We start from the raw sequence: 454,144 nt of genomic DNA, 5'->3' as shown, positions 1-454,144 counted from the left end.
CTCATCACGAGATCCACCGCCGCGTTGATGGTTGCTGTCAGCAGGTCACCATCGTTGCCAGCGCCATCGTCGCCTTCGCTGTAGATGTCACCGTTGATGGTCACAGGATCGGCAGCCGCTCCATCGGTATCAACCGTGTGAATCGTGAGCAGGGTGAAGTTCTCTTCAACAAGACCGTCGTTGACCAACAGGTCTCCGTCGATGCTAGCGGAGTTGTCGGCGTCGGCTTCCAGGGTGAGATCAATCGAACGTACATAATCCGCCAGTGCCCCTTCGGCACTGAATTCAATACCTTCAGGAACCGCGTTGGATTCAACCACGACATCCCGATCACGCGGATCAAGTTCTTCATCCACCTCATCGCGGTAGATGTTGAGGATGTTCGCACTCTCCAAGTTCTCGAGCAAATCTTCGATGGATTGACTATTTTCGTCGGCCCCTTCAATGCCGTTATTGTCGGCGTCGATCCAGAAATTATTCAGCAGACTATCCTGGATGCGAAGGTCAACAGCAGGCCCGGGCCCGTCTTCAGGCTGGGTTCCATAGCCGGCCACATCGATCGTGTCATTGAAGCGCGCGTCGTTATCGAGCGGGCTGTCAAAGCTGAAGTTCACCAACGGCGTGGTGGCCGCGCCGTCCTCACCCGTCACCTGCAGACCATCGGCCAAGGCGAATGAGCTAACGTCGAGGGTCTCGCCATCGGCCATGGCAAAGGTCAGGTTGGCACGATCCAGCCCGTTGAGCATGGTGGCCAGGTCATCCGCGCCAATCTCTAGGTCGCCGTCGAGATCGACGGTCACCGTGCCTTGGTCATCATCGCCAGGAACTCCTTCGGTGACGATGGTCGCGCCACCCTCTACCAATTGCTTGAATTGCACGGCGGAGATCACGACGTTGGTGCCTTCTGGCACAACCAGCACATCAATGCCGGTGAAGTCTGTGGTGGCATCCACCGTGATATCCATGTCCGCAACAAAGGTGACAGTATCGACCTCAATGCCATCCATCTCCAGGCTGCTGAAGTCGAAGGCCGAGCCATCGTACTCGCCAATGTTCAGGGTCGCTTCGTCGTCTTCATTCTCGACCATGATATTGGCCACGCCAATGTCGTTGATCTGGGCGATGGTCATGGTGACGGTCACGCCATCTTCCAGAACCACGGACTCAATGCCAGTCAATTCGGTGCCGCTGAAGTCGACGTCACCTTCCACATGCAAGGTCATGGTTCCATCAACCGCGCTCGCGTCGATGCTATCGAACCAGTCACCATCGGGGTCGTTCGCGCGTTCCTGCCCATCCAGGTGCAGGGTCACGTCAGCGCCACTGATGATGGTGACGTCCTCGAGGCCCTCGCCGCTGCCATTATCGGTCAGGTTGTAGATGATGCCGTTGCCATCCTCTATGGTGATCTCGACGCTTTTGGCATTGTCCAGCGTGATGCTGTCAACCGCGATGGGCCGCGGCTCGCCGGTGCTGGTCTGGCCTGGAGCGTTGCCCTGATTGTTCATCAGTACCCTGGCCGGTGCACCATCAAAGAAGTATTCAGTAACAATGGTGCCGACGTTTGACTCATCCGGGTTGCCGGCTGCCTTGGGCAGTTCGTCCCAGTTACCGTAACCGTCGCCCTCGAACAGGATGGTCGGGTTGACCGCGCCCCAAGGAACATTGGTGAAGGTCAGGGTCTTACCCATGTTGCCCTGCAAGCCGATCGTGGTGACACCTTGGGTGTTGTCGCACAAGTGGAAGCTGACGGTATCCTCGTCATCGTCGCCATCGTCGTTCTCGGAGTCGTCGATATCCACGACGACATAGGTCGCGACACCGGAAGTGAGCAGACCGGTGTCCGCTCCCTCCTCCGCGACATCGCCTTCGAGCATGACGTCAATGCGCTCACCAGCACCGTTGCCGATGACTTCCGCAACGTTGTTGAACTTATCAATGGTGAGATCGTTCAGCCCGCCGGTCAGTTCGGAGAAGTCGAGGCTGAATCCGTCCGCCAGCATCTCGACCGGCACATTGAAGGTAATGTCGTCGCTGCCCTTGATCACAACGGTCTCGGCGAGAGTGGAGAATTCGTCCTCGTCGTCGACTATGTCTTGCAGGTCGTTTGCGTTAACGGTTACCCCACCGGTATCCGTGGTGTCAATGAGCAGAATGTCGGTGTCTGCCGCGGCGACTGGACGCTCGAATCCATCCGCCGTTCGGGTAACGTTAAGGGTTCCTTCAAAGTCAGGATCGATCGTACCGACGCCCTCGCCGATGACAATACCGGCTACGTTCTCAGGATCGAAGCCAAGTCCAACCTCGGTCAGATTGACCACACCCTCGCCCACGATTCCATTGTTCGCGACATAGGTATGGAGTTCTTCCGCGGTCAGGTCGAGGCTGGCACCCGCCAGAACGTTAAAGGCCAGCTTGACGTCGCTGTCGAGCGCGGTCAGATCGATCAGGTCGGACAAGACGGTGCCCGCCTCGCTGACTTCGATCGAAAGGACCGGAATGTCGTTGTGATCGGCGGCGAAAACTGCCGCTCCCAGCGCTTGGACCTGCGCCTGTGTCAGCAGCAAGCCACCATCGGCGGAAATGACGAAGCGCGCGACGCCGCTGATGTCCGCCAGACGAAGATCGGCATCGGCCTCGACCGTGACAGTCAGGTTTTCGCCAGTCAGTACGGAGCCAGCACCGGCGCTGAGACCCTCGGTAATCGTCAGGCGATCATTACCAGTATTGGTGTTGATGTTGACCAGCGCACCATCGTTTACGCCTTCAAGCTCAATGGCGTCATTGGCCTGAGAGCCCATGATGACAACGGTATCCAAGCCATCGTCACCCAGGTCGGCGACGTTCACTCGCAGACCGCCCGTGTTTTCGGACGCATCAATGTAGGCTTCGCCCCAGGCGAAATTCAGGTCTCCCTCGATCGCCAGCAAGGCCGTGCCTGTCACGGTCAGTTGCTGGAAGTAGGTGCCGAAGTTCACATTCTCGAGGACGTTGGAACGGCCCTCGGAGAAGATTTCCAGGGCACCCACGTTGTGGGCGATACCAATGACCCCGGTTGAGGTGACATTGGCCATCTCGAGCTGGAGTTCGTCGCCTTGCCCAGCGCCGTAGTGGAGGGTGACGTCCTGCTCGAAGTTACCCTCGAAACGGGCGGTGGCATAATTTTGCACACCGAGCAGGGTCAGCGCGCCGTCCGAGCCAGATTCGGTGATCACGAGCCTCACGAGATCGCGCGCGCGCGAGACATCGAAAATACTGTCGACCGCGCCATCGAATACATTGATCAGCAGGTTGTCGTAGTCGTCGCCATCGACATCGTAGTAGTTGGTGAGGTTCTGGACGCGGATTTCCTGGATGTTGTAGAGCTGCTTGGGCTGGGCAAATGGACCTTTCATGTCCACTTCCAGCACGTTGTAGCCGCCACCACCGTTGATGTAGGCCTGATGCAGCGGGTAGGGGGTGCCGGCGATGATGATGTTGTCCATGTCGCCGGTCAGACCAGCTTCCATGACCGCTTCGTTGGCACGGCTGGTCGTCAGGTGAGCGGGCAGGAAGTTGACGGTGTTGATGATGCCGTCGTCAGCGGTATCGGAATTGCCGCCGATGGCTGTGTCGACGTCTTCAGCCAGCTGTTCAATCTGCCACAGGAATTCGGTATCAAAACAGCAGGCCACGTCCTCGTCAACGTTGATATTGAGGCCGCCCGCGGCGCTTTCTGGCTGGTCTTGGGCGGTCAGGTTCCGGTATTCCGCCGCGTAGGCCAGCATTTCCTGCAGGCTGGTGAAGTCGATCCCGTCGAGGGCGTAGGTTGAGGAGGTGACCACCTTCTCGGTCAGGGTGAAGGTGTTTTGATTGGGCACTTCCTTGCCGGGGTCGAGCGATGGGTTGCCGACCAGCCAGTCATCCGGGGTTTCTCCCGCGTTGGTGGCCGCGATAAAGCTGTCAGCGCTGTCGACGAACTGCTGATTGGCGAAATTTGCCTGATTTTCTGGCGAGAAGGCGAAGTCGGTCAGGATCTCGCCGCGCGAGCGACCGGCGGCAAGCTGCTCGGTCCAGAAATCCAGACCTCCTTCCTCGGGCTCGCGGCCAAGCATGTTGCGGTAAAGCTGGGAGACAAAGTCGGCGTCGGTCAGGTTGCTACCGTATCTTTGCGCGAACTCCGTCGATGCGACGAAGGCGGAAGCGATTGCATCGTAATCCTGGTAGTAAATGCTGGCTGGATTGAACCACTGTTCGGTCCAAAACTCCAAGCCAGTGGGATCGTTGAAAGCCGGGTTGGACGAGGGGGTGGGTGGACGCAGGAAGGCGCCGATGTAGATCCAGGAGATGTTTTGGGCAACGACGGTGTCAAGTGCCATGATGCTATCCTCTTTGCTTAAGCGTGGAAATCACAAACTAAACTGGGTTAACCATCGATTATACACCAGTGCGCTTGCGCTGGTGATGATCTTGGAAACTAAGATTGTCAAGGGGGGGTGGCCGCGGACCGCGCGGTCGGGTTGCAAGAAAATGCGATTCGCGGGGGAGGCGCGGATCGCAACCTGCCGCCGGGCGCGGCGTGATTGTTTGGGCGGAGCCTGATCGACTGGAGCGTGATCGGCTGAGGCCTGCCTTGATGTTGCCGGCATGATGCATCCAGCATGAAGCGGCCTGACCGGACGAGGTGAGGCACAACCGTAAAGAATTCGAGCTGATAGATAACACGGGTATCGGGAATCTGGTTGCTGGTCGCGCTGAAATGATGGCTCGACTTGTTCGACTGGGCTGGGTTGGCTCGACTCGTTTGACTTGGCTGGGTTGGCTCGGCTTGTTTGACTGGGCTTGTTTGACTGGGTTTGTTTGACTGGGCTGGGTTGGCGTGATGAGGGCACGGGTTTAAGACCGGTAAAGCCGGGGCGCGACTTTCTCGCCCAATGTTCCGCGCTAGGGTATAGCGCACCTAATAAGGCTGTCAACACCGTCTCTGAAATATTTGTGCTTTTCGTCACAAACACAGAAATTTGTCGCTCAAAAGCAACAGGCGTGTTTGACATCCTAGCCTGGGTTGATCACGCCGGAGAGGGCTAGGCCATAGTCGGCGGCAATACGCCGCCAGTCTCCCCGCTCGCGAGCGCGGGCTCGGGCGCGCTCGGCACGTCTGGCGCGTTCGACAGCGGCGGTTGGCGACAGCAGTTCCCGCAAGGCGGCGGAAAACTCCGCCAAGGGTGCCTGAACGAAGTGCTCCCCAGCTTGCAGGATGCCGCCGCGCGCGCCAAAGGCCGTGCTGAGAATGGGCAGTCCCGCGGCGGCATATTCCAGCAGCTTGAGGTTGGTGCCCGAGCCGGTCTCCACGGGGTTGATGCCGACACTGGCCGCGGCAAGCCAGACGCGCAGTTCCTGGTCGCTCACTCGCCCGATCAGACAGAGGTTGGCGGGTGGGGGCGCGAGATCGGCAGCCTCGCACACGCTACCAAGGACGACGAAGAGCAGGTCCGGCAGATCCTTGGCGATGGGATAGAGCGCGCGCAGGGCCGCGATGTTGGGGCCGTGCAGGCTACCGACAAAGAGCGCCACCTGGGTGTCGCCAAGTCCAAGACGCTGGCGCAGAGCCTGGCTGGCCTGGTGTGAGGGCGACGCATAACTGCCGGCATCGACGCCGTTGGGCACGACAATCGGCGGGGTCGCCAGCCCGTAAAGCTGGGCCATGCGCGAGGCGTCCTGCTCACTGCAACAGGTGACGAGCGGGGCCTGGCGGGCGCAGTCTCCCTCGATGCGTTCGATCTGTTCGAGGACAGCGGCGGCCTCGGGGTAGATCGCGCGCTTGAGGTCGAGTTCGACATTCAGGGATTCATAGACCACGGGTCCATCCCAAAGGCGGCGTATTGCCGGGTAGGCATAGGGATGGCAGGCAATGACGCAGTCGGCCCAGGCGCAGCCATCGGCGATGGCCGCGAGCCAGGCGGGGGTCAGCTCCGGATGCAGCAGGGCGGCGATATCTCCGCAGGATGCACCAAGCTGGCCTTGCAGGGCGCGCTCGGCACGCGCGTGGGCGGGGCTCATGGGAATGACATGCTCGACCAGGCCGGGAGCGAGCGCGCGTTGACCTGGTAGGGCATTGGCGTGGCATAGATTAACCAGGCGCAGGTCGGCGCCCCGGCCAGCACCCCGGTCGGCACCCCGGCCAGCACCCCGGTCGGCTCCGGCGGCAAGCTGGCGATAGAGCTGGAACATGCGCAATTGACCGCCATTACGCGGCGGATGAATGCTGAAGGTGTTGACCACCAGGATGCGCGGCTGGGGATGGACGAAGGCGCGGGCCAATCCTGGCCAGGAGATGTGGGCGACGCTGGGCGCGGCGGCGGCGGCGAGGCGCTCGCGCAGGGAGCTGTCCGCGCCGAGCCGGCTCATGGCGGTGGCCAGGGATTTTTCGTTGGGCGCGGCAATCAGGCCGTTGTGGCCGTCGCGGATGAGTTCCGTGGTGCCGCCGCTGTCGCTCAGGGTGATCACGGGCTTGCCGGCCTGCAGCGCCTCCAGGGTGATGAGGCCGTAGTCCTCGCGGTCCGGCACAAAGACCACGTAGGCACAGTCGCGGTAGGCGGCGGCAAGCTGGGCGTCGGTCAGGCGCCCGAGCAAGCGAATGCCGGGATGCTGACCGGCCAGCTGGAACAAAGCCTGCCGCTGGGGACCGTCGCCGGCGATGGCGAGCGGCCGCTCGAGCCCGGCCTTGAGATAGGCGCGGATAATCCAGTCGATGCGCTTGGGCGCGTCAAGCCGGCTGGCGGTGAAGATCGCCCCCGGGGGCATGTCCGGATGCGGCTCGGCCAGCGGACGCGGCAGACTGGGATGATGATGAATGGCCACATCCCGACTGGGGTCGACCTCGGGCGGGAAGTAGTCCGCGCGCGCGGCCACGGTGGCGGAGATGGCGGCGTAGCGGCGAATGGCGGTCTTGGACAGACCGATGGCATCGAGTTCATGCACCAGGGTGCGGATGAGCGCGCCGGGGAGATGGAACAGCGCTGGAGGCAGCGCGGGCGCGACGGCGCGAAGATCGTCAAGCGCGGCGAACATGTCGGCCAGGGCCGCGCGACGCCCGCGCGCGCTGGCCAGCAGGCGCAGCAGGCGAGTGACACTGGGATGGTCGCAGTGCACGCGCGTGTCGAGGCGCGCGGGCCAGGTGTCGTAGAGACCGCGCAGTTTGTGCTGCAGGAAGAGGTGGTGATCGGGGTGAGCGACCATCCAGGCCGGGTATTTGGTGCTGATGACGCGGTCGAAGTGGGTCAGGTCCAGTTCGGCAAAGCGGCGGTAGCTGGCGGCGATCTCCCAGAAGTCGCGCTCGGGCGAGGGCAGCTTGATGAGATCGGCCTGCACGCCGGGCTCGGCGTTGAGGGCGGCGAGCCAGCCGGTCCAGAGGTTTTCAGCCCCGCCAATGGCGAAGGGCACGGGGCTAGGGGCGATCAGAGCGATTTTCATGCACTTGGGGCCGATGCGCTGGAACCACTATGAGAAGGATTGGGAGAGGGTCGGGAGAAGGACTGGGAGAAGGACTGGGAGAACGGCCGGGGCGGGTCGGATGCGGCGGCCTCGTCCGGCTTGACGGCGAGAAAGCTGTGACTTTGAAAGTCGCCACCGGTCCAGTCGTCCTGTTGCACGTCGAGCAGTGCCATGCCGGCGCCGCGCAGGGTGGCGAGCACCGCGGACATGGGCAGGCAATGCATTTCCATGAGCGTTCGCGGCGGGTCGGCAAGGTAGGAGGCGACCTCGAACCTGTATCCTGGTTGATAGGTGGGTAACTGGAAGAGCGCAATGCCGCCGGGGCGCAGTTGCCGCAACAGGCGCGCGAGCAGGTAGCGCTGCACGGGCGGCGGATTGTGCTGCAAGGTGCCATAACTAAAGACCACCGAGGCGCGCGGCAGGGCGTCGAGCGCCGCCATGTCCCGCAGATGCAGGGTGGTGAAGCTATGCCCCGCCGCCTGGAGATGTTGGCGGGCGGCACTCAGGTTACCCGCCGAGATGTCGACGCCAAGCACCCGGTAGCCCTGCTCCAGCAGGTGGGTGGCAATGCGCCCGACGCCGCAGCCAAAGTCGATCAGGTCAGAGCCGGGCGGGGTGAGGTTGAAACAATCGCGCAACAGGGCCAGACGCCCGGCCTCGATGCGGCCGGTGTTGTAGAAATTGGCCAGGGTGGCGCTGTCGAGCCGCTCCTGGTAGTACTCGGCGTGGGTCAGGACCGACCAGTGCGGCTCGCGCTGCCCCAGTTGTTCCCATTGGTCGAGGATGCGGCGCAGCAGTCGCTCAAGGAGGGCGGGGCTGGTGCGGGTTTGCACTTGACGGGTAAAGTCCGGTGCGGTGACGCGCACGCCAAAGGCATCCAGGAGCGCCCGCTCGATCGCCGGCAGCGCGCGGCATTGCTCGACCAAGTCGGCGCCAGCCCGCGGATGCTGGCGCAGATACTCGACCAAGGGAGCGACGGCGGTGGAGAGGGCTTGCATGACGGCGGTGGCGCTTGAGCGAGGCGGCGTTTAACCCTGGCAGGGCGGCGATGGCAGGCGCGAACTATACCGGATCCGCGCGGATTCTGGTATGGTCGCGCCTGTGATCGCATGCGAGGGGATGAAGGGATGATGACAACCACCAGTGAACAAGCCGAGGAATTCGATTACACATCCTTTCCACGGCGGCTTAATCTTGGCTGCGGCTTCACTCGGCTAGAAGGCTATCTGAACGTCGATTTTCAAGCCTTGCACTCTCCCGACCTGGTGGCTGACGTCTGCGATCTAAGCATGCTTCCCGCGGACTATTACACGGAAATACTGGCCCAGGATGTGTTGGAGCACCTGTCGCGCTTCCGCCTCCCGGCGCTGCTGCGGGAATGGAACCGCCTGCTGGAAATGGACGGCCTGCTGCATTTTCGCGTGCCCAGCCTGCTCGATCTGGCCAAGCTGTTCGAGCTGGAGGAAAATCAAACCGCGGCGCGGCATGAGGCCTTGTTGCAGTGTTTGTTCGGTACCCAAGCCTACCCTGGCGATTATCACCTCAACAGCTTCACGCACTTGACCCTGACAGCGGCACTGTCCGCGGCCGGCTTTGACCTGGTCTCCGTGACAGTGATGGACGATTGGCTGTTCGATGGCGTGGCGCGCAAATGCGCGCGACGCGAACCCGACCCATGCACGGCACTCCTGCGCATCCGGGAACCAGGCGCGCTGATCGCCGCCAGCTACCAAAGCCTGCTCGGACGCGCGGCAGATGCCGAGGGACTGGAGTTTTATCGCCACGCCCTGGAGAGCGGACGCTTGACCCCGGAGCATTTTCTGACCGCGCTCCATGCCTCGCCAGAATACCGCGCGCGCCAGGCTCCAAATGAGGCCCAAAATGAACCCGGGGCAGAACCCGGGGCCTGACCCGCTCTCACTCATCTCGCGGGCACAAAGGCCCACAGTCGACTGGCCAGATAGCTAAACAAAGGCACGCAACTTGCCGCCAGCACCGCGCTAAGCGCTGGCGCGACATCGGCCATGCGCAGCAGCACACCCAACAGCAGGCTGTTGGCGGCATAGGCCGCCACCGCAACCAGGAAAAAACGTCTTCTGGCCTGACGCGGATCGGCGCGCGCGGCAAAGGTCCAGTGCTGGTGGCCGACCAGGGAGACCCCAAAGGCCAGCACAAAGGCCAACAGATTGGCAAGTTGCGGCGGCAATTGGAGGCTAGACACCAACAGATAGACGCTGACCAGATGGGTGGCGGTGGCGACCAGGCCAACTAGGCCAAAGCGAACCGCGGTGGCCAGTTCCCGCAGCAGTTGGCCTTGGGTGTTAGACATGGGAATCACGCGGCTCATGTACCTCGCGCACGATGCAGACCGGACGGTGCTTGGTTTCGAGATAGGCGCGGCCCAGATATTCGCCCAGAATGCCAATTCCAGCCAGTTGCAACCCACCCAGAATAGCCATGAGGACGATAAGGGAGGCATAGCCAGGCACATCGACGCCCCGCAGCAGCACCAGCAGCGTAATCAAGAATCCATACAGGAAGGCGCCAGCCGCGACGGCAAACCCCAGGTAGGTCCAGATACGCAAGGGCACGGTACTGAAGCTGGTAATGCCCTCCAAAGCAAAGTTCCATAGTCGCCAACCGCTGAATTTGCTCGTTCCGACAGCACGCGGCGCCCTGACATAGTCGATCACCACGGTGCGAAAGCCGACCCAGGCGAACAGCCCTTTGGTGAAGCGGCAGGATTCCGGCAGTTCATTGATGGCGTCGACCACGCGTCGGTCGAGCAGGCGGAAATCGCCCACGTTATCGGGTATTTCGATCTCGGAGATGGCATTGTGCAGGCGGTAGAACCAGCGCGCGCTCAGGCGCTTGGACCAGGAGTCGGTGCTGCGATCACGGCGACGGGCGAGGACCATTTCGGCACCAGCGCGCCACTGGGACAGCATGTCCGGAATCAGCCCCGGCGGATCCTGCAAATCGACATCCATGGGAACCACGGCCCGCCCGCCTGCCCGTTGCAGACCCGCGGCCAGGGCGGCCTCTTTGCCGAAGTTGCGGCTGAGGTCGATGATCCGCAGGCGCGTGTCCACTTGCTGGATTTCCAAAAGACGCTCCAGTGTTGTATCCCTGGAGCCATCGTTGATGAATAGAATCTCCAAGCGCAGGCCCGCGCTGGTCTCCTGCTCCAAGGCGGCATCGAGTCCGGCGAGAAAGGGCCGGATGGAGTCGGCTTCATTCAGGACCGGAACGAGAATGGTGAGATCGGGAGGCATGTGGGGTCGGCGCAATAGGTGGCGGGCGCCCTAGCCGCGCCCGGCGCGGGCCAGGCAAAACGCACTGAGGCCCGCGAGGCGGTTATGGGCGAGCAGCGGCAACTCGGCATGGCAGCAGGCAAGCAGCAGCCGGTTGGTCAATGGACCCTGGGCACGCAACTGCGAACGCGGTTGCCGCGACTGGATACGCGCGGGCAAGCGAGTGGCCACGGCAAGCGGGAAGAGCAGGCCGTAGTAGTAGCAAGCCTGCTCGATCACCAGGCCGGCGCTGGTGACCAGATTGGTCAGTTGCCGCAGCCGGTAACGGCGTTGGTGACCGAGAAAATCGTCATGGCCACTCCACAGCCACTGGAAGGCGGGAACCGAGATCAGAATCCGCGCGTCGGTCGCGGTGCTGGCAGCCAGGGCCGCGCGCAGCAGCGCGGCATCGTCATCGACATGCTCGAGCACATCCATCAGCAAAATGAGATCCGCTGGCACCGGGCTGAGCTCGCGCTGGAAGTACAATGTCTTTCCCTGGTGTTCCTCCTGACTGTCACTGTCATACCCGGTATCGACACACCATGCAAGGTTTGCGCTGGTATGTGTTAACAGGTGGCGGGAAAAAAATCCCGAACCCGCGCCAACATCGAGGATGGCGGCAGGCGCGCGCCCGCGCAACAGGCGCTGCACGGCCGCCGCCTTGGCGCGGTAGTACCAGTGCCGGGCAATGCCGTCGCCGAGGAGGTTGCTTTCTTTCAAGTCCATTGGCCCAGTATACCCCTTGGCACCCTTGGCACCCTTGGCGCCATTGACGACAGCAAGTCGAAATTTGGGGGCTCCTCTGGTGTGGCAGCGGCTTCCAGCCGCTTCATAACGCGCCGGGATGGCGCGGCTACTGACCACCGGGCCATACATTGAGTGCCGCAACGCGCCCTTTGGAACCGCTGAAGGCCCTCGGCGACCATGCGGAATGGCGGCTGATTCTGCTAAGGTGCGCGCTCCTGACTGACTATTTTTTGGGAGAGCGCGATGGAGACGGCGGCGGAGTATCTTGTACGCTTGCGGGCCGAGGCCGCGGATGTCCTGCACTGGGACTGGGAACAGACGCTGGAACGGGCTTATTGCCGGGTTTTGCCGCGGGGCTCGAGCGCGGTGGACGTGGGCGGGCACGCCGGGCGCCATGCGCGGGTATTGCTGGATATCCTGGGGGCAAGGGATTTGCTCATTGTCGAGCCACTACCGCAGGAATGCGCGCATTTAATGCTGTCTTTCGGCGGCCGCCCCGGGGTGCGCATCATTCATGCCGCCCTGAGTCGTGAACTGGGGCGCACCAAATTTATCGTCAACACCAGCGCGCGCGAGGAAAGCGGCTTGCGTCGGCGCCGCTATAACGACGAGGCGGGCGCGACACTCGAGAAAATCGAGGTGGATGTGACCTCGCTGGACGCGCTGTTCGCCGACCAGCGAGCGCCTCGGCAGCTGGACTTCATTAAGATCGACGTCGAGGGCGCCGAGCTTGACGTGCTGGCCGGTGGCGAGCAAACGATACAGCGCTATCGACCCTTGATTTCGGTCGAATACGGCTCGCCGTCGTTCACGGCTTATGGGCACGAGGCGGGCGACTTGTTCGATCTGGCGGAGCGCTGGAATTATTGCTTGGCCGACCTGCTTGGCCATCGGTTCGAGACACGCGATCAGTGGCTTGAGACGGTCGACGCCTACTACTGGGATTTTTTGATGATGCCGCGCGAGCGCGCGGACGCGTTGGCCGCGATGCTAGAACAGGATGCCTGGCCGGTGGCGCGCGCGCGCGCCGAGGGCAGCGCGCAAGAGCCCGGCATGGCCGGGAGTGCGGCGGCGCGGGAATCGGGACGGACCTGGCTGGCGCGTGCGCAAGGCTTCCTGCGTCGCTCGGCCGCGGCCATGATCAAAGCATGGACAGGATCAAAATAAGGTCAGGCTGATCAGGGCAAGCCCAAGCGCGCGCTGATCGGTGGCTCCTGGCGCGAGCTTTGCCGGCGCGACAGCGTCGGGAAGGTTCAGACGCAGATCAAGCCAATCATGACCGGCCAAGACCCTTGGTGGCAGAGGTATGTCGATCGCTTCGGGGTCGCGCCGCCGGAGCGTGACACTTGCCAGCTCTTCGCCATTGACACTGGCAATGAGGCGCTGCGCGGGCCATGCCGACTCCACCAGGGCCCCGGCCGTCAGCCGGAGCCGGGTGGGAGTGGCCGGCCTGGCATTGCCATTCACATTGCCGGCCAGATTGTTAAACAGAGGCAAGGGCAGGACCAAGCGCGCGCTTGGTCCATCGGACCAGACACCCCATGGCTCTGGGTTGGACCAACCAGAAATGAGATAGGCCTTGCCCGGCTGGTCGCGCCCGAAGGCGAGCGGACTCGCCAGCGCCAATGCTGGCAAGCGCGGCGCCGCGGGTAACCAATCTTGGGGACACCTAGGGCAATCCAGCCAGCCGGGCGCGACCACGGGGACGCCGTCGATGATGGCGACCAGGTCAATGCGAGAATCGGCATTGAAAAGCGCGGCGTTAAGCTGGTGGTCTTCGAGGACATAGAGAGTATCACGCGCAAAGGCGCCCGTGCTCAACAGGTCGCTGGCATGGCGCTGGGCGGCGGCTTGCGCATGCTGGTCCGTGCGCGCGAGGTAGGTGGCATCGGTGATCAGCCGATAGCGGGCCGCCACCGGGGCGACATCGGCCCAGTCGGGATGGAGGTTCATCGGTGGCAGCAGACGCAGTATCTGGTAGTGGCGCGCGGCCGCGGCCCAGAAAGGATCCTGCAAGGGGGTGGAGAGCGCGGCGCGCGCCGGCGCGGCCATGCGCTCGCGTGGCCCGAGCCAGCCAGCACTGGTGTCGGCCACCTGCGCGAGCAGGGCGGCGCTCAGCAATGCTGGCAGCGCGGGCGCGGGCAGACGGCGGATGGCCAGGGCCAGCAGCGCGAACAGCAGGACATAAAACAATGGCCAGGCCATGCGCCCCGAGGCGCGCAGACCGCCAGCCAGGGCAAGCAGGACATCGGGCAGTGGCAGCTCGAACTGCCAGGGCCCAACGCCAACCTGGTGGCTGAGAGCGAACAACCACAGCGCGACAAGCATGACACCGAGAGGTGCGTGGCGGCGCCAGCGCAACGCAAGTGGCATGGGCGGCCGCGAATCCGTCGCGCGGCCGGCACGCGCCTGCAGCCAGGGCGCCAACAGGCTCCCCAGGAAGAGCGCCAGCGCGCCGAGACCCAGGTAGTTGAAGCCTTCGTAGTCGCCTGGACGCTCGGGGATATCTGGCACCAGCCAGGAGTAGCCGGAAGGATCAATGAAGCTGAGGCCATTCATCCGGTACAAGCCATAGCCGCCGGCGATCGCGGATTGCGAGCCGATGCTGAAGTAGCCAGCCTGCCAGGCGACGAGCAGCACACAGAGTGCCGCGGCAAGCATCTCGCGCAGAGCAGCGCGCGCGCGGATTTGGCCGTCAAGCAGAGCGCCCGAGAGATCGGCCAACCAGAGCGCGGCGCAGATGGCAAACAAATAGGCATGGACCAGGGCGGCAAGGACCAGCAGCGCCAACCAGAGCCAGGCGGGACGTTCGGGCCGGGAGCGCAGGCAAAAATAGAGCGCGGCGAGCACCAATCCATGCGCGGCGAGGCTCGGGTGCATGGGCATGCGCAATAGCATGGGTGGCGCGAAGACGAACAGCCCGGCCGCCGGCAAGCGCACACCCATCCGGGCACTGAGCAGGCCAGCAAGCTTCCAGCCCATGACGGCTTGCAGCAGGAAGCAGCCGAGCAGCCACCAGCCCAGGTATTGAAAGGTTTCGGGCATCCAGGACGAGAACGCCTTGAGCGGCAGCGCCAGCAGGGGAATGGAGTCGGAATAGACGATGGCGTTGCCAAGCTCGAGACCGTAGTTCGGGTTCAGCCCGAGCGGGAAGCTCCAGGGTGCATGCCGGTAGAAGTGCCACCCGATGAAGCTGGTGATGGGATCGCTGCCGCCGGCTTCGAGCCAGGCGAGGTTTTGCGCGTTCAGCGCTCGCGGGCCAACGACCAACAGAAAAGCGACCAGACCAAGCACCAGGGCGGCGATCAGCCCCGGCGTGGCCTGGATCAGCGCAGCAGGGGCCGACCCGGTTGGGCACGAACCAGCGCAATTGTCCTGTTCGCCTAGCTGTTCGCGCATGAGGTTCAGACGCCAAGCAGTGTCTCGACGGTGCGCGGCCAGCTCAATTGCAGGGCCTCGTAGCGGGCGCGCCCGGCGCGGCCGAGGGCAATGGCAGCCTGGCGATCGGCGTGGAGATGGTCGATGGCGGCGGCGATGGCCTGGGGATCGGGAGGCACCACGCGGCCGGTCTCGTCGGGGAGGACGAATTCCAGCGGGCCACCGGAGTCGGTGCAGGTGATGACCGGCTTGGCGGCGAGCATGGCCTCGAGGGTGATATAGCCGTAGTCCTCGTCGAAGGGGGCGAAGAAGACCGCCAGGGCGTTGGCGTAGAGTGCGATTTTTTCCGCCTCGCTGACGCTGCCGAGCAGGCGCACACGCCGATGCAGACCATATTGGTCGATCAACTGCTGGTAGCGGGACAACTGCCCACCGGTGCCGGCAATGAGGATGACCAGGGGCGAGCGCAGATGCCGGGCGGCCTCGATCAGCAAATCCTGGCGCTTGAGTTGCTCGAGCCGGCTGGGACAGAAGAGATAGGGTTGCGGCTCGGCATTGTAGTAACCTTCGGCATAGGCTGGCGGATGCAGCAGGCCGCGGGCACTGATGCCGCTGTAGTCTTGCAGGCGGTCGGCGACGCGCTGGGAGATGGTGAAGCGCGCCGGGATACGAGCAAGATAGCGCTGATCGAAGGCGATGACTGCCTCGCGCAACTTGCTCTGCTCGGGTGTCGCGGTGTTGGGATCGTAGAGTTCATAGACTGAACGATGCTGATGAATCAGCCACAGGGTGTGATGTGGGTGCGCTACCGCATAGCCGGGGAATTGCAGACTGATGACGCGCTCGACCGGTTGCCCGTTGGGCGCGCTGAGATCGAGTCCAGCACAGAAGTCCATCAGGCGATGGATGTCCCGTTCGGGTTGGAAGCTGAAGGGAAAGCCCATGAGTTCAACCTGGTGACCGGCCGCGCGCAGGGCGGCCACCAGACCCTGGGCCAGGTAGCTGGCGCCGCCATGGATGAAGGGCGTGTGGCTGGCGGTGACGAGAATATTCACGCCGTCTCGTCCTCGCTTGGGTCGCTTGCCGGCGCCTCGGCCGGGGGTTTGTTGGCCAGCACGGCATAGTCCTGCGGACCATAAAAATGCCCGTTGATGCGCGCGGCGAGTTGCGGGGCGTCGCCGCCGGCAACCTTGGCTGCGTCCGGATAGGGATGCAGGCGACGCAGACGCACGGCGGCAAAGCCATGAAAGCGCACCAGGAACTCGAAGGCGGCGGGCGTGAGCGGGCGTTGGTGGCTGAAATCATGCCAGAAGGTATGGGAGCCGACGAGCAGATTCTCGGGGTTTGGGGTTTCAAGGATCAGCAGCCCGCCGGGCGCGAGAACGCGCCAGCTTTGCTCCAGCAGCGCGAACAGCAAGGAGAACGGCAGGTGCTCGGCTACGTGAAAAGCGCTGATCGCGGCACGGGAATTGTCAGGGAGGCCGCGCAGGTGGTCGAGCGCGTCGGCGCAATGGACTTGCAATCCGGCGGCATGTGCCTGGCCCGCGATCAGCGGGTTGATTTCGATCCCTTCGGCGGTGAATCCCTGTTGCGCGAGAAGTTGGAGCCATTCGCCGCGCCCCGAGCCAATATCGAGCAGGGGCATGCCCTGGAGGGACTCCGGAAGACCTTCCAGGTCTGGCAGGTAACCGCTCAGCAGCTCGCTGACCTCGGCTTGGGATCCACGCATGTGTTCCTCGAACGCGAGGTAAAAGGCATCGATGCGCGCCTCCAGATCCGCTGGCGAGCGGGGCTTGGGTGCGGGCTGATCCGCATTGCCCGATGGCGTGTCGATCGGCTGAACCTGCAGCTGCAGCATTTTGACCCTGGCGTGCAGCACGGTGAGCTCATTGCCATGCTCTTTGGATTGGCTTGCCAGTTGGTCAGACTGGCTCGCCAGTTGTTCAGACTGGCTCGCCAGTCGCGCGATGCTGGCGTTCAGATCCTGGGCTTTTTGTTCAGACTGGCTCGCCAGTTGCGAGATATTGGCGCTGAGGTTGTTGGCCTGTTGCTCGGTATTGCCCTGCACGGCCGCCAGTTCCGCGGAGATGGTGTCGAGATGTTTGCTCAGCTGCCGCTGCATGCTGTCCAAACGAAACAGCTGGCGGCGGTCAAAGAAGAGCAGCAGGCGCCGCCAGCGGTGGTAGAGCAGATGCGGCAAACGCAGGAGATGACCATGCCCGCGTCGCTGGAATAGCCCCCAGACCCGATAGAGAGGCCACGCGAGGCCAAAACCCGGCAGCCTGACCTTCAGATCACGCCCCTCGGGCGACCAGCGCAGGGCGCAGAGCACCATTGGCCGACCATAGGCCTTGAGCAGCCCCATGTTGTACTCGAGCCCGACCGGGTCCGCCGGACGTCGCAGCAGGGCGAGGTAGGCCTGCTCCAGAAAATTGGCATCGTCGCCGACGGCCAGGAGATCATTGACGTGCGTGATCGTGACCGGTGCCTCGCCCCCGGCACCCCTGGTGCCTTGGGACGGCGCCAGGGGAACCATGGGGACCAGTGGATCGGACTGGGAGGGGCCGTACTCGGCCTCTTGTGCCTCGGCGCGAACGCGCGCGATGATTTGGTCGATGTCGGGCAAGTCGGTCATGATGTCGGTCCGGGGTTCATGCGATTAGCGTGAATCATCAGGGGTTCACTTTAAGGTGATCCGGCCAGATTCCGCGTCGATCGCCGTCCAATGGGGAATGGCGGCGCACGGCGGCGAGGGTCTCGACCGTGCGGGCGATGCAGGCATCCCAAGTGTAACAACGGGCTCGCTCCAGGGCGCGCGCACCGATCTCGGCGCGCCAACCGTCGTCCTCGAGGCCTTGGCGCAGGGCGGCGGTCAGGGCCTGGGTATCGAGCGGATCGACCGCCAGTGCCAGGTTGCCGGTCAACTCGAGCAGGGTTGGGCAGGTGCTGGTCACCAGCGGGACGCCGCTGGCCATGGCCTCGAGCGCCGGCAGCCCAAACCCCTCATAGTGGGAGGGCTGAGCGGCGAGGCGGGCACCGGCAACCAGGCTTGGCAAGTCTGACTCGGCAACATAGCGAAGGTAACGCAGCTGCCCTGCTTGCTCGGCACGCTGGATGCGCTGGTGGCTAGCGGCGCTGTTCCAACCGGGAGCGCCAACAAGAACCAGAGGATAGCGCAGGCGCAGCGCCTCTGGCAGGCAAGCGTGGGCGTCGATGAGGGTCGGCAGGTTCTTGCGCGGTTCGATGGTGGCGACGCAAAGCACATAAGCGCCAGGAGATAGCCGATAGCTGGCAAGCCGGTGGGTAAGTTGTTCGGGGGCGCGGGGATGAAAGGCCGGATCGACACCGAGTGGAATCGCGGACACCCGTTCCGCCGGATAACCAGTCTGCTCGATCAACTCGCCGCGGATCGCCTCGGCGTCGACAATGATGTGATGGGCCCGCTCGAGCGTGCGCGCGAGCATGTAGCGGCTCAGCGCCACGCGCGCGCAGGGGTGCCATTCCGGGTGCTTGATCAGGGAGAGGTCATGGAAGACGGCGACCCCGAGCCCCGCGACCGGAGGCAGGAAGTAATTCGGCGCCAGGAAAACATGGTCTTTTAAGGCGCGCAACAGCCGCCGCTGGCGGATCTCGAGCAAACGCCGGTACAGCACCCGGAGCGCGCCCGCACCCGCGCAAGGCCCCTGGACAGCCGCGACCCTGTCTCTGAGCGCCCGAACAACAGGCGCCGGCGACCCTTGGCGTGGATTGCTCGGCACACCAGCCGGGAGGCATAGCAGCCGCCGCAGATAGCGGACTTCCGCGACGCCCGGAGCGCGCGGAAGGCGGCGCGCAAGCTCAAGCGTGTAACGCCCGATGCCGGTGAGGGGGGGCCTGAGCGCATCGATATCGAGGAGGAGCTTCATGGATGCCGACGCTCTTGTCCGACCTCTTGCGCGACCTCTTGCGCGACCTCTTGCGCGACCTCTTGCGCGACAACGCGAACCTCCGGGGCGAGCCAATTGCTGCCGGCAAAGGTTGGGTGACTGAAGTTCACCACCTTGAAAATCAGCGCATGGTCGCGCCAGTGGTAATTTTTGCTCAGGTGGTTGCTGGACTCGTGCAGGGCAACGGTCACCGAGTAGCTGCCCGGTCCCAAACGCGCGGAGAAAGCGCAGCGATAATCGATGATCTCGCCGGCCTGGGCATTGGTGATCGGGCAATCGAGGTAGTGAGTGTTGGTCCCGAAGATGGGCTGGCCGAGTTGATCCTTGATCAAAAAGCCCATGACCAGGCGCGGCACCGGCGCATTGATGCGAATCTTGATGGCAAGCTCAACCCTGGCATCCACGTCGATGACTTCCACCGGCGCACCCTGGTCGGACAGGAGTTCCACCGAGGCGACGCGGGCCTCCCCGCTGCCAGAGACAGTCTGGGCATTGCCCTGGTCGTCGGCGCGCTGAATAATGCGTTCGGCCTGCCATTCGGCGAGCAAGGCGTTGTAGTAGTCGAAAACAACATTGGGTTTGCCTTGCTGGACCAGGGCGCCATTGTGCAACAGGATGGCCCGGTCGCAAATGCTTTGAATGGCTGATTTGGCGTGAGAGACAATGAGCAAGGTCGTGCCTTGGGCGCGGAACTGGCGAATGCGCTCAAAGCTCTTGTGCTGGAAGTAGTCGTCACCGACCGAAAGGGCCTCGTCGACGATAAGAATATCTGGCCGCCGGGCGGTCGCCACACTAAAGGCCAGGCGCATCTGCATGCCGCTGGAGTAGACGCGCAGGGGCTGGTCGATATAGTGGCCGATTTCGGCAAAGGCTTCGATGCTGGGCATCAAGGCCTGAATTTCCTCGAGCGTGAGGCCGCCGAGCTGGCCAGCCATGATGACATTTTGCCGGCCGGTGAACTCAGGGTGAAAGCCCATGCCGAGTTCAAGCAGGGCGGACACACGCCCTTGCAGGCTGACATCGCCCTCAGTCGGTCTGATGGTGCCAACGATGAGCTTGAGCAGCGTGCTCTTGCCAGCACCGTTGACACCGATGATGCCAAGGGCCTCGCCGGGCTGGAGGTGGAAGTCGACTCCGCGCAGAACCCAGGTCAGCTGATGGCGCGGGCCAAGCCCAAGCCATTCGACCAGCCGCGACCAGCGCCTGGGGTATTGCTTGTAGGCCTTGCCAAGATTGTTGATGTGCACAGTGCCCATTAGAGTTCAGTGCTTATTAGAGTTCATCGACCATTTCGTCGGCATGGCGGCGGAACAGATACAGCCCCAGAGCACAGAGCAAGAAGCCGAGGAGCAGGGGCTTGGCCAGCGCGGACCAGTCGGGCCAGGCGCCGGTGACAAAGATGCCCTGATAGCCGCCGATTACCGGAGCCATGGGGTTGACATCGAAAATGATACGCCGCGCCCAGTCCGGCACGATGGCGGCCGGGTAGACGATGGGCGTGAGCCAAAACCAGAATTGCAGAAGGATGCCGAGCGCCTGACCGACATCGCGAAAAAAGACATTAAGCACGCCAGCGACCATGCCAAGCCCGACCGAAAAAATGATTTGAACCATGAGCAGGGGGATGAGCCCGAGCAGCGGCCAGACTGGAAGCTGAGCGGTCACGAGCAGAAACAGCAGAAACAGGCCGAAGGCGATGGCAAAGTTGACCAGGGCGCCAAGCACCACCACCACGGGCAGACAGATGCGCGGAAAGCTGAGCTTTTTGAGCAGATTGGCATTTTCGATGAAGACGCCGGCGGTGCGCGAGACAATCTCCGCGAACAGGCCCCAGGTGAGAATGCCGGCGCAAAGATAGATGCTGTAGCCAAAGGCGGAGTCGATGCCGGGGATTCTGGCACGCATCAACTGGGAGAAAATCAGGGTGTAGATGAGGATCATCGACAGCGGGTTGAGCACTGTCCAGGCGGCGCCGAGCATGGAGGCACGGTATTTCGCCTGAAATTCACGCTTGACACTGCCGAGGACGAAGCCGCGGTAGGACCAGAGCGAGAGCACTTGGGCGGAGGCGCTGAATTTCATAAGGAGGCTTGGACGCGGCACCGGGTTACTCGGCGGCGATCATGGCGCGAACGATGTCGGGCACATGCTTGTCGGCGCGCCAGCCGAGGCGTTCGGCGGCCTTGGCGGGGTCGGCCTGGCTGCGCGGAAGATCGGTGGGGCGAAACAGACTGTGATCGACGCGGACATGGTCGCGCCAGTCAAGGTTCAGCGCCGCGAAGGTCTCGGCGATAAAATCATTGAGACTGAAAGCGCTGCCAGTGGCAATAACATAGTCGTCGGGCTCGTCCTGCTGAAGCATGCGCCACATCGCGTCGACGTACTCGGGTGCCCAACCCCAGTCGCGGACAATGTCGGTGTTGCCAATACTCAGGGTCTCGCCCGAGCCAGCGGCGATACGACAGGCGCTGGCGATGATTTTGCGGGTAACAAAGCGCGCCGGGCGCAAGGGGGACTCGTGGTTGAACAAAATCCCCGAGCAGGCAAAGAGGTCGTAAGCCTCGCGGTAGTTGGCGACCTGCCAGTAGGCAGCGGCCTTGGCGACGGCGTAGGGGCTGCGCGGACGAAAGGGCGTTGCCTCGGTGGCCGGTGTGGTGCCGGTATCGCCGAAACACTCGCTGGAGGAGGCATTATAAAAGCGAATCGGGCGACCGACGAAGCGCAGCGCCTCAAGCAGGTTGAGGGTGCCGAGATTGATACTCTCGTGGGTCTCGGCCGGCTGGTGGAAGGACAGGCCAACGGAGCTTTGACCGGCGAGGTTGTAGATTTCATCAGGCTCCGCCTGGGTGATGGCGGTCAGAGTGCTGCGAAAGTCATTGATAGCAGCCGACACGCAGCGCACCTGGTCGCGAATGCCAAGGCGCCTGAGGTTGGCAAAGCTTGACAGTTCGGCATCCCGCGAGGTGCCTGTGACCTGGTAGCCTTTCTCGAGCAAAAGTTGGGCGAGGTAAGCGCCGTCCTGTCCGGAGACGCCGAGGATGAGTGCACGTTTCATTAGGTTCTGTGTGGGAGCATGCGCTAAAGAGTCATGGGACATCATCACCGCGGAGAGTGAAGCTGTCGCTGCACGGCAAGGTTGCCAAGGATACCACTGGAAGCGCGCCCTGGGGCACGGTCGATTGCCCAAGGGGCGCTCGGCGGCAGCGGATCCCGGCAGGTGGATTCGGTGTTAGACTATGGGCTAACTTGTCTTCATGCCTGGTCGATTCCACAAGCCCAGACCCCTAGCCTGCCATGCGTCTTCCACATCTCCCCGGCCACGGCCAACCCAAGCCCGAGAACGAACTGCGGGACATTCTGAAGCTCAGCCGCAACTCTTTTGTGTTTGCCGGCATTTTCAGCATGTTCATCAACTTGCTGATGCTGACTCCGGCCATCTACATGCTGCAGCTCTACGACCGGGTGCTGGCGAGCAACAGCCTATCCACCCTGCTCATGCTGACGCTGCTGGTGCTGGGGCTGTTTCTCATCATGGGCGTGCTCGAGGCGCTGCGCTCGCGCATTCTGGTGCGGGTGAGCGCGCGCATGGATGTGCTGATGAGCCGGCGGCTGTTCGATGCCATGTTCGATGCCAACCTGCGCGGGCGCGGGCCGGGAGCCCAGCCAATCGAGGATCTGACCAGCCTGCGCCAGTTCATGACCGGCAATGCGCTGTTCGGGTTTTTCGACGCGCCCTGGATGCCAATTTATATCGCGGTGCTCTATCTGATCCACCCCTGGATTGGCACCCTGGCCATTGTGGGTGCCTTGATTCTCATCGCGGTGGCGACGGCCAATAACCTGGCCACGCAAAAGCCACTGGCCAAGGCCAACAGTCTGGCCATCGCGGGCCGCAATTACATCAATGGCAATCTGCGCAATGCCGAGGCCCTGGAGGCCATGGGCATGCGCGACAATGTCCGCGAGCGCTGGCAGCGCCAGCACAATGAGCTGCTCGGCCTGCAGGCGCTGGCGAGCGACCGCGCCGGGGGCCTGTCGAGCCTGAGTAAGACGCTGCGCATCACGCTGCAATCCATGACGCTGGGTCTGGGCGGGTACCTGGCGGTGCAGCATGAGATCACACCGGGCATGATGATTGCGGGCTCCATTATCCTGGGCCGGGCGCTAGCGCCCATTGATCTGCTGATCGGCAGCTGGAAGGGGTTTTTGTCGGCACGCCAATCTTACCGGCGACTGGGCGATCTGCTCAGCAGCATCCCGGCGCGGCCGCGAGCGATGAGCCTGCCGGCCCCGGATGGACAACTGACGGTGGAGAACGTGGTGGCGGCGCCGCCGGGAGTGCAGTTCCCGGTGTTGCGCGGAGTGCGCTTCGATGTGGAATCCGGCGAGATTATTGGCATTATCGGGCCAAGCGCGGCGGGCAAGTCGACCCTGGCGCGGGTGATATTGGGTGTATGGCCGCTTGCCTCGGGCAAGGTGCGTCTGAGCGGGGCCGACATCAGCCAATGGAACCGCGATGAGCTTGGCCCATTTGTGGGCTATCTGCCGCAGGATATTGAGTTGTTCGCCGGCACCGTGGGCGAGAATATCGCTCGCTTTGGCGAGGTGGATGCCGAGAAGGTGGTCGCCGCGGCCAAGCGCGCCCAGGTGCATGAGATGATTTTGCGCCTGCCCAAGGGCTATGACACGCCCATTGGCGATGCCGGGGCGGTGCTCTCGGGCGGGCAGCGCCAGCGCATCGGCCTGGCGCGGGCCATGTATGGCAGCCCGGTGCTGGTGGTGCTTGATGAACCGAACTCCAATCTGGACGATCAGGGCGAGGCGGCACTGGTGCGGGCCATCACCCAGTTGAAAGAGGAAGGCACCACTGTGCTGCTGATTACCCACCGTCTGAGTGTGCTGAACAACGTGGACAAGGTGGTGGTGCTGCGCGAGGGCATGGTGGAGGCCTTTGGCAGCCGCGAGCAAGTGCTGGCGCAGTTCGCGCGCCCGGCGGCGGTGGCGCGGCCATCGCTGCAGGCACAGGCGGTGGGGTGATTGCACAAGGACCGCTTAATTTTCATTTTGGATGTTGCATGCGCTATTACTTATGGACATAGATGTTATTCCGCGCCGGCTAGAAACCGACGGCGACCCACAGGTACCCACCAACGACAAACCAATCTGGATTGCCGGACTGCTGGTTCTGCTGCTCGGCTTTGGCGGCTTTGCCGTGTGGGCGTCGGTGGCGCCCATTGACGGCGCGGCGGTGGCACCGGGCCAGCTCGCGGTGGAGTCGACGCGCAAGACGGTGCAACACTTCGAGGGCGGCATTGTCGAGGAGATTCTGGTCCGGGAGGGCGATTATGTCGAGAAGGGCCAGGTGCTGGTGCGGCTCGATGCCACCGAGGCGAGCGCACAGTTGGAGATCGCACGCAGCCAGTTTCTTGGCCTGCTGGCACGCGCGGCGCGCCTGATTGCCGAGCGCGATGGCGAGACGGGCATTCGCTTTCCCGCTGAATTGCTCACGGAACAAGAAGACCCGCGTATTCAGGAAGCCATTTCCGGGGAGGAACGGGTATTCGCGGCGCGGCGCAAGGCCTTGCAGGGCGAAAAAGACGTGCTGCAACAGCGTATCGTGCAGCTTGAGGAACAGATTCGCGGACTTGAGGCCCAAGCGGCCACGAAAGTCAAGCGCATCGAGCTTTATCAGGAGGAGATCGACGGGCTGAAAGCCTTGTTCAAGAAAGGACTGGGCGACAAGAGCCGGTTGCGCGAATGGGAACGCATGGTGGCGGAACTAGAAGGCGAACGCGCCGAACATATTTCCTCCATCGCCGCGACCCGGGTGCGCATCAGCGAGACCGAGTTGCAGATTGTGCAGCTTGACCGCCAGCAAAGCACGGAAGTCAATGCCGAGCTGCGCGAGGTTGAGACAAAACTGGCCGATCTGAGCGAGCGTCAGCGGGCACTGCGAAATACCCTGAAGCGCACTGAGATAGTCGCGCCAGTCTCCGGCAATGTTGTGGCGGTGAATCTGCACACCATTGGCGGGGTGGTGCGCTCTGGCGAGCCGCTGCTCGACATTGTGCCCATGGACGAGAATCTGATTGTGGAGGCGCAAGTCAATCCGGTGGACATCGATCGGGTCTATCCCGGCCTGAACGCGGATCTGCGCATGAGCGCCTTTAACGCGCGCACCACACCGAGCATTCCGGGCAAGGTAGTGACGGTCTCGGCCGACAGCCTGACCGATGAGCGCACCGGAAACTCTTATTACCTGGCACGCGTGCGGGTGACGCCCGAAGGGATGGAAAAGCTCGAGGGGAAAACCCTGCAACCGGGCATGCCGGTGCAGGTCATGATTATTACCGGCGAACGGACTTTTCTCGAATACCTGTTGCAGCCCATCACGGACATCTTCGCCACTGCATTTAAAGAGGATTGAGCCGCGACCGGCGCTGGATCAGTCGCCAAAATGGAGGAGGTCGTCGTCCGCGATGCTGAACACATCATTGAGCTTGGGTGCCTGGGCAGCGCGCAACTTGGCCAGTTCGCCAAGCAGCCCGAGCTGCTGCATGGACAGCAACTGGCAGTAGGCCAGGGGTAATGCGCCGGCGTCGCGCAGTTCGATCAAGGCATCGGCGGGTAGTGCGTTCAGCGCGGCCTCGTCGATGCGAAAGAGTCCTTCGAGGGGGCGCCCGCCGCCATCGGCAGCCTTCAGTTTGATCGGCCAGGGTTGAATGAGCCCATGGGTCCGCAGGCGATCACAGATGCCTAGCGTGGCGGCGCGGTTGCGCTCGATCTGGGTGAGAAATTCCATCACCTTACCGACCGGCTCGGCGACCTCTCCATTTTGATTAAAAAAAGGCTCGTCGCCCTGCTCGCCAATCAGACCGCTGTCCTGGTCGACGCAGAGGACGAGTTTGTCATCCCCGGCCTTGGCCAGACGAAAGGGATAGCCGCGCAATGCGGCCGGGACATAGCGCCCAATCCAGCGGCCATTGGGAGCGATGAAGAGGTTGACGCCCGGCTCCAGACCAAGCAGGGCGATGAACATGAAACCCTGGGTGTGGTCCTTCTGGGACTCCGCCTGGGCGGCGCGCGGCACCAGGGCGATGGGCATGGTCATGGCAGCCTTGGGCAGCTCGGCGCCGACCAAGGCCGCGAGATGCGCCTGCCGGGCAAATTCATAAGAGCTGAAGCGATGCCAACGCTGGCTGGCATGGTGTTCAGCTGAGATGGGAACGAACCGAGACATGGAACCTCCTGGTGCCTGTTGTTGAATGCCTGATGACGAAAAGCTTGGTCACCGCCCCCGCGCCAGTGCTGCTTCATCAGGCTGTGCGTGCCTGTTGTCGTCTCCTGTCAAGATGCACGCAACTTGCGTTTGTGGCCGGCTTTCTCGAGTTCCGCCAGGTAATCGGCCCAGAGACCTTCCTGATTCTTGCCAAGATTGTATAAGTACTCCCAGGAGTAAATGCCGGTGTTGTGCTCGTCGTCGAAATGCAGACAGACGGCATAGTTGCCGACCGGTTCGATTTTGTCGATACCGACCTCCTCCTTGCCGATTTGCAGCACCCGCTGACCCGGGCCATGGCCCATGACCTCGGCCGAGGGAGAGTAGACCCGCAATAACTCGACCGGAAAGGTGAAGTGGGCGCCGTCGTCAAAGGCGATCTCGAGCACCCGCGAGGCACGGTGCAGATTAAATTCCGTTGGGGTTGGCATGCTAATGAAAACTCCGTGGCGCGATCTGGTGATTTGGCTGTCGGGGTGAGTGCCCGTGCAGCCGGCTTAGCCCGAGGAGATACCCTGTGTCACACAGGTGTATTGTCTCGGGGACGGTCGGAACCTTGGGCGTTAGGTGGGTGACAGCCCGCGGAACTCAAGCGACTGGCGGGCGACTGGCGGGCAAATGGCGGGCAAATGGCGCCTACTCAATGAAAGCCCAGTCCAAGGCCCAGCCCTTCAAGTCGCCGCCTCGCGCTGCTTACGCCGGCGCTTGAGCCAGACATCCAGCCCCTGGGCGTTTAAGTCAGTGTCCACTGCCAGCAGCGCGCGGATGCGTGCGGCCTCCAGACGCACGCCATGGGCTTGGGCCGCGGCGACCAGGCTGTCGGCGACGGCGGCCCTCAGGCGCGCGAGCCGGCCCTCTTCGGCCCGCGCTTGCTGGCTGGAGTCCTGCTCGGCCAAGTGCTCCTCCTGCAAGGCCAGCTCGGCCAGCGCGGCAATGCTCGCCTTGAGCTGGCACGCCAGGGCCGCGGGCCCGTCAAGGCGACCATAATGGGTCAGGAACAGCATTTGCGGCGCGACCTCCAGCAGCCGATCCACACTGGCCTGCCAAGCGCTCGGATCAAAGGCCACGGGGGTGGTGGGCGCGAACAACCAGGGTCCGGCCTCGGTGCGCAACTCCGGATAGGCGATGCCAAAGGTATCCCCGGTGAACCAACCACGGGTGCGCTCATCGAACAAACAGCCGTGATGGTTGGCATGCCCCGGGGTATCGATAAAGCGCAGGATGCGGCCGCCGAGATCAATCCGCTGCTCGTCTTGCGCCAGCTCGACGCGTGACTCGGGGATGGGCGTGGGGGCGCCGAAATGGCGTGCGAAATCTTCCGCGCCATAAACAGCCGTGGCGCCCGCGATCAGCTTGGCGGGATCAATCAAATGTGGCGCGCCCTTGGGATGCACGATCAAGCGCGCATTGGGGCAGGCTTGCATCAAAGCACCAGCGGCGCCGGCATGGTCGAGATGCACATGGGTTGGAATCACGGCCTCGACATGCGCTGGGGTCAGGCCCAGATCGGCCACGGCAGCGAGCAGCCGGGGCAGCGCGCGGGCGACACCGGTATCGATAAAAGCGAGACTGTCGCCACCGCGAATCAAGTAACTGGCCGCCAGTCGCGGGCGATAAAGGTCGGTATCGATGCAAGTAATGCCATCAGCGATGGTTTCCATCATCTGCTCCAGTTCGGATTTGGTCGTCCATTTAAGAGTTAGTCTGGGTGATTCGGCTAGGGTGATTCGGCCGGTGAGATTAGGCCAGCGAGACTCGGTCTGGGAGACAGACTGTCCCAGCGGCCAGGCATCAGTCCGGCCAAACCCGGCGCGCGCTGCTGTAGCCGGCACCGCCAGTCGCGGACGCTGCCCGCGCGCCCTTGCGCGCGCCGCCCTTGCCCGCCGCGGCGCGTGGCCGCGGCGGCGGGCTGTCCTGCTTGGTTGTGGCCGCCGGCGCCTTGGTCGCATCGGTCACGGGCGCCGTCGCGGTAGTGCCGTCGGACTCAGCCGCCGCCGGCCCGCTGCCAGTCTTGGCCTTGCGGATGGAATCGATGAGCTGGCGTTCGGTCTTGCTGGCGGCTGTCATGGGCGGAATATCTCCTCAATGAGTTGCTCTATCTCGGCCACGGCATCGGCGCCACGGCGGCCGCTTTGAAAAATCGTCCGCCCCTCTAGCACGCACAGACGATGAATGGAACGCCGCCGCAGCATGGCGCTCGCCACTGGCAGATCCAACTCGGCGACTGCCTCGGGCATCAGGCGCGACAGGGTCGTGCGCGGCTCGATCTGGCTCATCACGATAAAGCCGCGCAGACGCGGATTCTCGGCGCGCAGCTCGGTGATCACCCGGGCGATGGGCGCCGTTGCCCAGAGATCCATGGGCGAGGGCTGCACCGGCACCAGGGCAATGTCCGCCAGGCGCAGCGCCTGCCCGCTCTGCTCTGACTTAATCGAGGGCGGACAGTCGATAATCAGGTGATGGTGGCTCTCGCTCAGTGCCTTGACCGTGGATTCAAACCCATGGGCCACGGCGACCACGGGCGGCAGCCCCGGGCGATTCTCGCCCACCAGCCGCCACTGATAAGCCGATTGCTGCGGATCGGCATCGATCAGCATTAGGCTGTCATGGCGCAGCAACCCGGCGGCCAGGCTCATGGCCAGGGTTGTTTTACCTGTCCCGCCCTTGTTGCTGACCACGGCAATAATGGCCACATTGGATTCCTCGGAAAAAGCCTCTGATCATTCTAACTCACGTTTCGGAGTTCAAAAAAGCCATACTAGCCGGCTCAAGCCTCGATAGAACCGGTCTCCGCGCCCTCCAACCGAAGGGTAAACTCAGATAGTCACACTTCGGGCAGATGCAGGTGCCGCCGGCACCCATGTTGTCTTGTTGCTGCTGGGGCATGTTGGAACCTCCGCTTCGCTGTTTCCGAAGAATCCACTCAGGATTATCCAAGGAGGTGGAAATGGCTGCATTGATTAGGTTGCGTTTTGGTGTTTGCAAGCTCACTGAGTTATTGGCCATCCGGGATCGCTCAATGATGGTCTTCGCGTTAATTTGACGGCGATGGCAGCCAACAGTCCGGCAAACCACATCCCCAGCGCCACGGCAGGTTTCAGACCTGCTCCCTATTGGACAGCGTGGCGTCGAGGTCGGACTCCGCCCGCACTCCAATCGGCACGCTGGCGGCTGAAACAACGAGCACGCAGAATAGCCAAAAATGCAGCGCGTTGTGGGCGAACAAATCGACCGCCATCATCGCCCCTCGGCCTCCAGTGTGTCTCGCGCATCGGCGAGCCGCTTGCAGTCGCAATTAGTTATTTTTAAGCTATCGGTATTCATCATGAATAATCATCACTGGCTGCGTGACTTTGTGGCCGGTACGCGCTCGGATCGCCGCCGTTCAGACGACGCTCTAACCGCATCGACAAACGAGAACGAAACCGGGAGATTAGGATCATGCACAATGCTCGCCAGTCCGCCTTGATCACCGGCGCCAATTCGGGATTGGGCCAGGCCATGGCCACGGCCCTGGCCGCTGAAGGGATGGACATCGGCATCGTCGCGCGCGACGCGGCCCGCGGCGAGAGGGCGCGCGAGCTGATGTGCCAGCAAACCGGCAACCCGCGGGTGCGCTTGTATGTGGCCGATCTGGCTGATCAACAATCAGTGCGCGCCCTGGCCGAGGCTGTTCTGAAGGACTTCGAGCAGCTCCATGTGTTGATCAATAATGCCGCCACCGCCTTCCCGCGGCGACGGCTGAGTCCCGATGGCATTGAGTGTGCATTGGCCGTGAACCACCTCGCTCCCTTCCTGTTAACCCATCTCCTGCTGGAGCGGCTCAAGGGCAGCGCCCCTGCGCGCATCCTGCATGTCGGCACGCGCATGAACACCGCGCTGGACTTCGACGATCTCAACTGGGAGCGCCGCCGCTACCGGATGATGCAGGCCTATGGCCAGTCCAAGCTCGGCTTGCTGCACCAGACCTTTGAGTTGGCACGGCGTCTTCAAGGCTCGGGCGTGACAGTCAACTGTGTTTTTCCCGGGGTCTTCAAGTCTAATCTGGGAGGAACCGACGGCGCGCAGGGGCCGGGTTGGAAGCTGATCGCGCTGCTGCTCGGCTGGGCGCTGCCCACGCCGGAGCAGGCGGCCAAACGGGTGTTGCGCCTGATGCGCGATCCCTCGCTCGCGGACATGAACGGGTGCTATTTTGATGGCCGCCAGCCGCTCACCGCGCCGCGGCAGGCACGCGACCTGGATGCCAACCGCCGCCTCTGGCAGATTAGTGAACATCTAACGGGACAGCAACCTGATCGGGTGCAGATTTTCAAACCGGCTGTTTAGCAACATCGTCACGTCGGCGCTAACAACCCATGGGTTGTTGAATCAGCACCCGATGTCCTCAAGGTTCCGGCCCTTGGTCTCGATGCGCAGCAGCCAGGTGATCAAAGCCCCCAGCAGTGAAGAGCCAACCAGGATCAGCAGCAGATTTTGGGTGCCGAGATCTTTTTGAAAAATCGGGAAGCAAAAGGCTGTCAGTACGGCGCCAATTTTGGCAAAGGAGGCGGCAAAGCCGGCACCTTGCCCGCGGATATGGGTCGGAAAGACCTCGCCCGCAATCAGATAGGTTTGGGCGTTGGGCCCGAGGTTGGTCATGAAGTTAAAGATCACAAAGCCAGCCGCGAGCACCCAGAGTTGCAAGGGTTCCGCGAAATTCATCGATCCGGCGGCCAGGGCCAAGCCAATCGCACAACCGATGAAGCCGAACACCTGAAGCCGTACGCGCCCGACCTTGTCCGCCAGAAGCACGGCGGCGATGATCCCAAATAGCAACAGCAGGTCGAGCAGTGCGGCGCCCTTGGCGGCCAGGATGTCGTTATGGATGACGGCGGCAATGTTGTGCTCGTGGTTGGTGTGATGGCCGAGGGCGGCGGCCAGGATGGTGGGTGTGAAGATGCCGATTCCGTAGGTGCCAAGATCCTGAAGAAACCACGGAATGGAGGCAAATAAGGTGGCGCGACGGTTCTTGCGGTTGAACAGTGCCAGAAAGCCGCCCTTGGCGTGAGCCTTGCCGTCGCCTTTGTCCTCGGCTTCGGGGACCTCGAGACACACCGTCTTGGGATAAGCGGGGTCGCGTTCCAGCAACCGGTGCAGGGCTGTTTCCGCCTCTTGCACCCGACCGCGGGCCAGCAGCCAATGCCCACTATCGGTGATAAAAAAGCGCCCGATGATGACGACAATGGTAGGGATGATGGCGGTGGCATACATCCAGCGCCAGGCGCTGAGATCTTGGGTGAAGTTGAGGATCAGATACCCGACGATGGTGCCGACCAGTGCGCCAACTGCTTGAAAACCAAAGGCACTCAGAACCAGCTTGCCGCGGTCCTTGCTTGGAATGCTCTCGGAAATGATCAGATGCGCGGTTGGGTAGTCGCAGCCGAGCGCCATCCCCATGCCAAACAGAAAAACGACCAGCCACGGGAAGCTGGGACTGAAGGTTAACGCGGCCAGAAAGATCGCGAACAGGATCATCTCAACGATGAACATCCGCTTGCGGCCAAACACGTCGGCGAGACCGCCAAGGGCCGTGGCTCCGATTAGGATGCCGGCGAGGACGGCGGCCCCGACAACGCCCTTGTGCGCGGCGTCGAGCTGAAATTCCATCACGATCAACGGCAGTGCGACGCCGGTCATGAAGACAACCAGCCCCTCGAAGAACTTGCCCGCCGTGGCGAGTATCCAGATGCGCCACTGCATTCGGGTCAAGGGTACTCCAGGAGTTGAAGTGCCATCCTGCCAGAACGGCGTTTCGTCGATGTAGGCTTGCACACTGCGGGGACGTGCTGAGGTCTTGTTCCGAGAGCTCATTGGGACTCCGGTTGCGCGGTTGGCTGGCGGTGATTCACTGGGCTCCGCGGCTTGCTGCATTGTCAGTTGCGTTCGAGCATAACAATCGAGTGTGATCTGCGTGTTAATACCCGGCTCGGCACCGGCTTCGGGTTGCCGTTGCCACAGCCAGCCCTTGCGTTTGAAGTGCCAGAGCATCAAGCCCGCGATCAGGATGCACAGGAGCCAGAACAACGGATAGGCGGGCGGCCAGTGGGCTTCCGGCATCTCCAGATTCATCCCCTCGACCCCGGCGAGGAAGGTGAGCGGGAGAAAGATTGTCCCGATGATGGTCAGGACTTTCATGACGTCGTTGGTGCGGTTGGAGACGATCGAGGTGTAGGTCTCGGTGACCGCGCTGGCGATCTCGCGGTAGGTCTCGACCAAATCGATGATTTGGGTGCAATGATCGTAGACGTCGCGCAGATAGGTCTGGGTGATCTCGGACAGGCACTGATGGCGGTCTCGCAGGAGCTGAATCACCAGCTCTCGCATGGGCCAGGCGGTGCGTCGAATAATGACCAGATCGCGCTTAATCGCGTGCAGGGTTTGCAGACTGATGGTGTCGGGGTGGCTGAAGATTTGATCCTCCGCGTCCTCAAGACGCTGCGCGCAGGCGTCGAGAACGGGAAAGCTGTGATCCACGATGGCATCGATCAACACATAAAACAGAAAGCTGGCATCGTGCTGGCGCACCCGCGAGAGCGGTGACTGGATCCGGTGGCGGATCTCGTCGATCACGCCATGGGAGCCGCTCTTGAAGCTCAGCAAGGTGGTGCGCCCGAGGAAAAACGCGACCGGCTCGGTCAGGGGTTGGCCGCGCACGAGCGTGACGGCCTGTGCCATCACGAACAGTCGCCCCGGTAAATCGCCGGTGTTAGGGTAATCCTCAAGCTTTGCGCGATGCTCGTGCTCGAGGAGGTCCTCAATGGCGAGAGGGTGCAGTTGATATTTCTCGGCCAAACCACGAATCACACTGTGGTCGTCGAGCCCCTCAACATGTATCCAGCGAACCTGGCACCAGCTTGGTCGGTGCGCGTCTAGAAAAGCCTTGATGTCCTTGATTTCTTGGGTTTCGATCTGCTCTTGGCTAAAATCGGTGCAGAGGGCGCGCACCGGCGTGCCGGAGCCGCCGCGGATCAGCTCATGGTACTCAACGCCGCCTGGTGTGCCGGGGCGCGAGCCTTTGGGTCGCGGCAGGCGGGTGCGCGTCGTCCCCGCCCTGGAGCGCTTGGCGTGCCTGGCGTGCTTCGCACCTTTAAGCGGCGTTTTGACCACGTCCGTGGTCGATTCAGGCGGCGGGGGCTGGTGAGATGCCTGTTCCGAGCCGCGCGCTGATCCGGGCTCTCCCGCCGCTTGATTCGCCGCCATCGGTGGCAAGGTGGTTTTTCGCGTCATGTCGAGAGATCGATGATGCCTGCGGGTCAAGTCATTATTTTTGCTGGGAGCTGATGATACAGCGACCACAAGTCTGGTGTAGCAAAGTGCTTCAAAGCAGTGTGCAAAGACCCGCGGCGTCAAAGTCGGCGATGTGAAGCCCGGTCGCGGCGGTCTCCGCCGCCAAGCCGATCCACTTCCAACCATTCATCCGGCGGATCCGTCATGAAGTACTCAAGGAGAGAATTTAAAAAAAGCCGGCCTCGAGCACTCGCGCGCAGATGGGAGGCACCGCGCTCAAGCAACCCCATCTCCTCGGCACGGGCACGCGCGCCCGCGAGCCGGTTTCGTGATAGCCCAGCACGGGCCTCAAACAACGAAAGTGAAACGCCCTGTCGCAGGCGCAATGCGTTGAGCGCAAATTCCAGGATCACGTCCTGATCGCTCAGTTCGTTGGTCTCAGCCACCAAGGCGTCGGGCGCTGCCTGCTTGAGCCGGACGGACTCCAGATAGCGCAGCGGGTCGGCCCATTTGACGCGACGCACGACCCTGCCCTGTTTGGCGTCGGTACGCTTGCCATGAGCACCAGCGCCGAGGCCGAGATAGTCCCCAAAGGTCCAGTAATTGAGGTTGTGGCGGCACATTCTGCCGGGCCGTGCGAAAGCAGAGACCTCGTAATGCCGATAGCCGCTGTCGGTGAGCAGCTGCTGCCCCTGCTCGGCCATGTCGGCGAGCAGATCATCCTCGGGCACGGAAGGCGGCACGCGCTCAAAGGCCGTTCCTGGCTCCAGGGTGAGCTGATAGTAGGACAGATGCTCTGGCTCCAGTGCCAGCGCGGCTTGAAGATCGGCGCGCGCTTGCCCGAGGTTCTGTCCCGGCAGCCCAAACATCAGATCAATATTGATGTTGCGGCAACCCACTTGCCGCGCCTGAGCAAAGGCCTGTCGCGCCTGAGCTGAATCATGCACGCGACCGATGGCCTTGAGTTTGGCATCGGACAGGGACTGCACACCAAGCGATAACCGATTAATGCCCGCATCCAAGGCTTGCGCGAAGCAAGCGGCATCGGCAGCGCCCGGATTGGCCTCGAGTGTCAATTCAGCATGCGCGGCCAAATCAAGGCGGCCACGAATGCCAGCGATCAGCCGGTGCAGCTCGGCTGGCTCGATCAGACTGGGCGTGCCGCCCCCGATGAACAGGGTCTCGACGGCTTGCTCCAGTGGCTGCAGCTCAAGCTCGGTATCGAGGTCCGCCAGGAGCGCATCGATATAGCTCGCCTGACGCCAATGGTCGGGCCTGGGATGGGAATTGAAGTCGCAATAGGGACATTTGCGCAGGCACCAGGGCCAATGCACATAGAGCGCGACAGGCGGCGGGCCAGCAAGAAAACGCCGCTGGTCCGCCGCTTGCCGGGATAAGGACACCTGCCCAGGCCGAGTACTAGCCAGCGTGGTCGCGCGCGGTCAGGTAGCCGTATTCCGAAATCTTGCTCCACGCCTGCGACTGCTTCAAAAACTTTTGATAGGAGGCATAGACCCGCTTGGAGAATTCATCCTGCTCGGCAATCTCCGCCACCACCTCTCCCGATAACCCGCGCAGCCTGGCCACCACATCCGCCGGAAGCGGGCGCACGTCAACACCGTGCTCTTCAACCAAGGTGTCGAGTGCCGCCGGATTGCGTGCCATGTACTCCGAGAGCATGTCGAGATTGATCGCCTTGCAGGCTGTCATCACAATCACTTTGAGATCATCCGGCAGCTTATCGAAGCTAGGCTTGTGGATCATGGCCTCCAGCGTGGTGCCGGGCTCTTGCCAGCCGGGGTAATAATAGTATTTCGCCGCCTTGTAGAGACCAAAGGCCAGATCGTTATAAGGCCCAATCCATTCGGTGGCATCGATGGCACCGGACTGCAGGGAGGTAAAAATCTCCCCGCCCGGCAGATTGACCGGGGTTCCACCCGCGCGCTTGAGCACCTCGCCACCGAGGCCCGGAATGCGCATTTTGATGCCTTTGAGGTCTTCGAGCGAATTGATTTCCTTATTGAACCAGCCAGCCATCTGCACGCCGGTGTTACCCGCCGGGGCCGGGACCAGATTGAACTTGGCGTAGAGCTCACGCCACAACTCCATGCCACCGCCATGGTAGAGCCAGCCGTTCATTTCCTGCGCGGTCAGGCCAAAAGGCACCGTGGTGAAAAACTGCGCCGCCTCGCTCTTGCCTTTCCAGTAATAGGCGGCGCCATGGCCCATCTCGGCGGTACCGGCGGAGACGGCGTCGAACACCTCGAACGCCGGGACCAGTTCTGTCGCACCATAGACCTTGACCTCAATACGGCCCCCGCTCATCTGGCCGATGAGTTCAGCGAGATGATTGGCCCCCGTGCCCAGCCCTGGAAAATTCTTTGGCCAGGTGGTCACCATCTTCCAGGAATACTCTGGCTTCTCCTTGGCATGGGCCTGCCCGGCCTGGGTACTCGCGCCAGCCGTGATTGCGGCAACTCCGGCAGCTTTAATGAAGTCTCTACGTTGCATCGATAGCGTCCTCCTGCTGGTCGGGTGAGTCTGAAGCGAATCGTCGCTGTTTTCTGGTCGGTCGCGCGCATTGATCGGCGACGAACGACAGAGAGTTGATCGAGAATGGTTGATTGGCGTTTTCGGCTGGCTTGAACCGGATCATCCTGCGGCACGCTCAAGACGAGCGTAAGCCAGCACCAACCATTTTTGCCCCACGGCCTCGAAATTAACCTGAATACGCGCGCTGGCGCCAGCGCCCTCGCTATTGAGTACGACGCCGGTGCCGAACTTGGGATGCACCACCTGCTCCCCGAGGTGAAAGCCGCCCGCCGTTGGCGCGCCACCGAGCACCGGCCCCGGGCGCCGCTGACCGCCATGGGCGCGCACCTCTTCGATCAGCGCCACCGGCACCTCGCGCAGGAAGCGCGAGGGCATGGGATACTCCTCGCGCCCATGCAGGCGGCGGCTTTCGGCATGGGTAAGATACAGCTGCTGCATGGCGCGGGTCATGCCGACATAGCACAGGCGGCGTTCTTCCTCGAGCCGGTCGGGATCATCCGCCGACATGCTGTGCGGGAACAGCCCCTCCTCCACGCCCGTGACGAAGACCAGGGGAAACTCCAACCCCTTGGCGCTGTGCAGGGTCATCAACTGCACCGCGTCCTCATGGCCGTCGGCCTGGCCCTCGCCGGCCTCGAGCGCGGCGTGCGCCAGAAAGCTGCCGAGCGGATCGGCGTTATCGTCCTCGAGCTCGCCCTCGAAACGACGCGCCGCCTCGACCAGCTGCTCCAGGTTTTCAAGCCGGTCGATCCCGCGCCCGTCCTTGGCTTTTTCGTAGTGGGCTGGCAGGCCGCTGGCATCGATGGTCTGCAAGGTTAAATCCGCCAGCGACTGGTCTTGGTTCGCCTGCTGCATGGCGCGGATCAAGTCGATGAACTGCCGCAGCGCCCCAGTCGCGCGCGCCGGCAGCAACTGGCTGCCCAGGGCGTCGCCCGCCGCCCGCCACAGGGAGCAGCGCGCCGCGCGCGCATGATCGCGCAATATCTCGACCGTGCGGGTCCCAATGCCGCGCGCCGGCACGTTCAGCACCCGCTCGCAGGCGGCATCGTCATCGGGGTTGGCCAGCAGGCGCAGATAGGCGAGCGCATCCTTGATCTCGGCGCGCTCGAAGAATTTCTGCCCGCCATAGACGCGAAACGGCAGGCCGAGCTGCATCAGGGCTTCTTCAAACAAGCGCGACTGGGCCGTGGTGCGATAAAGGATGGCGCATTCCGAGCGGCGCATGCCCTCCTCGGCACAACCACGGCGCACGCGCTCGGCGACAAAGCGCGCCTCGTCGATTTCATTGAAGGCCGAATACAGACGCACCGGCTCGCCGGCGCTGTCCTCGGTCCAGAGTTCCTTGCCCAGACGAGTGGGATTATTGGCGATGAGCGCGTTGGCGGCGGCCAGAATATTGCCGCTGGAGCGATAGTTTTGCTCCAGGCGCACCACCTGGGTGTTGGGATAATCGCGCTGAAAGCTCTGGATATTTTCCACCCGCGCGCCACGCCAGCCATAGATGGACTGATCATCGTCGCCGACCAGAAACAAGTTGTCCTTGTCGCCGCTCAGCAGTCGCAGCCAGGCGTATTGAATGGCATTGGTGTCCTGGAACTCATCGACCAGGAGCGCGCCAAAACGCGTGCGATAATGGTGCAGGATGTCCGGTCGCTCGCGCAGCAGCTCATGGGTGCGCAGCAGCAAATCGGCAAAATCGAGCAGACCGCCGCGCGCGCAGGCGTCTTCATAGTCGCGATAGACGCGGATGAGCTGCTGTTCGTAAAAATCCCCGCCATCGTCGAGATGACCAGCGCGGCGCCCCTCGTCCTTGTGCTTGTTGATGTAGCCCTGAATCTGGCGGGGCGGCCAGCGTGCCTCGTCCAGCTCGAGCGTTTTGAGGATGCGTTTGATGAGCCGGAACTGATCGTCCGAGTCGAGAATCTGGAACTGCTGCGGTAGCTTGGCGTCCTGCCAGTGCGCGCGCAGGAACCGATGCGCCAGACCATGGAAGGTGCCAACCCACATGCCGCCGACCGGTTGCTCGAGCATCTCCTCGATACGCGAGCGCATCTCCCGCGCAGCCTTGTTGGTGAAGGTGACCGCTAGCACCGCCCAGGGCTGCAGACCCTCCACCCGCAGCAGCCAGGCGATGCGATGCACCAGCACCCGGGTCTTGCCCGAGCCGGCGCCGGCCAGGACCAGCACATTGCCGCCACTGGCGGACACCGCCTCGCGTTGGGCGGGGTTTAGGGGATCGAGAATTCGTGAAACATCCATGTGGGCATTCTAGCGCAGAAGGCGATGGCTTATTGAGGGGTCAGGAACATTGCATCCCCGTAGCTGAAAAACCGATAGCGCTCCGCCACCGCGTGACGGTATGCAGTCATGATGTGATCATAGCCAGCAAAGGCGGACACCAGCATCAGCAAGGTGGATTCTGGCAGATGAAAGTTGGTCAGCATGGCATCGACCACGCGGAAGCGATAACCGGGGCGGATGAACAGCCGGCTGTCGCCGCGGAACGCCTTGAGCTCGCCACCCGCGGCCGCGGTCTCCAGGCTGCGCACGCTGGTGGTGCCCACTGCAATCACCCGCCCGCCACGGGCCTTGGCCGCGGCAACCGCCGTGACCAGCTCGGTGCTGACCTCCAGCCATTCGGCGTGCATCTGATGCGCATCGAGATGCTCCACCCGCACCGGCTGGAAGGTGCCAGCGCCCACATGCAGGGTCAGCTCAGCGCAGGCAATGCCCCTGGTCTTGAGCTGGTCAAGCAGCGCGGTATCAAAATGTAGCCCGGCCGTTGGCGCGGCCACGGCGCCGGCATGGCGAGCGAAGACCGTTTGATAGCGCTCGGCGTCGGTGGCATCGTCGGCGCGCTCAATGTAGGGCGGCAGGGGGACATGACCATGGCGCGCGAGCAGGGTTGTGAGCTCGTGATCCAGGGCCGCAAGTACATAGAGATTGCCCTGACGCCCCCGCACTTCGAGCACCTCCGTGCCTTGCAAGCGAATACGGCTGCCGATGCGCGGCGATTTGCTCGCACGCACATGCGCCAGGGCCTCGCGCTTGCCGGTCAGGCGTTCGATCAGCAACTCAACCCGGCCACCGGTGTCTTTATGGCCGAAGAGTCGCGCCGGTATCACTCGGGTATTATTGAACACCAGCAGGTCACCCGGTCGCAGCAGACTGCCGATGTCACGGAACCGCATGTCCCGGATGGCCCCAGTCTGACCGTCAAGCGCCAACATCCGGCTAGCGCCGCGCTCTGGCAACGGCCGCTGGGCAATGAGCTCGGGCGGCAATGCGTAGTGAAAATCCCGGCGGGTCAGGACGCTCTCCGGTTTGCCCGACTGGCCGCCGCCTTGAACTTGCTCCCGGTCAACGACAAGGTCGCGCAGCCCGTGTTCTTGCGAATCACTGGCGGCCAAGTGACCGGTGTCGGCAATCAAACCCCCCGTTCTTGTCATCGTGATTCCTAATGATGTCTCACCTTCGCCTTTTGGCGCGAAACTCAAGCCAAAGTCCCCTCACACCCACAGCCAAGTGAATCATGATACCCAGACCAAGGACCAGGAATAAAGATGCGAAAAATGCACAGCAATTCCAAATTTGGGTGTTTCATCCGGTGTAGAAGCGGCTCATCCAGCCGCTTCATGACGCGCCAAAATGGCGCGTCTACTAATAACCAGGCCAATCACCAAAGGCTGGAAAACGAAATTTGGAATTGCTGAAAAATGCAGGCCCCATTGTCGAGCGCCCCCGCCTGCGCTATGCTTGGCCTTCAGCGTTGAGCACCCATCCTTACCTTTGGGGCGCCAGCCGCACAGTTGCCAACAGCAAAAAGTCCCTGCCGGGGTGGCGAAACTGGTAGACGCATCAGACTCAAAATCTGACGGTGGCAACACCGTGCCGGTTCGAGTCCGGCTCCCGGTACCATTGTAAGATCAAGGGGTTAGGCCAAAAGCCTAATCCCTTTTTCTTTGTCTTGATGTTCTGCGGCGCACTCACGGCGCACTTGCCCGCAACGATCCACGACAAAAGCGCGTCCGATCCACCCGGATTCCGCGACCCCATCGCCCCCCCGAGACAACTGTCCAAGCAATGCCAATCATCCTCGTCGGAACCCTATTTTCACGAATAAATGCGCCACAAGTGCGCCACAACACCGTGAGATAAACAATAAAACCTTATTATTCAATATTTTGAAAAAATTCTACGTCAGATATCATATCTGACGCTGGTATTTTTCGCCATTTGTCGTAGACTTTCGTTACAGACAAACAGGCCCCGAGTCGGCTGGTACCCGACCCGAGGCCCTGACCACCCACCCGACCTGCAAGGAGGTCCGGCAATGGCTAACTACAAGTATATCGCCCTTAACCGCTCCGCCATGGAGTCTTGACCCATGGCCACTATCACCGAACGCACAGACGGCACCGGCGCGAGAACCTATCGTGTCGAAGTCCGACTCAAAGGGCATCCGAGACAGAGCGCCACTTTCACCAGAAAGACCGACGCCAAAAAGTGGGCTCAGCAAAACGAAGCCGCGATTCGCGAAGGACGCCATTTCAAAACGATCAAGTCTCGGCGACACACGCTTGCGGATCTGATTGATCGCTACATCCGAGATGTCTTGCCGCGCCCTCCTCGCAAATCGAAGCGCCCTCGCAGCTCGCGCAGCATCTCCATCATCACGTCTCAGCTTCAGTGGTGGCGTGACGAGTTGGGCGCCTACATCCTCGCGGACGTGACTCCCGCCAAGATCGTCGAGGCTCGAGATAAGCTGTCCCGCACGGTCAAGCGAGACGGAACGCCCATGTCACCCTCGACCGTCGTCCGTTACATGGCACCCCTTTCCCATGCCTTTGGTGTCGCAGTCCGCGAATGGGGATGGATCGACGACTCCCCAATGCGAAAGGTGGAGCGCCCCGCAGAACCCGATGGGCGCGTCCGTTTCCTATCTGACGACGAGCGCGAATCATTGTTGGGCGCTTGCCGGGGTTCCCGCAACCCATGGTTGTACTTGGCCGTCTTATTGGCGCTATCGACTGGAATGCGAAAAAGCGAACTCACCGGTCTGCGCTGGCCGGATGTGGATTTCAAAAACGCCAGAATCACTCTACGAGAAACAAAGAACGGCGAAATTCGCGTGGTCCCCCTGACCGGCCAAGCACTCGCCCTGCTCAAAGATCATGCCAAGATCAAGCGACTGGACACCGACCTAGTTTTTCCAGGGCAGGCGCGCCCACCAAAACCTGTGCAGCCCATGGACTTTCGCGCGGCATGGGATGCGGCACTAAAGCGCGCCGAAATTCAGGATTTTCATTTTCACGACCTACGTCATACGACCGCTTCCTACCTTGCGATGAATGGCGCGAGTCTCGCCGAAATCGCTGAGGTACTCGGGCACAAGACCCTCGCCATGGTGAAACGCTACGCGCATCTAAGCGAAGCGCACACAGCCAGCGTAGTAGAGAGAATGAACGCGCGTTATCTTGCGGAGGACTAATCCAGTGACAACGCTCGAAACAGCCCGCGTGCGCGAGCAACTGCGCTCGATCCAGTTCATCTGGTTTTTCCGGACTTTGGAGATAACATTAGCCAAACTGGTGAAAGACAGCCTGTCCCTTCCAGACTCAACGGAAGTGATCCGCAAGCACCTATAGCATTGGGTCAGTGGGTCATGGGTTGGGTACTTCGGCTTGACCCATGGCTCATTTCTAAATTCACACCACCGCAAGCCGCAACGGGCGGCGAGCACGGATTAAGTGGTGTGAAAAATGACAGCATTAAGCGACAAATCGACTCGCCTAATCCCCATCACCGCATGGAACGAGCACCATCCTTGGCCACCGACTGGAGGGATGCGCCACCTACGCTTTCATTGCGAGCGCAACGGATTCGCCACCGCTTTCAAAAAAGTTGGCGCGCGCGTCTTGGTGGATGAAGCGGAGTTTTTCCGCTGTGTTGAGCGCACGAATAGCCAAACGGCAGGGGTGCGCCCATGAACGGCTACGAGATCATTCGCACCACCGCCACAGAGGCCGGCTGTCGCGTGACTGACCTGCTGGCTATGAGCAACCGGCGCGATCCATTTTACTGCGGACAACCCGCACAAAAGCGCGACGCGGAATGGTTCGCTGACCTGCGCGCGGCGCTAGGCATCGGCGCGAACGTTCATCTGCGGCGCATTCACTATCAGCTTGTCTCGCAAGCCGAACCGCCCATCAAGCCCAATGGCGAGCCCTACCGCAACACCGACAAGGACTGGAAATGGTTCTGTGAATCGGTTGTTGCGGCGCGAACCTTGGGGCTGGTGGACGTCCAAGACTTTGTGGATCGACGCAACCCTGACCCGCTGATCTTGCGCGGCGACTATGAAGCGGAACCGCTCGCGTTCACCATCAGCGCGCCCGACCTCTGGTTTTACACCATCGACTCCGAACTTGAAGAGCCAAGGCTGATCCTTCCCGGCATCGAAGTCAAAGGCTATGCCTATGACGATGGCGATCAACCCTATCTGCTGGAAGTCTGGACAGAGAAAACCACCATGAACGATGTTCTGGCGCCACTCTGCCAGCGTTACCGCGCGAACCTGGTCACGGCGGCTGGTTTCCAAAGCATCACGGCTGCGGTCAATCTGATCGGCCGCGCCCAAGCTACCGGCAAACCGGCGCGTGTGTTCTATATCAGCGACTTCGATCCGGCCGGCGACAAGATGCCCATTGCCGTTGCCCGCCAGACCGAATACTGGATTCGCCAGTATGGTCTGGACACCGACATCACCCTGACCCCGATTGCCCTTACGGCTGAGCAAGTCACGGACTATCAGTTGCCGAGAATCCCCATCAAGGAGTCGGACAACCGGCGCCATAAGTTTGAGGCTCGCTATGGTGCTGGAGCGGTTGAATTGGACGCATTGGAGGCGATCTACCCCGGCGAACTTGGACGCCTGGTGAATGAAGCGCTCGCGCCCTATTGGGATGATCGGCTAGAAACCCGCATGGAACGCCAGCGCGCCGAGGTGCGAAATACCATCTCCCGAGAATGGAATGCGCACATTGACGACCTGAGCGACCTGGTTGAAGAGATCGAGTCGGACATCGGCGGAGTCTATGACCAATTCGCCGATGAACTGGCCGATCTGGCGAACCGCCTGAACGATGCCATTGGCCCCGCCCGCGCGACGCTGGATGACATCGAAGTCGAACTCGACCGCCGGCGCGAGACCTTCACCGCTGAACTGCCCGAGCGCATTGAGTCCGACTTGGAGCCACCGGACGAAAGCGCCTGGATGTTTTCATCGTTGCGCGGCTACATGGATCAACTGCGGCACTATCGCAAGGAGGCGGCATGAACGAGACACTGGAACTCACGGCTAATCGTGGTCGATCCCGCCATTCAACAGCGGATCGAGATCGACGCCAATCTGGTTGGCGACTATGCCGAGACGATAGCGAACTGGCAAAGCACCTCCCCACTAACGGTCTATCGCGATCAGGATGGCGTTTGCTGGCTAGCCGATGGTTTTCACCGCCATGCAGCGGCTACCAAGGCCGGTCTGGATTGTGTCACTGTGGAGGTGCGCCAAGGCGACAAGCGCGACGCCATCCGCCACTCACTAAGCGCAAATGCCCGCCATGGAGCAAGACGCGGCGCGGCTGATCTTTTGAAAGCCTATCAAACCGCTGTCGCCATGCAGTTTTGCGCGCCCGATGATGCCCGCGTGGTTGCCGAGCTGTTGTGCTGTTCTGAGCGGCACGCGCGCGACCTAACCGCCACCGCCCGGAACCAAGCCAAGGAGCGCCAGCGCGAGACCATTCTCAATCTTGTGAGCACCGGCTTGTCGCAACGGGAGGTCGCGAACCAATTGGGTATCTCGGTCGGACTGGTCAATGCCACCGTTCAGAAACGGAACACTGCCAAAACTGAACGCATCGTTGCAGACATCGCACCGACTAGCGCCAAGTCGGACGCCGGCGCGGCTGATCCCCAGCGCGATCATCTGAGCGACTGGCAACGCGGGTTACTGCGGCGACTTGACGGCCAAGCGATGCTCAATGGTCGCGCCCCCGTCGCTGCGGCGCTGCAATCCTGGTTGGCGGAGGTGGCGCCATGATGCAACTGTCACGCTCCAAAGGCCCCGCGTCCAACACCGCCTTGGAGCCGTGGGCGGTCGATTTCGCGGAGCTGGCGGCGACCTTTCAGCGCACTCCGCGCATTGGGCGCAAGGATGGGAGCTATTTCGTGCGCGGCCCCTTTGCCGAGGGGTATCCCTCGCGAGCCGATGCCCATATCACCGAGGCGGCGCTGTTGATCCTCGACGGCGACAAGACGGTTGATCCTGACAGCGGCGAGATCAGCGAAGGCGCTCCGCATCCGATGCTGGTGCATGAAGCCCTGAAGGCGCTGGACATTCCGCATCTGATCTATTCGAGCTGGAGTCACGGTCAACCCGGCAAGGGCAACAAGTTTCGGGCGCTGATCCCGGCGGCGATCCCGGATGGCAAAACTCTTTCCGCCTGCATCGAATGGACATTAGATCGGCTGCACGCGGATGGCATCTGGTTGGCGGACGTGAAGGAGAATCACGCCTGGAGTCAGGCTTGGTATTTTCCGCGCAAGGCCAACGCGGAGGCGGAAACTCTGGTCTATGTCCATGACACCGAGGAGGTGTTCGACGTGGGCGCCTGCATCGCCTGGAAGGCGGCGCAAGACCCAGTGACACCGCAAGCGCTGGAGGCGGCGGCGCTGGCCAGCCCACCGCGCGGCGCGGGCGGCGGTCTGTTCGGCCAGTACAACGCCAAGCATGGCAACCCCAACGCCATGCTGGCGGTGCTGGTGCGCAAGGGGTATCAGTCACACGGCCAGCGTGGCACGCTCAATGGGGAGCCGGTCTATCGGTTGCTGGCGCCTGGATCGACATCAAACGCACCTGGCGTGGCGCTCTACAAGGCCCGCGATGGGCGCTGGCTGGTGGCCAGTCATCACGGCGAGCATGATCCGCTGAGTCAGTCCCCGAGCAACGATGCGTTCGACCTGTTTCGCCTGTTCGAGCACGATGGCGACCAAGCGGCGGCGCTCAACGCCTGGCGCGCGATCCTCGATCCCAGGCCCGTGATTCGCATCACCGGCGGCGCGCTGCCGCGCAACATCAAGGCGGCGGCGAAGGCCCTGGCGGCAAGCCTTCCGCCAGCGGTCTATCAGCGCGGGCAAACGCTCTGCCGCGTGGCGCATCTGCAAGAGACCGGCGAGATTCAAGGCTGCACCATCCCCAGGGGCACGGCCATTATCGTCACCCTGCAACGCCCTGGTTTGATGGTCGAGTTGGGCACGGCGGCCAAGTGGGAGCGCAAGAACGATGTTGGCGAATGGTATGAGGTCGATCCTTGCGCCAAGGTCACGGCGGCCATGCTGGAGGCGGTCGGGCAGTGGGGCAAGATTCCAAGCCTGCTCGGGATCAGTGAGGCGCCGATTCTGCGCACGGATGGCACCCTGCACGCCCAAGCCGGTTATGACCCGGCGACTCGGCTCTATGTCGAGGGGCGCTTTCCGGCGCTGCAACTCCCGGATCGCGTCACCCTCGACGATGCCCAGCGGGCGGCGGCGGTACTGTTGTCGCCTTTCCTGGAGTTTCCCTTCATCGAAAGCCGCTTGGATCATGCGGTTCTGCTCGGCTATCTGTTCACCCTGGCCTTGCGGCCCCAACTCCAAACGGCCCCGCTGTTCTGTGTCTCCGCCACCACCCCAGGCACCGGCAAAGGCTTATTGATCGAGGCGGCGAATCTGCTGGTGCGCGGGCGCGATGCGGCGCTGATGCCAGCGATCCAAGGCACCAGCGCGGAGGAGGAGACAAGGAAACGCATCACCGCCTTGTTGCTGCAAGGGGTTTCGAGCATCAATCTCGATAACTGGACAAGGCCCATCGGCGGCGAGGCGATGAATGCGCTCCTCACCACTGGCGAATGGTCGGATCGGATCTTGGGGCGGAGCGAAACGGTATCCCTCCCGGCGCGGCTCGCCCTGGCGGCCACCGGCAACAATCTCAGTGTGCGCGGCGACATGACCCGGCGAAGTCTGCTGATTCAACTCGACGCTGGCGTGGAGCGGCCCGAGCTGCGCACCTTCAAGGAGCCGAATCTGGTCGGCACCGTCACCCAGCGGTGCGGCGAGCTGCTGACGGCGCTGTTCACCATCCTGAAAGGCTACCAGCAAGCCGGACGGCCAAGGATCGGGGAGCGGCTGCTGGGGCGCTTCGAGCCTTGGAGCATGGCGGTCGCGGCGCCGATTCGCTGGCTCGGCTATCCCGATCCAACCGACTCCCAGGCCCGCTTGCGCGAGGCCGATCCTGAGGCCGATAAGCTGGAGCTGTTGTTATCGACCTGGTTCGACCTGAACGGCGGCCAGTGGATCACAGCGGCGGAGTTGATTCAAGCGGCGGAACCCGCCAACGATTTCAGCACGGTTCGCACCGACAAGCGCGATGCGCTCCGCGAAGCCCTGCTGGACATCGCCAACGATGGGCGCGGGCGGATCAACCGCAAGGCGCTCGGCTGGTATCTGCGCCATTTTGAGGGGCGGATCGCGGGCGGGTTGCGGCTGGTGAAAAAACAGCGGCCCGGAAACACAAAGGTCGCCCATCAATACCGCGTCGCGGAGGTCGCGGATTCATCTATCGCGGCCACTGGCACTGATGATGGTTGAGTGGTGAAGATAGGGTTTTTAGGGAAAATAGGGTTTTTTACCCTCAGGGAAAATTCTGGGGCAAGGAGCGGATTTCTCTCTATCACCAACTTGGCGAAATCGTGAAATCCCCTTGTTGCGGTCATTTTTTCTCTGGGGTCAAGAAACCCTAAAATCCCTAAAATCCCTAAAAACCCTATTGAGGGATACGCCAGCAACAGCAGCAAGACCGGCAATCACCGTTACCATTCCCGCAACCGTCACGCGATTGTTGTATTTTTCCCAACACCCGCAAAACGTTACCCCCAGCGTTACCCCCGAGCAGTTTTTCCCGCTTTCAGGAAATAAGAATCCATGCGGTTACTGACTTTGCGGGAATGGTCGCCACTGACTACCAGTCACTTGCTTTACTGTAACAGTCACAAATAACGCTTGACAATTCCCGAAACCGTTACAACAATCGAGTCTCGATTTACTGTAACAGTTTCGGAAAATGAGCGAAGCCAACAAGACAACAAAAAAACGCGGACGCCCACCCAGCGGCAAGGCCAAGAGCGCGGCCCAGCGGATGGCGACAAGCCGGTTGCGCGCGCTGGAGGCCCTGAACGCGAGCTCTGAGCCCGATCTGTCGGGAGTCTCGATTGCCGGTCTGCTGGAGTGCTGTCGCGTCGCCATGCGCGATGGGTCACCTTGGCAAATGACCGACCCGGTTGCCGAGCTGTTTCGTCGCGCAAACGAGCGCACCCGCCACAAGGTGGCCGTGAGTTTTTGCGGGATCGAGCCTGAACATACCGCAACGGTTGCGGAAAACAGCGAAGCCCAGGCTGAACCAATTCCCGTAACAGTTGCAGATAATAATGCCACTGATTCAACGGATAAAACCGCAACGGTTGCGGAAAATGGCGAAGTTCAAGCCGAGCAAGTTATCGAAACAGTTGCGGAAAATAAGCCGAACGATTCGGCGAATAATGCCGCAACTGTTGCGAAAAAAAAGCTCGGTTATCCGGTCGAGATCAAACGCATGGCGGTCGAGATGTTCGACGCTGGCGCCGATACTCGCGAGATTCGCCAAGCGATCCTCGATCAACTCGGACGCGCACCCAGGATGGACAACATCAAGCGCCAGATTGACGAACAATGGCGCAAAGCCCTGGCCAAAGCGGAGGCGGCATCATGAGCAAGCGCAAGACACCCGATCTGATCAAGGGCACCGCCACCCACCGGCGCACCGAACAGGATTATCTGTCTGCGCTGCTCGATAGCGTCACCCTGGACGATTGGCGCGACGTGGTGACCAACACCCTGCAAGCGGCCAAGGATGGCGACCCCCAGGCCCGCGCCTGGTTGGCGCAATATCTCATGGGCAAGCCCGAGACCAAGGCCCCGACACCTTTGACCGTGGTCGTTAATCAGTTGAGCGGCGGCGATGCCCTGGTCGATAAGCTGGCGCAACCGCACCTAAACCGCGTGCGCTACCCCTCATTGCATCAAGATGACGATTTCGAGGATGGCGTCAAGGCGCTGGTGGCGGAGGAATTAGCGCACAAGATTGCTCAAACAGGCTGATGATTTCGCATGGCTGCACCCGGCAAAGGCTATGACATCACCGCAACCTATCGGTCGCTGGACGTGCGCGACCTGCACCGGCGCGGGATGCTCGATCCTGGCTTGTCCTATGGCTGGCAGTGGTCGCGCGATGGGCGCGTCCTGGCATCGGTCGGGATCGCCACCGAACAAGACCGGCTGACGCTGAACTATTCCCATCACCCGCATGGCGGCGAGCCGGTCAATTATTCCTATCCGGTCTGGTTGGAGCGAACGCCCTGCACCTATGGCGGTTCGCGGCCCTGGTTTGCCTGCCCAGACTGCGGGCGGCGCGTGGCGCTGATCTATCTCGGTCGGCATGGTCGGTTCGCCTGTCGGCACTGTCTGCGTCTGAACTACCAATGCCAGCGCGAAAGCGACTCGGATCGCCTGCTCCGGCGCGCGGAGTCGATCCGGCAGCGGCTTGGTTGGCCCCCAGGAATCGCCAACGCGCAAACAGGCAAGCCGAAAGGCATGACCTGGAAGCGATACGAACGGATGGTGGTCCAGCACGACCATCTGGCCAACGCGGCCATGGGGGCGATGGTCGATTCCTTGCATCGGCAGTATTGTCGAGCCATGGTGCGCGCTTGAAACCCCTCAGGTTCCAAAAGCTCAGGTTTTGGCGCTTTTTGGTCGCTTCTTCCCGGGTTTCCTCGGCCCAAACCGAGTCTGTTCTCCGATACCAAGCAGAGCCTCAATCTGTCCAGCGCTGCGGAGGATGGCGTCCAAATCCATCTTCTCGACTGACGTGTGCTCGCGCACATAGTCGGCAAGATACTGCTCGGACTGCGAGCTGATGCCGTTGCGGCGGCATACCAAGTAGGAGACCGCTTCGGCTTCAAGCTCTTGCTGGTTGTGCTTGGCCTGACTTCGATCCGGAATCTTCAGGTAGGTGTCGGCGCCGAGATGTCCAAGATAGAGGTGCGCGAGTTCATGGGCGAGTGTGGCGAACTGCACGTTTGGATCATGGTTTGCGTTGACCCTCACCCGATAGTCTGGTTTTTCCTTATCGGATTTGGATCGGCGGACCGCCTGCATCGGCTGCTCGGTAGCGGGCTGCACGAAACCGGCTAGCCCGTCGCCATAAGCGATGAAGCGGACATCGATGCCCCGGTTGCCGAGGCGTTTGGCGAAGCGCGTCATGTGCTGGCTGTCGATCTTGCCGCTGGCGGAAAAGGCATTGGCCACGGCTGCCGGCAAGGGCGGGCCTTCGGTGTCGGCGATGTCATAGACCAGCGCGACGGGGCCGAACGGCCAGAGAATGATCAGCGGGCAGGCGCCTTCCTTGATGCTGCGCCCGTGGCGTTCAGCCCAGTCATAGGCCGAGGCGGCAAAGCGCAGTCCGGGCCGTTGCAGATGGAGCAAGAACGCATTGAATGGCGCGAAATTGCGCAGCTTGACCGCAAAATCCAACAGTTCCTTGAAAGCATCCGATTTGTGGTAGGAGCGGCTCTTCTCCAGTAGCTCACCGAGCAGCGACTGGGCAATTTCCTGCTCGGGGACTTCAACAGTTTCCGGCGAATCTGCCATGGCCATGTCCTCATGCTGGCGATTTGAGGGTATCCCGGATCTTGGGGCCTGCCCGCGATGGCGTCAGCCGCTTGTCCTCCGATCCCCCAGACCCGGTACAATCCGGTTCCCAATGAGTATCCATCGACATTGACTTCGAGAGGAAGACAGCATGGCGCGGCGGGGCAAAAATGATCCGGAAATCAGCGATGACCCCAAGGGTGCTGGCGAGGGGAGGTTTGATCTGCCTGGTTTTGATGTCGAGGACTACCGTTATTCGGACAAGCGCAAGAATACACCGCCCGCCAAGATCGCGGCGGATGGCCGGGTACCCAAGCTCGATCCGATTCAGTATGCCTACAGCCCAAGGCGCGATCCGCGCTTGCGGTTCGACGCGACGGGCGGCGCGGATCGACTGCCCGAGTTGTTGGATATCGCCCGTCAGCGCGCGCTGACCAAGGCGGAGGCGGGTCTCCTGGCGGACGCATTGCGCCACCACGAACCCTGGCTGGAATGGGCTGGAAAGCGCGAGGCCAAGGGCTTCACGGTCGATCCGGTTGCGCTGCACATGCACGAGCGCATTTCGGCTCAGGCGATCATTAAGGTCGCCGCGCGGCAGGATGTGACCCGCGATCTGTTTGCCGACCCGCAGCAGGATTACCGCGAGGCGGTGCAGTTCTATCAGCACGACATCGACTGGACCAACCGGCTGATCCTGGGCGATTCGCTCCAGGTGATGGCATCGCTCGCCCATCGCGAGGATCTGGCTGGCAAGGTGCAGATGATCTATATCGATCCGCCGTATGGGATCAAGTTTGGGTCGAATTTTCAGCCGGAGGTAGGCAATCGAGACGTAAAAGACAAGGAAGATAACATGATTCGCGAACCAGAAATGGTTCGAGCTTACCGCGATACATGGCATTTGGGCGTACATTCTTACTTGGCATATCTTTATCAACGATTATTGATTGCTCACGATCTGCTTTCTGAATCTGGAAGCATTTTTGTGCAAATTTCGGATGAAAATCTTCACTCTGTACGTCAGATAATGAACGAGGTGTTCGGTAGCATCAATTACTTGAATATAATTCCTTTCTCAAAGACCAGCGGCGTGACCACTGCTTTTCTTGCAAGCAATGTTGACTTTCTAATTTGGTATGCAAAAGACAGATATAAAGCAGATTATTATCAGTTATTTAGCGATAAAGAATCTGTTGGCGGAGGCGCTGGCACATATTCCTGGTTAGATTCGCCGTCAGCCCCTCGTCGCGGAATGAGTGCTGCCGAAAAGAGAAGCGAAGTGAAGCTACCGTCTGATGCAAAGCGTTACAAACCGGACAACATTACAAGCCAAGGCAATCCGATCACGAAATTTTCCTTCCAAGGAAAACTTTATGCGCAGGCATGGAAAACTGACAAGGAAGGTGTTGGCCTGAAGCGACTCGGAATGGCCGGGCGTCTACATGTCGCCCGAAATTCTCTACAGTACGTTCGTTTCTTGACTGATTTTCCTTGCATCCCAGTAACTCAACTTTGGGATGACACTCAAACCGGCAGCTTTACCGAAGATAAGGCTTATGTGGTTCAAACGGCCGCGAAAGTTATCGAGCGCTGCCTTCTGATGACTACCAAACCAGGCGATCTTATCCTCGATCCCACCTGCGGCTCCGGTACGACCGCCCATGTCGCCGAACAATGGGGCCGGCGCTGGATCACCATCGACACCAGCCGCGTCGCTGTCGCCATCGCGCGGCAACGTCTGCTGACCGCGAAGTTCGATTTCTATGAAGTCAAGGGCAGGGAGAGCGACGACCGCGAGACGGCCTCGCCCGAACCCTTGGGCACCGACCCGCACCCCGGCTTCATCTACAAAACCGTCCCCCACATCACGCTCAAAAGCATCGCCCAGAACACCCATCTCGACCCGATCTTTGCCCAGCACGAACCCATCCTGGACGCCCGGCTCGCCGACTGCAACGCGGCCCTAGCCGGCGTCTCAGCCGAGACCCGCGCCGCGCTCCAGGCCAAGCTGGCATTCAAGCAAAAGAAAGAGGGCAAGCGCGCCATCACCGACGCGGATCGACGCCGCTGGCTGCTGCCGCCCGCCAACCGAGACCCCAAGGTCACGCTCACCGTCAATGCCCAGTTCCCCGGTTGGTATCACTGGGAAGTCCCCTTCGACACCGACCCTGACTATCCACACGCACTGAGCGAGGCGATCACCGCCTATCGCGCCGCTTGGCGCGCCAAGATGGATGCGGTCAACGCCTGCATCGCCGCCAATGCGACCTCCGAGGAACTGGTCGATCAGCCCCAGATCCGGCGCGGCGTGGTGCGGGTCTCCGGCCCCTTCACGGTCGAAGCAGTCCAGCCGCCCGAGGTGTCGTTGGCGGATGATTCCACCACCAGTCCGGCCGGTCTATTCGCTGGCGAGCCTGATGCGTTGCCGGATACCTTCGGCGACTCCACCGCCACCACCGCGCAAGGCGAAGTCGCGACCAGCAACGCGGCGGCCTATCTGGATCGGATGCTGCACCTACTGCGCCTGGATGGCGTGCGCTTCCCTGACAACCGCGAACAGCGCTTCTCGCGGCTGGAGTCGCTGGCGGGGCAAGGCAACCCGCTTCATGCCGAGGGTCGCTGGACGCCCGCCGGACAGACCGACCCCGATCCGGATGGCGCGGCCACCGTCGGCGTGGTGTTCGGCCCGCAATACGGATCGGTCTCCGCCAAGATGGTCGAGGAGGTCATCCGCCCGGCCGGGCGGGTCTATGACGATCTGGTTATCGCTGCTTTCTCCTTCGACGGCCCAGCCCAGGCGGCCATTGAGGAAGGACATCCGCGCCTGCGCATTCACATGGCTCATATTCGCCCGGACGTGAATCCGGCCATGGATGGGTTGCTGAAAGAACAGCCCGGCGCGCAACTGTTCTCGGTCTTCGGTCAACCCCGCACCCGCCTGGACGGCCCGGACGACCAGGGCCAATACCGTGTCGTCATGGAGGGTGTGGACATCTACAACCCCGTCACCAACGAAATCACCCCCAGCCGGGGCGACAAGGTCGCGGCCTGGTTCCTGGATGGCGACTATGACGGGCGCACCTTTTGTATCACTCAAGCCTTCTTTCCCGACCGCACGGCTTGGGACAAGCTGGCGCGCGCGCTGAAAACCCTGGTTGATGGCGAGCGCTTCGCGGCCCTATCTGGCACGAAATCCTTGCCGTTCCCACCCGGAAAGCATCAGCACGTGGCGGTCAAGGTGATCGACCCGCGCGGGAATGAGGTGATGCAGGTGCATGGATTGCTGCCATGACAGCAACGCTGATTCAAAAAAGGCGCTTCTATCTTGATCCCGAGCGCTTTGTCGATGTCGCGATCTGGCGACTTCCCCAGCCGCTTCCCGGAAGCACGCATCGCTTCAAGTACCGCTTGGCGCTGGTCGTCAATGGAACCTGCGTCCTGCGCTTCGACAACGAGGCGAACAAGGGGGATCACAAACATCTTGGCGAACGGGAATTCCCCTATGCTTTTATCGATCTTGACCAACTGATCGACGATTTTTGGACCGACGTTCGCTCCTTTGAGGGAAACCGAAATGACGACGCTGAGAATTGATGTTGCCGGGTTCGACGCGGTCAAGGCCAGCATGCAATCGGCTTTTCGCGGAGAACCGCAAGGCTGCGCCTATACCTTCCCGGACGAGGGGACATTGCTATCGACCCTGACTCCGCCTCGCTGGGCCATCGTCAGGGCGTTGACCGGTGCCGGCCCGCTGGAGCCGCGCGAGCTAGCCCGCCGTCTGCACAGCGATGCCGATACCGTCCAGGCCGATGCGCGGGCGTTGGTGAACTGCGGTCTCATCGACAGAACCGCCGAGGGCCAATTGCATCTGCCCTACGATGAGGTGCGTCTGGAATTGGTCGCAAAGGCGGCATGACCGCATCCATGTCCCAAGCCGAGATTCCACTCCAGCCGGTTGACAGGCCGGTGATCTGCAATCCGTATCTGGAGCCTGACGCCCATTGGGAGTATGAGCGAACCACCGGTGCGGCTCTCAAGACGCTGGCGCGGCGCCCGGCTGGCTATTGGTACAAGACCGACCGCGCCGGCTCGGCGATCACTCAGGGCGACATGTTCGGTGACGAGCAACATGACGATCTGCCATTGGTCAACCGGCTGCGCGATGATGTGCGCCGCTGGCGCGAGGCCGACTACCGGGGCGCCTCGAACGTCACCCGTGCGCTGCTCGCCCATTGGGCACGCGCGGATGCACCCCGGCGACTGTTTTTCTGCCAGCGTGAAGCGGTCGAAACCCTGATTTATCTGGTCGAACTGCGCCTGCCGCGCCGTTCCTCGCGCACCGGATTTCGCAACTTCTCGGTTTCGGATGAGGACATTCGCCGCCTGCTGGCCGGGGAGAAGCCGACCTTCGACGCGGGCACGGCAGATTTCCATCCCACCCTGTGCGATCAGCCCGCCAATCCGGATCTGCGGCCATTGACGCGACTGGCGTGCAAGATGGCGACTGGTTCCGGCAAAACCGTCGTCATGGCCATGTTGATCGCCTGGGCCTTCTGCAATCGCGGCACGCATCGTGCCAGCCGCGAGTATCCCAACGCAGTGCTGGTCTGTTGCCCCAATCTGACTGTCAAGGAGCGCTTGCAAGTATTGCGCCCCGACATTGAGGGCAATTACTACACTGTCTTCGATCTGGTGCCGATGAAGTACCGTCCCTTGCTGCAAACTGGCAAGGTGATGGTCATGAATTGGCATGGCTTCGCGCCCGAATCCGCGCACAAGGAGGGTGACAAGACTTGGGCGGTGGTCGATAAGGGACCGGAGACCCGGGAGGTTTTCGCCGAGCGCATTCTGAAGGATCTGACCGACCGAATGCCGATTTTGGTGCTGAATGACGAGGGGCACCATTGCTGGCGTCCGGATCAACAAACCCTGTCACTGGCCAATGAGTTGCCCTCGCAATTAGGCGACATGATCCGCGAGGCGACGGTGTGGGTTGAAGGACTGGACAAGCTCAATAATGCCTTGGGGCACGGCGAGCGAGGGATCGCCTGGTGCGTGGATCTGTCAGCCACGCCCTTTTATCTCCAAGGCAGCGGGCACCCGGAGGGCCGACCCTTTCCCTGGATCGTGAGTGATTTTGGTCTGGTCGATGCCATCGAAAGCGGTCTGGTGAAAATCCCGCGCCTGCCGGTGCAGGACACCACAGGGCGACCAGACCCCTATTACTTCCGGCTCTGGGAGGGGCTACGCGGGCGCTTGCAGCCGGCCGAATTTCTCCCTGGGCGCGCAAAGAAACCCAAGCCCGAGGTGGTTTATCGCGAGGCGCAGGGCGCGCTGGTGCAGATGGCGGGTCAGTGGGTGGAGCGGTTTCGCCAGATGCAGGCGGCGACGCCAGGACAGGAGCAGGCGCCACCCGTGCTGATTCTGGTCTGCGATAACACCGACATCGCCGAGGTGTTCTATCGCAAGATCAGCGGCGAGGAGCAGGTCGAGCAAGTCACCCAGGCCGATGTCGAGGCGGTCGCGGCCGGCGACAGCCAAGCGGACGGTTCTCAGGCAAGCCCGCGCAAACGGCGCAAGAAAGCCAAGCCGAAGTCGATCACGGTTTATGGCAAAGGAGAAATCTACCCGGAATTCTTCTCCAACACCGCCGAGGTCAAGCATACGATTCGGATCGACTCCAAGCTCTTGGCGGAAGCCGAGTCCGAAGACCCCGCCAAGCGCCGCAGCGATGCGGCGGAAGCCTTGCGGCGCGTGGTCGCGACCGTGGGGAAGGTGGGCGAACCCGGCGAGCATGTGCGCTGTGTGGTTTCAGTGTCGATGCTCACCGAGGGCTGGGACGCCAACAATGTCACTCAGATTCTCGGATTGCGCGCCTTCGGTAGCCAACTGCTGTGCGAACAGGTCGTGGGGCGTGGTCTGCGACGGATGGACTATACCCCAGATCCCGAGACCGGACTGCTGACCGAGGAATATGTCGATGTCTATGGGATTCCGTTCTCAGTCATCCCCTACAAAGGACGCGAGACCGGCGGCGGACCACCGCCGGAGGATGAGACAAAAAACCATGTCAAGGCCGATCCGACCCGTGCGGCTTGGGAGATGCGTTTTCCGGTCGTCGAGGGCTATGCCTTCGCTTTGATCAAGAATCAGATTCGCTGTGACATCGACGCCATGGAGGGGCTACAGATTGAACCCAATCAGGAGCCGACGGCCACCTTCGTGCGCGCGGCGGTCGGTTATCAGGTCGGCCCGGCGTCAAAATCGAGCGCCCAATTCGGTTTTCAGGAACAAAATCGCGACGACTATTATGCCCAGACCCACTTGCAAACCATTCAGTTTGAGATAGCGCGCATGATCGTGCGCGATCTGGAGCAGGGCGTCGGTGGGGCGGATGACCGCGAGCGACGGGTGTTGCAGCTCAAGTCGCGCCATCAGCTTTTCCCGCAGGTCTATCGCTTTGTTCAAGCCTATACCGCCCGCAAAGTCGATTTCAAAGGACTGTCAGGACAGAGCCGCTGCGAGCTGGGGCTGCAAAAGTATGTGGAACGCATCGTCGAGCGCGTCCGCGACGCCATCGTGCCAGACGACAGCGCGGGCGAAGCACCCTTGCTGCCGCTGTTGAATCGCTACCAGCCGATGGGAACCACGGCTGATGTCAACTTCAAGACCACGCGGCCGGTTCATGCCACCCAGTACAGCCACATCGATCAGGTGGTGCTCGATACCGAAAAATGGGAAGCGACCGTCGCCTTCCGGCTGGAGCAGTGCGTCAGCCAAGACACCGTGCGCTGCTACGCGCGCAACGACAACTTGGGACTCGTCATCCCCTATGAGTACATGGGGATTGCGCACAACTATGGGCCGGACTTTCTGGTGCGGCTCAACCTGGAAGACGTGAATTTCACGCTCTTGTTGGAGGTCAAAGGCTTCGAGGACGACAAGACCAAGGCCAAGCATGGCGCGGCCAAGCGTTGGGTCGCGGCGGTGAACAACTGGGGCAAGCTCGGACGCTGGGACTTTCATGTGTGCCGCGATGCTGATCTGCTGAATCGGGAGATTGGGCATCTGTGCAAGGTTGCAAGGCAGGGTGGCCGAGGAATTTCGTGACGATACAGATCGTCGAAGTGCTGCGGCGATCCGAGCAGGGAATGACGCAGCCATTTATCTGCCGAGGCGATGATGGTGAAATCTACTTCGTCAAAGGGATTGGCGCGGGTCGGCGAAGCCAGATTTGCGAATGGATCGCCGGCAAACTGGCGTTGGCCTTCGGCTTGCCGATTGCGCCTTTCCACCTTGTGGATGTCCCTGAAGAATTGAGTGAGGCAGGCGGAGGGTTGACACTTTCAGAATTGGGATCGGGGTTGGCCTTTGGATCACTTCGGCAGGAAGCCATGGAACTGACAATCTCGACAGTCCGCGAGGTTCCCGACGGGATTCAGCAAGATGTGCTGGTTTTCGACTGGTGGATTCACAACGGCGACCGGTTGTTGACTGAACGGGGCGGCAATCCAAACTTATTCTGGAATCCTGCATCACGCGAACTGATCGTCATCGACCACAATCAAGCGTTCGACCCCGACCTCGATGCCGGTGGCGTTAGAGGCCATCATGTCTTTGCCGCTCAGTGGTCCAACATCCTTGGTGATATGCTCAAGCGCCATGACTACAATGCCCGCTTCGCCTCGGTGCTGGCCGATTGGCCCGAGGTCGTCGCCGCAATCCCCGAGGCATGGTTGTTTGCTGACCCCGAAATGACCATCGCTGCGGACTTCGACCTGGATATGGCCTATCAACTCCTCAAGAGACACGAGCGCGACGATTTCTGGACAGCACCATGAACAAGATTGCCTGCCACTATGTAATTATACGATTCGTACCCTTTGTGGAGACAGGCGAATTCGCCAACGCGGGCGTTCTAATGATGGCGCCGAAAGCGCGGTATTTCGACTTCAAGCTCCAATACCGCCGCTGCAAGCGCATAACCGATTTTTTTGACGAGATTGATGGCAAATTCTATCGTGAAGCGATTCGGGCGCTGAGAGAGGAACTAGGGAGAATTCACGGAATCCTTAAAGCCAACGGATTCGACGGCCGCAGAAGCACGGTCGATCTCGACCTGGCACGAGACCTTTTCAACGAACTGATTCGTCCCCGTGAAAGCATCCTGCGCTTCAGCGATCCCGGCATCGTGCTGGCAGACGACCCCAAGGAGAAATTAAAGGAACTTTTCGAGTTTTATGTCGAACGCAGTTTCGTGACACGACACTATCAGGAAACAATCCTCGAAAATGGTCTGCGCAAATGGCTGTACAAGGCGCAACTCGGCGAGCGCTTCCAACGCATCGCCCTCGGTGACGAGGACTATCAAGCGACCTTTCCCTTCGTCGAGCAAATCGGTCAACGGCCAGTCAAGGCCATCAAGCCCCTGCATCTCGCCCAAAATCAGCCAAGCAAGATCATTGAGCATGGCGCCGCTTGGCTGTTTCGTGTCAGCGAGCTGAAACAGCGCGACAGACTCCCCGAGAAAGTGCTGTTCACAGTCAGCGGTCCAGGGAAGAATGACGAACGCCGTCAGCGTGCCTTCGCCGATATTGTGGGGCGCCTGGAAGAGACCGGCGTTGACGTGACGGAATATGCGAACCGCCAGCATATCCTCAACTTTGCCTCCGCCTAATTTCTCCTTGGGCGCCGTGGTGATTTAGCAACTACCGGGAAACCAACAAACCGGTGGCGCACTCATGGCGCACTTCGAGTCGAATTGCAGCGACTTTTGGCAACAAGCGGCAACAAAACATGAGCCCTAACTTGCTGTTTTTTTGCTGCAGATTGTTGTAACTTGTTGTATCATCAAGACTCAAAATCTGACGGTGGCAACACCGTGCCGGTTCGAGTCCGGCTCCCGGTACCATTGTAAGATCAAGGGGTTAAGTTTTCAGCTTAACCCCTTTTTTGCTGTTCAGGCCCGCTAGCATCCAAGGCGCGGCGCACTCAATATCTTCAGGACTACATTGCCCGATTCTCGGACAACGCGCGCGTCATTTTCGAGCAGTTCGACTTCACCAACACCATCACCCTCTTGCTGGACCCAGACGACGCCCTGTTCGAGTCCCAACCGGGTCTGATCCGAACGCTCTACGATCCTGCCTGTGGGACGGGCGGCTTTCTCACCGACGCCATGAATCATGTCGCCGATCACGGCAGCCGTTTCCAAGTTCCGCCAGCACACATTCCCCATGGTCAGGAGTTGGAGCCCGAAACCCACGCCGTCTGCCTGACCGCCATGCTCTTGCGCACCCTGGCTTGCCCCCGGGCTGTTGCCCCATTGGGCCAGGCAACCGCCCCGCGGCGAACTCGTAGGCCTATCCGCCGCGCTGGACGGCAACCTGATCGGCTTGGCCATTGCCGAGCGCCTGCCCGAGGGGGCGCGTTTGTGCTCGCTGGTCGTGTTGCCTGCCTGGCAACGACAAGGCGTGGATCAACGCCTGATCACCGAATTGCAACCGAGCCTGGGCATGGCCCTGCTCCCCAATACTCATAATGACTCCTGATTAGCAAGCTCCCTCAGCTCCAACAGTTTCCCTTCACAACCGCCTGCTCGTCGCTGCGGCCACAATCGGAGCGCGATCAGAGCTGTGGCTTCGGGGTGCTGAGGACGCTCACTAATCAGGAAACTCTGTGAGGAGCTGAATGAAACCGAGACGGTTTTTCCCCGCACCAATCTGCGTTTGGTGCTGAAATTGGGCTCAGCGTAAATTCCCTGAGATCAGGTTGTCTTAGGGTGCGCTGACCAACACCGCGCTGGTTGAGACGCTGTTCGGCGCGGAGCTGTTCGGGTAAGCCAACAGCCACAGGCCCCGCCAGGGATAGGCGGGGTTCGTTGACCCTCAGCCGACGCTCATGCCGCGGCGACATGCAACGGCGGAGCAAGGCCCGCGAGCCCAGTGCTATGATTTCCGCGGGCAACGACAAAGCCCTCGCTGGCGCTCCAGCTCCCGGCCGCATCGCGCAGAGGGCGCTGTTGCCCTGCCCTCTGACCCCTGTAGCGAGCACCATCATGCAGCGTTTTTTCAACAACGCCGGCCCGATCAAGCCGGAGATGCACTACCACCTGCCGCGGTTACAGCGTCTGGACTGGGAAGAGGTTCAGCAACTGATCCGCGAGCAGCGCTACTTTGTGCTACACGCCCCGCGCCAGACCGGCAAGACCAGTACCCTGCTGGCGATGATGCAGGCGCTCAATGGCTGTGGCGACCATGCCTGTGCCTACGCCAACATCGAAGGCGCCCAGGCGGCGCGCGGAGATGAGACGCAGGGGATTCCGGCGGCCTGTGAGGCCATGGTGGATGCCATTGCCCGCGATACCCACCACCCTGATCTACTGGCCTGGTACAGAAGCAACAAGCCCGAGACCCAGCCGCAACATCTGCTCACTCGGCTCCTGACACAATGGGCGGCAACGGCCACCCAGCCCACCGTCCTGTTGCTCGACGAGGTCGACGCCCTGGTCGGCGACACCCTGATCTCCTTGCTGCGCCAGATCCGCGCCGGCTACGCCCAGCGCCCCGAGTCCTTCCCGCAATCCATCGTCCTCTGCGGCGTGCGCGACGTGCGCGACTACCGCCTGGAGCAGGAAGGCGCCCAGGTCATCACCGGTGGCAGTGCCTTCAACATCAAAGCTGAATCACTGCGCATGGGGAATTTCACCGAGGCCGAGACCCGCGCCCTCTGGTTGCAACATACCGAGGCCACCGGCCAGGTGTTCGATGAAGCCATCTTCCCCGATCTGTGGGAAGACAGCCGCGGCCAGCCCTGGCTAGTCAATGCCCTGGGCTATGAGGTGACCTGGAAGAACAGGGCCGCACGCGATCGCAGCCAGCCCATCGGCCTGATCGACTACCAGGCCGCCCGCGAGCGCCTGATCCAATCGCGCGCCACCCATCTGGATCAGCTCAGCGATAAGCTCAAAGAGTCCCGGGTACGCCAGGTGGTGCAGGCCCTGCTGGTGGGTGAGGAAACCGGCCTGCGGATGCCAGAAGACGACCTGCAATATGTCACCGACCTGGGCCTGATCGAACGCAAACCGCAGCTCCGCATCAGCAACCGCATCTACCAAGAGGTCTTGCCACGGGAGCTGACCAGCGTACTGCAGGACACCCTGGTTCAGCAGCAGAGCTGGTACCTGAATGCCGACCACAGTCTCAACATGCCCAAACTGCTGGCCGCCTTCCAGCAATTCTTCCGCGAACACTCCGACAGCTGGAGTGAGGGCTTTGATTACAAGGAGGCCGCCCCGCAGTTGCTGATGCAGGCCTTCCTGCAGCGCATCATCAATGGCGGTGGCCGTCTAACAAGAGAATACGGCCTCGGGCGCAAGCGCACCGATCTGCTGATCGAATGGCCGCTGGACCCGGAGCAGGGCATGTACGGGCCGTTGCAACGGGTGGTGATTGAACTCAAGCTGCTGCGCGGCAAGCTCGATGCGGTGATCCAGACCGGCTTGGCGCAGACCCTGGACTATTGCCGGCGGGTCGGCGCCGACGAGGCCCACTTGGTCATCTTCAACCGCAACCCCAAGGTCTCTTGGAACAAGAAGATCTGGCACAAGCCTGCGAGCCTTGAAGGTTTCAGTATCGGGGTTTGGGGCGCGTAACTCGATCAGCGACATCGGGTGGTACAGAGGCAGGCTCAAAGTGGATGTCGGGGTGCAAACACGGTCAAATGGGTTCGTAACTATACTATATTAGCCGTTACCCTGACCGCACTCCGCGGACGCCTATGTCGGGGAGCCCCCCTGCGTACTGCGCCACACCAGCCGCTCGAAGCCCAGTGCCACCACGGCATGGGTATGCAGACGCAGGCGCTCGCCATAGGCCTGTTCCAGCCCCCGGCGGTAGCGGGCGAGTTGGGCCTCGGCGGCATCCAGGGCACCGGCCACCGAGGGGAGAGCTGCCAGCGTCTCGCGCGTCTGCCCGCGCAAGGTCTCGGAGGTGTGTCCGAGATCCGCCAAGCTCAGATTCATGGCCCTGGGCGCGGGCGGCGCTCACCGCCGATTCCAGTGCCACCACGCCGTTTTCTTTGTGCAGGGTCGCTGATCCTTCACCGAAGCGCTTGCGGTAGCGACTAAAAAAAGCTCGCGCACGGCTATTGAGATGATCATGCAAGGCTTGGCGAATCTCAGCCAAATTGCCACTGGCATCGACCATAGAAAAATCCCAGCGCAACACGAAGTAACTGTTGCGGCGCGTGGTGGGCTCGCGGCCGATAGCCAGGGCGCCAAACAGGGCATCAAACTCCCCGGTGCGGGCCAGATCGTAATAATTCTCCAGCGTCGTCAGCCAGGCGGTTTTGCCGAAGCGGCGCGGGCGCAGAAAAAGCAACTGCTCGCCGGCGGTCTCCAGCGTGCGGATACGCTCAGTGCGATCAGCGTAGTAGTAGCCGTCGGTGATGATTTTGTGAAAGTCAGCAGTGCCGTAAGGAAATTTCATGGTGGATGACCGAAAGCGGAGCCTGGGGGAAGTATCATGGAGCCGACATTGTTACATCGGCATGTCTTGCAACCGCAACACCGCCAAGCAGCGGATCCGATGTGCCCCCTGTGACGGTGTCTGTCAATCTGCACGACCTGGACGCCGTGTGGCGAGCGGCGCGCCCGCTATTGGTCAGCTGTGCCGATGCCGCCGAACTCTTCGCCCGCGCGCTGGCATTGCTGGAGCCCAAGCCAGCCCATGATGGGCATCGCCTGCGCCTGGGACTCTGTCTGGCGCTGGCGCAATTCTCCACCAACCGCATTGCCGCCTGCTTGGCCAGCGCTCAGCACAGCCTGGCGCTGACGACCAGCAACGCGCAGTGAACGCCATCGACGCCAACGTCCTGGCCGGCTTTTTCATCGACGACCCCGATGACAGCGAAGCGGCGCTGCAGCGCCCGGCGGCTATCGCAGCCCTTTCCGGTACGGTGTTTGTGCCGGTGACGGTGGTAGTGGAGTTCGAGTGGGTGATGCGTGGTTTCTACCAACTGCCCCGACAGACCATCCAGAGCGTTCTCGAGACCTTATGCCGGTTGGGGAATGTGATCGTCGAAGACCGTGACAGCCTACTTGCTGCCCTGAATGCCTACCGGCAAGGGCTGGATTTTGCCGATGCCCAGCATCTGGCCCGTTCGCAGGCTTGTGCTGCGTTTCTGCTTCGGACCTTCGCCTCGGAGCTGTATCTCGTCGACAACCCCGATGTGGACGCCGCCGGGCTCAATCCGCTACTCCACTTCCTGGGTTTCGGCATCGAGGAAGGACGCAATGCGCTCTCCATCGGCACGGAAGTCTGGTGGTAACTGCTGAGCGCCCGGCGCGCGCGCTCGCGCTGGGCGCGTTCAACGGCTCAGCATCTGAGTGAACGTCGCGTTTGTCGTCAGGTCTTCGCCACGGGTTGGTCGAGAGTGCATGGATCTCGCCCGCAGTCGCACAGGCGCCGCGCCTGCCACTCAGACATAAGTTGCCAGCGGGATCGGGTATTCATCCATCCCGACCTTGTCTTGACCATCGAAAGCAGGCAAGGGGCGCGCCGAGAAGGACGCTGCGACCGTGCTATGCTTGAACTCCGATCTCGCCCCAGGAGTTGAGCGCCCATGCACTTTCCCTATGGTCTGAGCGATTTTGGCAAATTGCGCGAGCAAGGATATTGGTATCTTGATCGCACGGATCGAATTCCCGTACTGGAAGCCGCCGGCGATCAACTGATTTTCCTGCGCCCGCGCCGCTTCGGCAAAAGCCTGCTGCTGTCGATGCTGGAGCACTATTACGATCTTAATCGCGCCGAGCAGTTCGAGGCACTGTTCGGCCCGCTTGCCATCGGGCAGCACCCGACAGCACGGCACAATCAATACTTCGTGCTCAAATGGGATTTCTCACTGGTCGCCGCGCATGGTGAGATCGGCGCTATCGAAGCAGCATTGCATCGCCATATCAACGGACGCATTCGTGCCTTCGCCCGGCGCTATCGCGAGCAACTGCCGGAAGCGCTTCAGATCCATCCCGAGGACGCGCTCACCTCTTGGGAGACGCTTTTGAGTGTCATTTCCCAGACCCCGCATAAACTCTATCTGCTGATCGACGAATACGACAACTTCGCCAATGAAGTGCTGATGGCCGCGCATCCGGGCGGGCAAGATCGCTACCAGACCCTGCTCCAAGGTGAGGGCTTGATGAAAACGGTGTTCAAGTCCGTCAAGGCCGCTGCTGGCGGTCTGGGGCTGGATCGGGTGTTCATCACCGGCGTCGCGCCGGTGGTCTTGAGCGACATGACCAGCGGCTACAACGTCGGCGAGGATCTGTTCCTGCTCCCCCAATTCAACGACCTGTGCGGCTTTACCGAAGGTGAAGTGGCCGCCGTGTTGAACCAACTGGCCCAAGAAGGTGGCGAGTGGTCAGCGGACAAGGCGCTTGAAACCATGCGCACTTTCTACAACGGCTATCGCTTCAGCGAGGAAGCCAAAGAAAGCCTCTACAACCCGACTCTAAGCCTGTACTTCTTCAAGGCGCTCGCCACCCAGGGCCGATATCCCCGGCAGATGCTCGATGAAAACCTGGCTATGGATCGCAACAAGCTGATTTATATCGCCTCGCTACCCCATGGCGAGGAGCTATTGATCGAAGCGCTAAGTGGCGATGACCGAGTGCTGGTGCCGGAACTGGTGCAGCGCTTTGGCGTCGCCGATGTGCTGGCGGCAGTGAAGGATCAGCCGTTCATGGCGTCGCTGCTGTATTTCTTCGGCATTCTCACCCTGGCGGGCTTGAACTCCTTTAACGAGTGCCAGATGCGCATTCCCAATCTGGTGGCGCGCGGGCTCTATGTGGAGCGCTTGCGCGAACGCTGGCTGCCGCCGAGCGGACGTGCGCGCGAGCTTCCCGATGCGGTGCGCGCCCTCGGTCAGCAAGGCGATCTCGCACCCCTGTGCGAACTGATCGAACAGAGCTATTTCGCCGTGCTATCCAACCGCGACTACCGCTGGACCAATGAACTCCTGGTGAAATTCGCCTTTCTGACGCTCTTGTTCGACGACCGCCTCTACATGGCCGTCTCCGAGCTGGAGACCGAGCGCGGCTATGCCGATCTGGCCCTGATTGTCCGCCCGGACATGCGGCGTTTCCAGGCGCTTGATCTGCTGCTGGAATTCAAATATCTCAGTCTGAAGAAACTTGGCCTGAGCGGCGAGCAGGTGCGGCAGGAATCCCGCGACGCACTGGCCAAGCGACCGGCGGTAGCCGCCAAGCTCGACGAAGCCGAAGCCCAAGCACGCGACTACGGCAGCACCCTGACCCGGCGCCATGGCCTGACCGACCTGTGCGCCTTTGCCGTGGTCGCTCTGGGAGTGGAGCGGCTGGTGTGGCGGCGGTTGCCCGACACGGCGGCGAAGATCACCAGCCAGCCGCTGTCGAGCCCCAAACCGGCCAGATAACCAGTGATTTTTCTGGCCTCTGGCCATCTGATGGAAATGGCCTTGCATGACCAACAGACCGTTTGATGCGTCCCCTACTGACCACGCTGCTTGTTCTGACCCTGACCTGCCTGGTCGCTGAGGCACGCCCGCAGACGCAGGACTTGGTGGATGTGCCAGTCATCCGTCTTGACCAAGGCCAACTGGCCTATCTGCGCGACCCCTCCCGCGCCATGACCCTGGACCAAGCCCGTGATGCCCTGGCCCAGGGACGGTTCCAGGGGCTGAGCGCTAACCTCGGCATCGGCTATGTGCCGGACGCGGTCTGGTTGTCTTTCCGCCTCGAACGCCAAGCCGACCAGCCCTCCCACTGGTGGCTGGAACTTATGCCGACCTACCTGGACAGCATTGCGCTGTTTCATCGCACCCCCACGGGGCAATGGGACCAACGCCAGGCGGGGGATCGGCTACCGCAATCGGCCAAGGAAATCGATTACCGGGGCACGGTGTTCAAGCTCGACCTGGCGCCGGGTCCGCATGCGTTTTTTATTCGCCTGCAAACCACCAGCACCATGGCGGCCATGATCAAGCTCTGGCAACCACCGGCATTCAAGCGGCATATCCTCAACAGCTACTTCGGCTATGGATTCTATTTCAGCCTCATCTTTGCGGTATTGATGTTCAACAGCGCCAATTGGATGGTGTCACGGCGCCCCATTTTCATCGCCTATTCAGGCTATCTGGCGCTCAATCTCCTCAAGTGGCTGTGCATCTACGGTTTCGCCTCGGAGTTCTTTTTCCCGCAACAACCGCTGTTAGCCAATCTGACGCTGGGCATCATCCTGGCATTCGATTTTGCCGTCGCCATGGTGTTCTTTGCCCTGTTGCTTGAGTTGCGACACTATCATCGGTACATCTACCGGCTCTACCAGTTTGGCTTCCTACTCGCCGTGGCCACCGCCATCGCAACGCCCCTGGGATACTACCAGTGGTTCGCCCAGTGGGTGCATATCACCGCCATCGCGATTATTGCCTCCACGCCCTGGCCCGCCGTGCGACTCTGGCGGACCGGCGAACTCGCTAAGCGTCTGCTCGCCATTGCCCTGACATCGCATGGATTGCTGATCGGCATGACCATTCTGACCACGCTGGCCATCCTGCCCTTCAGGCAAGTCTTCATCGACGCCGGATTGGCCAGCAATCTCACCCATATCATGCTCCTGCACTTCGGCATGTTGTTGCACTACCGGCGCATTGAACAGGAGCACGCGAAAACGCTGGAACAGGCGGCGCTGGATCGAAAAAACATGGAGTCTGAAAAGCGCCGCTGGCAGGAGCAGAACCAACTGCTGGACATGATCACCCACGAGATCCGCACCCCCATCTCGGTCATCGATGGAGCCAGGCAAACCTTGCAGAGCCTGGATGAAGATGAGGGACGCACAACGGACAATGAGCGTGTCTTGCGCTACATCACCATGGAAAAGGCCGTCCATCGCCTCGATATGCTGCTCGAACTGGTGGTGGCCCATCATAAGATCCAGCCAACCGAATGGCGCCCAATGGACACCTGGATCGATCCGCATCGCCTGAGCGAGGAGGCGCTGGCGATGCTGGATACCGACGCGGCGAACAGAGTGAAACAGATCACGGATCTGCCCCCGACCGAACTGCGCGCCGATGAGCGGCGGATGCGTTTCGCCCTGCTCAACCTGCTCGACAACGCCTGCAAGTACAGCCCGGCTGAATCGCCCGTGATGCTGCGGCTCGACCGCTTCGAGCACCAGGGCGAACCGGGCCTTCGCTGGCGCATCGAGAACCAGGGCACCGGCGTGCCAGACGGCATGGCCGAGCCGATCTTTGAGAAATATGTCCGCCTGGGGGAAACCAATGGCCAACCCGGCCTCGGCCTGGGTCTCTATCTGGTGCGTCAGATTGTCGAGCGCCACGGCGGCTGGGTGCGCGCCGACACCGGCCTGAACCGGGGCGCCTGCTTCATCGTCTGGCTCCCCATCCAGCGGACTGCGAGCGCACCAAAATGACACGCCTGGGGATCATCGAGGACAACCTCGACTATCGACGGGAGCTGGTTTTTCACCTGCGGCGGGCCGGCTTTGAGATCGTGCTTGAAAGCGATGGCCACAACATCGATCAACAGGTCGCGCAACATCCGGCGGATCTGCTGATCCTGGATCTTGGCCTGCCGGATGAAGACGGCCTCAGCATCGCCCGCCGATTGCGCGCGCAAACGCCCCAGCTGGGGATTGTCATCCTGACGGCCCGAGGCGCGCTTGATGATCGACTGCTCGGGCTGGAGCAGGGCGCCGATGCCTATCTGGTCAAGCCGGTGGATTTTCGCGAACTGGCCGCCGTGCTGGACAGCGTGCAACGCCGCCTGACAGCCCACGCCGAGGCACCCTCACCGGGCTGGTGCTACCAACCGCACACCTTGACCCTGATCGACCCCGAGGGGCGATCCTTCTCCCTCACCGCGAGTGAAGCAGCGGTGCTGGCGGTGCTGGCTCAGCAGGCGCCGGAGATCGCCAGTCGCGAATCCCTCGCCCACGCCCTGGGCCACGATGAACGGGGCTACGACTACCGCCGCCTCCACGCTGACCACCACCAGCGCTGTCGAGATCACCGACGCCACCACCTTCACCGCCACCCTCTCAGGCGCGGACAAGACAGCCGTTGATGCGCTGCTCGACACCAACGGCTCGCAGTCATCCGACAGCACCACCTACAATCTGGCGATTGCTGACGATTGGAACGGCCCGTTCACCGGTGGGGATATCAGCGACACGACTGGGAACGGCATCACGGTCTCGGGGGTCAACAGCCCACCGACCATCACCAGCAATGACGGTGGCGCCACGGCGGCCGTCGATGTCGCCGAAAACACCACCGCCGCCGTCACCACCGTCACCGCCACCGACGCCGACGGCGACACCGTCACCTACAGCCCCACCGGCGGCGGCGATCAAGCGTTGTTCCAGATCAGCTACGTCTGGAAGGCCGACGGCAACGCCATCGATGGCGCCACCGCCAGCAGCTACACCCTGACCCAAGCCGAGGTCGGCAAGGCGATCACCGTCGAGGTCAGCTATACCGACCAGCAAGGCACCGCCGAAGGCCCGATCGCCAGCAGCGCCACCCTCGCCGTAGCCAACCTCAACGACGCCCCCGAGATCACCTCCAATGGCGGCGGCGAGACCGCAACGCTCAACCTGGCCGAGAACAGCCTCAACGTTACACAGGTCACGGCCACTGATCAAGATGGCGACGCACTGAGCTTCGCGATCACTGGTGGTGCTGATCAGGCACGCTTCATTATCGATGCCAACAGCGGCGTGCTAACCTTCCTGAGCGCACCAGACTTCGAGAACCCGAGCGACAGTGATCGCAATAACCGCTATGAGGTCACGGTTCAGGTCAACGACAACCAGGGCGGCAGTGACACCCAGACCCTCACGGTGACGGTCACCGATGTCGCGGAGCCAGCGCCGGCTCCAGCTCCAGCGCCAGAACCCGATCCAGCGCCAGCGCCTGAACCCGAACCAGAGCCTGAACCCGAACCCGAGCCCGAGCCCGAGCCCGAGCCTGAACCCGAGCCCGAACCCGAACCCGAGCCAGCCCCATCCCCCCACCGCCAGAGGATTGGGAAACACTGCACGACGACGATGGCGACGGTGTGCCGGAGGTCGTCGAGGACTTCGTCCCGGCGCTGGTCGAGGGCGGCAGCCCGGGTGACGGCAACGGCGACGGCATCCTTGACCGCGAGCAAACCGATGTCGCCTCGGTGCCGATCCGCGAGACCGATCAGGTCTCGGCGAATCCGGATGCCCCCACCGTGTTCTTGACCCTGGTCGCGGGTGCGCCCGCCGATGATGGCAGCGGCAGCGCGCCGGTCCCAACCGGCGGTGTCGCCATTCGCGCGGTCAGCCAAACCGACGCCCCCGCCGATCGCCCTGCCGATCTCAGCATGCCGCTTGGCCTGATCGGCTTCGACGCCGAGATCAGCAACGGCGCCGACGCGGTGCCCTTCAGCCTACTGGTCGATGGCGCCCTGGATGTCAATGGCTTCTGGAAGCAGGCCGCCGACGGCGATTGGGTCAATCTCGCCAGCCCTGAGTTCGGCGGCCAAGTGGTCAGTGTCGGCAACATGACACGGCTGGATTTTGTCATCGAAGACAATGGTCCTTTCGACACCAACGCGGCGATCGGCGCGATTACCGACCCGGGTGCTCCAGGCTATCGTGACCTGGGTGAGCCCCCACTAGCGGACTGTCCCTATCGGCCCTTCCAGCCCGACGGCGATGGCGATGGCGTCCCGGATGCCTTGGATGCCACGCTCGGGCTCGATCCGGCGCTGAAAGACAATGATGTCTTCAATGACGGCGCCCTGTTTGTCCAGCAACTCTACCGGGATTCCCTCTGGCGCGAAGGCGAGGACGTCGGGGTCAGCTATTGGACCGACCAGCTCCACGCCGGCACAAGCCACGCGCAGGTCGTCATGGCCTTCCTCGACGCGCCGGAATATCAAGCGATGGCGGGTCTGATTGGGCGCTTCTACGATGGCGCCCTGGGGCGCGCGCCGGATCCCTGTGGGCTGGATTATTGGGTCGCCCAAGCACAGGCTGGCATGCCGATGACGCAGATCGCCAATGCCTTCCTGCAGTCACCGGAGTTCATCGCCCAGCAGGGTGCGCTGACCAACACCGCGCTGGTTGAGACGCTGTTCGGCGCGATGCTGGAACGCGCCCCCAGCGCGCAAGAGCGGACCCACTGGACCCAAGCCCTGGAGGCGGATTCCTCGGCGGGCGCGTTGCTGCTCGATCTGGCGCAACAGCCCGAGTACTTCGCCCTCCAGGGGGAAAAGCTGCTGTTCAACAGCCTCTATCTCTCCGCCTTGGATCGCGCCCCGGATGACGCCGGGCTGGCCTGGTGGGAGACCCAACTGGCGCAGAGTGATGATGACCTCGCAGCCATTGCCGGCTTCATCAACAGCAGCGAATACCATGATCGGTTCTTGCCAGCGACCGCTGACAGCCCAACCAGTGCGGTGGATGATGACGGCAACACGCTGGCCTTGATCGGGCAGCCAGCGGCGGCTGAGCTCGGCGCGGAGCTGTTCGGATAAGCCAACAGCCACAGGCCCCGCCAGGGATCGGCGGGGTTTGTTGACCCTCAGCCGACGCTCATGCCGCGGCGACATGCAACGGCGGAGCAAGGCCCGCGAGCCCAGTGCTATGATTTCCGCGGGCAACGACAAAGCCCTCGCTGGCGCTCCAGCTCCCGCCCGCATCGCGCAGAGGGCGCTGTGGCGCTGCCCTCTGGCCCCTGAACCGAGCACCATCATGCAGCGCTTTTTCAACAACGCCGGCCCGATCAAGCCGCAGCTGCACTACCACCTGCCGCGGTTGCAGCGTCTGGACTGGGAAGAGGTTCAGCAACTGATCCGCGAGCAGCGCTACTTTGTGCTACACGCCCCGCGCCAGACCGGCAAGACCAGTACCCTGCTGGCGATGATGCAGGCGCTCAATGGCTGTGGCGACTATGCCTGTGCCTACGCCAACATCGAAGGCGCCCAGGCAGCGCGCGGGGATGCGACGCAGGGGATTCCGGCGGCCTGTAGCGCCATCGCCCGCAGCATCGAGGACTACACCCAGAACCCAGCGCTCAATCAGTGGTGGATGCAGGGGGGACGCCAGCATCAAGCCCAGGATCAGCTGACCCAGCTGTTGCGTCACTGGTCCAGGATCACAACCCAGCCCACCGTCCTGTTGCTCGACGAGGTCGACGCCCTGGTCGGCGACACCCTGATCTCCTTGCTGCGCCAGATCCGCGCCGGCTACGCCCAGCGCCCCGAGTCCTTTCCGCAATCCATCGTCCTCTGCGGCGTGCGCGACGTGCGCGACTACCGCCTGGAGCAGGAAGGCGCCCAGGTCATCACCGGTGGCAGTACCTTCAACATCAAAGCTGAATCACTGCGCATGGGGAATTTCACCGAGGCCGAGACCCGCGCCCTCTGGTTGCAACATACCGAGGCCACCGGCCAGATGTTCGATGAAGCCATCTTCCCCGAGCTGTGGGAAGACAGCCGCGGCCAGCCCTGGCTAGTCAATGCCCTGGGCTATGAGGTGACCTGGAAGAACAGGGCCGCACGCGATCGCAGCCAGCCCATCGGCCTGATCGACTACCAGGCCGCCCGCGAGCGCCTGATCCAATCGCGCGCCACCCATCTGGATCAGCTCAGCGATAAGCTCAAGGAACCGCGGGTGAATCGTGTGCTACAAGGGCTGCTGACCGGCGAGGAAGACAGCCTGGACAACCTGAGGATGGACGATCAGCAGTATGTGGAAGACTTGGGGCTGATCGTCACCCGCCCCGGTGTGCGCATTAGCAACCGCATCTACCAAGAGATCATCCCCCGCGAGCTGAGTTGGATTGCGCAAACCCGCATCCCCAATCAGGAGCCGGCCTGGTACATCGACCCCGACCACAGTCTCAACATGCCCAAACTGCTGGCCGCCTTCCAGCAATTCTTCCGCGAACACTCCGACAGCTGGAGTGAGGGCTTTGATTACAAGGAGGCCGCCCCGCAGTTGCTGATGCAGGCCTTCCTGCAGCGCATCATCAATGGCGGTGGCCGTCTAACAAGAGAATACGGCCTCGGGCGCAAGCGCACCGATCTACTGATCGAATGGCCGCTGGACCCGGAGCAGGGCATGTACGGGCCGTTGCAACGGGTGGTGATTGAACTCAAGCTGCTGCGCGGCAAGCTCGATGCGGTGATCCAGACCGGCTTGGCGCAGACCCAGGACTATTGCCGGCGGGTCGGCGCCGACGAGGCCCATCTGGTCATCTTCAACCGCAACCCCAAGGTCTCTTGGAACAAGAAGATCTGGCACAAGCCTGCGAGCCTTGAAGGATTCAGTATCGGGGTTTGGGGGGCCTAGCGCCTGATCCCAACGCGCGCCTCTGTGCACACCTCGACCGATGCTCTTGTCTCAAGAACCGCTACTAAAAACCTATGCCCTGGCCCACGGCCGCCCCCGCACCGCAAACCCCCTTTGATGCGGTCGCTGCCGGTCGCCAGCTCGAGCAGGTGCTGGCGGCCTTGTGCCCAGCTGGCTTCCACGCCTTTGCCACCGGTGACGCACTGCTCGGACTGGTCCGCGACGGTCGCCTGATGGACCACGACAAAGACCTCGATGTCGTGGTGCCCATGGACGAATTCGCGCGCGCCTGTGCCCACTTGATGAACCTGGATTGGCAACCGGCCTGGATTCCGGTTGACGCCGTCAACTTTCGCGCCTTCGTCCACCGCCGCAGACAGCTCACCCTGGACCTGCTCGGCTACACTGCTTGGCGAAGTTGCTCGATGTTGGTACTCATCTTGATGCGCGTGTCTCTTTAGCTTTCTGTATAGAAAGTAAATTGTACTCTGCTGAGATCCTGGAGAGCCCAAAATTGGCGGTGTTCTTTTCTACAAAAATGGAACATGAGCCCGCCCCGTTTATCCTATCTTGCCCATGGGAAGGCGCCGTAAATTCACCATGATGCCAGTAGATATTCACACTTCTCTTATAACAGACCCGCAGGGGATGGTGGCGCAATTTACTGCCAGCTTGACCCAACCCGGAGTGCCTCCCCGGCAATCAGTCCAACAGGGGTATCTTCTGGCGCTGGCTCATGCCAGGCTCAGCCAGTTTGACCAAGCCAGCATTCAGGCCTGCCAAGCCTTGCGGCTGGCATCCCGACTGGATTGGCCCGAGCCAGCCAGGACAACATCCCCTGTTTTCCGGTCTGACCTGGCTCTGCCACTGCTGCTGAAGACGCTCAATGACCTCGCCCGGCAGGGGTATGTCGCCTTTGCCACCGGCGGCACCCTGCTGGGCCTAGTCCGAGAAGGTCGTCTGCTTCCCACCGACAAGGATCTGGATATCGCCACACCCCTAGCCCAGTTCGCTCAGGTGGCACAAAGCCTGATCGAACAGGGATGGCAACCGAACGAAGTCCCTCTGAAACTGATCAACTTCCGCAGCTTTATCGATCCAGCCGCCGGCATCACGCTGGATTTAGTGGGAGGCGAATACGATGCCGAACGCAACAAAGTCCTCGGGGGTTGGTGGCCGGAAGGGGTGCCCCGAACGGCCGGGCGCGTGCTGCAATTTACCCCGTACCGCCTGGAGCGAAAGACCCAGGGCCGGTTGAATTTCTGGGTGATTCCGGAACCGGATACCCTGCTGAGCGAGTTATTCGGCCCCTATTGGCGACTGCCCGACCCCGATGCCGTCAACCTGTTCGAGACCTCCGCACTGGTCGAGCACAACGGCTTCAGCCACTGCCTGGGCTATCTGCGCCTGCTGGAAGCCTGGTTGACGGGGCGGCAGACCCGCTTTGCTCGCCTGACCCAGGCATTGCGCCGACTGGACCCGGACGACCCCGGCCTGCGCAACCTGCCACAGACGCCCTTGGCCCGAGACCCCGTCCTCTCGGCCCAGCGTCGGGTTCAGGCGGGTCTGCAATTGGCGGTGGATCAATTCCGCGAGAACCGCATCGACAGCGCCCTGGCCATTGCCCGCCAGGCCGTGCAACGAGCCACGACCCTGCCGTTGCCAGCCACCGAGTCGGCGCCTATCCCGCCGGTAGACACCGAGCAGGGTTGGGCCCTGCTGCAAACCACCCTGGTCCAGTTGGCCGCCCAGGGTATCCAGGCCTTCGCCTTCGGCGGTGCCTTGCTCGGCTGGGTGCGCGAGGGTGGCCTGCTGCCCAACGACAAGGACCTCGATATCGTCGTGCCCTGGCCCCAGTTCGACCCAGCCTGTCAACAGTTGCTCGCCTCGGGCTGGCAAGCGGCGAGCATCCCGGTGAATACCGTCAACTTCCGCTGTTTTGTCCATCCTGCCAGTCAGATCACCCTGGACCTGTTCGGTTACGATTTTCAGCCCGAGGTCATCATCGGCGGCTGGTGGCCAACGGGCCTGCCACGCGAGGCCGGTCGGCTGTTGCGCTTCACGCCCTTCGAACTGCACCAGCAACAGGGACCACAGGGCGCTTATTGGGCCATCGCCCACCCGGAAACGGCGCTGGAACAACTCTACGGCCCCCACTGGCGCGAGCCGGACAGCGGTTTTGACACCACGCTTGAAAGCCCCGCCCTGGAGCACTTCACCGGCTACTGCCGCTGCTGGGGCCTGCTGCGGTTACTGGAAGCCTGGATCCAGGGCCACAGCGGCCGCTTTTGCCGTCGGCTGCGCATCGTGCAGCGACGCGCTCCTGATGAGCCTGTGCTCGATCAGTTCGCAGAGGACAACCCATGCGCGTAGGTGGCGCCATCGGCGTATTCGACCTGCTCCATGTCGGGCATCTACGCTTTCTCCAAGCCGCCCGCGCGCAGTGTGACTACCTCAAGGTCGGCCTGGGCGCCGATCGGCTGATGCAACGCTCCAAGGGCATCCGGCCGGTGATCGAGCAGGACCAGCGCAGGGAACTGGTCGCCGCCCTGCGTTGTGTCGATGAGGCCTGTCTGTTCGACATCGGCCTGGACAACACCGAAACCGCGCTGTCCTGGCTGCTCGACTGGCCGGTCGATTGCCTGTTTGTCGGTAGGGACTGGGCCGACAGCCCGCGCTGGCAGCGGCTCGAACCGCGACTGGCGGAACAGGGCATCGACTGCATCTGGCTGCCCTACACCCCGGGCATCTCCTCCAGCGCCATCCGCCAACGCCTGCGGGCCGAGCGCGATGACTGAACCGCCAAACAACGATCCCGAATCGCCCCTGCTGCCCAACGAGCCGCGCGTGCCGGGGGTGGCGCAGCAACGGGCCCTCACCGAGCGTTTTCTGTTGCCCCGTCTGGTGGAGATCGAGGCTCTGTTGCGCGGCATCCGCGGTCGTCTGGATGCACCACTGGCCCGGGCACAGCCGCGGAAGGCCAACAAACCCTACCCCCTGGGTCAGGGCCTGGATATCTCGCTGGCGGTCAAGCAGGAACTGACCCGCCTGCGGCAGTCAGACCTGACCGGTCCGGCGGGCCGGGACCATGCCGCCCTGGTTGACTTCCTCAGTCATGGCGGGCAGATGCGCCAGGTCTGGGGCGACCTGCGCGGCGCCTATTGCCAGAACGCCTTTCTCGCTGGCACGCTCTACATCGATGTGGCCAACGACAGCGTCTTCGCCAAGAAGCCCCCGGTCGAGATCCTGCCATTCGAGCGCAGTGGCCTGGTGGCCATACGGGATTGTCTCCACTTCGGCCAACTGGCGCGCCGCTACTGGGGTGGAGAACTGTATCCAAACCACCTCTTTCCCCAGCTGGGCCCCTGGTTTCCCTGGATCTCCGTGGTGCCCGGTGCCGGGGTGCAACTGGAGGCGGGTAACGACTTCATGATTGCCCTGACCCGGCGTGACCGATTCTGCAGCGCCCAGCAGGTGCTAGAACAGGCCGCTCCACCGCAAGCCCTGGCGACGGCCATTGCCGCACAGGTAGCCGCTGCAGATTGCGGCTTCCACTCCCGGGGCCAGGAGGCGGCCCTGGCCCAGTGCGCGGAGCTGCGCGCCACCCCGCCCGACGATGCCCAGCGCGACCGGATGGCGCGGCAGTTTCTGGCCATCAATCGACGCTTGGCCGCCATGGCAAACAAAGTAACTGTTCTATCATGCGCAGAGGTTTCTAGGTTGAATCTGGCGGAGCCTTCAGTCTCTCCCGTCCCCCTTTGGTGCAAGTAGGTGTGAGGGCGATCCAAGCGTGACATCACTCACTTCTCGGGCCAGCCCGACCCTTTCCATGATCGCAACAGCGAAGGTGCCATCCGCAGCCCTCTGCTGCCTCCTCCTGGTACTTGGCCTGCTCCTGCAAACGGCCGCAGCCGGAGCGGCGGTGCTGCAGGATCATGTGCTCGATCGGGCCGTACTGCGCGATGCGACGGGCCAGCTCTCGATCGACCAGGTCCAGCACAAGACCTTTGAGCCGGTGCAGGGCATCTACGCCGGAGGCTACACCTCAGACGCCGTCTGGCTGCGTCTGACCATCCGTCCCGCCGCCGACGGCGGCCCGCTGCTGCTGCGTATTCTGCCCGCCTATCTCAACCGAATCAGCCTGTTCGCGCCCGATCCCGATCGCCCGGGGGGCTGGCGCCAGCGCACCACCGGCAATGCCATCCCCTGGCAGGAGCGCCCCTACGCCGGCCTGGCGCTGGGCTTCGTCATTCAGCCCCGGGTCGACACCACCTACTACCTGCGCCTGCACACTATCAGCAACACCATGCTTCAGGCCCGTGCCCTCACCCTGCGCGATGCTCAACAGACGCAAATCGACACCCTGCTCTGGCAGGGGGCCTACATGGTCGTCATCCTCTGGGTGGTGCTCTGGGCCCTGCAGGATTACTGGAACAGCCGCGACCGGGTGATCCTCGGCTTTGCCGGCATCTACCTGGTCTACCTGATCTACGTGCTGGCGATGCTCGGCTACCTGGCCGTGCTCCTGCCCGAATCCACTGCGATCCCAGACCTGACCGCCTGGGTGGTGACCCTGGCGGTGTTCTTCACCCTGGTGTTCCATCGCCAGTTTCTGCGCATGTTCGATCTGGCCCGGCTGGGGAAAAGGGTGCTCGACCTGTTGGTCGGCTCCGAGCTGGCCGCGCTGGCGCTGCTGCTGTCCGGCCAGACGGCGCTGGCGCTCAAGCTCAACAGCCTGATCGTCCTCATCACCGGCCCCCTGCTGTTTCTCGTCGTCCTCGGCGCCCGTGGCGAGACCCAGCCCGGCCGGCTGCGGCTGAAGGTCTACTACGGACTGCTCGCCCTCGCCCTGCTGACCTATATCCCGGCGATCCTGGGGCTGACCGGCGCGGCCGCCTGGGCGCTCTATGGTGCCCTGTTCAACGGCCTCATCTCGGCCCTGCTGATCGGCAACCTGCTGCACCTGCGCGCGCGCAGGCTGGCCGAGGATGCGGCCCGCGCCCAGCTCAAACTCAGCCTGGCCGAGCACCGGGTCGAGCTGCACCGGGAGCAGTTGGACGAGCAGGGGCGCCTCACCGCCATGCTCACCCACGAACTGAAGACACCCCTGGCGGCGATCCGCCTGAGCCTGGACAGCCTCGCTCCCCCCGAAACCGAGATCGAGGCGCGCAGAGTGCAGCGCATCGACCGGGCCCTGGCCGACATTGATCATCTGGTGGAGCGCTGCGTCTTGTCCGACCGCATCGAGCAGGGCGAACACCCCCTGCACCTGAGCGATATCGACCCCGCCGAGTTCATCGCCAAACTACCGCAACAGCAGACCGCACCCGAGCGCATTCATCCCGTTTTCGCACACAACCTGCCCCAGCGGATACGCACCGACGCTTACCTCCTCGGTGTCGCCCTGGCCAACCTGCTGCACAATGCGCTCAAATACGCCCCGGCCGATGCTCCGATAGAGCTGTGTGGCACCCGGGCCGAGTCGGCCTCCGGCCGGGCCGGGGTGCGCTTCGACGTCAGCAACCCGCCCGGCGCGGCGGGCTTCCCCGACCCAAAACAGCTCTTCACCAAGTACTACCGCAGCCAGGGCGCCACGCGCCTGCGCGGCAGCGGCCTCGGCCTCTATCTGGTCAAGGGCATCGCCGCCCAACTGGGCGGACGCATCGACTACCACCCCGAACCCGAGCGCATTCGATTCAGCCTATGGATACCCCTGGGCCCCGCCTGAACCTCCTCATCGTCGAAGACGACGAAAACCTGCGCGAGGCGCTGGTCGATACTCTCGGCGCACAGGGGCATGCCGTACGCGGGCTGGAATGCGCCGAAGAGGTGCCGGAACAGGCCGATCTGCTGCAGCTGGATATTGCCGTACTGGACCTGAACCTGCCCGGCGAGGACGGTCTGTCTCTGGCTCGGCGGCTGCGTCAGGCGCAGCCTGAGTTGCGCGTCATCATGCTCACCGCGCGCACCCAGGGCGCCGACCGGGCCGCCGGCTACGCCAGCGGGGCCGATATCTACCTCACCAAACCCGCCAGCCTGGCGGAACTCAACTACGCGCTGCAGGCCCTGGCGCGCCGTCTGCCCCGGCTGCACCCCAAGGGCTGCAGCAAGCCGCCACCCTCGACCCGAAAAGGGCGCTACTGACCACCGCGGACGGGCAGGAGCACCCCCTGAGCGACAGCGAATGTCGGCTGCTGCTGGCCTTCGTTCGCGCCGAGCAGAACCGTCTGGAAAACTGGCAGATCGCCGAAATCCTCGACATGGACCTGGACCACTTCAACAAGGCGGCCCTGGAACTGCACCTCGTGCGCCTGCGCAAAAAAATACACACCTCCTCCGCGGCCCCCTCCGCCATCCGCGCCATCCGGGGGCGCGGCTATCAGCTCAGTCTCCCTATCCAGCTCGTTTGACCCCCGTTCCGCAGGCCGACATCGGCAGTCCGGTGTCCGGCTATGACTGAAAACAAGAAAATAAAGTCAATTTACTCAAAATGTTGAAATCGTATTTACCATGCCTGGGTCAGACTTCAGCCCGATTAACAGCCATTGAACCCGCTTGCCACCGGACCATTGAGTGAAGAATTGCTTGTGCGGCATCAAAAACCATCAATTTTTATCATTCTATGAAGGTTTTTGTAGGGTTAGGAAAAATCGTCCTGATAAATCAAGGCAAATTTTTCGATCCAGGCTGTGCGCAGCTCACTCTCGAACGTGCTGCGCGGCCGCGTTGCTGACCGAGGAACCTATCATGATCCACCCTAGTGTTTTTATCGATCACCGCGTGGCCGCACGCGCCACCCTGACTGCCGGCCTGCCGTCGGCCGCCGAATGGCACCTGCTCGGCGATCGGCAGCGGTTCCAGTCCAGCACGGAAGTTCTGCGCCAGCCTGCCATCGGCTAAATCCGCCCTTCTTCTCAAGCGCCCACTCTGTTTACCGATGAATCAAAGAGTAATGGCCATGCCCACACAAAACCAAATCGCCGTCATCGATACCCAAGTCCAGGACTATCAGATCCTCGAACAAGCGTCCCGCGAGGCGGGGCTTGAGGTCATTTTGCTCAGTGGGCAGGGCGATGGGTGGGTCGAACTGGCCGCGGCGCTAGAAGGGCGCAGCGGTATCGAGGCCTTGCATGTCCTTTCCCACGGCAGCGCCGGGCACGTCCAGCTCAGCAGCGCCAGCCTGAATAACGACACCCTGGAAACCCATGTCGATGAACTGGCGGTGATTCGCCAGAGCCTGAGCGCAGACGGCGATATTCTGCTCTACGGCTGTAATGTCGGCGCCGGCGCGACGGGAGTGGATTTCATCGGCAGACTGGCCCAGATGACCGGGGCCGATGTGGCCGCCTCTGATGATGCCACCGGCGCAACGGATCTTGGGGGGGATTGGCTGCTGGAGGAAGTAACAGGTGTTGTAGATGCAAAGCCCCTGGAGGCCACAGCATTTTCCGAGGTACTGGCCGTACCGGTTGCTGGATTTGGTACTGCGATCAGTTTTGATGGCAGCAATGATTATGTCTCTATGTCTGATACCGGCTACAGCATTACATCGAGCCTGACGATGGAGGCCTGGATCAATCCGAGTAGTCTGACCGGTGTTCAACACATCATGGGTAAGTGGACCGCATTCGGGGGGTATGTGGATACCGACTATTCGTCAGATAATTATTTATTAGCCCTTTCTGGCGACAAGGTCGGCGTATGGCTCTCCGGTAACGGTTCAAGCGACGAAAAGAACTTCGCAAGTGTTTCATCGATTGCCCAAAATACCTGGACGCATGTCGCCTTGGTTTTCAATTCTGGAACTGCTCAAATATATATAAACGGAATTTTAGATCAAACATTTAATACAAATACGGGATCATCACCATTCAACTCTTTGGCTAAAAGCACTTTGGACTTTAGTTTAGGCGCAACAAGTTCTGGTGCTCAGTCTTTCTTTTTCAATGGGAGCATGGATGAGGTTCGTGTCTGGGACATTGCTTTAACTCAAACTCAAATTCAAGATAATTTTTATCGCACTCTTCTTGGCAATGAGACGAATTTAGTTGGCTATTGGAACATGGATGAAGGCTCCGGGACATCTATTGCTGATCGTTCCGTGAACGTTGGCACTGGAACCCTGAACAATGGCGTTAGCTTTTCTAGCAACACGTTATCTCTGGCGATTTCCACTCAAGAAGATTCAGCCGGGATTGCAGTGCGGACCTTTGGTGGTTCTGATGCGGATAACGATGGCAATACGCAGACGGATACTCTTCAGACAATTATCACCACACTACCAAGTTCTGGAAGTCTATTTCAAACGGCAGATGGAACGACGAAAGGGGCACAAATTACAGTCACTGGGACCGCTATCACAAATAGCGCTGGTAAGGTAATTTATGTGCCTGATTCTGACTTTAATGGTGCCGATTCAATCGCGTATCGTGTGAATGATGGTACTCAGGATTCATCAAATAGCGCCACACAAAGTATCAGTGTCACAGCTGTCAACGATAATCCTGTTTTGAGCGCAGTCACCCTGAATTTGAACGACACCGCCGCATACGACTCTTTTGCAATCCAGGAAGGTAGTTTCAGTGCAACGGACGTAGATGGGAGCAGTTTCACCTACAGTCTGGTTGATTCCACAACGGTTCCGACAGGTGCCGTGAACAACCAGGCATACAACTATGTTAAGAATGGAACCTATGGTGATTTGTATATCCAGACAGGTGGGAACTATGCGTTTGTTCCCAATGCTACCGCAATCAATGCATTAACAGCCAATACCAGTGAATCGTTTAATATCCGGGTCACCGACGCCCAGAGTGGGACGGACGAGAATACCTATACGGTCAATATCACCGCAGTCAACGATACGCCTACCATCACGACCTATGTATCCACCACGGATATCACAACCGGATTGCCTGAATCGGCATTCTCAGCCGACGGTACTTCCCCGACCTCGGAGGTTGTCAAATACGCTTTTGATGATTATACCAGCACCAAATACCTCAACTGGGGGCCTAACGGCTATCCAAACGTAGACGGTGCCGGCACCAGTGTCTTCATCGATGCAAGGGCCAATTATGTTGTGACCTCGTTAGGCCTGACAACGGCAAACGATGCAGAAAATCGAGATCCGACCAGTTATACCCTCTCTGGTTCGACTGACAATACCGACTTTACTCAGATTGCTACCGGGAGTCTCAACCCGCCGACAGGCAGGCAAACCGATTTCCCAATTGTTTCATTTACAAACAGTACAAGTTACCGCTACTACAAATTGACATTTGATTCCACCAGGACGAGCCCGTCTGAAGTCCAGGTCTCTGAAATACGGCTTGGCGGCGAGACCTCCAACATCATCATTTACACCGAAAACAGCACGGTCAATGCTCTGGAAAACGTTATCATCAGGGACAATGAAAACGGCAACCTGGCCTCGGCCACGGTAAGCATTACCTCTGATTATGAATCCGCTTACGACACCCTTTCGTTCACAAACAACGATGCGGATTTGTACGGCAACATCTCTGCCTCCTTTGACAGCGGAACCGGAGTACTGTCATTGAGCGGCGTCGCAACGGTCACGCAGTACCAGAACGCCCTGCGGGCCGTCACATATGCCTCATCCAGCGACAATCCCACCTCAAGCAGCACGACAAGAACACTCAGCTGGGTAGTCAACGACGGCGACGCCAACTCGGCGGTCGCAACCTCGACCATCACCATCGCTCCCGTCAACGATGCCCCGGTCATCACGTCGGGTAGCGACGATACGGCGTCGGTTAACGTCGCCGAAAACACCACCGTCGTCACCACCGTCACCGCCACGGATGCGGACAGCGACACGGTGACCTTCAGCCTCACCGGTGGTGCTGACCAGAACCTCTTCCAGATCGACGCCAACACCGGCGACCTGAGCTTCAAGAGCGCCCCGAATTTCGAAAACCCCCAGGATCAGGGCGACACCGCCGGCAACAACACCTACGTGGTCGAGGTGCAAGCCAGCGACGGCAAAGGCGGCACCGACACCCAGACCATCACCGTGACCGTCACCGACATCAATGAGGCGCCCACCGCAGTGGCGTTCACCAACTGCACCAGCAGCCTGGCGGAGGGCACCGACACCAGCGCCCGCATCCAAGTCGCCGACATCGCCATCACCGACGATGCGCCCGGCACCAACACCATCACCCTCACCGGCGATGACGCCACCAGCTTCGAGATCGACGGCACCGTCCTCTACCTCAAAGCCGGGGTGAGTCTCGACTTTGAGACCCAGGCCAGCTACGCGGTCACCGTCAACGTCCAGGACAACACCATTGACGGCAGCAGCGCGCTCAGCACCGACTTCAGCCTCACGGTCACGGACGCCAACGAAGCCCCCGAAATCACCTCAGGCGCCACCGGCAGCGTCGCCGAGAACGCCGATACCGCCACGGTCATCTATGACGCCGAGGCCAGCGACCCCGACAGCGGACAAACCCTGACTCACAGCCTCTCCGGCACCGATGCCGACTCGCTCAATATCGACGCCAGCTCCGGCGAAGTCACCCTCAAAGACAGCGCCAACTATGAGACCAAAGCCAGCTACAGCTTCAACGTCATCGCCACCGACGATGGCGCCGGCACGCTGAGCGACACCCAAGCGGTTACCGTCAGCGTCACCGACGTCAATGAAGCCCCGACCGCGGTTGCTCTGACCAACACCACCCCAACACTCGCCGAGAGCGCCGACACCAGCGACCGCGTCAAAGTCGCCGACATCGCCATCACCGACGACGCGCACCGCACCAACACCATCACCCTCAGCGGCGATGACGCCGACAGCTTTGAGGTTGAGGGCGGGGTGCTCTACCTCAAAGCCGGCGTAAGCCTCGACTACGAGAGCAAAGCCAGCTACGCCGTCACCGTCAACGTCCAGGACAACACCATTGACGGCAGCAGCGCGGTGACCACCGACTTCAGCCTCACGGTCAGCGACGTCAACGAGGCGCCTGAGATCACCAGCAACGGCGGCGGCGAGGATGCCGCGGTCGACGTCACCGAGAACACCACCACCGTCACCACCGTCACCGCCACGGATGCGGACAGCGACACGGTGACCTTCATCCTCACCGGTGGTGCCGACCAAGACCTTTACCAGATCGATGAGAACACCGGCGCGCTCAGCTTCAAGACCGCGCCAAACTTCGAGAACCCTCAGGACCAGGGCGACACCGCCGGCAACAACACCTTTGTGGTCGAGGTTCAGGCCAGCGACGGCAAGGGGGGGACTGACACCCAGACCATCACGGTCAGCGTCACCGACGTCAACGATGCCCCCACCGGCACGGTCAGCATCACCGGCACCGCCACCCAAGGCGAGACCCTAACGGCGGATACCAGCACGCTCGCCGATGCCGATGGCCTGGGCGCCTTCAGCTATGTCTGGAAGGCCGATGACGCAATCATCACTGGCGCCACCGCCAGCAGCTACACCCTGACCCAAGCCGAGGTCGGCAAGGCGATCACCGTCGAGGTCAGCTACACCGACCAGCAAGGCACCGCCGAAGGCCCGATCGCGAGCACCGCGACCGATCCAGTCGCCAACGTCAACGATGCTCCGACAGGCACGGTCAGCATCACCGGCACTGCCACCCAGGGCGAGACCCTCACCGCCGATACCAGCACGCTCGCCGATGCCGATGGCCTGGGCAGCTTCAGCTACGCCTGGAAGGCCGATGACGCAATCATCACCGGTGCCACCGCCAACAGCTACACCCTGACCCAAGCCGAGGTCGGCAAGGCCATCACCCTGGAGGTCAGCTACACCGACGGCCAAGGCACCGCCGAAGGTCCGATCGCAAGCACCGCCACCGATCCGGTCACCAACGTCAACGACGCCCCCGAGATCACCTCTGATGGGGGCGGCGATACCGCAACGCTCAGCCTGGCCGAGAACAACCTCAGCGTCAATCAAGTCACAGCCGCTGATCGCGATGGCGACACACTGAGCTTCGCGATTACCGGTGGTGCTGATCAAGCCGGTTTTAGGATCGATGCCAACAGCGGCGTGCTAACCTTCCTGAGCGCACCAGACTTCGAGAACCCGAGCGACAGTGATCGCGATAACCGCTATGAGGTCGCGGTTCAAGCCAGCGATGGCCAAGGTGGTAGCGACATCCAGACCATCAGTGTCACTCTGACCGATGTTGATGAGCCTGCTCCAGAGCCCGAACCAGAACCAGAACCAGAACCAGAGCCAGAGCCAGAACCAGAGCCAGAGCCAGAGCCAGAACCAGAACCAGAGCCAGAACCAGAGCCCGAACCAGAGCCCGAACCAGAGCCCGAAGCAGAGCCCGAACCAGAGCCCGTCCTGCCAGCCCCTGAGGATTGGGAAACACTACCAGACGACGACGGTGACGGTGTTCCGGAGGTCGTCGAAGACTTCGTCCCACCGCTAGTCGAGGGCGGCGCCACCGGTGACGGTAACGGCGACGGCATCGCTGATCGCGAGCAGACCGATGTCGCCTCGGTTCCCATCCGCGAGACCGACCAGATCTCGGCCAACCCTGATGCACCCACGGTGTTCATGACCCTGGTCGCAGGCGCGTCTGCCGATGAGGGCAATGGAACCGCGCCGGTGCCAACCGGTGGCATCGCCATTCGCGCTGTCACCCAAATCGACGCCCCGTGGATCGCCCTGCCGATCTCGCCATGCCGCTCGGCCTGATCGGCTTCGACGCCGAGATCAGCAATGGCGACGACGCGGTGCCTTTCAGTCTTCTGATCGACGGCAACCTTGAAGTCAATGGCTTCTGGAAGCAGACCAGCACTGGCGACTGGGTGAATCTGGCCAGCCCAGAGTTTGGGGGGCAAGTGATCAGTGTCGGCAACATGACACGGCTTGATTTTGTCATCGAAGACAACGGTCCTTTCGACACCAACCCGGCCGACGGGGCGATCACCGACCCCGGGGCCCCCGGCTATCGTGACCTGCGCGAGCCACCAATGGTGGACTGTCCCTATCGGCCATTTCAACCGGACAGCGATGCCGATGGGGTGCCCGATGCATTGGAAGTCACGCTCGGACTCGACCCGGCGCTGAAAGACAACGATGTAGTCAATAACAACCTGCTGTTTGTCCAGCAGCTTTACCGCGATCTGCTCTGGCGCGAAGGCGAGGACGCTGGGCTTAATTATTGGACCGACCAGCTCCAAGTCGGGGCGAGCCACGCAGAGGTGGTCGCGGCCTTTGTCGAGGCGCCGGAATATCAAACCATGGCGGGCCTGATTGGGCGCTATTACGAGGGCGTGCTGGGGCGCGCGCCCGATGCCTGTGGGCTGGACTACTGGGTTGCCCAGTCTCAAGCTGGCGTTGCGATGGAGCAGATCGCCAATGCCTTCCTGCAGTCATCCGAGCTCCTCGATCAGCACGGTCCGCTGACCAGTGCGGAGCGGGTTGAGACCCTGTTCGGCGCGATGCTGGAGCGCGCCCCGAGCGAGCAGGAACGCACCACCTGGACCCAAGCCCTGGAGACAGGTAGCTCGGCGGGCGCGTTGCTGCTGGAACTGGCGCAACAGCCCGAGTACTTGGCGCTCCGGGAAGACAGGTTGCTGCTCAACAGTCTCTATCTCTCAATCTTGGATCGTGCCCCGGATGACGCCGGTGTGGCCTGGTGGGAGAGCCAACTTGCCCAGAGCAATGATGAACTGGGGACGATTGCTGGCTTCATGACCAGCAGCGAGTATCAGGAGCGGTTCTTGCCGACAGCATTCGACGCCCAAGCCAGCGGGCTTGATGACAGCGCCCTTGTGGGCCTAGTTGGGCAGGCGGCACCTGCCGAGCCGGGCGCGCAACTGCTGGGATAAACAGCCAGCATCAGACCCGGCCTGGGTTGGGCCGGGGGAAAAGACTATTGATTGCTATAGAAGGGCCAGGCTCGTAGCCGAAACGATAGCCGTTGTACCAGGTGCGCATGGTGTCCAGCATGCGCGCCGACCAGTCGCGGTCACACCCTCGCTCGGCGGCAAGCTGATCCAGCACGGCGGCGATTTCCGCCTCGCTAAAGCCGACCAGATAAACACAGTTCGCATCAAGACTGACATCCTTGGAGACCTTGTAACCGCTGGAAACATACGCCAGCACCACGGGCGATACGCCTGTGATGAACAGCCGATCAATGCCGGCTCCCGAGGCCAGGGATTTGACCGCCTTGAACACCGTCTTCAGCAACCCTTCGCCCGAAACCAAGGCATCGTAGTCCGCCCGCCGCCCGTGCATCAGCTCATTGGCAAAGTTGTCGTATTCATCAATCAGCAGATACAAGTCATGTCCTCGGGCGTGTGCGGCGCTGACGGCGGCACGCAAGGCCACAAGACCGTCGCTCGGATGGGCTTGTAGGTCGTCACCAAGCCAGTCGGCATAGCGGACCCCGAAATCCGCCACCTGGGCGTCGAGGTGGTTGTGCAAGGCTTGGCGAATCTAATGTGATCCGGCATTTGTGCGAGAAAATCCGCCGTCTCAATGCGCGACAGGGCACGGAAGCAATTTGAGTCCGTCCACGGTGACGGCTATCGCCTGCTGCTGCAGATCAAAACCCTTTTCCCATGCCCGTCAGCCGAATCTCAATTCTGCTGCCCCTATTGGCCATGTCGCCACTGATCGGCACCACGCCGGTTCCCCTGCTAGATAGCGACGAGCCCGCCACGCGCTGGATTCATCCGTACTTCCAAATTCATGTCGGCCTCGCCGACGAGATGTCGCTCGCCGAGATCCAACAGCTCCCTGACAGCCCCTTCCGACCCATGGCCACGGTGCGAATCAGAAACGCCTCGTTGAAAGCCGCCTATTGGTATCGCTGGTCGTTTTCCGGAGGCTACAATGCAGGGCGAGCGCTTATAAAAGTTAAAAAATAGATTAACTTGCAGTAGTCTATGAGAAAACAATTACAGGACATGCACTCCCTTGCATGCACTCCCTTGCATGCACTCCCTAGCATGCACTCCCTAGCATGCACTCATGGAAAAGCAGGGAATCGTCACCTAGACCACCGACTGGGAACGGCAACGCGGTCTGCTCAATGCCGTCGGACATGAATATCCCGACCCAAGAACGATTGTCGATCTGCTCAATGGAATCCATGCGGAGACGGCACCCGTTCTGAGATTTGATTTTGCAATCTTAATTTGTTGTACTGCACCAATCGATTGGGAATCAGAATCTAATGGGGCCAACACCGTATAACGAAATTCGGTCCTTTGACCCGACGCACTAGAGACACAAGAATAAAAGAACTCGGCCCCTCGCCCAGTCTTTTTTTGTGTCAAAGCCACAAGCGCCCGGGATTGCTGTCAGACACCCCCGATGCGCTCTGCAACTGATCGCTACTGACTGAGTGACATCTATCCATGACTAACGATACCAATGTGACCTGGCACGAACATCGTGTCTCCCGCGACGACCGCGAGCGCATCAACGGCCATCGCGGCTGTGTGATCTGGTTTACCGGTTTAAGCGGTTCTGGCAAGAGCACGCTTGCGAACATCCTCGACCACATGCTTTGTGAACGTGGCGTCCGGACCGCCGTGCTCGATGGGGATAATGTGCGCCATGCACTCAATGCCGGCCCCGGTATGCTGCGCGAGACCCATGGGGAGGCTTTTGCCGAGCGCTTTGGCCTGGGCTTCACGGCAATTGATCGGGAAGAGAACATCCGTCGTATTGGTGCCGTGGCACAACTTTTTTGCGAGACTGGGGTGATCGCATTGACCGCCTTCATCAGCCCCTATCGTCTCGACCGCCAGCGCGTACGAGACACCATGCGCGAGGGTGACTTTATTGAGGTGTTCGTCGATACCCCGCTCGAAATCTGCGAGGAGCGCGATCCCAAAGGCTTGTATAAAAAGGCCCGCGCTGGAGAAATCAAACATTTCACCGGCATTGACGATCCCTATGAGGCCCCGGAGGCAGCAGAACTGGTGTTGCACGCGGATGGTGAACGCCCGCCCGAGGCGCTGGCCGTCGAGGTGATCGAGTATCTTATCAGTCGCGGCATTCTGCCGGCCAACAGGCCAGCCACCGCGCACTAATGGCTCCAGCATTCCTGGCCAGAACAGGCCTGCCTGAACCAATCTGCCTGGCAGCCTTGGCACCGCGTTGCATGACCGCTGGAGCACTAACTGTCAGATCTGTACGAGCGCACAAATGAGCGCTACAGGGTAGGTCGGGCTAAGCGAAGCGCGCCCGACTTTTCGAAGCTAAGTTGTATCGCTTATTTTTGAACCCTCGCTATTATCTTGGCAACAGCCAGCAATTCCATATTTCGGTTTCCAACGGCTGATTGTTGGCTCTGTCATCAGTTGGCGCGTCATGAAGCGGCTGGAAGCCGCTTCTACACAAGATGAAACACCAAAATTTTGAATCGCTGGGCTTGCTTGCGCCAGCTTGACAGCATGAGCGCGACGCGATAGCGTTCTAGTGGTGTTTTTTACTGAAAACACAATATCCCATGCCGAATTGCGTTAATATAGCCAGTCCTACAATCCTAAGCCTAATGAATTAGCAGAGGTCAGTCATGAGCGATCAACCAAAGACCCGCCCCCAGGTTCCAGACGGCCATAGCCGCTTTGTTTTGACCCGGCAAAAACAAGCTAACGATAAGGGCTATGTTGGATACGATGTGATTTGGGACAAGTTCCAGAAGGAAGTCCCTTATCAGACGCCCAAACGCCCCTAGCCAAAAGAACCCAATGAGCGATCCATACTAGCGTCCTTGGTTAGACACAACCAATGTAATGTAGGCGCGTATCTGAGCACATGCAGCCGCGTGAGCCCCAAACCTAGGCTGACGCGGCTGCAAAGGTCTTGAGCATGAAGCTGAGATTAGACAGTAAGCAATTCGACGAACTACAGCGGATTTTTACCGCGGAGATCGTTGAACGGATCAAAATGAAGCTTCAAGAAGCCAAGCTTCAAGAAACAGGATTTGACCAAGCGCGAATCGAAGACCTGACGGCCGAAATCGCGCTGAGCATCACTGGCATCATTGATGATCTGGCAGGAATTGAAATCGAGGGCCTAGAGGTTCACCCTTACCTGACATTTCGCGCATCTTCTGCCACTGAGAATGATGCGGAAGATGACGAACTCATCCATTGCGGAGAGAATGCCTATACCTATGAGCAGGTCTATGGCGCGATGCGGAAGCTATTCCATCCTTAACCCTTAGCTCAGCTTAAGAATTAACCACTTTTTTTGTCGCGGCTGAAGCCATTACCTTCTGCTGACTCCGGGACAGCCCCCTTTATCGAATCCCCTGCCTCTAATCCTGGGCAAGGTGATACAGTTTCTTGTGCGGAATCACGCCGCGCACGCCGCCTTTGGGATTTTCGACATCGCCTTTGTAGCGCGGGATCACATGGATGTGCAGATGATGAATGGATTGCCCAGCCCAGTGGCCGACGTTAATGCCGATGTTATAGCCATCCGGGTGGTAGGCTTCCTCGACCATCTCCTTGCCGCGTTTAACCAAGCCCCAAAGATCGACCAACTCGGCATCATTGATGTCGAAATAGCTGGCGAAATGGCGATAGGGAATGACCAGAAAGTGGCCTGGACTGGCGGGAAAGCGATCATAAGCGGCAAAACCCTGCGTGCTCTCGATCATCAGCTGACGGCCGGGTTTTGACACACAAAAGCGGCATTCTTCTTTGGTGACTGGAGCAGGGTTGTTATCAGACATCGCGCGAAACTTGGGTATGGGTCATGATCATTGAAAGGAATACACCACTGCGGCGCTCCAATTGAAGGATAGGCAATTGGGCAAATACATCGCCCCCTAGGTGCAAGCACTATCCAGCGCTGCCTCTGGTCAGATTGGTCTTGTTTCGGCCCCACCAAGATTGGGTCCCTGTTCGAGCTTGCCGCCGGCGAGAATTTCTTCCTCGGTGGCATCACGCACCTTCAGCACTTCCAACTCGAAGACCACCTGCCGGCCGCAGAGCGGATGATTGCCATCAATGGTGAGCGTTTTGTCATCCATTCGGGTGACGAGAAAACTCTTGGTCTCACCCTTGGCGTTCTCCATGACAATGCGGGTGCCAAGTTCGCGATACTCCTCGGGAACGTTCTCGATCAAGTCGGTAACGACTAGGGACTCGTCGCGCGAGCCATAAAGATCCGTGCAATCAATGGGTACCGACAGCGTCTCTCCCGCTTGCTTCCCTTCCAGTTCCGCCATCACCCGAGCATCCAAGACGGTATTGGTGCCGTGCACATAGCCAAGCGGAAAATCCACGGTCGTCAGCACATCGCCGGTTTTTTGATCGAGGACGCGATAGGTTAGCTCGACAAACTTATTGTCCTGAATGACTGAATTCATGGTCTCCTTTTGGGCCGGATTGCCTGAAGTCGAAGTCTAAATCAAGGGCGATCAGAAAATCGAGGCGGCAAAAATCCGGACTTCGCCTTTCTCAAAGCCAAGGACCATGCGCCCGAGCCATTCGCCTTCCCGCGTCTTGCTGCGCACGCGATAAAGCGCGGTCACATGTTCACCACGGCGGATGAGTCCGAGAAAGTCGCGTTCCTCGACCAGATTACGGGATAACTCGCTGTGTGCGAACTGTTTGCCCATTTCGACTTCATTCAGTCCAAGCAGCAGGTCATAGGAGAATTTTCTGATGAACTTACCGTATGCGCCCTGGTTGGAATACTTAATCAAGTCATCCCACATGGGATGGGCAATCGCGAGGATCTCTTCGTCCGTTAGATCGATAATATTCATGTCATATCCTCGTCAATCGCCGGCGCTCCGCCATGATGTTTTCATCGTTGCGAGTGGAAAAATGAAGGCACAGAAAAAAAGATCAACTGGACGCGTCGATCTTGCTTTCTCGTGCATCCACGATGAAATTTTGCTTATTGTCGATATTGAGCAGAGCGGGACGGCGGGGCGAATGAATTCGCCCCGCCCAGCCCCCTAGGCCTCAACCAGATGGTAGCAAGGCGCCTTTTCCATGGTGTATTCGCCGGTTTCTGGATCACGACGCGAGACGGTCAGTACATGCCAGTTCTCGTCGTCCACCTTCATGACATCGCCACGGTAATAGTAGCCAGGCCAGCGGGTCTCCTTGCGGAACAGGGTGTGCTGCATGACCGCCTCGGAGGTGAGATGGCGATGCTTCAACTCCCAGGCGCGCAGGAGTTCATGGATATTCTCCGCGGCAATCTTCTCGAGATCTTCCTCGAAGATCTTCATCTTCTTGAGACCGATATTCAGCAACTTCTCGTTGGTCATGTAGCTGACAGTCACACCACCGCAATACTCGTCCATCAACTTTTGCAGGCGATCCAGGCCTTGGCGCGGGTTGATGTAGTTGGGGTTGACCGAACCGGCGGTGATCTCGTTGCGATAGACCCGATAATGCTCCATCGGCTTGTAGATCTCGGCGCGACGGCGCTCGATTTGCTCATCAGTTACGCGAATGCCCTCGGCCTTGCCATCGTCGATGTACTTGCAGGCCGCCTTGGCCGCCAACCGCCCTTCGGTGAAGGAACCGGACGAGAAGGCGTGCGGGGTGCCACCAGCGGCATCACCAGCACCGAACAACCCCTCGACCGTGGTCATACGGTTGTAACCCCAGAAATACTCGGGTGGCGAGATGTCCTCGGGACCCGAGCACCAGGCACCGCAGCCGGTGGCGTGCGAGCCCATGACATAAGGCTCGGAGGTGGTCAACTCGGGGTTTTCATTCTTCGGATCCACGTCGGTGGCGGCCCAGAGCACGGCCTGGCCGACGGTCATGCCGAGGAAGTTGTGCCAGCCGATTTCCTCCAGATGCGGATCCTGGAAGGCCTCCATGGTGATCATGTGAATCGGGCCGCGCCCGGCGTTGACCTCGTTGATCAGCGCATGGTTGCGCAGACAGGTCGGGATGGGTCTATGGGTGCGGTGGGAGGCCTCGGGGTCGAGGTATTCCTTGCCGACCATTTCCTGCAGTTGCGGCCACCAGTTGGACTCATACTCCTCGCCGTTGCAATTCTGGGTGTAGGTCTTCAGATGCAGGAAGTAGGCACCGACCGGACCATAGCCGTCCTTGAAGCGCGCCAGCACGATGCGGTTTTCCATCTGGGTCATCTTGGCGCCGGCACCAATCAACAGGCCGTAAGCGGAGCCGGAGGACCAGGGTGCGTACCAGACGCGACCGGCACCCTCGCCGACCGAACGCGGCTTGTAGATGTTCGAGGCTCCACCGGCGGCCACGATCACGGCCTTGGACTTAAACACATGATAATTGCCGGTGCGCACATTGAAGCCGACAGCGCCAGCGACTCGGTTCGGCTTGCTCTCATCCATCAGCAAATGAGTGACACAGATGCGGTTGAAGACCTTGTCCGCGGACTTCTTGGCCGCCTCGGCGACGATCGGCTTGTAGGACTCGCCGTGAATCATGATCTGCCAGCGCCCTTCGCGCTGATAGGCACCAGTCTTGGGGTTGCGCATCAGCGGCAGGCCCCATTCCTCGAATTGATGCACGGTGGAATCCACATGGCGGGCCATGTCGAACAGCAGATCCTCGCGCACCATGCCCATGAGGTCGATGCGCGCGTAACGCACATGATCTTCCGGGTTGTTCTCGCCAAAGCGGGTGCCCATGTAACAGTTGATGGCGTAGAGGCCCTGCGCCACGGCGCCTGAACGGTCAATGTTCGCTTTTTCTGCAATGACGATTTTTTTATCCTTGCCCCAGTAACGCGCCTCGAAGGCCGCGCCCGTACCGCCCAGGCCGGCGCCGGCGACCAGGATGTCGATGCCATCTTCGATGATTGTCTTGAAAGCCATCAGTAGTACACCCCTTCTTTCAGTTTAAGGCCATTGGACTCAAGCGTGTGCAGACCACCATCATCCAGCCGAATGTACTTGGGCTCGTTGTACAGGTGCTGGCTATCGCGCATTTCTTGACTAGGCTCGGCTTCGTCGGCGAGTTGCGGGATCGCTTGGCCCCAGGGCTTGGTTGTGATGGGCGCGAGCAGCGTCATGTCTTTCTCGCCATTGCGGAAAATGATCCGCCAGGCAATCACGCCTTTCTCCTCGTCGCGCTGCACCCGCACTGAATGGCCGAGCGGAGCAAAGTCAGCGTAGCCGCGCACGTCAATCGCATTGTGCGGACAGGCCTTGACGCAGGAATAACATTCCCAGCACATGTTGGGTTCTATGTTATAGGCACGACGGACAACGGAGTCCATGTGCATGATGTCTGACGGACAGATATCAACGCACTGGCCGCAACCATCGCAGCGGGTCATGTAAACAAAAGTTGGCATCTTCTAATCCTCTTCGTGACCTGATTCAGTGAACCAGATTCAGTGAACCCGATTGAGCAAACCCGATTGAGTCAATAAGTCTCAGTAATGGCTCGGCGCTTCACGCTTGATTCCCAAGCCCATATAAGCGGGCTTCTCGCCCATGTACTCAGGAATATCCGGAAAGCGCTCCTTGACGACCGGGTCGGTCAACTCGGGCACTTCAGGCAGCTTATCGAGGGAACCATCGGCCTTAGCCACTTTCTTCTGGAAGGCGGCGGCGGGCTTGAAGAACATGTGCGCGAACTTTGACCAGAGGACAGTGCTAAAGAGCGTGGTCGCGGCCGCGATAAAGACGAAGAAGGCGAAGCCACCCAGCACGCCCAGACCCAGCAGCGACCAAATCAGGGCAAAGCCGGCCATCAGCAGCAAGGAGACGATGAAAATGTCGGACTGATGCACCTCATACCACTCGTGGCCCTCGGAGCGCACGTCGGCACGGATTTTGAACCAGAACCAGTACCCGCCGACACAGATGGAGGCAGCGCCCGCATGCCATAGTAGGGAGGTCAGGAACCAAGACTGCCCCTCGGCGGCCGGCAGGCTGAAAATCATCGAGGCCGTTGTCAGCACGAAGACGATGAAGCCGTACATCATCAGCAGGTGCGATTTACGCCGGTCAGGATTCTCGAACTCGCCCGAGGACAACACCTCATGCTTGATGGTGCTGATGGCGATGGTCAGCTTCTCGGCACTGCTGACCTCGCGCTTAGCCAGCTTTTTCAGCGACTTGCCTTTCTCGAAGAAGTAGAGCGCGCTCTTTTTGTGCCAGATATCGAGCAGGGTACCACCGATGACAAGCAAGACCATGAGGACGACATAGGCCTTCATCGCGCCAGGCGGGATGATCGTCGAGAGCTCGACGAAGGGATTACTAGTGATCATTGTTTGAGGGTCTCCGTTAGCTGCAGGTTGCCGCAGCTTTATTTTATTACGAATTAACGAAATGCCTATCGACCGAGATCAACTAAACTGCTTGTAAAGGGGCTTACAAGAGCCAATCCTGGTCATTTAAGCGACTGCTTTCAGCCCGGCGACGGGTTTCAGCCAAGCGATTGATAGTAGTCCATCAGGATTTTCGCCACTTCGGGCCGAGAGAACTCCGGCGGCGGCGCCTCGCCTTGGCCGAGCATCTCGCGCACTCGGGTGCCGGACAGCAAAATGAAGTCCTCCTTGCCATGGTCCGGGGCATCTCGCATCATCACCACGCGATTGAGTTTTTTGGAATAAGCGGTGTGATCGGCGCGGAAAATCTCGATATCGAGCGCGCCGGCGGGAACTTCGTCGTCGAAGATGCTCTGGGCATCGAAGGGACCGTAATAGTCCCCCACCCCGGCATGATCGCGTCCAATAATGAAATCGGTCGCACCCATGTTCTGGCGAAAATAGGCATGCAGCACCGCCTCGCGCGGGCCGGCGTAGAGCATGTCGAAGCCGTAGCCGGTGATCATCACGGTGTTGGGCGGAAAGTACAGCTCCGCCATCTTGCGGATGGAGGCATCGCGCACCGGCGCCGGGATGTCACCCGGCTTGAGCTTGCCGAGCAACATGTGAATCACCACGCCGTCGGCCTTGACCGCGTCCATGGCCATTTTGCACAACTCCTCATGGGCGCGATGCATGGGATTGCGGGTCTGGAAGGCGACCACTTTGCTCCAGCCATGTTCCTGGATCTCGTTACGGATCTCGACCGCCGTGCGGAAGGTATCGGGGAAGTCGGTCTGGAAGTAGGAGAAGTTCAGCACCTGAATCGCGCCTGACACCGCCAGCCGACCCTGGGTGTTAAAGGTCTTGACCCCCGGATGCTCGGGATCGGCGGTGCGATAGACCTTGTCGGTCATCAGCGCCATCTGGGCATCGGAGACCTCTTCGATCGCGGCAACCTCCATGACCGCCAGCACCGGATGACCCTCGACATTGGGGTCGCGCAGCGCGATGCGCTCGGCCCCGGCGATGGCATCGGTGGACTCCAGCAGGCACAGGATAGGCACCGGGAAGAAACGCCCGTCGGTCATGGTCATGGACTCTGCGACGCTCAAGGCATCGGCCAGATTCATGAAGCCCTCCAGCGGGCTGAAGTAGCCGGCACCGAGCATCACCGCATTGCCGGCGGTCTGGGAACTGACAATTACCGAGGGCAGCGACTCAGCTTCATGGGCAAGGCGATGGTGTTCATCAGGGTCATAAACAAAACGGGGGTTGAGTTCGTCGGAGCCGATGGGTTTGATCATGCATGGCCTCCCGGGGCAATGAGGTGGGAAACGCCAACCGGACAGCGCGCGCTCGCGAACGCGCAAAAAACGCTGGGTCAGCGCTGTTTGGAACTAATTCCGCCCAAGGCCTGTGCGCAAGGCCAAGCCCGGGCAACCCCGAAACATACCAGAAAACCTGGCTCGGCAGTGACAGGAATTTCCACCGCCTCGGTTGCGCTGGAACTGAAAACTGGAGCGCGCCATCAGGCGGGCATAACCAAGGGAAATTGAGTCAATCGTTTTGGCAACAGTCTGCCGAGCCCGCAGAAAACGAAAAGCCCCAGGTCCGAAACGGCGACTCGCCGCCCGGATCGGGGCTTCTCACAGACTCGGATTCGCGGTCACCCCGCGCCCGAAACCTTATGCAGTCGCGCTATGAGGTTGCTCAAAGAAGCGATAGGCCAGACCGGCCAAGGCGGCGCCAAGGAGAGGCGCCACCCAGAACAGCCATAACTGCGCCAAGGCCTTTCCTTCACCGGAAAGCGCCAGCACCAGCGCCGGCCCAGTGCTGCGCGCCGGATTCACCGAGGTGTTTGTGACGGGAATAGAGATCAGATGAATGAGCGTCAGCGTCAGACCAATCGCCAAACCACCCGCCACGGCCGTACCACGCTTATCGGTCACACCCAGGATGATGAACAGGAACATGAAGGTCATGACCACCTCGGTGATCAGACCAGCCATGAGACTGTAACCGCCAGGCGATAACTCACCGTACCCATTCACCGCCAGGCTATTGGCGCCAAGCGAAAACCCGTCGGTACCAGTCGCGATCACCAGCAACAAAGCGGCCGCCAGAATCGCTCCCAGCGTCTGCGAAACGATATAAGCCGGCGTCTCCGCGAAGCCGAAGCGCCCACCAACCGCGAGCCCCAATGTCACGGCAGGATTGAGATGACAGCCAGAAATGTGGCCAATAGCATAGGCCATGGTCAGCACGGTCAACCCAAAGGCCAAGGAGACACCCAAGAGTCCAATGCCAATGTCGTTCGTACCGGCCATGAAGACCGCGGCCAGCGCCGCGCTCCCGCAGCCGCCAAGCACAAGCCAGAAAGTACCGACCAACTCAGCAACAGATCGTTTCATTAGAGACATCGACAGCACTCCCAGTCATTAAGTAATTAGGGTGAGGTAACAATGTCCACCACCCTTGAGACGGCGGACGCTGGATGATACCTTGCGCCGCGACAAGCTTCTACTGTTAGTGCCGAATCATAAACAGATCTGAATCAAAGTCCTCATGGTCCCCTGCCATAATGGAAGTCGCACACCACTGGAGCTCCATCAGAATAGGTGGTGACATGTAAGTGGCGGCGTGGTGTCGGGCAGAACCGCAAGGCTGAGAAAATCTTGACCGTGACGGTCGCGCAGCCACGACAGATCGACGTACACCCGATCAACCAAGCCGCTCTTGGCCTCACCTTGGATTACAAACATGGGCCATCGGCAAGCGGATCACATAGTAGGCAAGCAGCTACAGCCACAACTCCTTCACTAACATCTCCTGGGTTTTGCAACGCCGCCATGCCATGCCGAGGCTGATCTTTAAAGAATTGGAACCTTCAGAACCTTCAGAACCTTTCTGATCATAGCCATTAAGACTGGCGCGTCAACGGGTTAAGCTCGGCACCAGGCTCAAGCATCATGTCTGTTTGCCCTCCGCCTTCTATGATTCTTTGTTCACAAGATTCTTTGTTCTCAAGGTTCTTTGTTCTCAGGCATCACCCGGTTGGTCGGATGGCTGTACAGAGATAATGCTTGAAAATCAGGCAGAAATTAGGACAGACTCTTTAACAGAGTCCCAGTTATACTTAGTTGACCCTGAGCAAAATGCCGCAAACAGGCTTTGATCACCGGCACCGACGGCTTGATCGGCAGCATCGCCCCGCGGTCTTGGTGCGCGCGGCCGATGCAAATGGCCAGTTAACGTGAATTCACGAAAACCGATGGATCGTACAAGTTACGCCAGAATAATATCCAGAAAGTGTGAACCCTCAAAAATTCCTTCGGGAATATGACAGGGGGGTTCCGGACCAGACTCTGAGGTATCTTTAGCAGTGATGCAATCACTCCCTTGGTGAGGTGTCTCGATCAGGCCTAGCCCCGTGCGCTGACGGTTTTGTCTGTAGCCGGATTTTCCAGAAAAAGTTGTCGGGAAATCTCAGTGTCTGTCTCTGTATAACACTGTTTGCCAGGGTGTTTTTAGCGGCTATTCCAGGTGGTCTGTATCAGGTATGCCATTGCATTGGTGCTGATGCATCGGCGCTGAATCATCTCGAGTACTTTGAAATCCGCCGCGAATAAAACACCATTAATCATCAACCAACACTCTGGAAGTCGCATGTATCAAAACCAATGGCAATCATTTTTCACAAGCCTCCCCTATTCAAGTTCGCTTGTTCACGAGTGGAGTCAGATCGATCATTCTGGCGATATCCATTGGAGTGCATATGAGCAGGCACTCGTTACATATCTAGCATCCCGTGACGAAAGCCTATCACTAGCAAAGCGTTATGCGTGTTTGACAGAAAGCATGAAGAGCTTTGTCGCACTGCGAGAGCAGAATGATCGACATATCGCCACAAGCTTCTCACTCATACGCATCCATCTTGAAGAAGGAGCACCGCAAGCTGCGCGTGCCGAGATTGAGAGCGCTGTGCATTTGATGCCTTGGCTCGCTCAGTCACTCCCCAGGGACTTAAGAATCAGAGTGAACCGTCCATTCCTGGCGCCCACTGCAAGCTGCGAAAGTCGTCTTATCGAAGATGATCTCGGCAATTGGCTACAGTGGGCAATCGTTAAATCAATTGAAGAGATTGATCGGATGGCGTCACATCATGGCGGCACATCATGATAAATATTCGCAACCACACCGGCAGCCGTTCATTGCCATCCTTGATACAAAGGTAATTGATTTGCAGCAGATATCGACAGGGCTCATACCTTAAGGGATGACAGTCAGGTTAATGCCAGGCACGAGACCCATGTGCAACTGCCCGACAGCAGTGGCTTCTTGCGCGATTTCTTCGCCATATCAAGAGAGACCTTGGGGCGTACTCGCAGCGAGTTGGCGCCTTGTTAGGCTTAGTCCAGCTTAACCTATCTCAAGACGCACACGTCTCCGTACCGGCAGTGCCATTGCGAGCAGGCCAAACAGCAGGCTGGCGCCGAGCATGAAAAGATGCAGATTCACTGCGGCGGCCAAGGCCTCTTTGGCTGGGACGCCCAGAGGGACAAGTGCCGCGAGCGTGGCAAGTTCATAAGAGCCAGCGCCGCCGATGCCGTGAAAAGGCAGCACCGAGGATAACTCGGCGCCCATGACGCCGGCGAGCAAGCGCCAGAAGTCAAGGGGCAGGAAATAGCCCAGCACCCAGGCGAAGGCGATGAATTTGGTTCCCCAGCAAAGGGCCGTCCAGCCATAGAGGCCAGCCAGGCGGGTGTGCTCGCGTGGTGCGGCTTGCGCCAGAAAACGCAGGACGCGACGCCAACGCACGCCGGATTCTGGCAGCGCCGACAGGCGTCGGGCTGCCAGTGGCAACACCAGCAGCAGAGCCAGCCATAGAGCCGCCGCCAGCGGCCAGAGCGCGGAGGGCGAGCGCAACCACAGAATAAACCAAGCGATTAGCGCCAGAAAGTGCAAATCCAGCAGACGAATCCAGACCAGGGAGACACCTGCGCCCAGCAGTCCGTGGCCGAAGTAGCCTCGCATCAGCCAGGGAAAAACCAGCTCGCCCAAGCGCATGGGCAAGAGCACATTGGCTGTGGTGTGTAACACCGACAGCCGCAGGGTCGTTGGAAAAACCCCATTCATTAGCGGTGCGAAATACAGTTGGATACGCAGCGCTCGGGCCAGATAACTGCCAGCACTCAGACCCAGCAACCCGATGAGTATCAGGGGTGGAAACCCGAGCCAGGGCGCGAGCAACCGCGACCAACCAATCCAACACTGCACCAGCAGGATGAGCCCGAGCAGCAGCGCACCGCCCAGCAGCCATTCAAACGGGCGCTTTATCCTGCGCGATGCTTGCGCCGTCATCTCTTCCGGCGACGGCGATGCAGCGTCCTCATCAGCCGGCGGCATCATCTGCCGCGACGCCGCCGCGATGCGCGCGGATACAAGGACGGTTCTCCGGGCGGACGGGTTTTGAAACGCCGATGCACCCAGAAATACTGCATGGGATCGCGGCGCACCTCAGCCTCAATGACCTGGTTCATCAAGCCAGCATCGATGGCGGGATCGGTCCCCGTCAGCCCCTGAATTGGCGGCGAAAAACGCAGTTCAATCCGACGGCCGTTAGTGGCAAAGCGCACGAATACCGGGATCACCACTGCCCGGGCCAAGCGCGCAATGCGACCTAGGGTTCCAACGGTCGCGGCCGGCTGACCACAAAAAGGCGCGAAGACTCCGCGACGCTTGCCTGGGTCCTGATCGGGCAAGTAATAAAAGGGAGTGCCTTTTTTGAGCGAGCGAATCAAGGTGCGCAGATCATCATGACGTTCGAGCGGCAAGTGCCCAAAGCGCGTTCGACCGCGCATCACCTGCCAATCAAAAACCGGATTGCGAATCCGCTGGTACATATAGAGCCCAGGCTCAACGGCGGCGGAGTAGGCCACGCTGGCCAACTCAAGGGCGACGAAATGCGGAACCAGCAGAATGTAGGGCTGCCCGCTCTGTTTGACCTCGTTGAGGATCTCGATTCCTTGGACATCCAACAGACGGGTCAAACGCTGCCGCGAGGAAGACCAGCACACACCCTGGGCCAGGGCAGCAGCGCCGAGATAAGCAAAATGCTCCCGTGCCATGCGCTCACGCGCGACCTCGGTGAGCTCGGGAAAACAGAACCCAAGGTTAATCAAGGCCACCTGGCGTCGGGTTCCGCCGAGCCGATAGAGCGCCCGGCCAAGTCCCTTGCCAAGGGCCACCAACAGATTGAACGGCAGCAGCCCCAGCAAACAAATCAGACCGACCAACAGCCAGGAAGCCCAGTGCTGGGGATACAGCAACGCGAGAGGAAAGGTCACGCGGGCACGGTTAGCTGGCTCGGGCATGTCAGCCACGGGAGGGACCATGGCTTAATTCTCGAATTTGAAGAACACATCGGCGCCCTGGGTATCGCCGGTTTCTGTCTGCAGTTGAATCCAATTGTTGAGATCATAGCGTAGCTTAACCTTGTCGCCCTGATCGCCCAGATTGCTTTCATACTCAACAAAGAGTTTGGGCGCGATATAGGTGCCGACCGAGAGCGAGCGGTCAAGATCGCTGGCGTTGCCCCTGGGTGGCACACCGGTCAGTAGATAGTTGACGATCTCCGAATCGGTCATGCTGGAGTCGGCATCAGAGAAAAAGGTCAGTTTGGGTTTCTTCAGCGTTCCCAGCACGCGCACGCCGGCGGTCATGTCGCCGCCCTCGCGTTGGGCACGCAACACCAGGCCGGGGTTGCCGAGCGGTGTCTTGGCAAAGACCAGGATACCCTGCTCGATCTTGAGCGGTGCGCCCACGCTGGCTAGCAAGCCGAATTGGCTCGACAGCCGGTAGGTGCCATCCAGAATCTCAAGCTGGCCGTCGCCGAGCAAGGGCTGACCAGGGTCCTGGAAGGCGCGCAGATTACCACGCAGCCTGGCACGCAGGCCAAAGGCTTCAATCCGCACCGAATCACGCACCCTCAGCTGAACATCGACCGCAAAGGGGGCAGCAGTTTTTTCACCGGCATCGCCCTGCCCCACCACCACCACATCTGGCGAGGTCGAGACAGTGCCCGCTGGAATCGAACGCGGTGTGATGCGCGCCTCCTCAACCTCGACCAGCCCCTTCACCGAGCCGCCATCGGGGCCAAAGCCGGCGGTCAAATCGGTCTTCAACAGGGCGAAGTATTCCTTGGTATCAGCTACCTTGAGCTTGTCGCCGTTGAGCTTGAGGTCCATGGTCCAGCCCTGCTCGGCGCGCAGACCGCTGCCGGTGAGCGCCAGCTGACCGCCACCAATGGTGGCGCCGCCACTCATCTCGAGACGCTCGCTGCCCTGGGTGCGGGCGGTCAGATTGGTATCGGTGACTGCCAATCCGATCAGCGGCACCTGAAAGGCGAGCTGCTTGAGCTCTGCCTGCCCCTGAAACATCGGCTTGCCAAGGGTGCCGCCGAGTTTGATATCGGCAGCAACGGCGCCGGTCAGGTTCCGAACATCCGGCGCCAATTTTTCCAGCCTGCTGAAATCGCGCAGGTCAAGACGTACCGCGCCTGTCAGCACCTGGCGTTCAATATCCGGCGCCGCCAGCACCAGCCCTGGCAGTCTGGCATCGGCCTCCAGTGCACCAAGGCCTTGCAGGGGCAGTTTTAACTGGGCATTCACTGCGTCAACCGTCGCAACCAGTTCAGCGCCCGCGGTGGAAAACACCAGTTGTTCGTTGGCGTTTGGCAGTGCCAGATCAACACCCCCCTCCGGCACCTTGAGACTTGCTTGCCCGGTGATGACGGCGTTGCGCGATTTGAAGTTGGCATCCAGCACTGCGTGGCCCTTTAGTTCCAGATTCGGCGGCATCAGCGCCTCGAGGCTAGAGAAGTTGAAGCGGTCGAGCTTTAGACTCGCGTCAAAGTCCCCCGCCTGGCGTTGACTGAAGCGCGCACAACCGCCAGAGCCCTGACCGTCGCCGATGCACAGAGGGCCGACCTGTATTTGGCTTTGCTGAAATACCATTGGTGCCTGCTGCCGCAACGCCCAGGTGCCAAAATCGGCGGTGGTGAGCTTTAGGGTGCTGAGCTGACCGCGATACCCCCCTGGATCCTGTTGCTGACCGGCAAAGGCCAGTTGCAGCGAGAGCGTCTCGCCAGCGAGTGCCGCGCTCAGGCGGTGGCTTGGCAGGGTCCCTTCGGCAGTAAGCCGCAGGGATGCGAAAGGCATTCCACCGAGCAGCAATTTGGACGCATTCAGCTCCGCCTGGATGGGATCATCGGGACCCAGGCCAACATCGGCATTACCTTTGATGCTGGCAATCCCCTGCCCTTGAAGCGCAAGATCACGCCCATCAATGGCGACAGTCACGCGCGGGGCTTTGGTCTCGCCGCGCACTTGCGCGTCGATGCCGAGCCGCCCTTTGGCCGCCGGCAACAACTCGCTCAGGTTCGGCGAGCGCAAACTGAGATCGACCGCCAACGTCTCCGCGGCTTGTCCGCTTGCCGTGACTTGGGTCGCGCCCGAGTACGCCTTGAACTCGCGGATCTCAACCGCCCCCGAGGCCAGCTCAAGCAAGGCGGCGATGCCAACCGGGTAGCCGCGCAATTGCCCACCAAACTCCCGGATGCGCGCCGACCCCTCGGCGCCCTGGGGCGTCAGATGCCCGCTAGTTGTGATCTGACCGGACAGACGCCCAGGCCAATCTTGCGCGAACTGACCAGGATCAATGTCGCTGAGTGCTAGATCGGCATCCCAGGCAAGCTCTGGCACCCAGTTCAGGCTGGCGGTCCCGGTCACCTGGCCGCCCAGGGTTTCCAGGCTCAGGGTGTCAATGCGGGCCTCCGCCGTGGTGCCCTCGCCAGTCAAATTCACCATCATGGCCGGGTAAGCGGTGAGCCCAAGATCGGCCTTGAGCTGATAGCCGTAGCCCCGCGCCAGACTACCGGAGGTCTCGGCTTTCAGTTTGAGCGCGCCATCCAGACCAGGCCATTGCAGGCCAGGATTGATGTCCCGCGCCGTGAGAGCGAACTCCCAGTTGAGTTCCGGGCTCCAGTTGACGCGGCCTTTGCCAATGGCCTGCCCGCCAAGACTGTCGAGCCTGAGCTCGTCGATCCGGGTACCCTGCTGATCGCCCGCGCCACTGAGTGCCAAGCGTGTCTCCGGAATACCCTGGCCGAAGGCCTCGGCCGAGAAACGGTAGTCGAAGGCATCGAGTTGACCACTGACATCAAGGGTGCCGCGCGGCGACTGAAGACGTGCCTCGCCGGTGAGCGGCCAGCGCAGCGCCTCCCAAACGCCGGTCACCGCCACCTGCCCTTGGGCGCCTTTGAAATCAATCTGTCCCTTTAGGTCAAGCAGACCACCCGAGCCCTGCTCGGTGAGATTCAGCGCCTGGATGCGCAACACCTGATTCTGCCAGGTCAAGTCGAGTTCCGCGCCCAGATACCCCATTTCGCCATGATCTGGCGCTTCCGCGCTCAGCGTGCCGGCAAGACTGGCGCGTTCGAGCGTGCCATCGGACCGGAGATTGGCCCTGACCTCGACCCGCGGCGCTCCGGCAACCAATCGCGGCAAATCCAGCGCTTCAAGTTCAATGGTGGCGGTCCAGGCCGGTTGCGCGAGCAACTCCCGCACCTCGGCATCCAGCCGAAGCTCGGCGGACCCACTGATGCCATGCGCGATGCTGAGCGCGCGCGCATCGCCGGACACCCGGCCCTGGCCGGTCAATTCCATGGCCGGCGCCTGGGCGAACGTCCAGTCAAGCTGCAGATCGGCTGGATAGTCGCCACGCAGCTCGAGCTGACCCCTGGCCTCGGCTTGGACATCGGGCTGGCTCAGGCTGAGGCTGAGTGTGCGCAGTTCGACCTTCGAGCCGCTCATGGCACCAGCCAGTTCCGCCCGTGTGAGCGCAAGCAGCGGTTGATCAGGCGCTTCCGTGGCGGGGCGGCCGGGCTTAGGGGGTGCATCCATGGCACCCAGGCGCAGATGCTCCAACAGCACCGCGTCGGCTTCAAGCGCGAGCGGAAGTTTGATCTCCGGCAGTTGGAAAGGCTCTGGCGGATCGGGTTTGTCACTGGGAGCGGTCAGAATATCGACCTTTTGGACATGCAGCCGCGCCAGGCTGAAGGTCGCGCCGAGCAAGCGTGCGGGACGCCAACGCAAGTCGATTAGAGCAACACGCACATCAAGCTCGGGCAAGCGCAGATGCAGATCCCGCACCTGAAAAGCGTCGATCAGCCGGCCCTCCACGGCACCGACCTCAAGCGCATCCGGCAGGGCACTTTCACCCAAGTCCACCAGCAGACGCAGACCGCCCTGGGTGGTCAGCACCCAGGCGAGCAGTAACACCAGGAGCAGCAGCAGGGTGGTCAAGGCACCCAGCAACCAGCGCCAGAGAGGCCAGCGCCGTCGCGGCGGGAGATTGCCGGCGCTTTGGTCTTTGTTGGCGTCCGTGGCGGTCATAAGCTTGCGTTAGAGATCGGGTCCAATCACCAGATGCAGGCGCACGCCTGGGTCATTTTTGGTAAAAGCATAGGCCACATTGACCCGAACCTGGCCCAGTGGTGTTTGGTAATTCACACCCAGCCCAGCACTCTGTTCCCATTCGGCATCGTACTCGGGATCGAAGGCGTTGCCAAAATCGGTAAAAACCGTTGCGCTCCATTTGCCCTTGATCCGCCGTTGCAGCTCAAGCGATCCGACTGCCAGATAACGCCCACCCAGGGTTTTTTTGGTGACCGGATCAATCGGGCCCAACACGTCGTAGCCCCAGCCACGGATGCTGTTATCCCCGCCGGCAAAGAAGCGCTTGCTTGCCGGTACGTCATCTAAGTGCGCCGCCCAGATCGCCCCCAGATCGGCGCGGGTGAGAAAGCGGTAGCGCTCGCCAAAGCTTTTGATCCACTTTGCATTCAGCGAGCCGCTGAGCCAGGAGGCATCGGTGGAGAGCACGCCGCCGACTGTGCTCTGAATCAGCGCCTTGACGCGGTAACCATTGCGGGTGTTGATAGGATCATCAGCGACAATCCTGGACCAAGCGATATTGGGCACCAGGCCATTGAAGTCGGAATCTTCCTGATCGCTAACCTCGAAGTCCTCATACTGATAATCGAGACCGATATCGCGCCGCCAGCCCGAAGGCCCGACATGAGACCAGGAGGTTTGCAGCTTGAACATGGATCCCTGCCGGGTTGCCGTGTCATAGAGGCCGAACTGCGGCTTGATCACCAGGGAGTCGCGCATCGGATCACCGACCGGAATGCTGTATTCCGTGTAGATGGTCTGAATACTGGTCGAGAGCGAGGCTTCCGCCTTGAGCTTGTGGCCACGGCGGCCAATGTAGCGGCGGCGGTAGTCAAGCGTCAGACGCGGGCCGACATCGGTTGCGAAACCCAGCCCGACACGGTAGCGATTGGCCTTGTTGCGTTCGGCAATCACAGTGATGGGCACCTCGCGATCGACGCCGGCGTCTTGCTTGCGCGGATTGATTTCAACGCGCTGGAAGTATTCCGTCCCCAGCAGGCGGCCCTGCAGCTCGAGCAGCTCGCCTGGATCATAGACATCTCCTGGTCCAAAGGGCACATAGCGCTGCAAAAAGTCATCTGCCAGCAGATCCTGCTCGAAGCTGACCTTACCGAGGTAATACCGCGGGCCGGTGTCGAGATGAAAGACCACCCTGGCCTGATAGGCCACTAAATCCACCAGCACCTGATGACGCGTCATGGCCGCATCCAAATAGCCCTGTTGGGAAGCGATGCTCTCGATGCTGTCCCTGGCCTTGGTGTAGTTGGCGTGCAAGAGCACATCGCCCACCTGCAGCGGGAATGCGTCCGGGAAAACACCAGCGCTGGCACCGGGTCCAGTGACCTGGTAGTCAATGCTGGCGATGCGCACCGGCGGTCCTGGATCGATCTTGTAACGGGCCACCCAGGTACCGTCATCCGTGGCAGGTGGCGTGAGACTGTCTTGAATGCTGACGCGATAAAGACCAAAGGGCGCGAGCGCCGTGCGAATCTGCTCCGGCGCCTGCCGGTGCAATGCCATCAGTCGCAGTGGACTGATGTCTTTGTCCTCGCGCTCATGATGGATACCAAGCATTGCCAGGACGTTCTTTTCCTGTTCACCACTCAAACCCGTGACCTCGACCTGCAACGCTAGCGCCACCGCCGCGCCAGGCAGCCACAGCATCAAAACCAGCAGCCAGACAGGGACCGGTATGAAGATGTCGCGGCTTGCGCGAGGGCCTTTCGCCTCCGCCAGAGGACCGGATGGATAACGCATGGGTGTTGGGGTCAGCGGGGTTCCGGTTCGCTCAGGACCGGCTCGCTCAGGAAACGGGCGGCGCCGATGAGACCGCAGTACTCCTCGAGCACCAGATGCACCGGCATGGCCTCGAGTAGTCCGCGCATCCGTCCTTTGTCGAGAAAAGCTTGTATGAACCCACCACGCTTAAGCAAATCAAGATTTTTCGGCAGAATACCACCTGCCAGATAGACCCCGCCGCGCGCCATGAGCTTGAGTGCGCTATTGCCCGCTTCGCGACCGAGCAGCAGCATGAACCAAGCCATGGTCTCCTGGCAAATGTCACAGTCTCCCGCCGCGGCCAACGCGGCGACCCTGGCAGCCAGGTCGCCCGTCTGCCCTCCTTGGGGATTGTCCTGTCGCGCCAGCACCTCGGCCATTCGCGGATGATGCGCGGCATTGCGATACAGGTGCAGAAAATCATACAGGTTTCCGATCCCCATGCCGGAGGCCACCCGCTCCCAGCTCACCCGGCCGAAACGCGCTTGCAGATGCTCGAGCAGAGCGAATTCGCGCGCATCCGTGGGGGCAAAGTCCGTATGGCCACCTTCGGTCGCAAAGGGGCGATGGCGCTGTCCATCCCAAAACAGACCAGCCTGACCAAGGCCAGTGCCAGGTGCGACCACGGCAATATTACCGCGCGCGCCGGGCTCGCCCACTTGCAGCGTCAGGAGCTGGTCGTTATTCAGCCCGGCAATCCCCCAAGCGATGGCCTCCAGGTCATTGAGCAGACGCACGCGGGCGAGTCCAGTCGCCTCCTCCAGCGCCCGCGCATCCAACTGCCAGGGCAGATTGGTGGTCTCGCTGCGATCATCCGCGACGGGGCCGGCAATTGCCAGGGCAGCCGCCACGGGAGGCTGCTCGAGTCTGGCCGGATCTTGCGCCAGATGCTGGGCCAGATAGTGGGTCAAGATCTTGTCCAAGCCGGAATAATCCTGGCTCACATAGCGGTGGATGTCACGCAAACGCCAATCCTGGCCATCCTTTTCCGCGATCGCGATCTGGGTTTTAGTGCCACCGACATCACCCACCAATAGAGTCATCCTAGGATCTCCCTAACGCTCAGGGTTCCGACCACTTCGGTCGATGAAGACGGTTGTTTCACGCCACTGACTCGGGTCATGGTGCAAAGTTTAAGGTGAAGATTATACACATAAAACAGGGGTTTTCAGCTCGCTTTGCGCCGGGTTTCAAAGCGAAACGCCGCAGCCCGTATACCCTCGGGCTCAAACAGCAGCACACGCGCTTCCCACCACATGCGCTGGCGCACACAAATCGGTAGAATACCATCACCGCGATAGCTGTAACTGGCGGGCGCGCGTTGATCAGGATCGACCACCGCCCGCAGGGCAAAACGGTTATGGCCCATATCCATATCGACACCACGAAAATCGACCTCGACCCGCTGCGGTGCCGACATCCGCGCAAGCCGCACATCCAGCTGCAGCGGTGTGACCAAGGGAACGCCGGCCGGCGCGATGGCCAGTGTTATCTGCCCGCCATCGGCAAATTCGGCTATGCAGGGACGCTGGCCCAGGTCGCAACTTGCCGCTGCTTGAACCAAGGTCGCAACTGGTGTGTGCAGCAGGGGCCGCAGTTTGAGCACCAGAGTCGCTAGCACCGCGAGCAGAAGACAGGCCAGCACCAGCCACCACCCCGAGGGCCTTACCGAGAGCCTTGCCGTTACCGCCGCTGACCGCGACCGGGAGTCGCTTGTTTTGGGTTCCATGATAAGGTATCGCTCCCATTTCGCCCGCGCCACTTGCGCGCCAAACCAAGAGCCGGATATGAGAACTGCCCGCGCCTTTCGCATTCATCACAACGCTAACGGTCATCACGCCGGAGTCGAAACCCTGACCATCGCCAACCCCGAGCCGGGGGAGGTGCTGATCCGAGTGCGCTATTCCTCGGTCAATTACAAAGATGCCCTGGCCGGAACCGGCACGGGCAAAATTCTGCGCCAGTTTCCCCTGACCGGCGGCATTGACGCCAGCGGCACAGTGGAGGTTTCGGCCCATGCGGACTTTCACCCCGGCGATGCGGTGCTGGTGACCGGCTGGGGGCTAAGTTTCGACCATGATGGCGGCTATTGCGAGTACCTGTGCGTGCCTGGTGACTGGCTCACCGCGCTGCCGCCGGGTCTGGATCTCGCCGCGAGCATGACGCTCGGCACCGCCGGTCTGACCGCCGCTCTAGCGGTCCATCAGATGCTGCTCAATGGTCAGGAACCCAGCATGGGGCCGATCCTGGTCACGGGGGCGAGCGGCGGCGTTGGCTGCATCGCGGTGGCCCTGCTGGCCAAGCTTGGGTTCGAGGTCGCGGCCGTGTCTGGCAAGTCCGAGCGAAAGGCCTGGCTGCAGAACCTCGGCGCCAAGCAGATTCTTGCGCGCGATGAACTACCCACTGGGCAACGACCCCTCGAGAAAGCCGTCTGGGGCGGCGCCATCGACAATGTCGGTGGCGCCATGCTCGCGCAGATCACCCGCACCCTGGCCCCCAATGGTTGTATCGCCAGCATTGGCCTGGCTGGGGGAACCGAGCTTCACACCACAGTCATGCCCTTTATTCTGCGCGGCATCAAGCTGCTCGGCTGTAATTCGGTGGATGTACCCAGGGACTTGCGTCAGAAGCTCTGGAGCCACCTTGGCAGCGACTGGCGACTGAATCTGGAACCGATCCGCACCGATAGCATTGGCCTTGACCGGCTGCCCGTCATCTTTGAGCGCATGCTTGACGGACAGACCCATGGCCGGGTACTGGTGAATCCGCACTCCACCGACTAAGCGCCCAGGCCCCGACGACTAAAAACCCGACCTTTACCATGCCTAGCATCACCAATAAACAACGTCACTGGCTGAAACAGCAGGCGCATCATCTCAAACCCGTGGTCATGCTCGGCCAGCATGGCTTGACCGAGGCCGTATTGCGGGAGATCCGCATTGCGCTGGACCACCATGAGCTGATCAAAATTAAAGTCAGCGCCGGAGACCGCGACGAGCGAGACCGGCTGATCGCCGCCATCCTTGAAGACACGAAGGCTGAACTGGTGCAGCGAGTAGGCAATAGCGCCAGCTTCTACCGCCCAAATCCCGACAAGACGGAACCGCTCGGTTTACCAGCCGTTTAGCTGTCCGCCAATTGTCCCGGCCGATCTTGAGAAGAAGGCTGCTCAAGACGGCTGGGCGATAGCGATTCTAGCTTGCACCACCCAGCATCTCATTGCCGCCCTTGGCATGCAGAAAAAGCCGCTCGAAATTGCGCGCCGTCACGGCCGCGACCTCCGCTGGGTCAAGGCCACGGATTTCCGCGATCTTCTCCGCCACCAGAGGCAGGAAACGGGGTTCGTTTTTCTTGCCCCGATGTGGAACGGGCGCGAGATAGGGTGCGTCGGTTTCGATTAGCAGGCGCTCAAGCGGAACCTGACGGGCGACGTCACTGAGTGCCTCGGCATTTTTGAAGGTGAGAATGCCCGAGAAGGAAATATAAAAGCCGAGTTCCAAGGCCGCCTGGGCCATCTCCCAGGTCTCGGTAAAGCAGTGCATTACACCGCCGACCCTGGCCGCCTTCTCATCACGCAAGATGGAGATAGTGTCCTCGCGGGCGTCCCGACTGTGAATGATCAGGGGCTTTCCGCAGTCCCGCGCGGCCTGAATGTGGCGGCGAAAACGCTCGCGCTGCCAGTCGAGATCGCCCTCATTGTAGTGATAATCGAGGCCGGTCTCGCCGATGGCAACCACACGCGCATCGGCGCTGGCGAGCTTGACCAAGTCCGCCACCGAGGGCTCAAGACCCTGCTGTTCGCTCGGATGCACACCGACCGACACCAACACCTCTGTATAGGGATCGACCAGGGCTCGCATGGCGGGATAGTGCTCCAAGTCGATGCTGACGCACAGCATGCGGCTCACCCCATCCTGCCCAGCCTGGTCCATCATGGCGGCAAAGTCGCCCCCATGGGCGCTTAAGTCGACACGATCAAGATGGCAGTGAGAATCAACAAACATCGGATAAGCCAAAGGAGTCCATTAAAAACTACATCGTATGGGTGCCACGATCAGACTCCAGCGCGCCAGCGAGATATTCCTCGATTTTACGTCTGGCGATGCCTTTGTCCTGATCGCTGAACTGAATACCGACTCCCACGGCACGATTGCCCTCGGCGCCAACCGGCGTGATCCAGATAATTTTTCCCGCAACCGGGATACGCTCTGACTCCTGCATGAGTTGCAGCAGCAAAAAAAGCTCGTCGCCTAGTTGATAACGCTTGCTGGTGGGGATAAAAAGCCCACCGTTTCTGACAAAGGGCATATAAGCGGCGTAGAGGGCATTCTTGTCCTTGATGGCGAAGCTAAGAATGCGTTGACGGCCGGTTTTTTTTTCGCCTTCCATCAGTTAATCCTGGTTACCAATGCCGTTTTTTTGGTGCTGGTCGCTGTTGCCCATTTCTGATACCCATTATTGATACCGGCTTTATTCTATAGCAATGAGAGCACAACACCTCATTGCGAACTTGACGCCATCGCGCCCGCCGCTCCCAAGAGTGCCCACCGGATAAGCAAGGATTCCAACAGCAGCTGCTTATTGACCGAGCCTTGTTGGAGTGACCCTGCGCGCAGGCAGTGACGCAGAAACTCGTGCAGTTTCTCGCTCGGCAGGCGCAAGGCCAATGCCAGCAATGCATCATGCAAATCCGGATTACTGAGATATTGCGCCTGGGGGTCGCCAATCAAACGCGCGATGTCGCACAACCAACCCAACGCAAGTTCCAGCAACAGGGGCATATCCAACGACTGCCAGGCCGCCGCCACCGCAAGCGGGTCTTCACGACCCTCGGCAACGCCAAGAAACTGCTGAAAGCCCTGGCGACGCAAACTGAGGTAGTCCGCCTGCCCCATGGTCAGGGCTTTGAGCGGCGCGCCCCGCGCCAGGCGCAACAGCAACTCGGGCGGCGCGGGTGGGGACTGGAGCATGGCAGCGAGCCAAGGCAGTGCCTCGTGCTCAGGTGGAGGCACGCAAACCAGATGCTGACAGCGACTGCGAATGGTCGCGGGAAGCCGGCTTGCATCATCGGCAATCAACAGCAGTAAGGTGCGCTCGGTCGGCTCCTCTAGCGTCTTGAGCAGACTGTTGGCTGCCGCCCGGTTCATGGCCTCGGCCGGGACGATGTGGACGACCTTGTAACCTCCACGATGGCTGGTAAGATTCTCGAGCGCGACCAGCTCGCGAATCGCATCTACTTTAATCTCGCCACTGGCGCTCTCGGCGTCGGGCACTATGCGCTGCAAGTCCGGATGATAACCGGCGTCGATCAGGTGACATTCGCTGCAAACACCGCAGGGCGCGCCATCCTCATCGGGATGCTGACACAACAACGCCCGCGCGAGCCGCTCAGCAAAAAGCCGCTTGCCCAGCCCAACAGGCCCCGTGAACAGCCAGGCATGTCCCAAACGCCCTTTGACCTGTGCCTTCCATAAGCGCTGCCAATGCCCAACAAGCCAGGGTGGAAGTTCCCGCCCGGCAGTGGCAACGGGGACGGGGGCAGAGGACAGCTTGCTCATTGCCCCGAGAACGGCCTGCGCGCGACAAAGTCCACCAAGGCTTCCCGGACGTGCCGCGCCACTTGCTCGACATCCTGTGTGGCATCCAGCACCCGAAAGCGCGCAGGGTCCAGCTTGGCACGTTGCAAATAGACTTGACGCGCCCGCTCGAAAAACCCGAGTGTTTCAGCTTCAAAACGATCCAAGTCGGCACGCGCTTTGGCACGCTTCAGGCCAAGCTCGGCTGGCAGATCGAACAGAAAGGTCAAGTCGGGACGCAAGGCGCCTTGCACCAGCGTCTCCAGCCCGGCGATGGACTCAGCCGAAATCCCACGCCCACCACCCTGATAGGCAAAACTCGCGTCGGTAAAACGGTCGGACAACACCCAGGTACCGGCCTCCAGTGCAGGCCGCACAGATTGCGCCAGGTGTTCAGCGCGTGCCGCAAAGATCAGCAGCAATTCCGCTTGGGCGCAGAGTCCCTCCTGCTCCGGATCCAATAGCAGGGCACGAATGCGCTCGGCAATGGGTGAACCGCCGGGCTCGCGTGTCTGCAAAAATGGAATGCCAAGTTCCGCGAGAGTCGCGACAAGGGTCTCGCACTGGGTCGACTTACCCGCGCCCTCAATGCCCTCGAGCGTGATCAAGCACCCCTGTGGCGGCCCTGGTCTCATTGCCGCCCCTCCCTGATTCACCGGAAGCGGGCCGGATCGCACTGACCACCGCGTTGAAAGCGCTGCACGGCGCAGTTGTGTTCATCGAGCGTGGCTGAGAAATAGTGGCTACCATCGCCGCGCGCGACAAAATAGAGGGTCTCGCCGTCTTCTGGATGCAGGGCGGCATGAATGGCCTCACGCCCGGGCAGGGCGATAGGCGTCGGCGGCAAACCACCGCGGGTGTAAGTGTTGTAAGGCGAATCCGTTTCAAGATGGACGCGCGTTAAATTGCCGTCGAACTCGGCTCCAAGGCCGTAGATCACCGTTGGATCCGTCTGCAGCCGCATGCCTTTGCGCAAGCGACGCACAAAGACGCCGGCAATCTCCGGGCGCTCGCTGCCAAGGCCGGTTTCTTTTTCGATCACAGAGGCAAGAATCAGTGCCTCGTAGGGCGATGTCAGCGGAAGATCCGCATCGCGGTTGCCCCATTCTTCATCAAGGACTTCACGCATGCGCTCGTGCGCCCGACGCAGCACCTGGATGTCACTTGCTCCGCGACGGAATAAATAGGTATCGGGGAAAAACCAACCCTCGGGATGTTCAATGTCGAGATCAAGCGCGGCAAGTATCTCGGCATCGGTGAGATCCTGAAGTTCGTGCTTGAACTCAGGTTCGGCGGCGATGCTCGCGAGGGCGTCACTAAAGGTTCGTCCTTCGATCAGGGTAACCGGGTATTGGATGGAGCGACCGGAAACGAGTAGATCAAGGAGTTGCCCTGGTGTCATCTCAGGCGTTAGCGCATATTCGCCTGCCTTGATTTGATCCGCCTGCCGGCGATTGTAGGCAAGCGCAATCAGATAATGGGCATTGTCAATCAGACCATCGGCTTGCAGTCGGCTGGCGAGGTCGCGCAGCCCCTCCCCGCGCGGCACCTCCAGAATCACCGCGTCGTCCTGCGCATCGACACGACTTGAGGCGATGGGCGTTACCAGAAAATGCTGATAATCTTCCCAAAAAAAGTAACCTATCCCCGCACCGAGGCCGACCAGTAACAGCAGAGCAATCAGGGTGTTCTTCATCAGCGCCCGCCAAAACGCGACTCATATCGGCAGTCGCGGCTCAAAACGCTCAACCCTGCTTAAGGATCAAGGTACCGTTGGTACCACCGAAGCCAAAGGAATTGCTGAGCGCGTAGCGTATCGGCATCTCGCGTGCCTGATTGGGCACCACGTCCAAATCGCAGTTGGGGTCAGGTGTTGTGTAGTTGATCGTGGGTGGCGCGACCTGATCGCGCAGGGCAAGCACGCAGAAAATCGCTTCCACGCCACCGGCTGCGCCAAGCATGTGTCCAGTCATGGATTTTGTCGAACTCACCGCCACCTGCTTGGCGTGCTGCCCCAACGCGAGTTTGACCCCCTTTACCTCGGCGATATCGCCGGCCGGGGTGGAAGTGCCATGGGCGTTGATATAGTCGATTTGCTCCGGATTCAGGCCGGCATCGGCAAGCGCGAGTTTCATGCAATCGCAGGCACCCTGACCGTCCTCGGACGGGGCAGTCATGTGGTAGGCATCGGAGTTCATGCCGACACCAAGGATCTCGGCATGTATGGTGGCCCCTCTCGCGCGCGCCATTTCGTATTCCTCCAGCACCATGATACCGGCGCCATCGCTGAGGACAAAACCATCGCGCTCTTTGTCAAAAGGGCGACTGGCGCCCTCGGGATCGTCGTTACGTGTCGAAAGCGCTCGCGCGGCCGCGAAACCACCAAGGCCCACGGGAGAGGTCGCCATTTCCGCCCCACCGGCGATCATCACATCCACCATGCCATGGCGGATCATCAACGCCGCCTCACCGATGTTATGGGTGCCCGTGCTGCAGGCGGAGACAATGGAGTAATTTGGCCCCTTAAGACCATACTTAATAGACAGGTTTCCGGCTACCATGTTGACGATATTGGCTGGCACGAAGAAGGGCGAAATCTTGCGCGGCCCACCACTGAGATAATTGCCATAGTTGTTCTCGATACCGGTGATTCCACCGATACCAGAGCCAACGGCAACGCCAATTCGGGTACGGTTCTCGTCGGTGATTTCAAGCCCCGAGTGAGTAATCGCCTGAATGCCCGCCGCCATGCCGTAATGAATAAAGGCATCCATTTTGCGGAGGTCTTTCTTCGACACATATTCAGTTGCGTCGAAGTTATAAATGGGACCACCAAAACGCGTGCTGAAGGGCGTCACATCGAAGTGCGTAATGGTCTGAATGCCACTGCGGCCATTCAAGATGCTGTCCCAGGCTGAGGCGATATCGAGCCCGACAGGGGAAATAATACCCAGGCCGGTAACGGCAACCCTTCTACCTGACATGTATCACCTCTTCACTCACTCCTGCTCGCCAATGCCCCATGTGCGGGATGACCATTGGAAAACCAGGCTAATGTGCACGGATAGGGCACTAAATTAGTTGGACCTTCTTGGTGCCCAAGCGAGACATCGAGCCGGACATGCCAGCCAGGTATGCAAGCTAGACAACCAAAAAGGGGAAACCAAACAGGGAACATCTGAACACGTGAACAACCAACTGACTCAATACCAGACCGACAACAGGCCAACAGCACTAGCATAACATCACAGCCAGATCAGTTGTACCGTTCAGCGACAGGGCCGCAGTGACATCCACATGGACACTTATAGCCACATGGATGAAATGACAAAACGCCCGGATTCAGTCTGAAGGAGGTTGTCCCCGAGTCGCGATTTACCCCATGTGGGCATTTATGTAGTCGATTGCCTGTTTGACGGTGGTGATTTTCTCGGCGTCCTCGTCGGGAATTTCGGTCTCGAATTCCTCTTCGAGTGCCATGACCAGTTCGACAGTGTCGAGCGAATCAGCACCGAGATCGTCAACGAAGGAAGCCTCCGGGGTGACTTCCTCTTCCTTGACGCCCAACTGTTCGACAACAATTTTTTGGACTCGCTCTTCAACGCTGCTCATTGTTTGACAAACCTCCAGTGAATGAAACCCCCAAGAATCGAGGGTCGCGGTATTTTAGAGACAAAAACCCCAGGTTGAAAGCCGAAAAAACCGGCTCTTGCAACCTTAGGTCATCAGCATGCCACCATTGACGTGCAGGGTCTCGCCGGTGATGTATCCAGCCTGTGGCGACGCCAGAAAAACAACGGCCGCGGCAACCTCCTCGGCTTGACCAAGCCGCCCAAGCGGAATGTTTGCAAGCAACGCATCCCGGTGGGCCTCTGGCAGGGCACTCGTCATATCGGTCGCGATAAAGCCGGGCGCGACGCAATTAACAGTGACGCCACGCCCACCGATCTCGCGTGCGAGCGACTTGGAAAACCCGACCAAGCCGGCTTTGGCGGCGGCGTAATTAGTCTGTCCGGCGTTGCCGCTGAAGCCCACAACCGAGGTGATATTGATAATGCGGCCATGACGCGCCTTGGTCATCGCCCGCATGCAACTTTTGGTGAGGTGAAAGACCGCGCTCAGGTTGGTGGCGATAATCTTGTCCCACTCCTCGTCTTTCATGCGCATCATCAGGTTGTCTTTGGTGATGCCAGCGTTATTGACCAAAACCGAAGGGCTGGCACCGAAGTCCGCGCTGATGCGCGCGAGTGCCGCATCCATGCTCAGCCTATCCGTCACATTCATGCACAAACCCAAAGCACGGACATCTTGATCGGCCAATTCCTGTTGAATGCGCCGCGCGCCCTCCTCTGTTGTCGCGGTGCCGGCAACCCGCGCCCCGGCTTGACCCAAGGCAAGGGCAATTGCGCGACCGATTCCTCGGCTCGCACCTGTTACCAGTGCAATTTCATTATCCATCAGCCAATGCCTCCTCACCCGATAGCTCCTCGATGGCCGCCTGGAGCGTCACCACGTCCACAATCGCTGTGGTTGGGCGCGCCTTGTCGATGCGCTTACCCAGACCCGCGAGTACCTTGCCTGGCCCGCATTCAATAAAGCGTTCAACGCCCTGCCCGGCCATTAACCGAACGCTCTCCACCCAGCGCACCGGCCGGAAGAGTTGCTGTGCAAGCAGCTCGCGAAGATGTTCAAGATTCGACGCCGCCGAGACGCTGGCATTATGAACGACCGGAATTTCGGGCATCCGCATCGGGCATCCAGCCAAGACAGACTCAAGTTGCTCGGCCGCGGGGCGCATGAGCGCGCAATGCGATGGTACGCTAACCGGGAGTAGCAGTGCCCGCTTGGCGCCCAATGCCTTGGCCGCGGGCAAAGCTCTTGCGACGGCCTCGCGCTGTCCAGCAATGACCACTTGACCGGGCGCGTTAAAGTTTACCGCCTCAAGCACCTGCTCGCCTGCCTGGTGAGCGCACAGCTGCAGCACCTGTTCGTCCTCAAGCCCCAGAATGGCGGCCATGGCACCGGCACCAGCTGGCATCGCCTCCTGCATGAGACGGGCGCGTTCGGCGACCAGACGTGCGGCGTCAGTTAGTTCCAACGCCCCGGAACAGACCAAGGCAGTGTATTCGCCCAGACTGTGGCCCGCCATGACCTCGGGCGCGGGCCCACCGCTATCGCGCCAGCAGCGCCACGTGGCAACGCCCACCGCGAGCATCGCGGGCTGGGTATTTTGTGTCTTGTCGAGTTCCGCAGCAGGCCCCTCGCTGATGAGCGACCACAGGTCGCATTCCAGCACCTCCGAGACCTCGGCAAAGGTCTTGCTTACCTGCGGGAACGCGCCCGCCAGTTCGCTCAACATGCCGACGGATTGCGAACCCTGTCCGGGGAATACAAAGGCCAGTCGGGTACTCATCGGTCGTTCACTGAAACTTGTCGCGGACATGAAGAAAGAATCGAATCTTGCAGCCCCAGCCTAATAGCGCACCAGCACGGATCCCCAGGTAAAGCCACCACCGAAGGCCTCCATGAGCAAGGTATGGCCGCGCTGGATGCGGCCATCGCGGACCGCTTGATCGAGCGCGAGCGGGATGGAAGCGGCCGAGGTATTGCCGTGCTTACCAACGGTGACAACCACTTGCTCCATATCCAGATCGAGCTTGCGCGCGGTGGCCTGGATGATGCGCAAGTTTGCCTGATGAGGAACCAGCCAATCGATATCCGAGCGTTCCATGCCATTGGCGTCCAGTGCCTCATCAACGATGCGCCCGAGCGTTGTCACGGCGACGCGAAAAACCTCATTTCCCTTCATTTCCATGTAAGGCGAACCCGTGCCGCCGTTACCAATGCCAGCAGGAACCTGAAGCAAGGATTTGTAGGCCCCATCCGCATGCAGATGCGATGACAGTATGCCCGGTTCATCGGCCGCCCGGAGCACCACGGCCCCGGCCCCATCGCCGAACAGCACGCAGGTTATGCGGTCGGTCCAATCGACTATCCGCGACAGGGTCTCGGCTCCCACGACCAACGCCGTGCGTGCCGCCCCCGTGCGAACAAATTTCTCCGCCACCGAGAGCGCATACACAAAACCCGTACAAACCGCCTGCACATCGAAGGCCGGGCACCCGTGAATATCAAGCCGATGCTGCAACAAGCAGGCGTTACTCGGAAAAATCTGATCAGGGGTGGTGGTTGCCACGATGATCAGATCAATGTCTTCCGGAGCAATGCCAGCGGATTCTATCGCGCGACGCGCGGCAAGCTCGGCAAGATCAACGCAGGTCTCACCCTCTTGCGCAATGTGCCGCTGCTCAATACCGGTACGCTCACGAATCCAGCTGTCAGTCGTATCGACCATTTGTTCAAGGTCATGATTCGTAAGCACCTTTTCCGGCAAACAGCCGCCGGTACCAAGAATCCTCGCGAAGGCCATCAGGCGATTGCCCTCTGTTGTTGACCAGCCGCGGCTGTTCCGCTGAGCGGATCGGCAGATTCCGCCACGACCGAGGAAAGGTTCAAATGGGGTACCACGAAATGCGCGGCGACCTCGTGTTCAATACGCTCGGGAATATTGCTCTGGATTTCTTTTCGCGCGATATGAATGGCGTTCTCAAAGGCAAGCACATCGGCGCCACCATGACTTTTAACCACGATGCCGCGCAATCCGAGCAGACTCGCACCGTTATACCGGCGCGGATCGACCTCCTTGCGAAAAGCACGCAACACCGGAAGCGCCATGAGCCCGGACAAACGCGTGAGAAGATTCTGATTGAAGTGCGCCTTGAGCCGATGCGCCAGCAAGCGCGCCACGCCCTCGCTAGTTTTGAGGGCGATATTGCCGACGAAACCATCGCAAACGACCACATCGACATCGCCAAGATAGATGTCGTCGCCTTCGACATAACCGACGAAGTTCAGCGAGCTCCTGCTCAGCAACTCATGCGCCTGGCGGACCTGTTCATTGCCCTTGATCTCTTCCTCCCCGATGTTCAAGAGCCCCACGCGCGGAGCTTGCAGACCATCGACAGCGCGTACCAACTCACTGCCCATAACCGCGAATTGATACAACTGCTCGGCGGTGCAGTCCACATTGGCGCCAAGATCAAGCATGTGGGTGCGGCCGTTGACCGCCGGCACGGCAGTCATGATTGCCGGGCGATCAACATGGGGAAGGGTTTTGAGCACAAAACGGGCAGTCGCCATGAGCGCGCCAGTATTGCCCGCGCTGACGCAGGCATGGGCGCGACCTTGCTTGACCAGATCAAGCGCCACGCGCATGGACGAATCTTTTTTGCTGCGCAGTGCCTTGGAGGGCGGCTCATCCATGCCAACCTCCTGCGACGCCGAATGCAAGCTCAGGCGCGGATGCCTGGCCTTATCGCCCAACAAGGGCCGCAGTCGTTCTTCGCGTCCGACCAAGATCAACAGGGTATCCTTGGCCTTGTCAAGAAATTCGACGGCAGCCGGCACCACAATGTCCGGACCGTGATCCCCCCCCATCGCATCAAGGGCTATGATGTGGCTCGAGCTCAAATCAGCAATCCTCGATAACGTTGAGTGAGGCGGACAGCCATCCCGATCCATGATTCGTGGGAATAACCGCCTTTTAGGCTGGTCAACAAGACTGGCATCCAAGGCTGGCAGAAGACACTGGTCAGGCGCAAAGCAAAGTCTGGCCAGTCAGAGAAAAGGACAAGCCGCGGCATCCCGGCACAGCAAGAGAACCCGATGAACCTGTCGGACAGCCTGCAGCGTGCCTCAGTTGCTTGACTTGTCGATGATCTTGCGACCGCGATAAAAGCCGTCTGATGTCATGTGGTGCCGACGATGGATTTCACCCGTGGTGCCGTCTTCCGACAGGGTTGGCTTGGAGAGCGCATCATGGGAACGGCGCATGCCACGCTTTGATGGGGTCTTGCGATTTTGCTGAACAGCCATTGGAATCTCCAAAATACTCAAGCGCCGGGGCCAGCGTCGACAAACGCCAAGGCCCTCGAACAGAAACCAAAAGAAATACCCGGCCCGCGTTAGACGAAGGCCAGTCATAATCTAGCGAGAACCTGGCAAAGACCTGGAATCAATCTGGGCAACCATTGATGCCGAGTCGATTGATACCGACTTGATGTCAGTCGCGACTTGCGTTCCAGTCCGCCAAAACAGCAAAAGGTGAAGCGTCCTGACTGGATGCCTGCGCCGACTCAGCTCGATCTTCAGCCAATGGCAGCCCGGAATGCGCCCGGTTTGGCATCAAAGGCGCCAAGTCAAGCGACTTTGGCGGACCAGTCAGAGGCGAATCTGGCGCATTGCAACGCGGATGCCGCGGAATCGCCGGAATTGCAAGTAGAATTTCGTCCTCAATCAACTTAAGTGGCTGCAACAGTGGCTCTTCAAGCAACAGTGGATCATAGTTATCTGGTAAGCGGCCCGCTTCATCAAAACCCTGCACCAACGCAAGCACCGAGTACTCATCAAGCCGCCAGTCCATAATCCCGAGACAGCGTTGGCACGTCAAACGAAGCAAGCCCCGAGCGGCAACATGCACGACAGGGCGACGGGCGACATCCCTAGCGAAATGCAAGCTGTACATCAGTTCTCCGCTCGGCTCCGCGATGAGCGACCGCAAGCGAGCCAAGGCAGTGGCGCTGATTGTGCCCGCATAATGCTGATTCTGGGCGACAGCCCGCAAGGGGTCGACCAAAGAGGGCAAATCCTTCGACATCAGCCGCTCAGTATAGCCCGCCGCAGTATTCGCGGTCAATATGGCCGCTTGCGCAGAGACTTAATACAAGGTTGACACAATGTTGGCAACATTGGATCAACTCCCGGTCAGCGCCAGCAGCACCCCAGCCGCCACCGCCGAGCCAATGACACCCGCCACATTTGGCCCCATGGCATGCATCAGCAGGAAGTTCTGATGATTTTCTTCCAGCCCGACGCGATTGACCACCCGTGCCGCCATGGGCACGGCCGACACACCGGCGGCACCGATGAGCGGATTGACCTTGCCGCCGGTCACCCGGTGCATGATCTTGCCCATGAGCACGCCGGCCGCGGTGCCGATCGAGAAGGCCAGGGCGCCAAGCGCCAGAATGCCCAGGGTCTCGAGCGTCAGGAACATGTCCGCCGACAGCTTGGAGCCGATCGCCAGGCCAAGCATGATGGTGACGATGTTGATAATTTCATTCTGGGCAGCGCGGCTCAGGCGCTCGACCACGCCGCATTCACGCAGCAGATTGCCAAAGGTGAGCATACCGATGAGCGGAGCCGCCGAGGGCAGCAGCATGGCGCACAGCAGCAGCACCACAAAGGGAAACAGCATGCGTTCCAAACGCGACACCGGCCGCAACTGCTGCATGACCACGGCACGTTCTTCCTTGGTGGTGAGAAGGCGCATGATGGGTGGCTGAATGATAGGCACCAGCGCCATGTAAGAATAGGCGGCCACGGCAATGGCTCCAAGCAAATCGGGCGCCAATCGCGAGGCGAGGAAAATAGCCGTGGGCCCATCGGCACCGCCGATGATGGCAATGGCCGAGGCATCCTGGAGGCTGAAGTTAAAGCCGGGGAGAAAGTTCAGCGCCACCGCTCCCAGCAGGGTGGCGAAGATGCCAAACTGCGCCGCCGCGCCCAGCAGCAGGGTCGAGGGGCGAGCAATCAGGGCACCGAAGTCGGTCAGGGCGCCAACCCCCATGAAAATTAGCAGCGGAAAGATGCCGGTCTCGACGCCGACGGTGTAGATCTGCCCGATCATCCCATCCGGCCCACCAATATTGGCCACCGGAATGTTGCTCAGCAGCGCGCCAAAACCGATGGGGACCAGCAGCAACGGCTCGAACTTTTTCGCGATCGCGAGATAGATCAAGCCGCCCGCCACCGCCATCATCAGCACCTGACCCCAGGTCAGGTTGGCGATGCCCATGGACGCCCAGAGTTTGAGCAATTCTTCCACGGGATTATCCCAGCACAACCAGGGGAGCGCCCAGCGACACCGCGTCGCCTTCCTTCACCCGGATCTCAAGGACTTTGCCAGCCGCCGGGGCGCGCACTTCGGTTTCCATCTTCATGGCCTCGAGCACCACCACCACATCGCCAGCGGCGACTGACTGTCCGGCACTGGCCGGAATTTTGACAATATTGCCCGCCAGGGGCGACTCAAGCACCTGCTGTTCGCCTGCCGGCTGGACTGCTGTATCCGCGGCGGGTGCCGCCGCGACACTTTCGACCGAGCCCGCCGGGGAGACACGCACATCGTAGCTCTTGCCATTGACCTCGATGCGGTAGGCTTCCGGGCCGCCCGCCGAACTGGCGCTTGCTGGAGCACCCGCCGCCGAAGCACCCGAGGTTGGTGCATTGGCCTCGGCCAACTTGGCCGCCTCGCGCTGATCGAGCTCCCAGGGCGGCGCCTCGAAGGCCTCGGGATTATCGCGATTTTCCAGGAACTTCAGGCCCACTTGCGGGAACATGGCATAGGTGATGACATCGTCCACCACCGCATTGGCCAGCCGGATGCCGCGCTCCTTGGCAAGTTTTTTCAACTCGGCGGTAAGCTTTTTCAACTCGGGCGCGATCAGGTCCGCCGGACGACAGCTGATGGGCTTGGCACCCTCGAGCACCCGCGCCTGCAAGTCTTTATTGACGGGCGCTGGCGTCGAGCCATAGGTCCCTTTGAGCACTCCGGCGGTCTCGCCGGTGATGCTCTTGTAGCGCTCACCCATGAGGACGTTGAGCACCGCCTGGGAGCCGACGATCTGCGAAGTGGGAGTCACCAGGGCGATGTAGCCCAGGTCCTCGCGCACCCGGGGAATTTCCTCCAGCACCTCGTCGAGGCGCTCGGTCGCGCCCTGCTCGCGCAGTTGGTTTTCCATGTTGGTGAGCATGCCGCCTGGCACCTGGGCGACCAGGATGCGTGAATCCACGCCCTTGAGCGCCCCCTCGAAGCGCGCGTATTTCTTGCGCACCGCGCGGAAATCAGCGGCGATGTCTTCCAGCACCTTGATGTCGAGCCCGGTGTCGCGACCGGTGCCCTGCATGATGGCGACCACCGACTCGGTCGGTGAGTGGCCGTAGGTCATGCTCATGGAGGAAATAGCCGTGTCCACCACATCGACACCGGCCTCGGCCGCCTTGACAATGGTCGCGGTACTCAGCCCAGTGGTGGCGTGACAATGCAGGCCAATGGGCACCTTGCAGGACTCCTTCAGGCGTCCGATCAGTTCCTCGGCGACATAGGGCCGCAGCAGCCCGGCCATATCCTTGATGGCGATGGAATGGCAGCCAAGATCCTCGAGTCGCCGCGCGAGATCGACCCAGTAGTCGATCTTGTGCACCGGGCTCACGGTGTAGCTCAGCGCGCCCTGGGCGTGGGCCGAGGTGGCCAGCGCGGCCTTGACCGGGCGCTGGAAATTGCGAATATCGTTCATGGCATCGAAGATGCGGAAAACATCAATGCCGTTTTTGACCGCGCGTTCGACAAAGGCATCCACCACATCGTCGGCATAGTGGCGATAGCCAAGCAGATTCTGCGCGCGCAGCAACATTTGCTGACGGGTGTTTGGCATTGCCGCCTTGAGCCGACGCAGGCGTTCCCAAGGATCTTCGCCCAGGTAGCGGATGCAGGCATCAAAGGTGGCTCCGCCCCAGGACTCCAGCGACCAGAAGCCGACCTGGTCGAGCTTGGCGGCAATGGGCAGCATGTCGTCGATGCGCATGCGGGTCGCAAGCAGCGACTGGTGGGCGTCGCGCAGCACCAAATCGGTGATGGCAAGAGCATTGTTCTGATTCATGCGGGACATCTCTTAACAGTTTCCGTCAGTCATTGGAAGAAGCACCAGCGCGGCAACAGGACCGCCACCTAACCGCCCTGCCGGGCGCGATAGCGCGCCACCGCGGCGGCCATCACCGCGATCAATTCGCTGTCCGCCGCTGGGTCCGCCATTGGGTTCCCGGCAGCGCCGGTGCCCCTGGACATGGAGGCCGCGCCAGCAGCCAACTCATGGAAGTCCGCCGGTGCCACGCGCGCGGCAAACCAGGACATACCGCGCAGCAGAACCACCAGGAGCATCAAAAAGCCAAACACAATGCTCATGCCGATCAGCATCAGCCGCAGGCTTTCCGCGACCATTTGAGTGTCAATCACTGCCGAATCCATCGAACCCACTCCCAATCTCCGCGCCAATCTCCCACCCAAACCCAGCCAGACCCCATCATGCAGGCGGCTGACACAGGCAACGAGGCCTATATTCAGTCGAACGGATGATCCCGGACAATGGTCTGCGCCCGATCAGCCCCGGTCGAAATAATGTCGATCGGTCGACCGCTCAATTCTTCGATGCGGTTAAGATAATCACGCGCCGCGGCGGGCAAATCCTCGAGCGACAGAGCGCCCTCGGTGGATTCCCGCCAGCCTGGCATCTCGATATAACTTGGCTTGACACGCGCCAGATCCTCGGCCCCCATGGGCGGGACATCCAGTGGCTGTCCGTCCAGTTCATAGCCGGTACAGATGCGAATCCGCTCTAACCCATCGAGCACATCAAGCTTTGTAATGCACACCCCGGAGACACTATTGACCGCGAAGGCACGCCGCAAGGCGACCATGTCGAGCCAACCACAGCGGCGCTTGCGCCCGGTGGTGGCGCCGAACTCATGCCCACGCTCGCCCAAATGATCGCCATCGGCATCGAACAGCTCGGTCGGAAAAGGCCCGCCACCGACCCGGGTAGTGTAGGCCTTGACGATACCCAGGACATAGTCAAGATCAAGCGGCCCAACACCACTGCCCGAGGCGGCACCGCCGGCGGTGGTGGTCGATGAGGTGACAAAGGGATAGGTGCCATGGTCGATATCGAGCAATGAGCCCTGGGCACCCTCGAACAGAATCCTGGCGTCCTGGTCACGCAAGGCGTGCAGGCGACCGGATACATCGCCGACCAAGGGCCGAATGCGCTCGCCCCAGGCCAGCGCGGTGTCCAGGGTGGCCGCGACATCGACCGGCTCGGCTTTAAAATAGGCCGTGAGCGCGAAGTTGTGATATTCCATCACCTCGAGCAGGCGTGCCTCGAACAGGCTTGGATTCAGCAGTTCGCCAAGGCGAATGCCGCGCCGGGCGATTTTGTCCTCGTAAGCCGGCCCAATGCCGCGTCCGGTGGTGCCGATGGCCTTGCTGCCGCGCGCTTTTTCCCGCGCCTGATCAAGCGCGATATGGTAGGGCAGGATGAGCGCGCAACCGGGGCTGATGCGCAAGCGCTCTTCAACCGCGACCCCAGCGGCGGTGAGGGTATCGATTTCATGGAAGAGCGCATCCGGCGCCAGGACCACGCCATTGCCGATGAAGCACTCGACCCCCGGATGCAAGATGCCCGAGGGGATCAGATGCAAAATCGTCTGCTCGCCATCAATCACCAGCGTATGACCGGCGTTATGCCCACCTTGAAAGCGGACCACCGCATTGGCGCGTTCGGTCAGCAAATCGACCACCTTGCCCTTGCCTTCGTCGCCCCACTGCGTCCCGATGATGACCAGATTCTTGCCCATAGTGCCTCTACTCAGCCGGCATCAGCCGGATAAAATCCCGCCCTGTCAACGGCCAGAACAGGTCATTGACAGCAAAGCGAAATCATCGTTGTCGTTGTTGTACCCGCCGTCGCCATCCATCCTTTAAGACCGCGCCCGGCTCCAGACTCGCTCCATCGAGAGTCGCTCCGTCAAAATTGGCCCGCCACCATGGGTACCAATTGCCAGCGCCCATCGCGACGCTCAATGCGCTGCTCGCAGCCAAGCGCGGCCGGATGACCTTGCTGACCAGGCAGCCAGCTTAGCACCCGCCGACCGGATGCCCGCAGCTCGTTGATCAGCGCCTGTAATCCGGGGTCGCGATCATTGGGCGCGAGCACGGCGCCAGCTCCAACCAAAGGGTGCTCGGCAGCGGGCGCGGCCAGCTCAATCAAGCCTTTGAGATCAGTGCTGAAGCCGACCGCCGGGCGGGCATGGCCAAAAAACTCGCCAATGGCATCGTAGCGCCCGCCGCGCGCGATTTCGAGCCCCCACCCAGGCGCGAAAGCAGCAAAAACCACCCCGGTCTTGTAGGTATAGCCACGCAATTCGCCCAGATCGAAGTGCACTGGCACCTGGGGCATCCAGGCGTGCAGATCCTCGGCAATCAATCGCAGATTGCCGAGCGCCCGATGAACGCTATCGCGAGCCTTGGCAAGACGCTCGCCAGCGCGCTCAAGCGCATCATCACCGTTCAGCTCAACCAGCGCCAGAAGCATATCCGCCTCGCTTGGCTCGACGCCAGCCTCATCGAGCAGCGCTGCAAGTTCGGTGCTGGCCTTGCGCTGCAGGATACCAAAGAGCGTCAATTCCTGCTCCCGCGACAGTCCTGCCTGTTCAGCCAGGCCGCGAAAGATGCCCACATGCCCGAGATCAAGGTAGGCGGAGCCGATTCCGGCGGTCTCTAGGGTGGTCAGCAGCAGCCTGAGAATTTCGACATCGCTCTCGGCGCCGCCATGGCCATAGATATCGGCACCGATTTGCAGCGGGCTGCGGGTGCCGGCAAAGCCATCGGAGCGGGTATGCAGCACAGTGCCGAGATAACACAGCCGGGTGGGTTCCTCGCGCCTGAGCTGATGGGCGTCAATGCGCGCCACCTGCGGCGTCATGTCCGCGCGCACGCCAAGCAGGCGCCCGCTGAGCTGATCAGTCAGTTTGAAGGTCTGCAGATCCAGATCGCTCCCGGTGCCTATCAGCAGGCTCTCGAGATAATCGATAAAGGGCGGAATGACCAAATCATAGCCCCAAGCATCGAACAGATCGAGCAGGCAGCGGCGCAGGCGCTCAATATCGCGCGCCTGTTGGGGCAGAATTTCCTCAATGCCAGCAGGGAGAAGCCAGCGGTCCTGATTGATGGTCATGAGCTTGCCGGAGTCAGGGTGCGGTTGCGGCACAGCCAGGGCGGCGCGGACGGCGGCAGCCCGGGCGCGGTGCGGAATGGGAAATCATGGGGTCGCTTGTCAGCTAACGAACAAAGTACAGCAGCACAACCCCAGAGGCCATGCTAAGCAGGCCCACGATGCGCAGACTGCCATCACTCTGGCGCGCCACCTCCTCCATCATACGGCGCATGGCCCCGGGGGCAGCGAAGGGCATGACGCCCTCAATGACGAACACCAGCGCCAGAGCCACCAGGAAGTCATGCCACATCGTGCATCAAATCCAGAATAGCCGCCGGCAGCCAGCAACGCGCGCTGCTAGCGCACACGCAGACGACCATCCGTGCCGGCGTCGTCCGAGGAGCCGGCCGCGCCCTGGGGATGATTGAAATAGCGGAAGAATTCCGAGTCAGGCGCCAACACCAGGGTGGTGCCCTTGTCGACGAGCGACTTCCGGTAGGCATCCAGACTGCGGTAGAAAGCGTAGAACTCGCGATCCTGCTCGAAGGCTTCGGCGTAGACCCGCGCGGCTTTCGCATCACCCAGGCCACGGGTTTCCTCGGACTCCTTGTAGGCGTCCGCCAGGATGACGGTGCGCTGGCGATCAGCATCGGCGCGGATACGTTCAGCCGCTTCATGACCCTTGGCGCGCAGATCGCTTGCCACACGCTCGCGCTCGGCGCGCATGCGGTTATAGACGGATTCGCTCACCTCGGGCGGCAGATCGATTTTCTTCACCCGCACATCCACCACCTCCACACCCAACTCAGTGGCCTGGGTGTCGAGTGTCTTGGTCAGCACCTGCATCAGTTCCAGGCGGTCTTCGGACACCACCTCCTGAATGGTGCGGCGACCGAATTCGTCCCGTAGGCTGGTATTAATACGCTCGGCAAGCAGACGCGCGGCACGGGCACTGTCGCCGCCGGTGGAACGGAAAAACTGCGCCGCGTTATTGATGCGCCATTTAGCGTAAGAATCGACGATGACGTCTTTCTTTTCGATGGTGAGGAAGCGCTCCGGCTGGGAGTCGAGTGTCTGAATGCGTGCGTCGAACTTGATCACATTGTTCAGCACCGGCACCTTCCAGTGCAGGCCTGGTTTGTACTCGGGCCCGACGATTTCACCCAGGCGCAGCTTGATCGCGATCTCCCACTGATAAACGATGAACGCCGAGGCCGTCACCAAGCCAACCAGCACCAGAACAGCGATGCCCGAGAGGAGTTTCATGCGGTCTGTCATCAGCGGGTCCTCCGTTCGCGATTCACATTGCGCATCGGCCGTTGCGTTATCGAGTTGCTCGCACCACTCGCGTTGCCACTACTCCCGCTTGAAGAGACACTTGCCGGGGCCCCGTCGCGACTCGCGCCCGGGTTCTTCATGAGTTGATCCAGCGGCAGATACATCAGGCTATTGCTGTCCGGCACGTCGATCAGCACTTTCTGGCTGTCGCCAATCACCTCTTGCATGGTATCCAGATACAGGCGCTCACGCATCACCTCGGGCGCCTTGCGATACTCCTCCAGCACCGCCAGGAAGCGCGAACTCTCACCCTCGGCCTCGGCGATCACCTGATCGCGATAGGCCTTGGCATCCGCCACGATGCGGGCGGCTTCACCGCGCGCCTGCGGCAGGATCTGATTGGCATAAGCCTCGGCCTTGTTCTCGGAACGTTCCTTGTCCTCGCGCGCCTTGATGGCGTCATCGAAAGCCTCCTTGACCTGCTCCGGCGGCTTGGCCGGCTGCATGTTAATGGAGGTGACTAGCAGACCGGTTTTGTACTCGCGCATCAAGGCCTGAACCCGCTCGCGAATGGTCGCCGCCACGGCGCTGCGACCCTCGGTCAGGATGAAATCGAGCTTGCTGCCGCCGATGGTCTTGCGCACCACGGTCTCGGTCGCATCGCGCAGGGTTTTCTCCGGATTTTGATCCTGGAACAGATAATTGGCGGCATCCTCAATGCGCGACTGCACGGTGAGTTCGACATCGACGATGTTCTCATCCTGGGTCAGCATCAGTGCCTTGTGACTAAAGGATGAGATCTCGTCGACATTGACAATCTCGACCTGCTCAACCGGCCAGGGCCAGTGCCAGTGCGGGCCGGGTTGGGTCATCCTGTTATAGACACCGAAGCGCAGCACCACACCGCGCTCAGCGGGATCGACGATATAAATACCGGTGGCGAGCCAAAGCACCACCAGCACCCCGACAACGATACCGATAGTCCACTTGCCAAGCGGCCCGAGCGGTGCACCGCCGCCCGCCCCGCCACCGGAGCCCTTGCCAGATCCGGAATCACCACCGAACAGGCCTTTCATTTTGTCCTGCAAGTTGCGCACGATCTCGTCGAGATCGGGCGGTCCGCCCTGGTTTCCCTGCTGGGACCCCCAGGGGTCTTTGCCTCCGCCTCCCGGCTCGTTCCAGGCCATAGTGTCTCCGTCTGGGCTAATCGTTCTTTAAAGGTGATTCGAAGGTGCTAAATGCGTGCCGCGCCACGACCATCGAACGGGCATTTTAGGTTTTCCCGGCCCGGGGGACAATGCGCAGCCTTACCATACAGGAAATTCCCTTGGCTGGGGTCGCGCACGACCCTGGCGCCGCAACTCCCGCTGCAGTCGCTCGGGCTCGATCATCACCTCCAGGGTCCAGCCACCGTCATCCCTGGCTTGTTCGGCAAGAATTTGCCCGTGTCGATAGAGCCAGGCGCGCAACGCACCCTCGGAAGGATTTAGCTCAAGCTGACAATTTTCAACCTGGCCGCGAAAGCGCTCGGCCAGTGCGTCCACCAGCAGATCCACGCCCTCACCTGTTCGAGCGGACAGCCATACCGTGCTGACATTCCCCGCCGCGTCCCGATCAACCCGCGGACGCTGATCCTCAAGCTGGTCGATTTTATTCATCACCCGCAGGCGCGAAATCGACTCGGCGCCGATCTCCGTCAGCACCTGCTCAACATCCCTTTCGCAGCGCTCGCGCTCCTTGCCCGCCGCATCGATCACATGCAGCAGCAGCGCCGCCGAGCGCGTTTCCTGCAAGGTCGCGCGAAAGGCCGCCACCAGCTCATGTGGCAGCTGGCTGATAAAGCCCACGGTATCCGCCACCACCACGGCCGGGGCATTGGGCAGCTCCAAGCGTCGCAGGGTGGGATCCAGGGTAGCGAAAAGCTGATCGGCCTGAAACACCCCGGCCGCGGTCAGCCGATTAAAGAGCGTGGACTTACCGGCATTGGTATAGCCCACCAGGGAGACGGTGGCGATCTCGGCGCGATCACGCGCCTGGCGCCCCTGGGCGCGCTGGGTCTCGATCCGCTCGAGGCGTTTGTTCAAGGCGACAATGCGCTGGCCGAGCAGGCGCCTGTCGGTCTCGAGCTGGGTCTCGCCCGGTCCGCGCAGGCCGATACCGCCCTTCTGGCGCTCAAGATGGGTCCAGCCGCGCACTAGGCGGGTTGACAGGTGCCGCAGCTGCGCCAACTCCACCTGCAGCTTGCCCTCGAAAGAGCGCGCGCGGCGGGCGAAAATATCCAAAATCAGCCCATTGCGATCCACCACCCGACAGGACAGCCGACGCTCCAGGTTGCGCTCCTGGGCCGGGCTCAGGGCATGGTCGAAAATCACCAGTTCGGCGCCCGTGGCGGCCAGCTGCTCGGCCAACTCAGCCGCTTTGCCCTGGCCAATAAAAAAGCGCGGATCGGGCGCGGCGCGGGTACCGGTGAGCCAGCCCACCTCAAGCGCGCCGGCGGCCTCGGCCAGCAGCCGGAACTCGGTGCTGGCTTCCGCGTCCAGCTTTCCGCCGATGGCCAGCTGCACCAAAAGAGCGCGTTCGCCCGCGTCCGGCCGCTCAAACATGGCAAACCCGCGGCAGGTACCGCCTCATTCCGCCTCGCTCTCATCCAGGTCGAGGTCATCCTCTGGATAGGACCATTTGACGTTGCGTGACGGCACCACGGTGGAAATCGCGTGCTTGTAGATCATCTGACTGACATTGTTCTTGAGCAACACCACGAACTGATCGAAGGACTCGACCTGTCCCTGGAGCTTGATGCCATTGACCAGAAAAATCGAGACCGGCACGCGCTCTTTGCGCAATGCGTTCAAAAACGGATCCTGAAGACTGTGTCCCTTCGACATAGTGAAATTCTCTTGTTGTTATTGGGCAGCCCCATCAACGCATGATCGCAACGATCATCCACCGCCGTTCTGCACACCACGGAGGAGGCCGGCAACCGCGGCAATCAGGCTCGCAGGGGCCAGGTCGCGACGATGCGCTTGCACGCATAGGACGTCAATGCAAGTGATACGTTATCACAGAGCCGCCGGGTCATGGTCTCACTGGCGACCTTTGGTCCGACGTCCAAGCAAAAAAGGCGCCATTCTTGTCACCTTGCGGCCAGCAAGCGCCCTGGGCCGCGCCAGGGCCGCGCCAGCTCAGCACTCACCGATGGCCGCCAGATTTGCCAGCCTCTCCAGCGCCCGATCCAACAGGGAGCCCCCCTGGGGCAGCCAGATGCAATCGCTCTCGGATCTCAGCCAGGTCATCTGCCGCTTGGCGAGTTGCCGCGTTGCCGTGATGGCAAGCTCGCGCATGCGCGCGAAATCACAGTCGCCATCCAAATAGTGCCACATTTGCCGATAGCCGACCGCGCGCATCGAAGGCAAAGCGGGATGCAGATCACCGCGCGCGCGCAAACGCGCCACTTCGGCTTCAAAACCCGCCGCCAGCATGGCATCGAAGCGCTGCGCAATGCGCTCACGCAAGGCCTGACGTTCGCGCCCGGATGATCCAGCCTGTCCCACTGTCGGACCGGGCGCCTTGACGAGTTTCACGACCCGATAAGGCAAGTGTTGCGCGGCGGCCTCCGCCCAATGGTCCCCGAGTGCGCGCCCAGTAGTCAGATAGACCTCGAGCGCGCGCTGAATCCGCTGCGGATCATTGGGGTGAATGCGCGCCGCGCTGGCCGCGTCCAGCACCGCCAACCAGCGATGCATCCGCGCCGAGCCCATGCGCTCAAGCTGGCGCGACAGATCGCGGCGCAACTCGGGGTGCGCCCGCGGCAGGGGCGCCAGCCCGCGTACCAGTGCACGAAAATAGAGCATAGTGCCCCCAACCAGCAGCGGCACCCGACCCACGCCGGTGATCTCTTCCATGGCCCGCAATGCATCAAGGCGAAACCGCGCCGCGGAATAGGCCTCGCCGGGATCGAGGATATCCATCAGCCGATGCGGCACCCGGGCGCGAATCTCTGGCGACGGCTTGGCGGTGCCGATATCCATGCCCTGATACACCAGCGCCGAGTCGACACTGATGATCTCACACGGCAGCCGCTCGACCAAGTCAAGCGCCAGGGCCGTCTTGCCGGCCGCGGTTGGCCCCATCAGGAAGATTGCTGGTGGCAGCGAATCCCATTCCACCGGACCCGCCCCAGCAAGTCCCTCGCTTGGAGTCGCGTCTTTCATTGCCCGCGCAGAAACAGCCGATCCAACTCCTGCCGCGAGAGTTTCACCCAGGTCGGGCGCCCGTGATTGCATTGATCCGAGCGCGCGGTGGATTCCATCGCTCGCAGCAGGGCGTTCATCTCCGGCAGGCTCAGCCGTCGGTTGGCGCGCACCGAGCCATGGCAGGCCATGGTCGCGAGCAGGGCGTTGGCCTGCTGCTGCAAGCGCGCGCTCTGGCCGTGCTCGGCGAGATCGGACAGAAGATCGCGCAGCAGTTGTTCCACATCCGCGCCCTGCAGCATGGCAGGAATTTCCCGCACCGCCACCTGCTCCTCTCCCAGGCGGCTGACCACCAGCCCCAGTGCCTGTAAATCGGCATCATGGGTCTCGAGCAGATCCGCCTCGGCACGACTCAGACGCAGGCTGACCGGCACCAGCAGCGGCTGGCGGCGCACCTGCCCCTGGGCCTGCCAGGCGGTTTTCATGCGCTCGTAGCACACCCGCTCGTGGGCCGCGTGCATATCCACAATCACCAGACCATCCGCCCCCTGCGCCAGCACATAGACTCCATTGAGCTGGCCAAGCGCGAACCCCAGCGGCGGCACTTCTCCGGCGGCTGCCTGATCTTGCCCCGCGGCCGTCTGATCGTCCCCGGCAACGGCTTCGGCCAGAGCCTGCTCGGCGGCGGACCAAGGCTGCTGCCAGGCAAAATTTGCCGCGTAGGCCCCGGCCGATTCGCGCAGCGGCAGGGACGGCTGCCCGCCCGCGGGCGGGGGCCGCCCGGCCAGTGGCGCTGACGCCGGAGGCTGAGCAGGTGGCGGCGCCTCGGGTGGAGGCGACGCCACGGAGTCGTCCCCGTGCGACAGCGCGCCCGCGGCCATGGCGCCACCCGCGAGCCGACGATGCAGGGCGCGAAAAATAAAATCGTGCACCTGGCGCCCCTCGCGAAACCGGACTTCCTGCTTGGCCGGATGAACATTGACATCGACCTGGCGCGGATCAAGCTCCAGAAAGAGCACATAAGCCGGATGACGACTGTGATGCAGCACGTCCTGATAGGCCTGGCGCACCGCATGGGCAACCAGCTTGTCGCGCACCATGCGACCGTTGACGAAGAAAAACTGCCGGTCCGCCTGCGAGCGGCTGAAGGCCGGCTGCGCGACCCAGCCAAACAGTCGCAGCCCAACGGCCTGATCCTCAAGCATCAGGGCGGCGTCGAGGAAATCGCCCCCCAGGGTTTGTTCGAGCCGCCGCCTCAGGCTTGCTTGCCCATCGCTTGCTTGCCCGTCGTTAATATCCCCATGACTGGGGGCACGCAGATCCAGCACCGAACGACCGTTATGTTCCAGCCGAAAACCGACCCTGGCATGCGCCAGCGCCAGCCGCCGGATGAGTTGTTCAATATGGCCCAGCTCAGTTTTCTCAGTGCGCAAAAACTTGCGCCGCGCCGGAGTATTGAAGAACAAATCCAGCACCTCGACGCTGGTACCCGGGGCATGAGCCGCCGGTTCCGCCGCCGGGGTCTGGTCACTGCCATCGGCGGTGATGGCGAATCCATGGTCCGCGTCGGCACGGCGCGAGAGGATCCGCAGCCGCGCCACCGAGGCCATGCTGGGCAGGGCCTCGCCGCGAAATCCCAGGGTCGCGACCGACTCCAGATCGGCCAGCGAGGCGATCTTGCTGGTTGCGTGGCGCGAGACCGCCAATGGCAGCTCCTCGGCGCTCATGCCGCAACCATCGTCGCGCACCAAAATGCGCTTGGCACCGCCGCGCTCCAGGAGCACCTCAATCTGGCGCGCACCGGCATCCAGACTGTTTTCGACCAGTTCCTTGACGATGGACGCCGGGCGCTCAATCACCTCGCCCGCGGCGATTTGATTGATTAATTGAGGTGGCAACGACTTGATGCGTGACATGGGTGGATGGAAACAGAAAAGACCCGATACTGGCAACCGCCGGAGCTCAGACTGACTGGGCTTGAGCGCAGGGAACGCGCGCCCCCGCGGCCTTCCGGCGGCGCGGTTTAGGCCGCTCCCGCCAAGCGCTGGCGCAGCGCTTCATACAGGCAGATGCCGGCGCTGACGGAGACGTTTAGGCTTTCGACCTGGCCGCGCAGCGGCAGGGCGGCGAGTTGGTCGCAGCGCTTGCGCGTGAGCCGGCGCAACCCCTGACCCTCGCTGCCCAGGACCAGTGCCAGGGGGCCGGTCAACTCCAACGCGAACAGGCTGGCGTCGGCCTCGCCGGCCAGGCCGATCACCCAGAGCCCTCGCTCCTGTAACCGCGCCAAGGTGCGCGCGAGATTGGTCACCTGCACGAAAGGGACGCTAGCCGCGGCACCGCTAGCCACCTTGACCGCCGTGGCGGTGAGCCCGCAGGCGCGATCTCGCGGCGCGATCACCGCCAGCGCACCGGCGCCGTCGGCACAACGCAAGCAGGCGCCCAGGTTGTGCGGGTCGGTCACACCATCGAGCACCAGCAGCAGCGGGTCGGCCGGGCCGGACGCCAGCAGTTGGTCGAGATCGGCCTCGCCGCGCGCGGCGGGCGCTTGCGTCCAGGCCAATGCACCCTGGTGATTGCCGCCGGCAGTCGCCTCATCAAGCGCGCAGCGGTCTTGCTGACGCACTGGCACCCCGGCGGCGCGCGCCAAATCGACCAGCTCGCTCAGACGCCGATCACGGCGGGCGCGATCAAGCCACAGCTCACGCACCCCGCCCTGACTCAGAGCGGCGCGCACGGCATTGATGCCCATGACGGGCGCGCCGCCCTCGGCGTGGGTCATGCTTGCGGCAGCCGGTTTCAGAAAGGCACTCCGGCTCAACCAACCGCACGCTTGCGGTTGCCGCGTCGCCGTGGTCGCTTGGCGCCCTCGGCTTGTTTGGCCGTGGGCGCCAGCACGAAGTCGATCTTGCGCTCGTCGAGATTCACCGCCGCCACCTGCACCCGCAGCCGGTCGCCCAGGCGATACACCTGACCGGTACGGGCGCCATTGAGCCGGTGTCCGATGGGGTCGAAGTGGTAGAAGTCGTTATCCAGCGCGGTGATGTGCACCAGCCCATCGACATAGACATCGTCGAGCTCGACGAACAGGCCAAAACCCTGCACGCTGACAATGGTGCCGTCGAACTGCTCGCCGAGCTTGTCGCGCATGTACTCGCACTTGAGCCAGTCGCTGGCGTCGCGGGTGGCCTCGTCGGCGCGCCGCTCCGTGCCCGAGCAGTGCTCGGCGATCTGCTGCAGCTCGGGTTTGGAATAATCCAACTCCGCCACGCCACCACCGGCCAAAATGTGCTTGATGATGCGGTGGACGACCAGATCCGGATAGCGTCGAATCGGCGAGGTAAAATGGGTATAGCCCTCGTAGGCCAGGCCAAAGTGACCGACATTGTCCGAGCTGTACATCGCCTGTTGCATGGAACGCAGCAGCACGGTTTGGATGAGATGAAAATCCGCCCGTTTCCGCACCGAGTCCAGCAGGGTGCCGTAATCCTTGGCGGTGGGCTTATCCCCACCAGGCAGATTCAACCCCAGTTCGGCGAGAAATTCCCGCAGATCGGAGAGCTTCTCAGCCTTGGGCTGCTCATGGATGCGAAAGAGCGCCGGCATCTTCTTGCGCTCGAACAGGCGCGCGGCGGCGACATTGGCCGCGAGCATGCACTCCTCGATCAGCCGATGGGCGTCGTTGCGAGCGCGCGGCTCAATGGCCTCGAGCCGGCCTTGGTCGTTGAAAACGAACTGAGTCTCGACCGTGTCAAAGTCGATGGCGCCGCGCCCCCTGCGCGCCTCAAGCAAGGTCTGAAACAACTGATGCAGCTCATGCAGATGGGGCAGCAGCTCGGCATACTGCTCGCCCAGCGCCGGGTCGCCCTCCAGCATGGCGGCCACCTGGTCGTAAGTCAGTCGCGCGGCGGAGCGCATGACGCCTTCAAAAAAGCGCGAGCGGGTGACCTTGCCGTCGCGGTTCACATAAAGCTCACAGGCCATGCACAGCCGATCAACCTGGGGGTTGAGGGAGCAAAGCCCGTTGGAGAGCACCTCCGGCAGCATGGGGATGACGCGATCGGGGAAATAGACCGAATTGCCGCGCGCGCGACCTTCCTGGTCCAGCGCATCTCCCGGGCTCACATAGGCCGAGACATCGGCAATACAGACCAAAAGCCGCCAGCCCTTGGGCTTACGCTCGGCATAGACGGCGTCGTCGAAGTCGCGCGCATCGGCCCCGTCGATGGTCACCAGCGGCAGATCGCGCAAATCCTGGCGTTCGGCCTTGGCGGCTTCCGGCACCTCCTCGCTTAAGCCAGCAATCTGTTGCAGCACGGCCTCGGGCCAGTCGACGGGGAGATCGTGCGCGCGAATGGCGATATCGGTCTCCATGCCAGCGGCCATGTGATCACCAAGCACTTCCAGCACCTGACCGAGCGGCTGGGTGCGCTTGGTGGGTTGATCAGTAATCTCGGCCACCACGATCTGGCCCTTGGTGGCCGACCCCACCCGATCGCTGGGAATAATGATGTCGTGGCTGATGCGCTTATTATCCGGCACCACGAAGCCCACGCCGCTCTCGGAGTAGAAGCGCCCCACCACCGACTGGGTATTGCGCTCGAGAATCTCCACCACCGCGCCCTCGAGTCGCCCGCGCCGGTCGCGGCCAGTCACCCGCGCGACAATGCGATCACCATGGAAAAGCGCGCGCATTTCCTTGGGATATAGGTATAGATCATCCCCGCCCTCATCGGGCTTGAGGAAACCAAAACCATCGGGGTGACCAATCACCCGCCCGGCGATCAGGTCCTTCTTGTTGACCAGGCAAAAAGCATCGCGGCGATTGCGCACCAACTGCCCATCGCGCACCATGGCACCCAGGCGGCGCTCGAGTGCCAACTGCTCCTCGGGATCCTTCAGGTCGAGAGCCTTGGCCACGCCGGCGGCATCCATGGGTACCCCACGCTCGGTCAGGATCTCGAGGATAAACTCGCGACTGGGGATGGGCTTGTCGTATTTCCGCGCCTCGCGTTCGCGATGCGGATCAAGCACTTTGGCGGATTGGGATTTTTTGCGTCTGGCCACGATGGAAAGGCTTCCGGCTGAGAAAACCGCTAGTTTAACCCACCCGAAGCCGCCGGGTGTGCTGACAAGGGATCTTGTAGCAATTCCAAATTTCGTTTTCCAGCGCCCGGTTGTTGGCCCGGTTCTCAGTAGACGCGCCATTTTGGCGCGTCATGAAGTGGCTGGAAGCCGCCACTACAGCGAATAAGACTCCCAATGTTGGAATGGCTGGCTGGGCGAAGTCTGAGCACAGGATTCTCGTTGCTGTTGGCCTGGTATCAATTGTCCGGCGCCTGATCGCCAGGTGGGCCTGCCGCGGGGGCGTCCGCGGGTGGACCCGGGAGCAGCCCGGGCTGCTCGGCGCCATCCACACCATCGCCGCCGTTGTCGCCGGCCGCTTGTCCGGCTGGCTGATCGGGGTTGTCGGGGGCATCCTGGCCGGCGGCTGGATCGGCATCCTGGTCACCAGCCTGGCCATCGGCCTGGTCATTCATTTGGTCAGCGGCAGGATTCGCACCAGGGTCGCCAGGTTGCTCGGCGGCCGGGTCCGCCGGCTGTGGTTCGGCTGCCTGGGCATCGGCATCTGGGTCGGCTTGCGCATCCTGACCGGCTTCGGCAGCGCCCGGCTCGCCTGGTTGCGGCTGCCCATCCGCGCCTGGAGCATCTGGAGGGACATCTGGGGGAAGATCTGGGGGAAGATCTGGGGGAAGATCTGGGGGAAGATCTGGGGGAGCATCGGGCGCTGGCGCGTTGGCCGCGGCATCCGCCTCGGGTTCGGGCTGTTCAGGCAGTTCCCGCACCAGGCGCAGATGAACGACGTTGCGCTGGTTGGCGCTAAACTCCTCACCAAAGGCAAAGCCAAGCTGGCCGGCGCGTGGGGAATTATCGGCCTCGGCGGAGTTGAACCAGAACCAACCCGAGGGCGTGTTGGGAAAGAGCGACAGATTCACGGCTGGTAACAGGCAGCCGGGCTGGATGATCTGGCGCAGTTCATCGAGCCTGGGAATGCGCCAGTCATCGTAGCCGGCAAAGGTGCTTGTCTCGGCGATTGCGAGCGCCCGCTCCCAGGTCAAGTAGGCCAGGCGGCCGTCGCGACAGCGCTCGCCCCGCAGACCCTCGGCGCATTGCTTCCAAACCAGGCGGTTTTGTTCGTCGCCGACGGTTCCGTCTTCACTGAGTGTCCAGCGCTCTTCGTTGATATTGTCCTCGGGTCCGCGACCGCAATTGGGCTCTTGGGCCTGTGCGGCGGCCAGGGTCGGTAACAGGCAGAGCCCAATCAGCACCAGGGCCCGCACCATTTCCAAGCCGATCAATGGCATACCAACCAATTTAACATGGCGGTTTAATCTGGCGCGGCACGCAAGCAGGCGATGGCCGCTTGCAGGGGCTCGATCACGGGTGTGATCTTGCGCCGCATCAGGGTGCCAAGGGTGGTCGGATCCGGCAGCACCGGGCGCAGGGTAGCGTAGCTCACGCCCGAGAGCAGGCGCAGGGCGGACAGTTCGGGACCGATGCGCGGCAGGCGCTCCAGGCAGGCATGCGCGCCTTCAGGCACCGTGCCGCTGGCAACCGCGTCGGCCTCGGCCTTTAGTTCGGCCAGCGTGAGCCTGGGCTCGCCCTCGGGGCGCATGGGGCTGAAATACTCACGCATCAGGTCGAAGGCGGCGGTGACCACCTCCTGATTGGGCGGCTTGGCCAACACCCGCGACAGGGTGTCGAGAAACCGCTGACCGCCACCGCTGGCACAACGCAACAGCAGCCATGCGACCGTGTTGCCGTCCGCGGCGAGCGGCGCCAGCGCCTGGTCGAGTTGCGCAAGATCGGCTCGCGGCGGCAGTGGCGCGGGCAGATCGTCCGGCAGGGCGCGCAGAAAGCCGAGCAAATAGGCCTGTTTGCGCGCGGCTTTTTGCCACAGATCCTGGCGCGCCTCGGGGCCGATCAAGCCCGGCCGCAGCACCAGGCGCACGGACTCCATCATGCGCTCGCTGTCAGTCTCGAACGGCAGGAATTCGATTAGATATGAGGCCAACTCGCGGCCCAGCGCGCTGCCAGCGATGACAGGATTCGCAAGCATGCGCCGAGCGTTCCTGGCATCCTCCATCGCCCACCAGGCGCGGCGGGCAAGCTCCTCGGTCAGCCCGGGCGAGCAAACCGCCGCCACCACGGCCTCGGGCTCACCCAGCATCAGCAGTTGTTCCAGGCTTTCATCGCGCATCTGGCCCATGCGCGTCCAGCGCCGCAAATAGACCGGATAGCCGCCGGGGGAACCTAGAATATGACCCGAGATGAGTTCGCGCACGGCCCGCAAATAGGATTCCGGGCGTCCGGTGGGATGCAAGATGACACCGCGTTCGCCTTGGTCCGTCAGCCCGTAGACGATGAGTTTTGATTCATCAATACGAATAGCACGCGGCTTGTTGGCAAGCAGCACATTTAAACGCAAAGAGTCTTCGCTCGATAGATCCACGATATAGAGAGCCTCAGGATGCGGACTCTTGGTGGACGCCCGCGCTTAGGCGTCGCTTGGCGGCTTGCAGGTCGTGTCTTTGGGGTTGAGAAAAATAAAGTGCTGTTCGCCGTCGTCCAGGGTGACAAAATCCATCACCGCCGTATCGAGCAGAGGCACGAACTCGGGCGCCATGACAATATCCACGCCCTCGGAAGTGAAGCGGATATCCTCCTCGCTGAGTTCATCGAACCCCATGCGGTAGTCAATGGAGCCGTCCGGATTTTGCACGGCCGCCAGGCGCAGGGACAACCCCTCGGTCCCGCCTTCTTGCGCGGCTTTGGCGACCTGTTCGGCCGCTGTTGGAGTCACTTTAAACATAAGCCGGATTTCCTAGTCGTCTGTCGCTGAATCTTGCCAGCAATGCCAAGTGTGAGTGTCTTATTTGATGTAGAAGCGGCTTCCAGCCGCTTCATGACGTGCCAAGATGGCGCGTCTAGCCACCAAGGTCATTGTCACAATGAGAATACACCCGAAGAACGCTTCGATGCACTGCACAAGGTTGTTGGTGTCATGGCGATTTTCAACCATGCCGCGGCGAGCACTGGCAGGGTGCCCCTATCTTTGGCCATTGTCTCAGGCGATGCTGTCGCGGGCAATGCGCCGCCACACCTCAGCCACCCAGCGTGCGTTCAATGCTGGCGACGAAGCGCCGCGGCCAGCAATTGCCCCCCACGCCACGCAGATGAGCATAGCTGGCCAGCAGGCGATTGTGCACAATGCCGTCATGTTGTCCGTCCACGCCGGTCCCGCGCAAGACTTGGTAGGCATAGGTCCAAGTGGGATCAGGGCTGACCACGGCGGAATGATGGAACTCATGCGCGCTGAGATCACCCGTCTCCGCCGTACCCAACCAGGGACTGGCCCCGGTTTCGCGCAGGCGCACATAGCCGCGCCCCTGAGGCTTGGCGTGCATGGCCACATCGGCATTGAGCACGCCACACATATCCGCCGAGCGCCCGTTCCAATGCAGTTGGCGGCACAGGTACATTAACCCCCCACATTCAGCATACACTGGCTTGCCCGAGGCGATAAAATCCGCCACGCCCGCGCGCAAGCCACGATTGGCCTCCAGCGCCTCCATGTGACATTCCGGAAAACCGCCGCCAATCAACAAGGCATCCACCCTTGGCAGCTCCGATGCGTGCAGCGGACTGAAGCTCAGCAACTCAGCCCCAGCTTGCTCAAGCGCGGCCAGATCATCCGGATAATAAAAGCCGAAGGCGGCATCGCGCGCGATGCCGATTTTGATCCCGGATGGGGCTTGAGGCCCAGCATCCGCTGTTGGCCTTGCGCTAACAGCGGCCAGGTTGACCGGTGATCTGGCTGGCTGACTGACTGCCTGGCTGGCTGGCGGACCGGGTGGCTCCTTGGCCGCGATCGCCAGCAGCGCATCGCAGTCAACATGCTCGGCGACCCGAGCTCGAATTTGCTCGACCTTGCGGCCGGCGGCCAGCGCTTCGTTGCTCGGCACCAGTCCCAGATGGCGCTCGTCGATGTCCAGCTCAGCCAGACGCGGCAGCATGCCAAGCACGGGTAGATCAGTGTAATGCTCAACCACCCGCAACAGGTTGTCGCCATGACGTCCGCCACCGACGCGGTTTAAAATTACCCCAGCCATGGGCAGTTCGGGATCAAACGCCTGGAAGCCCAGCAGCAAGGGCGCGATGCCACGGCCCAGGCCCTTGCAGTCAATCACCAGCACCAGGGGCACGCCCAGGAGTTTGACCAGCTCGGCATTGCTGCCGCTGCCATTGAGGTGGACACTGTCGAAGAGACCGACGTTGCCCTCGATCAAGCGCAGATCGCTGCCCTGCCCATCGCGCTGAAAAGCCGCGCGAATCTCGTCGGCGGCCATGGTATGAAAATCAAGATTAAAGCAGGCCCTGCCCGCGGCGAGGCCGAGCCACATGGGGTCGATGTAATCCGGGCCTTTTTTGAAGGGGCTGACCGTCAGGCCACGGCGGCGCGACTCCGCCGTGACGCCGATGCTGAGCGTGGTCTTTCCGGAGGACTTGTGCGCCGCGGAAAAGTAGAGGCTAGGCATCTGGGCCGCTTGTGCGAATCAACCGGGAGGGAATGAATGAGGGGCGAATCGATTCGCCCCCTAGGGGATTTTACTGCTGGCGACTTTCAGCGGCGGCAACATGGGGGTCGACTGCTCGGTCGGCGAGCGATTCTGGCAGGAATTGCAGGACCCGGATGCCCACCGTGGTAATGAGCAGAGCCACGGCCACGCCGCCGATGCCAAGCAGGAGCTCTGGCAGACTTGGCCAGTAGGGAGCAACGGCCCCGCCGATGTCGCCCGGAGCACCGAACTCGACCACCGACATGCCGGGGAACATTTCCTGCGGATAGGCCTGGCTGCCAATGATGATCACATACATGGCCGCCAGTCCGCCGATAATGACCAGCGCGCTGGCCAGGGCGATGGCACGCGGATTCTTGCTGTGTCGCGGGTGATAGATGATACCCAAGGGAAGCAGACTGCCGATCATCATCCAGCCAAGCCAAAAGACCAGGGTATAAATGCCCCCGCTGACCAGCAGAAAGTGCTCAATGCTTTGCGTCTGAGCACCATAGAGGCGGGTCAGGTGGTAAATGAGGGTAAAATAAAGCACCCCAGCCACGAACAAGCCGAGCAGGTTTTTCAACCGCTTGAGCATGAGAGCGCCGATGGGTCGATCATCCTGAGCAAAACTGTACATTAACACTAGGATGTAAATGGCGAGACCGTAGGCGAATGACATCACGACGAACATGGGTGCCAGCACTGCCGTGTCGTAGGCCTCGCGTCCAACCAGAAAGCCGAAGATGGAACCAGTACCAGTGGTCAGCGCCAGACGCCACAAAAAGGCGAAGGTGCCAACGGGTTTTTTGTAGGGGTCGCCCTTGCGATCCGCCATGGTCCAGAGGTAGGCGATGACGATTGCGACAAAGCCAGTGTAAAGAAAAATATTCCAGGCGAAGATGGAACTGAAATTATAGGTGGTCATGGCCACGGCGAGCCGGTCCGGGCGGCCAAGGTCCAGCACCAACACCAATAGACCACCAACCAGCAGAGCTGCCGCCAACAAACCGGACAGACGCCCCAGGGGTTTGTAGAAGGACTTGTCGAACACTGTGCCAATGGAAGCGACGTTGAGCGCACCCGAGGCCGAGACGATCAGGAAGACTGCGAACACATGCGGCGCGCCCCAGACCACCGAGTTGGTCATACCGGTGACCCAATGGCCCTCATGTTCCATATAGAGCGCGGCCAACCCACCGATGGCAATGACGCCAGCCAATATGGCCAGCAGGCTCCAGTAGCGCGATGATTCGATACGCCATTCGCGATAGACGATTCTTCTCATGACCGCTTGTCCTCGCGGGTTAGATGCCGGCATAGCGCACGCCGGTATTGAGTTCGAGATCCTGGCGGATCTGACGACTGTTGACTTGCCGCAGGGCCTCGCGCAGCGCGCCGTGCGGATCGTTCAGGTCGCCAAACAGGATGGCGGCATGGCCAACCTCCTGGCAGGCATCGGCACAGGCAGTGCTGCTCTCGCCGTTGTCGAGTCGATGGACGCAGAGGTTGCAGCTCTCGACGCAACCCTTGCCGCGTGGCGCCCGGGTCAGCTTCTGCACGACTTGTTCGTGAATAAAAGAGCGCGCCTTGTAGGGGCACGCCATCATGCAGTAGCGGCAACCGATACAGGTGTGGCGATCCACCATCACAATGCCGTCGGCGCGTTTGAAGGAAGCGCCGGTCGGGCACACATCCACACAGGGCGGATTCTCGCAATGCTGACACATGAGCGGCAGATTGGTCATGCGCCCAGTCAGGTTGTCGCGCAGCTTGACTTTCCTGATCCAGGTCGCGCGCTGGTTGTCCCATTTGAGCGGCTTGATACCCTCGGGCGTCTCCTGCAGATCGAGGCCATTTTCGTGATCGCAGGCATCGACGCAGGCCGTGCAGCCGTCGGCGCATTTGGCGGTGTCGATCAGCATGCCCCAGCGCTTGATGTCGGTCACCGGGGTGGTGCGCGGAGCCGCGACTGCCGCCGTATGCAGCACCACACCGGGGGCCACCGCGGCGGTGGCCAGCCCAGCGGCGGTGGCGAGAAAGTCACGTCGGCCGCGGTCAGGCTGTTGCACGAGATCTGGCTGTTGGTCGCTATCTGGCTGTTGTGTGTGCTCGCTCATCGCTCTTTAAAATCCTCCTGCCGAACCGCTTCCGGAATCTGCACCAGTGTGGCGCCCAGTGCGTCAACAAGTGGGTGAACGCCTGTCAGGGTGGTGACTGGCCGGCTAGTGACGGGATGAACAGCCGCTGGCCCCTGGTGCAACGCCCGCGCGGGGACCGACCTGTCTTGCTCGGTCACCTGATTCCAGCCTTCACCGTCTGGAACAGTCGCGTGACAATCAAAGCAATTTAAGGTTACCGCCGCCGTTTCATGGCAGGCATTGCAGAATTGACCCTTGCCATTGACGGGAATCGGCACTCCATCCGCGGTATGTCCGGTATGGCAGCCCACGCAGCCCGAAAGACTGTATTTGGTGTGCCTGATGCCGTTGTAGACGGTTGTATCGCGCTGGTGGCGAATATATTCCATGTGGTAGCGACGCATCTCGCGGGTAGGCTCGACGCAGCTATCGAGCCCGGCCGCTTTCGAGCCAGTTACGACAAAGCCGCCGATGGCCTCGGCGCGAACATCCCCGGCGCCCAGCAATGCGGCACCCATTACTGCCAGCACCATCAGAGTGGAACAACCCGCGAACCACCAGGGTTTGGTGACTTTCGCTTCCGTCATGGACGCCTCCGGATATCCTGTGTCTTCTCGCCCAATTGAATGATCGGGTGCTCGGTGCAACTTCCCCACGCTTTCACCGCGAGAGGGCACGACGCCGCGAAGTGGCGCCCCCCCCTCAGTCCGGGCTTACTCACCCAGCCCCATCTTGATGTAGCCGGTCGGACAGACATCGGCGCAGATATGACAACCGATGCATTTTGCATAGTCGGTATCGACATAGCGACCGGTGGTACTTTCGTTCTTGTCGACACGGAAGACCGCATCCTGGGGGCAGAAAATCACGCAGTTATCGCATTCGAAGCACATGCCGCAGCTCATGCAACGCTTGGCCTCGTTAATGGCTTCTTCTTCCGCGTAGCCGATCACGCGCTCCTTGAAGTGGCCAAGAACGTCATCGGCGCTAGGGACTTCTTCCTTACGATGAATGCGCGGAGTGTATTGGAAGTGCCCCAGGAAGAGTTCATCGTGCGGTATAACCTCGGCGCCAGACCTGTCCTCGTAATTATGAATGGCATACTTGGCGTCGGAAGTGCCCCGCAAGTCGCCGTTATGCGCATCGAAGTGCTCGGGAGCAAGCTCGGCTTCATTGAGCTTGGCGAGCAGGTCGAAGTGATGCACATCGACCTTGGGCCGCCGCTTGTGCTCAGCCTGGCCGAGGTACTCATCAATGGACTCGACCGCGATCCAGGCCTGGCCGATGGCCGTGGTCAGCAGGTGCGGGCGAATGATGTCCCCAGCAACAAAATGACCGGGTTTGTCGGGCACCTGATAGAACTTATCCGAGTTCATCAGACCGCGACCGTTGTCGAACTGCTCCAGGCCGGTGAGATCGCCGCCCTGGCCAATGGCCGAGACAATGATATCGGCGTCCAGCACCCGCTCGGTGCCCTCGACCGGCGCGGGGCGGCCGTCGGTCATTTGACAGTCGGCGACTTTCAAGCCAATGGCGCGACCGGCATCGTTCTTGATGACCTCAACCGGCATGACGCCATCAAGCACGGTCACACCTTCCTGCAGGGCGTCGTCGACCTCATGCTCGGCGGCGGTCATTTTGTCGCGGGTGAACAAGGATGTCAGGGTGACAGTAGCGCCTTCGGCCGCGGCCGCCGTGGCGGCATCATGGGCAACGTAGCCGTCGTGAATCACTGTCTCGGGCAGGTCGCTCTTGTTGGTCTTGGTGATATGTCCAAGACGGCGCGCCACCGAAACCACGTCGATGGAGGTATCGCCACCGCCCACGCACACGACCTTCTCCGCCGTGACCTTCATGCGGCCTTCGTTGAAGGCTTTAAGGAATGCCACACCCGAGACGCAGTTGGGCGTACCCTCCCAACCTGGCACCGGCAGACCGCGACCACTCTGACAACCGATGGCCCAGAGCACGGCGTCGTAGTCTTTTTCGAGTTGCTCGACCGTGATATCCACACCGACCTTGGTATTGAGCTTGACCTCGATCTTGCCCATGTCAAGGATGCGGTTGATCTCGGAGTCCAGGGCGTCGCGCGGCACCCGATAGCCAGGAATACCGAAGCGGAACATGCCGCCCAGACCTGAGTTGGCCTCGAAGATGACCGCAGCATGCCCCTTGCGACGCAGCTGATAGGCCGCCGCAAGGCCCGCCGGACCGCCGCCGATGATGGCGATGGTTTTGCCGGTGTCGGCAGGCGCGGGCTCGAACTTATAACCATTGGTGATAGCCGTGTCGCCGATGAACTGCTCCACGGCGTTGATGCCGACAAAGTCTTCCAGTTCATTGCGATTGCAGCCGTCTTGACAGGGCGCCGGACAGACGCGGCCCATCATCGAGGGAAAAGGATTGGCATCGGTGGAGCGACGGAAGGCGTACTCCTGCCAGGTCATGCCCTTGGGCGGTTGCTCCAGCCCACGCACGATCTGCAACCAGCCGCGGATGTCCTCACCCGAGGGACAGCTTCCCTGACAGGGTGGCGTCTTGTGGACGTAGGTCGGACACTTGTGAGAGGTGTCCTGAACAAAAATCTTTTCGGTCAGGCTGTCCCAGACATTGTCGCCGTCTTCGAACCGGCGCCAGGAAAGTTTGGTCATTTCTTCGCTTGAAGTCGCCATCGGGTCACTCTCCTCCGGACTGGAACCCTGGGGTTCCGTCTATCGCTATCCGTTACTCAAGGCGGGCCCGGCTGGAATCGACCGGACCCAAAAAATCGGTTGTTCAGGCTGCCGCGCTGGTCGACTGACTGGCAGGCTCGCTGGCCAGTTTATCTTCCCGCTTGTCGGCTGGTTCATCGTCTGGCTCATCGCTCTCTTGGCCAGTCAGAATCAAAGCGTTGGAGACGAGTTGATGGACGCTGACGATCTGATCCATGTCCATGCCGTAGTAAGGCAGCACCTTGGTGAACTGACTCTTACAGATGGCACAAATCGCCGCCATGTGGGTCACACCCTTTTCTTGGATGACATGGTTCAGCGCCTCGATGCGAGGCTGCGCCCCCTTCACGCGCACCTCCATCAGATCGTCGGTCAGCAGTCCGCCGCCGCCGCCGCAACAGAAGGTTCGATCACGGATTGTTTCCTCATCCATGTCGTAGTAATGGTTGCAGACCTCGCGGATGATGGCGCGCGGAATATCGAACTGGCCACCGGGTTTATCCCCCATGCGCGAGGCACGCGCGACATTGCAGGAGTCGTGATAGGTCAGTACCTTGTCGTCATTTCGCGACTTGTCGAATTTTAGCTTGCCTTGCTGGATGAGATCGTGGGTGAACTCGCAGATATGCTGCGGGATCGGGTAGCGCTGATCGAGAAAATCCCAGGGGCCGGCCAAGGTGTTCAAGAAACTGTAAGCCACCCGCCAGGCATGACCGCACTCGCCAAAGACAATCCGCTTGACACCCAGCTTGATAGCCGCCTCGCGGATACGCAGGGCCACCCGACGCATGTTGTCGTAGGAACCGATGAACATGCCGAAGTTGGCGGCCTCGGAGGCATAGGTGCTCATGGTCCAGCTGACGCCAGCCTCGTGGAACACCTTGCCGTAACCAATCAGGCCATCGACATGGGGCTCGGCGAAGAAATCCGCCGAGGGGGTAACCAGCAGAATCTCGGCGCCTTCCTGGTCGATGGGGTACTTGACCTCGACCCCGGTTTCGTCAAACACATCCTCTTCCAAACCTTCCAGGGTGTCGATCAGCGCCGGGCCGGGGAGACCCAAGTTGTTGCCGATCTTGTAGACCTTGCCAATGATCTCGTTGCAGTATTTCTGCCCGACACCGATGTGGTCCATGATCTCGCGCGCGGCCATGGAAATTTCAGCCGTGTCGATGCCGTAGGGGCAGAACACCGAGCAGCGTCGGCACTGGGAACACTGATGAAAATAGTTGTACCAGTCGCCGAGAACCTCCTCGGTCAGATCAGTCGCTCCGACCAGGTTCGGAAAAAATCGCCCGGCCAGGGTGAAATGGCGCCGATAGACCTTGCGCAGCAGATCCTGACGGCCAACCGGCATGTTTTTCGGATCATGGGTGCCCAGATAATAGTGGCACTTGTCGGTACAAGCACCGCACTTGACGCAGGAATCCAGATACACCCGCAGTGAGCGATAGCGCCCGAGCAGGTCGCCCATTTTATCGATGGCTTTTTTCTGCCAGTCCTCGACCAACTCGCCGGGAAACCCCAGCGCTTCCTGAAACTCCGGTTTGGACTTGAATGGCTTGGAGTGAGCCATGATGCCCGGTTCAATCTCCGGGATCTCGGCGTACTCCTTGAGCTCGGGGACTTGGAAATTTGCCTTAGCCATGTATCAACCCCATCTCTCAAATCCAGTTTCGCAAACTCAATGTTCTCAAACCCAATGTCTCAGTGCCGTCTTCTGCACCTTTTCAACACAGGCCCGGAATACTGCGGCTTTCATCTTGGCCATGCCCGGCAAGCCGGTGTGGCCGCTCGATCGCGGTTCCGTAACTCGCTACTCTTGCTCGAGACGCTTCGCCCATGGTGCGATGTGGCGCCGCTCGCGCGGGTTATCGACTTGATTGCGCGATGGGCTAAAGAAGAGTCCAGGCGCATGCAAGAGCTTGCTGTAAGGAAAAATAATCATCAGCAGCGCCACCAGCAGCAGATGCAGCAGCAGAACTGGATCGGCCGGCAGGATGACGACCTCGAACCGATAAAGACCAGCGAAAAATTCCTTGACCCTGATGATGTCCGTATGCACCACAAAGCGCATTATCAGACCAGTCAGACCGATGGCGACCAATAGCGCGAGGATCAGATGATCGGAGCGCGAGGAAATGTAGCGCACCCGGTCGACGAAGAAACGTCGCGCCCAGAGCCCGGCCAGGCCAACAATCATGGCCATGCCGCCGTAGATGCCGAAGGGCTGGATCATCTGAATGGGCACTGGCACCGGGTCGATGAAGTAGCGCAAGTGGCGCAGGGTCACCAACAACAATCCAAAGTGGAACATCCAGCTAAAGATCCAGGTCCATTTATTGCCGCGAAACAGGCTCTCGAACAGCACTACCTCGCGCGTCATGCGCAGGGCCACACCGACAGAGGTGGTCGGGGCTGGCGTGGTCGGGATCTTCAAAGGTGCCGGGGTGCGCGCGTATTGCAGAATCTTCAGCGTCAGACCGCCAAGCAACACCAGTGTCGCGAAATAGAACAGATAAGCGTAGATATCCGAGATAAAGGACATAATCACGCGACCTCAGTCTTCAGCCTCAATCTTCAGTCGGAACGCCACAGCCGACAAAAACCGGTGCGGCGAGGCCCTCCGGGCCGGGCATGCATTCCCCCTCTTCGGGAAAGCGGGGAACAAAGGTCCGGGAACCGGAGAGCGCGCGGTTGCGCTGGTTTAGACGCAGCCGGTTGGCTTGGGCAGACCCGCGTAACGGCACGCCTGTTTGGCTGGACCGTAAGGGAAAAGACCATAGAGGTACTTGCTATTGCCCTTGTCCTTGCCCATTTTTTTACCAACGGCCTTGGTCAAAACGCGCACGGCTGGGGCAATCTGGTATTCCTCGTAGTACTCACGCAGGAAGTTGATGATGTCCCAATGCTCGTCGGTCAACTCCAGATCGTCCTCCTTGGACATGACTTCGGCAACGCCAGGCTCCCAGTCGTTGATATTGGCCAGGTAGCCTTCTTCGTCAGTCTCAAAGCTCTTGCCATTGACTTCGATTGGCATAGTCGTCTCCTGAGGTTCGTTAAAATCAGTTGAATTAAGTCAAAACTACAACCAGGCCTGGACGGCATCGGCTTGCGCGGCGAGATCCACGAAGCCGCCGTAGTCCACGACGCTGATTCCATTAAGCAGGCGATCCTCACCAAAGCCACGAGCCTTGAGATCCTCGCCCAGCACATACACTTTAACCGATGCGAGCGCGCGCTCGACAGTTTCGGCCGCTGCGGTCCCCCGCAACCCACCATAAATGCCATCCTCGAACAGCAGCACGGCGGCGCCGTCGCTCGCATGCGCCAAACAGGACTCCAGCGAGGATTTCTCGAAGGGTGACTTGTTGACGGTGTGTAGCTTGCTCATACGGGGCTCCCTTAAAAGCTGAAGACAACGTCGGATTCATCCATCAGCGCGGCCATCTCGGCACGCGAGACCAGCGCGATGGAGTCTTTCTCGGCATAGTCCTCGTCCTCGTCTTCCCACACCAGGTGCTGCAGATCGTCAAGCGACAGACCGCGCTCCTGGAGGGATTCCTGCTCGACAAAGATTTTCGTGACCTCATAGTCGCCAAGGGCGGCGTAGGTCGGCGAGAAGTTCTTCATGCCGATGCCGGCCGTCTCCTGGCCCTTGGTCAACTGGTAGACCCCGTCGTCAACAAAGGCGAGACTGACGTCTTGATCGAAAGCCGCGCCGATCAGGACGACTTCGAGCGACTCCCAAGCATAGATGGTGCCATAGGGCGCCTTGCGATTGAGATACAGAAACTTTTTGACTGTCGCGGACATTTTCCTGCTCCTAGTGACTGGCGCAACGCTGTGACTGGCTGTGGTGTGAATGGCGCGACATCAGTCGCCAAACACAACCAGACGGTCGGCCTGAATCGCCGCCTCGACCAGTTGCCCCAGACCGGAAATCCGAAAGCGCGGATGGATGTTGGTCGCATCCTTGCCGTTGCGCTTGGCCTCGCCCTCGTCCACCATGCCGCGGCGTTGGGCCGCGGCGACGCAGACCACCATGTCAAGCTCGTACTGCTCCGCCAGTGCGGCCCAGCGCTCGACAACGTTGCGGTCATCCTGCGGCGGCGTGGTTAGCCGGCTCGCGTTGTCAACCCCGTCATGATAAAAGAACACACGAAAGACTTCATGCCCCTTCTCCAGCGCCGCCTTGGTGAAAAAGTACGCGGAGTCCGACGCCTGGTGCTGGTAGGGTCCTTCGTTGATCTGAATGGCAAACTTCATGAATTACCTCGCCTGAATTACGCCGACCCGGGCATTTGACGCCCCAGCCCGCAACCGGCGGGTGGCGCGACCGAGCGGCCGCGTCACCCGCGCCGCATCAGAAGCGGATGTAGGACGATGAGTTAAAGCTGGCCCGCGCACCACGCCAGGTATCGATGTGATACTTGGTGAAGGGCAGTTCGACTTCCTCGAAGAAGCGCGGCCAACCAATGCGCTCGATCCACTCGTTCACCCGCTCCCAGTCACGCGCGCCTTCCTTGTAGGCTTTGAGAATGCGCTTGACGATGGCGGTGGCCTCGGGCCAGCGCGGCGGGTTGTTGGGAATTCCAGCGGCCACCAGCTTTTGGAAGGTTGGCTTGCCGCGCGCGTTGGAGTGATTACCACCCACCCAGATGGCCAGCTTGGAGTGCTCGGCATCGTTGATCTGCATGGGCGGGCAAGGCGGATAGCAGGCGCCGCAGCAGATGCACTTGCGCTCGTCGACTTCCAGCGAGGGCTTGCCGTTGACCATGGCCGGGCGGATGGCCGCGACCGGACAGCGCGCCACGACTGATGGGCGCTCGCACACGTTGGCGACCAGATCGTGGTTGATCTTGGGCGGCTTGGTGTGCTGAATATTGATGGCGATATCGCCTTGCCCACCGCAGTTGATCTGGCAGCAGGAGGTGGTGATATGCACCCGGTTGGGCATGGTGGCGTTGCGGAAATCGTCGATGAGTTCGTCCATCATGGACTTGACCACGCCCGAGGCATCCGTGCCCGGAATGTCGCAGTGCAACCAACCCTGGGTGTGCGAGATCATGGCGACGGTGTTTTGAGTCCCACCGACCACGAAGCCAGCCTCCTCGAGCGCGTTGATCAGCGGCTGGACTCGGGCCTCCTCGGTCACCATGTACTCAATGTTGGAGCGCAGGGTGAAATGCACGAAGCCGTCGGCGAACTCATCGCCAATATCGCACAGCTTGCGTAGGGTGAAAACATCCAGAATACGCTGGGTACCAGCCTTGACGGTCCAGATTTCATCGCCACTATAAGCAACGTGACGCAGCACGCCGGGACGGGGATGCTCATGGTACTTCCACTGGCCGAAATTCTTGCGCATCGTTGGATGCATGTACTGCCAGGGATCGGGACAGCCGGACTCTATCGGCTCACGCATGTCTTTTGCAGCCATCGACTTTCCTCCAGTTCGTTGGCTCCGCCGCCCGTCACCGGGCAGCTGGGATTCTTCGCGCCGGCGCCCCCCAGCGGACCGGATGGGCCCGCGGGGTTTCGGCCGGCATTACAAGGGGATTGGATTCAACCGGCCGCCGCGCGCTGCTCGGATTGACGCTCGAACCACTGCTCGGCCGCGTCATCCCAGCCATCCAGTCGGATGTAGGAACTCTGGCGCGGGTGCGCGAGCATGTTTGGATCGGCCTCGATGCCGATACCGTCGAGGAAGTTCGCCAAGCCGATGCGCTCGATCATTTCACCGCAACGCTCGTGCTCCAGACCATTCTCGGCCCAAAAATCAATGATGGTCTCGGCCAACTCGACCATGCTCTCGTAATCTTCCTCGGTCTCGAGCTTTTTGAAGGGCACCAGGACAGTACCCATGAGATCGCCGATCTTGAGGGTACGCTTGCCGCCGATGAGGATGGTCACACCCTTGTCATCGCCGGGGTGTAGCGCCTTGGGCATGACATTCAGGCAGTGCATGCAGCGTACGCAGTCGCGATTGTTGACCGCGAGCGAATCGTCGTCATTCAGCGACAGGGCATTGGTGGGACAGCGCGTAATGACGTTATCGATGATGTACTGACGCCCCTTGGTCTTGACGTATTTCTTGACCTCGTCCTGATCGACCTTCATGTCATCGCGCCAGGTACCGAGCACCGCGAAGTCGGATCGCTCAATGGCGTTCTGGCAGTCATTGGGACAGCCCGAGACCTTGAATTTGAACTTGTAGGGCAACGCCGGACGATGGACGTCGTCGACGAAGTTATTGACCAAGGCGCGGTGGGCTTTCAGTTCATTGGTGCAAGACATCTCGCAGCGGGCCGCGCCGACGCACGACATGGCGGTGCGCACGCAGGGTCCAGCACCCCCGAGATCCCAGCCGTACTCGTTGATTTCATCAAAGAAATGCTGGGTGGCCGGTGTATCGGCGCCAATAAACATGATATTGCCAGTCTGACCGTGGAAGGTCACCAGACCGGAACCATGCTTTTCCCAGCTATCGGCAAGCTGGCGCAGCATTTTGGTTGAGTAGTGATTGCCTGCCGGCGGCTGCACGCGCAGGGTATGGAATTCCTTGGACTTGGGGAAGGCAGCCCCAACCTCCGAGAAACGCGGGATGATGCCACCGCCGTAGCCGAAAACAGAGACGGTGCCACCCTTCCAGTAGCCCTTGCGGGTTTCATAAGAGTGCTCTAGCTGCCCGAGCAGGTCGTTGGTCATCGAGTTGATGCGCTCTTCGGGGTGCTCGTCGCGCAGCCGCTTGATGCCAGAAATAAAGCTCGGCCAAGGCCCGGTCTCGAGCTGGTCGAGCATCGGGGTGTGGTGCTTCTCGATTGCCATAGCGCAAATTCTCCCGAAACAGAAAAAAATTCGTAAGGGCCGCGGCAGCCTGACTGGCGTACTGACTGGCGTACTGACTGGCGTACATGGGGCTACCGATCATGGCCTCATGGTGGACGCATGGGCTGGTGAACATTCCGTCGGATATGACCTTGAGATGGTCAGTCATCCTGCCGGCCAATCCCTTTCAGACGCCACTATAGTCCGACCAAAACGCTGGGGCTATTCCACCATTAGGAGGGGCTGGCATCCCCCCGACTATCCCTTTCGAGATAGTTGACAGCCTGCGATTTTCTCCAGTGATTCAACCCACTAGGATGGGCGCCAGACAACCCGAGACGAGAATCTTAGCCGCGCGCTTGCGCAATGTCAAAAAACTCTAATATTAGCGAACTCTGATACATCTGGTTGTCATTAGGCTCGGCTGGATGTCACGCGGGGCTTGTGTTCCGTGCCGGGCGCACTGATTTCAGTCAGGATGCAAGATGGACTGCCGCTTGTTTGAAGAATGCGCCGCCGCCTGGCTGCCCCCTCTGACCGCGACAGTTGTTTTCGGCAAATCGCGACGTCATCTTGCGCCACAAGTTACAGGCTGGCGAGGGCCAGATCATCGACCGGCACCATCGGGAGTCCCACCCCCTATGTTGAAACTCAGCGAAATTCTCGTTTCCAACCAGGAATTGGAAAGCTTCGAGGACCTGGTCCCCATCATCCAGGCCATTGCCCGTGACGGTGAGCGTTTCTTCCGCATGGACGTCAAGCCGCCCTTCCCGGACACCCCGGACAATTGGGAAGACCGGCTCGAAGCCGCCTTCAGCGGTTTGGTGCGCTAGGGAGGCGCGACCGCCATGCCGACTCCCCCGGCCACAGCGTCGATTCCCACCAGCGCTGCTTGTGCCCCCTGCCCGCCGATCGAGATTGCCACCATGAATTTCCACGACATCACCCGGTCGCACCTGGCCGATACCGCCGCCGACTCCGTTCGCCCTCGTTTGGCCGAGGAGGCCGCGCTCGAAACCCATCTTGGTACCTTGCGGGAGCAATACCGCGACTTCCAGCGCATCAAAGTTAAAACCGCCGCCAATGCCAGGCAGGGTGCCGAACTCCAATTGCAGATCGCGCGCACCCTGGTCAGCCTCGAGCGCGGCGCGGAGGCCTGGCCCATGGCGCGCGAGGCACTCGACAACCTGATCCAGGCACGGGATTTCGAGTCCGCCGCCGATTGCTGCGATGTGCTTTTCCGCGCCGAACAACCGCAGTCTCTGTCAGCCCTCGGCCAGGGCATCTGGCTGGCCGTGACCTATCCAATGGATCCGGAATTGTCGGTGGAACTTCTGAGCCATGTCATCGAAGACACCCCTGACGACGCCGACGGCGCGGCTGTGGCGGCCACCACGGCGCTGTTCCTCGCCGATGTGCGCGCCCAGGGCAGCCAGCGCGAGAACCTGATGTTCTTTGCGTCCCAGCAGCTTGGCGAAGTGGCGCGCCGTCACAGCCAGGTTGACAATCAGGATGCCTTCGACGCCTGGCGCGACCGACTGGAGTTACGCGAACCGGACAAATTCCTGGTCAGATTGCGCAACATCGTCGATGTACTGGTGCAGGATGACTGGTGGTTCGACCGCGAGGCGTTGCAATCCGAACTACCGCTGAACGAAGGTTCCAAGACTTCTTGACCGGCCCCACCTTAATGTGCCTGACACCCTCATGACCCACAGCTATTGGCAGGAAGACCAAACCGAACCGGCACCATCCATCCGCGACGAGGTGGTCGATGTGCTGTTCTCCCTGAAATGCCGCGCGCTACCAGTCGATCATGCCGAGGCCCTGGCGCATGCCCTGCTTGGCGCCGCGCCCTGGATCGGAGAGGAGGACTGCTGCGGCATTCACAGCGTTCATGTCGCCGGCTCGCAAAACGGCTGGCAACGACCCGAGGCTGATGCCGATCAGCCACTGATTCTGTCGCGCCGCACCAAACTTGGGATCCGGGTGCCCAAAAAACGCGTTGCCGACTTGCGTGCCGCGCTCGAGCATCGGGATTTCGACATCGCCGGCCATGTGCTGCATCTTGAGTCCGCCAAGGAACGCCTGCTCAGCCGCGAAACCACGCTCTTTTCGCGTTATGTCTGCCACCCCCAGCCCAAGCCGGGGCGCGACTCGACGCACGACAGCGAGAGCGACTTTCTCGACTGGGCGGCCGCGGCCCTGGCCGAATTGGATATTAAAATCCGCAAAGCCCTGTGCGGCAAATCAGTGAAAGTGCGTTACTCGGGCGGTTGGTTGCCAACCCGCGGCCTGATGCTGGCTGACCTCGGTCTGGAAGAATCCCTGCGCCTGCAGCAACAAGGCTTGGGCCCGCACCGCGAGCTTGGCTGCGGCCTGTTCATCCCGCATAAGGGCATTGAGGCCGTCGGCCCGACCAAGGGTTCAGGCTAGTGACGGCATTAGAAATATTGAATATGATGATGAACTGACCGGCAACCGGACAAGGGTTGCATCACCCAGCAATAACAACAAGAGGATCATCGACATGGCGATCGAGGTCAATGGCACCAGCATCGAGACAACCGAGAACGGTTTTCTGGTCAATTACACCGATTGGAACGAAGATGTCGCGCGCAAGCTCGCCGACATCGAAGGCATCGAGCTGACTGAGCAACACTGGGACATTATCAACTACCTGCGTGACGAATACATCAATAACAACCAAAACCAGCCGATGGAACGCGTCCTGCTGAAGGACATGGGCAAAAAATGGGGCTCCAAACCCACCAGCAAGGACGTCTACAAGCTTTTCCCCCTGGCCCCCACCAAACAGGGCACCAAGATCGCGGGCCTGCCCGCGGTCATGCGCAAAGGCGGCTACTGAGGCGGCCATTGAGGCAACTGACGTCACGGCACAAGCCGCGTTGTTGATCGTCTCCCTCCGCCCGCGGCGGCACGCCAAGGGCGGATGCACCCCCAGACGCGCCCCATACAGTGCCCACAAAGGACATCAACACGCCAGACGATTAGCCCTGGACCAGCACCCACTCAAGCCGTTGCAAGGGTTCATCGACTGACGCGCCTTTCACCACCGCCCGCTGCAGGGCCGACAGTGCATCGCTTGCAGCCGAGGCACCAACCGCCTGTGCCCCTGTCTTGAGCCGTTGTGCCACGGCGATGGCGTCCGCCTGACCGCCGTGACCGAGATAATCGATGATGCTTGGCAGTGCCGCGCTTAACTGACGCAAAAACTCCGCCTGGGCCTCGCTCGGTGCTGCCTGAAGATCGCTCGGGCATAACATCCGCGCGCCCTCCTCCACGGCTTCGGCCGCGGGCGCCCTGGCATATTGCACAGCGGACGAATCGTCCTTGACAGGCTGGGACGCCACGGGTCCGAGGTTGGGTGGATGCTTGAATGAGCGCTTGCCCAGGTGAGGCAGCAAAATCTCCAGCAACGCGGTTTCGTTGATGGGCTTGCTCATCACAGCCGTCATACCGGCCGCATGGCAAGGCTCCGCATCCTCCATCATCGCGTGAGCGGTCAGCGCAATGACCGGCAGTCGCGCCAGGCGCGGCTCGGCACGCAGTCGCTTGGTGACCTCAAATCCATCGAGTCCCGGCATCCGGATGTCCAGCAACAGGGCGTCAAAGTCAGCGCGAGCAAGGCTCTCAAGCGCTTCGAATCCGTCGGCCGCCGCCGTCACCTCGAAACCCAGGCCATTGAGCACATCAACGGCGATCTCCCGGTTCACCCGGTGATCATCGGCGACCAACACCCGGGTTCCAGGTGGCACGGATGCCGGGTGCGCATGCACGGGAGGCGCCGCATGCCGATGGGCCGGACTCGGCGCGGCGCCTGGCAGCACAGCCTGCAGAACTCTGAGCAATGCCGAGTGTGACAGTGCCGGAGTCACCACGCCATCGACATCAGCAGAGCCAACTTGCGCATCGGCGCCGCGCTCGAACCCGAGCCTCTCGATCAGCAAGAGCGCTGGCTTCTGCCCCAGGCCCGGTTGCTGGTGAAGCTGCCGCGCAATGGACGCCACTGGCGCATCGGCCAGAAGCGCGTCCAGCAGCACCAGGGCAAAGGCAGCGCCCGTCTGGCAGGCCGTACCCAAGATGGCGCTTGCTTGCCCGGTTGATGTCGCCATGGCCACGGCCAGCCCCAGGCCATTGAGCATCTGACCAAAGAGCGCCTGGGTCAGCTCGCGCTCGGACACAATCAAGGCGCGCATTCCTTGCCACGACCAAGCGGGCGAGGGCTCGCACGACGCCCGCGGCACCAGACCAAAGTCGGCGGTGAACTGAAAACTGCTGCCCTGCCCGGGCTGGCTCTCAACCTCGATTTCCCCGCCCATGAGGCGCACCAGATGGCGGGAAATCGCCAACCCCAGGCCGGTCCCGCCCTGGTTGTGGTGGCTGGAGGCGTTATCAAGCTGAGAAAAAGGCTGAAACAGGCGCTGAAGATCCTGTCGCGAAATCCCGATCCCCGTATCCTCAAGGGTAAATTTCAGCCTGATATGATGGCCGCCGCGATCCGGACCGCGCGCGCCCTGACTATTCTGAGCGCCCTTCAGCTGCTCGACACACAAAAGTACCGAACCGCGAGGCGTGAACTTGATCGCGTTACTAGTCAGGTTCAGCAGCACCTGCCCCAGGCGCACCGGGTCGCCACGCAGATAGCGCGGCACCCCGGGTCCAATGGCGAAAGCGATATCGAGCGCCGCCGCCTGGTTTTTGATCGCGGCAAAATTGGCGACCTGCTCCAGCACCTGGTCAAGCGCGAATGCCCGCTGGTCGAGCCGCACCCGACCGGCTTCCATCTTGGAGACATCCAGAATGTCATCGAGAATTCTCAGCAGGGACTGCGCGGCGGCCAGAATTTTACCCACCTGATCGCGTTGCGGCGCCGGACTCTCTGCTCGCAACATCAGCTTTGCCAGACCAATAATGCTTGCCATGGGCGTTCTCAGCTCATGGCTGACATTGGTCAGGAGCGCGGTCTTGGCGCGATTGGCGCTTTCGGCGCGTTCCTTGGCCTCGAGCAAGCTGGCTTCGAGCTCTTTCTGGGTGCTCACGTCGCGCGCGACCCCCTCAATGACCACCTGACCCTCGGGCGCATTGAGCGCCAGGGTTTCAGTACACTCGAGTTGGCGCGCTTGCCCCTGCGCGGTGCGCACTCTCAACACCCGGCTGGCGGATTGTTCCGCCTGGCCAATGGTCAGCGGAAACAGGCTAGAGCCGGCGTCCGCGTCGACAAAAAAGCGCTCGGGTTCGCGGCAGAAGACCTCGGGCGCGCAGCCCATCACCCGCCGCACCGACTCGCTGGCAAAGATGAGGCTTCCCTCCCCCGACCTGGCATAGACAAAATAACCTTCCAGACGATTGAGCAAGCGCTCATAGCGCGCCTGGGTCCAGGCCGAGCTTTGCTCCGCGCGCTCTCGCCAAAGGCGCTGGCGTTGCATCTGGCGGGTCAGCAGCATTACGCCGGCCCAGGCGCTCAGGAGCAAGAGGGCACCAAGTGCCGCCTGAATCAGCAGATGACGCCGAAAAGCCCGCAGATACTGGCGCAAGAACTGGTCCGTGGTCAGAAAGCGTGCCACCCCGATCAAATGGTAATCACGCGGGTGCAGCAAGGGCACCTCGGCGACCAGGCATTGCCGGCATTCGATGTCGCCGTGCTGACGCAGCGCCGGGTCGAGTGCGCCTAAGTCAGGTGCTGGCTCAATGTCTACCCCGGCAAAAAATGGCTGGCCCGAGTCACTGTCGGTAAAACTCAGCACCTCGTTCCGCACCTCTGTGAGCAAGTGCGAGGATCCGTCGACGACGGCGGCGACCAGGGCGGCAGCCAGTCGAGCCGCCTGGGCCTGCGCCATGAGATCCGCCTGCTGCTGGGCTTCGTTCTGGATGCCCGGCTTGAGCGCGAGATGCCAGTAGCCGCCAATCATGGCGCCGAGCCCCAGCGCAAGCAGCACAAAGGCCAGGGTTATCCATCGGGCGAGCGCACTCATGGTGGCTATACTCAGTCAGCTATCCTGGCAATACCAAGAAAAAAATTCCGCAGTTCAAGGCCCGCTTCACGCAGCGCATGCGAGTTCACATAGGGCCGAACACGGGATCCAATAAAAAGCCCAGTCGCCACCCCACGCTCCACATCCGCCTCGAAGGGGGAAAACAACAGGCGCGAGTGCCGCGCACTGAAGGTTCCCAACTGCCGCACAATCGTCGGGGGAAGGCGGGGTTCCGTGATGAACACCGCCGCTGGCGGCCGCGCCGCGAACGCGCGCAAGCTCGGATCATCGCTCAGGACAATCCGCAAGGGATACTCCAGCAATCCGCCGGGTTGGGCAAGCACTTGGCGGTAGTGCCGCGCGGAGGCTTGATCCGTGTCAAAAAAGAGCACAATCGCCAAGCGCCGTTGGTCATCGAGCTTGCGCGCCAGATGCACATCGGCGGCAAGGGTGGCGCGAAAAATCTTCAGGCCAATTTCAACACGCCGCCTTTCATTGGGATTGGTGGCCTGCGCATCCCGAATTCCAAGGGCCAGCATGCAGCACAGGAGCAGCAGTATGGCTACAACACGGATGAGTGGCATCGCCCAGGCGGGAGTTGGCTTGGCTTGAATAGCGTGCTCGACTGGCATCCAACTTGGCATGGCGACTCTGCTACCGACGCCATGGTATCAAGCACGGCTAGAGAAAGCTGGTCGACGCGCGAGGAAATAGCCGCGCGACAGATTCTAGGGCAAAGCGTAGGAAATTTGCGCCCACAGGGCGCGGCTATCAGCCAGCGGGTAGTCGTTCTCATAGGTATCCATGGGGGCTGGCAGAACAATGGACTCATTGAGCAAATTGGTCACGCCGGCGCGTAGTGTAAGTCCTTTGACACTAGGAGAAAACCAGCTCAGCGCAAGGGAGAGATCGTTGTAACCGCGCAGCGGTTCGGTGCGCGCGTCCAGGGGGTCGCGCGCCCGCTCGCCAACATAGCGCCAGCGCCCGGTGAAGGCCCAATTGCCGCGTGGATGGTAAAACAGGCTGAGATTGCCAAGCCATTTGGCCGCGCCGGGGATGGGACCATCGGTCTCCTTGTTCAAGGTATCGGCATAGCTCAAATTAGTCACCAGCCTAAAGGCGTGCCCAAATTCTTTTTCCCATTCTAGTTCAACACCTTGCAGACTCTCCTCGCCTCGATTGTCGATGCCATCGGGCGCGACCAAAATGACATCGAACAGCCTGGAGTGATAGAGGGTCAGGCGAGCGACCATGTCGGGTCCGCGAAAAATATAGCCAAGCTCCGTGGTTTGCGCCCTTTGCGGATCTTCCGGCCTTTCCTGCTCCTCGGGCGGTGGCGGCAGACGAATATGATACCGCTGCAGCAAGCTTGGCGGAAAAAACGCCCCGGCAACCTGTGCCTTGATCAAGTGTTGGTCATTGAGCCGCCACACACCGGCAAGCCGGGGCGAAAAACTGTCGCTGAGGTCAGTGTAATGATCATAGCGTGCGCCGAGTATCAGATCGAGTCGCGGATGAAGGGACCATTGATCCTGAATCGCTAGGCTGGCGATGGTGCGCCTGGCATCCGGCTCAAGTGGGGCAAATTCCGCCCCGTAGCGATACATCTCGGGCAACTGTTCGAAGGTCAGGATATCCGCGTTGTAGGCGCGCCAGGCATCATCGATCTTGTCCACGGCCAGGCTGAGCTCCAGGCGCCAACGATGATGCTCCCAGCCTGTCCATTCGAGAAAGGTCTCCGCCTGAGCGCGCATGGACGCGATATAGCGCTCGGCATTCAACCCATCCGGCAGCACCGGACTGCGCAAGGACACCGAGGCTCCGGGCGGCAGAATCCGCAAGTCCATGTGCGTCTCTCGCTGATGCCAATGCAAAATCACGGCGCCCGCGAGATCCGTGCCTGGCGCGAAATCGACCCGCCCCTGAATCAGCCATTCGTCGACATTGGAGCTATAATCGCTGGCAGAGAGATCAGGGAGCACGCCATCGATCCCAAAGAAGGGATTCTTGCGATTGGACTGGACCTGCGCGATCAGCGAGGCATCGCCAAACTCAACCTTGAGTTGCCCGAAGCGATAATACTCGCCACTATCGACCCGGCCCGGCGCCTTGGACACCGCGGCCAGCCCAATGCGATGCAAGGCGTCGCTTTCCACCCACTGGTTGGTCCCGCGACTGTCCCAACCGGCCAGATTCAGCCTGACCGAAAGATCTCGCTCGGGCGCATCGAAGCGATAAATGGCGCCAACTTCCCTGGTGTCATTGGCGCCGTAACGCAGATGGAGCCCCGGGCGCTTAGAGGTGACAATATTGATCAGACCAGCGAAGGCGAATTCCCCGTAAAGCGCGGATCCTGGACCGCGTATCACCTCAATACGCTCGACCTGGGTGATCGGTAGCTCGAAGAAGCTCGCACTGCCGGCACCACCGATATTTTGCGGAACCGAGTCGATCAGCACCTTGATTTCGGTGGTGCCATGATCGAGCCCACGAATGGATGCCGAAAACGTCCCCTTGGCGCGCCGACCCACATCCACGCCTGGCACCAGGGTCAGGGCTTCCGCCACGGTGCGCACGCCCAGGGCGAGCATCTCCTCGCGCCTAAGGATGGTCACAATACCAGGCACATAGTCGGCATTCAGGCGCGATTTGGTCGCGATCTCTGTCGCATCGGCGAGCACATCGAGGATCTCGGATTCCAATGATCCTGGCGCGGAACCCGCCTGCGACAGGCTGCTTGGATCCGCCGGCGTCGCCACATCGGCCAAGGCATTGCCAGGCATTCCCATTGCGACAGAAAAACACTGAAAAACAATAACAGAGGCAACGAACATCCCGGGCAATGAGCCCGAATGGCGCCCGCGAGCGCGCCGGTCACGCCTGGACATCCGCGCGGATATCATCGGCGACCGGCGAGCCAAGATGGCCTGTGGACCGAGGGAGGGATCAATAATGCAGGCACGCCGAAGTGCTAAAGAGCAGCTGATGAGGGAGACAACATCCATCAGTGATGGGAATCTAGCGAAGCCACCCAGACAGGTCAAGGTTCCAGCCATTTCAAAGTTCATTTTCCAGCGCCCGGTTGTTGGCCCGGTAATCAGTGGATGCGCCATCTTGGCGCGTCATGAAGCGGCTGGAAGCCGCTTCTAGACTAGATGAAACACCCGAATTTGGCATTTCTGTCAAGATCCAGGCACAGCGACACCCCGCCCACGGCGGCCGTCCTGTCGATCAGACACCGCGCCCCTGCCGCAATGATGACGAATATGTTAAAAGTCGGGGCAGGCGACCAAGCACCCTGCTAAGCTTGGTCTTTCATCGACTGAATCCACTCACTCGCCTAACCCCGGCATCCCCTCCTCCCGCACCAATGTCCCGCGAATTACTCATCATGCGCCACGCCAAGTCCGACTGGGACAGCTCGGCACGCCGCGATTTTGACCGCCCGCTAGCCAAGCGCGGCAAGCGCGACGCTCCCAGGGTCGGCGCCTGGCTGTATCGCGAGGGGCTGGTGCCGGATCTGATTCTCAGCTCCCCGGCCGAGCGCGCGCGCACCACTGTGCTGAAGGTTTGCAAGCGCCTGGATTGCAGTAAACAGGACATTCGCTGGGACGAGCGCATCTACGAGGCCGAGACCACCACCCTGCTCGAGTTGCTCGGCCAATGCCCGCCAGAATCTGGCACCGTGCTCCTGGTAGGCCACAATCCCGGACTCGAATCCCTGCTGCGCTATCTAACCGATAATGATTTCGACCCGCCGGCGGATGGCAAACTCCTACCGACCGCCGCCATCGCTCGGCTGGAGATGCCAAGCGACTGGTCGCGACTCGCGCGCGGCAGCGCCAATCTCATCTCCCTGACGCGTCCCAAGCACCTACCCGACTCGGACTGAGACCTCGCGCAGCGCGGCAAAGGCCGTCTCAAGTGATTGCGCCAGGCTTGCCGATGGCGGAGCGTCCGCCGCGGCATGCTCGATTACGTCGGCCACGGCGGCCAGTGCATCGGCGCCCAGATTGGCGGCCGCTCCCCGCAGGGCATGGGCTAGGCGCCTGGCCTCGCTGCTGTCGCCTCGGCCGAGGGCGGCGACCAGGGCCGCGATCTTGGGCGGCTGATCCTCCATGAAGAGGTCCAGCAGCATGCGCGCGTCTTCGGCATCGCCGCCTAGGCGCGCCAGCAGACTGTTCCAGTCCAGCACCGCCGGCGCCAAGCCCGCGGGTTCCGGCGCCAGTTCGGCCTGCACGCCAGAGACCTGGTTGATGCTGGGCAAGACAGCGGCCTGAGCAGGCTCGGCACCCGCGATCTCCACCCAGGGCGCCAGGGTGGCGGCCAGATCCTCGGGTTGCAGCGGCTTGACCAGATAGCCGTTCATGCCGGCGGCCAGGCAGCGGTCGCGATAGCCATGCATGGCATGGGCCGTCATGGCAATGATGGGCCTTGTCCTGTTGTGCTCGCCTGCCTCGCCACGGCGAATGCGCGCCGTTGCCTCAAAGCCGTCCATTTCCGGCATTTGCACGTCCATCAGCACCAGGGCGAAATCCTGCCGCTGCAGCGCGGCCAGCGCCGCGGCGCCATCGGCGACCACATCCACCCGAAAACCCATGCGCTTGAGCACCGCCACGGCAATCTGTTGATTGACCACATTGTCCTCGGCCAGCAGCAAAGGCTGATTGCCACCATCAAGCTCGGCCGCTTGCGAAGTGACCAGCTGGGTCTGGCGCCACTGGTGTTCGGGAATCGCCGCGAGCGCGGCGGTGAACCAGAAAGTCGAGCCCTCCCCCAGCCGACTGGCGACCCCGACCTCGCCGCCCATCAACTCGGTGAGTTGCTTGACAATCGCCAGTCCCAGACCGGTGCCACCAAAACGACGCGCGGTGGAGGCATCGACCTGGGTAAATTTGACGAACAGCTGATCGCGCTTGTCATCGGCGATACCGATCCCGGTATCCTCGACCGCGAAGCGCAGTTTGATTGGCCTTGGCGCCTGGTCCACCCTTGCCCCTGGACCGCCCCCTGGACTGGCTCCCGCGCTTGCAGGCTCAGTCGCGGGAGTCCCCGAGGGCACCGGCTCCCGCGATGACGCGGGCATCTCCACGGCGACTTCAAGAACAACCGAGCCATGCTCGGTGAATTTGATGGCATTGCCAAGCAGATTCAGCAAAATCTGCCGCAACCGCCCGGGATCACCGCGCACAAAGGCCGGTACCCCGTCCCGGATAGCCGCTTGCAGACGCAAGCCCTGGGTGCGGGCGCGCGGTTCGAGAATCGCCAGCGCCGCCTTGATCAAATCCGGCAGCCGAAAAGGCACCGACTCCAGCTCCAGCTTGCCGGCCTCGACCTTGGCGAAGTCGAGAAAATCATTCACTAACTCAAGAAGCGCGTCGCCGCAATCGCGGACCGTCTCGACCCGCGCGCGCTGCTCGGCATCGAGCGAGCTGTCGAGCAGCAAGCGGGTCATGCCAATGACGCCATTGAGGGGCGTGCGGATCTCATGGGTGACATTGGCCAGGAATTCACTCTTCGCCTGGTTGGCCTGCTCGGCCTCGGCGGCCAAGGCGGTGGCGCGCTCGGTGCTCTGCTGCAGGGCGGCGTAGGTGCGGGCATTGGCCAGCGCCAGCCCGCACAAACTGGTCAGGGCCAGGCCCAGACTGTAATAGCGGGACTGATACTGGGGAAAGGCGATGCCGCGCACCAACATCAGCCCCAGGGTGTCGCCGCCATGACCAATACGCAGCGCGAAACCGCTGGCGTCGCTCAACGGCCGCCCGCTCTGCTCGGGATGCTCGAGCAAGGCCTGCAAATCCGCGCGATCCGCACCCTTGCCGCCGATGCCATGCAGCCGGCTCACGCGCCCATCGCGCACCTCGGCGTAACCCGGCTGATGACAGCCAAACAGCATGGAGAAGAGTTCCTGAATACGGCTGATGGTGGTGGCCTCGTCACTGATGTCGGTCAGGCGCATCAGCAAATCGAAGGCCATCGCATGATCGGCCACATTGCGATTAGCCGCTCTAAGTTCCCCCTCCAGCTGCTGCTGGCGCACACGAGCACGCCAGGCGTCGATCCGCTGTTGGAGCAACAGACGCAGATAGTCACGACCAACAAAGCATCGCCGCGCTGGCACGCCGACATAGGCACTGAGCCGCCGCAGTTCCGCCGCCACCGTGGCGTCCTCGCTCGTTTCCAACCACACCAGGGATCGCGCCGACTCCTGAAAAAACGCGCGCGCGCCCGGCTGATCGAAGCCCCAGGTGGCCAGATGCTCGCGCCAGTGTCTGATCCAGCCGGCGGTCAACAGCCAGCCACCCGCGGCAATTTCCCGCTGGCGTTGTTCCGGGCCCAGCAGCATGTCGGTGCAATGTTGCAGCAAGGGTGGTTCGCACTGGCCGGCGCCGCCGATGGAAGGCGCCTTGGCCACGCCCGGCTCATGGGAGCCCAGAATCAAGGTCTCGCTACAAGCCAGGTCCGCGGGCTCCGCCGGGTCAGGTGGCTCACCTGCCCGCGATGCAAGCTGACAACGCCCGCCACGGCTGAGACAGCTGGCCGGCCGCGCCTCCAGATGAACATCCTCGCCAAGCCCCGCGGCCAGCACGGCCTTGACATCGGCCCAGTAATAGGCACAGACACAAATACACAGCCGTGGTTTGGACGTGACGGTCAGCGCTTCTCCTCCAGCCGGTACTGGGCTTGGACCCACCGAGATCGCGCCCTGTCCAATGTGCGTCATGCCGAGGACTCACGCTCGATCCAATCAAGCGGATAAGTTCCCCAGCGCGCGACCGCGTCGGCAATGGCAAGCAGGGTCTCCTCGGGCACCTGGAAGGGAATTTCGCCATGGTTGTCGGACAGGATGAAGCCCCCGCCCGGCCCGGCGGCGGCAATGGCCTGCTTCACCGCCTGCTCGGCGGCGGCCGCGTCCCAGCCGCGCATGGCGATGCCGTTCAGGTTGCCAAGCAGCGTGAGCCGCCCAGCCGCGGCGCGTTTGAGATCGCCCAGATCCTCATCGGCACTGACGCCGATCACCGCCGGGCCCGTTTCCGGCAGCTCGTCGATAATGCGCAGACAGCGCCCGGAGGCGAAATGGGTCGCCACCGGGCCCTGAATCCGCGCGATGGTGCGCGCGGCAACCGGCTTGCCCAAGCGGCGAAAGTCCTCGGGCCGCGAGATGGTCGGGGAGGAGATGGGATCGAAATAGCAAATGGCGGTGGCCCCGGCCTTCAGCTGCGCATTGGCCCAGTCGACACAGAAGGCCTCGTTCAGGCGCATCAGGTGATCGAACAACTCCGGGCGTTCCAGCAACAGCAACAGATAGCGCTCGAACCCGAGCTGCATCACCGGCAGCGAAAAGGGCGACATCACCACGCCAATGATGGGCGTGTCACCATCGCGCGCGCGCAGCCCGGCGATGGTATCGAGCACCCGCTTCAGGTCCGGCGAGTCCGCCACCCGCGGCGGTCGCAGGCGACGAATCTCCTCGCAATCGCGCACCAGCGGAGCGCCGCAGTTGGCCGGGCCGTCCTCGCTGTAAATCACCTCCGCGCCCCAGGCCTTGGTCTCGATCGCGGCGTAGAAGAAGGCGTAGTAGCAGTCGTTGCGGTACTTTGCGCGCATGCGCCACTGGCCTTCAATCACATGGCGCGGGTCGGCAAAGTAATCATGAATCGACAGGCCAAGCTCGCGCGCGCCATGCATGGTCAGCAACAGAAACAGCGGCACCCGATCCGGCTCCGCCTGGCCGATGGTGGTTAGCACCCGTTGCAGGGAATTCATGGGGCGCTCCCGGACGCCTTCTTGGGCGCGCTCATGTCAGGGCCTCCTCGGCGGCGCGCACCAGAGCCAGCGCATCGGCCGCCGTGGCACCGGCGGCATCGGCGCCGACCTCCAGGTACAGCTTGGGATCGAAGCGAAAAGGCGCGCCCCCGACCAAAATGCGCGTGCGCTGCCCGGCGGCATCCAGGGCCGCGCGCAGATCCTTCACCCGCAAGGCCGAGGGCAGCATCAGCACCGACAGCAGCAGCACCTGTACATCATCTCGCACCACATGTCCGGCCAGGGTGGCGGCGTCGGCGGTACCATAGTCGCGCACCCGGTAACCGCTCGCGCGCAGCACGGCGCACACCATGCGCTTGCCAAGCAGATGATAATCATCCAGGGTGGAAATACCAATGCGCAGCGGCCGATCCCCGGTCGCGCCCTCGGCTCCCCAGCCGTCCCCGCTCCCGTTCCCGTTTCCGTTCCCGTCCTCGACAAAGCGCAGCCGCGGCAGCCCGGTGATCAACTCCTCGCATAGGCGCCCACTCATGTAGACCTGCGACAATGAGACCTCGCCCTGCTCCCACTGCTCGCCAATAAACTCCAGCGCCGGCACCACCAGATCATCGATGGGCGCCAGCGTATCCGCCGCAACGACGCCAGCGACCATGTCCTCGAGCGTCAGGCGGTCGATGGCAAGCAGCGCCGCCACAAAGGCCCTGACGGGCTCGGTCATTTGATTGGTGTCATGCATGCTGTACCAAACAATGGTGGTCCACTTCGCGGGAGGCGCTCAGCTTGCGGCGCGAGACTTGGCTCGGGCAGACAGACCCAGGCGATCTCGCGCCGGCCAAAGTTCTCGCGGAAAATGTCATCCTGGGGTTGATGGGTCGGCTCCATGACTCACAGTCTAGCTGATTACCTGTTGCCGATGGGGATCCTAGGTAATGAGTGGCTCGCGCTGATAAAGCACAGAGCGCCCGCCCGATGATGGGCGCTAAACATCGGAAGAACTCGACTCTGAACCTGATGCATGATGTTGCTGTCACGGAATTCCTCGGAAATTGTCCGTGGCGCCCAAATGTCCGCTGTCAGTCCGACTGATCGTCACGCGGGGTCACCACCATGTCCTACTACAGCCATCATCTCTTTTTCTGTACCAACCAGCGCGAGGAAGGCTGCCAGTGTTGCAATGCGCGCGGGGCCAGCGAGGCGCGCGCCTACGCCAAAAAGCGCGGTAAGGAACTTGGACTTGCCATTCCCGGCGGTGTGCGTGTCAATGCCGCCGGTTGCCTCAATCGCTGCGCCGAGGGGCCGGTCGCCGTGGTCTATCCGCAAGGGGTCTGGTACAGCTATCGCATCGCGGTAGCGCGTTTTCAGCCCGTCGCGCCAGCACAGAATGGCGCTCATGACCTCATGCATGCCCTCGAGCGCGCTGCGCCCCAGGGCAGGGTCGCTGGCATGGCCACTGTGGCCGCGCAGTCGGATGGCCTCGCCCATCACGCCCTTGTGGGCGCGCACGGGTCGCAGGCCGCAACTGAAGTTTTGGCAAGGGTCCACCGGTCGATTGTGCGCGGCACCGGGCGGCAAGACGGCGCAAATGGCGCTGGCGCTGGGCAATGGCGGGACTGTGCTGGCCAATGATTTCGCGCGCGAGCGCATCGCGGCGCTGCAGGGCAATTTGGATCGACTGGGTCTGGTGAATGTCAGTACCACCTGGGGCGATGGGGGCAATATTCCGACCGCCGTCGGCTTTGATCGGGTGCTGGTGGATGCGCCCTGTTCCAGCGAGGACAGGTGATGGAGCTGGATCGCGAGCAGCGCAATGCCTATCTCAGCCGCCGTGCTCTGACGCCTCGCCCCGCTCAGTGTGCGTCGTGCCGGCCCGGCCAGGTGATTGTCCGCTACCAGGGCTATAGTCTGGGCGTGGCGTTGTTCACCCGCTCCGGCACGCTGGAGAGCCTCTTTCCCAGTCGCTGGAGCGGTTGTGTCGGGCGATAATGGTTTTGCCTAGGAAGCCGCGCGCTTGTTGATTGTGCGATTTGCTTTGGCGCCAATCACAAGCGGCAGGCGCGTTAGATGCCTGTCGATGGCCGCGACAACGTCCTGGTGCATGGGCAGGTTCTTTTTTTCCCGCGGCCACAGGTCCAAGAATGTCGCTAGTGTTTCGCGCGCTGTGTCGATCACTAGCTTGCGCGGTAGTCCTGCTTTGGTGGCAAGATGCAGGAGTTCGTCTTCGGTGAAGGTCTCAAATCCCCTGGTGCGACTAAATGTCAGCGCGGCTTGGTCCTGGGGAATGTAGGCGATGGTTGATACAAAATCATAGGCTGGCGAAAGTCGCGCGTGGCGGGTGTCGGGGTACATTAGGGACCAATTTTTCAAGTGCATGTCGCCATTGCCAATGAGTGTGTTAAAGGTCAGTCGCCGAATGAACTCCGCGATATCTTGTGTGCCGGATTCGGCTGCGATGACTGCGGCGATGTTGCGAAAGCTTGCCCGCTGGTATTTGTCTTCCGCATAAACATCAAATACTTGGGCAAAATCTTCGATGTGAACGGAGCCTGTTTCGGTGCGGTCAAAACGCTTGATGACAAAGGCCGTATCGCCAAAATGACCGATGCCCTCGGGCAGATTTTGGATGGATGCGATAGGGACTAGCGCGATGTCGGGTACCAAAATCCCGATTTGCCGTGCCAGTGTCATCATCGAAAATTCGTTTTCAGGAATACCGCGATACTCGCGCGATGGCAATTTCAGGATCCAGTCGCCGCCAACACCGCTGGCCGGGATGGTTAATCCGCCTTTCGCATCGGCCGCGGCGGAGAATTTTAACTGCACACCCGCCAGAGAAAAACGCAATGCGCCGGCGTGGGGTTTTTCCGCGCTTTCCTGGCCGGGGCTTTCCAATCCGGGTTCTGTCGCCCAAGCTTCGGGATCGGCTGGTTCAACGGTGACCGCACCGGGTAGGTCGCGTCCCAGTATCCTCAGAAGAAAGTATTCTCGCTCTGGGTGAATGTGCGCCCTGTGTGCAAGGTATTTGCGCAGATGTCCTTCGGGCAGTAAGTTCGAGAAAAAGGGCATGAGCTTGATTTTGTAGGGCCGAAAATCGGTCATCAGCTCGCCCATGGTGTCTTTGAATCTCAGGCTCAGCGTCGGTCTTTCCGGGTCCTGGATGTAGTCGTCGGTCAAGGCGAAAATTGTCCGTTCGGCGCCAAGATGGGTCAAGGTGCCGATCAGGCGCTCATGGAGTCGCACATTCAGGGTGGATGGGCCAGTCATTGTCGCGCCAGTCATTGCGAGCCAGTCATTGCGAGCCAGTCATTGTGAGTGAGCCAGTCATTGTGAGTCAGTCATCGTCGAGGGAGTAGGCCGGTTTTGGCTCGGTGTCGATTGTGTGGTGGCTGGTCTGGCGCATGATCGAGCGGACCGCCGGCAGCGCCTTGTGTGGTACCAGGGTGACGTTCAGGCCGAGTGCGTTGGCGAGCGCGACGAGACTGGAAATCCGCAAATCGACCACGCCTGCCTCGATGCGCGAAATCTGTGGCTGTGGTACGCCAGCAAGCGCGCTCAGGTCGCGCTGACTCAGTCCTTTTGCTTCGCGTGCGGCGCGCAGGCTGGTTGCGAGAGGCTCTGCCTGGTGGATAGCGTGAGACATTTTGGTATATCAAATTCGGTGTTTGATGCGTTAATGTATATCGCCGTGCCAGCTTGGCGCAAGCTTGTGGGCGAAAGCCTTGGCGGCAAGTCTTGGGGCAAGCTGGGCGGCGGTGTGGTGTGGTGCGCTTGGTTAGCCTTGTGTGGCGCGTTCCGGGCTCCGGGCCGGGTGAGGGTCGCGGGGGACGCCGTGAATACATCCCTGTAGGCTTCCCGGCGGCATCCATGCCGCCGAGACCCCCGCGACCCTCACCCGGCCCGGAGCCTCGAGTCCAGTTGGTAGGTCAACGCGGCCCAGAGCCTTGAGTCCAGTTGGTACGTCAACGCGGCCCGGAGCCTTGAATCCAGTTGGTAGGTCACCCCGGCAGCGCCTCTGGGGCCTCTGGCTCCCACGCTCCAGCGTCCGGTCGTCTATTGGCGCGCGCCGGGCTGGAACTGGCGCGGCGGTTCCCCCAAACTTGGCCGATGCCCGACAGTTGTTTCCGATCAACGCGAGATCAAAGCCATGTCCTACTATAGCCATCATCTCTTTTTCTGTACCAACCAGCGCGAGGAAGGCTGCCAGTGTTGCAATGCGCGCGGGGCCAGCGAGGCGCGCGCCTACGCCAAAAAGCGCGGTAAGGAACTTGGACTTGCCATTCCCGGCGGTGTGCGTGTCAATGCCGCCGGTTGCCTCAATCGCTGCGCCGAGGGGCCGGTCGCCGTGGTCTATCCGCAAGGGGTCTGGTACAGCTATCGCAGCCATGAGGATATCGAGGAGATTCTGCAAGCGCATCTTATTGGCGGGGAGCCGGTCGAGCGATTGCGTTTGTCTGACACGCCACATCAGCGATAAAACGCCTTGGCTGCCACCGGCGCTTTGCTTTTCCTGATTTTTTTGCCCGATTTTCCGCGCTGGGGCCTTGCGCGGCGGATGGGCTGTGGCTATACTTCGCGGTCTTTCGCCGATTGAACCGCCAGTCGGCCATGCTAAATTTTATAGGGTTAGCCAGGGCGCCTCGGCCATCATTTGGTCTCACATCCGCCAGGCTGCCTTGCCTATTTGTGGTTTGGAGCCAACAACAATGACAACTGTAAGCGCAAAGCCGGCTGAAGTGCGCCGTGTCTGGCATCTGGTGGATGCCGAGGGCAAGACGCTGGGCCGTCTCGCCACCGAACTGGCGCGGCGCCTGCGCGGTAAGCATAAGCCTTGTTACACCCCGCATGTCGACACCGGCGACTACCTGGTGGTGGTCAATGCCGAGAAAATCCGTGTCACTGGCAATAAGCTCGAGAACAAGATGTACTACCGCCACACTGGGTACATCGGCAATCTGCGCTCCTCCAACTTGGCTGACATGCTCGCGCGTCATCCGGAGCGGGTGCTCGAGGCTGCCGTCAAGGGCATGATGCCGCACAACCCGCTGGGGCGAGCCATGCTCAAAAAGCTCAAGATTTACGCGGGGGCGGAGCACCGCCACGCGGCCCAGCAGCCGCAACCGCTGGACATTTAAACCGCCCAAACCGCCTGAAGGATCTTTAATCAATGACGCAGATGCACTATGCCACCGGGCGCCGCAAAAGCGCGGCTGCGCGGGTATTCCTGACCCTTGGCTCGGGCAAGATCGAGGTCAACGGCAAACCGCTCGATAAGTTCTTTGGCCGCGAGACCGCGCGTATGGTCGTGCGCCAACCACTGGAGACGCTCTCCATGCTCGACCGGATAGACATGCGCATCACGGTCAGCGGCGGCGGCACCACGGGGCAGGCCGGCGCCATTCGCCACGGTATCGCCCGCGCCCTGGTTGACTATAACGACGCCTACCGCGCGCCGCTGCGCCAAGCCGGCTTCCTCACTCGCGACGCGCGCGAGGTCGAGCGCAAGAAGATTGGTCTGCACAAGGCCAGAAAGCGCCCGCAGTTCTCCAAGCGTTAAGTCAAACGCCCAGGCTCCAAACGCCCAGGCTCCAAACGCCCAGGCTCCAAACGCCAGGAGTAGCGCTAGGATTTGCGTTCAAATTTGGGGGATCGTCTAGCGGCAGGACCACGGACTCTGACTCCGTTAACCTAGGTTCGAATCCTAGTCCCCCAGCCACATTACTCTGTCTTCTGTTTTCTCCACATTCTCTAGCATTTCTACCAAAGAGTCTCCAGTCCCCAGGCACCACTCCTGAGAGCTGCAATAGAGCATCAATTCCAAGTTTAGGTGTTTCATCTGGTGTAGATAACCAGGCGCTGGAAAACAAAATTTAAAATTGCTGACCTAAGCTAAGAGAGCATCCCCGCCAAAACCCGCCGCGCGCGGGTTTTTTGTTTTCTCCATCTCCTCAAGCCGCGGCAACCAGGTCGACACTGTGGCAATTCCGCCTATTTGTTGCGTGGCACCAGGTCTGTCTGACCAGGGGCGCCCTGAAAAACCTCGGCAACTTCTTAGCTTTGGCATTTAAATACCTGAGATGGAAAAAATTCACGCGACATCTCGGCGCTTGTTGCCTATATGATACAGACAGAAAAACTTGTCTCTTTTTTCAAAAAAAGTGTTGCGCACTGTTGTGTCATGGTCTAATATTCAGCTTGCAGCACAGCACTGCAAAATCTTTCCCCAAACTCTTTCATCCCCACCACAGCGGAGAACACGATGAAAAAGAAAATCATTGGTCTAGCAGTAGCCGCCGCCATGGCCGCTCCTGCCGCCGCGATGGCAGAGGCCATCCTGTACGGTAAGCTGCATGTCTCGATTGACTATGCCGACGTGAAAAACGCCTATCAAACACCTGTATTCGCACCCAATGGCAATAGAGTAAGAGGCGGAACCGATTTCTCTGGTTGGGGTATCAACGGCAAGGGCGACTACATTCCTGGTGTGAGCCGTGCCAACCGGGTTGGTGTCAAGGGTTCCGAAGATCTCGGCAACGGTCTAAAAGCGATTTACCAAGTCGAACTTGGTGTGAGCTTGGCCGATACGAACGATAATGTCACCAGCGGTTCAGATAGTATCAGCATGCGTAATAGCTTCGTTGGTTTGGCTGGAAGCTTTGGTACCGTGTTGGTCGGTCGTCATGACACACCGATGAAAATCTCTACTGGCAAGTTGGATATGTTCTCCGACACCATGGCGGACTACAACGGTACTGTGGGCTTTGATGACGTTCGCGCGGACAACACCATCGCCTACATCTCGCCAAGCTTCTCCGGCTTCCAGTTCATGGGCGCACTCGTTGCTCCCGGTGGCTCGACTGCACTCGGCAATAACAATGTTAATTCCGACGAGTTGAACGGTGCTTGGTCGTTAGCTGGTATCTACAGCAACGGTCCTTTCTACGCATCAGTTGCCTACGAAACCGCTGGCAATGAGATGTTCATGAACTCGGCTGACAGTGAAGCTGGCGTGACGCTGGCGCCTCCAGCGACCAATTGCACCTTGCCGACCGGCGCCTTGGGCCCAGGAAGCACCTGTAGCTATGTTAGCGATGACTTCGATAAGTGGCGTATCGGCCTCGGGCTCCTTGATTGGAATGGCTTTACATTAACAGCTGTCTATGAGAACCAGGATCACAATCCTGCCGGCCAGACTTACTCAGCCACAGTTAGAAATCCAGGCGGAGCCTTTGTGGCCGTGCCGGATGGCATTGAAAGCCAAGAGTTGTGGCAGATTCAAGCTGGCTACGCCTTTGGTAACAACCAAGTCAAGGCAATGTATGGCCAAGCCGACCGTGACTACAAGCTTAGCACCGCCAACTACCCCGGTGCTGCCAATACGAACAACCGCAATCAGATTAGCGCTTGGGACGGAGAGCGTACCGTTTGGGCCATCGCCTTTGACCACAACTTCAGCAAGCGGACCAAGGCGTACATTCTGTACACCAACGTCGATGATGATTACGAAGACTATGTTACTATGACGGGTACGCCCAACATTAGCAATGGCGTAACCTCCTCTTGGGATGGCTTCTCCCTCGGCATGATCCACAAGTTCTGAGGAACTGGATCCAATACCGATCAAGACGATCCTTCGGGATCGTCTAAAGTTGAAAAAAGCGGCCTTCCGGCCGCTTTTTTTTCTCTTGCTTGTTCAGTGAGCGACAATGACACACTGTCAATATCCACGAAGCTTTGAGTCGCGGCCTAAAATCCGTCCGTCGACATGAAAAGCCCCACCCGCAAATCCTTGGCGGTGTAGATCTCGCGGCCATCCACGTCCATGATGCCATCGGCGATGCCAAGCACCAGTTTGCGGCTGATGACGCGCTTCATGCTGACCCTGTAGGTGACCTTGTTGGCCTTGGGGAGTACTTGCCCGCTGAATTTCACCTCCCCCACACCCAGGGCGCGACCATGGCCGGGGTTGCCGATCCAGGCAAGATAAAAGCCGACGATCTGCCAGAAGGCGTCCAGTCCCAGGCAGCCGGGCATGACTGGATCGCCGGGAAAGTGACAGCCAAAGAACCAGAGATCGGGCGTGATGTCGAGTTCGGCGATGATCTCGCCCTTGCCGTGGGGCCCACCGTCGTCGCTCATGTGGATAATGCGGTCCATCATCAGCATGTTGGGCACCGGGAGCTGTGCATTGCCTGGTCCGAACATCTCGCCATGGCCGCAGGCGAGCAGTTGCTCGCGGGTGAAGGATTCAATTCTGCTCATTGAGTATCTTTGTCCAAATGGGTGGGAGCCCGCCGCCTGTTGGTGCGGGCGAGGGAGTGGAATGTGTCGCCGGCCTGACCTTGGACTTGCCGGGTGTCTTCAGTTGGAATTGGCGGCAAGTTGCCGCAGAAGAAAGGGGATGGCTTGGTCCAGGTCGATCAGTTGCATGTCCTGATCGCGCCGGCCTTTGTATTCCAGTTTGCCGTTATCCAGATGCTTGTCGCCGATGACCAGCCGATGGGGGATGCCGATAAGTTCCATGTCGGCGAACATGACCCCGGGGCGGGCGTCGCGATCATCGTAGAGCACCTCGATGCCGGCGTTCTCAAGGTCTTGATGCAGCCGTTCGGCCGCCTCGCGCACCCGGTAGGATTTGCCGAGCTTCATCGGCAGCAGGGCGACGCTGAAGGGCGCGATGGGTTCGGGCCAGCGGATGCCGCGTTCGTCATGGTGCTGCTCAATGGCGGCGGCCACCACGCGCGACACACCGATGCCGTAGCAGCCCATGGTGGGGGTAATGGCCTTGCCGGCGTCATCCAGCACCACGGCTTTCATTGCCTGGCTGTATTTGGTACCAAGCTGGAAAATATGCCCCACCTCGATGCCCCGCGCGATGGTGAGCTGGCCCTGGCCGTCGGGGCTTGGGTCGCCTTCCTCCACGTTGCGCAGGTCGGCCACCGGCGGCAGCGGCAGGTCGCGGCCCCAGTTGAGCCCGAACCAGTGTTTGCCGTCCTGGTTGGCGCCGGCGCTAAAGTCCGCCGCCACCGCCACGGCGCGATCCACCACGCAGGGGATGGGTAGGTCTTTCGGTCCCAGGGAGCCGGGACCGGCGCCAATGGCGGCGCGAATTTCCTCCTCGGTGGCCATGCGCAGTGGGCTGGCCACCTGGGGCAGCTTCTCGGCCTTGACGCTGTTTAATCCATGGTCGCCACGCACCAGCAGGGCAATCAGGCCCGCTTTGGGCATCGCGCTGTTCTCGCCGTCATTGTTGCCCTTGCTGTCCCTGGTGTCCTTCTTGTCCTGAGTGCCCTTGGCCTCCAGTCCATCCTCCGCCGCGGCAACAATCAAGGTTTTGACGGTGCGCTCAATCGGCTGGCCGAATTGCTCGACCAACTCGGCGATGGTTTTGGCCTCGGGAGTATCGACCAGGCGCGCCTCTTGGGTTGGCGCGGGTGCGGCGGCGGCTGGCGCGACTGCCTCGGCCAGCTCGACATTGGCGGCATAGTCGCTGCCGGTGGAGAAGGCGATGGCATCCTCGCCGCTGCTGGCCAGCACATGAAATTCATGCGAGGCATTGCCGCCGATGCTGCCGGTGTCGGCCTGCACGGCGCGAAAGTCCAGCCCGCAGCGGCGGAAAATGCGGCTGTAGGTCTGGTACATGATCTCGTAAGTCTCGGCCAGGGAGGCGCTGTCGAGATGAAAGGAATAGGCGTCTTTCATCAGGAACTCGCGCGCGCGCATCACGCCGAAGCGGGGGCGGATTTCATCGCGGAATTTGGTTTGAATCTGGTAGTAATTCACCGGCAGCTGCTTGTAGCTGCGCAGCTCGTTGCGCGCCAGTTCGGTGATGATTTCCTCGTGCGTGGGGCCAAAGCAAAACTCGCGCTGGTGGCGGTCGCGGATGCGCAGCAGTTCAGGGCCATATTTTTCCCAGCGTCCGGATTCCTGCCACAGCTCGGCCGGTTGCACCGCTGGCATGGAGACCTCGAGCGCGCCGGCGCGGTTCATTTCCTCGCGCACAATGGCCTCGACCTTGCGCAGCACGCGCAGGCCGAGCGGCAGCCAGGTGTAGAGTCCGGCGGCGAGTTTGCGGATCATGCCGGCGCGCAGCATCAGCTGGTGGCTGGCAATCTCGGCATCCGCCGGGGTTTCTTTCAGGGTATTGAGGGGGAACTGAGACAGGCGCATCGTTCAAACCGATCAGGTAAAACCCTGAAGTGTAGCGAGGCCGCTCAGAAGGTGCCACCATTGAAGCCAAACAGATCACGGCAAATCCGTTCTAACCAACAGGCGCGACACGGGCAGCGCGGGGCATTGAGTTTGCCGTCATGCCCAGATAATCGAAGACACGGCGGACTTTGCGCGCGAGCTTCTCGATGGTGGCTGCCACGGAATCCTTGGATTTCGTTTTGATCAGACCGGCGGCAAACCGGCGCAGTCGGGTGATGTTTTCTGGTCCATGGCCGGTGCGGATGGTGCAGCGATCCTCATCCCAGTTCCAGTCGAGGATCCAGTGATGGGCTTCAATGCCCCAATGCCCACGGTTGAAGGCGAGCAGGCGCTTAGGGCTTGCACTCTCAGGGGTATGATCCGTGACGCCGAAGACTGTCTCGACGGAGGTCTTGTCGGTTTTTTTCTCAGTGGTGGTGCGCTCAATGGCGAAGACCTGCCCGACATGGGGGAAATCGAGATAGTTGTTCAGCGCCGTGGAGGTCCAAATCGCGCGGCTTTCGATACGCCCATGCGCAAGGTCCGATGACTCGCGAAAATCCGGCTCGCCCCGCGCCTGGAAAAGCAGGCGGATGTCGGCAACCAGCGTGGGCTGATTCTCTTTGGCGATAAAGACGTAATGCGCGCCCCGTTCGATGAGATACTCAGCGAGCGAGCGCTGGGTGAGCAGGGCGTCGGCGGTGAGGGTCTTGTCAGTGAGGTCGAGGGAGTCGAGCACCGGGATGGCCATCCCGATCTCGTTGGTTTGCTTCAGTTCATCACTGCCATTGACAGGCAAAGCACCGACTTTTTTTGGGTGTGACAGACCTTGGAGTCATGTCCAACGACACCGAGGATGTGGGTCTGGCGTCCCTCGGCGTCGATGGCATTGCACATCGTCTTGCCATCAATGGCCAGGCCCTCGTCCTCGGCGCCCATCTGCGCATTCCAGCCCTGCAGCGCCCCATCAAGGGCGTCGGGATCGACCCGGGTGAGGACATCGCGGATGCGCGTGCGGCTGGGCACCTCATAGCGACCGTTGCGATAACGGCAACCAAAGCGCGCCCGGGCCGCCTGGCTGAGATCCTTCGCCCAAGCGGCGATGGCCTTATAGCCACGCGCCCCGCACAGCACCGCCGCGGCGGAGATCGCAAGAACCACCGGCAAGGGATGACGCCGGCCTTGGCCGCGACGCGGATCAGGGACATCGACAAAGAACGCAGGAAGCGAACGCATCTGTTGTGCGGAGATCATGAGTTTTGGGGCTCCATAGCGATACTGGGAATCGAGTCTTGGGTCGGACAAGCGTGCTTGGACCTGCCCGATCAAGGGGCGGACAAACACCCGCTTGGCGCCATCGGGCTGCTGGCTGTAGCCGGCGCGCGTGCGGCGGTACCCGCGCGTCTGCCCGACCTCCAGCCAGTTGGCCGCGCGATAGCAGGTGCCGGTAAAGCGGCGCGGATCGACGAAGGTCTCCAGCAACCACAGCGGATAACCGAAGCGGGTCTGCCAATCAGTGCTGACCTGGCGCTCGCACAGCGACAGCACCTTGGAGGCGAGATTGGGCACATGCCACTGGGGCAGAATGAGAAAGCGGGCGTTGTTGGCGATCAGATGCAGGCGGTCGAACTGGTAGCGGCGATCCCAGCCGATCCACTGATCGCGCGCCGCGCACTTCCAGGCCGCGGCGCTCAGCACCAGCAACGCCAACCACTGATCCCGCCAGATGGCGACATACCAGAGGGTGTGACCGATTTTTGCCGCCGCGCCCAGGTAGTGATACGCCTCGAGCAATGCTTTGAAGCGCGCCTCTTCATCTGGGGCGACCGCACGCAGGGTGATGTCGTGCAAGTTCAGGGGGCTGCCTCGTCAATCAACATAGGCAGGCAGTTTGAACGAGTCGGACGGAAATGTCCAGAATCGAGGGTAAATACTTCTACGGCTTGTCAATTAGGGCTAGCACGGTTTCGCCCTGCCAAACAGATGCCGCGCCGGGGCGCTGAACTCGATATACACCCGCGCCGCCGGCACCCCCAGATGCTCCCCCACCAGCGCAGTGAGCGCGGCGGACAGCTCAGGCGTGCGCGCCTCCGGGAGCCCGAGACTTTTTAGCTCCAGATAGGCTAGGGGTTCATCGGTGCCAGCAAAACGCATCTTGGCGGTCGGCTCGGCGATCACCATCACATAGCCCTCCGGCTTGCCGAGTAGTTCCGCGACCTGCTTGGAGGCGGTGTCAAGCAGTGCGTCCCAGGCGCTGTCATCGCGCGTGGCATTGGTTTGAATTTTGAGTGTTGGCATGAAGATGCCTCCCTTGCGAGGCGAATGGATTCGCCTGTGATGAATTGACTCGCCAAATGGCGCTTGCCGGGGTGGCAAAGGGGTGGCAAAGGGATAGTAATGGCTTTCCGCCCCCCTAATGGTCCAGCGCGGGAAACACCAGATACCCCGTGTAACCAGCGGCTTGCGCGGGATTCTTCAAACGCTGCGCCGGATGGATGCCGGATGCGTCCGGCTCGCCATAAGGATGCTGCACCACCGACATCAGATAGGCGAAGCCCTTGATGTTGGGATACCAATAGGCCGAGGTCGCCTCCGCGCCATAGGGCGTGGTCTGGATGCGGGTGAGAGCGCCGGATTGGGTGTTGTAGGCCCAGACCATGTCGTTCTGGTGACCAGAGACACTGTCCTCGCCGATGATCAGTCTGTGGTAGCCCGGCAGGTAACTGATGTTATCCGGGTTGGCGATGCCGTCGATATCGCAGTGGTTCAGGCCGTCGAAGTCTGGCGAGTCGGCCTCGGCGCCATGATTGGTCGTCATGGGCGTACCCGAGATGAGCGGGAAGATGTGGGTGGCGGTGTAGTTGCCGTCGAGCGAGAGAGCGTAGACGGCGCCGCACAGATTGCCCCGGGCAATGGTCATGTGGTTGGGGCCGCCGATATCGTATTGATCATAGGGCCGCTTTTCCCCCTCGCGCCCCTTGCCAACCCGAGCAAAATCGAGCATGCCACGGTCGATCTCGGACATGGCAAGGTAGAGCAGGTTCGCGTCCGGGTTGTAGCTGATGCCTTCCATCTTGCGGAACTCGGTGGTGGCGCCCCGCATGGCCGCCCAACGCCGGGTCTCCAGGCGCGAGGCGATGTTCCAGTCGGACTGCCAGACGGCGCCATCGCCGTCGATGTCGCGCAGCTTCAGGCACTGGTGCTGGCCGTCTTGATGACCGACGTTGATGGAGCTGAAGCCCTCCGGGCAGCGGCCTGTGTTCTTGCCCTTTTCCTTGACTGGATCGGCCTCGTCGAAGATGTCGGCAAAGCGATAACTGTCTTTCCACTGGCTGACCTGGTCGTTGCTGGCATATCCCAGATAGACCCAGTCCAGCAACGCGGTACCGGCGCCGGCCGCGGATCGTTGCGACCAGCGCGCGGCCCAGAGAGAGCCGGCGCTCAGGTCGCCTGGGGTTTGGGCAACAAAGCGGAACAGGCCGACATTGGTGCCATCGTCCGACAGGTAGAGGGTTTTTCGATCCGGTAGCACATAGCCAAGCTCGAGCGCGATGCGCCCCATGGCGTAGTGTTTTTGTACCCTGGCGTGATCAAAGTCGCTGACATCAATTTCAATCGGGTAGCCGTAGTCATAGGGGTTCATGAGGTCGCCGGCTTGGGCAGGCGCGGCGCCAAAGTAGGTCGCCATGGCGGCGTTGTAGGGGCTGATGCTCTGGTCGCGCCATTGCCTGGCGTCCGGTTCATACTCTTCCGCGCCCAGGTGCGTGCCCCAGGGCGTCACACTACCCGCGCAAAGTACCCAGCCACCGCGCTGCGCGGCAAGGTCGAGCGCTCGGGTCTGGATGGCACTCAGCGCGCCCGTCTGCCTATCCTGAGCCAGCTCGGTCAGATAGATGGCGCCGGGGCGTGACTCAAAGTGGGAGACCATGTAAAGCTTGCCATCCTTGCCGGTGAGGATGGAGCTGAAGTCGTTGCTGTTGGAGATCACGGGCGAGCCGTCCGCGGCCAGCAGCGGATTGCCCTGGATGTCGTGCAGCAGGCCAAAGGTGCCGCTGCCCACCCTGTCGCCTGAGCGCAGGATGGCGCGGTATTCAAGGGGGGCCTGTCGACCATCGACCATGGCGGATGGCGATGTCAGAATCTGGCGCTTGTCGGCATCCGTTTGCGCAAAGGGTGCTGGGCTGAAGTCAATGCTTCCCGCCAGCGTTAAGGAAGCCGCCCCCAGACCGAGAGTTGCCGTGATAGTGAGGTGAATGGGTTTGGTTGGCATCCAATGGGTCCCCCGAGAGTGGCGTTGTGCGTATAGCATTACAAAATTTGGAACTGCTGTTGCATCAGCTAGTGTCCGACTGCAACAGGGTGAGGGGTTGGCGCGTCAGTTGTTCGCTGATCCATGCCTGGGATGATTCGATTCCCAGGGCTTTGGTGGCGGAAAAGGCCAGCAGCTGGCTGCCGGGGGGGAGCTCGGTGAGCTCGCGTCTGACCTGATGCAGGGTCCTGTCAACCGCCCCGCGCTTGAGCTTGTCGGCCTTGGTTAAAAGAACCAGCAGCGGCAGTGCGGCGTCCTGGCCCCAGGCCAGCATCTGGCGGTCGATGTCGGTCAGCGGGTGGCGGATGTCCATCAGCACCACCAGACCATGCAGTGATTGGCGCTCTGCCAGGTAATTGGCCATGAGCTGTTGCCAGCCGGTCTTGATGGCGACCGAAACCTTGGCGAAGCCGTAGCCGGGCAGGTCAACCAGGCGGTGCTCATCGTCGAGTTGGAAAAAAATCAGTTGTTGGGTGCGACCTGGCGTCTTGCTGGTGCGCGCGAGCCGGTTCTGGTGGCACAGAGCATTGAGCGCGCTGGATTTCCCGGCGTTGGAGCGCCCGGCAAAGGCGACCTCGGCGCCCGTATCCGGCGGAGCATGATCCAGTCCGGAGGCGGCGGACAGAAAGTGCGCGCGCTGAAAGACAGGATTCATGCGCCCGCCATGCCAGCGTCGCCATCGCGCCGCCAATGTCCGGAGCGGCCGCCGCTTTTTTCAACCAGGGCGATGCCTTCCATGGTCATGCCGCGATCAATGGCCTTGCACATGTCATAGATGGTCAGCAGGCCGATCTGCACCGCGCACAGGGCTTCCATCTCCACCCCAGTCTTGGATAGCGTCTCGACCCTTGCGGTGCACGCGACCGAGGGCGGCTGCCGTTGTGGCTGGAAGCTCACTTCCACATGGGTCAGTGGCAGGGGATGGCACAGCGGAATCAGGTCGGCGGTGCGCTTGGCGGCCATGATGGCGGCGATGCGGGCGATGGCCAGCACATCGCCCTTTGTGGTGTCGCCGGATTCAATCAACGCCAAGGTGGGCATCCGCATCAGAATGCGCCCGCTGGCAATGGCGCAGCGTTGGGTCGGGGGTTTTTCGCCGACATCGACCATGTGCGCCCGGCCTTGATTGTCGAAGTGGGTGAGTTCCTCGGCCATCTGCTCAGTCCCTCCGGGGTGCGCGGTTACGGGTCGGTTCGATGAGAGGGCCGGCCGCTGTGTTCATGCCTAGAAATTCGGCTTCTCTGGCGCCTCGTCGAACATCTTGACCGAGGCCATGATTTCCTCGCGCGCCTCCTCGCGCCCGCCCCAGCCGGCGATGCGCACCCATTTGCCCTCGTCCAGATCTTTGTAGTGTTCGAAGAAGTGCGCGATCTGATCGAGCAGATGTGGCGGCATGTCGCGGAAGCTGGTGATGTTGCGATAACCCTTGAACAGCTTGTCAATCGGCAGGGCGAGAACCTTGGCGTCGTCGCCGGATTCGTCTGTCATCTTGAGCACACCGATGGGCCGGCACTTGATCACCGAGCCGGGAATCAGCGGATAAGGCGTGACCACCATGACATCGATAGGATCGCCGTCGAGCGACAGCGTATGAGGCACATAGCCATAGTTGCAGGGGTAGTGCATGGCGGTGGACATGAAGCGATCCACGAACATGGCCCCGGTGGTCTTGTCCATTTCGTACTTGACAGGTTCCGCGTGCGACGGAATCTCGATGATGACGTTGATTTCATTCGGAACATTGTCGCCGCGCGGGACGCTGCGTAAATCCATGGAGGGTCTCCGTTAAGGAATTGGCTGATACGCCGGGTTGTTTGTCATTGCTATCCGGCCTCAGTGCAAAAAAAGGCCCGTGAAGAACCTTCACCTGGGTACATCGTAACCACGTTATCAGTGGCTCTAGGCTGCTGCCTCAACCATGTGATGCAGACGCATCAGCTTTGCAGCGGGGATTGGCAATAAGGCGCATGTTTGCCCCTGGATATCGGTAAATTCGACCTCATAGGTCTCGCTGTTATAAATCATAACAATAGTTCCAATCTGGCCGCGTTTGAGACGTAACGGGCGACTTGTCTCGAAATCGCGCGCTGGTATATCGGCAAGCAAGGCAACTGGATCATGAAGATGAAATTCTGATTGCATGATTTAACCCACATAGCAACTGACTAAACGAGGAAAATCCTCGCCATTCAGAATGATCCAAGCCGATTGCACCGAAATGTATGCGTGACCCTTGTGCATCTGCAAGCGCAGGCTGTAAATATCTCCGAAGCCGTTGTGTCCTCTGTGAACTGCTGCGTCAGAGCAAGCGGCGGCCGTCAATAGCGAACCCCGAAGGCGCTCAACATTGGTCAGGGTGATCCCGAGTGCCGAGTCGAAAACTCGCGCCTTGTGACGCCCTTCGAGATGTTTTGTGTTGAGTACATAGTCCTCAAGCTTGGTGCCTAAGTCCGCGCGATGTCCATTCGGTAGCTTCATTCTGCAATTGGACAACCGGAGCGTCAAACCGGAGCAATGCACAATCAATGCGCATGGCTCCGGTCTGTGTCGCCTAAAGCGGCTCGATCACAACAGCGGCACAATCAAGAGCGCCACAATGTTGATGATCTTGATCAGCGGGTTCACGGCTGGGCCGGCGGTGTCCTTGTAGGGGTCGCCGACTGTATCGCCAGTGACGGCGGCCTTGTGGGCTTCGGAGCCTTTGCCCTGGACGTTGCCATTGGCGTCCTTCAGCTGTCCGTCTTCGATGTACTTTTTGGCATTGTCCCAGGCGCCACCACCGACGGTCATGGAGATGGCGACGAACAGGCCGGTGACGATGGTGCCGATCAGCATGCCACCCAGCGCTTCTTTACCCAGAATCACGCCCACTAGCACCGGCACCAAGACCGGCAGCAGGGAGGGGACGATCATCTCTTTGATGGCGTCCTTGGTCAGCATGTCGACCGCCTTGGTGTAGTCCGGCTTTTGCTCGCCCTTCATGATGCCGGGCATCTCTTTGAACTGGCGGCGCACTTCGGTCACGATGCCGCTGGCGGCACGACCGACGGCCTCCATGGCCATGGCGCCGAACAGGTAGGGCACCATGCCGCCAATGAACAGACCAATGATCACCATGTGGTTGTTGAGGCTAAAGTCGGCGGTCGCATCGCCCAGGGCATGGGTGTAGTCAGCAAAGAGCACCAGCGCGGCCAGGCCGGCGGAGCCGATGGCGTAACCCTTGGTGACGGCCTTGGTGGTGTTGCCGACGGCGTCGAGCGGGTCGGTGATGCCACGGATTTTTTCATCCAGCTCGGCCATTTCGGCGATGCCGCCGGCGTTGTCGGTGATGGGGCCAAAGGCGTCGAGCGCGACGATGATGCCAGTCATGCTGAGCATGGCGGTGGCGGCGATGGCGATACCGTACAGCCCGCCGAGCCAGTAGGACAGCAGAATGGCCACGCAGACGGCCAGCACGGGCGCGGCCGTGGATTTCATCGAGACACCCAGGCCGGCGATGATGTTGGTCGCGTGTCCGGTTTCGGACGCCTTGGCCACCAGCTTGACCGGATTGAACTCGGTGCCGGTATAGTATTCGGTGATGACCACCAGCAGGCCGGTCAATGCCAGGCCGATCAGGGCCGCGAGATAGAGCGCGAAGCTGGCGCCGAAGCCGCCACCCGGGTTCATGATCAGGGTGATGGGCAGGAAGGCGGCCGCGGCGATGCCGCCGGCGATGATCAACCCCTTGTACAGGGCGCTCATGATCTTGGTGTCGCCTTCCTCGGCCTTGACGTAGAAGGTGCCGATGACGGATGCGATAATGGAAATACCGCCAAGGACCAGCGGATAAGTCACGGCGGAGCCGGCGGTCATCACTAGCGAGCCGAGCAGCATGGTGGCCACGACTGTGACCGCGTAGGTCTCGAACAGGTCAGCGGCCATGCCGGCGCAGTCGCCGACGTTGTCGCCGACATTATCGGCGATGACCGCCGGGTTGCGCGGATCATCCTCGGGAATGCCAGCCTCGACCTTGCCAACCAGATCGGCGCCCACATCGGCGCCCTTGGTGAAAATGCCGCCGCCGAGTCGCGCGAAGATGGAAATCAGCGAGCCACCAAAGCCCAAGCCGACCAGGGCATGCAGGGCTTCTTTCTGCTCGACGCCGCTCATGGCCATGAAGCCATAGTAGCCGGCCACGCCCAGCAGGCCCAGGCCCACCACCAGCAGGCCGGTAATGGCCCCGCCGCGGAAGGCAACCTGCAGCGCGGCATCCAGTCCGTCATTGGCGGCCTGGGCGGTGCGCACATTGGCGCGCACCGAGATGTTCATGCCAATGTAACCGGCCGCGCCCGAGAAGAGGGCGCCGATTACAAAACCCATGGCGGTGTAGAAATCGAGAAAAATCAGCAACAGGACGGCCAGTGCGCCGCCAACCATGCCGATGGTCATGTACTGACGATTAAGGTAGGCACTGGCGCCTTCCTGGATGGCGGCGGCAATCTCTTGCATGCGCTCGTTGCCGGGCGATAGCTTGAGGATCCATTGCACGGACCAGATGCCGTAACCGAGCGCCGCGAAGGCGCACAGAATCGCAAAAAAAGTTCCCATGGTTTGAGTTCGCTCCTAATACGGGTTGGTGGGCTTGAAGAGCCGTCAGGGCGCGACACAGCAGGGATGGGATTTGCGCGATGACGGCAAGGGAAGTCCGCGGCCGGGCCGATCAGGCCCGACGCATGTCCTCGGCAGCTTTCGCTCAGAGTTCGAAAGCCGCGAGTTTCTTCTCGACCGGCGCGTTTTTCAGTGTCACAAAACGCGGTAGGCCGTTGCTGAAGGGCGGATAGTCCTCGCCCTGAATCAAGGGCAGCAAATACTCCTTGCAGGCCGCCGTGATGCCAAAGCCGTCTTCGGTGATGAAGTCGCGTGGCATGAATTTTTCCACATTGGCCACTTCGGACAGCGGCGCCTCGCCCACTTCCCAGCGGTAGGGATCACTACTGACTCGCTTGATGGTCGGCATGATGGCATTGTGTCCAGCCAGGGCGAACTCCACGCCCGCCTTGCCGGTGGCGTAAGCCTGCTCGACATCGGTCTTGGAGGCCAGGTGGCGCGCGGCCCGTTGCAGATAATCGGCCACCGCCCAGTGGAACTTGTAGCCCAGTGCTTCCTTGACCATGTTCGCCACCACCGGCGCGGCGCCACCGAGTTGGGCATGACCAAAGGCGTCCTTGGTACCCTGCTCGGCCAGGAAGCGCCCATCGGGCCAGTGGCAGCCCTCGGAAACCACCACGGTGCAGTAGCCGTGCTGCTCGACCATGCCCTTGGCCTTGGCCATGAATTGTTCCTGATCGAACTCGATTTCCGGGAAGAGCACCAGCACCGGGATGCCGTGGTCTTCGATCAGGCCGCCGGCGGCGGCGATCCAGCCGGCATGGCGCCCCATGACTTCGAGCACAAAGAGCTTGGTCGAGGTCTTGGCCATGGAGCGCACATCGAAGGAGGCCTCTAGCGCCGAGGTGGCGATGTATTTGGCCACCGAGCCAAAGCCCGGGCAGTTGTCGGTGATCGGCAGGTCGTTATCCACCGTCTTGGGGACATGGATGGCCTGCACCGGGTAACCCAAGGTCTCGGACAGCTGGCTGACCTTGTAGCAGGTGTCGGCCGAGTCGCCGCCGCCGTTGTAGAAGAAATAGCCGATGTCATGCGCCTTGAAGACCTCGATCAGGCGCTCGTACTCGCGTTTGTTGGCCTCCAGGCTTTTGAGCTTGTAGCGGCAGGAGCCAAAGGCGCCGGATGGGGTGTGGCGCAGCGCGGCGATGTCATCGTCGCTTTCCTGACTGGTGTCGATCAGATCCTCGGTCAGGGCGCCTATGATGCCGTTGCGCCCGGCATAAACATTGGCGATCTTGTCCTTGTGCTGGCGGGCGGTCTCGATCACCCCGCAGGCGGAGGCATTGATCACGGCGGTCACGCCACCGGATTGAGCATAGAAAGCGTTCTTCGCGGCCATTGGAGGTCTCCCTAACTGTAAGGTGTCTGGGGTTAGCGTGAAGCGGGCGGTCTCATTTGGCGTTGGCCCGGAACCTAGCGCGATAGGGTAACCAAAGCCCATGCCGCGCGCATCGAAAAATTGCCTGGGGATGTTTCTGGGGTAGATCCAAGGGAAGTGGATCCAGGGGGGGCCAGGGACAGAAGTTCCAGGAACAGGTTACTGACGTTCGGGTCTCTTCTGGCCCTTGGCCAAGAAACCACGGTAACAAGAATTGGCTTGCCTTGTCGCCTACCGCCTGAAGAGGCTAGTGCCGTGCCGCGGTAGCTGGACAGGTCAAATTTCACCTCAGTCCCATGGCTTCACGCATCAGGCGCTGCTTGAGCACCGGGAGTTGGTTGACGGCGGTCAGACCCAGCCCGCGGGCGGCGGCCAATAATGGATTGGCGTTGCTGAACAGGCGTTTGATCGCGTCCATGGCGAGCAGCATGTGCTCGTTTTCGCCGCGGCGGGCGCGCTCATGGCGGCGCAGGATAGCGGGGCTGGCGATATCGCGCCCGTGGCGATGGGCGTGGGCCAGAGCATCATGCAGCGCGGCAACATCGAGAAAGCCGAGATTCACTCCCTGGCCGGCGAGCGGATGGATGGCATGGGCAGCATCGCCAATCAGGGCGGCGCGGTCTTGGACATAGCGCAGGGCATGGGAGCGCCGCAGGCCAAAGGAGGCACGCGGGCCGACAGCGCGGATCGGACCCAGGCGGCGATCAAATGCCGTCTCGAGTTCGCGCGCAAAGCGGTCGTCGTCCATGGCCAGCAGTTCTTCCGCGCGCGTTTGCTCGGCGGACCAGACGATGGAGCAGCGCCCATCGGCCAGCGGCAGGAAGGCCAGCGGACCGGTCGGCAAAAACCGCTGCCAGGCGGTCTCGCGATGCCAGTGTCCGGGTGTGACTGTTGCCACAATGGCCTGCTGGTCATAAAGAACCGTCTCACAGCCGATGCCGAGCGCCGCGCGCACGCGTGAATCCCGCCCGTCGGCGCCAATCAGCAGCCGGGCAGTGAGCCTGCGATTGTCGCTCTGGTTGCCATCCAGGAGCAGGCACGCACCGTCCCTGTCCATCTCCAAGGCTTCGACCTTGGCCGGGCACAGCAGGCTGATGTTCTCGGCCTGTTCGAGCTGCTCCCAGAGCGCCAGGCGGATGACGCGGTTCTCGACGATGTGGCCGAGATCCGGCTCGCCCAGGTCCGCGCTGTCGAAGTGCAGCGTGCCACCGCCGGGGCCGCTGTCCGGCGCGTCCCAGACGATCATCTCGCGATAGGGGCTGACGCCGAGTTCCAGCATGCGCGGCCAGGCGCCGAGACGGGATAGTAGATTCTGACTGGCGCGGCTCAGCGCCGAGACGCGCAGGTCGATGTCGCCGGCTGACCAGTCGCGTCGCGGTGGCTGAGCATCAATCACAGCGATGCGCAGTCCCAGATCACGACAGGCGCAGGCCAGGGCCGCGCCGACCATGCCGCCGCCAACAATGGCGATATCAACCTGCTCGGGGGCTTGCCCCTGAATTTTGGGGCGCTCGGTTTGGGGTTGCTGCTGACTCGCGGTTTGCTTCGCGCGCTCGGGTTGCCCGGAGCTGGGTTGCCCGGAATTTGGCTGTTTCGGCCGCGCCTTGCTGGTGCGCGGCCGGGATTTTGGCTTGGTGCTCATGGCGTCTCCTCCGAGGATGAATCGGCCCAGCGCAGGAAAGCGGACGACACCGGCGGCAGGCCGCGCGCCAGACGCGGCAGTCGCCCCTCCAGCCCCATGAAGCGACGGGCGAGCCGATGGCGCAGCGGCGGCAGCAGGTCCAGCCCCACCAGCCCGAGATTCCGCCCGAGTTGCGCGTGTGGGCAGGGCAGGCCGAACAGGCGCACCAGGCCGTCGGTCAGTCCGGCGGTGGCCAGATGATCCGCCCGGCGGCGGCGCTGGTAGGCCTTGAGCAGCGCCACGCCGCCAGGATCCGCCGCCGTGCTCTGCGCCTCGACCAAGAGATCGGTCAACTCGGCGACATCGCGCAACCCGAGATTAAAGCCCTGGCCAGCCACCGGGTGCAGTGTGTGAGCAGCGTTGCCAATCAGCGCGAAGCGCTCGCGGGTGATCTGGCGCGCCAGGCGCAGCCGCAGTGGATAGGCAAAGCGCCGCGCCGGCTGGGTCAGGCGACCGAGCCGCTGGCCGAAACGCTGCTGCAAGCGCGCCACAAACGCCTGGTCGTCCAGCGCCAGAATGCCGGGCGCCTCGCGCTCCCAGGCGGTCCAGACCACCGAGTAGCGGCCTTGGGTCATGGGCAGCATGGCTAGCGGGCCGGAGCGGGTAAAGCGCTCGAAGGCGGTGCCGCGCGTGCGTGCGGGCGCTTGTTCCGCCAGCACCGTGGAAATAATCGCCTGCTGGCCGTAGTCCCGGTCGCGCAGCGGGATGCCGAGGCGCTCGCGCAGACTGGAATCCCCGCCATCCGCCGCGACCACCAGACTGGCGCTCAGGCTGCGATGGCCATCGGGCAGCATCACCTCCAGTCGCGCCTGCTCGGCGTTAAGATTCAAGGCGACGATGCGACCGGGGCGCAGCCAGTCGATGCGCGGATGCTCGGCCAGGGCCTGCTCGATGGCGGCGCCCATGGCGCGCGCCGGGACCACCTCGCCCAGGGAATCGACGCCTTCTTCCTCGGCGCTCAGATGGGCAAAGCCGGCATGGCCGCGATCGGAGATATGAATGCGCCGGATTGGCTCGGCCTCGGGTGCGATGGCCGACCACAGCCCCATGCCGGTGAAAATGCGCCGGCTGCCGTGCGACAGAGCGATGACCCGCTCGTCGTAGCTTGGCTGGATGGCGGCGCTGGCGGGCACCTTCTCGATGATGGCAATGCGCAGCCCGGTGTCGCGCAGGGCGCAGGCCAGACTGCCGCCCACCAGGCCGCCACCGACGATGACGAGATCATAGTGGTTACTCATGCTCTGTACTCCGTGCGCGGGCGGTTTGGGCGCCATTCTTGGCACTGGTCTCCCCAGCCATGAGCGCCTCGATGTCGTCCGCATCCTTGGGGACATCGCGCGACAGGATCTCGGCGCCCGCGTCGGTGATTAGGATGTCGTCTTCAATGCGAATGCCAATGCCGCGATAGGCCTCTGGCACCTCGGCGTCGGGTGCGACATAGAGTCCGGGCTCAATGGTCAGGGTCATGCCGGGCTCGAGCAAACGCCATTTGCCCTCGCGTTTGTAGGCGCCGACATCATGCACGTCAAGCCCCAGCCAATGGCCAGTGCGGTGCATGTAGAAGGGCTTGAACTTCTCTTTTTTGATGAGTTTTCCGACTTTTTTTCCCTTGTTGTCAAGCAGCCCAAGGCGCACCAGCCCCTCGGTCAGCACCTGCAAGGCGGCCTTGTGCATGGCGTCCCATGGCTCGCCGGGGCGCGCCTTGGCGATGGCGGCCCGCTGGGCTTCCAGCACCAGGTCGTAGAGTTCGCGCTGGGCCGGACTGAAGCGACCATTGACCGGGAAGGTCCGGGTGATGTCCGAGGCATAGCCTTGCTGCTCGCAGCCGGCGTCGATCAGCACCAGGTCGCCGTCTTTAAGTTCCGCGTTGTTCTCCACATAGTGCAGAACGCAGGCATGCTCCCCGCCGGCGACAATGGGCGGATAGGCCTGTTCGCGCGCGCCCTGCTCGGCGCAGCGGTGCAGGAAGAGCGCTTCGAGCTGTTGTTCGTTCATGCCGGGGCGGCAGTGGCGCATGAGCGCGCGATGGCCGGCGGCGGAGATCCGCGCCGCCTCGCGCATCAGGGTCAGCTCGGCCTCGCTCTTGCGCAGGCGCGCCTCGTGCAGCAGCTCGCCGCTGTCGACCAGCTCAGAGGGCGCGGTGATGCCCTTGCGCGCCTGGGCGCGGAGTTTGCGCAGCCAGCCCATCACCCGCGGGTCGAAGGCGTCATCCTGGCCAAAGGGATAGTACAACCGCCGGCGCGAGGCGAGCAGCTTGGGCAGCTTCTCGTCGATCTTGGCGAGTGGATGGGCGTTATCGGCGCGAAACTGTTCGACCGCGCCCTTGGGGCCGAAGCGTCGCCCATCCCAGGTCTCGCGCTCGGGATCCTTGGGGCGCACAAAGAGCACATAGTCGCCGTGCTTGTGCTCGGGCGCCAGCACTGCCACGGCATCGGGCTCGGGAAAGCCGGTCAGCCAGAGAAAATCGCTGTGCTGGCGGAAGGGGTAATGGGTGTCGCGATTGCGCATCACCTCGTGGGCGGCGGGGATGATGAGCGCCCCGTCTGGGCCAATGGCCTCAAGCAGGGCGTGGCGGCGCTGGTGGTGTTCGTTCTGGCTGATCTTCATGCTTGAAGCCATCCCGGGTGGGAAAACCGCGAATTCATATTGGTGCCGTCATTCATAGGCTAGGCTCGCGCCTCGCGGGTGAAATCGGCCTCAATGGGCCTGGGTCGGACCCTGCTCCTCGTACACCAGCATGGCGGCCACCCAGAGAAATTCGGTCACCTCGGCCAGGGCTTGTTCATTGTCCTCGCTGTCGCCGAGATCATTGACGTCCATGCGCGTGACTTCAGTCAAATCCGCGAGCGCGTCGCGCGTGATCACGCTGAAGCTGTTGGGGTCGCGGCCGTTCAGGCCCAGTCCGTACAAAAAGCCCCGGCTCCAGTCGTTGACTCCCTCGGCACGCGCGACAAGGGGCGCGTCAGCGCTCGGCAGCAACGGGGTGAATGCGCGTCGCGGGCCTTGAATACTAGTCAGGGTTTGTTCGGCGACCGCGGTCAGGGCGGCGCGACAGTTAGCGGTGTCGTGGTCAGAGGTAGGGGTCTTGGGTAGAATTTCATCCAGCCAGCGCGCCAGGCAGTCGCGCTCGCCACTGCACAGCAGGCCGCAGTAGATGCCGTGCGCCTCGCTGGGAGTTAGGGCCAGCTCGCTGAGGTCGCTTAAATGCTCCAGCGAGGGATGATCGGCCAGGGTGCTGGCGTGAGAGGAGTGCTCGGCGGACATGACAATGCGGCGTTGGGCAGCTTAGGCTGCGAAAAATGGATGTGGACTATAGGCGAGCTGGGATCATAGCATGCTAGCTGCTTGTGGCAGTTGTCGGCGGCCGTTGTCCGTGCGGTCCATGCCCGCCATGGCCAGCGGTTGCCGCGGCTGTTGCGCATCGTGCCGCCCTTGCAAGGCGCGCGTTTTTCTACAAAGTTGCCGCAAGTCTGTGACCTTGCGACCCATCCGGGTGCGTTTCACATTGACCGAATGGCTTGCGACTTCTATATTGCAAAGCGTTAACAGGCAAAAAAGAAGCGCGCGCAATGTCTGGGTTCGACTTTAATCTTTTCGAGAAGCAGGTGGATGAGCTGGTTGGTTTGTGCGACCGACTGCGTGAAGAAAACGCATCATTGCGAGCCAGTCAAGAGCATCTGGTGGCTGAGAGAGCGGAATTGATCGAAAAAACCGAACTCGCTCGCAGCCGCATCGAGGCCATGGTGCTGCGCTTGAAATCGCTCGAAGATCAACTGTAGAGGGCAACCATTGTGAGAGGGCATCATCTGTGAGCGAGGATCATCCCACCCCGGTCACGGTGCAGATTCTGGAGAAGGAATATCGCATTTCCTGCGCGCCCGAGGAACGTCCCGGCCTGCTTGAATCCGCCCGCATACTCGACGAGCGCATGCGCCAGGTACGCAAGAGCGGCCGGGTGCTCGGCGGCGACCGCATCGCCGTGATGGCCGCGTTGAATCTCATTTATGAGCTGATGCATGAACGTGACCAGCAGACGCAGGTCGCCAGCCGCCTCAAGGGCCTGCAAGAGCGGGTCAGTCACGCCGTGACTGGAGAATCCGGCACGCCCACCGCCTGACGCGCTCCTTTATTGGTTGAATGGACTGGTCCAGCCGGGCTGGGTACGCCAACCGCCCGGCATTCCCTGCTTGGGTCTCCCGAGCCTCGTACCTTGAATCCCCTCGCCACCTTCAACACCCTGATTGACTCTCCCGCCTGGCCGACGCTGCAGCTCGGCCTGCATGGGTTGTTTTTCATCAATCTGCTGTATCTGCTCAAGCGGCTGTTCGATCTGCGCGCGGCGGCCAAGCTGAAGGCGCTGCCCAAGCCCAAATCCCTAGTCGGCGGCGGATTGGTTTTGCTGGTGCTGGGGGGTACTTTTGGTGGCGTGCTGGCCTACCAGGCAAGCTGGCAGTTGATGGGCATGACCCGCCCGGACTTCATCGCCTTCATGCAGACTTACGACAGGCGCCAGTTCAACCCGGCGCATCGCATCGCGCGCGGGCGTATTGCCGATCATCGCGGGCAGGTACTGGCCTACAGCGAGGAGCGCGATGGCCGGGTCCAGCGTCTCTACCCCGATGGTCCGGCCTTTGCTCATGTGATTGGCTATCAGGATCCGACCTTTGGCGCCGCCGGGCTCGAGGGTTCGGCCAATGCCCACCTCAATGGCAGCACTCCGGCGGATTTGCGCGCCTGGCGCGATCTTGGCCAGCGGGTGGTGACCCAGCGCGAGCCGCGCGGTCAGGATCTGGTGTTGACGCTCGACGCCGAGTTGCAGCGCCAGGCCTTCGCGGCGCTCGATGGGCGCGCTGGCGCGGTGGTGATGCTGCGTCCCGGCGATGGCGCCCTGCGGGTGCTGGCCAGCGCGCCGGCCTTCGATCCCAACCAGCTCTCGGCCGGCCTGTTCCAGCGCGGCGACCCCGAGGCACGGCTGTTGAACCGCGCCCTGCAGGGGCGCTATCCACCCGGTTCCACCTTCAAGCTGGTGCTGGCGGCCGAGGCACTGGCGGCGGGCCAGACCGGACCCTTGGTGTGCGCGCCGGAAGGCTTTACCACCTCGGCGCGCTATCCGCTGATTCGCGATCACGACTACTATTCGGCGCGACGCAGCGGCATGACCTGGCGGGGGCACGGCAGCCTATCCTTGTCGCGCGCACTGGCGGAGTCCTGCAATGTGTTCTTCGCCAAGCTCGGCGTACAGCTCGGCCATGAGCGCTTTGCCGCGACCCTGAATGATTTTCTGTTCGGCCGGCGCATCCCCCTGCATCGCAGCGCCCATGGCAGCCTGACCATGGTCACCGGCGAGGCGCCGCGCATTGCCAAAACCGATCAATATGGTCTCGCCCAGGCATCCATCGGCCAGGGGCGGGTGCTGATGAGCCCGGCGCATCTGGCGCTGATCACCGCCGCCATCGCCAACGATGGCCTGGCGGTCAAGCCGCGTCTGGTCGCAAGCGATCAGCCCGAGGCCCTGGCGCGACTCATGACAGCGACGCACGCACGCCAGTTACAAGGGATGATGCGTCGGGTGGTCACCGAGGGCACGGCGCGCGGCATCGCCATGGCGGAGCTTGCCATTGCCGGTAAGACTGGCACGGCGCAGAACGCCGATGGCGCGCCCCACAGCTGGTTTGTCGGCTTCGCGCCGGCGGACAGGCGCGCGCCCGAGCAGACCCTGGCCATCGCCGTGCTGGTGGAACAGGGCGGCTATGGTTCGACCGTCGCCGCGCCCCTGGCGCGCGATCTGCTGTTGCAGGCCCAGCAACTTGGGCTGCTGCCATGACGGCGGCTAATCCCGCAAGCTGGCGGGAGAGCTGGACGGCACGGGCGCCCGAGCGTCATTGGCTGTGGCTGTGCGTCTTTGCCGTCAGTGTGGGTTTTTTGCTCATTTTCGGTGCCCAGCGCAGCGTCGAGCGACTGATTGAGGCACGCGATCTGCTGCCGCTGGCGCTCTATGTGCCGAGCCTGATGGTCGTGCACCTGAGCCTGGTCGCGGTACGTTTTCGCGGCGATCAACTGCTGGTGGTGGCGGTGGCGCTGCTTTCGGGGCTGGGCATTCTGATGCACTATCGCCTCGGCGCCTTCGGTGCCGACACTTTGACCGGAGCCATCCGCCAGTACGCGCTCTACCCGGCTGGCATGGGCGTCATGCTGCTGGTCACCCTGGGTGCCATGCGCGGGCGCTATCGCCATCTGGCCAGCTGGCCCTGGCTGTGGGCGCTGATCTCGCTTGGGCTGCTGGCGGCCCTGGTGGTGACTGGGCAGCGCTATCGCGGCGCCATCTACGCCGCCGGCTTTTTGACTCCGAGCGAGTTTCTCAAGCTCAGCCTGGTCATCTATTTGGCCGCCTTCATCTCCGCGCGTGCCGCGGCACTCGGCGCCTGGCGCCATGGCGTGCTGCCACCCGTGCGCGCGCTGCTGCCGCTGGCGGGCGTGTGGCTGGTGCTGTGCGCGCTGTTGTTGTGGCAGCGCGATCTTGGCATGTTCGCCATTGTGAATCTGGTGCTGCCGTTGTTGCTGACCCTCGGCACCGGGCGCATTGGCTACCTGCTACTCGGGCTCGCGGCGGTGAGCGGCGGTACCCTGGTGCTGCTACGTTTTTTTAGCCATGGCGCGCGTCGCATCGACGCCTGGCTAAATCCCTTCGCCGATCCCACCGGCGCGAGTTGGCAACTGCTGCAGGGCCTGTCGGGCATGTACTCGGGCGGGCTCTGGGGGCAGGGCTTTGGCGCCGGCAATCCGGAGTATATTCCCATCGCCGCGTCGGACTTCGTCTACGCCGTGGTTGGCGAGGAGCTTGGCTTTTTCGGCTCGGTGCTGGTGGTGATGTTTTTTCTGCTGCTGTTTCAGCGGGGCTTCGCCATTGCCCTGCGCTGTCGCGGCCTCTTCGCCCGGCTGCTGGCACTGGGACTCACCACCGTGCTCATGGTGCAGACCTTCCTGAACATCGGTGGCGTGACCAAGCTGATTCCGCTCACCGGGCTCACCCTACCATTCATCAGCCAAGGCGGCAGCAGCCTGCTCGCCTCCCTGATGGCCGTGGGTCTGTTGCTGGCGATCTCCGATGGCGAGCCGAAGAGTCGTGGGCGGACAAAACGCCGTAAGGGATGAGTGCCGAAGTTCAATTCCGCGCGTAGCGTTCTTGCTGGCCCGCGGGTCTGATGATCTGATAAATGTTCGACAGATCGTAGCCGCTATAACGTGCCGGCTTTCTGCGGTTTTCTCCACCATAGCTTAGCATCAGGGCCTTTTTGTGAGCAGGATCCTCCCAGCCAACGAAAATGGCGCTGTGCTCAACGCCTCCATATTGATGGTTGATATAGTACAGCCAGTCGCCCGGCTGGACTAAGCCGATGTCGGCATAGGGTCCACGATTTTTGCTGCCCTTGAAAACCGTCTTGCGTTGGCTCCTCGGGTATCCCGCGCGGTCATAGACGGTGTCGATGTAATCCCAACAGCTACCGGGAATGATTTCTTTTTCAATCAGCGTCATGCGTCTTCCAGTCGCCAGTATTTCACGGCCGTCGGGTGTCGCCTTTCTTTCCGCCGCGGAGATGATGCCGTCTCCGGAATCGTCATCGAACTTGGCGGCAGCTTTGTCGGGGTTGGATTGACAAGCGGCGATGCCAAGCGCCACCAGCATGATCAAGACATGTTTTGTCATGGTTCCGATGTATCCTCGAGCGCGAGATTTGGTTAATGCAGCCTGCGCGGAGAAAGCGCGGGGCGGCGTGAGAAAAATGGCCAATGGTTGATTAATTTCATCGACTATTATTCGCGTTGCCGTCAAGCTGTGCCTCATGCAAACAGCGCAGGCTTGATCAGGGCTGAGTCACAGGCCGACCAGGGTGTGCGCGAGGCTCCACGAAAGAGGTTAATGAAAAATGGACAGTTTTACGCGAAATTACAGCATCGTTCTGGGCGTGATTGTGGTTTTGGTGTTGGGCTTTTGGATTAAGTCTAGCTGGCAACCGCGCGTTTGGGAACTAAATAATCTGCTTGAGTCCGATGCTGCCCTGGCTGACTATCCCTATCAGTTCCGGGTACGCTCGTTCGATAATGGTCTGGCTATCTTGTCTACGCCACGCAATCATAGTTTTCCGGCCTATCTTTTTTTGCAGGTGATTCACCCCGAACTGGCCGGCAAGGATCAGGCTGATCCCGCCATGGTTGCCGCCCAGCGGGAGTTGATCAAGCACCAAAAAGGTGCCCAGACTCTGATACTCGGCCAGCCGGATGTCGAGCGGGTGGATTGGGAACTGGATGTCAAATGGTTGTCCGATCATGGCGTGCATGCATCGGCGAACCCTTAAAGCCGTTGTTCCGGTCGTGCTGGTGGCAGAGCACTCTGTTGTGACTTTTCGGGTATCCTTAACGGGATGATATCCGAGCAGAACAGCGTACAGAACCCTCCTTGGGCGGACTCTGAAGCCAGTCTTGCGATCAGCCCCCTGGCTGAGTCCCAAACTGGCTCCCCAGCCTGCTCCCCAGCCGGGTTTGCCGTCTTCCCACTGGCGGAGCCCCTGCAACGGGGTCTGGTCAGGGCGGGCTTTAGCGAACCGACGCCGGTGCAGCAGGCGGTGATTCCCGCCGCGCTCGCGGGCGCGGATTTGCTGGTCGCCGCCGCCACCGGCTCGGGCAAGACCGCCGCCTTTCTGTTGCCGCTGATGCAGCGCTTGCTGGCCCAGCCAGCGCCGCGCGCGGCCACCCGGGCGCTGATCCTGGTGCCGACGCGCGAGTTGGCCACCCAGATAGAAACGCATTTTTTTGCCCTCGGCAGCTACAGCCGCCTTGGTATCGGCGTCATCATCGGCGGGGCGCCGCGGGCGCGCCAGATTTCCATTCTACGCAAGAATCCCGAGCTGATCGTGGCCACGCCGGGGCGCATGCTCGATCATTTGCGCGCGGGCGAGGCGGACCTTGGCGATCTGGAATGCCTGGTGCTCGACGAAGCCGACCGCATGCTCGACCTTGGTTTTGCCGAGGACGTACTGGCCATCCTGGCTTTCTGCAACCCCAAGCGCCAGTCGCTGCTGTTCTCCGCCACCTTGCATCATCGCCATCTGCAAGCCCTGATCGGCCCGGCGCTGCGCGAGCCACGGGTATTGCGCATCGACTCACCGCGCGCACCTTCCGCGCTGATTCGCCATCAGCTGATCCGCTGCAATGAGACGGCGCCCAAGCCGGCGCAATTGCTTGGTCTGCTGGCGGCCGAGCCGGCCGCGCGGCTGGTGCTGGTATTTGTTAATCAGCGCGAGCGCAGTCTGTCACTCACTGAGCAGTTGCGTGCCACCGGTCATCGCGCGGCGGGTCTGCATGGAGAGCTTGAGCAGCGCGAGCGCGAGCGGGTGCTGGGCTTGTTTCGCGCGGGTCAGGTGCGTGTGCTGGTGGCCACTGAGGTCGCGGCACGCGGCCTGGATATTCCCAATGTGGATTTGGTGGTACATTATGATCCGCCTCCACGCGGCGATGATTATCTGCACCGTAGCGGACGTACCGGTCGTGCCGGTGTCTCGGGACTGGCCGTCACCCTGGTCACGGCCACGGACTGGCATCGTATGGATACAATCCGCCGTTATCTGGGATTGGAGCTCGAGGAGCGGGTGCTGCCTGGCCTCAAAGGGAGTTTTCGCATTCCGCCCAAACGTGGCAAGGCGGCGGGAGCAAAGAGCGGCAAGGCAAGGGCGCGCGGGGGCAAACCCGCTGCCCCAACCAAAGCCAAGGGGCGTTGGCGAGATCGCAAGCAGATAGGTCGCAGGCGGGTTCCGTCCGATTCTTCCCCGCCCGATTCTTCCTAAAATGAGTTTTAAGGCGCCATGATGTCGTTCGAGAATGTTTGCCCGAACAGCGATGGCCTCCTGGTAGCCGTGGCGCGCTCCTTGGCCGATCCGATTTTTGTCATCGACGAAACAGGTCGCTACCGTCATGTGCTCGGTGGCGCGGCGCGCCAGTACTACGATAGCTCCGAGTATCTCATCGGGCGGCGCATGCACGAGGTGCTGCCGCGAGAGATTGCCGATCAATTTCTCGCGGTGATCCGGCGTGCCCTAGCGGACAATGAGGTGCAAACCCTCGAATACCGGCTGTCCTCGCTGCTCTGCGACGGCAACCGGCGCGACGGCCCGAGCGAGGATCAGTGGTTTGAAGGGCGGGTGTCACCCATTGAGAGCCTGCCGGACGCGGACGCGCGCGCGGTGGCCTGGGTGGTGATCAACATTACCCAGCGCAAGCAACTCGAAGCAGAACTTGAGCGCCTGGCGGTGACCGATGAACTGACCGGCATGCTCAATCGCCGCGCCTTCATTGAAACCGCCGACGCGGCCATCGCGCGGGCGCTGCGCTTTGGTCATCCCCTGCAACTGGCGCTGATGGATCTGGATCATTTCAAGCGCATTAACGACGACCTGGGACATCCGGTCGGTGATCAGGTGCTGCGCCATGTCAGCAAGCTGCTAAAAGAGCGGGTGCGATCCACGGACGTGCTCGGGCGCATTGGCGGCGAGGAATTCGCGCTCTGCATGCCAGACAGCCATCCGGGCGATGCCCAGGTCCTGGTCAATGACATCCGCGAGATCCTGCGCGGCCAACCGGCGGACGTCGACCTGGGCAATGGCGGCAGACGCAAGCTCCCGGTCACCTTCAGCGCCGGTATAAGCAGTCTGGCGAGCGAGGATAGCAACACCATCGACCTGTTCATCCGGGCCGACAAGTGCCTGTATCGGGCCAAGCATGAGGGGCGCGATTGCGTGCGCGGGCCAGGTTGAAGCGTTTTGCGAAAAGCTGAACACTGGAACCCTGCCGACAGGGGCGAATTTATTCACCGCCTGGCGCCGGCGACAACTCCCGCAGACGTCGCGCGACCTGCTGCAAGTCCGCCCAGCCGCGTGCTTTCTCGGCCGGGCTGCGCAGATAGTAGGAGGGATGGTAGGTCACCAGCAGCGGAATCTGGTTTGGACCAAAGCTGTGCCAACGACCGCGCAGTTCCCACAGGGCATCGCCGGTTTGCAGCAGTGCTTGCGCCGAGATGCGGCCCAGGCACAGCAGGAGTTGGGGCGCGACCAGGCTGATCTGCCGCTCGATGAAGGCGCGGCAGGTGGCGATTTCCTCGGGGAGCGGATCGCGGTTGCCGGGCGGACGGCATTTAATAATGTTGCCGATGTAGACCTGTTCGCGCGGCAGATCGATGGCGGCGAGCATGCGTGTGAGCAACTGCCCGGCGCGCCCGACAAAGGGCTCGCCCTGGCGATCCTCGTCAGCTCCCGGCGCCTCGCCGACGAGCATCAGACTGGCGTGGCGGTTGCCGGTGCCAAAGACTGTCCGATTGCGTCGGGCGCAAAGTCCACAGCGCCGGCACTGGCTGACCTCGTTCTCCAGTTCCGGCCAGTCCATGGCGGCGATGCCCTGGGCATCGGCGGATTGGAGAAGGCTGCTCGGTGCCGATTCGGGACTGCCGGGCGCCGGGGTAACAGGTTCCAGGCTGACGGGTGCCGGGCCAGGGGGCGCTAGGCTAGAGGGTGCTGGGGCCGGCGGACTTGCCGAGGCAATGGGCGTATCTAGTGGCGGGGAGCTCGGCCGAGCTGTTGCCGGCGGGGTTACTGGTGGGAGGGATCGCCTGGTGCCCGAGGTCGTCTTTGAGGCGGCCGCGCCAGGAACGGCGCCGAGCGCTGCCCTGGCAGCCGCGATCCCCACGAATCCACTCGCGGTCGAGGCTGGAGTCGCGGGCGCCGTGCCTGGGGGCGCCCCAGTGCTCGCGCGTCCCTGGGACGGTGGCGCGGTGGAGAGCGCGATCCCGTCTCCAGTGCCCAAATCGGTGGTCAGATCCCATTTGGCCTCGCCTGTAAACAGTCTGTCCGGTTCGGCGTCGAAGCTGTCGCGCGGACGCCACAGCACGACACCGACGGCTTTCAGATAGCGGCGACTGCGCGCGAGATCCATGATCAGGGAGCCAGGCCCTCAGACATCACCCTGCTGTGGATGCTCACGCTGATGCGGTTGCAGGAATTTATTCACCGCGTTGATGTAGGCCTTGGCCGAGGCGATGACAATATCGGTGTCCGCGCCCTGGCCGTTGGCGATGCGCCCGCCTTTTTCCAGGCGCACCGTCACCTCGCCGAGCGCGTCGGTGCCGCTGGTAATGGCGTTCACCGAGTAGAGCTTGAGCGTGGTGCCACTCTCGATGATGGACTCGATCGCCTTGAAGGTCGCGTCCACCGGGCCGCCACCGCTGGCGGTGCCCTGAATTTCCTCGCCTTCCAACACCAGGGTGACCTGCGCCTGGGGGATTTCCCCAGTCTCCGAGCACACCCGCATGGTGCTCAGCTTGACGCGCTCGTTGGTGGCGTCGATGGTGGCATCCGTGACCAGGGCTTGCAAATCCTCGTCGAAAATCTCGTGCTTCTTGTCGGCCAGATCCTTGAAGCGGCTGAAGGCGGCATTGAGTTCCTCCTCGGAGGCAAAGGCCACGCCCAACTCCTGCAGGCGCATGCGAAAGGCATTGCGCCCGGAGTGTTTGCCAAGCACCATGCGGTTCTCGCTCCAGCCGACATCCTGGGCGCGCATGATCTCGTAGGTCTCGCGATGCTTGAGCACGCCGTCCTGATGAATGCCGGACTCGTGCGCGAAGGCGTTGGCGCCAACAATAGCCTTGTTCGGCTGGATCGGGAAGCCGGTAATGCTGGAAACCAGGCGCGAACAGGGCACGATCTGGGTCGCATCAAGGCGCGTCTGGCAGCTGAACAAATCCGGACGGACCCGCACCGCCATGACAATTTCCTCAAGTGCCGCGTTGCCGGCGCGCTCACCCAGACCATTGATGGTGCACTCCACCTGGCGCGCGCCATGGCGCACCGCCGACAGCGAGTTGGCCACCGCCAGACCGAGATCATTATGGCAATGCACCGAGAACACGGCTTTATCCGAGTTGGGAATGCGCTCGCGCAGGGTTTGGATCAACTGCCCGAACTGATGCGGAATGGCATAGCCGACAGTGTCCGGGATATTGAGCGTGCGCGCGCCGGCATCGATCACCGCCTCGAGAATCCGGCACAGAAAATCAATTTCCGAGCGCCCGGCGTCCTCGGGTGAGAACTCGACATCATCCGTGTACTGGCGTGCGCGCTTGACCGCATGCACCGCCTGCTCGACCACCTGGTCGGGCGTCATGCGCAGTTTTTTCTCCATGTGAATGGGAGAAGTGGCGATAAAGGTATGAATGCGCCCGGAGGCGGCATTGCGCAGCGCCTCGCCAGCGCGGTCGATGTCCTTGTCGAGCGCGCGTGCCAGGCCGCAGACGGTCGAGTCCTTGATGGTCTCGGCCACCGCCTTGACCGCCTCGAAGTCGCCCGGGCTGGCGATCGGAAAGCCGGCCTCGATCACATCCACGCGCAGCTTCTCAAGCGCGCGCGCGATCCGGACCTTCTCGTCCTTGGTCATGGAAGCGCCAGGGCTCTGCTCGCCATCGCGCAGGGTGGTGTCGAAGATGATCAAGCGGTCCTGATCATTGATGGGATCGCCTATGGGATCTGTGGTGAAATCGCTGGTGGCCTTGGTCGTCGGGTCGCTCATGGTCGTGCTCAATCTGGTTGTGCGGCGTCATCTGACTGCTAAATCCTGTCGCTGGCGCGCGACTGCGTCAAGGCCAAGCTTAGCAGGTTGATTCCCTCAATACCCAGCGCCCCATGGCGGACAGCCCACGTCAGGTCGTCCGGTGAACGCGGGTGCCGAAGCTGTCTCAACGATTCTTCAAATAAAAATCCAGCAGGGCGCGGGTTGAGCCATCGTGGTGCTCGGCCATCACGCGGCCTTCTTCAAGCTCTTTGAGAATCACAGTGGCGAGTTGCTTGCCAAGTTCCACGCCCCACTGATCGAAAGAATTCACGCCCCAGATGACGCCCTGGCAGAAGATTTTGTGCTCATACAGAGCAATGAGGGCGCCCAGGGTGCGGGGGGTGACTTCCTCGACAAACAAAGTATTGGTCGGTCGGTTGCCATCGAACTGGCGGTGCGGAGCCAGGCGTTCGGCCTCGGCGCGCGGCATGCCAGCGGCGAGCATGCCCTCTAGTGCTTCTTCCGCTGTGCGCCCGCGCATCAGGGCCTCGGTCTGGGCCAGGCAGTTGGCGATGAGCTTGGCATGATGATCGCCCAAGGGGTTGTGGCTGTGCACGGGGGCGATGAAATCGCAGGGGATCAACTCGGTGCCCTGGTGGATGAGCTGATAGAAGGCATGCTGGCCATCGGTGCCGGGCTGCCCCCAGACGACGGGCCCGGTGGCATGGTCCACCCGCGTGCCGTCGAGGGTGACGTGCTTGCCGTTGCTCTCCATGTCGCCCTGCTGAAAATAGGCCGCGAAATGCTCTAGATATTGGTCGTAGGGCAGGATGGCGAGCGTCTTGGCGCCAGCGAAGTTGATGTACCAGACCCCGAGCAGCGCCATGATGACCGGCAGGTTGTCCTCCAGTGGCGCGTCGCGGAAGTGGTTGTCCATCTCGTGCGCGCCCTCGAGCAGCTCGACAAAGTTGTCGAAGCCGATGGCCAGCGCGATGGGCAGGCCGATAGCGGACCACAGGGAGTAACGCCCGCCGACCCAGTCCCAGAAACCAAACATCTGTTCGGTGTCAATGCCAAAGGCCTCGACCTTCTCGGCATTGGTTGACACCGCCACGAAGTGCCGCGCCACGGCGGATTCATCTCCCAGCAGATCGACCAGCCAGCGGCGCGCGCTCTGGGCGTTGGTCATGGTCTCCATGGTGGTGAAGGTCTTGGAGGCGACGATGAACAGCGTGGTCTCCGGGTTCAGGTGCTTGACGGTTTCGGACAAATGGGTGCCATCGATATTGGAGACGAAGTGCAGACGCAAATCCTCGCGCTGATAGGGCATGAGCGCGCCGCAGACCATTTTGGGGCCGAGATTGGAGCCGCCGATGCCAATGTTGACCACATCGGTGATGCGCTTGCCGGTGAAGCCGGTCCAGTCGCCATCGCGCGCCTGGTTGACGAAAAAGCGCATGCGCTCAAGTACTTGGTTGACTTGGGGCATGACATCCTCGCCATCGACCAGGATGGGCGTGTTGGCGCGGTTGCGCAGCGCGATGTGCAGCACCGCGCGTCCCTCGGTGCTGTTGATGGGCTCGCCGGCGAACATGCGCGCGCGCTGCTCCTCGAGCCCCGCGCCGCGGGCAAGCTCGCGCAGCAGGTGGAGAGTTTCGTCACTGGCGATGTTCTTGGAGTAGTCGAGATGAATGCCGGCGGCATCGCGTGTCATGCGCGCCGCGCGCTCGGCATCTTGCGCGAACAAGTCGCGCATTGTTTGCTGGCTCATCTGTTGCCAGTGACCGGCCAGTGCCTGCCAGGCGGGAGTGGTGCTGATCAGTGCCATCGGAGTCTCTTGTTTAATTGCTGGTTGTTAGTCGTTGGTCGTTAGTTGCTAGCAACTAACCCAAGCCATTGCGCCAGTCCTGGTCGTCCTTATCGAACAACCGGTTGGCTTCGCTCGGGCCCCAGGTGCCAGCCGGGTAAGTGTGGATGAACTCGCGCTCGGTCGCCCAGAGTTTGATGACCGGATCGACCACCCGCCAGGCGTATTCGACCTCGTCGGAGCGCAGGAACAGTGAATGATCGCCGGCGATGACATCCAGGATCAGTGCCTCGTAGGCGTTGATCTGGTCGCGGCCCCTGGTACAGGTGCTGGCGTCCAGGGTTTCGGTTTGGGTGCGCATTTCCAGGCCCGGTTCCTTCACCAGCAGCTCAAAGCGCATGCACTCATTGGGCTGGATGCCGAGCAGCAGCCAGTTGGGCCGCAGTTGCTCAATCGCCGTCGTATTAAACAACTGCTGCGGCGGGTGACGGAAACGAATGGCGATCAGCGACTGAGAGTCTGCCAGGCGCTTGCCGGTGCGCAGGTAAAAGGGCACATTGCGCCAGCGCCAGTTGTCGATGTAGAACTTGAGCGCGGCGAAGGTCTCGGTGCTGCCGCGGGCATCGACCCCGGGCTCGTCGAGATAACCCGGCACCCGCTGTCCCTCGACCTGGCCGCCTCGGTACTGGGCGCGGAAGGCATGGGCATTGACCGCCTGGCGCGGAATGGCGCGGATGGAGCGCAGCACCTTGACCTTTTCATCGCGCAACGCCTCGGCATCCATGCTCGGTGGTGGTTCCATGGCGACCAGGGTCAGGAGTTGCAGCAGATGGCTTTGGATCATGTCGCGCAGGGCGCCGACGCCATCATAAAAGCCAGCGCGCTGGCCAATGCCGCGACTCTCGGCATGGGTGATCTGGACGTGATCGATGTAGTTGCGGTTCCACAGCGGCTCGAACAGCAGATTGGCGAAACGGAATACCAGCACATTCTGCACCGTGTTCTTGCCGAGGTAATGATCGATGCGATACAACTGGTGCTCCTGGAAGCGTCGCCGCAGCCGCTCGCCGAGAATGCGCGCGCTTTCCAGGTCATAGCCGAAGGGCTTCTCGATCACCAGGCGCACCCAACCGTTGTCCTCGTCCGCCAGGCCGTTGGCCGCGAGACGGTCGGCCACATCGCCATAGAACTCGGGGGCGATGGCGAGATAAAAGGCCAGATTGGCTGGCAAATCGCCCTGACCGCGCAGGCGCTTGGCCAGGCGGGCGAAGGCGGCATCCTCGCGCAGATTGCCCTCGATAAAATGCAGGCGCGCGCTTAGGCGCCCGAGGATATCCTGATCGATGCGCTCGCCGAGTTGCTCGGCGAGAATGCCCCGTACCTCATCGCGCCATTGTTCATCGGACCAGTCGCGCCGGCCAAAGCCCAAAACTCGTGTCTCCGCGGCCAGATGACCACCGCGTTCAAGCTGATAGAGCGCGGGCAGTAATTTGATTTGCGCCAGGTTTCCGGTTGAGCCGAAAATGACGATGGTGCAGGGTGGATTGCCAGCGGGATTGAGGGCCATGGCCATAAGGATCTCCTGTGGGGCGGTCGCGGCCAGTCGTGTCGGTCAAGGGCACCCCGATCCTGGGTTGGGGCCTCGGCTGTCGGGCAAGAAGGAACAGCCGCGAACGCGCCATGCGCCCCCGGCGCACTCAGCCGCCGTCTGTGCTACCTTGTGATGCGTCACTATCCATTGATTCCAGAGTCTGTCAACCTTGCTGCATGGTCGCCTGGCCTCGTATCAAGCGGCGGAGCAGGCTCGCTTTGCATTTTCAGAGGTTGGTTCTGATGAGCATGATCCGAGAACGCGCTGCTGAGGGTGCGGTGGGCTTCGATGTGCTCTTTGCCAGCAGCGAGGCTTTGCCGTTGATTAAAACCGGTGGGCTGGCGGATGTCGCCGGCAGCCTGCCAGTGGCACTGCGCTCTCTTGGGCATGATGCGCGATTGATTTTGCCTGCCTATCCGCACGCGCTCAAACAAGTGCGGGAATTGCGTTCGGTCTGCGAGCTGCGACTGCCCGGCGCCCTGAGCCCGGTGCGGGTGTTGAGCGGCTTCATGCCTGACCGCGACCTGCCCGTCTATCTGGTGGACGCCCCCGAGCATTTCTGTCGCGAGGGGAATCCTTACACCGATGTCAGCGGGCGCGACTGGGGCGACAATGCCGAGCGCTTCCTGCTGTTCAGCTCGGCGGTGGCGACTGTGGCCATGGGGGTGCCAGCGCTCAATTGGCGTCCGCGACTGCTGCATTGTAACGACTGGCAAACGGCTTTGGCCCCGGCGCTGCTGCGCGATCAGGACGAACGCCCGGCGGTGGTTTTCACTATTCATAATCTGGCCTATCAGGGGCTGTTCGACCGTGCGACCTTCGATCGACTTAAACTGCCGCCAGCGCTCTGGTCAGTGGCCGGGCTGGAGTTCCATCAGCGGCTGTCCTTCATCAAGGGCGGCATTGTCTTTGCTGATCGGGTCAACACCGTCAGCCCCACCTATGCCGATGAGGTGCGCACCAACCAGTTTGGTTGCGGGCTCGATGGCTTGCTGCGCCAGATTGGCGGGCGCTTTCAGGGTATTTTGAACGGCATTGACTACCAAACCTGGAACCCGGCGACCGATCCCGCGCTGACCCAGCCCTACGACATTGAGAACGTTCATCTGAAGGCCGGCAACAAGCTTGAAGTTCAGCGCCTGTTCAATCTGCCGCACGATGAGAATGCTTTCGTGCTCGGCTATATCGGGCGACTGGTGGAACAAAAGGGCGTTGATCTGATCGTCGAGATGCTGCCCTGGCTGCTTGAGGATCCGAGCGTGCAGGTGGTGTTACAAGGCTCGGGCGAGGCCAGTCTGGAGCTGATGCTCAAGCGCGTGGCCGAGTCCCATCGTGATCGCGTCGGGGTCTATGTGGGTTATGACGAGGGCCGCGCCCACCTGATCGAGGGCGGCTGTGATGCGTTCTTGATGCCTTCGCGCTTCGAGCCCTGCGGACTCAATCAAATGTATAGCCTGCGCTACGGCTGCGTGCCCATTGTGCGGCGTACCGGCGGCCTGGCGGATACCGTGAGTGATGGCCGTCAGGGACCAGCGACCGGTTTTCTGTTCGATGAGCCGAGCGCCGAGGCTCTTTGTGCCAAGGTGCGCGAGGCCATCAACCTATGGCGTCATGACCAAAACGCCTGGCGGGCGCTCATGCGCGCCGGCATGGAGCAGGATTTGAGCTGGCAAGCCAGCGCGCGCCAGTACCAGGGCTACTATGACGAGGCACTGCAAGCACGCCAGGAACTGGAACGCGCCTTGGCCTGAGCTTGTCTTTAATCGGATGCGATTTGGGCCGCGCTTTGGGACAAAGTCTGATCCGGAACCTGAGCCAGGGCCAGATCCTGATCAGGATCCTGATCAGGATCCTGATCAGGAGCCGGATCGGAAACCTGATCGGAAACCGGGACTCAGGCCGCCTGAGCGGTAATCTTGTGACCCGTACCTGTTACCTCATTACGCGCATTGCAGTAAACAAGCCTTGGCTGGTGCATGCGCGCCTCGGCCTCGGTCAGGGCGACATAGGTGCAGATGATCAGCCGATCCTTGGGCGCGGCCTTGTGCGCAGCCGCGCCATTGACGGAAATAATGCGCGAGCCCGGCTCGGCCGGAATGGCGTAGGTGGTGAAACGCTCGCCATTGGTCAGGTTGTAGATGTGAAGCTGCTCGAACTCCAGAATGCCCGCGCGCTCGAGCAGTTCCGAGTCGATCGCGCAGGAGCCCTCGTAGTCGAGTTCCGCGTGCGTCACACAGGCGCGATGCAGTTTGCTTTTCAGCATGGTCAGTTGCATGGGGGTCTCCAGAAAAAGGCGGTGCGCCTTGGCAATGGCCATATTTTCGCCGCCCGCTTCATGGCTTGGCAAGCCGGGTCTGGATGGCGAGGGCCGCAGCGCGTCGCCGTGGCCGCGAGCTGAACGAATACCAGGGCGCGGCATCTTGGCCTAGTCGCCATTGTCGGTCGCATTTTTCAGTCCCCGCAAAATCTGCGCGGCAATTTCCTCGATTGACTGGCTGGTGGTATTCAGGGCCGGGATGCGCAAGCGTTTGAACATCTCCCCGGCGGCGCGCAGTTCGACTTGGCAGCGACGGGACGAGGCGTAATCACTACCGGGGCGGCGCTCCTCGCGGATCAGGTGCAGACGCTGCGCGTCGATGGTCAGGCCAAACACCTTAGCCCGCAGCGCGCGTATCTCATCCGGCAGGTCGCCGCGCTCGAGGTCAATGTCAGTGATAGGGTAATTGGCCGCGCGCAGACCATAGTGCATGGCCAGATAAAGGCAGGTCGGCGTTTTGCCGGAGCGCGACACCCCGGCCAAAATCACGTCGGCATGGCGAAAATTGGCCGGTTTCACGCCATCGTCGTTGCTCATCGCAAAGTTAATGGCTTCAATGCGCTTGGTGTAGGAGCTTGGCTTGGTGATGGCATGACTGCGCCCGGGCTGGCGGCTGGGTGTCAGGCCCAGCTCGGCGCCGAGCGGCGCGACAAAATGCTCGAATACCTCGATATAAAAGCAGTTGCCGCCGCGCAGAATCGCACCGATGCCTTGATCAAGCATGGTGGCCACGCAGATCGGGCGCGCGCCATCGCGATCACAGGCCTCCTGCATGCGCTGCGTCAGCGCCCGGGCGCGCGCCTCGGTGTTGATGTAGGGCATGTAGACTTCCTCGAACTCCACGCCGTCGAACTGCGACAACAGGCTTTGTCCAAGGGTCTCGGCCGTGATGCCGGTGCTTTCCGAGGCGAAAAAAACCGTCCGTTTGGGGCGATCTTGTTGGCCGCCCAAGGCCGACTCATTAAGGGCGTTCACGGGTCACCTCCGGCGATGAGCTAATGAGATTGTCCGGCACGGCCGCGTTACCGCCATCACCGTGCCCGCCATCAATAGCCGCGAGCATCTCATCGTAGAGTGCCCAGGCCGTGGCGGCATCCTCGGGGGTGACACGCTCAATGGCGCGACCAAGATGCACCACAACATGGTCGCCAACCGCGAGATCCTCATGCATGAGCATGAGGAGATTCGCGTCGCGCTCCACCCCCTTCGCCTCACAGCGCGCCATCAAGCCATTGATGGCTTTAATTTGCATTGGAATCCCAAGACACATGTCGCCCAACTCCTTCCATCATCCGGGCTGAAAGCGCCCGGCTCCAGACTAAGTCCCACCATACCCTAATGGCAAGCAGGCAGATTGGCCGCAATCAGTCAGCAAGAGCTCGCAACTCCGCCATGCGCGTGCGAAATGTGCCAAGGCAGCGATAGCAGTTCGCGTTCGCCGATGGCACGGCCGCCGACATCAGGTCTTGGAGCCCATGGTTTTTCGCGCGGATGGGCGCTCAACCAGAGGCGGATAACATCCTCGGTGGCGGTGGCGAGGAGTTCCCCGACCTCGGCTTCGGCTTGTGCCAGGGTCATGGGCCCTGGACAAAGGCTGAACAGGGCGGTCAGTCCAGCGTGATGCAGGGCTTGGCGCTCGCTGGCCGAGCTTGGCAGGCGCCCGGCGATGGCGATGCAGGGGACGGCGGCCGCGGCAGCGCGCGCGGCGATAACACCCGTGGCTTTGCCCTGCAGGCTGGAGGCATCGACTTGGCCTTCGGCGGTGAGGACGAGATCGCTTTCCTGCAATCGCTCGGCAAAACCGGCGAGGTCGAGCAAATAGCTGGCGCCGGGTTCGAGTCGGGCGTTGCAGCAGGCGAGCAGACCGGCACCGAGGCCACCAGCGGCGCCGCTGCCGGGTTGTTCGGCGACCTTCTGGCCAAGATCGCGCGCGTAGCACTCGGCGAGCTGGCGCAGGCCGGCGTCGAGCATGGGAATCTGGTCCGGGCGGGCGCCTTTCTGTGGGGCGTAGATGGCCGCGGCGCCTTGCGGTCCGCACAGGGGATTGGCGACATCGCGGATGGCGATGATGTCGGCGGTGTGCAAACGCGGGTCGGCCCCACTGGCATCGATGCGCGCGACCTGGTTCAGGCTGGCACCCATGGGCGGGAGTTGTTGACCCCTTGCATCGAGAAAGCGATAGCCAAGCGCGCTGGCGGCGCCCATACCGCCGTCATGGGTGGCGCTGCCTCCCAAGCCGATCAAAATGCGCCGGGCGCCGAGGTCGAGCGCGGCGCGCAGGCATTCACCGGTGCCCCAGGTGGTGGTATGCAGGGGGTCGCGCTCGGTCGGGCCCAGCAGGGCGAGTCCGCTAGCCAAGGCCATTTCGATGGCGGCCGTGCGCTCCGCGGGCAGCCATAGCAGGGCGGCCGTGACCTGTTTGCCGCGTGGTCCGGTGACGCGCAGGCGGTGGCGCTCGACCTGTTGCTGGGGTCGCCATAGGTGTTCGAGAATCTCGAGCATGCCGTCGCCGCCGTCGGCCATGGGCAGCTGCCTTGGTTTGCACGCACAGCATGCACGAAGAACACCCTCTGCCATGGCGGCAGCGGCGACCAAGGCCGAGCAGCTACCCTTGAAGGCGTTGGGGGCGATAAGAATCCGTCGGGGCATGGCAGCGGGGCCGAGGCAGATCAGCGGCAGGTGGCGAACGCCAGTGTTCGGACAGGCATCCGGCCAGGCATCCAGTTAGGCGGCTTCGGCCAGGCGCTCAAGCAGGCTTTGCGGGCTGCGTTCGTCGATGCCCTGCATGAGTTCATCCATGGTGCGCGCAAGGGCACCGATGTCGCTGTCGCGCACGATGGCTTTGACTTCGAGCAGGGAGCCAGGTTGCATGCTAAGTTCGCGCAGACCGAGGCCAAGTAGCAGACGGGTGTAGCGGGCATCGCCAGCCATTTCCCCACACATGCTCACACGCGTGCGGGTTTTGGCGGCGGCCTCGATGATGTGGCGAATCAGGCGCAGCACGGCCGGGTGCAGGGGTTCGTACAGATAGCTGACGGAGTCATCAAGGCGATCAATGGCCAGGGTGTACTGAATCAGGTCATTGGTGCCGATGGATAGGAAATCGAGCCGGCGCGCGAGCGACTCGGCCATTAGGGCCGCGGCGGGGACTTCGATCATGCCGCCGATGGGCATCAGTGGATCGAACTTCAGCCCTTGGGTGCGTAGCAGGCGCTTGGTGGTTTGAATCAGCCGCAGCAGAGTGTCGATCTCATTGAGCGTTGAGATCATCGGGATCATCAGGCGCACCGGCCCGACGGCGGATGCGCGCAGAATGGCGCGCAATTGCGGCAGAAAGAGGTCCGGCTCCTTCAAACACAGGCGAATGGCGCGCAGTCCCAGTGCCGGGTTGGTCAGCGGAGGCAGGCGGTCGGACAGGTACTGGATGTTCTTGTCCAGCCCCAAATCCAGGGTGCGGATAGTGAGCGGCAGGCCGTTCAGCGTCTTGAGGATGCCGAGATAATCGGCGAGATGCTCTTCCTCGCTCGGCGCCCGGGTGTGGTTGAGGTACAAAAACTCGGTGCGATAGAGCCCAACCCCAGAGGCGCCGTTTTGCTGCGCGGCGGCGCTGTCCTCGGGCAACTCCAGGTTGGCGAGTAGCACCACGGGCACGCCGTCGCGGCTGGTGGAGGGGCGGGTGAGCAGTTGTTTGAGCGTGGCGCGGCGCTGTTCGGCGCTGCTTAGGCGGCGGCGGAAGAACGCGAGTGTCTCGGAGTCGCTGGTGGCCAGAACGCAGCCGGTCTCTGCGTTGACCACGACCTGTTCGCCATGGCGAAGTATCTCGGTGGCACGATGCACGCCCATGACGGTTGGGATATCGAGGCTGCGCGCCAGGATGGCGGTGTGCGACATGGGGCCGCCATGCTCGGTGATAAAAGCGCCAACTCCGCGCTGGCCCAGCACGATGGCATCGGCCGGCGTCAGGTCGTCGGCGACCACCACGACTCCCGCGACAGTGTCGCTGGCAAACTCCTGAGCATCAGAGTCAACACCGCCGAGAAACACCTGAATCTGGCGCACCACATGCTCGACATCGTCGCCGCGGCTGCGCAGGTAGGGATCATCCATCTCCTCGAACACCTGCACCAGGATGTCGCGCTGCAGCTTGAGCGCCCAGCCGGCGTTGAGATGTTGGTCGCGAATCAGATCGCGGGTAGCGTCGACCAACGCCGAGTCGGTCAGCATCAGCAGGTGGGTGTCGATGAACTCGGCAATGTGGGCCGGGGTGTCGGCCGGAATCTGATGGCGAATGCGCTCAAGGTGACGACGGGCCGCATCAAGGGCGGCATCGAGGCGACGCAACTCGGCATCGGGATGCGCGACCGGCTCCGCCGAAAAGCTCGGTTCCTGTTTGAGCAGATAGGCTCGGCCAACGGCAAGCTTACGCGCGCCGGCGACGCCGAGCCCGCACAGGGCGGTGATCATTCACCCTCCCCGAAGTAATCTCCGATCAGTGCCTCGAGGGCATCCATGAGCTCCTGCTCGTCGGCGCCATCGGCCTCGATGGTAATGGTGGTGCCGCGTGCAGCGGCCAGCATCATGACACCCATGATGCTCTTGCCATTGACGCGGCGACCCTCACGCTCGACCTGCACCGTGCTCTCGAACCCGCTGGCGCAGGTGACGAATTTGGCTGCGGCACGTGCATGCAGGCCAAGGCGATTAATGATATCGATGTCTTTGCGAACCACGGGTTTGGTATCGAATCAGCAGTTGTTGTGATGCAACGACAAACCAAGCTTAACCATGGCCGTCATCCTTGCAGTGTTCATTGCCGTTGTTGATGTCGTCGCCAGTGTCATTATTGTCATTGTCGATTATTGACTCACCAGATGGCCAAAAAAACCTTGACGACAAAACATAAAATTCCCACAGGATCCTTAGATTAAGGGTCTGATCTCAGCAGGCTGGGATTGAGGCTCATTGAGCTGGCACAGCAGCACGCCCTCGCGCCCGCCGCTGAGTGCCTTTTCGGTAATGCCACCCAGGTCAAGTGAATGATAATTGAGCGCGCGCACCAGCATGGGCAGATTCACCCCGGTCAGCACCCGCACCTGATGGCCCTGGCGGATGCTATTGGCCACGTTCGAGGGCGTCGAGCCAAAGAGGTCGGTCAAAATCAACAAGCCGCTGCCGTCGTCGAGTTCGTTCGCCAGGCGGGTGGCGAGTGCTTGGAGCTGGTCGGGATCGTCGTACTCGGTGACATTGATCGCCGACGCGGCGAGCGGACAACGGCCAAACATACGGGTGGCGGTAGTCAGCAATTCGGCGCCGATCTGATTATGGGTGATGACGAGCAGAGAAACGCTCACGGCAGCTCCCGATGACGAACCAGAACACGGCGCCCGCCGTGATCGAAATGCGCGCGCACGGCCTCGGCCATGTAAACCGAGCGGTGCTGGCCGCCGGTGCAGCCGATGGCGATGGTCAGGTAGCTGCGCCCGTCGCGTTCGAAGCATGGCGTCCAGCGGTCCAGAAAGGCAATCAAATCCTCGCGCATGGCGATAACCTCGGCAAAGCCTTCCAGATAGTCGATCACCGCCTGGTCGCGTCCGGTTTGACCGCGCAGTGCTTCCTGCCAGTGCGGGTTGGGCAGGCAGCGCACGTCGAAGACAAAATCGAAGGATTCGGGCACGCCTTTTTTGAAGCCGAAGGATTGCAGCAGGATGGAGGTGCTAAGTTTCTGGCCGTTGCCGAGACAGCCGCGCACCAGATCGCGCAATTCGTGGATGTTGATGTGGGTGGTGTCGATGTGCGCATGGGCGACCTGGCGCAGCGGCTCGAGCAACTCGCGTTCGTAGTCGATGGCTTCGGTCAGGGAACGCTGTTCGCTGGTGAGCGGATGCTTGCGCCGCGTCTCGCTAAAGCGCGTCATGAGTCGCTCGGTCTGAGCCTCGAGAAAAATCAGCTGCGGGCTGATGCCCTGTTCGCCGAGCGCCACCAGGACCCGCGGTAGTTGACGCAAATCATCCGGGTGGCTGCGCGCGTCTATGCCCACGGCGGTGCCGACGCAGTCCGCGCACAAGGCCGGGTCACTCTGGCGCAGCCCCAGCGCGAGCTCGCTCAGCAGGAAGAGCGGCAGATTATCGATGCAGTTATAGCCGATGTCCTCGAGCGTATTGAGCGCCACGCTCTTGCCGGCGCCCGAGAGTCCGCTGACGATGATGAAATCCATGGTTTGACGGGCCTATCTTGGAGTCAGGTGGAATCAGCCGCGGATGATTCAAGTCCAGGCCTCGCGGGCGCTGTACTTGGCCTCCCAGACCGGCGCATCGGTGGCCAGGAGTTTGGCCTGACGCTCGGCCAGATCGGTTCCGGCATCATAGCCCCGGATACGCAGGATTTGGCTGCGCACGGCCGTCTCGAGCAGGACAGCGAGATTGCGCCCGGGTGCCACCGGGATGGTGATTTCCGGCACCGCGATACCGAGAATGGTGCGAGCGGACAGGCTGCCAAGCAGGCGGTCGACGTCGGCCAGTTCGCTGCTGTCGTAAGCCCGCATGCGAATGACCAGCTTTAGGCGGTCTGTCTCGCGCACCGCGCTCTCGCCGAACATGGCGCGAATATTAAGCACACCAAGGCCGCGTACTTCAAGAAAATCACGCAGCACGGGCGGGCAGTGGCCCTCGATGATCTCGGGTGCGACCCGGGCAAATTCAGGTGCGTCATCGGCGATGAGTCGGTGTCCGCGCGCGATGAGTTCGAGCGCCAGTTCGCTCTTGCCGATGCCGGGGTCACCGACCAGGAGCACACCCATGCCGAGAACCTCGAGAAAAACACCATGCAGGGTGATGCGCTCGGCAAAGGCATGAGTCAGCACATGCTGCAAGTGCTCCACAAGATCCTGGTCGTTCAGGCTCGAACCCAGCAAAGGGGTGTGCTCCCGCTCGGCACGGGCGCGGAATTCGGGGTCGGGCTCCAGCCCGTCGGAGAAAATGACCGCGATGGGTTGTGCGGTGAAGACCCGCGTCATCATGTCGGCGCGGGCGTCCGGGTGTAAATCGCTCAGGTAATCGGACTCGGCTGGACCGACAATTTGCACCCGGTTCGGGCGGATGCAGTTCATGGAGCCCACCAAACGCTGACGCGGAGGCTGAGTGGATGATGGGGCAGATGACCGGGTCGATGATGGGCGCTGGATGGATGACGAGGGTGGATTGAACAGAGGAATGGGCGTTGGCGGAGGCTCAAGTAGCCAGCGCAGCTTGAGCGGCTTGCTCAGGCTGTCGACCAGATGCTGCAGGGAGTCGCGGGCTTTCACCTGGCCCCGCGGGCTGGTGTCGGAGACGCCTGGGTGAGGATCTCGAGCAGTGCTCGTGGATCCTCGGCTGCGCGTAAGCGCTGGCGAAGTGGATCCTGATTGAAGATTTCCGCCAGATTGGCAAGCAGTTGCAGATGGGTCTCGTTGGCACTCTCGGGCACCAGGAGCGCAAAGGCGAGATTAATGGGTTGGTCGTCGATAGCATCGAAGGCGACGGGCTCGCGCATCTGAATGAAGGCACCAATGGAATCCGTGATATCCGCCACCCGTGCATGGGGTAGCGCCACGCCATGACCGAGGCCGGTGCTGCCGAGGCGTTCGCGCTCGAGCAGGCGATCAAACACTGCCTCGCGGCTGAGCTGGGGCTGCTCGGCGACCAGCAGCTCGGCCAGGGTTTCCAGCAGCCGCTTTTTGCTGCTGATGCTGGCCCCGGCGAGCACTCGGTGCTCGACGATGAGTTGCGGGGGAAACATGTGCGCTGGCTCTCCGGTGGAGTAAAGAAAAACCGGAGCCGGCATGACCGGCTCCGGTACCTGGTCATCAGTGAATGATGTCGGTCCGCTTGTGGTGGGACACTTGATAGGACGCTTGATAGGACAGGTGATAGGACAGGGGGGGCAGGCGCCGCCTTTGACCTCAGTCCTCCTCGAGCGCATCCGCTGCCGCCTCGTCGGTGGCGGCCAGTTCGGCGCTAGCCGCCTTGGCCCCGGGCGCGCGATGACTTTGGCGCTTTTCCTTGTGCTTGAGTACCTGGCGGTCGAGTTTGTCGATGAGCCCATCGATGGCGGCGTACATATCCTCGTGCGTGGCATCGGCATGGACATTGGCGCCATTGACGAGCAGCGTGGCTTCTGCCTTCTGGCGAAGCTTCTCGACGCTCAGGATGACGTTGGCATTGATGACATGGTCAAAGTGGCGCTCGAGGCGGGAAAATTTATTATCGACATAGTCCTTGAGTGGTTCGGTAATGTCGACATGATGCCCCGTGAGCTTGATTTGCATAGGTGATGACTCCTGGATGGTCGAACGCGGCGAAAAGCCGATGCAATGGCCGATGCAATAACAGGGTGGGATTTGACCACAAAAGGGCCGGAAGATGAAAACCCGACTGTCATGCGAGCCGCTTGCGCTCGTTCGAGGGCGGGATGCCCATGGCTTCGCGGTATTTGGCGACTGTTCGTCGTGCCACCTTAATGCCCTGATCCGACAGGATCTCGGCGATTTTATTGTCACTCAGTGGTTTGTTGGCCGTCTCCGCGGCGACCAACTTGCGGATAAAGGCGCGGATGGCAGTCGATGAACACTCGCCCCCTGAAGTCGTGTTGACGTGACTCGAGAAGAAATATTTAAACTCGAAAGTTCCCCTGGGGGTGTGCATGTACTTTTGCGTGGTCACGCGCGAGACGGTGGATTCATGCAGCTCCAACGACTCGGCGATGTCGCGCAGCACCAACGGGCGCATGGCCTCTTCGCCAAAATCGAAAAAGTCTTGCTGCAGCTCGACGATTTTAGTTGCCACGCGCAGGACGGTGTCATTGCGGCTGAGCAGGCTCTTGATAAACCACTGCGCTTCCTGCAGATGGGATTTCAGGCATTGATTGTCCTCGGCCTTGTCGGCACGCCGAATGAGCTGTCTGTAGCTCTCGTTCACGCGGATGCGCGGTGTGCTGTCCGGATTGAGCTCCACCCTCCAGCGGCCGTGGCGGCGGCGCACCAGCACATCGGGCTTGATGTACTCCGGTTGCACCTCGGTCACGGCCGAGCCTGGGCGCGGATTCAGGGAGCGGATCAGCGTCAGTGCCTGGCCCAAGGCGTCATCGTCGAGCTTGGTGCCGCGGCGCATGGCGTCCAGATCATTGCGCGCAAGGGCGTCGAAATGGTGCTCGCAGATGCGCAGCGCATGGTCGCGTCGAGGCTGGTTATCGGCCAGCTGGCGCAGTTGCAGGATCAGGCATTCGCGCAGATCGCGCGCCGCTAGCCCTGGCGGGTCGAAGCTCTGAATGCGATGCAGCACCGCCTCGATCTCGTCCTGCTCGAGTTCCGGGTCATTGAGAATCTCCGGCAGTTCGCTCAGATCCAGGCGCAGGTAGCCGTCGGCGTCGATGGCATCGATCAGCGCCTCGGCCACGGCCTGGTCGCGGGCGCCGAAACGGGTCAGATTGAGCTGCCAGGCGATATGATCGTGAAGGGTTTGCGGGCGCGAGCGCTGGGCGAAGAGGTCAAAATCATTGCCATCGCCGGACTGGGAGCCGGATTGGGCGCTGGCTTGAGCACCGCTGCTTGGCATGGAATCGAAGGTATCGGCAAGGGAATCGGCCGCGGTATCGGCAAAGGTATCCGTCCATTCGCTGTCGGTGGGCAGCTCGTTGGGCATGTCCTCGCGCTCCGGGCGCAGCGAACCATCGAGCCTGGCCTCCTCGAGACGCAGGGCGCTGGCCTCGTCCTGGTTGCGGCGATCTTCCCGAGTGCCTGGTTCCGGCAGGTCGTCATCGGCGTTCTCGAGCATCAGGTTGGACTCGAGCGCCTGTTGGATTTCCTGCTGGAGATCCAGGGTCGAGAGCTGCAGGAGCCTGATGGCCTGCTGCAGCTGCGGCGTCATCGTCAGCTGCTGGCCGAGGCGCAGTTGAATGCTTTGCTTCATCGCGAGGGCTTCAACTGACAGCGGGCAGGCAAGGTGACGGACAAGGTGGCCGGCAGCGGAACTTCGACGGGATGGGCATGGATGGCAATGTTGGAATGGCGAATGTAAATTGCATGGGGCAATTTTGATTGTAGCTGATCTTGGCCAACTCGATGCAAAGTCGGGGGCTCGGTCCTGGTGTCTGAATGTCAGAGAAAAGAGCGCTAGAGAACAAATCGTGCCCGTCATGGAGCGCAATTTGATGGGTCCAGGAGCTGATCACAGCCGAAAATGCTCGCCAAGATAGACGGCGCGTACCTGGGTATTGTCGAGCAAAACCGAGGGCGCGCCCTCGGCAATCACCTGGCCGTCGTTGATGATGTAGGCGCGATCGCAGATGTCGAGCGTTTCCCGCACATTGTGGTCGGTCACCAGCACGCCGATGCCGCGCTTGCGCAGATGGGTGATGATGTTTTTGATATCGACCACGGCAATGGGGTCAACACCGGCAAAGGGCTCGTCGAGCAACATGATTTTTGGCTCGACGGCAAGAGCGCGGGCAATTTCCAGTCGCCGGCGCTCGCCCCCCGACAGACTGAGGGCGAGGGATTGGGCAATGTGCGCGATGCCAAGCTCATCGAGCAACGCCTCGCAAGACTGGCGGCGCTGGTTGTCGTTGAGGTCAGGGCGGGTTTCGAGCACCGCCATCAGGTTGTCCGCGGCACTCAGTTTGCGAAATACCGATGGTTCCTGGGCCAGATAGCTCAGGCCGCGGCGGGCGCGCGCGTGCATGGGCGCGAGGGTCACATCCTCGCCAGCGAGCAGAATGCGTCCGGCATCGGCGCCTACCAGGCCGACGATCATGTAGAAGCTGGTAGTCTTGCCGGCGCCATTGGGACCAAGCAAACCGACCACCTCGCCGGCGCTCACGGCAATATCGACACCATCGACCACCCGGCGACGGCGATAGCTCTTTGCCAGACCTTTGGCCTGCAGCGCCAGAGTGTCCTGAGTGCGGGGGGCGGCAGTCATTCCTTTGGCGTGATGGTGATCTTGACGCGCTCCACGCCCTGGGCGCTAGTTCCGGCGGTGACGCGCGCGCTTGTTCGGTTATAGACGATGCGGTCATTGGCAAAGCGATCCTCGCCCTGAATCAGCACGGCGCGGTCGATCAGGGTCAGCACGTCGCTGTCAGCGTCGTATTCCATGCGCTGGGATTGCCCCAGCACTGGTTCGGTCTCCCCCTCGGGCATTTGTCGGTAACGTGCCGGATTGCCCGTGGCAATGATGATGCGTGGCTGGCGGTTTGCGCGATGCTGGACCTCGACCCGGTCGGCAAGAATGCGCAGGCTGCCCTGTTGGATATCGACGTTGCCGATGTACCAGCTTTGGGAGGTGTTTTCGTCAAATTCAGCCGCGTCCGCCTCAATGAACAGCGGCTGTTCCTGATCGCTGTCAAGCGCGAGTGTGGGCGTGGTAGTCAAGACAATCAGGCACAGTAGCGCCAGGGCGGGTCGCAAGGAAAGGGCGCCGCGGAAACCGGGATTGGAAACGCCGGGATCAGAAACATTGGGGCTGGGAGAAAGCATGGGTCTTATGGTGGCGATGAATCAGTCCAGACGACGGTCGGCAGAGGTTGCCGGCGGCCGCGGAGGCGCTGGTGTCTCACTTGTCGATAGCCGGGAACGCACCCGTCCAAGGAATTCGCCTCGCATCGGTTCACTGTACCAGAGCCGCATGCCATCGATAGCCGTCATGTGCTCGAGGCCGCGGTCGAGTTCAACGAAACGATCAGTTTCAACATAGCGGTCGTCCGGAAAGATCTTGATCTGGCTGGTTGAGAATGCAAGGGGGTCATGGGCGGGAGCTTGAGCGCGATTGGCGCGTACATCCCCGGTCAAGACAATTTGCTCGCTTCCGGCCGCGATCCAGCCGCGCTCGGAGCGGATGCGCCAGGGCGGCAGCGCCTGGTCATAGAGTACCAGGCGAGGTTGGTCGAGTTCACTGCTGTCATCATCCGGGTAATGGCGCAGTTGCTCGGCATGCAGCTGGCGCAAGGGCTGCCCCTGGGAGTCCAGTTCCAGCGCGCGAACACCCTCGACAATATAATCCGGACGCCGATTTTCCAGGGTGCTTTGTGGTTGGACAGTGTCTTGTGTCGGTTGGGAAAACCACAGGGCAAGGGTTCCGAGCAGCAGCAGTGTTGCCGCAAGCAGGGATTGGCGACGATAGGCGAACAACGGTTGTCGCGCCTAAAGCGCCTCGAACGGAGGGAGATAACGCGCGAGCATGGGCTCGAATGTCTCCTGGGCGCGCATGATGAACTCGCAGACCTCACGCGCGGCGCCGCGCCCGCCCCCATTTGTCGTTTGCCAATGGCAATGCGCCTTGACCATCGGGTGGGCGTCCGCCACCGCCACGCCGAGCCCGACCCGCGATAGAATTGGCAAGTCGATGACGTCATCGCCGACATAGGCAAAATCACGGTCACTGAGCTGCAAGCGTTCCTTGAGTTCGTTATAAGCAGGGAGTTTGTCGCGCCGTCCCTGATAAACATGGCGGATGCCCAGGCTCTCCATGCGCAGCCGCACCACCTGCGATTGACGGCCGGTAATCACGGCCAGGCTGACGCCAGTCTCCTGTAACATAACCATTCCGTGGCCGTCGCGAGAATGAAAGGCCTTGTACTCCTGGCCATCGTCGCCAATGAACAAGCTGCCGTCGGTCAATACTCCGTCAACGTCAAAAATGACGACGCGGACAGACTTGGCCCGTTCAATTGCGTCTTGCATCGGCTGGCTCTCCTGGGTACGAATCTTTAAGCATCTTAGACCTTAATCATAGCCACTGAGAGCCAGGACGTCAGCCTGAGCTTGGGCGCGCTTGAGGCATTTTGGCTCATGGCTGGGCTTGCCGCGGTCTTTTAATCTTCGCTCGTTTTCACCTCTGTCGTATTGCGCGTACGGTGATGCTGTGCGAGATGCGTTTGCTTGACGTGCTTGCGCCAAGCCCAGACAATGGTGGCTTTTAGACTTTCTGCAGTTAGACTTCCTCAAGACCTGCCGCGAGGCGCCCAACCTGATTGCTCCATTGGCCTCCATGTACGCGACATGACGGACGCTGTCGTTTCCGCTGTTCAGTCTTGCTCGGTTCCCAAGTCCGCGAGCCCTGAGCCGTGGGCACTGGTGCGGGTGCGCGGGCTGAGTTTTCGTCGCGGCGAGCAGGTCATTTTCGACCAACTCAACCTCGATATTGAACGCGGCAAGGTGACTGCCATCATGGGTCCTAGCGGTGCCGGCAAGACGACACTGCTAAAGCTGATTAGCGGGCTGCTCCGGCCGGATGCCGGCACCATTGAGGTTGACGGTCAGGACATTGGCCAGCTAAGTCGCAACGAGCTGTTTGAGTTGCGCATCCGCATGGGCATGCTGTTTCAGAGCGGTGCGCTCCTGACGGACCTGAATGTATTTGAAAACGTCGCCTATCCCTTGCGCGAGCATTATCGGCTGCCAGAGTCGGTGCTGCGGCGCCTGGTCCTGATGAAGCTCGAGGCTGTCGGGCTGCGCGGCGGGGCGCATCTCATGCCGAATGCCCTGTCCGGAGGCATGGCGCGCCGGGTCGCTTTGGCGCGGGCAGTCGCTCTTGACCCTATGATCATCCTGTATGACGAGCCTTTTACTGGCCAAGACCCCATTTCCATGGGGGTGCTTGTCAGCCTAATCCGCCAGCTCAATGATGCCAGCGCCATGACCAGCCTGGTGGTGTCTCACGATGTGCGCGAGACACTCGGCATTGCTGATCGGGCTTACCTGGTGGCCGGTGGGCGCCTGGTCTGCCAGGGCACGCCGGATGAGATCGCGCGGGAGTCTTCTCCCTGGGTACGGCAGTTCGTCGACGGCCTGCCAGATGGGCCAGTGCATTTTCACTATCCCGCATCCGATCTGGCGGACGCTTTTCTCGAGCCCCCCCGGCGATCATGAGCGGGCCGCTCAATGCACCATTTAACGCGCTGGCCTCGCTGGGACGGGTCGTTCTGGACCGGGTCGCGCGCTTTGGGCGGGCGCATGTGTTGTTGCTTGGCATGCTTGCCGGGCTGCCGTCCCTCTTGCCACGCCCGCGCCTGCTGCTGCTGCAGCTTTATGCCACTGGCGTGCTGTCTGTTCTCATTGTGGTGGTCTCCGGGCTATTTGTTGGCATGGTGCTCGGGCTGCAGGGCTACTATGTGCTCTCGCAGTTCGGCGCGGCGGAAAGCCTGGGGGTCATGGTGGCGGCCTCTCTGGTGCGCGAGCTCGGTCCCGTGGTCACGGCCCTGCTGGTCGCGGGGCGCGCGGGCTCGGCCTTGACCGCCGAGATCGGTCTAATGAAGACCACCGAGCAGCTCTCGGGGCTTGAGATGATGGCCGTCGATCCGGTGAAGCGGGTGCTGAGCCCGCGTCTGCTCGGCGGTTTTCTGTCCATGCCCCTGCTCGCCGCCCTCTTTAGCGCGGTCGGGGTGCTGGGAGGCTACTTTGTCGGCGTTGGCCTGCTGGGCGTGGATTCCGGCGCCTTCTGGAGTCAGATGCAGGCAAAGATCGACTTTCACGGGGATGTGCTAAATGGCGTCATCAAGAGCCTGGTATTCGGCTTTGTCGTGACATGGATCGCGCTCTTCGAGGGCTATGATGCCGTGCCCACGGCAACCGGAATTAGCCGCTCAACGACTCGCACCGTGGTCAATGCCGCGCTGGCGGTGCTGGCGTTGGACTTTGTTTTGACGGCCCTGATGTTTGGAGACTAGAGGATGGTCAAAATGCGCACGCTTGAGATCGCAGTCGGCGCCTTCATGGTCGCGGGCTTGGTGGCGCTCTTCTTCCTGGCGATGCACGTGAGCAATCTGAGCAATCTTGCCGCTGGCGATGGCTACCGCATTCGTGCCAATTTCGACAATGTCGGCAGCCTGAAGGTGCGCTCACCCGTGAGTATGTCTGGTGTGCGTGTCGGGCGGGTTGAGTCCATCGCCTACGATCAGCAGCGCTTTCAGGCGGTGGTAACCATGCTGATCGATGAACAGTTCAATTCAATCCCCACGGACACTTTCGCCAATATTTTCACCGCCGGTTTACTGGGAGAAAAATACATCGGGCTCGATCCAGGCGGCAGCATGGAGGTACTAGCCGATGGCGATCAGATCGAACATACCCAGTCGGCCCTGGTTCTTGAGCAGATGATCGGGCGCTTTCTGCTGAGCAAGGCGGAAGAGGGTGTCGATTAAGACGCTATTTAAGAAATGAACGCGGGTCGCTGTAATCAGCGAAAGACGCGCGTCAAAGACTTGGGTGGTGACTTAGCTTTACGGAGACTTGGCATGCAACAGTTAAAGTTTTTCGCGCTTGGCGTCCTTTTGATGCTGGCGGCGATTGGAACGTCACTGGCGGAGGAATCTCCAACGGATCTGGTGCGCAATACTGCAGAGAAGATGCTCTCGACGCTGGAGGCGAGACGCGCGGAAGTGGATCGTCAGCCCGAGATCATTTACGAGTTGGTTGGCCGCATTGTGGCCCCGCATTTTGATTTTGAGCTGATTACCCAGTCAACCGTCGGGCGCGATTGGCGCCAGGCCACGCCAGCGCAGCACAAGGCCCTGACCGACGCCTTCCGCGAGGTGCTGGTTCGCACCTATGCGACGGCCCTGCTCAAGTATTCCGGCCAGGAGATCGTCTATCAGACCGCCAAGCCGGGCACCCGTGATGGGACTGTCATTGTTCCCACCCAGGTTCGCGCTCCCGGCAGCTCGGCCATTCCGGTTGACTACCGTCTGCACAACAAGAGGGGGAGCTGGAAGGTCTACGACGTGGTGATTGAAAATGTCAGCCTGATTTCAAACTATCGCGGCCAGTTCCGCTCCATCATCGGGCGCGATGGCATCGATGGCCTGATTCGGGAGTTGCGTGCCAAAAGCCTATCGACCACCTGATGCTAATGGTCGCGCTCACCCTAGGAATCAATTTCATGCCCTCACCGTTTTCAGTTCATCAAGTTAGGATGCCATGGTCGCGCGGCTAATAGAAATTGACGAGGGACGCTTTCGCATCGAGGGCGAACTGAATCTAAAATCCGTTGCAACGCTTGCTCGGGAGTCCTCGCGTTTGTTTCCTGGCCAAGGTCGCCGGGCGCAATTCCAAATAAAGCAGCTTCAGAGACAACATTCTCAGAGAGAGACTCTTGAACTTGACCTGTCCGGTGTGACTCGAGCCAATAGCGCTGCTGTCGCACTCATGCTTGACTGGACAGCTCGCGCGCAAGCTGTGGGGAGCCGCTTACGAATTCGTCATTGGCCCGAATCCATGTTGCGCATCGCGCGCTTTTCAAATCTCGCCGAACTATTCGGGCTTTCCGAATCAACCGAGGATGCGCGGGCAAGATTCCGGGCAAGCGCTCCACCCGCGGATGTCAGACCACTGGTTGAAAACGATGGATAAGTTACTCATTACTGGCGGGCCAGTCTTGGAGGGAGAGGTCAGAATCGCTGGCGCCAAGAATGCCGCCCTGCCCATTCTGGCGGCCACGCTTCTTGCCGAGACGCCCTGCGAGCTGTCGAATGTGCCGCATCTGCGTGACATCACAACTACCATGGAATTGCTCGGACGCATGGGCGTGCGCCTGACCGTGGATGATCGCATGCGCATCCACGCAGATGCCAGTGAGGTGAATGTCTTTGCCGCGCCCTATGATCTGGTGAAGACCATGCGTGCGTCTATCCTGGTGCTAGGGCCGCTGCTGGCGCGTTTTGGCGAGGCGGAGGTGTCCCTCCCGGGCGGCTGTGCAATCGGTTCTCGCCCGGTAAATCTGCATATCGACGGATTGCGCGCCATGGGCGCGGAGATTGAGGTTCGCAACGGCTATGTGCGCGCGCGCGCCAGGCGACTGCGCGGCGCGCATTTCATCATGGACCAGGTGACGGTCACGGGCACCGAGAATTTAATGATGGCCGCGGCGCTGGCCAAAGGACGAACAGTGCTCGAGAATGCGGCACGTGAGCCAGAGGTGCTGGATCTGGCCTGTTTTCTCAATCGCATGGGTGCGCGCATCAGCGGTGCTGGAACCAGTACTCTCGTCATTGAGGGTGTCGGGCATCTCAGCGGAACCCACTACTCGGTGTTACCGGATCGAATAGAAACCGGCACCTATCTGGTGGCTGGCGCCATCACCGGCGGCCATGTCCGAGTGCGGGCAACGCGCGCCGACCTGCTTGATGCCGTGCTGGCTAAATTGCGCGAAGCCGGCGCCCATCTCGAGATCGGCGAGGATTGGATCGAACTCGACATGCGTGGGCGAAAATTGCGTGCCGTCGATGTCTACACCGCCCCCTACCCGGCCTTCCCGACCGACATGCAGGCACAGTTCTGCGCATTGAACAGCATCGCCGAGGGCACGGGAACCCTGACAGAAACCGTGTTTGAAAATCGCTTCATGCATGTCCTCGAGATGCAACGCATGGGCGCGGATATCCGCCTCGAGGGAAATCTGGCCATCTGTCGCGGAGTGGCGCGTCTGACGGCCGCGCCGGTCATGGCGACCGATCTGCGCGCATCGGCCAGTCTGGTGCTGGCCGCGCTGGTGGCGGAGGGCGACACCCTGATTGATCGGATTTATCACATTGATCGCGGCTACGATAATATCGAAGAGAAGTTATCCTCACTGGGGGCGGTGGTGCGAAGGGTTTCCGCCAAGCCAGAGACAACCGCTGTTCCCTGAGACAGGTCAACAACGAAAACTGACAACAGCGAAACATGCACAACAGCCGCCCAGCATCCAGGAGTCAGCCAGGGTGAACCAACAACTGACCATCGCGCTTTCCAAAGGGCGCATCTTCGAGCAATCCCTGCCGCTGCTCGCTGCCGCTGGCGTGGAGCCGCGTGACGACCCAGAACGCAGCCGTAAGCTCATCCTTGACACCAACAGTCCAGAGGTCAAGCTGGTCATCATCCGTGCCAGCGATGTACCCACCTATGTGCAATATGGTGCGGCCGATGTTGGTATCGCTGGCAAGGACGTGCTGCTTGAGCATGGCGGTGATGGCCTGTACGAACCGCTCGACCTGCGCATCGCACGCTGTCGCATGATGGTGGCCGGCAAGCCGGAGGCGGTGCGCCAGCGCCCTGGACGGCTGCGCATCGCCACTAAATATGTCCGCTGCGCCGAGCGCCATTTCGCCACCCAGGGCAAGCAGGTCGAAATCATCAAGCTCTACGGCTCCATGGAGCTCGCGCCCTTGGTTGGCTTGTCTGACCTCATTGTCGACTTGGTTGAAAGTGGCAATACCCTGAAAGCCAACGGTTTGGTGCCTCTGGAGCACATCTGTGACATCAGCTCGCGCCTGATCGTCAATAAGGCCTCCTGGAAGATGAAACACGAGCGTGTAATGCAGCTCATTACCGACATTCGCGCTGCTGTTGACTCTGGGGCCTGAAGCGAATTGCCGCGCCCCGGTCCATCGACAGCGCTTGATTCTCGAGGACAGGCTTGGCGTCCCGGCCAGCAGCATAAAACACCGCCTGAATGATCAGCTAGCACAGAAATCATGCCAAAGATCCAGCGCTTGTCCACAACAGATCCAGACTTCAACACCCAGCTTGACGCCCTGTTGGCCTGGGATTCAGTCTCTGATTCGGCCGTGCGGCAGCGAGTGGCCGAGATCATCGAGCAGGTACGTCAGCGCGGCGATGCGGCATTGTGTGACTACACCAGCCGCTTCGATGGCTGGCAACCGACCAGTGCCGCCGCGCTGGAGTTGCCGCTGGAACGACTGCGCCAAGCACTTAGGGCAATACCCGCTGCCCAACGCGAAGCCCTTGATCTGGCCGCCGCGCGCATCCGCGCCTACGCCGAGCGTCAGCGCTTGCAAAGCTGGGAGTACATCGAGGCCGATGGCACCCTGCTGGGGCAGAAGATTACCCCGCTCGACCGGGTCGGTCTTTATGTGCCGGGCGGCAAGGCGGCCTATCCGTCCTCGGTCCTGATGAACGCCGTGCCGGCCAAGGTTGCTGGCGTGGCGGAACTCATTATGGTCGTACCCACGCCGCGCGGGGAACTCAACGAGCTGGTACTGGCGGCAGCCGCCATTGCCGGGGTTGATCGGGTCTTTGCCCTGGGCGGCGCGCAGGCGATCGCGGCCTTGGCCTATGGCACCGAGACAGTTCCGGCGGTCGACAAGGTGGTCGGGCCCGGCAATATCTATGTCGCCACCGCCAAGCGCGCGGTCTTTGGGCAAGTTGGCATCGACATGGTTGCCGGCCCTTCGGAGATTCTGATTCTGTGTGATGGCCAGACCGATCCAGACTGGATCGCCATGGATCTCTTCTCCCAGGCCGAGCATGATGAAGACGCTCAATCCATTCTGGTCAGCTGGGACGCGGCCTATCTCGAACGGGTGCTAGCCAGCATCGAGCGGCTATTGCCAGGCATGGAGCGCGCGGACACGATAGCAACCTCTCTGACCTCGCGCGGCGCTCTCATCCTGGCGCGCGACCAAGACGACGCCACCAGGGTGGCCAACCGCATCGCACCCGAGCATCTCGAGCTCTCGGTGGCTGATCCCCAGGCCTTGGCTGCAAAAATTCGCCACGCCGGGGCCATTTTCATGGGGCGCCATACGGCCGAAGCCTTGGGTGATTATTGCGCCGGGCCCAATCATGTGTTGCCGACCTCGCGCACCGCGCGCTTCTCCTCGCCGCTCGGCGTCTATGACTTTCAAAAACGCTCCAGCCTCATCATGGCCTCGCCCGCTGGGGCCGCCAATCTGGCCGCCACCGCGAGCAAGCTGGCACGCGGCGAGGGGCTGACGGCGCACGCGCGCTCGGCTGAGTTGCGTGGCGACCCTGGTTGAGCGGAACACCTGGCCTAAGGAGCGATCTGGCGATGAATGACAAGATCATCACTGGCAACCCGGCCCATGCAGCCGGTGCGGCGGCGCTTGACACCCTGGTGCGGCCAGCCATCCGCGCGCTGAGCGCCTACCATGTGCCGGACGCCACCGGCCTGATCAAGCTCGATGCCATGGAAAACCCCTATTCCTTGCCGGAGGAGCTGCGCGAGCCCTGGCTGTCCGCGCTGCGCGAGCAGGCGCTGAATCGCTACCCCGATCCCCAGGCGAGCCTGTTGCGGACCACCCTGCGCGCCACCATGGGGATACCCGCCGGCATGGGCTTGGTGCTTGGCAATGGCTCGGACGAACTCATACAGATGCTGGCACTGGCGCTCGGCGGCCCCGGGCGAACCCTGTTGTCGGTCGAGCCCGGCTTTGTCATGTATCGGATGATCGCGACCGTCGCCGGGCTCGACTATCTCGGCGTGCCCTTGCGGGCGGAGGATTTCGCGCTAGACCTGGATGCGACACTGGCCGCCATCGAAGAACACCAGCCAGCTCTGACCTTTCTTGCCTACCCCAACAACCCCACTGGCAATCTGTTCGCGGCTGACAGCATCGCGCGCATCATCGAGGCGAGCCCTGGACTGGTGGTGGTCGATGAGGCCTATGCGCCCTTCACCGATCACAGCTTTCTGTCGCGCTTGGGTGACTGGCCCAATTTGCTGGTGCTGCGCACGGTGTCAAAAATGGGCCTGGCCGGGCTGCGGCTTGGCTATCTGGCTGGTCCCCCGGAATGGATTGAAGAGATTGACAAAACCCGCTTGCCCTACAACATTAATGTGCTGACCCAGGCCAGCGCGGTCTTTGCATTACGCCATGCCGAGGTGTTTGATGCCCAAACCCGGCTGATCCGCGCGGAGCGCGAGCGTCTGGCTAAGGCCCTGGCGGCGATGGACGGCATGCAAGTCTATCCGAGCGAGGCCAATTTTATTCTGCTGCGTCTGCCGGACGGAACGGCCGGGCCGGTGTTCATGGGTCTCAAGGCGCAAGGCGTACTGATCAAGAATCTCGACGGTGCCCATCCGCGACTGCGTGATTGTCTGCGTGTGACCGTGGGGACAGCGGATGAAAATCAGGCATTTCTAGAGGCGCTGGCGAAAGCCGTTTAATTCAAGCCCCTCCTCCTTCTTCCAGCCAAGGTAAGTCGCAGTGGGGCTGGCCTGCGATAAGCGATTCAAGTGTTCAGAAATGATGGACATGCTTCCGCCATGGCTCCGCTCGGCGATTTAATCCACAACGCAACACTGCTGCTCGCACTCGCGCTGGTGCACAACCTGGTGGTCGCGCACTTGCCGCGTCAGCGCCTGGCGACCCAGGTGCTTGATGGCGCCCTCTTTGGCCTAGTGGCACTGGCCGGCATGCTCTACCCCATGACGCTGATGCCTGGCGTCATCTTTGACGGTCGCTCGGTCGTGCTCAGCATGGCCGGGCTCTTTGGTGGCCCCATCAGCGCCGCAGTCGCGGCACTCATCGCCGGCATTTATCGCCTCTGGCTAGGCGGACCTGGGGTCTACATGGGCATTGGCACCCTGCTCACCGCGGCCGCGTTGGGTGTCGGTTTTCGCTACCTGTGCCAGCGCCTGCGGTGGCCAATCAATTGGGTCACTCTGGCACCCTTTGGCCTTGGGGTGCATCTGCTGGCGCTGACCTGGGTCGTGGTGCTGCCGGGCGCCGTGCGGGCGCAAGTGCTGGGTCGGATCGCGCTGCCCTTTCTGGTGGTGCTGCCTATTTTCAGCCTGGTGCTTGGCTTGGTGTTTCGTATGCAGGAGCAGCGCATCGAGAATGGCCGTGCGCTCGAGCGCGAACGCGACCGTCTGCAACGGCTGCTCGAGACGGTCGAGGCGATCATTCAGGCCTCGCCCGTGCCGCAGCTGATTATCGATACCCAGGGCCGCGTTCTGAGTATCAATCCTGCTTTTGAACGGACGATCGGCTACACACTCAAAGAGATGCCGACCCTGGAGCAATGGTGGCTGCTGGCCTACCCCGATCCCGACTATCGACAATGGATTCAGAACATTTGGGGACGACACGCGCAGCGCGCGGCAGAGACCGGCGATACCAGCGCGACGGTCGAAATCCGCGTGCACTGCAAGGACAGGCTCTCGCGGTTGTTCATGGCCGGAACCGTGGCACTGGATGTTGGCGATGGAAACACTCAGACGCGCTTTCTGGTAACCTTTTACGACGTAACCGAACTTAAGCGCGCTCAGGTTGCCGCCGAGGCCGCCGCGCAGGCGAAAATGCGCTTTCTCGCGCACATGAGTCACGAAATCCGCACGCCCATGAATGGCATCATCGGCCTGTCCGAGCTGGCCCTACGCGGCCCGCTCGACGATGGGACGCGGGAGTATCTCGAGCAGATGCATGAGTCCGGCCATCATCTGCTGGCCATTCTCGATGATATTCTTGATCACTCCAAGATCGAAGCCGGACAGCTGAAGCTCATTGCCGCGCCCTTTGATTTGGGCGATTTGATGGCTGCCGCGAGCACGCTTTTCGCGCCCCTGGCCAAGTCCAAGGGTTTGCGTCAACGCGTGGATATCGACCCACAAGTGCCGCAATGGCTGCTCGGCGATGCCCACCGACTGCGCCAGGTGCTTGCCAACCTGATGAACAACGCGGTCAAATTCACCGAGAGTGGAGAGATTGGCCTCAGCGTCAAGCAACTCGCGGCCGCGAAATCGCGCGCCCAGCTATGCTTTACTGTCAGGGATACCGGCATGGGCATGGATAAAGCCACCCAGGCACGGTTGTTCGAGCCCTTTGCCCAAGGTGAGGACTCCATCGCGCGGCGTTTCGGGGGCACCGGGCTGGGACTCAGTATCAGCCGCTATCTGGTCGAGCGCATGGGCGGGAATTTGCGGGTTGACAGCAGCCCAGGCCATGGGAGTCGTTTTTCTTTCGCGCTCTGGTTTGATATCGCGCAACTGCCGGCCGTGACGGAGACTGCAGGGCTGCAAGAAGTGCTTGATCTTGGCGCAGCCCGGGTGTTAGTGGTGGAAGATCACCCCATCAATCAGCGTGTTGTGGCCGATATGCTGCGCATCTTCGGCGCTGAGGTGACGATGGCGGAGGATGGTGAGCAGGGCCTGGAACACCTGGCGGCAGCAGCCTTCGATCTGGTGCTCATGGATGTGCAGATGCCGCGCATGGATGGGCTGACCGCCACTGCGCACATTCGCGCCAACCCCGCCTGGGCGGAGCTGCCGGTCGTCGCGTTGACAGCCGGAGTGACCGAGTCCGAGCAGGAGCGCATTCGCGCCGCGGGCATGAACGACCTGCTCGCCAAGCCCATTACCCTCAATGCACTCTCGGCTGTGCTGGCGCGTTGGCTCGCACCTGCGTCCGCCATGGCCAACCCGTCTGGCGGCTCGCTTGTTGCTAACCAGCCAGGTGCGCGGCCAGCGCAGCTCGCGCAAGCGACCCTTGAGGAACCAGCGGGTGTTCCTGCATGCCTTGACCTCAGTGAGTTCGACGCAGTTCTAGCGCCCGAGGAAGTGCGCGAGCTATTAATGCTCTTTGTGGAGTCCGCGCAGCGACTGATCGAGCAGATCATCACCGCCATTGCCACCCACGACTGGCAGGCGGCGCGCGCACAGGCACATCGGCTAAAGGGGGTAGCGGCCAACACCCGGGCGACCGCCATGGCTGAGGTGGCAGCGCGTCTGGAACAGGCTCTGAACGCAGCCCCAGAGCTGCTGGATGCTCGCGCTGACCCACTGCCCGCATTGGTCGCCGAGCTCAGGCAGACTTATGCCGATGTGAGCGACGCCATCGGGAAACGCCAGGCCGGTCATCCCGTCTCGCCCGCGGATTAAACTCAATATCAGCGGCTCAAAGTTGATCGGCGGTTCCTGTCTGGAGAGCAGCCCTGCCGCCAGCGGGGCGCGAATCGGCACCCTTGCCAAGTTGGCTGTTTTGTGAGTGCGACCGCAAAAACGCAACCAAACCGCGCAATGATGAAAATAATGTGTTTTCATCTGCCCATCGTCTCCTACTACCCTTACCATGGCTGACATACTATGAGCAACACCATAGGCCTTAGCTTGTCCCCCTTGGGAGTTGAACCAGCAGGACGAGGAGCATGCAGATGAAAGGCGACATCTTTGACGGTAGTCGCGGCCTGGCCTGCGGCTACATCGAAACCGACGACCCGATTATTTTCGAGGCGACCTCTAGGCCTTGGGAAGTGCTTTCGGAGCCCCTGGGAACAAAGGGGTTCTACAATCGAAAACATTATGTGGCAACCAAGTCCGTGGTGCTCTACCGAGAGCATTTTTCGGCTCCAACGCGCCTGCGCGGCATCTCACCACCGGGCATGCTGGTTGTCGTGGTTCCCCTGCAACTAGGAGAGCGCACCCGTTACGACGGGCACGATCCTCAACCCTCCGTCATTCGCTTGAGTGCACCCGGAGCACTTGATGCCATTGTCGACGCCGATTCTGCGCATTTTATCTTGCTAATCGACCTTGACTTCCTCCAGCGCCAGCTGGGACAGGACGCAGAACAGGATCCGGGGATCAAGGCACTGATGGAAACGGCCAACCGACGGAATGGTTTGGCCGTGGAGCCCGAGACTTTTTCCGCTTTTTCCGACTGGCTCGATCAAATCCTTGCATCCGCGGGGCCACGGGAGCGCCGCTGCGATGCCAAGGGGCCGGACAAGCGCGGAATTATCCGCAAAGCGCGACCCAATGCGGAGAAAGCGGAGCGGCTGACCGAGCTTCTCGAGCACCAATTGCCACGGCGCCTGGTTGAGCTGTGTCGACCACCAAGTCGCAAGCTGCCTCCGCCTCGAGGCGGGGTGTCGCGTTCTGCCGTCATCGGTCAGGCGCTGGCCTATTTGACTGACGCCAGCGTGCCAATTCCAAGCGTGGGGGATCTCTGCCGGGTGACGGGAGCCAAGCAAAGAACACTTGAGTATGCCTTCGAAGAGCGCTTTGGTCTGAGTCCGCTGCGTTTCGTCAGGGTTTACCGATTACATCAGGTGCGGCGCAACCTGGCCGCGGCCGAGCCCGGATCGGTTCGGGTCGCGGAAATGGCACTGACTCACGGTTTTCGCCATCCGAGCCGGTTCTCGCGCGAGTACAAGGAGTTGTTTGGCGAGCTGCCATCGCAAACGCTTGCTCGCCAGGTCCAGAGACTGTCAGCGGCGCCCTTGATTTGCTCAAGTGCCGCGGGGAGCAAGCCATCGCGAACTTATCAGGCTCACATCAGCCTGTCCGTGTCCTAGGCAATCTCCAAGCGCCTCCATGCATGCGGTCCGCGCCCCACTGGCGACATGCCAATGGTGAAGCCCAGCCGGCCAACATCCAAACACAATTTGATTTGCCGCAGTCTGCCGTGCCGCAAAAAACGGCACAGGCGCTGCGCTTCAGCGGCCTCTGCCGTCGGGGTTGAGAATGCTTATGGCGCCTAGGTTTTAAAAACGCTCGCCAATGTTTTCGTTGATTTCGTTGACCGCTTTCGCCAACAGCTTCCGTGCGTATTCGGGTCTTGGCGGCGTATTCTGCCACCTGAGGTTGAAGAGTTGCACAATCAGGTGGTCATCGTCCTCGTCGGTGCGGAACCAGCAGCTTTCCTCGTTGACGTGAGAATTTAGCGGCTGGGTGTCCTCGGTGGGCGGGTCCGCGCACAGCATCCAATCGGCCTCGAACGCGGGGTTTCCAATAAAGCTCAGAACACCTCCGTTGGGGTGATCTTGTTTGATGAACCAGGTGCGCATCGTCCAGTACTCCCAAGAGTCAAGAAACAACAGTCTGCTGACTCCTTGGAGGCGCTCATCGCCAAAGCGGCCCCAGCCACAGGTCGGAGTTTGCAGATGATTCGAGTTTCCGGGCGGTGTGCCGTGAGTTTGAACAAGACCGTCAATTTGGGCGGCCCGGTAAATCAAGCATAGTCAGGCGCTGGCTCACTGGCTGGGAGCCTTGTCACAAATCCGCATTCTTTGTGGCAGTATTTTTGACTTCGGCCGTGCTATTGATACTAGCGGATGGGTGAGCCTGAATCGCAGCTTTGGCATATCGTCTTAACGGGACCTGATTAGATTGATGGCGGCTGGGTCACAGCTTGGCGCCTGTCGGCCTTGCCAAACACATGATCGGTTCAGATCAACCGCTGGCGCACCGCCGCGCTGATCCACTCGCTGATCAGCACAGTGGCCAGAATCAACAAGAAAATTAGTGTGACCCGCGGCCAGGCAAGGGTATCGACCGAGGCCTTGAGCTGCAGTCCGATGCCGCCGGCGCCGACCAAGCCGAGCACGGTGGATTCGCGGATGTTGATATCCCAGCGGAACAAAGCAATGCCGGCAAAGGCTGGCAGAATCTGCGGTACTATTCCGTAGTCAAGCACTTGCAGTGGGCTGGCGCCGGTGGCGCGCACGGCCTCGACAGGCTTGAGATCAATCTCCTCAATGGCCTCGTAGAGCAGTTTGCCGATAAAGCCAATGGAGCGCAGGGCGATGGCGATGACACCGGCCAGCAGGCCGGGACCAAGGATGGTGACCAACAGCAGCGCCCAGATCAATGAATTGACCGAACGCGAGGTGACAATCATCAAGAGCGCCAGCGGGCGGATCAACAGGGCGTTCGGGCTGGTATTGCGGGCAGCGAGAAAGCCCACCGGGGCGGCGATGATGAGCCCAAGCCCGGTGCCCAAGGTGGCGATATTGATGGTGTCCCACAGTGGGCGCCAGAGCTGATCGAGGTAAGACCAGCGCGGCGGCACCATGCGCGAGAACAGATCGCCAGCCTGACGCGGCGCATCCCAGACAAAAGCCCAAATCTGGTTGGCCGTCATCGCCTCCCAGCACAGCACAAACAGCAGCACCGCCAGCAGCCAGGCCAGCCAGCGCAACAGCTCGGCCGCGGGCGTGCGGCGACGCCAGAGCGCATATTCGGTCGATTCAAACTTCATCACCGCACCCACCGCCGCACCCAACTCGAGCTGTATTCGGTCACCAACACGATGGCGATGATCAGCAACAAAATGACCGCGGCCGTGCCGTATTCGTAGCGATCAAGCGCGGTGTTGAGTGTCGCGCCCACACCACCGGCACCGACGATACCAATGACGGCTGATTCACGGAAGTTGATATCGAGTCGGTACAACGACAGGCCGATCAGGCGCGGCATCACCTGCGGCTGAATGCCATAGTTGAGCACCTGCCACCAGGAGGCGCCAGTGGCACGCACGGCCTCGGCCTGGGCCTCGTTGATGTCTTCGATGTCCTCGGCCAGCAGTTTGGCGAGAAAGCCGATGGTGGCGAAACTCAGGGTCAAAAAACCCGCCAGCGGGCCAAAGCCGACCATGGCGACGAACAGAATCGCCACGATGATCTCCTGCAGGGAGCGCGACACCGCGATCAGCGCCCGGCACAGCAGATACAGCGGCGCTGGAGACAGATTGCGCGCCGCTCCCAGCCCAACCGGCAGCGATAGAAGAATTCCAGTGGCCGTGGCGGTGACCGTCATGGTCAGGGATTCGAGCAGCCCCTGCTGAATCGCGCCCCAGCGACGCCCGACATCGAGTTGCAAAAAGCCGCCAAAAAAGCGCAGGCCGCGCTCCCAGCCCTCGGCGGCGCGTGACCAGTTGACCTCCAGGCTGAGGATGCCCAACACCAAATACAACAGACCGCCGAGTAATAACGCCCAGCGCAAGCGCGGATCGGCGATCATTGGCGGTCGGCGCCACTGGGTTGGGACGACGTCCGGAGCCAGCGCTTGGATGCTTGGCGAGGGTTCCCGACCCATCACAAGGCCCTTGTGATCTCGGCGGCGGAAGCTGGCGCCAATGCTGGGCTCAAGGCGGCGGCGGCTGTTGCCGCTGGTGGATACTCCCTGTGCTTTCCAGCCTCTGGCGTGACTTCCCAGTCCTCCTCGCCATAGATGGTGGTGAGTACCTCGGGCGTGAGTCCCTCGGGCAGGCCATCATAGACGATCCGCCCAGCATTGAGCCCGATAATACGCATCATGAACTGGCGCGCCAGGGCGACGTCATGGATGTTCACAATGGCAGCCAATTGGTGCTCCGCGCAGACCTCGACAATCAGCCGCATGATCTGGCGACTGGTCTTGGGGTCGAGGCTGGCGGTGGGTTCGTCCACCAGGAGCAACGCGGGCTGCTGCGCCAGCGCCCGGGCAATGCCGACGCGCTGGCGTTGGCCGCCGGAGAGCGCATCAGCGCGCTTGTTCGCATGTTCCAGCAAACCCACCCGGTCGAGCAATCGATAGGCTAGAGCAATGTCCGCCGGCGGGAAGCGCCGCAGCCAGGAGCGCCAGAAGGGCAGATAGCCGAGCCGCCCGGATAGCAGGTTCTCCATGACCGTGAGCCGTTCGACCAGGGCATATTCCTGAAAAATCATGCCGATGCGCCGCCGCGCCCGACGCAGTCCAGACGCACCCAGGCGGGTCAGATCCAAGTCCGCGCCGCTGCCCGGATTGAACAGCACCTGCCCGGCGGTTGGCTCCACCAGACGGTTGATGCAACGAATCAGCGTGGATTTGCCGGACCCGGACGGCCCAATCAGCCCCAGCACCTGACCGGCGGGTATCGTCAGGCTGACCCCGACCAGCGCCAGCTCACCCGCGCGATAATGCTTGGCGAGATCGATCAGGCGCAGCCGGGCGTTAATGTTAGTTGCAACTGTAGGAGACACCATTGGCGGCGTCGATTTTGCGAATCACATCCCAGTGTTTGCTGTAGCTGATAGGGATGAACTTGGCCTCACCGGATTGTTTGAACTCCTCCTGCAGGCGCGAGCCTTCCCAGTCGAAGGTAAAGAAGGCGTGCTTGATTTTATCAGCCAGTTCCGGCTTTAGATTATACACATAGCCATAGCCGGTGGTCGGAAACGTCTGGGATTTGTACAGGCTGACAATCTGCTCGGGCTTGATCACATCGCGCGCGATCATTCTCCGCAGCACCGAGTTAGCCACGGATGCGGCTGGATAGTCGCCATTGGCCACGCCCATGATGGAATTGTCATGCTTGCCGGAGAACAGGGGTTCGAAATCGCGCTCGGCGACCAGGTCGAAGTCGCTTTTCAGAATAGCCGAGGGCGCCTTGTAGCCGGAATTGGAGGTTGGCGCGGTAAAGGCCAGCTTGCCGCCCTTGATGTCCTCGACCTTCTCAAGGCCGCTGTCTGGATGGGTGATGATCTCCATTTCGTAGCCAAAGCTATCATCCGCGCTCGCCATCATGGCGAAAGGCACGAAGCCGGCGCAATTGACCGCCAGTGGATTGGAGCCGGTATTAAAGCCAGAGATATGCAGGCGTCCGGCACGCATGGCCTCGATCTGCGCCGCATTGGACTGTACCGGGAAAAACTGCACCTTCTTGCCGGTGGTTTCTTCCATGTGCGCGAGAAATTCGCTCCATACATCAGCATAGACAGCGGGGTCTTCCACCGGTGTATAGGCAAAAACCAGGGTATCCGGATCGATCCAGTCCCCGGGATCCGTCGGTGCATCCGCCACCAGATCGCCGTCGGCATCCTGGTAGCGCGCATCGAGCGCTAGCACGGGCGCGATGGATAGCGCGCAACCTAGTGCCAGAAGGGCGCCGAGCAGGCCGCGCCGGACGCGGAATCTTGCGGTAAAGGAAAAACATGGCTGCTGTGACATTGGCAAAACTCCTCGCCTCACGCTCAATGCGGGATGATCTTGATAAAGTGACTCATGCCTGCCCGTTGCCGGCTGAGCCCGGTTGACAACTCCAAGATGCTAGCCGCCAATTGTGACGCGTCCGTGACGAGCAGTTCCGAAAAGCGTTGGGCAAGCCGATTACCCCTGCCAGTTTCCCCGCCGGTTTTCCCCAGCAGTGATTCCAGCAGAAATTCGGGCAGAAATTCCGGCAGAGACTCTGGGGAGGGGCTAGTGTTATGCATGGTGCGGGCAGTGCCGCGCACCTGAGCGAAACCCCCGTGGCGCGGGTAAGGTAAGATGGCCTGTCAATCGCCGGCGGTTTTCCGTTTCCATCACAATCACATCAGGAGCTCAGACATGACAGATGCGATGATCATGAAACTCGTAGGCCCGCTCGCCAATGCGCGCGGCTGGATGAAGTTCGCGGGCGTCTTGTTGATGATTCAGGGAGGGCTGACAGCCTTGTCCATTGTCGGCATCTTGGTGGCCTGGATTCCGATTTGGATGGGGCTGCTGCTCTACAAGGCGAGTGAGCTCATTGGGGAGGCCGAACGACTCGGCAGCGAGGTGGCACTGCAAGGGGCCTTGGAACGGCTGGCAACCTATTTCAAGATGCTTGGCATCCTGCTGCTGTTGGCGCTGGTTCTGGCTTTGGTCAGCATCGTGCTCGCGATCATGATTCCCTCCTTGGTCGCTTTTCAGCAATCCTCCCTATAATCTTGCAAGCGTCTCTTGCAGACGTCATCTTGCAGGCGCCGCCCGGGGAACAGCATTCCATGCCGAGCCAAGCGCCGGAGGCACCTCCGGGAGAGGTGATCCTGCCCAACAAGGAATCCTGGCCTGGACCCTGGCCTAGACCAAGGCCAAGACAGGGGAATTTTCTGGGCATCGCCCAACCCTGGCGCCTGCTGCCTGCTCTCGCGGCGTGGCCCGCGCTACATCCTCCACCGCTTCAGAACTTTGTGTGATGGACCGAAACGATCCTTTTCTGCTCGACCACGACCAGCTCGCGGCCCTGTCTTCGTCCGAGACCCTGCGCCAGGCGGTGGGCTATGCCAACGACCACCGGGTGACTGAGCAAGTCCGCGACGGCAATCAGCTCAGTGGCGAGGTCGAGGATGAGGCCGACGACGCGCTCTTCTGTGTCGAGCTGACCCTGGATGCCGGGGGACGCTTGCGCGCGGTCTGCGATTGCGACGCCACGCGCGAGACCCGGGGTGAGGCCCAGGGTGAGACCGGCGATGCGGGTGACAAGCCAGGCAAGCTGTGCGTCCATGCGCTAGCCCTGCTGATCGATCACGCCAAACAGCCAGCCGATGGTCAGCTGGTGCGCGATGCCCAGCTGGCCGCGCTCGAGGAGCGTATCGCGCGCGGGCGCGCCGAGGTGCAGGTTGTGCCGCTGTCGGCGGAGTTGCTTGACGAGGTGCCAGTTTATGGCACCTGGAGCGCTCGCTCGGTGCAATCGACCACCCATTTCCCGGTCAGCTATCGGGTGCACATCCGCTCGCTGAACGATCGCGCCAACTATTGCACCTGCCCGGATTTCGCCACCAACCAGCTCGGTACCTGCAAGCATATCGAGGCGGTGCTGCATCGCATTGATCGTCTGCATCCGCGCATTGACGCGCTCAAACGCCAATCCCCGCCGGTCGGTTATGTCTATCTCGACTGGGAGGCGGAGCGCGCGCCGCGCATTCGCCTGCATCGCGGTGCCAGTCCCGATCCGGCGCTCGAGCCGCTGCTGGATGACTATTTCGATGCCGCGGGTGATTTTCGCGGCCGCCCAGCGGAGGATTTTCCGCGCTTTGCCGCGCGCCTGGGCGAGCGCCCGGACTTGATCATAGGCGATGATGCCGCCGGCCATGCGAGGCGCCTGGCAGAGGACGCCAGTCGCGCGGTGCGCGCCCAGGCGATTGGCGAGCAGATTCGCGCCGGTGGTGGTCAGCTCCCCGGCGTGCGCGCCAGGCTCTATCCCTACCAGGTGGAAGGCGTGGCCTTTCTCGCCGGGCATGGGCGCGCGCTGCTGGCCGATGACATGGGTTTGGGCAAGACGCTTCAGGCCATTGCCGCTGCATACTGGCTGCATCGCCACGAGCAGGTCGAGCGGGTGCTGGTTGTCTGCCCGGCCTCGCTCAAGCTCCAGTGGGCGCGGGAGATCGAGAAATTCACCGGCTCGCGAGCACGCATCATCACTGGACCCGTGGTCACGCGGCAAGTACAGTATGGCGGCCAGCAGGGGTTTTTTGTCGTCAACTATGAGCTGGTCATGCGCGATCTCTCGGTCATCAATGAGCGTCTGCGCCCGGATCTGCTGATTCTTGACGAAGCCCAGCGCATCAAGAACTGGCGCACCAAGATCGCCTCGGCGGTCAAGCGCATCGGCTCACGCTACGCCTTTGTGTTGACAGGCACGCCGCTCGAAAACCGGCTGGAGGATCTCTACAGCCTGATGCAAGTGATCGACGCCCGGGTACTCGGCCCGCTGTGGCGCTACCTGGTGGACTTTCACATCACCGACGAGCGCGGCAAGGTGCTGGGCTATCGCAATCTCTCCGAGCTGCGCCGGCGGCTCAAATCGGTGATGCTGCGCCGCGACCGCACCTTGGTGCGCGATCAGCTCCCCGAGCGCATCGAAACGCGCGTCGACCTGGAGCTGACCCCGGCGCAGCAGGAAATTCACGACGAGGCAGTGGCCGCCGCCGGGCGCCTGGCCACCATCATGAAGCGCCGGCCGCTGACGCCCTCGGAGCAGAATCGCATGATGGCGGCACTGCAGCGCGCGCGCATGGCCTGCGATGCGGCCGAATTGGTGGATGAACACAGCGTCGGCTCGCCCAAGCTCGATGAGCTGGACACCATTCTGACCGAGCTGTGTGTGAATACAGGCCTGAAAGCCGTGGTTTTCTCCCAATGGGAGCGCATGACCGCGCTGGCCGAGCGTCGCGCCCGTGCTCTTGGCCTGGGCACGGTGCGCCTGCATGGCGGGGTGCCAACGCCCAAGCGCGGCGCGCTCATGGATGCCTTTCGCGAGGACGACGGCGTGCAGGTGTTCCTGTCGACCGATGCCGGCGGGGTGGGGCTGAATCTGCAAAACGCCGCCGTGCTGGTCAATCTCGACATCCCCTGGAATCCGGCGGTGCTCGATCAACGCATCGCCCGCATCCATCGCCTGGGGCAAACGCAGAAGGTGCAGATTCTGCTGCTGGTGGCGGCCAATTCCTACGAGGAACGGGTGCTGTCGCTGGTGCAGGGCAAGCGCCACCTGTTCGACAATGTGGTCGACCCGGATGCGACCGAGGAAGTGGTCGGCATCTCCAAGCGCCTGGCCGAGGTGCTGGCGGAGGATTTGGCCACCACGGCGGAGGCGGGACAGGGGGTGCGGCCAGAGACCGGGGCCGATCCGGGCGATCAGACGCCCGCGGAGACGGTGGAGTCGGCCCCCACGAGTTCGGCCCCAGGCGAGCGCGCCGTCGAGAATGCCCGGCACAGCGAGGCGGTGCGCCAGGCGGTGCTCGGCTTGCAACAGAGTTTCGGTATTCGCATCGAGCGCATTCTCGGCACCCGGGTGCGCCAGGGCCAGTCCGGCGGTCTGCTGCTGGTGCTCGATCAGGTCAGCGCCGAGGATGACCGCCTGGCCGCCGAGCAGGCCGGCGAGATTCCCATTGCCCTGATCGACAAGCGCACCCTGGCGAGTCTGAATCGTCTTGGTGAAGCCTCGCCCGTGGCCGACAGCGAGCCGCTCTACCAAACCCCGCCCCAGTCTCAACCCAAGGCCGCCAGTGCGCGCCTGGTCAAGCGCGCCAGCGACAACCTGGAGGCCGCGACCGTGCTGGCCGACCATGGCCGCATGGCCACGGCCATGGAGCTGCTGCTGAAATCCCTGCTGGCCGCGGCCAGCTTGCGCGCCGGCCTGGAAGAAGCCCCGACAGCGCAAACCGCCGGCATCTGGCTGCACACCGAGGTGCTGCCGAGTGGCGCGCTGTCCGCCGCCGAGGGCGCCCTGCTGACCCGCGCGCTGGCACTCGCGCACGGCGGTGATGCCCTGCCGCCGGCGCTATTCGCGGAGTTGATGGCCGAGACGCGGCTTTTTGTGCGGCAGGCGACGGGAACCCAGGTTCCCTAGAGGCCAAGCGCCTCGACTGGTCCCATGCCCGCGCGCAGAATCTCGGGTGTCGCGCCGGTCATGTCCACCACGGTGGTCGGCTCGGTGCCGCAGAAGCCACCGTCGATGATTAAATCCACACAATGCCCAAGCGTCTCGCGCATCTCGAAGGGGTCGGTTAGGGGATCAGTGTCCTCGGGCAGGATGAGCGTGGTACTCAGAATGGGCTCATCGAGCGCGCCCAGCAGGGCGCGGCAGATAGGCGTGTCCGGCACCCGGATACCAATGGCCTTGCGCTTGGGGTGCAGTAGGCGACGCGGCACCTGCTTGGTGGCCTGGTAAACAAAGGTGTAGGGGCCGGGCGTCAGGGACTTGAGCAGCCGGTAGTCCTGATTATCAATGCGCGCATAGGTGGCGATGTCGGACAGGTCGCGGCATACCAGGGTGAAATTGTGCTTGTCATCCAGCCGGCGGATGCGACGAATGCGCTCCATGGCCGTCTTGTCGCCGATATGACAGCCAAGCGCATAGCAGGTATCCGTGGGGTAGATGACCACGCCCCCGTTGCGAAAAATCTCCGCCGCCCGCTCAACCAGGCGCGGCTGGGGGTTATCAGGGTGAAGATCGAAGAACTGCGCCATTGTGGTTTGGGTGCCAGTATGGAATGCCGATTTGAGCAATGGGCCAATCCTGCCAGATGGGCGTGCAGCCCTCCGGCAGCTTTGGCAGCCGGCCAAGCTCAATCCATGGTTGCTCCGGACCGTGAAAGTCCGAACCGGCCGAGGCCAGCAGTCCCTGCTCGCGCGCATGGCGGGCAAAGACAAAATACTCATCGCGGCTGTGGCTGCCGGAGATGACCTCGATCCCGGTGCCGCCAGCGGCCTTGAACTCAGTGATCAGGCGCAAAAGCTTGGAGCGCGTCAGACCATAGCGGGCCGGGTGGGCAATCACCGCCTGACCACCAGCGGCGCGAATCCAGCCGACCGCATCCGCCAGTTCTGCCCATTGGCCGCGCACATGCCCGGGTTTGCCTTTGACCAAAAAATGCTTGAACACCCCGCGCACGTCATCCGCGGCACCGCGAGCGACCAGAAAGCGCGCGAAATGCGTGCGTCCGATCAACCGGCCATTGGACAGGGCCTTGGCGCCTTCGAAGGCGCCGGCATAGCCGGCTTTGTCCAAGCGTCGGCCAATCTCCTCGGCACGCCAGTGGCGAAAGCCGCGCAGGTCTTCAAGGCCGGCATTCAATGTTGGATTCCTGGGGTCAACGCCCAGTCCCAGAATATGAACCGTCTGGTTCTGCCAGGTCACCGAAATCTCAACGCCAGGCACCAGCCGCAGGTTGCAGTCGGCTGCCGCGCCCTGGGCTTCGGCAATGCCGGCCAGTGTGTCGTGATCCGTGAGCGCCAGGATGGGAACCTGTGCCGCGGCCGCGCGTCGCACCAGTTGGGTCGGTGTCAGGGTGCCATCGGAGGCGGTGGAATGGGTGTGAAGATCAGGTGAATTGCACATGGAGTCAAGTCTAACCGATTTGCTCGGGTTTTGATCCGGTTGGTCGCCACGCGCTTGCGTTCAAGATCCCCATGCTTCAAACCAGAATCGGGTTTCAGTCCGAAATGACAGATGTATCTTAAGATAGAATGCGCCATGCGATGGAGCTTGCGGACGCTCGGCAGGCGTAGGCACGCCGCCAACATCGATCAGCTTGCACAGCCTCCCGGAAACTAGCTTTTATGAAATTTTTCACCGATCTTCTCCCGGTCATTCTGTTCTTCATCGCCTACAAACTCTCTGGCATCTATATCGCTACCCTGGTGGCCATCGCGGCCGCGGCCGCGCAGGTGGGCTGGTCGCGATGGCGCCATGGGCGGGTGGAAAAGATGCATCTGATCACTCTGGGGCTGCTATTGCTCTTTGGCGGTTTAACCCTGGCGCTGCGCGACCCGATTTTTGTCATGTGGAAGCCTACGATCATCAACTGGCTGTTTGCCGGCGTCTTTCTCGGCAGCTTCTGGGTGGGCCACAAGCCTCTGACGGAGCGCATGATGGGGCTGGCGGTGCATGCACCGGGGGCCATCTGGCGGCGGCTCAACTGGGCCTGGGTTGGGTTTTTCTTTGTATCTGGTTTGGCCAATCTTTATGTCATCTACGTTGGCAGCGGCTTTTTTGCCGCTCAACAGGCGCTGATCGCAGCCAGTGGCATGCCGGAGATGGATCTTACTCATTGCGCGACCTCTTTCACCGGCGAGCTGCTGACACTGTGCGAAAGCGCACGGACAAGCGAGGCGATTTGGGTCAACTTCAAGCTGTTCGGTATGATGGGGTTGACGCTGGCCTTTGTGATTGCGCAGTCTTTTTACTTAATGCGTCACGTGCAGGCGGTCGAGCCTGGTAGTTGTCCGCTTGAGGCCAGGTCGACAACGGATGCCACTGATGCAACTGCTGCAGCCAGACAGAGCCGCGAGTCTTCACCCAGAACCGGGCAGCCGCGAGATCTTGCCTGAGTGCTCGATTGTTACAAAACCGTCATCCTCGGAGTTCAGCTGTTTTGCTATACGTTATCATTGCTCGGGATCATACCGAGAGCCTGACGGCCCGTCGCGGCGCGCGCCCGGCCCATCTCGAGCGTTTGCAAGCCTTGCAGGCCGAGGGACGTTTGGTCCTGGCTGGGCCGCATCCGGTGGTTGATGCGGCCGATCCAGGCGAGGCAGGGTTTAGCGGCTCACTGGTGGTGGCCGAGTTCGCCGATCTCGCCGCCGCGCAGGCCTGGGCTGACCAGGACCCTTATGTCTCGGCTGGTGTTTATCAGCAGGTCGAGGTCAAACCCTTTGTGAAAGTGCTGCCCGCCTGAGAAGCACTGCCGTATTGCTTGCACAAGCCTCTTGGCTTGAAAACGCCTTCAGCCCGGGCTTGCACCCAGCGATAGCCTATTTCGCTCGAAGTTTCATCACTTTAATATGGATCAACCCTATGAATCAGACACAAGAAAGACTGTTCAAACCCTCCTCCTCCCGCGCCGCCGTTGGGCTGGGCGTGATGATGCTGGGGAGCATGCTGCTGGTCACGGGTCCAGCCCTGGCTGAAAACGAGCAAAATCCGGTGGCGGATCCTTCCACGCTGATTGCCACTGTGAACGGCGTTGGATATCCGCTTGACGTATTTCGTGTCTTTTACAGCGAGCGATTGCAAGGCAATGAAAACACGCCGCAGATGCAGGAGCGCGCATTCAATGAGTTTTTGAATCTCATCGTCGCATCCCAGCAGGCGGAAAAGGACAATCTCGAGGCCGAACGCGAAGTCCAGGCCGCGCTTGAACTGCGTCGCATGGCCATTTTGTCATCGGCCGCCATGCAGAAATTTGGCAATCAGGCCGAGACAAGCGAGGAAGATCTCAAGCAAGCCTATGACAACTTTGTCAAGCAGGCGAAGGCGACCGAATACAAAGCGCGCCACATCCTGCTCGACGATGAGGCCAAGGCCAAGGACATCATCAAGCAACTCAAGAAGAAAAAGGGCAACAACTTCCAAGAGCTCGCCAAGGAGAACTCGCTTGGCCCCACCGCCGAGAAAGGCGGTGATCTTGGCTGGTTCAACTCGCGTCAGATGGTTGAACCCTTCGCGAAGGCAGTCGGTGAGATGAAGATCGGTAGCTTCACCACCGAGCCAGTCCAGACTGAATTTGGCTGGCATGTGATTCTGCTCGAGGAAACCCGCGAGGCCGAGATCCCCAGCTTCGAGGAAGTGAAACCCCAGCTTGAAGTTGCGCTAAAACGCCAACAGGTGCTCGATCAACTCAACGCACTGCGCGAGCAAGCCAAGGTTGAGCTGAACGAAGATGTCGTCAAGATGAAGGAAGGAGCCACGGCGCCGGGTGAGGCCGCGACCAAGTAGGAGCGTCCTGCATCCCCGGCTGAACTGACCCAAGAGATAGCTTCCACGCTTAAGCGTGGAAGCCAGGCAACGCTATCCTAAGGACTCGGATTCGGCTGACTCCGATGCACGGACTCAATGTCCGCGATGATCTCAGCGCTTAAGTTGATGTCCGCCGAGGCAATGTTAGCCTTGAGCTGGTCCATGGTGGTGGCACCGATAATGTTGGCGGTCAGGAATGGCCGGCTGTTGACCCAGGCCAGGGCCATCTGTGCCGGGTCGAGTCCATGGCGCCGTGCGATTCCAACATAGTCGGCGGTGGCTTTTTCCGCCTGGGCGTTGGAGTAGCGGTCAAAGCGCGAGAACAGCGTGACGCGGGCACCGGCTGGCCGCGCGCCATTCAGATACTTGCCACTGAGCACGCCAAAGCCGAGCGGCGAGTACGCGAGCAGGCCACAGTCCTCGCGCATGGCAATCTCGGCCAGGCCAATTTCAAAGGTGCGGTTGAGCAGACTGTAGGGGTTCTGGATGCTGACCATGCGCGGCAAACCATGCTGCTCGGCCAGCTTGAGCATGGTCATGGCGCCCCAGGGCGTTTCGTTCGATAGGCCAACATGGCGGATTTTTCCAGCCTTGACCAACTCGTCCAGGGCTTGGAGCGTCTCGAGCAGCGGCACGCTCTTGTCCTCTGCTGGTGGCTCGTAGCCCAGCTTGCCGAAATAATTGGTCTCACGATCTGGCCAATGCAACTGATAGAGATCAAGGTAGTCGGTTCGCAGCCGCTTGAGGCTGTCATCCAGGGCCTGCTGGATGTTGGCGCGGTCAAGTCGTGCCTGGCCGTGGCGGATGTGAGGAATCCAGTCAGCCGCCCCCGCGACCTTGCTCGCCAGAATCACCTTGTCACGCAGTTTGCGCTTGGCGAGCCAATTGCCGATGTAGGTTTCTGTCAGGCCCTGGGTTTCACCGCGCGGCGGCACCGGGTAGAGTTCGGCGGTGTCGATAAAGTTCACGCCTTGGTCAAGCGCATAGTCGAGCTGCTCGAAGGCCTCGGCTTCGGTGTTCTGCTCGCCAAAAGTCATGGTGCCAAGGCAAATTTCGCTCACGCGAATGTCGGTGCGGCCAAGTGGCAGATAGCGCATCTGTGCTCCTGGTTGGTAGGGGTGTTGTGGTCACCGTTGTTGACCTCGCAGTCCGGCGACCAAGACAGGCTAGAGTGCTAGCTCAGTCATTGTGGCAAAGAGCTGCGTCCTCAAGGGGCTGCCGCATCAAACACGGGTCGGCCGCCTAGCAGGGTCAGTCTTGGCGCGCCGCGCATACTTTGGCCAAGAAAGGGGGTGTTTTTACCCTGGCTGCGCATTCGCTCAGGGGTTAGTTTCCAGCGCTCATTCGGGGCGAGCAGGCAGAGATCGGCCGCAACGCCTGGCTGGATGCGGCCATAGGGCAAACCGAGGATCGCGGCGGCATGGCAGGTGACGCAGGCCAGAGCGGAGGGCAGCGGGAGCAAGCCTTCGTCAACCAAGCGCAACGTGAGCGGCAGCAGGGTTTCGAGTGCCGAGATGCCGGGCGCGGCCTGGGGGAAGGTGTCCAGCTTGGCGTCGGCCTCGTGCGGTTGATGATCGGAACAGATGGCGCTGATAACCCCGGCGGCGATTGCCGCGCGCAGCGCCTGGCGGTCGGCCTCGGTGCGCAGCGGCGGCAGCACCAAGGCGTTGGCATCGAAGGGGTCAAGGTCGTCTTCGGTCAGGAACAACTGATGCGCGCTGACATCGGCGGTGACTTGTACGCCACGCGCGCGCGCCTCGGCCAGCATCTCGGTGGCACGCGCGGTGGACAGGCCACGAAAGTGAATCCGGGCGCCTGTCTGCTCGGCCAAGGCCAAATCACGGGCGACGGCGACCGTCTCGGCGGCCGCGGGGATGCCCGGCAGGCCCAGACGGGTACTGATGCGGCCCTCATGCACCAGACCGCCCTCGGAAAGAGATGCATTGGCCGGATGCAGAAAGCAGGTCAGATCGAAGGTGGCGGCATATTCCAACGCCCGACGCTGCACCCGCGCGCTGCGGATGGGGCGGTCGGCGTGGCTCAGCACCGGGCATCCGGCGCGCGCGAGGGCGGCCATTTCGCTGATCTGCTCGCCGGCCAGGCCTTGTGTCAGGCTGCCAGCCGGCAGCACCCGGGCAAAGCCCTGTTGCTCGGCGGTCTGGCGAATGAGTTGCGCCACTGCCGGGGTGTCCACCACGGGCAAGGTGTCGGGCGGGCAGCACAGGGTGGTGATGCCGGCGCTGGCGGCAGCCCGGGTCTCACTGCGAATGGTGGCTTTTTGCTCAAGGCCAGGCTGGCGCAGGCGTGCGCATAGATCAACCAGGCCGGGAATGGCAAGCAGGCCACCGGCATCGATCAGCTCCTCGGCGCGAAAATCCGCTGGCGGTGGCCCGATCGCGAGCACTTTACCCTCGGCCAGATGCAGATCGACTACTTGGTTAAAGCCGCTGGCCGGGTCGATCACGCGCGCGCCCAGGATGGACAGGCGTGGCACGGCCAGATGTGAAATGGACGGGCGTCGCGGCTGTTGGTCTGGGGTCTCAGTCACGCGCGGCCTCCCGCTCGGGGCTTTGGCCGGCGCTATGCTGAGCGCCAATGCAGGTGGACATAATCGCCATGCGCACCGCCAGACCATTGCTGACTTGCTCAAGAATCACCGAGCGCGGCCCGTCGGCAACCTCGGAGTCCATCTCGACCCCGCGATTGATCGGCCCTGGATGCATCACGATGGCGTCGGGCTTGGCGCTGGCGAGACGCTTTTCGGTCAGGCCGAAAAGATAAAAATATTCATGCTCGCTCGGCAGAAAACCGCCGGTCATGCGCTCGCGCTGCAAGCGCAGCATGATGATCACATCGCAGTCGGTCACGCCCTCGCGCAGGTCGTGGCAGACGCGCACTCCAAGAGCCTCGGGCGCGCAGGCTGGAATCAGGGTACGCGGTGCGATGACGCGTACCTCGGCGGCGCCCAGGGTATTGAGCGCGCTGATCTGTGAGCGGGCGACACGCGAATGCAGAATATCCCCGACGATGGCCACCTTGAGCCCGGCGATCTCGCCCTTATGGCGGCGAATGGTGAACATATCCAGCATGCTCTGGGTGGGATGGGAATGACAGCCATCCCCGGCGTTGATCACGCTGACATGAGGCGCGGCATGGCGGGCGATGAAATGGGCCGCGCCGCTGTCGCTGTGCCGCACCACGAACATATCCACGTGCATTGCCTCGAGGTTGCGCAAGGTGTCGAGCAGAGTCTCGCCCTTGGCGGTGGCCGAGGTGCTGATATTGAGATTGAGCACATCGGCTGAGAGCCGCTTGGCGGCCAGCTCGAAGGTGGTGCGGGTGCGGGTGCTGTTTTCGAAAAACAGATTGGCAATAATCTTGCCGCGACACAGGGGCACTTTCTTGACCGGTGCTCGGGCGACGCTGAGAAAGCCCTCCGCGCGGTCGAGTATGTCTGTCAACAGGGCACGATCAAGGCCGTCGATGGTGAGAAAATGGCGCAAATGGCCTTGGGCGTCGAGTTGCGGGTTCGCGACAAAGGCAGAGGGGTCCACGGACGACGCCTGGAGCTGCTTGATGGCGCTCGCGCTGGCCAGTGGGCTGCTGCTCATCAGGGTTGATCCTTGGGAGCCGCGCGTTGCTCGAGTCGAAGCGGCTCGGGCCCGCTGAGTTTAATATGGTTGCCGTGCGCGAGCTCGGCGTGTAGTCCGACGACATCCGGATTGATCGGCAGTTCGCGCCCGTCGCGCTCGGCGAGAATGGCCAGCAGTACCTGCGATGGCCGGCCATAGTCAAAGAGCACATTGAGCGCGGCACGGATGGTGCGCCCAGACTGGAGCACGTCATCGACTAGAATCACCGCGCGGTCATCGACCGCCACTGGCAGTTCCGACGGATGCACCTGGGGGTGCAGGCCGATGCGGGTGAAATCATCCCGATAGAAGGAAATATCCAAAAATCCCAGGGGTTCTTCAAGACCCAGTAACTGGTGCAGCCGCTCGGCCACCCAGACGCCGCCGGTGTGGATGCCGACCATCAGGGGGCGGTCAATGCCGCGTTCCTGGCACCGGGTTTGCAGATCCCGAGCCATGGTAGCCATGATGGTTTCGAGTTGCTCGGCATTTTGCCAGATGTCGCCGTCAGTCATGGTTGTGGTCCTCGCGTTGCACAAGCTGCTCGCCCAGCCAGGTTTCCAGAATCAGCTTGGCCGCCACGGCGTCAACCTGGTCGTCGCGGTTGTCAAAGCGCCCACCCAGTTCGTCGCGCGCGGCGCGGCTGGTCAGGCGCTCGTCAACTAGATGCACCTCCAAGCCAAAGCGTCCCTGGAGTTGTCGGGCAAAGCGACGGACCAGGGGTGTCCAGTCTTCCTCGGTGTCATCCATGCGGATGGGCAGCCCAAGCACGGCGGCACTCGGCTGCCAGTCGCGTACTAAAGTCTCAATGCCAGCCCAGTCAGGCTTGTTATGGCGGCTGCGCAGGGTGGCGAGCGGCCTGGCCGTGCCGGTCAGGGTCTGGCCGACGGCGATGCCGATCTTGCGCGGACCAAAATCAAAGCCAAACAAGGTGGTTGGCGTTGTCAATCTGAGGGCAACCTTGAGTCAAGCTGAGGAAAATCAGGCTTAAAATAGGTGCGGGCTGGGGCGCATTGGTCACAATCAGGCGTGTCCCGCCTCACCAATCAGCAGGTTGATATCGATGCCAATGAGTTGTGCCGCCGCCTGCAGGCGAGCAGATGCCGGGCGCCTGAACAGTGTCTCGTTGTCAGCTGGGCCGCTGAGCCAGGCGTTGGCGCTCAGCTCCTCCTCAAGCTGACCACTGGTCCAGCCGGCATAGCCCAAAGCGACCAGACATAGCTCGGGACCCTTGCCGCTGGCAATGGCCTCGAGCACATCGCGCGAGGTGGTAACGCGGAGATCGGGTGTGACGCTCAGAGTGGAGTCAAAGGTCTCTGGTCCGGAGTGGATAACAAAGCCGCGGTCGGTTTGCACCGGACCGCCCAGATAGACGATTTGATTGGAGATCTCGGGCCGTTGCGGCTCAATGTCGAGCTGCTCCAGCACATCGCCAAGCCGCAGATCCATCGGGCGGTTGATGACAATGCCCATGGCGCCTTGCGCGCTATGTTCGCAAATATAGGTGACTGTTCGCGAAAAATTCGGATCTTGCAGACCCGGCATCGCGATCAGGAAATGGTTGGTCAGCGAGGTGGATAAGCTCATGGGGAGAATAGTATCCCGAGCCAGAGGGCGCTAGGCAAGTGTCTTTGACAGGCACCCGCGCCGTTGCAATTATTCACTGTTTTGGCACCAGCACTCGGCACCGCTCTTAGTGCCGGATCTTAGCAGACGCGCACCTCAATAGCAGTCATCAGCCAAGCAAATCCTCTGAGGTTGCGAATGCTGCTCTGCAAACGAAATACCGCTAGGTCGCCTCGGCAAAATCGATCAAGCACACGCGGCCCTTTGCTTTCAATTTGCCGGCCTCCTTGTCAGCAATTCCAAATTTCGTTTTCCAGCGCCCGATTGTTGGCCCGGTGATCAGTAGATGAAACACCCAAATTTGGAATTGCTACCTCCTTGTCCTCGCGAAGCACGCAGTCACCGCTGTCGCTCTGAGGGTCGCCGCCAAGCAGAGCTCTGAGTGCGCAGCGGATTGGACGCCTTGGACACCCTACCCGTCCCTGCCGGTTGAAAGCTCGGCACCAGATGGCGCTTGCCGTTGCCGATGAGATCGGTGCGACCCATGCGGGTGAGTGCCTCGCGCAGCAGCGGCCAGTTGTCCGGGTCGTGGTAGCGCAAAAACGCCTTGTGCAGGCGGCGCTGTCGTTGGCCGCGCGGGACGGCCACGCGCTCGGAATCCGGGGTGATGATTTTCAGCGGATTGCGCTCGCTGTGGTACATGGCCGTTGCCAGGGACAGCGGGGTGGGCAGGAAGGATTGCACCTGGTCAAGCCGGAAGCGATTGCGCTTCAGCCACAAGGCGAGATTCAGCATGTCCTCATCACTGGTGCCGGGGTGGGCGGCGATGAAGTAAGGGATCAAATACTGTTCCTTGCCCGCTTCGCGCGAATAGCGCTCGAACAGCTCGCGAAAGCGCTCGAAGCTGCCGATGCCTGGCTTGAGCATTTTGCTTAAGGGTCCGGGCTCGGTGTGCTCGGGGGCGATTTTCAAATAGCCGCCCACATGGTGGGTGACCAACTCGCGCACATAAGCCGGTGAGCGCACGGCCAGATCGTAGCGCAGCCCGGAGGCGATGAGAATACGCTTGATGCCGGGCACTGCCCTGGCCTGGCGATAGAGACCGATGAGCGGGCCATGGTCGGCGTTAAGATGCTTACAGATGTCCGGATGCACGCAGGACAGCCGGCGGCAGGCCGCGGCAATGACCGGGCTGCGACAGGACATGCGCCACATGTTGGCGGTTGGGCCGCCGAGATCGGAGATGGAGCCGGTGAACTCGGGCGCGCGGTCGCGGATGTCCTCGAGTTCGCGCAGGATGGACTCCCGCGAGCGGCTCTGAATCACTCGGCCCTCGTGCTCGGTGATGGAGCAGAAGGTGCAGCCGCCAAAGCAGCCGCGCATGATGTTGACCGAGAAGCGAATCATCTCCCAGGCCGGGATGCGGGCGGCGCCGTAGCTCGAATGCGGACGGCGCGCGAAGGGTAGCTCAAACAGGCGATCGAGTTCGGGGGTGGTGAGTGGAATCGGCGGCGGATTCAGCCACAGCCAGCGATTGCCATGCGCTTGCACCAGGGCGCGGGCATTGCCGGGATTGGTTTCCAGATGAAACACCCGCGCGGCATGGGCGTAGAGCACAGGATCGGCTCGCACCTGCTCATAGGCCGGCAACTGCACCAGGGTACGCTCGCGGGTGGGAGCGGCTTGCGCCGCGACAGCCACTGGCGCCGGCGGCGACCGCGCGACATCCGCCTGGTTAGCACCTTTCTGGTCCGAGTTCTGGTCCGAGTTCTGGCCCGAACACAAGGGTTCATCGCGATAGGGATCTGGATGCGGGTCAAGCCGTCCCGGCTGATCCAACGTCCTGGCATCCAGCCGCGTCCAGTCTCGAGGCAAGTCGCGCACCATGAAGGCGGTGCCACGCAGATCGCGAATCGCGCTGATCGACTCACCGCGCGCCAGCCGATGCGCCAGGGCGACCAGCGCGCGCTCCGCATTGCCAAACAGCAAGATATCCGCCTTGGCATCGACTAGCACACTACGCCGCACCTTCTCCGACCAGTAATCGTAATGCGCCACTCGGCGCAGGCTGGCCTCGATGCCGCCGAGTACGATGGGAACGTCTTTGTAGGCCTCGCGCGCGCGCTGGGCATAGACGGTCAGGGCGCGATCGGGGCGGCGGTCGGGGGCGGCATCGGGCGTGTAGGCATCATCGGAGCGCTTGCGCCGCTCGGCGGTGTAGCGGTTGACCATGGAATCCATGTTGCCGGCGGTGATGCCAAAAAACAGCGCCGGGCGACCCAGGCGGCGAAAGTCCTCGGCATTGGTCCAGTCGGGCTGGGCGATGATGCCAACACGAAAGCCCTGGGCTTCAAGCAGCCGGCCAATAATGGACATGCCGAAGCTGGGATGATCCACATAGGCATCGCCGCAGACGATGATCACATCGCAGGCGTCCCAGCCCAGCAGGTCCATCTCGGCGCGCGACATCGGCAATTCCGGCGCCGTGCCGAATTTGTGCGCCCAGTGTTTGCGATAGGAGAAAATATCCGGTGGTTCGGTCATGGTCATCCATTGGTCAAAATGGGAGGCATCGGCGTGCCCTTTCGATTAGGATAACCGGTTATTCCGCGCTTCGCGTTCGCGGCCGATCACCCGCGACCAGCGTGATCTCGCTCCCCACCCACTCGAGATTGTAAACATGCGACAGGCGGTTAGCGCCAAGGGCGCGACCGAAGAAGCATCAGGAATCAAACCTCTTAGCGGCGGCAAGACGGCCGGCAGCCGGGTGCGCGCCTCCGACTGGCAGGGTACTGACTGGATGCACGCGGCCCTCGATGCCGCCACCGATGCAATCGCGGTGATGGATGCCGATCTGCGTCTGCGCTTCGCCAACCGCGCGCTGGGTGACTGGCTCGGTCGGCCCGCGCCCTCACTGCAGGGGCTTTTGCTGTCTGATTTTTTGCCGGCGCCCTTGGCGCGCGATCTGATTGAGGGCGACCGTCAGGTGCTCGACACCGGGGTGTCGCTCGAAGAAGAGCGCTTGATTGAACTCAAGGGCCAGCGCCGCTGGATCAGCCTCAAGCGCAATCCGCTGATGCACCAGGGACGCCGCATCGGCGTCATGGTGGTGGCGCATGATGTGACCGCGCGACACGACAGCGAAAGCGCGCTGCGCGACAGCCTGGAACTGCAAGAGCGCTTTTTCGCCCAGGGTGTCGCCGGCATCGCTTATCTCGACCGGGCATTCAACTTCATCCGCGTCAACGAGGCTTACGCGCGTTATGGTCAGCGCCAGCCGGGGGACTATGTCGGGCGCAATCACTTCGAGCTGTATCCGCATCGGGAAAATCAGGCGCTGTTCCAGCGCGTCATCCGCACCGGCGAGCCCTATCTGGAGCATGCCCGTCCCTTCCGGCATCCGGATCAGCCGGAGCGCGGCATCACTTATTGGGATATTGGCCTGCAACCCGTGCATGACAACAGTGGCGAGGTGAGCGGTCTGGTCATGACCCTGGCCGATGTGACCGAGCAACACCAAAGCACCCTGGAGAAAGCGCTGATCCTCGGCAGCATCACCGATTTGGTGTGCTTCTTCGCCGCGCCTGACATGCGCGTGACCTGGTCCAACGCCGCCTATGGTCGTCAGTTTTCCCGCGCGCCCGAGGCTCTGGTTGGTCAGTACTGTCATCAGCTGATCCAGCATCGCGACCAACCTTGTGCCGGTTGTCCGGTGATCGAGACCTTCGCCACCGGACAACCGTCGGAGTCGCGCCAGACGCTGGCCGATGGGCGCGAATGCCTAGTGCGTTCCTTTCCGGCCTATGCCGAGGAGCAGGGCCAGCGCCGCCTCACCGGGGTGGTGGAGGTGGCCCGCGACATGACCGACCTAGCCCGCGCCGAGCGCAATTTTCGCACTGCCTTCGACGAAAACCCCAGCCCCATGGCGCTATTGGATGCGGTGAGCCTGTGTCTGATCGAGGCCAATGACGCCTTGCTGAGTGTCCTGGCCAGAACCCGTAGCGAGGTCCTCGGCCAGACGCTGATCAGCCTGGGACTGGAGACCAACGGACCGCTGGCGCAAGCACGCGCCGGGCGTTACATCGCGCCGAATGAAAGCTTCGAGGTGCGCCTGCGCCTGGCCGAGGGGAGCCATTTTATCGGCGAGGCCAAGGTGCGGCGTATGACCACAAGCAGTGGCGAGGTGCTCTTGCTGATTATCCATGACGTGACCGACGCCAGGCGCCTGATGGAGGCGCTGGAACATCGCGCCAACCATGATTCACTCACCGGCATCCCGAATCGGGACAGCCTGCTCAAGGTGATTCGTCAGCTCAAGCATCGGCGCCATCGAGACAGCGCCCCCTCGGCCCTCATCATGCTGGATGTGGATCACTTCAAGACCATCAATGATCGCTTCGGCCACCCTGAAGGCGACCGGGTTCTGCGTGCCGTGGTGGACAGCCTGAATGCGGGCCTGCGCACCACTGATCGCATCGCGCGCTGGGGCGGGGAAGAGTTTTTGATTCTGCTGCCTGACACCGACACCCAGGGCGCCCTGCAGCTGGCCGAACGCCTGCGCGCGCGCTTGCTCAAGACAGGGTTTCCCGCCGTCGGTCAGGTGACCGCGAGTTTTGGCGTGGCCATGGATGACAACGACCTTGACGAGCAGACCTGGATTGATCGCGCCGACGAGGCCTTGTATGCCGCCAAGGCCGCCGGACGCAACCAGGTGCATCTGTGGCGCCGACAGAGCAACTGAGCAGGTCGCCGCCAGCGCCGACAAGTGCGAACAACCACGGGCATCCAGCCGCGATTTACTTTAGCATAGCGCCTTTCTGATCGTCTGGGGTGATCTCGGCTGTACTCGAGGCCACCGCAGTTTGGCTTTGAGCGACCATCATGAGGTTTACCGATGCGGCAAGCAGCTCGCGCGACGGATTGTCCCACCATCACGCCGGTCGCGATGCTCCGGCACCATCACCCTCGGTCGCGCTGGCGTCTCCTTCCGGCAGCCGTGCTCTTGGGTCTGGTGCTCGGCGGTTGCGGCAAGCCCGAAGCACCTCCAACCGCCACCGCACCCCCTTCAGTGGTGGCGCAAGCCGCCACAACCGAGCTGGTCGAGGATGAGGCGGATTTCGTCGGCCGCGTGGTGGCAATCAATAAGGTGGAACTGCGCGCCCGCGTCGAGGGCTTTCTGAAAGAACGCCGTTTCAAGGAAGGCGACCGGGTCGAGAAAAACCAGGTGCTCTTCCTGATCGAACCGGATCAGTACGAAGCCATCGTTGAGCAGCGCCTAGCCGATGTCGCCTCGGCCAAGGCGAGCGAGCTCAATGCCAGCGCGCAGCTCAAGCGCGGGCAGGAACTGCTGGCAAGCAAGAATATCGCCCAATCCAAGGTCGATGAACTCCAGGCCGCCGAATCTGTCGCCCAGGCCAGTATTCAGCAAGCACAGGCGGCGCTTAACGCGGCGGAGTTGAATCTGGGCTACACCCAGATCACCGCCCCGGTTGCCGGGCGCATTGGTCTTGCCAATTACACCGTCGGCAATCTGGTGAGCCCGTCATCCGGCCCCTTGGCGACCCTGGTTAGCCAGAACCCCATCTATGTACAGTTCCCGGTGACCCAGCGCGAACTGCTCGAAGCGCGCCGCGAGATCGAGAACAGAGGCGGAAATCCCGAGCAGATTAAAGTCTTGGTCGAGCTACCCGACGGCAACCAATACGAGCACTCTGGCCAGCTGAATTTTGTCGATGTCACCACCAACGAGACAACGGACTCCGTTACTCTGCGTGCCGAGATCGCCAATCCGGATGGGATACTGATTGATGGGCAGTTCGTGAATCTGAAGCTGGCGCTGGGAGATCCGGATGCGTCGGTCGTGGTGCCTCAGGCCGCGCTCCAGGTCGATCAACAGGGGATCTACATCTTTGTGGTCGATCAGGACAATAAGGCGCAGGTGCGTCGCATCCAGACTGGCCCGACCAAGGGCGCGAATGTCGCGGTAACCAAGGGCCTGAAGGAAGGCGAGTTGGTGATCGTCGAGGGGATTCAGAAGGTTCGCCCCGGCCAGCCGGTAAAGGCCAGTCCGCCGCGGGCGCTGGATAACAGCGGCTTTGCCGAGACCGGTGCTGATGCCAATCAAGATGCTGGTGGTGATGCATCCAAGGGCGCACCCAAGGACGCATCCAAGCCGGCGACTACCGGAGCATCCAAGCCATCTGTCGGCACCCTGAATGCGACAGCTGGCGATAGCGACGCCCAAACCGACAGCGCCAAGGATGCCGATGACAAGCAGGATCAGGAGACCCAGAACAATCAGAACAAGCAGGACGACCAGGGCAAGCAGGATGGCCAGGCCGAACGCGAGCAAAACAGCGAGGCCAACGCCCTATGATCTCCGACGTCTTCATCGACCGGCCACGACTGTCGATCGTCATTTCGGTCGTCCTGACGCTCGCTGGCCTCATTGCCATTACCCAAATCCCGGTCGCCCAGTTTCCGGACATTGTTCCACCACAGGTTTCGGTGTCGGCCTCCTACCCTGGCGCTGGCGCCTCGGTGGTCGAGTCCTCGGTCGCTCAGCCCATCGAGTCCCAGGTCAATGGCGTCGACAACATGCTCTATATGCAGTCGACCAGCGCCAATGACGGTAGCTATTCGCTCAATGTGACCTTCGCGCTTGGCACCGATCCGGACATGAACACGGTGAACGTGCAAAACCGGGTCAATCTTGCCCAGCCCCAACTGCCTTCGGAGGTCACCCGTCAGGGCATCACGGTCAAGAAGCAATCGACCGCGATGCTCCAGGTCATTGCCCTGCATTCACCAAAGGAGAGCTATGACGCGCTCTTCTTGAGCAACTACGCCACCATCAATGTCATGGACACCCTGGCGCGCGTGCCGGGGGTGGGTGAGGTCAATCAATTCGGCCCACTCAATTACAGCATGCGCATCTGGCTGGATGTGGACCGCATGACGGCACTCTCGCTGTCGCCGCAGGATGTCATCAACGCCATTCAGTCGCAAAACGTCCAGGCGGCGGTGGGCACCATCGGTTCCCAACCGATGACCCCAGATCAGCAGTTCCAGATCAGCCTGCAAACCCAAGGTCGGCTGACCGACACCAGTGAGTTCGAGAAGATCGTGGTGCGCGCCAATCCCGACGGCTCCACGGTGCTGATCAAGGATATCGCCAAGGTCGAGCTGGGCTCCCAGCAGCTCAGCAGTGTCTCCATGCTTGATGGCAAGGACACCGCCGGCATGGCCATTTACCTGGCCCCAGGCGCCAACGCGGTGGCCGTGGCCAAGGGCATTGACCAGGCGATGGAAAAGCTCGCCCAGAACTTCCCCGACGACCTGACCTACTCCATCGTTTATGACACCACGGATTTTGTTGAATCCAGCCTGGAGGATGTGATTCACACCCTGTTTGAGGCCTTCGCGCTGGTCATCCTGGTGGTGTTCATTTTCCTCGGCAGTTGGCGCGCCACCCTGATTCCGCTGGTGGCGGTGCCGGTGGCACTGGTGGGCACCTTCGCCTTCCTGCTGATGATCGGCTTCTCGGCCAACACTATTTCGCTACTCGCCGTGGTGCTGGCCATCGGCATCGTGGTCGATGACGCCATAGTGGTGGTCGAGAATGTCGAGCGCATCATGGAAGAAGACGGGCTCGATCCGCGAGCCGCCGCCAAGAAAGCCATGGGACAGATCACCGGCCCCATCATCGCCGTGACCCTGGTGCTTCTGTCGGTCTTCGTGCCCGTGGCTTTCATTCCCGGCATCACCGGACAATTGTTTCAGCAGTTCGCCGCCGTGGTGAGCTTCTCCATGCTGATCTCGGCGATCAACGCGCTGACGCTCTCGCCAGCCTTGAGCGCGGTGTTGCTCAAGCCCACGCACCATCGCAAAGGCGGCATCATGGCGCGACTGATGGGAGCTATTGACGGTGTGCGCGACGGTTATTCCTCCATTGTCAAACGCCTGGTGCGGGTGGCAACCCTGGTGCTGGTGATGGTGGCCGTCATTGGTCTCGGTGCTGGCTGGCTGTTTAGCCACACGCCGACAGGATTTTTACCTGAAGAGGACCAAGGCGCCTTCATGGCCGAGGTGCAACTGCCCGAGGGTGCCTCGGTGAATCGCACCATCGCCATCAGCCAGCAAATCGTTGAAATGATGCAGGATGACCCGGCCATCGCACATCTGCTGACGGTGCCTGGCTACAGCATCCTGAACGGCAGCGTGCAGTCCAATAGCGCACTGGTGGTGGTCCGTCTCAAGCCATTCTCCGAGCGGACAACCCCAGATTTAGGCGTGAATGCCGTGATTGGGCGCATGGCGGCAAAAACCAGCGAGATTGCCGGCGCCCGCGTCATGCCCTTTAATCTGCCGCCCATTATCGGGTTGGGCACCGGTGGCGGGTTTGAGTACCAGTTGCAGGACTTGCAGGGTCGCACCCCGCGGGAACTGGCTGGGGTGATGCGCGCCATGGTCATCGCGGCCAATCAAGAGCCTGGATTGGAACGGGTGTTTTCCACCTGGACCACCGACACGCCGCAGATTTTTCTGCACATCGACCGCCAGAAAGCACAGACCCTCGGCGTCGCCATCAGTGATATTTTTCTCGCGCTGCAATCCACATTGGGCGGCTACTATGTGAATGACTTCAACAAGTTCGGCCGCGTCTGGCAGGTGCAGATTCAGGGCAACGAGCGCGATCGCGAGCAGTTCGACGATGTCTATCGGATCCATATCCGCAATAATCAGGGCCAGATGGTCCCGATTCGCGCTTTGTTGACGCCGGAGTTACTGCTTGGACCGCAGATTCTGCAACGCTACAACAACTACCGCAGCGTTAGCATCCAGGGCGAGCCGGCCCCGGGCTACAGTTCTGGTCAGGCACTCGCCGATATGGAGGCGCTCTCGCTCAAAACCCTGCCCGCCGGCTATGGCTACGAATGGACGGGCACGGCCTTCCAGGAGAAGCAGGCTGGCGGTCAGACCAGCATGGTGTTGGGGCTAGCGGTACTCTTTGCCTACCTGTTTCTGGTCGCGCTCTACGAGAGCTGGTCCATGCCCGCGGCGGTCCTGCTGTCTGTCACCGTGGGCATGCTTGGCGCCACCCTGGCTCTCTGGCTGACCGGCCTGCCGAATGACCTTTACGCCCAGGTTGGCATCGTGGTGCTCATTGGTCTGGCGAGCAAAAACGCCATTCTGATCGTCGAGTTCGCCATGGCCGAACGCAAGGCCGGGCGCGGCATCGAGGAGGCCGCCATCAATGGCTCGCATCTGAGAATCCGCGCGGTGCTGATGACCAGCTTTGCTTTCATCCTTGGGCTGATTCCACTGATCACCGCCTCGGGGGCCGGCGAGGCCAGTCAACGCGGTGTTGGCACGGCGGTCTTCGGCGGCATGCTGGCCGCGGCGGTGTTGGGGATTTTCCTGATCCCCATGCTCTATGTGGTCTTCCAGCGCGGGCGCGAGTGGTTTCATGGATTGGGTAAGACCAAGACGCCAGCACCCGCGATACCACCCGCTTCTTCCTGACCGGAACCGATCAATGCACTCACCCAGCGGAGATAACAACGTGACCGACACCGCCGCCCAGGACGCCGACCTCAATGCCGAGGCACTCGCCTATCATGCCGAGCCAACGCCCGGCAAAATCGCCACCGAGATCACCAAACCGGCCAGCACCCAGCACCAGCTGGCCTTGGCCTATACCCCAGGCGTGGCCGAGCCGGTGCGGCGCATTCATGCCGACCCGGCCGATGCCTATCGCTACACCAACAAGGGTAACCTGGTCGCTGTCATCACCGATGGCACCGCGGTGCTGGGCCTGGGCAATGTCGGTTCCCTGGCCGGCAAGCCGGTCATGGAAGGCAAGGCGGTGCTGTTCAAGCGCTTCGCCGGCATCGACTGCTTTGATATAGAAGTCAATGCCGACAGCCCGGATGACTTTATCGACACGGTCGCGCGCATCGCCCCGACCTTCGGCGGCATCAATCTCGAGGACATCGCCGCGCCCCATTGTTTCGACATCGAGCGGCGGCTGATCGAACGGCTGGACATTCCGGTCTTTCACGACGACCAGCACGGCACCGCCATCATTATCGCGGCCGGTCTGCTGAACGCACTCGAGCTCCAGGGCAAAACGCTACAAGATGCCAAGATCGTCATTCTCGGCGCCGGGGCCGCCGGCATCGCCGCCATTCACCTGCTGATCAGCCTGGGTGCGCGGCTCGAGAACATCTTTACCCTTGATCGTAAAGGGGTGATACACCCAGGCCGCGATGATCTCAACACATTCAAGGCCGAGATCGCCAACGCGACCGACAAGCGCACGCTCGCTGACGCCATGCGAGATGCCGATGTCTTTATTGGCGTGTCTGGTCCGGATCTGGTCAGCGACGCCATGCTTGCCTCCATGGCGCCCAAGCCCATTGTGTTCGCGCTGTCCAATCCTATTCCGGAGATCCGCCCCACCCAGGCGTTCAAGGTGCGCGATGATCTGATCATGGCCACCGGCCGCTCGGATTATCCCAATCAGGTCAACAATGTGCTTGGTTTTCCCTTCATTTTTCGCGGTGCGCTCGATGTGCGTGCCTCGCGCATCAACCAGGCGATGCAAATCGCCGCGGTCGAGGCGTTGCGAAGCATCGCGCGCGAATCAGTGCCGGATGAGGTGCTCAAAGCCTATGAGTTGGAGGCACTGGAATTCGGCCCCGACTACATCATCCCCAAGCCCTTCGACCCGCGCCTGCGCGAACGCGTCCCCCAGGCCGTGGCCCATGCCGCCATTGATAGCGGGGTTGCCGCGATGTCTTAGCGCGACTTCGGCTCAAAGCCAGCGTGCGCACCCAGCAATTCCAAATTTGGGTGTCGCTCTGGTATAGATAATCGGGCCAACAACCGGACGCTGGATAACGAAATTTGGTATCGCTGGTGCACGCTTGGCCTTGAGCGCGAAGTCCGGGTTAGGTCTAGAATCGAGGGGTGGAACCTCTAGCATCCAAATCCATCCCGGCAACCCCACTCTATTCCTCACCGCCGCTGGCGGCAAGGGGCGGGACAGCTGATCCGCGCCTGCGCGGAGAACGACTGTCCTTCCTCGCGATCCTGCTTCTCTGGCTGCTGTTGCTCGGTCTGGCCGTCAGTCAGTATCTGGTCGACACCCGCGACTTCGCGGATCACCTGTTGCAGAGTGCGCGCGCCCGCACCGAGGGCTTGGCACTCACCGAAGAGTCCCTGGTACTCGCGCGCCTGGCCGAGCTTGACCGCGCGCTCATTCAGATCCGCCAAATCCGCCCCATGACCGATGGGCCGGCCATGGCGGCGGCGGTACTGCGACCCCGCAGCGATCAGGTCCCGGTGTTGCTTGATTTTCTGCTCCTCGACCGCGACGGGCGCATACGTGCCTGGGCGTCCGATGGCGACCCGCCCATGGTAGCTGATCGCAGCTATTTTCTCCGCCATCGCGCGGACCCGCGTGACCAGCCACTCCTCTCCGAGTTGCTGGACTCGCGCATCTACCCCGATCATCATTTCCTGGCCCTGAGCCGTCCGGTGCTTGATCAGCAGGGCCAGTTCGCCGGTGCCGTGGTGGCCATCATGGATGTCGACTGGTTGGCCGAGGCGCTAGCAATCGCCGACCGGCTTGCACGCACCTCGGTGACCATTGCCACCCATGACGGACAGATGATCGTGCAACAACCGAGCGAGCAGCGCATGGTGGGTCTGATCGCACCCGAGGTCGTCGCCTTGGCGGAGGCCGACGGCAGCCTGAACTCTCGCGTGTTCGAGTCTGGCAATGAGGCTGCGCGCATGGTGTCGGTGCGTCTTCTGCGGGACTGGCCCCTAGCGGTGATGGTCGAGGAAGAGATCGGCCCGGTGATGGTCGGCATCGCCAGCCACAAGCACCAGCAGATGCTGAGCTGGAGCCTGGTGGCCCTGGTGGTGAGCGCCCTGCTCGCGAGCCTGTTGCACTTGCTGCGCCGTCAGGCCCAGGCGGCGACGGCGCTCTCGGCCAATCTGCGGCTGACCCGCGCCAAGGAGCAGGCCTTGCGCGAGAGCGAGCACAAGTTCCGCTCGCTGGCGCAGAATGTACCCGGCGTGGTCTATCGCTGCCTGAATGAGCCGCGTTGGACCATGGACTACATCAGCGACGGCATCGAGAGGCTCAGCGGCTATCCGGCGGCGGAGTTCCTCGCGCCCTGCCAGCGCAGCTACACGGATCTCATTTTCCCCGAGGACAGGGACAGTGTCTTTGAGCGGATCCAATGGGCAACAGCGGCGCACGAGCCGTTCGAGATCAGCTATCGTATCCGCCATAGCGACGGCCACATCCTCTGGGTGCAGGAGACCGGCCGCGGCAGCCATGGCGCGGATGGCCAGCTCGAGTGGCTTGATGGCATTATCGTCAATATCACCGAGCGTAAACAGGCGGAGGCCCGCCTGCGCGAACTCAAGGACTTCCACGCCATCGCCTCGCGCCTCGCGTTGGCCAATGCCAACTTGCGCATCGACGCCATCGACGAGGGTCTGACCCGTTGCCTGAGCATTCTCGGGACTTATCTCAACGCGGGGCGCGCCTATATTTTTAGCAACGACTTGGTGGCGCGCACTTGGTCAAACTCGCACGAGTGGTGCCGCGCGGGGGTCAGCTCCCAGCTCCAGGCACTCCAGGATATCCCCTTCGAGAGCTTTCCCGGTCTAATTGAACAATTCCTCGCCGGTGATGCGCTCTTCATCCGCTCCGTCGATGCCTTGCCGGCGCCCATGACCCCCGTGCGCGAGGCGCTCGCGGCACAGTCCATTAAAGCCTGCGTCATGCAACCCATGCGCGTCGATGGCGAACTGATCGGCTTTATCGGTTTTGACGACACCGAGCGCGAGCGTTCCTTTAGTTCGACCGAGCGCGCGCTTTTGCAACTCGCGGCCGATAACTTTGCCGCCACCCTCGCCCGCCACCGACAGTATCTGGGCGAGCGCCAGGCACGCGAGGCGCAGGAACGCCTAAACCGGGCACTTAATCAGTCGATCGAGCACGCGAATGCCATGGCGGCGGAAGCCGATGCGGCGAACCAGGCCAAAAGCCGTTTCCTCGCCAACATGAGCCACGAAATACGTACCCCCATGAATGCCGTGATCGGCATGACCTATCTGGCCCAGCGTAAGGCGGTGGATCCCGAACAGCGCGAGCAGCTCGACATGACCCTGACCGCCGCTCGGCAACTGCTCGCGATTTTGAACGACATACTCGACTTTTCCAAAATCGAGGCCGGTCGCCTGGACCTGGAAGAGCGCCCCTTCGCGCTTGACCATCTGCTCGACACCCTGAGCGCCATGATCCGCGAGCCGGCCGGGCGCAAGGGGCTCGCGCTACGCGTCGAGATCGCACCCGACACCCCGACCCGCCTGATCGGCGACCCCCTGCGCCTGGGCCAGGTGCTGACCAACCTCGCCAGCAATGCGGTGAAGTTCACCGAGCGCGGCGAGGTCGGCGTGCGCATCCAAGCCCTGCCAGACGCGGTCGAGGAAGGGAAGATCAGGCTGCGCTGCGAGGTCTGGGACACCGGCATTGGCATCGACCCCCAGCAGCTTGGGCGACTGTTCAAGGTGTTCTCCCAAGGCGACAGCTCCACCACCCGGCGCCACGGCGGCACCGGACTCGGACTCGCCATCAGCAAAAGCCTGATCGAGCGCATGGGCGGTCGGATCGAGGTCGAGAGCACCCCCGGCCAAGGGAGCCGTTTCAGCTTTAGCCTGCGCCAGCGCCTGGATCTCAATGCGGCCCCGAACCGACCCAAGACGAACCTGACACCCGACCTAGGCGGTACTGGCTGGCCGGCCAAAACGGGCTCTGAGCACCCGGCACCCGAGCAATCAAGTCCAAGTTCCATGCACTTTCGCGGCCGCCATGTGCTGGTGGTTGAAGACAACAAGCTCAACCTGCAATTGGCCTGCGCACTGCTGGACGAACTGGGCATCAGCGTCACCACGGCAACCGACGGACTCACAGGAGTGGATCTGGCGCTGTCCCAAGCCTTCGATCTGGTGCTGATGGATATTCAGATGCCAGAACTCGATGGCCTGGAGGCAACCCGCCGCATCCGCCGCGCCGAGCAGGCGCGGCAATCGGGGCGGCCGGTCCAGTCCGCGCCAGAGGCAAGGCCCAGCCCGCCCATCATTGCCATGACCGCCCATGCACTCCCCGATGATCGTGAGAAAAGCCTGGCCGCCGGCATGAACGAACATCTGACCAAGCCGATCAACCCGGAGCGCCTGCTCGCCCTGCTGCGGCGCTGGCTGCCGCCCACGCCAGCGCGCCCGCGAATCGATCTTGAGCGAACACCCGAGGCCGAGCCACCGCCCCGACCCAGGTGCCCCGACTCAGCTCCCCGTGCGACCAGCCTGCTGCCGCCCAAGTGGCCGCCCTTCGATCTGCAAGCGGCCTGTGCCCGCTGCAATGGCAATCAGCGGCTGTTACGGCGACTCATCGCCACCTTTGCCGAGAGCTTCGATCAAGCTGACCTGGGCATCCGCAACGCCCTGGCCACCGGCGATACCGAGGGAGCGGGTCAGCGTCTTCACTCATTGAAAAGCAACGCCGCTACCCTGGGGCTCAGCGCATTGGCCAGCACCGCCGCCGGTCTGGAAAAGTCCCTGTCCGCCCGCACCCCGGAGTCGGACGGCGCGGGTAATTTCTCTATCAACGATCCGAGCGACGATTTAGCCCTGGAGCGCTTGAGCCAGGAACTCGCCGAGGCACTACTGGCCGCGCGAGCGTTGAGCAAGTGGTCGCCTGCACCGCCTCAGCGGCAAGGTAGGCGCCAACAACCCGAAGAAGAGCAAGCACTGGATGCAGGCCTCAGCTCGAAAACCATCATCCGCCCACGGCTGATGCAGCTGCGCGATCAGCTCGCCGCCAACCAATTGAACGCGCGACGCACCTTTGCCGATCTCCGTCCGCTGCTGGCGCGGGGCACCGATCCGCTCGCGCTCGCTGACCTGGGTGCGGCGCTCGAACGGCTGGATTTCGCCGACGCCCTGCGCCAGCTCGATGCCGCCACCTTCGAGGAGCCGCTAGTCCGCACTGACGTCGATTCATCCACCTCAAGCAGTCCAACCCCAAACAGATGAACCAGCCACGCATCCTGATCGTTGATGACGAGACCAGCAACATTGAGCTGATCGCCGAAATCTTCATGGATGATCACGAGGTGCTCTTCGCCACCGATGGCGCCAAGGCACTGGAACTGGCCGCCACCGCCAACCCGGACCTGATTCTGCTTGACGTCATCCTGCCCGGGATGGACGGCTTCGAGATCTGCGCGCGCCTCAAGGCCGAGCCCCACACTACCGAGATTCCGATCATTTTCATCACTGGCCGCGATGATATCGAGACCGAGACAAGCGGCCTTGCCCTGGGTGCCGTGGATTACATCACCAAGCCCATCAACCCCCAAATCGTGCGCATGCGAGTGAGCAATCACATCGAACTCAAGCGTGCCCGCGATCGCCTCACCCAACTCGCCGCCACCGATGGTCTGACCGGACTGGCCAACCGCCGGCGCTATGACGAGGTGCTCGAGCGCGAGGTGCAACGCCACAGACGCAGTGGCGCGCCCCTTACCATCATCATGCTCGACATCGACCACTTCAAAACCTACAACGACACTTATGGCCATCTGCGCGGCGACGATTGCCTGCGCGCCATCGCCACCCGCATTCGCGACTCCCTGTTGCGCACCACCGACCTGGCCGCTCGCTACGGCGGCGAGGAATTTGCATGCATCCTACCCGATACCGGCAACACCGAGGAGGTCACGGCCATCGCCGAGCGCATCCGCGAGAACATCATGGCGCTCGCCATCCCGCACCAGACCTCCCCCACCGCCCCCCATGTCACCATCAGCCTCGGCGTGGTCACAGGCTATTGCACCCAAAACCTGCAACCCGAGCAGTTCACCGCCGCCGCCGACAAGCAACTCTATCTGGCCAAATCCCAAGGACGCAATCGCCATGCGATCGACCAACTCGAGGAAGGGATGCACACTCAACCAGCGGCCGCGACAAAGTCAGCCTGATCGGATGGAGATCCGGCACGCATGGCCGCTTCCGTTGCGCCCTGTCAGACAACCGCGGCTGCCGGCGTAGTAGACTGGTACCAACAACCAATAACAAACCGGCATCCCGCACCGGAAACAACAACAACCCACAGGGGGAGGTCATGCGACTGCATATCCGGCTCGAAACACTCTGCTGCATCATCGCCCTGGCACGCGAGTTCCAGGCCAAGGAGGAGGTGGTGATACCAGATTCACCAGCCGCCCCGACCGAGGACTGGGCGCTGCAAATCCTGGCTGACCACAGCGAGGATTACAGCCTGAACCAACTGCGCCAGAGCATTGCCGAAATGGGCGAGCGCCAACGCGCCGAGTTGGTCGCGCTCATGTGGCTGGGGCGCGGCGACTACAGCATCGACGAATGGGAAGAATGCGTCGACCAGGCGCTGGGTGATTTCAGTCTGCGCGCCTGCGAATACATACTGGGCCACCCGATGATCTCCGACCACCTGGAGGAAGGCCTGATCGCACACGGGCTATCTTGCGATGAGTGAGTCGTGAACGAATCCTTGTCGCCAAATACGATGTGGTAGACATCCGGCACAAGCGGCTTCAGCAGAGATTATTTCTGCTGCCAAGCGCAGAAGCGCAGAAGCGCAGAAGCGCAGACCGCTCGAGCCACCCCCCGCGGCATCGTGTTTGCTGCAAACATCCCCTTTGATCGCAGCTGCGGACATGTCGCTGACAGGCAGTCCTGCTTGTATCAACATGCCGCGACCTTATCTCACTGATCGATGAACTCAATCCCTCAGCGCGTCGCCCCGAACTGAATGGGAAGCGTGGTCGGTGGCAATGACATCAATTCAGCCCCGGCTCTAGAAAATGCACCTAGTCATCGATCATGCCCGGCAGCAGGAGCCGACCCTGGGCGTCGAGAATCCGATCAGCCGGACGTGACTGCAAATCACCGCCAATGGCTGCGATACGTCCGTCACGGAGGTAGATATCGGCATCATATTGACGCCCCTCGTTGACCGCACGCGTTGGCGATCAGCAGTGTTTTCATGGTCGTTTCCCAGATGCTGGTTCAAGAACAGTCTGTTTTAAAGATAAGGACTCAACAGCCGCGCGGCGCCATCACGCAGTTTGATCGGCACCGGGCGGGCGCGCATCTGCCGCGCGCTCATCTCCGTTGCCGCTTGCAGCTTGGTATCGAACAACTGCTGAAGCTGACACGCAAGTGGACGATCATATACCTCCACATTGAGCTCAAAATTGAGTCGCAAGCTGCGCGGATCCCAGTTGGAGGATCCAAAAAAGCTCCAAAGATCATCCACCAACATCAGCTTGGTGTGATCAAAGGGCGGTGGTGAGAGAAAGACTCGGCAGCCGCCGGCGAGAATCTGCTCCGCCTGCCCTTGGGCGGCCCATTCGACGAATCTCAGATTGTTCCGTCCAGGAAGCAAAATTCGTACCTCGACACCACGTAACGCGGTGACATTAAGCGCCGTCAGCAAGACCTGATCGGGCAAGAAATAGGGGGAGATAATGCACACCCGCTCGCGCGCCTGAGCCAGAGCGCCGAGCATCATGCGGCGGATCACATCAAAGTCCTCATCGGGTCCATCTGGCAGGCAGCGCGCCAGGCTGTCCGCCACTGGAACCAGTCGCGGAAACCAGGTATCGCCGCTCAGGCGCTCGCCGGTGGTGAAATGCCAGTCCACCTCGAAGGCATTCATCAGTCCACGCACCACCGGCCCCTCAAGCTGAAAATGCAGATCTCGCACCGGCCGGCGCGGACAGTTGGCCAGCAGGCAGCCACCGCGGATATTCAACCCCCCGGTGAAGCCGACGCGCCCATCAACGACCAGGATTTTGCGATGATTGCGCAGATTTAGATACTGACTGCGAATCGGCAGCAGGGACTCAAGAAACACCGCCACCGGCACCCCCAAGCGTCCCAGCAAGCGCGGTGCGCGCGGACGGCTGTAACGCTGACCAACGGCATCGATCAACACCCGCACCTGGACGCCGCGACTTTGGGCGCGCTCAAGCGCGGCAACAAACTGGCGTCCCGCGGCATCGATATCGAAAATATAGGTCGCGAGGGCAAGGCTATGCTGGGCCCCATCAATGGCACGCAGCATCTGCGGATAAGCCTGATCGCCATTGATCAAGGCGCACACCCGGTTACCGGATTCAAGCACCGACTGCGTCAGGGCATCGCCAAGGTGTCCCAGCGGCACCCAGTCGGGGTAGCGCTGCTCGAGCAGATGATGTGCTCGATCCTCGGACGCGATCCGCGCCGACTCGCTCTGTGCCGAAGCCTGGGGCCGCAAGCGGTGCGCCTTGCGCTGAATGCGGTTAACGCCAAATGTCCAGTAAATCAGCAAGCCAATCAGAGGCGCAAGCCAGACTAGTCCGGTCCAACCCACGGTGGACGCCACATCCCGGTTGCCCAGCAATATATGCGCCGTGGTCAGAATCACCGCGATCATTTGGGCCGTGAGCACAAGTTGCAGCCCCAGATGTTCAAGCTGAACAATCAACTCCATGCCATACTCTCACTGCCGTTGGCTACTTAACCCCCTTGCATTATGACCCATGAACCCACCACCGGAAGTTGGCGTCTGTTGCGCCCGCTCTTGTTCCGGCTCGATCCGGAGTTGGCCCATCGCCTAACCCTCGTCTTGGCCGGCTCCTGGTCGCGCACCCTGGACCGCTTGAAGGTGCCCTCGCGCCCAAAGCCAGCTGACCAAACTGGAGCTCGACGCCTGATGGGCCTGACATTTCCCAACCCAGTCGGACTGGCGGCCGGGTTGGACAAGGATGCCACCGCGGTGCAGACCTGGCAGCGCATGGGCTTTGGTTTTGTCGAGGTCGGCACGGTCACGGCACATCCGCAGCCAGGCAATCCGCGCCCGCGGCTTTTTCGCTTTCCGCACCAGGGCGCCTTGGTCAATCGCATGGGATTCAACAACCTGGGGGCGGAGCAAATGGCGCGTAGGCTGCGCACGCTGCGCCATGGCGGATGTCTGCGTGTGCCGCTGGGTGTCAATATTGGAAAATCCAAAAGTGCCAGCCCGGCGGAGGCCGCGGCTGACTATCGCCAGAGCTTTAACGTCCTTGGCGAATGGGCGGACTATGTCACGGTCAATATCTCCAGCCCCAACACGCCCGGACTGCGCAATCTCCAAAGCATCCAGGACGTCAGGCGCATCATCTCGGCGTTGCAGACCGCCAATCAGGGCCTCGCCTCGCCTCGGCCGCTCTTGGTCAAACTGGCGCCAGACCTGACTGACGGGGACGCCATCGACTGCGCCCGGGCGGCCCTGGACGAAGGCTGCGCGGGCTTGATTCTGACCAATACCACCATCGACTTCTCGGCCCTGCCCGACCCGCCCGCCGGACTGAGCGGAGGTCTTTCCGGCAGACCTGTGTTGGCTCGCAGTACCGAGTTGCTCGCCACGCTGCGAGCGGAACTGGGTGAAAAACCGGTGTTGATTGGTGTCGGGGGTATCTTCTCACCCGAGGATGCCGTGGCGAAGTTCAACGCCGGCGCCGACCTGATCCAGCTCTATACCGGACTGATTTACCACGGACCCGCATTGGTGCGACGCATCCTTGAGCAAGACCTGGAACCACGGGCATCGGGAGAGTGAAAACTTCTTGCACCGGAAGGCGCGCTTGCGGATCATTTCGCCACCCTGAAACCGCGCCCGCCGGATGCTGTCCCGCTCGAATCGGCAGGCGTAACTTGCAGGCCACCGCAAGCGCCTGCCTGCCGGAAGTCGACACCCATGTACAGCCACGACCGACTGGTGATCCTCGATGCCGATGGCACCACCATCGATGCCTTTCGCGCGATCGAAAAAACCTTCAACCATCACAGCATGGACATAGGTCCGCTGGCACGCTTTCAGAAACGGCGCAACATCTTTAAGTACCTTGGTGGCTTCAAAGAGATGCCGCAAAATCTGCGCCAGCAGATTGGCTGGCGGAAGCGCACCAAGCTGGTTGCCACCCTCACCGAGGTCTACCGCGAGGAAGCGCGCATGTTCGATGGTATCGAGCATCTCATCCATGCGCTCGCCGAGGCCCCGGATGTCAAAGTCGGCATCGTCACCCGCAACATTACCAATGATCCACTGAGCACCCTGCATCGGCTGTTCGAGCGCCATGGGCTGGACCACGGCATGCTCGACTTTCTGGTGCACCTGCCATTGAGCGAGCATAAGTTGCCGTATTTTCGCCAACTGCGCGAACGCTTCAAGATCAATCCGGCACGTGCCTATGCCTGCGGTGATGAGGTGAAGGACTACCGCGCCGCCGTCGGCACCGGCATGCATCCTTTCATGGTGTCTTATGGGTTTGAGGACTTCGAGCGGCTGCATCTGCGCCACGAGATCCCGGCCGAGGTCATTTTGCCCACCCCGGATGCACTTGCCGAGCGTGTCACTCATGCCCTTGGCTTACGCCTGGGTCAGGTCCGAGATCAAGCGTCGGATTCAGATTAGCCGCGCCAGCTTCAACTCCCCTCGTATCAGCTAACGCATACCTGGGACTCGAGGCTTAAAGACTAGCGTCGGCGCGGCACAGGCACAGGCACCAAATAGGGCGCTCGCATTCCGCGCGCGGACCGACCGTTCGTCGGATTGACGACTCGCAATCTATCTCAGGCGTGATTTCTCGGTTGACACATTAGTAAATGCTAATATAATGAACTTCGTTGTCGCCACACCGGCGTCAACTCGAGATCACAATACTGACGGAGACGAGAAAATGAAAAAGCTTGCTACCGCGGCGGCCGTGGCCGCACTTCTGGGTGTTTCAGCAACCGCCAGCGCCTGGTGGGGTCCCGGCAATGGTTACGGCCCCGGCTACAATGATGGCGTCGGCGATTTCTGGAACGACATGTTCGGCGATGGCTATGGCGACTTCAACATGAGCTTCAGCGGCGGTGGTCGCGGTCGCGGCACTGGTCGCGGTTATGGTCGTGGCTATGGCTATGATGCCCCCTACTACTACGGCGGTCCTTACGGCCACCCCTATGGCGCGCCCGTCGCTCCATACGGCGCCCCGGCTCCTTATGGTGCCCCAGCCCCCTATGGCGTACCTGCCCCACAGCAGCCAGCCGAAAAGCAGTAAGTTCGCCTGATCCAGTTCAGTTCGTTACCGGCGCTTGGCGGCCGGCTCGAAATCTAGACTTTCGGAACCCGAAGGCCGGCCATGGTGCCGGCCTTTTTGCGTGCCGCCTTGGAGCCTACCGGGACGAATGGATTCGCTTAACTGACTGCCAGAGCAAATCAATTCGCCCCTACTCAGGCACATTCGGCGGATCGAGATCATCGGCGGGTTCAAGGTCCGGCGGTTGCCGCTCCAGCCACTCATTGAGCAGGCGGACATGCTCCCTTTCCTCGGCGGCCATTTCCGCCGCCAGGTCGCGCACCCGGACATCCCCGGTGTGATCGGCAATGCCCTGATAAAAGGCCCGCGCCTGTTCCTCGTTGAACAACGCCACCCGCAGCGCCTGGGTGGCTGTCATCAAGTAATTGACCTCTTCGTCCAGACAATGGCTCTCGGGCCCGTCCGGGCAGTTCCATTTGAATTCCCAGGGCGGAATCCGCGGCAACGCAAGCCCATGGGCGCGCGCCTCGATGGCGGCGGCATGCGCCTCGCTCAGCTGGGCGAGTTCGCGGAACAGGCCCGCCACCTCGGCATTGTGATGCACCTCCATGCTGTCGGCCAATTGGTGGAAGCGCCCGGCTGACTCGTGTTCCAATTCCACTGCGTGGGCGCAGAGTTCTTCCAGCGAATCAATTGATTGCGATGACTGCGATGCTTGTTTGGATGCGCTTTGGTTCATAGCAGAAACTCAGCCTCGATGTCCGCCAGTTCAGCCTCGACCTGGTTGCGCGGCTGATAGACAGGTGCTCGCTGGGCATAGAGCACACCAAGCGCCAGACCGTCGTCACCCTGAATGAGTCGCGCGGCTTCGCTTGGGTCCGCCGGCGCGGGCTCGGCAATGGTATGCACGGCCTGCTTCCAGGCCTTCTGCTCTGGGCGAAAGGTCTGGCAAGGGCTCAGCACCTGCACCAGCGCGAAGCCAGGATGCTCCAGCGCCTGTACCAACAAACGCACCAGTTCATTGGGAGAGCCGGCAAAGCCCCGGGCGATAAAGCTGGCGCCGGCGGCCAATGCAATGGCTGCCGGGTGAAACCTGGGCACGCCCGTGCCTCGCGGGGTGAGTTTACTGTGTGACCAGTCGGGCTGGGTCGTGGGCGAGGCCTGGCCCTTGGTCATGCCATAGACCTCGTTGTCCATCACGATATAGGTCATGTCCATGTTACGCCGGCAGGCGTGCAGGAAATGATTGCCACCGATGGAAAAGCCATCCCCGTCGCCGCCGGTGACCACCAAGGTGAGATCCGGTCGCGCCGCCTTGAGCCCGGCTGCCAGCGCCAAAGCGCGCCCATGCACCCCATGAAAACCATAGCCGTCGATATAGGCCGGGATGCGCGAGGAGCAGCCGATGCCGGAGACAGTGACCACTTCATCTTTCGGCAACCCGAGATAGGCAAAGGCCTTGGTCAGGGCCGCCAGCACACCAAAATGTCCGCACCCCGGGCACCAGACCGGCTTGATCTCGGACTTGTAGTCCTTGGCTCCCAAGGTTGTCGAAGGATGCCCGGCGCGCTCCGTGCTAGCCCGATTTGTTCTGGCCCAATTTGTTCTGGGATTAGTCATCGGCGGACTCCGCGGCAATGGCGTCGAGAATCTCCGCCGGGCGCAGCGGCAGCGGTCCCGAGCGGGAAAAAGACCTGGCCCCCTCTGGCAGGGCCGCCTCGGAGCGCAGGTAATGGAATAACTGCCCGTCCTGATTGAGCTCCACCACCCAGACGCTAGCACCGGCCGTGGCGGCACGCAGTGCCTCACGCTGCAGCGGAGCGATCAGCCGCACACCAATCACGCGGGTTGGACGACCGCTGGCCCTGAGCCTGGCGGCCGCCTCGAGCACGGCACCATGACTTGACCCCCAGGTGAGCAGACAAAGATCGCCCGCGCCCGTCATCTCACCAGTGATCTCGGCCCAGAGCGAGCCAACATCGAAATGCGTCAGCTTATCGCGCCGCTTGGCCAACTGCGCGCCATGGTCGGCGGCCATGCTCGAAGGGGTGCCCGATTCGTTGTGCTCAAGCCCATCGGCGGTGTAGCTGAGACCCGACAGCCCGGGAGCGCTGATTGGCGAGATGCCATCCTCAGTGAGCTGGTAGCGCCGGTAATCACTTCCCGGAACGGCTTCAGCGCAGCGACGGCCAAGGGGTAAATTGGGCAGATCGGGCATCTCGGGCGGGTCGACAATGGAGCGTGACTGCCCCAGCAACTGATCAGACAAGACAATGGCGGCGGTTTGCAGATGCTCGGCCAGTCGCGTGGCCCAGTGCAGGGTCAGCACACAGTCGGCAATGTCCAGCGCGGCCAGCACCAGGTGGGGCGCGTCACCATGGAGCCCATGGAGGGCGATGTTCAGATCCGCCTGCTCGGACTTGGTTGGGATACCGGTGCTCGGCCCGCCGCGCATCACATTGACCACCACGATGGGGGTTTCGCTCGCCACCGCAAGCCCAATTCCCTCCATCATCAGGCTGAGCCCAGGACCAGAGGTGGCTGTCATCGAGGGCACACCGCCAAAGGAGCTGCCGATAATCATATTGATGGAGGCCAGCTCGTCCTCGGCCTGCAACAGCGCCCCGCCCAAACGCGCGAGGCGCGGGGCCAGCCACTCTAGAACCTCGGTGGCCGGGGTGATGGGATAGGCAGCCACAAAACGCACGCCACCGCGTAGCGCGCCCAACCCGGCGGCCTCGTTTCCGCTCAGACTCCAACGGCGCGGCACCTCGGGCAGTGCGGAGCGTGAACGCCCATCCGTTGGCAACTGCTGGTAACCAAGGCGAATGCACCCATGCGCTGTCTCTGTGACCTCTGGCCCTTTGGTGTTCAGAATCGCGGCAGCGGCGTCGAGCACCGCCTTGAGCGGCAAGGCGGCGCAAGCCGCAATGGCGCCGACCGCCACCATGTTGAAGCGCCCGCCAGGGAGTGCATCGGCGAGTTCGCGCAGATTGATCCATCGTGTTTGCGCGCGATAGGCTTCGAGCTCGGGGGGCAGTTTTCCGGCGCCGGGATCCGCCAGGATGAGGGTCTCGGCCGTGAGCGGAATCTCGCCGGCAAAGCGGGCGAAATTCCCCCAGTCGAGCGCGGCCAGGATACTGAAGCTGTCCCCCATGCAGGTCACGGGCGCGGGGCCAAAGCGCAGCATGGCGGCCGACTCACCACCGCGAATCTGCGGGCCAGCGGAGCGGGTCATCAAGCCATGGTTACCGGCGCGCGCCGCCGCCTCGAGCACCAGCATGCCGGCGGTGACGGCGCCGCTCCCGCCCGAGCCGGTGATGGCGCAGGATTGATAACAATCAGACATTCACTTCTCGCTTCGGCCCGGGCCAGCGCCATTGCGACAGGCGCGACCTGGCACCAGATTATTCCGCTTCAGCCCCAGAGCACTGGAACCAAGGCATCAGACATCATCAAGCTGGGAGGGCTATCAGGCCTTCAGGCGACCGCTGAGCACGGGCTTCAGGCGCTCGAGCATGCCCTGATGGACGCGCAGATTTCCGGCCAGGACATTGCCGGTGTCGAAAAAACGATCACCACCGGCCATGTCGGTCACTGTGCCGCCGGCCTCGAGCACCAGCAGGGCACCAGCGGCGAAATCCCAGGGCGAAAGGCCGAACTCCCAGAAGCCGTCGATGCGCCCGGCGGCCAAATAGGCAAAATCCAGCGCCGCCGAGCCAGGGCGTCGCACGCCGGCGGTCTCTGGCACCAGCACCCGCAGGGTCTCGAGAAACAACTCGAGTTGCGCCTGGTCCTTGAAGGGGACGCCGGTGCCAAGCAATGCACCACGCAGATCGCGCCTGCTGCTGACGCGCAGGCGCCGGTCATTGAGCAGCGCGCCGCCGCCGCGACTGGCGGTGAACAATTCCTCGCGCAGCGGGTCATAGACCACCGCCTGCTGCATCTGGCCGCGATAGCGCAGCCCGATGGAAATGGCAAACTGCGGAAAACCGTGCAGATAATTGGTGGTGCCGTCGAGCGGGTCGATCACCCACTCGAACTCATTGCCTGCCTGCTGGCCGCTTTCCTCGGCAAGAATCGCGTGGTTGGGGTACTTACCACGGATTTCCTGCAGAATGGCTGCCTCGGCGGCGCGGTCAACCTCGGTGACAAAGTCATTCGGCTGCTTGGTGGTGATGGTGAGTTCGTCACGCCGCTCAAAAGAGCGCATGATAACGCGCGCGGCGGAGCGTGCGGCGCGAATGGCGATATGAAGCATGGGGTCCATGGACTCAGAATACTCCAAGAGCGCCCGGAATGGCACCCGTTGTCTTGCCCGCATACCATCGGGCAGAGGCACGACTTGCTGGTTTTCAGTCACGCCTGTCCAAGTTGGCCGCCCAATGGCGCGGTGCTAAGCTGGCAAGGATGCTTTATCATTCATAGACGCAACCCCGCACTGTCCGGGAAATTTTATATTCATTCGCGTGTTTGCCAGAGCGTGGCCTCCGCATCCCAAACGCCATGTCATTTAGCCTCGAACTCATCAAAAAGCTCGACACCGTTGAGCCCGGCCTGCGCATCGTGCTGTTCGCCATGCTCGAGGAAATCGAGCGCCATCGCGAGCAGAGCGTCACTCGCCATGATTTCGCCGACCTGCGAGCCGAGATCCTCGAGAATCAGAAAAAAACCGATCAGGCTCTGGACCGCCTCACCGAGGCTCAGAATCGCACCGAGCAGTCCCTGCAGGAATTCCAACACAAAACCGACGCGGCTCTGGATCGCCTCACCGAGGCTCAGAATCGCACCGAGCAGTCCCTGCAGGAATTCCAGCGCAAAACCGACGCGGCTCTGGATCGCCACGAACAGGCTCTCGACAGACTCACCGCGGCACAGGACCGCACCGAACAGGCGCTCGACAGGCTCACCGCGGCCCAGGACCGCGGCGAACAATCAATGCAGGAAATCCGCGAGACGCTGGGGATACTGGTGCGCCACGACGAATCCTCGCGTTCACAGATCGGCGGACTCTCGCGCAGCCTGGCCTATTCCCTGGAAAACGAAGCCTACCGTGAGCTTCCCCGTTTTTTGGCCACGCATGGCATTCAAGTCAAGGATCGCATCATTCGCGGGACCATCGACGGCCGAGAGATTAACCTGCTCGCTCCCGCCGTGCGCGATGGCGAAGACGTCATCGTGGTCGGGGAGTCGGTCGTGCGCCTGGATGACAATTCCAAATTTGGCCAGCTCGAGCGCCACCTGCAATTGGCCGAGCGACACTACAAGCTGCCAGCCATTCCGGTCCTGGTCACCCACTTTGCCGAACCACCGCAGCTCAAGGCGGCCGCGGACCAGGGCATTATGGTGGTGCAAAGCTTCGAGTGGATCCAAGGCGCATGATAGGGACCACTTCGCCCGACCAGTCCCAGCTGACGCAAAATCACCCTCCGCGCCTCCGCTCCCATGACAGATGACGACCTGAGCCCAGGGTTGACCGCCTTGGCGCGTATTCGCTTCGTTTTGGTGGAAACCAGTCTGACCGGCAATCAGGGCGCGGTGGCGCGAGCCATGAAAACCATGGGGCTGGAACAGCTCGCATTGGTGAATCCGCGCCACGCCCCCGATGCCGAGGCCCTGGCCCGCGCCGCCGGTGCCGATGACATCCTGCAGCGGACGCGCATTCATGACAGCCTGCCGGGCGCGCTCGGCGATTGCCGACTGGTGATCGGCGCAAGCGCGCGCCGCCGTGCAATCGAGTGGCCCCTGCTCAGCCCAGCCGCCGCCGCCCGGCACTTGCTCGAGGAGGCCGCGCGAGGGCCGGTCGCGCTGGTGCTGGGCCGCGAAAGCTCCGGGCTCAGTAACGATGAGCTGGCCCACTGCCATTACCTGACCCAAATTCCAGCGAATCCAGCCTTCAGCTCGCTGAATCTGGCCGCCGCCGCTCAGGTGTTCGCCTACGAGATTCGCCAGGCCTGGCTGGCCGAGAACGCCGCACACGACACTGCCCCCGATGCCCCGCCAACCGCGGCGCGGGAGACATTGGATACCGCCAGCGCCGAGGACATGGCCGGGTTCTTCGAGCATCTGCGCGAGACCCTGATTCGGGTCGGCTTCGCCAAGCCCGAGCAATCACACAAGCTGCTGCGGCGGCTGCGACGCCTGTTCAACCGCGCCCGCCCCGACCGCACCGAGCTGAATATTCTGCGCGGCATGCTCAAGGCACTCGGGCGCGCCGCCGACGCCGACAATACCGCCGCCAACAACAATTAAACCACCCTGCTCAACCCGCCATCATGCTCCAACGACTTCGCGAAGACATTCATTGCGTCTTCGAGCGCGACCCAGCCGCGCGCAACAGTTTCGAAGTGCTTACCACCTATCCCGGCCTGCACGCGGTGCTCATGCACAGACTCTCGCACCGCTTGTGGCAGGCGCGTTTGTTCTGGCTGGCGCGTCTGTTATCAAACATTGCCCGACTGTTCACCGGCATCGAGATTCACCCCGGTGCCGACATCGGCCGGCGCTTTTTCATCGATCATGGCATGGGTGTGGTCATCGGCGAGACCGCCGTTGTGGGTGATGACTGCACCCTTTACCACGGGGTCACCCTGGGCGGCACCAGCTGGCAGAAAGGCAAGCGCCACCCGACCCTGGGGAGGGATGTGGTGGTCGGCGCCGGCGCCAAGGTCCTCGGCCCCATTGAGATTGGCGCTGGCGCGCGCATCGGCTCCAATGCCGTGGTCGTGAAGCCGGTGCCCGCCGGTTGCACCGTCATCGGCGTGCCAGGCCGGGTCATCGAACGCCCCGCCGATGCCGCCAGCCGCCGCCGCGCCGATACCGCCAAGCGCATTGGCTTTGATGCCTATGGCGCCACCCGCGATGTGCCGGATCCGGTCGCCAACGCCATCAACCGCATGCTTGATCACATTCATGTGCTGGACCAGCGCGTCGAGACGCTATCCCGCACCTTGGAGGAGCATGGCCTGACCCGTCATTTCGAGCATCTCGATGATCTTGATAACTGCGAGATGGAATCCGCCACCGAACAGCACAGTGTCTGATGTTCGCCATGACAGTCTCCGCCAGAGGCAAACAGCTCCTGCCAGCCTCAGCCAGCGACCCTCGGCGAAAAATTGATGGATTTACTCAGCTATCGTAGGATGTCTTATCGTTTTCCATCGCAAGGAGTCGCCACGCATGAGATTGACCACCAAAGGCCGTTACGCGGTGACCGCCGTACTCGATCTGGCCATCCACCAGGGCCAGGGTCCGATCGCGCTGGCGGACATCGCCCGCCGCCAGGGCATCTCCCTGTCCTATCTTGAGCAGTTGTTTGCGAAACTACGCCGACAACGACTGGTTTGCAGCGTGCGGGGTCCGGGAGGGGGTTACAACCTGGCGCGAGAAACCGATGAAATCAAGGTGGCGGAAATCATTGCGGCGGTCGATGAGCATGTCGATGCCACCAAATGCGGTGGCGCTGGCGATTGCTATAACGATGGCCCCTGCCTGACCCATGATCTGTGGCTGGATTTAAGCCACAGCATCTACGAGTATCTCAATAAGATCAGTCTGAAAGACCTGGTCGAGCGTCGCGGTCAGCCCACCGACGCCGAGCAAACGCGGATCGGGCAAGAGCCCGTTATGGCAAGGTCAAAAGCCCAGCCCAGCCAGCTTCCGGCAAGCGCCTGAGCGGATGCCTCCACATCCCAGCCCGGTATCAGGATCAGTCTCAGGATCAGTCTCAGGATCAATGTCGTCCGCACCTCATGGCCGCCCCCACGACTGAACGCAACACTTTGTTTGAAAAAATAAGCGACAAAAGGCTCGACAAAAGGGCCTGGCTCGAGCGCATCGCCCGCGCGCTGATGCAACTGCTCGCCCGACTGCCATTGCCGATCGTCCATCGCCTCGGCGGCACCGTCGGCACACTGGTTGCCTGGCTCCCCAACCGCCAGCGTCGCAACACGCTGATCAACATTGGCCTATGCCTGCCGGGCCTCGGCCGGGACCAGGCCACCGCCCTGCGCGACAACTGCCTGCGCGAATTCGGCAAGACCTACGCGGAAATCGCGCATCTTTGGCTACGCCCCAATGATGAGGTACTTCGCCTGGTGCGCGAGACCAGGGGCACCGAGTTGCTCGCGCGTCAACCCGGCACCGGACTGATCGTTCTCTCCCCGCACCTGGGCGCCTGGGAACTTGCCGGCCAGTATCTGGCGGCTCAGGGGCCCACGGCGATTTTCTACAAACCGCAAAAATATCTGGATGACTTGATTCTTACCGCGCGCAAGCGCGGCGGCGCGACGCTTGCGCCCATCACCGCAAGAGGTATCCGTGTCCTGGTGCAGGCACTACAGCGCGGGGACTATGTCGGCATCCTGCCCGACCAGGCACCACGGGCGGACAAGGGTGCCGTATTCGCACCCTTTTTTGGCATCCCTGCCTACACCATGCTGCTGGTCAACCGGCTAGCGCGCAAAACAGGCGCGCCCGTTGTTTTTTTATTTGCGGAACGTCTTGACCAGGGACGGGGCTATCGCGTCCACTGCCTCAGAGCACCCGAGGCCGTCGCATCGGATGACGATGAAGCAGCCGCCGCGGCATTGAATCAGGGAATTGCCGAGTGCGTGCGCGTCTGCCCGGAACAGTACCTCTGGCCCTACCGGCGCTTTCGTGAACGACCCGAGGGGCTGCCAAGGTTTTACGCCGGACAATTATCCGACAGCGCCGCCTGGCGGCAGGTCAAGCAGCTAAGAGCGCGGCTTTCAAAGCTCAAGACATCCGAGACGGAATCTTGAAGGAAGTGGGCGCTCGCCGCCAAAGCAAAATCAAGCCGGCACGCGCGATGGGCGATTCCAAAACCAGGGTCATAGGAGGGGCAGGGTCATGGAGGAGCGCCAAAACGGGTGGGACGATATAGCGGATGAGAGAGCGGATCAGAAACCGCCCCCTCACCCCCTCGCCAAGCCCTGGATTAATCGGCTATCTTGGTCGTGGCGCTGTCGCTGTTGCCTTGACTATCCATCCAGCTGATCTCAATGGCGTCGCCCGGCTCACCCCCTTTGAACTGAAAGGACAGATAGGGATTTTTGGAGACGCCACCACTCCACTGGCCCTTCATGACCACCTGATCCCTCCATTTGCCCGTGACTTCCTGGATAAAGTGCGCGGGAATGGTTTCATCGGTTTCTTCGTCCTTGCGCAGACCGGTTTCCATCGGATGCGTCATCAGTGTCTTCACCGTGGTCACGCCATTTTCTAGTTTGGCGCGGATTCGAATGCTGCTAGCCATGATTTCATTACCTCTCGCACAAGCTTTAGGCGCTTGTCGCTAATCTGATTTGGTCTTGTGTCTGAATGTCACGTCGGAAACGGGGTTACTCGCCATTCACCCCGGAGCCAACCCGGAGTCCCGTCTGGGCTGGAGCGACCGCGCCTCACGCACCGCATCCGCCAGCGGTCACTTCCACCATCCTCGCGGCACCGAAAAGTCCCTTTGGCGTTTGCACCACGGCGATCACATCCGCGGTCTCCGCCATCTTGATATTCAGCGACACATAGGGCACGGCATGCTCGGGCAACTCGAAGGAGGCAATAAGCGGTCTCTGATTTCCGGCCGCGAAAATCGTGATTGACTTGGCATCCTCAAGATCCGTCGAGACGGTCACCCGCACTGCCGCGCTGTTCTCGGCAACGGGTGGTGCTTCAATCTTGACGGCATCACTGTTCTCGAAGGTCTCGGAACCGAGCAGATCCTTCATTGCGGCGGCCTTGTCTTCCGCCGTAAAAGCCGCCTCGGGCCAGGCTGCCAGCAGCGCTTGCGGGCTCAGCAGGCCGGCACCCGCCACCAGGCCAACACCCAGGGAACCTTTCAAAAGCTTTCTACGTTTTTGATCAATCATGGACTTTCTCCTTTGGGGCTGCATCCTGTTTCGCCGTCAATACCGCACGAAACCAGGAGGTTTTTTGGTTCGTATCTAAGCTTACCTGACTCGCAACTTTGTGCAACCCGGCCATGCGTCGCCGAAGATCGACTTGGCGGACGAATAGATTCACCCGATCAGTTAACGGACCGGCGACCGCCCATTCAGCAAGGGCCGCAAGAACTGTCCGGTCATGGAGCTGATGCAGGCAGCAACAGCCTCGGGCGTCCCGCTCGCCACCACCCGCCCACCACCGTCACCGCCCTCGGGGCCGAGATCAATCACCCAGTCGGCGGTTTTAATCACATCCAGATTATGCTCGATCACCACCACGGTATTGCCGCGCTCGCACAACTGATGCAGCACGGCGAGCAGATGGCGTACGTCCTCGAAGTGCAGGCCGGTGGTGGGCTCATCCAGAATGTACAGGGTGCGCCCGGTATCCCGGCGCGACAGCTCGCGGCTGAGCTTAATACGCTGGGCCTCGCCGCCAGAGAGCGTCGTCGCGCTCTGCCCGAGGCTGATGTAGGACAGGCCGACGCTCATCAGGGTGTCGAGTTTGCGCTTGAGCAGGGGCACCGGGGCGAAGAACTCCAACGCATCGGCCACGGTGAGATTGAGCACTTCATCGATGGTCTTGGCCTTGTAGCGAATCTCCAGCGTCTCGCGGTTGTAGCGCCGCCCGCCGCAAGCATCGCAGGGCACATAGACATCGGGCAGAAAGTGCATCTCCACCCGAATCAGGCCATCGCCCTTGCAGGCCTCGCAGCGCCCGCCTTTCACATTGAAGCTGAAGCGCCCGGCGCCGTAACCGCGCGCGCGCGATTCGGGCACGGCGGCGAACAGCTCGCGAACCAGGCCAAAGAGCCCGGTATAGGTCGCGGCATTGGAGCGCGGCGTGCGCCCGATCGGGCTTTGGTCGATATCGATGACCTTATCGAAATGCTCGAGCCCCCGCAGCTCGCGATAAGGCGCCACCTGAGTGCTAGCCTGATGCAGCTCGCGCGCGAGGATGGGGTAGAGGGTATCGTTGATCAGGGTGGACTTGCCCGAGCCCGACACGCCGGTGATGGCGCAGAAGGTGCCGACTGGGATGGCGATGTCGATCTCCCGCAGATTGTTGCCGCGTGCGCCGAGCAGTCGCAGCCAGCGCTCGCCGTCCGCCGCGCGGCGCTGGGGAGGAATCTCGATGCGGCGCGCGCCAGACAGATACTTCCCGGTCAGCGACTCGGGCTCGGCCATGATCTCGGCGGCGGTGCCCTGGGCGACGATGCGCCCGCCCAGCACCCCGGCGCCCGGGCCGAGATCGACGATCTGGTCGGCCGTGCGCATGGCCTCCTCGTCATGCTCGACCACAATCACCGTGTTACCGCTGTCGCGCAACCGCTTGAGCGTCTCGAGCAATCGAGCGTTGTCGCGCTGGTGCAGGCCGATGGAGGGCTCGTCGAGAATGTACATCACCCCCACCAGCCCGGCGCCAATCTGGCTGGCCAGGCGGATGCGCTGCGCCTCGCCGCCGGACAGAGTATCCGCGCCACGCGACAGGCTGAGATAGGTCAAGCCGACATCGGCGAGAAAGCGCAGCCGTTGGATGATCTCGCGCAGAATTTTCTCGCCGATGGCTGCGCGCTGGCCGGTTAATTCCAGCATCTCGAACCAGCGCAGACACTCGGCCACCGGCAGTGCCGACAATGCGGGCAGATTTTGGCCCGCGATGCGCACCTGGCGCGCGGAGCGGTTCAGCCGCGTGCCCTGGCAAGCCGGGCAGGGCTGGCGCGACAGATAGCGCCCGAGCTCCTCGCGCACCAAGGTCGAGTCGGTCTCGCGATAGCGCCGTTCCAGCATCGGCAGCACGCCCTCGAACACCCGTTGCTTGCCGCCGCCGCGCTCGTGCGGCAGCTTGAGCTTGAGCTTGTCCGCGCCGGTGCCGCGCAGCACCTGGGTTTGAATCGCCTCCGGCAGTGCGTGCCAGGGCGTGGCGAGATCAAAACCCAGATGCGCGGCCAGCGCCTCAAGCATGCGATGGTAATGGCGATTATTGCTGTCCCAGCCGCGAATGGCGCCCTCGGCCAGGCTGAGCGCCGGCTCCCGCACCACCTTATCGGGGTCGAAGAACAGTTCATGCCCCAGCCCATCGCAGGCCGGGCAGGCGCCGGCCGGGTTATTGAAGGAAAACAGGCGCGGCTCCAGCTCGCTCAGGCTATAGCCGCACCGGGGGCAGGCGAAATTGGCCGAGAAGGTGGTCTCGGCAATGCCCGATTCAGGCTCCATGGGCGCCAGGCGTACCAGGCCACCCGAGAGCGCCAGCGCCGTCTCGAGCGACTCGGCCAGGCGCTGGGCGCGATCCGCCCGCACCCGGAAGCGATCCACCACCACTTCGACAGCATGTCGCGCCTTGGCCTCCAGCGCCGGCGGGGCATCAAGCTCGCACAAGACCCCGTCGATGCGCGCGCGCACGAATCCCTGGGCATTCAACTCGGCGAACAGCGCCTGATACTCGCCCTTGCGATCTGTCACGATGGGCGCGAGCAACATCAGTTTCTCGCCCGCGGGGCGCGCCAGGATCTGATCCACCATCTGCGTCACCGTCCGCGCCGCGAGCGGCTCGTCATGTTCCGGGCAATGCGGCGTGCCGATGCGCGCGAACAGCAGGCGCAGATAATCGTGAATCTCAGTGATGGTACCGACTGTCGAGCGCGGATTGTGCGAGCTGGTTTTCTGCTCGATGGAAATGGCCGGGGACAGCCCCTCGATATGATCGACATCGGGCTTTTCCATCAGCGACAGAAACTGGCGCGCATAGGCCGAGAGCGACTCGACATAGCGCCGCTGGCCCTCGGCATAGAGGGTATCGAAGGCGAGCGAGGACTTGCCCGAGCCGGACAGCCCGGTCAGCACCACCAAGCGATTGCGCGGTAGGTCGAGATCGAAATTCTTGAGATTATGGGTACGCGCGCCGCGGATGCGGATTTTATCCATCAGGTGAAGTGACGACTCCTTGCAAAAAGAGCTTGCAAAAAAGATCCTCGCAAAAAAGGCCATGTAGTGGATCGCTATAGTACCCAATTCAATCAACCATGCCTTAAAGATGCGGCTGCTATACTGGCGTTCTAGCCCAGAGGCTAGCCAGACCAGCAAATGGCACCACAATAAAGGAGATCGCCCATGGCTACCGAACCCGTCGCCGTCGTGACCGGCGCCTATCGCGGACTAGGGCTTGAAACCTGCCGCCAACTGGCCGCACGCGGCCATCGCGTTGTACTGACCGCACGCCGTGAGGCCGAGGGCCAAACCGCCGCCGGCAAACTCGCCGCAGAAGGCCTGGATGTGCGCTTCCAGCCACTGCATGTCACCGAAGAACCCTCGGTGCTGGCCCTGCGCGACTATCTCGGCAAGGAATTCGGTCGCATCGACGTCCTGGTCAACAACGCCGGCATTTTCCCCGACCCACAACCCGGCACCCCAGGTTCCAGCATTTTTGATGCCGACCTCAGCGACCTGCGCAGCGCCTTCGAGACCAACACCCTCTCCGCCTTGCGCCTGTGCCAATGCTTGATCCCTCTCATGCAGGGAACTGGGTGCGTGGTCAACGTCTCATCCGGCATGGGCCAACTCAGCGACATGAACGGCTTCGCCCCTGCCTACCGCCTATCCAAGACCGCCATGAACGCCGTCACCCGTATCTTCGCCGACGAACTCAAAAACACTGGCATCAAGATTAACTCAGTCTGCCCCGGCTGGGTGCGCACCCAGATGGGTGGCAACAACGCCACACGTTCCATCGAGGAAGGCGCCCAGGGCATCGTCTGGGCCGCCACCCTGCCCGAAGATGGCCCCAGCGGCGGCTTCTTCCGCGACGGCCAGACCATTCCCTGGTAACGAAACATCCGTCGCCATGACGACAGCCCCGGTGGTCGCGGCTTCCACCGGGATAGCCGCACCGCCGTCACGCCATTTGACCACGCAGCAAGCAACCGCTAGACTTCAGGGTACTCGCCAAACGCGGGGCGCGTAGCTCAGTGGGAGAGCACTGCCTTCACACGGCAGGGGTCGCAGGTTCGAAACCCGCCGCGCCCACCATAAAATCATAGACTTACAGAGCAAGCGCGTAACTTCTCAAAAAGCAATGGCGTAACTACTCACCCCCCTCCAGCATAGATCTCCCCAAACAGCGCCATTTGGATGGCCACCAGGGGATTCTAGCCGCGATAGGCCATGGTCTGGAGATAGCTGGAGATACGGCAATAGGCTTCGGCGTACTGGCGGGTTCGAAAGCAACCGGAGACCTTCTGCTTGACCTTGCTCATGCGCAAGTCCCGCTCCGCGCGGTTATTGGTAAAGGCCACCTCCGGGCGCTTGGCGAACAGCAGCACCGCCGTCTCATGGCGCTCCAAGCGCTCCCAGAGGTTATGGGCATCAGACTTCGCCACCCGCCCGCGCTTGCCATCCTGGCGTGGCGGGATGGGTGGCAACTCCTTCGCGCCCCGGGCGAGGATGACGCGATAGCGCTTGGTCAGCTTGCGATACGCATCCTCCGAGAGGCACGGGTGTGGGCTGTTGGCCACCTGCTTGGCGGTGTCGAGCAGCAAGTCCTTCATCCGCGCCGCCCAGCGATAGCCGTTGGTCTCCACCACAAAGGTCAGCTCGCGGACCAGATGCGCACCGCACAGCCCATGGTCGCAATGGTCATAGGACAAATACGACGCCCAAAGTCATGGATGGTGACCCCACCATAGCGGGGAATGATGTTGATCGCCTCAATCGCCTCGCGTCCGCGTTTGGGCCCCGCGTTTGGGAACGGCGGAACTTCAGCGTGATCTCCCCGCCGGCGTAGACATGGATCCAAGACTTGGTACGCTCGACCTTGAGAGAGGTCTCATCGACATGGATGGCCGGGAGTTCGAGCAGCGCCGCAATGGCCTCCTGCTCCCAGCGGGCCAGGGCCAGATGCAACTGCATGACAGAGCCGAGCAGGGTCGCTTGTGAGACCACCTGCTCGATCAAGGTGTTGAGCAACTGCACCACCCGCTTGAGCGAGACCATCTGCGCCACCAGCAGATTGATCACAGAGGCGCGCAGGCCCAAGCCGTATTGCACCGGCCCGGCGAATGCCGAGGGGAAAGGTGCTTTGGTGCGCTGCCCGCAGTGCGGGCAGTCCTTGATCTCGGCATCCAGGTGATCGACGGTCTTCTCGAAGACGATATCGATGCGCGTGCGTCGCTCAACCCCCTGACTGGGGGTTTGGCTTAAATCCGCCGCGCAGTGCCCACACTGCGCGACGGGGAGCCTGGTGACCGTCTCAATGGTGCGGGTGTTGGGGCCGCGGTTGTGAGCAGGGTCGTGGCCTTTGGCACGCGAGCCGGATCGGGAGCCATTCGCTGAGTCCTCATCCTGATCGGTCTGCGACGGTGGCACCCCGGAGTTGCGGCTGGTCTTGGTGGTGGTTTTCTCCATGAACACCGCCATCAGCAACTCAAAGAGCATCAGCAACGCCTCGACCAAGGCACGCACCTCCTCGCTGACCTGCCCGGCGGCGCAGTGCTGCTCGAACTGCGTTTTCAGGCTGGCGAATTCCTCGCGCTTAGGAGGCCTTGTTGACGCTGGGCATGGCGATCGCCAGCGCTCAGGCGCGCTCGGCCTCCACCGCCATCACAGCCCCCAGTACCGCCAAGCGCTCCGCCGGGGGCATGGCGTGATAGCGCCGCGCCCAGGTCTCGGCTTTGCGTTTGATGCGCTGGCGGTCGGTGAAGTTCTTTCCCGCAGAGCGCGCCCAGTGCAGACGCTCGGGGGTGAAGTTCAACCACAGCTTCTCGGTGCGGACTCCAGCGTGGTTCATGACCTGCAATTCCAGGCTCTGCCAGTCGCCGAGCTGTTGGTCGTAGAGGTCCGAGGGATAGCCGGAGAGGATCACCGCGCAGGGCAGTGACTTGAGCAGGGCGAGCAGGTCGCGGTGATCTTGCTCGCTGTAATCGTAGCGGTAGCGTCGCGAGGAGCTGCGCGTGCTGTGCAGATAGGGCGGGTCGCTGTAGATCAGCTCGCGGCCGCTGAAGGGGTAATCGGCGAGAAACGCATGCGCGCAGCCATGGACGCGCTCCACCGGATAGTCGCAGCGGAACCGCTCCAGCACCCGGGCATTGCGCTCGATGGCAATGTTGCGCAACGCCGGGGGCTTGCGCTGCATAATGGCCCCGCCGCCAAGATGCGTCTCGATGTAGGAGTCATGCGGGGGCATCAGCGCGATGATCGGCTGACACAACCCAAAGGTGGCCTTAGAGCCAAAGTAACTGCCCATGCTGTCGGTCCGTCTCACTATCTTGGACCCGCGGCATAGGTCGCCGCCGCTATGATGTCAAGCGATTAGCGCGGCGGCGTGGGGGTGCTCGGGAGGGGGGAGTAGTTACCCGACAATTTCTCAACCGTCACAAACGCCTTGGTAAAACTGTAACCCCATTTGGCGTTCTTCGTCTAGAATTAAGTATACCGTCCCCAGAATTCCTTTGAATTCCTTTGCTGAAAATTAAACCGAGCCGGAGAGTAAGCCGGGAACTTGTCCGCGTTTAGGTCAAGGTTTGTTTTCTCTGTTTCCGCCTGGTTTCCCGGCGGTGCCACAATATTATGACCATGCGCAGCTTTGTTACCCGGCTCCTCGCAGAACCGGACTTGGAGTGTTACACCATCCGGCTCCCAGTCTGAGTCATCCACCAAGGGACGGGGTAAAGGTTGTGGCGAATTTCTGCCTTGGGCAGGAGGCGGCGTATGTAGACCGAGAATTGCTTCCAGTTAAGCGAGCGCTTCTGGCTTCGCCTGTTTAGCCACGTAAACAGCAGCCGTTGGGCAAAGTAGATGTAGCTCGACAGCCCGCGACTGTTACCGCTGACACCATAGTACTGAATGTGTCCTTGCAGATGCCTCGCAAGAAACGCCACCATGGCGTTCCCTCCCTCAGTACGCATCTCCCGCAGGCGGTCGTTGAGGGCCTTGAGCTTCTTGCGCAGGCGCTTGCCGTCGGTTTTGCGACCAACAACGAAGCGCCCCGTCCGACTCCGACCCACATAATGGGTGAAGCCGAGGAAGCTGAAGGTGCGTGGTCCTTGGTATTGCACCCGCGAGCGTCCAAGCCCTCTTGATGTCAACAGGGCACTGCCAACTTGCAGCAGCGCCGTCTTGCTCGGCTCGATCTCCAGATCGAACTCGGCCAAGCGCTTTTGCATTTCGGTGAGAAAGGCGCGGGCGTCGACCTCGTGCGTGAAGCAGGCCACATAGTCATCGGCGTAGCGAATCAGGTAGGCCTTGCCCGCGCACTGCTTTGCAAAACGCTTCTCGAACCAAAGGTCGAGCACGTAGTGCAGGTAGATATTACTCAGTACGGGCGAGACCAATCCGCCTTGCGGCGTCCCTTCGACGCTGGCTGCAAATACGCCATCTTCCATGATGCCGGCTTTCAGAAACCGCTCGATGATCCGTGGAAGGTTCGGATCGCCGATGCGATGTTCTAGAAAGCGCAGCAGGTGGGCATGGGAGACGTGGTCGAAGAAGCCTTTGATGTCAGCTTCAACCACCCCGCAACGTCCGTTCGTTGGTGATGACCTCCGCGACCCGACGTAGCGCATCATGCGCACTGCGCCCAGGGCGAAAGCCATAGGAGCAGTCCAGAAACTCCGGCTCCCAGATGGCCTGCAAGATTTGGCTGAGGCGATCCTGCACCAGACGGTCCTCAAAACTCGGAACACCCAGCGGACGCATGCGTCCGTCCCCTTTCGGGATGTAGGTTCGCCGCACCGGTTGCGGCCGATAGCCCAGTCGGCGTATCCGTGCCGACAAGTCCTCCAAGCGAGCCAATAGGCCCTTGGCATAGTCCTCCTTTCTTACCCCATCAACTCCGGGCGCCCTGTGCCCAATCGGGGCGTCCGTCTTGGCGTCCGAAGCTCATCAAGCAACCCCTCGGGATCAAACAACAACCCCATCAGGGAGGTGAACCGCGTGCGCAGTTCCTCGCGCGCCTTCAGTGTGAAACGTTTCAGTTTGGTTGTCACGCTCTTAGTCCTCTCAGCGTAGGGACGTGTGTCACTGTCACGTTATCTCAGACCGCCACCCCTTATGCTCGACCCGCATTACCGGGCGTCATCGCTCTTACGAGTGGCTCCGACTTCCGTGCACCACCGCCGGCGTCCTCGCTTTTTACACTTGTTCGCCGGTGCCCGCCTCCAGCGGACCGATGCACGGATCTCCCTGGTTACCACGTGCTCTCAATATAAGGCTCGACACGGCCTCGGACCCCGGGGAGTATCCATGCCACTGACCAGTGACGCGACATGCATTGTTGCCTGCCGGGGGGCCAAACCCGTCGGCACTCTCCAACGTAATTTTCGGGGCTCTACACCTTCAGGGTCGGCTTCACCCGTTACCTTTGCACCTCGCCTGTTTTCACGCCTACGCATCGTCGCGTCAGTTACCCTTCGCGCCGCAAGACTTGATACTGGGCTCGCGGCTCACGATGACCCAGGCGGGACTCTAACCCGCTAGAACACGCGGCCTTGCCAGGCCGCACTGGCCCCTTCTATGAGGCGTTTTTGTCAAGCCCTTTTTTCGAGAGATTATTTTGTTCAGCGCCAACATCGCAAATCAGAATGTTACATTCATTATCGCATTGCATGATTGCGCAGACCAGCCGCCATGCCGCGCTTCTCTCTCCCCGAAGGGGCGGGCGTGGTTTATCGAAACGCTCGTGCATGGCAAGGCCGTCGGGCGCTGTTCAAACGCTTTCAAATAGCCTGATCACTCACTTTGAATCGTCACTAGCTTATTCGTTCTCCTTGGCGATGGCGGCCGTTTGGTCAGCGCGTTTTGCTCGGTGTCATGAGCATTGCGAGCGTTATGACAGCCATGGGTTGTCTCGGTTTGAAAGCCGACAGATTCTGTGCGAATCCGCTCCACCTTCTATCCGTGCCGGGAAGCCCGGTCACCTGAAATTGCATGCGATGTTCGCCGCTGAAACCGATTGAAAAGGAAAGCGCCCCTTCTTTTAAAACGGCATGACCAGGGGTCAGCCCAGGGGCCTGTCGGGCGCTTTCGACAACCTTGACCGTGATCCGTCGCGTTGCTCTCTCCTCGGGCGTTGGCGCTGTGCTCGGCCGTTTGGGGGTGACTGGATGTCTTCCGCGGGCGGCGGGCCTTAGCCGGCTTTGAGCACCGCGCCGTCCGGGATCTCGCCCTGTTCGAGATAGCGCCACAGGGCGATGAGCAGCTTGCGCGCCAGGGCGACGATGCCGATGCGCCGCATGCGTTTGCCGCCCTTGGCAAAGCGCTCGCGGTACCAGCGACTCAGGGCGCTGTCGGGCTGGTAGCGCAGCCATAGCCAGGACAGCTCGACCATGAGGGCACGGATGCGTCGGTTGCCAGCCTTGCTGATGCCTTGGTCGCGCTGGTCATCACCACTGGCATAGGGCGTGGGGGTCAGCCCGGCACAGGCGGCCAGCTGCTGGCGGTTGCGAAAGCCGCGCCAGCTGAAGAATTCCATGACCAAGACCCAGCTCGAAACCCAGCCGATGCCTTTGAGCTCGAGCATGCGCGCGATTTGCTCATAGGCCGCGTCGGTGGCTTGCTCGACGCGGCGCTTTTGTTCTTGCTCGATGGCGCGGATTTGCTCATCAGCCAAGCAATAGCGCTGATATTCGCGGCGGATCTCTTCTTTGAGGTCGGCGCCGAGGGGCTCGCCGGTGGCGGTGCATAGGTGATCGAGGTTTTCGATCAGCGAGTCGTTGAGGCGCTCGATGACCAGTCCTTGGGCGACGAACAGGGATTTCATCCGTGAGCTGTGGGCGCCACGTTCGTGGATCAGCCGCTCGCGCTCGCGATCAACTCGCATCCGATCCTCGGCCTCGGCACTGGGGACGTTCACCACCGCGAGGGCTTTTTTCTCTCCGCCAAGATAACGCATGAGCTGCACCAGCAGGGCTTCGACGTCGACCCGGTCGGTCTTCACGCGCCGCTTCTTGCGGTTGACCTGGATGCTGGCCGAGTCGACCACACGGCTGTGAATCCCCCAGGATTCCAAGATGCGATGAATCCAGAAGCCATCCCGCCCGGCTTCGTAAACGCTTTCAATGACACAATCCGCGCTGAGTCCAAGCTTCCCCTGGGCGATCTCGATCTGCTCGCGCAACGCGGGAAGATCCCGCGCTTCGATGGTCTTGATCCGGATCTTCTCGCCGTTGCTGAAGCCAAGCTTCCAGGTCTTGTTGCTCAGCTCGAGGGCCAGATAGAGGGTGGTCTTCGGCGTTTGGACAGCGGCAGTGGTCATGTTCGGTCTCCTCGTGGCTCGGGGTTAATGTCGAGGCTTAGACTTGGATGGCCTACATAGTTTCTTTGATTTTCCAGCCCTCGAGGTTGCCGGCCATGGCTTCGCCGAGGCGCTAGTAGATGTGATCCGGGGTGTCTTCCTGCAACAAATCCGCGACATCCTGCCAGCACTGCGCCGCCTCGCGATAGCGCCCGGCCTGGTGGTGGTGCTCGGCTTCGCGGGTCAGGCTGGGGTGGCGGGCGCCTGCCCGGGCGGGAAGCCGAATTCTAGCCCCAGGCGGAAGTCGTGGGTGGAGGGGTGGCGGTGCCGATGGGTCGGGGAGCGGACGGCGGGCGCGTGGCTCAGCTCGCCGATCAGCGTGCGCGCCATGCGCGCCCGATCATAGCCGCCGCGCAGCGCATGACGGGTCATGGCCCGCGCGCGCGGGAGGTCGCCGGCGTCAATGGCCAGGGCGGCGCGCCAGAGCCACAGGGCGGCTTGGGGGGTGTTGGGGTCAGACGGAGTCGGTGGCATGCGCGGTGATGGGTGGTGCATCCGTCAGCAGGTCAAGCAAATAGCGGCCATAGCCGTTCTTGGCCATGGGCGCGGCGAGGGTGGGTTCCGAGGCATTCACCCTGGTCGCGTCTATTCAAAATAGGCCGGGAGTTCGGCCAGGGTCGGTTGGCGCCGATCTTTATCGGAGAGGATGGCGGCATCGGGAACAAGTGGCCAGTCGATGGCCAGGGCGGGGTCGTTCCACAGCAGGCCTTTGTCGTGTTCGGGGGAGTAGCTGCTCGAGACCTTGTAGAGCACTTCGGTGTTGGGTTCGAGGGTCATCAGGCCATGGGCGAAGCCGATGGGGACGAGGAGTTGGTTCCAGGCCTCGGCGGAGATCATGGCTGAGACGTGCTGGCCGTAGGTCGGCGAGCAGGTGCGCAGGTCGACGGCAACATCCAGGATGGCGCCACGGATGACGCGGATCAGTTTGTGTTGGGCGAAGGGCGGGGTCTGGAAGTGCAGGCCGCGCAGGGTGCCGCGTTCGACGGAGAAGGCATGGTTGTCTTGCACGAAGTGGATGTCGATGCCGGCGGTGGCGAGGTCGCCTTGGCTGTAGGTCTCGGAGAAAAAACCGCGTGCGTCGCCGTGTTTTTGCGGGTGGATCAGCTTGACGGCGGGGATGGCGAGTGATTCGACGACAGGTGGCATTGGCAACATCCTATGAGGAGAATTATTCAGAGTTGACTTGTGAATTTAATTCGTGCCTGACCCCTTTGATTCCGCAATATATGGGAATACACGGCATTACCTTGAAAACTGAACCGAGCCTGGACCCTTTGATTAATTAATTTACCCAGTTTACCAAGCGTATGCCGGGCACGTTTTCAAACTGCTTTGTGTTGTTCGTAACAACAACCAAACCCTTTGAGCGGGCGTGGCCAGCTATCATTTCATCGTATGGCCCAATAGGTCGGCCCATTTTCCTAAGCTCAGCCCGAAGCTGCCCTGTATGCACAGCCGCGCTGTTGTCATAGGGCAAGACTTCAAGGCGAGTGGCAAACCCCTCTATGTCGCGTAAGTTTCGATCAACAGCCGCAGAAGCCTCCGCACCGTATATCAGATCCATCAGGGAGACGGCCGAAATACACATTTGACCGTCATGCGCCTTAAAGGCCTCTCGAACCTGCTGTGGGCGATTTTTGATGGTATAAATAGCGATATTCGTATCGAGCATGTACTTCAGCATCAAAGAGACTCACGCTCTTGGTGGCCCGGCTGCTCACGACTTGCCATGAAATCCTCGGAAACGCCGTCGTCATCGAACCAGGTATCCCATGACTCGCCAGCCGGAATAATGATCCTGGCGCGGCCCTGGATAACAATGTCCACCTGCTTAACCGTCTCAGGGTAAGCTACGGGCTTTGGGAGTCGTAACGCCTGACCTTTATTGCTTTTGAAAATGCTTACTCGTTCCACCGCTTGCGCCTCTTAATGTATATACAATTCGGATATCCCACTCTAATTCCAGCCAAGGGATATATGAATAGTATATTCCGCTTCAATTGTAAGAATGAAAACCTACATTCCGATACTTTTTTCTTACCAAAAGCTCAAAATGCGCGATTGGCAACTGCGATAACAAAATTGTCGGGTGTATCTACCAAGGCGCGGAGCAAAATGTTCCGCGCGCCGACTTCATCACGATTGATTCATTGCCCATTGGTCAGTCGAATGCGCTTTGCGCTGTCGATCTTGTGAAGCACTCCCGTTTCGGGATGTGTCTTACTGGTATAGGCTTCGCAAACATCCAGCACGATTTTTCCGTATTCTTGCGCTTTATGTTTCAAAAACTGCTTGAAACGATAATGCGCAAATGTCAAAAGATTACGCACCGTTTTACTGCGAATTTTGCGCTTTGCTTTTGCCGCCATTTGCGAAGTCTCAAAAGTCGGCAGCAAAATACAATCAAAATTCTTAACCAAGAAATGCGCCACTTTGTGATGCAATTCATCAATCAAGTGTTTGATTTTATCGCGCATTCGTGCTGCGGCCATTCGCATTCTTCTTTGACGCTGCTTATTCTTTTCTTTCGATAGTCTCGAAATCAAATCGTCCAGGTAATGTGCGAGTCTTTGAATACGAGAAAAATCACCCTCGCCAAGATGCCCAACAACAACATCAGCATAAAAGGTTGCAAAGGTTCTAACGCCGGGATCATTGTCACGGGGTTTTGGCGCGTTGCCAAGATAGTGCCAAGACACAGCCGCCTCAGTGTGCAGCGCATCGGCCATCAATCCCCGATAAGCGTGGTCGGCAAGCGCAATCCATTCTGAGTGATGCGTCGCGGCGCCGAGGGTAGCATATTGGGCCATGAGCATGGCGGTGATGTTAGCGACGCGATAGCCGTGATCGGCGGCTTGGTCACTGTAGTGAAAATAGATCGCGTCGTCAGCTTGCTGACTGTGCTGTTCGGCATAGTCATGCAGTGCCTTGACTACGGTGTCGAGGTAGCGCTGATCGCCGGTGAGTTGGTAGGTTCGGTACAAACCATCGACGGCGATGGCAATGGTCACGCCATAAAGGGTATCGGCCGGGTTGATGACCCCATTGGCAAAGGCAACCCACGCCCAGTTGAGTCTCCAGCCGGTTTTGTGGGTTGAGGTTGAGTTGGAACACAGCCAATCCGCCGCCGCTCGCGCTGTTTGTTCATCGCCATGAAGGGCGGCGGCCATGGCGATGGTGCCATAGGCCATGGGGATGTGAATCGTTGCTTTGCCGGTTGTTTCCAGCCCGAAGCCGAGATTTTGGATGGATTGCAAAATACGAGTATACATGGCCAGATCTTGAAAAATTTAACCGACCCAGGCCGTTTTCATTTTACCCTGGCCCTTTTTGCCCAAACAACTTTCCAGTCTTTCGGCGCTTGACATCATTCGAAACGGGGCAATGTATCTTGTTTCTGCCAGTGTGCTTCCACCTGCTTCGCGGCCTCATGTGCCATCCGCGCTCGTTCATCGATACGATAGTGGGCAGATTCATTCAACTGACGCTTGACCTCCCACAGTTCAGCGAGAATAGGATCAGGTGCGACTCTAGGTTGAGTTGATGTTAGCTGTTTCATTATGTGTCCTCAAGAAGTTCTTCGGGCGTTGTCAGCAATGCGGGTGTCTGGCCAAGTGATTTGATGGTATGGATTAACCTGTGTTTTTGTTCTGGTCCGACAAGATGGGCAAAATTCCAGCTCAACAGATAACAGGCGCCATGGTAGGTGGCCAACGCCACATGCAACGCATCTTCTGGTTGTGATGCGGGAATTGCGCCGGCCTCAATGATCTGTTGAGCCAATTTTTGGCACTCGGGATTGATCCTGAGAATGTCAATTATCCTCACGGCATCAAGTCTTTGCTGCGCAGCCTCAGAGTTGCCTTTCGAGGCTTCATCGATCACCAACTCGGAAATCGCTCTTCTCCAGTATTGATCGGCTTGATCCCACCAGTCACGCGTCCAAACCTGTCGCGCCGCCGTGAGTATATTCCGGCTGGGTCGTGCCGTCAGATAAGAAATCACTGATGTTTCGATATAGACCAGCGGTTTCAAAGTGCGTTTGCCCTACTGATTCGATTGATAAAGATATCAAGTAACTTTCAGCACTCAAAGTCCCAACTCCATCTGCCCCGGCAACACCACCGGCCCATCCGGCTCCAGACGCGGTCGCCCGCGTGGGCGCGCATCGCGCCGCTGGCCGGTCATCTGCTCGATCTGCCGCAAGAAACGCTCGCTGCCGATGGGCTGGGACTGCTGAATCGCCAGGCGCAACTCCGCGAGCGCGGCATCATCCAGCCCGGTGCGAAACAGTTCTCGATAGGCCGCTTGTCTGGCCTCGGGCGCGTCGCCCAGCTCCAGACACAGAGAATGCGGCGAGAGCAGCGGATCGCTCGCGCCCAGGCCGTTGGCCCGATAGCTACTCCAAGGATACTCCCCTGGATCGCGCACCATGTCCGCGCGCACCGGGTTTAGCTCAATGTAGCGTTGGCAGCGCAGCAGATAGGTGTCGGTTTGGATCAGCGAGGACTTGTAGCGACTGTCCCACAGGGTTCCGGTGCGGCGGTAGGTTTTGTTGATGGCCTGAACGTAGTGCCGACCGATGGCCATGACCAGCCGGGGAATATCCTCAGCCGCCTTGGGCGTGACCAGCAGATGGACATGATTGGTCATCAGCACATAGGCATGCAAAGCCGCGCCGGTGTTCGCCAGCGCCTCGCCAAGCCAGTGCCGATAGGTCTGATCGTCTTCCTCGGCAAAAAAGCAGGCCGCACGGTTATGACCGCGCTGGACGATGTGATGCGGGTAGTCGGCGATGTGCAGGCGGGAACGTCGTGGCATGCCATAAGTATAGCAGAAAAAAAATTGAACCTGGCCCCTTTAATTGTACCCACCGTTGTAGCAAGGGGCGATTTCACCACCCGCTTATTCTTTCTATGTCACGACAAGATCAGGCCGCACAGCGCTCTGGCACATCAACATAAGTCAAGATCGCCTCAGCGTCGGCATCGACTGGCAACGAGAGCATATCCTCCGCGCCAATGCGCAGCGACTCCAGACGGTCTTCGCGGTTTCGCTCCTGCGCATTAACACCCGGCAAATCCACCAGCCGACCAATCCACCAGCCATCAATCTGTTTCAGTACGGCACGATGTTGCTGAAGCCAAGTTTCCAGGTTTTGTTGCTCAGTTCGAGGGCCAGGTAGAGGGTGGTCTTGGGCGTTTTTTCGGTTTGCGTCGTCATGTTGGGTCTCCTCGTTGCTCGTGGTTCGTGTCGAGACTTAGACTTGGATGTCCTACATCGTTTCTTTAATTCGCTAAGGGACGTTGGTTGATGTTGCTAGCGTGGCCTGCACCTCAGTGAAAGATGGTCTCGGGGCTGTCGGCGCTGAGGATGCGCTCGGACCAGGCTTCGAGCTGCTCGGGCTCGGCGGATTCAATGCGCGGGCGGTAGGTCTCGGCCGAATCCGTGCCGAATTTCCGCGCGAACTGGCGCATCAAGATGGTGGCCTCGCCCTGCTGCATGCCCAGCGTCTTCCCCTTCTCAATCCCCGCTCGCTCAACAGTCGTCACGTATGGCATTTGGAATTGCTCCTCGTAGGCATAAAGTTCTTGGCGAAACTCCGCTTCTAGCTCTTCGGGTAGGCGGATCATCCAATCGATCAGGCGGAAGAGTTCTTCAATCAGCGTGCGCTCATAGCCGCGCTCATACATCAGGCGCATCAAGCGGAATTTCCAGCGTTTCAGTGTCTCGGCATCGTTGGTGACCTTGGCCCGGATTTGAGCCATCACCACCAGGGCAAAAACATTGTCGCTGGCTTCCAGCTCGGCCCAACGCTCGGGGGTGGTGTAGTCGAGCAGTTTGACCATTGGAAAGTCGAATTGCACCCGACAGTCCCACAGCGCCGTGCGGTAGCTGTTGGGGCGGAAACTGCGCTTGGTATCGGCCAGCACCGCCAGACTCGCGACCGGCACTTGGTAGGCATCGCGGATTTTGTAATTGTAGGTGAACATCCGTTCAGCAAAGTCGCTTTGCGGATCACCTTGCACTTCAACATGGGCTAGCACCCACACCGGCGTGTCATTGCGGCGGGTGAGGCCGACGAGCTTATCCGCATAGCGCCGGGTGGTCTTGGCCTCGCGCACAACCCTTAGATGGGCTTGGGCTGGAATTCCTTGTCGAGAAACTGCACGCCCTTTGACCAGTCGATCTCGGCATGGATGGCCGGGAACAGCAACTCCAGAAACTCCGGAAAGAACTGCTCCAGCGCTTCTTTCCAGGGGCTGTCGTAGTCGGGTTTGTCGCTGCTGTCGGTGGCTTGGGTGTCGGCTGTCATGGGGTGATTTTAGCCGATTTGGGGCGGGGCTGGGAGCGTTGGGGGCAGCCCGAAAGGAATTAAGTATACTAATGGGATGGTCCGCCCCGCTCCTACAAACCCGCTGAATCAAGCAAAATAGGCTATCGACAACCATCTAATCGTCAACCGAAGACAGCAGAGAAGAGCCATGAAAAAAGCGAAGAAAAAATCCGTAAAGACGTTTAGCAAAGAACCGGTCGTCACTATTGGTATTGATTTAGCCAAGAACAGCGTACATGTGTTTGGTGTCGACGCCGAGGGTGAAGTGGTGTTCAGCCGCAAGTTGGCACGAAAAGCGTTGAGTCAGTTCATCGCCCAGCAGCCGACCTGTCGCATCGCCATGGAAGCCTGTAGTGGTGCCCATCACTGGGCGCGCACCTTCCAGGGGTTTGGCCATGAGGTTGTGTTGATCGCCCCGCAGCATGTGAAGCCCTTTGTGAAGACGAACAAAAACGATGCCGTCGATGCCGAGGCGATTTGCGAAGCGGCGCCCTGCTCGAAAAGGGGCCCGCGTCAATTGTTCGTGCCCATCAAGAATGTTGAACAGCAAGATACCCAGGGTACCCACCGCATGCGCTCGATGGTCATTGATCAGCGCACGGCGCTGGTCAATCAGATCCGGGGGTTGTTGGCCGAATACGGTATTGTCATTGCTCAAGGGCGTGCTGAGCTTATGCGCCGCCTGCCGGAAATCCTTGAAGACGCCGAGAATGGACTCAGTGAGCGGTTTCGCGCTGAATTGAATGTTCTCCTCGAGGAGTTGCGTCACATGGATACGCGGGTCAAGCATTATGATACTCAGATTCAGGCCGTTGCCAACACCAATGACTCGGCCCAGCTGTTGATGAGCATCCCTGGCATCGGTCCGCTGGTGGCCACCGCCTTGATCGCCACCTTGGGGGAGAATTGGGGGCTGTTCAATAATGGCCGCGCGCTGGCCGCCTGGCTGGGGCTGGTGCCGCGACAGCACTCCACCGGCGGGAAACCACGCTTGCTCGGCATCAGTAAGCGCGGTGATGTGTATATGCGCAAACTGCTGATCAACGGGGCGCGTGCCCCTGATCTGAACAATGGGCGCTGGGTTGAGAACAAAGACGACGCCCTCAGTCATTGGGCGCGCGGTCTCAAGCAGCGCCGTCATGCCAATGTCGCCGTGGTTGCGATGGCCAACAAGCTCGTGCGCATCGCCTGGGCGGTGATGACCACCGGAAAGGCCTTCGATGCAGCGCGCGGCGCGTTAGCGAAGCCCGCGGCCGTTACCGCGTAACGCCTATCGGCCACGAACCATTCTGATTAACCCGCCCTTATAGGGCATCAACCGAGTTCCACACCACGAGTTGCTAAGAGTGAAAGTCACTGTAATGGCATGAAAGGCACGACCGCCTCGCTGAAAACCTGACGGGGACAGCAGCCAGCTTAAGTTGAGACTGATATACTGATTGAGGACGGCGAGGTACGCGAATTCCATTAGGGCACGGGATCGACTTCGATGATGATCCTTCAACGATGCCGGATATATGGCCGCAACGTTTCCTTCTACCAAAAACAGCGATTTTCCTCTTGCATCGCGGGGCGGACCATATATGTCCCCGGAATTCGAAACAGCTCCCGATAGGCTGCTTGTCTGGCCTCGGGCGAGTCGCCCAGATCCAGATACAGCGCATGCGGGGAGAGCAGCGGATCGCTCGCGCTAGGTAGTTCAGTCTCCCAAGAATCAGCCCCAAACCGCTCATGCAGTTTTTATGTCGGTATCAGGGCCTGTCGCCGGCGCTTGAGCATCGAATCACCCAGATGCGTCTCGACCCAGTGTTCCACATCAATGGTGCGCACTGACTCCATCGCGTTGCGAATCACTGGCGCGGTCAAATCGCTCAGGAACGCCGGAATCGTGAGCACCAGTTTACCGATCTCTTTCAGTGGCCCGCGAGCGGTGAAGGCTTTGTAATGCCCAAAAACCGATTCGATGATGTCGGAAGATCCCAACCAGGTCGCCCCCTCGGGCAGCTTGGCCGCTTCGCCTTGGAGGTGTGTCAGCATCTGGGTTTGAAACGCCTCCACCGGCGGCGACAGCGGTCCCAGTTCGGCCAGCGCGGCCTTCACCGCATCGGCTGTGGTGCGCGCGAGGCCTTTGGTTTTCACGACCGTCTGAATGGTTTTGGACACCGCGCTGGTCTGCGTCCATTCTGGCACACTGTCGCGATAGGCCAGCACCCATTCAAAGGCTTCGAGAAAGCGCCCATAGCCCCGGTCGGCCAAACGCCAGAAGGCGTCATCGAGATGCTCCTCCAGCGCGGTGACGTCGGCACTGGCCACCTGCTCACGCAGTGCCTCGCACAAGGCCGCGCGGCTGGGATAAGGCGTGCCGATCAGTGCCCGCAAGGGCGCCACAGCGCTGTTGGTCCAACCCTTGCGCAGCGACTTCCAGGCCATGGCGCTAAAGACAGTGGGGCGCCCAATGGCGCTGAAGTCCCCTCGGTCATAGTAGGCGAGCACCCGCAGAACCCAGTCGATATGGGCCTCAATGGCCATGTAGCGCGCCTTGGTGCGCAGGCTGGGCGGCAGCAGAAACGCCAGGTCGGTCTGTTGGAAGCGGCTCAAGGTGGCGCTGGCCTGTTTCAGGAATGCCTGCCAGGTGCTGTCCTCGCGCCAGTGGGCTTTCAGTGCGGTGGCGATGGCATGGGAGATGTCATAGGTCTCCACGCAGCTGGGCGCCTGCTGGCGATACAGCGCGATGCCCTTGCGCAAGTCGCTGCCATGGTCGGAGACAATCTGCACCGGCTCGCCAGTGCGCGCGGCCACGTGTCGCAACACCGCCTCTACCCACACACCCGTGCTGTTGGCGGTGATCTCTACCGCCAGCACCGTCATGTCGCGATGGCTGGGCGAATAGCCGGTCTCGGCCAAGCGACTGGCGGGGATGCCCAAGACCACCAGGCATTTCAATTCCCCCAGGGCGATGGTGTTATCGAGGATGAAAATCCAATCATCACGGCGCGGCAACGGATGTTGCAGCACCGCCAGACCCAGGCGGTAGACCCAGTTCAGTACGGTGGTGTAGGCCGGCACGCCCACGGGCAGGTGGTTTCCAAACAGCTGCATCACCCAGCTGACCCCGCGACAACCGATACTGGTGTGCAGATACATCTGCAAGCACAGTTCCATGACTTCCAGGGAGTAGTGGTGGTTGGCCACCGGTGTGGCGAGCAGGGGCGCGCTGGGGGTGTCTTCGCCCTCGCGCGGCTTGTCTGTGCAGACGCGCGTGGCTTGTTCCTGTTCGGCGGCCAAGGCACGCGCTTTCCAGTAGGCGCGACTGTTCTCCAAGTCGCGAATGCGCACCTGCGCCGCGCGCCAGCGTTTCTGCACCTCGGCGGCCCTGGCTTTCCATTTGTCACGCGAGTCTTGAAAGAACCGCGCCAGGCGCGCGGCGGAGCTTTTGAAGTCCTTCATGCGGGAAACTCTCAGGTCGGGTACCCAGCGAGATCGCCGTGGTATTTTGCTCACAGACCAAAGGATTGTCGCTACTTGAGTCCCTTCGTTCAAGCCTGACATCGGGTTTGGATGCTAAGCATAGATTCTGCATGGACCGCTGAAGGCGTTTTTAGGGGAAATTGAACTACCTAGCCTACTGCTTCATGCCCAATCATGTGCATCTGATTCTGGTGCCCGCGACGGAGTTTGGTTTGCGGGATAGAATTAAAGGGGTAATTAAAGGGGACAGGTCTGATTTATTTCTGCGAGTGACTTGAAGAATGAAATATCGTTTCACAGATTACTTTGAGAAAAAGGTGATCGCAAAACGTCCGTACCTGACTAAAGAAATGTGTATTACTGTTGTTGAGGGTTTCCTGCGTAGAGAAATGCAGGACGATGGTGAATAAAAGGGGCTAGGCTCGATTTATTTTCCTCAGTCAAGCCTTCAATGCGCTCCCAATCGCGAAGGCGCCGGCGAAGCCCCTCCCACCTCCAGGCGCGCATCGGCTAGACTTCCCACCATGACAGGCGATCGTCCCGACACCCCCGCCAAAGCCCCGCTGCGTCAATGGCACCGCGCCTTCGGCATTGCGCTGATGGATGTGTTTGCCGGGGCGCCCTGGACGGTGGAACTCGAAGTGGAACTGGCCCTGAAAAGCCAACTGCTGGATGTGGCCATCATCGATTCGACCGGGCCGCCTGATCAGCGCCAGCCGACACCCGAACTGCCCGACGGACTGGAGCGCTTGCGTGCCCACAACCTGCTGACCTACAAATCCCATCACGAAGCCCTCACCCCCTGGGTGCTGGACGAACTCATCGGCCACTACGTTAACTATCGCAAGCACAAGATCGATGGCGAGGGGAAACTCCAGCCGCCCGATGTCTTCGGCCTCTATGCTGTTGCCACCCGCTCACCCGAGGGACTCGCGCGGCGCCATGGGCTGCAAACCACCGCCTGGGACGGCGTCTATGATCTCCCCTGGGGCGCGCATGTGGTGCGGGTGATCGTGCTCAACGCCATTGCCAAACACCCGCGTAACGCCCCCTGGGAACTGTTCGCCAGCGAACAGGATCGGATGCGTTGTGGTCTAGAGCACTACCGCGCGCGCCATCGCGACCCCAGGCGACGCGGGCACTGGGATTTATTGGAACACCTCTACCTCCTCTACCGACACGAGGCACCGATCATGGCCTACACGATGGAAGAATTCATCCGCGACACCCACGAGATGGCCATTGACGAGGCCATCCGCAGCGACCCCGAATCGATTCTCAAGCGCTTCGATCCCGAGGACCGGCTCAAGGGACTTGATGCCGACGTGGTGCTCAATCGCTACGATCCCGAGGACCGGCTCAAGGGGCTTGATCCAGCCACCATCGAAGCCTGGCTGGCCAAACTGCGGCGGGACCACTGAGGGAAAGTCATCTGTCCTGGCCTGAGAAAGGCATCCAAAGGGGCCGCGAATGATTTTCCTCAGTCAAGCCTTCAATGCGCTCCAAATCGCGAAGGCGCCGGCGAAGCCCCTCCCACCTCCAGGCGCGCATCGGCTAGACTTCCCACCATGACAGGCGATCGTCCCGACACCCCCGCCAAAGCCCCGCTGCGTCAATGGCACCGCGCCTTCGGCATTGCGCTGATGGATGTGTTTGCCGGGGCGCCCTGGACGGTGGAACTCGAAGTGGAACTGGCCCTGAAAAGCCAACTGCTGGATGTGGCCATCATCGATTCGACCGGGCCGCCTGATCCGCGCCAGCCGACACCCGAACTGCCCGACGGACTGGAGCGCTTGCGTGCCCACAACCTGCTGACCTACAAATCCCATCACGAAGCCCTCACCCCCTGGGTGCTGGACGAACTCATCGGCCACTACGTTAACTATCGCAAGCACAAGATCGATGGCGAGGGGAAACTCCAGCCGCCCGATGTCTTCGGCCTCTATGCTGTTGCCACCCGCTCACCCGAGGGACTCGCGCGGCGCCATGGGCTGCAAACCACCGCCTGGGACGGCGTCTATGATCTCCCCTGGGGCGCGCATGTGGTGCGGGTGATCGTGCTCAACGCCATTGCCAAACACCCGCGTAACGCCCCCTGGGAACTGTTCGCCAGCGAACAGGATCGGATGCGTTGTGGTCTAGAGCACTACCGCGCGCGCCATCGCGACCCCAGGCGACGCGGGCACTGGGATTTATTGGAACACCTCTACCTCCTCTACCGACACGAGGCACCGATCATGGCCTACACGATGGAAGAATTCATCCGCGACACCCACGAGATGGCCATTGACGAGGCCATCCGCAGCGACCCCGAATCGATTCTCAAGCGCTTCGATCCTGAGGATCGGCTCAAGGGGCTTGATGCCGAGGACCGGCTCAAGGGGCTTGATGCCGACGTGGTGCTCAATCGCTACGATCCCGAGGACCGGCTCAAGGGGCTTGATGCCGAGGATCGGCTCAGGAATTCCAGGGAATTCCAGGGGAATTCGGGGAATTCCAGGGACAGTTTACTTAACTCGTAGGGCGCCGCAGCTTTTAGAGCGACGGGCGAGACAGCGCAAATCCATTGAGCTAAAGGTGTCGTGATGCATCCATTCGGTCGTGCAATACTCGAATAACGGCAATGCCGTAGTCGGTCACACGAAAGTAAATGATGTGGCGCTCAACAGCCAATCGGCGATAGCCTGGTCGGATGTGCTCACAGCTTGGAGCGATCTTTGGAGTGTCCGCTAATTCTGCAAACGCCTCCGTAAGAAAGTCGATGTAACGATCCGCCTGCTCGATACCCCATTGCCCAGCCGTGTAATTCCAGATCGATTCTAGGTCACCCTCGGCCGCAGGTGTCAGGCGATACTCAGCCATGCGATGTTCGCACCCTTTGTTTGAACGTAGCAGCGTCGAAACGCCGGGGTTCGCCGCTGGTTTCTCCTTCGATCAGGGCAGATCGGATCGCTGTGGTCTCCGCGCTGCGCTCTTGCTCACGTCGGATCAGGTCGCGGATGTACTCGCTGTCATTGGTGTAGTTTCCTGCGCTGATTTGGGCTGCTATCCAGCTGTCTTGCTGCATCGTCAATGTGATGGTCTTACGGACGGTTCCCATGGCGCAATCTCCTGAGTTACCTTCAGAAAACACTGATATTCATACTATTGGTGCAGTATAGCGCAAACCAGAGATGCTGCGGGTAGTACAGTGCTGTGGTTTGGCTCCGCTCTTCGATGGCGGTATCTTCGGCAGCCCCGACACCAAAGACAGCATCTTGAAATGTTGGCAGGACCTGGCGGATCGATTGCAGGAACAGACCCCAGAGTCCGTCTATCAGCGCCTTGGCGAGGCCATGGCCTGCAACCACCAAGGCTTCGGCGGTACGCCTGAGGAAAACCGCACCTGGGGCGACTGCCACAAGCACGATGTGCTGGCCTGGCTGCATGCCCAGCTTGGCACCGAGCAGTACCTGGAGATTGGCGTCGATGCCGGCCTGAGCCTGGCGCGCGCGCCCGGCCGAGCACGCGGCATCGACCCACGTCCCGATCTCCTGCTGCAAGCCCCTCTGAGTGAGCAAGCGCGGATCCTCACCTGCAGCAGCGACGCCTTCTTCCGCGACCAGGCCAAGACGGTGCTGCAACAACCGCCGGATCTGGTGTTCATCGATGGCATGCACCTGTTCGAGTTCGCCCTACGCGACCTGATCAACGTAGAGCGCCATGCCGCGCCGCATACGCTGGTCGCCATCGATGATATCTACCCCTGCCATCCCACCCAGGCCGAGCGCCATCGGCGCAGCGGTGCCTGGACCGGTGACATCTGGAAACTTCACCGAATTTTGCGCGACTGCCGCCCCGAGCTGACGCTGCTTGCACTCAATGCCCACACCACCGGCCTGCTGCTGATCGCCGGGCTCGACCCGCGGGATCGGGTGCTGGAGGCGAGCTACGCCGCCGAGGTGCGTCGACATCTCAACAGTGGTCCACCGCCGCCGGCGGTGCTTCCCCGCGAAGGCGCGATCCCGTCTGACCATGCGTTGGTGGCGGAGCTGGTCGCGGTGCTCAAGCAGGCCAAGGCCGAGGCTTGGTCGGTGGCCCAGGTGCGCGTCGCCCTCGCGCCACTCAAGCCCGCGCTGGCCGCCGCCGAGGCCGAGTATGCCGGGCGGGCGGAGGAGGGCATCGGGCGCTGTGGGCTGAACCTGCGGGTGCTCGGCGCGCCGGTGAAGGTCCAACTGTACTTTCCGCAACCGCAGCCGCCAACCTACCGCGAAGCTGCCTCGACCTTACACTGGTTGAAGCCAGGCCAATGGGTCGAGCTGCGCTTTGCGCTGCCCGAAGGGCTGGATCTCAGCCAGCAGCCCTTGCGCCTGGACCCCGCTGACCGCCCGGTGCGGGTGCACATCGCCGCGCTGCGGCTGCGCGCGGCCGAGACCGATGCGTTGCTGTACAGCGCCGAGACGCCCGAGGCCTTGGCCGCGCTGACCCTGAAAGGCGATGCCCAGCCGCTCACGACCGAGCCCGAGCTGATCCTCGACAGCCTGGGGACTGATCCGCAACTCCTGCTGCCCAGGCTCGCCAGCGCCACATCCACCGCGCCGGCAGCGCGCCCCGGTTGGTTGGAGGTGCGGATGATGATTGAGCCGCAAGCGGAGGCCGAGCCCGAGGCCCCGCAACCTGCCGCGACGGCGCCCATCGCTCAGCGGCCTGACCGCGAGGGGGGAAACGGGGGGGAAACGGGGACAGACCACGTTTTCTGCGCCGGGCGCAGCACCTGCCAAGCCCGGCACCCCAGACCGCAAGGGCAAGGACGCACGCACCCTTTCCAACCCCGCTCCCGTTCATTCGGGGCGGGGTTTTTCGTGTTTGTACAGTTGAGGCGAATGGAAACGGATGTGTTACCATTCCTTCGATGACTTACCATGTCAAGCAACTGCACTTGCCCGATGGGCGCAGCCCTTATGCAGAGTGGTTTGCGACACTCGATCCGCTGGCCGCCGCTAAGGTCAGCGTTGCTGCGGCACGGATGGAGCAGGGCAATCTGTCGAATGTGGAGTGGAATCAAAGGGGTCAGGTTCGATTTAATTTTGAACCCCATAAGGTGTGACCTCAAATGAATGGAACACAAAATATTGTTATTGATACAAATGTTCTTCTAGCTGCTCTGAAGTCTTCTAAGGGTAGTTCTTTTCGTCTGTTGAGACTCATTGGGAGTAACTTGTTTACTCCACATGTTTCAGTTCCGTTAGTCGCGGAGTATGAGTCAGTTCTCAAACGTGAAAATCTATCCTTATCCGATACGCAAATCGACGATATTATCGATTTTATATGCGCAAGCTCTCATTACCATAAAATTTTCTACCTTTGGCGTCCTACATTGCGGGACGCTAATGATGATTTTGTGCTTGAACTCGCTGTCTCTTCTCAATCGCAAATTATTACGTGGAACGAGCGTGATTTTAAGAAAGCAGAGTCATTTGGGATCCAGGTGATGAATCCGCGTACTTTTCTCGTTCGTTTGGGGATATTGTGATGGCGTTCGTCTCTGTTTGTCTACCAGATTCCCTTCACCAAATGCTGCAAAAAGCGGCGGGAGAAGATTCAATCCCGATTGAGCAATTTATAGCGACGGCGGTGGCAGAAAAACTTGCCGCCTTAACGACAGAAGCGTATCTGCAGGAGCGATCTCAACGCGCGTCGGAAGAAAAGTTTCGAGCAGCTTTATCAGCGGTTCCCGATGTCGTGCCTGAAGGCTTCGATCAGATTTAACAACCACCGACGGAAAGCCGGGGAATCAAAGGAACCGGGTTCCAGTTAATTCCAAGGGGCTGGGTTCGATTTGATATTTTTCTCATAGGCTGCCATACCGCCCGCCCCGTTCGCATGAATTAATCTCGCCCAGGCCATCAACCTTGGCTTGCTCGCGCCGACTTCTATAGGTTATTCACTATGCCAAGCGCCCTCATTACCGGCATCACCGGCCAGGATGGCTCCTATCTCACCGAGCTGCTGCTCGCGCAAGGCTATGAAGTCCATGGCACCGTGCGCCGCACCAGCTCCCTGGAGCGCAGTCGGCTCGCGCATCTCTACCATGATGCCAGCATCCATAACCGCCGCCTGTTCCTGCACTACGCCGACCTCGACGACCCCACCACCTTACGCCGGGTGCTGCACAAGGTCGCGCCCCAGGAGGTCAACCACCTGGCCGGACAAAGTCACGTGGGCCTGAGCTTCGAGATCCCGGAAACCACCTGCGAATTCACTGCCATGGGCACCCTGCGGCTGCTCGAAATCCTGCGTGATCTGCCCGCAATGCCGCGCTTTTTCCATGCCACCTCATCGGAACTCTTTGGCCGCCCCACGGAGTCGCCGCAGACCGAAAGCACCCCTTTCGCCCCCGTCAATCCCTATGGCTGCGCCAAGGCGTTCGCCACCCAGTTAGTCAAGGTGTATCGCGAGGCGCACGGGCTGTTTGCGGTCAACGGCATCCTCTACAACCATGAATCACCCCGGCGCGGCGAGGGCTTTGTGACGCGCAAAATCTGTCGCGCCGCCGCAGAGATTAAGGCCGGACGACAACACACACTCAAGCTGGGTGACACCAGCGCTCAACGCGACTGGGGCCACGCGCGCGATACCGTGCGGGGCATGTGGCTGGCCTTGCAGCATGACACCCCGGATGACTACATCTTTGCCACCGGGCGCCTGCACCGGGTGCAGGATGTGCTGGAACTGGCCTTCCATGCCCACGGCCTGCACTGGCAGGACTATGTGGAGACCGATCCACACCTGATGCGTCCCGCCGAGCCGCTCCACTTGGTTGGCGATGCCACCAAGGCGCGCACGGTGTTGGGCTGGGAGCCGGAGACCGACTTTGCCGCTTTGATCCGGGAGATGACCCTCGCGGAACTCGACGCCTTACACCACTGAACAACCACCACACAACAGAAAACCAGGATTGTGCCCATGTCAAAAGTTGCACTCATTACCGGCGTGACCGGTCAGGATGGCTCTTATTTAGCGGAATTGTTGCTGGAGAAGGGCTATGAATGCATGGCATCAAACGCCGCAGTTCGCTGTTTAACACCGATCGTATCGATCATCTGTATCAGGATCCGCATGAGGCTCAGCGGCGCTTTATTGTCCCAACCGTTTAGTGAAAACTATGCACTTTAGTGCAAGACTTTTAGTAAACTCTCATTTATGAGGTCTTACAGAAAATCGTCACATACAGTTCACGACCTGAAAGTTCACCTGATTTGGGTAACGAAATATCGCTATGCGGTGTTGACGAAAGAGGTGGGGTATCGTACGCGTGAAATTATCCGGCAAGTATGTGCGCAAAACGACGTTCAGATTATCAGTGGTGCAGTGAGCAAGGATCATGTTCACCTGTATATATCGTATCCGCCAAAATACTCAATAAGTGATCTGGTCAAATGGTTTAAAGGCCGTAGTTCACGTAAATTACAGGAAGAATTTCCGCAGCTTGGTAAGCGTTATTGGGGAAGGCATTTCTGGGCGATTGGGTATGCGGCATTTAGTTCGGGTCATGTAACTGACGAGATGATCCGAGAATATTTGAAACATCACGAAGATCATCCGAACCATCAAGATGATGGTTTTACCGTTGAATGACTTTGAGTCATGATTTAACTGACTTCAGTCAGTCTCGGCTTTCAGTCGGTTTCTAACCGAAATTGCGACTTTCAGTCGCAATCCATACTATGGACTTCCAGTCCATAGTGGTTGATTTTGCATCATGGCGATTTGACCGATTCATCCAGTCTCATCCGCATCATGCAGCAGGTGCAGCCGGATGAACTCTACAATCTGGCCGCCCAGAGCCATGTCGCGGTATCCTTCGAAGAACCCGAATACACCGCAAACTCCGACGCCCTCGGCGCCCTGCGCCTGATCGAAGCCATCCGCATCCTCGGGCTGGAACGCAAGACCCGATTCTACCAAGCCTCGACCTCCGAACTCTACGGTCTGGTGCAGGAAATTCCCCAAACCGAGCGCACTCCCTTCTACCCGCGCTCACCCTATGCGGTGGCCAAGCTCTACGCCTACTGGATCACGGTCAACTACCGCGAAGCCTATGGCATTTAGGTGATTTCAACTAATAAAGCTACCATAATTTAGCCTCTTGAAGGCTTTTTCTGACTCAGAACATGGGTAATAATGGAAGCCTTTCTGATTGTTGGAGAGTTTTTAAGAAATGGCGCTACCATCAAACTCGTTGCCCACCTGCGAACATGTTGCGGACATCCGATTCGCGGCCTCGAAAATGCACGGTTGCGAGCGTCGTGCCTTTGTCGCTGAGATGACCCTGAAATACTGCGCAGGCAGCGCGCGAAAAGCCGAGTCGCTGTTTGGCTGGGGGCGCGAGATGGTGGAAACGGGTCTCGGCGAGGCGCGCGCTGGAGTCGTGTGTCTGAGTGCCAAGCCCTTGACGACTGGAAGGAAGCGCTGGGAAGAGAACTATCCCGAAGCGGCAGCGGATTTGCGTCGACTCGCCGAGGAGCACGCCCAGCAGGAGCCAAGCTTCACCAGCACCGTGGCCTTTAGGTGATTTCAACTAATAAAGCTACCATAATTTAGCCTCTTGAAGGCTTTTTCTGACTCAGAACATGGGTAATAATGGAAGCCTTTCTGATTGTTGGAGAGTTTTTAAGAAATGGCGCTACCATCAAACTCGTTGCCCACCTGCGAACATGTTGCGGACATCCGATTCGCGGCCTCGAAAATGCACGGTTGCGAGCGTCGTGCCTTTGTCGCTGAGATGACCCTGAAATACTGCGCAGGCAGCGCGCGAAAAGCCGAGTCGCTGTTTGGCTGGGGGCGCGAGATGGTGGAAACGGGTCTCGGCGAGGCGCGCACTGGAGTCGTGTGTCTGAGTGCCAAGCCCTTGACGACTGGAAGGAAGCGCTGGGAAGAGAACTATCCCGAAGCGGCAGCGGATTTGCGTCGACTCGCCGAGGAGCACGCCCAGCAGGAGCCAAGCTTCACCAGCACCGTGGCCTTTACCCGGCTGACGGCGGCACAAGCGCGCCAGCGGCTGCGTGAACTCGGTTATCCGCAGGAGGCTCTGCCCGCACGCGGCACGCTGGCTAGAATCCTCAATCGACTGGGGTATCGTTTGCGTCGCGTTGTCAAAGCCAAGCCAAAAAAAAAGATTCCGCAGACCAACGATATCTTCATCAACATCAAGAAGAAAGACGCCGCCAACCAAGTGCTGGGCGCCAAACGCATCAGCGTTGACTGCAAGGCGACCGTGAAACTTGGGCCGTTCTCGCGCGGTGGGTTAACGCGCGGCAACCAGCGCGCCTGTGATCACGACATGGGCGATAACGGAAAGCATCCCCCTTGCGGCATCCTTGATGAAGACACCGGGCAACTCACCATCCACTTCGGAAGTTCAGCAAAAACCAGCGACTTCATTGTCGATGCCTTGCAGGCGTGGTGGGAGCGGCTCCCTCTTGCCGAACGGCAGGCCACCACGCTGATTCAGATCAAGATCGATAACGGGCCTGAAAGCAGTGGCGTACGCTCTCAGTTTCTTCATCGCATCGTGGCATGGGCTGATCAAATCAACAAACCCATCCACTTGCTTTACTTTCCACCCTATCACAGCAAATACAATCCCATTGAGCGGTGCTGGGGCATTCTCGAACTGCACTGGAACGGCGCCCTACTCGTCGATACCGAGACCATGCTCGCCTGGGCGCGCACCATGACCTGGAAAGGCATCCAACCGATTGTGAATCTGTGCACCACCGTCTATGAAAAAGGAATCTCTCTGACAAAAAAAGCCATGCGAGCCGTCGAAGCTCGGCTGGATCGCAATCCTGATCTGCCTAAGTACGATATTCTGATTCAGCCCCTCGGGGCTGGTAGCTTTGTTTCCTGAAATCACCTTACGCCTGCAACGGCATCCTGTTCAACCACGAGGGGCCGCGCCGCGGCGAGACCTTTGTGACGCGCAAGATCACCCGCGCCCTGGCGCGCATCAAGCTCGGCCTGCAAGACAGCCTGTATCTGGGCAATCTTGATGCCCAGCGCGACTGGGGCCATGCGCGCGACTATGTCGAGATGCAATGGCTGATGCTCCAGCAAGAGCAGCCCGAGGACTATGTCATCGCCAGCGGCGAACAGCACAGCGTGCGCGATTTTGTCAATCTGGCCGCTGCCGAACTGGGGATACACCTGACCTGGCGCGGCACGGGCGTTGAAGAACAGGGATTCGACCAGGCAGGCGTCTGCCGGGTGGCGGTCGACCCGCGCTACTTCCGCCCCACCGAGGTCGAGACCCTGCTCGGCGACCCGCGCAAGGCGCGCGAACAGCTCGGCTGGACGCCGAAAATCTCCTTTGCCGAGATGGTGGCGGAGATGGTGCGCGAGGACATCAAGGAAGCCGAGCGCGATGAGTTAATCAAACAGCACGGCTACCGCACCTTTGCGCGCAATGAATAGCGGAAACCCCCTCCATGTTGGGGAATTCCGGGGACATATATGGTCCGCCCCGCGATGCAAGAGGAAAATCGCTGTTTTTGGTAGAAGGAAACGTTGCGGCCATATATCCGGCATCGTTGAAGGATCATCATCGAAGTCGATCCCGTGCCCTAATGGAATTCGCGTACCTCGCCGTCCTCAATCAGTATATCAGTCTCAGCTTAAGCTGGCTGCTGTCCCCGTCAGGTTTTCAGCGAGGCGGTCGTGCCTTTCATGCCATTACAGTGACTTTCACTCTTAGCAACTCGTGGTGTGGAACTCGGTTGATGCCCTATAAGGGCGGGTTAATCAGAATGGTTCGTGGCCGATAGGCGTTACGCGGTAACGGCCGCGGGCTTCGCTAACGCGCCGCGCGCTGCATCGAAGGCCTTTCCGGTGGTCATCACCGCCCAGGCGATGCGCACGAGCTTGTTGGCCATCGCAACCACGGCGACATTGGCATGACGGCGCTGCTTGAGACCGCGCGCCCAATGACTGAGGGCGTCGTCTTTGTTCTCAACCCAGCGCCCATTGTTCAGATCAGGGGCACGCGCCCCGTTGATCAGCAGTTTGCGCATATACACATCACCGCGCTTACTGATGCCGAGCAAGCGTGGTTTCCCGCCGGTGGAGTGCTGTCGCGGCACCAGCCCCAGCCAGGCGGCCAGCGCGCGGCCATTATTGAACAGCCCCCAATTCTCCCCCAAGGTGGCGATCAAGGCGGTGGCCACCAGCGGACCGATGCCAGGGATGCTCATCAACAGCTGGGCCGAGTCATTGGTGTTGGCAACGGCCTGAATCTGAGTATCATAATGCTTGACCCGCGTATCCATGTGACGCAACTCCTCGAGGAGAACATTCAATTCAGCGCGAAACCGCTCACTGAGTCCATTCTCGGCGTCTTCAAGGATGTCCGGCAGGCGGCGCATAAGCTCAGCACGCCCTTGAGCAATGACAATACCGTATTCGGCCAACAACCCCCGGATCTGATTGACCAGCGCCGTGCGCTGATCAATGACCATCGAGCGCATGCGGTGGGTACCCTGGGTATCTTGCTGTTCAACATTCTTGATGGGCACGAACAATTGACGCGGGCCCCTTTTCGAGCAGGGCGCCGCTTCGCAAATCGCCTCGGCATCGACGGCATCGTTTTTGTTCGTCTTCACAAAGGGCTTCACATGCTGCGGGGCGATCAACACAACCTCATGGCCAAACCCCTGGAAGGTGCGCGCCCAGTGATGGGCACCACTACAGGCTTCCATGGCGATGCGACAGGTCGGCTGCTGGGCGATGAACTGACTCAACGCTTTTCGTGCCAACTTGCGGCTGAACACCACTTCACCCTCGGCGTCGACACCAAACACATGTACGCTGTTCTTGGCTAAATCAATACCAATAGTGACGACCGGTTCTTTGCTAAACGTCTTTACGGATTTTTTCTTCGCTTTTTTCATGGCTCTTCTCTGCTGTCTTCGGTTGACGATTAGATGGTTGTCGATAGCCTATTTTGCTTGATTCAGCGGGTTTGTAGGAGCGGGGCGGACCATCCCATTAGTATACTTAATTCCTTTCGGGCTGCCCCCAACGCTCCCAGCCCCGCCCCAAATCGGCTAAAATCACCCCATGACAGCCGACACCCAAGCCACCGACAGCAGCGACAAACCCGACTACGACAGCCCCTGGAAAGAAGCGCTGGAGCAGTTCTTTCCGGAGTTTCTGGAGTTGCTGTTCCCGGCCATCCATGCCGAGATCGACTGGTCAAAGGGCGTGCAGTTTCTCGACAAGGAATTCCAGCCCAAGCCCATCTAAGGGTTGTGCGCGAGGCCAAGACCACCCGGCGCTATGCGGATAAGCTCGTCGGCCTCACCCGCCGCAATGACACGCCGGTGTGGGTGCTAGCCCATGTTGAAGTGCAAGGTGATCCGCAAAGCGACTTTGCTGAACGGATGTTCACCTACAATTACAAAATCCGCGATGCCTACCAAGTGCCGGTCGCGAGTCTGGCGGTGCTGGCCGATACCAAGCGCAGTTTCCGCCCCAACAGCTACCGCACGGCGCTGTGGGACTGTCGGGTGCAATTCGACTTTCCAATGGTCAAACTGCTCGACTACACCACCCCCGAGCGTTGGGCCGAGCTGGAAGCCAGCGACAATGTTTTTGCCCTGGTGGTGATGGCTCAAATTCAGGCCAAAGTCACCGATGACGCCGAGACCCTGAAACGCTGGAAATTCCGCTTGATGCGCCTGATGTACGAGCGCGGCTATGAGCGCACGCTGATTGAAGAACTCTTCCGCCTGATCGATTGGATGATCCGTCTGCCTGAAGAGCTGGAAGCAGAATTTCGCCAAGAACTCTACGCCTACGAGGAGCAATACCAAATGCCATACGTGACGACTGTTGAGCGAGCGGGAATTGAGAAGGGAGTGCAGCAGGGCGAGGCCAGGACATTGCTGCGTCAGCTCGATCAAAAATTCGGCCCCGAGGCCGTGCAAACGCACCGCGAGCGTATCGAACAGGCGGAGCTTGAGCAACTCGACACTTGGCTGGGTCGCATCCTCAGCGCCGAGAGCCCCGAGACCATCTTCCACTGAGGCGCAGGCCACGCTGGCAGCATTAACCGGCGTCCCTTAGCGCAGCCATCTCCATCACCGCATCCGCCAGCGCCCAGGCCTCCGGGTTGTGGCTGAATCAAGAACTTGCGCTGGTCGCTGCCGAGGGCGAGGGCGGCGCGGTTCATGTGGTAGAACTGCTGCTCGCGCTCTTGGGTGAGTCCATCGCAATTAAGCCTCGCTTTGGCATGCCATGACGCAATTTTGCCGAGAAGCCAATCATCATAAGCAATTCCGGGGACATATATGGTCCGCCCCGCGATGCAAGAGGAAAATCGCTGTTTGGTAGAAGGAAACGTTGCGGCCATATATCCGGCATCGATCTCGGGACGCATTGCGGTCCCCGTGCCCTAATGGAATTCGCGTACCTCGCCGTCCTCAATCAGTATATCAGTCTCAGCTTAAGCTGGCTGCTGTCCCCGTCAGGTTTTCAGCGAGGCGGTCGTACCTTTCATGCCATTACAGTGACTTTCACTCTTAGCAACTCGTGGTGTGGAACTCGAATTGCAGGGACAGTATACTTAATTACCAGCAACAGCAATAAGCCTCGCTTTGGCGTGACATGGTTGCAATTCTGCCGAGAAGCGAATTCATCATAAGGATTCACCCATGGAATTCTGGGGACATATATGGTCCGCCCCGCGATGCAAGAGGAAAATCGCTGTTTTTGGTAGAAGGAAACGTTGCGGCCATATATCCGGCATCGTTGAAGGATCATCATCGAAGTCGATCCCGTGCCCTAATGGAATTCGCGTACCTCGCCGTCCTCAATCAGTATATCAGTCTCAACTTAAGCTGGCTGCTGTCCCCGTCAGGTTTTCAGCGAGGCGGTCGTGCCTTTCATGCCATTACAGTGACTTTCACTCTTAGCAACTCGTGGTGTGGAACTCGGTTGATGCCCTATAAGGGCGGGTTAATCAGAATGGTTCGTGGCCGATAGGCGTTACGCGGTAACGGTCGCCGGCTTCGCTAACGCGCCGCGCGCTGCATCGAAGGCCTTTCCGGTGGTCATCACCGCCCAGGCGATGCGCACGAGCTTGTTGGCCATCGGGGGGGGAAACGGGGACAGACCACGTTTTCTGCGCCGGGCGCAGCACCTGCCAAGCCCGGCACCCCAGACCGCAAGGGCAAGGACGCACGCACCCTTTCCAACCCCGCTCCCGTTCATTCGGGGCGGGGTTTTTCGTGTTTGTACAGTTGAGGCGAATGGAAACGGATGTGTTACCATTCCTTCGATGACTTACCATGTCAAGCAACTGCACTTGCCCGATGGGCGCAGCCCTTATGCAGAGTGGTTTGCGACACTCGATCCGCTGGCCGCCGCTAAGGTCAGCGTTGCTGCGGCACGGATGGAGCAGGGCAATCTGTCGAATGTGGAGTGGTTCCGGGGCATTGGTGAGTACCGGATCGACTGGGGGCCGGGCTACCGCATTTACCTGGCCAAAGACGGCCTGACGATTATTGTTCTGCTCGGTGGCGGCACGAAGAAGCGGCAGCAAAAAGACATCAATGAAGCGGTTGCCCTGTGGGAAGACTACAAGCGCCGCAAGTCACTAACCAACAAGCGAGCGTGATCCATGGGACTGACCCGTGATTTCAAGGATACCGTTGTGGCCCGCGTGCAGAGCGATCCGGCGTTCGCCCAGGCACTGCTTGATGAGGCGATCACCCTGTTCATCGATGGTGAGCCCGACACGGCCAAACTCATTCTGCGCGATCTGGTGAATGCCACCGTTGGCTTTGAGTCCCTCGCCGAAGAAATCCATAAGCCCGCCAAAAGTCTGCACCGCATGCTCTCGGTCTCGGGTAACCCGACCATGAGCAATATTTCGGCGATCTTCGCCGCCATGAAGCGTGCGTTGAAGGTAGAGGTTCAAACTACCGTGGTGATGGTGTAAGTGCCAATCAAATCAGGGGGAAACGGGGGGGAGGGGGAAACGGGGACAGACCACGTTTTCTGCTCCTGGCGCAGCATCTGCCAAGCCCGGCAAACCTGACCGTAACGGAAAACAAGACCCGTCCCGGTTTTCTGAAAACAAGACCCGTCCCGGTTTTCTCCCAAACCAACGAGAATAACGTGACATCAGAGTACCTGCGCCCAAAGCTCCTCGGCGGTCGTTTTGACCACCACCGCCTTCCGCTAGAAGTCCTCAAGGATTTTTCGGCCTTGGAGGAGATGATTGTTGCCGTCGCCAAATGGCAATACCTACAAACACACCAAGACCGCGAACGCGTACCCCGCGGTTTCAGTGGCAGTATCCAATTAGCGCTCACGGCTATCGAAGAGGGCAGCACCATTCCAGTGATTGCGCTTTCGATGTCGCCGGGGAGCCACGCGAGCAACCTCCAGTACTTCGAGCGTGCGCGCGATCTAATTATCAATACGATGTTTGCCATGCAGCAGCAGTCGCCTTGCGCGATACCAACAAAGTTACTCAGCTATTTCGACCGGTTCGGGCGCAGCCTAAAAGAGGAGGAATGTATCGAGTTCACGGCTTCAAATGGCCAAACGGTTGTTTACAATCAACAGATCCGCCATGACCTCATTCGTGCATCCCAGATCGAAAGTTGGTCAGAAGACGCCGTTTTGCGAGGGCGGATTGCTGAGGTTGAAGCCGGACGATCCTGCTTTGAGCTTGAACTGCGCGATGGCACCCGCATCAGCGGACCTATCCCCTTGCAACATCAAGAGGTGGCCTTTAAGGGACTGCTTGAGTACCAAGTTGGCACCGCCGTAGCGGTGCAAGGCGTTGTCAAAAAAGATCGCCATGATCGAATCCTAAAAATTGAATCGATCGAAGACCTGACCATACTCGATCCACTCGATGTTGTTTTTCGACTCGAAGAACTCTCAGCGCTGAAACCAGGTTGGTTAGACGGGCGCGGGACGGCAGTATCGTCGCAAGGATTGCACTGGCTGGCTGGCGCCTTTGAACACTATTACGACACAGATCTCCCGCTTCCCTATCTATACCCCACGGCTGAGGGAGAGATCAGGGCTGAATGGTCATTCGATCACCACGAAGTTTCTTTAGACGTCGATCTTGAAACCAAGCGTGGGCTTTTTCATGCACTCGACCTGGTTGCCGAGACTGACAAGGCGTTTCAAGCAGCACTGGATTCAGAAGACGGCTGGAGCCTTCTGAACCAGGCCTTGCGTTCGCTGGAGCCTGCGCTGAAATGAAGACAGACACCTTGCTACTCAGGCAGATCAATCCGAATTTTGCTCAAGGCGACCGCGTCACATCTCAAGCCTTCCGACCGACACCCAAAGATCAACATCTGTTGTCGGTTGACGATGGCGACCAAATCACGGCGGCAGCAGCCTTTGACCGCTTCACAACTCAAACCCAAGGGCGTTCGATCGGCGTGATGGCCGTCACCTGCGAAGAATGCAGCGCACTCAATCTCGGCGTCATCGCTGATGGCGTGCCTTACAAAGAGCATGTCTCGATCGACTTCCGGGGGCTGGCAAACAGCAAAGTCGAGAGTTGCGGAAAAAAACTCGCAGTCCAAGCAAGACAGCGCGGCTGGCTGTTTCAGCCATAACAACCTGCCCATGCACAGCGAAAACCGACTCAAACACCCAATTCTGCTCAGCATCGACAGCTTCGCCATCGGCTCCCAGGTGACCCGGCTCGCGCCGCGCATCTTGGGCAGATGACCCCTCATGCGAATTCAATGGTCCAGAATGAAGTGGTCGAATGAAAGGGTCCAGGCTCAAGTTAATTTTGGAACGCTCGGTAGACTCAATGTCATTTTATTGAGTTCGAGCAGTTGTGTGACTTAACGGGTTACTTTGGCAATCCGGATTTTAGGGAGTCAGCGCGATTCCGAGAATGCCGCTGGCAACGTTTCTTGAGCAATTAAAGCAATTAAAGGGTCCAGGTTCGATTTATTGTCCCAACCGTTTAGTGAAAACTATGCACTTTAGTGCAAGACTTTTAGTAAACTCTCATTTATGAGGTCTTACAGAAAATCGTCACATACAGTTCACGATCTGAAAGTTCACCTAATTTGGGTTACGAAATATCGCTATGCGGTATTGACGAAAGAGGTGGGGTATCGTACGCGTGATATTATTCGACAAGTATGTGCGCAAAACGACGTTCAGATTATCAGTGGTGCAGTGAGCAAAGATCATGTTCACCTGTATATATCGTATCCGCCAAAATATTCAATAAGTGATTTGGTTAGATGGTTCAAAGGCCGTAGCTCACGCAAATTACAGGAAGAATTTCCGCAGCTTGGTAAGCGTTATTGGGGAAGGCATTTTTGGGCAATTGGGTATGCAGCATTTAGTTCGGGTCATGTAACTGACGAGATGATCCGAGAATATTTGAAACATCACGAAGATCATCCGAATCACCAAGATGATGGTTTTACCGTTGAATGACTTTGAGTCATGATTTAACTGACTTAAGTCAGTGTCGACTTTCAGTCGGTTTCTAACCGAAAGTGCGACTTTCAGTCGCAACTCATACTATGGACTTCCAGTCCATAGTGGTTGATTTTATTGAAAAGACGCTGACTGAAAACTCCTTCAAACCTACCGTTTTCTGTTGCATCAGCGCATGCATGTCTGACCACCGCCTTACTTACGGCGCTTTCCTAATCACGCTCGATGACAAACCCCCATATGCGCTATCCCGTCATGTCACAATCCCTCCGGCTCGCGCGGACCATTGCCCCGCAAGCCATGCAGGAGATTATCGATATCGGCGTCCAGGTGAAGACTGACTTTCTGATGGCCGTCTTTCCGGACCGCCACCACCATCTGTTCGAGCCATCGCCTGCCTATCACGCCAAGCTCGAGGAGAATTATCGCGCGGCGGGCGTCGACTACACCCTGCACAAGATCGCGCTCTCCGATGCCGACGGCATCCTCCATCTGCACGAGACCTCGGTCGATGGCTCGGGCCGCGTCACCCATACCCAGATTCGCCCCGAACGCGACGAGGCCATGCCCTTCCTGGTCGGCATCAAGGAGATACCCACCCGCCGCCTCGATACCGTCTTCGCGCAACAGCCGCCGGCGGACCTCTCCTATCTGGTGAAGCTCGACGTCGATGGCGTCGAGGAGCAGATCATCGCCGGCGGCCAACAGGTGCTGCGCAATGCCTCCTTCATCATCATCGAGACCTCGATCAGCCGGCAAGACCTCTGCCGGCGCGCGGCGCTGCTCGAACAACTCGGCTTTCGCGTCTTCGATCTCTGCGACAATGCCTACTACTACGGCCAGCTCGCCCTGGTCGACCTGGTGATGATCAACAACCGCCTACGCGCCGCCGAGCTGAAGTTCCGCCCCTGGGAGTACAGCGAGGGCAAGGTCCACTGGCCCAAGTGGCAACATGGCTTCAAGCATCTGGACGACACGCCGGTGGATGATCCCTTCGCTTGAAGGCTGAGGCACCCACCATCGCCCATGCCCTTGACCGTCAAAGCTGGCTCGTCTGACTGATCTGGCGGTCGCTTGACCTTTGAACAGGGCCGTCGACGCCGTCGAGGGGGCAGATCATCGCCGGCGGTCCGCGGCTGCAGTCGCTGGTGCGGACTAACGGTTGGCGGCTAAACTAATGGCATCGGGCCTGAGAGAGAAGAAGAGGTTGATACACAGTGGATGTCAGCGTGCCCATCGGCGCTCTAGGAGGCTTGTTGAAGGCGCTGTGGTCGTCGGCGGTGCAGGCGAGTTCCCGCGCGCTAACGGCGCATCTTCGCGATTGTTTTTGTGACTTTCAGCGTGATTACGCCAATTATGCGTTTTATTGCGCCCAAGCCCATCGTGACTTCAAGGAGGCCTTGCACGCTGGCGATCAGATGGCTGCAAGGGCGTGCTATGGTCGTTTGGTGACTGCCGTTGAGGATGGGCTAGCACCCATGTGCGTCGATCACGCGCAGATGGTGTAGGCGTATTTTCTCCGCACGCGGCGCTCTTCGGTGCCACCTGTTAGCGGCTGACCAAACCTGCGCATAAACGGTGAAGTCGAGGAAGCCGAGAAAGCGACGGTCCCGGGAGTCCCGATGCGTCAGCTACCGACCCGCTGGCAGCGGACGGCGCTGTGGAGGGATCACTCAGAACGGATCATCGTTGAAGGAAGGCCAAAGCGGTAGCTGCAGCTGACGCGCATCGGCGAGTTGTTTCTGGTAGCGCTGCTCACGGGCCTCGGCGATGGCGAGGCCGTGGACCTCATAGATTCCCTCGCAGAGCATCTCCATCCATTCAACGACCGCCATCGCCTGCTGGGGCGACCAGTCAGAGGGAATCATCGGGGGTGGATACATCCTCACCTCCTGACTGTCGCGGGGAAGACGGAGCGGGCGTAGCGCGAGCCGAACGGCGCTTGCGCCGCTTAGCCGAGCACTCCTTCGCCTCCTTGAGCCGATAAGACTCCCCATCGATCTGAATAATCTCCGCGTGATGGACCAACCGATCGATCAGCGACACCACACAAGCGGCATTGGGAAACACCTCCCCCCACTCAGCAAAGGGCCGGTTGGTCGTCACCAGCGTCGGGAGCTTCTCATAGCGGCGCGAGACCACCTCAAAGAGCAAATCCGCATGGCGGTTGGAATAGGACAGATAGCCAATCTCATCGATCAGCAACACCTGCACCCGGGAATAGGCATTCAAGCGGGCGCGCAGCGCCCGTTCCCCATCGGCCTCCAGCAGCGCATTGAGCATCGCTGCTGCTGTGATGCACAGCACCGTGCGCCCGGCCAACACCGCCTGCTGCGCCAGATTGCGCGCAATCGTCGTCTTGCCCACCCCATTGGGCCCAATCAGCACCACATTCATCGCCTCGGCGACAAACCCAAGGCCCATCAACTCCTTGATCGCCGCGTGATCGCACTGCTTCGGCCAACTCCAATCGAAATCCGCCAACGGCGTAAACCGCCCCAACTGCGCCTGCTTCAACCGCCGCTCCAGCGAGCGTTGCGCCCGTGCCTCCTCCTCCCACTGCAGCAACGCCGCCAGCCAAGGGGCCTCCACCACCTCCGACCAATGCGCCAGCACCCCATGGAGCTTCAGCGCCTGGGCGCGCGCTTTCAACCTCTGCTCATCATCCTCGTTCATCCTCATACCTCCTTCGGCGGATCATCGTGCAAGTGGTCGTAATCCCCCAACGCCGGCGTGCGCACCACCACCTCCCGCACGCGCCGATCCGCCGGCAGCACGACAGGGGTCGGCGGCGGCAGCCCGCGCGCCTCGCGCCGGCGCTCCAGTGCCAGGCGCACCGCGTTCTGGTGCGGCACCTCACGCGCCAGTGCCTCCTCAATCCCCGCCGTCAGCTCCGCCGCCCCATAGGAATCGAGCAGCCGCAGCAAGGCCGCCGTCAGGCTCCCCAAGGGCTCCCCGCGCTCAGCGGCCTTGATCAGCAAGGTGGCACTGATCGGCACCGCCTGGGCCAGATAATCCTGCCCCCGGTGCTGGCGCGCGGCGCGCTTGCGCGCCACCAACTCCGCCACATGCGCCGGGTCCTCCACCTGCGCCCCGGCATCGAAGGTGCGCGCATGGGTGGCGATCACCGTGGCGCCATCGAGCACCCGCACCTGCTCCAGGGAAGCCACCACTGTGAGCGTGCGGCGCACCTGGGTATGGGGTACGGAATAGTCGTTGCGGTCAAAGCGCACATAGGGCGTCTTGCCCACCGACACCGCCACCTGCTCGTCGGTGGGAAAAGGCACCGGCGGCAAGTCCAACAAGTGCGCGCGTTCCTGCTCAAAAACCGCGCGCACCGAGCGGGCGCGATCCTCCGGGCACGGTCGATCCGCCGCCTGGCCCTGACACCAGGTATCAGCCTGGGCATTCAAATCCGCCAGATCGCTGAAGGTGCGCGCGGCAAAGAAACTGTCGCGGATATAACGAATCGCCCGCTCCACGCGGCCTTTTTCATTCCCTCGCGCCACCGCCACCGGGCGCGGCTCGAAGCGATAGTGGCTGGCCAATTCCAGCAAGGTCGGATGAAAGCGAATCGCCTCACCCTGGCGCTCGAGCACCGCGCTTTTGAGGTTGTCATACAACAGCACTCGCGGCAGACCCCCCCAGTGCTCAAAGGCCGCGACATGTCCGCGCAGGAAATTGGCCATCTGCGCATCGAGAAAGAAACGTAGAAACACCGCCCGGGAGAAACTCAGCACCATCACAAAGGCCATCAGGGTGCGGGTGGCCCGACCGATGGTCAGCTTTCCAAAGTGGCCCCAGTCGACCTGGGCTTGTTCACCCGGCAGGGTCTTTAAGCGCAGAAAGGCCTCCGGCCGCGGGCGTGGGCGCACATGCGCGATGAGATGGCGGAAATGATCCGGCCCGCCGCGATAACCGCGCTCACGCACCATGGCATAGAGCCGGCTGGCGCTCAGGCGCGGATAGGTCTTGAGCGTCTCCACGACAAAGGGCAGATAGGGATCGATCAGCGAGGGACGCGCGGCGCGCTCGACCTTGGGCAGTCCGGCCTGGGACAGCACCCGATCAACGGTGGCGTGATGCACGCCGAGCTGCGCGGCGATGGTGCCGACGCGCCAGTGCTCGACATGGAAGTAGCGCAGGATCTTGGCTTCGAGTTCGGTGGGGATGGTCATGGGGGCTCCTGTTGGCTTCAGGGGTCGCGGCCAGCAACGCCTGAGCGGCGACGGAGAAAACCTTGGCGCAGAAAAGGCGAACACTCGCGCCCGCAGCGCTGACAGCGCACTAAGGGGCTCGGCGCGCCGCTCGCTACCGGCGCTGGAACCGGGACCGCAACGGGCATGGATTGCGACGCTGAAACTGCAACCGGCGCGCAGGTGTTCTCACAGGAGCATGGATCGGATGGGCTCGGGGGTGAACCCTGATGCGTCACTTTTTCGCGCTGACGCTGGCGATAGCGCGCTTGACGGGCGGCATGGGTGAGGTGGACCCCATGTCAAGGACAGTTTTCCCCCGAATTTAAGTTAGCGCGCCCAGTTCAGTCGCAGCGGATTGGCGCTGCCCCAGTTCTTCGCCAGCGGAGTCGTCGGCGGAGCGTAGCGGAGCCGACGACTCCGCTGGCGGGCGATCGCCAAAGTGATCAGCAACCACGACACCACCTCCTTTGCCGCTCACATGCACATCGTCCGGCGTTCGGTAGCCAAGCCCCTGGTGAGGGCGTTCACCGTTGTAGAAGGGGAAATACGCCGAGAGGCCCATGAACAGCTCTGTGAGCGTCTCATAGCCCTTGGGGTAAATGTCCTCCCATTTGACGCTGCGCCACAGACGCTCGACGAAGACGTTGTCCAGGGCTCTGCCGCGCCCATCCATGCTGATGGCCACCTCGGCGTCACGCAACACCTGGGTGAAGGCGAGGCTGGTAAACTGCGCGCCCTGGTCGGTGTTGAAGATCTCCGGGCGCCCATAGTGGCGCAGCGCATCCTCCAAGCAATCGATGCAAAAGCCCGTGTCCATTGTGTTCGACAATCTCCAAGAAAGGACTCGTCGTGAGTACCAGTCGATGATGGCCACCAGGTAGGCAAATCCATGCGCGAGTCGCACATAGGTGATGTCACTGCTCCAGACGTGGTTGGGCCGTACAATGGCCAGCCCACGCAACAAGTAGGGGTAGATTTTGTGCTCAGGATGCGGCTTGCTTGTATGAGGCCCAGGCAACATGCCGGCTAAACCTAAAACGCCCATGAGACGCTGAACGCGTTTGCGACTGACCGCATAGCCTTGTGCGCGCAGCATCACAACCATGCGTCGACTCCCATAAAATGGTCTCTTGGTGTATTCCGCATCAATCAGCCGCAACAACTTTTGATCCAGTTCGCTCGGCTCGGCAATACGATCATGGCGGTGTGCATACACTCCAGAGCGATGTACGCCAAGCAGCGCACATTGGCGACTGACCGCTAACCCGCCATCATCAAGGCCGCCCATGTCGATCCACCCGCGACGCACGCTCACAGGCTCACCCCGGACTTTTTTTTCAGCCAGTCCAGCTCCATTTTCAACCGCCCGATCTCGCTGTAGAGTCGCTCTTCGTCGCCACTGTCGTCCACTTTCTTGCGCCCGCGCCGGCCTTCGAACAGCTTGCCGGCGTCCGCCACGATGGCTTTCTTCCACTGGCCTACTTGGACCGGATGAACCCCGTGATCCTGCGCAATCTCGTTAGTCGTCTTCACTCCGCGTACCGCTTCCAAGCCTACTTTGGCCTTGAAAGCGGCACTGAAGGTCTTGCGTTGTCTCTCACTCATCTGCTCTCTCCAAGTCTTTACAAGTCTCTTCAGATGAGGCAAAACTAACTTAATTTAGTGTCCTAAAATTGGGGTCCACTATAACGAGCACTGGCGCACATCGGCGGTTCCCGCCGATGAGGGTGGATTTTTTATCCCGTCAGGCCGATACTGCCGGCGGGCCGTGCCACGCACGGTTGGGGGCGCGGTCGCGGATGGACTGTGGCGGTCGAAGCTGCGGCTGCGCCTGTCTCAACGGCCCTAAGCCTCTACCTGCTTTTTCCGCGCTTGTCACCCCCCGACGAGGGCGATGACGCGAACCTCCCGCAACACCAAGCCGCGGCGCGCGCCGAGGAGCGCACACCGTCCAGTCGCCCTCCGGGCTCCTTCCCGGTGTGCGCTCCTCGGCCCCTGGACCTACCTTTCCACACCAACCTGAGACTGGGGTTTGTCACGAGCCTCGTTGGCGATTGACTGCGCTATTCACCGGCTATAAGCGCTTTTTGAGCGCCATCTACACCACCGAAGGTCGGCATCCATGCGATGGACGACAGCGGTGCGATCAGTCCGCTGGGACTGGCCGCGCGGCCGTTTCTGAAGGCCGATCATCCGCGTGATCCCGACGATACCGTTTTTGTCAGAATGATGGAGACCGGTTTGCCCTACATGGATCAGTGCCGCCCGAAGACAGTGCGGACGGATTCGGGTTATCGTCATCGCAGTCTTGACCTGGCGCGGGTGCATGCGCAGTATCGCCAACCTTGGTGGGATCGCCCGATGTTAGCGCGCTGGCGGCTTCATTTGCTACGTCGCTCGCCGAAGGATTCGGCGTGGCAAGACTGCTGGGATGGGTTGCAGGGCGGGGAGTTGGCCTACAAATCCGTCTTGGCGATTCCGATCACCTTTCGCCAGCATGCCTCCCGGCAACGGCTGGGCCGCAAGCTGCTTGAGGTACTGGATCTGCCCGAGGAGGGCCGGGCCATCTTGGGCTTTCTGATCGTTGATCATCCAGCAAGTTATTATTTTGATGATCCGCCAGCGGATTCGTTCGAGAATCTTGACGTCAATGTGCTCTACCTCTTTGCCGATACCTTGTCCTTGGCGCTGCTGACGGCCAGGACTTACACCAGCGCATCAACCACCGTGCGCGCTTACCTAGAGACCCGTCAAAGCGAGGGGTTATGAAGAAATTTCAGTCAAAAGTCACGCCAGAAGCCATGTCTTGTCTACAGCCGACCGCGAACAATGTGGTGGTACGCTTTCCCAGCGCGATGCTTGAGCGGATGCGTGCGTCATCGACTGAAGAGGCGAGGGCGCGCTATGCGCGGCTCTTCGAGACACCTGAACCGGCGGATCAACCATCCTCGCCTTGATGGATCTGGTGATGATCAACAACCGCCTGTGAATCAAAAATCAACCACTATGGACTGGAAGTCCATAGTATGGATTGCGACTGAAAGTCGCAATTTCGGTTAGAAACCGACTGAAAGCCGAGACTGACTGAAGTCAGTTAAATCATGACTCAAAGTCATTCAACGGTAAAACCATCATCTTGATGGTTCGGATGATCTTCGTGATGTTTCAAATATTCTCGGATCATCTCGTCAGTTACATGACCCGAACTAAATGCCGCATACCCAATCGCCCAGAAATGCCTTCCCCAATAACGCTTACCAAGCTGCGGAAATTCTTCCTGTAATTTACGTGAACTACGGCCTTTAAACCATTTGACCAGATCACTTATTGAGTATTTTGGCGGATACGATATATACAGGTGAACATGATCCTTGCTCACTGCACCACTGATAATCTGAACGTCGTTTTGCGCACATACTTGCCGGATAATTTCACGCGTACGATACCCCACCTCTTTCGTCAACACCGCATAGCGATATTTCGTTACCCAAATCAGGTGAACTTTCAGGTCGTGAACTGTATGTGACGATTTTCTGTAAGACCTCATAAATGAGAGTTTACTAAAAGTCTTGCACTAAAGTGCATAGTTTTCACTAAACGGTTGGGACAATCAACCCGGTGCGCGCCGATATGGTGCGCGATCCAGGGGAGTATCCTTGGAGTAGCTATCGGGCCAACGGCCTGGGCGCGAGCGTAGGTAGTTCAATTTCCCTAAAAACGCCTTCAGCGGTCCATGCAGAATCTATGCTTAGCATCCAAACCCGATGTCAGGCTTGAACGAAGGGACTCAAGTAGCGACAATCCTTTGGTCTGTGAGCAAAATACCACGGCGATCTCGCTGGGTACCCGACCTGAGAGTTTCCCGCATGAAGGACTTCAAAAGCTCCGCCGCGCGCCTGGCGCGGTTCTTTCAAGACTCGCGTGACAAATGGAAAGCCAGGGCCGCCGAGGTGCAGAAACGCTGGCGCGCGGCGCAGGTGCGCATTCGCGACTTGGAGAACAGTCGCGCCTACTGGAAAGCGCGTGCCTTGGCCGCCGAACAGGAACAAGCCACGCGCGTCTGCACAGACAAGCCGCGCGAGGGCGAAGACACCCCCAGCGCGCCCCTGCTCGCCACACCGGTGGCCAACCACCACTACTCCCTGGAAGTCATGGAACTGTGCTTGCAGATGTATCTGCACACCAGTATCGGTTGTCGCGGGGTCAGCTGGGTGATGCAGCTGTTTGGAAACCACCTGCCCGTGGGCGTGCCGGCCTACACCACCGTACTGAACTGGGTCTACCGCCTGGGTCTGGCGGTGCTGCAACATCCGTTGCCGCGCCGTGATGATTGGATTTTCATCCTCGATAACACCATCGCCCTGGGGGAATTGAAATGCCTGGTGGTCTTGGGCATCCCCGCCAGTCGCTTGGCCGAGACCGGCTATTCGCCCAGCCATCGCGACATGACGGTGCTGGCGGTAGAGATCACCGCCAACAGCACGGGTGTGTGGGTAGAGGCGGTGTTGCGACACGTGGCCGCGCGCACTGGCGAGCCGGTGCAGATTGTCTCCGACCATGGCAGCGACTTGCGCAAGGGCATCGCGCTGTATCGCCAGCAGGCGCCCAGCTGCGTGGAGACCTATGACATCTCCCATGCCATCGCCACCGCACTGAAAGCCCACTGGCGCGAGGACAGCACCTGGCAGGCATTCCTGAAACAGGCCAGCGCCACCTTGAGCCGCTTCCAACAGACCGACCTGGCGTTTCTGCTGCCGCCCAGCCTGCGCACCAAGGCGCGCTACATGGCCATTGAGGCCCATATCGACTGGGTTCTGCGGGTGCTCGCCTACTATGACCGAGGGGACTTCAGCGCCATTGGGCGCCCCACTGTCTTTAGCGCCATGGCCTGGAAGTCGCTGCGCAAGGGTTGGACCAACAGCGCTGTGGCGCCCTTGCGGGCACTGATCGGCACGCCTTATCCCAGCCGCGCGGCCTTGTGCGAGGCACTGCGTGAGCAGGTGGCCAGTGCCGACGTCACCGCGCTGGAGGAGCATCTCGATGACGCCTTCTGGCGTTTGGCCGACCGGGGCTATGGGCGCTTTCTCGAAGCCTTTGAATGGGTGCTGGCCTATCGCGACAGCGTGCCAGAATGGACGCAGACCAGCGCGGTGTCCAAAACCATTCAGACGGTCGTGAAAACCAAAGGCCTCGCGCGCACCACAGCCGATGCGGTGAAGGCCGCGCTGGCCGAACTGGGACCGCTGTCGCCGCCGGTGGAGGCGTTTCAAACCCAGATGCTGACACACCTCCAAGGCGAAGCGGCCAAGCTGCCCGAGGGGGCGACCTGGTTGGGATCTTCCGACATCATCGAATCGGTTTTTGGGCATTACAAAGCCTTCACCGCGCGCGGGCCACTGAAAGAGATCGGTAAACTGGTGCTCACGATTCCGGCGTTCCTGAGCGATTTGACCGCGCCAGTGATTCGCAACGCGATGGAGTCAGTGCGCACCATTGATGTGGAACACTGGGTCGAGACGCATCTGGGTGATTCGATGCTCAAGCGCCGCCGACGCGCCTTGGTGCCGACATAAAAACTGTATGAGCGGTTTGGGGCTGGTTTGCGGGAGATTGAACTACCTAGCAGTAGGCCAACACCCGCGTTTCGCAGGCACGACAGGAGAGTGAGAGCAAGCGACGATACTCCGCATAGTCGTCATCGCTAAAAAACGTCTGTTGCCGTCGATTGCCGCGCTGCGTCACATGATGCGGCAACCCAGGAACCACCACTCTCGGGAGTCTTGCCATTGTTCCGTCAATTTCTCACCCGTCACAAACGCCTTGCTAAAACTGTAACCCCATTTGGCGTTCTTCGTCTAGGAATTAAGTATACTAATGGGATGGTCCGCCCCGCTCCTACAAACCCGCTGAATCAAGCAAAATAGGCTATCGACAACCATCTAATCGTCAACCGAAGACAGCAGAGAAGAGCCATGAAAAAAGCGAAGAAAAAATCCGTAAAGACGTTTAGCAAAGAACCGGTCGTCACTATTGGTATTGATTTAGCCAAGAACAGCGTACATGTGTTTGGTGTCGACGCCGAGGGTGAAGTGGTGTTCAGCCGCAAGTTGGCACGAAAAGCGTTGAGTCAGTTCATCGCCCAGCAGCCGACCTGTCGCATCGCCATGGAAGCCTGTAGTGGTGCCCATCACTGGGCGCGCACCTTCCAGGGGTTTGGCCATGAGGTTGTGTTGATCGCCCCGCAGCATGTGAAGCCCTTTGTGAAGACGAACAAAAACGATGCCGTCGATGCCGAGGCGATTTGCGAAGCGGCGCCCTGCTCGAAAAGGGGCCCGCGTCAATTGTTCGTGCCCATCAAGAATGTTGAACAGCAAGATACCCAGGGTACCCACCGCATGCGCTCGATGGTCATTGATCAGCGCACGGCGCTGGTCAATCAGATCCGGGGGTTGTTGGCCGAATACGGTATTGTCATTGCTCAAGGGCGTGCTGAGCTTATGCGCCGCCTGCCGGAAATCCTTGAAGACGCCGAGAATGGACTCAGTGAGCGGTTTCGCGCTGAATTGAATGTTCTCCTCGAGGAGTTGCGTCACATGGATACGCGGGTCAAGCATTATGATACTCAGATTCAGGCCGTTGCCAACACCAATGACTCGGCCCAGCTGTTGATGAGCATCCCTGGCATCGGTCCGCTGGTGGCCACCGCCTTGATCGCCACCTTGGGGGAGAATTGGGGGCTGTTCAATAATGGCCGCGCGCTGGCCGCCTGGCTGGGGCTGGTGCCGCGACAGCACTCCACCGGCGGGAAACCACGCTTGCTCGGCATCAGTAAGCGCGGTGATGTGTATATGCGCAAACTGCTGATCAACGGGGCGCGTGCCCCTGATCTGAACAATGGGCGCTGGGTTGAGAACAAAGACGACGCCCTCAGTCATTGGGCGCGCGGTCTCAAGCAGCGCCGTCATGCCAATGTCGCCGTGGTTGCGATGGCCAACAAGCTCGTGCGCATCGCCTGGGCGGTGATGACCACCGGAAAGGCCTTCGATGCAGCGCGCGGCGCGTTAGCGAAGCCCGCGGCCGTTACCGCGTAACGCCTATCGGCCACGAACCATTCTGATTAACCCGCCCTTATAGGGCATCAACCGAGTTCCACACCACGAGTTGCTAAGAGTGAAAGTCACTGTAATGGCATGAAAGGCACGACCGCCTCGCTGAAAACCTGACGGGGACAGCAGCCAGCTTAAGTTGAGACTGATATACTGATTGAGGACGGCGAGGTACGCGAATTCCATTAGGGCACGGGGACCGCAATGCGTCCCGAGATCGATGCCGGATATATGGCCGCAACGTTTCCTTCTACCAAACAGCGATTTTCCTCTTGCATCGCGGGGCGGACCATATATGTCCCCAGAATTCGTGCTATTCAGTAAACTGTCACCGGAATTCCCCAGGCGGGCCTCTAACCCGCTAGAACACGCGGCCTTGCCAGGCCGCACTGGCCCCTTCTAATTTTCGTCAGTGGAAAATCGTCTCGGGCGTCTCGGCGGTGAGGATGCGTTTCGACCACTGCAGGAGCTCTTCAGGGTCGGCGGCGGAGATGCGCTCGCGGTGCGCTTCGAGCGACGCTGAGCCGAATTTTTCTTCCAGCAGCATCATCAAGATCGTGGCTTCCCCCTTCTGAATCCCGGCTTGCTCAAACGTGGTGACATAAGGCATCTGTCGTTGCTCCTCGTAAGCATAAAGTTCTTGGCGAAATTCCGCCTCCAGCGCCGCGGGCAGGCGGATCATCCAGTCGATAAGGCGTAACACCTCTTCAATCAGCGCGCGCTCGTGGCCGCGATCATACATCAAGCGCATCAGGCGGAATTTCCAGCGTTTCAGGGTCTCGGCATCGTCGGTCACCTTGGCCCGGACCAATTGATGATTTTGGGGGCCATGACAACCAAGGCAAAAACATTGTCACTCGCTTCCAGCTCGGCCCAGCGCTCGGGAGTGGTGTAGTCGAGCAGTTTGACCACGGGGAAGCGAAAGACGATCCCGCAGCCCCAGCGAGCGTGGCGAAATGACTTGGGGCGAAAGCTGGGGCTGGTGTCGGTCAGGACCGCCAGGCTGACGACATCGATTTTGTGGCAATCCCGCAGGCGGGTCTGGTAGAGAAACATCCGTGCGCTAAAGTCGCTTTCAGCATCGCCTTGGATTTCGACATGGATCAGCACATACAGATCGCTGCCGTCTTTGGCGCGCACCCGCACCAGTTTATCCGCATAGCGGCGACCGCGCGGGCTGTTGCCGCCGATCTGTTGGAGTTCCTTGTCGAGAAACACCGGCGCCACACTCCAGTCGATCTGCGCATGGATGGCCGGGAACAGCAGTGCGAGGAACTCCGGGAAGAACGGCTCCAGGGCTTCTTTCCAGGGGCTGTCGTAGTCGGGTTTGTCGCTGCTGTCGGTGGCTTCGGTGTCGGCTGTCATGGGCTGAGTTTAGCCGATTTGGGGACGGGGGTGGGACGCTTAGCCGGCCCCTTCGCGATTCAGAGCGCATTTAAGGCTTGACTTGGGAAAATAAATCGAGCCCGGCCCCTTTAATTCCGATGCCGGATAGTTGGCCGCAACGTTTCCTTCTAGCAAAACCAGCGATTTTCCTCTTGCATCGCGGGGCGGACCATATATGTACCCTGAATTCCATATATGTCCCCGGAATTCCAAAACGATTGCAAGGCTTATTGCTGTTGCAGGTAATTAAGTATACTGTCCCCAGAATTCGAATTCGACGCTGGCGGATGCGGTGATGGAGATGGCGGCGCTAAGGGACGCCGGTTAATGCTGCCAGCGTGGCCTGCGCCTCAGTGGAAGATGGTCTCGGGGCTCTCGGCGCTGAGGATGCGACCCAGCCAAGTGTCGAGTTGCTCAAGCTCCGCCTGTTCGATGCGCTCGCGGTGCGTTTGCACGGCCTCGGGGCCGAATTTTTGATCAAGCAAGCGCAGGATTGTTCTGGCCTCGCCCTGCTGCACTCCCTTCTCAATCCCGGCTCGCTCAACAGTCGTCACGTATGGCATTTGGTATTGCTCCTCGTAGGCGTAGAGTTCTTGGCGAAACTCTGCTTCCAGCTCTTCAGGCAGACGGATCATCCAATCGATCAGGCGGAAGAGTTCTTCAATCAGCGTGCGCTCATAGCCGCGCTCGTACATCAGGCGCATCAAGCGGAATTTCCAGCGTTTCAGGGTCTCGGCATCGTCGGTCACCTTGGCCCGGATTTGGGCCATCACCACCAAGGCAAAAACATTGTCGCTCGCTTCCAGCTCGGCCCAGCGCTCGGGGGTGGCGTAGTCGAGCAGTTTGACCATCGGAAAGTCGAATTGCACCCGACAGTCCCACAGCGCCGTGCTGTAGCTGTTGGGGCGGAAACTGCGCTTGGTATCGGCCAGCACCGCCAGACTCGCGACCGGCACTTGGTAGGCATCGCGGATTTTGTAATTGTAGGTGAACATCCGCTCGGCAAAGTCGCTTTGCGGATCGCCTTGCACTTCAACATGGGCCAGCACCCACACCGGCGTCTCATCGCGGCGGGTGACGCCGACGAGCTTATCCGCATAGCGCCGGGTGGTCTTGGCCTCGCACACGATCTTCTGGAATTCCTTGTCGAGAAACTGCACGCCCTTTGACCAGTCGATCTCGGCATGGATGGCCGGAAACAGCAGCGCGAGAAACTCCGGAAAGAACCGCTCCAGCGCCTCTTTCCAGGGGCTGTCGTAGTCGGGTTTGTCGCTGGTGTCTGTGGCTTGGGTGTCGGCTGTCATGGGGTGATTTTAGCCGATTTGGGGCGGGGTGGGAGCGTTGGGGGCAGCCCGAAAGGAATTAAGTATACTGTCCCCAGAATTCCTTAATTATATATGTCCCCGGAATTCCTGAAAGGGGCGGAAACAGATAAGCCGCGACTAAAGTGATGGCAACCTGCTCTCTACTCTATCCTTTAATTATAATTACAGGTCAGCGCCTACCTGCCGGTCTTCGGCATCCAGTCGATCCAGAATTCCAAGTGCCTGCTTGATGTCGCCCGTCGCAGCCATCGCCCGAAAATGGTTTTCAGTATCCCACGCTGCCACGGCGCGAGCACTCAGATCCTCGACCAATTTGTCGGTGGTGAGTCCGCGACTACGTGCCAAAGAGTCCAAGCGCGCCGCCGTGTCGTCCGGCAAGCGGATCGTTAATGTTGTCATAACCATTTCTCCAGACATTGAGCAGGCGTCAGCAACCGCAGCTGATCAAACACCAGTTCTCCTCGGCGAAGATCCCGCACATTATGCGTCACGATTCCGGCAGCCCCTCCCGCCAGGGCAAGCTCCACCAAGTGGTTGTCTGCTTCATCGGGGAGATTGGGACGCCAACCATAATAAATCGTCACCCATCGACCACGTTGAGCCAATGCCGCCAGCACCTGTTGCCTTTCTTCAGCAGTGGTCTTCATGCTCCATACATCGCGCCCCAACAGATCGCAATACTCCTGCCACAAGGCATTTCCGAAAAGCGGTTGATAGCTGCCGGATAGAGCGCGTCGCAAAACTTCGCGCGATGCGCCACCGACCGAGCGCAGTCCCGCGACAAAGACATTTGTATCAATAACTAGCTGAACCATCACAACAGCAAAGCCTGGCGCCTCTTTTTAGGAGCCTATCGTCGTCGCTCTTCATGTTGGTATCGGTACCTTGGGTGTCGGCTGTCATGGGGTGAGTTTTGCCGATTCGGGGGATTGGATGGGAGCGCCTTTCGCCGCGAACAGCGCGCCCTGCCAGCCCAAAGGAATTAAGTATATGTCCCCAGAATTGCCTGTCCCCGGAATTCGGGGGCGTCTTGGCATGCCTGGAGTTTAGCACAGAAATTAAACCGAGCCTGGCCCCTTTGATTAAACTGAGTAGGTTGTGCGCGGCGAGGTCTTCGAGGCCATCGGGGCGTTTAGGCGCATCCGCATAGGGCTCAGGTGTGGGCGATGCGTTGGGCGTTTGCAAGGCCGCCTTGGTGCGCTGAGGGTCGCGGCCGTCGCTGCCTGCCGCCGGGGCTTGCTCGATGATCAGCACATCCAGGCGTTGGCTGCGCAGGGCGAGCTCTTCTTCGGTGCTGACGCTGTACGGCAGCCCGATCAGCGCGTCGGTGTGGGCTTTGCCGAGCAGTTCATGCCAGGGGATGCGGGGATCGCGGCTCATGCCGAGAGTCTAGCCGATGCGCGGCTGGGGGTGGGAGGGGCTTTGGTTGCCGCGATCCTTGGGCTATTCAGTAAACTGTCCCTGGAATTCCCCGAATTCCCCGCTCGGCAAAGTCGTTTTGCGGATCGCCTTGCACTTCAACATGGGCTAGCACCCACACCGGCGTCTCATCGCGGCGGGTGAGGCCGACCAGCTTATCCGCATAGCGCCGGGTGGTCTTGGCCTCGCGTACGATCTTCTGGAATTCCTTGTCGAGGAATTGCACGCCTTTGGACCAGTCGATCTCGGCATGGATGGCCGGGAACAACAACGCGAGAAACTCCGGAAAGAACCGCTCCAGCGCTTCTTTCCAGGGGCTGTCGTAGTCGGGTTTGTCGCTGCTGTCGGTGGCTTGGGTGTCGGCTGTCATGGGGTGAGTTTAGCCGATTTGGTGACGGGGGTGGGAGCGGCTTTAGCCGCGAACAGCGCGCCCTGCCAGCCCAGAAGAATTAAGTATACTGTCCCCAGAATTCACGTCATGTAGGGAGTTTAGCCGATTCGGTGGATTGAGTGGGAGCGGCTTTCGCCGCAAACAGCGCGCCCTACCAGCCCAAAGGAATTAAGTATACTGTCCCCGGAATTCTGGCGCCCTGATCGGGCATCAACCGAGTTCCACGCCACGAGTTGCTAAGAGTGAAAGTCACTGCAATGGCATGAAAGGCACGACCGCCTCGCTGAAAACCTGACGGGGACAGCAGCCAGCTTAAGTTGAGACTGATATACTGATTGAGGACGGCGAGGTACGCGAATTCCATTAGGGCACGGGGACCGCAATGCGTCCCGAGATCGATGCCGGATATATGGCTGCAACGTTTCCTTCTGCTGATCGGCGATTTTCCTCTTGCATCGCGGGGCGAACCATATATGGCCCCTTTGATTTTCCCGCGATCTCTATGAGCGACATGGACTTTACAAACTCCCCAAGGTCCCCGGCTGGAAGACGGCGCATGCCTCGGTGTGAAGAGCATCGGAAAGCCGTGTGCGGGAAAATCGCATGCACGGTTTGATGAGGGAGGGCTGGGAGTCATCGCTACGCCTCGGCTATAAGGCACCGCCAAAGTTGCGGAAAACAGATGAGCTAAAGCGAGTGATGACAACCTGCCCTCTACATCTACCCTTTAATTCCCTTAATTTAATTTGTTGCGCGTGCCCCGTTTGGCGAGCCAGGATTCAATGAATTCGGGATCGTAGCGATTGAGCACCACATCGGGATCCAACCCCTTGAGCCGCTCCTCGGGATCGAGCTCCGGCAAAAGCTCGGGCAGAAAGCCCTTGAGCCATTCCCGTGCCTCGCGATGCATGTCATCTTGCGTGTAGGCCATGTATCCATCTCCCCCGCGAAAATGCGTGATCAGGTTGCGTAAATGGATGCCGATGTCTGAGTGGGCGTGATAGTCGGCGAAGGCGGCGCGCCAGTGCGCCTCGTCAGTGGCGAACAAGCCCCAGGGGGCATTGCGCGGGTGGGTCTCAAGCTGGTTGATCACCACCAGGCGCAGATCCCGGGTACCAAAGCGCAGGTGATAGAGTCCGGGTTTCTCGGTTGTTTGACAACTGCCAGGGAGCAGTTGTTTAACGAGCTGGCGCGGGAAGCTCGTGGAGACCGCATAACAACGGAAGTCGTCGGCCGGGAGCAGCCGGTAGCCGCCCTTGGGCTCCTCAAGCGCGGCGTCCTTGTCGGGGGTGCGCGCACGCAGGGAAGCGACTTTGCGGTAGGTGACCGCATGACTGAGCAGCTCTTCGGCCGCCCAAGCGGTGAAGGGCTCGCCAGCGGCTTTGAAGCTCAGCAAGTTGTGCTTGGCAAGATCCTCCAGACCGTCTGGACGCTCCGCGACCGGTTGATACTTGGTCACCAGCGCGGCTGGGGCTGGGGCACCTGCTTGCTCGATGATCAGCACATCCAGGCGCTGACTGCGCAGCGCCAGCTCTTCCTCGGTGCTGACGCTGTAGGGCAGCCCGATCAGCGCATCGGCCAGGGCGCTGCCAAGCAGTTTGTGCCAAGGGATCCGTTGGGGCTCGCTCATGAGCGGAGTTTAGCCGATGCGCCGAGGTTTGAGGAGCATCGCCATCGGGTTCGCCGGTCGAGGAGCCCGCGCCGATCAACACCGGTGCTTTACCCTCGTGCGGGGTTGTTCGCAGTGAGTGCCAGAAATTAAACCGAGCCTGGCCCCATTAGCCTCTTGTAGTCTTCATCGGCAAAGAAGCAAGCCGCGCGATTATGGCCGCGCTGGACAATGTGGTGAGGGTAGTCGGCAATGTGCAAACGGGGGCGTCTTGGCATGCCTTGAGTTTAGCACAGAAATTAAATCGAGCCTGGCCCCTTTAATTCATCCGCATAGCGCCGGGTGGTCTTGGCCTCGCACACGATCTTCTGGAATTCCTTGTCGAGAAACTGCACGCCCTTTGACCAAATGATCTCGGCATGGATGGCCGGGAACAGCAACTCCAGAAACTCCGGAAAGAACCGCTCCAGCGCCTCTTTCCAGGGGCTGTCGTAGTCGGGTTTGTCGCTGGTGTCTGTGGCTTGGGTGTCGGCTGTCATGGGGTGATTTTAGCCGATTTGGGGCGGGGTGGGAGCGTTGGGGGCAGCCCGAAAGGAATTAAGTATACTGTCCCCAGAATTCCATTTACTTTCGTGTGACCGACTACGGCATTGCCGTTATTCGAGTATTGCACGACCGAATGGATGCATCACGACACCTTTAGCTCAATGGATTTGCGCTGTCTCGCCCGTCGCTCTAAAAGCTGCGGCGCCCTACGAGTTAAGTAAACTGTCCCTGGAATTCCTGGTGTCTGTGGCTTGGGTGTCGGCTGTCATGGGGTGATTTTAGCCGATTTGGGGCGGGGTGGGAGCGTTGGGGGCAGCCCGAAAGGAATTAAGTATACTGTCCCCAGAATTCAATTCGACCATTCCCGTGTAGGTTACGGTGCCTCCGGTATACGTGATGTCCCCCGCATTGTCCGAAAAATCGGTATCGACCGGAAAACTGCTTCGCGGCAGGTGATTGAGGTAAATCGTGTTCTCCTGAGGGGGAATGCAGTAACCGAGATACGAGGGAAAGACCTTCACAGGACACTCGAAATCTGCAATTTCCCTGGCCCGGTCCTCAGCCACAAGGTGATCCTCAACCACGTAGATAGTCGGAACAAAGGTTTCGTGGAGAAATATACCGTTGAAGCCAATCGTAATTTCGTCAGCAAGGAGATCCAGGTCAGTTCTCTTAAGACTAGGCCCATTTCCCACAATAAAGACCCGTTTCCTGCCTCGTTTACGTAATATCTCCTTGAGTGCATTCCAGCGCGCTTTTGTCACAGCCTTGTTTTCGGGCTGAACCAGGGAGGCCACATCGCGCAGCCCGGCCACTTGCTCCTTAAGCGGGATCTTATTTGTGGGTAGGTAGATCTCGCCTTTGAATGGGAGTGCGCTGGCCAACTCTGCCCTTACCTGCTGCAAGCGCTTTGGGGAAATCTCGGCCGACTTTGACTCGCCAAGGTTATAGCGGAACCCAGCGAAGCGCTCTCGAATCTCACGCGTCATCGACATCGTGTCCAGCGGATTTGCAATAACAGCAGGATCGCTGCTCTTCGCCGGCCTCGTCGAGCACTGGGCCAATCGGATCTTAGTATTTACTTTGCCTCTATTGAGTCGGTCCAGCCAGAAACGATAGAACGACTGATCGGGATAATTCTTGACCCTTCTCTTGCAAAACTCGATGGCGTCGTCCACTCTTCCACTGTCGAGTATTCGCTTAAAGTGATTTACGTCATGCATTTCGTTTTGTAGTGTCTCGGGCTGAACACAGCCGCGATTAGGAAAACAAGGTTGGAAGCTTGAATATTATTCGTTGGCTATCCATCTCATCGTAAAGGGGACTCTTCTAATCCCAATATTTACATGACGTTTTATTGAACGGTATCCCCAGCGCTTGATCCTTGATTCTCTTCATCTTAATTAATATTCGCATTTTCATTGCGCTTTCGCGTTTTTCACTGGCGCTCCTTGAGATTCATTGCGAATCCGTATCCCGAAGAAATTGCTCCACATCACGCCCAAGCCAAATACCATGGGCGCGGAGCCTGTTCATCGTTTGTTCGACATCCAGCGCAAAACCGGCACGTTTCGCCTTGGCCAGAACCCCGATCGACCCAGTGACAGTGAGTCCATTCAGGCGTGCGACCCGTCGGCCCAGTTTTTCGTCGATACAGACACGCGGTATCTGCAATTGCATCGCGGCTTGTATGACAGCCGCCTCGCCGATATCCAGTGTATTCCGCAGAAAAAGCGCGACAGATTGCGGATGCCTGAGTGTCTCCATCCAGTCAGAGGACAACACGTCGCCCGTACCCGGCGCATCCTGACCGCCGGCCTGGATTTCCCGCATGACTTCGTGCGGGATGATCACACGGTCGTACAGAACACGCAGTACATCAAGGCTCCCTGTCGCCACCGACAAGGTGATCAATGGTGTCGTATTGACGACCACGGATCTCGATGCTTCAGGCATTTTCAACATCCGCTTGCAGCGCTTCCCGATCAAGATCGATCATCGGTACGCCAAAGTCACTCAACCGCATCAAAAACCGCACGCGCTCGATACCAACCAGTTGCGCGGCCATACCGGACGAGAGCTTACCCATTTCATAGAGCTTCGTCGCCATCGCCATCTTGGCTTGATAGTCAAATTCTTCCGGCGTGCAGTGAATGGCGTCGGGCCATTGCGATGGATAGTCGATGGTGAGTTGCATGTTAGTGCGTCACAGGCTCCAGCAGATCCTCGGCCTGAGCCTCGCGAAAGGCCTCAAGGGCGCCGCGCAGGATCTCGGCCTTTGAGAAGGGGTTGGTGGTGTAGGTCATCAGATCTATTCAGCCACTCGCTTCCGGCCAATAGCCTTCATCCAACAACTGCTCGGCAGAAAACGGACAGGCCGCCGGGAACCGGGTTTCCGGCAGACCGGTCTCGCCGGCGGCGAGCAAGGTGGCGCTGAGGTAACTGTCCTCTAGGTCTGCCGCGAAACGCGGTTTCAAGCTGGGGCTGTCGAGCATGAGTTCTTGGAGCTGCTTGCGTTGCTCGCGGATGGTCCCGATCCAGCTCGGGCTACGATGGTCTGGCTGGTGGGCATATTTCAGCAAATGGGCGAGCAGGATGACGGTGCGACTGCGCAAGGCGCGCTTTTCCCGCTTGCCCATGTCTTCCAGTTCCTCAGACAGATGTTCGACATCGATCTGCTGCCATTGGCCCGCGCGCAGTAGGCGCGCCTGGTCGGCAAACCAGAGGTAGTAGTCCTGGTCGTAGGCTGATGCTGTGTTCATCTGTTAGCCCTTTCCGCAAGCCGTTTCAACCCAAAAACCCCCGCCAGCCCTGCTGGTCGAACAGGGGTTGGAAGCTGTCGATCATGCCTAGCATGGGGGGGCAGGTGACCAGGACCTTGGCGGCAGTGCTCATGCGTGCTCCAGCAAGTGGCGGGCGGCGACGACGGCGAAATCCCAGTCGGCCGGGGTGTCGATGTCGATCGATGCGAACTTGGGACTCTCGTACAGCATCGATTGTTGGCCGGTGCGGGGTTTGAAGGCAGACATGGGTGGAGGTTGTACCGGATCGGTTTGCTCAGGATGGATAGCGCAGTTTCGAAAAGTTTCGTCCCTGGGCAATCACCGCCCTTTCAACCTCTGCTGCGGAGTTGATCCAGCCTTTACCTTCCAGAAACTGGAGAAAGGCACGCGTGCTGATCTTGCGGCAGTTATCGGGGACAAGAAAACTCGCTTTGCCGCCTGATAGTGATGGTAGGTTCGAGTGGTCATGATCGACACGCGGTTCGCTTCTACCCAGTCATGGATCGCTTCACTGCTCGGAGTCGAGTAACGGGTGACCTCGTGCAGCACCATATCGACGATTCGTACCGGCCAGTTCGGCTTGAGCAATAGATCAAGTGCTTGCCCGTAAGCCAGCGTGATGAGCGGCCCAGCATCTGGCAACAGGACGACAGGTGTCGAATTGGACACGGCATCTGTCATTTGCTCAGCGCGTTGAGTTCCGCCACCATTGCCTTCGTCGCGGCGTCTGACAGGCGCGGCATCGGTAAGCGAGCCTGCGCCATCAACAAAAACAAGTCCTCTTCCGTATCGATGCCCAAGACACGCATCGCCTTAAGATCGTCGATGCGCCCCAAGGAGAAATCGAGCAGAGTGCGGTAGTTCTGATTGCCCAGCGCTTCAGAGGCTTCGAAGGTCTCAACAAGATAACGCAATTCAACATTGAACATGGCGTTGACTGAGGTCTCCGCCTTGGCTGCAATCACCTCGGCACGCTGAAGCAGGTCGCGATCAACCACACCGGTAAAATTGACTGTCGCCATCAGTGGTCTCCTTACTTTTTTAGGGAATTGAAAGGCTGGCTTCAGCCAAAAAACCCGCCAGCTTGCTGATCGCGATCTCACTGGTGCGCGCCACCGCATCCGCCGTATTGGACGCATTATGCGACCCAAACACACACCTCGGATGCTGCCGCAACGACGACGCCGCCGGCAAAGGCTCGACCTCGAACACATCCAAGGCCGCTGAATAGACTTGGCCCGTCTCCAGCGCCGCCTCCAACGCCGGTTCATCGATCACCGGCCCGCGCCCGACATTCACCACCCGCAGCCCCGGCTTGGCCAACGCCAAGGCCTCGGCATTGACCAGATGCCGACTGAAGGCAGTGAGCGCACAAGTCTTCATTGGCTTGGGAGCTCTAGACGATCGAATTCAGCCTCGACCTTTTCAATGACTTCAAAAAATAGATCGCACGCTTGCTGTGCGGCCAGCAGACTGTGCAAAAAAGTTTGGGCATCGTCCATGTATTCATGCACCAAGGCGTTGCGCAGTTTGCGAGCGGCAATAAAGGCGTCTGCATTGGTCAGTAGGCCCAATTTTTCGGCCGTGGCCAGGTTGTCGAGCAGCGTTTTACTGGTTTCTCCGACCAAGGCCGCCATGCGTGGCAGCAGTTTTTCGCCAAGATGATCCTGAAGTCTGCCAAAGCGGCTGACAAAGGCTTCGACTTTTTCGGTCAACTCGGGTTGCTCATCCAAGCGTTGCACCCAGGCAAGATCAATGGGCAACGCAAACAGGGTGGTTTGGCTGTAGCGCAGGTGCTTGGCCTTTTTGCGCGCCAAATCGAGCGCTAGCCGCGCCGGTTGTGCCTGTTCGGGAAGATATTTGAGGCTCATAGCGGGATGCCGGCTTGGCGTGCATGCTCCAGCACGGGGGCTGGAGGGGTTGCGCTGTCTTTGAGCAGAACATCGATTTTCCGGTCGCCCAACTGACGGATCAATGCCACGTAGATGTCACCAGCCGTGGTGGCTCGGTTGGTCAGCCTTTGGTCGGTTTCAAACAACAGATCAATGTCTCCGCCTTTTTTTGCATCATCCACACGCGAGCCAAACAGGATGACCCGGGTCCCTTCACCCAGCACCGCCTGTGCGGTTTGCTTGATGGCGGCAATTTGTTCTTCGGTCAGGCGCATGGCAGAAAGCAAGCGTTCAAAGGTCTCAAGATCCGCCCGGCCTTGCCGGCCTGGAACACCGCGCGGGGGGCGGGGTCATCGCCGATGATCCAGCCGTCAGGCTGGGGCACCAGGTCGATCAGTTCCTCGACTGAGAGGGTCTGCACCACCTTGGGGGCGGTGACCTGCCAGCCCTGCTGGTCGAACAGGGGTTGGAAGCTGTCGATCATGCCGAGCATGGGGGGGCAGGTGACCAGGACCTTGGGTAACGCGCTCATGCGGTCTGCTCCAGCAGGTGGCGGGCGGCGACGACGCGGGGCTTGGCGGTGGGCTCTGTGATGGGGCTGTTCATCAGGCCGCTTGGCTCCATTCGTTCGTTGTGCTGTTGTCGGCCTCGGCGTCCAGCTCATCGGCGGGTAGCCGACCATGGTTGACCAGCAGGGTGGTGACGGCCTGTTCCGAGACCTGAAACTGGTGGGCGGCCTCTTCGCGCGCTTCTTCTGAGTGATCGCCGGCGAGCATCGCCTCGAGGGCGGCAAAGGGGCACAGCAGCTCTGCGGCAAAGGCGCGTTGAAACTTCTGCCGATAGGTGTGGCTGGCGGTGGCGAGCAGGAGCGGTTCGCGCGCGCCGATGCTGAGCCAGTCGCCAAGGAGGCGCGCAAGCTCGAAACGGCGGCCGGTTGGCCAACGCGAGCGCAGCACCAGATGCCCTTCGGGCTGGTCGGCTGGCTGTAAGCCAAAGGCGAGATCGGGGGCGCTGTGCGGGTCGGTCAGCAGGCGGGGTGTGACCGCACACCAGTGCGCCAGTTGGGCGTTGGAGACCGTCTCGGCGGTGATCCGCTCGCGCGTGCGAAAGGCGCGCGCGGCTTGATCGCCTTGGTGCCAGGCGGGGGTGCGGGCGGCGGTGTTGAAGGTGTCCGGCGCGAGGGGCGAGACGCGATCGGTGGCCTTGGAGGCATAGCCGTTGTCTTTGGCCCATTGGCGCAAGCGCTCGTGGCCGGGGAGCGCGCGCTGGGGCCGGTGGGCGGCGGCGAGTTCGAGCAGTGCGTCTTCTCCCAGGCGTTGGGTTTCGTTCAGGAGCGCTGCGATGAGTGCCTCGGGGGCGTCGTCGGGATCATAGCCGAGGAGCGCTTCCAGTCGCCGGCGCAGGGACTGCCGGGGATCTTGGCGCTCTTGCTGGAGGCGCTGCCAGAGGGCATCGAGATTGGTGTCTTCGCGGATGCCGCTGGCGCGCAGGCGCTCGCGCATCTGCTCGATGAAGTGGGCGATGGCCTGGCTGACCTGAGGGGTCGGCAGGATGAGCGTCTCGTCGGCGGTACTGCGATAGCTCGCCTGCCCTTGGGGATGGCTTGGCTTGGCGATGAGGGCGGTGCGGGCGCGATCCGAGAAGATGCTGAGATTGGGCCAGATGTAGCCGGCGCCGACGCTGTCGAGCTGGTGGGCGAAGCGCCAGTCGGGGGTGATCTGCGTCGGCTTGGACTCTTCGGTGAGGCGCCACCAGTTCCAGGCCAGCCATTCGGCGAGCGGGTAGCCGGAGACGCGCGGGCCGGCCTGCAGCCGGTGGCTGAAGCCGTCGATGCCTTCGCTCAGCAGGCGTTCGCCGTGACGGATGGCAAGCTGACCATAGCAGGCACGTTCCTCCGGGTCGCCTTCGGTGAGGGGCGGCAGTTGGGTGGCGTCGATGGTCAGGCTGAGTGGGGTCATTGCCGACGGGTCCATTCGTCGAGGACGTATTGGCGCATGGTCTTTTCATGGTCTCGATCAAGTCGGTAGCCATGATAGCCGTTGCGGTCGATTTTTGCCTCGTAGGCTTCGCCGTCTTGGTCGACGCTCCAGATGAACTTGGGCAGTTGTCCCGCCGGGCAGGCGCTGATCATGCCGAGGCGGATGCCGTTGGCCATGAGCTGCGCGGCCTCCTGGCGGCGGATGATGCGGAGGTCATCGCAGAGGGATTTGTGCGGGCGGGGATTGCCGGGCGGATGAAAGCCATAGTCGACCGCCTTGTGCTTGTGCAGGGCGCTGCCGACATAGCGCGCCCGTGCCAGCAGATCGGCTTGCTCAGCGGCGCTGAGCTGCCCTGGAGGGGCGATGCGGCGCTTGGGATTGTTGGGTTGCTGGGTGCGGGGCATTGGCGGAAGCGGCGTTTGAATTGTTTCAGTCTGTTGGTGGTGTGGGTCATCAGATCCATTTAGCCACTCGCTTCCGGCCAATAGCCTTCATCCAGCAACTGATCGGCAGAAAACGGACAGGTCGCCGGGAACCGGTTTTCCGGCAGACCGGTCTCGCCGGCGGCGAGCAAGGTGGCGCTGAGGTCACTGTCCTCTAGGTCTGCCGCGAAACGCGGTTCCAAGCTGGGGCTGTCGAGCATGAGTTCTTGGAGTTGCTTGCTGATCGCGATCTCACTGGTGCGCACCACCGCATCCGCCGTACTGGATGCATGATGCGACCCAAACACGCAGCTTGGGTGCCTACGCATCGACGCAGACAACTGTTATCTCGCGAAACTCTAATGCAAAATCCCCAGTGACCGGGACAATGGCCAGTTTTTTTTCGCAATGGTCAACGAACAACCCAGCGGTTCGATAAAGATTCGGACACATCGTATGCAGGGTATTAAAATGCTCGGCAATCGCCACATAGTCGATCTCGTAGCGATGTGCAGCGAGATTGCGTACAGTGCGCAAGGCTTGCCATGTCTCAATGGAGTCCAATACCGCCACTTTCTCATAATAGGCCAGCACCTTCAAAAAGCTCTCCGTACTCTCACCCAGTAGCACAGCGGCATGGCGCATCGCTGCCCCCAGGGTGTCTTGCAGTTTCGCGAAACGCTCGTTGAACGCCGCCAGCGCATCAAACAGCATGGTCTCTTTTTTTCGCGCCTGAAGCGATGATCCTTCGAGTGGCCAATCAATCCGCAAGCCGGCGGCATGCAGAAAATAAACGCAACGCTGGATGGCTTCGAGCAATTGCGCTAAATGTGTCTTTTCTGCATCGAGTAGAGATTTGGCGTTCATAACGGTTGTCCGCATTCGATGGCGATTCGCTGAAAGGGCGTCGGTGGCAAAGCGGTATGGTACGCAATGATATCGACCGGTAGCGCCAGGGTCTGCTCCAACGCGCTCTTGATCCTTGCGCGCTCAAGGAGCCCGATGGGCTGGCTCGATTGAAGGAGCAGATCGATATCACCCCCCTTTCGGTCATCGAGCAATCTCGAACCGTAAAGAATCGTGCGGGTATCCTGCCCGCCGATCTGTTCGACGGTTTGCTTGATGATGTCGATTTGCTTTGGTGTTAGCCGCATTTTATCCGCTGACTGCTGCCAAAAACCCCGCCAATTTCCCAATCGCAATCTCACTGGTGCGCGCCACCGCATCCGCCGTATTGGACGCATTATGCGACCCAAACACGCACCTCGGATGCTGCCGCAACGACGACGCCGCCGGCAAGGGCTCGACCTCGAATACATCCAAGGCCGCTGAATAGACCTGCCCCGTCTCCAGCGCCGCCTCCAACGCCCGTTCATCGATCACCGGCCCGCGCCCGACATTCACCACCCGCAGCCCCGGCTTGGCCAACGCCAAGGCCTCTGCATTCACCAGATGCCGACTCGATTCGGTGAGCACACAGGTCACGACCAGAAAATCCGCCTCCTCCAACCGCTGCGGCCAGGGCGCACGCTCCACTGCCGCCAACTCAGGCGCCTCCGCGGCAAAGGGATCATAGGCTAGGACCCGCATCCCCGCCGCCAACATCCGCTGCGCCGCATGCCGACCGATATCGCCCAACCCCACCAGCGCGACCGTCTTACCCGCCAGCGAGATGCCGCGCGGCTTCGGCCAGTGCCCTGCCCGCACCGCTCGATCGATCTCGAAGGTCTCACGCGCCAGGGCGATGACATAGCCCATGGCCACATCCGCCACCTCGGCGCCAAACATGTTGGGCGTATTGGTGATGGGAATCCCCAGCGCCTTGCAGGCGGCGAAATCGACGTTATCGACCCCGATGCCCTACTTCACCGCCGCCTTGAGCCGCCCGGCCTGGCCGGCCTCGAAGACCGCGCGGGTGGCGGGGTCGTCGCCGATGATCCAGCCGTCGTGCTGGGGCAGGAGTTCGATCAGCTCCTCGACCGAGAGGGTCTGCACCACCTTGGGGGCGGTGACCTGCCAGCCCTGCTGGTCGAACAGGGGTTGGAAGCTGTCGATCATGCCGAGCATCGGCGGACAAGTGACCAGCACCTTGGGTAACGCGCTCATGCGGTCTGCTCCAGCAAATGACGGGCGGCGACGATGGCGAAATCCCAATCGGCTGGGGTATCGATGTCGATGGACTCGAACTGGGCGCTCTCATACATCATCGGCTGCTTGCCGATGCGGGCCTGGGTCTTGGCGAAGCTGTCGCGGGTGAAGAGGTAGAGGTTGGAGTTTTCTTCGAACCAGGGTTCCAGATCCTGGGTGCGGATGAGGTTGTCCGGGTCGTGGTTCACCGGCGAGCAGTCGGCGCGGTAGAAACGGGTCTGGATCTTGTCGACGCTGAACAGGGAATCGGCGCGACTCTCGGTCTGAGCGGCGCGGAAGGCCTCAAGGGCGCCGCGCACCGTCTCGGCCTTCATCAGCGGGTTGGTGGTGTGGGTCATCAGGTCGATGTCGGCGGGGACCTGGGCGACATCATCGGCGAGGACCAGATTCATCGACACGAAATCGCCGCGGATCTCGGGTTTGCGGTCGCGGATGCGGATGCGGTCGCTGTCGACCAGGCCATGGCTGGCGAGGATGTCGCGGGCATCGGTGTTGATGACGATCTGATCGATGTCCTCGACGCTGAGCAGGGTGTCGAGCATCCAGCGAAACAGCGGCTTGCCGCAGAAGTCGCGAAAGTTCTTGCCGCTGACGCGGGCGCTGTGCGCCTTCATGGGCAGCGGGGCGACGATGCGGGGTTTAGATGCGCTGGGGTCGGGGGACTTGGTCATGGGCGTTATTCCGGGAAAAAGTATTTTTCTTTTTCCGCGTGCGAGAGTTTGCGGTGTTCGTGGTTGCCTTTGTAAACGTCCAGGTACTGCTGCCAGCGGTAGCGCAGAATGTCGAGTGCATGACTGGCTAGCGTACCAGCGCGATGGGCGCTGGCCAAGTCGCGCGCGACGCTGGAGGCGATGTAGCGCAGGGCATCGAGGGCGCTGACATGGATGTGCGGCATGATGCGTTGCAGGGCGATGGCTTCGCGCTCGAAACGGCGTTGGATTTGCGGCCAGCTTTCCTGGTGGTAATGGTAGACAGCGGCCTCGGGGACATAGATCACCGCGCCGCCTTCCCTCACCAGGCGCTGGGCCAGTTCCATGTCTTCGAGACCGGTGAGATCTTCGTTGAAGCGCAGGCGCTGCCAGTCGCGGTAGCACAGGGCGGCGTTGGCGTTGTTGCAGAAGAAGTCTTTCTGACCATTGCCAGCTTGTTCGGGAAAGTATTTGGCGAAGATGCGCTGTTCGCTGCAGTGACAGTGCGCGCCGCCGAGTTGGCGCCCGAAGCTGTAAGGAAAACTCATCGCGGCTGATGGGCAGGATGCGGCAGCCGTGGCGCTCGGCAATGGCGAGGGTGGCGTCGGTGGAGCCGGAGTCGACAATGATGACCTCGTGGCCCAGACCCTGGGTGTCTTGGGTGGCGATGGCGCTGAGCAGGGCGTCGAGGTGTTGGGCCTCGTTAAGGGTGCGGATGATGAGGCTTAAGCGCACCTCGGCGAGGTTGAGCGCGCTGGGTTGCAGCAGCAGGCTGAACGGGGGGCGCTGGCGCTGATAGACGGCGCGGATCTCCGCCGGGGTGGTCTCGTTGGCGGCGAACATGTCCCAGTGGGTGGCGACCACCTGCTGGACGCCGATTTCCTCGGCCAGGCCGAAGGCTTCGCGCTCGATCTCCGGGTGCGCAGCCGGGATGGCGCGCACGCGCAGGGTTGGGCTGAGTGTGCTCCAGCACTCTTCGGCGCGGCGCAGACGGTCGTCGGCAAGGCCCCAGCGGGCGAGGATGGCGAGCACCGGTTGCGGCGCGAGGAACTGGGCCTGCGGCGAGGCGGCGGCGAGCTGGGGGATGGTGTGCGGGTCGCAGTGGTCGATGTGCGCGTGGGTGAGCAGCACCCAGTCGGCATCGGTGACGCGCTGCGGCGGGAAGGGGATTGGGACCAGGCGCTTGAGGTCGGGCGCGTCGAGTTCTTCGACCGAATTGGAGAGGTAGGGGTCGAGATAGAGCGTGGTGCCGGGGAATTGGAGCTTGCAGCCGGATTGACCGAGCATCCGCAGCGGGATGCGCAGGCTGGGGCTTTTTGCTCCCAAGGCGAGATCGGTACTGGATGCCGGATGGGTCATGGCAGAAAATCTTCCAGGCTGCGGCCTTGTCGTAAACCAGCGACTTGACCGAAATGCGCATCAAGGCTCAGTAAGGCGGCGCCGTGTTCGAGCGCGCTGGCGGCAATCCAGAGATCGTTGGCAGGAATCGGCTGACCTTTCCGCCGCAAATCGACATAAACCAATGCGTAACTGTCAGCGGTTTTCGCGGTGATCGGTAGCACACTGACCCGGGGCGACCGCAGAAATTGCGCCAGTTCGGCGCGATTCTTCGCTTCTCGCGACCCAGCGGCGAATCCGCCAAGCAGTTCGCCCAAAACGACACTATTGAGATAAAGCGTCTCGGCATGAGCCAAAACCTCGATGATCGCGCGTTCGCCGCGCATAAAGGCGGCATAGGCGTTGGTATCGATGAGGATCGGGCGCATTGGGCTATGGCCACTGATCGGGATCAACGCGACCAAAACCTTCCGTCGCCGCCAGAAATTCCGCCGCTTCTTCTGGCGTCCAGGCGCCGGCCAACTGATCGAGGTCGTCGTGGCGGTGCGTCATTGGTTGGTCGGAAACTTGCTCAAGCCCTTGCTGAATCCATCGCAAAACCAGGGCATTGACGCTTGCGCCTTCTTGTGTGGCTTTCGATTGGAGCACGGCAAGCGCCTCTGGCGCGAGTCCGCTGATACTCAGATTGGCCATCTGTTCACCTTGCGGGAGTGTGTTCAATTGGTTAGTCGGGATCATACAACTGCCCCGCGATGCCGCCGTCAAGGCCGATGCAACTGCCGCTTAAAAAGGCCATGTCGCCAGCGGCGAGCGCCAGCGCGAGGCGGGCGACTTCTTCGGGCTGGCCGATGCGCTGTTGCGGGTGGCAGTCGGCGAGTCGTTGGTAGAGCGCGGGCTGGCCCTCGAAGCCGGCGCGCAGCATGGGGGTGTCGATGGCGGCGGGTTCGATGGCGTTGACGCGGATGCGCGGGCCAAGGTCAACCGCCAGGGCGCGGGTGAGTCCGGCGAGCGCGGCCTTGCTGGTGGCATAGGCGACGAAGCGGCGCTTGGTGAGTCGGGCGTGGATGCTGCCGATGTTGATGACGCTGCCTTGGGCGGCTTCCAGCTCCGGGAGCAGGGCTTGGGTGAGCAGGAAGGGCGCGGTGAGGTTGACGTTGAGGGTTTGTTGCCAGTCGGCGCGGCTGAGGGTGTCTGTTGGCGCGAGGATTTGGGTGGCGGCGTTGTTGATGAGGACGGATAAGCCCTGGCCTTGCAGCCGCGCGCGGATGTCGGTGATGAAGGCATCGGCGGCGTCCGAGTCTTGGACGATGCGGTTGAGATCGGCGCGCCGGTAGTGGGCGCAGCGCAGATCCGCCGGTTGCTCGCCGAGGTCGGTGGCGATGACCTGGTAGCCGGCTTGGTGGAAGGCGGTGACCAGGGCGCGGCCAATGCCGCCGGTGGCGCCGGTTATTAGACAGTTGCCTGCATCGGAGTTAGACGCTGTAGCCATAATCAATGAGCCATTGACGCGCATGCTGGGTAATTTTTGCTGCGTCACCGCCAAGCGTTTGTTGAAAACTACATCTCCGCTCTGGATCGGTGATATGGGTCGGGCTTAGCAGTGTGATGTCATATTTGTCAGTTGGCAGGGAGTGAACTTCTTGAGTGATGCGATCTACATCGCAATTTGTCAGACCAACGCTTGCCAAGATGCCTGCAATGACAGCGCTCGGATGTTTCATGAACGATTCGTATCGAAACTCACAGCCAGATGCTTCTCGCCAAATTTCATGGAGTTGCCGGTTATATTTTGCATATTCAACCGTTCCAAGCTTTTTGAATAAATCAAAATTGCGTCATTTTGCTGATGCAATGGTATCTCTAAGGTCGCGCACGGTCGTGAAGACGTAATCTGCCCTTAATTTGATGTCGTCACGCAGCTCATGGGTTTTTATTAGCAAGACCGGCGTTTTACTCATATTATCAAGATCAATATTCTCTGAATAGCCGCTATTAAAATTGATACCGCTCTCTTTAAGAGCTAATCGCAATACATTGAACAGAGCAGTAGAGCCTGAGTGCCGCATACCGGCAACAACGATAATGGTCGCTTTACCTTGTGCTAGACGTGCATGCAAATCAACTGTGTAACGAACATTGCATAATTCGGTGTAAGGCTGCGTTAAGAAAGCCGAAACATCCTTGTGCTGAAGTGAACTGCAAAAGGCGGGCGGTTTTTTGGCGACACGCGACTGCACGCACAGCGACCGCCGGATATCGCTCACCAGGGATTGATCGGCAGGATCAGTCAGGAAAGCCGTTGCGCGTCGAGGTTGTCGAGTCGGCCTCGGATCAGGCGCTGGGCCAGTTCATTGCGGTCGAGCGCGGGGGCTTGGCGCAGTTGGTCGAGCGCCGCCTTGGTGTGACCTTGCCGTGCGTGCTGCTCGGCAAGGTCGAGGGTGTTAGAAGTCAGGGACAAATTCATGCGACGGCTCCCGACGCGGCGATGCGAAAGAGTTGGCGATAATCGGCTTTCTCGAACACGGCACAGGCGCCATCAAGGGTCGCATCAAGAATCCGCCGCCCGACCCGTTCATATTCCGCGCGGGCAAGCCGATAGGATTCCTCCGAGTGCGCGAGGTCGGGATTGTCCCAGGTCTGCCCGCCGCCGAAATACGCGGGGCTGAAATGATTGGGGTCGGGGCCATCGAGCACCCGCGCCTCATTGGGAGCGCCGCTGTATTGGTAGCGGTGGTCGAGGCCGATCAGCACCACCTCGGAGAAGCCCAGGTAGTAGGCGATTTGCAGCGCGGCATGGGTGACCGTCCAGCCCTCATGCACGCCCTCGGCGGCGATGTCGCGACAGAAGCCGGGGCCTTTAATGCCCTGGTGGTCGATCTGATAGGCGTGGGTGCGGATGAGGTGCGTCAGGGCGTTTTCCGCCAGCAGTCCGTGCGCGCCGGCCTGGCTGATGAACTTAACACAGTTGAGCGCCTTGATCTGCGCGGTGGCCTGTTCGATCACCTTGCGATTGACGGCGACATAATAACGCGGATAAAACCGAAAGCGCTTGAAACCGAGAAAAATTTTGTTCATGCCAATGCAAGTTTCGCGCTTGAGGAAGCCAAGGTCCATGTTGTTCAGCGAGGGGCCATTGGCGATGAGCACGCAGCGCTCGCCGGCGTGGCGGTCTTTGAGATCGGACAGCCGGGTTGTTCGATGTGGGGAGTTCAAGGGGTCAGTCACCGGTGGCTTTGAGCGGGTCGGCTGCGATGCAGACCATCCTCAGCGCCCATCCTCCCGCGCCATCGGCACAGCATGCCCATGCGCCTTCAACAACGCATAGCGCCGCGCGCTCTGAAGATCCTCCGCCACCATCTCCGCGACCATCTCCTGCACCGTAATCTCCGGTACCCAACCCAGCCGCTCGCGGGCGCGGGTCGGATCTCCCAGCAGGGTCTCAACCTCGGCGGGGCGGAAGTAGCGCGGATCCACCCGGACGATGATGTCGCCGACCTTGAGCGCCGGAGCGATCTCAGGATCCGCAATGGCGGTGACGCGGGCGTGCTCCTCGACGCCCTGGCCCTGGAACGCCAGACGGATCCCCAGCTCGGCGGCGCTCCATTCAACAAACTGGCGCACCGAGTATTGCTTGCCGGTGGCGATGACGAAGTCTTCGGGCTGCTCCTGCTGGAGCATCAGCCATTGCATGCGCACATAATCCTTGGCATGGCCCCAGTCGCGCAACGCGTCCATGTTGCCCAGATACAGGCACTGCTCCAGCCCCTGGGCAATGTTGGCTAGGGCGCGGGTGATCTTGCGGGTGACGAAGGTCTCACCGCGGTTATTATTATTGGAGGTGTCGGTCAGGTCGCCATCGTGCAGGACGAAGTGCTGGTCGCGCTGGTGCGGGTCTTCGTAGAGATGATCGACGCGCTGGGTGTTGAACAGCGAGGCGCGGCGCTTGATGCCGTGGACCTGGTAGCCCTTCTCCAGCAGGAATTCGGCCAGGTAGCTGCCGTCTTGGCCGGTGATGCCGGTGATGAGGGCGGTTTTTGGCGCTGCTTTTGGCTTTGTGTTGGGGACTGGCTGTTTCATGCGCGGGTCTCGGGTCGTTCGCGGTCGTCGTCGCGGGCGATCGGGATCGCATGGCCATGCGCCTTGAGCTGGGCGAGCCAGGCGTCGCCGTCGGGGCTGAGCAGGAGCTGATCCCCCAGCTCCTCGAGTTGGTCGAGATCGCTGATCTGGGCCAGTAGGGGCTGACTCTGCTCGGCGATCTCGGGGCTGAAGCGGCGACGGGCTTGTCGCGTCAAGAGGTGCCGAGTCGCTTCGCGGCCTTGCTCGAGGCCTTGCTGCTTCCATTGCTCGGTCCAGGGTTCGACGTTGTCGGCTAGCATGTGATAGACCTCGCTGAGATCAGTCATGGGGGTGACAGATACCCCGGGTAGACGTTTGGGCAGGAACACCCGAGCGAACCAGACGGCAAAGGCACGGCGCAGGCTGCTTTGCTCGGGTTCTTTGAGCCAGTCAACCAGGGCGTGCAGGATGGCTAGCGCGTCCTCGGCGCTGCGGCTGGCTTCGAGACGAAAGAGCGCGGCACTGAGGTTGCGAGTCGGCGCCTGTTCGGCCTGTGCCAGGCGTTGCTCGTCGAGCAGCAGATAGGCTTGCCGCGGGCGATACTCGTTCAGGCCGGGTGGCGCGCGTTCGATCAGGGGCTCAAGGGTCTGGGCGGCGTTCCACACTTGGCTGCCATTGTAGAGCACGATGGGCAGCACCGGGGGCAAGCGTCCGTTGGCACTGAGCTGCTCGGCGCGAATGAGGTCTTGATAGAGCAGCCCGAGGTAGGTCTGGATGCGCACCGCCATCCAGGGGTCGATGGTGGATTGGAATTCGAGCAGCAGGTACAGGTACAGCCAGTCTTGGCCCCAGCGCAGGCGCCAGATGAGGTCGTCGGCGCGGTCGCGCAGGTCGTCGGTGACGTAGCTGCCGCTGCAGCGCTCGAGCGTGCTGAGATCGAGGCGGTGCACCCAATCGCCAGGGACGAAGCCGGTGAGCAGGTCGCGCACCATGGCGGCGTGGCCATAGAGGAGCTTATAGCCGCTGTCGTGGCTCGGCTCGCGCCGACGCTGGGGATTGGGGTGGGGCGGTGATGTCATGCGATGCGGGCGGTTTTTGGCCCTGGGCCGGAAGCGGGCTGTTTCATGCGCGGATCTCCTGAAGATGCTCACCAAACCAGGCGTAGGTCTGCCGCAGGCCGGCCTCGAGCGCGTAGTGCGCGCGCCAGCCCAGCGCGTGGAGCCGCGCGACATCAAGCAGCTTGCGCGGCGGGCCGTCGGGTTTGCTCGGGTCGAAGCGCAGTTGCCCCTGGTAGCCGGTGACGCGGGCGATGGTCTCGGCCAGCTCGCGAATGGTGACATCGACCCCGGTGCCGACATTGATGTGTGAGCACATGGGTTGGGTGTTGGCCTGATAGGTGGCGCGCTCGAGCCTGAGCACATGCAGGCAGGCAGCGGCCATGTCATCGACATGGAGGAATTCGCGCTTGGGCGTGCCGCTGCCCCAGATGACCACCTCGGGAGCCTTTGCTTGCGTGGCCTCGTGGAAGCGTCTGAGCAATGCCGGAATCACATGGCTGTGCTCGGGGTGAAAGTTGTCGCCGGGGCCGTAGAGGTTGGTCGGCATGACGCTGCGGTAGTCGCGCCCGTATTGGCGGTTGTAACTCTCGCACAGCTTGATGCCGGCGGGCTGTTCACATTGGGGGCGATGGCGTAAGGCTCGTTGGTCGGCTCCAGCGGGCCGGTGAGCAGGGCGTCCTCGGCCATGGGCTGCGGGGCGTCGCGCGGGTAGATGCAAGATGAGCCGAGGAACAGCAGTTGTTGAATATCAGCCTGATGGGCGGCGTGGATGAGATTGGCCTCGATCATCAGGTTTTGGTAGATGAACTCCGCCGGCAGGCTGTTGTTGGCCTGAATACCGCCGACCTTGGCGGCGGCGATGATGACCTGGTCGATCTTGTGCTGCTGGAAAAAGGCGTTGACCGCCTGTTGGTTGAGCAAATCCAGCTCGGCGCGACTGGCGGTGAGCAGCTCGGGCTGGTGATGCGCTGGGCGCTCGGCCTGGAGCTGGCGGGCGATGGCGCGGCCGACCATGCCGCGGTGGCCGGCGAGGAAGAGGGTGGGTTTGATCATTTAGTAACCACGAAAATCATCGACGCCATCGCGCCATTTTTGTTGGGTGGCAAGACGCCAGTCCGATGCTTGATGGATAGTCGGGAAGGGTTGCATCGGGTCAGTCGCCAAGCACTTGCGTGAGGAGTTGCGCCAGGTTGTCGTCTGTGAGTGGATAGCGGCCATGGCGCCCGTGCTCTGGGTAGATAAACCAGTGCCATTTTTGTGTGAGGGGCGCCGGGTCGGTTGCTTCGTCTCCCAGCTCAGCGATCAATTTCGCGCGACCGCGCGGCCCCGTGACATCCACCCGACCGAGGGCGCCGATGATGCGCGTGCCTTTGGGTTGCAGCACCAGTTCGCTTGCGCCGATGCGGATGAGCAAGCCAGGGGCTTGGTATTGGCCAAGGTACTCTTCGTTAAGGGGAAATCCGATTTCTTGGAGGTTCTCTCTGGCGACGCCGGCCGCCATCAACTGGTCGCGTATCTGGCTCAGGAGCTGGTTGAGTTCGTCTAGCCATTTGGTTTTGCGGGCGTTCCAGTCCAACGGCGGCATCCTGCGCTGTTGATGGGACTGGATGAGCGCTTCAAGAGTTGTCATGGGTGAATCGACCGATGTGATGCCTGTCGTCATGATGTTGTTGGGCGGGTTCGGCTTGCATGCGGCGGATGAAGTCGAACAATGCGCCCGGCTCGCCGCGCAGGTGGTCTTCATAATAACACCGCGCGCCCTGCGCCAGCCGTTCGGCCAGGGCGCGATCGTGCCACAGGGTGCGCACGGCCTCGGCGAGTTGGGCGGCGCTGGTGGACTCCACCAGCCAGGCGTGCTCGCCATGGCGGGGGCAGAGGTCCGGGTGCCCCTGGGCGAGGATGACCGGGCGGCCCATGGCGAAGTATTCCGGCAGCTTGCTCGGCAGGCGCTGGTCGTTGAAGGGGCCGGGGTCGCCGGATTGGATGAGCAAATCGGCGGCGGCGAGGATCTCCGGCACCTGGGCGCGTTCGACCCAGCCGAGTTCGCGCACCGCCGAGGCCGGGACGGCGGGCATGGGGGTGACGGGGCGAGTGTGGCCGGTGCGCAGCAGCACGGTCGGCAGGCCCTGTTGGTTGAGCCGGGCGAGAGCGCGGTAGAGTTCGGCGACCTCGTGCTGATTGGCGTGGTGAACATTGCCGGTGTAGGCCAGCACGCAGGCCTGATCCGGGATGCCCTGAGCCTGGCGCAGGCGCTGGTTGCGCGGGCGCGGGGCGAACAGGGACTCGTCCACCGGCGCGGGGAGGCGCTGGGCCGGCAGGCGGCGGCGGTTGAAGCGCGCCAGCGGGCTGGCAATCAGCGTGAGGCCATCGGCGCGGTCGAGCAGCCATTGGCCGCGCTGGGGGTGGTAGCGATGGCCGGGGATCAGGCGGTCGAGTTCCGCCAGCGGCAGGCGGGCGAGTTCGGCATAGGGGCGACCGAGGGCGACTTCGGTGAGGTGTTCTTCGTTGTCTTCCAGATGCACCAGCAGACGGGCGCCGGTGGCGCGGCGCAGGGGCTCGACAAGGCGGCGCACGCACTCGCGTGGGGTCCAGGCGTGGATGAGATCGGGGCCGCGCCCGTTGGCGAATCCGCTGGCGGCGGGGTCGCTCAGCACCTGACTGTGGCTGCGGCTGGGCAGCGGGCTTTGATCGCTGGTCGGTTGACCATCGGGGACGGCGACGCGACAGTCGATGCCCTGGGCGCGCAATTGGGCGGCGTGGTGCTGGACGTGATAGCCGCTGTTGCTGTCGAGCGGCATCGGCAGGACGAAGAGGAGGTTGCGCGGGGCGGCGGGCGCTGGCTGGGGGCGCGGGGGGTGCGCCAGATGCTGGGTGCGTGCCTGCCAGTGCTGCTTGAAGTGCTGGTGATTACGGGCGATGCGCGCGCGGGTGCGCTCGGGATCGCGCCGCCGGGTGGTGCTTTCGGCATGTTGCAGGCCGATGGCGCTGAGGCAGCGGCTGCTTTTGCCGAGCGCCTGGTGCATGCGCAGGCAGAGATCAATGTCCTCCAGCCCGTAGTCGTAGGCGGGGCTGAAGCCGCCGAGTTGGTCGAAGTCGGCCTTGCGACACAGCAAAAACGCCCCGGTCACCGCCGGCTGCTCACTGACCGCCGGCGGCGATCCGGCCAAATAGTTCTTCACACTCGGCAGACGAATCTGCCGCGGATGGTGGTAGCCGCGCTCGGCGCTCCAAGGGAAATGGATGCCGAGGTGTTGAATGCCGGGCTCCTGCCCCGGCGGCAGGCCGGCCGGATCATCATCGAGGCGAATGCCGACCAGACCGCAGCGCGGGTCGCGCAGTTGGGCGAGCGCGGGCGGCAGGGCATCGGCGCTGTAGTGGATGTCGTTGTTGAGAAACAGCAGCGTGGGATAGCGCGCCAGGCCGGCGGCGAGGTTACAGGAATCGCTGAAGCTGTAATTGCGCCCGCGCGGCAGGTGCCAGAGATCGAGCTGCGCCTGGTAGCGGGCGAGCACGGCGGCGGTGGGATCCGCGGCGTCGTGCGGGTCGCCGTGATCGACGATGATCAACTCCACCGGCTGTTGGCTGTTGGTGGCGAGAAAGCTGCTCAGCAGGCGCTCCAGCAGCGCGGCGCCGCGCAGGCTGAGGATGATAATGCTCACCCCGTCGCGGGCGCTTGGCTCGGCGCTCAACAGCGCGCGCGGCAGCGGCCCGAGCGCGGGCAGCGCGGCGAGGCGGGCGAAGGCCGGATCGCGCGGCGCGGGGTGATCGCCGTGACGGGTGATGGCTGCGAGCAGGGCTTGCAGCCGCTGGCTGTTGGCCGCCAGGCTGAGTTCGCGGGTGAAGACGGGAGGCGGCGCGGGGTCAGTCTCACCGCTGGGCTGATAGCGCTGCGGATCGCGGGCATGGCGGAGAATCACGCCGCCGTAGCGCTGTTGCAGGGCGCGGTTGGCCACGGTTTGACGCTGCGCAGGATACCATTCACATCGCGCGAGCCGACGTCGAGCAATTGAGCGGGGCCAGCGCGGCACACTCCTGGGTCACTGACCAAGACAGCCACCCACTCACCAAGATCGGAGATCGGGTTGGCGATGATCGGCGTGCCCATGGCCAGGGCGTCGGTGGCTTTGTAGGGCATCTGGTAATGACTCGCGGGCACGGCCGGATCCAGCCACAGGATCACCACATCCGCGGCCAGGTTCATCCGCGCCATGCCGGTGCGATCTTGCGCCGGCAGCACCCGCACCCGCGCCCCCGGCTCGCGGGCCAGGCTTGCGAGGCGTTCCTGCTCCGGGCTGGGGCGCGAGGCGATAAAGAGCAACCGATAGCGCCGGTCGTCCAGGTGCTCCAGCAGTCGCAGCAGCTCATAGACCCCCTTGTGCTCGCGCAGCAGACCGCCGAACAGAATCACCCGATCCTCCGGTCCATAGCCCAGCTCGGCGCGCAGGGCGTCGCGCTGGTAGCAAGCCGGGTCATACACGAGCTCGTCTTTGATGTTGCGCATCGTCAGGCAGCGGTGTTCAAAATGCGCGTCCAACGCCCGATTGTGCGTGAACACAACCGGCAGTTCGCGCGCCAGCGGATCAAGCAACTGCGCCCAGCGCTCGCTGTAAGGATTGCGCAACGCCGGGTCGGACCAATCCATGGTCTCCAGCGCCAGCGGCTCGTGGCGCACGGGGCCGGCCCGGCTTGGGCGCCCAGGCGATTCACCACGGTTTCCAGATCATTCACCTCCAACACCAGCGGCACCCCGGTGCGGCGGTTGGCCAGTAACGCCAGCCCCAGGCTCGGCAAACGCGGCTTGACCACATAGAGCACCTCGGCATCGCGCAGGGCCTCGAGCGCGGCGTCCAGGCGCGCGAAAAAGTCCGGAAACGGACTGCCGGGCCGCACCCACAGCGGGCCGGGCAAGGGGGCGGAGCGCAGCGGCTCAAACACCCCTTCGTTGAAGAAATCGAAGCTCAGCAATTGCACCTGGTGCTCATCACGCAGAGCCTCGGCCAGGGCGAAGGGTTTGGAGAAGTGATTGCGACCGCTGTCCCACGACAGAATATGCAGACGCCGGGGCGGATGTGGCCTCTGGCGTGGCGGCCCCTGGTCGAGCATCTGTTGGAGCTGCGCGCGCACCCGCTGTTCCGCCGACCGATCCGCCGCCTGCACCTGGGTAATCTGCCCGACATGCGGGTCGCGCAGATACAAATTCAGCGGATGCGGCCAGTAGAGCGGATCGCGCAGCCAGCTGTATGTCAGGATCAGGGCATAATCCTGCAGCCGCACCAGGGATTCATCAAAACCGCCCAGGCAGGCGAACAGCTCGCGGCGATGCACAAAGGCGTTCAGGTCGATAAAGTTGCGCTGCAGCAGGGCTTCGGGATCAAACACCCGCCCGCTGAAGCGCTCCAGTCTCACCTGCCCCGCCGGCAACAAGCGACAGTCCAGATAGTCCATATACAGCGCCGAGCGCCCGGGCTGCGCTTGCAGCAGGGCCACAGCGGTGGCGAGATAGTCCGGATGCCACAGGTTGTCGGTGTCCAGATAGGCGATCAGCGCCCCGCGCGCCCGACGCAGACCCTGATTGCGCGCTGCCGCCGCGCCCTGCTTGGGCAGGGCAAGGTAATGCACCCGCGCATCAGCCACCCGCGCCACCACGGCGGCGGTGTGATCGGTGCTGCCGTCATCACACACCCACAGCTCCCAATGCCCATAGCGCTGCTCCAGCACCGAGGCGATGGCCTCAGTGATGAGCGTGGCGCGGTTGTGGCTGAGCATGATCACGCTGACCAGCGGCGGCTGTGCCTCCCCGGTGGCGCACCAGCATCCCGGCGCCGCCGCCAACAGCGCCGCTACTGCCTGTTCCGCGGCGGCGATGGCGGCGGGCAAGGCGGGCGGTTCCTGCTCCAGCCGCAGGGTGCGCAGTCGCTGGGCGAAGTGACTGGTGGCGGGCAGGGCGCGATACAGCCGATCGAGTCCGGTGGATGGCGCGACCTCGTCGCCCTGGCGCGCCAGCCGCCGCCAGGCCAGACGCAGGTTGGCGCGAATCAGCGGTGCCAGCGCCGGCCGCTCGGCGAGTGCCTGCTGGTAATAGGCCACCGCCGCGCGCGCATCCCCCGCGCGCAGCGCTTGATTGCCTAGTTTGAGTGCGCTGGACAGCTTGACCTCCGGGTGTCCCGTTGCACCCCCGTTGTCGCAAGGGGCGATTTCACCACCCGCTCATTCTACTGTCACGCTCTTGGCCAAATTGCGTGGCATATCCACATCATTCCCCAGCCGGATGGCGATCTCCATCGCCAGCAGTTGCACCACCACCAGCATCTCGAAGAACTCCAGCATCGGATGATCGTAGGGGCGGATCTGGATGATGTCGTCGGCCAGCTCGAAGTCTTCGGTGGTGATGGCGATGAGGGTGGCATCGCGCGCGGAGAGCTCTTCGACGTTGCTCTTGACCTTCTCATAAAAGGTGCTGCGCGCCATCAGGGCGATGGTGAACAGTTCGGCGTCGGCCAGGGCGATGGGGTCGTGCTTCATCTCCCCGGCGGGGTCGCCTTCGGCGTGCAGGTAGCTGATCTCCTTGAGCTTGAGCGCGCCTTCCAGGGCCAGCGGATAGAACAGGTCGCGGCCGATGAAGAAGAAGCCGTGGCCGTGGAGATAGCGCTTGGAGAGCCGGTGCAGACGCTCGTGCACCCGAGGCTGCACCTGCATCACGTTCAAGACCGCGCGCAGGGCGGTCAGCTCGCGGGCGTGGCGCTCGCCGCTCAGCACCGCGCGCGCCTGGCCCCAGTACAGGGCCAATAGCCAGAGGGTGAGCACCTGCGCCGAGAAGGCCTTGGTCGAGGCGACGCCCTTTTCGATGCCGGCGCGCAGCAGCAGGGTGCGCTCGGCCTCGCGCACGATGGAGCTATTATCGACATTGCACAGCGCCAGGGTGGCGAGTCCCTGCGCCTTGGCCAGCTTGATCGCCTCCAGGGTGTCGGCGGTCTCGCCGGACTGGGAGATCACCACAAACAGGCCGTTCGGGTCCAACACCGGCTCGCGATAGCGGAACTCGCTGGCAATCTCCACCCGCGCCGGTACCCGCGCCAGGCGCTCGAGCAGATAACTGCCAGTGAGCGCGGCATGGTAGCTGGTGCCACAGGCGCAGAGGGTGACCGAGGAGATGGGCCGCAGCCAGTCGGCCTCCAGCTCATCGAGCCGGACGGCCTGTTCGCCCAGGCGCCCGGTGAGGATGTCCGCCAGCACCCGGGGCTGTTCGTAGATCTCCTTCTCCATGAAGTAGCGATAGCCTTCCTTGCGCGCCGCCAGGCTGCTGGCGGGCAGCGGCTTGGGCGCAAGCTCCGCGGGCGAGCCGTCGGCGGCGAACAGGGTCAAGCCCTCGGCCGTGGCCACGCCCCAGTGGCCGTCGTCCAGATACAGGGTCTGGCTGCAGCCCCCAACCAAGGGCGCATCGGAGGAGGCGAAGTGACAGCCGTCCTCGGCAAAGCCCAGTTGCAGCGGCGAGCCCTTGCGGGCAAAGAAGATCCGGCCCGGCGCGGTCTCGCTGACCAACAAAATGGCGTAGGCGCCGTGCAGGGCGTCGAGGGTGGCGCGGAAGGCGGCCAGTGTTAGATCGACGGTTGGATCACCGGTTGCACCAGCGGCTGGATCAGCAGCGCTGGACGGGGTCTCGGCGCGCTGATCCAAGGCGGGCTCAGCCTGCGCCGCCCAAGTGGCCAAGTGGCGCTCGAACAGATGAACAATCACCTCGCTATCGGTCTGGCTCAGGAACGGCGTCTCGACCGCCTCGCGCAGAGCGACATAGTTCTCGATGATGCCGTTGTGCACCACCTGGCTGTGGGTCAGGCCATGGGGATGGGCATTGGCTTCGGTCGGCTTGACGTGGGTGGCCCAGCGGGTGTGGCCGATGGCGGTGACCGGACCGCTGGACTCGAAGTCGCCGAGCTTGGCGGCGAGGTTGTCGAGCTTGCCAACGGCCTTGAAGCAGCGCAGCCCCTCGGGTTGCAGCACGGCGACGCCGGCCGAGTCGTAGCCGCGATATTCCAGCTCGCGCAGACCGTGCAGCAGGCGCGCGACGGCGGGTTGGGTGCCGATGTAGCCGACGATGCAGCACATCGTTGTGATCCTCGTCGTGATCGCAGTTTGATCGCAGGTTCAACGAAAAGGCGCTACCCGAGGAGTTAAGAAATGATACTAGCGGCATTCTCGAAACCCTGCTGACTCCCTAAAATCCGGATTGCCAAAGTAACCCGTTAAGTCACACAACTGCTCGAACTCAATAAAATGACATTGAGTCTACCGAGCGTTCCAAAATTAACTTGAGCCTGGACCCTTTCATTCGACCACTTCATTCTGGACCATTGAATTCGCATGAGGGGTCATCTGCCCAAGATGCGCGGCGCGAGCCGGGTCACCTGGGAGCCGATGGCGAAGCTGTCGATGCTGAGCAGAATTGGGTGTTTGAGTCGGTTTTCGCTGTGCATGGGCAGGTTGTTATGGCTGAAACAGCCAGCCGCGCTGTCTTGCTTGGACTGCGAGTTTTTTTCCGCAACTCTCGACTTTGCTGTTTGCCAGCCCCCGGAAGTCGATCGAGACATGCTCTTTGTAAGGCACGCCATCAGCGATGACGCCGAGATTGAGTGCGCTGCATTCTTCGCAGGTGACGGCCATCACGCCGATCGAACGCCCTTGGGTTTGAGTTGTGAAGCGGTCAAAGGCTGCTGCCGCCGTGATTTGGTCGCCATCGTCAACCGACAACAGATGTTGATCTTTGGGTGTCGGTCGGAAGGCTTGAGATGTGACGCGGTCGCCTTGAGCAAAATTCGGATTGATCTGCCTGAGTAGCAAGGTGTCTGTCTTCATTTCAGCGCAGGCTCCAGCGAACGCAAGGCCTGGTTCAGAAGGCTCCAGCCGTCTTCTGAATCCAGTGCTGCTTGAAACGCCTTGTCAGTCTCGGCAACCAGGTCGAGTGCATGAAAAAGCCCACGCTTGGTTTCAAGATCGACGTCTAAAGAAACTTCGTGGTGATCGAATGACCATTCAGCCCTGATCTCTCCCTCAGCCGTGGGGTATAGATAGGGAAGCGGGAGATCTGTGTCGTAATAGTGTTCAAAGGCGCCAGCCAGCCAGTGCAATCCTTGCGACGATACTGCCGTCCAGCGCCCGTCTAACCAACCTGGTTTCAGCGCTGAGAGTTCTTCGAGTCGAAAAACAACATCGAGTGGATCGAGTATGGTCAGGTCTTCGATCGATTCAATTTTTAGGATTCGATCATGGCGATCTTTTTTGACAACGCCTTGCACCGCTACGGCGGTGCCAACTTGGTACTCAAGCAGTCCCTTAAAGGCCACCTCTTGATGTTGCAAGGGGATAGGTCCGCTGATGCGGGTGCCATCGCGCAGTTCAAGCTCAAAGCAGGATCGTCCGGCTTCAACCTCAGCAATCCGCCCTCGCAAAACGGCGTCTTCTGACCAACTTTCGATCTGGGATGCACGAATGAGGTCATGGCGGATCTGTTGATTGTAAACAACCGTTTGGCCATTTGAAGCCGTGAACTCGATACATTCCTCCTCTTTTAGGCTGCGCCCGAACCGGTCGAAATAGCTGAGTAACTTTGTTGGTATCGCGCAAGGCGACTGCTGCTGCATGGCAAACATCGTATTGATAATTAGATCGCGCGCACGCTCGAAGTACTGGAGGTTGCTCGCGTGGCTCCCCGGCGACATCGAAAGCGCAATCACTGGAATGGTGCTGCCCTCTTCGATAGCCGTGAGCGCTAATTGGATACTGCCACTGAAACCGCGGGGTACGCGTTCGCGGTCTTGGTGTGTTTGTAGGTATTGCCATTTGGCGACGGCAACAATCATCTCCTCCAAGGCCGAAAAATCCTTGAGGACTTCTAGCGGAAGGCGGTGGTGGTCAAAACGACCGCCGAGGAGCTTTGGGCGCAGGTACTCTGATGTCACGTTGGACGGAGCCGCTTCGCGGAGAACCCAGCCGCAGAGCCTGATGGCCTAAAATGTCACCTCACGCCCTTGGGTTCGAGGGTTTGTGGATCATCAACCATGAGGTGACACTTTCATGTCAACATCTTGTCAAGACAAGTTCAAGCTTCAGTACCAAACGCATCTCAAGCACCTGCGGCTCAAAGGGCTGCAACCTAAGACCATTGACGCCTACTCCCGTGGCGTGCGGCGCATCGGCAAGGCCTTTGATGGCTGCATCGGCGATCTGTCTGAAACGCAGTTGCTCGATTATTTCACCAAGCTGCTGGAAACGCACTCTTGGAGTGCGGTGAAATTGGACCTCTATGGTCTGAAATTCTTCTACGCCCATGTCCTGCGAAAGCCCTGGGTCCATGTTGACCTCATCAAGCCCCCGCGCGCTCAGCGCCTGCCCGATATCCTCACAGTAGAGGAGGTTCAGCGTGCCATTCAGGCAACCCGCGTACTGAGCTACCAGGTGTTGTTCTTCACCCTCTACAGCCTGGGCCTGCGCCTCGGCGAAGGCTTGCGTCTGACGGTGGCCGATATGGATGCCAAGCGCCGGCGGGTGCATGTTCGCGACGCCAAGGGCAATAAAGATCGCTTGGTCCCGCTACCGGAGACAACCTTGGATGTCTTGCGTCGGTTCTGGCGCGTACATCGCCATCCCTCGCTGCTGTTTCCCAACCGCCAGGGCGGTCTGAAAAAAGCGGCGATGGCCAAGACGCCGCTGGATCGCGGTGGCGTGCAAATCGCCCTGGGCCAGGTCGTCGCCAGCTGTGGGATAAAAAAAAGATTACACCCCATAGCCTACGCCACAGTTACGCCACCCATCTGATTGAAACCGGTGTCGATCTGCGCGAAGTCCAGACCATCCTCGGCCATTCCTCCATCCTCACCACCGCGCGCTACACCCACCTCACGCACCAGACCAGCGCGCGTGCCGAGCAGACCATTAATGCCCTGATCGGCGGCTTCTCCATCGACTGGAGGGGCGTGAAATGATCTTGCTCTCCTCGATCTTCCGCCTGTTTGAGGCCGACTATCTGGCGCATTACGCCGGGCGTATTTTACCCAGCCAGTTCAACGCCCTGGAGGCGCTGAAGAACTGCCGTACCTCGGCCAGTCCGGTCATGCAAGCCCAATGCAACGCCTGTGGTAATACGGAGTTCATCCCGCATTCCTGCGGCCATCGCGCTTGCCCGCATTGCCAGCACCATGAGAGCCAGCAGTGGCTGGAGCGCCAACTGGCCAAGCAGGTACCAGCGACCTATTTTTTGCTGACCTTCACGGTTCCTCAAGAGCTCCGTCACCTGGTGTGGGCGAATCAGTCTGTCCTCTATGATCTCCTCATCCGCGTCAGTTGGGAGACGGTGCAAACCTTTGCCCGCAATGATCGGCAGTTACAGGGAGATCCCGGGGTGACCGCAGTGCTCCATACCCATTCGCGGGCGCTGGATTTTCATCCGCATGTGCATCTGGTGGTACCGGCGGCGGCCATCGATGTGGCGAAAAAACGGTGGCGGACGAAATCGGGCAAGCGTGGGTATCTGTTCCCACAAAAGGCGCTGGCGAAAGTCTTTCGCGCCAAGCTGTTGGCGGCCATGGCCGCAGAAGGACTCACGCTGCCGGTCGGGGTCACCAGCACCTGGGTGGTTCATTGCAAGCGCGTGGGCCATGGCGAGAAGGCGCTTAAGTACCTGGGGCGCTATCTCTATCGCGGTGTCATTCGTGAGCAGGACATTCTCTCCTGCGAGAACGGCCAGGTGGCCTTTCGCTACCGCCATGCCAAGGGCCAGCGCGATGAGGTCCGTACTCTGCCGGGTGCGCAGTTCTTGGCGCTGATTCTTCAGCATGTTTTACCCAAGGGCTTTCGCCGGGCACGCAACTATGGCTTTCTCCATCCCAATAGCAAACGCGCCATTGTGCTGCTGCAGTGGCTGTTCGGATTGGATCCGCAGCGGTTCATTGCCAAGCTCAAACCTCGCCCTCGGCTGACATGCCCCTGTTGCGGCGCCGAGATGGTGATTGTCCAGACGCGCTTACCTCCACGAGGATCCCCTGTCCAACCCGCACCGCCGCTTGAAGGAGCGGCGCGACCAGTCATGTAAGCGAAAGCAACAATCCGTTCTCTGTGAAATCGGCAATTCGGAGCCGAGGGTGGCGTTCGCCTGCAATTCGGGCAATTTCGTCACGCTTCTCGACAATGTTCTTTCCGCCGTCGCCAGGCCGAGTTCGTCAGCGGTTGATGCCCGGCGAACCGGTCTGCATGATCCCCCAGCGCGGAAAAGCTATTTTCTTAGCCCCCCTCTCTCCCTGAACCCCGGGCTCGTCCAACGCCTCTTTCCACGGGCTGTCGTGGTCGTTCTTGACGGCGATGTCCGGGGGTGGGGTGTCAGCTTCAATGATCCCGGCGGTGTTTCTTCAGCCAGGCCTCGATCGTGGCGGGATCAAGCCCCTTGAGCCGCTCCTCAGCATCAAGCCCCTTGAGCCGCTCCTCTGGCGCATAGCACTGCAGCACTTCATCAGGATCGAGCTTGCGGATGGACTCCTTCAACCACTCATGGGCTTCGCGTTGCATGTCTTCAAAGGTGTGGGCCATGGTGCCGTCTCCGAGCAGGTGGTGAGCAAGCAGGTTTTGCAGGTGCAGGCCGATCTCGCTGTGGGGATGATACTGCTGCAACGCCGCGCGTTGCTGCGCTTTGTTGCTGCAGAACAGCCGCCAAGGGGCGTTGTGCGGCAGGTCGCGCAGATCGTTGATGACGATGAGGCGGACCTCGCGGGTGCCGGCGCGTAGGGTATAGATGCCAGGCTTGCTGGTTCTTTGACAACTGCCCGATGGGAGTTGTTTGATCAGCTTGCGTGGAAAATGGGTGGCCACGGCGTAGCCGCGGAAGTCGGTTGCGGGGAGCAGCCGATAGGCCGTGGCGGGTTCGCTCACGGGTTGCTGATCGCGGGCGTCTCCCGCTGGCGGTTGTGATGAGGCCGTGTCGGGTTCGCTGACGGGTTGCTCATCGCGAATCGGCCGTTGTGGCTGGCGGGCGGGCCGCTGTTGCAACGCACGGATGGAGGCGAGCATGCGGTAGGTGACGTAGTGACTGTTGAGCTCTTCCAGCGCCCAGGCGTCATAGGGCGAACCAGCGGCTTTGAAGCTGAGCAGATTGTGCGCGGCGAGGTCTTCGAGGCCATCGGGGCGTTCAAGGTCGTTGGGATGGCGCTCGCGTGCGGGCGGGACGTTCAGCGCCTGGTGTGGCGCGTTGGTGCGCTCGAGGTGCCTGCCGGCGACCCCGCGGCGAGGGTCGCTGCCTGCCGCTGAGGCTTGCTCGATGATCAGCACATCCAGGCGTTGGCTGCGCAGGGCGAGCTCTTCTTCGGTGCTGACGCTGTACGGTAGCCCGATCAGCGCGTCGGTGAGGGCTTTGCCGAGCAGTTCATGCCAGGGGATGCGGGGATCGCGGCTCATGCCGAGAGTCTAGCCGATGCGCGTGCGCACCGTCTTCGCCGCCCCCACCAGTGCTGCAGCAATGGACGGCAATTTGCCGTACCCTTAGGGAATCGGGTACATCCATCGTGACGGGAGTCCATCATGCCATCCGCTTCGTCAACCGCTCGCCTTGAAGCACGGATCAGCACCGATCTCCATGCCTTACTCAAACGCGCCGCCGAAATCCAAGGTCGAACGATGACCGACTTTGTCGTCACCGCCGTCACCGAGGCCGCCCAACAGGCCATTGAGCAGGCCGAGGTCATCCGCCTGTCTCAGGCCGATTCCCAACGCTTTGCCGAAGCCCTGTTGTCGCCCCCACAGCAAACGCCGGCGATGGAGCGCGCCTTCGCGCGTCACCGAGCGCTGGTGGCGCCTGAGTGAGCGAGGCGACCTTCCGCATCGTTGCGCTCGCTGCCGACCATGACCGCCGCCCGTTCGACAGTGGCTGCGTAGCACTCGACCGCTATTTTCAACGCCAAGTCACGCAGGATATCCGCCGTCGAGTGACGGCTTGCTTTGTCGCGCTCACCCAGGAACAGCGGATTGCCGGATACTATACGCTCGCATCGGCAAGCCTCTGCTTATCCGAGCTTCCCGCGGAAACGGCCAAGAAACTGCCCCGCTACCCCTCAATACCAGCCGTACGTCTGGGGCGCTTGGCGGTGCATCGCGCGTTCCACGGGCAAGGCCTTGGCGGCGCCCTGCTCGCTGACGCGCTGAAACGAGCGGCCCGCGCCGAGATTGCCGCTTTTGCGCTGGTCGTCGAGGCAAAGGACGAACAGGCTGCGGCCTTCTACCACCACCATGGCTTCATCGCATTGTCCGACTCACCGCACACCCTGTTTCTTCCCTTGTCCAAAGGCCTGATCAACCGTGGCAACCTCAGCACCCGGAAGCCTCTACCCCCAACGCCGCCGTGGATAACCTGTTGAGCTCTTCCAGCGCCCAGGCGCCATAGGGCGCGTCGGTGAGGGCTTTGCCGAGCAGTTCATGCCAAGGGATGCGGGTGTCGCGGCTCATCTCCACACTCTAGCCGATGCGCTGCTGGGGTGGGCTTTGGCTGCGTGCCTCAGGCTGTTCGGTATACTGTCACCGGATTTCCGGGTCTTGTTGATGGTCTGCACATAGCGCCGACCGATGGCCATCACCAGCCGGGGAATATCCTCAGCCGCTTTGGGCGTGACCAGCAGATGGACACGCTAAGGGACGTTGGTTGATGTTGCCAGCGCGCCCTGAGGGCCTCAGTGGAAGATGGTCTCGGGGCTGTCGGCGCTGAGAATGCGTTTGGACCATTGCAGGAGTTCTTCAGGCTCAGCGGCGGAGATGCGCTCGCGGTGGGCGTCGAGTGAATCTGCACCGAATTTCTCTTGCAGCTGAGCCATCAAGATGGTGGCCTCGCCCTTCTGAATCCCGGCTCGCTCAACAGTCGTCACGTATGGCATTTGGTATTGCTCCTCGTAGGCGTAGAGTTCTTGGCGAAACTCTGCTTCCAGCTCTTCAGGCAGACGGATCATCCAATCGATCAGGCGGAAGAGTTCTTCAATCAGCGTGCGCTCATAGCCGCGCTCGTACATCAGGCGCATCAAGCGGAATTTCCAGCGTTTCAGGGTCTCGGCATCGTCGGTCACCTTGGCCCGGATTTGGGCCATCACCACCAAGGCAAAAACATTGTCGCTCGCTTCCAGCTCGGCCCAGCGCTCGGGGGTGGCGTAGTCGAGCAGTTTGACCATCGGAAAGTCGAATTGCACCCGACAGTCCCACAGCGCCGTGCTGTAGCTGTTGGGGCGGAAACTGCGCTTGGTATCGGCCAGCACCGCCAGACTCGCGACCGGCACTTGGTAGGCATCGCGGATTTTGTAATTGTAGGTGAACATCCGCTCGGCAAAGTCGCTTTGCGGATCGCCTTGCACTTCAACATGGGCCAGCACCCACACCGGCGTCTCATCGCGGCGGGTGACGCCGACGAGCTTATCCGCATAGCGCCGGGTGGTCTTGGCCTCGCACACGATCTTCTGGAATTCCTTGTCGAGAAACTGCACGCCCTTTGACCAGTCGATCTCGGCATGGATGGCCGGAAACAGCAGCGCGAGAAACTCCGGAAAGAACCGCTCCAGCGCCTCTTTCCAGGGGCTGTCGTAGTCGGGTTTGTCGCTGGTGTCTGTGGCTTGGGTGTCGGCTGTCATGGGGTGATTTTAGCCGATTTGGGGCGGGGTGGGAGCGTTGGGGGCAGCCCGAAAGGAATTAAGTATACTGTCCCCAGAATTCCTTAATTATATATGTCCCCGGAATTCCTGAAAGGGGCGGAAACAGATAAGCCGCGACTAAAGTGATGGCAACCTGCTCTCTACTCTATCCTTTAATTATAATTACAGGTCAGCGCCTACCTGCCGGTCTTCGGCATCCAGTCGATCCAGAATTCCAAGTGCCTGCTTGATGTCGCCCGTCGCAGCCATCGCCCGAAAATGGTTTTCAGTATCCCACGCTGCCACGGCGCGAGCACTCAGATCCTCGACCAATTTGTGCCTCTCTTACGTCTGGTATGGGTTTCTGCTTGAAAGCCGGGCCGCGAAGCGGCATCTTTCCGGGAAAATTAATGTTCAACCAGTTGTAGGGCCTGTGGCTATGTGGGCGCGAGGCCCGAGAGTGTGGGCAACCCCGGGAGCGCGCCGCCCCCCGATCTTGCAGGCTTCCCGCGATGCTTGCTCGGCGCGATACCGGGGTTGTCCACACGTCCCGTAGGGCTCGGGCCGGTCCGCAGGACGCGTCCACATATCCACAGGCCTCGGAGGCCTGATCATGGAAACCACGTCGCTGTTCTCTGTTGCCCTGGGCTTGTCTGCTCCCTGGTTTGTCGATGATGTGCGCTTCGATCCAGTGGCTGGACGCATCGACTTCGCGCTCGGCTATCAACGTGGGGCGCACTTTCCCTGCCCGCATTGCGGCACCGAGCATCAGCCGGTTCATGACACCCAAGCGCGCGAATGGCGGCATCTGAACTTCTTCCAATACGAGGCGTATCTGCAGGCGAAGGTGCCGCGGGTGCGTTGCGCGCAGTGCGGCAAGACAACGCAAATTCCCGTGCCCTGGGCGCGGCCCAACACCAGCTTCACCCAACTGATGGAAGCCTTGATTGTGACCTTGTGCCGGGCCATGCCGGTGGCTGGGGTCGCGCGCTTGCTGCGCGTGAGCGACATGCGTGTGTGGCGCGTGCTGGAGTCCTATGTCGATGCCGCCCGTGCGCAGGAGGATTTCTCCAGCGTCAAGGACATCGGCCTCGATGAGACCGCCGCGCGGCGCGGACATCACTACATTAGCTTGTTCCATGATATGGAGGCTGAGCGACTGGTGTTCGCCACCGAGGGGCGCAAGGCGGAGGTGGTCGATCAATTCGCCGAGGATCTTGAGGCCCATGGCGGCTGCGCCGAGAACATCCGCTCGGTCTGCATCGATATGTCGACAGCTTATCAGGCCGGCGTCGCGGAACACTTGCCCTGGGCCGACATCACCTTCGATGAGTTCCATGTCATTCAAATGGTCAACAAAGCCGTTGATGAGGTGCGTCGCGCGGAGGTGAAAACCGAACCCGGTCTGAAGCGTTCGCGCTACCTATGGCTGAAGGACAAAAGCGACTGGACGCGCCGCCAGATCGGACAGTTTGCCGACCTGCGTCGGCTCAATCTCAAAACCCACCGTGCCTGGCGAATCAAGGAGGCGCTGCGCGAGATTTTCCGCACCGCGACCTCCCGTGAAGAAGCCGAACCCTTACTAAAAGCCTGGGTCAGTTGGGCGCGTCGCTGCCGCCTTGAGCCGATGAAGAAGGTCGCTCAGACGATCAAGGACCATTGGGAAGGCGTGCTTAACGCGTTCGATTCGCGCCTGACCAACGGTCGTGTTGAAGCCATCAATGGCCAGATCCAGGCCGCCAAAGCCAAAGCCCGTGGCTACGGCACGGTGAAGCATTTGATCACCATCGCCTACCTGATCGCCGGCAAGCTCACCCGCCTGCCCGCTTGTCCCTTTGATGCAGCAGCGTGTGCCACCCTTTCGGCTTAACCTGCTGTGTAAAAAATCGGTTACCCATACCAAACGTAAGAGAGCCCAATTTGTCGGTGGTGAGTCCGCGACTACGTGCCAAAGAGTCCAAGCGCGCCGCCGTGTCGTCCGGCAAGCGGATCGTTAATGTTGTCATAACCATTTCTCCAGACATTGAGCAGGCGTCAGCAACCGCAGCTGATCAAACACCAGTTCTCCTCGGCGAAGATCCCGCACATTATGCGTCACGATTCCGGCAGCCCCTCCCGCCAGGGCAAGCTCCACCAAGTGGTTGTCTGCTTCATCGGGGAGATTGGGACGCCAACCATAATAAATCGTCACCCATCGACCACGTTGAGCCAATGCCGCCAGCACCTGTTGCCTTTCTTCAGCAGTGGTCTTCATGCTCCATACATCGCGCCCCAACAGATCGCAATACTCCTGCCACAAGGCATTTCCGAAAAGCGGTTGATAGCTGCCGATTGGATGGGAGCGCCTTTCGCCGCGAACAGCGCGCCCTGCCAGCCCAAAGGAATTAAGTATATGTCCCCAGAATTGCCTGTCCCCGGAATTCGGGGGCGTCTTGGCATGCCTGGAGTTTAGCACAGAAATTAAACCGAGCCTGGCCCCTTCTATGAGGCGTTTTTGTCAAGCCCTTTTTTCGAGAGATTATTTTGTTCAGCGCCAACATCGCAAATCAGAATGTTACATTCATTATCGCATTGCATGATTGCGCAGACCAGCCGCCATGCCGCGCTTCTCTCTCCCCGAAGGGGCGGGCGTGGTTTATCGAAACGCTCGTGCATGGCAAGGCCGTCGGGCGCTGTTCAAACGCTTTCAAATAGCCTGATCACTCACTTTGAATCGTCACTAGCTTATTCGTTCTCCTTGGCGATGGCGGCCGTTTGGTCAGCGCGTTTTGCTCGGTGTCATGAGCATTGCGAGCGTTATGACAGCCATGGGTTGTCTCGGTTTGAAAGCCGACAGATTCTGTGCGAATCCGCTCCACCTTCTATCCGTGCCGGGAAGCCCGGTCACCTGAAATTGCATGCGATGTTCGCCGCTGAAACCGATTGAAAAGGAAAGCGCCCCTTCTTTTAAAACGGCATGACCAGGGGTCAGCCCAGGGGCCTGTCGGGCGCTTTCGACAACCTTGACCGTGATCCGTCGCGTTGCTCTCTCCTCGGGCGTTGGCGCCGTACTCGGCCGTTTGGGGGTGACTGGATGTCTTCCGCGGGCGGCGGGCCTTAGCCGGCTTTGAGCACCGCGCCGTCCGGGATCTCGCCCTGTTCGAGATAGCGCCACAGGGCGATGAGCAGCTTGCGCGCCAGGGCGACGATGCCGATGCGCCGCATGCGTTTGCCGCCCTTGGCAAAGCGCTCGCGGTACCAGCGACTCAGGGCGCTGTCGGGCTGGTAGCGCAGCCATAGCCAGGACAGCTCGACCATGAGGGCACGGATGCGTCGGTTGCCAGCCTTGCTGATGCCTTGGTCGCGCTGGTCATCACCACTGGCATAGGGCGTGGGGGTCAGCCCGGCACAGGCGGCCAGCTGCTGGCGGTTGCGAAAGCCGCGCCAGCTGAAGAATTCCATGACCAAGACCCAGCTCGAAACCCAGCCGATGCCTTTGAGCTCGAGCATGCGCGCGATTTGCTCATAGGCCGCGTCGGTGGCTTGCTCGACGCGGCGCTTTTGTTCTTGCTCGATGGCGCGGATTTGCTCATCAGCCAAGCAATAGCGCTGATATTCGCGGCGGATCTCTTCTTTGAGGTCGGCGCCGAGGGGCTCGCCGGTGGCGGTGCATAGGTGATCGAGGTTTTCGATCAGCGAGTCGTTGAGGCGCTCGATGACCAGTCCTTGGGCGACGAACAGGGATTTCATCCGTGAGCTGTGGGCGCCACGTTCGTGGATCAGCCGCTCGCGCTCGCGATCAACTCGCATCCGATCCTCGGCCTCGGCACTGGGGACGTTCACCACCGCGAGGGCTTTTTTCTCTCCGCCAAGATAACGCATGAGCTGCACCAGCAGGGCTTCGACGTCGACCCGGTCGGTCTTCACGCGCCGCTTCTTGCGGTTGACCTGGATGCTGGCCGAGTCGACCACACGGCTGTGAATCCCCCAGGATTCCAAGATGCGATGAATCCAGAAGCCATCCCGCCCGGTTTCGTAAACGCTTTCAATGACACAATCCGCGCTGAGTCCAAGCTTCCCCTGGGCGATCTCGATCTGCTCGCGCAACGCGGGAAGATCCCGCGCTTCGATGGTCTTGATCCGGATCTTCTCGCCGTTGCTGAAGCAAAGCTTCCAGGTCTTGTTGCTCAGCTCGAGGGCCAGATAGAGGGTGGTCTTCGGCGTTTGGACAGCGGCAGTGGTCATGTTCGGTCTCCTCGTGGCTCGGGGTTAATGTCGAGGCTTAGACTTGGATGGCCTACATAGTTTCTTTGATTAAACTGAGTAGGTTGTGCGCGGCGAGGTCTTCGAGGCCATCGGGGCGTTCAGGCGCATCCGCATAGGGCTCAGGTGTGGGCGATGCGTTGGGCGTTTGCAAGGCCGCCTTGGTGCGCTGAGGGTCGCGGCCGTCGCTGCCTGCCGCCGGGGCTTGCTCGATGATCAGCACATCCAGGCGTTGGCTGCGCAGGGCGAGCTCTTCTTCGGTGCTGACGCTGTACGGCAGCCCGATCAGCGCGTCGGTGTGGGCTTTGCCGAGCAGTTCATGCCAGGGGATGCGGGGATCGCGGCTCATGCCGAGAGTCTAGCCGATGCGCGGCTGGGGGTGGGAGGGGCTTTGGTTGCCGCGATCCTTGGGCTATTCAGTAAACTGTCCCTGGAATTCACGCGTTTTCCCCCCGAAGTGGATGTCGATGCCAGCGGCGGCAAGGTCGCCTTGACTGTAGGTCTCGGAGAAAAAACCGCGTCCGTCGGCGTGTTTTTTGGGGTGGACCAGATTGACGGCGGGGATGGCGAGTGATTCGACGGCAGACGGCATGGGTGAATCATTATGATGAATTCGCTTCTCGGCAGAATTGCAACCATGTCACGCCAAAGCGAGGCTTATTGCTGTTGCTGGTAATTAAGTATACTGTCCCCGGAATTCGAATTCCGAACCGAGACGCTGTTCCCTTAACATCCGGGCTTGTTCAGTGAGAGATCGAACCGTCTCGCCTTGCCATTGGTTTTTTCGCCACTGCGTATAATCGAACCGATCCCTTTGATTCTTGAGCCTGGCCCCTTTGATTCTTTTTGATTCTTTTTGATTCTTTGATTCCTTGATTCTTGATTCCTTTGATTAAAGGCGTTGATGCCAGCGAGTGGCTGCGCCCTGTCCAGCGATTCAAGCACGGGTGAAGGGGCTGAGGGTTGAATTTGCAAAGTGACTGACTTTAACCTCCCCTTCAGGAAACCGCACAATCACCTCAAGCTGACCACCCATCGCCTCAATCTGGCTGCGCAAGGCTGACAGATACAAATCCGTGCGCTTCTCGATGGTTGCAATCTCCGAGGGCTGAATATGTAACTGCTCTGCGAGCCTTTGATGGGAACAACCCTGTGCTCGGCGAAGTGCATCCAAGGGCATATCGGCCAACATCGCCCGCGTCTGTGATTCCACGCGCGCCTGGGATTCGGGTGACAACCGCGCTCGCAGTTCAGAAAATGGCTTAGCCATCGATCAACCCCTCCTGTCGCAGTTGCTGAAGATGTTCGTCATAGAGTCGATCCGCCATCGGTACAAACACCTCATACCAGCGTTTATCGCCAGTTTTGTCGCCACCGATCAGTAGAATCGCGGTGCGGCGCGGATCAAAAGCATAGAGCGTACGCAAAGGTTTGCCGCCCACTTGCGAGCGCAACTCCCGCATGTGACCGTGTTTTGAACCTTCGATGCCGCTGCTATGCGGAAAGCCCAACGCCGGCCCACGCGCCTCGAGCAAGCCAACCGACGCAGCCACCGCAATTTGCTCGCGTTCTGTCAGGTCTTCCCACCACTGTTCGAATTCATTGGTGTATTCCACTTCCCAGCTCATGACAGCGCGATCAGATACCTCAAGGCAAAAAGAGAGAGGAGACTGCGTATTTGGGCGGTTGAAAGCAACAAATATCCCGATCAATCAGCGCCATCTTACAGCCCCAACTCCATCTGCCCCGGCAACACCGCCGATCCCTCTGGCTCCAAGCGCGGTCGCCCGCGTGGGCGCGCCTCGCGGCGTTGGCCAGTCATCTGTTCGATCTGCTGCAAGAACCGCTCACTGCCGATGGGCTGGGACTGCTGGATGGCCAAGCGCAACTCCGCGAGTGCCGCCTCATCCAGTCCGGTGCGAAACAGCTCCCGATAGGCCGCCTGTCTGGCCTCGGGCGCGTCGCCCAGATCCAGATACAGCGAATGCGGGGAGAGCAGCGGATCGCTCGCGCCCAGCCCGTTCGCCCGATAGCTACTCCAAGGATACTCTCCTGGATCGCGCACCATGTCCGCGCGCACAGGGTTTAGCTCAATATAGCGCTGGCAGCGCAGCAGATAGATGTCGGCTTGGATCAGCGAGGACTTGTAGCGACTATCCCACAGGGTGCCCGTGCGATCATAGGTCTTGTTGATGGTCTGCACATAGCGCCGACCGATGGCCATCACCAGCCGGGGAATATCCTCAGCCGCTTTGGGCGTGACCAGCAGATGGACACGCTAAGGGACGTTGGTTGATGTTGCCAGCGCGCCCTGAGGGCCTCAGTGGAAGATGGTCTCGGGGCTGTCGGCGCTGAGAATGCGTTTGGACCATTGCAGGAGTTCTTCAGGCTCAGCGGCGGAGATGCGCTCGCGGTGGGCGTCGAGTGAATCTGCACCGAATTTCTCTTGCAGCTGAGCCATCAAGATGGTGGCCTCGCCCTGCTGCACTCCCTTCTCAATCCCGGCTCGCTCAACAGTCGTCACGTATGGCATTTGGTATTGCTCCTCGTAGGCATAAAGTTCTTGGCGAAATTCTGCTTCCAGCTCTTCAGGCAGACGGATCATCCAATCGATCAGGCGGAAGAGTTCTTCAATCAGCGTGCGCTCATAGCCGCGCTCGTACATCAGGCGCATCAAGCGGAATTTCCAGCGTTTCAGGGTCTCGGCATCGTCGGTCACCTTGGCCCGGATTTGGGCCATCACCACCAAGGCAAAAACAGTGTCGCTCGCTTCCAGCTCGGCCCAGCGCTCGGGGGTGGCGTAGTCGAGCAGTTTGACCATCGGGAAGTCGAATTGCACCCGACAGTCCCACAGCGCCGTGCTGTAGCTGTTGGGGCGGAAACTGCGCTTGGTATCGGCTAGCACCGCCAGACTCGCGACCGGCACTTGGTAGGCATCGCGGATTTTGTAATTGTAGGTGAACATCCGCTCGGCAAAGTCGCTTTGCGGATCGCCTTGCACTTCAACATGGGCCAGCACCCACACCGGCGTCTCATCGCGGCGGGTGACGCCGACCAGCTTATCCGCATAGCGCCGGGTGGTCTTGGCCTCGCACACGATCTTCTGGAATTCCTTGTCGAGAAACTGCACGCCCTTTGACCAGTCGATCTCGGCATGGATGGCCGGAAACAGCAGCGCGAGAAACTCCGGAAAGAACCGCTCCAGCGCCTCTTTCCAGGGGCTGTCGTAGTCGGGTTTGTCGCTGGTGTCTGTGGCTTGGGTGTCGGCTGTCATGGGGTGATTTTAGCCGATTTGGGGCGGGGTGGGAGCGTTGGGGGCAGCCCGAAAGGAATTAAGTATACTGTCCCCAGAATTCACAATCCCGAGCATCTCAGCATGGCGCCGCGCCAAGGCGTCGTCCAAGATCACGACGGGATCGGTCCGTTCGAGCGCCAAGAGCAGAACCCCGGTTTCACCGGGACCAAGATCGGCGACCAAGCGAATGACCTGCTCATTCGCTGGAACAGACAGATCGACCCACGGCAACATTTCTGGCACTGGCAGGTCGAGACCTCGCCGCCTGCCTTCGGCAAGCTCCTCGGCAACGGCGGTCGGAACGACAACCCGCGAGGCCAGTGCTGGCAGCAGCCCCAGCTGTCCGATCTGGTGAAGATATTGGAGCGGCGAGGTGTTACAGATAACCTCAGGCAAGGGACGTCTGGCGCTCCAAGTCGTTTTCGGTCAGGCGGAAAGTATCGACACCGTAGTCGCCCAGTTTGCTCAGAAACAGCGTCTTCGGGACACCGGCGAGACGCGCGGCGGCTCCGGATGACAGACGCCCAAGCTCGTAGAGCTTCATTGAGGCCGCAAGACGGATCTCGGCTGCGGCAGCTGCATCAGACCACTTAAGCGAAAGCAGGGAATCGTCTGGAACATCAAGGATCAATTGGCTCATTCACAGCCCCTCTCTGTATGACATCAGGTTTTCGCCGGCCTCCGGCCCTCACTCGCCGGGGCGCCGGTTGGCTCTACGGTCCTCCCCAGCTGTCATCGTCGCGCCTCGGCGACGCGGTCTCGGCGCTGTGGCTTTCGGCAGGCATGGGATGAGTGTAGCGGATTCAGCGGATGGCAGTCGCAGCAGCCGGAAACCGTGGTACGTCCCTAATTAACCTCGAATCCTCCGGCCGTTCGCACAGCCGAGCCGCCGCGATCAAATGTCGCTCATCCATCACGAACGAGTGGAACCGTTCCTGCCACAGGTGCCCCCGCCAGCCTTGGCGAAAATTGATCATCCGGGTGTAGCGCCGATGAGCCTCACCCAACGCATCCCGCAAACCAAACTCCGTCGCGGGCACCAGAATCAGATGCACATGATTGGGCATGAAGCAGTAGGCCAACACCCGCGTTTCGCAGGCACGACAGGAGAGCGAGAGCAAGCGACGATACTCCGCATAGTCGTCATCGCTAAAAAACGTCTGCTGCCGTCGATTGCCGCGCTGCGTCACATGATGCGGCAACCCCGGAACCACCACTCTCGGGAGTCTTGCCATTGTTCCGTCAATTTCTCACCCGTCACAAACGCCTTGGTAAAACTGTAACCCCATTTGGCGTTTATCGTCTAGGAATTAGGTATACTGTCCCCGGAATTCACAATTCACAAGAACAACATTCAATCGAATCCAGTCCCTTTGAGATGAGTTCGAGCCCTTGACCCCTTGATTGGATTGGATTGTAGCAATTAATTCGTTCCCGGCCCCTGTCTCGCTCTACCCCTTTGCCTGTTTTCGTCCAAATGCTCTCGCACCCATTTTTGAACCAGTGCTTCTGATGATAGATGCTCACGATCTGCCCTTTTTCGCAATGCCCGCAGGTATTCATGACTTAACGGGACGAAAACATGCTCGATAGGCTCGAAAACGGGTTCTGATACCTCTTCAAGCTGATCCTCGAAGTCAACGACTTCATGATGTTGCCAGAAGGCGGCGAGTTCAGCGACTGAATCGGTTATTGGTAAATCAGTCATTTTCTTTTCCATTGTTGGTAGCGTTGTCGCTCACGATTTGTCATCGACCGTGCTGTCACAGGATAGCCTTTGCCATCTAGAAACTGGATTAAGATGCAGAGCAGATAACGGCCGGCGTGGGATTCACCAAGGACATGGTAGACAGGATTTGCACCTGTTGCTTTTGCACGAAGAACCAAGGAACGCCCAAAAACAAACCTCTTCAAATTCATCAGGGGTCACCTCATGGCGAGCAATGTGCTCAACGCGATCTTCTGGCCAAAGCAGTTCGTTAATCATCGAATTGTCGCATCACAAAGTTCCTTGAGATTAATTCGATCCTGACCCCTTTGATTCAAGTATACTGTCCCCAGAATTCAATTCCAGATTTGCCAAGGATAGGCCTGACTGAAGGCGCGTACATTTATTATTAATTCTCAGCAGGAAATGAACGATCAAAAAGGGTCTCTGGTGCAATATCTAAGTTATCTGGCCAGCAGACCGTATCAAAGGCGACATAGGCGCGTTTGAACTGTGACAAATCCTTCAGTTTAGTAAATACACCTCGATCCAAATAGGGCTTCATATCGAAAAGCCGGTGGTCTCCGGTGCTGAACCAAAGCTCAAGGGTAAAGTCTTCTCTGGGCATAACACGGACAACACTTTCCATACCATCACCTCAACGCAACGAGTCAATCGGGAAAGGTGTTTGACCATTGACCGCCAACTCCCAGTCCGCCAGCAAATTTTCACGATGGATTTCACAGCTCGGCTCAGCGCTCGGGTTCGGCGTAGTCGAGCAGTTTGACCATCGGGAAGTCGAATTGCACCCGACAGTCCCACAGCGCCGTGCGGTAGCTGTTGGGGCGGAAACTGCGCTTGGTATCGGCCAGCACCGCCAGACTCGCGACCGGCACTTGGTAGGCATCGCGGATTTTGTAATTGTAGGTGAACATCCGCTCGGCAAAGTCGTTTTGCGGATCACCTTGCACTTCAACATGGGCTAGCACCCACACCGGCGTCTCATCGCGGCGGGTGACGCCGACCAGCTTATCCGCATAGCGCCGGGTGGTCTTGGCCTCGCGCACAACCCTTAGATGGGCTTGGGTTGGAATTCTTTGTCGAGAAACTGCACGCCCTTTGACCACTCGATCTCGGCATGGATGGCCGGGAACAGCAGCGCGAGGAACTCCGGGAAGAACTTCTCCAGGGCTTCTTTCCAGGGGCTGTCGTAGTCGGGTTTGTCGCTGGTGTCTGTGGCTTGGGTGTCGGCTGTCATGGGGGTGAGTTTAGCCGATTTGGTGACGGGGGTGGGAGCGGCTTTAGCCGCGAACAGCGCGCCCTGCCAGCCCAGAAGAATTAAGTATACTGTCCCCAGAATTCGGAATTCGGGGCGGACCATATATGTCCCCGGAATTCCGGTTTGATGAGGGAGGGCTGGGTGCCGGGACCATGCCTCGGCTATTTATGCACCGCCAAACGAAAGGGGCGGAAACAGATAAGCCGCGACTAAAGTAATGGCAACCTGCTCTCTACTCTACCCTTTGATTTGCAATTTTCATTCGTCGCCGGCCAGCGGCGCGCGTTGTGGCACCCGATCCAGAATACTCAGAAATGCCGCCGTATCGGCGCGACCGGCGCGGGCGCGCAGATAGGTTTCAGCGGTCAGCGCGGAAATTTTTTCGGTCACCGCGCTCATGACAAACTGATCAACGGGTACGCCATCCAGGTCAGCCATTTCCTGTAGGTGGCGTTGAATAGACGTGGGCAGGGTTAGATTCAAAGTCGTCACGGTAGCGTCTCCAATAGGTTCTTCGGGGTGATCACCGCGATGCCAAACCCGGAGGCCGGTCTAAAATCCTTGGCGTTGAAGCTCACGATATGCGGCACTTTGGCGGCGACGGCCAGTTCCAGGACCATATCATCCTTGGCGTCCGGCAAACAGGGACGCCACAAGAAATAGATTGCCTGAAGATCGGCCACCACACAGAGGTTATCCAGGATGACATTGATCTCGACATCGCTCAGACCCAGCACGGCCTGATTGCGTTTTAGGACATCCTCGTACTCGAACAACAACGGTGTCGAGAGTGTGATCCGCACCCGACCATCCAGGATCGCCCTGAGCAGTCGGTGGGACTGTCCGCTGGACGAATACAGTCCGGCGAACAGCACGTTGGTATCGAGAACAATACGGGGGACTGGATCAGGCTTGGTCATTGCGCTGGTGTCCGGCCATTATCCGCGCGGCTTTGGAGTAAGCGGCCCTTTCGCTTTGCTGGTGTCAGTGGCTTGGGTGTCGGCTCTCATGTAGGGAGTTTAGCCGATTCGGTGGATTGAGTGGGAGCGGCTTTCGCCGCAAACAGCGCGCCCTACCAGCCCAAAGGAATTAAGTATACTGTCCCCGGAATTCTGCTGGAGTTTAGCACAGAAATTAAACCGAGCCTGGCCCCTTTGATTAAACTGAGTAGGTTGTGCGCGGCGAGGTCTTCGAGGCCATCGGGGCGTTCAGGCGCATCCGCATAGGGCTCAGGTGTGGGCGATGCGTTGGGCGTTTGCAAGGCCGCCTTGGTGCGCTGAGGGTCGCGGCCGTCGCTGCCTGCCGCCGGGGCTTGCTCGATGATCAGCACATCCAGGCGTTGGCTGCGCAGGGCGAGCTCTTCTTCGGTGCTGACGCTGTACGGCAGCCCGATCAGCGCGTCGGTGTGGGCTTTGCCGAGCAGTTCATGCCAGGGGATGCGGGGATCGCGGCTCATGCCGAGAGTCTAGCCGATGCGCGGCTGGGGGTGGGAGGGGCTTTGGTTGCCGCGATCCTTGGGCTATTCAGTAAACTGTCCCTGGAATTCCCCCACCTTTAGCTTAATGGATTTGAGCCGTCTCGCCCGTTGCTTTAAAAGCTGCGGCGCCCTACGAGTTAAGTAAACTGTCCCCAGAATTCCGGGATGGCAGGGGTAGATATCATCGATGGCGACCAGCGTATGCGGCGCGGCATGGCGCTCTACGTTGATCAGGTCGCGTAGGGCGAACTCGAACAGGTGCATGCCATCGATGAACACCAGATCCGGCGGTTGTTGCAGCACCGTCTTGGCCTGGTCGCGGAAGAAGGCGTCGCTGCTGCAGGTGAGGATCCGCGCTTGCTCACTCAGAGGGGCTTGCAGCAGGAGATCGGGACGTGGGTCGATGCCGCGTGCTCGGCCGGGCGCGCGCGCCAGGCTCAGGCCGGCATCGACGCCAATCTCCAGGTACTGCTCGGTGCCAAGCTGGGCATGCAGCCAGGCCAGCACATCGTGCTTGTGGCAGTCGCCCCAGGTGTGATTGTCCTCGCGCGTGCCACCCCAGCCCTGCCGGTTGAGCGTCATGGCCTCGCCTAGGCACTGGTAGATACGCTCTGGAGTGGTTTCCTGCAACAGGTCCGCGACATCCTGCCAGCACTGGGCGGCCTCGCGATAGCGTCCGGCTTGGTGGTGTTGCTCGGCTTCGTTGGTTAGGCTGGGCGTGGCGGGAACGCGTGCGGGCGGGAAGCCGAGTTCCAATCCCAGGGACCAGGGGAACCTGGTCGGGGCGCGATGGGGGGGGTTTCGGGTTTTTGCGATACTGGATTGGCACAGCTCCCCGATCAGGGCGCGAGCCATGCGAGCACGATCAAAGCCAGTGCGCAGGGCGTGGCGCGCCATCGCCCGAGCGCGCGGCAGGTCGCTAGATTGAATCGTCCGCGCGGTGCGCCAGAGAAAGAGGCTGTCTGGGGTTGGCGAGGTATCAGGCGGGATCATCAGCCGGCGGCTCATCGGGGGGATGCGCTTGCATTTGAAAGGGGCACCCAATCTGATTCTATGGCGAACCGGCGATTATTTGCCTGTGGACCGGTTTGCTTCGCCAAGTTATTCGAGTCTGGGCCTTGATCTTAAAGTGGGCCAAAACTTATTTGTCTAGTCGGACAATCTGCTCGAAACGACCAATATTATAGTAACTTAGCCATTGCGATCACAGCCCAGCGGATCAGGGTGGTCCGACTTATGATCTAGGCCCGAGTCTGCACATTTGCTCTTTATCATTTGTAGCGTGAAAATTAAATCGATCCCGGCACCTTTAATTCTGCCCCTTTAATTCTCAGTCCGCCGTACAGCACGTTGGTATCGAGAACAATACGGGGGACTTGATCAGGCTTGGTCATTGCGCTGGTGTCCGGCCATTATCCGCGCGGCTTTGGAGTAAGCGGCCCTTTCGCTTTGCTGGTATCAGTGGCTTGTCATGTAGGGAGTTTAGCCGATTCGGTGGATTGGGTGGGAGCGGCTTTCGCCGCAAACAGCGCGCCCTACCAGCCCAAGTGAATTAAGTATACTGTCCCCAGAATTCCGTTCCGCTTGATCGTTGAGCCCATCGCGGCCGAGGGGCCGATCACCGCTGCCCCGGAGCCGGATGGCTTCGGGCTGTCTGTGACAACGCGCCCCTTTGCCTTGCCATCGGCGGCGCGATTGTCGGGATTCGCATAAAGACCTGGCCTGGGCATCGGCGCTCACTAGAGGCTTCAGGCTCAGACACAGCGATTCCTAGACGCCCACGACAGGCCGCTAGCGTCACCATCAGGTCCAAGCCAGAAAACGAAGGCATGTAGCCCCGACTCTGAGCCTTAGTGGAAAATCGTCTAAGGGGTCTCGGCGCTAAGGACGCGATCGAGCCAGGCTCCCAACTGCTCCAACTCGGCGGCTTCGATGCGCTCGCGGTGGGCTTGTGCGGCTTCGGGACAGACTTTCTGATCGAGCAGGCGCAGCAGTGTCCTGGCTTCGCTCTTTTGAATCTCCACTCGTTCAACGTTGGTCACATACGGCATACGCTCCTGCTCCTCATAGGCATAGAGTTGTTGGCGAAAGTCCGCTTCTAGCGCCTCCGGTAGATGAACCCTCCAGTCGATCAAACGGAATAACTCGAGAGTCACAGCCTGCTCATCGAGCGACAGTTCCTCTAATCGTTGTTGGGTACGCCAAGGATTTGAACGGACGAGAGGTGCAGAAGTGTCTTTTCCGGTGAAAAAATCGTCACATACCGCGCCCGCGCGCCGCGCAAATCGGTCACGCTGATCTGGTCTACCTTGGTCAGGAATGCTTCATCTATGACCACCGGAAAACCTTGGTGCAAATTCTGCTTTGGCTCTTTATGGAGGCAGTAAAACAGACAGCGTGCGCGCTCCTGACAGAACTTGGTGCGATTGGCGATGTGCAACTCAAACAGCGTGGCCTCCGCCCCTAGATCGATGGTAATCGATTGGTTGAAGCCCTCACCAGTGTGGAAGAAGAACGGGCGTTGCTCCGCCACCTGTCCTTTCTTCGGGCAAGCCGTATGTTGTGAGCTAAGCGTAAAGGGCTTGCCAGCCGCGAGATCAACGAGTGTTTCGGCGGTCGGTCTGGGGGTAAGTGTGGGCAACGCTGATGCCGCATGTTGCGAAAGCCGGTACAGATTAGTAATAATGTCTTGCGCCGGGCTTTGCGCCTGCTTCAGTGCGCGCTCCAGAAACCTCACCTGATCGGTAAGTAGCTTGATAGTAGATTCAGGCGCCCGCTTGCCGGATGCCAGCCAATGCTCGTTTAAGAAAATCGGCGGTTTATTAGGATCATTGGGTTCGATATCCAAGGGATGCGGAAGCATGGGCGCATAACAATCCACATCGGCTACGCCTTCCCAGCGATCCCTGCGCAAGAACGTAAGTTCATGCACATTAGATAGATTCATTTCGGAACCAATAACTCTAAAATCACTGCTACAATTGTTTGGATGCGCATGCACACAAAGAAAATATTGATCTAGTCGCTCGAGCAGGGGGCCGAGTTCTTGGTTGAAATCATCTGGGCGATTGCAGACCTTGATGTTATGTAACTCAATCACGATAATGCGGAAACGGCGCAAGATCTCATCCGGTGTCTGGAGCAAGTTACGGTATTCCGCACCCTCAATATCCATTTGCAATATAAGATCGTCACTCGCATCCGGCGTAAGTTCTTGTACCCAGTCTTTGAGCGAGATACTGTCTTCGCTACCATTGATATCGAGCCACTTCTTTTTAAAAGTTTGTCCCAGTTTTAGCGACGTCCGGAATTTTTCTGGATGACTAGAATAATCACACATGTGTGAGGCGATACTATAGGCATCAAGCAATTCGTCTTCGAAATCCTTACGGTTATTCACGCCAGGAGAAAAAACAGCCTTAATACCAAGCAAATCATCTGGCAAAAGGTAGGCTCCATCTCTATTCCCACCAACTCGAATTAAAGCGTATGGTGAAGGCTTTGGCTGCATAATTTTAATTTTATCTAAATTAGGATTGGTTTCTATTTCAAAGTTACTGTCGCGAGATCCATGAAAATACGAAAAACCATAGAATATTTTATGTTGGCTAGCATCAAATAAAAAACGCAAGACCTCACCCCATAAAGCAAGATCCCCCCATCGGTATTGAAAAATATACTTTGACTGCTTTACATTCTCAATAAAAACAAAAAGTCTTTTTTCACATCTTAAGGTTTCTAAATTTAAAGCAAAAAAATTTGTGTAAGGACCAGATGGTCGAGAAGGTAGCCCAGAATGATCAGTGAGGCCGAAATGAGAATTACAAAAATCAATTAAACCATGGCAACAGCCTTCTTGATCAATTTCCCATTTTCTATACAGCACAGCTTTATCATTCAAAGCATCAAAAACCGCGTCAAGAGAAGAATAAACGATGCAATCTTCATCAATGCGAATTAACTTTTGATAAGCTTTAACGTAATCCCAAAAATCAACAAACCAAAATGAACACATGTGTCTATACCCCCAACCAAACTTTTTTTGTTTCAGGGTAAAATTTTACATTATCCACAGGGCCAAATGGTGCCAACTCAATAAACCGCAAAGGCAGTAAAGTTTGGCCTTGAATATATTTTTGATGGCTTTTTACAATATTTCCTTCATGAAATATCAAAACATCCACATTTTTAGAAGTTAAATTATTCTGTATTGATAAATTTCTTTTAATCAAGGAATCATAGCTCTTGAACTCTGTATAACCTCGCGTGAGTACAGCAATTGCGTTTCGCATAAAAAAACACCTCTTTTTAATCGTAACGTAAAAAACCATGCCCTCAGGGCGTGGTCAGAGTTTAACGGGTCTGCTGATTTAAAAAACAGGCTTCAGTTGTACCTATACCCAGCTAATGCCAGATTTTCGGTTGTCTTTGTGTCGGTCCAGTTCATGGAACACCTCCCCAAGATGCTGCCTCAGCTGGCCGTACAGCGTGCGACGCCGGCATTTTGGAATGAACCTAGAAAGAGCAGTTGACCGCTTAGCTTCACATGCAAAGGTCTGATTTTGCTCGTACTCTGGAGGCATTGGAGAGTCACCCGTCTGGTCAACGGCGCTACGGCCGCCAGGGCACGCCCCGCGCGGCGCCCAGCTGCGTTACAACTCGTTGGAATAGAACGACTATTCCGCCTCGTTGTGCCTTGCTGGACACCACGCGGGACGCACCCTGACGGCCGTTCAACTGCTCTTTCTAGGATGAAAACAATGTGATATTTGCACTCCCATTTGGAGTGACTAAGGCTCTCAATCTTGTCCATCGGGACTCTCCAACATCGTGTGCTTGGCGACTCACGATCGGAGTGTACCTGATGGACTCCTGTAAATGCAGCCATTTTAAGGTGACGAAATTCACCCGACTGCAAGCCCCTGATTTTTCGTCAAGGTACCTGCGGCGGATCGCGTGGTTCGGTGACTGCCAGATTCACCCGGAACCGTAAGCCTCTGATTTTAAATGTTGCTTTTATGCACCTTAAAAGGGCTGGCTATAAGTGCCTATACATCTTCGCCGATCTGAGTCGCGCCTTCGCCAAGACCCTGGCCGGGGAGAATGTTAAGGGGGATTGCGCCGCCCCTAGCAACCCCCGCCAAATTCCATCGCCAACGCCGACGCCCTACTCAGGCTGGTCGCCTAGGGACAAAAACGGGAAGCTTTAGCTAGTTAATAAGCCGACATACTTCAGATCGAAGAGCTTTAAGTAAGGAAAATTTATCTTCAAAATTTTTTGCTAAAAAATTTTCTAAAAATTGCTTTAAATGATACTTGCCTGCAACTTTTTTAGTCATACACGATGCGATTGTTAAAACCTCAGCTTCTTTTTCTGTAAGCGTCTTTAAGAAATTCTCTGCAAGAGTTTCCAAGTCACTTTCCAAATAAGTAAATATTAACAATGCACGATACAGGTCGCTTTGAGGCTGTAATTCAATCAACCTTTCCGCCGCCCACAATTGCTTATCTCTTTTATTTGCAATCCTACTATCAAGAAGCATGTGTACAAGACAAAAAGATTCCTGAAAAACGTCTGGATAGCCTCCTCGCCTCAAAGATTCTTCATAAATTACAATCCGCTTTGAAGCTGAAATTCGCTTTACAGGATCAACAACTTCAATTGACTTTACTTTTGCAGCTAACCCCACAAATCCGCTAGTTACACTTCCATAAAGAGAATTACAATTTAACATAATAAAAATATCAGCAAGTGCCAGCTCGAGAACTGAAAAATCTTTGGCGCGCGACCCAAAAACTTCCGCAATAATCGCTTTAGACGTTACAACGCCTGGCGAACTGTTTAATATCATATCCACACTGTCATCTTGGCAAAAAGCAATCACTTTAACTCCATCACGAAACAACTCTTCAGTTAAAGCTATTATCAGTGCAAAAGGGTAGCCTTTATTACGAAAAAAAATAGTGTTTTTATAGGGGCCATATATCACATCCCCTCCCCGTATATGAATTCCAGAATAGCCAGTATCCACAATAGAAAAAAACTGTAATATTTTTGATCTTATATTTTCAATATTCGAAGAAAATTTGATGCTTTGAAACAACTCTGCAAAATTTAATTTGGCCAAAAAATCTTTAAAAGAATCAATATCGATTTTTTCATATATGATTGCAACAGATCCTCTATCCTTTGCTAGGATTTCCTCAAGAACCTCTTTCGACAAAGCCGTGCCACTAGGCAAAGGGCGAACAGAATCAAAATTCCTAAGATCGTCTTCTAAAAAATGAAATTCTTTTGCAAACTCGCTAGAGAATGTTGCATTAATCGATTCGATTGCATTAAATGCTTGGTAAACTCCAATTCTTCTCGGCCACATGAAGCCGAAGTCAATATCTCTATATCTAGACACAGCCAAGCCATCCAGAATAGCTTTAAACCTTTCACCAAATCCATCACGGCGCCCTGCAATCAAAATTATTTTTCTCAATTTAGAACTCCAAGTATTTTTAAAAAAGCACCGCCTAATCCGGCGAAGCCGGAACCAAACAGGGCTGATCGACTATCGTTGGGGGTAAGCAGGCAAGACCCGGAGCGCAACGATGAACCCCTTTGCCGAACAGCATCGAGACGAGATCGGCTGTGTGTTGTCCTATTTCGACCGCGTTGTGATCACCGGCACCTTTCCCGACATCTGTCATCCCAACGCCATGGCGGGTTATCTTGGGGCACGCAACATTCGCCTGTTCGACGATACCCAGTGGGCTGAGCCGCTGCGAGAAGAGATCCGCGTCAACGCCGAGCGACTGGCCGACGAGGCTGGACTCAAGATCGAGTTCATCCGCAAGCTCAAAGCATTCCGCAAGGAAGCGCGGGTCCAGGCCATCCTCGCCGAGCGCGGAGATCACCCCGGGCTGGTGCACATCTTCTCGGCCCATGGAAACCTGTTCCTCTTATCGCCCTTGGCACGACAAGGCGAGCGGAAAGACCTTCCTCAAACCGATCCCGGGCAAGTGTCTGCACGATTATTTCTACTTCATCGACGAGCAGTTCGGCCTGTGCTACCTGCGGGTGCCGACCTGGGCGCAGCGACGGTATTGAGCACAATTAGATCCATTGAAAATGACCTTCAGTCTACCAATCAGAAAGTGCTTGAGAAGATGGCAGGGGACCCTCCCAAGGTACTGATTGTAAAGGCCGTGGATGCAGAGCTTGATGAAATGTGGAGCTTTGTTGGAAAGAAATCTAATCAGCGTTGGCTGTGGCATGCAATCGATCATAAGACAGGAAGAATATTAGCCTACGTCTTTGGGAGAAGAAAAGACGAAGTCTTCGCCAAATTAAGAATGCTTCTGAAGCCATTCGGAATTAAAAAGTTTTATACGGATGATTGGGGTGCTTACGACCGAGGAATTCCAGAAAATGAGCATGTTGTTGGAAAAAGAAATACGCAGAAAATAGAAAGAAAGCATCTGACATTGAGAACAAGGATTAAAAGATTAGCCAGGAAAACGATTTGCTTTTCAAAAATTGACCAGATGCATGACATTGTCATCGGCCTGTTTATAAATAGATATGAATTTGGGCTCGCAATATAAAATAGGGGATATGCACAAATCTAGAACACTACCCATGCAAAGATGGCTTAATATAGGCTGCTTTATAAACACGCTTTTCTAAATTTTTCCATTTATAGAAAGTATAATTCACACTAGAATTATAAATTCTTGATAAATTCTCTGCTGTCCTATCAAAATACCCATCAACATTGAGTCTTAAACCTTCTACAAGAACCTTAATCATTTTATAGTGCCGTATCGGAAGAATGTATTCGTCATTTTGCAGTTTGCTTATGCCGAAACCACGTGCAAGTGAATGAAAACCTTGATTCAATTCAATGTCATGGCTATAGATAAAAACTGGAAATTTCCTCATACAGTCAAAAGTTCTATACACATGGTAACGAAGGTCATACCTATATGCAGTTTCCCAATAATCCCCGAACGCCCATTTAATAGACGAATGTCCTTTATATTCGTTTTCCTCGTCAACCTTTCCTTGAACATAAGCATGATAATTCATCGTATCGATGAAGTTCTGTGTTGTAACTTGAATCAATTCATTTTCTGGCATCAAATCTATCAAAAGGCCAGGAATATAGCCATACTTTGACAACGACGAGCTTTGCTTTAACAAGGAATCTAGAGGATTTTCCTGCAGATCAGCATTGACAGAGATTATTGATTTCGGAATATCCAGGTATTCATCAGAATCCACGCATAGACATAAACTCCCAGGAACTTGATATTTCCTCATTAAGCACTGAAGCCAGAAAGCTTTGAAATTCTTAAAGTTACCAATAACCGGCTTAAAAATATACACATCACTGCCGAGATTTAAATCTATGAGCGGCAAATCAGATTGATCATCAACAATAATAAATCTTTTCACACCTAAGGATCTATAATGGCTTAACCAACTATCCAAAAAAAAATTCATCGTTCTTTATAACAGAATAAAGCGTCGTTACTGCACTGCAATTAAGCTCCATCTGGCTAGATAAAATAACCGTCGCTTTAGCCGCTATTTCATCATAACAAGCAGATTGATAAATTTTTTGCTTTTCTTCATTTAATTTTTTTTCATAAAAAACTTTTGCCTTTTTATTTTTTGAAAGATTAAGAAAAGTATAGAATGCGTTTATTGAGGTAAAAAATTTAAGAACGTCATCGCTTTGAACATAGTTTTTATCTTTTGGATTCTCAGGCTGGCGTGTTTTGCCTAGTTCAATATATTTTTTCCTCGGGCTCCATTCATTTTTTTCCTGAAACTCACGCAAATAAAATGATTTGCTAAAAATATCGACATTACTGCGGCATATAAATGTTATGTAGTTTTCTTCATTAAGAATTTTCAAGATAAAAGAGATTTCATCAAACTGACGTGGAAATAATGCATTTTCATAGGCATGCTTTTTATAAAGCTCAGTGGTTACTGAAATTCTGCCCGAACTTCCATCACCCCAAACTCCAGAAAAATAATGAACAACAGTGGGGCCAAACTCGACGTAGATTTGTTTGGTCCTTGCAATTTCTTCAGCTGATAAATAATTGTCGCCATCTAAGCTTGAGTAGATTCCATCATCTCCGATAAAGCTCTTAAAAGAATTCTTCGCCCATGAGAAGTGCCAAAATGGAAGAGGCTCTAGACGGTTTACGGTGAGCACACCTGCATCAATCCAATCGACACAATTTTCACTAATCCAGTCAAACGACTCACTCGTTTTGTCGAATAAGTTTATAACGAGTTGGACTTTGGAGAAGTTGCTTACAATGGTCAGATTTTGGATTAGAGTTGCCTTGAGATCTCCAAGCCTATTCATCACTGGGATACAATAATAAATCTGTGGATCAATGGCGCTACCGCAGATCTCACGGGTAAATCGCGATAAAATTTTATTCTCCACAATTTTTCGATTAGCAAAGAAGAAATTTGGGCCTAAAAGTTGACTGCACTCTTTGTAAAGTAACTCGGCGTAGAGATATTCCGCGTTCTTAAATGCGTCATCAGACCTCCCAAAACCGCCCAAAAAGCCCCCTGATTTTTGGACAGCGCCCAAAGCCCAAAGCGACGCCGCATCAAAGCGGCGCGTCGCCGACCTCAATGCGCAGCCACTTTCCGCCGGGGATCCGCGCGCCCAGACCGGTGAGCTTGCGGCACAGCTGCTCCTGGGCGGCGCGGCGCGCCGGCTGCTGTAGCGGCTCCAGACGGACCACCACCCAACGGCCATCGCTGCGAATCCAGCCGTGGCAGTTGAGAATCGCATAGAGCAGATCGACCCGATCACTGTCTTTGGCATAGACCGGCTCGAGCCAATCGATGAGCTGGCAGCGGGCATTCCAGACCGAAGAGGTGACGACATCGAACAGATTCTTGCCTTCATTGTCGATCGCCTGAAAGGAGCGGTAATCGCTCAAGGTGCCCACATCGACGCGCTCGGGTAACTGATCGCGTTCGTCCTTCAGCCGCGCCAGCTCCGCCTCGGCGGCGGCGATCTCGGCGGCGATGCGCCGGTGTTTGCTGTTCGCGCGCAGGGTCCCGTCTTTCTTGATCCCAGGCTTGCACTTGGTTTGTTGCTTGTAGAGGCGGTTGAGCTGGGTCTTGAGAGCAAGGCGACGCGCATCAATGGCCTTGATCGCCGGATTGGCGATGTCCTGTTTCTCGCTCTCGCTGACCCCAAACCCCGGATGATAATGATAGGGATGCTGCTCCTGGAGGTGCTTGAAGGTATTCTCCGAGGCCCCCCAGCGACTGAGCATGGCCGTGGTGATCGCCACCGTGGTCAGTGCCAGGTCGCCATCCCAACAAACAACACTGGTGCGATGCCCGGTGCGCAGATTCCAGATCACCACCCGGCGCAGTTTGAAGCGATGCGCTGGCGCGGACTCCGCATCCGCCTCGGGAGGCACGGGTTTCGGGGGATAAAGACAGGCCTTCTCCTCCTCGAGCAGCCGGTACTCAGTCCCGTTCAACGTGAGCGTCTCGGTAAAGCGTTCCTCCTCCAATCCGCGCAAGCGCGCCGCATCGGCGTTCTTCTCCCAGGTCACAAAGGGCGTGTCGGTGGCGACCAGGGTGGAGAAGAACTCCAGCCCGTCGCCTTCGCGGTCAAACACCTGCAAAGGCATCACGCCCAATCCCTGCTCACGCGCATACTCGCCCAAGGCGAGAATGCGCCCGCGCAGATCGCCTTTGCCTTCCTGAATCTCAAAGCACACCACCCGCCCGCGCGCATCGCAAGTGACCAGATTGGTCTGCCCGGGCGTGGGCATGCGCCGCTGGGTATGGTAGCTGGCATGAACCTTGTGCATGCCGGTATAGGGCAGCAGATGCCCATCGGTGAACCACACATCCGTGCCGACCAAGCCGCGCTGGAGCTGGTCGTCGGAAAACGCCGCCACCAGCACGGCGGCGCGGCCATGCTTGGCGACCTCATGGAACCAGCCCCAAAGGGTTTCCAGGCACGCCAAGGTGCCAATCCCCAAGATCCGCCCGGCCTCGTCACGGCGCACGTGCTTGAGCTGCTCGATGGAGCGGATGTTACAGACACCCATGAGGGCGAAGACCATGAACAGCTTCCAGCCGTTGCCGAACAGGCGCATTACCCCGCTCAACCAGTGCCATTGGCTGATCAGGACCATGAGGATGGGGAAGATGCCGGCATAGCGGCTGTCTTCCCAGTCGTGCGCTTGCGCATAGGGCTGCTCGCTTGCCACCTCCGCGCTCGGCTCACCGGCCGGGGGCGTCGCCTCCGACAAGGCCAGGGCCGCGCTCAGGGTTTCTTCGATCGCCGGCTCGTCGAGTTCAAAGCGCGCCTCAGCGTCCCAGTCCAGCTCGGCCTGCCCCTCACCTTCAGCCTGCTCACGCTTGGCGCAGCGCTTCGAGCTCGCGGGCCTTGGAGCCAGGGCGGCGCTTGTTGACGTTAAGATGGCGATGCAGCTCCTCATCCTTGCTGGTGGCGGGACTGTAGCCGTGCAACAGTCCCTGCACGCCGAATTCCCGGTAGCTCTCGCGATAGTTATGCAGGGTCTGGCGGCTGAGCTGCAGGGCATCGGCCAAGCGGCTCTGATTGACGCCTTTTTGCATCAACTCCACAGCCAAGAGGCGACGCTCGGCTTTGTCGCGCAGGTTGACTTGTTTGATCGGGGTGCCGCGATGGTAGAGCGTGCCGAGCGCGCGTGGACCGCGTGGCAGATGCAGCGCATAGCCACCACCAAGCTCGAAACGCACCGCGCGATCCAACGCACCCGCCGGCTCGGCAAGCAACTCGATTTGGGTCACCAGGGAAGCTCCTTGATGAGGATAAAACCACTTCACCCGATCATGCCAATCTTTCTTTTATTTTTCCAGAATTATTTTTATATAAAACGAATAACTGTGTCAGTGTTTGTCCAAAAAACGACTTCTCGACGTCGGACGGAAATGTCCAAAAAACGTCGGGTAAGACGGAGATTCAAGCGCTTACGTGGGAGGAAAAATCTGGACCTGGGAGGTCTGGTCATATGCTTTTAATACGGTTGATCTCATATTAATTAATCCCGCAAAATAAGTTGTGATGTATTTTGCCAATGCAAATCACTAACGCACCTGCTCCTGTATAAAAATCATCAAGTCTTTTTTCTTATTGCTAAGGAAGCACTGATCAAATACCGTTTTGCATTCTTTAACACTAAGCACAATTAACCTAATTCTACTTTGTTACTTTATCTCCAGACCTCGGTGTTGATCGGCTGCAGCTTTTCGTCGACGCTCAATATCTCGGCGCCTTTGTTCATGGCGAAACTCCATCTGAGCAAGTCGTTTTTGTATCATCTCCGGGTCCTGGGTTAATAGGGCAATAATAAGCAGTCGAACATCGCGACAACTCACTAATGGATGAGTCTCTTGACGAACGATGCGTTCTTTGACCAAGAATGAGAGAGCAAGCATGACGAGCGCCATATGATGATGCCATGCATTCCACTTTCGGACTTGATAGTCAGACATACCCAGTTCGCTTTTAGCTTCTTGGAAAGCCCGTTCAACCCAGTAGCGCTGCGCTTGCATGTACGCCAAGCGCTCAATTGGTGCGTGATGAAGTGCGAAATTCGTGAGCGAATATTTGATCTTGTTGTCCGCAACATTGCGGGTAATGGCTAATGTCCTTGGTCTGGCTGTTTCGCTGATACCGTCCCATACCCAAACCTTGGTCGCAAATACCGAAAGCGTTATCGGGCCTTTGGTGCCATCGCGAACAGTAACCTGCTCCCACTGATCAGGCCGCAGTTGCTGCATGTAATGCTGCACTTCAAGCGATTCTAAATCAGCCTCTGGTTTCGTTGGAGGGCGCCCTTTATTTGAACGTTTCGGCGGGATCTCGATGTGCGGCTCGGAACGATAAATTTTTTGATCGCAGTGGATATCTAGGAAAAACTTCAACCCCATGTTTTCTATAGCGTTTCCGAATTCAAAGCCATGCCCATACAATCCGTCGCCGCCCACCCATCCAAACTCGAGGCCAGCATCGAAATCAGCTTGGATCATTTCTAAAGCTAGCTCAAGCTTCGTCTTATACTGGCGAGCGTTCTCGGGGATTCCGGCTTTTTCGCAACGCTCAGTGTCGGAAGTCCAGGACTTTGGCAGGAATAAACGTTCATTGATCAGCGTACTATGCGTTTTCCAAACCAGGCTGGCATAGACACCGATCTGGCAGTTCTCCACTTTTCCAACGACGCCGGCATATTGGCGACCCACACCAACAGAGTGCTTCCCACTTTTTATGTGCCCTGATTCGTCAATGATGTAACCAACATCATTGATCCGATAACCCGGTTGCTCAGCATACAGCGCGCACGTATCCTCGGCAATCGCCCTGATTAGCGCTTCCGACGACCATGGTGAGTCGGTAATAAACTGCTGAATGCGCTGGTAGCCGTCACCTGGAGTATCATGCTCTTCGATCATGCGTTCGAGATTCCGCTTTCCGGCTTCTGTCTTTAGCAGGCCAAGAATGTAGGCGTGGCCTAGGTCGCTGCTATCGTCGGTCTCAGTGAAAAAATGCGCTTGGTAGCGTTTCAGATGTTCCGACAGGTTATCGACTAGATTGACAAAGTCGTGTTCGTGCTGGTAACCGAAAGGCTGTGCCATTTGCTATTTCTCACATAAAAAATGCTGTCGTCCTGTGAGTATAACAAAAACAATGAGTTACAGAAACATAACAAAGTAGAACTAAAAGGCTTTCGGCGCGCATAAAAAAAGAGATCACTCAACACACCCCCCGCTGTCGCTGGATTGCTCATCATCACCGCCTATCACAAGTCACTATCGCTGACATAACCCAACTGTTCCAGCAGCGCTTGTGCTGGGGACGCTTTGAAGCGCATGATGTCCGCCTCACGCATCTCCTTGAGCCAGCGCCCGCGCCCATCAAAAATCGGCTGATTGATCTGCCAGTTGCGGTTGTTTTGGTGGTCTTGATGGCTTCGGGCTTGACGATCTCGTCGCTGTACCAGCGATGCTCGCTCTTGTGGTACTCAAGCATGGCCGGGTCATAATCCTCGCCAAGAAAGTCGCACAGCGAACGCAAGGTCGACTCGGATTGGCTGACTAAGTCTTCGTACTTGATGAGATTGACCTGCGGATGCTGCCAATAGGGCCGACCGGCGAGGTTATCGTAGATCCAGCGGTCGAGCCGGTCATCGAGATCGGCATAGCCTTGACGGAATTTGAGCGAGCAGACCACATCGCGCCCATCGCGCAGGAGCAGGATAACCCGCGCCTTGGGACGAAAGGCGAGAAAGCGGTGAATCTGAAAGATATGTGGCGGAGTCTTTTCCGCCCAGCGCACCTTGCCTTGGGTACGGCAATCGGCATCCCACTGGCGAAAGGTTGCTTGAATCTTGGCGTCGGTGCGCAAGAAGATGGCGCTTTCCTTAGGGATGGGGTGAATACGTGGGTGGTTGCCAAGGATGGCGAGCAGCAGCGAGGTACCGCTGTGACCGCAACCGACGATGAAGATGGGGTTGTCGATCTGCTCGGCGCTCGCGGGTTCAATGGCAAAGCGTTGCGCCTGGCGGTGTCGCTCCACCGTGGCGGGATCAAGCTTGAGCGCACGGCGGTAGTGGCGCACGGCGACATCCCATTTGCCGGTCTCGTCGAGCCGGTGGCCGAATCGCGTATCTTCCCAGTTGTCACCCTTTTTGAATGGCATGCGGGCCGTCGCTTCGGCGAGGTTCTGACAGATCCAGGCGTTGTTAGGGTCGAGCTTGAGGGCGCGCTGGAAGTATTCGGCGGCGAGTTTAAATTGGCCGAGGTTGTAGAGCGTTTCGCCGTTGCTGTTGAGGTAGTTCGCTTGTTTGAGGCGAGCGCCAGACGGTTGTGGAGTCGTGGTCTCAGCAGCGGCTAGAGGCGTCAGCTTGGATCTAGCACATGGGCGCGATGAGGCGGCCAGCGATCGACGCAAGTACTGGAGGTGGCGGGTATCTGCTGCGGAGTTGTCGAAGGCGATCGCGCGATCAAGCCCCGACAAGGCGCCTGAAATGAGGAGTGCGCTGAGGCGTTGGCGATCCACACCGCTGTCAAACGCGTCTAATAGTGCGGCCAGGGAGCGCGCGCTCTGGCCCTGTTGGCCGTACGCCACGGCGCGTGCGAGCGCTTGCTCGCCACGCTCTGGGCGTTGCGTCAATGAATCAAGCGCAGCGACGTGTTCACTCATGATCAGAGGTGTTCGTCCTGCAGCAGTGCAGCACAAAGGCCCTCTTCTCCGGCACCGGCATAAAAAATCACCGTTTCTTGCTCGTCGAGAAGCACAAATGGGTCTCGCAATTCGCACACTTTGGTTGCCGGCCCATGCTGCGAAGGGGCGATAGGGTAATCTGCGCCCTCGTAGTCTTTCTCTGGCTTCAGTACCTCCTGCGGCGATCCTACGTTCCATTTTTTCCAATCTGGGCGCAGATCGACCTTAGCGCGCAGAATTCGCTCTGGTTCATCACCAACCTGGGTGTAATAGATGTGCAGTTCGTCCTCGCGCACCAGAACAGCGGCATGGCGCATGCCTTGAAGGAAATCACCACGCAGCCTGAACGGCCCCATGGGTTCCTCGGCACGATACAGCTCACCCCAGCCAGCGTTATGGTTCTTGGCCAGGGCGTACCAGGCATCGCCATGGGACCAGACGCGGAAATAGAATTTCCCGAGCAGGGCCTCGGAGGCAGTAAAGTCGATGCCGTTGCGCGAGGTGGCCACGCCTGTCCATTGTCCAGGGCGGGCTTTGGCAACACCGTGGAAATACATGCGGATCTTCTGTGCTTGGTGATCCACATGCACATCGGGTGAAGCGATGTGATCCTGGAAGGCCGAGGCGTCTTTCAGCTGCAAGGTTCCAGGGTCATGGATGCACCAGGGGCCTTGGAGGTCATCGGCATAGGCCAGGCGGATGAACTGGCCCTGATGGTGAGCGAAGTAGAGATAGTACCTACCCAGCGGATTGGGGAGCCAGTCGGGCACGCGAATCACCGAGGGGCCATTGATGTTGTCGCCCAGGGTCGGCGATGAGGCTGCGGTAATCAGCGGATTGGTGGAAAACCGTGTCACGAGCATGATGTCAGCTCAAGTGACGGCGGTCGAACCGGCAGCCGATAAAAGCGACGCCCGTGGTAAGACTGTTTTGCTGCTCGCAGAGACTGGCGAGGGCAAAGTCGTGCCGAGACGCGTTTGCGCCTCGTACTTGCAGGCGAGTCGCAGCGGGCGAGATAGGTGCGGTTGGCTGCGATGGGTGAGCGCCGGTGCCGCTGGCGGCCAATGCCTGCTGTTGAACGGGTGGGCTGCCGCGATTCAGCGCAGCCAGGGCCTGTGCGGTTTCCAGCAAGCCTTTATGCCTGCGCGGGGTGCCCAGGTAGATGACCACCTGTTGCTCGGGGCGGATGTTGAGGCGCGCGCGGCGTTCAACGAGGCTGTGCGGGTGCCCGGTGGGGTTGGGCTGGAACAGGCGCAGGTCACGAGCGTGGCGAATGAGCGTGCCGCCGTGGCGCTGCTGAAAGGCGCCGTTCGCGACGCTGAGCGCCGCATCCTGGGCCTGACCGGGGCCGGCAAAGGCAGTGGCGAGGCTCATGCCGAGTTCCGTCCAGGGGCGCCCGAGCAGGTCTTGCATGCTGGGCAAGCCGTTGTAGCGTTGCAGCCAGTGTGCGAGGGCCTGTTCGCCGGGGTGGGCGGGCACGGGGGCTTCGGTGCTGCTCCAGTTGGGGCCTGTCTCGGGCAGCGGCTGGCCGTTGACGAAAGCGAGTTCGTCGTCATCAATGTCGACCAAGATCTTGGCGTCCCAGAGCAGCCGGTAGAGGAGCGCGATAACGATGTTCGGGAAGCGCGGCTTGGAGATGTGGACCAGGTCGAAGGGATGGGCGCTGACCAATCCAATGGCTCGAGACATGAATTGGCTGTCGTCCTCGACAAAAACACTGTAAACGGGGATCGGGGCTGGCTGGAACCGGTGATCGGGTGCTTGTTCCAGCGCGGACTGAGGGGCTGGCTTGGGGCCTGGCGCTTGCGCTGATGTTGCCTCAGGCGCTGGCTGAAACTGGTCGCGCAGCAGTGGCCAGAGCGTGCGGCCGCGGCGAGCGAAGTAGGTGCCGATGAGGGCGACGCTGTCGATGCTGGGGGGGTTGGCACCAGGACTGGCGGTGTCAGTGTTTGACTCAGCGGCCCTGCCCTGTTCGGCATGGCCGCCACGAAGGCCGGGTCCGTCCCCATTGTCCGCCGCCAAGGCTTGATAGAGGCTGGACAGCACGTGGGCGCGACCCAGGGGGTTCCCTGAGAGCGACCAGCAGGCGACGGCGACCCGAAGTGCGCCGCTGGCATGACGCTGGCGCCGGTAGCGCTTGCGGGCGAGCTGCTGGCTGATGGGGCCAGCGGGCTTGACCGGTGAATCAGGGGGCGCGCACTGGCTGAGGCCAAGGGCGTAGCGGCGGACGGCTTCCGCGTACTGGCCGCTGCGCAGGGCTTGGTTGCCTTGCTGGAGCGCGCTTGTGGGAACGCTTGGGCCTGCGCTCGGGGTTGTTGGCACACTAGCGCCCTGCCTAGGTTGATGGGCGGCATTCCCTGCTTGATGTTGGCATCAGCAAGTGGATGCACGAGAAAACGAGCTGTTTGGCTTGGCAGTAAGCCGAGCCGTGCTCGAAAGCGGTTGAGTATAACCGGTCTGGCGGAGTTTGTGGTGGTGGGCGCGCGCCTCTGGCCGCGCTTGGCCGGTGCGCGCGCGTGGGGATCCATCCCGCACAGGATCGGCAACCGGGAGACCTTAGGGAATAAAAGGGGTTCGGATCCCGGCCAGCTCGCTCCAGCGCCGCCCGGGGAGGTCAGCGAGCGTCGGCGGGCTGCCATGGGTTTGTAACCAGTCCGCCAGCGGCCGGGCGTGCGCGGCGCCGACAAAGGCGAGTTCGTCATCATCGCAGTCGAGCAGCAGGCAGGCGTCCCACAGCAATCGGTAGAGCAGCCGGAAGAGCAGGCTCGGCATGCGCGGCTTGCCGGGATGCACCAGGTCGGCGGGGTTTTCCGACAAGGACCAGCAGACCACGGCGACTTGCAAGGGCGCGCCGCTTGCCGCGGCTGGCCAGCGCGCTTGACGATAGCGGCGGCGGGCGCGCACCAGATTGGCGGCGAGCTGCGCGGCGATGGGGCCGTTTTGGTGGCTGGGTTCATCGACCAGGCCGAGGGCATGGTGGCGCAGGGCGTGGTTGCCTTGGGCGAGGGCGGTGGGGGGCTGGTTCTGAGTTTGGGCCTGGGTTTGAAGCGGGGCGGAGGGGTCATCTGAGGTGGGCATGAGCAGCGGTGGCCAGCGAGGAAGATGAAGGGTTTGGGGGTGGATTGGCTCATGGCTTAGTGTTCGTGTTCGAGCGCGCCGATTTCTTCCATAAGAAAAGGGATATTGGGTTGATGAAAGCTTAACCCTGGTGCTGGAATTCGATGGTGTTTGATATCGGGATGAACATGCTTGTGGTGAGGATGCGTGTCGGCGAGCGTGGGATCATGCGGATGTGGCTGTGAATCGTACCAATAAAGAAGCTGGCCTTGTTGCCAGACCTCATAGCCATACTCGCGAATCCTTCCCGGCAAATCATCGAACGTCAATCTTTCACGCACTGTTAGACGGACCTCATGATTGAATTCAAGTTCGCCTCTCAGGATCGCCACCGTTGCACCGCGACGAACCACAACCAGCGTCGAGCGCCGGATCGCTTCACACTGGGTTCCAAGGCCATAGATAAACGCCTCGTAATCAGTGAGCGACTGGAATGGATTCACGGCGAGCCGTCCGTTCCATAAGGTCGATATAGCTCGTGACTTGCGCTGTTTGGAGCATACGGCGCGTTTCATCACCAAACAATTTCAGCCGCTCCTGAAGAATTTGGTAAGCCGCGGCCCATTCGCTCCAATCCAGAACCCATGATGCGTCGGCCGGCTCTTCACCATTGCAGTACGCCTCGTAGAACATCTCGGTCGGAACACCAAATTTGCGCTCAAAAACCAGCAGGTCTTCTCGCATGGCGTGGATGTCACGCAATACATCATCTAACGTCATGGTTTCACCTTCTCATTGACTCCCCGGCATGAATGATACAGCAGCTCGGGCCGCTGGAGACTGGCGAGCGCCTGGGCAGTCTCCAGCAGGCCTTTGTGGCAGCGCGGGGTGCAGAGAAAAATCAGCGCGTCGAACGCGGGCGCCAGACTCATCGCCAGCTCGCTCCAGCGCCGCCCGGGGAGGTCAGCGAGCGTCGGCGGGCGGCCATGGGTTTGTAACCAGTCCGCCAGCGGCCGGGCGTGCGCGGCGCCGACAAAGGCGAGTTCGTCATTATCGCAGTCGAGCAGCAGGCGGGCGTCCCACAGCAAGGTGATTTCAGGAAACAAAGCTACCAGCCCCGAGGGGCTGAATCAGAATATCGTACTTAGGCAGATCAGGATTGCGATCCAGCCGAGCTTCGACGGCTCGCATGGCTTTTTTTGTCAGAGAGATTCCTTTTTCATAGACGGTGGTGCACAGATTCACAATCGGTTGGATGCCTTTCCAGGTCATGGTGCGCGCCCAGGCGAGCATGGTCTCGGTATCGACGAGTAGGGCGCCGTTCCAGTGCAGTTCGAGAATGCCCCAGCACCGCTCAATGGGATTGTATTTGCTGTGATAGGGTGGAAAGTAAAGCAAGTGGATGGGTTTGTTGATTTGATCAGCCCATGCCACGATGCGATGAAGAAACTGAGAGCGTACGCCACTGCTTTCAGGCCCGTTATCGATCTTGATCTGAATCAGCGTGGTGGCCTGCCGTTCGGCAAGAGGGAGCCGCTCCCACCACGCCTGCAAGGCATCGACAATGAAGTCGCTGGTTTTTGCTGAACTTCCGAAGTGGATGGTGAGTTGCCCGGTGTCTTCATCAAGGATGCCGCAAGGGGGATGCTTTCCGTTATCGCCCATGTCGTGATCACAGGCGCGCTGGTTGCCGCGCGTTAACCCACCGCGCGAGAACGGCCCAAGTTTCACGGTCGCCTTGCAGTCAACGCTGATGCGTTTGGCGCCCAGCACTTGGTTGGCGGCGTCTTTCTTCTTGATGTTGATGAAGATATCGTTGGTCTGCGGAATCTTTTTTTTTGGCTTGGCTTTGACAACGCGACGCAAACGATACCCCAGTCGATTGAGGATTCTAGCCAGCGTGCCGCGTGCGGGCAGAGCCTCCTGCGGATAACCGAGTTCACGCAGCCGCTGGCGCGCTTGTGCCGCCGTCAGCCGGGTAAAGGCCACGGTGCTGGTGAAGCTTGGCTCCTGCTGGGCGTGCTCCTCGGCGAGTCGACGCAAATCCGCTGCCGCTTCGGGATAGTTCTCTTCCCAGCGCTTCCTTCCAGTCGTCAAGGGCTTGGCACTCAGACACACGACTCCAGTGCGCGCCTCGCCGAGACCCGTTTCCACCATCTCGCGCCCCCAGCCAAACAGCGACTCGGCTTTTCGCGCGCTGCCTGCGCAGTATTTCAGGGTCATCTCAGCGACAAAGGCACGACGCTCGCAACCGTGCATTTTCGAGGCCGCGAATCGGATGTCCGCAACATGTTCGCAGGTGGGCAACGAGTTTGATGGTAGCGCCATTTCTTAAAAACTCTCCAACAATCAGAAAGGCTTCCATTATTACCCATGTTCTGAGTCAGAAAAAGCCTTCAAGAGGCTAAATTATGGTAGCTTTATTAGTTGAAATCACCCAACCGGTAGAGCAGCCCGAAGAGCAGGCTCGGGATGCGCGGCTTGCCGGGATGCGCCAGGTCGGCGGGATTTTCCGACAGCGACCAGCAGACCACGGCGACTTGCAAGGGCGCGCCGCTGGGCGCGGCTTGCCAGCGCGCTTGACGATAGCGGCGGCGGGCGCGCACCAGGTTGGCCGCGAGCTGCGCGGCGATGGGGCCGTTTTGGTGGCTGGGTTCATCGACCAGACCGAGGGCGTAGTGGCGGATGGCTTGGGCCGTGGCGCAGGGCGTGGTTGCCTTGGGCGAGGGCGGTGGGAGGCTGGGCGTTTGGCATGGGGTGGCGGTCATGCGCTGAGTCTTATTCTTGACACTCAATGGTTAAACAATGCAGATCAATCACCGCGTTTGCGCGAAGCAAGGAATCCAAACCCAATATCCCATTCATCCTGAACCCGTAGTCTAATGCGCCGAATTCGATGTCGATTGAAGTAATTTCGTGCCCAGCAACCATGATTGCGTCGATTGTTCGAGAAAAGACATACTCCACACCGCCTACCCCGCGTATCCGGCAAAGATGATCAGTGACCTCTGGCTGAATACCCAAGGGAGCGACCGCATCGATGGCAAGCAGGGTGGTGGCGGAACCGGTATCGACCAAAAGTTCCGCGATATCCAACCGGACACCTTGATGCACAACAGTGACAGATGTGAACAGCAAGGAATCCCGATAAACAAGCGTCATCTGCCAGCGCGAATCCCGACCCAGGGCCGTTCTTCGACGCGCAGATGCGGGCGGCTGGTATGCGCAAAGATCCAATCGCGCGCCGGATCAAGCTGATGAAGTCGACGATAAGTAGAAAACGCACCGGCACCGTCCGAACATTGTTCCACGACGGCGATGTCATCGGCAACAAAAATGTTGTCCTCTTTGTGGGATTGGATGGCCTCTACCACGAGCCAGGTGTCAGGGTAAGCGGCTTGGATTTCATTCCATTTCATGGCGACTTTGTTCTCAACGACATGACATCGTGGCGATCTTTTGCGCGTTCGGAGGGGCTGATTCCAGCGCCGCCCGGGGAGGTCAGCGAGCGTCGGCAGACTGCCATGGGTTTGTAACCAGTCCGCCAGCGGCCGGGCGTGCGCGGCGCCGACGAAGGCGAGTTCGTCATCATCGATGTCGAGCAGCAGGCGGGCGTCCCACAGCAACTGGTAGAGCAGCCCGAAGAGCAGGCTCGGCATGCGCGGCTTGACGGGATGCGCCAGGTCGGCGGGGTTTTCCGACAGCGACCAGCAGACCACGACGACCTGCAAGGGCGCGCCGCTTGCCGCGGCTGGCCAGCGCGCTTGACGATAGCGGCGGCGGGCGCGCACCAGGTTGGCCGCGAGCTGCGCGGCGATGGGGCCGTTGTGGTGGCTGGGTTCATCGACCAGACCGAGGGCATGGTGGCGGATGGCTTGGGCCGGGTCGCCGTCGCGCAGGGCGTGGTTGCCTTGGGTGAGGGCGGTGGGGGGCTGGGCCTGAATCTAGAGCCGGGTCTGGCGCTGGGCCTGAATCTGGAGCTGGGCGGAGGGGTCATCAGGGGTGGGCATGAGCGGCGGTGGCGGCGGAGATGGGCCGGCGGTGGCTCAGCCTTAGGAGTCCTTGGGGACGTCCTTGCGGGTGGTTGCAGCGTGATGATGCTCAAAGCATAGTCACAAACACGGCGGAGTGCAAGACAACGGTGCCGAGGTTTCTTAAAGAGAGCGTGGCGGTGGGCAGGCCGATGTCGCCGAGGCCGATCATGGCGATGCGGTTGAACATACTGGCTTCCATTGCGCTAATTATCAGTGTATCGCCGAGCTCAGCCAGAAACTGGCGCGGGTTGGCGACCAGGGCTTGTTCGAGCTGGCGCTCGCGGCGGGAGGTGCACGGCTGTTTTCGTGCGGGCCAGCCGATTTCATCGAGCCGGCAATCATTATCAACAGATGATATACTTAGGGCATGGGCGCGGATGCTGGAATTGACACTCTTCTTGACCTCCACGGGCAGATTATTGACCAAGAGCATGGCTATTGGCTCAAGATCGAGGCGTGGCGAGTCGAGCCTTCGCGCGAGATTCCCCATGGCATTCGCTACTCACTGACACTTCACGAGCCATCTGGGAAACGCATACTTGGTTATGACAACGCGCACGCGGTTAAGCCACCGCGAACATTCAAATATGCTGGTCGCATTCTGACCTTTGATCACAAGCACCGCCACCGTGCAGACAAAGGGGTGCCGTACGAGTTTCAGGATGCACACCAACTGCTCAGTGATTTTTTCGCCGAGGTGGACCGCGTATTGCTAGAGGTTCAAGATCGATGAACACCATTGTCATTGGAATCATGCCGCAAGAACAGATCCGCGCCCGAATGCTGGCGATTGCCCGGGGGGAGTACCAGCCGAAGCCCGATGACCCCAAGGTCTGGTTCACATCCATGAAGTCGCTCGCCGAGGTGCTCAGTGACGACAATCGCGCCTTACTCAAGGTCATCAGCGAAACCCACCCGGATTCGATCACGGCGCTAGCGGCCGCCACCGGACGCAAGCCCAGCAATCTTTCGCGCACGCTCAAGACCATGGCACATTACGGCCTTGTTGAGATGCAACGCGACAAGCGCCAGGTGCGCCCGATTGCCAAAGCTACCCAGTTCCAAATTCTGGCCACTTAAGCGGATTGTCGACTGACAATAACAGGTGTTCGGACCCCGTTTTGCCGGGTAGAGCAGCCCGAAGAGCAGGCTGGGCATGCGCGGCTGGGGCTGGGATTGGCTTGGGGCTGGGTGGGGCGCTGCTCAGCCAGATGCTGGTAGAGACAGGCCAGGGTATGGGCGCGACCGGCGGGTTTTCCGACAAGGACCAGCAGACCACGGCGACCTGCAAGGGCGCGCCGCTTGCCGCGGCTGGCCAGCGCGCTTGACGATAGCGGCGGCGGGCGCGCACCAGATTGGCCGCGAGCTGCGCGGCGATGGGGCCGTTTTGGTGGCTGGGTTCATCGACCAGGCCGAGGGCATAGTGGCGGATGGCTTGGGCCGGGTCGCCGTCGCGCAGGGCGTGGTTGCCTTGGGTGAGGGCGGTGGGGCGAACCGATCCATCACGGCGGCCGGCAGCAGAGGCGCGGGCGCTGGGCGCTGATGATGGTGCCGGGCTGGGCATGGGTTAGCGGGCATCGTGGCGATCTGTCGCTCGTTCGGTCACGACCTGATGCCGCAGCGCCTTGACCGCCGCTTCAGTTAAGTCGGCGGCGCTTGCAATTTGCTCATCGGTCAGGAGGTTCATGGCCAGGAGATTGCGGGCTACGGCTTCGAGACCTTCCTTGCGACCTTCGCGCTTGGCTTCATTGAGAAAGGAGACTTCATCGTGGAGTGCCCGCTCGCGGACAAAAGCCTGGTGGCGAGCCTTTTCATCGGCACTGAGGGCGCGCAGGCGGTTCATGGCTTGGATCACGGGTGGGTGAGTGATGGCGGTCATGGTCAGTTCTTCCTGCCAGTGCTTGAAAAAGGTAATCCAGGTGCGCAGTGGGCCTGGGGGGAGGCCGAGACGGTCGGCCTTGTTCAGTTCGACCAGATTCAACTGCAAGCTGTTGCCCAGTGTGACCTGGGGCTGGATTTCATCGCGCATCTCAAAGCGCCAGATGGCTTGCTCGCATTGGGCCTGGGTGGCGTTGAACAGGTCGAAGTCGAGCAGGTGCAGGCCGATGGAGGCGCGCAGTGCTTGATCGTCCTCGCCGGCCTGAAGCTGGCCACCCAGGGTGCGCGCCAGGTAGAACAGGCCACGTTGGTCCCAGGCGCCATGGCGGCGGACTTGCACCTCGACATTGTAGCAGTGGCCCTCGGCATCGCGGGCCAGCACATCGAGGATGATGTATTTGCCAGTGAGATCGCTGGGCTCGATGTTGGGATTGTGGATCTAGACCGAGGTGATGTCGGGTAGATCGGGGCGCAGGTCGTTGCTCAGCGCAACCAGCAGCTCTGGGGTCTCGGCGAAGAGCCGCTTGAAGACATAGTCGTTGGTGGGGCTGAGGAGTGCTTGCATGGCGGGTTGACCGGCTGGGGTTAAAGTGCCGGTCGTGGCGCTTGAGCATTTCGTCGAAGCGCTTGTCGACTTGCTCGAAGCGCTTGTCCATGTCGGCTTTCATGTGATCGAAGCGCTTGTCGAGCAGCAGGCGGGCGTCACGCAGCCACTGGGAGAGCAGACTGATTGGAGGGGCCATGCCCTTATTGTTTCTAATTGTTTTCTCGATCACCAGGAAGCAGTGTAACCGGAACCAACAGCTGCTGCTGATCCGCGAAGGTTTTGATGCCCTGATCGAAGGTTGCAAAACCGGCATTGCCTGACAGCGCAAGATGGAGCGCGTCGGCAAAATCCATCCCAGCCTCATACCAATTGATTGCTTGAGCAAACAAGGGCGCCTGTTCAACCTCCACTGTCGGCAAGCCAGCGATGTGTCTCAGCCGCTCGGCAACGCACGCCGGCTCGAGCGCGTAGCCGCGTTTTGATCCCATCACCCAAGCGGTCTCCAAGATCACGGTGGGCAACAACAGACATTAGCGCACACGCAGGAACTGCGTCGCCCATTGCGTTTGCTCCACATCATCCTTCATCAGGTAACGCAGAACGATATTCGTATCCAAGGCGATCCTTGGAGCGATCATTGCCGCTGTCCGGCCTCCCAGTCGATGGCATCGCGCATTTGTTGGAGCGTCAAAGGCGGGCCTTGATAAACGGATCGCTTGGTCGGCAACTCAAATTCGGTGACCGGGAAAGCAACCGTCTGAAAATCGCGATGGCGAGCGGGACGCCTGCTGTGGCGGCTCGTCGACACGGAGGACAGGGTTTGAATCATGATACGGATATGAGCGCCAATGGGGATCTCGTCAGGAAGATGGAGGATCCGATCCGATTGCACATCGGTTTCAAAGATGATTTTGTTCATGATATTAGGTGAACTCCGAATGGCGACGGAAAATCAAGGTGCGGCGGCGATGATCGGAGATCCAGGACTCCCAACCGTCGTTTTCAGACAAAAGATGAATTTGCGGCATGAATGCGCCTGACAAACTGCAACAGCGCGCCGGGCTCGCCGCGCGGGAAGCGGCCGACGATGAGAGACAGCCGCTCGGGCCGCTGGAGGCTGGCGAGCGCCTGGGGGGTCTCCAGCAGGCCTTTGTGGCGGCGCGGGGTGCCGAAAAGATCAGCGTGTCGAACGCGGGCGCCCAGTGCGCCCTTGCTCCTGCATTTGTGCCTTTAAAGACGCTAGTTCGGCCAAAGCAGCCTCCTTCTCGGCACGTTCCTGGTCGGCCTTTGCGCGTTCTTGTTCTTTTGCCACACGCTCTTGTTCAAGCGCCAACCGTGCCTGCTCTTCGGCCGCGCGTGCCTGCTCCTCGGCCGTGCGTGCCTGCTGTTCGGCCGCGCGTGCCTGCTCCTCGGCCGCGCGTGACTGCTCGGCGAATTGACGCGCCTGCTCTTCGGCCGCGTGTGCCTGCTCTTCGGCCGCGCGTGCCTGCTCTTCGGCCGTGCGTGCCTGCTCGGCGAATTGACGCGCCTGCTCTTCGGCCGCGCGTGCCTGCTCTTCGGCCGCGCGTGCCTGCTCGGCGAATTGACGCGCCTGCTCGGCCTCGGCGCGGCGTTCATCGAGCTCTTGTTGGATACTCATCTGCTGGCGCAGATAGTTCTGCCGCGCTTGGTAGGCGTGGTAGGCGCGGTCTTTCTCGGAGAAGCGTTCTAGGGTGCGCATGGCTTGCCTCATCTCGGGGGTCTGCATCCAGGGCGGAAGGGCGTCAGTGTCGAGGGTGACGCCTTCCTTGAAAAATTTCAGCCAACGTTCTTGCTCGGTGTTGACCCACTCGGCATGGAATTTGTTCAGCTCCAGCAGCCAAATGCCACCGTGATTGAGCAGACTGCGACCTTGGGGGTCGCGCAGGCGGAAGTCGTGCAGGTAGACATCAGGATCCGGGAGCAGGTCTTCGGCAAGCAGCCAGATGGCGTAGGTGGGCTTGAGCGTGCTGTAAGGCTCGCCGTCGCTGAGCTGAGAGCTATAGAGATCGGCCCAGCCATAGCTGATGCGGGCCGGCAGGTCGCGGTAGCTTAAGAGCTGAATCTCGATCTGATAGAGCCCGCCGTGGTCGTCCCTGGCCTTGACGTCGACAATACTGAGCTTGTCGTCGAGAAATTCGCGCTCGTTGTAGGGATTGAGGATCTCGACACCACTGATCGGGGCGGGTAGCTCGGCGCCGAGCATGGCGTTGAGAAAGTGCAGCAGCAGGGCACGGTTGATCTCGGTGCCGAGCAGGGCCTTGAAGACGCAGTCGATCCGGGGGTCGATGGGGTGGCGCATGATGAGGATTCTAGCCGATTGCGCAGGGGGGTGGCTTCGCCGGGGAGGTGTCAGTGCAGTTCGCTGTTATCCGCGGTGAAGCGGGCGCGGGCTTGTTCGTCATCATCGCTGTCAAGCAGCAGGCGGGCGTCCCACAGCCACTGGTAGAGCAGGCTCGGCGAGCTGCGCGGCGATGGGGCCGTTTTGGTGGCTGGGTTCATCGACCAGACCGCGGGCATGGTGGCGGATGGCTTGGGCCGGGTCGCCGTCGCGCAGGGCGTGGTTGCCTTGGGTGAGGGCGGTGGGGGGCCGGTTCTGGGTTTGGGCCTGGGTCTGGAGCTGGGCGGAGGGGTCATCAGGGGTCGGCATGAGCCGCGGTGGCGGCGGAGATGGGCCGGCGGTTGCTCAGCCTTAGGAGTCCTTGGGGGTGTCCTTACGGGTGGTTGCAGCGTGATGATGCTCGAAAGCATAGTTACAAACACGGCGGAGTGCAAGGCAATGGCGCCGGGGTTGGTGCACCGGGTCGCTTGTGTCAACGTGGTCTGTCCCGGTTTTCCTCGGTTTTCCTCTACTCAGTGCGCCCTTGCTCCTGCATTTGTGCCTTTAAAGACGCTAGTTCGGCCAAAGCAGCCTCCTTCTCGGCACGTTCCTGGTCGGCCTTTGCGCGTTCTTGTTCTTTTGCCACACGCTCTTGTTCAAGCGCCAACCGTGCCTGCTCTTCGGCGGTGCGTGACTGCTCGGCGAATTGACGCGCCTGCTCTTCGGCCGCGCGTGCCTGCTCTTCGGCCGCGCGTGCCTGCTCGGCGAATTGACGCGCCTGCTCGGCCTCGGCGCGGCGTTCATCGAGCTCTTGTTGGATACTCATCTGCTGGCGCAGATAGTTCTGCCGCGCTTGGTAGGCGTGGTAGGCGCGGTCTTTCTCGGAGAAGCGTTCTAGGGTGCGCATGGCTTGCCTCATCTCGGGGGTCTGCATCCAGGGCGGAAGGGCGTCAGTGTCGAGGGTGACGCCTTCCTTGAAAAATTTCAGCCAACGTTCTTGCTCGGTGTTGACCCACTCGGCATGGAATTTGTTCAGCTCCAGCAGCCAAATGCCACCGTGATTGAGCAGACCGCGACCTTGGGGGTCGCGCAGGCGGAAGTCGTGCAGGTAGACATCAGGATCCGGGAGCAGGTCTTCGGCAAGCAGCCAGATGGCGTAGGTGGGCTTGAGCGTGCTGTAAGGCTCGCCGTCGCTGAGCTGAGAGCTATAGAGATCGGCCCAGCCATAGCTGATGCGGGCCGGCAGGTCGCGGTAGCTTAAGAGCTGAATCTCGATCTGATAGAGCCCGCCGTGGTCGTCCCTGGCCTTGACGTCGACAATACTGAGCTTGTCGTCGAGAAATTCGCGCTCGTTGTAGGGATTGAGGATCTCGACACCACTGATCGGGGCGGGTAGCTCGGCGCCGAGCATGGCGTTGAGAAAGTGCAGCAGCAGGGCGCGGTTGGTCTCGGTGCCGAGCAGGGCCTTGAAGACGCAGTCGATCCGGGGGTCGATGGGGTGGCGCATGATGAGGATTCTAGCCGATTGCGCAGGCGCGGGCTTGCTCGTCATCGTCGCAGTCGAGCAGCAGGCGGGCGTCCCACAGCAACTGGTAGAGCAGGCTCGGCGATGGGGCCGTTTTGGTGGCTGGGTTCATCGACCAGGCCGAGGGCATGGTGGCGGATGGCTTGGGCCGGGTCGCCGTGGCGCAGGGCGTGGTTGCCTTGGGTGAGGGCGGTGGGGGGCCGGTTCTGGGTCTGGAGCTGGGCGGAGGGGTCATCAGGGGTCGGCATGAGCTGCGGTGGCGGCGGAGATGGGCCGGCGGTTGCTCAGCCTTAGGAGTCCTTGGGGGTGTCCTTACGGGTGGTTGCAGCGTGATGATGCTCGAAAGCATAGTTACAAACACGGCGAAGTGCAAGGCAATGGCGCCGGGGTTGGTGCACCGGGTCGCTTGTGTCAACGTGGTCTGTCCCGGTTTTCCTCGGTTTTCCTCTACTCAGTGCGCCCTTGCTCCTGCATTTGTGCCTTTAAAGACGCTAGTTCGGCCAAAGCAGCCTCCTTCTCGGCACGTTCCTGGTCGGCCTTTGCGCGTTCTTGTTCTTTTGCCACACGCTCTTGTTCAAGCGCCAACCGTGCCTGCTCCTCGGCCGCGCGTGACTGCTCGGCGAATTGACGCGCCTGCTCGGCCTCGGCGCGGCGTTCATCGAGCTCTTGTTGGATACTCATCTGCTGGCGCAGATAGTTCTGCCGCGCTTGGTAGGCGTGGTAGGCGCGGTCTTTCTCGGAGAAGCGTTCTAGGGTGCGCATGGCTTGCCTCATCTCGGGGGTCTGCATCCAGGGCGGAAGGGCGTCAGTGTCGAGGGTGACGCCTTCCTTGAAAAATTTCAGCCAACGTTCTTGCTCGGTGTTGACCCACTCGGCATGGAATTTGTTCAGCTCCAGCAGCCAAATGCCACCGTGATTGAGCAGACTGCGACCTTGGGGGTCGCGCAGGCGGAAGTCGTGCAGGTAGGCATCAGGATCCGGGAGCAGGTCTTCGGCAAGCAGCCAGATGGCGTAGGTGGGCTTGAGCGTGCTGTAAGGCTCGCCGTCGCTGAGCTGAGAGCTATAGAGATCGGCCCAGCCATAGCTGATGCGGGCCGGCAGGTCGCGGTAGCTTAAGAGCTGAATCTCGATCTGATAGAGCCCGCCGTGGTCGTCCCTGGCCTTGACGTCGACAATACTGAGCTTGTCGTCGAGAAATTCGCGCTCGTTGTAGGGATTGAGGATCTCGACACCACTGATCGGGGCGGGTAGCTCGGCGCCGAGCATGGCGTTGAGAAAGTGCAGCAGCAGGGCACGGTTGGTCTCGGTGCCGAGCAGGGCCTTGAAGACGCAGTCGATCCGGGGGTCGATGGGGTGGCGCATGATGAGGATTCTAGCCGATTGCGCAGGCGCGGGCTTGCTCGTCATCGTCGCAGTCGAGCAGCAGGCGGGCGTCCCACAGCAACTGGTAGAGCAGGCTCGGCGAGCTGCGCGGCGATGGGGCCGTTTTGGTGGCTGGGTTCATCGACCAGACCGCGGGCATGGTGGCGGATGGCTTGGGCCGGGTCGCCGTGGCGCAGGGCGTGGTTGCCTTGGGTGAGGGCGGTGGGGGGCTGGGCCTGAGTCTGGAGTTGGGCGGAGGAGGCGTCAGGGGTAGGCATGAGCAGCTTTGGTGGCGCGGGCGGGTCGGCGTTTGCTCAGCCTTAGGTGTCCTTGGGATTGAAGGGGGGTTTGTACCCGTTTCAGCGCATTTTCGACATGCAGGTTCTCGCCCGTGGGAGCGGCTTTAGCCGCGATCACTTGCGTTTAGTCGTGTTTGGTCGCGGCTAAAGCCGCTCCCGATGACCACAGCTAATGCGTCTTACATTTTCACGATGATTTTCACGCCGGCAGTGCGTGGGGAGTGTAGAAATGCCGCAAGTGCTTGAAATGTATGGTCGGGGTGAGAGGATTCGAACCTCCGGCCCCTGCCTCCCGAAGGCAGTGCTCTACCAGGCTGAGCTACACCCCGATGGTCGGTTTTTGATAACCCTTGTGGTCAACAAAGGTTTCGGTGGCCTTGTGTGTGACTGATCCAGTCAAACGAGTCGTTTAGTAGGTTCGGCTGACGGCGAAGTCTGCCGTGGTCAGCAGCGCTTGCCGGTAGTCGCTTTCCGGTAGCACGGACAGCGCGTCCCGGGCGGACTGCGCGTGGCTTTGAGCAAGCGTGGCAGTATACTCCAGTGCTTGGGTCGCGACAATGGCGGCGCCAACTTGATCGATTTGCTCGCGACCGCCAGTTTCTATGGCTTTGCGCAGGATGTCGCGCTGTTGTTCGCTTCCGACTGCCATGGCGCGGATGACGGGGAGGGTGGGTTTGCCTTCGGCCAGGTCGTCGCCAATATTTTTGCCGATGGTCTCCTGATCAGAGCCGTAGTCGAGGGCGTCGTCGACCAACTGGAAGGCGATGCCCAGATTCAGGCCATAGGAAGCCAGTGCATCTTCGGTCTTCTTCGGGGTCTCGGCGAGGACGGCACCCAGGCGTGCGCCGGCTTCAAATAAGGTGGCGGTCTTGCGCTCTATGACTTCCATGTACCGGGTTTCCGTGGTGTCCGGATCATGGGTGTTGAGCAGCTGCAGGACTTCGCCCTCGGAGATGCGGTTGGTTGCATGGGCGAGGACGTCCATGACGCGCATCTGACCGACATCGACCATCATCTCAAAGGCACGGGAATAAAGGAAATCGCCGACCAGCACGCTGGCCTCGTTACCCCAGACGGCGTTGGCGGTTTCCCGATTGCGGCGCAGCTCGGAGCCGTCGACCACATCGTCATGCAGCAAGGTGGCGGTGTGGATAAATTCGACGATGGCGGCCATGTCAATATGGTGCGCGCCCTGGTAGCCGCAGGCCCGTGCTGCCAGCAAGACGAGAAGTGGACGCAGGCGTTTGCCGCCGCTGCCGACGATATAGTGTCCAATCTGGTTGATCAGCACCACGTCGGATTGCAGGCGGCGCAGAATGAGTGCATCGACGGCGGCAAGGTCATCCCTCACGGGAGCCCGAATACTGGAAAGATCCATTGAAACTTGAGAGGCTGATGGCGAATAACCTACGGGATGCTAGATGCGGCCGTTGCAACTGTCAACCTAAGAAGCCTCGTCTGCTCGAGCAGCCTGGGTGCAAACGAAGTAGGTGGCAAGGCATAATTAGAACGCGTGCGCTCGTCGCGCCCATCCCCTGTTCGCTGTGTCGTGCTGTTTTAGACAGCATTATTCCAGGATGATCCATTGAATGAACGCTGTCACCGAAGCCATCGAACCGCATGCATCGGCGATCGATATCGACCAAGCCGCGCGGGCGCGCCGCGATCAGGGCGAGTCAAACTCAAAACGCCAGGTCAACGCGCGTATTCGGGCGGCATGGCTGATCTGCCTGCTCTTGATTGCCTGCATTATCGCGGCTGGCACGGCCCAGCTGAGCGCTTCCCACCGTCTGGCCATTGCCAGTGCCACCGAACGTGCAACCGCTAAGAGCTTTCTGGTTGCCGAATGGGTGGCCAAATCATTCGATCTGCCCGGATACGTCTTACAGGACACGGTCAAGCGCTTCCGTCCGGATGAGTTGGTCTACCCAACCAATAACGCTGATTTGCATGAGCGTAAGACCGAGATGATTGTCGACAAAGCCGCTTCCGTGCCTAACCTGTTGTTCCTCGGCATGCTCAATGCTGACTGCGTGATCACTCACACATCCATCGGCACGAATCTTGGCTTGGATGCGCTAGAGCGCGGGCGCGAGTACTGCGCATTGGCGCACCGCGAACCTGTGGAGGATTTTAAGGTCAGCAACATGTTCACAGCGGTGACCAAGGCGATGAATGTCACAGCATCCATGCCGCTGTTGTCGCCCACGGGAAAGCTGGAGGGATTCGCCCTGGCGGGCCTGGATCTGGGTTTTTTCCAGCAGTGGCTGGATCTGGTCGAGCTGGAACCCCATAACGTCATCGCCATCTTCGACCTTAACTCGCGCCTGCTTGCCCGCAAGCCCCTAGTGGCCGGTCAGATTGGCCAGCCTGTCGAGGAAGAAAAGCTCAATGCACTGGCCCGTTCAGGCGCCGAGGCACTCTTTACCCACCGGATCGTCTCGCCAGTTGATGGTATCGACAGGATCTGGTCTCTGCGCAAAATTCGCAATCTGCCCTTTATCGTGGTCGTTGGCGAGGAGACCAGTACCGCCCTCGCGACCTGGCGACAGCAGTTGCTCCTCTATCTGGTCGGCGGCACCGTTCTGTGCCTGTCGTTTATTTTTGGCGCCTGGGAGTACATCCGCAATGTCCGCGATGCCGCCACCATGCGCGAGCTCGCCACAACCGATCCGCTGACTGGCCTTTCGAATCGCCGCCATTTCATTGAGGTTGCCGAGCACGATTTGGCCAGAACACAACGCACAGCCGCGCCTCTGACGCTAATCCTGGCTGATCTCGATTATTTCAAGCGCATCAACGACAACTATGGTCATCAAACCGGCGACCGCGTGTTGCGCGATGTGGCAAGCGTTCTCAATGACCTGAGTCGCAAGAGCGACCTGATCGCCCGATGGGGCGGCGAGGAGTTCGTTATCCTACTGCCCGGGGCAGCTCGGGCTGGGGCCATGGCCTTCGCGGAGCGGCTCAGACAATTGATCGCGACCCTCGAGTCCGTGCCCGGACAAGCTGTCACCCTGAGCCAGGGTCTGACCGCCTATCGCCAAGGCGACAGCCTCGACAGCCTGCTCAAGCGCGCCGATACGGCACTTTACCGAGCCAAGCACCGGGGGCGTGACTGCATCGATGCGGAATAGGCAAAGGGTGTGCGTCCACTGAAGACGGCCCTGAGCCCAGTAGGAATACGCATTTGGTGTGTGAAAAAAGCCGCCAGATTTTTCCCTCACTGGTTGTTGCTAGGAGCAACGTCCGCGCGTCGCGCAGTTCAATCAATGATCATTCTCCAATGTGCCTTTGATCGGGCTGACAGGATGGGCACCAGAAAGTGGTACGATGGTGTCGCCCAAGTCGGGCGAAACGGATTGGCGTGTTGCAGCGATAACAGGCTTGTGTGGCACGTTTGTACACCCAAAGGATGCCTGCACTGTCGTGAGTATGGCGGGTGATACGCGGGCCGGCGCCAGTGTTGCTGGCGAGTAGTTTGCTCGCGCTTTGGTAGAGCGCGGCCAATTGCGCATCGTTGATGGCCTTGAGTGGCATCAGCGGGTGCCAGCCGGCGAGGAAAAGTAATTCCGATTTGTACACATTGCCGATGCCGGCAGCAATGCGCTGGTCGAGCAGGATGTCGATCAATGGCGTTTCCGGGGCGGCCAGACAGGAGGCGCGCGCGGGAAGCGAGCGAAAGTCGATTTGCGGGTCGAGCAGGTCTGGACCGATGCGATGATTCAAGATGCGCTGGCGCAGGCTCTTGCCGTGCAGCAGTTCGACCTCTTGGGGGTTGAAGCAGACAAACACCCGATCTCCTGTATCGAGCACAATACCGGCGCGTTGGCGTGGATTTTGCCAGGGTTCTTCGGGCGCATAAGCGTGCCAACTGCCGCGCATGCCAAGATGACTGCGCAGGATGCGGTCGTTGCCGAAGGTGATGAACAGGTGCTTGCCACGGGCAAAAACGGCCTCAATCCGAGAGTCGGTAAGCGCGGCTTCGGGCATTGTTGGGATGACCGCTTGGCGCAGCTTCCGGCCACATAGTTCCGGGCGCAGATAGGCGGCGATCTTGAAAAGGGTATCGCCCTCGGGCATGGATTCGACAGCTTTGGGTTCTTGAGTCTGAAGAGGCTAGGGGCAACGATGAATGCAACCGGGTGGATGCTTATTGGGTGGATGCTTATTGGGCGGATGCTTATTGGGGAGACGCGATTTTCAAGCCGATGATGCCGATCAGAATGAGACCGACAAAAAAGAACCGGGCAAGGGTCGCGGGCTCGCTGAACAGTATGAGTCCAATGGCGAAGGTGCCGACGGCACCAATCCCGGTCCAGACGGCGTAGGCCGTGCCCATCGGGATGGTCTTCTGGGCAACTAACAAAAAAGCGCCGCTTGCGGTCATGCAGAGAACGGAAAAGAAGATCCAGCTCCAGCGTAGACCTGTCTCGGCCAGCCCTAGCTTGAGCCCGACAGGCCAGCCCCACTCAAAGAATCCAGCAATGATCAGGTAGAGCCAGGCCATCTTGGTGTTTTGCCATTAGGGTGAATCCATTCGCCCGCACGATTGATAACAAACTCAGCTGATGCGCGCTATCTGCTAGCTGTGCAGCCGGAACTGCTGGAGCTGATCGCGCAACACCTGGGCGAGTTGCTTGAGATGCTCGGTGGCCTCGGACATGCGCTCGGCGCCATTGGAGGTTTGGTCGGCGACCTGGCTGATGTTGACGATGTTGCGGTTGATCTCCTCGGCCACGGCGGATTGTTCCTCCGAGGCGCTGGCGATCTGTTGGTTCATGTCGGTGATGGTGCTGACCGCGTCGGTGATGCTGTCGAGCCCGGCGCCGGCCTCGACGGCCTTGGCGACTGACGCCTGGGCCTGCGTCTGACCGTGTTCCATGGCGCTGACCGCTTCCTTGGCGGCGGACTGCAGACGCTGGATCATCTGCTGGATCTCATCAGTCGAGCTTTGGGTGCGGCTGGCGAGGCTGCGTACCTCATCGGCCACCACCGCGAAGCCGCGGCCCTGCTCGCCGGCGCGGGCGGCCTCAATGGCGGCGTTAAGCGCGAGCAGATTGGTCTGCTCGGCCACGCCTTTGATGACATCCACCACTGCGCCGATCTGCTCGGCGTCATTCTCCAGGCGGGAGATAACCTGCGAGGCCTTTTCGATATCGTTGGCGAGCTGCTCAATGGACGCCATGGTCTGTTGCACGATGGTCTTGCCACGGCCCGATTCGGCATCGGCATTGTGCGCGGATTCGGCGGCGGCGGCGGCGTTACGAGCGACCTCCTCGACGGTGGCGGTCATCTGGTTCATCGCGGTGGCGACCTGATCGGTTTCCGACTGCTGCTGACGCACACCGGCGTGGGTCTCGTTGGTGATCTGGCTAACCTGGCGGCTGGCGATGTCGAGTTGCTCGGCGGACTGGGCGACCTCGCTGACCAAGGCTTGGATGCGGGCGATGAAATCGTTAAAGCCTTCCGCCAGGCGCTGCATTTCCCGATTGTTCTGCCTGGGCAGGCGGAAGCCCAGATCGCCGCTCTGCTGGGCCTCGAGCAGGGCATCGACCGCGGTATCGATAGGGCGCGTGACCATGCGATAACTCAGCCAGCCGATCAGCCCGATGATCAGGCCGCCAGCAATGATGACCAGCACGATCAGCAGAAAAATTTTGTTGCGGGTTTCGGTGCGCGCCTCGGTGAGCGGGCGGATGATCTCGAAGGCTCCGTGCATGTCGCCCATGCGCTTGCCGTCCATGCGAAAGCCGGTGATGTCAGTGCCGTCCGTGGTGCCCCAGATCTCCTGGCTGCGCGCCGGGTCGCCATGGCAGAGCAGGCACATGTGGCTTAAATAAACGGGCCGGAAGTAACGCACGGCGTCGAGTTCTTCATCGACGACATAATGCTCTTCCACATCGGGGTTATTGCGCAAGTAGTCGAGGACTTCGATTTCCACCGCATCAGGGTCGTTCTCGTCGTTGCGGGCGTTGCGCCTTGGGGTGCGGAACTGGAAACCGCCCTCCTCGGCCTTGGCCTTGGCGGCCTCCCAAGCTGTGATGACGGGGACTGTGGCGGCGATCCTGTCCCAGCGTTCCTCTTTGGACAAATTTGTGGACTCATGGATTTCGCGCAGTTTCTCGGCCGAGAACAGTCCCAGACTCCATTTCTCGTCCATGTTCTCGCGCATGGATTCAGTGAGCAGCAGCAGGTTGCGCGCGGCATGCACTTCGCTATCGACCGTCTGTTGAAATTCGTCCTTGGCGTAGATCACTAGGGCGACCAGGGCGACCAGGATCAATATGGCCGCGGTCGCGGCCAGAATACGAAAGCCGACGCTATTGATTGCTTTCACGGCAAGCTGTTCCTGCGATGCGTTAGATGAAAAGTCGGGTGGATCGAGCCGCGGCCAAAGCGTTCGGCGCAAGTCACGGGGAGAGGGGGGGAGGCACCCTGGGTAAGCAAAATGCCCCTTTGCCAGTCCGGTCTATTTTAGTACCACTAATAATCTCAAGGTAATTTGTCAAGGCTATGCATTCGCGCGGCGGCCGTCAAGTCGCTCAAGCTTGGATGGACTGGGCTGATGATACAGGCTTCCAGTCCAGGTGACCGCCAGCATGCCGCAGGGTTTCTAAGCAGAATGTTTTCCTCGTTGCTCGGGGTCCAAGGGTTGGTTTTCGCAAAGGTCGTGGACGAAAATCCTGGCTGCTACATCTCGTTGCGTAATTTTTTCCAGCGCTTCGTCGCCGCTGGCGGATTGAGCACTGGACGCAAGCGCTTGGGCTTGTTCCACCACATAGCGATGGTGAGTAAAGAGGATCACCTGAGTGTGGGCCGAGAACTCGGCCAAGGCGCTTAAGGTCGCGCGGGAGCGGCGGTCGTCGAACTGCACCAGAATGTCATCGACAATCAATGGCAAGGGCTCGGCTTGAGTGGCACGCTGCTCGAGCGTGGCCAAACGCAGTGCCAAGTAGAGCTGATCGCGCGTGCCGGTGCTGAGGGCGTCGATGTCGAGGCGTTCGCCGCTTGCGCGGCGCGCCACCAGCACGGGTGGTCCGCTCTGGTCAAAGTCAATTTCAACCGCGCGAAAGGCGCCGTCGGTTAGTCGCGCGAAATAATCGGCAATGCGCGGCAGCAAGGGGTCGCGGTGGCGCTCGGCGAAGCGGTCGCGCGCGTCTTGCAGCAGCCGCGCGGCGAAGCGGCGTTGCAGCCATTGCCGGGCGAGCCGCTTGCAGCGCGCACGGGATTGGGCGATTTGGGAGGCCAGATCGGCGGCCTGGGCGCTGCCGTCCATGGCGGCCAGTGCCTGCTGGGCGGCGAGCTTGCGCTCAATTGCGGCGCGCTCACGCGGGCGCAGCTCGAGCTTAAGTTGTTGTTCCAGGCTGTTGCGGGTCGCGCTTAGGGCGTCGCTCGCAAAGGCTTGGACTTCGGTGCGCAGTTCAGCCAAAGCGCGGCCATCGCCGGCTTCGCGCAGTTCGGACTGCACGGCAGTGAGTGCTGACTGGCATTCCTGCCGCTGACGGGCGCGGGCTTCGACCGCAGCCAGTTCCTCGGCGTTGGAACACTTGGCGATCTTGCACAGGCTCTGCAATGTGGCGCGCGCGCCGGCCTGGGAGTCCTCGACCTGAGCCAGATCTTGCTCGGCTTGTTGGCGCTGACTGTTGAGTTCGTCGCGGCGGCTGCGCGCCTCGCGTTCGCGGGCCAGACGCTGGCGCAATTGGCCGAGGGCCGGTTCGAGTTCTAGGGCCGCGAGGGTTTGCGCCTCGCCCGCGGGCGGAATGGGCGTCAGACGCGCGAGCAGGGCATGGGCGTGCTGCGTGAAGGCGTTGGCATCGGCGTCGATGGCTTGGATGCGCGCATCTAGCCCGGCCTGTCGATCAAGGGCGGCGAACAGTCCGGCGAGGCGCTCGAAATCCTCGGCCACCGCCTCGGCATCGCGCGCGTCTGGCAATTTCAGCTCGGCGAGCAGGGTCTGCCAGCGCTCTTGCCAGTCAGCGAGGTCTTGGTCCGCGGCACAGCTCTCGGCCTGCAGTTGTCGCGCGCGGGCGCGATGTTCCTGGCAGGCGTCGCTCAGGCGGGCATGGTCGCGCGCCTGGTCTTGCAGCTTGCCGAGGGCGCGCTCGGCCTGTCGCAGCAGCGGGCCGAGGCGGGGTTGGCTCGTATTGGTGGGAGCGCCCGGATCCCGGGGTTCAACCGGAGCCACGGGTTTGCCAGGCGGCTTGATGAGGGTCGCGCTGGCGCGGTCATTGCCTTCAGATGTGCCATCAGGCGTTGGTGTTAGCGCCAGGGTCAGCGCCAGGGTCAGGCGGGCGCGTTCTTGTTCGAGTCCACGCAGGCGTCGCGCCAGTTTCTCGCGCTGCTCGGCCTGCTCGATCAGCGGGCGCACCTGGGCGCGCCAGTCGCGCATCCGGGTGGGGGTGCCAGGCTTGATGTCGAGCGCGCTCCAGAGTGTTAGCCATTCCTGGTTGAGAGCCTCGGCTTGGGCATCGCGGGCGGTGGCTGCGCGTGCCAGGTCGGCTTCCTGGGCCTGGGTCTGTTCCAGCCGCGCCTGGATGGCGGCCTGTTCATGGACGCTGGCCGCCTCGCGTCTGAGCCGGTCGGCGATGCGGTCAGCGGTATTCTGGCTGGTTTCGAAGCGTTCGGACAAGGGCGCCTTGTTGTCTTCGGTGTTCGGCGACAGGGGGCTGTCGCCGGCTTCTCCAGGGATCTGATGGGCGGGGATTTCGAGGTAATCTCCTGCCGCATGGGGGCCGCCGAAACACCAGGTTTTGATACGCTGCCACAAGGCATCTCGCTGGGCGCGTGTCGCGGCGAGCTGCGCTTCGGTGGGGATCTCCCCGCCCAGCCGCAGCGCGCGCAGGCGCTCGCTCGAGCGCGCCCGCTCGGCGCGGGTGTCGGCCAGGGCGTCGGCAATGCGCCCGGCTTGCTGCGTCAGCTCCTGTTCGCGGTCAATGAACGTCTGGATCTGTGACGCGTTCGGCAGGACGGCCTGACACAGTGTCAGCAGATCCTGCTGCCAATAACCGGCGGCGGCCAGGCTGCGCTCGGCCTGGCGTTGGAGATTGGCCGCTTCGGCTGTCAGCTCGGCGATCTGGCGGTCGAGGTCTCCGGCGCGACGGGCGGCGCTGACGGCCTCTTCCAGTGCTTCGCTGGGGGGCGGCGTTGGGCACTCAGCCAGGTGGGCTTCACGTTGGGCGAGTTGCTGTTGGAGATCACGCAGAGATTTCCGCGCGAGGGTGGCGGCGGTTTTGAGCCGCGCACCCTCGCTGGCCAGCTGCTGGGTGGCGCGCTGCCGGGTAAGCAGCGGACGCAGACTGTCGGCTTGCTCCAAGGAGAGGCCGGGACGGGCCAGGGTCAGGATACGCGCCGCTTGCTCGCGCTCGGCGTCGCGCTGGGCGACCAGTCCGGGACGGTCGCGCGCGGCTTTGCGGTAGCTGCCAAGGGCCTCAGTCAGGGCCTCGATGGCATCGGTCTCGATGAGCAGGCGATCATCGACCGACAGCTCGGCGCTCTGCTGGCGCAGGCGTGCCAGGCGGGTTTCTATTGCCGCACGCTGGGCCGCGCTTTCCTGCAGCTGGCGTTCGGCCTGCTGACGGCGCTGGCTGAAGTCCTCGGGCAGGTTGGGACAATCGCCCAAGACCGTGAGCTGGTGGTTGAGCTCGTCGACGCGCGCCAGCAGGGGTTGGGTGCGGCGCACGCGTTCAAGCTGGCTGCGCTGGGTCTCGGCGCGCAAGATCTCCGCGGTGAGTTGGTTAAGTTCTTGCTCGGCCTCGGTCAGGCGCTGCGCGGCCTCGGCCCAGTCGCGCGCACCGAGAGCACGGGTTTTGAGCGCGCGCTCAAGCTCGCGGCAGTGGGCCAGTTCCTGATTGAGCAGCGGCTTGGTCGCCTGAGGGCGGAAGATGTCATGGGCCTCGCTGTCGAGCTGCTGGGCCAGAGTGCGCAGATTCAGGCGACCCATGCCGGCGCCGAAGAGCGCATCGGCCGCGGCGCCATGTTCGGCGAGGAGCTCCTCGCCACCGCTGACCAGGCTTTGGTGGTCGATGCCAAACAGGCGGCGGAAGGTCTCGGCATCAATGCCGCCGAGCATGGCGTGAAGCTGATTCTCGGGCAGAGTGGTCGTGTCCGCGCCCTGGTCCGCTCCGAGTAGCGTGTTCTTGCGGCCCTTGCGGCGGTAGCCCTCCCATTCACGCCCGTCGCGCGCGCACAGGCGCGCACCGATGCGCAGGTCGCGCGACCTGTGAAGGAAATCATCCCGGCTGCGCTCGGGGATACCAAATAGCAGGCCATGCAGGGCGCGCAGCGCGGAGCTCTTGCCGGCCTCGTTGGGGCCATGAATGATGTGCAGGCCCTCGCGGCCAGCGCTCAGGTCAAGCCAGCAGTTGGTAAAGGGACCGAAGGCTTGCAGGTGGAGGTTGAGCAGGCGCATGCGGGATTGGTTTCAGCGCGGGTTGGCTGTGGGCGGGTCGCCCAGGCGCTCAAGCAGCAGGGCATGGGCATCGCGCAGGCACTGATGCAAGTCGCCGTCTTGACGGGTGAGGCTGGCCGGACTGAGATCCAGTGGATCGCTCTCGCTGGTGAGACTGGCCGGAAGTTTGCGCTCAAGATCGGCGACCTCTTCAAGCAGCGCGGTGGTGAGGGAGGTCGGATCGTCCAATGACGCATTGAGCAGACTCTCGGGATCGGCGAGGGCCTCGCCCAGTGGGCTCGATGGACTTATTGGGCTCGGTGGGCTCGGTGAGGCTTCATCGGGCGTGTTGACATGGGTGGCGGAGGCGATTACACGCGGGCGCTCGGTGGCGATGACCAGTTTCTCGATCCAGATGCCGCGGCCGCCGCTGTCGAGTGCCAGCAAGCGGCACTGGTTGAGGAGTTCCTCGGCACGGGCGCGCAGTTCGGCATCTTCTCGGGTGCTGCCGTGCAGGCGCAGGCGGATCGCCAGCAGTCGGCCATCGGCGGCATCCAGCTCTGTGCGCAGGGCGCTGGCGATGCGCTCCTCAAGCTGCTCGCGCTTGATGCCGTCATCAACAGCGATTTCGCACAGCGCCCAGCGCATGGCGTCAAGCGGGTGGTGTTCCACTGCCTGCACCTGGCCCTTGTCGATGCGCACCAGGGTCGCGCCCTTGACGCCAGTTTCGCGCGCGTGGCGGCCCTGAAGATTGCCGGGGAAAACCACCCAAGGATCTTGGCTCACCACTTCGCGTTGGTGCACATGGCCAAGTGCCCAATAATCGTAGCCAAGTCGGCGCAGGTCATCGAGCCGGCAGGGGGCGTAGCTGGCATGCCCCGGGCGGCCGTCAAGCGAGGTATGCAGCAAGCCGATGTTAAAGGCGCCGGGTTCGGCCGGCGGATAGCCGCGGGCGAGATTCTGCTCAACCTGGCGGCTGGGGTAGCTCTGGCCGTGAAGCGCCAGTCCGGCGGATTCCAGCCGAATACTGCCCGGCCGGCGGCTTGGGAACAGGTGCACATTGTCCGGCAGACGCAACTGGCGGCTGATTTGACTGGCCGCGTCATGATTGCCTTGCACCATGAAGACCGGAATCCTGGCCTCTTTGAGGCGTGTCATCTGGCCGGCGAAGAAGAGTCCAGTGTTATAGTCGCGCCAGTCGCCATCGTAAATGTCGCCGGCCAGCAAGAGGGCATCCACGGCTTCGTCCAGCGCCAGCTCGACCAGGTGCTCAAGCGCGCGGCGGGTGGCGCCGCGAATCTCATCCACCGGCGCCCCTTCGTAAGCTTCGAGACCGGTCTGGGGGCTGTCGAGATGCAAATCGGCTGCATGAAGCAAGTTGGGCATGGCTTAAAACTGATATTGCACGCGGGATTTCAGACGACACTGTTGAGCCTAGTGCCAGGCGGTGATTTCACGAGGCCCTAATCATACATCTAACAATGACCGTCTTTTAATACAACAACCTATCGAGTCTCAGGCTCAGGAGCCACAAGAATGCAACAACCACCTTCCCCATCCGGCGCATCAGCGCCGAAAAACGCACTGCGCCTGAAAGAGAACGCGGCGAAAGTCGTCAAACTCTACGACCCACGCACCTGGAAGGAGAAAGGGCTGTGGTGGACTGCTGGACTCTTTACACTTACCGGCGCTGTGCTCATGGTGCTGACTGGTATTTATTGGTCGCGCAGCCCTGGAATGTTCGACGTAGAGCAGCACGCGTTGATGAAAGCCGACGGCGATCAAGTAAAACTCGTCCCCGGCTATGTGATGACAGCCACCACCATCGGTATTGGCGAGACATTACTGGATAAGCCCGGTGGTTATATCACCAATGACAAGATGCCGCCCGGGGTCTATCTCGACAACATCAAGAACTGGGAATTTGGCGCCCTGACCGAACTGCGCGACCTGGTGCGGGCACTGCGCAATGATTTTAGCCGTTCGCAGACCCAGTCGACCGAGGATAAAGACCTGCAACTCGGCGAGCCGCAGTTCCATTTCAACTCCAACTCCTGGATTCTGCCCTCGACCGAATCGGCCTATCGCGAAGGTATTAAGTACCTCTCCCGTTACTTGGATCGCCTGGCTGACACCCAAGAGCGCAGCGCTCAATTCTACAGTCGCGCGGACAATCTGGCCGCTTATCTGGCGGTGGTCGAGAAACGTCTTGGTAGCTATGCGCTGCGACTGGCGGCCAGCGCCGGGGAGATGCGCCACGATACGGATCTCGCCGGTGATTCAAACGCATCCAAGTCGACCCCCACGCCCTCTGAATCCCTGGTGAAAACATCCTGGTGGGAGATTGACGACATTTTCTTCGAGTCGCGCGGCTACTGCTGGGCCCTTTTGCACACTTTGAAGGCGGCACAGATCGATTTCCAGCAGGTCCTTGAGGGCAAGACCGCCGAGGTGTCCTTGCGCCAGATTATCCGCGCACTCGAGAACACCCAGAAGCCAGTCTGGAGCCCGCTGATCCTCAATGGCACCGGCTTTGGGCCCATGGCAAACCACTCTTTGGTGATGGCGTCTTACATATCGCGTGCCAACGCGGCCATTATCGACCTGCGAAACCTGCTTGAACAGGGCTAGGGGCCATCGCTGTGTTGCTCCGTGTGGCTCCGTGTGGCTCTGGGGTGTCATGGGGGGCGCAGTGAATGCCTTGTAATATGAGAAAACAAGTGATCTGGAAGGTGATAATAATCCTGGACAGCCAGAGTGGAACAAGGAGGGCAGTTCCACCCGCTTTTGCGTTATGCTGCATTTGGCACATGCATCTTCCGCTGCGACTCTCTGCCATACGCGCTAGAATTCAGGCATGACATTAAAGCTCCCGCGTTCCTACAAGTTGCTGCTCTCGCTGGCGCTAGTGATCGGCCCCATCACCTGGCTGATGTTCACCGAGGATGGCAAGCGCCGCAGCGATCTGTTCCTGCTGCATATTCTTGGCAATCCGAGCTTTAATATCGCCTATGACAAGCTCTCTCCCGCAGTGACCGAGGCGGTGATTCGTGCGCAATTCCCTAAGGTCGACTTCCAATGCCAAGCAGTGGAGACGCCGATTGGGGACAGGCTGTGCGCGGCCAAGATCGCATCTTTTAACGGTTTGCCGGCGCGCTCCACGCAGCTTTACTTTGCTGGAGAGCAGCTACGCATGTTGCAACTCGGCTTTCGTCGTGTCTATCACGAGATGCTCGAGCGCTCGCTGCGCGAGGGACTTGGCAAGCCGCTGGAGGAGTCGACCGCGCGGCAGCCGGTGCTGGTTTGGACCACTGACTTGGGTGGGCAAGTAATGCTACCGGCTGATCGGCCAGAGGCACGCGAGGACGCGGCACTGATTTGGCTGGCACGTCCTGACTGAACCGGGACCACCCGTGGGGTGCAACACATGGGACTGACGCCTGGTCGCGTTTAGCTGCCAATACCAGGTTAGGTTGCCAGCTATCCGTGAGGCGCGATTTGCATTCCCGGAAGCTCCGGGCATCGGGTTAGAATGACTGACGGCGGGCTTGTTCGAGTCGATCCCGCGGATGGGAAAGAGAAGCTCGCCCGTCAAATAACAAAGGAGGCGCGGCTGTGCCAAACCGGGATAATACCCCGGAGCCGGACCGCGGACTGAACCAAAGTTGCGTTGATTTTTCCGCGGATGCACGCCGCGCGCCCCTGGCGCCGGGACGGGCTCATGCAGATACCGGAGGATGGATAATGTCTTTACTCAAAAAACTGGCACAGGCCGTGCTGATGCTCTTCATCTGGGGGCTTGCGGGTGGGGTGTTTGGCGCTGTTTTCGTGTCCATGCGCTACATGCTGGGCGATCTTGGTTTCGAGAGCTGGTATCCCCTGCTGATCGGATCCTGTGCCGCCGCCATGACCACGGCAGCACTCTATAGTGCCATGTTCGTCGCGCTGGTGGGCGCCGCCGCCGGTGTCTTGGCCTCGATTGCCTACCTCATGCTTTACCTGCAGGTAGTCGATTTGGCGATCATCACCGGGGTCGCGGCCGGAGCCGGTCTGATTGCCGGGCTGTTTTTCAATCGCGGTCCGGAGGCCAATGCGCGCGCCTTTGGGGTCACCTTGACTGGTCTACTGGCTGGAGCCGGCGCTGGTCTTGCCATTTCCATCGTCATCGCGCTGCAACTCTATGCCAAACCCATTGACGACATGGTGGTGGTGGCCGGGGTGGTGGCGCTGGTCGGCACACTCTTTCAGCTCAACCAGCACTGGATGACGCGGGGGTTTGCCGGTTGGCCCTGGACGCGCCTGGGCGGTCCACTGGTGGCGGCATGGATTGCCGGCGTGGTGGGTGTGGGTGTTTGGCTGATGGTCGGCACCACCTCCGCTGGACTGGAGCTGGATGCCGGCAGCAGCCTCAAAGGTCTGTTCGAGCAAATTCCAACCGGATCACTCGGCGGTGCCGTCGGTGGTGCTGTCACTGGTTTGTTGCTGGAGCTGCTGGGCTTTGGTCTGGCGGATGAAAAGCACGACATTTAGCGCGATTTAATCAACACAATACCCCGGCGGCCACCCTCTAGGGCGGGCTCATCCGCCCGTGTGGCCGTGGGGCTGTCGTATTCCTGATCGGTACCCGCAGCACCAGTCGCGGGAATGACCCTATGAGCCATGCCGGACCGGGGCCGAGGCCTTGCTTAATGCCTGGCGCAGATTGGTCTCAAGCTGGGTGAGTTCCACAGTGGCGGCGGCACGCGCGCGGCGGCCCTCATCGGCAATGCTCAGACTTTCCTCGATGGTGGCGATGAGCGCCTGATTGGCCGCCTTGACGGTTTGGATATCAAAGACTCCACGCTCGATTTGCGTGCGCGCCTGGGCATTGGCCTGCTTGAGGTTCTCGGCATTGGCCATCAGGAGTTCATTGGTCAAGTCGGTCGCGGCCTTGACTGTCTCGGCCGCGCGTCCGGAGCGAAAAATAGTAATCGCCTGGGCGAGTTGCTGGCGCCATAGCGGTACTGTGTTAACCAGCGTGGAGTTGATTTTGTTAATTAGCCCCTTGTCGTTTTCCTGCACCAGGCGGATGCTCGGTAGCGACTGCATGGTCACCTGGCGGGTCAGGCGCAGGTCATGCACCCGGCGTTCAAGATCATCTCGCGCGCCACGCAGATCGCGCAGATTTTGCGCCTTGACCATGTCCTCGCTCTGACTGGCCTCGGCTTCCAGTGCCGGGATGGTGTCAGTGTCCAGCTCAGCCAGCTTGGCATCCCCGGCAGCGATATAAGCCTCCAGCTCGCGAAAATAGTCCAGATTGGCGTCATAGAGTCGGTCGAGCGAGACCACATCGGTCATCAGGCGCGTCTTGTGGCGATCAAGCTCCATGCTGATGCGCTCGATCTGATCGCGCACTTCTTCATACTCCTGCAAAAACTTGCGCACCTGTTTGGTTTTGCCGAACAGGCGGCCCATCAAGCCACGCTTGGCGTTGGGGTCGAGCGCTTCGATATCGAAACCGCGCAGTTGCCCGACCATGTTGTTGAGCGCATCCCCCGCGGGGCCTGTGTCCTTGGTGCGCACGCCCTCCAGCATCTGCTCGGAGACCTGGGTGAGCTGTTGCTGGGCCTTGGCGCCGAAGTGCAGGATGGATTGGCTGTCGCTCAGGTCGAGTTCGGCGAGCAGGTGTTTGATGTCGGCCGATGCTGGAATGGATGCTGGGGTGGGCGCTGGAGCGGTCTGTATCGGGGATGGCGCCGGTGGCGCTTCGTGCGTGGCTGGCGGGGATGTCGTGAGCTGTTGTTGGGTCGCTTCAGTCATGATGTGGTCTCCGCGCTGTGTTGGGCGCGCTCAATGCTTTTGTCAAAACGTTTCAAGTTCGGATTCGTGCCCGCACTTTTATTGAATACTTGCCCTTTACTTTGAATCAGCTGCTTCCTATAAACCTATCGGATAAAGCGAATCGGGTAGGCCGCTTCAGCCAGAGGGTCCAATTCATGATGGTCGGTTGTCAGTAATTCGCCACCACAAAGCTCTGCCAAGCTCAAGGCAATGCAATCGGCCAGCGAAATACGACACCATCGTGCTTTAATTTCTCCGGCTCGTCGCAAGAGAGGGAATCCCAAAGCCTGATCAACGGTAACGTCCCAATGCGCCAGTTCTTCGACCAGAGCTTCAAGTTGAGCCAGAGGGTCGCGTCGCAGCAGATCGTAGTAGATTTCGCAAAGATTGATGGAATGAATTCTTGCCTGTGTTTCCGGCGCGACTAAAATTTCCAGCAGCGTCTCGGCGCCGGGTTCCTGCTGTTGCATGGCAATGACTGCACAGGCGTCCAGGATGTAGACGCGACCAGTCAACTTTTTTGCTCCAGCGGGCCGTTTTCCAGTGCGATTTCCTCACGTTTGCGCGCGGCGAATTCCTCGCTTGAACTTTGCCTGTTGCGCCAACGCGCTCGCATTTCATGCAGATAGCTTGCCCTCTCCGCGACTGTCATATCCCTCAGGCTCTTGATTGGCATTTTGATGGGAGCACTTTCACCCGGTCCGTCCGGCAGCACGGTGACCAGAACCCGTGCGTGATTCAGGTTGGCCAGCGGTTCCTGTAAGTTGATGGTGCCGTGATGATAAATGCCTTCAACCGTGGTTAGCATAAGGTGCTCCTGGGATTGGGGTGAGCCACTCAAGACCCCACCCCCTCCTGCTCAAGTTGCTTTTGCAGCACTTCGATCTGGATGTCGAGGTCTGTCACGTCGGTTTGGGTCAGGCGCTGGCGCTGGTGGATGAACTGATCCTCAATGGTGATCAGGACCGAGCGAAAGCGCTGTTCGAGTTCGGCTGAATCCGTATGGCGGTGGGTGCGCACATAGCCGTTGGAGACCTGCTCGGCGCCTTCAAGAAACACCGTCAAGAAACGCCGGGCGCGGCTGAGGTCGGACGGCCGCGCGGCGATCTGCGCCAGAATATCCCGGCCATGGGCGGCGATGCGCGAAAGTCGGCCGCGCAATTCCTGGTTGCCTAGAGAATGGGCGGCCTGTTCGATTAGGATCAGCCGGCTTTCGGCCTCGGCCAGAGCCTCGGCCACCAAGCGGGATTCGCGATCCACAGCTTCGAGTCGCTCGCCCTTGAGCCAGGGCTGCATGCCGTAGGCGAGAAAAAAACCCGTGGTGGCGATCAGCGCGAAGGCCAGACTAACCGGAGCTGTGTAGCCGGCGCCGGCGGTGGCGGTTATCGCAATGGCCATGCCCACCAGGACGCCAGCGACATTGAGTAGCGGCAGGTAGAGGCGGCGGGAGAAGCGCCGTTGGGGTTCGCGCGAGCTGTCGAGATAACCGCGCCGGGCGAGGATGGCGGCCATGGCAATGAGCGTGTAGGCCAGGGCCTCGGCGGCAAAGGTGAGTAGGCGGCCGGTGATCAGGCTGACAAAGGCGGCCGGAATGAGCGGCGCGCTCGCCAGCCAGAGCAAGAGCATGCGCGGGGCTTTGGGGCGCCCTTCACGCCAGCGCCGCCAACCCTGACGGGCGCTGGTGAGAGCTTGGCGCACATCGCCGCTGATGTCATGACGATCAAGTGACATGATGACCCGCCTTAGAAGATCAGCGACTGGCAGCTCAGCAGGCTGAGGGTGGAGAAGAGCAAGACGGCGCCAAGAAAGCGCAGACCGCCGCTGGCACGGCGCACGGCGGGCGTCTGTCGAGCCTCGGCTAGCGGCTGCGCCGCCGCCCCGGGTGCGGCTGTTGTGCGCGGAGCTTGGTGTGGTGGGCGAGTGTTGCTGTTCATGCGCGCCAGTTTACAACCCGCACGCCTTTGTCGGTAGCCGCCAGGGCGATATCAGACGGACATCAGGCTACATCATGCCAAGCTGCAACAAGGCTTCCTCGGACATCTTGTCCTGACTCCAGGGTGGATCCCAGACCAGTTCGACCTCCACCTGGCCGACGCCCTCGACCTTTTGCACCGCGTCCTTGACCATGAGTGGCATCATGCCGGCGACCGGGCAGGCGGGAGCGGTCAGCGTCATGTCGACATCGACATTACCATTGGGCGCGATATCGATCTTGTAGATGAGTCCGAGATCGTAGATGTTGACCGGGATTTCCGGATCATGCACCCGGCGCAGCGCGGCGATGATGGGTTCGCGCAACTCCTCGGCGTCCATGCGTTCAACGGCCTCTTCCACAAAAGTCTCTTCCACCTCTTGCGCCCCTGCCCCAGTGGAGTCATCGATGTCCCTAGTTTGTTTGTCGCGGCCAAAGCCGGCGAATCGCGCCAGTCTGTTCATTGCCTTTGATTCCCCTGTCAAATTCCCAATCAGTGAGGGAAAAAAGCCTGGTTGATCCCGATGCCGGGCGCCTGGCTTGGTCGCGGCGCTGGCCATTGGGTTCATAGCGGCGAGCGCTCCAGCCGTTCGCCGACGAGCTCGCTGATCTGCTCGCGCAGCGGCTCGGAATCGATGGCCTCGATGATCTCCCCGGCGAAGCCCAGGCACAGCATACGTCTTGCCAGCGGGGCGGCGATGCCACGCGAGCGCAGGTAAAACAGCATTTCCGGCTCGAGTTGACCAACGGTGGTGCCATGGCTGCATTTGACGTCATCGGCGTAAATTTCGAGCTGCGGCTTGGTGTCGACCTCGGCATTGGGCGAGAGAATCAGATTGCGATTGGACATGGCCGCATCGGTCTGCTGCGCGTGGGCCGCCACATAGACCCGTCCGTCGAATACCGCCCTGCCCTTGCCGTGCAGAATCCCTTTAAAATTTTCACGGCTCGAACACCCTGGCACCAGATGTTGGACATCCATGTGGTAGTCGATCAGCTGCCGGTCACCGGCAAGATACAGGCCCTGTAGCTCGCAGTCGGCCTCTGGCGCCACAAAACGCGTGATCAAATCGGTGCGCGCCCAGGCGCCGCCCATGCCGATATTAACGCCGCGATAGCGACTGGCGGCGTGCTGTTCCAGATAGAGGCCAGTCAGATGGTAGGCGTTGGGGCTTTCAGCCTGCAGCCGCACATGATGCAGTCGCGCCTCTTTGGCCAGGCGAATTTCGACCACGGCATTATTGCAATACAGCGCATCGCCAAAGCTCAGGTGGCGCTCAATCAGTTCAGCGCGAGCGCCTGATGCCAGCTGAATCAGATGGCGTGGCTGGGCAAGGCCAGGGCCCGCGGGAGGATCGAGACCGATGGACAGGTTGAGCAGCTCGACCGGGCGTTCCAGACGCACATTGGCATCGATCAGCAGCACCAGGCCATCATCAAAGCCGGCGGTATTGAGCGAGGTGAATACATGCTGACCATCCCCGGCAACCTGGCCCAGCAGATTGGCGATCACATCGCCATCCTGAGTCAGGATTTCCGCCAGGCTGCCGATGCGCACGCCCTCGGGCAGCGCATCGAGCCGGGACAGGCGCGGCTCGAAGTGGCCGTTGACCATCACCAGCCGATGGCTGTCGAGGCCGGGAATGAGCTGGTCCTCGATGTCTTCGGGCTGCAGCGCCGTGATGGGCTGGTGGCACGGCTGAAAATTCTGGTCGATCAGCGCGCGCAGGCTGGTATAGCGCCAACCTTCGGACTTTTGCGTTGGTACACCCTGGTGGCTGGCGCGCTCGCTGGCCGCCGCGCGCAAGGCGCTCAGCCAATCCGGCTCATGCTGGCGCCGCGCCCCAGGGGTGCCATGCAACCAGCCGAGCAGGGCTGGTTCGGTCGGCGTGATGAAGGTAGGGGCGCTGTTCATGCCGCTTCCGCCTCGGCCCCTGCGATCCAGCCGTAGCCTTTTTCTTCTAGCTCCAGCGCCAGTTCCTTACCGCCGGAGCGGATGATGCGCCCGTGCGCCAGCACATGCACGTGATCGGGCTGGATGTAGTCGAGCAGGCGCTGATAATGGGTGACCACGATCATGGAGCGCTCGGCGCAACGCAGGGCGTTCACGCCGTCGGCGACAATGCGCAAGGCATCGATATCCAGACCTGAGTCGGTCTCGTCGAGGATCGCCAGCTTGGGTTCGAGCATGGCCATCTGAAAAATCTCGTTGCGCTTTTTCTCGCCACCGGAGAAGCCGAAATTGACAGGACGCTTGAGCAGGCTGTCATCCAGGTGCAGCACCTTGAGGCGTTCCTTCATCAGCCGCAGGAAGGACACAGCATCGAGTTCTTCATCCCCGCGTGCCTTGCGGATGGCATTGACGGCGGATTTCAAGAAATAAGTGTTGTTCACCCCTGGCAGCTCGACCGGGTACTGAAAGGCGAGAAAAAGCCCCATCTGGGCGCGTTCTTCCGGTTCAAGCGCGAGCAGGTCGTGGCCGTCGAAGTCGACCGAGCCGGCGGTGACCTCGTAGCCCTCGCGTCCCGAGAGGACGTGGGCGAAGGTGCTCTTGCCCGAGCCATTCGGCCCCATGATGGCATGAACCTCGCCCGGGCCGACTGTAAAGTCGAGCCCCTTGAGAATCTCCTTGTCACCCACGTTGGCCTTCAGGCCCTTCACAGACAGCATGATGGTTGGCTCCGGATTTTTAGTGGTCAGTGATTAGTGGCTAGTGGCTAGTACCAAGGCGGCTTAGCCCACCGCGCCCTCAAGGCTGATACTGAGCAGCTTTTGCGCCTCGACGGCGAATTCCATCGGCAGCTTGTTGAACACCTGCTTACAGAAGCCATTCACGATCATGGACACGGCATCTTCCTCGCTCAAACCGCGCGAGCGACAGTAGAAGAGCTGATCCTCGCTGATCTTGGAGGTGGTGGCCTCATGCTCCATCTTCGCGCTCGGGTTTTTCACCTCGATGTAAGGAAAGGTATGGGCGGCGCAGCGATCGCCAATCAATAAAGAATCGCACTGGGTGTGGTTGCGCGCGCCCTCGGCCTTGGCCGCGATGCGCACCAGACCGCGATAGGACTGCTGGCCATGCTGCGCCGAGATGCCCTTGGAGACGATGGTCGAACGGGTGTTGCGCCCGATATGAATCATCTTGGTGCCGGTGTCGGCCTGCTGCCGGCCCTTGGTGACCGCGACCGAGTAGAACTCGCCGACCGAGTCATCGCCGCGCAGGATGCAACTCGGATACTTCCAGGTGATGGCCGAGCCGGTCTCGACCTGGGTCCAGCTAATTTTGGAGCGCGCGCCGCGACAGTCACCGCGTTTGGTGACGAAATTGTAAATCCCGCCCTTGCCGTTCTCATCCCCCGGATACCAGTTCTGCACCGTGGAGTATTTGATCTCGGCGCCTTCGAGCGCGATCAGCTCCACCACCGCGGCGTGGAGTTGGTTTTCATCGCGCTGCGGTGCGGTGCAGCCTTCCAGATAGCTCACATAGCTGCCCTCGTCGGCGACGATCAGCGTGCGCTCGAACTGCCCGGTCTTGGCGGTATTGATGCGGAAATAGGTGCTCAACTCCATGGGGCAGCGAGTGTTTTTGGGGACGTAGACAAAGGTGCCGTCCGTGAAAACAGCCGCGTTCAGCCCGGCGTAGAAGTTGTCCGTCGGCGGGACCACCGTGCCGAGGTGTTGTCTGATCAGCTCCGGATGCTCCTGCAGTGCCTCGGAGATAGAGCAGAAGATGACCCCTGCCTCGGCCAGTTTGCTCCGAAAGGTCGTCGCGACTGACACACTATCGAAGACCGCGTCCACCGCGATGCCAGCCAGCGCTTTTTGTTCCTCGATGGGGATGCCGAGCTTCTCGTAGGTCTCCAGCAGCACCGGGTCGACTTCATCCAGGCTTTTTGGCCCGTCTTTTTTCTTTGGCGCCGAGAAGTAAGAGATATCCTGAAAATCAATCGCCGGATGATGCACCGCCGCCCACTCGGGAGTCGGCATTTCAAGCCACTTGGCGTAGGCGCTCAAGCGCCACTCGCGCATCCAGTCAGGCTCGCCCTTGCGGGTGGAAATCGCGGTGATGACCGTCTCGTCCAGGCCTGGCGGCAAGGTGTCGGATTCGATGTCGGTGATGAATCCATGCTCGTATTCTGACTTGACTAAATGATCGTATTCGGCGACTGCGCTCATGGCGATGGCTCCGGGTTGGTGCGGACGTCAGCCCCTGGTCCCGCCGCGGGGGACGTGGGTTGGGCGACAATTACTCAGTGCAATGCTTGGTTATTTGACGTTATCGGCTTGGAGTTTCAAGAGCGCTCAGGGGCGAGAGGGCAAAGGTCTGCTTGATTTGCACCGGGGGACCAAGGCCGAGCTGGTGACGGCAAGCTGGCAAGTCTATCGCGACCGACCCCATGGCGAAAAATCCGAATCGCACCACGGGTCTCTCCCCGGTCTGTTGCAAGGGCAGTGGCGGTGCGCCCGTGCTTGTCGGCTTTGCGACATTCGGAACGCGCGGCGGCAGTGCGGGCGATGGCCGAATAGTGCCGGTAAGGCAATGATCTAGGTGGAGCATCTGGGGAAATGTGGTTCGACTCAGTGGATTGCAAAAGAAGGTGCGCAAGTTCCGTGCCCAGGTCGTGAGAGCCGAAGTCTTGAAGTTAAAAAGAATCGTTCGTATTATTTGAGAGTGCCTATAGCAGGTCCGGTTCAGAAACCAGGCTGTTCAAGAGCCTGGGGGTTGCCAGATTCTCCTGGCATGGGCCTGGCTGATCGACAACAAGCAAAGTGTTTTCACCATGAAAAATAAGAGGAATTCGAGATGGGCGATTTGATCATGCACAAGCCTAGGGCGCTCGGCGCCGCGGTGCTGGGTGTCACCCTGGGGGCAGCGCTGGCAGCCACGACGGCCATGGCCGCGCCCGAGGATGGGAATGCTGAGGTGAATCTCTACTCCGCGCGCAAGGAGGCACTGATCAAGCCACTGCTTGATCGCTTCAGCGAGCAGACGGGGATCGAGGTGAATCTGGTCACCGGCAAGGCGGATGCCTTACTGCAGCGGCTGAAAAGCGAGGGCGCCAACAGTCCGGCTGATTTGCTGCTGACGGTCGATGCCGGCAATTTGCATCGCGCCAAGGAGGCCGGGCTGACGCAAGCGATCAAGTCTGCCACCATTGCCGAGGAAGTACCGGAGAATTATCGCGATTCGGATGGTCACTGGGTCGGCCTGTCCCTGCGCGCGCGCCCCATTATGTACGTGAGTGATCGCGTCGATCCGAGCGAGCTGTCCACCTACGAGGATCTGGCCGACCCCAAGTGGAAAAAGCGCATTTGCATCCGCTCTTCCAGCAATGTCTATAACCAATCACTGGTGGCCTCGCTGATCTTCGCCAATGGCGAGGAGGCCACCGAGACTTGGGCCAAAGGCGTGGTCGATAACATGGCACGTCCACCCATGGGCGGCGATCGTGATCAAATTAAAGCCGCCGCCGTTGGTGAATGCGACTTGGCCATCGCCAATACCTATTATCTGGCAGGCATGTTGACCTCCGATGACCCTGCCGAGCGCGAGCCAGCCGAGCAGATGTCAGTGTTCTGGCCGAATCAAGACGGTCGGGGTGCCCATGTCAATGTCAGTGGCGCGGCGGTCACGGCCGCGGCCAAAAACAAAGACGCCGCCGTGCAGCTCATCGAATTTCTGTTGAATCCCGAGTCCCAGGACTGGTATGCCCAAGCCAATGGCGAGTACCCAGTGCGCGAGGGCGTGGAGATGAGCCCGGTGCTGGCCAAATGGGGCAAGTTCAAGGCTGACGATCTCAACCTCGAGACCCTCGGCGAACTCAACGGCGAGGCGGTGCTGCTGATGGACCGGGCGGGCTGGAAGTAAGAGCTATCGGAGCGGGGCGCGGGTGTCGAGGAGATGGCCATGGCCGCTTCGCTCGCTCCAACGCCTGGCGTTCTGACCAAGCCGGGTGTGCCGCCCGCTTGGAGCCTGGACAGCCGAGTGCTAGATTGCCGCCATGGCTGTCTCTGTTTTCATCCGATTTTCCTCGGCCTCCTGGTGGCCGCCAGTGACTGTCGCGCTCCTCGCGGCAGTGCTGGCGCTGCCCGTCCTGGTGGTGGTGAGCTTCATCTTCGTGCCCGCCGGAGAGGTTTGGCAGCACCTGGTTGACACTGTTCTTGCGGACTATGTGGTCAACTCCCTGCTGCTGATGCTGGGCGTGGCGCTTGGCACTCTGATCGGTGGCGTGGGTACCGCCTGGCTGACCACCATGTGCCAGTTCCCTGGGCGCGGGCTGTTCGAGTGGGCGCTGCTGCTGCCGATGGCCATGCCGGCCTATATCATCGCCTACACCTATACCGGTCTGCTCGATGTGGCGGGGCCGGTACAGTCCGGCCTGCGTGAGCTCATGGCTTGGGGCTATGGGGATTATTGGTTCCCGCGGGTGCGCTCGCTGCCGGGGGCGGCGGTAATGCTCTCCCTGGTGCTTTACCCTTATGTCTACATGCTGGCGCGGGCGGCTTTTTTGAGTCAGTCCCTGGCGGTGCTGGAGGTGAGTCGGACCCTGGGTAATGGCCCTTGGCGCACCTTTTTGACACTGGCGCTGCCGCTGGCGCGCCCGGCGGTGGTGGCAGGCCTGGCGCTGGCGCTGATGGAGACCCTGGCGGACTACGGCACGGTGGAATACTTCGGGGTCGCGACCTTCACCACCGGGATTTTCCGCACCTGGTTTGGTTTGGGGAATCCAGCCGCGGCGGCACAGCTGGCCGCGGTGCTGCTCGGTTTTGTGTTTTTGCTCATTGTGTTGGAGAGCTGGTCGCGCGCCGGTGCGCGCTATCATGCCACCGGCAGCCGCGAGCAGAGCATCCGCCGGCTGCGGCTGCGCGGTTTTAGCCGCGCTCTGGCTTGGCTGTTTTGTTTGCTGCCGCTGTTGTTCGGCTTTCTGCTGCCGGCGGGACAACTGGCGTTCTGGTCCTGGTCCTTTGCCACCGAGGGCGCCAGTGATGGCTTTTGGCGGCTGGCAACCAACAGCTTGGCGCTGGCTGCGAGCACGGCGCTGCTAGCGGTGCTGTTGGCGCTGCTGCTGGGCTATGGCAAGCGGCTTTATCCGGTGGCCAGTGTGCGCCTTAGCGCGCGAGTGGCTGGGCTGGGTTACGCGGTACCGGGCACCGTGATCGCCGTGGGCGTGCTAATTCCCTTTGCCTGGCTGGACAATGCGCTGGATGCGCGGATGCGCGAGTGGTTTGGTTTGTCCACCGGCCTGCTGCTGAGCGGGACACTGCTCGCGCTCATCTTTGCCTATCTAGTGCGCTTTTTAGCGGTTGCGCTGCAAACCGTGGAATCCGGTCTGGGCAAGATTCGCCCGGCAATCGATGATGCCAGCCGTTCCTTGGGGTTGGCACCGGGGCAGACGCTGTGGCGGGTGCATATCCCCATGCTGCGCGGCAGCCTGCTCACAGCCGGACTGCTGGTGTTTGTGGATGTGCTAAAGGAACTGCCAGCAACTCTCATTTTGCGCCCTTTTGATTTCAATACCCTGGCGGTGCGGGCCTACGAACTGGCAGCCGATGAGCGCTTGGCCGATTCTGGCCCAGCGGCGCTGACCATTGTGCTGGCGGGCTTGTTGCCGGTGATCCTCTTGAGTCGGGCGATTACGCGGTCTCGGCTAGCGGAAGCGGGCAGTGGCTAGTGGTCAGTTTTCAATGGTCAGTGGTTTGGTTGAAAGGCGGCGGACGGGGGTACTGTCCCGTTTGGCGGGATCTGATCATTTTCGGCAATTGCCTCAGTTTTTGGTTTTGCAGCATGTCTTTTAAGTTGGAAAGTGGGCGACGAGGCTGGATTTTGCGACAGGTTGGAGCCTCTCAGGGTGACTGAAGTGACCCCCTTGCTGGTTCGGGGCGTGAGCGTCGGCTATGGCGGCGCGCCCGTGGTGCTGGATGCGCATCTGCAACTGGAGGAGGGCGGTATCGGCTGCCTGCTCGGGCCAAGTGGCTGTGGTAAGACCACCTTGTTGCGGGCCATTGCTGGCTTTGAGCCGGTCATGGCGGGGGAGATTCTGCTCGGTGGCATGCTGGTGTCCGGTCCCGGCTTCAGCGTGCCGGCGGAGCAGCGTCGGATTGGCATGGTGTTTCAGGATTTCGCCCTCTTTCCCCATCTCACGGTGGCTAACAATATTGGCTTTGGTCTGCGCCGGCTCGAGCGGCGGGCGCGCGCGCGGCGGGTGGTGGAGTTACTGGAGCTGGTCGGTCTTGGCAAGGCGGCAGGCTTGCATCCGCATGAGCTCTCCGGCGGCATGCAGCAGCGCGTTGCCCTGGCGCGGGCGCTGGCGCCGCGACCGCGGATGCTGTTGCTCGATGAGCCCTTCTCGAGCATGGATGTGGAGTTGCGCGAGGCGCTGGCGCGGGAGATCCGCGCGCTATTGCGCCATGAGGGTGTGACGGCCATCCTGGTCACCCACGATCAGCTCGAGGCCTTCGCCATGGCGGATCGGATCAGTGTGATGTGTGCCGGGCGCATTCACCAGACCGGCACCGGCTTTGCGCTTTATCACCAGCCGGTGGATCGCTTCGTGGCCGATTTTATCGGGCAGGGCGAGTTCTTGCCGGGACAGGTGATCGACGGGAAGAGTGTTTCCACCGAGCTTGGCGTGCTGCGTGGCCAGAATGCCATCGCCCTGCCGCAGGGCACGCAGGTCGAAGTGCTGGTGCGCCCGGATGATCTGATCTGCGCCCAATGCGAACAAAAAACCGCGCTGGTGGTCGAGCGCGCTTTTCGCGGCGCCGAATACCTCTACACCCTGGAACTCGACAGCGGCCGCCGGCTGCTGTCACTGGCACCCAGCCATGATGATTTTCCGCCCGGCACCCGGGTCGGCATTCGCGCCGAGCTGGATCACCTGGTGATGTTTGAACGCGCGCCAGGCGTCTGAGTGCGCAATGGCCGGGGCTGATTCAGTCTTTCTGGTCGAACACACCCGTCTTGGCTGGCAGATCGCCCCCGGCATTGCCGCGAGCCTCGCTCTGCTTGTCGGCATCATCCGTGTGGGCGCCAGCACCGTCTTCAGGTGGCATAGCCTTGACGCGAATGGTCGCGCCAGGCACCGAACCGCGCAGCTTGCCAGTCAGCCGACCGGTTCTGACGGTGCCCTCGCCGTCGCGAAACAGATAAATCCAGATGGCGATCATGGCGATCAGCGCGAGCAGCAGAATGATGTTGGTTCCCATGGGGAAGCTCCTTGGAAGGTGGTAACAACAGAGTCCGATATCGGGCCCATTTTTGGATCAGGTGCCAGATTAGGCTCCATATCAGCTGTCGAATCCGAAAGGCTGCATTCTACCTGGGTGAGGCTCGCGAGGTGAGCCCGAGGGCATGAGCCCAGCAGTTCCCAATTTGAGTTGCTCCAGTGGCGTATGACCAGGCCGGCAACCTGGCGCTGGACAGTGACATTCGCAGGGGACTCAATCTTGCCCGCGGAGCTTGACTCTAAGGTTGATGAGGCTGCGCGTTACCCAGGACAGCAGGAACACTGATCGGTCCGCGTTGGATTGGCTGTCTGGCCTAGGTCGCTGCGACCTGCCTGTCATCGAGCTCTGTTATGCTTAGCCTTTTAAACCATGAGCAGCAAAACAGGAATGCGCAGCATCGTTTACCCTGGCACTTTCGATCCCGTCACCAATGGCCACAGCGACCTAATTGCGCGTGCGGCGCGCTTGTTCGATCAGGTGGTGGTTGCGGTGGCTGAGGATTCGATCAAGGCCTCTACTTTTACCGTGGCCGAACGGCTGGAGATGCTGCGCGGCGTCGCGCGTGAGCATGACAACGTCAAGGTCACCTCATTCTCTGGGCTGCTGGTGGATTTCGCCCGCGGCCTGGGCGTGCCTGTCATCATGCGCGGGCTGCGGGCGGTGTCGGACTTTGAATACGAGTTCCAGCTCGCCGGCATGAACCGACGCATGGCACCAGACATCGAGACCCTGTTTTTAACGCCTGCCGAGCAGTACGCTTACATCTCCTCGTCCCTGGTCAAGGAGATCGCCCGGCTTGGCGGCGATGTCTCGGGCTTCGTGGCGCCGAGCGTCTATGCTGCATTGCGCGAGCGCTTTCGCTAAACTGCGCAGGTACTCTTTCGCTAACAGCCAACCTTCTTTATTTCAGGAGTTTTCCCCATGGCATTAATTATCACCGACGAATGCATCAACTGTGACGTGTGCGAGCCCGAGTGCCCCAACGGCGCCATTTCCCAGGGCGACGAGATCTATGTGATTGAGCCGGATCTCTGCACCGAATGCGTCGGCCACTTTGAGACCTCCCAGTGCGTTGAGGTTTGTCCGGTCGACTGCATTATCACCGACCCGGACAATACCGAGACCGAGGAACAGCTGCGCGCCAAGTACGAGCGCATCACCAGCGACAACGGCTGAGTTCAGCGTGCGCGATCCCCATGCGCCGCATGCGTCAGTGGATCGCGCCCGCCTCCGCGGGCTGAGGGCCACCCGCGAGCCCAGGCCCTAATTCTCATTTCAAGCCTTACACCAAAAATTCAAAACGTGACCAAAGCAGCGAGGTTACTGACCCTGTTGCGCAGAACTCTGCTGATCTGCGTGCTCTTTTCGTACGGCCTGTCCAACGCCATGGGCAAGTCTCCAAACCAGCCCGCGGCCACCCCACCCGCAGCCGCCATCGCCAGCGCCCATCCGGCGGCCACCAAAGCCGGGGAGCAACTCCTGGCAGCTGGCGGCAATGCCTTCGACGCCGCTATTGCCGTGGCCGCCGCCCTGGCAGTGGTGGAGCCTTACAGCTCCGGGCTCGGCGGTGGTGGCTTCTGGCTGCTGCACCTGGGCACCGAGGAACGCTCGATCTTCGTCGATGCTCGCGAGCGCGCTCCGCTGGCGGCCAGGCGCGATATGTACCTCGACCATGACGGCGAGCTGGTGCCTGAGCTGGCACTGAATGGCCCGCTGGCTGCCGGTATTCCCGGTGTCCCGGCGGCGCTTGATCACCTCGCCGCCCACTATGCGCGCCTGCCTTTGAGCCACAGCCTGGCACCCGCCATCGCCCTGGCACGCGAGGGTTTCCCCATTGACGCACATTACCGCCGGCTGGCCCGCTGGCGCCTCGAGGTGCTGAGAGCCTCGCCCGCCGCCGCGGAACAATTTCTGCTTGCCGGCGAGGTGCCGCCCGAAGGCCATGTGCTGCGCCAACCCGAACTGGCCCGCACGCTCGAGCGCATTGCCGCGCGCGGTCGCGATGGCTTCTATAGCGGCGAGCTGGCCGAACAACTGGTCGCCGGCGTGCGCGCGGCTGGCGGCATCTGGACGACGGAGGATCTGAGCGACTATCGCATCATCGAGCGCGCGCCCATTGTGTTTGACTTTGCTGGCTGGACCATCACCAGCGCGCCACCACCCTCCGCCGGCGGGGTCGGGCTTGCGCAAATGCTGGGCATGCTGGCCGAGCTTCATCTCGAGGACCAGGACCGGGTTGCATCCGTGCATCGGATTGTCGAGACCATGCGCCGCGCTTATCGCGACCGCGCGGCCTTTCTGGGCGACCCCGATCAGGTCGAGATACCCCTCGCGCGTTTGATGCATCCCTACTATCTCGCCGGGCTGGCGCGCGACATCCACCCGACTCGGGCCACGCCCAGCTTGCCGCCCAGCTTGCCGGCCGATTTGCCATCGGGCTTGCCATCGCATGTACCCGCCAGCGAGGGCCAGGACACCACCCATTTCTCCATTCTGGATGACGAAGGCAACAGGGTTGCAGCCACGCTCAGCATCAACTACCCCTTCGGCGCAGGATTCGTGCCGCCTGGCACTGGTGTGCTACTCAACGACGAGATGGATGACTTCGCCGCCCAACCGGGGACGGCCAATGTCTACGGCCTGGTCGGCGGTGAGGCCAACGCCATCGCCCCTGGCAAGCGCATGCTCTCAAGCATGAGTCCGACTTTTGCCGAGTCCGATCAGGGCGTGGCCATTCTCGGCACACCCGGTGGCAGCCGCATCATTACCATGGTGCTGAATGCCCTGCTCGCGTTGAGCAAGGGTGGCACGCCCGCCGACTGGGTGGACGCGCCGCGCTTCCACCACCAGTATCTGCCCGATGTGATCCAGCACGAGCCGGATGCCTTCACTGCCGAAGAGACCGCCGCGCTCGCGGCCATGGGCCATCGACTGGAGCCGATTGACCCCAAGATGTTCGGCAACATGCAAGCGGTTTACTGGGACCGGGCTGGACAGCGCGTCCTGGCCGCCAGCGATCCACGCGGTCAGGGTGCGGCGAGCGTCGTGACCAGCAGTCTTCACCTTCAAATGCCGGACAACTCGCAACAAAACTGATCCCAATACAGCTAATCCCGGTTGATTAGGGCCAAGAAGGACGCACCGGCACCTTCCCACTCTGACAGTTGCGCGCCCATAAAAGGCTCGGCAAAGAGCCAGCCCTGCGCGGCGGTGCAACCATGTCGTCTCAGGAGTTGGGCCTGGGACCGCCTCTCGATGCCCTCGGCGACCACCTCAAGGCGGAGAGCTTTGCCCAGCCCGAAGATCGACCGGCAAACCGAGGTCACGCGGCCATCCTCGGCAGCCGCAGCCGTCAGCGAACGGTCGATCTTTAGGCAGTCAACCCGCAGGCGCGCGAGGTCGGCCAGATTTCCGCTGTCAATGCCAAAGTTGTCGATCGCCAGTCGCACACCCAACTCCCGTAAGGCTTTGAGATTTGACTGAACCCGGTCGCCGCGATCAAGAAAAATTCTGCCGACCAACTCAATTACGAGATCCTCGGGGGCCAGAGAGTTCGCGTCCAGCACCTCGTGCAACACCGGCAGAAAGTCCGCGTGGCTCAGTTCGCTCAGGCAACCATTGACGGCGAGTTTAGGAACGGCAACCCCAACCTTGCGCCATTGTCGCAACTGGTTGGCCGCCTCGAACAGAACCCAGCGCCCGATCTCGGCCATGAGTCCGAAGCGCTCGGCAGCCGGCAAAAACTGCGCCGGCTCCATGACGCCCAACTCCGGATGCCGCCAACGCAGCAGGGCCTCAACCCCAAGCAGACTGCCATCACTGAGACTGACTTGTGGCTGGTAGAGGAGAAAAAAATCGCCCCGCAAGAGCGCGCCGCGCAGCGCCCGCTCAATGCCAAACTGCCGTTCTGCCTTGTGGCTTAGTTCTGGTTCATAAAAGGCATGGCGACCGCGCCCCAAGGCCTTGGCTTGATACATGGCCAGATCGGCATGCGCCAAGAGTGCCTCTGCATCCTCACCATCTTGCGGAAACAGACTGATACCAATGCTGCCGGAAACAAAAATCTCGTGCTCATCGACGACGATTGGCTCCGCAAGGATTTCCAGCAGCAGCTTGGCCAAGGTCACGGCGCTTCCTTCCTCCACGTCCTGTTCAAGCAGCATCAGGAACTCATCGCCACCAAGACGCCCCAGGGTGTCGCCGCGGCGCAAACGCGACCGCATCCGTTCAGCCACCTCGACTAGCAGCTTGTCGCCGGTGGCATGGCCCAGGTTATCGTTGACGCGCTTGAAGCCGTCGAGGTCAATAAATAACACCGCGACGGCACGGCTCTCGCGGCGCGCGCGCACTACCGCCACTTCGAGACGGTCGAGCAAGAGCGCGCGGTTTGGCAATCCGGTGAGCGGATCGTGATGGGCGAGAAAATCCAGTCGGTCCTGCGATTGTCGCAGCGAGGTGATGTCCGCGAACACCCCCACATAGTGGGTGGCTTGGCCGTGATCATCCACAACTGCACTGATGGTCAGCCACTCCGGATAAATCTCGCCGTTTTTGCGGCGATTCCAGATCTCTCCCTGCCAGAAACGGCTCTGCTCAAGCTGACGCCAGAGCTTGGCATAAAAGTGGTCATCGTGCCGGCCCGAGCGCAGCAGCGCGGGCGTCTGACCCTTCACCTCCGCCAAGGGGTAGCCGGTAATGGTGACAAAGGCCTGATTGACATCCAGGATCTTGCCACTCAGGTCGGTCACGACAATCCCTTCGCTAATGCTTTCAAATACCTGGGCCGCGAGCCGCAGGCGTTCCTCGGTGGCCTTGCGCTTGGTGATGTCCAGGTGAATACCCCCGCTGCGCACGGCACGACCTTGTTGGTCGCGTGAATACACACGCGAGCGGTCCAGGATCCAACGCCACCCGCCCGCGCGATGCCGCATGCGATATTCGGTCTCGGCCTGGTCGAGCTGCCCATCGACCATTTCCGCGACCAGCGCATTCATGCGCTCGCGATCCTCTGGATGCATCAGGGCTTGCCAGGTCGAAACATCCATGACGATCTCCCCCGGTGCATAGCCGAGCATGCGCAGATAATGCGCATCCACCCGGCCGCTACCCTCGATGAGATCGACCTCGTACAGACCCATCTCACCGCCCGCGAGCGCCACCTCAAGCCATTGTCGCGCCTCGCGCGCGGCCAATTCCGCCTGTTTGCGCGCATCAATGTCGATATGAATGCCAGCCATGCGCACTGCCGTACCTTGGGCGTCGCGCTCAATGACCCGACCGCGCGCGAATACCCAGTGCCAGCGGCCAGACTGGTGCTGGAGCCGGTATTCGGCCTCAAAGGGCTGATCGGCGGACTTGCTACTCTCGACGACCCTGAGCATGCGCTCCAGATCCTCGGGGTGGACCAGGCCGCGCCAGCGGGAAAAGCTCAGCCAGGCTGGCTCCGGCAAGAAGCCAAGCATGGTGAGATAGCGGGCGTTCACATCCACCCGCCCGGCGCGAATATCCCAATCCCAGATGCCGTCACGCGCGGCCTGAATGGCAATGCGATAGCGCTCCTCGCCAGCGCGCAAGGCCTGCGCGGCATGGATGATTTCGATACTCTCGACCGCCATGGAGGCAAGCTGCTGGAGCCTGAGGAGGTCCGCTTCCCCGTAGTCGGCCTCCTTGCCCGCGACTTCGAGCACGGCCACGACCTGGCCCTGCTGCGTCAGGGGGACGGCCACCCGGGAGCCACCCTTGGCTGGCTTGCTCTCGTTGCGCACTAAGGGTGTGTTTGTCCGCGCCGCTTCGCGCCACAACGGCAAGGCGTCCGCTTCAAGCTCGGACCAGACCACCGGCGCCTGCTCATGGTCGAGCAGGCGCACCTCGGCCTCCCGGCTCGTGGTGATGCGTTTCGCTGCCTCGGCCGCGGTCTTGCGGATCGCCTCCAGGTCGCCCTCGCGACTGTGCTTGGCCAGGGCAAGCCGGGTTTCGAGCAGGGCGCGGTCACGTCGCGATTCCGTCATGTCCAGCACAGTCGAGATACTGCCCTGGTCGGGAGCGGCCGGGTCGAGCAAAGACAGGCAGAGGGTCACCTCGAGGATTTCGCCATCCTTGCGGCGCAGCTGGGTTTCGACCCGCGCCTCACCACAGCTTTGGAGTCGCGGGTAGAGCGCCTCACCATTAGCCGCGAACGCCTGCTCGCTGACGTACAAAAGACGTGTACTGTGGTCGATGAGCTCCTCGCGCGCATAGCCGGTCAGCTCGCACAGTCGATCATTGGCCTCGATGATCCGACGTTCGCGGATGAGCGCGACACCCACCGGCGAGGACTGAAATAAAGCATCCAGTCGGACTTTGCGCCGGGTAATGTCCGCTTGCATCCGCGCCTCATGCGCGCGCCGCTTCAGGTAGCCGATGCCGAAGGAGAGATCGGCGGTCAACTGGCCAAGCAGCTCACAGTATTCGCGGTCAAGGGCAAGGTCATCGGCCAGCAGATAGCTGACCACCCCAAGCGGCGCATCAGCCTGCTCGCCTCCGGCCCGATACAGCTGATGACTGCTGGCCTGAACGCCCAGGCTTTGCAACCACAGGTCAAAGGGTGCATCGCACGCGGGCGCGGCGCGGTCATGGCAGAACACCGCACACTCCCCGCACCAGGCGCGCAGGGGCGCGGCCGCGCTGAGATGGTCGCTCGCGGCCATGGCGCGTGGCATGCGCGCCACTGAGTCCTCGCCGAGGCCGGACCAGACCAGAGGCTCCAGCTTCTGTTCGGGCTCGGACCAGCGGAAAATCATGCAGGCCCGAAGCCCCCCGGTTTCCACCACCAACCGGCACAGGGTGGCAAGCAGCGCATCCAGATCCCCAGTCTGGATCAACGCTTGATTAAAGGCACTGATTGTGCGTGCCAAACCTTTCTCGCGCGCCAGCGCCAGTTCGGCTTTCTTGCGCGCGGTGATATCCAGGATGAGCCCCCGCCATCCCTGCAGGCAGCCATCGGGAGCAAACACCGGCTGACAGCGGTGTTCAATCCAGCGCTGCTGCCCGTCGCTGATTATCAGCGCCAACTCGATGGCCGTCTGAGGGCTGGTCGCACCGGACATCGTCTGTGCCCGCAACTGGTCGCTCCAGCGCTGCCGCGAGTCCGGCGTCAGTATTCCTAACCACAAATCCGGATCGGCAAGAAAATCGCCTGCCGCGTAACCGCTGATTTCCTCGCACACAGAAGAAACCTCCCGCAAGCCTCCCTCGGCATCGAGCCAGTACTCCCAGGCCAGGGAGTGCGCGAGAGATCGCTCGGGCGGGGTTGCATCCGGCTCCCGAGCGAGACACTGCTTCATGGTGATGTGCTCCGGATCTAGTACGGGCCATGTCTAGCGACCCGAGTTTCGTCAATGAACCAGGCCCGCTTACGCGGAACTCTCAGTGCGCAATGCAGGCCTTGGGGACTCGGCCATCATGTCATACCACAGCAGCACGACATAGAGGCTGAGCACACCCAGGAAGATGGTTGCGTGATGGGTATCGATGGTATCAGTGATCAAGCCCGGATCGAAGCGCGGCGACGGATTGTTCGGCAAATGCGGCATGAAAGCAGAGTGCTTTGGTACCGGCATCCTTCAAATTGAGGGGATAGGGATTGATGGGTTGTCATGGGATGATGGACGGTTCAAGGTCACGAGTTATTCAAGAATCCTGATTGTCTCATCGCGGGATTGTCGCAACATTCGTTCAATGGACCAAACTTTGCTAGTCGCACTGCCCCAGTCCGATTTCCCGCCTGATCCCCGGCCGGCTTCCGCACTGATCCATGATCCCGCTTGCGCGGCTTGGCTGCAGCTGCGGGATCCAGCCTGGGTTTTGCGCACGAATGCGCCCGACGAGGTCCGCCCGTTGCTGGCCGAAGGACTCGCACATACCGACACCCCGGCAAGTCTCTGCTGCTTGGCGTATGAAGCCGGCACCGCCTTTGATTCCTCTCTGCGCGGCCAACAGAACCCGTCCCAGCCTCTGCTATGGATGGCCGGTTTTCAGACTCTGACGCTTGTCGAAGGTGACGCGCTCTTGGCTGAGTACGACTCCGATGGCGATGGCGATGGCAATGCCGAGACGCGCGAGCCGCTATTCGGCCCCTGGCAACCTGAGATGAGCGAGCAGGACTATGCCCGCGCCTTCGCCGCGGTCAAGACGCATCTGGCCGCTGGAAATGCCTACCAGATCAATCTGACCCAGCGCTATCGCGCGCGCCTGCTGGAGCCGCCGAGCCACGCCGGGCTACGCCGGCTTTTTCTGCGGCTCGTCGCACGGCATCGCTGCCCTCATGCAGCCTTCATCGACACCGGCGATTTTGCCCTGCTCTCCTTGAGCCCAGAGACCTTTTTCGAGCGCGATCACCATCGGCTCTGCTGCCGCCCGATGAAGGGCACCGCCGCGCGTGGCGAGACCGAGGCAGCCGACCGGGACGCCGCGCGACGCCTGCACGCGTGCGAGAAAGAACGCGCCGAGAATCGCATGATCGTCGATATGGTGCGCAACGACCTCGGGCGGATCGCGCGCATCGGACAGGTGCGGGTGCCGAGGCTGTTCGCGCTCGAGCACTATCCCACGGTGCATCAGATGATCAGCGAGGTTACCGCCGAAACCGACGCCAGCGAGGATGCGGCTTTGGCCGCGCTCTTTCCAGCGGCCTCCATCACGGGCGCGCCCAAGGTGGCGGCCACGGCCATCATTGCCGAACTGGAAGCCTCTCCGCGTGGCTTCTACACCGGTACCATTGGCACCCGGTTGGAATCCGGACGCGCCTTTTGGAGCGTCCTGATCCGCACCCTGGTGGTTCATCGCCGCTCTGGCATGGCCGAATATGGCAGCGGTGGCGGCATCGTCTGGGACAGCCAGGTGGATCGGGAACTGGCCGAGCTGCGACTGAAAGCGAGCCTGCTTGCCGATACCGCGCCCCGCTTCGGGTTGCTGGAAACCATGCTGCTCCAGCCGGATGGCCAGGTGTTTCTGCAACAGCGGCATCTGCGACGGCTGCGCGCGAGCGCGCGGGTGTTTGGCTTTCCCCGCGACCAGGCGCTCATCTTGCAGCACCTGAAGGCGGCCATTGAGGCCAGCCGGCGCGCAAGGCCCGAGGAGGCCCACATCCTGAGGCTGGTTTTATCCGCGACCGGCGCGGTCTCGGTCTCCGCCAGCGCACTGCAAGAGCGCCCGATGCCGACACCGCTGCGGGTGCGCCTGGCGGACCGGCCCATTGACTCGCACGATGTCCTGCTGCGCCACAAGACCACGGATCGCCGGGCCTACCAACTGGCCGCCGGGGGATTTCCAGGTAGCGGTGAAGAGATTTTCCTGTTCAACGAGCGCCATGAACTGACCGAGGGCAGCTTCACCAACATCGTCCTTCAGTTGGACGGAGCTTGCTACACCCCACCCGTCTCCGCCGGCCTGCTGCCCGGCTGCTACCGCGCGGAGTTGCTCGCTGCCGGCCGCATCAGCGAACGCCGCCTGAGGCTGGCTGATCTTGGGCGCGCGACCTCGGTCTGGGCGATTAACTCGGTGCGCGGCATGATGCCCTGCCGGGTCGTGACGGCGCCCTCTCTTGACCAGGGTTTTCGCCGACCGGGAGACAAAAACCCGTTATGATCTCCGGTTTTTGTTGCACTCTGGAGAACCCCTGCTCTTGACCGAGGATGCGACCCCGCCCGATCCCACCCTGAGCGCTGCTCCGCGTTTGCCGGCTTCCGCCCGTTTGCCAATCAACCGTTGCAATTTGCCGGCGGACATTCTCGGCGGGCTGACCTACCAGCAGCACCCGGTGCCTTTGCAGCTCGACGGAGTGCGGAATTTTCACCAGGCTCTGTTCGCGACCCTGGCACCGCTTAGCCGCCGTGACGAGCGCTCGGCTTATTTTGTCGATTACATGACGGTGCATTTCTGCCTGGAGGACCTCGAGGAGGCGGGCTTCACCCCCGGGCCGCGCAAAAAGTATCGCTGCAACGCCAATTATCTGCGCATGGTGCGCGGCTGGTCGTTTGACTCCGACGGGCGCGAAGGCGCGGTGCTCAAGCATTGGGTGGAGACGCGCTTTGGGCTACTGGCGCGCCACCACGGCGGGCCCCTCGATGGGCGCGACAGCGACGCCTACCACGCCTATCTGGTGCAGGGCAGTCGCGGACTCTATGCCACCAACGCGCTCGAGGCTCAGCTCGATCTGCTCTACACCTATTGCCAATACGAGCTGGAGCTGGCCCATCCCGGCCAGTCGCACCTGAGGCTCTATCGCGGCATCAACCGCATTGATGAGCATGAAGTGCTCGCCACCCATCCCGGACAGCGCTACCAGGTGTTGCTGAACAACCTAAACAGCTTTACCAGCGAGCGCGAGCGCGCCGATGAGTTCGGCGACTATATTCTGGAAACCCAGGTGCCGCTGGCCAAGATCTTCTTCTACAACCGCCTGCTGCCCGGCATGCTCAAGGGCGAGGATGAATATGTGGTGGTGGGCGGACTCTACGAGGTGGGCATCAGCACCTTTTGATTGGCCCAAGCAAAGAATTACAAATTTCGCGTTACAGCGCCTAGCTGTCGTGCCCGAGCACAGTAGACGCACCATCCAGGCACGTTGTGAAACGGCAGGAAGCCACAGCAATTCCAAATTTCGTTATCCAGCGCCCGATTGTTGGCCCGTTTATCAGTAATAGCGCCATCTTGGCGCATCATGAAACGGCTGAAAGCCGCTTCTACACCAGATGAAACACCTAAATTTGGAATTGCTGAGGAAGCCGCCTGCTCCTTGCGCTTGCTGGTTGACAGCGGTAGCCACGTCAATTTTACTGCCACCCGGGTTGTCGCTATGTCTCATCGCTGCGGTCGCTTGACAAAAAACCCAGGCCGCATACACGAAATATTTCCGTCCGTAGCTATTAAGGTCCTTCGAGAGTGCACGATGGCGGGCAAGGCTCGAGCAACTCGTCCAGATAAGCTTTCGTCATCAGATGTGAGTCTCAGAACTGACACATGGTCTCCATCACCGTCTGGGTCCTGGTGGGAGCGCTGATCCTGCTGGCCGCTGCCTGCCTTATGGATCGCGATCTGTTTCGCGCCTGCTGGGTGTTCATCGCCTTTGCCATGGTTATGGCGCTCATCTGGCTCATGCTTGGCGAGCCTTGGCTGGCGCTGGCCGAGGCCGTATTGGGCGCCGGTCTCACCGGCGGCACGCTGCTTTGGACGCTGCGCGGACGAGGTAAGCGACCGCGACTGGCGCCGCTGGATAGGACGCCGCGCCGACGACGCTTGACCGCGCACCTGCGCTGGCTGATGACCCTGACCTGGCTGGGCCTGACCAGCCTGGCGATCGGCCAGCTGCAGGGTCTTGATGCGCGCATGCATCCGCTGTCGGTCGATACCCTGTTCGCGCTCACCGGCTTGCTGGTGATGAGCTTAGGGCTTTGGGCCTTCGCCGCGCAACGCCATCTGTTGCGCCTCTTGCTGGCCTTTAATCTGATCGGCTCCGGGGTGTTTCTGTTGCTTGCTAGTGTCGCCGTACCCAGAGCCGAGGTGCGGGCGCTGATTCTGATTGGGCTGACCGTCGGCCTGCTCGGCTCGGTGCTGGGCGCCGCTGTGCTACTGCGCCTGCATGCGCTCACCGGCCAGGTCAGTCTGATGACGCCCCCCAAAGCCTCCGCGTGAACGCGACGCCCTATCATTTGCTGTGGCTGCTGTTCGCGCCGCCGGCCCTTGGGTTGCTGGCCGGCTGGCGCCCGCCGCGCCGGGAGTTCTGGCTCCTGCTGTTCGGCTTGCCCTTGCCGCTGGTGGCCTTGTGGCTGGTCCTGGCCAGCGCGAGCGAACCCATGGCGGGCTGCCTGACCCTGGGTGGGCTGGAGCTGCACTGGCGACTCAATGGCTTGACCGCGCTCCTGTGGCTGCTGACGCAGGTGCTGTTGCTCGGCAGCGCCGTCCATGCGGTGGGCAACGCGCGTGTGAGCGGTCTTCCGCCGCGCTCGGGCGCCTGGTTGTGGCCGCTGCTCGGTGGTCTCGCCCTAGGGCTGGGGCTGATTTGGCTGGCGGCCGATCTGGTGCTGCTCTACCTGGGTTTGGAGTTGATGGGACTCTGCGCGGTGGGCCTGATGCTGCTGCCGGGCAAGGTCGACGCACTCATGGCCAGCCTGCGTTATTTGCTCTATGCGCTGGTTGGCTCGCTCGCCTGGCTGTTGGGCATCGCCTTGCTGTTGGGAGCCTGGGGGCGGCTTGATCTGGCCGGACTGGCCGCCGTGGCCGAGCCGAACACCGTCACCCGCATCGCCATGGCGCTGCTGAGCAGTGGCCTACTGCTGAAAGCGGCGATTTTTCCCCTGCACGCCTGGCTCGCGCCGGTGCATGGCAGCGCCTGGACGCCCGTGAGCGCGGTGCATGGCGCGCTGGTGGTCAAGGTGTCTTTTTTCATCCTGCTGCTGCTCTGGCGGCTGCTGTTACCCGATGTCGTGGTCGGCGCCTGGGCGCTCGGTGCCCTGGGCAGTCTGGCTGTGCTCTGGGGCGGGGTGCAAGCCTGGCGCGCGGCCGGGCTCAAGCAGGTGGTGGCCTGGTCCACGGTCGGCCAGTTGGGTTACCTGATGCTGGCCTTTCCCCTGCTGGCCGGTGCCGGCGAGGGGGTCGCGACCCTGGTCTGGCAAGCAACCTGGCTGCAACTGGCCGGGCATGCGCTGGCGAAAGCGGCCATGTTCATGGCCGCCGGCAACCTGCTGCTCTCCACTGGGGCGACGCGGCTTGAGGGACTGACCGGAACCAGCCGGCGATTGCCGCTGTCGCTGCTGACCTTCGGACTCGCGGCCCTGACCCTGATCGGACTGCCGCCAAGCGCTGGCTTTACCGCCAAGTGGTTGCTGTTGCAGGCCTCCTTCGCCTCCGGCCAGTGGATCTGGGCGCTGGTGTTGGCCCTGGGCACCCTACTGAGCGCCACCTATGTGTTTCGGGTGTTGCGCTGCTCCTTTGTCGAGGATGCGCCCGCCACCCCCTTTCGCGCCTTGCCACTTGGCATGGAGCTGATCGCCCTGGCGCTGGCGCTCGCGGCCATTGCGCTGGGCCTGGCGGCGGAGTTGCCGCTCGCCCTGGTGCGACTGAGCGCGCTGCCATGACCGCCACCGCCCTGCTCCCCCTCGCCACCCTGGGCAGCTCGCTAATGACGGCGGTGCTGATCTTCCTGCTGCCCGAGCAGGCGGTGCGCACGCGCACCCTGCTGAATCTGGCCGCGGCGGTAGTGAAAATCGTCCTGGTCGCCTGGATGGCGTTGGGTTTGACCGCCGGACAGCACTACGGACTGTCCTTTCCCGTCGTTGATGGTCTGAGCTTTGTGTTGCAGGTTGACAAGCTTGGTCTCGCCTTCGCCGGGCTGTCATCGCTGCTGTGGCTGTTCACCACCATTTATGCCATCGGCTATCTGGAAGGTTCGCCCAATCGCCGGCGCTTTTTTGGGTTTTTCAGTCTGTGCGTCGCCAGCACCATGGGCGTGAGCCTGGCCGGGAATCTCTTTACCCTGCTGATTTTCTATGAGCTGCTGACCGTCTCCACCTATCCCCTGGTGGCTCATCGCGGCACACCACAGGCCCTGGCGGCGGCGAGCGTCTATCTGCGTTACACACTGAGTGCTGGCCTGGCGCTGCTGCTCGGCATGGTGGCCCTGCAGGTGCTGGGCGGGGACTGGCGTTTTGGGGAGCGGACCCTGCTCTCCGGCCTGGATCCGGCCAAACGCCCGCTGCTCATTGGCCTGTTTTGGCTGCTGATTCTTGGTTTTGGCGTCAAGGCGGCGCTGGTGCCGCTGCATGGCTGGCTGCCGCGCGCCATGGTCGCGCCGGCGCCGGTCAGCGCCCTGCTGCACGCGGTGGCCGTGGTCAAGGCGGGGGCCTTTGGCATTGTG

Annotated in this window: 435 protein-coding genes, 4 tRNA genes and 17 pseudogenes (2 of these 456 only partly in view); 153 read left to right on the top strand and 303 right to left on the bottom strand. The window is 60.8% G+C overall.

Features of this window, described 5'->3' with window-relative positions:
- The 3 genes from Thiowin_RS02505 to Thiowin_RS02495 form a co-directional block, all read right to left on the bottom strand.
- Positions 1-4,250, bottom strand: partial view of a DUF4214 domain-containing protein gene (locus Thiowin_RS02505; RefSeq protein WP_328986172.1) — the 5' portion only. 1,978 nt of this gene lie to the left of the window's left edge; only the first 4,250 of its 6,228 coding nucleotides appear in the window; it begins with the start codon at positions 4,248-4,250; its stop codon lies off the left edge, out of view.
- Between the two features lie 784 nt (positions 4,251-5,034).
- Complete coding sequence (locus Thiowin_RS02500; RefSeq protein ID WP_328986171.1) at positions 5,035-7,452, bottom strand: glycosyltransferase family 4 protein; 2,418 nt, start codon at positions 7,450-7,452, stop codon at positions 5,035-5,037.
- Entirely contained in the window at positions 7,449-8,471 is a 1,023-nt protein-coding gene (locus Thiowin_RS02495) for a class I SAM-dependent methyltransferase (RefSeq protein ID WP_328986170.1), read from the bottom strand. The genes Thiowin_RS02500 and Thiowin_RS02495 overlap by 4 nt, the downstream gene beginning before the upstream one ends.
- A 129-nt stretch (positions 8,472-8,600) precedes the next feature.
- Between Thiowin_RS02495 and Thiowin_RS02490 the strand changes: the two genes are divergently transcribed.
- On the top strand, positions 8,601-9,383 hold the full coding sequence (locus Thiowin_RS02490; RefSeq protein ID WP_328986169.1) for a DUF4214 domain-containing protein: 783 nt from the start codon (positions 8,601-8,603) through the stop codon (positions 9,381-9,383).
- An 11-nt stretch (positions 9,384-9,394) separates the two neighbouring features.
- Here the strand turns inward: Thiowin_RS02490 and Thiowin_RS02485 are convergent, their stop codons facing one another.
- From Thiowin_RS02485 to Thiowin_RS02475, 3 genes are read right to left on the bottom strand one after another with little or no spacing between them, the layout of a single operon-like run.
- Entirely contained in the window at positions 9,395-9,802 is a 408-nt protein-coding gene (locus tag Thiowin_RS02485; protein WP_328986168.1) for a GtrA family protein, read from the bottom strand.
- Positions 9,795-10,748, bottom strand: coding sequence for a glycosyltransferase family 2 protein (locus Thiowin_RS02480; protein WP_328986167.1), 954 nt, complete (start codon positions 10,746-10,748; stop codon positions 9,795-9,797). The genes Thiowin_RS02485 and Thiowin_RS02480 overlap by 8 nt, the downstream gene beginning before the upstream one ends.
- Before the next feature lie 30 nt (positions 10,749-10,778).
- Positions 10,779-11,495 carry a methyltransferase domain-containing protein gene (locus Thiowin_RS02475; RefSeq protein WP_328986166.1) on the bottom strand — a complete coding sequence of 239 codons (717 nt, stop codon included), beginning with the start codon at positions 11,493-11,495 and terminating at the stop codon, positions 10,779-10,781.
- Positions 11,496-11,759: 264 nt separating this feature from the next.
- On the opposite strand from Thiowin_RS02475, the gene Thiowin_RS02470 reads away from it, so the two are divergent.
- Entirely contained in the window at positions 11,760-12,683 is a 924-nt protein-coding gene (locus tag Thiowin_RS02470) for an FkbM family methyltransferase (RefSeq protein WP_328986165.1), read from the top strand.
- Here the strand turns inward: Thiowin_RS02470 and Thiowin_RS02465 are convergent.
- From Thiowin_RS02465 to Thiowin_RS02435, 7 genes are read right to left on the bottom strand one after another with little or no spacing between them, the layout of a single operon-like run.
- Positions 12,675-14,915: a DUF6311 domain-containing protein gene (locus tag Thiowin_RS02465; RefSeq protein WP_328986164.1), complete on the bottom strand. Its 2,241-nt coding sequence runs from the start codon at positions 14,913-14,915 to the stop codon at positions 12,675-12,677. The two genes, Thiowin_RS02470 and Thiowin_RS02465, sit on opposite strands and share 9 nt — an antisense overlap.
- A 5-nt stretch (positions 14,916-14,920) precedes the next feature.
- A complete protein-coding gene (locus tag Thiowin_RS02460) occupies positions 14,921-15,949 on the bottom strand; it encodes a glycosyltransferase family 4 protein (protein ID WP_328986163.1) in 1,029 nt (342 codons plus the stop codon).
- Positions 15,946-17,529: a methyltransferase domain-containing protein gene (locus Thiowin_RS02455; protein ID WP_328986162.1), complete on the bottom strand. Its 1,584-nt coding sequence runs from the start codon at positions 17,527-17,529 to the stop codon at positions 15,946-15,948. Before Thiowin_RS02455 ends, Thiowin_RS02460 begins: the two co-directional genes overlap by 4 nt.
- Positions 17,530-17,566: 37 nt before the next feature.
- Positions 17,567-18,799, bottom strand: coding sequence for a glycosyltransferase family 4 protein (locus tag Thiowin_RS02450; RefSeq protein WP_328986161.1), 1,233 nt, complete (start codon positions 18,797-18,799; stop codon positions 17,567-17,569).
- On the bottom strand, positions 18,796-20,076 hold the full coding sequence (locus Thiowin_RS02445; RefSeq protein WP_328986160.1) for an ABC transporter ATP-binding protein: 1,281 nt from the start codon (positions 20,074-20,076) through the stop codon (positions 18,796-18,798). The genes Thiowin_RS02450 and Thiowin_RS02445 overlap by 4 nt, the downstream gene beginning before the upstream one ends.
- A gap of 16 nt (positions 20,077-20,092) precedes the next feature.
- On the bottom strand, positions 20,093-20,902 hold the full coding sequence (locus tag Thiowin_RS02440) for an ABC transporter permease (protein WP_328986159.1): 810 nt from the start codon (positions 20,900-20,902) through the stop codon (positions 20,093-20,095).
- 25 nt (positions 20,903-20,927) lie between these two features.
- On the bottom strand, positions 20,928-21,875 hold the full coding sequence (locus tag Thiowin_RS02435; RefSeq protein ID WP_328986158.1) for a GDP-mannose 4,6-dehydratase: 948 nt from the start codon (positions 21,873-21,875) through the stop codon (positions 20,928-20,930).
- Positions 21,876-22,114: 239 nt separating this feature from the next.
- Here Thiowin_RS02435 and Thiowin_RS02430 point away from each other — a divergent pair, with 239 nt between their 5' ends.
- The gene (locus Thiowin_RS02430) at positions 22,115-23,857 is read left to right on the top strand and encodes a type I secretion system permease/ATPase (RefSeq protein WP_328986157.1); all 1,743 of its coding nucleotides are present in this window, start codon (positions 22,115-22,117) and stop codon (positions 23,855-23,857) included.
- 52 nt (positions 23,858-23,909) lie between these two features.
- On the top strand, positions 23,910-25,247 hold the full coding sequence (locus tag Thiowin_RS02425; RefSeq protein ID WP_328986156.1) for an HlyD family type I secretion periplasmic adaptor subunit: 1,338 nt from the start codon (positions 23,910-23,912) through the stop codon (positions 25,245-25,247).
- Between the two features lie 18 nt (positions 25,248-25,265).
- Here the strand turns inward: Thiowin_RS02425 and Thiowin_RS02420 are convergent, their stop codons facing one another.
- The 6 genes from Thiowin_RS02420 to Thiowin_RS02395 all read right to left on the bottom strand — a co-directional run bounded on the left by Thiowin_RS02420 (position 25,266) and on the right by Thiowin_RS02395 (position 29,340).
- Positions 25,266-26,060, bottom strand: a complete 795-nt coding sequence (locus tag Thiowin_RS02420; protein ID WP_328986155.1) for a SapC family protein — start codon at positions 26,058-26,060, stop codon at positions 25,266-25,268.
- Positions 26,061-26,167: 107 nt separating this feature from the next.
- On the bottom strand, positions 26,168-26,530 hold the full coding sequence (locus tag Thiowin_RS02415; RefSeq protein ID WP_328986154.1) for a DUF971 domain-containing protein: 363 nt from the start codon (positions 26,528-26,530) through the stop codon (positions 26,168-26,170).
- A gap of 240 nt (positions 26,531-26,770) precedes the next feature.
- Positions 26,771-27,760 (bottom strand): MBL fold metallo-hydrolase, encoded by a 990-nt coding sequence (locus Thiowin_RS02410; RefSeq protein WP_328988187.1) that lies wholly within the window; start codon positions 27,758-27,760, stop codon positions 26,771-26,773.
- A 130-nt stretch (positions 27,761-27,890) separates the two neighbouring features.
- Positions 27,891-28,166: a hypothetical protein gene (locus Thiowin_RS02405; RefSeq protein ID WP_328986153.1), complete on the bottom strand. Its 276-nt coding sequence runs from the start codon at positions 28,164-28,166 to the stop codon at positions 27,891-27,893.
- Positions 28,163-28,792, bottom strand: coding sequence for a ParA family partition ATPase (parA, locus tag Thiowin_RS02400; RefSeq protein ID WP_328986152.1), 630 nt, complete (start codon positions 28,790-28,792; stop codon positions 28,163-28,165). The genes Thiowin_RS02405 and parA overlap by 4 nt, the downstream gene beginning before the upstream one ends.
- Before the next feature lie 404 nt (positions 28,793-29,196).
- Positions 29,197-29,340, bottom strand: a complete 144-nt coding sequence (locus tag Thiowin_RS02395) for a hypothetical protein (protein WP_328986151.1) — start codon at positions 29,338-29,340, stop codon at positions 29,197-29,199.
- A 200-nt stretch (positions 29,341-29,540) separates the two neighbouring features.
- On the opposite strand from Thiowin_RS02395, the gene Thiowin_RS02390 reads away from it, so the two are divergent.
- Complete coding sequence (locus tag Thiowin_RS02390) at positions 29,541-30,425, top strand: SDR family NAD(P)-dependent oxidoreductase (protein ID WP_328986150.1); 885 nt, start codon at positions 29,541-29,543, stop codon at positions 30,423-30,425.
- Positions 30,426-30,467: 42 nt separating this feature from the next.
- On the opposite strand, the gene corA is transcribed toward Thiowin_RS02390, so the two are convergent.
- From corA to queA, 5 genes are all read right to left on the bottom strand, one after another.
- Positions 30,468-33,365 (bottom strand): magnesium/cobalt transporter CorA, encoded by a 2,898-nt coding sequence (corA, locus tag Thiowin_RS02385; protein WP_328986149.1) that lies wholly within the window; start codon positions 33,363-33,365, stop codon positions 30,468-30,470.
- 119 nt (positions 33,366-33,484) lie between these two features.
- Positions 33,485-34,768, bottom strand: a complete 1,284-nt coding sequence (gene hemW / locus Thiowin_RS02380; protein WP_328986148.1) for a radical SAM family heme chaperone HemW — start codon at positions 34,766-34,768, stop codon at positions 33,485-33,487.
- Between the two features lie 16 nt (positions 34,769-34,784).
- Positions 34,785-35,876, bottom strand: coding sequence for a TRAP transporter substrate-binding protein (locus tag Thiowin_RS02375; RefSeq protein ID WP_328986147.1), 1,092 nt, complete (start codon positions 35,874-35,876; stop codon positions 34,785-34,787).
- Positions 35,877-36,017: 141 nt separating this feature from the next.
- A complete protein-coding gene (uvrD, locus tag Thiowin_RS02370) occupies positions 36,018-38,177 on the bottom strand; it encodes a DNA helicase II (RefSeq protein WP_328986146.1) in 2,160 nt (719 codons plus the stop codon).
- Positions 38,178-38,206: 29 nt separating this feature from the next.
- On the bottom strand, positions 38,207-39,229 hold the full coding sequence (queA, locus tag Thiowin_RS02365) for a tRNA preQ1(34) S-adenosylmethionine ribosyltransferase-isomerase QueA (RefSeq protein ID WP_328988186.1): 1,023 nt from the start codon (positions 39,227-39,229) through the stop codon (positions 38,207-38,209).
- 520 nt (positions 39,230-39,749) lie between these two features.
- Between queA and Thiowin_RS02360 the strand changes: the two genes are divergently transcribed.
- The 9 genes from Thiowin_RS02360 to Thiowin_RS02320 all read left to right on the top strand — a co-directional run bounded on the left by Thiowin_RS02360 (position 39,750) and on the right by Thiowin_RS02320 (position 48,761).
- Positions 39,750-39,836, top strand: a tRNA-Leu gene (locus Thiowin_RS02360).
- A gap of 469 nt (positions 39,837-40,305) precedes the next feature.
- Positions 40,306-41,409: a tyrosine-type recombinase/integrase gene (locus tag Thiowin_RS02355; RefSeq protein ID WP_328986145.1), complete on the top strand. Its 1,104-nt coding sequence runs from the start codon at positions 40,306-40,308 to the stop codon at positions 41,407-41,409.
- A gap of 4 nt (positions 41,410-41,413) precedes the next feature.
- Complete coding sequence (locus tag Thiowin_RS02350; protein ID WP_328986144.1) at positions 41,414-41,566, top strand: hypothetical protein; 153 nt, start codon at positions 41,414-41,416, stop codon at positions 41,564-41,566.
- A gap of 338 nt (positions 41,567-41,904) precedes the next feature.
- Positions 41,905-43,257 (top strand): hypothetical protein, encoded by a 1,353-nt coding sequence (locus Thiowin_RS02345; RefSeq protein ID WP_328986143.1) that lies wholly within the window; start codon positions 41,905-41,907, stop codon positions 43,255-43,257.
- Between the two features lie 27 nt (positions 43,258-43,284).
- A complete protein-coding gene (locus Thiowin_RS02340; RefSeq protein ID WP_328986142.1) occupies positions 43,285-44,019 on the top strand; it encodes a ParB N-terminal domain-containing protein in 735 nt (244 codons plus the stop codon).
- Entirely contained in the window at positions 44,016-46,604 is a 2,589-nt protein-coding gene (locus tag Thiowin_RS02335; protein ID WP_328986141.1) for a hypothetical protein, read from the top strand. Before Thiowin_RS02340 ends, Thiowin_RS02335 begins: the two co-directional genes overlap by 4 nt.
- A 472-nt stretch (positions 46,605-47,076) precedes the next feature.
- Positions 47,077-47,760: a hypothetical protein gene (locus Thiowin_RS02330; protein ID WP_328986140.1), complete on the top strand. Its 684-nt coding sequence runs from the start codon at positions 47,077-47,079 to the stop codon at positions 47,758-47,760.
- Positions 47,757-48,149, top strand: a complete 393-nt coding sequence (locus Thiowin_RS02325) for a hypothetical protein (protein ID WP_328986139.1) — start codon at positions 47,757-47,759, stop codon at positions 48,147-48,149. Before Thiowin_RS02330 ends, Thiowin_RS02325 begins: the two co-directional genes overlap by 4 nt.
- A gap of 9 nt (positions 48,150-48,158) precedes the next feature.
- Positions 48,159-48,761, top strand: coding sequence for a hypothetical protein (locus Thiowin_RS02320; RefSeq protein WP_328986138.1), 603 nt, complete (start codon positions 48,159-48,161; stop codon positions 48,759-48,761).
- A gap of 21 nt (positions 48,762-48,782) precedes the next feature.
- Here the strand turns inward: Thiowin_RS02320 and Thiowin_RS02315 are convergent, their stop codons facing one another.
- Both Thiowin_RS02315 and Thiowin_RS02310 read right to left on the bottom strand, forming a co-directional pair.
- Positions 48,783-49,700 (bottom strand): ImmA/IrrE family metallo-endopeptidase, encoded by a 918-nt coding sequence (locus tag Thiowin_RS02315; RefSeq protein WP_328986137.1) that lies wholly within the window; start codon positions 49,698-49,700, stop codon positions 48,783-48,785.
- 10 nt (positions 49,701-49,710) lie between these two features.
- Positions 49,711-50,367, bottom strand: a complete 657-nt coding sequence (locus tag Thiowin_RS02310) for a hypothetical protein (protein WP_328986136.1) — start codon at positions 50,365-50,367, stop codon at positions 49,711-49,713.
- Here Thiowin_RS02310 and Thiowin_RS02305 point away from each other — a divergent pair.
- Genes Thiowin_RS02305 through Thiowin_RS02280 form a run of 6 tightly spaced genes read left to right on the top strand, consistent with a single transcriptional unit; the run spans position 50,302 to position 58,377 of the window.
- Positions 50,302-52,992, top strand: coding sequence for a site-specific DNA-methyltransferase (locus Thiowin_RS02305; protein ID WP_328986135.1), 2,691 nt, complete (start codon positions 50,302-50,304; stop codon positions 52,990-52,992). The genes Thiowin_RS02310 and Thiowin_RS02305 overlap by 66 nt on opposite strands.
- Positions 52,989-53,294 carry a toxin-antitoxin system TumE family protein gene (locus Thiowin_RS02300; protein WP_328986134.1) on the top strand — a complete coding sequence of 102 codons (306 nt, stop codon included), beginning with the start codon at positions 52,989-52,991 and terminating at the stop codon, positions 53,292-53,294. The genes Thiowin_RS02305 and Thiowin_RS02300 overlap by 4 nt, the downstream gene beginning before the upstream one ends.
- Positions 53,275-53,616 carry an HVO_A0114 family putative DNA-binding protein gene (locus tag Thiowin_RS02295; protein ID WP_328986133.1) on the top strand — a complete coding sequence of 114 codons (342 nt, stop codon included), beginning with the start codon at positions 53,275-53,277 and terminating at the stop codon, positions 53,614-53,616. The genes Thiowin_RS02300 and Thiowin_RS02295 overlap by 20 nt, the downstream gene beginning before the upstream one ends.
- Complete coding sequence (locus tag Thiowin_RS02290; protein WP_328986132.1) at positions 53,613-56,810, top strand: DEAD/DEAH box helicase; 3,198 nt, start codon at positions 53,613-53,615, stop codon at positions 56,808-56,810. Before Thiowin_RS02295 ends, Thiowin_RS02290 begins: the two co-directional genes overlap by 4 nt.
- On the top strand, positions 56,807-57,541 hold the full coding sequence (locus Thiowin_RS02285; RefSeq protein ID WP_328986131.1) for a HipA family kinase: 735 nt from the start codon (positions 56,807-56,809) through the stop codon (positions 57,539-57,541). The genes Thiowin_RS02290 and Thiowin_RS02285 overlap by 4 nt, the downstream gene beginning before the upstream one ends.
- Positions 57,538-58,377 (top strand): DUF3037 domain-containing protein, encoded by an 840-nt coding sequence (locus Thiowin_RS02280; RefSeq protein ID WP_328986130.1) that lies wholly within the window; start codon positions 57,538-57,540, stop codon positions 58,375-58,377. Before Thiowin_RS02285 ends, Thiowin_RS02280 begins: the two co-directional genes overlap by 4 nt.
- A 291-nt stretch (positions 58,378-58,668) precedes the next feature.
- On the opposite strand, the gene Thiowin_RS02275 is transcribed toward Thiowin_RS02280, so the two are convergent.
- Positions 58,669-58,899 (bottom strand): hypothetical protein, encoded by a 231-nt coding sequence (locus tag Thiowin_RS02275; protein ID WP_328986129.1) that lies wholly within the window; start codon positions 58,897-58,899, stop codon positions 58,669-58,671.
- Here Thiowin_RS02275 and Thiowin_RS02270 point away from each other — a divergent pair.
- The 3 genes and pseudogenes from Thiowin_RS02270 to Thiowin_RS02260 all read left to right on the top strand — a co-directional run.
- Positions 58,879-58,941 (top strand): annotated as a pseudogene (locus Thiowin_RS02270) (hypothetical protein); the annotation flags it as partial. The gene Thiowin_RS02275 and the pseudogene Thiowin_RS02270 overlap by 21 nt on opposite strands.
- A gap of 76 nt (positions 58,942-59,017) precedes the next feature.
- Positions 59,018-59,251, top strand: coding sequence for a GNAT family N-acetyltransferase (locus Thiowin_RS02265; protein ID WP_328986128.1), 234 nt, complete (start codon positions 59,018-59,020; stop codon positions 59,249-59,251).
- A 506-nt stretch (positions 59,252-59,757) separates the two neighbouring features.
- Positions 59,758-61,353 (top strand): AAA family ATPase, encoded by a 1,596-nt coding sequence (locus Thiowin_RS02260; protein ID WP_328986127.1) that lies wholly within the window; start codon positions 59,758-59,760, stop codon positions 61,351-61,353.
- A gap of 123 nt (positions 61,354-61,476) precedes the next feature.
- Here Thiowin_RS02260 and Thiowin_RS02255 read toward each other — a convergent pair whose 3' ends face one another.
- Both Thiowin_RS02255 and Thiowin_RS02250 read right to left on the bottom strand, forming a co-directional pair.
- On the bottom strand, positions 61,477-61,722 hold the full coding sequence (locus tag Thiowin_RS02255) for a hypothetical protein (protein WP_328988203.1): 246 nt from the start codon (positions 61,720-61,722) through the stop codon (positions 61,477-61,479).
- Positions 61,723-61,849: 127 nt separating this feature from the next.
- Positions 61,850-62,188, bottom strand: a pseudogene (locus Thiowin_RS02250) (AAA family ATPase); the annotation flags it as partial.
- Positions 62,189-62,289: 101 nt separating this feature from the next.
- Here Thiowin_RS02250 and Thiowin_RS02245 point away from each other — a divergent pair.
- From Thiowin_RS02245 to Thiowin_RS02160, 18 genes are all read left to right on the top strand, one after another.
- A complete protein-coding gene (locus Thiowin_RS02245) occupies positions 62,290-62,553 on the top strand; it encodes a hypothetical protein (RefSeq protein ID WP_328986126.1) in 264 nt (87 codons plus the stop codon).
- Complete coding sequence (locus tag Thiowin_RS02240; protein ID WP_328986125.1) at positions 62,550-63,029, top strand: PIN domain-containing protein; 480 nt, start codon at positions 62,550-62,552, stop codon at positions 63,027-63,029. Before Thiowin_RS02245 ends, Thiowin_RS02240 begins: the two co-directional genes overlap by 4 nt.
- Before the next feature lie 294 nt (positions 63,030-63,323).
- Entirely contained in the window at positions 63,324-65,153 is a 1,830-nt protein-coding gene (locus tag Thiowin_RS02235; RefSeq protein WP_328986124.1) for an AAA family ATPase, read from the top strand.
- A 65-nt stretch (positions 65,154-65,218) separates the two neighbouring features.
- A complete protein-coding gene (locus tag Thiowin_RS02230) occupies positions 65,219-67,174 on the top strand; it encodes a sensor histidine kinase (RefSeq protein ID WP_328986123.1) in 1,956 nt (651 codons plus the stop codon).
- Positions 67,171-67,827, top strand: coding sequence for a response regulator transcription factor (locus Thiowin_RS02225; RefSeq protein ID WP_328986122.1), 657 nt, complete (start codon positions 67,171-67,173; stop codon positions 67,825-67,827). Before Thiowin_RS02230 ends, Thiowin_RS02225 begins: the two co-directional genes overlap by 4 nt.
- On the top strand, positions 67,712-68,992 hold the full coding sequence (locus Thiowin_RS02220) for a cadherin repeat domain-containing protein (RefSeq protein ID WP_328986121.1): 1,281 nt from the start codon (positions 67,712-67,714) through the stop codon (positions 68,990-68,992). Before Thiowin_RS02225 ends, Thiowin_RS02220 begins: the two co-directional genes overlap by 116 nt.
- Before the next feature lie 122 nt (positions 68,993-69,114).
- Positions 69,115-70,272 (top strand): DUF4214 domain-containing protein, encoded by a 1,158-nt coding sequence (locus tag Thiowin_RS02215; protein ID WP_408034258.1) that lies wholly within the window; start codon positions 69,115-69,117, stop codon positions 70,270-70,272.
- Between the two features lie 217 nt (positions 70,273-70,489).
- Positions 70,490-72,091 (top strand): ATP-binding protein, encoded by a 1,602-nt coding sequence (locus Thiowin_RS02210; protein ID WP_328986120.1) that lies wholly within the window; start codon positions 70,490-70,492, stop codon positions 72,089-72,091.
- Positions 72,092-72,165: 74 nt separating this feature from the next.
- Entirely contained in the window at positions 72,166-72,552 is a 387-nt protein-coding gene (locus Thiowin_RS02205; protein ID WP_328986119.1) for a hypothetical protein, read from the top strand.
- A gap of 187 nt (positions 72,553-72,739) precedes the next feature.
- Positions 72,740-74,464: a LicD family protein gene (locus tag Thiowin_RS02200; protein ID WP_328986117.1), complete on the top strand. Its 1,725-nt coding sequence runs from the start codon at positions 72,740-72,742 to the stop codon at positions 74,462-74,464.
- Positions 74,455-74,889: an adenylyltransferase/cytidyltransferase family protein gene (locus tag Thiowin_RS02195; RefSeq protein WP_328986116.1), complete on the top strand. Its 435-nt coding sequence runs from the start codon at positions 74,455-74,457 to the stop codon at positions 74,887-74,889. Before Thiowin_RS02200 ends, Thiowin_RS02195 begins: the two co-directional genes overlap by 10 nt.
- Entirely contained in the window at positions 74,882-75,862 is a 981-nt protein-coding gene (locus Thiowin_RS02190; protein ID WP_328986115.1) for a hypothetical protein, read from the top strand. Before Thiowin_RS02195 ends, Thiowin_RS02190 begins: the two co-directional genes overlap by 8 nt.
- 58 nt (positions 75,863-75,920) lie before the next feature.
- Positions 75,921-77,819 (top strand): sensor histidine kinase, encoded by a 1,899-nt coding sequence (locus tag Thiowin_RS02185; protein ID WP_328986114.1) that lies wholly within the window; start codon positions 75,921-75,923, stop codon positions 77,817-77,819.
- Positions 77,795-78,235 carry a response regulator transcription factor gene (locus Thiowin_RS02180; RefSeq protein WP_328986113.1) on the top strand — a complete coding sequence of 147 codons (441 nt, stop codon included), beginning with the start codon at positions 77,795-77,797 and terminating at the stop codon, positions 78,233-78,235. The genes Thiowin_RS02185 and Thiowin_RS02180 overlap by 25 nt, the downstream gene beginning before the upstream one ends.
- Positions 78,193-78,501, top strand: coding sequence for a helix-turn-helix domain-containing protein (locus Thiowin_RS25145; protein WP_408034257.1), 309 nt, complete (start codon positions 78,193-78,195; stop codon positions 78,499-78,501). The genes Thiowin_RS02180 and Thiowin_RS25145 overlap by 43 nt, the downstream gene beginning before the upstream one ends.
- Before the next feature lie 337 nt (positions 78,502-78,838).
- Positions 78,839-78,991: a hypothetical protein gene (locus Thiowin_RS02170; RefSeq protein WP_328986111.1), complete on the top strand. Its 153-nt coding sequence runs from the start codon at positions 78,839-78,841 to the stop codon at positions 78,989-78,991.
- Between the two features lie 58 nt (positions 78,992-79,049).
- Positions 79,050-84,800: a DUF4347 domain-containing protein gene (locus Thiowin_RS02165; RefSeq protein WP_328986110.1), complete on the top strand. Its 5,751-nt coding sequence runs from the start codon at positions 79,050-79,052 to the stop codon at positions 84,798-84,800.
- Positions 84,761-85,939: a DUF4214 domain-containing protein gene (locus Thiowin_RS02160; RefSeq protein ID WP_328986109.1), complete on the top strand. Its 1,179-nt coding sequence runs from the start codon at positions 84,761-84,763 to the stop codon at positions 85,937-85,939. The genes Thiowin_RS02165 and Thiowin_RS02160 overlap by 40 nt, the downstream gene beginning before the upstream one ends.
- Before the next feature lie 10 nt (positions 85,940-85,949).
- Here Thiowin_RS02160 and Thiowin_RS02155 read toward each other — a convergent pair whose 3' ends face one another.
- Complete coding sequence (locus tag Thiowin_RS02155) at positions 85,950-86,540, bottom strand: AAA family ATPase (protein WP_328986108.1); 591 nt, start codon at positions 86,538-86,540, stop codon at positions 85,950-85,952.
- Positions 86,541-86,719: 179 nt separating this feature from the next.
- On the opposite strand from Thiowin_RS02155, the gene Thiowin_RS02150 reads away from it, so the two are divergent.
- The 4 genes from Thiowin_RS02150 to Thiowin_RS02135 all read left to right on the top strand — a co-directional run bounded on the left by Thiowin_RS02150 (position 86,720) and on the right by Thiowin_RS02135 (position 89,291).
- Positions 86,720-86,986 (top strand): hypothetical protein, encoded by a 267-nt coding sequence (locus Thiowin_RS02150; RefSeq protein WP_328986107.1) that lies wholly within the window; start codon positions 86,720-86,722, stop codon positions 86,984-86,986.
- A 492-nt stretch (positions 86,987-87,478) separates the two neighbouring features.
- Entirely contained in the window at positions 87,479-88,159 is a 681-nt protein-coding gene (gene cysC / locus Thiowin_RS02145; RefSeq protein WP_328986106.1) for an adenylyl-sulfate kinase, read from the top strand.
- Between the two features lie 485 nt (positions 88,160-88,644).
- Positions 88,645-88,806 carry a hypothetical protein gene (locus tag Thiowin_RS02140; RefSeq protein WP_328986105.1) on the top strand — a complete coding sequence of 54 codons (162 nt, stop codon included), beginning with the start codon at positions 88,645-88,647 and terminating at the stop codon, positions 88,804-88,806.
- A gap of 134 nt (positions 88,807-88,940) precedes the next feature.
- Positions 88,941-89,291 carry a hypothetical protein gene (locus Thiowin_RS02135; RefSeq protein ID WP_328988184.1) on the top strand — a complete coding sequence of 117 codons (351 nt, stop codon included), beginning with the start codon at positions 88,941-88,943 and terminating at the stop codon, positions 89,289-89,291.
- Positions 89,292-89,391: 100 nt separating this feature from the next.
- Here the strand turns inward: Thiowin_RS02135 and Thiowin_RS02130 are convergent, their stop codons facing one another.
- The 9 genes from Thiowin_RS02130 to Thiowin_RS02090 all read right to left on the bottom strand — a co-directional run bounded on the left by Thiowin_RS02130 (position 89,392) and on the right by Thiowin_RS02090 (position 97,120).
- Positions 89,392-89,736, bottom strand: coding sequence for an HIT family protein (locus tag Thiowin_RS02130; RefSeq protein WP_408034150.1), 345 nt, complete (start codon positions 89,734-89,736; stop codon positions 89,392-89,394).
- A gap of 204 nt (positions 89,737-89,940) precedes the next feature.
- Entirely contained in the window at positions 89,941-90,450 is a 510-nt protein-coding gene (locus Thiowin_RS02125) for an FKBP-type peptidyl-prolyl cis-trans isomerase (protein ID WP_328986103.1), read from the bottom strand.
- Positions 90,451-90,501: 51 nt separating this feature from the next.
- The gene (locus Thiowin_RS02120) at positions 90,502-90,852 is read right to left on the bottom strand and encodes a hypothetical protein (protein WP_328986102.1); all 351 of its coding nucleotides are present in this window, start codon (positions 90,850-90,852) and stop codon (positions 90,502-90,504) included.
- Between the two features lie 195 nt (positions 90,853-91,047).
- A complete protein-coding gene (gene aprA / locus Thiowin_RS02115) occupies positions 91,048-92,910 on the bottom strand; it encodes an adenylyl-sulfate reductase subunit alpha (RefSeq protein WP_328986101.1) in 1,863 nt (620 codons plus the stop codon).
- A complete protein-coding gene (aprB, locus tag Thiowin_RS02110) occupies positions 92,910-93,392 on the bottom strand; it encodes an adenylyl-sulfate reductase subunit beta (RefSeq protein ID WP_328986100.1) in 483 nt (160 codons plus the stop codon). Before aprB ends, aprA begins: the two co-directional genes overlap by 1 nt.
- Before the next feature lie 81 nt (positions 93,393-93,473).
- A complete protein-coding gene (locus Thiowin_RS02105) occupies positions 93,474-94,316 on the bottom strand; it encodes an adenylyl-sulfate reductase (protein WP_328986099.1) in 843 nt (280 codons plus the stop codon).
- Positions 94,317-94,474: 158 nt separating this feature from the next.
- Positions 94,475-95,662: a sulfate adenylyltransferase gene (gene sat / locus Thiowin_RS02100; RefSeq protein ID WP_328986098.1), complete on the bottom strand. Its 1,188-nt coding sequence runs from the start codon at positions 95,660-95,662 to the stop codon at positions 94,475-94,477.
- Positions 95,663-96,043: 381 nt separating this feature from the next.
- Positions 96,044-96,769: an aquaporin Z gene (gene aqpZ, locus Thiowin_RS02095; protein WP_328986097.1), complete on the bottom strand. Its 726-nt coding sequence runs from the start codon at positions 96,767-96,769 to the stop codon at positions 96,044-96,046.
- A 198-nt stretch (positions 96,770-96,967) separates the two neighbouring features.
- A complete protein-coding gene (locus tag Thiowin_RS02090; protein ID WP_328986096.1) occupies positions 96,968-97,120 on the bottom strand; it encodes a hypothetical protein in 153 nt (50 codons plus the stop codon).
- A 904-nt stretch (positions 97,121-98,024) separates the two neighbouring features.
- Between Thiowin_RS02090 and Thiowin_RS02085 the strand changes: the two genes are divergently transcribed.
- The gene (locus Thiowin_RS02085; RefSeq protein WP_328986095.1) at positions 98,025-98,537 is read left to right on the top strand and encodes a hypothetical protein; all 513 of its coding nucleotides are present in this window, start codon (positions 98,025-98,027) and stop codon (positions 98,535-98,537) included.
- A gap of 240 nt (positions 98,538-98,777) precedes the next feature.
- Here Thiowin_RS02085 and Thiowin_RS02080 read toward each other — a convergent pair whose 3' ends face one another.
- The 6 genes from Thiowin_RS02080 to Thiowin_RS02055 form a co-directional block, all read right to left on the bottom strand.
- Entirely contained in the window at positions 98,778-99,767 is a 990-nt protein-coding gene (locus tag Thiowin_RS02080) for a lysylphosphatidylglycerol synthase domain-containing protein (RefSeq protein ID WP_328986094.1), read from the bottom strand.
- Positions 99,764-100,753: a lysophospholipid acyltransferase family protein gene (locus Thiowin_RS02075; protein ID WP_328986093.1), complete on the bottom strand. Its 990-nt coding sequence runs from the start codon at positions 100,751-100,753 to the stop codon at positions 99,764-99,766. The genes Thiowin_RS02080 and Thiowin_RS02075 overlap by 4 nt, the downstream gene beginning before the upstream one ends.
- A 3-nt stretch (positions 100,754-100,756) precedes the next feature.
- Positions 100,757-104,812 carry a translocation/assembly module TamB domain-containing protein gene (locus Thiowin_RS02070; protein WP_328986092.1) on the bottom strand — a complete coding sequence of 1,352 codons (4,056 nt, stop codon included), beginning with the start codon at positions 104,810-104,812 and terminating at the stop codon, positions 100,757-100,759.
- A 9-nt stretch (positions 104,813-104,821) separates the two neighbouring features.
- Complete coding sequence (locus Thiowin_RS02065) at positions 104,822-106,537, bottom strand: autotransporter assembly complex protein TamA (protein WP_328986091.1); 1,716 nt, start codon at positions 106,535-106,537, stop codon at positions 104,822-104,824.
- Positions 106,538-106,641: 104 nt separating this feature from the next.
- Positions 106,642-107,694, bottom strand: a complete 1,053-nt coding sequence (locus tag Thiowin_RS02060) for a glucokinase (RefSeq protein ID WP_328986090.1) — start codon at positions 107,692-107,694, stop codon at positions 106,642-106,644.
- Positions 107,695-107,819: 125 nt separating this feature from the next.
- Positions 107,820-108,296 (bottom strand): hypothetical protein, encoded by a 477-nt coding sequence (locus tag Thiowin_RS02055; protein WP_328986089.1) that lies wholly within the window; start codon positions 108,294-108,296, stop codon positions 107,820-107,822.
- Between the two features lie 142 nt (positions 108,297-108,438).
- On the opposite strand from Thiowin_RS02055, the gene Thiowin_RS02050 reads away from it, so the two are divergent.
- Both Thiowin_RS02050 and yhbY read left to right on the top strand, forming a co-directional pair.
- Positions 108,439-109,434, top strand: a complete 996-nt coding sequence (locus Thiowin_RS02050; RefSeq protein ID WP_328986088.1) for a YhdH/YhfP family quinone oxidoreductase — start codon at positions 108,439-108,441, stop codon at positions 109,432-109,434.
- A gap of 38 nt (positions 109,435-109,472) precedes the next feature.
- The gene (gene yhbY / locus Thiowin_RS02045; protein WP_328986087.1) at positions 109,473-109,778 is read left to right on the top strand and encodes a ribosome assembly RNA-binding protein YhbY; all 306 of its coding nucleotides are present in this window, start codon (positions 109,473-109,475) and stop codon (positions 109,776-109,778) included.
- A gap of 67 nt (positions 109,779-109,845) precedes the next feature.
- Here the strand turns inward: yhbY and Thiowin_RS02040 are convergent, their stop codons facing one another.
- From Thiowin_RS02040 to dsrA, 43 genes and pseudogenes are all read right to left on the bottom strand, one after another.
- The gene (locus Thiowin_RS02040) at positions 109,846-110,655 is read right to left on the bottom strand and encodes a TatD family hydrolase (RefSeq protein WP_328986086.1); all 810 of its coding nucleotides are present in this window, start codon (positions 110,653-110,655) and stop codon (positions 109,846-109,848) included.
- Positions 110,656-110,683: 28 nt separating this feature from the next.
- Positions 110,684-111,040, bottom strand: coding sequence for a PilZ domain-containing protein (locus Thiowin_RS02035; protein WP_328986085.1), 357 nt, complete (start codon positions 111,038-111,040; stop codon positions 110,684-110,686).
- Between the two features lie 110 nt (positions 111,041-111,150).
- Positions 111,151-112,209, bottom strand: coding sequence for a DNA polymerase III subunit delta' (locus tag Thiowin_RS02030; protein WP_328986084.1), 1,059 nt, complete (start codon positions 112,207-112,209; stop codon positions 111,151-111,153).
- Entirely contained in the window at positions 112,206-112,835 is a 630-nt protein-coding gene (tmk, locus tag Thiowin_RS02025) for a dTMP kinase (protein ID WP_328986083.1), read from the bottom strand. Before tmk ends, Thiowin_RS02030 begins: the two co-directional genes overlap by 4 nt.
- 44 nt (positions 112,836-112,879) lie before the next feature.
- Positions 112,880-113,923 (bottom strand): endolytic transglycosylase MltG, encoded by a 1,044-nt coding sequence (mltG, locus tag Thiowin_RS02020; RefSeq protein WP_328986082.1) that lies wholly within the window; start codon positions 113,921-113,923, stop codon positions 112,880-112,882.
- A 49-nt stretch (positions 113,924-113,972) separates the two neighbouring features.
- Entirely contained in the window at positions 113,973-115,211 is a 1,239-nt protein-coding gene (gene fabF / locus Thiowin_RS02015; protein WP_328986081.1) for a beta-ketoacyl-ACP synthase II, read from the bottom strand.
- Between the two features lie 391 nt (positions 115,212-115,602).
- Positions 115,603-115,839 carry an acyl carrier protein gene (gene acpP, locus Thiowin_RS02010; protein ID WP_328986080.1) on the bottom strand — a complete coding sequence of 79 codons (237 nt, stop codon included), beginning with the start codon at positions 115,837-115,839 and terminating at the stop codon, positions 115,603-115,605.
- A gap of 105 nt (positions 115,840-115,944) precedes the next feature.
- Positions 115,945-116,688, bottom strand: coding sequence for a 3-oxoacyl-ACP reductase FabG (gene fabG, locus Thiowin_RS02005; RefSeq protein ID WP_328988183.1), 744 nt, complete (start codon positions 116,686-116,688; stop codon positions 115,945-115,947).
- Entirely contained in the window at positions 116,678-117,640 is a 963-nt protein-coding gene (fabD, locus tag Thiowin_RS02000) for an ACP S-malonyltransferase (RefSeq protein ID WP_328988182.1), read from the bottom strand. Before fabD ends, fabG begins: the two co-directional genes overlap by 11 nt.
- 60 nt (positions 117,641-117,700) lie before the next feature.
- Positions 117,701-118,657: a beta-ketoacyl-ACP synthase III gene (locus Thiowin_RS01995; RefSeq protein ID WP_328986079.1), complete on the bottom strand. Its 957-nt coding sequence runs from the start codon at positions 118,655-118,657 to the stop codon at positions 117,701-117,703.
- A 110-nt stretch (positions 118,658-118,767) separates the two neighbouring features.
- Positions 118,768-119,757 (bottom strand): annotated as a pseudogene (gene plsX / locus Thiowin_RS01990) (phosphate acyltransferase PlsX); the annotation flags it as partial.
- A gap of 225 nt (positions 119,758-119,982) precedes the next feature.
- Positions 119,983-120,162, bottom strand: coding sequence for a 50S ribosomal protein L32 (gene rpmF, locus Thiowin_RS01985; protein ID WP_328986077.1), 180 nt, complete (start codon positions 120,160-120,162; stop codon positions 119,983-119,985).
- 187 nt (positions 120,163-120,349) lie between these two features.
- Positions 120,350-120,709, bottom strand: a complete 360-nt coding sequence (locus Thiowin_RS01980; RefSeq protein ID WP_408034256.1) for a hypothetical protein — start codon at positions 120,707-120,709, stop codon at positions 120,350-120,352.
- 330 nt (positions 120,710-121,039) lie between these two features.
- Entirely contained in the window at positions 121,040-122,173 is a 1,134-nt protein-coding gene (locus tag Thiowin_RS01975) for a sodium ion-translocating decarboxylase subunit beta (protein ID WP_408034149.1), read from the bottom strand.
- A 4-nt stretch (positions 122,174-122,177) separates the two neighbouring features.
- The gene (gene oadA / locus Thiowin_RS01970; protein WP_328986076.1) at positions 122,178-124,007 is read right to left on the bottom strand and encodes a sodium-extruding oxaloacetate decarboxylase subunit alpha; all 1,830 of its coding nucleotides are present in this window, start codon (positions 124,005-124,007) and stop codon (positions 122,178-122,180) included.
- Between the two features lie 68 nt (positions 124,008-124,075).
- Positions 124,076-124,360, bottom strand: coding sequence for an OadG family protein (locus tag Thiowin_RS01965; protein WP_328986075.1), 285 nt, complete (start codon positions 124,358-124,360; stop codon positions 124,076-124,078).
- A gap of 104 nt (positions 124,361-124,464) precedes the next feature.
- Positions 124,465-125,757 carry an adenylosuccinate synthase gene (locus tag Thiowin_RS01960; RefSeq protein ID WP_328986074.1) on the bottom strand — a complete coding sequence of 431 codons (1,293 nt, stop codon included), beginning with the start codon at positions 125,755-125,757 and terminating at the stop codon, positions 124,465-124,467.
- A gap of 170 nt (positions 125,758-125,927) precedes the next feature.
- Entirely contained in the window at positions 125,928-127,136 is a 1,209-nt protein-coding gene (locus tag Thiowin_RS01955) for an ATP phosphoribosyltransferase regulatory subunit (RefSeq protein WP_328986073.1), read from the bottom strand.
- Positions 127,137-127,239: 103 nt separating this feature from the next.
- Complete coding sequence (locus Thiowin_RS01950; protein WP_328986072.1) at positions 127,240-127,425, bottom strand: DUF2065 domain-containing protein; 186 nt, start codon at positions 127,423-127,425, stop codon at positions 127,240-127,242.
- A gap of 47 nt (positions 127,426-127,472) precedes the next feature.
- On the bottom strand, positions 127,473-128,393 hold the full coding sequence (gene hflC / locus Thiowin_RS01945) for a protease modulator HflC (RefSeq protein WP_328986071.1): 921 nt from the start codon (positions 128,391-128,393) through the stop codon (positions 127,473-127,475).
- Positions 128,393-129,580, bottom strand: a complete 1,188-nt coding sequence (gene hflK, locus Thiowin_RS01940) for an FtsH protease activity modulator HflK (protein WP_328986070.1) — start codon at positions 129,578-129,580, stop codon at positions 128,393-128,395. The genes hflC and hflK overlap by 1 nt, the downstream gene beginning before the upstream one ends.
- 120 nt (positions 129,581-129,700) lie before the next feature.
- A complete protein-coding gene (hflX, locus tag Thiowin_RS01935; RefSeq protein WP_328986069.1) occupies positions 129,701-130,996 on the bottom strand; it encodes a ribosome rescue GTPase HflX in 1,296 nt (431 codons plus the stop codon).
- Between the two features lie 24 nt (positions 130,997-131,020).
- Positions 131,021-131,278 (bottom strand): RNA chaperone Hfq, encoded by a 258-nt coding sequence (gene hfq / locus Thiowin_RS01930; RefSeq protein ID WP_328986068.1) that lies wholly within the window; start codon positions 131,276-131,278, stop codon positions 131,021-131,023.
- Positions 131,279-131,575: 297 nt separating this feature from the next.
- Positions 131,576-132,523, bottom strand: a complete 948-nt coding sequence (miaA, locus tag Thiowin_RS01925; RefSeq protein ID WP_328988178.1) for a tRNA (adenosine(37)-N6)-dimethylallyltransferase MiaA — start codon at positions 132,521-132,523, stop codon at positions 131,576-131,578.
- Positions 132,524-132,600: 77 nt separating this feature from the next.
- Positions 132,601-134,499 (bottom strand): DNA mismatch repair endonuclease MutL, encoded by a 1,899-nt coding sequence (mutL, locus tag Thiowin_RS01920; protein ID WP_328986067.1) that lies wholly within the window; start codon positions 134,497-134,499, stop codon positions 132,601-132,603.
- A 107-nt stretch (positions 134,500-134,606) separates the two neighbouring features.
- A complete protein-coding gene (gene rlmB / locus Thiowin_RS01915; RefSeq protein ID WP_328986066.1) occupies positions 134,607-135,362 on the bottom strand; it encodes a 23S rRNA (guanosine(2251)-2'-O)-methyltransferase RlmB in 756 nt (251 codons plus the stop codon).
- 35 nt (positions 135,363-135,397) lie between these two features.
- On the bottom strand, positions 135,398-137,647 hold the full coding sequence (gene rnr, locus Thiowin_RS01910) for a ribonuclease R (RefSeq protein WP_328986065.1): 2,250 nt from the start codon (positions 137,645-137,647) through the stop codon (positions 135,398-135,400).
- Between the two features lie 257 nt (positions 137,648-137,904).
- The gene (locus Thiowin_RS01905; protein ID WP_328986064.1) at positions 137,905-138,945 is read right to left on the bottom strand and encodes an Lcl C-terminal domain-containing protein; all 1,041 of its coding nucleotides are present in this window, start codon (positions 138,943-138,945) and stop codon (positions 137,905-137,907) included.
- Between the two features lie 23 nt (positions 138,946-138,968).
- Complete coding sequence (locus Thiowin_RS01900) at positions 138,969-140,093, bottom strand: sulfur reduction protein DsrS (protein WP_328986063.1); 1,125 nt, start codon at positions 140,091-140,093, stop codon at positions 138,969-138,971.
- Positions 140,094-140,138: 45 nt separating this feature from the next.
- The gene (locus Thiowin_RS01895; RefSeq protein ID WP_328986062.1) at positions 140,139-140,453 is read right to left on the bottom strand and encodes a HesB/IscA family protein; all 315 of its coding nucleotides are present in this window, start codon (positions 140,451-140,453) and stop codon (positions 140,139-140,141) included.
- A gap of 292 nt (positions 140,454-140,745) precedes the next feature.
- The gene (locus Thiowin_RS01890; protein ID WP_328986061.1) at positions 140,746-142,179 is read right to left on the bottom strand and encodes a cobyrinate a,c-diamide synthase; all 1,434 of its coding nucleotides are present in this window, start codon (positions 142,177-142,179) and stop codon (positions 140,746-140,748) included.
- A gap of 70 nt (positions 142,180-142,249) precedes the next feature.
- A complete protein-coding gene (gene nrfD, locus Thiowin_RS01885; RefSeq protein WP_328986060.1) occupies positions 142,250-143,488 on the bottom strand; it encodes an NrfD/PsrC family molybdoenzyme membrane anchor subunit in 1,239 nt (412 codons plus the stop codon).
- Positions 143,489-143,507: 19 nt separating this feature from the next.
- Complete coding sequence (dsrO, locus tag Thiowin_RS01880; protein ID WP_328986059.1) at positions 143,508-144,320, bottom strand: sulfate reduction electron transfer complex DsrMKJOP subunit DsrO; 813 nt, start codon at positions 144,318-144,320, stop codon at positions 143,508-143,510.
- The gene (locus Thiowin_RS01875; protein ID WP_328986058.1) at positions 144,317-144,928 is read right to left on the bottom strand and encodes a sulfur reduction protein DsrJ; all 612 of its coding nucleotides are present in this window, start codon (positions 144,926-144,928) and stop codon (positions 144,317-144,319) included. The genes dsrO and Thiowin_RS01875 overlap by 4 nt, the downstream gene beginning before the upstream one ends.
- A 126-nt stretch (positions 144,929-145,054) precedes the next feature.
- On the bottom strand, positions 145,055-147,013 hold the full coding sequence (locus Thiowin_RS01870; protein WP_328986057.1) for an NAD(P)-binding protein: 1,959 nt from the start codon (positions 147,011-147,013) through the stop codon (positions 145,055-145,057).
- A 103-nt stretch (positions 147,014-147,116) separates the two neighbouring features.
- Positions 147,117-148,700 (bottom strand): sulfate reduction electron transfer complex DsrMKJOP subunit DsrK, encoded by a 1,584-nt coding sequence (dsrK, locus tag Thiowin_RS01865; protein ID WP_328986056.1) that lies wholly within the window; start codon positions 148,698-148,700, stop codon positions 147,117-147,119.
- Between the two features lie 168 nt (positions 148,701-148,868).
- Complete coding sequence (locus tag Thiowin_RS01860) at positions 148,869-149,600, bottom strand: respiratory nitrate reductase subunit gamma (RefSeq protein ID WP_328986055.1); 732 nt, start codon at positions 149,598-149,600, stop codon at positions 148,869-148,871.
- Between the two features lie 159 nt (positions 149,601-149,759).
- Positions 149,760-150,092, bottom strand: coding sequence for a TusE/DsrC/DsvC family sulfur relay protein (locus tag Thiowin_RS01855; protein ID WP_328986054.1), 333 nt, complete (start codon positions 150,090-150,092; stop codon positions 149,760-149,762).
- A 45-nt stretch (positions 150,093-150,137) separates the two neighbouring features.
- A complete protein-coding gene (gene tusB / locus Thiowin_RS01850) occupies positions 150,138-150,446 on the bottom strand; it encodes a sulfurtransferase complex subunit TusB (RefSeq protein ID WP_328986053.1) in 309 nt (102 codons plus the stop codon).
- An 11-nt stretch (positions 150,447-150,457) separates the two neighbouring features.
- Positions 150,458-150,868: a sulfurtransferase complex subunit TusC gene (gene tusC, locus Thiowin_RS01845; protein WP_328986052.1), complete on the bottom strand. Its 411-nt coding sequence runs from the start codon at positions 150,866-150,868 to the stop codon at positions 150,458-150,460.
- A gap of 60 nt (positions 150,869-150,928) precedes the next feature.
- On the bottom strand, positions 150,929-151,321 hold the full coding sequence (tusD, locus tag Thiowin_RS01840; RefSeq protein WP_328986051.1) for a sulfurtransferase complex subunit TusD: 393 nt from the start codon (positions 151,319-151,321) through the stop codon (positions 150,929-150,931).
- A 97-nt stretch (positions 151,322-151,418) separates the two neighbouring features.
- Positions 151,419-152,495 (bottom strand): dissimilatory-type sulfite reductase subunit beta, encoded by a 1,077-nt coding sequence (gene dsrB, locus Thiowin_RS01835; protein WP_328986050.1) that lies wholly within the window; start codon positions 152,493-152,495, stop codon positions 151,419-151,421.
- 125 nt (positions 152,496-152,620) lie between these two features.
- Entirely contained in the window at positions 152,621-153,883 is a 1,263-nt protein-coding gene (dsrA, locus tag Thiowin_RS01830) for a dissimilatory-type sulfite reductase subunit alpha (RefSeq protein WP_328986049.1), read from the bottom strand.
- Between the two features lie 641 nt (positions 153,884-154,524).
- Here dsrA and Thiowin_RS01825 point away from each other — a divergent pair.
- The 4 genes from Thiowin_RS01825 (at position 154,525) to Thiowin_RS01810 (ending at position 156,752) form a co-directional block, all read left to right on the top strand.
- Complete coding sequence (locus Thiowin_RS01825; protein ID WP_328986048.1) at positions 154,525-154,716, top strand: sulfur relay protein DsrC; 192 nt, start codon at positions 154,525-154,527, stop codon at positions 154,714-154,716.
- Positions 154,717-154,809: 93 nt separating this feature from the next.
- Positions 154,810-155,559, top strand: a complete 750-nt coding sequence (locus tag Thiowin_RS01820; protein ID WP_328988177.1) for a hypothetical protein — start codon at positions 154,810-154,812, stop codon at positions 155,557-155,559.
- A gap of 31 nt (positions 155,560-155,590) precedes the next feature.
- Positions 155,591-156,319 carry a type I-MYXAN CRISPR-associated protein Cas6/Cmx6 gene (gene cas6 / locus Thiowin_RS01815; RefSeq protein ID WP_328986047.1) on the top strand — a complete coding sequence of 243 codons (729 nt, stop codon included), beginning with the start codon at positions 155,591-155,593 and terminating at the stop codon, positions 156,317-156,319.
- Positions 156,320-156,413: 94 nt separating this feature from the next.
- On the top strand, positions 156,414-156,752 hold the full coding sequence (locus Thiowin_RS01810; protein WP_328986046.1) for a TusE/DsrC/DsvC family sulfur relay protein: 339 nt from the start codon (positions 156,414-156,416) through the stop codon (positions 156,750-156,752).
- 142 nt (positions 156,753-156,894) lie between these two features.
- Here Thiowin_RS01810 and Thiowin_RS01805 read toward each other — a convergent pair whose 3' ends face one another.
- From Thiowin_RS01805 to Thiowin_RS01795, 3 genes are all read right to left on the bottom strand, one after another.
- Complete coding sequence (locus tag Thiowin_RS01805; protein WP_328986045.1) at positions 156,895-159,879, bottom strand: response regulator; 2,985 nt, start codon at positions 159,877-159,879, stop codon at positions 156,895-156,897.
- Between the two features lie 11 nt (positions 159,880-159,890).
- The gene (locus Thiowin_RS01800) at positions 159,891-160,523 is read right to left on the bottom strand and encodes a hypothetical protein (protein ID WP_328986044.1); all 633 of its coding nucleotides are present in this window, start codon (positions 160,521-160,523) and stop codon (positions 159,891-159,893) included.
- A gap of 84 nt (positions 160,524-160,607) precedes the next feature.
- Positions 160,608-162,662: a TonB-dependent receptor plug domain-containing protein gene (locus Thiowin_RS01795; protein ID WP_328986043.1), complete on the bottom strand. Its 2,055-nt coding sequence runs from the start codon at positions 162,660-162,662 to the stop codon at positions 160,608-160,610.
- A 587-nt stretch (positions 162,663-163,249) separates the two neighbouring features.
- Between Thiowin_RS01795 and Thiowin_RS01790 the strand changes: the two genes are divergently transcribed.
- The gene (locus tag Thiowin_RS01790; RefSeq protein WP_328986042.1) at positions 163,250-163,771 is read left to right on the top strand and encodes a SixA phosphatase family protein; all 522 of its coding nucleotides are present in this window, start codon (positions 163,250-163,252) and stop codon (positions 163,769-163,771) included.
- Here Thiowin_RS01790 and Thiowin_RS01785 read toward each other — a convergent pair.
- Genes Thiowin_RS01785 through Thiowin_RS01775 form a run of 3 tightly spaced genes read right to left on the bottom strand, consistent with a single transcriptional unit; the run spans position 163,754 to position 168,364 of the window.
- Complete coding sequence (locus Thiowin_RS01785; RefSeq protein ID WP_328986041.1) at positions 163,754-166,603, bottom strand: hybrid sensor histidine kinase/response regulator; 2,850 nt, start codon at positions 166,601-166,603, stop codon at positions 163,754-163,756. The two genes, Thiowin_RS01790 and Thiowin_RS01785, sit on opposite strands and share 18 nt — an antisense overlap.
- Entirely contained in the window at positions 166,600-167,646 is a 1,047-nt protein-coding gene (locus tag Thiowin_RS01780; protein WP_328986040.1) for a uroporphyrinogen decarboxylase family protein, read from the bottom strand. Before Thiowin_RS01780 ends, Thiowin_RS01785 begins: the two co-directional genes overlap by 4 nt.
- Before the next feature lie 31 nt (positions 167,647-167,677).
- Positions 167,678-168,364 (bottom strand): cobalamin B12-binding domain-containing protein, encoded by a 687-nt coding sequence (locus tag Thiowin_RS01775; protein ID WP_328986039.1) that lies wholly within the window; start codon positions 168,362-168,364, stop codon positions 167,678-167,680.
- Positions 168,365-168,753: 389 nt separating this feature from the next.
- Here Thiowin_RS01775 and Thiowin_RS01770 point away from each other — a divergent pair.
- Positions 168,754-168,984 (top strand): annotated as a pseudogene (locus Thiowin_RS01770) ((2Fe-2S) ferredoxin domain-containing protein); the annotation flags it as partial.
- 96 nt (positions 168,985-169,080) lie between these two features.
- Here the strand turns inward: Thiowin_RS01770 and Thiowin_RS25140 are convergent.
- Positions 169,081-169,128 (bottom strand): annotated as a pseudogene (locus Thiowin_RS25140) (hypothetical protein); the annotation flags it as partial.
- Between the two features lie 100 nt (positions 169,129-169,228).
- On the opposite strand from Thiowin_RS25140, the gene Thiowin_RS01760 reads away from it, so the two are divergent.
- Positions 169,229-169,429 carry a hypothetical protein gene (locus tag Thiowin_RS01760; protein WP_328986038.1) on the top strand — a complete coding sequence of 67 codons (201 nt, stop codon included), beginning with the start codon at positions 169,229-169,231 and terminating at the stop codon, positions 169,427-169,429.
- Positions 169,429-169,629 carry a hypothetical protein gene (locus tag Thiowin_RS01755; protein WP_328986037.1) on the top strand — a complete coding sequence of 67 codons (201 nt, stop codon included), beginning with the start codon at positions 169,429-169,431 and terminating at the stop codon, positions 169,627-169,629. Before Thiowin_RS01760 ends, Thiowin_RS01755 begins: the two co-directional genes overlap by 1 nt.
- A 9-nt stretch (positions 169,630-169,638) precedes the next feature.
- Here Thiowin_RS01755 and Thiowin_RS01750 read toward each other — a convergent pair whose 3' ends face one another.
- Together Thiowin_RS01750 and Thiowin_RS01745 are read right to left on the bottom strand one after the other, a co-directional pair.
- Positions 169,639-170,907: a type II toxin-antitoxin system HipA family toxin gene (locus tag Thiowin_RS01750; RefSeq protein WP_328986036.1), complete on the bottom strand. Its 1,269-nt coding sequence runs from the start codon at positions 170,905-170,907 to the stop codon at positions 169,639-169,641.
- A 67-nt stretch (positions 170,908-170,974) separates the two neighbouring features.
- On the bottom strand, positions 170,975-171,283 hold the full coding sequence (locus tag Thiowin_RS01745) for a helix-turn-helix domain-containing protein (RefSeq protein ID WP_328986035.1): 309 nt from the start codon (positions 171,281-171,283) through the stop codon (positions 170,975-170,977).
- A 504-nt stretch (positions 171,284-171,787) separates the two neighbouring features.
- Between Thiowin_RS01745 and Thiowin_RS01740 the strand changes: the two genes are divergently transcribed.
- The 5 genes from Thiowin_RS01740 (at position 171,788) to Thiowin_RS01720 (ending at position 175,240) form a co-directional block, all read left to right on the top strand.
- Positions 171,788-172,117 carry a (2Fe-2S) ferredoxin domain-containing protein gene (locus Thiowin_RS01740; protein ID WP_328986034.1) on the top strand — a complete coding sequence of 110 codons (330 nt, stop codon included), beginning with the start codon at positions 171,788-171,790 and terminating at the stop codon, positions 172,115-172,117.
- Positions 172,118-172,346: 229 nt separating this feature from the next.
- Positions 172,347-172,775 carry a 50S ribosomal protein L13 gene (gene rplM / locus Thiowin_RS01735; protein WP_328986033.1) on the top strand — a complete coding sequence of 143 codons (429 nt, stop codon included), beginning with the start codon at positions 172,347-172,349 and terminating at the stop codon, positions 172,773-172,775.
- A 32-nt stretch (positions 172,776-172,807) separates the two neighbouring features.
- Entirely contained in the window at positions 172,808-173,197 is a 390-nt protein-coding gene (gene rpsI, locus Thiowin_RS01730; protein WP_328986032.1) for a 30S ribosomal protein S9, read from the top strand.
- Positions 173,198-173,282: 85 nt separating this feature from the next.
- Positions 173,283-173,356 (top strand) — tRNA-Gln (locus tag Thiowin_RS01725).
- Positions 173,357-173,899: 543 nt separating this feature from the next.
- On the top strand, positions 173,900-175,240 hold the full coding sequence (locus Thiowin_RS01720; protein WP_328986031.1) for a porin: 1,341 nt from the start codon (positions 173,900-173,902) through the stop codon (positions 175,238-175,240).
- Positions 175,241-175,386: 146 nt separating this feature from the next.
- On the opposite strand, the gene fabA is transcribed toward Thiowin_RS01720, so the two are convergent.
- The 17 genes from fabA to Thiowin_RS01640 all read right to left on the bottom strand — a co-directional run bounded on the left by fabA (position 175,387) and on the right by Thiowin_RS01640 (position 193,113).
- Positions 175,387-175,902 (bottom strand): 3-hydroxyacyl-[acyl-carrier-protein] dehydratase FabA, encoded by a 516-nt coding sequence (gene fabA, locus Thiowin_RS01715; protein WP_328986030.1) that lies wholly within the window; start codon positions 175,900-175,902, stop codon positions 175,387-175,389.
- Between the two features lie 99 nt (positions 175,903-176,001).
- Positions 176,002-177,810, bottom strand: coding sequence for a proline--tRNA ligase (locus Thiowin_RS01710; RefSeq protein ID WP_328986029.1), 1,809 nt, complete (start codon positions 177,808-177,810; stop codon positions 176,002-176,004).
- Between the two features lie 91 nt (positions 177,811-177,901).
- Positions 177,902-178,582, bottom strand: a complete 681-nt coding sequence (locus Thiowin_RS01705; RefSeq protein ID WP_328983484.1) for an ISAs1 family transposase — start codon at positions 178,580-178,582, stop codon at positions 177,902-177,904.
- Positions 178,583-178,602: 20 nt separating this feature from the next.
- Positions 178,603-179,682, bottom strand: a complete 1,080-nt coding sequence (locus Thiowin_RS01700) for a Druantia anti-phage system protein DruA (RefSeq protein WP_328983485.1) — start codon at positions 179,680-179,682, stop codon at positions 178,603-178,605.
- A 105-nt stretch (positions 179,683-179,787) separates the two neighbouring features.
- A complete protein-coding gene (locus tag Thiowin_RS01695) occupies positions 179,788-180,129 on the bottom strand; it encodes a phenylpyruvate tautomerase MIF-related protein (RefSeq protein ID WP_328986028.1) in 342 nt (113 codons plus the stop codon).
- Between the two features lie 115 nt (positions 180,130-180,244).
- Positions 180,245-182,101 (bottom strand): alkaline phosphatase PhoX, encoded by a 1,857-nt coding sequence (locus Thiowin_RS01690; RefSeq protein WP_328986027.1) that lies wholly within the window; start codon positions 182,099-182,101, stop codon positions 180,245-180,247.
- Between the two features lie 64 nt (positions 182,102-182,165).
- Positions 182,166-182,795, bottom strand: a complete 630-nt coding sequence (gene yihA, locus Thiowin_RS01685; protein ID WP_328986026.1) for a ribosome biogenesis GTP-binding protein YihA/YsxC — start codon at positions 182,793-182,795, stop codon at positions 182,166-182,168.
- Entirely contained in the window at positions 182,792-183,295 is a 504-nt protein-coding gene (gene moaC / locus Thiowin_RS01680) for a cyclic pyranopterin monophosphate synthase MoaC (protein WP_328986025.1), read from the bottom strand. The genes yihA and moaC overlap by 4 nt, the downstream gene beginning before the upstream one ends.
- A 69-nt stretch (positions 183,296-183,364) precedes the next feature.
- Positions 183,365-183,913, bottom strand: coding sequence for an inorganic diphosphatase (gene ppa / locus Thiowin_RS01675; protein ID WP_328986024.1), 549 nt, complete (start codon positions 183,911-183,913; stop codon positions 183,365-183,367).
- 126 nt (positions 183,914-184,039) lie between these two features.
- Positions 184,040-184,282 (bottom strand): DUF4926 domain-containing protein, encoded by a 243-nt coding sequence (locus tag Thiowin_RS01670; RefSeq protein ID WP_328986023.1) that lies wholly within the window; start codon positions 184,280-184,282, stop codon positions 184,040-184,042.
- 3 nt (positions 184,283-184,285) lie between these two features.
- The gene (locus Thiowin_RS25135; RefSeq protein ID WP_408034148.1) at positions 184,286-184,618 is read right to left on the bottom strand and encodes a DUF6883 domain-containing protein; all 333 of its coding nucleotides are present in this window, start codon (positions 184,616-184,618) and stop codon (positions 184,286-184,288) included.
- A gap of 87 nt (positions 184,619-184,705) precedes the next feature.
- Positions 184,706-186,730 (bottom strand): sodium-translocating pyrophosphatase, encoded by a 2,025-nt coding sequence (locus tag Thiowin_RS01665; RefSeq protein ID WP_328986022.1) that lies wholly within the window; start codon positions 186,728-186,730, stop codon positions 184,706-184,708.
- Positions 186,731-186,875: 145 nt separating this feature from the next.
- Complete coding sequence (locus tag Thiowin_RS01660; RefSeq protein ID WP_328986021.1) at positions 186,876-188,129, bottom strand: 6-phosphofructokinase; 1,254 nt, start codon at positions 188,127-188,129, stop codon at positions 186,876-186,878.
- 322 nt (positions 188,130-188,451) lie between these two features.
- A complete protein-coding gene (locus Thiowin_RS01655) occupies positions 188,452-189,810 on the bottom strand; it encodes a UbiH/UbiF/VisC/COQ6 family ubiquinone biosynthesis hydroxylase (protein ID WP_328986020.1) in 1,359 nt (452 codons plus the stop codon).
- Entirely contained in the window at positions 189,807-191,087 is a 1,281-nt protein-coding gene (gene ubiH / locus Thiowin_RS01650; protein WP_328986019.1) for a 2-octaprenyl-6-methoxyphenyl hydroxylase, read from the bottom strand. Before ubiH ends, Thiowin_RS01655 begins: the two co-directional genes overlap by 4 nt.
- The gene (gene pepP / locus Thiowin_RS01645; protein ID WP_328986018.1) at positions 191,080-192,456 is read right to left on the bottom strand and encodes a Xaa-Pro aminopeptidase; all 1,377 of its coding nucleotides are present in this window, start codon (positions 192,454-192,456) and stop codon (positions 191,080-191,082) included. Before pepP ends, ubiH begins: the two co-directional genes overlap by 8 nt.
- 90 nt (positions 192,457-192,546) lie before the next feature.
- A complete protein-coding gene (locus Thiowin_RS01640) occupies positions 192,547-193,113 on the bottom strand; it encodes a YecA family protein (protein WP_328986017.1) in 567 nt (188 codons plus the stop codon).
- Positions 193,114-193,418: 305 nt separating this feature from the next.
- Between Thiowin_RS01640 and Thiowin_RS01635 the strand changes: the two genes are divergently transcribed.
- The 4 genes from Thiowin_RS01635 to Thiowin_RS01620 all read left to right on the top strand — a co-directional run bounded on the left by Thiowin_RS01635 (position 193,419) and on the right by Thiowin_RS01620 (position 197,001).
- Positions 193,419-193,628, top strand: a complete 210-nt coding sequence (locus Thiowin_RS01635; protein WP_328986016.1) for a TIGR02449 family protein — start codon at positions 193,419-193,421, stop codon at positions 193,626-193,628.
- 29 nt (positions 193,629-193,657) lie between these two features.
- A complete protein-coding gene (locus tag Thiowin_RS01630) occupies positions 193,658-193,966 on the top strand; it encodes a cell division protein ZapA (protein ID WP_328986015.1) in 309 nt (102 codons plus the stop codon).
- A gap of 93 nt (positions 193,967-194,059) precedes the next feature.
- On the top strand, positions 194,060-195,673 hold the full coding sequence (locus tag Thiowin_RS01625; protein ID WP_328986014.1) for a peptidoglycan D,D-transpeptidase FtsI family protein: 1,614 nt from the start codon (positions 194,060-194,062) through the stop codon (positions 195,671-195,673).
- The gene (locus tag Thiowin_RS01620; protein ID WP_328986013.1) at positions 195,670-197,001 is read left to right on the top strand and encodes an FtsW/RodA/SpoVE family cell cycle protein; all 1,332 of its coding nucleotides are present in this window, start codon (positions 195,670-195,672) and stop codon (positions 196,999-197,001) included. The genes Thiowin_RS01625 and Thiowin_RS01620 overlap by 4 nt, the downstream gene beginning before the upstream one ends.
- Positions 197,002-197,011: 10 nt before the next feature.
- Here the strand turns inward: Thiowin_RS01620 and Thiowin_RS01615 are convergent, their stop codons facing one another.
- Positions 197,012-197,554: a hypothetical protein gene (locus Thiowin_RS01615; RefSeq protein WP_328986012.1), complete on the bottom strand. Its 543-nt coding sequence runs from the start codon at positions 197,552-197,554 to the stop codon at positions 197,012-197,014.
- Positions 197,555-197,774: 220 nt separating this feature from the next.
- Here Thiowin_RS01615 and Thiowin_RS01610 point away from each other — a divergent pair, with 220 nt between their 5' ends.
- The 3 genes from Thiowin_RS01610 to Thiowin_RS01600 all read left to right on the top strand — a co-directional run bounded on the left by Thiowin_RS01610 (position 197,775) and on the right by Thiowin_RS01600 (position 200,654).
- Positions 197,775-198,203 (top strand): hypothetical protein, encoded by a 429-nt coding sequence (locus tag Thiowin_RS01610; RefSeq protein WP_328986011.1) that lies wholly within the window; start codon positions 197,775-197,777, stop codon positions 198,201-198,203.
- A 66-nt stretch (positions 198,204-198,269) separates the two neighbouring features.
- Positions 198,270-199,688: a DEAD/DEAH box helicase gene (locus Thiowin_RS01605; RefSeq protein ID WP_328986010.1), complete on the top strand. Its 1,419-nt coding sequence runs from the start codon at positions 198,270-198,272 to the stop codon at positions 199,686-199,688.
- Between the two features lie 18 nt (positions 199,689-199,706).
- Entirely contained in the window at positions 199,707-200,654 is a 948-nt protein-coding gene (locus Thiowin_RS01600) for a GGDEF domain-containing protein (protein WP_328986009.1), read from the top strand.
- Between the two features lie 49 nt (positions 200,655-200,703).
- Here the strand turns inward: Thiowin_RS01600 and Thiowin_RS01595 are convergent, their stop codons facing one another.
- From Thiowin_RS01595 to zwf, 4 genes are all read right to left on the bottom strand, one after another.
- Entirely contained in the window at positions 200,704-201,825 is a 1,122-nt protein-coding gene (locus Thiowin_RS01595; RefSeq protein ID WP_328986008.1) for a uracil-DNA glycosylase, read from the bottom strand.
- Between the two features lie 18 nt (positions 201,826-201,843).
- Positions 201,844-203,454 carry a 2-isopropylmalate synthase gene (locus Thiowin_RS01590; protein ID WP_408034147.1) on the bottom strand — a complete coding sequence of 537 codons (1,611 nt, stop codon included), beginning with the start codon at positions 203,452-203,454 and terminating at the stop codon, positions 201,844-201,846.
- 166 nt (positions 203,455-203,620) lie between these two features.
- Positions 203,621-205,264 (bottom strand): glucose-6-phosphate isomerase, encoded by a 1,644-nt coding sequence (pgi, locus tag Thiowin_RS01585; RefSeq protein WP_328986007.1) that lies wholly within the window; start codon positions 205,262-205,264, stop codon positions 203,621-203,623.
- Between the two features lie 55 nt (positions 205,265-205,319).
- On the bottom strand, positions 205,320-206,816 hold the full coding sequence (gene zwf / locus Thiowin_RS01580) for a glucose-6-phosphate dehydrogenase (protein ID WP_328986006.1): 1,497 nt from the start codon (positions 206,814-206,816) through the stop codon (positions 205,320-205,322).
- 260 nt (positions 206,817-207,076) lie between these two features.
- Here zwf and glgA point away from each other — a divergent pair, with 260 nt between their 5' ends.
- Positions 207,077-208,585 (top strand): glycogen synthase GlgA, encoded by a 1,509-nt coding sequence (glgA, locus tag Thiowin_RS01575; RefSeq protein ID WP_328986005.1) that lies wholly within the window; start codon positions 207,077-207,079, stop codon positions 208,583-208,585.
- A 143-nt stretch (positions 208,586-208,728) separates the two neighbouring features.
- Here the strand turns inward: glgA and panD are convergent, their stop codons facing one another.
- From panD to kdsC, 16 genes are all read right to left on the bottom strand, one after another.
- Positions 208,729-209,109 (bottom strand): aspartate 1-decarboxylase, encoded by a 381-nt coding sequence (panD, locus tag Thiowin_RS01570; RefSeq protein ID WP_328986004.1) that lies wholly within the window; start codon positions 209,107-209,109, stop codon positions 208,729-208,731.
- A gap of 150 nt (positions 209,110-209,259) precedes the next feature.
- A complete protein-coding gene (locus tag Thiowin_RS01565) occupies positions 209,260-210,126 on the bottom strand; it encodes a pyruvate, water dikinase regulatory protein (protein ID WP_328986003.1) in 867 nt (288 codons plus the stop codon).
- Positions 210,113-210,403 (bottom strand): HypC/HybG/HupF family hydrogenase formation chaperone, encoded by a 291-nt coding sequence (locus Thiowin_RS01560; RefSeq protein ID WP_408034146.1) that lies wholly within the window; start codon positions 210,401-210,403, stop codon positions 210,113-210,115. The genes Thiowin_RS01565 and Thiowin_RS01560 overlap by 14 nt, the downstream gene beginning before the upstream one ends.
- A 116-nt stretch (positions 210,404-210,519) precedes the next feature.
- Positions 210,520-211,800, bottom strand: coding sequence for a glycerate kinase (locus tag Thiowin_RS01555; RefSeq protein ID WP_328986001.1), 1,281 nt, complete (start codon positions 211,798-211,800; stop codon positions 210,520-210,522).
- A gap of 75 nt (positions 211,801-211,875) precedes the next feature.
- Positions 211,876-213,615: a phosphoenolpyruvate--protein phosphotransferase gene (ptsP, locus tag Thiowin_RS01550; RefSeq protein WP_328986000.1), complete on the bottom strand. Its 1,740-nt coding sequence runs from the start codon at positions 213,613-213,615 to the stop codon at positions 211,876-211,878.
- Positions 213,612-213,881: an HPr family phosphocarrier protein gene (locus tag Thiowin_RS01545; RefSeq protein ID WP_328985999.1), complete on the bottom strand. Its 270-nt coding sequence runs from the start codon at positions 213,879-213,881 to the stop codon at positions 213,612-213,614. The genes ptsP and Thiowin_RS01545 overlap by 4 nt, the downstream gene beginning before the upstream one ends.
- Positions 213,882-214,070: 189 nt before the next feature.
- Positions 214,071-214,502 carry a PTS sugar transporter subunit IIA gene (locus Thiowin_RS01540; RefSeq protein ID WP_328985998.1) on the bottom strand — a complete coding sequence of 144 codons (432 nt, stop codon included), beginning with the start codon at positions 214,500-214,502 and terminating at the stop codon, positions 214,071-214,073.
- Positions 214,499-215,365 (bottom strand): RNase adapter RapZ, encoded by an 867-nt coding sequence (gene rapZ / locus Thiowin_RS01535; protein ID WP_328985997.1) that lies wholly within the window; start codon positions 215,363-215,365, stop codon positions 214,499-214,501. The genes Thiowin_RS01540 and rapZ overlap by 4 nt, the downstream gene beginning before the upstream one ends.
- A gap of 48 nt (positions 215,366-215,413) precedes the next feature.
- Positions 215,414-216,451: an HPr(Ser) kinase/phosphatase gene (gene hprK / locus Thiowin_RS01530; protein WP_328985996.1), complete on the bottom strand. Its 1,038-nt coding sequence runs from the start codon at positions 216,449-216,451 to the stop codon at positions 215,414-215,416.
- Positions 216,448-216,969, bottom strand: coding sequence for a PTS sugar transporter subunit IIA (locus Thiowin_RS01525; RefSeq protein WP_328985995.1), 522 nt, complete (start codon positions 216,967-216,969; stop codon positions 216,448-216,450). The genes hprK and Thiowin_RS01525 overlap by 4 nt, the downstream gene beginning before the upstream one ends.
- 118 nt (positions 216,970-217,087) lie before the next feature.
- Entirely contained in the window at positions 217,088-217,453 is a 366-nt protein-coding gene (gene hpf, locus Thiowin_RS01520; protein WP_328985994.1) for a ribosome hibernation-promoting factor, HPF/YfiA family, read from the bottom strand.
- Between the two features lie 109 nt (positions 217,454-217,562).
- Positions 217,563-219,092, bottom strand: a complete 1,530-nt coding sequence (locus Thiowin_RS01515) for an RNA polymerase factor sigma-54 (protein ID WP_328985993.1) — start codon at positions 219,090-219,092, stop codon at positions 217,563-217,565.
- 258 nt (positions 219,093-219,350) lie between these two features.
- Positions 219,351-220,103: an LPS export ABC transporter ATP-binding protein gene (gene lptB, locus Thiowin_RS01510; RefSeq protein ID WP_328985992.1), complete on the bottom strand. Its 753-nt coding sequence runs from the start codon at positions 220,101-220,103 to the stop codon at positions 219,351-219,353.
- Positions 220,100-220,660 (bottom strand): lipopolysaccharide transport periplasmic protein LptA, encoded by a 561-nt coding sequence (lptA, locus tag Thiowin_RS01505; RefSeq protein ID WP_328985990.1) that lies wholly within the window; start codon positions 220,658-220,660, stop codon positions 220,100-220,102. Before lptA ends, lptB begins: the two co-directional genes overlap by 4 nt.
- 21 nt (positions 220,661-220,681) lie before the next feature.
- On the bottom strand, positions 220,682-221,311 hold the full coding sequence (lptC, locus tag Thiowin_RS01500) for an LPS export ABC transporter periplasmic protein LptC (protein WP_328985989.1): 630 nt from the start codon (positions 221,309-221,311) through the stop codon (positions 220,682-220,684).
- Between the two features lie 12 nt (positions 221,312-221,323).
- On the bottom strand, positions 221,324-221,863 hold the full coding sequence (gene kdsC / locus Thiowin_RS01495; RefSeq protein WP_328985988.1) for a 3-deoxy-manno-octulosonate-8-phosphatase KdsC: 540 nt from the start codon (positions 221,861-221,863) through the stop codon (positions 221,324-221,326).
- 318 nt (positions 221,864-222,181) lie between these two features.
- Here kdsC and Thiowin_RS01490 point away from each other — a divergent pair, with 318 nt between their 5' ends.
- The 11 genes from Thiowin_RS01490 (at position 222,182) to Thiowin_RS01445 (ending at position 234,214) form a co-directional block, all read left to right on the top strand.
- Positions 222,182-223,051, top strand: coding sequence for an ABC transporter ATP-binding protein (locus tag Thiowin_RS01490; RefSeq protein ID WP_328985987.1), 870 nt, complete (start codon positions 222,182-222,184; stop codon positions 223,049-223,051).
- Positions 223,048-223,848: a lipid asymmetry maintenance ABC transporter permease subunit MlaE gene (gene mlaE / locus Thiowin_RS01485; RefSeq protein WP_328985986.1), complete on the top strand. Its 801-nt coding sequence runs from the start codon at positions 223,048-223,050 to the stop codon at positions 223,846-223,848. Before Thiowin_RS01490 ends, mlaE begins: the two co-directional genes overlap by 4 nt.
- Before the next feature lie 3 nt (positions 223,849-223,851).
- Positions 223,852-224,322 carry an outer membrane lipid asymmetry maintenance protein MlaD gene (gene mlaD, locus Thiowin_RS01480; protein ID WP_328985985.1) on the top strand — a complete coding sequence of 157 codons (471 nt, stop codon included), beginning with the start codon at positions 223,852-223,854 and terminating at the stop codon, positions 224,320-224,322.
- A gap of 93 nt (positions 224,323-224,415) precedes the next feature.
- Positions 224,416-225,024, top strand: a complete 609-nt coding sequence (locus Thiowin_RS01475) for an MlaC/ttg2D family ABC transporter substrate-binding protein (protein WP_328985984.1) — start codon at positions 224,416-224,418, stop codon at positions 225,022-225,024.
- Between the two features lie 73 nt (positions 225,025-225,097).
- Positions 225,098-225,529, top strand: a complete 432-nt coding sequence (locus Thiowin_RS25130) for an STAS domain-containing protein (RefSeq protein ID WP_408034145.1) — start codon at positions 225,098-225,100, stop codon at positions 225,527-225,529.
- A complete protein-coding gene (gene murA, locus Thiowin_RS01470) occupies positions 225,522-226,805 on the top strand; it encodes a UDP-N-acetylglucosamine 1-carboxyvinyltransferase (RefSeq protein ID WP_328985983.1) in 1,284 nt (427 codons plus the stop codon). The genes Thiowin_RS25130 and murA overlap by 8 nt, the downstream gene beginning before the upstream one ends.
- Positions 226,806-226,878: 73 nt before the next feature.
- The gene (gene hisG / locus Thiowin_RS01465; protein ID WP_328985982.1) at positions 226,879-227,520 is read left to right on the top strand and encodes an ATP phosphoribosyltransferase; all 642 of its coding nucleotides are present in this window, start codon (positions 226,879-226,881) and stop codon (positions 227,518-227,520) included.
- 111 nt (positions 227,521-227,631) lie between these two features.
- Positions 227,632-228,936, top strand: a complete 1,305-nt coding sequence (hisD, locus tag Thiowin_RS01460) for a histidinol dehydrogenase (protein ID WP_328985981.1) — start codon at positions 227,632-227,634, stop codon at positions 228,934-228,936.
- 32 nt (positions 228,937-228,968) lie between these two features.
- A complete protein-coding gene (hisC, locus tag Thiowin_RS01455; RefSeq protein ID WP_328985980.1) occupies positions 228,969-230,087 on the top strand; it encodes a histidinol-phosphate transaminase in 1,119 nt (372 codons plus the stop codon).
- 99 nt (positions 230,088-230,186) lie between these two features.
- Positions 230,187-232,799 carry a hybrid sensor histidine kinase/response regulator gene (locus Thiowin_RS01450; protein WP_328985979.1) on the top strand — a complete coding sequence of 871 codons (2,613 nt, stop codon included), beginning with the start codon at positions 230,187-230,189 and terminating at the stop codon, positions 232,797-232,799.
- Positions 232,800-233,071: 272 nt separating this feature from the next.
- On the top strand, positions 233,072-234,214 hold the full coding sequence (locus Thiowin_RS01445) for a helix-turn-helix domain-containing protein (RefSeq protein ID WP_328985978.1): 1,143 nt from the start codon (positions 233,072-233,074) through the stop codon (positions 234,212-234,214).
- A 189-nt stretch (positions 234,215-234,403) separates the two neighbouring features.
- Here the strand turns inward: Thiowin_RS01445 and Thiowin_RS01440 are convergent, their stop codons facing one another.
- The 5 genes from Thiowin_RS01440 to phnD all read right to left on the bottom strand — a co-directional run bounded on the left by Thiowin_RS01440 (position 234,404) and on the right by phnD (position 238,607).
- The gene (locus tag Thiowin_RS01440; protein ID WP_328985977.1) at positions 234,404-234,706 is read right to left on the bottom strand and encodes a hypothetical protein; all 303 of its coding nucleotides are present in this window, start codon (positions 234,704-234,706) and stop codon (positions 234,404-234,406) included.
- A gap of 380 nt (positions 234,707-235,086) precedes the next feature.
- Positions 235,087-235,899 (bottom strand): phosphonate ABC transporter, permease protein PhnE, encoded by an 813-nt coding sequence (gene phnE / locus Thiowin_RS01435; protein ID WP_328985976.1) that lies wholly within the window; start codon positions 235,897-235,899, stop codon positions 235,087-235,089.
- Positions 235,899-236,660, bottom strand: a complete 762-nt coding sequence (gene phnE / locus Thiowin_RS01430; protein WP_328985975.1) for a phosphonate ABC transporter, permease protein PhnE — start codon at positions 236,658-236,660, stop codon at positions 235,899-235,901. The genes phnE (Thiowin_RS01435) and phnE (Thiowin_RS01430) overlap by 1 nt, the downstream gene beginning before the upstream one ends.
- Before the next feature lie 74 nt (positions 236,661-236,734).
- A complete protein-coding gene (gene phnC / locus Thiowin_RS01425; RefSeq protein ID WP_328985974.1) occupies positions 236,735-237,643 on the bottom strand; it encodes a phosphonate ABC transporter ATP-binding protein in 909 nt (302 codons plus the stop codon).
- Positions 237,618-238,607 carry a phosphate/phosphite/phosphonate ABC transporter substrate-binding protein gene (phnD, locus tag Thiowin_RS01420; RefSeq protein ID WP_328985973.1) on the bottom strand — a complete coding sequence of 330 codons (990 nt, stop codon included), beginning with the start codon at positions 238,605-238,607 and terminating at the stop codon, positions 237,618-237,620. Before phnD ends, phnC begins: the two co-directional genes overlap by 26 nt.
- Positions 238,608-238,985: 378 nt before the next feature.
- Here phnD and Thiowin_RS01415 point away from each other — a divergent pair, with 378 nt between their 5' ends.
- Both Thiowin_RS01415 and Thiowin_RS01410 read left to right on the top strand, forming a co-directional pair.
- Positions 238,986-239,345, top strand: a complete 360-nt coding sequence (locus tag Thiowin_RS01415; protein ID WP_328985972.1) for a DUF5362 domain-containing protein — start codon at positions 238,986-238,988, stop codon at positions 239,343-239,345.
- Between the two features lie 250 nt (positions 239,346-239,595).
- Complete coding sequence (locus Thiowin_RS01410; RefSeq protein ID WP_328985971.1) at positions 239,596-242,751, top strand: DEAD/DEAH box helicase; 3,156 nt, start codon at positions 239,596-239,598, stop codon at positions 242,749-242,751.
- On the opposite strand, the gene Thiowin_RS01405 is transcribed toward Thiowin_RS01410, so the two are convergent.
- Together Thiowin_RS01405 and Thiowin_RS01400 are read right to left on the bottom strand one after the other, a co-directional pair.
- The gene (locus tag Thiowin_RS01405) at positions 242,748-243,371 is read right to left on the bottom strand and encodes an L-threonylcarbamoyladenylate synthase (protein WP_328985970.1); all 624 of its coding nucleotides are present in this window, start codon (positions 243,369-243,371) and stop codon (positions 242,748-242,750) included. The two genes, Thiowin_RS01410 and Thiowin_RS01405, sit on opposite strands and share 4 nt — an antisense overlap.
- A complete protein-coding gene (locus tag Thiowin_RS01400) occupies positions 243,343-244,242 on the bottom strand; it encodes a PHP domain-containing protein (RefSeq protein ID WP_328985969.1) in 900 nt (299 codons plus the stop codon). Before Thiowin_RS01400 ends, Thiowin_RS01405 begins: the two co-directional genes overlap by 29 nt.
- Positions 244,243-244,463: 221 nt before the next feature.
- Here Thiowin_RS01400 and Thiowin_RS01395 point away from each other — a divergent pair, with 221 nt between their 5' ends.
- From Thiowin_RS01395 to Thiowin_RS01385, 3 genes are all read left to right on the top strand, one after another.
- Positions 244,464-245,234: an inner membrane-spanning protein YciB gene (locus Thiowin_RS01395; protein ID WP_328985968.1), complete on the top strand. Its 771-nt coding sequence runs from the start codon at positions 244,464-244,466 to the stop codon at positions 245,232-245,234.
- A gap of 44 nt (positions 245,235-245,278) precedes the next feature.
- Entirely contained in the window at positions 245,279-245,581 is a 303-nt protein-coding gene (locus Thiowin_RS01390; protein WP_328985967.1) for a YciI family protein, read from the top strand.
- Between the two features lie 119 nt (positions 245,582-245,700).
- Positions 245,701-246,621, top strand: a complete 921-nt coding sequence (locus tag Thiowin_RS01385) for a peptidylprolyl isomerase (protein WP_328985966.1) — start codon at positions 245,701-245,703, stop codon at positions 246,619-246,621.
- Positions 246,622-246,698: 77 nt separating this feature from the next.
- On the opposite strand, the gene Thiowin_RS01380 is transcribed toward Thiowin_RS01385, so the two are convergent.
- From Thiowin_RS01380 to Thiowin_RS01350, 7 genes are all read right to left on the bottom strand, one after another.
- On the bottom strand, positions 246,699-247,739 hold the full coding sequence (locus Thiowin_RS01380) for an NADP(H)-dependent aldo-keto reductase (RefSeq protein WP_328985965.1): 1,041 nt from the start codon (positions 247,737-247,739) through the stop codon (positions 246,699-246,701).
- Between the two features lie 110 nt (positions 247,740-247,849).
- Positions 247,850-249,190 carry a dihydroorotase gene (locus Thiowin_RS01375; RefSeq protein WP_328985964.1) on the bottom strand — a complete coding sequence of 447 codons (1,341 nt, stop codon included), beginning with the start codon at positions 249,188-249,190 and terminating at the stop codon, positions 247,850-247,852.
- The gene (locus Thiowin_RS01370; RefSeq protein ID WP_328985963.1) at positions 249,183-250,253 is read right to left on the bottom strand and encodes an aspartate carbamoyltransferase catalytic subunit; all 1,071 of its coding nucleotides are present in this window, start codon (positions 250,251-250,253) and stop codon (positions 249,183-249,185) included. The genes Thiowin_RS01375 and Thiowin_RS01370 overlap by 8 nt, the downstream gene beginning before the upstream one ends.
- Positions 250,253-250,789, bottom strand: coding sequence for a bifunctional pyr operon transcriptional regulator/uracil phosphoribosyltransferase PyrR (gene pyrR / locus Thiowin_RS01365; RefSeq protein ID WP_328985962.1), 537 nt, complete (start codon positions 250,787-250,789; stop codon positions 250,253-250,255). The genes Thiowin_RS01370 and pyrR overlap by 1 nt, the downstream gene beginning before the upstream one ends.
- The gene (gene ruvX, locus Thiowin_RS01360; RefSeq protein ID WP_328985961.1) at positions 250,782-251,222 is read right to left on the bottom strand and encodes a Holliday junction resolvase RuvX; all 441 of its coding nucleotides are present in this window, start codon (positions 251,220-251,222) and stop codon (positions 250,782-250,784) included. Before ruvX ends, pyrR begins: the two co-directional genes overlap by 8 nt.
- Positions 251,223-251,297: 75 nt before the next feature.
- On the bottom strand, positions 251,298-251,861 hold the full coding sequence (locus Thiowin_RS01355; RefSeq protein ID WP_328985960.1) for a YqgE/AlgH family protein: 564 nt from the start codon (positions 251,859-251,861) through the stop codon (positions 251,298-251,300).
- Between the two features lie 378 nt (positions 251,862-252,239).
- The gene (locus Thiowin_RS01350; RefSeq protein WP_328988175.1) at positions 252,240-254,384 is read right to left on the bottom strand and encodes a YgiQ family radical SAM protein; all 2,145 of its coding nucleotides are present in this window, start codon (positions 254,382-254,384) and stop codon (positions 252,240-252,242) included.
- Positions 254,385-254,520: 136 nt separating this feature from the next.
- On the opposite strand from Thiowin_RS01350, the gene Thiowin_RS01345 reads away from it, so the two are divergent.
- From Thiowin_RS01345 to Thiowin_RS01315, 7 genes are all read left to right on the top strand, one after another.
- The gene (locus tag Thiowin_RS01345; protein ID WP_328985959.1) at positions 254,521-256,581 is read left to right on the top strand and encodes a sensor domain-containing diguanylate cyclase; all 2,061 of its coding nucleotides are present in this window, start codon (positions 254,521-254,523) and stop codon (positions 256,579-256,581) included.
- Positions 256,582-256,734: 153 nt separating this feature from the next.
- Complete coding sequence (locus Thiowin_RS01340) at positions 256,735-258,216, top strand: efflux RND transporter periplasmic adaptor subunit (RefSeq protein ID WP_328985958.1); 1,482 nt, start codon at positions 256,735-256,737, stop codon at positions 258,214-258,216.
- Positions 258,213-261,365 (top strand): efflux RND transporter permease subunit, encoded by a 3,153-nt coding sequence (locus tag Thiowin_RS01335; RefSeq protein WP_328985957.1) that lies wholly within the window; start codon positions 258,213-258,215, stop codon positions 261,363-261,365. The genes Thiowin_RS01340 and Thiowin_RS01335 overlap by 4 nt, the downstream gene beginning before the upstream one ends.
- 13 nt (positions 261,366-261,378) lie before the next feature.
- Positions 261,379-262,647 carry a malic enzyme-like NAD(P)-binding protein gene (locus tag Thiowin_RS01330; RefSeq protein ID WP_408034144.1) on the top strand — a complete coding sequence of 423 codons (1,269 nt, stop codon included), beginning with the start codon at positions 261,379-261,381 and terminating at the stop codon, positions 262,645-262,647.
- 167 nt (positions 262,648-262,814) lie between these two features.
- Complete coding sequence (locus tag Thiowin_RS01325; RefSeq protein WP_328985955.1) at positions 262,815-266,960, top strand: ATP-binding protein; 4,146 nt, start codon at positions 262,815-262,817, stop codon at positions 266,958-266,960.
- Positions 266,957-267,907, top strand: coding sequence for a diguanylate cyclase (locus Thiowin_RS01320; RefSeq protein WP_328985954.1), 951 nt, complete (start codon positions 266,957-266,959; stop codon positions 267,905-267,907). The genes Thiowin_RS01325 and Thiowin_RS01320 overlap by 4 nt, the downstream gene beginning before the upstream one ends.
- 143 nt (positions 267,908-268,050) lie before the next feature.
- Positions 268,051-268,440: a DUF3775 domain-containing protein gene (locus tag Thiowin_RS01315; RefSeq protein WP_328985953.1), complete on the top strand. Its 390-nt coding sequence runs from the start codon at positions 268,051-268,053 to the stop codon at positions 268,438-268,440.
- Positions 268,441-268,989: 549 nt separating this feature from the next.
- Here Thiowin_RS01315 and cls read toward each other — a convergent pair.
- Entirely contained in the window at positions 268,990-270,384 is a 1,395-nt protein-coding gene (gene cls / locus Thiowin_RS01310; RefSeq protein WP_408034255.1) for a cardiolipin synthase, read from the bottom strand.
- A gap of 99 nt (positions 270,385-270,483) precedes the next feature.
- Between cls and Thiowin_RS01305 the strand changes: the two genes are divergently transcribed.
- From Thiowin_RS01305 to Thiowin_RS01295, 3 genes are all read left to right on the top strand, one after another.
- The gene (locus tag Thiowin_RS01305) at positions 270,484-271,548 is read left to right on the top strand and encodes a quinone-dependent dihydroorotate dehydrogenase (protein WP_328985951.1); all 1,065 of its coding nucleotides are present in this window, start codon (positions 270,484-270,486) and stop codon (positions 271,546-271,548) included.
- 138 nt (positions 271,549-271,686) lie between these two features.
- Positions 271,687-272,403: an HAD family hydrolase gene (locus Thiowin_RS01300; protein WP_328985950.1), complete on the top strand. Its 717-nt coding sequence runs from the start codon at positions 271,687-271,689 to the stop codon at positions 272,401-272,403.
- Positions 272,404-272,668: 265 nt separating this feature from the next.
- On the top strand, positions 272,669-273,034 hold the full coding sequence (locus Thiowin_RS01295) for a sulfur globule family protein (protein WP_328985949.1): 366 nt from the start codon (positions 272,669-272,671) through the stop codon (positions 273,032-273,034).
- Positions 273,035-273,203: 169 nt separating this feature from the next.
- Here the strand turns inward: Thiowin_RS01295 and Thiowin_RS01290 are convergent, their stop codons facing one another.
- The 4 genes from Thiowin_RS01290 to Thiowin_RS01275 all read right to left on the bottom strand — a co-directional run bounded on the left by Thiowin_RS01290 (position 273,204) and on the right by Thiowin_RS01275 (position 277,283).
- On the bottom strand, positions 273,204-273,674 hold the full coding sequence (locus Thiowin_RS01290; protein WP_328988174.1) for a ferritin family protein: 471 nt from the start codon (positions 273,672-273,674) through the stop codon (positions 273,204-273,206).
- A gap of 74 nt (positions 273,675-273,748) precedes the next feature.
- Positions 273,749-274,633, bottom strand: a complete 885-nt coding sequence (locus Thiowin_RS01285) for a thiamine pyrophosphate-dependent enzyme (protein WP_328985948.1) — start codon at positions 274,631-274,633, stop codon at positions 273,749-273,751.
- Positions 274,626-276,362, bottom strand: coding sequence for a 2-oxoacid:acceptor oxidoreductase subunit alpha (locus tag Thiowin_RS01280; RefSeq protein ID WP_328985946.1), 1,737 nt, complete (start codon positions 276,360-276,362; stop codon positions 274,626-274,628). Before Thiowin_RS01280 ends, Thiowin_RS01285 begins: the two co-directional genes overlap by 8 nt.
- 123 nt (positions 276,363-276,485) lie before the next feature.
- Positions 276,486-277,283: an inositol monophosphatase family protein gene (locus Thiowin_RS01275; protein ID WP_328985945.1), complete on the bottom strand. Its 798-nt coding sequence runs from the start codon at positions 277,281-277,283 to the stop codon at positions 276,486-276,488.
- Between the two features lie 236 nt (positions 277,284-277,519).
- On the opposite strand from Thiowin_RS01275, the gene Thiowin_RS01270 reads away from it, so the two are divergent.
- From Thiowin_RS01270 to Thiowin_RS01250, 5 genes are all read left to right on the top strand, one after another.
- The gene (locus Thiowin_RS01270) at positions 277,520-278,395 is read left to right on the top strand and encodes a hypothetical protein (RefSeq protein ID WP_328985944.1); all 876 of its coding nucleotides are present in this window, start codon (positions 277,520-277,522) and stop codon (positions 278,393-278,395) included.
- Positions 278,396-278,458: 63 nt separating this feature from the next.
- Positions 278,459-279,265 (top strand): RNA methyltransferase, encoded by an 807-nt coding sequence (locus tag Thiowin_RS01265; RefSeq protein WP_328985943.1) that lies wholly within the window; start codon positions 278,459-278,461, stop codon positions 279,263-279,265.
- Positions 279,266-279,288: 23 nt separating this feature from the next.
- On the top strand, positions 279,289-280,056 hold the full coding sequence (gene cysE, locus Thiowin_RS01260) for a serine O-acetyltransferase (RefSeq protein ID WP_328985942.1): 768 nt from the start codon (positions 279,289-279,291) through the stop codon (positions 280,054-280,056).
- Between the two features lie 136 nt (positions 280,057-280,192).
- The gene (gene iscR / locus Thiowin_RS01255; protein ID WP_328985941.1) at positions 280,193-280,687 is read left to right on the top strand and encodes a Fe-S cluster assembly transcriptional regulator IscR; all 495 of its coding nucleotides are present in this window, start codon (positions 280,193-280,195) and stop codon (positions 280,685-280,687) included.
- Positions 280,688-280,764: 77 nt separating this feature from the next.
- Entirely contained in the window at positions 280,765-281,796 is a 1,032-nt protein-coding gene (locus tag Thiowin_RS01250; RefSeq protein WP_328985940.1) for a lysophospholipid acyltransferase family protein, read from the top strand.
- Positions 281,797-281,972: 176 nt separating this feature from the next.
- Here Thiowin_RS01250 and soxZ read toward each other — a convergent pair whose 3' ends face one another.
- From soxZ to uvrA, 3 genes are all read right to left on the bottom strand, one after another.
- Complete coding sequence (soxZ, locus tag Thiowin_RS01245; protein WP_328985939.1) at positions 281,973-282,290, bottom strand: thiosulfate oxidation carrier complex protein SoxZ; 318 nt, start codon at positions 282,288-282,290, stop codon at positions 281,973-281,975.
- 145 nt (positions 282,291-282,435) lie between these two features.
- A complete protein-coding gene (gene soxY / locus Thiowin_RS01240) occupies positions 282,436-282,900 on the bottom strand; it encodes a thiosulfate oxidation carrier protein SoxY (protein ID WP_328985938.1) in 465 nt (154 codons plus the stop codon).
- A 162-nt stretch (positions 282,901-283,062) separates the two neighbouring features.
- Positions 283,063-285,900: an excinuclease ABC subunit UvrA gene (uvrA, locus tag Thiowin_RS01235; RefSeq protein WP_328985937.1), complete on the bottom strand. Its 2,838-nt coding sequence runs from the start codon at positions 285,898-285,900 to the stop codon at positions 283,063-283,065.
- Positions 285,901-286,086: 186 nt separating this feature from the next.
- Between uvrA and Thiowin_RS01230 the strand changes: the two genes are divergently transcribed.
- A complete protein-coding gene (locus Thiowin_RS01230) occupies positions 286,087-286,800 on the top strand; it encodes an SDR family oxidoreductase (protein WP_328985936.1) in 714 nt (237 codons plus the stop codon).
- A 126-nt stretch (positions 286,801-286,926) separates the two neighbouring features.
- Positions 286,927-287,001: transfer RNA gene (locus Thiowin_RS01225), tRNA-Val, on the top strand.
- A gap of 119 nt (positions 287,002-287,120) precedes the next feature.
- Here the strand turns inward: Thiowin_RS01225 and Thiowin_RS01220 are convergent.
- From Thiowin_RS01220 to Thiowin_RS01150, 15 genes and pseudogenes are all read right to left on the bottom strand, one after another.
- Positions 287,121-287,618 carry an IS66 family transposase gene (locus tag Thiowin_RS01220; protein WP_328985935.1) on the bottom strand — a complete coding sequence of 166 codons (498 nt, stop codon included), beginning with the start codon at positions 287,616-287,618 and terminating at the stop codon, positions 287,121-287,123.
- Positions 287,608-288,423 carry an IS66 family transposase gene (locus Thiowin_RS01215; protein ID WP_328985934.1) on the bottom strand — a complete coding sequence of 272 codons (816 nt, stop codon included), beginning with the start codon at positions 288,421-288,423 and terminating at the stop codon, positions 287,608-287,610. The genes Thiowin_RS01220 and Thiowin_RS01215 overlap by 11 nt, the downstream gene beginning before the upstream one ends.
- 121 nt (positions 288,424-288,544) lie before the next feature.
- The gene (locus Thiowin_RS01210; protein WP_328985933.1) at positions 288,545-289,213 is read right to left on the bottom strand and encodes a DNA methylase; all 669 of its coding nucleotides are present in this window, start codon (positions 289,211-289,213) and stop codon (positions 288,545-288,547) included.
- 376 nt (positions 289,214-289,589) lie between these two features.
- Positions 289,590-290,664: pseudogene (locus Thiowin_RS01205) on the bottom strand (reverse transcriptase domain-containing protein).
- A gap of 122 nt (positions 290,665-290,786) precedes the next feature.
- On the bottom strand, positions 290,787-290,954 hold the full coding sequence (locus Thiowin_RS01200; protein ID WP_328985932.1) for a hypothetical protein: 168 nt from the start codon (positions 290,952-290,954) through the stop codon (positions 290,787-290,789).
- Positions 290,955-292,093: 1,139 nt separating this feature from the next.
- Entirely contained in the window at positions 292,094-293,221 is a 1,128-nt protein-coding gene (locus Thiowin_RS01195) for an IS110 family RNA-guided transposase (RefSeq protein WP_328985931.1), read from the bottom strand.
- Positions 293,222-293,443: 222 nt separating this feature from the next.
- Positions 293,444-293,734: a hypothetical protein gene (locus Thiowin_RS01190; RefSeq protein ID WP_328985930.1), complete on the bottom strand. Its 291-nt coding sequence runs from the start codon at positions 293,732-293,734 to the stop codon at positions 293,444-293,446.
- Positions 293,735-293,845: 111 nt separating this feature from the next.
- Positions 293,846-294,406 carry a dTDP-4-dehydrorhamnose 3,5-epimerase gene (rfbC, locus tag Thiowin_RS01185; protein ID WP_328985929.1) on the bottom strand — a complete coding sequence of 187 codons (561 nt, stop codon included), beginning with the start codon at positions 294,404-294,406 and terminating at the stop codon, positions 293,846-293,848.
- 136 nt (positions 294,407-294,542) lie between these two features.
- On the bottom strand, positions 294,543-294,944 hold the full coding sequence (gene vapC / locus Thiowin_RS01180; protein ID WP_328985928.1) for a type II toxin-antitoxin system tRNA(fMet)-specific endonuclease VapC: 402 nt from the start codon (positions 294,942-294,944) through the stop codon (positions 294,543-294,545).
- Entirely contained in the window at positions 294,944-295,174 is a 231-nt protein-coding gene (gene vapB / locus Thiowin_RS01175) for a type II toxin-antitoxin system VapB family antitoxin (protein ID WP_328985927.1), read from the bottom strand. The genes vapC and vapB overlap by 1 nt, the downstream gene beginning before the upstream one ends.
- A gap of 233 nt (positions 295,175-295,407) precedes the next feature.
- Positions 295,408-296,532: a zinc ribbon domain-containing protein gene (locus Thiowin_RS01170; RefSeq protein WP_328985926.1), complete on the bottom strand. Its 1,125-nt coding sequence runs from the start codon at positions 296,530-296,532 to the stop codon at positions 295,408-295,410.
- 286 nt (positions 296,533-296,818) lie between these two features.
- Positions 296,819-297,295, bottom strand: coding sequence for a type II toxin-antitoxin system VapC family toxin (locus tag Thiowin_RS01165; RefSeq protein WP_328985925.1), 477 nt, complete (start codon positions 297,293-297,295; stop codon positions 296,819-296,821).
- 54 nt (positions 297,296-297,349) lie between these two features.
- Complete coding sequence (locus Thiowin_RS01160) at positions 297,350-298,081, bottom strand: transposase (protein WP_328985923.1); 732 nt, start codon at positions 298,079-298,081, stop codon at positions 297,350-297,352.
- 515 nt (positions 298,082-298,596) lie between these two features.
- Positions 298,597-299,385: a DUF4351 domain-containing protein gene (locus Thiowin_RS01155; protein ID WP_328985922.1), complete on the bottom strand. Its 789-nt coding sequence runs from the start codon at positions 299,383-299,385 to the stop codon at positions 298,597-298,599.
- Positions 299,386-299,390: 5 nt separating this feature from the next.
- Entirely contained in the window at positions 299,391-299,576 is a 186-nt protein-coding gene (locus Thiowin_RS01150) for a hypothetical protein (protein WP_328985908.1), read from the bottom strand.
- A gap of 169 nt (positions 299,577-299,745) precedes the next feature.
- On the opposite strand from Thiowin_RS01150, the gene Thiowin_RS01145 reads away from it, so the two are divergent.
- The gene (locus Thiowin_RS01145; RefSeq protein WP_328985894.1) at positions 299,746-300,864 is read left to right on the top strand and encodes an IS110 family RNA-guided transposase; all 1,119 of its coding nucleotides are present in this window, start codon (positions 299,746-299,748) and stop codon (positions 300,862-300,864) included.
- Between the two features lie 473 nt (positions 300,865-301,337).
- On the opposite strand, the gene Thiowin_RS01140 is transcribed toward Thiowin_RS01145, so the two are convergent.
- Complete coding sequence (locus Thiowin_RS01140; RefSeq protein WP_328985921.1) at positions 301,338-303,044, bottom strand: hypothetical protein; 1,707 nt, start codon at positions 303,042-303,044, stop codon at positions 301,338-301,340.
- Positions 303,045-303,589: 545 nt separating this feature from the next.
- Here Thiowin_RS01140 and Thiowin_RS01135 point away from each other — a divergent pair.
- The gene (locus tag Thiowin_RS01135; RefSeq protein WP_328985920.1) at positions 303,590-304,486 is read left to right on the top strand and encodes a hypothetical protein; all 897 of its coding nucleotides are present in this window, start codon (positions 303,590-303,592) and stop codon (positions 304,484-304,486) included.
- Positions 304,487-304,633: 147 nt separating this feature from the next.
- Positions 304,634-305,587 (top strand): hypothetical protein, encoded by a 954-nt coding sequence (locus Thiowin_RS01130; protein ID WP_328985919.1) that lies wholly within the window; start codon positions 304,634-304,636, stop codon positions 305,585-305,587.
- A gap of 49 nt (positions 305,588-305,636) precedes the next feature.
- Here the strand turns inward: Thiowin_RS01130 and Thiowin_RS01125 are convergent, their stop codons facing one another.
- Positions 305,637-305,927, bottom strand: coding sequence for a type II toxin-antitoxin system RelE/ParE family toxin (locus Thiowin_RS01125; RefSeq protein WP_328985918.1), 291 nt, complete (start codon positions 305,925-305,927; stop codon positions 305,637-305,639).
- Positions 305,920-306,165, bottom strand: a complete 246-nt coding sequence (locus Thiowin_RS01120) for a type II toxin-antitoxin system ParD family antitoxin (protein WP_328985917.1) — start codon at positions 306,163-306,165, stop codon at positions 305,920-305,922. The genes Thiowin_RS01125 and Thiowin_RS01120 overlap by 8 nt, the downstream gene beginning before the upstream one ends.
- 73 nt (positions 306,166-306,238) lie before the next feature.
- On the opposite strand from Thiowin_RS01120, the gene Thiowin_RS01115 reads away from it, so the two are divergent.
- The 11 genes and pseudogenes from Thiowin_RS01115 to Thiowin_RS01065 form a co-directional block, all read left to right on the top strand.
- Positions 306,239-307,960 (top strand): class I SAM-dependent methyltransferase, encoded by a 1,722-nt coding sequence (locus Thiowin_RS01115; protein ID WP_328985915.1) that lies wholly within the window; start codon positions 306,239-306,241, stop codon positions 307,958-307,960.
- On the top strand, positions 307,957-308,151 hold the full coding sequence (locus tag Thiowin_RS01110) for a hypothetical protein (protein WP_328985914.1): 195 nt from the start codon (positions 307,957-307,959) through the stop codon (positions 308,149-308,151). The genes Thiowin_RS01115 and Thiowin_RS01110 overlap by 4 nt, the downstream gene beginning before the upstream one ends.
- Before the next feature lie 6 nt (positions 308,152-308,157).
- Positions 308,158-308,577: a putative toxin-antitoxin system toxin component, PIN family gene (locus Thiowin_RS01105; RefSeq protein ID WP_328985913.1), complete on the top strand. Its 420-nt coding sequence runs from the start codon at positions 308,158-308,160 to the stop codon at positions 308,575-308,577.
- 41 nt (positions 308,578-308,618) lie between these two features.
- The gene (locus tag Thiowin_RS01100) at positions 308,619-308,813 is read left to right on the top strand and encodes a toxin-antitoxin system HicB family antitoxin (RefSeq protein ID WP_328985912.1); all 195 of its coding nucleotides are present in this window, start codon (positions 308,619-308,621) and stop codon (positions 308,811-308,813) included.
- A 180-nt stretch (positions 308,814-308,993) separates the two neighbouring features.
- Positions 308,994-309,974, top strand: a complete 981-nt coding sequence (locus Thiowin_RS01095; RefSeq protein ID WP_328985911.1) for a GDP-mannose 4,6-dehydratase — start codon at positions 308,994-308,996, stop codon at positions 309,972-309,974.
- A gap of 36 nt (positions 309,975-310,010) precedes the next feature.
- Positions 310,011-310,189, top strand: a pseudogene (locus Thiowin_RS01090) (GDP-mannose 4,6-dehydratase); the annotation flags it as partial.
- A gap of 58 nt (positions 310,190-310,247) precedes the next feature.
- Positions 310,248-310,682 (top strand): IS200/IS605 family transposase, encoded by a 435-nt coding sequence (gene tnpA, locus Thiowin_RS01085; RefSeq protein ID WP_328985896.1) that lies wholly within the window; start codon positions 310,248-310,250, stop codon positions 310,680-310,682.
- Positions 310,683-310,796: 114 nt separating this feature from the next.
- A pseudogene (locus Thiowin_RS01080) lies at positions 310,797-311,153 on the top strand (GDP-mannose 4,6-dehydratase); the annotation flags it as partial.
- A gap of 181 nt (positions 311,154-311,334) precedes the next feature.
- On the top strand, positions 311,335-311,619 hold the full coding sequence (locus Thiowin_RS01075; protein ID WP_328985910.1) for a hypothetical protein: 285 nt from the start codon (positions 311,335-311,337) through the stop codon (positions 311,617-311,619).
- Positions 311,620-311,793: 174 nt separating this feature from the next.
- Positions 311,794-312,957, top strand: coding sequence for an ISAzo13 family transposase (locus tag Thiowin_RS01070; RefSeq protein ID WP_328983444.1), 1,164 nt, complete (start codon positions 311,794-311,796; stop codon positions 312,955-312,957).
- Positions 312,958-312,965: 8 nt separating this feature from the next.
- Positions 312,966-313,520 (top strand): annotated as a pseudogene (locus tag Thiowin_RS01065) (GDP-mannose 4,6-dehydratase); the annotation flags it as partial.
- Between the two features lie 353 nt (positions 313,521-313,873).
- On the opposite strand, the gene Thiowin_RS01060 reads toward Thiowin_RS01065, so the two are convergent.
- Positions 313,874-314,992 (bottom strand): IS110 family RNA-guided transposase, encoded by a 1,119-nt coding sequence (locus tag Thiowin_RS01060; protein WP_328985909.1) that lies wholly within the window; start codon positions 314,990-314,992, stop codon positions 313,874-313,876.
- 169 nt (positions 314,993-315,161) lie between these two features.
- On the opposite strand from Thiowin_RS01060, the gene Thiowin_RS01055 reads away from it, so the two are divergent.
- From Thiowin_RS01055 to Thiowin_RS01010, 10 genes are all read left to right on the top strand, one after another.
- Positions 315,162-315,347, top strand: coding sequence for a hypothetical protein (locus Thiowin_RS01055; protein ID WP_328985908.1), 186 nt, complete (start codon positions 315,162-315,164; stop codon positions 315,345-315,347).
- A 5-nt stretch (positions 315,348-315,352) separates the two neighbouring features.
- The gene (locus Thiowin_RS01050) at positions 315,353-316,129 is read left to right on the top strand and encodes an RpnC/YadD family protein (RefSeq protein ID WP_328985907.1); all 777 of its coding nucleotides are present in this window, start codon (positions 315,353-315,355) and stop codon (positions 316,127-316,129) included.
- Between the two features lie 86 nt (positions 316,130-316,215).
- Positions 316,216-316,344, top strand: a complete 129-nt coding sequence (locus tag Thiowin_RS01045) for a hypothetical protein (RefSeq protein ID WP_328985906.1) — start codon at positions 316,216-316,218, stop codon at positions 316,342-316,344.
- A 1,038-nt stretch (positions 316,345-317,382) separates the two neighbouring features.
- Entirely contained in the window at positions 317,383-317,721 is a 339-nt protein-coding gene (locus tag Thiowin_RS01040) for a type II toxin-antitoxin system RelE/ParE family toxin (protein ID WP_328985905.1), read from the top strand.
- Positions 317,722-317,724: 3 nt separating this feature from the next.
- The gene (locus Thiowin_RS01035; protein ID WP_328985904.1) at positions 317,725-318,045 is read left to right on the top strand and encodes a helix-turn-helix domain-containing transcriptional regulator; all 321 of its coding nucleotides are present in this window, start codon (positions 317,725-317,727) and stop codon (positions 318,043-318,045) included.
- Positions 318,046-318,224: 179 nt separating this feature from the next.
- Positions 318,225-319,331, top strand: a complete 1,107-nt coding sequence (locus tag Thiowin_RS01030; protein WP_328985903.1) for an OB-fold nucleic acid binding domain-containing protein — start codon at positions 318,225-318,227, stop codon at positions 319,329-319,331.
- Positions 319,328-319,696, top strand: coding sequence for a hypothetical protein (locus Thiowin_RS01025; RefSeq protein ID WP_328985846.1), 369 nt, complete (start codon positions 319,328-319,330; stop codon positions 319,694-319,696). The genes Thiowin_RS01030 and Thiowin_RS01025 overlap by 4 nt, the downstream gene beginning before the upstream one ends.
- A gap of 412 nt (positions 319,697-320,108) precedes the next feature.
- The gene (gene tnpA, locus Thiowin_RS01020; protein ID WP_328985009.1) at positions 320,109-320,543 is read left to right on the top strand and encodes an IS200/IS605 family transposase; all 435 of its coding nucleotides are present in this window, start codon (positions 320,109-320,111) and stop codon (positions 320,541-320,543) included.
- Positions 320,544-320,801: 258 nt separating this feature from the next.
- Positions 320,802-321,548: an FkbM family methyltransferase gene (locus Thiowin_RS01015; RefSeq protein ID WP_328985902.1), complete on the top strand. Its 747-nt coding sequence runs from the start codon at positions 320,802-320,804 to the stop codon at positions 321,546-321,548.
- Positions 321,549-321,775: 227 nt separating this feature from the next.
- Entirely contained in the window at positions 321,776-322,054 is a 279-nt protein-coding gene (locus Thiowin_RS01010) for a hypothetical protein (RefSeq protein ID WP_328985901.1), read from the top strand.
- A gap of 165 nt (positions 322,055-322,219) precedes the next feature.
- On the opposite strand, the gene Thiowin_RS01005 is transcribed toward Thiowin_RS01010, so the two are convergent.
- From Thiowin_RS01005 to Thiowin_RS00990, 4 genes and pseudogenes are all read right to left on the bottom strand, one after another.
- Entirely contained in the window at positions 322,220-322,414 is a 195-nt protein-coding gene (locus Thiowin_RS01005; protein ID WP_328985900.1) for a hypothetical protein, read from the bottom strand.
- Positions 322,401-323,222, bottom strand: a complete 822-nt coding sequence (istB, locus tag Thiowin_RS01000) for an IS21-like element helper ATPase IstB (protein WP_328985899.1) — start codon at positions 323,220-323,222, stop codon at positions 322,401-322,403. The genes Thiowin_RS01005 and istB overlap by 14 nt, the downstream gene beginning before the upstream one ends.
- Before the next feature lie 2 nt (positions 323,223-323,224).
- Entirely contained in the window at positions 323,225-324,724 is a 1,500-nt protein-coding gene (gene istA / locus Thiowin_RS00995; RefSeq protein WP_328985898.1) for an IS21 family transposase, read from the bottom strand.
- 454 nt (positions 324,725-325,178) lie between these two features.
- Positions 325,179-326,350, bottom strand: a pseudogene (locus Thiowin_RS00990) (IS3 family transposase); the annotation flags it as partial.
- Between the two features lie 522 nt (positions 326,351-326,872).
- On the opposite strand from Thiowin_RS00990, the gene Thiowin_RS00985 reads away from it, so the two are divergent.
- Complete coding sequence (locus Thiowin_RS00985; RefSeq protein ID WP_328985897.1) at positions 326,873-327,514, top strand: hypothetical protein; 642 nt, start codon at positions 326,873-326,875, stop codon at positions 327,512-327,514.
- Between the two features lie 343 nt (positions 327,515-327,857).
- Here Thiowin_RS00985 and tnpA (Thiowin_RS00980) read toward each other — a convergent pair whose 3' ends face one another.
- Entirely contained in the window at positions 327,858-328,292 is a 435-nt protein-coding gene (gene tnpA, locus Thiowin_RS00980; protein WP_328985896.1) for an IS200/IS605 family transposase, read from the bottom strand.
- Between the two features lie 319 nt (positions 328,293-328,611).
- Between tnpA (Thiowin_RS00980) and Thiowin_RS00975 the strand changes: the two genes are divergently transcribed.
- Entirely contained in the window at positions 328,612-330,318 is a 1,707-nt protein-coding gene (locus tag Thiowin_RS00975) for a hypothetical protein (protein WP_328985895.1), read from the top strand.
- A gap of 46 nt (positions 330,319-330,364) precedes the next feature.
- On the opposite strand, the gene Thiowin_RS00970 is transcribed toward Thiowin_RS00975, so the two are convergent.
- On the bottom strand, positions 330,365-330,532 hold the full coding sequence (locus tag Thiowin_RS00970) for a transposase (protein ID WP_408034143.1): 168 nt from the start codon (positions 330,530-330,532) through the stop codon (positions 330,365-330,367).
- 185 nt (positions 330,533-330,717) lie between these two features.
- Here Thiowin_RS00970 and Thiowin_RS00965 point away from each other — a divergent pair, with 185 nt between their 5' ends.
- On the top strand, positions 330,718-331,836 hold the full coding sequence (locus Thiowin_RS00965; protein WP_328985894.1) for an IS110 family RNA-guided transposase: 1,119 nt from the start codon (positions 330,718-330,720) through the stop codon (positions 331,834-331,836).
- Positions 331,837-332,260: 424 nt separating this feature from the next.
- Here the strand turns inward: Thiowin_RS00965 and Thiowin_RS00960 are convergent, their stop codons facing one another.
- From Thiowin_RS00960 to Thiowin_RS00725, 47 genes and pseudogenes are all read right to left on the bottom strand, one after another.
- Positions 332,261-332,647 carry a transposase gene (locus Thiowin_RS00960; RefSeq protein ID WP_328985893.1) on the bottom strand — a complete coding sequence of 129 codons (387 nt, stop codon included), beginning with the start codon at positions 332,645-332,647 and terminating at the stop codon, positions 332,261-332,263.
- Positions 332,644-333,216: an RpnC/YadD family protein gene (locus tag Thiowin_RS00955; protein WP_328985892.1), complete on the bottom strand. Its 573-nt coding sequence runs from the start codon at positions 333,214-333,216 to the stop codon at positions 332,644-332,646. The genes Thiowin_RS00960 and Thiowin_RS00955 overlap by 4 nt, the downstream gene beginning before the upstream one ends.
- Positions 333,217-333,587: 371 nt before the next feature.
- Positions 333,588-334,541: an RpnC/YadD family protein gene (locus Thiowin_RS00950; RefSeq protein WP_328985891.1), complete on the bottom strand. Its 954-nt coding sequence runs from the start codon at positions 334,539-334,541 to the stop codon at positions 333,588-333,590.
- 183 nt (positions 334,542-334,724) lie between these two features.
- A complete protein-coding gene (locus Thiowin_RS00945; RefSeq protein WP_328985890.1) occupies positions 334,725-334,961 on the bottom strand; it encodes a CopG family transcriptional regulator in 237 nt (78 codons plus the stop codon).
- On the bottom strand, positions 334,958-335,377 hold the full coding sequence (locus Thiowin_RS00940; protein ID WP_328985889.1) for a PIN domain-containing protein: 420 nt from the start codon (positions 335,375-335,377) through the stop codon (positions 334,958-334,960). Before Thiowin_RS00940 ends, Thiowin_RS00945 begins: the two co-directional genes overlap by 4 nt.
- Positions 335,358-335,942, bottom strand: a complete 585-nt coding sequence (locus Thiowin_RS00935; RefSeq protein WP_328985888.1) for a hypothetical protein — start codon at positions 335,940-335,942, stop codon at positions 335,358-335,360. Before Thiowin_RS00935 ends, Thiowin_RS00940 begins: the two co-directional genes overlap by 20 nt.
- Before the next feature lie 67 nt (positions 335,943-336,009).
- Positions 336,010-336,351 (bottom strand): hypothetical protein, encoded by a 342-nt coding sequence (locus Thiowin_RS00930; RefSeq protein WP_328985887.1) that lies wholly within the window; start codon positions 336,349-336,351, stop codon positions 336,010-336,012.
- 757 nt (positions 336,352-337,108) lie between these two features.
- Positions 337,109-338,002 carry a hypothetical protein gene (locus Thiowin_RS00925; protein ID WP_328985886.1) on the bottom strand — a complete coding sequence of 298 codons (894 nt, stop codon included), beginning with the start codon at positions 338,000-338,002 and terminating at the stop codon, positions 337,109-337,111.
- Between the two features lie 278 nt (positions 338,003-338,280).
- Entirely contained in the window at positions 338,281-338,520 is a 240-nt protein-coding gene (locus Thiowin_RS00920) for a hypothetical protein (RefSeq protein WP_328985884.1), read from the bottom strand.
- A 285-nt stretch (positions 338,521-338,805) separates the two neighbouring features.
- The gene (locus Thiowin_RS00915) at positions 338,806-339,705 is read right to left on the bottom strand and encodes a hypothetical protein (RefSeq protein ID WP_328985883.1); all 900 of its coding nucleotides are present in this window, start codon (positions 339,703-339,705) and stop codon (positions 338,806-338,808) included.
- A gap of 280 nt (positions 339,706-339,985) precedes the next feature.
- The gene (locus tag Thiowin_RS00910) at positions 339,986-340,483 is read right to left on the bottom strand and encodes a DUF3368 domain-containing protein (protein WP_328985882.1); all 498 of its coding nucleotides are present in this window, start codon (positions 340,481-340,483) and stop codon (positions 339,986-339,988) included.
- Positions 340,476-340,724, bottom strand: a complete 249-nt coding sequence (locus Thiowin_RS00905) for a UPF0175 family protein (protein ID WP_328985881.1) — start codon at positions 340,722-340,724, stop codon at positions 340,476-340,478. The genes Thiowin_RS00910 and Thiowin_RS00905 overlap by 8 nt, the downstream gene beginning before the upstream one ends.
- Positions 340,725-340,842: 118 nt before the next feature.
- Positions 340,843-341,289 carry a DUF29 domain-containing protein gene (locus Thiowin_RS00900; protein ID WP_328985880.1) on the bottom strand — a complete coding sequence of 149 codons (447 nt, stop codon included), beginning with the start codon at positions 341,287-341,289 and terminating at the stop codon, positions 340,843-340,845.
- 129 nt (positions 341,290-341,418) lie between these two features.
- Positions 341,419-341,556 (bottom strand): hypothetical protein, encoded by a 138-nt coding sequence (locus Thiowin_RS00895; protein ID WP_328985878.1) that lies wholly within the window; start codon positions 341,554-341,556, stop codon positions 341,419-341,421.
- Between the two features lie 72 nt (positions 341,557-341,628).
- Positions 341,629-341,991, bottom strand: a complete 363-nt coding sequence (locus Thiowin_RS00890; RefSeq protein ID WP_328985877.1) for a hypothetical protein — start codon at positions 341,989-341,991, stop codon at positions 341,629-341,631.
- Positions 341,988-342,332: a hypothetical protein gene (locus Thiowin_RS00885; RefSeq protein ID WP_328985876.1), complete on the bottom strand. Its 345-nt coding sequence runs from the start codon at positions 342,330-342,332 to the stop codon at positions 341,988-341,990. The genes Thiowin_RS00890 and Thiowin_RS00885 overlap by 4 nt, the downstream gene beginning before the upstream one ends.
- A gap of 19 nt (positions 342,333-342,351) precedes the next feature.
- Complete coding sequence (locus tag Thiowin_RS00880; protein WP_328985875.1) at positions 342,352-342,693, bottom strand: NAD(P)-dependent oxidoreductase; 342 nt, start codon at positions 342,691-342,693, stop codon at positions 342,352-342,354.
- A complete protein-coding gene (locus Thiowin_RS00875) occupies positions 342,690-343,181 on the bottom strand; it encodes a hypothetical protein (RefSeq protein WP_328985874.1) in 492 nt (163 codons plus the stop codon). Before Thiowin_RS00875 ends, Thiowin_RS00880 begins: the two co-directional genes overlap by 4 nt.
- Complete coding sequence (locus tag Thiowin_RS00870; protein ID WP_328985873.1) at positions 343,178-343,477, bottom strand: nucleotidyltransferase domain-containing protein; 300 nt, start codon at positions 343,475-343,477, stop codon at positions 343,178-343,180. Before Thiowin_RS00870 ends, Thiowin_RS00875 begins: the two co-directional genes overlap by 4 nt.
- Positions 343,468-343,734 carry a Rossmann-fold NAD(P)-binding domain-containing protein gene (locus Thiowin_RS00865; protein WP_328985872.1) on the bottom strand — a complete coding sequence of 89 codons (267 nt, stop codon included), beginning with the start codon at positions 343,732-343,734 and terminating at the stop codon, positions 343,468-343,470. The genes Thiowin_RS00870 and Thiowin_RS00865 overlap by 10 nt, the downstream gene beginning before the upstream one ends.
- A 73-nt stretch (positions 343,735-343,807) precedes the next feature.
- Entirely contained in the window at positions 343,808-345,160 is a 1,353-nt protein-coding gene (locus tag Thiowin_RS00860; RefSeq protein ID WP_328985871.1) for an ImmA/IrrE family metallo-endopeptidase, read from the bottom strand.
- Positions 345,157-345,585: a hypothetical protein gene (locus tag Thiowin_RS00855; RefSeq protein ID WP_328985870.1), complete on the bottom strand. Its 429-nt coding sequence runs from the start codon at positions 345,583-345,585 to the stop codon at positions 345,157-345,159. The genes Thiowin_RS00860 and Thiowin_RS00855 overlap by 4 nt, the downstream gene beginning before the upstream one ends.
- A gap of 59 nt (positions 345,586-345,644) precedes the next feature.
- Entirely contained in the window at positions 345,645-345,932 is a 288-nt protein-coding gene (locus Thiowin_RS00850) for a DUF29 family protein (RefSeq protein ID WP_328985869.1), read from the bottom strand.
- Positions 345,925-346,470, bottom strand: coding sequence for a hypothetical protein (locus Thiowin_RS00845; protein ID WP_328985868.1), 546 nt, complete (start codon positions 346,468-346,470; stop codon positions 345,925-345,927). The genes Thiowin_RS00850 and Thiowin_RS00845 overlap by 8 nt, the downstream gene beginning before the upstream one ends.
- Positions 346,467-346,757 (bottom strand): nucleotidyltransferase domain-containing protein, encoded by a 291-nt coding sequence (locus Thiowin_RS00840; RefSeq protein ID WP_328985867.1) that lies wholly within the window; start codon positions 346,755-346,757, stop codon positions 346,467-346,469. Before Thiowin_RS00840 ends, Thiowin_RS00845 begins: the two co-directional genes overlap by 4 nt.
- A gap of 1 nt (position 346,758) precedes the next feature.
- Positions 346,759-347,409 (bottom strand): NAD(P)-dependent oxidoreductase, encoded by a 651-nt coding sequence (locus Thiowin_RS00835; RefSeq protein WP_408034254.1) that lies wholly within the window; start codon positions 347,407-347,409, stop codon positions 346,759-346,761.
- Between the two features lie 54 nt (positions 347,410-347,463).
- Complete coding sequence (locus Thiowin_RS00830; RefSeq protein WP_328985866.1) at positions 347,464-347,709, bottom strand: Rossmann-fold NAD(P)-binding domain-containing protein; 246 nt, start codon at positions 347,707-347,709, stop codon at positions 347,464-347,466.
- On the bottom strand, positions 347,706-348,422 hold the full coding sequence (locus Thiowin_RS00825; RefSeq protein ID WP_328985865.1) for an acylneuraminate cytidylyltransferase family protein: 717 nt from the start codon (positions 348,420-348,422) through the stop codon (positions 347,706-347,708). Before Thiowin_RS00825 ends, Thiowin_RS00830 begins: the two co-directional genes overlap by 4 nt.
- A gap of 5 nt (positions 348,423-348,427) precedes the next feature.
- Positions 348,428-348,988, bottom strand: coding sequence for a glycosyltransferase family 2 protein (locus Thiowin_RS00820; RefSeq protein WP_328985864.1), 561 nt, complete (start codon positions 348,986-348,988; stop codon positions 348,428-348,430).
- Positions 348,989-349,064: 76 nt separating this feature from the next.
- A pseudogene (locus Thiowin_RS25125) lies at positions 349,065-349,727 on the bottom strand (MBL fold metallo-hydrolase); the annotation flags it as partial.
- Positions 349,728-349,795: 68 nt separating this feature from the next.
- Entirely contained in the window at positions 349,796-350,206 is a 411-nt protein-coding gene (locus Thiowin_RS00805) for a type II toxin-antitoxin system VapC family toxin (protein WP_328985861.1), read from the bottom strand.
- Between the two features lie 4 nt (positions 350,207-350,210).
- A complete protein-coding gene (locus Thiowin_RS00800) occupies positions 350,211-350,471 on the bottom strand; it encodes a hypothetical protein (RefSeq protein ID WP_328985860.1) in 261 nt (86 codons plus the stop codon).
- 31 nt (positions 350,472-350,502) lie between these two features.
- Positions 350,503-351,267, bottom strand: a complete 765-nt coding sequence (locus Thiowin_RS00795) for an SDR family NAD(P)-dependent oxidoreductase (RefSeq protein ID WP_328985859.1) — start codon at positions 351,265-351,267, stop codon at positions 350,503-350,505.
- Positions 351,251-351,499 carry a hypothetical protein gene (locus Thiowin_RS00790; RefSeq protein ID WP_328985858.1) on the bottom strand — a complete coding sequence of 83 codons (249 nt, stop codon included), beginning with the start codon at positions 351,497-351,499 and terminating at the stop codon, positions 351,251-351,253. Before Thiowin_RS00790 ends, Thiowin_RS00795 begins: the two co-directional genes overlap by 17 nt.
- Before the next feature lie 114 nt (positions 351,500-351,613).
- Positions 351,614-352,042 carry a hypothetical protein gene (locus tag Thiowin_RS00785; protein WP_328985857.1) on the bottom strand — a complete coding sequence of 143 codons (429 nt, stop codon included), beginning with the start codon at positions 352,040-352,042 and terminating at the stop codon, positions 351,614-351,616.
- Positions 352,043-352,065: 23 nt separating this feature from the next.
- Positions 352,066-352,242 carry a hypothetical protein gene (locus Thiowin_RS00780; RefSeq protein WP_328985856.1) on the bottom strand — a complete coding sequence of 59 codons (177 nt, stop codon included), beginning with the start codon at positions 352,240-352,242 and terminating at the stop codon, positions 352,066-352,068.
- Complete coding sequence (locus Thiowin_RS00775) at positions 352,239-352,991, bottom strand: 6-hydroxymethylpterin diphosphokinase MptE-like protein (RefSeq protein ID WP_328985855.1); 753 nt, start codon at positions 352,989-352,991, stop codon at positions 352,239-352,241. Before Thiowin_RS00775 ends, Thiowin_RS00780 begins: the two co-directional genes overlap by 4 nt.
- A gap of 51 nt (positions 352,992-353,042) precedes the next feature.
- On the bottom strand, positions 353,043-353,855 hold the full coding sequence (locus tag Thiowin_RS00770) for a GDP-mannose 4,6-dehydratase (protein WP_328985854.1): 813 nt from the start codon (positions 353,853-353,855) through the stop codon (positions 353,043-353,045).
- Positions 353,852-354,913 (bottom strand): Rpn family recombination-promoting nuclease/putative transposase, encoded by a 1,062-nt coding sequence (locus tag Thiowin_RS00765; RefSeq protein WP_328985853.1) that lies wholly within the window; start codon positions 354,911-354,913, stop codon positions 353,852-353,854. Before Thiowin_RS00765 ends, Thiowin_RS00770 begins: the two co-directional genes overlap by 4 nt.
- Positions 354,914-354,956: 43 nt before the next feature.
- Positions 354,957-355,945 (bottom strand): annotated as a pseudogene (locus Thiowin_RS00760) (GDP-L-fucose synthase family protein).
- Between the two features lie 100 nt (positions 355,946-356,045).
- Complete coding sequence (locus Thiowin_RS00755) at positions 356,046-356,522, bottom strand: hypothetical protein (protein ID WP_328985852.1); 477 nt, start codon at positions 356,520-356,522, stop codon at positions 356,046-356,048.
- Positions 356,509-358,845: a glycosyltransferase gene (locus Thiowin_RS00750; RefSeq protein WP_328985851.1), complete on the bottom strand. Its 2,337-nt coding sequence runs from the start codon at positions 358,843-358,845 to the stop codon at positions 356,509-356,511. Before Thiowin_RS00750 ends, Thiowin_RS00755 begins: the two co-directional genes overlap by 14 nt.
- Positions 358,806-359,393: a glycosyltransferase gene (locus tag Thiowin_RS00745; protein ID WP_328985850.1), complete on the bottom strand. Its 588-nt coding sequence runs from the start codon at positions 359,391-359,393 to the stop codon at positions 358,806-358,808. Before Thiowin_RS00745 ends, Thiowin_RS00750 begins: the two co-directional genes overlap by 40 nt.
- A 2-nt stretch (positions 359,394-359,395) precedes the next feature.
- Positions 359,396-360,979, bottom strand: a complete 1,584-nt coding sequence (locus Thiowin_RS00740) for a glycosyltransferase family 2 protein (protein WP_328985849.1) — start codon at positions 360,977-360,979, stop codon at positions 359,396-359,398.
- 120 nt (positions 360,980-361,099) lie between these two features.
- Positions 361,100-362,995: a glutamine--fructose-6-phosphate transaminase (isomerizing) gene (glmS, locus tag Thiowin_RS00735; protein ID WP_328985847.1), complete on the bottom strand. Its 1,896-nt coding sequence runs from the start codon at positions 362,993-362,995 to the stop codon at positions 361,100-361,102.
- 378 nt (positions 362,996-363,373) lie between these two features.
- A complete protein-coding gene (locus Thiowin_RS00730) occupies positions 363,374-363,742 on the bottom strand; it encodes a hypothetical protein (RefSeq protein WP_328985846.1) in 369 nt (122 codons plus the stop codon).
- Positions 363,739-364,845 (bottom strand): OB-fold nucleic acid binding domain-containing protein, encoded by a 1,107-nt coding sequence (locus Thiowin_RS00725; RefSeq protein ID WP_328985844.1) that lies wholly within the window; start codon positions 364,843-364,845, stop codon positions 363,739-363,741. Before Thiowin_RS00725 ends, Thiowin_RS00730 begins: the two co-directional genes overlap by 4 nt.
- A gap of 115 nt (positions 364,846-364,960) precedes the next feature.
- On the opposite strand from Thiowin_RS00725, the pseudogene Thiowin_RS00720 reads away from it, so the two are divergent.
- Together Thiowin_RS00720 and Thiowin_RS00715 are read left to right on the top strand one after the other, a co-directional pair.
- Positions 364,961-365,868: pseudogene (locus Thiowin_RS00720) on the top strand (tyrosine-type recombinase/integrase).
- Positions 365,865-366,974 carry an IS91 family transposase gene (locus Thiowin_RS00715; RefSeq protein WP_328985842.1) on the top strand — a complete coding sequence of 370 codons (1,110 nt, stop codon included), beginning with the start codon at positions 365,865-365,867 and terminating at the stop codon, positions 366,972-366,974. The pseudogene Thiowin_RS00720 and the gene Thiowin_RS00715 overlap by 4 nt, the downstream one beginning before the upstream one ends.
- 290 nt (positions 366,975-367,264) lie before the next feature.
- On the opposite strand, the gene Thiowin_RS00710 is transcribed toward Thiowin_RS00715, so the two are convergent.
- Positions 367,265-368,326: a hypothetical protein gene (locus Thiowin_RS00710; RefSeq protein ID WP_328985841.1), complete on the bottom strand. Its 1,062-nt coding sequence runs from the start codon at positions 368,324-368,326 to the stop codon at positions 367,265-367,267.
- 123 nt (positions 368,327-368,449) lie between these two features.
- On the opposite strand from Thiowin_RS00710, the gene Thiowin_RS00705 reads away from it, so the two are divergent.
- Both Thiowin_RS00705 and Thiowin_RS00700 read left to right on the top strand, forming a co-directional pair.
- Entirely contained in the window at positions 368,450-368,731 is a 282-nt protein-coding gene (locus tag Thiowin_RS00705; protein ID WP_328984771.1) for a type II toxin-antitoxin system TacA family antitoxin, read from the top strand.
- The gene (locus Thiowin_RS00700; RefSeq protein WP_328985840.1) at positions 368,728-369,282 is read left to right on the top strand and encodes a GNAT family N-acetyltransferase; all 555 of its coding nucleotides are present in this window, start codon (positions 368,728-368,730) and stop codon (positions 369,280-369,282) included. Before Thiowin_RS00705 ends, Thiowin_RS00700 begins: the two co-directional genes overlap by 4 nt.
- A gap of 309 nt (positions 369,283-369,591) precedes the next feature.
- On the opposite strand, the gene Thiowin_RS00695 is transcribed toward Thiowin_RS00700, so the two are convergent.
- Positions 369,592-370,533, bottom strand: a complete 942-nt coding sequence (locus Thiowin_RS00695) for an RpnC/YadD family protein (protein ID WP_328985839.1) — start codon at positions 370,531-370,533, stop codon at positions 369,592-369,594.
- A gap of 183 nt (positions 370,534-370,716) precedes the next feature.
- Complete coding sequence (locus Thiowin_RS00690; RefSeq protein ID WP_328985838.1) at positions 370,717-370,866, bottom strand: hypothetical protein; 150 nt, start codon at positions 370,864-370,866, stop codon at positions 370,717-370,719.
- 280 nt (positions 370,867-371,146) lie between these two features.
- On the opposite strand from Thiowin_RS00690, the gene Thiowin_RS00685 reads away from it, so the two are divergent.
- Entirely contained in the window at positions 371,147-372,403 is a 1,257-nt protein-coding gene (locus tag Thiowin_RS00685; protein WP_328985128.1) for an ISL3 family transposase, read from the top strand.
- Here the strand turns inward: Thiowin_RS00685 and Thiowin_RS00680 are convergent.
- The 25 genes and pseudogenes from Thiowin_RS00680 to Thiowin_RS00560 all read right to left on the bottom strand — a co-directional run bounded on the left by Thiowin_RS00680 (position 372,345) and on the right by Thiowin_RS00560 (position 389,022).
- Positions 372,345-372,539 (bottom strand): ribbon-helix-helix protein, CopG family, encoded by a 195-nt coding sequence (locus tag Thiowin_RS00680; protein WP_328985837.1) that lies wholly within the window; start codon positions 372,537-372,539, stop codon positions 372,345-372,347. The genes Thiowin_RS00685 and Thiowin_RS00680 overlap by 59 nt on opposite strands.
- The gene (locus Thiowin_RS00675; protein ID WP_408034142.1) at positions 372,536-372,832 is read right to left on the bottom strand and encodes a PIN domain-containing protein; all 297 of its coding nucleotides are present in this window, start codon (positions 372,830-372,832) and stop codon (positions 372,536-372,538) included. Before Thiowin_RS00675 ends, Thiowin_RS00680 begins: the two co-directional genes overlap by 4 nt.
- 797 nt (positions 372,833-373,629) lie before the next feature.
- On the bottom strand, positions 373,630-374,757 hold the full coding sequence (locus tag Thiowin_RS00670; RefSeq protein WP_328985835.1) for an IS110 family RNA-guided transposase: 1,128 nt from the start codon (positions 374,755-374,757) through the stop codon (positions 373,630-373,632).
- Positions 374,758-374,809: 52 nt separating this feature from the next.
- Positions 374,810-375,124: a hypothetical protein gene (locus tag Thiowin_RS00665; protein WP_328985834.1), complete on the bottom strand. Its 315-nt coding sequence runs from the start codon at positions 375,122-375,124 to the stop codon at positions 374,810-374,812.
- Between the two features lie 63 nt (positions 375,125-375,187).
- Complete coding sequence (locus Thiowin_RS00660; RefSeq protein ID WP_328985833.1) at positions 375,188-375,367, bottom strand: hypothetical protein; 180 nt, start codon at positions 375,365-375,367, stop codon at positions 375,188-375,190.
- A 345-nt stretch (positions 375,368-375,712) separates the two neighbouring features.
- Positions 375,713-375,967, bottom strand: coding sequence for a helix-turn-helix domain-containing protein (locus Thiowin_RS00655; protein WP_328985832.1), 255 nt, complete (start codon positions 375,965-375,967; stop codon positions 375,713-375,715).
- Positions 375,968-376,037: 70 nt separating this feature from the next.
- Entirely contained in the window at positions 376,038-376,487 is a 450-nt protein-coding gene (locus Thiowin_RS00650; RefSeq protein ID WP_328985831.1) for a type II toxin-antitoxin system RelE/ParE family toxin, read from the bottom strand.
- An 11-nt stretch (positions 376,488-376,498) separates the two neighbouring features.
- Complete coding sequence (locus Thiowin_RS00645) at positions 376,499-376,999, bottom strand: transposase (protein ID WP_408034253.1); 501 nt, start codon at positions 376,997-376,999, stop codon at positions 376,499-376,501.
- A gap of 96 nt (positions 377,000-377,095) precedes the next feature.
- Positions 377,096-378,049, bottom strand: a complete 954-nt coding sequence (locus Thiowin_RS00640; RefSeq protein ID WP_328985830.1) for an RpnC/YadD family protein — start codon at positions 378,047-378,049, stop codon at positions 377,096-377,098.
- Positions 378,050-378,058: 9 nt separating this feature from the next.
- Entirely contained in the window at positions 378,059-378,466 is a 408-nt protein-coding gene (locus Thiowin_RS00635) for a hypothetical protein (RefSeq protein WP_328985829.1), read from the bottom strand.
- Positions 378,459-378,710, bottom strand: a complete 252-nt coding sequence (locus Thiowin_RS00630) for a UPF0175 family protein (RefSeq protein WP_328985828.1) — start codon at positions 378,708-378,710, stop codon at positions 378,459-378,461. Before Thiowin_RS00630 ends, Thiowin_RS00635 begins: the two co-directional genes overlap by 8 nt.
- A 220-nt stretch (positions 378,711-378,930) precedes the next feature.
- Positions 378,931-379,305: pseudogene (locus Thiowin_RS00625) on the bottom strand (transposase); the annotation flags it as partial.
- Positions 379,306-379,493: 188 nt separating this feature from the next.
- On the bottom strand, positions 379,494-379,778 hold the full coding sequence (locus Thiowin_RS00620; RefSeq protein ID WP_328985827.1) for a hypothetical protein: 285 nt from the start codon (positions 379,776-379,778) through the stop codon (positions 379,494-379,496).
- Positions 379,779-380,187: 409 nt separating this feature from the next.
- Positions 380,188-380,427, bottom strand: a complete 240-nt coding sequence (locus tag Thiowin_RS00615; protein ID WP_328985826.1) for a DUF2442 domain-containing protein — start codon at positions 380,425-380,427, stop codon at positions 380,188-380,190.
- Positions 380,428-380,530: 103 nt separating this feature from the next.
- Complete coding sequence (locus Thiowin_RS00610) at positions 380,531-380,845, bottom strand: hypothetical protein (RefSeq protein ID WP_328985825.1); 315 nt, start codon at positions 380,843-380,845, stop codon at positions 380,531-380,533.
- A gap of 5 nt (positions 380,846-380,850) precedes the next feature.
- The gene (locus tag Thiowin_RS00605; RefSeq protein WP_328985824.1) at positions 380,851-381,036 is read right to left on the bottom strand and encodes a hypothetical protein; all 186 of its coding nucleotides are present in this window, start codon (positions 381,034-381,036) and stop codon (positions 380,851-380,853) included.
- A gap of 279 nt (positions 381,037-381,315) precedes the next feature.
- Positions 381,316-381,549, bottom strand: a complete 234-nt coding sequence (locus Thiowin_RS00600) for a toxin-antitoxin system HicB family antitoxin (protein WP_328985823.1) — start codon at positions 381,547-381,549, stop codon at positions 381,316-381,318.
- Positions 381,546-381,977: a putative toxin-antitoxin system toxin component, PIN family gene (locus Thiowin_RS00595; RefSeq protein WP_328985822.1), complete on the bottom strand. Its 432-nt coding sequence runs from the start codon at positions 381,975-381,977 to the stop codon at positions 381,546-381,548. Before Thiowin_RS00595 ends, Thiowin_RS00600 begins: the two co-directional genes overlap by 4 nt.
- Before the next feature lie 152 nt (positions 381,978-382,129).
- Positions 382,130-382,513, bottom strand: a complete 384-nt coding sequence (locus Thiowin_RS00590; RefSeq protein ID WP_328985821.1) for a hypothetical protein — start codon at positions 382,511-382,513, stop codon at positions 382,130-382,132.
- A 63-nt stretch (positions 382,514-382,576) separates the two neighbouring features.
- Positions 382,577-383,527, bottom strand: coding sequence for a class I SAM-dependent methyltransferase (locus tag Thiowin_RS00585; RefSeq protein WP_328985820.1), 951 nt, complete (start codon positions 383,525-383,527; stop codon positions 382,577-382,579).
- A gap of 872 nt (positions 383,528-384,399) precedes the next feature.
- The gene (locus Thiowin_RS00580) at positions 384,400-384,690 is read right to left on the bottom strand and encodes a transposase (protein ID WP_328985819.1); all 291 of its coding nucleotides are present in this window, start codon (positions 384,688-384,690) and stop codon (positions 384,400-384,402) included.
- Between the two features lie 26 nt (positions 384,691-384,716).
- Positions 384,717-386,549, bottom strand: coding sequence for a class I SAM-dependent methyltransferase (locus Thiowin_RS00575; RefSeq protein WP_328985818.1), 1,833 nt, complete (start codon positions 386,547-386,549; stop codon positions 384,717-384,719).
- A 4-nt stretch (positions 386,550-386,553) separates the two neighbouring features.
- The gene (locus Thiowin_RS00570) at positions 386,554-386,826 is read right to left on the bottom strand and encodes a hypothetical protein (protein ID WP_328985816.1); all 273 of its coding nucleotides are present in this window, start codon (positions 386,824-386,826) and stop codon (positions 386,554-386,556) included.
- Positions 386,827-386,952: 126 nt separating this feature from the next.
- Positions 386,953-387,045, bottom strand: a pseudogene (locus tag Thiowin_RS00565) (IS200/IS605 family transposase); the annotation flags it as partial.
- A gap of 699 nt (positions 387,046-387,744) precedes the next feature.
- Entirely contained in the window at positions 387,745-389,022 is a 1,278-nt protein-coding gene (locus Thiowin_RS00560; RefSeq protein WP_328985815.1) for a hypothetical protein, read from the bottom strand.
- A gap of 112 nt (positions 389,023-389,134) precedes the next feature.
- On the opposite strand from Thiowin_RS00560, the gene Thiowin_RS00555 reads away from it, so the two are divergent.
- Positions 389,135-390,130: an IS1 family transposase gene (locus tag Thiowin_RS00555; RefSeq protein WP_328985814.1), complete on the top strand. Its 996-nt coding sequence runs from the start codon at positions 389,135-389,137 to the stop codon at positions 390,128-390,130.
- A 28-nt stretch (positions 390,131-390,158) separates the two neighbouring features.
- On the opposite strand, the gene Thiowin_RS00550 is transcribed toward Thiowin_RS00555, so the two are convergent.
- The 16 genes from Thiowin_RS00550 to Thiowin_RS00475 all read right to left on the bottom strand — a co-directional run bounded on the left by Thiowin_RS00550 (position 390,159) and on the right by Thiowin_RS00475 (position 404,651).
- Positions 390,159-390,983, bottom strand: a complete 825-nt coding sequence (locus Thiowin_RS00550) for a hypothetical protein (protein ID WP_328985813.1) — start codon at positions 390,981-390,983, stop codon at positions 390,159-390,161.
- A gap of 28 nt (positions 390,984-391,011) precedes the next feature.
- A complete protein-coding gene (locus Thiowin_RS00545; RefSeq protein ID WP_328985812.1) occupies positions 391,012-392,196 on the bottom strand; it encodes a hypothetical protein in 1,185 nt (394 codons plus the stop codon).
- Positions 392,171-394,036, bottom strand: a complete 1,866-nt coding sequence (locus Thiowin_RS00540) for a putative transposase (protein WP_328985811.1) — start codon at positions 394,034-394,036, stop codon at positions 392,171-392,173. The genes Thiowin_RS00545 and Thiowin_RS00540 overlap by 26 nt, the downstream gene beginning before the upstream one ends.
- Positions 393,951-394,370 carry a helix-turn-helix domain-containing protein gene (locus tag Thiowin_RS00535; RefSeq protein WP_328985810.1) on the bottom strand — a complete coding sequence of 140 codons (420 nt, stop codon included), beginning with the start codon at positions 394,368-394,370 and terminating at the stop codon, positions 393,951-393,953. The genes Thiowin_RS00540 and Thiowin_RS00535 overlap by 86 nt, the downstream gene beginning before the upstream one ends.
- Before the next feature lie 417 nt (positions 394,371-394,787).
- Positions 394,788-396,215, bottom strand: coding sequence for an IS701 family transposase (locus Thiowin_RS00530; RefSeq protein ID WP_328985809.1), 1,428 nt, complete (start codon positions 396,213-396,215; stop codon positions 394,788-394,790).
- Between the two features lie 154 nt (positions 396,216-396,369).
- Positions 396,370-397,782, bottom strand: coding sequence for a tetratricopeptide repeat-containing sulfotransferase family protein (locus Thiowin_RS00525; RefSeq protein WP_328985808.1), 1,413 nt, complete (start codon positions 397,780-397,782; stop codon positions 396,370-396,372).
- Between the two features lie 2 nt (positions 397,783-397,784).
- On the bottom strand, positions 397,785-398,666 hold the full coding sequence (locus tag Thiowin_RS00520; protein WP_328985807.1) for a glycoside hydrolase family protein: 882 nt from the start codon (positions 398,664-398,666) through the stop codon (positions 397,785-397,787).
- Between the two features lie 4 nt (positions 398,667-398,670).
- Positions 398,671-400,125: a hypothetical protein gene (locus Thiowin_RS00515; RefSeq protein ID WP_328985806.1), complete on the bottom strand. Its 1,455-nt coding sequence runs from the start codon at positions 400,123-400,125 to the stop codon at positions 398,671-398,673.
- Positions 400,126-400,359: 234 nt separating this feature from the next.
- On the bottom strand, positions 400,360-400,881 hold the full coding sequence (locus tag Thiowin_RS00510) for a hypothetical protein (protein ID WP_328985805.1): 522 nt from the start codon (positions 400,879-400,881) through the stop codon (positions 400,360-400,362).
- Positions 400,882-400,937: 56 nt separating this feature from the next.
- Positions 400,938-401,363 carry a toxin-antitoxin system TumE family protein gene (locus Thiowin_RS00505; RefSeq protein ID WP_328985804.1) on the bottom strand — a complete coding sequence of 142 codons (426 nt, stop codon included), beginning with the start codon at positions 401,361-401,363 and terminating at the stop codon, positions 400,938-400,940.
- Entirely contained in the window at positions 401,338-401,640 is a 303-nt protein-coding gene (locus Thiowin_RS00500) for a hypothetical protein (protein ID WP_328985803.1), read from the bottom strand. The genes Thiowin_RS00505 and Thiowin_RS00500 overlap by 26 nt, the downstream gene beginning before the upstream one ends.
- On the bottom strand, positions 401,637-401,966 hold the full coding sequence (locus tag Thiowin_RS00495; RefSeq protein WP_328985802.1) for a hypothetical protein: 330 nt from the start codon (positions 401,964-401,966) through the stop codon (positions 401,637-401,639). Before Thiowin_RS00495 ends, Thiowin_RS00500 begins: the two co-directional genes overlap by 4 nt.
- Positions 401,956-403,119: an ISAzo13 family transposase gene (locus Thiowin_RS00490; protein ID WP_328983444.1), complete on the bottom strand. Its 1,164-nt coding sequence runs from the start codon at positions 403,117-403,119 to the stop codon at positions 401,956-401,958. The genes Thiowin_RS00495 and Thiowin_RS00490 overlap by 11 nt, the downstream gene beginning before the upstream one ends.
- Positions 403,120-403,283: 164 nt before the next feature.
- Entirely contained in the window at positions 403,284-403,628 is a 345-nt protein-coding gene (locus Thiowin_RS00485) for a hypothetical protein (RefSeq protein ID WP_328985801.1), read from the bottom strand.
- A 10-nt stretch (positions 403,629-403,638) separates the two neighbouring features.
- Positions 403,639-404,022 (bottom strand): retropepsin-like aspartic protease, encoded by a 384-nt coding sequence (locus Thiowin_RS00480; protein ID WP_328985800.1) that lies wholly within the window; start codon positions 404,020-404,022, stop codon positions 403,639-403,641.
- A complete protein-coding gene (locus Thiowin_RS00475; RefSeq protein WP_328985799.1) occupies positions 404,019-404,651 on the bottom strand; it encodes a hypothetical protein in 633 nt (210 codons plus the stop codon). Before Thiowin_RS00475 ends, Thiowin_RS00480 begins: the two co-directional genes overlap by 4 nt.
- On the opposite strand from Thiowin_RS00475, the gene Thiowin_RS00470 reads away from it, so the two are divergent.
- A complete protein-coding gene (locus Thiowin_RS00470; protein WP_328985798.1) occupies positions 404,625-404,972 on the top strand; it encodes a hypothetical protein in 348 nt (115 codons plus the stop codon). The genes Thiowin_RS00475 and Thiowin_RS00470 overlap by 27 nt on opposite strands.
- On the opposite strand, the gene Thiowin_RS00465 is transcribed toward Thiowin_RS00470, so the two are convergent.
- Positions 404,962-405,327 (bottom strand): hypothetical protein, encoded by a 366-nt coding sequence (locus tag Thiowin_RS00465; protein WP_328985797.1) that lies wholly within the window; start codon positions 405,325-405,327, stop codon positions 404,962-404,964. The genes Thiowin_RS00470 and Thiowin_RS00465 overlap by 11 nt on opposite strands.
- Between Thiowin_RS00465 and Thiowin_RS25120 the strand changes: the two genes are divergently transcribed.
- Positions 405,262-405,627, top strand: a complete 366-nt coding sequence (locus Thiowin_RS25120) for a toxin-antitoxin system TumE family protein (RefSeq protein WP_408034141.1) — start codon at positions 405,262-405,264, stop codon at positions 405,625-405,627. The genes Thiowin_RS00465 and Thiowin_RS25120 overlap by 66 nt on opposite strands.
- The gene (locus Thiowin_RS00460) at positions 405,624-405,974 is read left to right on the top strand and encodes an HVO_A0114 family putative DNA-binding protein (protein ID WP_328985796.1); all 351 of its coding nucleotides are present in this window, start codon (positions 405,624-405,626) and stop codon (positions 405,972-405,974) included. The genes Thiowin_RS25120 and Thiowin_RS00460 overlap by 4 nt, the downstream gene beginning before the upstream one ends.
- Here Thiowin_RS00460 and Thiowin_RS00455 read toward each other — a convergent pair.
- From Thiowin_RS00455 to Thiowin_RS00400, 12 genes and pseudogenes are all read right to left on the bottom strand, one after another.
- Complete coding sequence (locus Thiowin_RS00455) at positions 405,946-406,458, bottom strand: hypothetical protein (protein WP_328985795.1); 513 nt, start codon at positions 406,456-406,458, stop codon at positions 405,946-405,948. The genes Thiowin_RS00460 and Thiowin_RS00455 overlap by 29 nt on opposite strands.
- 3 nt (positions 406,459-406,461) lie before the next feature.
- Positions 406,462-407,337: pseudogene (locus Thiowin_RS00450) on the bottom strand (Rpn family recombination-promoting nuclease/putative transposase).
- A gap of 191 nt (positions 407,338-407,528) precedes the next feature.
- Positions 407,529-407,807, bottom strand: coding sequence for a PIN domain-containing protein (locus Thiowin_RS00445; protein ID WP_328985794.1), 279 nt, complete (start codon positions 407,805-407,807; stop codon positions 407,529-407,531).
- A gap of 146 nt (positions 407,808-407,953) precedes the next feature.
- A complete protein-coding gene (locus Thiowin_RS00440; RefSeq protein ID WP_328985793.1) occupies positions 407,954-408,238 on the bottom strand; it encodes a hypothetical protein in 285 nt (94 codons plus the stop codon).
- Positions 408,239-408,780: 542 nt separating this feature from the next.
- Positions 408,781-409,639, bottom strand: a pseudogene (locus Thiowin_RS00435) (Rpn family recombination-promoting nuclease/putative transposase); the annotation flags it as partial.
- Between the two features lie 50 nt (positions 409,640-409,689).
- A complete protein-coding gene (locus tag Thiowin_RS00430; protein WP_328985791.1) occupies positions 409,690-409,974 on the bottom strand; it encodes a hypothetical protein in 285 nt (94 codons plus the stop codon).
- Between the two features lie 212 nt (positions 409,975-410,186).
- Entirely contained in the window at positions 410,187-411,164 is a 978-nt protein-coding gene (locus tag Thiowin_RS00425) for an Rpn family recombination-promoting nuclease/putative transposase (protein ID WP_328985790.1), read from the bottom strand.
- Between the two features lie 10 nt (positions 411,165-411,174).
- Positions 411,175-411,417 (bottom strand): hypothetical protein, encoded by a 243-nt coding sequence (locus tag Thiowin_RS00420; protein ID WP_328985789.1) that lies wholly within the window; start codon positions 411,415-411,417, stop codon positions 411,175-411,177.
- A gap of 212 nt (positions 411,418-411,629) precedes the next feature.
- Complete coding sequence (locus Thiowin_RS00415; RefSeq protein WP_328985788.1) at positions 411,630-412,544, bottom strand: Rpn family recombination-promoting nuclease/putative transposase; 915 nt, start codon at positions 412,542-412,544, stop codon at positions 411,630-411,632.
- Positions 412,545-412,585: 41 nt separating this feature from the next.
- Entirely contained in the window at positions 412,586-412,822 is a 237-nt protein-coding gene (locus Thiowin_RS00410; protein ID WP_328985787.1) for a hypothetical protein, read from the bottom strand.
- 273 nt (positions 412,823-413,095) lie between these two features.
- A tRNA-Pro gene (locus Thiowin_RS00405) sits at positions 413,096-413,172 on the bottom strand.
- 80 nt (positions 413,173-413,252) lie between these two features.
- Positions 413,253-414,221 (bottom strand): polyprenyl synthetase family protein, encoded by a 969-nt coding sequence (locus Thiowin_RS00400; protein WP_328985786.1) that lies wholly within the window; start codon positions 414,219-414,221, stop codon positions 413,253-413,255.
- A gap of 211 nt (positions 414,222-414,432) precedes the next feature.
- On the opposite strand from Thiowin_RS00400, the gene Thiowin_RS00395 reads away from it, so the two are divergent.
- The gene (locus Thiowin_RS00395; protein WP_328985785.1) at positions 414,433-415,980 is read left to right on the top strand and encodes a GGDEF domain-containing protein; all 1,548 of its coding nucleotides are present in this window, start codon (positions 414,433-414,435) and stop codon (positions 415,978-415,980) included.
- 139 nt (positions 415,981-416,119) lie between these two features.
- On the opposite strand, the gene Thiowin_RS00390 is transcribed toward Thiowin_RS00395, so the two are convergent.
- From Thiowin_RS00390 to Thiowin_RS00370, 5 genes are all read right to left on the bottom strand, one after another.
- The gene (locus tag Thiowin_RS00390; RefSeq protein ID WP_328985784.1) at positions 416,120-416,926 is read right to left on the bottom strand and encodes a DNA-formamidopyrimidine glycosylase family protein; all 807 of its coding nucleotides are present in this window, start codon (positions 416,924-416,926) and stop codon (positions 416,120-416,122) included.
- 100 nt (positions 416,927-417,026) lie between these two features.
- A complete protein-coding gene (locus Thiowin_RS00385; protein WP_328985783.1) occupies positions 417,027-417,353 on the bottom strand; it encodes a DMT family transporter in 327 nt (108 codons plus the stop codon).
- A 75-nt stretch (positions 417,354-417,428) separates the two neighbouring features.
- Positions 417,429-419,183 carry a methyl-accepting chemotaxis protein gene (locus tag Thiowin_RS00380; RefSeq protein WP_328985782.1) on the bottom strand — a complete coding sequence of 585 codons (1,755 nt, stop codon included), beginning with the start codon at positions 419,181-419,183 and terminating at the stop codon, positions 417,429-417,431.
- A gap of 276 nt (positions 419,184-419,459) precedes the next feature.
- Complete coding sequence (locus Thiowin_RS00375) at positions 419,460-423,254, bottom strand: ATP-binding protein (RefSeq protein WP_328985781.1); 3,795 nt, start codon at positions 423,252-423,254, stop codon at positions 419,460-419,462.
- Positions 423,255-423,266: 12 nt separating this feature from the next.
- Positions 423,267-424,619, bottom strand: a complete 1,353-nt coding sequence (locus Thiowin_RS00370; protein WP_328985780.1) for a metallophosphoesterase family protein — start codon at positions 424,617-424,619, stop codon at positions 423,267-423,269.
- A gap of 150 nt (positions 424,620-424,769) precedes the next feature.
- Here Thiowin_RS00370 and Thiowin_RS00365 point away from each other — a divergent pair, with 150 nt between their 5' ends.
- From Thiowin_RS00365 to Thiowin_RS00355, 3 genes are all read left to right on the top strand, one after another.
- Complete coding sequence (locus Thiowin_RS00365; protein WP_328985779.1) at positions 424,770-425,864, top strand: DUF2333 family protein; 1,095 nt, start codon at positions 424,770-424,772, stop codon at positions 425,862-425,864.
- 226 nt (positions 425,865-426,090) lie between these two features.
- Entirely contained in the window at positions 426,091-426,633 is a 543-nt protein-coding gene (locus Thiowin_RS00360) for a hypothetical protein (protein WP_328985778.1), read from the top strand.
- Between the two features lie 344 nt (positions 426,634-426,977).
- Positions 426,978-427,763 (top strand): spermidine synthase, encoded by a 786-nt coding sequence (locus tag Thiowin_RS00355; protein WP_328985776.1) that lies wholly within the window; start codon positions 426,978-426,980, stop codon positions 427,761-427,763.
- A gap of 120 nt (positions 427,764-427,883) precedes the next feature.
- On the opposite strand, the gene Thiowin_RS00350 is transcribed toward Thiowin_RS00355, so the two are convergent.
- The 9 genes from Thiowin_RS00350 to sufB form a co-directional block, all read right to left on the bottom strand.
- The gene (locus Thiowin_RS00350; RefSeq protein ID WP_328985775.1) at positions 427,884-429,032 is read right to left on the bottom strand and encodes a toxic anion resistance protein; all 1,149 of its coding nucleotides are present in this window, start codon (positions 429,030-429,032) and stop codon (positions 427,884-427,886) included.
- Between the two features lie 125 nt (positions 429,033-429,157).
- Positions 429,158-429,568: a PIN domain-containing protein gene (locus Thiowin_RS00345; RefSeq protein ID WP_328985774.1), complete on the bottom strand. Its 411-nt coding sequence runs from the start codon at positions 429,566-429,568 to the stop codon at positions 429,158-429,160.
- A complete protein-coding gene (locus tag Thiowin_RS00340; RefSeq protein ID WP_328985773.1) occupies positions 429,565-429,861 on the bottom strand; it encodes a hypothetical protein in 297 nt (98 codons plus the stop codon). The genes Thiowin_RS00345 and Thiowin_RS00340 overlap by 4 nt, the downstream gene beginning before the upstream one ends.
- Before the next feature lie 29 nt (positions 429,862-429,890).
- Complete coding sequence (locus tag Thiowin_RS00335; protein WP_328985772.1) at positions 429,891-430,784, bottom strand: 5-bromo-4-chloroindolyl phosphate hydrolysis family protein; 894 nt, start codon at positions 430,782-430,784, stop codon at positions 429,891-429,893.
- An 11-nt stretch (positions 430,785-430,795) separates the two neighbouring features.
- On the bottom strand, positions 430,796-430,987 hold the full coding sequence (locus Thiowin_RS00330; RefSeq protein WP_328985771.1) for a hypothetical protein: 192 nt from the start codon (positions 430,985-430,987) through the stop codon (positions 430,796-430,798).
- A 67-nt stretch (positions 430,988-431,054) separates the two neighbouring features.
- Positions 431,055-431,489, bottom strand: a complete 435-nt coding sequence (locus Thiowin_RS00325) for an SUF system Fe-S cluster assembly protein (RefSeq protein ID WP_328985770.1) — start codon at positions 431,487-431,489, stop codon at positions 431,055-431,057.
- A 101-nt stretch (positions 431,490-431,590) separates the two neighbouring features.
- Positions 431,591-432,940 carry a Fe-S cluster assembly protein SufD gene (gene sufD, locus Thiowin_RS00320; protein WP_328985769.1) on the bottom strand — a complete coding sequence of 450 codons (1,350 nt, stop codon included), beginning with the start codon at positions 432,938-432,940 and terminating at the stop codon, positions 431,591-431,593.
- The gene (sufC, locus tag Thiowin_RS00315; protein ID WP_328985768.1) at positions 432,937-433,695 is read right to left on the bottom strand and encodes a Fe-S cluster assembly ATPase SufC; all 759 of its coding nucleotides are present in this window, start codon (positions 433,693-433,695) and stop codon (positions 432,937-432,939) included. The genes sufD and sufC overlap by 4 nt, the downstream gene beginning before the upstream one ends.
- A gap of 63 nt (positions 433,696-433,758) precedes the next feature.
- A complete protein-coding gene (sufB, locus tag Thiowin_RS00310) occupies positions 433,759-435,201 on the bottom strand; it encodes a Fe-S cluster assembly protein SufB (protein ID WP_328985767.1) in 1,443 nt (480 codons plus the stop codon).
- Between the two features lie 628 nt (positions 435,202-435,829).
- On the opposite strand from sufB, the gene Thiowin_RS00305 reads away from it, so the two are divergent.
- The 3 genes from Thiowin_RS00305 to Thiowin_RS00295 all read left to right on the top strand — a co-directional run bounded on the left by Thiowin_RS00305 (position 435,830) and on the right by Thiowin_RS00295 (position 439,937).
- Positions 435,830-436,894, top strand: coding sequence for a Fe(3+) ABC transporter substrate-binding protein (locus Thiowin_RS00305; RefSeq protein ID WP_408034140.1), 1,065 nt, complete (start codon positions 435,830-435,832; stop codon positions 436,892-436,894).
- Between the two features lie 133 nt (positions 436,895-437,027).
- Positions 437,028-438,698 carry an ABC transporter permease gene (locus Thiowin_RS00300; protein ID WP_328985766.1) on the top strand — a complete coding sequence of 557 codons (1,671 nt, stop codon included), beginning with the start codon at positions 437,028-437,030 and terminating at the stop codon, positions 438,696-438,698.
- 186 nt (positions 438,699-438,884) lie between these two features.
- Positions 438,885-439,937 (top strand): ABC transporter ATP-binding protein, encoded by a 1,053-nt coding sequence (locus Thiowin_RS00295; protein WP_408034252.1) that lies wholly within the window; start codon positions 438,885-438,887, stop codon positions 439,935-439,937.
- 22 nt (positions 439,938-439,959) lie between these two features.
- On the opposite strand, the gene Thiowin_RS00290 is transcribed toward Thiowin_RS00295, so the two are convergent.
- Positions 439,960-440,232 carry a hypothetical protein gene (locus Thiowin_RS00290; protein ID WP_328985764.1) on the bottom strand — a complete coding sequence of 91 codons (273 nt, stop codon included), beginning with the start codon at positions 440,230-440,232 and terminating at the stop codon, positions 439,960-439,962.
- Between the two features lie 408 nt (positions 440,233-440,640).
- On the opposite strand from Thiowin_RS00290, the gene coaD reads away from it, so the two are divergent.
- The 3 genes from coaD (at position 440,641) to ggt (ending at position 443,349) form a co-directional block, all read left to right on the top strand.
- Positions 440,641-441,117 carry a pantetheine-phosphate adenylyltransferase gene (gene coaD, locus Thiowin_RS00285; RefSeq protein WP_328985763.1) on the top strand — a complete coding sequence of 159 codons (477 nt, stop codon included), beginning with the start codon at positions 440,641-440,643 and terminating at the stop codon, positions 441,115-441,117.
- A 57-nt stretch (positions 441,118-441,174) separates the two neighbouring features.
- A complete protein-coding gene (locus Thiowin_RS00280) occupies positions 441,175-441,429 on the top strand; it encodes a YfhL family 4Fe-4S dicluster ferredoxin (RefSeq protein ID WP_328985762.1) in 255 nt (84 codons plus the stop codon).
- 210 nt (positions 441,430-441,639) lie between these two features.
- Complete coding sequence (gene ggt, locus Thiowin_RS00275; protein WP_328988170.1) at positions 441,640-443,349, top strand: gamma-glutamyltransferase; 1,710 nt, start codon at positions 441,640-441,642, stop codon at positions 443,347-443,349.
- 11 nt (positions 443,350-443,360) lie between these two features.
- On the opposite strand, the gene Thiowin_RS00270 is transcribed toward ggt, so the two are convergent.
- Together Thiowin_RS00270 and Thiowin_RS00265 are read right to left on the bottom strand one after the other, a co-directional pair.
- Complete coding sequence (locus Thiowin_RS00270) at positions 443,361-447,575, bottom strand: PAS domain S-box protein (protein WP_328985761.1); 4,215 nt, start codon at positions 447,573-447,575, stop codon at positions 443,361-443,363.
- Positions 447,576-447,644: 69 nt separating this feature from the next.
- Complete coding sequence (locus Thiowin_RS00265) at positions 447,645-447,824, bottom strand: hypothetical protein (RefSeq protein WP_328985759.1); 180 nt, start codon at positions 447,822-447,824, stop codon at positions 447,645-447,647.
- Positions 447,825-447,969: 145 nt separating this feature from the next.
- Here Thiowin_RS00265 and Thiowin_RS00260 point away from each other — a divergent pair, with 145 nt between their 5' ends.
- The 5 genes from Thiowin_RS00260 to Thiowin_RS00240 form a co-directional block, all read left to right on the top strand.
- Positions 447,970-449,877 (top strand): chorismate-binding protein, encoded by a 1,908-nt coding sequence (locus tag Thiowin_RS00260; protein WP_328985758.1) that lies wholly within the window; start codon positions 447,970-447,972, stop codon positions 449,875-449,877.
- 37 nt (positions 449,878-449,914) lie between these two features.
- Entirely contained in the window at positions 449,915-450,772 is an 858-nt protein-coding gene (locus Thiowin_RS00255; RefSeq protein ID WP_328985757.1) for an NAD(+)--dinitrogen-reductase ADP-D-ribosyltransferase, read from the top strand.
- Positions 450,773-451,251: 479 nt separating this feature from the next.
- Positions 451,252-451,923 (top strand): Na(+)/H(+) antiporter subunit B, encoded by a 672-nt coding sequence (locus Thiowin_RS00250; RefSeq protein WP_328985756.1) that lies wholly within the window; start codon positions 451,252-451,254, stop codon positions 451,921-451,923.
- Positions 451,920-453,365, top strand: a complete 1,446-nt coding sequence (locus Thiowin_RS00245; protein WP_328985755.1) for a complex I subunit 5 family protein — start codon at positions 451,920-451,922, stop codon at positions 453,363-453,365. The genes Thiowin_RS00250 and Thiowin_RS00245 overlap by 4 nt, the downstream gene beginning before the upstream one ends.
- Positions 453,362-454,144 carry the 5' portion of a complex I subunit 5 family protein gene (locus Thiowin_RS00240; protein ID WP_328985754.1) on the top strand. 729 nt of this gene lie beyond the right edge of the window, so 783 of the gene's 1,512 nt are visible here — the first part of the coding sequence; it begins with the start codon at positions 453,362-453,364; its stop codon lies off the right edge, out of view. The genes Thiowin_RS00245 and Thiowin_RS00240 overlap by 4 nt, the downstream gene beginning before the upstream one ends.

It is taken from the genome of Thiorhodovibrio winogradskyi, assembly GCF_036208045.1.
Taxonomy (GTDB): Bacteria; Pseudomonadota; Gammaproteobacteria; order Chromatiales; family Chromatiaceae; genus Thiorhodovibrio; species Thiorhodovibrio winogradskyi.
Note: the sequence above shows the minus strand (reverse complement) of the source record. Positions and strands in the feature narration are given on the sequence as shown.

What these genes read in the sequence shown, in the direction of transcription:
- Thiowin_RS01905 (WP_328986064.1), bottom strand. Translation starts at nt 138,945, where the DNA reads ATGCCATTGATCGGCTTGGAAATGGTGCGGGCCCTGGTGCTGATTGGG.
- Thiowin_RS01525 (WP_328985995.1), bottom strand. Translation starts at nt 216,969, where the DNA reads ATGCCGGCTCCGGTTTTTCTTTACTCCACCGGAGAGCCAGCGCACATG.
- sufB (WP_328985767.1), bottom strand. Translation starts at nt 435,201, where the DNA reads ATGAGCGCAGTCGCCGAATACGATCATTTAGTCAAGTCAGAATACGAG.
- Thiowin_RS01790 (WP_328986042.1), top strand. Translation starts at nt 163,250, where the DNA reads ATGTCCCGCGAATTACTCATCATGCGCCACGCCAAGTCCGACTGGGAC.
- Thiowin_RS01295 (WP_328985949.1), top strand. Translation starts at nt 272,669, where the DNA reads ATGAAAAAGCTTGCTACCGCGGCGGCCGTGGCCGCACTTCTGGGTGTT.
- Thiowin_RS25130 (WP_408034145.1), top strand. Translation starts at nt 225,098, where the DNA reads ATGGTCGCGCGGCTAATAGAAATTGACGAGGGACGCTTTCGCATCGAG.
- Thiowin_RS00555 (WP_328985814.1), top strand. Translation starts at nt 389,135, where the DNA reads ATGAACCCCTTTGCCGAACAGCATCGAGACGAGATCGGCTGTGTGTTG.
- Thiowin_RS02105 (WP_328986099.1), bottom strand. Translation starts at nt 94,316, where the DNA reads ATGATCACTAGTAATCCCTTCGTCGAGCTCTCGACGATCATCCCGCCT.
- murA (WP_328985983.1), top strand. Translation starts at nt 225,522, where the DNA reads ATGGATAAGTTACTCATTACTGGCGGGCCAGTCTTGGAGGGAGAGGTC.
- Thiowin_RS01785 (WP_328986041.1), bottom strand. Translation starts at nt 166,603, where the DNA reads ATGACGCACATTGGACAGGGCGCGATCTCGGTGGGTCCAAGCCCAGTA.
- mltG (WP_328986082.1), bottom strand. Translation starts at nt 113,923, where the DNA reads ATGAAGAACACCCTGATTGCTCTGCTGTTACTGGTCGGCCTCGGTGCG.
- Thiowin_RS02140 (WP_328986105.1), top strand. Translation starts at nt 88,645, where the DNA reads ATGAGCGATCAACCAAAGACCCGCCCCCAGGTTCCAGACGGCCATAGC.
- Thiowin_RS02075 (WP_328986093.1), bottom strand. Translation starts at nt 100,753, where the DNA reads ATGGTCCCTCCCGTGGCTGACATGCCCGAGCCAGCTAACCGTGCCCGC.
- Thiowin_RS02335 (WP_328986141.1), top strand. Translation starts at nt 44,016, where the DNA reads ATGATGCAACTGTCACGCTCCAAAGGCCCCGCGTCCAACACCGCCTTG.
- mlaD (WP_328985985.1), top strand. Translation starts at nt 223,852, where the DNA reads ATGGTCAAAATGCGCACGCTTGAGATCGCAGTCGGCGCCTTCATGGTC.
- Thiowin_RS01775 (WP_328986039.1), bottom strand. Translation starts at nt 168,364, where the DNA reads ATGACCGAGCCCGTCAGGGCCTTTGTGGCGGCGCTGCTTGCCATCGAC.
- miaA (WP_328988178.1), bottom strand. Translation starts at nt 132,523, where the DNA reads ATGGGGCCAACCGCGGCCGGCAAGACGGCCCTGGCGCTTGACTTGGTC.
- Thiowin_RS01125 (WP_328985918.1), bottom strand. Translation starts at nt 305,927, where the DNA reads ATGGCTGAGTATCGCCTGACACCTGCGGCCGAGGGTGACCTAGAATCG.
- oadA (WP_328986076.1), bottom strand. Translation starts at nt 124,007, where the DNA reads ATGAATCAGAACAATGCTCTTGCCATCACCGATTTGGTGCTGCGCGAC.
- Thiowin_RS25135 (WP_408034148.1), bottom strand. Translation starts at nt 184,618, where the DNA reads ATGAAGCTACCGAATGGACATCGCGCGGACTTAGGCACCAAGCTTGAG.
- Thiowin_RS01600 (WP_328986009.1), top strand. Translation starts at nt 199,707, where the DNA reads ATGATGTCGTTCGAGAATGTTTGCCCGAACAGCGATGGCCTCCTGGTA.
- Thiowin_RS01800 (WP_328986044.1), bottom strand. Translation starts at nt 160,523, where the DNA reads ATGCCAAGTTGGATGCCAGTCGAGCACGCTATTCAAGCCAAGCCAACT.
- zwf (WP_328986006.1), bottom strand. Translation starts at nt 206,816, where the DNA reads ATGGCCATGGCCCTCAATCCCGCTGGCAATCCACCCTGCACCATCGTC.
- Thiowin_RS01115 (WP_328985915.1), top strand. Translation starts at nt 306,239, where the DNA reads ATGCTGCGGGTAGTACAGTGCTGTGGTTTGGCTCCGCTCTTCGATGGC.
- Thiowin_RS01605 (WP_328986010.1), top strand. Translation starts at nt 198,270, where the DNA reads ATGATATCCGAGCAGAACAGCGTACAGAACCCTCCTTGGGCGGACTCT.
- Thiowin_RS00605 (WP_328985824.1), bottom strand. Translation starts at nt 381,036, where the DNA reads ATGACAGCCGACACCCAAGCCACAGACACCAGCGACAAACCCGACTAC.
- Thiowin_RS01870 (WP_328986057.1), bottom strand. Translation starts at nt 147,013, where the DNA reads ATGGCGACTTCAAGCGAAGAAATGACCAAACTTTCCTGGCGCCGGTTC.
- Thiowin_RS00865 (WP_328985872.1), bottom strand. Translation starts at nt 343,734, where the DNA reads ATGAGCGCGTTACCCAAGGTCCTGGTCACCTGCCCCCCCATGCTCGGC.
- tusB (WP_328986053.1), bottom strand. Translation starts at nt 150,446, where the DNA reads ATGAGCAAGCTACACACCGTCAACAAGTCACCCTTCGAGAAATCCTCG.
- Thiowin_RS00680 (WP_328985837.1), bottom strand. Translation starts at nt 372,539, where the DNA reads ATGACAACATTAACGATCCGCTTGCCGGACGACACGGCGGCGCGCTTG.
- Thiowin_RS00855 (WP_328985870.1), bottom strand. Translation starts at nt 345,585, where the DNA reads ATGCCCCGCACCCAGCAACCCAACAATCCCAAGCGCCGCATCGCCCCT.
- rpsI (WP_328986032.1), top strand. Translation starts at nt 172,808, where the DNA reads ATGACGCAGATGCACTATGCCACCGGGCGCCGCAAAAGCGCGGCTGCG.
- Thiowin_RS00705 (WP_328984771.1), top strand. Translation starts at nt 368,450, where the DNA reads ATGCCATCCGCTTCGTCAACCGCTCGCCTTGAAGCACGGATCAGCACC.
- Thiowin_RS01720 (WP_328986031.1), top strand. Translation starts at nt 173,900, where the DNA reads ATGAAAAAGAAAATCATTGGTCTAGCAGTAGCCGCCGCCATGGCCGCT.
- Thiowin_RS00695 (WP_328985839.1), bottom strand. Translation starts at nt 370,533, where the DNA reads ATGACAGCCGACACCCAAGCCACAGACACCAGCGACAAACCCGACTAC.
- Thiowin_RS01890 (WP_328986061.1), bottom strand. Translation starts at nt 142,179, where the DNA reads ATGCCTAGCCTCTACTTTTCCGCGGCGCACAAGTCCTCCGGAAAGACC.
- Thiowin_RS02355 (WP_328986145.1), top strand. Translation starts at nt 40,306, where the DNA reads ATGGCCACTATCACCGAACGCACAGACGGCACCGGCGCGAGAACCTAT.
- Thiowin_RS02465 (WP_328986164.1), bottom strand. Translation starts at nt 14,915, where the DNA reads ATGCGCGAACAGCTAGGCGAACAGGACAATTGCGCTGGTTCGTGCCCA.
- Thiowin_RS00840 (WP_328985867.1), bottom strand. Translation starts at nt 346,757, where the DNA reads ATGCGGCTAACACCAAAGCAAATCGACATCATCAAGCAAACCGTCGAA.
- Thiowin_RS01320 (WP_328985954.1), top strand. Translation starts at nt 266,957, where the DNA reads ATGAACCAGCCACGCATCCTGATCGTTGATGACGAGACCAGCAACATT.
- Thiowin_RS02500 (WP_328986171.1), bottom strand. Translation starts at nt 7,452, where the DNA reads ATGAAAATCGCTCTGATCGCCCCTAGCCCCGTGCCCTTCGCCATTGGC.
- Thiowin_RS01440 (WP_328985977.1), bottom strand. Translation starts at nt 234,706, where the DNA reads ATGCGCACCTGGTTCATCAAACAAGATCACCCCAACGGAGGTGTTCTG.
- Thiowin_RS01250 (WP_328985940.1), top strand. Translation starts at nt 280,765, where the DNA reads ATGGCCGCCCCCACGACTGAACGCAACACTTTGTTTGAAAAAATAAGC.
- ubiH (WP_328986019.1), bottom strand. Translation starts at nt 191,087, where the DNA reads ATGAGTAACCACTATGATCTCGTCATCGTCGGTGGCGGCCTGGTGGGC.
- Thiowin_RS00425 (WP_328985790.1), bottom strand. Translation starts at nt 411,164, where the DNA reads ATGCGCCACCCCATCGACCCCCGGATCGACTGCGTCTTCAAGGCCCTG.
- Thiowin_RS01075 (WP_328985910.1), top strand. Translation starts at nt 311,335, where the DNA reads ATGCACGGTTGCGAGCGTCGTGCCTTTGTCGCTGAGATGACCCTGAAA.
- Thiowin_RS00415 (WP_328985788.1), bottom strand. Translation starts at nt 412,544, where the DNA reads ATGCGCCACCCCATCGACCCCCGGATCGACTGCGTCTTCAAGGCCCTG.
- moaC (WP_328986025.1), bottom strand. Translation starts at nt 183,295, where the DNA reads ATGGCCGAGGAACTCACCCACTTCGACAATCAAGGCCGGGCGCACATG.
- Thiowin_RS01690 (WP_328986027.1), bottom strand. Translation starts at nt 182,101, where the DNA reads ATGCCAACCAAACCCATTCACCTCACTATCACGGCAACTCTCGGTCTG.
- nrfD (WP_328986060.1), bottom strand. Translation starts at nt 143,488, where the DNA reads ATGAGAAGAATCGTCTATCGCGAATGGCGTATCGAATCATCGCGCTAC.
- Thiowin_RS00665 (WP_328985834.1), bottom strand. Translation starts at nt 375,124, where the DNA reads ATGAGCCGCGATCCCCGCATCCCCTGGCATGAACTGCTCGGCAAAGCC.
- Thiowin_RS01620 (WP_328986013.1), top strand. Translation starts at nt 195,670, where the DNA reads ATGACGGCGGCTAATCCCGCAAGCTGGCGGGAGAGCTGGACGGCACGG.
- Thiowin_RS02450 (WP_328986161.1), bottom strand. Translation starts at nt 18,799, where the DNA reads ATGAAGCTCCTCCTCGATATCGATGCGCTCAGGCCCCCCCTCACCGGC.
- Thiowin_RS00895 (WP_328985878.1), bottom strand. Translation starts at nt 341,556, where the DNA reads ATGTCTGCCTTCAAACCCCGCACCGGCCAACAATCGATGCTGTACGAG.
- Thiowin_RS02430 (WP_328986157.1), top strand. Translation starts at nt 22,115, where the DNA reads ATGCGTCTTCCACATCTCCCCGGCCACGGCCAACCCAAGCCCGAGAAC.
- Thiowin_RS00270 (WP_328985761.1), bottom strand. Translation starts at nt 447,575, where the DNA reads ATGAAGCAGTGTCTCGCTCGGGAGCCGGATGCAACCCCGCCCGAGCGA.
- Thiowin_RS00905 (WP_328985881.1), bottom strand. Translation starts at nt 340,724, where the DNA reads ATGCAACTCACCATCGACTATCCATCGCAATGGCCCGACGCCATTCAC.
- Thiowin_RS01665 (WP_328986022.1), bottom strand. Translation starts at nt 186,730, where the DNA reads ATGGGAACTTTTTTTGCGATTCTGTGCGCCTTCGCGGCGCTCGGTTAC.
- Thiowin_RS01265 (WP_328985943.1), top strand. Translation starts at nt 278,459, where the DNA reads ATGACAGATGACGACCTGAGCCCAGGGTTGACCGCCTTGGCGCGTATT.
- Thiowin_RS01150 (WP_328985908.1), bottom strand. Translation starts at nt 299,576, where the DNA reads ATGACAGCCGACACCCAAGCCACCGACAGCAGCGACAAACCCGACTAC.
- kdsC (WP_328985988.1), bottom strand. Translation starts at nt 221,863, where the DNA reads ATGCAAGACGCAATTGAACGGGCCAAGTCTGTCCGCGTCGTCATTTTT.
- Thiowin_RS01805 (WP_328986045.1), bottom strand. Translation starts at nt 159,879, where the DNA reads ATGAGTGCGCTCGCCCGATGGATAACCCTGGCCTTTGTGCTGCTTGCG.
- dsrB (WP_328986050.1), bottom strand. Translation starts at nt 152,495, where the DNA reads ATGGCTGCAAAAGACATGCGTGAGCCGATAGAGTCCGGCTGTCCCGAT.
- Thiowin_RS00490 (WP_328983444.1), bottom strand. Translation starts at nt 403,119, where the DNA reads ATGCACGGTTGCGAGCGTCGTGCCTTTGTCGCTGAGATGACCCTGAAA.
- Thiowin_RS02395 (WP_328986151.1), bottom strand. Translation starts at nt 29,340, where the DNA reads ATGATGGCGGTCGATTTGTTCGCCCACAACGCGCTGCATTTTTGGCTA.
- Thiowin_RS02440 (WP_328986159.1), bottom strand. Translation starts at nt 20,902, where the DNA reads ATGAAATTCAGCGCCTCCGCCCAAGTGCTCTCGCTCTGGTCCTACCGC.
- Thiowin_RS00660 (WP_328985833.1), bottom strand. Translation starts at nt 375,367, where the DNA reads ATGCCGTCTGCCGTCGAATCACTCGCCATCCCCGCCGTCAATCTGGTC.
- Thiowin_RS01740 (WP_328986034.1), top strand. Translation starts at nt 171,788, where the DNA reads ATGTCCTACTATAGCCATCATCTCTTTTTCTGTACCAACCAGCGCGAG.
- Thiowin_RS01705 (WP_328983484.1), bottom strand. Translation starts at nt 178,582, where the DNA reads ATGGCCATCCCGGTGCTCGACTCCCTCGACCTCACTGACAAGACCCTC.
- hisD (WP_328985981.1), top strand. Translation starts at nt 227,632, where the DNA reads ATGCCAAAGATCCAGCGCTTGTCCACAACAGATCCAGACTTCAACACC.
- Thiowin_RS00455 (WP_328985795.1), bottom strand. Translation starts at nt 406,458, where the DNA reads ATGCCCAGCCCGGCACCATCATCAGCGCCCAGCGCCCGCGCCTCTGCT.
- Thiowin_RS00300 (WP_328985766.1), top strand. Translation starts at nt 437,028, where the DNA reads ATGGCTGTCTCTGTTTTCATCCGATTTTCCTCGGCCTCCTGGTGGCCG.
- Thiowin_RS00595 (WP_328985822.1), bottom strand. Translation starts at nt 381,977, where the DNA reads ATGACCAAGCCTGATCCAGTCCCCCGTATTGTTCTCGATACCAACGTG.
- Thiowin_RS01230 (WP_328985936.1), top strand. Translation starts at nt 286,087, where the DNA reads ATGGCTACCGAACCCGTCGCCGTCGTGACCGGCGCCTATCGCGGACTA.
- Thiowin_RS02215 (WP_408034258.1), top strand. Translation starts at nt 69,115, where the DNA reads ATGCCGCTTGGCCTGATCGGCTTCGACGCCGAGATCAGCAACGGCGCC.
- Thiowin_RS02180 (WP_328986113.1), top strand. Translation starts at nt 77,795, where the DNA reads ATGGATACCCCTGGGCCCCGCCTGAACCTCCTCATCGTCGAAGACGAC.
- Thiowin_RS02320 (WP_328986138.1), top strand. Translation starts at nt 48,159, where the DNA reads ATGGCTGCACCCGGCAAAGGCTATGACATCACCGCAACCTATCGGTCG.
- Thiowin_RS00795 (WP_328985859.1), bottom strand. Translation starts at nt 351,267, where the DNA reads ATGGCTACAGCGTCTAACTCCGATGCAGGCAACTGTCTAATAACCGGC.
- Thiowin_RS00430 (WP_328985791.1), bottom strand. Translation starts at nt 409,974, where the DNA reads ATGACCCCTCCGCCCAGCTCCAGACCCAGGCCCAAACCCAGAACCGGC.
- Thiowin_RS01270 (WP_328985944.1), top strand. Translation starts at nt 277,520, where the DNA reads ATGTCATTTAGCCTCGAACTCATCAAAAAGCTCGACACCGTTGAGCCC.
- Thiowin_RS02210 (WP_328986120.1), top strand. Translation starts at nt 70,490, where the DNA reads ATGCAGCGCTTTTTCAACAACGCCGGCCCGATCAAGCCGCAGCTGCAC.
- Thiowin_RS01820 (WP_328988177.1), top strand. Translation starts at nt 154,810, where the DNA reads ATGAATTTCCACGACATCACCCGGTCGCACCTGGCCGATACCGCCGCC.
- Thiowin_RS00910 (WP_328985882.1), bottom strand. Translation starts at nt 340,483, where the DNA reads ATGCCTGAAGCATCGAGATCCGTGGTCGTCAATACGACACCATTGATC.
- Thiowin_RS02030 (WP_328986084.1), bottom strand. Translation starts at nt 112,209, where the DNA reads ATGAGCAAGCTGTCCTCTGCCCCCGTCCCCGTTGCCACTGCCGGGCGG.
- Thiowin_RS01110 (WP_328985914.1), top strand. Translation starts at nt 307,957, where the DNA reads ATGACTTACCATGTCAAGCAACTGCACTTGCCCGATGGGCGCAGCCCT.
- Thiowin_RS02050 (WP_328986088.1), top strand. Translation starts at nt 108,439, where the DNA reads ATGAGAACTGCCCGCGCCTTTCGCATTCATCACAACGCTAACGGTCAT.
- Thiowin_RS01760 (WP_328986038.1), top strand. Translation starts at nt 169,229, where the DNA reads ATGGCGCTGGCGCTGGGCAATGGCGGGACTGTGCTGGCCAATGATTTC.
- Thiowin_RS01640 (WP_328986017.1), bottom strand. Translation starts at nt 193,113, where the DNA reads ATGTCCGCCGAGCACTCCTCTCACGCCAGCACCCTGGCCGATCATCCC.
- Thiowin_RS01380 (WP_328985965.1), bottom strand. Translation starts at nt 247,739, where the DNA reads ATGCGCTATCTGCCACTTGGCCGCACCGACATTCGCGTGAGCGAAATT.
- Thiowin_RS01595 (WP_328986008.1), bottom strand. Translation starts at nt 201,825, where the DNA reads ATGGATCTCGCGCGCAGTCGCCGCTATCTGAAAGCCGTCGGTGTCGTG.
- ggt (WP_328988170.1), top strand. Translation starts at nt 441,640, where the DNA reads ATGGGCAAGTCTCCAAACCAGCCCGCGGCCACCCCACCCGCAGCCGCC.
- Thiowin_RS00940 (WP_328985889.1), bottom strand. Translation starts at nt 335,377, where the DNA reads ATGGTTCAGCTAGTTATTGATACAAATGTCTTTGTCGCGGGACTGCGC.
- glgA (WP_328986005.1), top strand. Translation starts at nt 207,077, where the DNA reads ATGAGCATGATCCGAGAACGCGCTGCTGAGGGTGCGGTGGGCTTCGAT.
- Thiowin_RS00330 (WP_328985771.1), bottom strand. Translation starts at nt 430,987, where the DNA reads ATGAACAGCAACACTCGCCCACCACACCAAGCTCCGCGCACAACAGCC.
- Thiowin_RS01875 (WP_328986058.1), bottom strand. Translation starts at nt 144,928, where the DNA reads ATGACGGAAGCGAAAGTCACCAAACCCTGGTGGTTCGCGGGTTGTTCC.
- Thiowin_RS01895 (WP_328986062.1), bottom strand. Translation starts at nt 140,453, where the DNA reads ATGTTTAAAGTGACTCCAACAGCGGCCGAACAGGTCGCCAAAGCCGCG.
- Thiowin_RS01555 (WP_328986001.1), bottom strand. Translation starts at nt 211,800, where the DNA reads ATGCCCCGACGGATTCTTATCGCCCCCAACGCCTTCAAGGGTAGCTGC.
- Thiowin_RS00630 (WP_328985828.1), bottom strand. Translation starts at nt 378,710, where the DNA reads ATGAGCCAATTGATCCTTGATGTTCCAGACGATTCCCTGCTTTCGCTT.
- yhbY (WP_328986087.1), top strand. Translation starts at nt 109,473, where the DNA reads ATGCCTAGCATCACCAATAAACAACGTCACTGGCTGAAACAGCAGGCG.
- Thiowin_RS02070 (WP_328986092.1), bottom strand. Translation starts at nt 104,812, where the DNA reads ATGACCGCCACGGACGCCAACAAAGACCAAAGCGCCGGCAATCTCCCG.
- Thiowin_RS02495 (WP_328986170.1), bottom strand. Translation starts at nt 8,471, where the DNA reads ATGCAAGCCCTCTCCACCGCCGTCGCTCCCTTGGTCGAGTATCTGCGC.
- Thiowin_RS00975 (WP_328985895.1), top strand. Translation starts at nt 328,612, where the DNA reads ATGAAGGACTTCAAAAGCTCCGCCGCGCGCCTGGCGCGGTTCTTTCAA.
- aprB (WP_328986100.1), bottom strand. Translation starts at nt 93,392, where the DNA reads ATGCCAACTTTTGTTTACATGACCCGCTGCGATGGTTGCGGCCAGTGC.
- Thiowin_RS01395 (WP_328985968.1), top strand. Translation starts at nt 244,464, where the DNA reads ATGAAATTTTTCACCGATCTTCTCCCGGTCATTCTGTTCTTCATCGCC.
- Thiowin_RS00950 (WP_328985891.1), bottom strand. Translation starts at nt 334,541, where the DNA reads ATGACAGCCGACACCCAAGCCACAGACACCAGCGACAAACCCGACTAC.
- Thiowin_RS02060 (WP_328986090.1), bottom strand. Translation starts at nt 107,694, where the DNA reads ATGACTCTATTGGTGGGTGATGTCGGTGGCACTAAAACCCAGATCGCG.
- Thiowin_RS02130 (WP_408034150.1), bottom strand. Translation starts at nt 89,736, where the DNA reads ATGATCGAGAGCACGCAGGGTTTTGCCGCTTATGATCGCTTTCCCGCC.
- Thiowin_RS00510 (WP_328985805.1), bottom strand. Translation starts at nt 400,881, where the DNA reads ATGCCCACCTCAGATGACCCCTCCGCCCCGCTTCAAACCCAGGCCCAA.
- phnD (WP_328985973.1), bottom strand. Translation starts at nt 238,607, where the DNA reads ATGTCACAGCAGCCATGTTTTTCCTTTACCGCAAGATTCCGCGTCCGG.
- lptB (WP_328985992.1), bottom strand. Translation starts at nt 220,103, where the DNA reads ATGACTGCCGCCCCCCGCACTCAGGACACTCTGGCGCTGCAGGCCAAA.
- Thiowin_RS00870 (WP_328985873.1), bottom strand. Translation starts at nt 343,477, where the DNA reads ATGCGCCTGACCGAAGAACAAATTGCCGCCATCAAGCAAACCGCACAG.
- Thiowin_RS02325 (WP_328986139.1), top strand. Translation starts at nt 47,757, where the DNA reads ATGAGCAAGCGCAAGACACCCGATCTGATCAAGGGCACCGCCACCCAC.
- tusC (WP_328986052.1), bottom strand. Translation starts at nt 150,868, where the DNA reads ATGTCCGCGACAGTCAAAAAGTTTCTGTATCTCAATCGCAAGGCGCCC.
- pgi (WP_328986007.1), bottom strand. Translation starts at nt 205,264, where the DNA reads ATGGCACTGATCAGCACCACTCCCGCCTGGCAGGCACTGGCCGGTCAC.
- Thiowin_RS01350 (WP_328988175.1), bottom strand. Translation starts at nt 254,384, where the DNA reads ATGACCGAACCACCGGATATTTTCTCCTATCGCAAACACTGGGCGCAC.
- rlmB (WP_328986066.1), bottom strand. Translation starts at nt 135,362, where the DNA reads ATGACCCACGCCGAGGGCGGCGCGCCCGTCATGGGCATCAATGCCGTG.
- istB (WP_328985899.1), bottom strand. Translation starts at nt 323,222, where the DNA reads ATGAACGAGGATGATGAGCAGAGGTTGAAAGCGCGCGCCCAGGCGCTG.
- Thiowin_RS02150 (WP_328986107.1), top strand. Translation starts at nt 86,720, where the DNA reads ATGTCGCCACTGATCGGCACCACGCCGGTTCCCCTGCTAGATAGCGAC.
- Thiowin_RS01285 (WP_328985948.1), bottom strand. Translation starts at nt 274,633, where the DNA reads ATGACTAATCCCAGAACAAATTGGGCCAGAACAAATCGGGCTAGCACG.
- Thiowin_RS02415 (WP_328986154.1), bottom strand. Translation starts at nt 26,530, where the DNA reads ATGCCAACCCCAACGGAATTTAATCTGCACCGTGCCTCGCGGGTGCTC.
- Thiowin_RS02200 (WP_328986117.1), top strand. Translation starts at nt 72,740, where the DNA reads ATGGTGGCGCAATTTACTGCCAGCTTGACCCAACCCGGAGTGCCTCCC.
- Thiowin_RS00925 (WP_328985886.1), bottom strand. Translation starts at nt 338,002, where the DNA reads ATGAGCGAGCCCCAACGGATCCCTTGGCACAAACTGCTTGGCAGCGCC.
- sat (WP_328986098.1), bottom strand. Translation starts at nt 95,662, where the DNA reads ATGATCAAACCCATCGGCTCCGACGAACTCAACCCCCGTTTTGTTTAT.
- Thiowin_RS01660 (WP_328986021.1), bottom strand. Translation starts at nt 188,129, where the DNA reads ATGGCCGCGAAGAACGCTTTCTATGCTCAATCCGGTGGCGTGACCGCC.
- hfq (WP_328986068.1), bottom strand. Translation starts at nt 131,278, where the DNA reads ATGTCGAAGGGACACAGTCTTCAGGATCCGTTTTTGAACGCATTGCGC.
- Thiowin_RS01560 (WP_408034146.1), bottom strand. Translation starts at nt 210,403, where the DNA reads ATGCAAATTAAAGCCATCAATGGCTTGATGGCGCGCTGTGAGGCGAAG.
- Thiowin_RS00540 (WP_328985811.1), bottom strand. Translation starts at nt 394,036, where the DNA reads ATGAGGAGCTGCATCGCCATCTTAACGTCAACAAGCGCCGCCCTGGCT.
- Thiowin_RS02290 (WP_328986132.1), top strand. Translation starts at nt 53,613, where the DNA reads ATGACCGCATCCATGTCCCAAGCCGAGATTCCACTCCAGCCGGTTGAC.
- corA (WP_328986149.1), bottom strand. Translation starts at nt 33,365, where the DNA reads ATGACGCGAAAAACCACCTTGCCACCGATGGCGGCGAATCAAGCGGCG.
- Thiowin_RS01005 (WP_328985900.1), bottom strand. Translation starts at nt 322,414, where the DNA reads ATGATTCCCTCTGACTGGTCGCCCCAGCAGGCGATGGCGGTCGTTGAA.
- Thiowin_RS00945 (WP_328985890.1), bottom strand. Translation starts at nt 334,961, where the DNA reads ATGACAACATTAACGATCCGCTTGCCGGACGACACGGCGGCGCGCTTG.
- Thiowin_RS01695 (WP_328986028.1), bottom strand. Translation starts at nt 180,129, where the DNA reads ATGCCAACACTCAAAATTCAAACCAATGCCACGCGCGATGACAGCGCC.
- Thiowin_RS01140 (WP_328985921.1), bottom strand. Translation starts at nt 303,044, where the DNA reads ATGAAGGACTTCAAAAGCTCCGCCGCGCGCCTGGCGCGGTTCTTTCAA.
- Thiowin_RS00670 (WP_328985835.1), bottom strand. Translation starts at nt 374,757, where the DNA reads ATGACCACTGCCGCTGTCCAAACGCCGAAGACCACCCTCTATCTGGCC.
- Thiowin_RS01170 (WP_328985926.1), bottom strand. Translation starts at nt 296,532, where the DNA reads ATGTATACTCGTATTTTGCAATCCATCCAAAATCTCGGCTTCGGGCTG.
- mutL (WP_328986067.1), bottom strand. Translation starts at nt 134,499, where the DNA reads ATGTCACGCATCAAGTCGTTGCCACCTCAATTAATCAATCAAATCGCC.
- Thiowin_RS01345 (WP_328985959.1), top strand. Translation starts at nt 254,521, where the DNA reads ATGCGACAGGCGGTTAGCGCCAAGGGCGCGACCGAAGAAGCATCAGGA.
- Thiowin_RS00890 (WP_328985877.1), bottom strand. Translation starts at nt 341,991, where the DNA reads ATGACAGATGCCGTGTCCAATTCGACACCTGTCGTCCTGTTGCCAGAT.
- Thiowin_RS00370 (WP_328985780.1), bottom strand. Translation starts at nt 424,619, where the DNA reads ATGCCCAACTTGCTTCATGCAGCCGATTTGCATCTCGACAGCCCCCAG.
- Thiowin_RS01610 (WP_328986011.1), top strand. Translation starts at nt 197,775, where the DNA reads ATGGACAGTTTTACGCGAAATTACAGCATCGTTCTGGGCGTGATTGTG.
- Thiowin_RS00930 (WP_328985887.1), bottom strand. Translation starts at nt 336,351, where the DNA reads ATGACAGCCGACACCCAAGCCACCGACAGCAGCGACAAACCCGACTAC.
- Thiowin_RS00615 (WP_328985826.1), bottom strand. Translation starts at nt 380,427, where the DNA reads ATGGAAAGTGTTGTCCGTGTTATGCCCAGAGAAGACTTTACCCTTGAG.
- cysE (WP_328985942.1), top strand. Translation starts at nt 279,289, where the DNA reads ATGCTCCAACGACTTCGCGAAGACATTCATTGCGTCTTCGAGCGCGAC.
- Thiowin_RS00590 (WP_328985821.1), bottom strand. Translation starts at nt 382,513, where the DNA reads ATGAGCCGCGATCCCCGCATCCCCTGGCATGAACTGCTCGGCAAAGCC.
- uvrD (WP_328986146.1), bottom strand. Translation starts at nt 38,177, where the DNA reads ATGGATGTTTCACGAATTCTCGATCCCCTAAACCCCGCCCAACGCGAG.
- mlaE (WP_328985986.1), top strand. Translation starts at nt 223,048, where the DNA reads ATGAGCGGGCCGCTCAATGCACCATTTAACGCGCTGGCCTCGCTGGGA.
- cls (WP_408034255.1), bottom strand. Translation starts at nt 270,384, where the DNA reads ATGATCGCGGTGATTCTGACCACGGCGCATATATTGCTGGGCAACCGG.
- soxZ (WP_328985939.1), bottom strand. Translation starts at nt 282,290, where the DNA reads ATGGCTAGCAGCATTCGAATCCGCGCCAAACTAGAAAATGGCGTGACC.
- dsrK (WP_328986056.1), bottom strand. Translation starts at nt 148,700, where the DNA reads ATGGCTAAGGCAAATTTCCAAGTCCCCGAGCTCAAGGAGTACGCCGAG.
- aprA (WP_328986101.1), bottom strand. Translation starts at nt 92,910, where the DNA reads ATGGCTTTCAAGACAATCATCGAAGATGGCATCGACATCCTGGTCGCC.
- Thiowin_RS02435 (WP_328986158.1), bottom strand. Translation starts at nt 21,875, where the DNA reads ATGAAACGTGCACTCATCCTCGGCGTCTCCGGACAGGACGGCGCTTAC.
- ppa (WP_328986024.1), bottom strand. Translation starts at nt 183,913, where the DNA reads ATGGATTTACGCAGCGTCCCGCGCGGCGACAATGTTCCGAATGAAATC.
- Thiowin_RS02425 (WP_328986156.1), top strand. Translation starts at nt 23,910, where the DNA reads ATGGACATAGATGTTATTCCGCGCCGGCTAGAAACCGACGGCGACCCA.
- Thiowin_RS01070 (WP_328983444.1), top strand. Translation starts at nt 311,794, where the DNA reads ATGCACGGTTGCGAGCGTCGTGCCTTTGTCGCTGAGATGACCCTGAAA.
- Thiowin_RS01145 (WP_328985894.1), top strand. Translation starts at nt 299,746, where the DNA reads ATGAAAAAAGCGAAGAAAAAATCCGTAAAGACGTTTAGCAAAGAACCG.
- Thiowin_RS00375 (WP_328985781.1), bottom strand. Translation starts at nt 423,254, where the DNA reads ATGCGCCTGCTCAACCTCCACCTGCAAGCCTTCGGTCCCTTTACCAAC.
- fabD (WP_328988182.1), bottom strand. Translation starts at nt 117,640, where the DNA reads ATGAGTACCCGACTGGCCTTTGTATTCCCCGGACAGGGTTCGCAATCC.
- Thiowin_RS02300 (WP_328986134.1), top strand. Translation starts at nt 52,989, where the DNA reads ATGACAGCAACGCTGATTCAAAAAAGGCGCTTCTATCTTGATCCCGAG.
- Thiowin_RS01635 (WP_328986016.1), top strand. Translation starts at nt 193,419, where the DNA reads ATGTCTGGGTTCGACTTTAATCTTTTCGAGAAGCAGGTGGATGAGCTG.
- Thiowin_RS01825 (WP_328986048.1), top strand. Translation starts at nt 154,525, where the DNA reads ATGTTGAAACTCAGCGAAATTCTCGTTTCCAACCAGGAATTGGAAAGC.
- hisC (WP_328985980.1), top strand. Translation starts at nt 228,969, where the DNA reads ATGAATGACAAGATCATCACTGGCAACCCGGCCCATGCAGCCGGTGCG.
- Thiowin_RS02190 (WP_328986115.1), top strand. Translation starts at nt 74,882, where the DNA reads ATGACTGAACCGCCAAACAACGATCCCGAATCGCCCCTGCTGCCCAAC.
- Thiowin_RS02220 (WP_328986121.1), top strand. Translation starts at nt 67,712, where the DNA reads ATGAACGGGGCTACGACTACCGCCGCCTCCACGCTGACCACCACCAGC.
- Thiowin_RS00385 (WP_328985783.1), bottom strand. Translation starts at nt 417,353, where the DNA reads ATGGCCTGGCTCTACCTGATCATTGCTGGATTCTTTGAGTGGGGCTGG.
- Thiowin_RS01025 (WP_328985846.1), top strand. Translation starts at nt 319,328, where the DNA reads ATGAAGACAGACACCTTGCTACTCAGGCAGATCAATCCGAATTTTGCT.
- Thiowin_RS00500 (WP_328985803.1), bottom strand. Translation starts at nt 401,640, where the DNA reads ATGACGTTAGATGATGTATTGCGTGACATCCACGCCATGCGAGAAGAC.
- Thiowin_RS00460 (WP_328985796.1), top strand. Translation starts at nt 405,624, where the DNA reads ATGAACACCATTGTCATTGGAATCATGCCGCAAGAACAGATCCGCGCC.
- Thiowin_RS01305 (WP_328985951.1), top strand. Translation starts at nt 270,484, where the DNA reads ATGACCCATGAACCCACCACCGGAAGTTGGCGTCTGTTGCGCCCGCTC.
- Thiowin_RS01515 (WP_328985993.1), bottom strand. Translation starts at nt 219,092, where the DNA reads ATGAAGCAAAGCATTCAACTGCGCCTCGGCCAGCAGCTGACGATGACG.
- Thiowin_RS01060 (WP_328985909.1), bottom strand. Translation starts at nt 314,992, where the DNA reads ATGAAAAAAGCGAAGAAAAAATCCGTAAAGACGTTTAGCAAAGAACCG.
- sufD (WP_328985769.1), bottom strand. Translation starts at nt 432,940, where the DNA reads ATGAACAGCGCCCCTACCTTCATCACGCCGACCGAACCAGCCCTGCTC.
- Thiowin_RS01280 (WP_328985946.1), bottom strand. Translation starts at nt 276,362, where the DNA reads ATGTCTGATTGTTATCAATCCTGCGCCATCACCGGCTCGGGCGGGAGC.
- Thiowin_RS00685 (WP_328985128.1), top strand. Translation starts at nt 371,147, where the DNA reads ATGGAAACCACGTCGCTGTTCTCTGTTGCCCTGGGCTTGTCTGCTCCC.
- Thiowin_RS00280 (WP_328985762.1), top strand. Translation starts at nt 441,175, where the DNA reads ATGGCATTAATTATCACCGACGAATGCATCAACTGTGACGTGTGCGAG.
- Thiowin_RS00260 (WP_328985758.1), top strand. Translation starts at nt 447,970, where the DNA reads ATGGACCAAACTTTGCTAGTCGCACTGCCCCAGTCCGATTTCCCGCCT.
- Thiowin_RS02120 (WP_328986102.1), bottom strand. Translation starts at nt 90,852, where the DNA reads ATGAATATTATCGATCTAACGGACGAAGAGATCCTCGCGATTGCCCAT.
- Thiowin_RS01095 (WP_328985911.1), top strand. Translation starts at nt 308,994, where the DNA reads ATGCCAAGCGCCCTCATTACCGGCATCACCGGCCAGGATGGCTCCTAT.
- Thiowin_RS00530 (WP_328985809.1), bottom strand. Translation starts at nt 396,215, where the DNA reads ATGGCACAGCCTTTCGGTTACCAGCACGAACACGACTTTGTCAATCTA.
- Thiowin_RS01055 (WP_328985908.1), top strand. Translation starts at nt 315,162, where the DNA reads ATGACAGCCGACACCCAAGCCACCGACAGCAGCGACAAACCCGACTAC.
- acpP (WP_328986080.1), bottom strand. Translation starts at nt 115,839, where the DNA reads ATGAGCAGCGTTGAAGAGCGAGTCCAAAAAATTGTTGTCGAACAGTTG.
- phnC (WP_328985974.1), bottom strand. Translation starts at nt 237,643, where the DNA reads ATGGTGTCTCCTACAGTTGCAACTAACATTAACGCCCGGCTGCGCCTG.
- Thiowin_RS02470 (WP_328986165.1), top strand. Translation starts at nt 11,760, where the DNA reads ATGGAGACGGCGGCGGAGTATCTTGTACGCTTGCGGGCCGAGGCCGCG.
- fabF (WP_328986081.1), bottom strand. Translation starts at nt 115,211, where the DNA reads ATGTCAGGTAGAAGGGTTGCCGTTACCGGCCTGGGTATTATTTCCCCT.
- Thiowin_RS00935 (WP_328985888.1), bottom strand. Translation starts at nt 335,942, where the DNA reads ATGAGCCGCGATCCCCGCATCCCCTGGCATGAACTGCTCGGCAAAGCC.
- Thiowin_RS02375 (WP_328986147.1), bottom strand. Translation starts at nt 35,876, where the DNA reads ATGCAACGTAGAGACTTCATTAAAGCTGCCGGAGTTGCCGCAATCACG.
- Thiowin_RS00290 (WP_328985764.1), bottom strand. Translation starts at nt 440,232, where the DNA reads ATGGGAACCAACATCATTCTGCTGCTCGCGCTGATCGCCATGATCGCC.
- Thiowin_RS01780 (WP_328986040.1), bottom strand. Translation starts at nt 167,646, where the DNA reads ATGAATTCCCTGCAACGGGTGCTAACCACCATCGGCCAGGCGGAGCCG.
- Thiowin_RS00765 (WP_328985853.1), bottom strand. Translation starts at nt 354,913, where the DNA reads ATGACATCACCGCCCCACCCCAATCCCCAGCGTCGGCGCGAGCCGAGC.
- Thiowin_RS00585 (WP_328985820.1), bottom strand. Translation starts at nt 383,527, where the DNA reads ATGATCCCGCCTGATACCTCGCCAACCCCAGACAGCCTCTTTCTCTGG.
- pepP (WP_328986018.1), bottom strand. Translation starts at nt 192,456, where the DNA reads ATGAAGATCAGCCAGAACGAACACCACCAGCGCCGCCACGCCCTGCTT.
- cas6 (WP_328986047.1), top strand. Translation starts at nt 155,591, where the DNA reads ATGACCCACAGCTATTGGCAGGAAGACCAAACCGAACCGGCACCATCC.
- Thiowin_RS01400 (WP_328985969.1), bottom strand. Translation starts at nt 244,242, where the DNA reads ATGTGCAATTCACCTGATCTTCACACCCATTCCACCGCCTCCGATGGC.
- Thiowin_RS00350 (WP_328985775.1), bottom strand. Translation starts at nt 429,032, where the DNA reads ATGACTGAAGCGACCCAACAACAGCTCACGACATCCCCGCCAGCCACG.
- Thiowin_RS02185 (WP_328986114.1), top strand. Translation starts at nt 75,921, where the DNA reads ATGATCGCAACAGCGAAGGTGCCATCCGCAGCCCTCTGCTGCCTCCTC.
- Thiowin_RS02135 (WP_328988184.1), top strand. Translation starts at nt 88,941, where the DNA reads ATGAAGCTGAGATTAGACAGTAAGCAATTCGACGAACTACAGCGGATT.
- Thiowin_RS02410 (WP_328988187.1), bottom strand. Translation starts at nt 27,760, where the DNA reads ATGGAAACCATCGCTGATGGCATTACTTGCATCGATACCGACCTTTAT.
- Thiowin_RS00920 (WP_328985884.1), bottom strand. Translation starts at nt 338,520, where the DNA reads ATGACAGCCGACACCCAAGCCACAGACACCAGCGACAAACCCGACTAC.
- Thiowin_RS00265 (WP_328985759.1), bottom strand. Translation starts at nt 447,824, where the DNA reads ATGCCGCATTTGCCGAACAATCCGTCGCCGCGCTTCGATCCGGGCTTG.
- Thiowin_RS02420 (WP_328986155.1), bottom strand. Translation starts at nt 26,060, where the DNA reads ATGTCTCGGTTCGTTCCCATCTCAGCTGAACACCATGCCAGCCAGCGT.
- Thiowin_RS02080 (WP_328986094.1), bottom strand. Translation starts at nt 99,767, where the DNA reads ATGATGCCGCCGGCTGATGAGGACGCTGCATCGCCGTCGCCGGAAGAG.
- ptsP (WP_328986000.1), bottom strand. Translation starts at nt 213,615, where the DNA reads ATGATCACCGCCCTGTGCGGGCTCGGCGTCGCCGGCGCGCGTAAGCTT.
- Thiowin_RS00805 (WP_328985861.1), bottom strand. Translation starts at nt 350,206, where the DNA reads ATGCGCCCGATCCTCATCGATACCAACGCCTATGCCGCCTTTATGCGC.
- Thiowin_RS01475 (WP_328985984.1), top strand. Translation starts at nt 224,416, where the DNA reads ATGCAACAGTTAAAGTTTTTCGCGCTTGGCGTCCTTTTGATGCTGGCG.
- Thiowin_RS02315 (WP_328986137.1), bottom strand. Translation starts at nt 49,700, where the DNA reads ATGGCAGATTCGCCGGAAACTGTTGAAGTCCCCGAGCAGGAAATTGCC.
- Thiowin_RS01810 (WP_328986046.1), top strand. Translation starts at nt 156,414, where the DNA reads ATGGCGATCGAGGTCAATGGCACCAGCATCGAGACAACCGAGAACGGT.
- Thiowin_RS01670 (WP_328986023.1), bottom strand. Translation starts at nt 184,282, where the DNA reads ATGCAATCAGAATTTCATCTTCATGATCCAGTTGCCTTGCTTGCCGAT.
- Thiowin_RS00780 (WP_328985856.1), bottom strand. Translation starts at nt 352,242, where the DNA reads ATGAATTTGTCCCTGACTTCTAACACCCTCGACCTTGCCGAGCAGCAC.
- Thiowin_RS00830 (WP_328985866.1), bottom strand. Translation starts at nt 347,709, where the DNA reads ATGAGCGCGTTACCCAAGGTGCTGGTCACTTGTCCGCCGATGCTCGGC.
- Thiowin_RS01450 (WP_328985979.1), top strand. Translation starts at nt 230,187, where the DNA reads ATGGCTCCGCTCGGCGATTTAATCCACAACGCAACACTGCTGCTCGCA.
- Thiowin_RS02480 (WP_328986167.1), bottom strand. Translation starts at nt 10,748, where the DNA reads ATGCCTCCCGATCTCACCATTCTCGTTCCGGTCCTGAATGAAGCCGAC.
- soxY (WP_328985938.1), bottom strand. Translation starts at nt 282,900, where the DNA reads ATGATTGATCAAAAACGTAGAAAGCTTTTGAAAGGTTCCCTGGGTGTT.
- Thiowin_RS00365 (WP_328985779.1), top strand. Translation starts at nt 424,770, where the DNA reads ATGCAACAACCACCTTCCCCATCCGGCGCATCAGCGCCGAAAAACGCA.
- Thiowin_RS00825 (WP_328985865.1), bottom strand. Translation starts at nt 348,422, where the DNA reads ATGACCAAGTCCCCCGACCCCAGCGCATCTAAACCCCGCATCGTCGCC.
- Thiowin_RS00790 (WP_328985858.1), bottom strand. Translation starts at nt 351,499, where the DNA reads ATGAAACATCCGAGCGCTGTCATTGCAGGCATCTTGGCAAGCGTTGGT.
- Thiowin_RS02090 (WP_328986096.1), bottom strand. Translation starts at nt 97,120, where the DNA reads ATGTTTGTAATCCAAGGTGAGGCCAAGAGCGGCTTGGTTGATCGGGTG.
- phnE (WP_328985976.1), bottom strand. Translation starts at nt 235,899, where the DNA reads ATGAAGTTTGAATCGACCGAATATGCGCTCTGGCGTCGCCGCACGCCC.
- rfbC (WP_328985929.1), bottom strand. Translation starts at nt 294,406, where the DNA reads ATGCCACCTGTCGTCGAATCACTCGCCATCCCCGCCGTCAAGCTGATC.
- Thiowin_RS00420 (WP_328985789.1), bottom strand. Translation starts at nt 411,417, where the DNA reads ATGACCCCTCCGCCCAGCTCCAGACCCAGAACCGGCCCCCCACCGCCC.
- Thiowin_RS00970 (WP_408034143.1), bottom strand. Translation starts at nt 330,532, where the DNA reads ATGGCAAGACTCCCGAGAGTGGTGGTTCCTGGGTTGCCGCATCATGTG.
- Thiowin_RS01710 (WP_328986029.1), bottom strand. Translation starts at nt 177,810, where the DNA reads ATGCGCCTGTCTCAGTTCCCCCTCAATACCCTGAAAGAAACCCCGGCG.
- Thiowin_RS00400 (WP_328985786.1), bottom strand. Translation starts at nt 414,221, where the DNA reads ATGGATCTTTCCAGTATTCGGGCTCCCGTGAGGGATGACCTTGCCGCC.
- Thiowin_RS01860 (WP_328986055.1), bottom strand. Translation starts at nt 149,600, where the DNA reads ATGTCCTTTATCTCGGATATCTACGCTTATCTGTTCTATTTCGCGACA.
- Thiowin_RS02255 (WP_328988203.1), bottom strand. Translation starts at nt 61,722, where the DNA reads ATGAATCTGAGCTTGGCGGATCTCGGACACACCTCCGAGACCTTGCGC.
- Thiowin_RS01755 (WP_328986037.1), top strand. Translation starts at nt 169,429, where the DNA reads ATGGAGCTGGATCGCGAGCAGCGCAATGCCTATCTCAGCCGCCGTGCT.
- yihA (WP_328986026.1), bottom strand. Translation starts at nt 182,795, where the DNA reads ATGAATCCTGTCTTTCAGCGCGCGCACTTTCTGTCCGCCGCCTCCGGA.
- iscR (WP_328985941.1), top strand. Translation starts at nt 280,193, where the DNA reads ATGAGATTGACCACCAAAGGCCGTTACGCGGTGACCGCCGTACTCGAT.
- Thiowin_RS02455 (WP_328986162.1), bottom strand. Translation starts at nt 17,529, where the DNA reads ATGACCGACTTGCCCGACATCGACCAAATCATCGCGCGCGTTCGCGCC.
- Thiowin_RS01190 (WP_328985930.1), bottom strand. Translation starts at nt 293,734, where the DNA reads ATGCCACCGACTCCGTCTGACCCCAACACCCCCCAAGCCGCCCTGTGG.
- Thiowin_RS00715 (WP_328985842.1), top strand. Translation starts at nt 365,865, where the DNA reads ATGATCTTGCTCTCCTCGATCTTCCGCCTGTTTGAGGCCGACTATCTG.
- Thiowin_RS01120 (WP_328985917.1), bottom strand. Translation starts at nt 306,165, where the DNA reads ATGGGAACCGTCCGTAAGACCATCACATTGACGATGCAGCAAGACAGC.
- Thiowin_RS00755 (WP_328985852.1), bottom strand. Translation starts at nt 356,522, where the DNA reads ATGACAACTCTTGAAGCGCTCATCCAGTCCCATCAACAGCGCAGGATG.
- Thiowin_RS02165 (WP_328986110.1), top strand. Translation starts at nt 79,050, where the DNA reads ATGCCCACACAAAACCAAATCGCCGTCATCGATACCCAAGTCCAGGAC.
- phnE (WP_328985975.1), bottom strand. Translation starts at nt 236,660, where the DNA reads ATGATCGCCGATCCGCGCTTGCGCTGGGCGTTATTACTCGGCGGTCTG.
- rplM (WP_328986033.1), top strand. Translation starts at nt 172,347, where the DNA reads ATGACAACTGTAAGCGCAAAGCCGGCTGAAGTGCGCCGTGTCTGGCAT.
- Thiowin_RS00820 (WP_328985864.1), bottom strand. Translation starts at nt 348,988, where the DNA reads ATGAGTTTTCCTTACAGCTTCGGGCGCCAACTCGGCGGCGCGCACTGT.
- hpf (WP_328985994.1), bottom strand. Translation starts at nt 217,453, where the DNA reads ATGCAAATCAAGCTCACGGGGCATCATGTCGACATTACCGAACCACTC.
- Thiowin_RS01615 (WP_328986012.1), bottom strand. Translation starts at nt 197,554, where the DNA reads ATGACAAAACATGTCTTGATCATGCTGGTGGCGCTTGGCATCGCCGCT.
- Thiowin_RS01745 (WP_328986035.1), bottom strand. Translation starts at nt 171,283, where the DNA reads ATGTCTCACGCTATCCACCAGGCAGAGCCTCTCGCAACCAGCCTGCGC.
- Thiowin_RS02065 (WP_328986091.1), bottom strand. Translation starts at nt 106,537, where the DNA reads ATGCTGTGGCTGCCTGGCGCGGCGGTGGCGCTAGCGTTGCAGGTCGAG.
- Thiowin_RS02085 (WP_328986095.1), top strand. Translation starts at nt 98,025, where the DNA reads ATGTATCAAAACCAATGGCAATCATTTTTCACAAGCCTCCCCTATTCA.
- lptA (WP_328985990.1), bottom strand. Translation starts at nt 220,660, where the DNA reads ATGCTTTCTCCCAGCCCCAATGTTTCTGATCCCGGCGTTTCCAATCCC.
- Thiowin_RS00745 (WP_328985850.1), bottom strand. Translation starts at nt 359,393, where the DNA reads ATGCGCAACATCAAAGACGAGCTCGTGTATGACCCGGCTTGCTACCAG.
- Thiowin_RS01995 (WP_328986079.1), bottom strand. Translation starts at nt 118,657, where the DNA reads ATGGCCTTCGCGAGGATTCTTGGTACCGGCGGCTGTTTGCCGGAAAAG.
- uvrA (WP_328985937.1), bottom strand. Translation starts at nt 285,900, where the DNA reads ATGGATAAAATCCGCATCCGCGGCGCGCGTACCCATAATCTCAAGAAT.
- Thiowin_RS00465 (WP_328985797.1), bottom strand. Translation starts at nt 405,327, where the DNA reads ATGCTCTTGGTCAATAATCTGCCCGTGGAGGTCAAGAAGAGTGTCAAT.
- tnpA (WP_328985009.1), top strand. Translation starts at nt 320,109, where the DNA reads ATGAGGTCTTACAGAAAATCGTCACATACAGTTCACGATCTGAAAGTT.
- Thiowin_RS01100 (WP_328985912.1), top strand. Translation starts at nt 308,619, where the DNA reads ATGCTGCAAAAAGCGGCGGGAGAAGATTCAATCCCGATTGAGCAATTT.
- Thiowin_RS01405 (WP_328985970.1), bottom strand. Translation starts at nt 243,371, where the DNA reads ATGGCGCAGTTCTTCGATCTTCACCCTGATAACCCCCAGCCGCGCCTG.
- Thiowin_RS00250 (WP_328985756.1), top strand. Translation starts at nt 451,252, where the DNA reads ATGGTCTCCATCACCGTCTGGGTCCTGGTGGGAGCGCTGATCCTGCTG.
- Thiowin_RS00845 (WP_328985868.1), bottom strand. Translation starts at nt 346,470, where the DNA reads ATGAACGCCAAATCTCTACTCGATGCAGAAAAGACACATTTAGCGCAA.
- Thiowin_RS01330 (WP_408034144.1), top strand. Translation starts at nt 261,379, where the DNA reads ATGCACTCACCCAGCGGAGATAACAACGTGACCGACACCGCCGCCCAG.
- Thiowin_RS00485 (WP_328985801.1), bottom strand. Translation starts at nt 403,628, where the DNA reads ATGACCGCCACCCCATGCCAAACGCCCAGCCTCCCACCGCCCTCGCCC.
- panD (WP_328986004.1), bottom strand. Translation starts at nt 209,109, where the DNA reads ATGCAACTGACCATGCTGAAAAGCAAACTGCATCGCGCCTGTGTGACG.
- Thiowin_RS00395 (WP_328985785.1), top strand. Translation starts at nt 414,433, where the DNA reads ATGAACGCTGTCACCGAAGCCATCGAACCGCATGCATCGGCGATCGAT.
- Thiowin_RS02035 (WP_328986085.1), bottom strand. Translation starts at nt 111,040, where the DNA reads ATGGAAGGCGAAAAAAAAACCGGCCGTCAACGCATTCTTAGCTTCGCC.
- tusD (WP_328986051.1), bottom strand. Translation starts at nt 151,321, where the DNA reads ATGAAGTTTGCCATTCAGATCAACGAAGGACCCTACCAGCACCAGGCG.
- Thiowin_RS02230 (WP_328986123.1), top strand. Translation starts at nt 65,219, where the DNA reads ATGCGTCCCCTACTGACCACGCTGCTTGTTCTGACCCTGACCTGCCTG.
- Thiowin_RS02345 (WP_328986143.1), top strand. Translation starts at nt 41,905, where the DNA reads ATGAACGGCTACGAGATCATTCGCACCACCGCCACAGAGGCCGGCTGT.
- Thiowin_RS00360 (WP_328985778.1), top strand. Translation starts at nt 426,091, where the DNA reads ATGACATTAAAGCTCCCGCGTTCCTACAAGTTGCTGCTCTCGCTGGCG.
- Thiowin_RS01195 (WP_328985931.1), bottom strand. Translation starts at nt 293,221, where the DNA reads ATGACCACTGCCGCTGTCCAAACGCCGAAGACCACCCTCTATCTGGCC.
- Thiowin_RS02405 (WP_328986153.1), bottom strand. Translation starts at nt 28,166, where the DNA reads ATGACAGCCGCCAGCAAGACCGAACGCCAGCTCATCGATTCCATCCGC.
- Thiowin_RS00340 (WP_328985773.1), bottom strand. Translation starts at nt 429,861, where the DNA reads ATGCTAACCACGGTTGAAGGCATTTATCATCACGGCACCATCAACTTA.
- Thiowin_RS02330 (WP_328986140.1), top strand. Translation starts at nt 47,077, where the DNA reads ATGAGCGAAGCCAACAAGACAACAAAAAAACGCGGACGCCCACCCAGC.
- Thiowin_RS01160 (WP_328985923.1), bottom strand. Translation starts at nt 298,081, where the DNA reads ATGCCACGACGTTCCCGCCTGCACATCGCCGACTACCCGCATCACATC.
- Thiowin_RS00325 (WP_328985770.1), bottom strand. Translation starts at nt 431,489, where the DNA reads ATGAACAGACTGGCGCGATTCGCCGGCTTTGGCCGCGACAAACAAACT.
- istA (WP_328985898.1), bottom strand. Translation starts at nt 324,724, where the DNA reads ATGACCATCCCCACCGAACTCGAAGCCAAGATCCTGCGCTACTTCCAT.
- Thiowin_RS01105 (WP_328985913.1), top strand. Translation starts at nt 308,158, where the DNA reads ATGAATGGAACACAAAATATTGTTATTGATACAAATGTTCTTCTAGCT.
- Thiowin_RS00570 (WP_328985816.1), bottom strand. Translation starts at nt 386,826, where the DNA reads ATGCGAAACGCAATTGCTGTACTCACGCGAGGTTATACAGAGTTCAAG.
- Thiowin_RS01950 (WP_328986072.1), bottom strand. Translation starts at nt 127,425, where the DNA reads ATGTGGCATGACTTCCTGGTGGCTCTGGCGCTGGTGTTCGTCATTGAG.
- Thiowin_RS01980 (WP_408034256.1), bottom strand. Translation starts at nt 120,709, where the DNA reads ATGGACTGGCGGCTTGATGAGTACTCGGTGCTTGCGTTGGTGCAGGGT.
- Thiowin_RS01795 (WP_328986043.1), bottom strand. Translation starts at nt 162,662, where the DNA reads ATGCCTGGCAATGCCTTGGCCGATGTGGCGACGCCGGCGGATCCAAGC.
- Thiowin_RS01445 (WP_328985978.1), top strand. Translation starts at nt 233,072, where the DNA reads ATGAAAGGCGACATCTTTGACGGTAGTCGCGGCCTGGCCTGCGGCTAC.
- Thiowin_RS01415 (WP_328985972.1), top strand. Translation starts at nt 238,986, where the DNA reads ATGACAGATGCGATGATCATGAAACTCGTAGGCCCGCTCGCCAATGCG.
- Thiowin_RS02225 (WP_328986122.1), top strand. Translation starts at nt 67,171, where the DNA reads ATGACACGCCTGGGGATCATCGAGGACAACCTCGACTATCGACGGGAG.
- Thiowin_RS00985 (WP_328985897.1), top strand. Translation starts at nt 326,873, where the DNA reads ATGGACGACAGCGGTGCGATCAGTCCGCTGGGACTGGCCGCGCGGCCG.
- Thiowin_RS02475 (WP_328986166.1), bottom strand. Translation starts at nt 11,495, where the DNA reads ATGGACTTGAAAGAAAGCAACCTCCTCGGCGACGGCATTGCCCGGCAC.
- Thiowin_RS00620 (WP_328985827.1), bottom strand. Translation starts at nt 379,778, where the DNA reads ATGACTGATTTACCAATAACCGATTCAGTCGCTGAACTCGCCGCCTTC.
- Thiowin_RS02205 (WP_328986119.1), top strand. Translation starts at nt 72,166, where the DNA reads ATGCCCTGGCCCACGGCCGCCCCCGCACCGCAAACCCCCTTTGATGCG.
- hflK (WP_328986070.1), bottom strand. Translation starts at nt 129,580, where the DNA reads ATGGCCTGGAACGAGCCGGGAGGCGGAGGCAAAGACCCCTGGGGGTCC.
- Thiowin_RS00885 (WP_328985876.1), bottom strand. Translation starts at nt 342,332, where the DNA reads ATGGCGACAGTCAATTTTACCGGTGTGGTTGATCGCGACCTGCTTCAG.
- Thiowin_RS00860 (WP_328985871.1), bottom strand. Translation starts at nt 345,160, where the DNA reads ATGACCCCACTCAGCCTGACCATCGACGCCACCCAACTGCCGCCCCTC.
- Thiowin_RS01135 (WP_328985920.1), top strand. Translation starts at nt 303,590, where the DNA reads ATGACAGGCGATCGTCCCGACACCCCCGCCAAAGCCCCGCTGCGTCAA.
- Thiowin_RS02235 (WP_328986124.1), top strand. Translation starts at nt 63,324, where the DNA reads ATGCACTTTCCCTATGGTCTGAGCGATTTTGGCAAATTGCGCGAGCAA.
- Thiowin_RS02485 (WP_328986168.1), bottom strand. Translation starts at nt 9,802, where the DNA reads ATGTCTAACACCCAAGGCCAACTGCTGCGGGAACTGGCCACCGCGGTT.
- Thiowin_RS00480 (WP_328985800.1), bottom strand. Translation starts at nt 404,022, where the DNA reads ATGACGCTTGTTTATCGGGATTCCTTGCTGTTCACATCTGTCACTGTT.
- dsrO (WP_328986059.1), bottom strand. Translation starts at nt 144,320, where the DNA reads ATGAGCGAGCACACACAACAGCCAGATAGCGACCAACAGCCAGATCTC.
- Thiowin_RS02040 (WP_328986086.1), bottom strand. Translation starts at nt 110,655, where the DNA reads ATGTTTGTTGATTCTCACTGCCATCTTGATCGTGTCGACTTAAGCGCC.
- coaD (WP_328985763.1), top strand. Translation starts at nt 440,641, where the DNA reads ATGCGCAGCATCGTTTACCCTGGCACTTTCGATCCCGTCACCAATGGC.
- Thiowin_RS01300 (WP_328985950.1), top strand. Translation starts at nt 271,687, where the DNA reads ATGTACAGCCACGACCGACTGGTGATCCTCGATGCCGATGGCACCACC.
- Thiowin_RS01275 (WP_328985945.1), bottom strand. Translation starts at nt 277,283, where the DNA reads ATGGACCCCATGCTTCATATCGCCATTCGCGCCGCACGCTCCGCCGCG.
- Thiowin_RS00335 (WP_328985772.1), bottom strand. Translation starts at nt 430,784, where the DNA reads ATGTCACTTGATCGTCATGACATCAGCGGCGATGTGCGCCAAGCTCTC.
- Thiowin_RS01210 (WP_328985933.1), bottom strand. Translation starts at nt 289,213, where the DNA reads ATGGGCAGTTACTTTGGCTCTAAGGCCACCTTTGGGTTGTGTCAGCCG.
- tnpA (WP_328985896.1), top strand. Translation starts at nt 310,248, where the DNA reads ATGAGGTCTTACAGAAAATCGTCACATACAGTTCACGACCTGAAAGTT.
- Thiowin_RS02280 (WP_328986130.1), top strand. Translation starts at nt 57,538, where the DNA reads ATGAACAAGATTGCCTGCCACTATGTAATTATACGATTCGTACCCTTT.
- Thiowin_RS01750 (WP_328986036.1), bottom strand. Translation starts at nt 170,907, where the DNA reads ATGACTGGCCCATCCACCCTGAATGTGCGACTCCATGAGCGCCTGATC.
- Thiowin_RS00800 (WP_328985860.1), bottom strand. Translation starts at nt 350,471, where the DNA reads ATGGCCAATCTGAGTATCAGCGGACTCGCGCCAGAGGCGCTTGCCGTG.
- Thiowin_RS00770 (WP_328985854.1), bottom strand. Translation starts at nt 353,855, where the DNA reads ATGAAACAGCCAGTCCCCAACACAAAGCCAAAAGCAGCGCCAAAAACC.
- rpmF (WP_328986077.1), bottom strand. Translation starts at nt 120,162, where the DNA reads ATGGCTGTTCAGCAAAATCGCAAGACCCCATCAAAGCGTGGCATGCGC.
- Thiowin_RS01655 (WP_328986020.1), bottom strand. Translation starts at nt 189,810, where the DNA reads ATGAGCACCAAGCCAAAATCCCGGCCGCGCACCAGCAAGGCGCGGCCG.
- Thiowin_RS00965 (WP_328985894.1), top strand. Translation starts at nt 330,718, where the DNA reads ATGAAAAAAGCGAAGAAAAAATCCGTAAAGACGTTTAGCAAAGAACCG.
- pyrR (WP_328985962.1), bottom strand. Translation starts at nt 250,789, where the DNA reads ATGACTGACGGCGACATCTGGCAAAATGCCGAGCAACTCGAAACCATC.
- Thiowin_RS00900 (WP_328985880.1), bottom strand. Translation starts at nt 341,289, where the DNA reads ATGAACACAGCATCAGCCTACGACCAGGACTACTACCTCTGGTTTGCC.
- Thiowin_RS00525 (WP_328985808.1), bottom strand. Translation starts at nt 397,782, where the DNA reads ATGAGTGAACACGTCGCTGCGCTTGATTCATTGACGCAACGCCCAGAG.
- Thiowin_RS00355 (WP_328985776.1), top strand. Translation starts at nt 426,978, where the DNA reads ATGTCTTTACTCAAAAAACTGGCACAGGCCGTGCTGATGCTCTTCATC.
- rapZ (WP_328985997.1), bottom strand. Translation starts at nt 215,365, where the DNA reads ATGGATTTCATCATCGTCAGCGGACTCTCGGGCGCCGGCAAGAGCGTG.
- glmS (WP_328985847.1), bottom strand. Translation starts at nt 362,995, where the DNA reads ATGTGCTGCATCGTCGGCTACATCGGCACCCAACCCGCCGTCGCGCGC.
- Thiowin_RS01335 (WP_328985957.1), top strand. Translation starts at nt 258,213, where the DNA reads ATGATCTCCGACGTCTTCATCGACCGGCCACGACTGTCGATCGTCATT.
- Thiowin_RS01035 (WP_328985904.1), top strand. Translation starts at nt 317,725, where the DNA reads ATGGGACTGACCCGTGATTTCAAGGATACCGTTGTGGCCCGCGTGCAG.
- dsrA (WP_328986049.1), bottom strand. Translation starts at nt 153,883, where the DNA reads ATGGCAATCGAGAAGCACCACACCCCGATGCTCGACCAGCTCGAGACC.
- Thiowin_RS25120 (WP_408034141.1), top strand. Translation starts at nt 405,262, where the DNA reads ATGGGCGCGGATGCTGGAATTGACACTCTTCTTGACCTCCACGGGCAG.
- Thiowin_RS00640 (WP_328985830.1), bottom strand. Translation starts at nt 378,049, where the DNA reads ATGACAGCCGACACCCAAGCCACAGACACCAGCGACAAACCCGACTAC.
- vapC (WP_328985928.1), bottom strand. Translation starts at nt 294,944, where the DNA reads ATGCTGAAGTACATGCTCGATACGAATATCGCTATTTATACCATCAAA.
- sufC (WP_328985768.1), bottom strand. Translation starts at nt 433,695, where the DNA reads ATGCTGTCTGTGAAGGGCCTGAAGGCCAACGTGGGTGACAAGGAGATT.
- Thiowin_RS00655 (WP_328985832.1), bottom strand. Translation starts at nt 375,967, where the DNA reads ATGTTGGCCGATATGCCCTTGGATGCACTTCGCCGAGCACAGGGTTGT.
- Thiowin_RS02295 (WP_328986133.1), top strand. Translation starts at nt 53,275, where the DNA reads ATGACGACGCTGAGAATTGATGTTGCCGGGTTCGACGCGGTCAAGGCC.
- Thiowin_RS00875 (WP_328985874.1), bottom strand. Translation starts at nt 343,181, where the DNA reads ATGAGCCTCAAATATCTTCCCGAACAGGCACAACCGGCGCGGCTAGCG.
- aqpZ (WP_328986097.1), bottom strand. Translation starts at nt 96,769, where the DNA reads ATGAAACGATCTGTTGCTGAGTTGGTCGGTACTTTCTGGCTTGTGCTT.
- Thiowin_RS01590 (WP_408034147.1), bottom strand. Translation starts at nt 203,454, where the DNA reads ATGAGCGACCCGACGACCAAGGCCACCAGCGATTTCACCACAGATCCC.
- Thiowin_RS01960 (WP_328986074.1), bottom strand. Translation starts at nt 125,757, where the DNA reads ATGGGCAAGAATCTGGTCATCATCGGGACGCAGTGGGGCGACGAAGGC.
- Thiowin_RS01015 (WP_328985902.1), top strand. Translation starts at nt 320,802, where the DNA reads ATGTCACAATCCCTCCGGCTCGCGCGGACCATTGCCCCGCAAGCCATG.
- Thiowin_RS01410 (WP_328985971.1), top strand. Translation starts at nt 239,596, where the DNA reads ATGGACCGAAACGATCCTTTTCTGCTCGACCACGACCAGCTCGCGGCC.
- Thiowin_RS01955 (WP_328986073.1), bottom strand. Translation starts at nt 127,136, where the DNA reads ATGACCATCAATCAGGACCGCTGGCTTCTCCCTGCTGGCATTGAGGAA.
- Thiowin_RS02445 (WP_328986160.1), bottom strand. Translation starts at nt 20,076, where the DNA reads ATGGGCACTGTGCACATCAACAATCTTGGCAAGGCCTACAAGCAATAC.
- Thiowin_RS02195 (WP_328986116.1), top strand. Translation starts at nt 74,455, where the DNA reads ATGCGCGTAGGTGGCGCCATCGGCGTATTCGACCTGCTCCATGTCGGG.
- Thiowin_RS02125 (WP_328986103.1), bottom strand. Translation starts at nt 90,450, where the DNA reads ATGAATTCAGTCATTCAGGACAATAAGTTTGTCGAGCTAACCTATCGC.
- Thiowin_RS00955 (WP_328985892.1), bottom strand. Translation starts at nt 333,216, where the DNA reads ATGACAGCCGACACCGAAGCCACCGACAGCAGCGACAAACCCGACTAC.
- Thiowin_RS00575 (WP_328985818.1), bottom strand. Translation starts at nt 386,549, where the DNA reads ATGTGTTCATTTTGGTTTGTTGATTTTTGGGATTACGTTAAAGCTTAT.
- Thiowin_RS02490 (WP_328986169.1), top strand. Translation starts at nt 8,601, where the DNA reads ATGATGACAACCACCAGTGAACAAGCCGAGGAATTCGATTACACATCC.
- Thiowin_RS01490 (WP_328985987.1), top strand. Translation starts at nt 222,182, where the DNA reads ATGACGGACGCTGTCGTTTCCGCTGTTCAGTCTTGCTCGGTTCCCAAG.
- Thiowin_RS01315 (WP_328985953.1), top strand. Translation starts at nt 268,051, where the DNA reads ATGCGACTGCATATCCGGCTCGAAACACTCTGCTGCATCATCGCCCTG.
- Thiowin_RS01370 (WP_328985963.1), bottom strand. Translation starts at nt 250,253, where the DNA reads ATGAGCAGCAGCCCACTGGCCAGCGCGAGCGCCATCAAGCAGCTCCAG.
- Thiowin_RS01855 (WP_328986054.1), bottom strand. Translation starts at nt 150,092, where the DNA reads ATGCCAATCGAAGTCAATGGCAAGAGCTTTGAGACTGACGAAGAAGGC.
- Thiowin_RS00850 (WP_328985869.1), bottom strand. Translation starts at nt 345,932, where the DNA reads ATGCGTAGGCACCCAAGCTGCGTGTTTGGGTCGCATCATGCATCCAGT.
- Thiowin_RS01340 (WP_328985958.1), top strand. Translation starts at nt 256,735, where the DNA reads ATGCGGCAAGCAGCTCGCGCGACGGATTGTCCCACCATCACGCCGGTC.
- Thiowin_RS00880 (WP_328985875.1), bottom strand. Translation starts at nt 342,693, where the DNA reads ATGAAGACTTGTGCGCTCACTGCCTTCAGTCGGCATCTGGTCAATGCC.
- Thiowin_RS01385 (WP_328985966.1), top strand. Translation starts at nt 245,701, where the DNA reads ATGAATCAGACACAAGAAAGACTGTTCAAACCCTCCTCCTCCCGCGCC.
- Thiowin_RS02390 (WP_328986150.1), top strand. Translation starts at nt 29,541, where the DNA reads ATGCACAATGCTCGCCAGTCCGCCTTGATCACCGGCGCCAATTCGGGA.
- Thiowin_RS01130 (WP_328985919.1), top strand. Translation starts at nt 304,634, where the DNA reads ATGACAGGCGATCGTCCCGACACCCCCGCCAAAGCCCCGCTGCGTCAA.
- Thiowin_RS01355 (WP_328985960.1), bottom strand. Translation starts at nt 251,861, where the DNA reads ATGAGCTTATCCACCTCGCTGACCAACCATTTCCTGATCGCGATGCCG.
- tnpA (WP_328985896.1), bottom strand. Translation starts at nt 328,292, where the DNA reads ATGAGGTCTTACAGAAAATCGTCACATACAGTTCACGACCTGAAAGTT.
- Thiowin_RS00710 (WP_328985841.1), bottom strand. Translation starts at nt 368,326, where the DNA reads ATGAGCCGCGATCCCCGCATCCCCTGGCATGAACTGCTCGGCAAAGCC.
- hflX (WP_328986069.1), bottom strand. Translation starts at nt 130,996, where the DNA reads ATGTTTGAGCGGCCGGACGCGGGCGAACGCGCTCTTTTGGTGCAGCTG.
- Thiowin_RS00410 (WP_328985787.1), bottom strand. Translation starts at nt 412,822, where the DNA reads ATGCCTACCCCTGACGCCTCCTCCGCCCAACTCCAGACTCAGGCCCAG.
- fabA (WP_328986030.1), bottom strand. Translation starts at nt 175,902, where the DNA reads ATGAGCAGAATTGAATCCTTCACCCGCGAGCAACTGCTCGCCTGCGGC.
- Thiowin_RS00440 (WP_328985793.1), bottom strand. Translation starts at nt 408,238, where the DNA reads ATGAACAAAATCATCTTTGAAACCGATGTGCAATCGGATCGGATCCTC.
- Thiowin_RS00390 (WP_328985784.1), bottom strand. Translation starts at nt 416,926, where the DNA reads ATGCCCGAGGGCGATACCCTTTTCAAGATCGCCGCCTATCTGCGCCCG.
- cysC (WP_328986106.1), top strand. Translation starts at nt 87,479, where the DNA reads ATGACTAACGATACCAATGTGACCTGGCACGAACATCGTGTCTCCCGC.
- Thiowin_RS00645 (WP_408034253.1), bottom strand. Translation starts at nt 376,999, where the DNA reads ATGGCCATCGGTCGGCGCTATGTGCAGACCATCAACAAGACCTATGAT.
- Thiowin_RS00730 (WP_328985846.1), bottom strand. Translation starts at nt 363,742, where the DNA reads ATGAAGACAGACACCTTGCTACTCAGGCAGATCAATCCGAATTTTGCT.
- Thiowin_RS00305 (WP_408034140.1), top strand. Translation starts at nt 435,830, where the DNA reads ATGGGCGATTTGATCATGCACAAGCCTAGGGCGCTCGGCGCCGCGGTG.
- Thiowin_RS02260 (WP_328986127.1), top strand. Translation starts at nt 59,758, where the DNA reads ATGCAGCGTTTTTTCAACAACGCCGGCCCGATCAAGCCGGAGATGCAC.
- Thiowin_RS00520 (WP_328985807.1), bottom strand. Translation starts at nt 398,666, where the DNA reads ATGCTCGTGACACGGTTTTCCACCAATCCGCTGATTACCGCAGCCTCA.
- Thiowin_RS00445 (WP_328985794.1), bottom strand. Translation starts at nt 407,807, where the DNA reads ATGGGATCAAAACGCGGCTACGCGCTCGAGCCGGCGTGCGTTGCCGAG.
- hflC (WP_328986071.1), bottom strand. Translation starts at nt 128,393, where the DNA reads ATGACAGACCGCATGAAACTCCTCTCGGGCATCGCTGTTCTGGTGCTG.
- Thiowin_RS02170 (WP_328986111.1), top strand. Translation starts at nt 78,839, where the DNA reads ATGATCCACCCTAGTGTTTTTATCGATCACCGCGTGGCCGCACGCGCC.
- Thiowin_RS01040 (WP_328985905.1), top strand. Translation starts at nt 317,383, where the DNA reads ATGACTTACCATGTCAAGCAACTGCACTTGCCCGATGGGCGCAGCCCT.